Source organism: Variovorax boronicumulans, assembly GCF_009811375.1.
Lineage (GTDB): Bacteria > Pseudomonadota > Gammaproteobacteria > Burkholderiales > Burkholderiaceae_C > Variovorax > Variovorax boronicumulans.
The window spans coordinates 1685555-2134778 of sequence record NZ_BKDH01000001.1; the positions used below are offsets into that span (position 1 = coordinate 1685555).

Below are 449224 nucleotides of genomic sequence, written 5' to 3' on the forward strand. Positions count from 1 at the left end.
ACAACATCGCCGGTTTGGCGTCCTGATTTCGGCTAGGCCATAAGTTCGCTTTCTTCAAGCGAACCGCGCTGGGGTTTACCCGAGCAGATCTCAGGGGCTTCTGCTATACTTGACCGAAATACTCAACAACAAAGAACTTCGCGATGAAGGACCGACTCCTACCGGCTGGTTCACCAGCGTCGGGGTCGGGCAGGGCGGAGACGAAGTCACCGCGGCCCAAGGCTGTGGTGTCATTTCAACGGTAAGCACTTGAAGGAGCTTGCGATGCGTCTCACTACCAAAGGCCGTTTTGCGGTCACAGCAATGATCGATCTGGCGTTGCGTCAGAACACCGGTCCGGTCACGCTGGCTGCGATCAGCCAGCGGCAGCAGATTTCGTTGTCGTATCTCGAACAGCTGTTCGGCAAACTGCGCCGCCACGAGCTGGTCGAGTCGACCCGCGGCCCCGGCGGCGGCTACAGCCTCGGACGCAAGGCGGCGGACATCACGGTCGCCGACATCATCGTGTCCGTCGACGAGCCGATCGATGCCACGCAGTGCGGCGGCAAGGAAAACTGCCTCGGTGAGCAGGGTCGCTGCATGACGCACGAGCTCTGGGCCTCGCTAAACCAGCGCATGGTCGAGTTCCTCGACTCCGTCACGCTGCAGAAGCTGGTCGACGACCAGATCGCCAAGGGCGTGCAGATCGAGAACAAGCCGGTCGTCAAGCGCGCCATCTCGGCCCAGCCGGTGGTCAAGCCCATCCGCGTGAATGCGCCGAATTCGGTCTTCGCCCTCGGCAACGTCTTCGCGAAGTCCTGACCCGATGAGTCCGGCGATGCCTGCGGGCATCGCCCTGAGTTTGCCCTGATCCCAGAACACAACCCCCCACGCCAGCCCGAGCCAGCCATGGACGTCACTCCTCATTTCCCGATCTATCTCGATTACGGCGCCACCACGCCGGTCGACCCGCGTGTGGTCGACGCCATGATTCCCTGGTTGCGCGAACATTTCGGCAACCCGGCATCGCGCAGCCACGCCTGGGGCTGGGAAGCCGAAGAGGCGGTCGAGAAGGCGCGCGGCCAGGTGGCCGACCTGATCAACGCCGACCCGCGTGAGATCGTCTGGTCGTCGGGTGCCACCGAGTCGATCAACCTGGCGCTCAAGGGCGCGGCCCACTTCTACAAGGGCAAGGGCAAGCACCTGATCACCCTGAAGACCGAGCACAAGGCCGTGCTCGACACCATGCGCGAACTCGAGCGCCAGGGCTTCGAAGTGACCTACCTCGACGTCGAGGAAAACGGCCTCGTCGATCTCGAGAAGTTCAAGGCGGCCATCCGTCCCGACACCATCCTGGCCAGCGTGCTCTTCGTGAACAACGAAATCGGCGTGATCCAGGACGTGGTCGCGCTGGGCAATGCCTGCCGCGAAAAGGGCGTGATCTTCCACGTCGACTCGGCCCAGGCCACCGGCAAGATCGACATCGACATCACGAAGCTGCCCATCGACCTGATGAGCCTGGCGTCGCACAAGACCTATGGCCCCAAGGGCATCGGCGCGCTGTACGTGCGCCGCAAGCCGCGCATCCGCCTCGAAGCGCAGATGCACGGCGGTGGCCATGAGCGCGGCATGCGTTCGGGCACGCTGCCCACGCATCAGATCGTCGGCATGGGCGAGGCCTACCGCATCGCCAAGCTCGAGATGAAGGACGACATCGCCCATGCGGCCCGCCTGCAGAAGCGCCTGCTCGACGGCCTGAAGGATGTCGAACAGGTCTTCATCAACGGCGACCTCGAGCGCCGCGTGCCGCACAACCTGAACATGAGCTTCAACTACGTCGAAGGCGAGTCGCTGATCATGGGCATCAAGGGCCTGGCGGTGTCGTCGGGTTCGGCCTGCACCTCGGCCAGCCTGGAGCCCAGCTATGTGCTGCGCGCCCTGGGCCGCAGCGACGAGCTGGCCCACAGCAGCCTGCGCATGACCATCGGCCGTTTCACGACCGAAGAAGAAATCGACTACGCCATCTCGACCATCAAGCACAACGTCGCCAAGCTGCGCGAGCTGAGCCCCCTGTGGGAGATGTTCCAGGACGGCGTCGACATCAGCACGATCCAGTGGTCGGCCCACTGACCCAGGCCAGCCCAAGGCTCCACGATTGAACAAAGTTTGAGAGGTACACCATGGCATATTCTTCCAAGGTCATCGACCACTACGAAAATCCCCGCAATGTCGGCTCCTTCGAAAAGGGCGACGACTCGGTAGGCACCGGCATGGTCGGCGCACCGGCTTGCGGCGACGTGATGAAGCTGCAGATCAAGGTCAACCCCGAAACCGGCGTGATCGAAGACGCGCGCTTCAAGACCTACGGCTGCGGCTCGGCCATCGCCTCGTCGTCGCTCGTGACCGAGTGGGTCAAGGGCAAGACGCTCGACGAAGCGGCGGCCCTCAAGAACGCGCAGATCGCCGAAGAACTGGCGCTGCCGCCGGTCAAGATCCACTGCTCGATCCTCGCGGAAGACGCCATCAAGGCGGCCGTGAGCGACTACAAGGCCAAGCACGGCGCCAAGACCCCCGAGTCGACCGCCGAAGCTGCTGTTCACTGAGATGGCCGTCACGCTGACCGAAGCCGCTGCGCGCCACGTCACCCGCTACCTCGGCAAACGGGGCAAGGGCGTGGGCGTGCGGCTGGGCGTGAAGACCACCGGCTGCTCGGGCCTGGCCTACAAGCTCGAGTACGTCGACGAGTTCACGCCTGAAGACGTGGTGTTCGAAGACCACGGCGTGAAGGTGCTGGTCGACCCGAAGAGCCTGGCCTACATCGACGGCACGCAGCTCGACTTCGTGCGCGAAGGCCTGAACGAGGGCTTCAAGTTCATCAATCCGAACGAACGTGATCGCTGCGGCTGCGGCGAAAGTTTTCGCATCTGATGCGTCGTCGCTGACCGCGACCACAGCCGCCACCATGTCATGTGCTGGCGGTTTTTTCTTGCCATGAATCTGAACGACACCGACTTCCAACTGTTCGCCGTCCCGGCGACCTTCGCGCAGGACCGCGCCGTGCTCGACGCGCGCTGGAAGGAACTGCAGCGCGAGGCGCACCCGGACCGCTTCGCCGCGCAGGGCGCCGCGGCGCAGCGCGTGGCCATGCAGTGGTCGGTGCGCATCAACGAGGCCTACCAGCGGCTCAAGGACCCGATCCGTCGCGCGAGCTACATCTGCGAACTCAACGGCGCGCCGCTGAATGCCGAGAACAACACGGCGATGCCGGGCGCTTTCCTCATGCAGCAGATGGAGTGGCGCGAAGCGCTCGACGACGCCCGCGACATCGCCGCCGTCGAGGTGCTGCAGGAGGACGTCGAAACCACGCGCGCCCGCGCACTCTCGTCGCTCGACTGGCTGATCGACGAGAAAGGCGACTACCCCGGCGCCGTGCAGCAGGTGAGAGCCCTCATGTTCATTGAGCGCTTCAGCCAGGACGTCGAAACAAAACTCGATCAGTTGGGACAATAAGCCCTTATGGCTCTTCTTCAGATTTCCGAACCCGGCCAGGCGCCCGATCCGCACCAGCGCCGCATCGCCGTGGGCATCGACCTTGGCACCACGCATTCGCTGGTGGCCTCGGTGCGCAACGGCGTGGCCGAGTGCCTGCCCGACGACCAGGGCCGCGTGCTGCTGCCCTCGGCCGTGCGCTACCTCGACGGCGACCGCCGCCAGATCGGCTTCGACGCCGTGGCTGCACGCGCGCAGGACCCCGCCAACACCATCACCTCGGTCAAGCGGCTCATGGGCCGCGGCCTGGCCGACATCGCGAACCGCGATGCCATGTCGTACCGCATCGGCGGTGACGACGGCGGCATGGTCAAGGTGCAGACCTCGGCAGGCGAGAAGTCGCCCGTCGAGATCAGCGCCGAGATCCTGGCCACGCTGCGCTACCGCGCCGAAGACACCTTCGACGACGAGCTCTACGGCGCCGTCATCACTGTGCCGGCGTACTTCGACGAGGGCCAGCGCCAGGCGACCAAGGACGCCGCACAGCTGGCAGGCCTGAACGTGCTGCGCTTGATCAGCGAGCCGACCGCCGCTGCCATTGCCTACGGTCTGGACAACGCGAGCGAAGGCGTCTACGCGGTCTACGACCTGGGCGGCGGCACCTTCGACATCTCGATCCTGCGGCTCACGCAGGGCGTGTTCGAAGTGATTGCCACGGGCGGCGATTCGGCTCTCGGCGGCGACGACTACGACCACGCCATCGCCGATTTCGTGCTCGCGCAGACCGGCCGCCAGGCCGGCAGCGACAATGACCGCGCCGCACTGCTCGTGGCCGCGCTTGCGGCGAAAGAAGCATTGACCGATGCCGAGTCGACCCTTTTCAGCGCCGCGCTGGCGGACGGCCATGCCGAGTTCACGCTGACGCGCGCGCAGTTCTTCGCCGCCACGCAGGCGCTCACCGACCGCACCCTCGCGGCCGTGCGCAAGGCGCTGCGCGATGCGAAGCTCAAGCCTGAAGACCTGCAGGGCATCGTGCTCGTCGGCGGCTCCACGCGCATGCCGCAGATCCGCAGCGCGGTGGCCGCCTATTTCGGCCGCGAGCCGCTGATCAACCTGAACCCCGACGAGGTCGTGGCGCTCGGCGCAGCCATCCAGGCCAACCAGCTGGCCGGCAACAACGGCGCGGGCGAACTGCTGCTGCTCGACGTGATCCCGCTGTCGCTCGGCATCGAGACCATGGGCGGCCTGGTCGAGCGCATCGTGCCGCGCAACCAGACCATCCCGACCGCGATGGCGCAGGACTTCACGACCTACCAGGACGGCCAGACCGCGTTGGCGCTGCATGTGGTGCAGGGCGAGCGCGACCTCGTGTCCGACTGCCGCAGCCTCGCGCGCTTCACGCTGCGCGGCATCCCGCCGATGGCGGCCGGTGCGGCGCGCATCCGCGTGACCTTCACCGTCGACGCCGACGGCCTGCTGAGCGTGAGCGCCAAGGAGCAGGGCAGCGGCGTCGAGGCCAGCGTGGCGGTCAAGCCGTCGTACGGCTTGTCGGACGACCAGATCGCGGCCATGCTGCAGGAAAGCTTCTCCACCGCCCAGCAGGACATGCAGGCCCGTGCGCTGGTGGAATCGCGCGTCGATGCCGACCGCATGCTGCTGGCCACGCAGAGCGCGCTCGATGCCGACGGCGACCTGCTGAGCGCTGAAGAGCGCGCCGCCATCGACGCCTCGATGGCGCAGCTGCGCGACGTTGCCAAGAGCAGCAACGAAGCCGCCGCGATCGAAGCCGCCACGAAGGCGCTGGCCAACGACACCGAAGCCTTCGCCGCCCAGCGCATGAACGCGGGCATTGCACGCGCGCTCGCGGGCCGCAAGGTCGAATCCCTGTAGACAGAACCATTTCATGCCCACGATCAAGATCTACCCGCATCCCGAGTACTGCCCGCAAGGCGCCGAGATCACCGCGCCCGCCGGTACCTCGATCTGCGAGGCCCTGCTCGACAACGACATCAACATCGAGCACGCCTGCGAGATGAGCTGCGCCTGCACCACCTGCCACGTGATCGTGCGCGCGGGCTTCGACTCGCTGAACGAAGCGGAAGAGGGCGAAGAAGATTTGCTCGACCGTGCCTGGGGCCTGGAGCCGCAATCGCGCCTGAGTTGCCAGTCGATCCTGGCGCAGGAGAATGTGACGATCGAGATTCCGAAGTACTCGATCAACCACGCCAAGGAAAATCACTGATGTCGCGCCAGATCGTTCTCGATACCGAAACCACCGGGCTCTCTGCGGAGAACGGCGACCGCATCATCGAGCTGGGCTGCGTGGAGCTGTTCGCGCGCAAGCTCACCGGCAACGACCTGCACATCTACTTCAACCCGGAGCGCGAGAGCCACGAGGACGCACTCAAGGTCCACGGCCTGACCACCGACTTCCTGCGCGACAAGCCGAAGTTCGCCACGCTGGGCAAGGACATCATCGAGTATCTGCGCGACGCCGAGCTGATCATTCACAACGCGGCCTTCGACGTCGGCTTTCTCAACAAGGAATTCGAGCGCGCCGGCCTGCCGCCGCTCAAGACCTTCGTGAGCGAAGTGACCGACACGCTGGCCATGGCCAAGCTGGTGTACCCGGGCAAGCGCAATTCGCTCGATGCGCTGTGCGACCGCTTCGGCGTCGACCGCTCGAACCGCACCTTCCACGGCGCCAAGCTCGACGCGCAGCTGCTCGCCGACGTCTACATCAACCTCACGCGCGGGCAGGACGCCCTGCTGATCGACGTGGCCTCGAACGAGCCCGCGCAGGGCACGACGGTCGTGGCCATCGACCTGAGCCAGTTCGAGCTGCCGGTGATCGCGGCGGCCGAGCACGAACTCAGCGCGCACGAGGCCGTGTTGTCGCAACTCGACAAATCCAGCGGCGGAAAAACTTTATTTCGCCAAAACGGCTGAAAAGCTATGGCATAATCTGAGGCTTCGCACAACGCGATACGTGTTCAAGACACTGAACTCAAAAGCAGTGTCTCAGGGCGGTTAGCTCAGGGGTAGAGCACAGCATTCACACTGCTGGGGTCGGAGGTTCGAAGCCTCCACCGCCCACCATTTCAGACCTACGACAGACGGCACCATCAGGTGCCGTTTTCGTTTCAGGCGGCACCTTCGGGTGCCGTTTTTGTTGGTCCCGCGCAGATCCCGATGCCATTCGGGACGGGTCTGCCGCGCTCAGAAGGAGCGGCCTTCGCGGTTGCGCCGCAGGTCGGCCTCCACCATCATCGCGCACAGCTCCTCCAGCGTCGTCCGCGGCTCCCAGCCCAGCGTTCTCCTGGCATGCGACGCATCGCCGATGAGCAGTTCCACTTCCGCGGGCCGATAGAACTTCGGATCGATCCTCACGAGGACCTTGCCGCTCTCGCGGTCGATGGCGACCTCTTCCTGCGCCGTCCCTTCGAAGCGGAGTTCGTAGCCCGCGGCCCTGAACGCCATGTCGACGAAATCCCGCACGGTTTCCGTGCGGTTGGTGGCGAGCACGTAGTTGTCCGGCTTGTCGGCCTGCAGCATGCGCCACATGCCATCGACGTATTCCTTCGCATAGCCCCAGTCGCGCTTGGCGTCCATGTTGCCCAGCGTGAGCACATCGAGCTTGCCGAGCCTGATCTTGGCCGCCGCGTCGGTGACCTTGCGCGTCACGAATTCGCGGCCGCGCAACGGGCTCTCGTGATTGAACAGGATGCCGCAGCATCCGAAGAGCCCGTAGCTCTCGCGGTAGTTCATCGTCATCCAGTGGGCGAAGAGCTTGGAGACGCCGTACGGGCTGCGGGGATAGAAGGGCGTGTCTTCTTTCTGCGGAATGGCCTGGACGTTGCCGAACATCTCCGACGTCGAGGCCTGGTAGTACCGGATCCCGCGGTCCGTCAGGCGGATCGCGTCGAGCAGGTGGAGGGTGCCCAGCCCGTTGATGTTCGTGGTGGCTTCGGGCTGGTTGAAGCTCGCGCCCACGTAGCTCTGCGCCGCCAGGTTGTAGACCTCGTCGGGCTGCGCATCGCGAATGAGCGTGATCGAACTGCCCAGGTCCGTCAGGTCGTACTCCACGAGATGAAGCTCCGGATGGTCCTGGATGCCGAGCGACTCGATGCGCCAGAAGTTCACCGAACTGGTTCGGCGGAAGGTTCCGTAGACGGTGTAGCCCTTGCCCAGCAGCAGCTCGGCCAGGTACGCCCCGTCCTGTCCGGTAATGCCAGTGACGACAGCACGTTTTTTCATGGCTTCAATGAGGTGAGAGGAGGGGAAGGGACGGGTCAGGCCGGCGCATCGACGCCGCGTTCGGCCGTGGGCTGCAGGGCCGCTTGCAACGCGAGCGCCTCGCGCTTCTCGGCCGCGGGGCAGCGGCCGTAGGTGTCGTCGAAGCGCACGATGTCGTCTTCGCCGAGGTAGCTGCCGGTCTGCACCTCGATCACTTCCAGCATCGTCTTGCCGGGGTTCTCCAGCCGGTGGATGGTGCCCGAGGGCAGGTAGATCGACTCGTTCTCCCGCACCAGCAGGACCTCACCGCCGCGCGTGGCCTTGGCCGTGCCCTTGACGACGATCCAGTGCTCGGCGCGGTGGTGGTGCATCTGCAGCGACAGCTTGCCGCCGGGCTTGACGGTCAGGTGCTTGACCTGGAAGCGCTCGCCGGTGTCGATGCTGTCGTAGGCGCCCCAGGGCCGCACCACGCGGCGATGTTCGGTGGCTTCGACCGTGCCCTCGCGCGCCAGCATGCGCACCACCTCGGCCACCTGTTCGGCGCAGTCCGCGCCCGCGACCAGCACCGCGTCCGGCGTGTCCACGATGATCAGGTCCTCGGTGCCCAGCGCCACCACCGGCCGGTGCGGCGCATGGACGAAGGTGTTGCGCGAGTTCAGCACGCTGCCCGCGCCGCTCACGCGGTTGCCCGCCTCGTCGGCCGGGTGCAGCTGGGCCACCGCGTTCCAGCTGCCCACGTCGCTCCATGCGCCTTCGAAACGCACCACCGCGACGTCGGCGTGCTTTTCGAGCACCGCGTAGTCGATGCTGTCGCTGCGACAGCCTTCGAAGGCCTCGCGGTCCAGCCGCACGAAGCTGCCGTCGACCGACACCGCGGCGGTCGCGCGTTCGCAGGTGGCGAGGATGTCGGGCGCATGCGTGCGCAGTGCCGTGACCAGCGTGCGCGCCTGGACCAGGAAGATGCCCGCGTTCCAGCAGTAGTTGCCCTGCAGGATCAGCGTTTGCGCCACCGCCGCCGTCGGCTTCTCGACGAAGCGCGCCACCGCGTGGCTGGGGCCATGGCCCGTGGCCCCGGCCGCCTCGATGTACCCGTAGGCCGTGCTCGGAAAGCTGGGCGCGATGCCGAAGGTGACGATCTTGCCCGCCAGGGCCGCTTCGACGCCGCTGCGCATCGTGGCTTCGAACAGCGCCACGTCGGGAATGTGGTGGTCCGCGGGCGCAAAGAGCAGCAGGTCGTCGGGCTCGGCCAGCAGCGCCGCCGCGGCCATGGCGGCGGCCGTGTTGCGGGGCACGGGTTCGAGGATCTGGCGGCCCTGCGCGTGCGCGTTCTCGATCGCCTCGCGCACCAGGAAGCGGTGCTCTTCCGACGCGACGCAGGTGATCGTCCGGTTCAGGGTCGCGAGCCGTTCGAGCGTGAGGTGCAGCAGGCTCTTGTTGCCCACGATCGGTGCGAACTGCTTGGGAAAGGCCTTGCGCGACAGCGGCCACAGCCGCGTGCCGCTGCCGCCGCACAGGACCACGGGATGAATGGTGGGGGTGTTCATGGTGACCAGCCTTTGTGTGTGCAGTGGGTGATGAACCGGATCGCTTCGTGGGCGTGCCGCTCAGATCAGGCCCGTGTGAACGGCGAGGTTCACCGCCTGGGCGCGCGAATGCACATGCAGCTTCTTGTAGATGCTCTTGATGTGCACGTTGACCGTCTGGCCCGTGATGCCGAGCTTGGCGCCGATCTCCGCCGAGACGTAGCCCGACGCCACGTGGCGAAGGACCTGGCTCTCGCGCGGTGTCAGCGTCGTGTCGCGCGGCGGCGACGCGTCGTCGGCGGGCTGCGGCTCGCGGGGCTGGTGGTTCAGGCGGTGCAGCAGGCGCCGCGCGAGCCGCGGCGTGATGACGGCGCCGCCGTTCACCACGTGCAGCACGGCGTCGGCAAAGCTCTGCAGCCAGGCGTTCTTCAGCAGATAGCCCGTGGCGCCCAGCTCGAAGGCGCGCAGCACGTGGGCATCGTCCTCGAGCGCGGAGATCACGATGATCTCGCCGTTGCCATGGTGACGGCGCGCCTCGGCGATCAGCTCGAAGCCCATGCCGTCGCTGAGGCGCAGGTCGACCATCAGCACATCGAACGCATGCGTGGCCAAGAGCTTGCGCCCCTCGCGGATGCTGTCGGCCTGGCCTTCGAGCTGGATGCGCAGGTCCGACAGCAACTCCTGCGCGATCACCCGGCGCATGTACTCGTCGTCGTCGATGAGCAGCACGCGCACCGGCGATTTTTCCTGGCCCGTCATGAAGTCCGGCCACAGCCTCGCGGCGGGCGCGCACACGGGGGCGGACGGGCCCGGGCGGCGCGGCGCCATCACGGCGGGGGTGGGGTCGCCAGAGGGTGTGAGCGTGTTTTCAGCCATGTTCTTGCCCCGGTTGAAGTGAGTGAGGGACGGCGGTCGGTGCGGCGCCGTCGGCGGCGCGGACCGGGAAGCCCGGCACCGGTTCGTCGAAGCCGCGCGGGTTCGCCAGCTGCCAGCGCCAGCTGTCGGCGCACATCTGGTCCAGGCTGCGCTGCGCGCGCCAGCCCAGCCGGTCCTGGGCGTGCTGCACGTCCGCCCAGTAGGCCGGGGCATCGCCGGGACGGCGCGGACCGATGTGCACCGCGATGCGGTGCCCGCATGCGCGTTCGAAGGCCGCGATCACGTCGAGCACCGAGGCGCCATGCCCCGTGCCCAGGTTCACCGTGAGCAGGCCCCGATGCAGCGTCGCGTACCGCAGGGCCGCCACATGGCCTTCGGCCACGTCCATCACGTGCACGTAGTCGCGCACGCCCGTGCCGTCGTGCGTCTCGTAGTCGTTGCCGTGCACGACGACGTGCCCGCGCTCGCCCACCGCGACCTGCGAGACATACGGCACCAGGTTGTCGGGCGGCCCCTGCGGGTGTTCGCCCAGCAGGCCGCTCTCGTGCGCGCCGATGGGGTTGAAGAAACGCAGGCATGCGATGCCCCAGCGCGGATCGGAGCGGGCGAGGTCCGCGAGCATGCGCTCCACCATCACCTTGGAGCGCCCGTAGGGGTTGACGGCCGCGTACGACGCGCTTTCCCGTATCGGCGAGCGCGGGATGTCGCCGTAGACCGTGGCCGAGGACGAGAAGATCAGCGTGCGCACGCCGGCGCGCTCCATGGCACGCGCCAGCGCGAGGCTGCCCGCCACGTTGACGTCGTAGTAGCCGAGCGGGTCGCTCACCGAGCGGCTCACCGCCTTCAGCCCCGCCAGATGCAGCACCGCGTCGACCCCGTGCTCGGCGAACACGCGGTCGAGCACCGCCGCGTCGCGCACGTCGCCGCGCACGAGCTGCGGCTGCACGCCGCAGATGCGTGCCACGCGCTCCAGCGAACGCGGGTCGCTGTTGACCAGCGTGTCCAGCACCACCGGCAGGTAGCCGGCCGCGATCAACGCCACGCAGGCGTGGCTTCCGACGAAGCCGGCACCACCCGTCACCAGAATTTTTGAGTGGGTCATGGTTGGGACTCGCGCAGTGGAGATGGCGTGACCGTGCCTCGGTCTGCCACGCAGCGAAGCAGCTCTTGTTCGAGGCGCGACAAGATGGCGTCCTGGTCGAGTTCCGTCTGCGCGAACGCGCGGCCCGCCGCACCGAGCGCCTGGCGCAGGCCCGGTGAGCACGCGAGCTGCGCGATCGCGTCGGCCAGCACGGCCGCATCGCCCGGGGGCACCACGAAGCCACGGTCCGCGACCACGCGGGCGAGTTCGGTGCCGGGGTGCGCCGTGGCGATCACGGCCTTGCCGCTCGCGAACATGCCGGCCAGCTTCGAGGGCATCACGAGGTCGGCGGCATCGGCACGCTGCGGCAGCACGTGGATGTCGGCCATGCCCAGCAATTCGTTGAGCCGTTCGGCGGGCTGCAGGTCGAGAAAGTGCACGCGGTCCAGGCCGGCGCAGGCCGACATCAGCGAGGCGCGGCTCGGGCCGTTGCCGCAGATGACGAAGTGAATGTTCTGCCGGTCGGCGAGCAGGCCCGCCGCGTCGGCCAGCAGTTCGATGCCCTGCTTGGCGCCCAGGCTGCCCGCATAGAGCACGACCACGGCGTCGGGCGCAATGCCCAGCTCGGCCCGGTAGCCGCCGTCCGCATGGGGGGCGGGGCGGATCGCCGAGACGTCTACCCAGTTCGGGAAAAGCACCAAGCGACCTTCACCGATGCCCTTGCTTCTGGCCTTGTCGATCATCGCCGCGGAGATGGTCGACACGCGGTCGAACCTCGCCAGCAGCCATCGCTCGAGCGACAGCGCGACGCGCCGCACGCCCGCGCCGCGCACGAGGCCCAGGCCGAACGCCGCATCGACTTCGAAGTCCTGGATGTGCAGCCACGACCTGATGCCGAGCAGCTTCGCGAAGCACAGCACCGCGGGCGCGCAGAAAAGAGGCGGCTCTACGACGAACACCAGGTCGGGCTTCCAGCGCGCCTGCGCCAGCAGCAGCGGCATGCTCGACAGCATGAACGAGCACAGGTGTGCCATGCGCGCCAGCGCACGCGGCTGCGAAGGCACCCAGGTGGGCGCGCGCCAGACCGTGAGGCCGTTGCGCCCGGTGGTCTTGCGGTAGGCCCAGGCCGAATGGCCCTCGAACACCGCCCAGTGCGGGAAGAAGGGCGGCGCCGCGATCACGCGCACGTCATGGCCCCGGGCCTGCAGCCAGTCGGCCATCTCGCCCGAGTACTTGCCGATGCCGGCCAGCTCGGGCGCGAAGTTCATCGAGTACAGCAGGATCTTCACGGCGAGCTCCCCAGGGCCGGGCGCAGCAGGCGCACGATCGGAAAGAAGCCGAACAGCGCGCGCATGCGCAGCTCGTACAGCACGAAGTCGGTGACGAAGGCGATGAAGAAGACGTAGTGCGGCTTGTCCGGAAAGAGCGAGATCACGACGCCGTACGAGGCCAGCCGCAGCGCGAACTCCAGCAGCGTCCACCACCCGAGCGAGCCCATCGTGGCGTTCAGCGAGAGCATCGTTTCGTGATGGACCGTGTAGGTCCTCAGCAGGAAGTACGGCGCGATGCACACGAAGATGTCGCGCGCCTCGGGGCCGAGCTTCAGCAGCGGCGCGGCCACTGCCATCAGCCCCGCCAGCCCCACGAAGAGCACGCAGCCGAGCAGGAACGAATGCCGCGCCAGCCGCAGCTTCTCGATCGTCAGGTTGGCCGCGTTGGCGTCCAGCATCGCCGGCGTCTTCGTGACGAGAAAGGCCTGCACGAACTGCGAGGGCGCCTCTGCGAGAAGGAAGGCCAGCTTGAACGCGCCCACGTAGCCCAGTGGCATGAAGAGCGCCACGAGCAGCAGGTCCGACTTGCGCAGCAGGAAGGTCAGCAGCGCATACACCGTGGCGCTGGCCTGCGACGCGAGCGCCAGCACGGGCGGTCCGGCCGGTGGCGCCGCGCCGTTCGCCGGCAGGAAGATGGCCGCGCCCACGAGCACCAAGGCCAGCAGGTTGATGGCGAGCAGGTGCGCCACGCCGATCTCCAGGCCGAGCGCCGCGAGCGTCGCCACGCCCAGCACCAGCACGGTCGCGCGCACGCCCGACTCCAGGTTGAGCAGGCCCGCATGGCCCAGGCCCCGGCTGTACGACAGGCGCAGGCTGTTGAAGGCGAAGACCGCGAGCGACAGCACGATCAGCATGAAGGGCGCGCCGGCCACCGGCAGGCGCTGCGCCCCCACGACGCCGGCCGCGAGCAGTGCGGCCAGCGGCAGCCCGATCGCCAGCGTGCGCACCAGGTCGCCGCGCGTCACCCGGGGCGGCACGCTTGCGGCATTGCGCGAGAACAGCAGCGAACTGCCCAGCGTGCCCACGACCAGCGCCACTTCCAGCACCGACTGGTAGACGGAGTACTCGCCGAAGCGCGCGGGCGCCACCTGCGCCGCGATCAGGAAGATCGCCAGGAAACCCGACAGGTACACATACAGCCGCGACGCGAGCGCCCCCAGCCCCAGGCGCTGCGCCAGGCGGATGCCGGGCAGGGCGAACGAGGTGCCGGCGGCTGGCTTCATGGCGTGCTCCCGTCCGCAGGGTGCTTCGGCGTTGGCGTCTGCGCGACGCCCAGGGTGTCGGCCATGCGGCGCGCGCGCGAGGCGATCCGGTGCGCGTTGTTCTTGGCCCGGCGCGCCATCTGCAGTGCCCAGGTGAGCGCTGCGACCGTGTACACGCGGCGATGCAGCGCAGGCTGCATCGCCAGCTTGGCGGCGCCCTGGAAGTGCAGCGCGAGCACGCGCACCGTGTCGCCCGCCGGCGTCTGCAGGCAGGGCTGTCCGTCGACGAAGGCCAGGCGCTTGGCGCCGCCGCGCACGCGGAACTCGCGCACGAAGTGGTTGGTGCCGCCGTTGACGTTGTGATCGATCACCTGGCCGTCGAACACCCGGTTGATCGGCACGGTGTTGCCGCTGGCCTGCGCCCACAGGTACAGCAGCGTCATGTCGGACACCCCGCCGCGCACGCTGCGGGCCGCGAAGCGCTCGGCGATCTCGCGCAGCTGGTGCAGGCCGGCGGGCGTGCTGTACATACGGATGAGGCAGGCGACGAAGTCCTGCAGGCCGGCCGCCGTCCAGTAGCTCACGTGCGGCGAGATCTGGCAGGGGTTCCAGCCGTCCGTGGGCAGGATGCTGGAGCCGGAGAAGTCGGCGTGGCCCACCAGGCGCGCAATGTGGGCGCCGACGCCTTGAAACAGCAGCACGTCGCTGTCGATCAGCACGAAGGCACGGCAATCGGGGTGCGCTGCGAGATGGTTCGCCAGGAGGAAGTAGCGCCGGAAGCAGATCTTCTCGAACGCCGGCGTGTTGCTCGACAGGTGCACGTAGGCCTGGCAGAAGCGTTCGTACGCCGGGCCGGCGTCGGTGTCCGACAGGACGACCAGCTGCTCCTGCGCCATGGCCGCGGATTCGCAGCACAGGCGCAGGGCCGTGTTCTGGCGGTCTTCCACAACGATGAAGGGGAGGGCGTGGTCCATGGTCGGGCAAGCGGGTTGGTACGGGTCAGGGCCGCGGCGCGGTGGCGCTGCGTACCAGCGCGACGTGGGCGGGAAGAAAGTGGAAGTCGGCGTCCAGCGGCATGTCGAGCGTGAGCATTCCGCCCCGCGCGTTCGCGTCGCTGATCCAGCTGCGCAGCTGCACCGCCGAGAAGCGCGGCGCACTCGGCTGGGCCCAGGAGGCGCCCAGCGGCGTCAGCACATGCAGCCGGAGTTCGGAGGGCGGCGAGGCCAGGCGTGCGGCGGGCTGCAGGTACTCGCCCGCCATGAGGTTCTGGCACGGCGCGCTCTTGAGGCTGAAGCGCGCCGCCCCCTCGCCGGCATTGAAGGCCAGCCACCGGGTGGGTGCGCCGCTGCGCGCGGCCGCGCAGAACCGGTCCCAGTCGCGCGTCGTCATGCCCGTCGTGTTGTAGACACCGTCGAACCACCAGCCCGTGGCGAGCGCGCCGTAGCGCTGCGACCAGTGCTCGATCACGGTCGACCAGGCCGCGATGAAGCGCTGCGGCGGTGGCTGCTGTTCGGAGATATCGCCCAGGCACTCCATCAGGTAGGCATCCCCTTGCGGCGCGCGGAACGGCAGGTAGAGGATCAGCGCGATGCCGTGGCGGCGCAGCGCGCGGCCGATCTCCATCGGCAGGTCGCGCGGCGAACGGTGCGCGGCGCTGCGCGGGCACAGCGCTTCGAGCGCGGCGTTCGGCGCGATGAACTGGCCGTTGTTCTGCCCGAGCGTGAGGATGAGATGGCTGGCGCGCATCTCCGCGAGCGAAGCGGCGAAGGCATCGACGTCGAAGCGCCCGATGCTGGCGATGGACTGCTTGTCGGGCAGGTAATGCACCATCACGCCGAAGCCCGGCACGCCCTGCGTTTCGGGCAGTGCGGCGACGGCCGGCCGCGCCCACGCGGCCAGCCCGAGCGCCAGCACCGCGAGCGCGCGAAGCAGGGAGCGTGCGCGCCTCGTCATGGCGTGGCCCTCGCCAGCGACGTGTCACCGCGCTTCAGCCTGAGGTAACTCGCGGCCACCGCGCCCGGCGTGCAGGCCCGCGAGAGCGACCACGCGGGGCGCGTGCGCTGATGTGCGGCCAGGTAGCGCTCGATGCTGCCGAGGCCGACGAATTCATTGCCGATGAAGAACGCGTAGCCCGCGAAGAGCTCCCGGTGCACCGGAAGGTCCGAGAGCAGCAGCGGCACGCCCAGCGTGGCCGCCTCGGCGGCCGACAGGTTGAAGCCCTCGAAGGTGGACAGCGAGATGAAGGCCGTCGCGCCGCGGTACAGCCGCAGGAGTTCGTCCCGCGACACCAGCCCCCGGTGCCGCACGCAGCCGCGGAACGCGGGCGCCATGGCCGAGATCATGCGTTCGACCTCCTTGGCGCCGTTGCCGGTGATGTCGAGGTAGTCGACCAGGCCCTGGCGCTTCATGCGCACGAACAGCTTCAGGATGCCTTCGAAGTTCTTGTGCGGGTAGTAGTGGTAGGCCGCAATCAGGTAGCGTCCGTCAGGCGCTGCCGTGTGGTCGGCGCTAGCGGTGACGGCACCCGCATCCACGGGATTGAAGATCACCGCCGGGTGCTCGCAGCGCCTGAAGTGCCGCTCGAAATCTTCCTGGCTGCTGCGGCTGATGAAGACCACGTCGGCGGCGCTGCGCGCGACGCGGTGCAGGTTCCAGTCGAGCCAGAGGCGCTTGCGCGCGCTGAAGTACTGCGGGTACGACTTGTACTGCACGTCGTGCACCACCACGATCGAATCCCGGTGGCGGCCGAAGGGCGCCAGCAGCGAGAACGGCAGGAAGTAGTTCGGGAACAGCGAGTACACGCGCTCCCCGCGCAGCCACCCGCGCACCAGGTGGACGTTGTAGAGCAGCGTGTCGAGGATGAAGCGGCTGATCTTCAGTCGCCGTGCGGCCGCGTACAGGTGCGGATGGCGCTCGCTGATCGGCTGCACCTCGTGGCCCGGCGCGTCGCGCATGCTCTCGAGCAGCACCTCGGACACGTTCAGCACCCCGCCCGCCGACGCGTTGAGCCGGATCGTGTCGTAGAAGAGGTAGGTGGCCATGGTCGCTCCTGCGTGCGTGCGTTCTCATGCGGTCGGCAGGCTGGCGCGCGCCGGGCGGGGGGCCGGCCTGCGGAACCACGCAGCGAGGCTGCCGGCGACGACGGCCGCGACCAGCCCCGAGACGGCGAACGGTCCCCAGCCCAGGATCGGCCCGCGCAGGAACGGCACGTAGGCCGCCAGCAGCACCAGCGCGCACAGGTAGCCGGCCGTCAGCGTGCGTTGCGGATCGATGGCCTTGTCGACGAGGCGAAAGAGCGCCGAGACCGCGAAGCCCAGCAGGGCCGGGCCCGCCAGCCCGAAGTCGAAGTAGGCGGTGGTGAAGGGCGGCAGCGACAGGTTGCTCTGCGAGAAGTTGCCCAGCACGGCCGGCCAGCCGAGCGGGTCGTAGCCCGGGAACATCTTCAGTTCGCGCGGCAGGATGAAGGAGAAGGCCGAGAGCAGGTAGCGCCCGTAGCCGAGGTCGGGCGAGGGCGCGCGCTCCAGGATGCCCGCGACGACGAACATCGCGTCGAAGTCCTGACTGAAGGGGTACGACGCCAGCTCCGCGCCCCACATGGCGTCCCGCGAGATCAGGTTCAGCACCGGCCCCAGGCCCGCGATGGCGCCGAAGATCACGGCGGCGAGCGTCCACCGGTGGCGCCGCCCCAGGGCGTGGATGAGCAGCGGCAGCAGCCCGATCAGGATGACCTGGCGCGCCGTGTTGACCGGGTTCGCGGCGATGGCGGCCAGTGCGAACGCGAGGCCCGCGACGCACCAGGCCCACAGCGTGCGCTGGCGCGTGGCGTGGATCGCGAGCGCCACGCAGCACAGCAGCACCATGAGCTTGGGCAGCGTGGAATAGACGATGTACTGGACCGGCGCGGCCTCCTCTTCGGAAATCACGCCGCGCGCCGTGAAGTTCATGTCGGGGCGCAGGAAGAGCATGGCGAACGCCACCTCCAGGCAGGCCAGCAGCAGGAAGGGGTGGGCGACGCCGGCACTGAGCGCGCGCTGCGCCGGCCGGGGCGCGGCGGGCGGCTCGGGCAGCCCCAGCCGGGCGGCTTCCACGCCGGCCATGTACAGCAGCACGAGCATCAGCCCCTGCGTGTGCGCGGCTTGGCCGACGATGCCGACCTCCCAGAAGTCGGTGTCGGTCGCGATCTGCATCGCCGGCGCCAGCGAGAAGTAGATGAGAACCGCCGTGTAGTGGATCAGCAGGAACACGCTGTCGCCGGCGGTGCCCAGCATCGACAGCTGCACCACCGTCAGCACGAACACCACCCCGTAGCCCCAGACAGGATCGATCAGCCCGCACAGCGCGGCGCAGACGATGCCGGACCAGAAGACGAGGGTTCTCATGGCGAGGTCCGTTTCTGTTTCATGCGTGCTCGGCCTCGGCGGCGGTCCGGCGCGCCGTCTGGTAGTCCGCATAGGTGCGACGCAGCCCTTCGGCCAGCGGCACGGTGGCGTGCCACCCGAAGCTGGCCGCGCGCGACACGTCCAGCAGCTTTCGCGGGGCGCCGTCGGGCTGGGCCAGGTCGTAGTGGATGCTGCCCTCGTAGCCCACGACCTCGCGGATGTGCTCCACCAGCTCGGCGATCGAGACGTCCTCGCCCGTGCCGAGGTTGATGTGGCCGCGCATCGGGTCGGTGTGCTGGTCGTAGGCGGCGCGCGACAGGTTCATCACGTCCAGGCAGCCCTCGACCATGTCGTCCACGTACAGGAATTCGCGCCGCGCCCGGCCACTGCCCCAGATCAGCACGCTCGGCGTGCGGCTGATCTTGGCCAGGTGAAAGCGCTGGATCAGCGCCGGCACCACGTGGCTGTTCTCCAGGTGGTAGTTGTCGCCGGGCCCGTAGAGGTTGCTCGGCATCACGCTGCGGAAGTCGACGCCGTGCGTGGCGCCGTACTGCCGGTTGTAGCTCTCGCACAGCTTGATGCCCGCGATCTTGGCGATCGCGTAGGGCTCGTTGGTGGGCTCGAGCTTGCCGGTGAGCAGGGCCTCCTCGCGGATCGGCTGTTCGGCCAGGCGCGGGTAGATGCAGCTCGAGCCGAGGAACAGCAGCCGCTTGACGCCGGCGAGAAAGGCCTGGTGCGTGAGGTTGGCCGCGATCAGCAGGTTCTCGTAGATGAACTGCGCGGGGTAGGTCATGTTGGCGTGGATGCCGCCGACCTTGGCCGCCGCCACGTAGACCTGGTCGACGCGCTCGGTCGCGAAGAAGCGCGCGACGGCTGCCTGGTCGAGCAGGTCGAGCTCGGCGTGGCTGCGCGTCACGACCTCGTGGCCGAGTTCGCGCAGGCGCCTCGTGAGCGTCTGGCCGACCATTCCGCGATGACCTGCAACATAGATTCGCATGGCGTTCTTTCAGTGAAGGAAGAGGGGACTGCGGGTCTCAGCGCGAACCGCGCGCCCCGAGCACGACGCGGAAGGTCTTCAGCAGGATCACCACGTCGCGCAGCAGCGAGAGCGTGGCGACGTACTCGGCGTCCATGGCGGCGCGGCGGCGGTAGCTCACCTCGTTGCGTCCGCTGATCTGCCACAGGCCCGTGATGCCCGGGCGCACCGCGCAGTAGTACGCCCAGTACGGGCCGTAGAGCTCCTTCTGGGCAAACATGCAGGGGCGCGGGCCGACCATGCTCATGTCGCCCTTGAGCACGTTCCAGAACTGCGGGAACTCGTCGATGCTGTAGCGGCGCAGGAAGGCGCCGAAGCGGGTGATCCGCGGGTCGTGCTCGAGCTTCTGGAACTTCTCCCATTCGCGCCGCGCCGCGTCGTTTTCGCGCAGGTGCCGGGCCAGCAGGGCATCGGCGTCGGGCGCCATGGTGCGGAACTTGTAGAAGCGGAAGATCCGCCCGTCGCGGCCGTAGCGCGGCTGCACGTAGATGGCCGGGCCGCCCGAGGTCAGCAGCACGCCGAGGGCGATCAGCGCGTAGGCCCAGCCCAGGAACAGGAAGAAGGCGCCCGCCAGGAGGATGTCCATGGCGCGCTTGGCGGCCTGCAGGAGCCGCGAGCCGCCCACCGGCACGGGGCGCGCGGCGGTGCGGTGCGGCGTGCGTGAAAGGTGCGTGCTCATGATGTCGCGCGCTCCGGTTCGGCGCGGGGGGTGTGCCCCAGCGCGGGCGGATAGATGTTCGGCGGCAGGCCGTAGGGCCCGTAGTCGTAGCCGTAGGCGTTGTGGCGTTGCCGCGCGTCCTGCGCGTTGAGCACCACGCCGTGGAACGCCGCGCCCACGTGCGCCAGCCGCTTCGCGCTTTCCACCAGGTCGCCCAGTTCGCTGTCGCCGGCGCGGGCCACGAGCATCAGGGTGCCCACGTCCGGTGACATCGCCACGGTCTCGGTCGCCAGCAGGATCGGCGGGGCATCGATGACCACGGCGTCGTACAGCGCCGAGAGGGTCTCCAGCAACCGCGTGAACGCGGTGGAACCCATCATCGTGGCCGGATCGAGCGGCAGCTTGCCGGTGGTGATCACGTCCAGGTGCGGCAGCACCTGCGCATGCACCGCCTGCGCGAGCGTGGCGGTGCCGGCGATCAGCTCCGACAGGCCGGTGGTTGCCTTGAGCCCGAACTGGCTCGCCAGCTTGCCGCGGCGCATGTCGGCGTCGATCAGCAGCACACGCCTGCCGGAGGCCGCCAGCACGGCCGAGAAGTTCGCCGACAGGAAGGTCTTGCCCGCGCCCGGCGTGGCGCTGGTCAGCAGGATGCGGTTGTTCTGCGCGCCCGCCATCAGGAAGCCCAGCGCGGTGCGCAGCCTGCGCACGCCTTCGAGCGCCGGGTCGTCCGGGTGCGAGGCCGCCAGCAGCTTCACGCCGGGCTTGCCCTGGCGGATGGCGCGGTCGAGCGTGCCCTGCCGCGTGCTGAGTGCGATCGTGCTGTAGACGTTCAGGCCGGTGCGCATCTCGATCTCGTCGGGGGTGGCGACCGTGTTCTTGAGCACCTTGCGAAGCACCGACGTGACCGCGCCCAGGAACAGCCCCACGACCAGTGCCAGCGCCATCACGATCACCGCCTTGGGCCGCACCGGCTTCTCGGGCGACAGTGCCTGGTCGAGCACGCGCACGTTGCCGATGCGGCCTTCGCGGGCCAGGCGCATCTGCAGCGAGCTGTTCAGGAGCGATGAATAGAGCTCGGTGTTGACCTTGATGTCGCGCTGCATGCGCAGCGAGTTCTGCTGCAGCATCGGCATGCGGCGGATGCGGTTGTCCACGCCGCCCAGCTCCTTGCGCAACGAGGCGATCTGCGCGTCGAGCGTGATCAGCATCGGGTGCTGGCTGGTGAAGCGGCTCGCCAGGTCCAGGCGCTTCTGGCGCGCGTCGAGCAGCTTGGCCTGCAGGTCGACGTTCTGCGACAGCGCGTTGCGCGCCTCGTCGTCCAGGCTGATGGTTCCGTTCTGGTTGCGGTACTGGTTGTAGGCCTCTTCCGACTGTTCCAGCTGCTGCTTGAACTTGGGCAGCTCGGTGCCCAGGAAGTTCAGCGTGCGCTCGGCCTGCGCGGTCTTCTGGTCGATGTTCTGGCGCATGTACAGGCGCGCCACTTCGTTGAGCAGGTTCGCCAGGTGCTCGCGATCGTCGGTCTGCCAGCTCACGTCGATCACGCTGGACTGCTTGCCCTTCTCGATCACGCGCAGCTCGCGCTGCAGCTCGAGCATGGTGAGCTGCGTGGAATGCCGCGTCAGCTCGAAGGCGCCGCCGGGCCGGGCGTCGATCGAGGCCACCAACAGGTGGACCGTGCCCCCCGGCACCGAGCTGTCCTGCGGCTCGCCGACCCGGCCGTGCAGCGGGGTGTCGAGGTCGGGGTGCGTCAGGGTGTAGGTGCCGTCCTTGCCAATGGTCAGCAGGAACTTCTTGCCCTCGAGGGCCGGCGGCACGTCCATCTGCGCGACCGCGATCCGCTCGGTGCCCGACACGTAGCCGCGCATGCCGAGGAAGCCCGGCCTGGACAGCGTCTTCGAATGCCGCGCCATGAAGGCGCCCACGACCGGGATGTAGTGCGGCCGTGCCTTGATGAACAGCTTGGTGTTCTCGATCGCCTGGCCGAGCACCATGCGCGACTTCAGGATCTCGGCCTCGCCCGAGGTCGGCGTCTTCACGCCCACGCCGTTGACCGCGGCATCGCCCGCGCCGCCGGGCGAACGTTCGGCATCCTCGAGCTGGATCAGCACGTTCGCTTCGTACACGCGCGGCCCGAAGAGCGCGTAGCCCGCGCCCAGCACCAACACCGCGGCGGTGACCGAGGCGATCAGCCATCGGTTGTCCAGCATCAGGTCGACGTATTCCTTGAACCTCGAGTGCGGGCGCTCGGGTTCCGGGTTGTACGGTGCGGGAAGCGGGGGGTACCAACGCGCATTCATGGGCTTCACCTTCTTTGTCGTGTTCGGGCCGGGGCTGCGCGGCCTACCTGCTGCGGGCGGTGTCGCGCGCGAGGTTGATCACCTGGGCGGCGGGAAGGATCAGGTTGGCGACCCGGTTCCACGAGACCAGCGGCACGCGGTCGACATAGACGACGTCGCGCGGCCGCAGCTCGAAGCGGTCGGCCAGCGCGAGCGCGGCCGGGTTCTTCGCGTTCAGGCTGAAGATCTGCGGCGTGTCGGGCGTCTGCGGCGAGTTGCGGATCACGTAGATCTGCCCGGGGTCGGCCGTGAGCAGGTCGGGCCCGCCCGCATCGCCGAGGGCCTCGTTCAGGCTCATGCGGCCGTTGCGCATCAGCAGCGCCGAGGGCCGCAGGATCTCGCCCATCACGTAGATGCGGCTGTCGTCGCGGCTGCCGACGTACACGATGTCGCCGTTGCGCAGCGGGATGTTGTTGGCGTCGGCGCCGAAGCGCTTGAGCTGCATCAGGTCGATGACCACCGTGCGGTCGCCGCGCGTGAGCGTCACATGCGAACGGTCGCCCCCGGCGGTGATGCTGCCCGCGCGGTTGAGCGCCTCGGACAGCGTCATCGGGATGTCCGTGAAGATCTGCAGCCCGGGCGTGCGGACCTCGCCCTCGACATAGGCGCGCTGGCTGCGGAACGACTGGATGCGCACGCTCACCAGCGGTGCCTTGATGATGCTGCCGATGCGCTTGGCGATCAGCTCGGACGCACCGCTTTCCGTCAGGCCCTGCAGCCGGGTGCGGCCGATGTAGGGAAAGCTGATCTCGCCCGCGGCATCGACGATGAAGCCCGGCGCCACGGTGACGCCGGTCGGGTCGCTCTGCTGCGCGATCACCGCGCCCAGGTTGGGCTGCAGCTCGGGGTTGTTGTAGACGGTGATGCCCACCACGTCCCCCGGCCCGATGGTGTAGGGCGCGGGCCGGCCGAACAGCGCCTTCACGTCGGGCGGGATGCCCGTGTTCCCGGCGAGTTGCGCGCGGACCAGCTCCGGCGTGATGGCCGCGATCCTGCCGCCGGCCGTGCCGTCGGCCGACTGCAGCGGGCCCGGCGTGCCGAAGCCGGGTGCGCAGCCGCACAAGCCGAGCGACAGCAGCAGCGCCATGGCGCGCGACCGGAAGCGGCCACCGGGAAGGGCGCGGGCGCCCTCGGTGGCGAGGAGGCGCTCGCCGCGCGGGTTCGCTGGGGTTGCGGATGTCATGGCAATCTCCTTGGCTTCGGTTGTTGTTTCAGGGCGCGGCGAGCGTGGCCGGGATCGCGCGCGGGGTGCCTGTCGCCGGACGGTCCTGCCGCTGCGGGCTGCCGGTGGCCAGACAGTGCTCGACGACCCAGTCGCCGACGGACTGCAGGAAGAGCTGCTGGCCCTTCACCGTGCAGACGGTGTGGTCCACGTCCCGCATGAACTCGTACTGCAGGCCCTGCATGAACGGTTCGCGGCGCAGGGCGCCGAGCTGGTCGCGGTCGCGGTCGCAGACATGCAGCGATCCCGAATACAGCAGCTGCACCGCCACCTCGCGTTCGACCAGCCGCTTCATCGTGGCTTCGAACCAGATCGCATTGACGTTGGGCGGCCGCCGGTCCACGAAGTAGCCCGGCAGCGGCTTGCCCACCGTGCTGCCCGGCAGATGGCGCAGCACCCAGCGCCGCGCCTTGCCGGGGAACGACGGGTGCAGCGGCGCCGCGAGCGCGCGGCGCACCGTGAGCTCCCAGCGCGTGCGCCGCTGCGGGAAGGCAAAGCCGTCGAACAGCGAGAGCGCCACCATGCGCGCGTCCACCGCGGCGGCCGACATGGCGTGCTCCACGCCCGAGCACATGGCCACGGTCGCGAACTGGCCGATGCCCTGCATGCGCTGCACGAGGTCCATGGCGGCCTGCAGGCTGTGCACCGCGCGCGTCTGCAGGTCGGGCCCGGTGTCCAGCGCCTCGCTGTCGCCGATGCCGCCCAGGTCGAAGCGCAGGCTGCCCACGCCGCGCGCGGCCAGCAGGTGCGCCAGCTTCACGTTGATGCGGCGCGGCCCCACGCGGTGGTTCGCGCCCATGTTGAACATCAGGCAGGCGACGGGCGCCGGCACGCGCTGCGCGGGGAGGGTGAGCATGCCCATCAGTGCGTTGCCGGGGCCGAAGCACACCGGGGTCTGCGTCATGTCATTCATGGATGGCTCCCTGCAGGCGGTTGAGCGCATCGGCCGGCACCATCGCGCTGTGGGGAAAGGGGTCGGACGTCCAGTCCAGCGGGTGGCTCAGGTAGGCCAGGCGCACCGGCATGTGGCGCGACTGCTGCTCGGCCGCCCATTGCGCGGTGGACGTGTCGTCGGGCGGGGCCAGCACCAGGGTGTCGTGCAGGGCCGTGAGCGGCAGCGACTGCGGCGTGAGGGCGCGCAGCTGGGCCTGCAGCGCCGGCGAGAGACGCACGCCCAGCGCCTCCTCGGGCAGTGCGTCCGGTTCCCGCGCGAGGCTGCGGCGCCAGGACAGGTCGGGAATGCAGAAGGTCGTGTCGATCGCCTCGACGTGGCGTTCGCGCAGCAGGCGCGCGTAGCTCGGCCCGTCGATCACCGGTTCCCAGAGCACCAGCCGCGCCGGGTCGCAGCGCCCGTTGCGCGCGGCCAGCACGGCCAGGGTGGCGCCCAGCCGCGCGCCGATCCACACGATGGCGGCATGGGGTGCGTGCCGCCGCAGCTCCTCGTGCGCCGCGCACAGGTCGCGGCGCCAGCCGTCGAGCTCGCCCTCGCTCTCGTCGCCGGGCGAGTCGCCGGAGCCGTAGAAGTCGAAGCGCAGCGTGGCGATGCCGGCGCGCGCGAGGCGTTCGGCCAGCACCTTGAAGAAGCGGTGGGTGCGCAGGCCCTCCTGCCCGAAAGGCGGGCACAGCAGCACCGCGGTGGGCTCGCCCCGTGCGTCGTCGGCAGCGTGGAACGCGCCGAAGACCTGGCGCGAGGCCGGCCCGAACATGAGGGGCGTGAAGAGGGTCATGCGACACCCCCTGCGCATCGCGCCTCGCTCATGCCCTTGCGCGGATTCAGGGGGCGCATGCGGCGGCCTTCGGGGTCGGCCTGCGAGGGCCGGGCGCGGGCTTCGGTATGGCGCCATTCGGCCAGCGAGCCCACGCTGTCCGCCCGCGCGGGTGCCGGCCCCAGCGCCAGCACCAGGATGCGGCCGGCCACCGGCAGCTCGACGCTGCGGCTGTCCGGTGCCAGGCCCACGTCGAAACTCTGCGGCGACACCAGCAGGCCCACGCCGATGGCCTTCAGGCAGGCTTCCTTGCGGGTCCAGCAGGTCAGGAAGGCGCGGTCGTGTTCGTCCGCCGGCAGGGCGGCCAGCGCCTCCTGTTCGCGCCGCGTGAAATGCGCCGCCGCCAGGTCGGCCGCGTCCGGCATCGGGCGCAGCAGCTCGACGTCGGCGCCCAGCGGGCCGCGCCCGCCGATGGCGATCAATGCCAGGCCCTGGCTGTGGCTCAGCGAGAACTGGGTGCGCGGATGCCCCGCCAGCGACGGCTTGCCGAAGGCGCCGATGGCCAGCGTCAGCGCGTCGGGGGCCAGGCCCGTGTACGCGCACAGCGCCTGGCGCAGCGCGACATGGGCCGCCACGAAGCGCTGCCGGTCGACGGGAAAGCGCAGATTCTCGGCACGCGCGCGCTCTTCCTCCGACAGGACCTGGGCGGGCAGGGTGTCGGTGAAGCTGTCCAGCTCGACGTACCGGCAGACCGGTGCGTCGATGGACAGTGCGTTGGCGGCGCCGGTCATGATCACCCCTTGCGCAGCCAGCTGCCGAGTGCGCCGAGCAGCCCGCCGCGCTGTGCATGCGCGGCCGTGCCGGCGGCCAGGTCGGCGAGGTCCGAGGGCACGCCGTGCGGTGTGCCGTGCGCCGAGGACGCGATCTGCCCGAGGTTCTCGAACAGATAGCGGCGCGGCTCCACGCGGTGCCCGAGCGTCTGCGCCGCCTGCTGCACGGCGCGCAGCACCAGCAGCGAGTCGCCGCCGAGGTCGAAGAAGTTGTCGCTGGCGCGGATTTCGTCGACGTCGATGCCGATCACGTCGGCCCAGATCTGGGCCAGCTGGGCGTGCTCGGGGCTGAGCAGTCCGCGCTTCGCCTCGCGCGCGTCGCCGTTGAGGGGATCGGCCGGCGCACTCTTGTCCGCCTCGTCGGCCACCAGCTTGCGCAGATAGCGTGCGCTGGCCGAGCCTTCGGCGCTGGCGATCTCGGCGAGCGTGGCATTGGGGTGGTCGGCGACGCGGGCCAGCACCTCGAGATAACGCTCGCGCAGCTGGGCGCCGGTCTCGCGCAGGTACACGTCGGCGTTGTAGAGCAGCGCGCCTTCCAGGCCGTGCGGCTTGTCCATCAGCCACACGCCGACGTCGTCGGTGGCGCCGTGCTGCATCACGTGCACCTGGCGGGTCTGCAGGCTGCCGACGGTGCGCGCGCGCTCGCGGGCGTCCTGGAACGAGAACATCGCCTGGTAGGGCCCCGAGGCCTTGATCTGCCCCGCATAGCCGGGCTCGGCCATCAGGCGCTCGAACGGCACCTGCTGGTGGTTCATCATCGACAGCAGCTCCTGCTTCACGTAGCGCATGAAGTCGGGCAGCGGCAGCGCCATGTCGACCGCGAGCGAGACCGGCAGCACGTTGTTGAAGAAGCCCATGACGTCTTCCGTCTCGGCCTGCTGGCGTCCGCGCACCGGGTTCGCGATGACGATGGCGTCGTTGCCGGTCGCCTGGGCCATGGTCAGCGCGTAGATGCCGAAGGTCAGCATGCTGAGCGTCACGTCCATGTAGCGCGCCACCTCGCGCAGCCGCTGCGTGCTCTGCAGGTCGATGTGGATCCAGTGCGCGCCGCCCTGGCCGCTCTTGCCCGCGCGGCGCGGCATGTCGGTGCGGGGCGGGCGCACGGCCCTGGCGCTGGCGAGCCGGCCGCGCCAGAACGCGAGCTGCTCCTCGCAGGCCGGCTCGGTCAGCCAGGTCTCCAGCCACTCTGCGTAGTCGCCGTGGGTGGTGGCGAGCGCGGGCAGGTTGTGGGGCCGGCCGCGTTCGGCGGCGTCGTAGAACGCGCCCAGTTCGCGCTGCATCAGGTCGAAGGACCAGCCGTCCCAGATCAGGTGATGCGGCACGAACAGGAAGACGTGTTCGTTGTCGTCGAGCTGGAACAGGGTCGCGCGCATCATCGGTGCGCTGTGGATGTCGAGCGGCCGGTCGGCCAGCTCCTGCATCTGCTCGGCCAGCTCGGCCTCGCGCTGGTCAGCGGGCAGGCCGCGCAGGTCGACCAGCGGCAGGGCGAACTCCACCGACTCCGCGATCGACTGGATCGGGCGGCCCGTGTCCTCGTCGAAGCCGATGCGCGTGCGCAGCGACGGCTGGCGGCGGATCATCTCGCGCAGCGCACCTTCGAAGCGTGCCGCGTCGAGCTTGCCGGTGAGCCGCTGCGCCGAGGGCGCGTTGTAGACCGAACGGCCCGTGTACAGCTGCTCCATGAAGCGGATGCGTTCCTGCGAGGGCGTGAGCGGCGCGCTGCGGCGATCGGGGTGGCAGGCAATCGGCGCCTGCAGGCCGACGCCCGCGCCCTGCAGCGCCTCGATGACCGCGGTCAGCTTCTCGGCCGTGGGCGCCTCGAACAGCGCGCGCAGCGGCAGCGTGACCTGGAACTCGCGGCTCAGCAGCGTGGTGAGCCGCGCGGCCAGCAGCGAGTGGCCGCCCATGGTGAAGAAGTTGTCGTGCATGTCCAGGCCCGGCAGGCTCAGCACCTTCTCCATGACCGCGAGCACCTTGCGCTCGTGCGCGTTGCGCGGACCGGCGCCGCGCCGCACCTCGTTGCGTGCCACCGCCTGCGGCGGCGGCAGCGAGACGCGGTCGACCTTGCCGTTGGCCAGCGTGGGCAGGGCGTCGAGCGTCACCACGTGCTGCGGCAGCATGAAGGCCGGAAGGTGCTTGCGCAGGTGCACCATGAGCGCATCGAGGTCGAAGCCGCCCTCGGGCGCCAGCGCCAGGTAGGCCACCAGGCGCACGTCGCCGGGGTTGTCCTCGCGGGCCACGACCACGCTGCGCGAGACGCCGGCGACTTCGCAGCAGCGCACCTCGATCTCGCCGGGCTCGATGCGGTAGCCGCGCACCTTGACCTGGAAGTCGAGCCGCCCGAGGTGGTCGAGCAGCCCGTCGTTGCGCCAGCGGCCGCGGTCGCCGGAGCGGTAGACCTTCTTCGTGGCGCCGAAGATGCGCACCGTGACGAAGCGCTCGGCGGTCAGCGCGGGGCGGTCGAGGTAGCCCAGCGAGACGCCTTCGCCCGCGATGCAGATTTCGCCGGGCACGCCGATCGGGCAGGGCTGCAGGTCGGCGTCGAGGATCCAGATCTCGGTGTTGTCGACGGGCCTGCCGATCGAGATGCCGCGCGAGGCGATCTCTTCGGGACGCACATGCCAGGCCGTGGAATACACCGTCGTCTCGGTCGGGCCGTAGCCGTTCCACAGGCCTTCCATGCGCTCGCACAGCGCCAGCGCCATGCTCGGGCGCAGCGCCTCGCCGCCGGTCCAGCCGCGGAAACCGGGCGTGCCGCCGGCCCACTGGGCATCGAGCAGCAGCTGCCACATGCCGGGCGTGGCCTGCAGCAGCGTGATCTGTTCGTCGTCGAGCGCTTGCGACAGGCGGTTGCCGTCCATCGCGACCTCGCGCTGCACCATCACGAGTTCGGCGCCCGCCGCCAGCGGCAGCAGCAGGTCGGGCACGGCCATGTCGAACGACAGCGTGGTGACGGCGGCGATGCGGTCGGACGGGCCGATGCCCGATTCGCGCTGCATCCACTGCAGCAGGTGCGCCACGCCCCGGTGGTGCGCGATGACGCCCTTGGGCAGGCCGGTCGAGCCGGAGGTGTAGATCACATACGCGGCGTCTTCGGAGCCGGGGTCGTCGCTGCTCGGCGGCAGCGCTTCGCCTGACAGCTGGCGCCAGGCGGTGTCGCGATCGATCTCGAAGACGCGCTGGTCGGCGTCGGCGCGCCAGTCGCGCGGCGCCACCGCGATGTCGGACGAGGTCAGCATCAGGCTGAGGGTGGCGTCGCTGGCGTAGTGGTCCAGCCGCGCCTGCGGAAATGAGGTGTCCATCGGCACGTAGGAGGCCCCCGCCTTGAGGATGCCCAGCATCGCGACGACCATCTCCAGGCTGCGTTCGAGGCACAGGCCCACGCGCTGGCCGCGGCCCACGCCGCGCGCGCGCAGCGCACGCGCCAGTCGGTTGGACAGCGCATCGAGTTCGCCGTAGCTGCAGCTGCGCGCGCCGTCGCGCACCGCCGGGCGGTGCGGCTGCTGCGGCACGCGCGCCACGAAGCCGGCGTGCGCCAGCGGCGCGCCGCGCAGCGGCACGCGCGCCGGCTGCAGCGCCAGCAGCGCACGCGCGGCGCCGGCGGACAGCACGTCGAGCCCGCCGATGGTGTCGTCGGGCTTGTGCGCGGCCGACTGCAGCACGCACTCGAACATGTCGAGCCAGCGCTGCACGCTCACGTCGTCGAACAGGTCGGTGTTGTACTGCGCCTCGACCTGCAGGCTGCCGGCGTGCGGGCGCAGGTTCACGAAGAGTTCGAAGTTCTCGTAGCGGCGGGCGATGGTGTCCTGCACCACGTCGAGCGTGGTGAAGGCCTGCGCGCTGCTCGCCACGTCGGGGTCGACATTGAAGGTCACGCTCACCAGCGGCAGCCGGCTCGGGTCGCGCTCGAGCGACAGCTGGCCCAGCAGCGCGCCGTAGGTCAGGGCCTGGTGATCGAAGGCGTCGAGCACGGCGGTGCTGCATTCGTCCATCAGCGCGTCGAAGCGCATGGCGGGGTGCGCGGCGATGCGCAGCGGCAGCAGGTTCACGCAATGGCCGACCAGGCCGGGCACGTCGTGCGCGAGCTGGCCCGAGGTCGGGATGCCGACCACGATGTCTTCCTGGCCCGTGAGGCGGTGCAGCGTCGCGACGAAGCCGCTGAGCAGGCCCGTGAACAGGCTGACGCCGGCCTTGGTGCTCGCGATGCGCACGGCGCCCACCACGCGCCGGTCGAGCAGTCGCTCGGCGCGGCGCGAGTTGAAGGTGCGGGCGGCCGGGCGGGGGCGGTCCAGCGGCAGGTCGAGCACGGGCTGCGTGTTGCCGGCAAAGCGCTCCAGCCAGTAGTCGATGTGCGCCTGCATGTCGGGGCTCGCGGCGGCGACGGCTTCCTCGGCGGCGAAGTCCGCGAAGAGCGGCGCGGCCTTGAGCTTCAGCCCGATGCCGGTTTCCTCGGCATAGAGGTGGCCCAGCTGCTCGGTGATGACCGCCCACGACCAGCCGTCGCAGACCACGTGGTGCGCCGACATCACGAGCTCGTGCTCGTCATCGCCCAGGCGGTACAGCACCGCCCGGAACAGCGGGCCGTGCTCGAGCGAGAACGGCGTGCACACCGCCTCGTCATGGGCCGCGTGCAGCGCCTGCGCGAGGGCTTCGGGCGCCAGCCCGCCCAGGTCCTGGCGGAGCAGGTGGTTCCCGGCCGGCGGGCTGACCAGCATGAAGGTGCCGTCCGGCGAGATCGTGGCGCGCAGCGCCTGGTGGCGTTCGAGCAGCCGGTCGGTGGCGCGCGCCAAGGCGTCGCCGTTCAGCGCGCCGCGCAGGCGCAGCACGACCGACTCGTTGTAGGCCATCGAGGCCTCGGGGCTCAGCGTGGCGCCGAGCCAGATTTCGCGCTGCGACTCGGTGGTCGCAATGATGCATTCGACGAGGCCACCGCTCGCGGTGGGCTTGAGTGCGGCGTTCATGCTGCGGCCTTTCCGTTGATGAGGCGCTCGTGCAAGGCGGCGTCTTCGGGTACGTACCAGTACGGCTGGCCGTCGCTGTCGCGGGCCAGCACGCTGCCGTCCTCGACGGGCTTGCGCGCGTCGAAGCGGGTGGGGGCGGGAGCGCGGCGCGGAAGGAAGCCGGATTCCTGCATCTCGGCGACCGACTCCTTGAAGGCGCGCTGCAGGAAAGCGATGTCCTCGGCGCTGTGTGCGCTCGTGAGGAAGCACGGGAAGTTGTCCAGGATGTGCACGCCGCGGCTGCGCATCATGGCGAACAGCAGGTCCTGCAGCGGCTGGTCTTCGAGCCAGCTCACGCGCCACAGCGAGGCGAAATGGCGGATCTCGATCGGCGCGCCGACCTCCTGGCACCAGCCCGAGAGTTCCGTGGCCATGGCGGTCGTGCTCGCAGTGAGCCCGGCCTGCAGCGCGGGCCCGGCCTCCTTCAGGTGCGTGAGCGAGGCCTTGGCCGCGGCGAGCGCGAGCGGATGGCGCACGAAGGTGCCGGCGAAGTAGGTCACGCCCACGCCCGGGATCGAGTCGTCGCCGTACTGCCAGGCGCCGCCGTCGAGCGCGTCCATGAACTCGCGCTTGCCGGCGATCACGCCCACCGGAAAACCGCCGCCGATCACCTTGCCGTAGGTGGCCAGGTCGGCGCGCACGCCGAACAGTTCCTGCGCACCGCCCAGCGCGCTGCGAAAGCCGGTGATGACCTCGTCGAAGATAAGGCAGCAGCCGTTCTTCGCGGTGACGTCGCGCACGTCGTGCAGGAACTCGCGCGGCTGGAAGTCGGGGCGGCGGCTTTGCACCGGCTCGACCAGCACGGCCGCCAGGTCCGCGGCGTTGTCGCGGATGAAGGCCAGCGCCTCGGGCGTGCCGTAGTCGAGCACGCGGATGTCGCCGAACATGCCGCTCATCACGCCGGGCGCGGCCGACAGGCCCTTGCCGCCCTTGCCGGCGCGCACCAGCACTTCGTCGAAGGTGCCGTGGTAGGAGCCCGTGAAGGCCACCACCGTGCTGCGGCCGGTGACGGTGCGCGCGATGCGCAGCGCCGCCATCACGGCCTCGGAGCCGGTGTTGCACAGGCCGGCGCGCTCGCTGCCCGTGAGTTCGCAGATGAGGCGCGTCACGTCGGCCGCGAGCGGATGCTGCGGCCCGATCTCGTAGCCCGCATCGAGCTGGGCCCGCACGGCGTCCTGCACGAAGTCGGGTTGCCAGCCGAACAGGTTCAGCCCGAAGCCGTTGAGCGCGTCGACGTACTCGTTGCCGTCGAGGTCCCACAGCCTGGAACCCTTGGAGCGCTCGATCACGATCTGGTAGGTGATCTCCTTGGTCAGCGGACGGAAGCCGTTGACCACGCGCGGATCGGCCATGTGGGCGCGGTTGTCCTCGGTGAAGCGCTTGCTCTTTGGCGTGCGCTCGACATAGCGCCGCACGAAGGTCGCCAGCCGCGCCTTCTGCCGCGCGCTGGGTTCGGCGGTGCGCTGGGTGTGGATGCGGGCGATGGCGCCGAAGGCCTTGTTGACGTCGTAGCGAAGCGGGGCTTCGGCGGGCGGCTGCGGCTGCGCGGCGGGTGCGGCCTCGGCCGACACGGGCATCGCTGCCACCGCCACTGGCGCGGCGGCGCCGGACAGGAGCGCGAGCTGCTGGCGCATCAGCTCCATTTGCTGCGCGATCACCTGGTTCAGCAGGCCGGTGGGCTGCGCAAGCCCTTGCGGCGGCGTTGGCATCGACACCTGCACAACGGATGTCGCAGCCATGGTGGGCGTGACGGGCGCGGCCACCGGCTCGGCCTCGGGCGGCAGGCTCTGCAGCAGGTACGCGGCCAGTGCGTCGAAGCTGCGGTAGTTCTCCATCAGCTGACGGAAGCTCAGCTCGACCTTGAAGCGTTTCTTGATCTGCGTGGCCGCCTGGGTCAGCGTGAGCGAGTCCATCCCGATCTCGCCGAACGGGGCCTGGCCTTCGGCCTGCGCCATGTCGATGCCCGAGATGTCTTCGAACAGGGCCCGCAATCGGCTGTCGACCGACGCCGCGCGCGACGCCTCGGACGGCGGGGAAGAAGGCGGAGGAAGGTCAGGCGAGGGCGCTGCAGCGGTCACGATCGGCTCCAATGAAACAGGCAGGACGGGCGCAAGGGCGGGCGACACCGGCGCGGCGGGCGCGATGTCGACCCACAGGCGCTTGCGTTCGAACGGGTAGGTGGGCAGGCACACGCGCCGGGCGCCGGCGCGCGGTGCCAGCAGGGCGAGGTCGACTTCGGCGCCGCAGGTCCACAGGCGCGCGGCGGCCAGGCGCAAGGTCCGGGTCTCGTCGGCCGGTTCGCCGTGCAGCAGCGACACCGCCACGGCGCCGGCCTTCGACGCCGGGGCCAGGCCTGGCAGGCGGTGCTGGCGCACCAGCGCGGCCAGCGTGTTGCGGGGACCGACCTCCACGAACACCGGATGGGTGGCGTCGTCCGCCGCGCTTTGCAGGGCGGGCGAGAAGCGCACGGTGCCGCGCAGGTGCTGCGCCCAGTAGGTCGGGCTGGTGGCCTGCGCGTCTTCGAGCAGGCGACCGGTGAACGTGGAGTAGAGGGGGATCTGCGGTGCGTGCAGCGTGACCTGGCTCACGAGCGCCTCGAAGGGCGCCACCGCGGCGTCCATCATGGCGGAGTGAAAGGCGTGCGAGGTCTGCAGCAGCCGGCAGGCGACGCCCTCGGCTTCGAGCGCGGCCTGGAGTTCGGCGATGGCCTCGGTGGGGCCGGCGGCCACGCAGGCGCCGGGTGCGTTCTCCGCGGCGAGTGAGACCTGGGGCGAGGACGCGAGCCGCGGGGCCAGCGCGTCCGCGCCGAGCCGCACCGACAGCATCGTCCCGGCGGGCTGTGCCTGCATGAGCGCGCCGCGGCGGGCAATGAGCCGGGCGGCATCTTCCAGGCGCATCACGCCGGCGATCACGGCCGCGACGAATTCGCCGACGCTGTGGCCGATCAGCGCGTGCGGGCGCAAGCCCAGCGACAGCAGCCGCCGTGCGAGCGCGTACTCGAGCGTGAAGAGCGCGGGCTGCGTGACGGCCGTCGGCGCGAGCGCCTGCGGGTCGTCTGCGAACATGCGCTCGCGCAGGTCGAAGTCCAGCGCGCCCTCGAAGGCGCGCAGGCAGTTGTCGAACGCGGCCGCGAACACCGGGTCGCCCGCGTGCAGCGCGCGGCCCATGCCCGGGTACTGCGCGCCCTGGCCCGGGAACATCAGCACGGGCTGCGGCGCGCGCTCGGCGATCCGGTCGCTCACGCGCCACGCCGTGTTCTCCGAGCGCAAGGCCTCGATGGCCTGCGCTGCATCGCCGGCCACCACGGCGCGGCGGAAGGCATGGGCCTTGCGGCCGACGCACAGGGTGAACGCCGCGTCGCCCAGACAGAGCCCGGGCTGTTCCTCCAGGTGCGTGGCCAGCTGCTGCGTCGCGACCGCCAGCGCGGCCTCCGAGCGGGCCGACAGCGCCAGCACATGGACGCCCGGTTGCGTGGTGCGTGCCTGACGCGCCGGCGCCTCCTCGAGCACGACGTGCGCGTTGGTGCCCCCGACACCGAAGGAGCTGACGCCCGCGCGGCGCGGCAGCGCGGCCCGCGGCCACGGCTGCAGCTGGTTGCTGACGTGGAACGGCGTGCGCGCGAAGTCGATCGCCGGGTTCGGCGCCGTGAAGTGCGCGGTGGGCGGAATCAGTTCGTGGTGCAGCGACAGTGCCGTCTTGATGAGGCCGGCGGCGCCCGCGGCCGTGACCATGTGGCCCACGTTGCTCTTGAGCGAACCCAGCGTGCAGTAGCCCCGCGCGTCGGTGTGTTCGGCGTACGCGACGGCCAGCGCCTCGACCTCGACCGGGTCGCCCATCGGCGTGGCGGTGCCGTGCGCTTCCACGTAGGAAATGCTGCGCGCGTCCACGTCCGCCGCGGCCAGCGCGGCGCGGATCACCGCCGCCTGGCCGTCCACGCTGGGCGCGGTGAAGCTGGCCTTGGCGCCGCCGTCGTTGTTGACGCAGGCGCTGCGCAGCACGGCATAGACGGTGTCGCCGTCGGCCTGCGCGTCGGACAGGCGCTTGAGCAGCACCACGGCGGCGCCGTCGCTGAACACGGTGCCCTTGGCCTGCGCGTCGAAGCTGCGCGTGTGGCCGTCGGGCGAGAGCATCGAGCCCTCGTTGTAGAGGTAGCCGCTGCGCGGCGGGCAGGTGACCGAGGCGCCGCCCGCCAGCGCCATGTAGCACTGACCCGTGCGCAGCGCGTGGAAGGCCTGGGCCACCGCGACCAGCGAGGTCGAGCACGCGGTGTTGACGCTCACGGCCGGCCCGCGCAGGTTGAGCCGGTTGGCCACGCGGGTGGTGATGTAGTCCTTCTCGTTGGCCAGCATCACCTGGAATTCGCCGACGGCCTCCACGAGGTCGGGGCGCGAGGCGACGTGGCGCTGGAAGTAGGTCGCGTTGTACGTGCCCGCGTACACGCCCACCGGGCCCGGCGCTTCGTCGGGCACGTAGCCCGCGCGCTCCAGGCACTCCCAGCAGATCTCGAGGAACACGCGGTGTTGCGGGTCCATGAGCGCGGCTTCCTTCGGGCCGATGCCGAAGAAGGCGGCATCGAAGCCCTCGATGCCGTCGATCACGCCGCGTGCCCGCACATAGGCCGGGTCGCGGCGCAGCGACTCGCTGACGCCGGCGTCCAGGCTGGCGTCGTCGAAGAAGCTGATGGTGTCGCGCCCGGCGACGAGGTTGTCCCAGAACTGCTCCACATCGCCCGCGCCGGGGAAGCGACCGGCGGTGGCGATGAGAGCGATGGGCTCGGGGACGCTGGCGGCGTCCTCGCGCACGGGCACGGGTTGTGGCGCCTGCGGCGCCTCGCCAGCGGACTGCAGTTGCGCCGCGATGGCGCCCGGCGTCGGGTGGCGGAAGAAGAGGTTGGTCGACAGCGGCGGCGCGCCTTCGCGCTGCAGGTCCGCCAGCACCTGCAGCACCAACAGCGAGCTGCCGCCCAGGTCGAAGAAGTTGTCGTGGCGCCCGGCCTTGTCGATGCCCAGCGCGCGCGCGAAGGCGTCGCACACCTGCTGCTCGAGCGCGTCGCGCGCGGCCTCGAAAGGCTGCACGAGTTCGGGGCGCTCGGCGGCCGGCTCGGGCAGGGCGTTGCGGTCGAGCTTGCCGTTGGGCGTGACGGGGAGCTGCGCGAGCCACACCTGCGCCGACGGAAGCATCACCGCGGGCAGGCGGGCCGCCAGGTGCGCGCGCAGCGTGTCCCACGCCAGCTTCTGCGTGCGGGCGACCAGGTAGGCGACCAGGCGCAAGTGGCCGTCGCGACCGGGCCGCGCGACCACCGCGCAGGACTGCACCGCGGGATGCGCGAGGATCGCCGCCTCGACCTCGCCGGTCTCGATGCGGTGGCCGTGGATCTTGACCTGGCCGTCGATGCGGCCGATGAATTCGACGGTGCCGTCGGGCAGCCAGCGCGCGAGGTCGCCGGTGCGGTAGAGCCGCTCGCCGGGCGCGCCGAAGGGGTCGGGCACGAAGCGCGCGGCCGTGAGTTCGGGCTGGCCCAGGTAGCCGCGCGCCAGGCCGTGTCCGCCGATGCACAGCTCGCCCACGAGTCCGCTGGGCAGCAGCTCGAGCGTCGGGCTCAGCACGCGCAGCACGGTGTCCTTGATCGGGCGCCCGAGTGGTACCGAGCGCGGGCCCGCTGCGATCGCGGCGCGTTCGATGCGATGGGTGGTCGCGAAGGTCGTGCACTCGGTCGGCCCGTAGCCGTTGCTGAGCGTGAGCCCGGGGAGTGCGTCGAGCGCGCGCCGCACATGGGGTACCGACAGCGCCTCGCCGCCGGTGAACAGGTGCGCCAGGCCCGCGAGGTGCTGCGGATCGCCGTCGACCACGGCGTTGAAGAGCGAGGCCGTGAGCCAGGCGGTGTGGACCTCGTGGCGGCCGATGGTGCGCGCGAGGCCGGCGCCGGTGGGTACCCGTTCGTCGTGGATCACGCAGCGCCCGCCGTTGAGCAAGGGCCCCCAGACCTCAAGCGTCGAGGCGTCGAAGGCGAGCGGCGCCGCATGCAGCATCGCGCGCCCCGGTGCGAGCTCGATGTAGTCGACATCGACGACCAGCCGCAGGATGGCGCGATGGCCGATCTCGATGCCCTTGGGTACGCCGGTCGAGCCCGAGGTGTACATGAGGTACGCCAGCGATTCGCCGTCGAAGGCCGGGGGTGTCCACGGCGTGGCGTCCACGCCGTCTTCGGGCGCGTCGATGCGCACGGCGGTGCGGGAGGCCGGCACGAGAGAGGCCAGCGCCTCGGTCGTCACGACCCGGGTCACGCCGGCCTGGTCGAACATCGTGGCGACGCGTTCGGGCGGGAAGTCGGTCGGCACCGGCACGTAGGCCGCGCCCGCCTTGAGGATGCCGAGCATGGCGACGATGGCGGCCATCGAGCGCTCGAACACCATCCCGACGGGGGCGCCCGGTTGCACGCCCGCGCGCTGCAGGCGCTGTGCGAGCCGGTCGCTGCGCGCGTCGAGCTCGGCGTAGGTCATCGTTTCGTCGCCTTCCACCAGCGCCACCGCGTCGGGCGTGGCCGCGGCCCGGCGGCCGAACACGGCGGGCACGGTGAGCGACAGGTCGGGCGCGGCGGGCGGCGTGGCCCATTCGGCGAGTTGGTCGCGGCGGTCGGCGTCGGGCAGGGCGCGGATGTTGTGGAGCGCCGCACCGGGATGCACCAGCAGATCGGCGGCGGTGTCGGCGATGGCTGCGAGCAGGCGGCTGGCGCAGGGCGCGTCCATCAGGCTCGCGTCGACGTCCAGGTGCAGGCTGGCGGGGAGTTCTGTCCGGGCTTCGAGCCGCAGGGGTGACAGGGTGTCGGCGGTGTGCGGCGTGGCCCGCCGGTCGAGGTCGAGCTGGGTCAGCCACGCGCTGGCTGTGCCGGGCAGCGACGTCGGCATGCCGTGAGACCCCGGCAGGGCCGCGCCCAGCCAGCGCGATTGCAGCAGCAGCCAGGCACCCACGAAGAGCGTGTCCGGCAGGTACCCCGTGGTGCCCAGCGACGCGAGCCAGCGCTGCGCGAACCCGGCTTCGAGGACCAGCGAGATGCCGAGCCGTTCGCCTGCCGCTGCGCGCGCGGGCGGCGACACGAACAGATCGCCCAGCGCGGCCTGCGAAGCCACGGCGGCCTCCGGCGACGAAGCAATGTGGGTTTCCATGCAATTACCCGGCTGCAGACTGTGAATGGAAAATTCAATTGAAGGAATCGAATTGATTTCAATTGGATTTGGTTCTTGGTTTGTCGCGATCCTATGAACTTGACGAGCCTTCTGTTTGGCTCTTTTCTCCATGTTTACATTTGGATATAAATATTTCCGAATCGAACTACCTAAGCCATGACATTTGAGGTACCAAGGCCATTTGTGGTGGGCGTTTTGTCACCCCTGTAGGAAGCCATGATGGAACGTCGATTCAAAAAAATGGCCATTCTTCTTCGCCATCTCTGCAGACCTGAGAGTCTGAGTTTCGGTATCACTTCGATGAATATTTCTAAAGTCAGACAAGTTTTGACGGTTGACAAGAAACTTTTCGCGAATTGAGACAGTTGGAAGGAATCGGCATTCGAGCGTTGAGCACTCAGAATGGGGTAGATATTTTTCTTCTGTGGAATGGATTTTTGTCTTTTGGGTAATTCGAGGGTGAATTTGAAAATTCTCAAAGGGCCTAAAAGATCTAATGAAAAATGTTACTTGTCATCTGATTTTTGGTGCTTAGGCTGCAATTTTTTCGTGATTCTTGGCGATCATTGAAATTCAAATGATGTCCATTGTTTTAATGAAATAGAGAGCAATGGGGGTCGAGGTACTTTCCCCTCTGTCAGCGCACGGAGCGCGGGGATGCATTGCGACAATCGCCGGCAAATTTCGGAAAGGCGGTCGCGCCATGGGTACCGGCATTGATCCCGGTTGATTTCCGTCGCGCCGGCGGGAAGGCCTGAGCCGGGTCGGGGCATCGACGCAGCGGGCCCGTCATTTCGTCCGCAATTCACCGTCGGACCGCGGCGCGAATGCTTTGCGGGCACGGGTTTTTCAGGCCGGACGGACGGCGTTTTTCTCGACGCGACCGGCGGATCGTGGGGGCCGCGCCAGGTACCCGGTCCCAGGCAGGCGCTTTGTCACGCTCGCATGCACGCCGGGCAGGGCGCATGGCTCCCTCACCAAAGGGCGCTTCGCTCATGTGCGAAGGCGCGGCGATGCCTAGACTGGCCCTGCCATGCATCGCGAACGGTGATCCTCCCTGTGTGGTGTGGGAGGGGCGAGGACACAGCAGCGTGCGTGGCCCTGTTGCTGGAACGCCTGGGCGAAGGCCTGTTGTCGGTGCGCACCGACGACGCCTTCCGCCACGGGCCGCTTGCAGGCGCGTGAGAACGCGCTAGAACGACGAGATGGAACGAAGGAGTGCAGCCATGGCCACCCAACCCGATCTTCCGTCTCCGATCACGCCCGACCTGCCGGTCGAGCCCGACGAAGGGCCGGAGCACGCGCCCGACGAGCCCACCGACCCCGAGCCGCCACCGAGCGCGAGGTAGGTAGAACGCCCGTCGCGCCGCGCTAAGCTCGCGCGATGGATGAAATTGATTGCGCCGTCATCGGTGCCGGCGTGGTGGGTCTGGCCGTGGCGCGCGCATTGGCGCTCGCGGGCCGGGAGGTGCTGGTGCTGGAGTCCGAAGGGGCCATCGGCACGGGAACGAGTTCGCGCAACAGCGAGGTGATCCACGCGGGCATCTACTACCCGCAGGGTTCGCTGAAAGCGACGCTGTGCGTGGAAGGACGCGACGCGCTCTACAGCTACGCGCAGGCACGCGGCGTGCCGCACAGCCGCTGCGGCAAGCTCATCGTGGCGACCTCGGCCGAACAGGTGGGCCAGCTCGACGCGATCCGCGCCAAGGCCGCGGCCAACGGCGTGGCCGATCTGGTGCTGCTCACCGCGCAGCAAGCCAACGCGATGGAGCCGCAGCTGCATTGCGTCGCGGCGCTGCATTCGCCGAACACGGGCATCGTCGACAGCCACGCGCTGATGCTGGGCCTGCTCGGCGATCTCGAGAACGCGGGCGGCATGCTGGCGCTCAAGTCGCCCATCGAACGTGCCGAATGCGTGGACGGCGCGGTCGTGCTGATCGCCGCCGACGGCACGGCCCTGCGTTGCCGCACCGTGGTCAATGCCGCGGGGCTCGGTGCCCCGGCACTGGCGCGTCGTTTCGAAGGCATGCCGGCGTCGGCCGTGCCGCGCGAGTACTTCGCCAAGGGCAACTACTTCACGCTCGCGGGCCGCGCGCCTTTCGGCCGGCTCATCTATCCCGTGCCGGAGCCGGGCGGGCTCGGCGTGCACCTGACGCTTGACCTCGGCGGACAGGCCAAGTTCGGGCCCGATGTGCAATGGGTCGAGGCGGCCGACGATCTCGTGGTCGATCCGGCGCGTGGCGATCGTTTCTACGACGAGGTGCGCAGGTACTGGCCGGCGTTGCCCGACGGTGCGTTGATCCCCGGCTATGCGGGCATGCGTCCGAAGATCTCGGGGCCGGACGCGCCCGCGGCCGATTTCGTGATCGCGGGGCCCGCCTCGCATGGGGTGCCGGGGCTGGTCCATCTGTTCGGCATCGAGTCGCCCGGACTCACCAGTTGCCTGGCCATCGGACGGCACGTTGCGGACCTGCTCGCCGACGCCTGATGCATGCACTCGGGCACAACTGAGCACATCTGTCGCGCATGAGGGGCTTTCGAGCCTGTAACATGACAGCACGCCATATGCTGGCGTGAAGCCGCCGGCGCGGTGCCGGTGTCATCACGGAGGAAAGATTCCAATGAGTGCATCCAACAATCTTGAAGCAGCAGCCGAAGACATCGCAAGCGACGTGCGCGGCGTGCTGGCCAGCAAGGACCTGGATTCGGTTCCCCACATCAAGGCGCTGCGCCAACGCATCGACACCAAGCTCGCCATCGCGCGCGAGCTGGCTTCCGAAAAGAGCAAGCTGGCCGCCAAGAAGGCGCGCCAGGCGGCCACCGCCACCAACACCTACGCCCACGACGAACCTTGGCAGGTTGCCGGCGCCGCGCTGGCCGTCGGCGTGCTGGTGGGCCTGTTGCTTGGCCGCCGCTGAGCGTCACTGCACCGGCCTGAGCGCACACCGCCGTCCCTTCGTTCGCCGTCGCCACGCTGTGGCCGGTGAGGGCGGAGGCGGCGCATGAGACTGCTGTCCCTGTTCGGGCTCGATGCCCGCATCCGCCGGTTGCGCATCGCCGCCGCCGAAGGTGCGCTGGCGGCCGAGGACCGGGTGCAGTTGCTGCGCATGGCCTGGGAGGACGAGAAGCAGCGCCTGAAGCTGACCCTCGTCCTGGTCGTCGCCGTGCTGGGGCTGACCACCGTCGCGGTGGCACTGCTCTCGATGGCGGTGGTCGTGCATTACTGGGACACGCCGTACCGCGTCACCGCCGCCTGGGTGGTGGCCGGTGTCTGGGTGGTGCTGTGGCTGGCGGCCGTCATCGGCCTGATGCGCAGCCTGAGCAATGCCTCCAACAGCTTCGTTCCGACCTTTCAGGAGTTCGAGCGCGACTGGGCCTGGGTCCAGGACCGTTTCAACCTCGGCAAGGACCCGGAGCTGGACGACGAAGCGCCGCGCCCGCCGCGTCCCGCCACGCGCGAAGAGCTGCTGGCCCGCATGGACCGCCAGCGCGAGCGCATCGCCACCCTGCAGGGCGGTCGCGAGACGCAGCCGGCCTCGGGCGAGCCTGCGAACGAGTCGGCTGCGGCCACGGCGTTGCGCATTGCGCGCGAGCACCCGGTGGCCGCTGGGGTGGTCGCTGCCGCCGCCGTGGCGGTGATCCGCCCGAAGCGGCTGTTGCGCTGGGCCACGGTCATTGCGCCGGTGCTCTGGCGCATGCGCTGAGCCACCGGCAGCAAGAAGAACGGACTCAGGCCTTGCGGCGATCCTGCTGCAATGCCTGGGCCGTTTCGCGGACCAGCCCGGGGCCGCGATAGATCAGGCCGGTGTAGATCTGCACCACGTCCGCGCCCGCGGCGATCTTGGCCTTGGCATCCGCCGCACTCAGGATGCCGCCCACCCCGATGATCGGAAAGTCCTTGCCCAGCGCCGCGCGCAGTTGCGCGATCACGCGGTTGCTGGCTTCGCGCACCGGCGCGCCCGAGAGGCCGCCGGCTTCCTGCGCGTGCGGCAGGCCGGCCACGGCGTCGCGCGCGAGCGTGGTGTTGGTGGCGATCACGCCGTCCATGCCGTGGCGTTGCAGCGTGGCGGCGATCACCGCGACCTGCGCGTCGTCGAGGTCGGGGGCGATCTTCACGAACAGCGGCGCGCGCTTGCCGTGGTGCGTGGCCAGCGCTTCACGTCGCTCGGCCACGGCGCCCAGCAGGGCGTCGAGCGCTTCGTCGCTCTGCAGCGAGCGCAGGTTGGCCGTGTTGGGGCTGGAGATGTTGATCGTCACGTAGTCCGCATGCGGGTACACGCCGTCCAGGCAGGCCAGGTAGTCGTCCACCGCGCGCTCGATCGGCGTGGCCGCGTTCTTGCCGATGTTCAGGCCCAGCAGCATCGGCGACTTGCTGCCGCCGGCCTGCTTGCGAAAGCGCGCCTTCTGCACGTTGGCGAGGAAGGCATCGAGCCCTTCGTTGTTGAAGCCGAGCCGGTTGATCAGTGCATCGCGCTGCGGCAGGCGGAACATGCGCGGCTTCGGGTTGCCGGGCTGGCCCTTGGGCGTGACCGTGCCGACCTCGACGAAGCCGAAGCCCATGGCCGCGAAGGCGTCGATGCAGCGGGCGTTCTTGTCCAGCCCGGCGGCCAGGCCGACGCGGTTGGGGAAATTCAGGCCCGCGAGCTGGATCGGGTCTTCGACGCGCGTCGCCGCGTAGGCGCAGGCCAATGGCGTGTTCTGGGTGCGGGCCAGCCCGTCGAGGGTGATTTCATGGGCGTGCTCGGGGTCGAAACCGAACAGAAAAGGGCGGGCCAGGCCATAGAGCGAAGAGGGCAACAGCAGGGGCATCGGATAATTCTCGACTTCAATGAGCCAAGGATTCTCCGCGATGACCGCACCCGCCTCCCCAACCCCTCTTTCCCAGGATGAACTCAAGGCCCAGGTCGGCCTTGCCGCGCTGGCCTACGTGGTCAAGGGCGAGATCGTCGGCGTGGGCACCGGCTCCACGGTCAACAAGTTCATCGACGCGCTGGCCACGATCAAGGACGAGATCAAGGGCGCCGTCTCCAGTTCGGTCGCGTCCACCGAGCGCCTGCGCGCACTGGGCATCCCGGTGTTCGACAGCAATGAGGTGGAAGAACTGGCCGTCTACATCGACGGCGCCGACGAGATCGACCACCGGGGCTTCATGGTGAAGGGCGGCGGCGCGGCGCTCACGCGCGAGAAGATCGTCGCGGCGCAGTCCAAGCGCTTCGTCTGCATCGCAGACGCCTCCAAGCTGGTCGAGACGCTCGGCGCCTTTCCGCTGCCGGTGGAAGTGATCCCGATGGCCGCGCGCCGCGTGATGCGCCAGTTCGCCGGCCTGGGCGGCATCGCCCAGGTGCGCGAGAAAGACGGCCTGCCGCTGGTGACCGACAACGGCCAGCACATCGTCGACGTGACCGGCCTGCGGATCACCGACCCGCGCGCCTTCGAATCCGAAGTGAGCCAGTGGCCCGGCGTGGTGACGGTGGGGGTCTTCGCCCACCAGAAGGCCGACGTGTGCCTGCTGGGCACGGCGTCGGGCGTGAAGACGTTGCAGTTCGCCGGCTGAACGGCGGCGATGCAGCACGGGGAGCACGGGGGCGGGGCCCCCGTCGTTCCTAGAACTTGATGCCGGCCGGGTTGTTCGGGCCCGGCGCGTTCGAGGGCGGTGCCGGCGCGGGGTTCGGCGGCTGCAGGGGCGTGTCGGTCGCACGGGGCGCAGCAGCCGCCGGTGCCTGCTGCGCGACGAGCGGGCGCGCGGCGGGCGGGCGGTAGCCCGGGGGCAGGCTGTTGCTCTTGGGATAGCCGGCCGCGTCGAGGTAGCGCGACCATTCCACATCCGAGAAGCCCTTGAGCTGCTGCGACCCGACGGTCAGCAGCGGCAGCGCGTTCTGTCCGCTCAGGCGCTGCAGGGCGTCGACGTCCTCGTTGCTCTTGATGGTGCGTTCCTCGAAGGGAATGCCGCGCGTGGTGAGCAGCGTGCGCGCCTCGTTGCAGGGGCCGCAGCCTTCGCCGCTGTACAGCGTGACGGGGTAGCGCTGTGCCACCTGGCGCAGTTCGTAGGGAAGCCCGCTGTTGGCCGGCGCGTTGGCGCTAGCCGGTTGCGGCCCGCCCGTCGGCGCGTTGGTGACGACGGGGGGCTGGTCCGAGAACGTGACCTTGCCGTTCTTGTCGACCTGGCGGTAGACCGCCTGCGCCAGCACGCTGGCGGTCGACAACACGAGGACCAGGCCGATCAGGCCGCGCATCGGGAGTTTGTAAAAAGTCGGATACATATCTCCCGAGTATCGCAAGCTTCAGCGCCGTATCAAGCGGGCTGGGCCTGGGCCATGCCCTGATGTCGCAGCAGCGCATCAAGCTGCGGCTCGCGGCCCCGGAAGGCCTTGAACGAATCCATGGCGCTGCGGCTGCCGCCGGCCTCCAGGATGGCCTGGCGGTATCGGCGGCCGGTCTCGATGTTGGGCTCGCCGTCGGCGCCCACGGTTTCCTCGAAGGCCGCGTAGGCGTCGGCGCTCAGCACCTCGGCCCACTTGTAGCTGTAGTAGCCGGCCGCGTAGCCGCCCGAGAAGATGTGGCTGAAGGTGTTCGGCGTGCGGCTGAAGGGCGGCGAGGGCATCACGGCCACTTCGGCGCGCACCTGGCCGAGCAGCGCCATCACGGCGCCCGGCTGGGCGGTGGCGGCCTGGTGCTCGGTGTGCAGCAGCATGTCGAACAGCGAGAACTCGATCTGGCGCAGCGTCTGCAGCCCGCTCTGGAAGTTCTTGGCGGCGGTCATCTTGTCGAACAGCGCGCGCGGCAGCGGCTCGCCAGTGTCGACGTGGGCCGTCATGTGGGCGAGCACGTCCCACTCCCAGCAGAAGTTTTCCATGAACTGGCTCGGCAGTTCGACCGCGTCCCACTCGACGCCGCTGATGCCCGACACGTCGCGCTCGTTCACCTGCGTAAGCATGTGGTGCAGGCCGTGGCCGAACTCGTGGAAGAGGGTGGTCACGTCGTCGTGAGTGAGCAGCGGCGGCTTGCCGTCGACACCGCTGGCGAAGTTGCACACCAGCTGCGCGATCGGCGTCTGCAGCACGCCGTCGTCGGGGCGCAGCCAGCGGGCGCGCACGTCGTCCATCCAGGCGCCGCCGCGCTTGGCGGCGCGGGCGGAGGGGTCGAGGTAGAACTGGCCGACCTTCTGGCCGGCGCGCTCGATGCGGTAGAACTCGACGCTCGGATGCCAGGTGGGCGCGCTGTCGCGGCGGATCGACACCTCGAACAGCGTCTCGACGATCTTGAACAGGCCGGCCATCACCTTCGGCGCGGGGAAGTACTGCTTCACCTCCTGCTCGCTGAAGGCGTAGCGCGCTTCCTTGAGCTTCTCGCCGACGTAGGTCCAGTCCCAGGCCTGCGGGTCGACGAGGTTCAGTTGTTCGGCAGCGAAGGCGCGCAGGTCGGCCAGGTCGCGCTCGCCGTAGGGCTTGGCCTTGGCGGCGAGGTCGCGCAGGAACTTGACGACCTGCTCGGGTGATTCGGCCATCTTGGGCACGACCGAGAGTTCGCCGAAATTCTTGTAGCCCAGCAGCTTCGATTCTTCCTCGCGCAGCGCGAGGATCTCGGTGATGAGCGCGGTGTTGTCGAACTTCGGATCGCCGAGTTCGCTGGCGCGCGTCACGTAGGCGCGGTACAGGGTTTCGCGCAGCGCGCTGCTCTTGGCGAACTGCATCACCGGCAGGTAGCACGGCATCTTGAGCGTGAGCTTGTAGCCCTTCTTGCCTTCGGCCTCGGCGGCCGCGCGCGCGGCGCTCACCACGTCTTCGGGCACACCGTCGAGTTCACCCAGCTGCGCGTAGTGCGCGAAGGCGTCGGTGGCGTCGAGGGCGTTTTCGCTGAACTTCTGGCTCAGCTCGGCCTGGCGTTCCTGGATGTCGGCAAAGCGCTGCTTGGCCTCACCCTGCAGCTCGGCGCCGCCGAGCACGAAGTTGCGCACGGCGTTCTTGTGCGCCTGCCGCTGCTCGGGGTTGAGCGTGGCCGGGTCGATGGCCTTGTACTTGGCATACAGGCGCTCGTCGGAACCCAGGCGCGTCCAGAAGGCGGTGACGCGCGGCATGGCCTCGTTGTAGGCGGCGCGCAACTCGGGGGTGTCGGCCACGGCGTTGAGGTGGCCCACGGCGCCCCAGGCGCGGCTGAAGCGTTCGGAGGCCACGTCGAGCACCTTGGAGATCGCGATCCAGTCGGCCGGGAATTCGGGCGCTGTCACCGTCTGCAGCGCGGCCTCGGCATCGGCCAGCAGCGCGTCGACCGCGGGCGACACGTGTTCGGGCTTGATGCGGTCGAACAGGGGGAGGTCGGTGAAGTCGAGGAGCGGATTGGTCATGTGAAAGATCCTGGGCGAGCGTAGCGAAGCCATTTCGGGAACCACCGCGGAATCGGCTTTGCCGGGCCGCCGGTGGTGCCCCTTGAGGGGGAGGCGGCTACACGCAGTGAGCCAACAACGGGGTGGTTCTTATCTTGCGGCGCGTTCGGCCGCTTCAAGGGTATTGACCAGAAGCATCGCGCGCGTCATGGGGCCGACGCCGCCGGGCACGGGGGTGATCCAGCCGGCCACTTCCTTCACGCCGTCGAAATCGACGTCACCGGCCAGCTTGCCGTCGGCCTTGCGGTTCATGCCCACGTCGATGACGACCGCGCCGGGCTTCACCATGTCGGCGGTCAGCAGGTCCAGCTTGCCGACGGCGGCGACGATCACGTCGGCCTGGCGCGTGATCGCACCCAGGTCCTGGGTGGCGCTGTGGCAGATGGTCACGGTGGCGCTCTTGGCGAGCAGCATCATGGCCATCGGCTTGCCGACGATGTTGCTGCGGCCGATGACCACGGCGTGCTTGCCGCGCAGGTCGTAGCCGATCGATTCGAGCATCTTCATGCAACCGTGCGGCGTGCAGGGCCAGAAGCCCGGGGCACCGGTCATCAGCGCGCCGGCGCTGGCCACGTGGAAGCCGTCGACGTCCTTGGCGGGCGAGATGGTCTCGATGACCTTCTGGCTGTCCATGTGCTTGGGCAACGGCAACTGAACGAGGATGCCGTGCACCTTCGGGTCGTCGTTGAGGGCGCGGATGCGCGCCAGCAGGTCGGCCTCGCTCAGGTCGGCGGGGTAGGTCTCGAGCGTGGCCGAGAGGCCGGTCTCGGTGCTGTCGTTGACCTTGTGCTTGGTGTAGACCTGGCTCGCCGGATCGCTGCCCACCAGGATGATGGACAGGGCCGGGTTCACGCCGCGTGCCTTCAGCGCAGCGGTGCGGCCGGACACCTCGGCGCGGATGGTTTTGGCGAGGGCGTTGCCGTCGATCAGTTGGGCGGTCATCGGTTTTGATTTTCCAAGTAAAAACGCCCGCTTGCGCAGGCGTGGGGAAGGTGCGTGGCTATCGCAGGGATAGCTGCAGCTCAGGAGGCCTTGGCGGCTGGGGCCGCTTGCCCGAGCGCGATCTTGAGCAGATCGGCCACGGTGTTGGCGTTGAGCTTTTCCATGATGTTGGCGCGGTGCGCCTCCACCGTCTTGATGCTGATGCCCAGGTCGTCGGCGATCTGCTTGTTCAGGCGGCCGGCGACGATGCGCTCGAGCACCTGGGCTTCGCGGCCCGTGAGCTTGGACAGCAGCGCGTCGCGGCTGGCCGACTGCTGGTGCTGCGTGAAGGCGCCGCGTGCGTGTTCGAGCATGCGCTCGACCAGCGACACCAGCTCTTCGTCGTTGAAGGGCTTCTGGATGAAATCCATCGCGCCCTTCTTCATGCTGTCGACCGCCATCGGCACGTCGCCGTGGCCGGTGATGACCACGATCGGCAACGGAGAGCGCCGTTCGATCAGCCGATCCTGCAATTCGAGGCCGGTCATGCCGGCCATGCGGATATCGACGATCAGACAGGCGACTTCGCGCGGGTCGTATCGGGAGAGAAAGGATTCGGCGGACTCGAAACAGCGGACTCTGTAGTCCTTGCCTTCGAGCAGCCATTGCAGCGAATCGCGTACGGCTTCGTCGTCATCGACGACATAGACCGTGCCCTTCTTCGGAATCAAACTCATGCAGGTACCTTTGCCTCGTCGCTTGCTACGGAACTGATAGCGTCCAACACCGGAATCCAGAAGGAAAAACGGCATCCGATCACATCCGGGCCATTGTAGATGTTCTCCGCCTGCATCCGGCCGCGGTGCGACTCGACGATGGTGCGGCACAGGTTGAGCCCGATGCCCATGCCTTCGGGCTTGGTGGAGAAGAAGGCCTCGTAGAGCCGGTCCATGACCTCGGGCGAGAGGCCCTTGCCCGTGTCCTGCACCGAGAACTCGATGGCATTGTGCCCCTCGATCACCTTGGGCAGCACGCGCAATTCGACGCTGCGGCGCGCCAGCGGGCGGTCGGCGATGTCGATGGATTCGGCCGCGTTCTTCAGCAGATTGACCATCACCTGCTCGATGAGGATCGGGTCGACGCGCACCACCGGCAGCCGCGCGGCCACGTAGTGGTTCAGGCGCACGTTGCGCCGGCGCAGCTCGATGCCCGCGAGTTCGACCGCCTCGCTCACCATGGTGGCGACGTCGGCCGGCGTGCGGTTGGGCTCGCTGCGCTTCACGAAGGAGCGGATGCGCTGGATGATCTGGCCGGCACGCTGGGCCTGCTTCGACGTCTTTTCGAGCGCGGCGAGCAGGGCGTCGTTGTCGATCGTCTGGCCCTTGATGCGCGACATCATCCCGTTGCAGTAGTTGGCGATGGCGGTGAGCGGCTGGTTGAGCTCGTGCGCCACGCTCGACGCCATTTCGCCCATGGTGATCAGGCGGCTCGCGGCCTGGGCCTTGTCGGCCTGTGCGGCGGCCTGCTCTTCGGCGTCGCGGCGCGGCGTGATGTCGGTGGCGATCACCAGTTGCGCCAGGCGACCGTCGACCCAGGTCAGGTAGCGCGAGCGCACCTCGAGCCACTTGCCCAGGTGCGGCACGAAGATTTCGTTGTTCGCGGTCTGGGCGGCGGTGAGGGTGTCGATGGGCAGGCCGGCGTAGGGGTCGACGTCGTCCAGGCCTTCGTCGTGCGCGTTCGACGGCGGCACGCCGGCCTGCGCCACCATGCCCAGGTGGCCCACGGTGTCGGAGCCGAACCACAGGCGGTACAGCTTGTTGGCGAACAGCAGTTCTTCGCTGCCGATGGGCGCCACCGACACGGCGGCGTCGAGCGCCTCGAGCACGGTGGTGAAGCGTTCGTACGAGGCGGACAGCTGCTCGCGGATGCGCGTCGGCTCGGTGATGTCGGTCATCGACGTCATCCAGCCGGTCTGGTGGCCGCGCGCATCGATCAGCGGCGACACGTACAGGCGGGCATTGAACACGCTGCCGTTCTTTCGCTTCACGCGCACCTGGAAGCCGCCGGGCAGGGCGCGGCCGTGCAGTTCTTCCTCGAGGCGCTCGTTCATCACCTCGCGGTCGGATTCGAGCCAGTAGGGGAAAGGCGGCGTCTGGCCGACGAGTTCGTCTTCGCTCCAGCCCGTCATGGCGCAGAACGCGGCGTTCACGTAGGTGATGCGGCCTTGCAGGTCGAGCACGCGCATGCCGGTGAGCATGGAGTTTTCCATCGCGCGGCGGAAGTTGGTTTCGGCCACGAGCCGCTGCTGCGCCTGCAGGCGGCGGCGCGTGTGGCGCCAGGTGCCGATCAGCATCCAGCTGGTCATCACGCTGAGGGCGCATACGAGCCAGAAGAGGCCGTTGCCCACCACGCCCTGCGAGGTGCGGTAGGCCTGCGCGCGCAGCATCAGCGCATTGCCCACGGGCGACACCGGCACTTCGTATTCGTTGGTGGCTTCGGTCCAGGGCAGCAGGCGGGTGCCGCTGTTCTTCAGCGGCGTGGTGTTGCCGGCGATGACGTTGCCCTTGGCGTCGAGCAGCGAGACGGCATAGCGCGCCTGCACCTCGGAAGGCATGCCGTAGCGCAGCAGGCCGTCGATGGAGAACTCGCCGAGCACGACGCCGGCGAACAGGCCCTGGTCGAACAGCGGGATGTGAAGCTGCAGCATCGCAGCGGGCTCGCCGCCGGCCACGGGCTGCGAGTACACCGGCTGGCGCAGTTCGCGTGCCAGCGCATAGTTGCTTTCGATGTCGCCGGGGCGCAGCACGTCGCCGATCAGGTGCTGTTGCGCCGGATGCACGCTGGGCGCGGCATAGCCGGCCTTGAAGCGGCGGCGGTCGTCGATCCAGCTGATGGTCTGCAGCTCGGGGAACTGGCTCACGAGCGACTCGGCGCGGCTCGTGAATTCGACCGGATCGATCTCGCGGTTGGAGGCATCGCGCGCGATGCGCATCAGCTGTTCCTGCCGCTCCAGCAGGCGCAGGCGCATGCGCTGTTGCGCGTACTCGACATCGCGCCGCACCGACTCCTGCTCGCGCTCGACTTCTTCGGAGCGCAGGTACCAGAACGCCGACACGATGGCCGCGAGAAACAGCAGCACGGCCGCCATCGGCGCGAGCATCGCGACGGCGTCCTGCAGCACCGGTGTCTGCTTGCGCCACCACGTGCGCCACCAGGACAGCGGCGAGGCTTTGACGGCACTGCGGGCGACCGCGAGCGGGGAGGAAAGGGGCATGGGCGGAGTTTAGGTGATGGCCCTCTTGGCGAAGAGGCCCTGCCGGGGACGTGCCTCCTCGATATTTCATAATAAGAAATCAACAAGCACTATTTGAAATAGGGAAACTTCTATGCGAAACTCCGGCGCGCTCGGTGCCCAGCGCACTAAATTACAGCCACAGCCCTAAAAGGAGAGACAAGCATGTCGGCAAATCCCGAGAACCTGTTCGGCTCGGCCGCAAACGATGCGGACGCCCAGGAGACGCGTGAATGGATGGATGCACTGTCTTCCGTCATCCAGAGCGAAGGGCCCGAGCGGGCGCACTTCCTGCTCGAACAACTGCTCGAACATGCGCGCCAGAACAGCGTCGACATGCCGTTCTCGGCCAACACCGGCTACGTGAACACCATCGAGCCGGGCGTGGAAGCCCGCAGCCCCGGCAACCTCGAGATCGAACAGCGCCTGCGCGCCTACATGCGCTGGAACGCCATGGCCATGGTGGTCAAGGCCAACCGCATCCACCCGCCCGAAGGCGGTGACCTGGGCGGCCACATCGGCTCCTTCGCCTCGCTGGCCAGCATGTTCGGTGCCGGCTTCAACCACTTCTGGCACGCCGAGAGCGAAAACCACGGCGGCGACCTGCTGTACATCCAGGGCCACGTGTCGCCCGGCATCTATGCCCGCGCCTACCTCGAAGGCCGCCTCTCCGAAGACCAGCTGCTCAACTTCCGCCAGGAAGTGGACGGCAAGGGCCTGTCGAGCTACCCGCACCCCAAGCTGATGCCCGAGTTCTGGCAGTTCCCCACGGTGTCGATGGGCTTGGGCCCGCTGATGGCGATCTACCAGGCGCGCTTCCTGAAGTACCTGCACGCCCGCGGCATCGCCAACACCGAGAACCGCAAGGTCTGGGTGTTCTGCGGCGACGGCGAAATGGACGAAGTCGAATCGCTCGGCGCCATCGGCCTGGCCGCGCGCGAGAACCTCGACAACCTGATCTTCGTCATCAACTGCAACCTGCAGCGCCTGGATGGCCCGGTGCGCGGCAACGGCAAGATCATCCAGGAGCTCGAAGGCGAGTTCCGCGGCGCCAACTGGAACGTCATCAAGCTCATCTGGGGCAAGGGCTGGGACGCCCTGCTAGAGAAGGACCATGACGGCGCGCTGCGCAAGATCATGATGGAGTGCAACGACGGCGACTACCAGTCGTTCAAGGCCAACGACGGCGCCTACGTGCGCAAGAACTTCTTCGGCCGCGACCCGCGCACGCTGAAGATGGTCGAGCACCTGACCGACGACGAGGTTTGGAACCTGCAGCGCGGCGGCCACGATTCGCAGAAGGTGTACGCCGCCTTCCACGCCGCCCAGAACCACAAGGGCCAGCCCTCGGTGCTGCTCGTCAAGACCGTCAAGGGCTTCGGCATGGGCAAGATCGGCGAAGGCAAGAACACGGTCCACCAGACCAAGAAGCTCGGCGACGAGGACATCAAGGCCTTCCGCGACCGCTTCAACATCCCGATTCCCGACAGCCAGATCGCCGAGCTGCCGTTCTACAAGCCGGCCGACGACACGCCGGAAATGCGCTACCTGCACGAGCGCCGCAAGGCCCTGGGCGGCTACCTGCCGCATCGCCGCGTGAAGGCCGACGAGAGCTTCACGGTACCCTCGCTCGACACCTTCAAGGCAGTGATGGAGCCCACGGCCGAAGGCCGCGAGATCTCGACCACGCAAGCCTACGTGCGCTTCCTCACGCAGCTGCTGCGCGACAAGGCCCTGGGCCCGCGCGTCGTACCCATCCTGGTGGACGAGGCTCGCACCTTCGGCATGGAAGGTCTGTTCCGCCAGATCGGCATCTACAACCCGCACGGTCAGCAGTACACCCCGGTCGACAAGGACCAGGTCATGTACTACAAGGAAGACAAGGCCGGCCAGATCCTGCAAGAGGGCATCAACGAAGCCGGCGGCATGTCCAGCTGGATCGCGGCGGCCACGTCGTACAGCACGAACAACCGCATCATGGTGCCGTTTTACGTGTACTACTCGATGTTCGGCTTCCAGCGCATCGGCGACCTGGCCTGGGCGGCTGGCGACATGCAGGCCCGCGGCTTCCTGCTGGGCGGCACCTCGGGGCGCACCACGCTGAACGGCGAAGGCCTGCAGCACGAAGACGGTCACAGCCACATCCTGGCCAACACCATCCCGAACTGCGTGAGCTACGACCCGACCTTCGCGCACGAAGTCGGCGTGATCCTGCACCACGGCTTGAAGCGCATGGTCGAGAAGCAGGACAACGTCTACTACTACCTGACGCTGCTCAACGAAAACTACGCGATGCCCGGCCTGCAGCCCGGCACCGAAGAGCAGATCATCAAGGGCATGTACCTGTCCAAGCAGGGCCCGGTGGTCAAGGCCGCCAAGGGCGCGAAAGAAGCGCCGACCGTGCAACTGCTGGGCAGCGGCACCATCCTGCGCGAAAGCTTTGCCGCGCAGGAGCTGCTCGAGAAGGAGTGGGGCGTGTCGGCTTCGGTGTGGAGCTGCCCGAGCTTCAACGAACTGACCCGCGACGGCCAGGACGCCGACCGCTGGAACCTGCTGCACCCCGACCAGACGCCGCGCGTGCCCTTCGTGGCCCAGCAGCTCGGTGCCTCGACCGGCCCGGTGATCGCGTCGACCGACTACATGAAGGCCTACGCCGAGCAGATCCGTCCGTTCGTACCGAAGGGCCGCAACTACAAGGTGCTGGGCACCGACGGTTTCGGTCGCAGCGACTTCCGCGCCAAGCTGCGCGAGCATTTTGAAATCAATCGTCACTACATCGTGGTGGCCGCGCTCAAGGCGCTGAGCGAAGATGGCACCGTGCCGGTGGCCAAGGTGGTGGAAGCGATCAAGAAGTACGGCATCAATGTCGACAAGGTCAACCCGCTCTACGCTTGAACATCAACAACCAACGAACGAACGGCGCCTGACGGCGGGAGACAACGATATGGCAGCAGTGGAAGTGAAAGTGCCCGACATCGGCGACTTCGATGAAGTCGCGGTGATCGAGGTGCTCGTGAAGGTGGGCGACACGGTCAAGGCCGAGCAGTCGCTCATCACGGTCGAATCGGACAAGGCGTCGATGGAAATCCCGTCGTCCACGGCCGGTGTGGTCAAGGAAATCAAGATCGCCGTGGGCGACAAGGTGAAGGAAGGCTCGGTGGTGCTGGTGGTCGAGGCCGAGGGCGCGGCTGCCGCCGCCCCGGCACCGGCCGCTGCGCCTGCTGCCGCGGCACCCGCTGCCGCAGCGCCTGCACCGGTGGCTGCTGCACCAGCAGCCGCACCGGCAGCCTCGGGCCCGGTCGACATCAAGGTGCCGGACATCGGCGACTTCAAGGACGTCGCGGTCATCGAGCTGCTGGTGAAGGTGGGTGACACCATCGCCGCCGAGCAGTCGCTGATCACGGTGGAGTCGGACAAGGCCTCGATGGAAATCCCGTCGTCGGCCGCCGGCGTGCTGAAGGAACTCAAGGTCAAGGTGGGCGACACCGTCAACATCGGCGACCTGATCGCGGTGCTCGAAGGCGCCGCAGGCGCTGCTGCACCCGCATCGGCGCCCGCGCCGGCACAGGCGGTGGCTGCTGCGCCCGCCGCCGCAACCGCCAGCGCACCTGCGCCGGCCGCCGCAGCACCTGCTGCAGCCGCCCCGGCCCACCAGCCGACCTCGGCGCCCACCGGCAGCCTGCCGCACGCCTCGCCCTCGGTGCGCAAGTTCGCACGCGAACTCGGCGTGCCGCTCGAAGAGGTCAAGGGTTCCGGCCTAAAGGGCCGCATCACGCAGGAAGACGTCCAGAACTTCACCAAGGCCGTGATGAGCGGCCAGGCCAGCACCAAGGCCTCGGCGGCCAAGGCGCCGGCCGGTGGTGGTGGCGACGGCGCGGCGCTGGGCCTCATCCCGTGGCCCAAGGTCGACTTCACGAAGTTCGGCACCGTCGAGCGCAAGGACCTGTCGCGCATCAAGAAGCTCAGCGGCGCGAACCTGCACCGCAACTGGGTGATGATCCCGCACGTCACCAACAACGACGAAGCCGACATCACCGAGCTCGAAGCCTTCCGCGTCTCCACCAACAAGGAGAACGAGAAGTCGGGCATCAAGGTCACGATGCTGGCCTTCGTGATCAAGGCGGTGGTCGCGGCGCTGAAGAAATTCCCCGACTTCAACACCAGCCTGGACGGCGACCAGCTCGTCTACAAGCAGTACTACAACATCGGCTTCGCGGCCGACACGCCCAACGGGCTCGTGGTGCCGGTGCTGAAAGACGCCGACAAGAAGGGCATCCTGCAGATCAGCGCCGAGATGGGTGAACTCGCCAAGAAGGCGCGCGACGGCAAGCTCGGCTCGGCCGACATGCAGGGCGGCTGCTTCTCGATCAGCTCGCTCGGCGGCATCGGCGGCACGCACTTCACGCCCATCATCAACGCCCCCGAAGTGGCCATCCTCGGCCTTTCCAAGGGCCAGATGAAGCCGGTGTGGGACGGCAAGCAGTTCGTGCCGCGCCTCACGCTGCCGCTGTCGCTGTCGTACGACCACCGCGTGATCGATGGCGCCCTGGCTGCGCGTTTCAACGCCTACCTGGGGCAAGTGCTCGCGGACTACCGTCGCATCCTGCTATGACCACCGTAGTGGCCGTCCGCAAAGGCGGCCAGGTCACGATGGCGGCCGATTCGCTGGTGACCTTCGGCGACACGCGCATGTCGCACAACGCCGAAGCGAACCAGAAGATCTTCACCGTCGAGGATGCCGCGGGCCAGAGCCTGTTCGCGGTGGCGGGCGCCGCCGCGCACCAGTTGGTGCTCCAGCATGCGCTGGCCGCCCAGCCGCGCGAGGCGCTGCAGTTCGGCAGCAAGCACGAGGTGTTCCACACCTTCACGCTGCTGCATCCGGTGCTGAAGGACTCGTTCTTCATGCAGACCAAGGAAGACGAGCACGAGCCCTACGAGTCGAGCCAGTTCACGATGCTGCTGGCCAATCCGAGCGGCATCTACGGCATCTACAGCTACCGCGAGGTGTTCGAGTTCAAGCAGTACTGGGCCATCGGCTCGGGACGCAGCTTTGCGCTCGGCGCCATGCACGCGGCCTATGACAACAAGTCGCGCAACGCGCGCGACGTGGCGGAGGCGGGCATCGCCGCCGCCTGCGAATTCGATCGCAATTCGGCCCTGCCGGCCGACGTTCTCACACTCAAACTGAAAGTGTCCAAATGAGCGAACAACACATCAAGGTGCCGGACATCGGCGACTTCGACGAAGTCGCGGTGATCGAGGTGCTGGTCAACGTCGGCGACACGGTCAAGGCCGAGCAGTCGCTCATCACGGTCGAATCGGACAAGGCCTCGATGGAGATTCCCTCGTCGGCCGCCGGCGTGGTGAAGTCGCTGGCCGTGAAGGTGGGCGACAAGGTCAAGGAAGGCTCGGTCGTGCTCACGCTCGAAGTCGACGGGGCCGCTGCGCCCGCGCCGGCTGCTGCGGCACCCGCGCCGGCAGCTGCTGCGCCTGCGCCCAAGGCGGCCGCACCGGCCCCTGCCGCGGCAGCGTCCGTGGTGGTGTCCAGCTACGGCGGCAAGGTCGATGTCGAGTGCGACGTGGTCGTGCTGGGCGCCGGCCCCGGCGGCTACTCGGCCGCCTTCCGTGCGGCCGACCTCGGCCTGAAGGTCGTGCTGATCGAACGCTACGCCACGCTCGGCGGCGTGTGCCTGAATGTCGGCTGCATTCCCTCGAAGGCGCTGCTGCACGTGGCGTCCGTCATGGACGAGGTGAAGCACTTCGCCGACCTGGGCGTGAGCTTCGCCGCACCCACGGTCGACCGCGCCAAGCTGCTCGGCCACAAGAACAAGGTGGTGGGCAAGCTCACCGGCGGCCTCACGGCCATGGCCAAGATGCGCAAGGTGACGGTGTTGCGCGGCGTCGGCAACTTCATCGACCCGCACCATCTGGAAGTCGAAGAGACCTCCGGCACGAGCTGGGACACCACGGGCAAGAAGCAGACCGTCAAGTTCCGCAACGCGATCATCGCGGCCGGCTCGCAGTCGGTGAGCCTGCCCTTCATGCCGAAGGACCCGCGCGTGGTCGACTCGACCGGCGCGCTCGAGATGGGCACCGACCCCAAGCGCATGCTGGTGCTGGGCGGCGGCATCATCGGCCTCGAAATGGGCACGGTGTATTCGACGCTGGGCGCGCGCCTCGATGTGGTCGAGATGCTCGACGGCCTCATGCAGGGCGCCGACCGCGACCTCGTGAAGGTCTGGCAGAAGATGAACGCGCCGCGCTTCGACAACATCATGCTCAAGACCAAGACGGTCGGCGCCGAAGCCACGAAGGAAGGCATCAAGGTCACCTTCGAGGGCGAGAATGCGCCGAAGGAACCGCAGGTGTACGACCTCGTGCTGCAGGCCGTGGGTCGCAGCCCGAACGGCAAGAAGATCGGCGCCGAGAAGGCCGGCATCACGGTGAGCGATCGCGGCTTCATTCCGGTCGACATCCAGATGCGCACCAACGTGCCCCACATCTTCGCCATCGGCGACATCGTGGGCCAGCCCATGCTGGCGCACAAGGCGGTGCACGAGGCGCACGTGGCAGCTGAAGTCATTGCCGGCGAGCAGAAGGGCGACAAGGAGCTGTCCAGCGCCGCCTTCAACGCCCGCGTGATCCCCAGCGTGGCCTACACCGACCCCGAAGTGGCATGGGTCGGCCTCACGGAAGACCAGGCCAAGGCCGAAGGCATCAAGGTCAAGAAGGGCCACTTCCCGTGGACCGCGTCGGGCCGCGCCATCGCCAACGGCCGCGACGAAGGTTTCACCAAGCTGCTGTTCGACGCCGAGACGCACCGCATCCTGGGTGGCGGCATCGTCGGCACGCATGCCGGCGACATGATCGGCGAGATTGCGCTGGCCATCGAGATGGGCGCGGACGAGATCGACATCGGCAAGACCATCCATCCGCACCCGACGCTGGGCGAAAGCATCGGCATGGCGGCGGAAGTGGCGCACGGTACGTGTACCGACCTGCCGCCGGCGAAGAAGGCGGCCTGATCGAGAGGCGCGACGGCGCCTGTCGAGCCCCCACAAAAAATCCCGCCGCGGCGGGATTTTTTCGTCCTGGATTCGGAGCGCCGAATCAGTCGCTGGCGGTGCCCATGGCCGCGGCCTTGACCTCGTCGCCCTGGCCGCTGAGCACGCGGCGGGCGCCGTCGAAGCGGCGCTGCCAGTAGCTGCCGTTCATGTCTTCGACACGGACCTGGGCGCCGGAGCGGGGGGAATGGATGAACTTGCCTTCGCCGACGTAGATGCCGACGTGGCTGAAGGTGCGGCGCATGGTGTTGAAGAACACGAGGTCGCCGGGCTTGAGCTGGCTGCGGTCGATCTTCTCGGTGGCGGCGGCCTGTTCTTCGGCGCGGCGCGGGAGCACGTGGCCCACCGTCTGGTTGTACATGGCGCGGACGAAGCCGCTGCAGTCGAAGCCGGATTCGGCGGTGTTGCCGCCACGGCGGTAAGGAACGCCGAGGAAACCGATGGCGGTCACGACGAGGTCGGACGTGCGCTCTGCGACGGTCTGGCGAACCTGATGGAACTGGCCGACCAGGCCGCGCTCGGCAAGGATTCGGTCCATCTCATCCGATCGATCCTGTTGAGGGGGGGCGGCGTGGACGGCCACGGCGAACAGGAGGGATACGGGTAGGACGAAAAAACGCATGGCGCGTAGGATATTGATGACGCGCAGTTATGTCAATTTAATCTGAATTGTTGAAGGCGTGCGTAAACCATTGATTTACATGGACTTTTTCGATCCGGCGGAAGAAAAAATGTAACGGTGAACGTTTATGCGGCATAAGGATTCGAATGTAAACGCCTCGGTCGATATGACTTTTCGGTCTTAAAAGTCGATATGTGCGTTTCATTTGTTGTCAAGATGGCCTCAAATTCAGGAAATCTTCATGAACTTGCGAAATTTCTCCTTTCGTCGCTCCCTGGGAAGCCTCGTGGTGCTCGCCGGTTGCGGCTTGGCTGGCGCGGCCATGGCGCAAGTGCGTGCCGAAACCGTCGCCTCCGGTCTTGAGAACCCCTGGGGCGTGGCCTTCCTGCCGGAGGGCCGTTTCGTGGTCACCGAGAAGCCGGGGCGCCTGCGGCTGGTGGCGGCCGACGGCAAGCTGGGCGCGCCGATCCAGGGCCTGCCGCCCATCGCGGCGGGCGGGCAGGGCGGGCTGCTCGACGTACTGGCTGACAGCGGCTTCGCGCAGAACCGCACCCTGTACTTCTGTTATTCGGAACCCGAGCCGGGCAGTGGATCGGCCAACAGCACCGCGCTCGCACGCGCGCGCCTGTCGGCCGACGGCACGAAGCTGGAAGCATTGCAGGTCATCTTCAGCCAGAAGCCCAAGGTCGCGAGCCGCGCGCACTTCGGCTGCCGCATCGTCGAGGCCCGCGATGGGACTCTCTTTCTCACGCTCGGCGACCGCTTCAGCCGCAAGGACGACGCGCAGACGCTCGACAACCACCACGGCAAGGTCGTGCGCATCGCCAAGGACGGCAGCGTGCCGAAAGACAACCCCTTCGTCGGCAAGGCGGGTGCGCTGCCCGAGATCTGGAGCTACGGCCACCGCAACAGCCAGGGCGCGACGCTCGCGCCCGACGGCCGCTTCTGGATGACGGAGCACGGCCCGCAGGGCGGCGACGAGATCAACATTCCGCGCGCCGGCGTCAACCACGGCTGGCCGGTGATCACCTATGGCGAGAACTACGGCGGCGGCAAGATCGGCGACGGCATCACCCGCAAGGACGGCATGGAACAGCCGCTGCACTACTGGGTGCCGTCGATCGCGCCCTCGGGCATGGCCTTCCTCACCAGCGACCGCTACGGCGCCGGCTGGAAGGGCAACCTGTTCGTGGGCTCGCTGAAGTTCGGCTATCTCGACCGCATCGAGCTGAAGGACGACAAGGTGGTCGCCGAGCACAAGCTGCTGGCCGACGGCCGGGCCCGCATCCGCGACGTGAAGCAGGGGCCGGACGGCCTGCTCTACGTGCTCACCGACGAGTCCGACGGCAAGCTGCTGCGCCTGCGGCCGAACTGAAGGGCGCCTCAGCCGGGGCAGCCCGGCAGCGGCAGCGTCGGCAGCAGGCGGCGCCAGAGCCGCCGCCATTCGGGCCAGTCGTGCCCGCCTTCGGTCGTGACCACGCGTTCCGCCGGCAGCGCCCCGGCCAGCAGCCGGTGGCTGAACGCAAAGCGGTCGTCGAGCGCGTAGCCCAGGTACAGCGGCGGCCGGTCGCCGAAGGTGCGGGTGTGGCCGACGTAGCCGCGCAGCCATTGCCACAGCTGCGTGTCGCTGGGCGTGCGCGGGTCGCTGCCGGGCGGTGCGTCGAGCGGGCCGTGCCAGCGCGACAGGCCGCCGGCATTGGCGATGTCCTGGCTCAGCACGCGTTCGCCCAGGTACGGCGCCAGCACGACCAGGCCGGCGAGATCGCCGGGGTGCGTCTGGGCATACAGCAGCCCGCCGAAACCGCCGACCGAGATGCCTGCGATCCAGATCGCCTTGTAGCCCTGGCGGCGCGCCGGTGTGATCACGTCCCGATCCAGCCGGTCGAGGATGGTCTTGTTGCGGTAGTAGCCCATGTGGGCGTCGACACGCAGGGTGTCGACCGCGAGCCGGTTCTCGTTCAGTGCGTCGATGAAGCCTTCGCGTACGAACTCCTCGGGCGCCGAGTAGGCGCCGGGCAGCAGCACGATCAGTGTGTCGGCGCTGCGGGTGCAACTGCTCTTTTCCAGTGTGGTGGCCAGCGGCGCCTCGGCGGCACGCAACCCGCTGCAGCCGGCGAGCAGCAGCAACGAGGCGGCGCCGAGGAGCAGGGCGAGGCGGCGGCGCAGGAGCGACAGGGTCTGCATCCGCCGGAGTCTAGGTGCGCGACACCGGAATTGGCAGGTCGACCATCACGGGCTGTCCCGGCACGGTGCAGCCGGTGTCGCAGCACTTGCCGGGCTGGCGGTTCTTCGTGATGGCGCGGCGCAGGTCGTGCGGCGCGGCGGCCGGCGTGCCGTCGGCCGCAATGCCGCGCTCGAGCAGGCGCTCGACCAGCTCGACCTTCGAGCCGACCGGGTAGTTGCGCCAGATCTCCTGCTTCATCGCCGCCGGCGAGCCGCCGCCGTGCAGGCTGATCACGCTGTACCAGCCGCCCTGGTAGCCAGCCGTGAGGTCTTCGATGAAGCGGGCGGTCTCGATGCGCTGCTCATAGGGAATGGCGGGGTTGGCGCGCAACACGTCGGACAGCCGCGCCGCGGTCTCGGGGTTGTGGTCTTCGTCGGGGCCGGGCAGGGTGACGATGAGGCCGCCGCTCACGTAGTGGGCGATGCGGTGCATGTCGTAGATCTTGGTGGCCAGCAGCAGCTTGCCGATGTTGCTGAACACCGGGTCGGGCATGAAGACCTCGCAGTGGTCGTCGGCCTTGCCGTAGACGCTGGCCGCCACGCCGCAGGCAAAGAAGCTCTCGGTGATGGTGATGAGCTCGACCATCTGCTCGCGCAGGTGGCTCTCCTTGCCGGGGTCGAAGCCGTTGGCCTCGCACATCAGCGCGCCGGCGCCGATCAACAGGTCGCCGAAGCCGGCGCGGGCCGCGATGCAGCTGTGGCGGTGGTGCGTGGCGTAGCTGTAGGTCAGGTGGCCCGAGTGCTCCCATTCGCCGGCGTAGAACACGCGCTCCCACGGCACGAACACGCGGTCGAACATGCACACGCCGGTGCTCTGGCCGTACTTGCGGCTGAAGAGCGCATCGCCGTGCTCGAGCTCTTCGCCGGGTCGACCGGCCGGCCGCGCGACGATGCTGAGTCCGGGCGCGTCGAGCGGCACGGCGCAGCAGACGGCGAAGTCGGCGTCTTCCTTGCCCATGTTGCGGCAGGGCATGACCAGCAGTTCGTGCACATAGGGTGCGCCGGTCACGATGGCCTTGGTGCCCGAGATCACGATGCCGCGCGCGTTGCGCTCGACCACGTGCAGGTAGCTGTCGACGTTCGCCTGCTCGTGCGGCCGGCGGCTGCGGTCGCCCTTGGCGTCGGTCATGGCGACGCCCAGGGTCAGGTCCTGGTCCTGGATGCGGTGCAGGTAATTGAGAAAGCGCGCGGTGTGCTCGGTGCTGCCGCGCGCGTCGTCGATGCGCGCCGACACCTGCGCGATGGCGTTGAGCGCGTCGTGCGTCAGGTAGCGCTGGGCGCAGCCGGTTTCCTGGCAGACCAGTCGCACGGCCTCGAGCTTGTTGAGCAGGTCGCCCGAGCTCGTGTTGATGTGCGAAAGGCGGTTCACCCGCTTGCCGCTGGTGTGCTGCACGGCGGTCATGAGCGGCGCGTACTCGGACTTGAGCGCGTGGTCGTAGGTGAGGGCGATGGCGTTGATGCCCGGCTGGAAGGCGGGCTCGTCGGCCACGCTGGCGACGCGGCGGCCGTCGACGAACACGGTGGGCGTGTAGCGGCGCAGCGATTCACGGTAGTCGGCGCCGGACATGAGGAGGGCGTCGGAAGGCGGGGCATTCATGCGTGTTGTCTCCAGGGGCTCGTGGGGGTTTTTGGATCGTTTGGCGCGGAGATTTAAACACTGTTCAATTTTTAGATCAACGTTCGAAAAAATGATTGGCGACCAGATCGAGGGCTATAGTCCCGCCCATGCACGCCAAGCTCCAACGCCGCCAGACCCTCACCGACGCCCGCCGTGCCCTGGTGCTCGACGCCGCCCGAACGGTGTTCGCCGAGGCGGGCATCGAGGGCGCGAGCATCCGGGAAATCGCGAAGAAGGCCGGCTACACGCCGGGCGCCATCTATTCGTACTTCGACAGCAAGGAGGCGATCTACGCGGCCTTGCTGGACGAGTCGCTGCTGCGTCTGCAGGCCGCCGTGGCCGAGGTGGCGGTGTCCGAGCGCCGGCCCGACCAGACCCTGGCCGCCAAGGCCCAGGCCTGGTTCGACTTCTACGCGGCGAACCCGCGTGACCTCGACCTCGGCTTCTATCTGGTGCACGGCATGCGGCCCCGGGGGCTCACGCATGCGCTCGACCACGAACTGAACGACCGCCTCTACGACGCCCTGCGCCCCTGCGAAGAAGCACTGCTCGCCCTGGGCCTCGATGCCGACCTCGCGCAGCAGGAGAACACGGCGCTGTTCGCGCACGGCGTTGGCCTGCTGTTGATGCAGCACACGGGGCGCATTCGCATGTTCAGGCAGTCGGCCGATGCGCTGTTCAAGACCTACCTCGCGCAGTTGGTGCAGCGATCTTCCCCAGTGGCAACGGCGGACGATCCCGCGAAACCCGCGCTTTTCGGTGGTACGGTTCAGCCCAGTTCAACCGATACCTGAAAGAAGAAGTCCATGCTGCTCGACGCCACGCAATCCCAACTCGTCCTGGTCGATTACCAGGCGCGGCTGATGCCGGCGATCTTCGAAGGCGAGGCGGCAGCGCGCAACGCGGCGCGCCTGGGCCAGATGGCGCAATGGGTCGACGTGCCGGTCTGGGGCACCGAGCAGAACCCGTCCAAGCTGGGCGAGAACCTGCCCGAGATCCGCGCCTTCTGCCGCAAGACGCTGGCCAAGATGCATTTCAGCGGCGTGGAAGAGGGGCTTGGCGAATGGCTGCGTCCGCCCGCCAAGGCCGCGCCGCAGGGCAATGCCCGCAGCCTGCCCAAGCACCTGCAGAAGCCCCCGGCCGCGGCCGAAGAGCGCAACACCATCGTCATCGCCGGCTGCGAAGCCCATGTCTGCCTGCTGCAGACCGCGCTCGACCTGCTCGAGGACGAGTTCGACGTGTGGGTCGTCACCGACGCCTGCAGCTCGCGCACCGAGCGCAACCGCGACGCGGCCTTCGACCGCCTGGCCGGTGCCGGCGCCGAGCTCGTGACCACCGAGATGGTCGGCTTCGAGTGGCTGCGCACCGCCGAGCATCCGGCGTTCCGCGACCTGCAGGCGCTGATCCGCTGAGTTACTGAATTGCTGTCGAAGGGCGGCCCGGCAAGGGTGCCCGCCCGGATTGCCGCGGCTGTCAGCTTCCCGCAAGATCGGTTCCCATAATTATGAATTCAGTTTCGGCGCGAGTCCGAAACGGCATCCATAAAACAGGAGACAGATCCCGATGAGCCGCTATGAAGAGTTCTACCGCCAGTCCGTCGACGCGCCCGAGGCCTTCTGGGCCGAGCAGGCGAAGCTGATCGACTGGCACACGCCCGCGCAGCAGATCCTCGACGCCAGCCAGCCGCCGTTCGCGCGCTGGTTCGTCGGCGGCACCACCAACCTGTGCCACAACGCGGTCGACCGGCACCTGGCCGATCGGGGCGACCAGCCGGCGCTGATCTTCGTGTCGACCGAAACCGGCGTCGAAAAAAGCTACAGCTTCGCCGAGCTGCATGCCGAGGTGCAGCGCACCGCCGCCAGCCTCGTCGAACTGGGCGTGGGCAAGGGCGACCGCGTGCTCATCTACATGCCGATGATTCCCGAGGCCGCCTTCGCGATGCTGGCTTGCGCGCGCATCGGCGCCATCCATTGCGTGGTGTTCGGCGGCTTCGCCAGCGGCTCGCTGGCCACGCGCATCGAGGACGCCGAGCCCAAGGTGGTCGTGAGCGCCGACGCCGGTTCGCGCGGCGGCAAGGTCATCGCGTACAAGCCGCTGCTCGACGAAGCCATCCGCCTGTCAAAGCACAAGCCCGAGGCCGTGCTGCTGACCGACCGCGGCCTGGCGCCGATGACGCTGGTGGCCGGCCGCGACCATCTGGCGGGCGAGCTGAGGCAAAAGCACATGGATGCGCAGGTGCCCTGCACCTGGCTGGCCTCGACCGACATCAGCTACACCATCTACACGAGCGGCACCACCGGCAAGCCCAAGGGCGTGCAGCGCGACGTGGGCGGCTACGCCGTGGCGCTGGCCGCGAGCATGAAGCACATCTTCGACGGCCGCCCTGGCGAAACCTACTTCTCGACCAGCGACATCGGCTGGGTGGTGGGCCACAGCTACATCGTCTACGGTCCGTTGATCGCGGGCATGGCCACCATCATGTACGAGGGCCTGCCCACGCAGGGCATCGACCAGCAGCCCGACGGCGGCATCTGGTGGCGCCTGGTCGAGAAGTACAAGGTGACTGTGATGTTCAGCGCGCCCACTGCCGTGCGCGTGCTCAAGAAGCAAGACCCGGCGCTGCTCAAGAAGTACGACCTGTCGACCCTGCGCGCGCTGTTCCTGGCCGGCGAGCCGCTGGACGAGCCGACCGCGCGCTGGATCAGCGACGGCCTGGGCGTGCCGATCATCGACAACTACTGGCAGACCGAGTCGGGCTGGCCGATGATCACCATCGCCAACGGCGTGGAAGCCAAGCCCAGCAAGTTCGGCAGCCCCGGCGTGCCGATGTATGGCTACCGCATCAAGATCCTGCACGAGTCGACCGGCGAGGAGCTCACCGGCGCGAACGAGAAGGGCGTGGTCGTGGTCGAGGGCCCGACGCCGCCCGGCTTCATGCAGACCGTGTGGAAGGACGACGCCCGCTTCGTCAACACCTATTGGAAGAGCGTGCCGGGCAAGATGGTCTATTCGACCTTCGACTGGGGCATCCGCGACGCCGACGGGTATTTCTACATCCTGGGTCGCACCGACGACGTGATCAACGTCGCCGGCCACCGGCTGGGCACGCGCGAGATCGAGGAGAGCATCTCGGGCCATGCCAACGTGGCCGAAGTGGCCGTGGTCGGCGTGGCCGACACGCTCAAGGGGCAGGTGGCGATGGCCTTCGTCGTGCCGAAAGACGGCCTGGCCGTGACCGATGCCGATGCGGCGCTCCAGCTCGAGGGCGAGATCATGAAGGTCGTGGCCGACCAGCTCGGCGCCCTGGCGCGGCCCGCGCGCGTGCGCTTCGTGAGCGGCCTGCCCAAGACCCGCAGCGGCAAGCTGCTGCGCCGGGCCATCCAGGCCGTCTGCGAGCAGCGCGACCCGGGCGACCTGACCACCATCGACGATCCGGCCACGCTCCAGCAGATCAAACAGTTACTGTCCGCCACCTGACCGCAGGCGCGAATCGGGGTAGGGTTGCGGGCCTTGCGCAGCCGCGTTCTGTCGTCATATGGTTGACGTGGCACAATGCCAAGGTACTCAGGCCCTTCCCCAGCCACAGTCGCATCCGCCAATCGGTCCAGCCGTGTCGCGGAAGGTTTCTTAACCAACTCGTGCTTCCTCCAGGGAAGCGAAGGTCAGCGGATCATGAGCGATTCCTCTACGCCCACGGCGTACACCGCCTATCAAGGCAACACCTACCTCTTCGGCGGCAATGCGCCCTATGTCGAGGAGATGTACGAAAACTACCTCGCCAACCCCGGCAGCGTTCCCGACAACTGGCGCACGTACTTCGACGCCCTGCAGAACGTTCCCGCCGCCGACGGCACCAGCGCCCGCGACGTCCCCCACCTGCCGGTCATCAACGCCTTCGCCGAACTGGCCAAGCAGGGCACGACCCGTGTCGTGCAGGCCAGCGGTGCCGACTCCGAACTCGGCCGCAAGCGCACGGCAGTCCAGCAGCTGATTGCCGCCTACCGCAACGTCGGCGCCCGCTGGGCCGACCTCGACCCGCTCAAGCGCGCCGAGCGTCCCGCCATTCCGGAACTCGAGCCCTCGTTCTACGGTTTTGCCGACGCCGACCTCGAGACGGTGTTCAACACCAGCAACACCTTCTTCGGCAAAGAGACCATGTCGCTGCGCGACCTGCTCAATGCCCTGCGTGAAACGTACTGCGGCACGATGGGTGCCGAGTACATGTACACCACCGACCAGAACCACAAGCGCTGGTGGCAGCAGAAGCTCGAAAGCGCCCGCACGAACCCCAAGCTCAGCGCCGAGCAGAAGAAGCACGTGCTGAACCGCCTGACGGCCGCCGAAGGCCTCGAGCGCTTCCTGCACACCAAGTACGTCGGCCAGAAGCGCTTCTCGCTCGAAGGCGGCGAAAGCTTCATCGTCGCGATGGACGAGCTGATCAACCAGGCCGGCGTCAAGGGCGTGCAGGAAATCGTGATCGGCATGGCCCACCGCGGCCGCCTGAACGTGCTGGTGAACTCGCTGGGCAAGATGCCCGCCGATCTGTTCGCCGAGTTCGACCACACCGCCCCCGAAGACCTGCCCTCCGGCGACGTCAAGTACCACCAGGGCTTCAGCTCGGACGTGACCACCCCCGGCGGCCCGGTCCACCTGAGTCTGGCGTTCAACCCCTCGCACCTGGAAATCGTGAACCCCGTGGTCGAAGGCTCGGTGCGCGCCCGCATGGACCGCCGCGGCGACCCGCTGGGCAAGCAGGTGCTGCCCGTGATCGTGCACGGCGACGCCGCCTTCGCAGGCCAGGGCGTCGTGATGGAAACGCTGGCACTGGCCGAAACCCGTGGCTACTCCACCGGCGGCACGGTGCACATCGTCATCAACAACCAGATCGGCTTCACCACCAGCGACCCGCGCGACAGCCGCTCGACGCTGTACTGCTCGGACATCGTCAAGATGATCGAAGCGCCGGTGCTGCACGTGAACGGCGACGACCCCGAAGCCGTGGTGCTCGCCACCCAGTTCGCCCTGGACTTCCGCATGGAATTCCAGAAGGACGTGGTCGTCGACATCATCTGCTTCCGCAAGCTGGGCCACAACGAGCAGGACACGCCGTCGCTCACCCAGCCGCTCATGTACAAGAAGATCGCGGCCCACCCCGGCACGCGCAAGCTGTACGCCGACAAGCTGGCCGCGCAAGGCCTGGGCGACACGCTCGGCGACGACATGGTCAAGGCGCAGCGCGCCGCCTTCGACGAAGGCAAGAACACCGTCGATCCCGTGCTCACCAACTTCAAGAGCAAGTACGCCGTCGACTGGAGTCCGTACCTCAACAAGAAGTGGACCGACGCCGGCGACACCGCCATTCCCTCCGCCGAGTGGAAGCGCCTGGCCGAGCGCATCACCAAGGCACCCGAGAACTTCACCGTGCACCCGCTCGTGAAGAAGGTGCTGGACGACCGCGCCGCCATGGGCCGTGGCGACGTCAACGTCGACTGGGGCATGGGCGAGCACATGGCGTTCGCCTCGCTGGTGGCCAGCGGCTACCCGGTGCGCCTGTCGGGTGAAGACTCGGGTCGCGGCACGTTCACGCACCGCCACGCCGTGCTGCATGACCAGAACCGCGAGAAGTTCGACACCGGCACCTACACGCCGCTGCAGAACGTGGCCGAGAACCAGGCCCCGTTCGTCGTCATCGACTCGATCCTGTCCGAAGAAGCCGTGCTGGCCTTCGAATACGGCTACGCCTCGAACGACCCCAACACGCTCGTCATCTGGGAAGCCCAGTTCGGCGACTTCGTGAACGGCGCGCAAGTGGTGATCGACCAGTTCATCGCCTCGGGCGAAGTGAAGTGGGGCCGCGTCAACGGCATCACGATGATGCTGCCGCACGGCTACGAAGGCCAGGGCCCCGAGCACAGCTCGGCACGCCTGGAGCGCTTCATGCAGCTGAGCGCCGACACCAACATGCAGGTGGTGCAGCCCACCACGGCCAGCCAGATCTTCCACATCTTGCGTCGCCAGATGGTGCGCAACCTGCGCAAGCCGCTGATCATCCTCACGCCCAAGTCGCTGCTGCGCAACAAGGACGCGACCTCGCCGCTGTCCGAGTTCACCAAGGGCAGCTTCCAGACCGTCATTCCCGACAGCAAGGGTCTGAAGGCCGAGAAGGTCAAGCGCCTGATCGCCTGCTCGGGCAAGGTTTACTACGACCTGGCCAAGAAGCGCGAAGAGCAGGGCAGCGACGACGTGGCGATCATCCGCGTCGAGCAGCTCTATCCGTTCCCGCACAAGGCGTTCGCCGCCGAGGTCAAGAAGTACCCCAACCTCGTGGACATCGTGTGGTGCCAGGACGAGCCGCAGAACCAGGGCGCCTGGTTCTTCGTGCAGCACTACATCCACGAAAACATGCAGGAAGGCCAGAAGCTCGGCTACTCCGGCCGTGCCGCTTCGGCATCGCCTGCCGTCGGCTACTCGCACCTGCACCAGGAACAGCAGAAGGCGCTGGTCGATGGCGCATTTGGCAAGCTCAAGGGCTTCGTGCTGACCAAGTAAGAACCGTCCCTTTTCACACGAACACCCTCAAGAACAAAACGGAGCTCACTCCAAATGTCTATCGTAGAAGTCAAAGTCCCCCAGCTTTCCGAATCCGTGGCCGAGGCCACCATGCTCACGTGGAAGAAGAAAGCCGGCGAAGCCGTCGCCGTCGATGAAATCCTGATCGAGATCGAAACCGACAAGGTCGTGCTCGAAGTGCCCGCACCCTCGGCTGGCGTGCTGGTCGAGATCGTTCAGCCCGACGGCGCCACCGTGGTGGCCGAGCAGCTGATCGCCAAGATCGACACCGACGGCAAGGCCGCCGCCGCACCCGCTGCTGCTGCAGCCCCCGCCGCCGCACCGGCCGCTGCTGCTCCCGCAGCGGCAGCCGCCGCCACCGGCGGTTCGAAGGCCGACGTGGCCATGCCCGCCGCCGCCAAGCTGCTGGCCGACAACAACCTGAAGACCAGCGACGTGGCTGGCACGGGCAAGGATGGCCGCGTGACCAAGGGCGACGTGCTCGGCGCCGTGGCTGCCGGCGCCAAGCCTGCCGCCACCATCGCCGCACCGGCTGCCAAGCCCGCGCTGCAACAGGTGGCTGCGCCTGCCGCGCCTGACCTGGGCGAGCGCCCGGAACAGCGCGTGCCGATGAGCCGCCTGCGCGCGCGCATCGCCGAGCGCCTGATCCAGTCGCAATCGACCAACGCCATCCTGACCACCTTCAACGAAGTGAACATGGCCCCGGTCATGGACCTGCGCAAGAAGTTCCAGGACGCGTTCACCAAGGAACACGGCGTGAAGCTCGGCTTCATGAGCTTCTTCGTGAAGGCCGCGGTGCACGCGCTGAAGAAGTACCCGGTGCTCAACGCCTCGGTCGACGGCAACGACATCCTGTACCACGGCTACTTCGACATCGGCATCGCCGTCGGTTCGCCGCGCGGCCTGGTGGTGCCTATCCTGCGCAATGCCGACCAGATGAGCTTTGCCGACATCGAGAAGAAGATCACCGAGTACGGCAAGAAGGCGCAAGACGGCAAGCTGGGCATTGAAGAAATGACCGGCGGCACGTTCTCCATCTCCAACGGCGGCACCTTCGGCTCGATGCTCTCGACCCCGATCATCAACCCGCCGCAGTCGGCCATCCTGGGCGTGCACGCCACCAAGGACCGCGCCGTGGTCGAAAACGGCCAGATCGTCGTTCGCCCGATGAACTACCTCGCCATGAGCTACGACCACCGCATCATCGACGGCCGCGAAGCCGTGCTGGGCCTGGTCGCCATGAAGGAAGCGCTGGAAGATCCGTCGCGCCTGCTGTTCGACATCTGATCCGGGGAGCAAGACACAGATGGCAAACAAGCAATTCGACGTCGTCGTCATCGGCGGCGGTCCTGGCGGCTACATCGCAGCGATCCGCGCTGCGCAGCTCGGCTTCAACGTGGCCTGCATCGACGAGTGGAAGAACGGCAAGGGCGGCCCCGCACCGGGCGGCACCTGCACCAACGTCGGCTGCATTCCCTCGAAGGCGCTGCTGCAATCGTCGGAGCACTTCGAGCAGGCCGGTCACCACTTTGCGGACCACGGCATCAAGGTCGAAGGCCTCGGCCTGGACATCGACAAGATGCTGGCCCGCAAGGACCAGGTCGTGAAGCAGAACAACGACGGCATCCTGTACCTGTTCAAGAAGAACAAGATCAGCTTCTTCCATGGCCGCGGTTCGTTCGTGAAGACCGACGAAACCGGCTACGAGATCAAGGTGGCAGGCGCTGCTGAAGAATCGATCAGCGGCAAGCACATCATCCTGGCCACGGGCTCCAACGCCCGCGCGCTGCCGGGCACGCCGTTCGACGAGGAAAACATCCTCTCGAACGACGGCGCGCTGCGCATCGGCGCGGTGCCGAAGAAGCTGGGCCTGATCGGCTCGGGCGTCATCGGCCTCGAAATGGGCTCGGTGTGGCGCCGCCTCGGTGCCGAGGTCACGGTGCTCGAAGCACTGCCGACCTTCCTGGGCGCCGTGGACGAGCAGATCGCCAAGGAAGCCAAGAAGGCCTTCGACAAGCAGAAGCTCAAGATCGAACTCGGCGTGAAGGTCGGCGAGATCAAGTCGTCGAAGAAGGGCGTGAGCGTCGCCTGGACCAACGCCAAGGGCGAAGCCCAGACGCTGGAAGTCGACAAGCTGATCGTCTCGATCGGCCGCGTGCCCAACACCATCGGCCTGAACGCCGAAGCCGTGGGCCTGAAGCTCGACGAGCGCGGCGCCATCGCCGTGGATGACGACTGCAAGACCAGCCTGCCCAACGTGTGGGCCATCGGCGACGTGGTGCGCGGCCCGATGCTGGCGCACAAGGCAGAGGAAGAAGGCGTGGCGGTGGCGGAGCGCATCGCGGGCCAGCATGGCCACGTGAACTTCAACACCGTGCCGTGGGTGATCTACACCAGCCCCGAGATCGCGTGGGTCGGCCAGACCGAGCAGCAGCTCAAGGCCTCGGGCCGCGCCTATAAGGCCGGCACCTTCCCGTTCCTGGCGAACGGCCGCGCACGCGCGCTGGGCGACACGACCGGCATGGTCAAGTTCCTGGCCGACGCCGCCACGGACGAGATCCTGGGCGTGCACATCGTGGGCCCGCAGGCCAGCGAGCTGATCTCCGAAGCCGTCGTGGCGATGGAGTTCAAGGCCAGTGCCGAAGACATCGCGCGCATCTGCCATGCGCACCCGTCGCTGTCGGAAGCCACCAAGGAAGCGGCCCTGGCCGTGGACAAGCGCACGCTCAACTTCTGATCTCCGGTTCTTGAGCGAACCCGGCCCCGATCGACCCTCGCGGGGCGGTCGGGGCTCTCCATTTTTGAAGCGATCCGATCCCTTGAGCGTCAAACAGGCTTACGAAGCGGAACTCGCGGCACGCGGGTTCAAGAGCGATCCCGCACAACTCGCGGCCGTCGAGGCGCTCGACCGCTGCGCCACCGAGTGGGGCGAGTACAAGGCCCGGCGCTCCAATGCGCTGAAGAAGCTCATCAACCGGCCGGAGCTGCCGCGCGGCGTCTACATGTACGGCGGCGTGGGGCGCGGCAAGAGCTTCCTGATGGACCTGTTCTTCAACGCCGTGCCGCTGCGGCGCAAGACGCGCCTGCACTTCCACGAGTTCATGCGCGAAGTGCACCGCGAGCTGCGCGACCTGCAGGGCACCGTGAACCCGCTCGACGAGCTGGGGCTGCGCATCTCCAAGCGCTACAAGCTGATCTGCTTCGACGAGTTCCACGTCGCGGACATCACCGACGCGATGATCCTGCACCGCCTGCTCGTGGCGCTGTTCGACAACGGCGTGGGCTTTGTCACCACCTCGAACTTCAAGCCCGACGACCTGTACCCCGGCGGCCTGCACCGCGACCGCATCCTGCCCGCCATTGCACTGCTCAACCAGAAGCTCGAAGTGCTGAGCGTGGACAACGGCACCGACTACCGGCGCCGCACGCTGGAGCAGCTGCGCATGTACCTCACGCCGAACGACGCGGCGGCCGAGAAGGAAATGCGCCACGCCTTCGACAAGCTGGCCGAGACGGCCGACGAGAACCCGATCCTGCACATCGAGCAGCGCGAGATCCGCGCGCTGCGCAAGGCCGGCGGCGTGGTGTGGTTCGACTTCAAGACGCTGTGCGGCGGCCCGCGTTCGCAGAACGACTACCTCGAGATCGCAAGCCAGTTCCACACCGTGCTGCTGTCCGACGTGCCGCACATGCCGGTGCGCATGGCCTCGGAAGCACGCCGTTTCACCTGGCTGGTCGACGTCTTGTACGACCGGCGCTGCAAGCTCATCATGTCGGCCGAGGTTCCGCCCGAGGCGTTGTACACCGAGGGGCCGCTGGCGCACGAGTTTCCGCGCACGGTGTCCCGGCTCACCGAAATGCAGTCGAGCGAATTCCTCGCCCTGGAACGCCGCATCGTCGACACCCGACTCACATGAAAAAAACCGCTCTTGCCCTGTTCCTGGCCTTGGCCAGCCTGCCGCTGTGGGCCCAGTCCAATGCGGCGGCGGGCAACGCCGACCTCGAAGCCGAACGCAGCCGCCTGGCGGCCGAGCGCGAGGTCATCGAGTCGCGCTACGCGAAGGAGCGCGCGGCCTGCTACAAGAAGTTCGCGGTCGAAGACTGCCTGCGCGAAAGCCGCAGCCGCCGTCGCAAGGAAACCGACCACATCAAGCGACAGGAAACCGCGATCAACGACATTCAGCGCCAGCGCAGCGGCGCGGCCGAGCTGCAGAAGCTCGACCAGAAGGCCGCCACCCAGCGCCCGCAGGATTCGCGCGAACAGCGCGAAAAGTCGCAGGAAGACCAGAAGGCGCGTGAGCAGCGCGCCGCCGACCACGCCGCGAGCCGCGCCGCGACCGCGGCCGACGCCGCCGAGCGCCAGCGCCAGTTCGAGAACAAGCAGAAGGCCCATGCCGACGAGCAGGCCAAGGCGGCCCAGCGCCGCGCCGAAGCGCCGGCCGCGACCACGCGCTTCGAGGACAAGCAGAAGCGGGCGGCGGAACACCGCGCCAACCGCGAACGCCAGAACGCCGAGCGCACCAAGCCGCGCGGCGCACCGTTGCCACCGGCACCGGCGGCTTCCTCGCCCTGATCCTTGAAAGAGGGCGGGCGCTCAGGCCGCCGCGGGCAGCCGGTCGAGCTTGAGCACCGCGATCGAGATGTTGTCGCCCGTGCCGCGCGCACGGCGCCGCGCTTCTCCCACCAGGATTTCCACTGCGTCGCGCGGCGGCTGCGCGTACAGCACGCTGGCCAGTTCCTCGGGCGAGAAGTAGTGCCACAGGCCGTCGCTGCAGGCCATCAGCAGGTCGCCCGGCTGCAGCTTGGCAATGTGGTGCGGATCGACGGGCGGCGGCGTGGTCGTCATGCCCAGGCAGCCCAGCAGGATGTTGCCCTGCGGATGGATGTTGGCCTCGGCCTCGCTGATCTGGCCGCGATCGACCAGGGCCTGCACGTACGAATGGTCGCGCGTGCGCTTGACCAGCGCGCCGTCGTTGAAGTGATAGATGCGCGAGTCGCCCGCATGGATCCAGGCGCAGTCGCCCTTGGGGTTCATCAGGAAGGCGGCCAGCGTGCTGTGCGGCTCCTGCTCGCTCGACAGCGCGGTGAGCTTGATCACCGTGTGGGCGTCTTCGAGCAGCTGGCGCAGCACGACGGCAGGGTCGTCGCGCTCGGGGCTGTAGCGGGTGAAGAGCTGGCGCGCGGTCATGAGCACCTGGTCGGATGCCTTGCGCCCGCCGCTGCGCCCGCCCATGCCGTCGGCGATGACGCCGAGCACACAGCCCGGCGTGCGGGGGTGGCTCATCAACAGCACCTGGTCCTGCTGGTAGGGGCGATCCCCCTTGTGGAGGCCGGTGGCGGCGGCGAGTCGAAAGCCTTGGGTCATGAGCGCTGGGGCGCCAGAGGCGCGCTTTCTGTCTTCTCTGGGGTTCGTGTCAGGACGTATTATCGAATGAACACGCGCGGCCCCATGCGGCACGCGCACCCCCACCGTTGGACTCCAATCTTCATTCCCTTTCCCGTCAGCTGATCGAGCTGCGCATCGCGCATGCCGACCTGGACGCCACCATCGACCGGCTCTCGGAAGACGGCACGCCGCAGGACGAACTGCTGATGCGCCGCCTGAAAAAGCGCCGCCTCGCCCTGCGCGACCAGATCGCCCAGCTCGAGAACGCGCTGGACCCGAAAGAACCGGCGTGACGTCGCCGCTCGAAAACCAGGTGCGCGATGCGTTCGCGCAGGACGGGGTGCTGTCGCAGGCCGCCGAGCAGTTCCGCGAACGCGGCGGCCAGACCGAGATGGCGATGGCCGTGGCCCGCACCATCTCCGACGGCGGCATGCTCGTGGTCGAAGCCGGCACCGGCGTGGGCAAGACCTTCTCGTACCTCGTGCCGGCGCTGCTGAGCGGCGAGCGCGTGCTGCTCTCGACCGCCACCAAGACCCTGCAGGATCAGCTGTTCGGCCGCGACCTGCCGCGCCTCGTCGAGGCATTCGCGCTGCCGATACGCACGGCGCTGCTGAAAGGGCGGGGCAGCTACCTGTGCCTGCACCGGCTCGACATGGCGCGCCACGACGCCTCGCTGCCCGAGCGCGGTAGCCTGCGCACGCTGGCGAAGATCGAGCAGTGGTCGAAAGCCACGCGCACCGGCGACCTCGCCGAACTGCCGGGGCTCGACGAACGCTCGCCGCTGATTCCGCTGATCACTTCCACGCGCGAGAACTGCCTGGGCGCGCAATGCCCGCAGTTCAAGGCCTGCCACGTCAACCTGGCGCGGCGCGAGGCGCTGGCGGCCGACATCGTGGTCATCAACCACCACCTGTTCTTCGCCGACCTCGCGGTGCGCGAAACCGGCATGGCCGAGCTGCTGCCGACCGTGAGCGTCGTCGTGTTCGACGAGGCGCACCAGCTCAACGAGACCGGCGTGCAGTTCCTGGGCGCGCAGCTCGGCAGCGGGCAGGCGCTCGATTTCGCGCGCGACATGCTCGGCGCCGGCCTGCAGCATGCGCGCGGGTTGGTCGACTGGCAGCAGTTGGTGGCGGGCGTCGAACGCGCGGCGCGCGAACTGCGGCTGGTGGTCGGCAAGCAATGGCCGGGGGCCAAGCTGCGCTGGATCGGCCCGGCCCCCGAGGGCGTGAATGCCGACGCCTGGCAGGGCGCACTCGACGACCTGCAGGACGCCTTCGTGCTGGCCGCCGACGGGCTGGACACGGTGAGCGAGATCTCGCCCGACTTCGTGCGCCTGCACGAGCGCGCGCGCCAGCTCGCCAAGCGCACGGCGCGTTTCGCGCAGCCGTGCGAGCTCGACTCGGTGCGCTGGGTCGATGTGGGCACGCAGCTGCGGCTGATCGAGTCGCCGCTCGACATCGCCGATGCGATGCGCAAGCGGGTGCTCAAGCTGGCCGACGAGCCCGTGGAGTCCGACTTGCCCTACGGCGACGACGAGGAAGACCCCGAGCACGGTGCCGTCCCACCGCCGCCGCAGGAAGACAGCCGCCGCGCCTGGGTCTTCACCTCCGCCACGCTGGGCGACGACCCGACGCTGCGCTGGTTCACCGAACCCTGTGGCCTGCGCGATGCCGAAGTGCTGCGCGTGCAAAGTCCGTTCGACTACGCCTCGCAGGCGGCGATCTACGTGCCGCGGGCCTTTCCGAAGCCCAACGATCCCACGCACAGCCAGCAGGTGGCCAAGCTGGCCGCGCACGGAGCCGCCGAACTCGGCGGGCGCACGCTCGTGCTGACCACCACGCTGCGCGCGCTGCGCACCATCGGCGACGCGATGCGCCAGCAGTTCGAACTGCTTCAGACGGAGGCGCGGCCCGAGGTGCTGGTGCAGGGCGAGCTGCCCAAGCGCGTGCTCATGGACCGCTTCCGCGAAGGCGCGAGCAACGGGCGCGCGGGCTGCGTGCTGGTGGCATCGGCGTCGTTCTGGGAAGGTTTCGATGCGCCGGGCGACGCGCTGCAGTTCGTCGTGATCGACAAGCTGCCGTTCCCTCCGCCCAACGACCCGCTGGTGGAGGCCCGCTCGCAGCGGCTCGAAGCGCAGGGGCGCAGCTCGTTCAGCGACTACTCGCTGCCCGAAGCGGCCGTGGCATTGAAACAGGGGGCGGGGCGCCTCATTCGCCGTGAAACCGACAGCGGCGTGCTCGCGATCTGCGACACGCGCCTCGTGGCGATGGGCTATGGCCGGCGGCTGCTGGCGGCGTTGCCGCCGATGCGCCGGCTGGAAACCGAAGCGGATTTCGAGAGCGCGATCGACGCGCTCAGGAAACCCTATTGATATCTACCGGGAGGCGCTGGATTACCAGAGCTTCCACCAGGGGTCGGTGCTGCCCTTGAAGCCGTTCGCCAGGTAGGTGCTCTGCGGATAGTTGGTGGTCAGCACGCGTTGTGCGTCGTCGCGCAGGTCCTTCATGCCGAGCGCGTCGTACGACTTCACCATGATGTACAGGGCTTCTTCGAGCGCCGGCACTTCGCGGTAGTCGGACAGCGCGATCTGCGCCCGGTTGATGGCCGCCAGGTAGGCGCCACGCGAGTAGTAATAGCGGGCCACATGAACTTCGTACTGCGCGAGCGAGTTCACGATGTAGTTCATGCGCTGGCGCGCGTCGGGCGCATAGCGCGACTCGGGGAAGCGCGTCACGAGCTCACGGAAGGATTCGAACGATTCCTTGGCGGCCTTCTGGTCGCGCTCGGACAGGTCCTGACGCGTCAGGAACGCGAACATACCCAGGTCGTCGTTGAAGTTGATCACGCCCTTCAGGTAGAGCGCGTAATCGAACGCCGGGCTGGCCGGGTGCAGCTTCATGAAGCGGTCGAGCGTGGCGATGGCGTTGGCCTTTTCGCCGGCCTTGTGCTGGGCGTAGGCCTTCTCGAGCTGGGCCTGCTGGGCCAGCGGCGTGCCGGCGGCACGGCCTTCGAGCTTCTCGTACAGCGGCACCGCCTTGTCGTAGGCGCCGGAGCCGACTTCGTCCTTGGCTTCCGAGTAGATGCGGTTGGGGCTCCAGTTCGCGGTCTTGTCTTCCTTGGTGGTGGAACCGCAACCGGCGACGAGAAGGGCCGCCGCGCTGAGCGCGATCCAGGCAGGGACCGATAATTTGGCGCGAAACATCACATACGGCTTTCGTGAAACAGTTGCCCTCAATTATATCGACCGACCCCCTGACCGATCCCCCGGAAGGGCCTGAACCTGAAGAGGGCGCCGATCTCGCGGAGCCCAGCGAGTTGCGGCCCTTCGCCATCGACGCCGCGCAGCACGGGCAGCGGCTCGACCGCGCCCTGGCGGCGCTGGTGCCCGAGTTTTCGCGCAGTTACCTTCAGCAACTCATTGAGGCCGGCGCCGTCGAGCTGCAAGGGCGCACGCTCACCAAGGTCTCTGCCACGGTGCGCGCGGGCCAGTCGGGACGCATCGAACTGCGGCCCACGCCCCAAAGCCAGGCCTTTCGGCCCGAGGCGATGGACCTGGTCACCGTCCACGAAGACGAACACCTGCGAATCATCGACAAACCCGCCGGCCTGGTGGTGCATCCGGCGCCGGGCCACTGGAGCGGCACGCTGCTGAACGGGCTGCTGGCGCTCGACCCGAAGGCCGTGCTGCTGCCGCGCGCGGGCATCGTGCACCGCCTCGACCGCGACACCAGCGGCCTGATGGTGGTGGCGCGCACGCGGGCCGCGATGGACGCCATGGTGGCGCTGATCGCTGCGCGCGACGTGAAGCGCCAGTACTTGGCGATGGGGCACAAGGCCTGGGAAGGCGCGGCGGCGCGGCAGGTCGATGCGCCGATCGGCCGCGATCCGCGCAATCGGCTGCGCATGGCCGTGGTCGACCTCGAGCGCCACGCGGGCAAGACCGCGCGCACCTTGATCGAACGGCTCGACAGCCACACCGACGGCTGCGCGGTGCGTTGCACGCTCGAAACCGGTCGCACCCACCAGATCCGCGTGCATATGGCGTCGATCGGCCATCCGCTGGTCGGGGACGCGCTGTATGGCGGCGCGCCCGCGGCGGGGCTGTCGCGGCAGGCGCTGCATGCGTTCCGGCTGGCGTTCGTGCATCCCGTCACGCAGCAGGCGATGGAGTTTCGTTCGCCACCGCCGCCCGATCTGGCCCAGGCTTTGCAGACCTGGGGGCTGGATTACAATCGCGCCTGACGGCCCGAGGGCCGCGCCGGCCACCCGATGCCGGCCTTGCGTTGCACTCGCCGCGTGCCGGCAACGCCTACCCCTTCCATCCATCTGAACAAGCGTCGCCAGGCGCCTTTTTCCGGATAACGCGAACCATGAATACGGCGGATGCCAAGCGCATTCTCGAAACCGCCTTGATCTGTTCGAGCCAGCCGCTGCCGGTGCGCGACATGCGCGTGCTGTTCGACGACGAGCTGGGCGTGGACACGATCAAGGTGCTGTTGCTCGAACTGCAGGAAGACTGGGCGCAACGCGGCCTGGAGCTGGTGAGCGTCGGCAGCGGCTGGCGTTTCCAGAGCCGGCCCGAGATGCGCGATGCCCTTGATCGCCTGCATCCCGAGAAGCCGCCGCGCTACACGCGCGCCGCGCTCGAGACGCTGGCCATCATTGCCTACCGGCAGCCGGCCACGCGCGGCGACATGGAAGATATCCGCGGCGTCACGATCAACTCGCTGATCCTGAAGCAGCTCGAAGACCGGGGCTGGGTCGAGGTGATCGGCCACCGCGAAACGGTCGGCCGGCCCGCGCTCTACGCGACCACCCGCCAGTTCCTCGACGACCTGGGGCTGGCCTCGCTGGACCAGCTGCCGCTGGTGGAAACGCCTGCGCAGCAGGCGGCGCTGGTTGACGCACTGCAGCAGGCCGCGGGTGACCAGCCGGGGCTGCCGATCGACGGCGATGCGGCGGAAGAGGCCGTTGCGGAATCTGTAGAGGTCGCAGCGCCAGCAGATGAAGAAGAAGGCGTGCAGGCGGAACTCGCCATGGTCGATGCGCCGCCCGAGTCGGCTGAGCTGGCAGAGGTCGTCTCGACCGACGCGGCAGAGTTTGCCGAAGAGGTGGTGGCGATCGCCGAGGCCGCCGAGGCCGCCGAGGCCGCCGAGGCCGCCGAGCCCGTCGATGAGGCGTTGCCTGTGTCCGAGCCAGAAACCGGCGAGCCGCCCGCCGAACCCGAAGTGGCCGCCGTGCCCGAAGAACCCGAATCCGACGTCCCGTCCCCCGCAGCGGACGAGACCGACCCCCACGACCCCCACGCTGTTTCTCCCGGAAAAACCCCATGAGCTCATCCGACACCGACGACGCAGCGATGCTGCCGGTCGAACCCGAAGTCAAGAAGCGGAAGCGGGCCGCCACGCCCAAGAAGGTGACGGAAGTTGCTGTTGAATCCGTCGCTGCGCCCGCAGAGCCGGCAGGGGCCGAGGCCGGGGAAGCGCCGAAGAAGCCGCGTGCACCCCGCAAGAAGAAGGTGGTCGAGGCGCCGGCTGCCGATGAGCAATTGGTGAGCGCGGCGGAAGTCGCTCCTGCTGCGGAAGCTCCCGCGACGGTCCAGCCCGATGTGGCGCCCGTGGCTGCGGAAGTGGTGGCAGCCGAGGCAGACGAGCCGGCGCCGGTCGAAGCACAGCGTCCCCAGATGTCCGACGAAGACCAGGACGACGACCGTGGGGACGACGAAGACGACGAGGAAGACGAGCCCGACGAAGAGGAAGACGACCTCGACCGCGCCCGTCGCGCCGCCGAGCGCGAGCAGCGCAATGCGCCGCCGACCGAGCCGATCCGTTTTGCCGACGTCATTTCCGGCCAGTTCGACGCCGACGAGGAAAGCCCCGAGGTGCCGCCGCTCAAGCGCGTGCTGCTGCCCGAGGCCGATTCGCCCAAGCTGCACAAGGTGCTGGCGCAGGCCGGTCTCGGTTCGCGCCTCGAGATGGAGCAACTCATCTTGCAGGGCCGCATCTCGGTCAACAACGAGCCGGCCCACATCGGTCAGCGCATCCAGTACGGCGACCAGGTCAAGATCAACGGCAAGCCGATCCGCTACCGCATCGCACCGCCGCCGCCGCGCGTGATCGCGTACCACAAGCCCGTGGGCGAGGTCGTCACGCACGACGACCCGCAGAACCGCCCGACGGTGTTCCGCAAGCTGCCGCGTCTGCAGCAGGGCAAGTGGCAGTCGGTCGGCCGGCTCGATCTGAACACCGAAGGCCTGCTGCTGTTCAGCAGCTCCGGCGACCTGGCCAACCAGCTCATGCACCCGCGCTTCGGCCTGGAGCGTGAGTACGCGGTGCGCGTGCTGGGTGCGCTCACCAGCGAAGAAAAGAAAAAGCTGCTCGAGGGCGTGCGCCTGGACGACGGCATGGCGCAGTTCGGCACCATCGAAGACGGTGGCGGCGAAGGCTCCAACTGCTGGTATCGCGTGACCATTTCCGAAGGCCGCAACCGCGAGGTGCGCCGCCTGTTCGAGTCGGTGGGCCATGCGGTCAGCCGACTCATCCGCATCCGCTACGGCGCGATGGTGCTGCCGCGCGGTCTCAAGCGCGGTGCCTGGATGGAGCTGGACGAGCGCGACATCCAGGCGCTGTTCCAGGCTTCGGGCGGTGCGCAGGCGCGACCGGCGGGTCCGTCGCAGCGCGGTCCCGGCGGGCCGGAGGGTGGCGGTCGCAACGGCCGGAACAAGAAGCGCCGCGGCAACAACAACAACCGCAACGGCGGCATGGGTGGCGGTCAGCCGCGTGAAGCGCGCGGCGAAGCACCGATCCCGAGTCCGCTGGGCGACGGTCGTCCGCCGCGCGGTGAGCGTGGAGGGCGCGGTGGTCCCAATCGGGGCGGTGGCAACGGTGGCCCGCCACAGCAGGGGCGCCGCGGCAACGCCGGTCCCGGCAACCGTCAGGGTGGCCAGGGGCAAGGGCAGGGCGGCGGTGGCAACCGGTCGGCGGGTGCTGGCGGTGGCGGCGGTGCGAACCAGCCCGATCCGATGAAGACCTCGCTCGGCTACATCGGTGCCGACAGCTTCTCGCGCCAGCGCAAGGAACAACGCGGCGGTCCGGGACGCCGCGGCGGTGGTGGCGGTTCGCAAGGCGGCGGTGGTGGCTTTGGCGGTGGTGGCGGCGGACGCCGTCGCGGACGCTGAAAGCCAGCCGTCGGAGCGCGGCCTTTCGCGGGGTTTTCACCAATCCCGCAGGTCGCGCCGGTTAAAATCAGAGGCTTTGTCGACGTGCCGCGAAACAAACTCGTTGCAGTTGTGACAAAACACTTCAAAATCAAAGCTCAGGAAGCATTTCAATGGCTATCGAACGTACCCTTTCCATCATCAAGCCCGACGCCGTCGCCAAGAACGTCATCGGCAAGATCGTTTCCCGCTTCGAGGCTGCCGGCCTCAAGATCGTCGCCGCCAAGCTGGTTCACCTGTCGCGCAACGAAGCCGAGCAGTTCTACTCGGTGCACAAGGAGCGTCCCTTCTTCAAGGACCTCGTCGAGTTCATGATCTCGGGCCCCGTGTTCGTGCAAGTGCTCGAAGGCGAGAACGCCATCGCCAAGAACCGTGACCTGATGGGCGCCACGGACCCCAAGAAGGCAGCCGCCGGCACCATCCGCGCCGACTTCGCCGACAGCATCGACGCCAACGCCGTTCACGGCTCGGACGCGCCCGAAACGGCTGCCAACGAAGTGTCGTTCTTCTTCGCCGGTCTCAACGTCTACGCACGCTGAAGCCGTTGCTCGCCTGAATTCATGACCACAGCCAATCTGCTCGAATTCGATCTCGACGGGCTGGCTGCGTTCTGCGAAAAACTCGGCGAGAAAAAATTCCGCGCCACGCAGCTGTTCCGCTGGATCCACCAGCGTGGCGCCAGCGACTTCACCCAGATGACCGATCTGGCGAAGTCGCTGCGCGAGAAACTCGCGACCACCGCGCGCGTGGAGGCCTTGTCGGTCCTCACGCAGCATGAATCCAAGGACGGCACGATCAAGTGGCTGTTCGACGTCGGCGGCGGCGATGCGGTCGAGGCCGTGTTCATCCCCGAAGACGACCGCGGCACGCTGTGCGTGTCGTCGCAGGCCGGTTGCGCCGTGGGCTGCCGCTTTTGCTCGACCGGGCATCAGGGCTTCAGCCGCAACCTCACCACGGGCGAAATCGTCGCCCAGCTCTGGTTCGCCGAGCACTTCCTGCGCAAGCACCTCAAGCGCGACGAGCGCGTCATCTCCAACGTGGTGATGATGGGCATGGGCGAGCCGCTGCAGAACTATTCGGCGCTGGTGCCCGCCTTGCGCACCATGCTCGACGACAACGCCTATGGGCTGTCGCGCCGCCGGGTCACGGTGTCGACCTCCGGCGTGGTGCCGATGATCGACCGCCTGGGCACCGATTGCGCCGTGGCCATGGCTGTCTCGCTGCATGCGCCCAACGATGCGCTGCGCGACGACCTCGTGCCGCTCAATCGCAAGTACCCGATCGCCGAACTGCTCGAGGCCTGCAAGCGCTACCTCGTGCACGCGCCGCGCGACTTCATCACCTTCGAATACTGCATGCTCGACGGCGTGAACGACCAGCCCGAACATGCGCGCCAGCTGATCGAGCTCGTGCGCAAGCACGACGTCTCGTGCAAGTTCAACCTGATTCCGTTCAACCCGTTTCCGGCGTCGGGCCTGCTGCGCTCGCCGCAACCGCGCGTGCTGGCCTTTGCCCGCACGCTGAGTGAAGCGGGCCTCGTGACCACCGTGCGCAAGACGCGCGGTGACGACATCGATGCCGCTTGCGGACAACTCGCCGGCGACGTGAAAGACCGCACCCGTGCGGCCGAGCGCATGGCCCAGCGCCGTGCGGCGGTGGCCGAGCGTCCCGTCGTTCTGCACCCGACCCGCGCCAAGACCCCCAAGACCACCGTTCCCCAGGAGCATTGACGCAATGAGCATGGCCTTTCCGACGACGACCGCGAGCGTGCAGCGAGTGCTGAGCGCAGGAATCGCGAGCGTCGCCGTGGCGCTTCTTCTCGCGGGCTGCGTCAACACGCGAACCACCACCACCGGGCTTGTCGGCAGCGGGGCCGACAGTGGTACCACTGCCGTGACCGACGTCGACGAAAACAACCGTCGCCGTGCCCGCCTGCGGATGGAGCTGGCCGCCGGCTACTTCGAGCACGGCCAGCCCTCGGTCGCCCTCGAAGAGCTCAAGCAGGTGCTGGCCATCGACCCGAACTACGCCGACGCCTACAACTTGCGGGGCCTGGTCTACATGCGACTGGACGACGCCGGTCAGGCCGAAGACAGCTTCCGCCGGGCGGTCGCGATCAATCCGCGCGACGCCAACACGCGCCACAACTATGGCTGGCTGCTGTGCCAGCAGAACCGCTACGGCGACGCCGCGCAGCAGTTCGCCGCGGCACTGGCCGTGCCCAGCTATGCCGACCGTGCCAAGACGCTCATGACCCAGGGGGTGTGCGAGCTCAAGGCCGGCCAGCGGCCGCAGGCCGAGCGCAGCCTCCTGCAGGCCTACGAGCTCGATGCCGGCAATCCGGTGGTCGGCTTCAACCTGGCCTCGGTGCTGGCGCAGCGCGAAGAATGGTCGCGCGCGCAGTTCTACGTCCGCCGTGTCAACAACAGCCCCTCGGCCAATGCCGAGACGCTCTGGCTCGGCATCAAGATCGAACGGAAGCTCAACAACCGCGAGGCTGTCGCGCAGCTGGGCGGTCAACTGCAACGACGTTTCCCTCAATCGCGGGAGGCAATGGCGTACGAGCGCGGGAATTTCAATGACTGAACGGGTTTCGGAGTTCGGGACGTCCGCGGCACTGCCGCTGGCAGAAGGCGACGTCGCGCACAAGACGGCCGGCGACATGCTGCGCGAGGCGCGCGAAGCGCATGGCCTGCACATCGAGATGGTGGCCGCGGCGCTCAAGGTGCCGCCGCAAAAGCTGATCGCACTCGAGGCCGACGACATCGCCTCGCTGCCCGACCCGGTGTTCGCCCGGGCCCTGGCCAGCAGCGTGTGCCGCGCACTGCGCATCGATCCGGCGCCCGTGCTCGCCAAGCTGCCGGGCGCGCAACGCGCACCGCTCGCTGAAACCAATCGCACGTTGAATGCCCGCGTGGTCTCCGACACGCCGCGCTGGAACGGTGGACGCTCCGGCGGCCTGCCGTCGCGCGCGCTGCTGACGGTCGTGGTGCTGCTCTTGATCGGCGCCGGCGTGCTGTTCTGGATGCCGCAATCGGCGTTCGACCAGATCGGCGCCTCCGTCGCGCGGCTGACCGCAAAGAACGAGGGCGAGACCATGCCGCCGCCCGCTGATCCGGCCGATGTCTCGGAGCCCGTGCCGACGCAGGCCGTGGCGCCGACCGGCCCCGTGGGCGCCGCACCGGCCGCCGGCGTGGCGGCTGCCGCGCCAGCCGCCCCGGCCTCCGCGCCCCTCGCGACCGTCGCCAACACCAGCACCGCCAGCAGCCAGCAGCTCGTCTTCGTGGCGCGCGAGGAATGCTGGATCACCGTCACCGAAGCCGGCGGCAAGCAGCTGCTGCGCCGCAGCCTGCAGGTCGGCGAGACCGTCGGGCTGTCCGGCACGCTGCCGCTGTCCGTGGTGGTGGGGCGTGCATCGGCCGTCGATGTGCAGGTGAACGGAAAGCCCTACGATCTGAAGCCTGTCACCCGCGGTGGCGGCGTGGCGCGTTTCGAGGTGAAATCGTGACAACCGACTGCACTCCCCAACCCATCGAATCGGCGGCGCCCAAGGCGCGCCGCTCGCGCCAGGCCAGCGTGGTCTGGGGCCCGCGCATCGTCACGGTGGGGGGCGACGCGCCCACGCGCGTGCAGTCGATGACCAACACCGACACGGTCGATGCCATCGGCACCGCGATCCAGGTCAAGGAACTCGCCATTGCGGGCTCCGAGATGGTCCGCATCACCGTCAACACGCCCGAGGCCGCCGCTCAGGTGCCCTACATCCGCGAGCAGCTCGACCGCATGGGCATCGACGTGCCGCTGATCGGCGACTTCCACTACAACGGCCACCGCCTGCTCACCGACTATCCGGCCTGCGCCGAGGCGCTGAGCAAGTACCGCATCAACCCCGGCAACGTGGGCAAGGGCGACAAGAAGGACAAGCAGTTCGGCCAGATGATCGACGCGGCCATGCGTTGGAACAAGCCGGTGCGCATCGGCGTGAACTGGGGCAGCCTCGACCAGGAACTGCTCGCCAGCCTGATGGACACCAACAGCCAGCGCGCCGAGCCCTGGGACGCCAAGCAGGTGATGTACGAGGCGCTGATCACCTCGGCCATCGAATCCGCGAAGCTGGCCGAGTCGATGGGCATGGCCGGCAACCAGGTCATCCTGTCGTGCAAGGTGAGCGGCGTGCAGGACCTGATCTCGGTCTACCGCGAACTCGCGAAGCGCTGCGACAACCCGTTGCACCTGGGCCTGACCGAGGCCGGCATGGGCACCAAGGGCACGGTGGCTTCGGCCACGGCGCTGTCGATCCTGCTGCAAGAGGGCATCGGCGACACGATCCGCGTGTCGCTCACGCCGCAGCCGGGCGAGTCGCGCACGCAGGAAGTGTTGATCGCCAACGAAATCCTCCAGGCCTTGGGCCTGCGCGTGTTCGTGCCGAGCGTCACGGCCTGTCCGGGCTGCGGCCGCACCACGAGCACCACCTTCCAGGAACTGGCCAAGCAGATCGACGACTACCTGCGCCTGCAGATGCCGGTCTGGCGCAAGAAGTACCCCGGTGTCGAGACGCTGAAGGTGGCCGTCATGGGCTGCATCGTCAACGGCCCCGGCGAGAGCAAGCACGCCGACATCGGCATCAGCCTGCCCGGCACGGGCGAAGCGCCGGCCGCGCCGGTCTTCATCGACGGCGAAAAGGCCCTCACGCTGCGCGGCGACAATATCGCCAACGAGTTCCACCAACTCGTCGAAACCTACATCGAAAAGCGCTTCGGCAGCGAACACGCTGTCCTGGCCTGACACCTCCGCAGACTCATGGCTGAAAAATTGAATGCCGTCAAAGGCATGAACGACATATTGCCGCCCGAATCGGCGCGCTGGGAGTGGCTCGAAGCCACCGTGCGCGAGCTGATGGGGCGCTATGCGTACCGCAATGTCCGCACCCCGATCCTGGAGCACACGGCGCTGTTCGTGCGCGGCATCGGCGAGGTGACGGACATCGTCGAGAAGGAGATGTACGCCTTCGAAGACCGTTCGGACAAGCATGGGCAGTCGGAGCACCTGGCGATGCGCCCGGAAAACACGGCCGGCCTCGTGCGTGCCGTGATCGAGCACAACATGCTCTACGAAGGCCCCAAGCGCCTCTGGTACACGGGCCCGATGTTCCGCCGCGAAAAGCCGCAGCGCGGGCGCTTCCGCCAGTTCCACCAGATCGGCGCCGAGGCGCTCGGTTTTGCCGGACCCGATGTCGACGCCGAACTGATCCTGCTGGCCACCGCGCTGTGGAAGGCCATCGGCCTGACCGACGTGCGCCTGGAGCTCAACAGCCTGGGCCAGCCGGCCGAGCGCGCGTTGCACCGCGCCCAGCTCATCGCCCACTTCGAGCAGCACGCCGACAAGCTCGACGAGGACGGCAAGCGCCGCCTGCACAGCAACCCGCTGCGCATCCTCGACACGAAGAACCCAGCCATGAAAGAGGTGGTCGAGTCGGCGCCGAAGCTGATCGACTTTCTCGGTGCCGAATCGCTGGCGCACTTCGAAGGGCTGCAGGCCATCCTCAAGGCCAACGACATCGCCTTCACAATCAACCCGCGCCTCGTGCGCGGACTCGACTACTACAACCTCACGGTGTTCGAGTTCGTGACCGACCGCCTCGGCGCGCAGGGCACGGTGTGCGCTGGCGGCCGCTACGACGACCTGATCGCCCAGATCGGCGGCAAGCCGGCGCCCGCGGTGGGCTGGGCCATCGGCGTCGAGCGCGTGCTCGACCTGCTGAAGGAGCAGGGCGCCGAAGTGCCGGCACCGGTGCCCGACGTCTATGCCATCGTGCCCGACGCCGCCTCGATGCCCGTCGTGCTGCGCGCCTTGCAGCAGCTGCGCGAAACCGGCGTGCGCGTGCAGATGCACGCCAGCACCGCCGAGGGCCTTGCGAGCTTCAAGGCGCAGATGCGCAAGGCGGACGCCAGCGGTGCCACCTACGCGCTGATCTTCGGCGCCGATGAACTTGCACGCGGTGAAGTGACTCTCAAGGCCTTGCGCGACGCCAGCGTTGCGCAGTCCGCCCGTTCACTTGCTGAAGTGACCACCTGGGCCGCCACCCTACAATCGCCGGCTCCCAACCTCTGACAGCGCATGGCCACCCATCTCGACCTCGAAGAACAGGAACAGCTCGACCAGCTCAAGCATTTCTGGAACACCTACGGCACCCTGATCACCTGGACCGTGCTGCTTGTCGCCGGCGCCTTCGTGGCCTGGAATGGCTGGCAGTACTACCAGCGCACCAAGGCAGCCCAGGCCGCGGCCCTTTATGACGAGGTCGAGCGCAGCACGCAGTCGGGCGACGTCGAGCGCATCCAGCGCGTGATGACCGACATGAAGGACCGCTTCGCAGGCACCGCCTACGCGCAGCAAGCCGGCCTGCTGGTCGCCAAGACGCTGTTCGACAAGGGCAATGCCGACGGCTCGCGCGCCGCGCTGGGCTGGGTCGCGCAGAACGCTGTCGACCCGGGCTACCAGGCCATCGCCAAGCTGCGGCTCGCGGCCGAACTGCTCGACGCCAAGTCCTACGACGACGCGCTCAAGCAACTCGACGGCAAGGTGCCGACCGAATTCGAACCGCTGGTGGCCGACCGCAAGGGCGACATCTACATGGCGCAAGGCAAGCGCGACGAGGCGCAGGCCGAGTACCGCAAGGCCTGGACCGGCCTTGGCGCCGGCTCGGACTACCGCCGGCTGGTCGAGATCAAGCTCAACGCGGTCGGTGTCGACCCGAAGACCCTGGCGCCGACCGTCACCGTGACGCCCGCCGTCCCCAAGAACTCCTGATCGCACACCCTCATGAATTTCAAGCGTTTCATGCCTGAATCGACCGCCCTGCGCGCGGGTTCTGCTCTTGTTCTGGTAGCGCTCCTGGCCGCCTGCTCGGGCTCCGGCAAGCCCAAGCCCGCCGAGCTGCCGGCCAACCCGTCCCTGATGGGCGTGCGCCAGGCCTGGAACGTACGGATTCCGGGCGTCGAATTCCCGCTCACCGCCGATGTCAGTGGCGACATCGTGACCGTGGCCGGTAGCGACGGCACGGTCGTCGCCATCGATGCCCGCGCCGGTCGCGAAACCTGGCGCGCCAGCGCCGGCGCGCCGCTGGCGGCCGGTGTCGGCAGCGACGGTTCGCTGACGGCCGTGGTCACCACCAACAACGAAGTGGTCGCCATCGAGAACGGCAAGGTGCTGTGGAAGCAGCGCCTGTCGGCGCAGGCCTTCACCGCGCCCCTGGTGGCCGGCCGCCGCGTCTTCGTGCAGACCGCCGACCGCAGCGTCAGCGCCTGGGACGGCCAGAGCGGCCGTCGCCTGTGGCAGCAACAGCGCCCGGGCGAAAACCTCGTGCTGCGCAAGTCGGGCGTGCTGATCGCGGTCGGCGACACGCTGGTTGCCGGTCTGGGCGGCCGACTCGTCGGCATGAACCCCGGCAACGGCAGCTCGCGCTGGGAAGCCCCCATTGCCGCGCCGCGCGGCACCAACGACGTGGAACGCCTGGTCGACCTGACCGGCAGCGTGAGCCGCTACGGCGACACGGTCTGCGCACGCGCCTACTACGCCAGCGTCGGCTGCGTCGACACGCTGCGCGGCCAGTTGCTCTGGAGCAAGCCGGCCTCGGGCGCCGACGGCGTGAGCGGCGACGAGCGCTTTCTCTACGGCACCGAATCGGATGGCAGCGTCACCGCCTGGCGTCGCGCCGACGGCGAGCGCGCCTGGCAGATGAGCCGCCTGAAGAACCGCGAACTGACCGCGCCGCTGGCCGTGGGCCGCTCGCTGATCATCGGCGAGAGCACCGGCACGCTGCACTTCGTGTCGCGCGAGGACGGTGCACTGCTGAACCGCGTCACGCCCGACGGCTCGGCCATCACCGTGACGCCGGTGCTGGCCGGCAACACGGTGGTCGTCGTGACCGCCAAGGGTGGCGTGTTCGGCTACCGTCCTGAATAATCATTTTTTGTCTTTCTCTTACTTCCAAGGCCCGACCATGAAAACCGCGCCATCGAAAGGCCGGCCATGAAGCCGGTCGTGGCCCTGGTCGGCCGTCCCAACGTCGGCAAGTCGACGCTCTTCAACCGCCTGACCCAGACGCGCGACGCCATCGTCGCCGACTTCGCCGGCCTCACGCGCGACCGCCACTACGGCAACGGCCGCCTGGGCAAGCACGAGTTCATCGTGATCGACACCGGCGGCTTCGAGCCGGATGCCGGTAGCGGCATCTACAAGGAAATGGCAAAGCAGACGCGGCAGGCCGTGGCCGAGGCCGACGTCGTGATCTTCGTGGTCGATGCCCGCGAAGGCCTCTCGGCGCAAGACCACGACATCGCCAACGAGCTGCGCCGGCTGGGCAAGCCCTGCGTGCTGGCGGCCAACAAGGCCGAAGGCATGCACGACGGCACCAAGCTGGTCGACTTCTACGAGCTGGGCTTCGGCGACGTGCACGGCGTGTCCGCGGCGCACGGGCAGGGCATGCGCGACCTGGTCGAGCTGGCGCTCGCGCCGCTGAACCTGGCCGACCCGGACGACGAGGAAGACGAAGACGACGTCAACAAGCCGATCAAGCTGGCCGTGGCCGGCCGGCCCAACGTCGGCAAGTCGACGCTGATCAATACCTGGCTGGGCGAAGAGCGCCTGGTGGCCTTCGACATGCCCGGCACGACGCGCGACGCCATCTCGGTGCCGTTCGAGCGCAATGGCCAGCGCTTCGAGTTGATCGACACCGCCGGCCTGCGCCGCAAGGGCCGGGTGTTCGAGGCGATCGAGAAGTTCTCGGTGGTCAAGACGCTGCAGGCCATCGAGTCGGCCAACGTCGTGCTGCTGCTGCTCGACGCCACGCAGGGCGTGACCGACCAGGACGCGCACATCGCCGGCTACATCCTCGAAAGCGGACGTGCGGTGGTGATTGCCATCAACAAGTGGGATGCGGTCGACAGCTACCAGCGCGAGCAGATCCAGCGGCAGATCGAAACCCGCCTGCCGTTCCTCAAGTTCGCGTCATTGCATTTCATCTCGGCCATCAAGCGCCAGGGCCTGGGCCCGGTGTGGCAGGCCATTGCGCAGGCCCACAAGTCGGCCACGCGCAAGATGTCGACGCCGGTGCTGACGCGCCTGCTGCTGGAGGCGGTGCAATTCCAGGCGCCCCAGCGCGGTGGCATGTTCCGGCCCAAGCTGCGCTATGCGCACCAGGGCGGCATGAATCCGCCCGTGATCATCATTCACGGCAATTCGCTGGAGCATGTGACCGACGCCTACAAGCGTTTCCTGGAAGGGCGTTTCCGCAAGGAATTCGACCTCGTGGGCACGCCCTTGCGGATCCAGTTCAAAAGCTCGCAGAATCCGTTCGTGGACAAGGACAACTGAGGGCGCTTGGCTGCCGATGGCAGCCGTTGAGCCGCAGCAGGAGCGGAAGTTCCGTCTTTTGAGAACCGTTATTTTCTCAAGGCTTTTGACCCCGATTGCTGCGGCGCAGAAACCCTGTGTTAAGGTCATCTCTCCAACAACTACTCTTGAACACGGAGAATATCGTGAGCAATAAAGGGCAACTTCTGCAAGACCCGTTTCTGAACACCTTGCGTCGCGAGCATGTGCCGGTTTCCATTTATTTGGTGAACGGCATCAAGCTGCAAGGCCAGATCGAGTCCTTCGATCAATACGTCGTGTTGCTTCGCAATACAGTGACGCAAATGGTCTACAAGCACGCCATTTCCACCATCGTGCCGGGTCGTGCCGTCAACTTCTCGGCCAACGAGAACGACGACGCCGCCGCCTGATCGCGCGGAGCGCGGCGGCAACCCCGCCGCGCTTTTTCCATATCTGATTCCGCTTGTCTGATTCGATCCCCCGCCAGGAAGGCGCCGCCGTTCTCGTCGGTGTCGATTTCGGGCTGCCCCATTTCGACAGCGAGCTCGAAGAACTCGGCCTGCTCGCACAAACCGCGGGCCTGACACCCGTTGCCCGCCTGGCCTGCAAGCGCAAGGCGCCCGATGCGGCTCTGTTCGTCGGCAGCGGCAAGGCCGAAGAGATCAAGGAGCTCGCCGCCATGCACAGGGCGAGCGAGGTCATCTTCGACCAGTCCTTGAGCCCTGCGCAGCAGCGCAATCTCGAACGCCAGCTCGATGTCGCGGTCTACGACCGCACCTTCCTCATCCTCGAGATCTTCGCCCAGCGTGCCCGCTCGCACGAAGGCAAGCTGCAGGTCGAGCTGGCTCGCCTGCAGTACCTGAGCACGCGGCTGGTCCGTCGTTGGTCCCACCTGGAGCGCCAGACCGGCGGTGCAGGTGTGCGCGGCGGCCCGGGTGAGAAGCAGATCGAGCTCGACCGCCGCATGATCAACGAGTCGATCAAGCGCACGCGCGAGCGCCTGGCCAAGGTGCAGAAGCAGCGCAGCACGCAGCGCCGCCAGCGCGAGCGCCGCGAGACCTTCAACATCTCGCTCGTCGGCTACACCAACGCGGGCAAGTCGTCGATCTTCAACGCGATGGTCAAGGCGCGCGCCTATGCGGCCGACCAGCTGTTCGCCACGCTCGACACCACCACGCGCAACCTCTACCTGGGCGATGCGCGCCGGCAGGTGTCGATCTCCGACACGGTGGGCTTCATCCGCGACCTGCCGCACGGCCTGGTCGACGCGTTCAAGGCCACCTTGCAGGAGGCGGTCGATGCCGACCTGCTGCTGCACGTGATCGACGCCTCCAACCCGCACTATCCCGAGCAGATGGCCGAGGTCCAGTCGGTGCTGCAGGACATCGGCGCAGGCGACGTGCCGCAACTGCTGGTGTTCAACAAGCTCGACGCCCTTGAAAGCGCGCAACATCCGCTGCATCTGCAGGACGAGATGGAAATCGACGGCGTGCAGGTTCCCCGCATCTTCCTCAGCGCCAGGACCGGCGAAGGCCTGCCGCTGCTGCGGGCCGAGCTGGGCCGGCAGTCGGGTTCCGTCGCCGATACGATGACCCCTGAGGCGGACGCTGAATTGCACGATGCGGCCCCTTGATTGGGCACAATCCCGCCACTGACACGAGAACGAAGCGAATGAATGCAAAGCCAGCGCGGAGAGGGTTTCTGGGCATGTTCAACCTGAACGATGGCCGATGGGGTCGCGGCGACGAGCCGTCCTCCAACGGCGACCGCCCGGCCGGCAACCGGCCGCCCGATGCCGATCCCCCCGGCGCCCCGATCCCGCCGCCTTCGAGCGGCAACCAGAACAACAACGGCAACGGCAATCGCCCGCGCGGCCAGGGCCCGAACCAGGGCCCGCCCGACCTCGACGAACTCTGGCGCGACCTCAATCGCAAGCTCGGTGGTTTCTTCGGCGGCGGCAAGGGTGGCGGCAATCGCCCCAACGGCACCGGCGGCGGTGGCGGCAACGGCTACAAGCCCGACATGAAAAACGCCGGCTTCGGCATCGGCCTCGTGGCCGCCGTGGCGGTCCTGATCTGGCTCGGCACCGGCTTCTTCATCGTGAACGAAGGCCAGCAGGCCGTGGTCACGCAATTCGGTCGCTACAAGTCGACGGTGAACGCCGGCTTCAACTGGCGCCTGCCGTACCCCATTCAACGCCACGAAGTGGTGGTGACCACGCAGATCCGTTCCACCGACGTGGGCCGCGACGCCATCGTGCGTTCCACCGGCCTGCGCGAATCGGCCATGCTGACCGAAGACGAGAACATCGTCGAAATCAAGTTCGCCGTGCAGTACCGCCTGAGCGATGCGCGTGCCTGGCTCTACGAGAGCAAGTCGCCCGCTGAAACCATCGTGCAGGTGGCCGAGAGCTCCGTGCGCGAAGTGGTCGGCAAGATGAAGATGGACGCGGCGCTCGCCGAAGAGCGCGACCAGATCGCTCCCCGTGTGCGCGCACTGATGCAGACCATCCTCGACCGCTACAAGGTCGGTGTCGAAGTCGTCGGCATCAACCTGCAGCAGGGCGGCGTGCGTCCGCCCGAGCAGGTGCAGGCCGCCTTCGACGACGTGCTCAAGGCCGGCCAGGAACGCGAACGCGCCAAGAACGACGCCGAGGCCTACGCCAACAATGTCGTGCCGCTGGCCACCGGTACCTCGTCGCGCCTGAAGGAAGAGTCCGAGGCCTACAAGGCCCGCATCGTGGCGCAGGCCCAGGGTGACGCAGGTCGCTTCAGCTCGGTGCTGACCGAGTACCAGAAGGCGCCGCAGGTGACGCGCGACCGCATGTACACCGACGCCATGCAGCAGATCTACGCCAGCACGACCAAGGTGCTGGTCGACAGCAAGCAGGGCTCCAACCTGCTGTACCTGCCGCTCGACAAGCTGATGCAGCAAGGCGGCGGCAACACAGCCACGCCCGTGGACGCCGCCAGCCCCAGCGTGGCCGGCACCGCACCGACCCAGTCGTCGGTGATCCCGGTGGCGCCCGCCACCACCGACGTGCGCGCCCGTGACGGCCGCTCGCGTGACCGCGACGTGCGCTGAGAAAGGCCCGGAACAACATGAACAGAATCGGTTTCATCGCCACCTCGGTCCTCGTCCTGCTCGTGCTGCTGAGCTCGACCCTCTTCGTGGTCGACCAGCGCCAGTTCGGCGTGGTCTATGCCCTCGGCCAGATCAAGCAGGTCATCACCGAGCCCGGCCTCAACTTCAAGCTGCCGCCGCCGTTCCAGAACGTGTCGTACATCGACAAGCGCCTGCTGACGCTCTCGAGCCTCGACACCGAGCCCATGCTCACCGCTGAAAAGCAGCGCGTGGTGATCGACTGGTACGTGCGCTGGCGCATCTCCGACCCACAGGCCTACATCCGCAACGTCGGCCTCGACGAGAACGCGGGCGCCATGCAGCTGAACCGCGTGGTGCGCAACGCCTTCCAGGAAAACATCAACAAGCGCACCGTGCGCGACCTGATCTCGGTGCGCCGCGAAGCCCTCATGGCCGACGTGCAGCGCGAAGTGCTGGCCGTGGTGAAGGGCGCCAAGCCCTGGGGCGTCGACGTGGTCGACGTGCGCATCACCCGCGTGGACTACGTGGAAGCCATCACCGAATCGGTCTACCGCCGCATGGAAGCCGAACGCAAGCGCGTGGCCAACGAGCTGCGTTCCACCGGCACGGCCGAAGGCGAGAAGATCCGCGCCGACGCCGACCGCCAGCGCGAAGTGATCGTGGCCAACGCCTACCGCGACGCCCAGAAGATCAAGGGCGAGGGCGATGCCCAGGCTGCCGCGACCTACAGCGAGGCCTTCGGCCGCGATCCGCAGTTCGCCCAGTTCTATCGCAGCCTCGAGGCCTACAAGCAGAGCTTCAACAAGAAGAGCGACGTGATGGTGCTCGACCCGTCCTCGGACTTCTTCCGCGCCATGCAGAGCTCCGGCTCGGCGCGCAAGTAACCACGGGCCGTCCGTTTCCGCTGTCCTGCCTGGAGCCGTGAGCGCCGACACCTTCTGGAGCGCGTTGGCGCTGGTCCTGGTGATCGAAGGCATCCTGCCTTTCGTCTCGCCGGGCGGGTGGCGGCGCGGCTTCAGCCAACTGCTGCAGCTGCGCGATGGCCAGCTGCGTTTCTTCGGTCTTTGCAGCATCCTGCTGGGTTTGGTACTGCTCTGGGTTCTGGGGTAGCTCGGGCCCGGTAGAATCCCGGTTTAACCACGCCCCCGATCCCCATGTCCGCCTGGGTCCTCCCGGATCACATTGCCGATGTGCTGCCCTCCGAGGCGCGCCACATCGAAGAACTTCGACGCCAGCTGCTCGATACCGCCCGTGGCTATGGCTACGAGCTGGTGATGCCGCCGCTGCTCGAGCACCTGGAGTCGCTGCTTTCGGGCACCGGCGAGGCGCTCGACCTCCAAACCTTCAAGCTCGTCGACCAGCTCTCCGGTCGCAGCATGGGCCTGCGTGCCGACACCACCCCCCAGGTGGCGCGCATCGATGCCCACCTGCTGAACCGCGACGGCGTGGCGCGTTTGTGCTACTGCGGCCCGGTGGTCCATACCCGGCCCGACCGCCCGCACGCCACCCGTGAGCCGCTGCAGTTCGGCGCCGAGATCTACGGCCACGCCGGCCTCGAAGCCGACACCGAAACCCTGCTGCTGGCGCTCGACTGCCTCGACGCCGCCGGCCTGCGCGACGGCGTGATCGTCGACCTGGCCGACGCCCGCATCGTGCGTGCGCTGTTCGCCGGCGTGCCGGTCGATGCCGCCGCGATCGCCCGCGTGCACGCCGCGCTGGCCGCCAAGGACGCGAGCGAACTGCAGGCGCTCACCAAGGATTTCCCCGCTGCGTCACGCGACGGCCTGCGCGCCCTCGTGGGCCTGTACGGCGATGTGGCCGTGCTCGACGAGGCCGCCAAGGCCCTGAAGGGCACGCCTACCGTGGCCGCGGCGCTGGCCGACCTGAAGCAACTCGCCGCCGGCCTGAACGGCACGGCAGGGCGCCAGATCAGCTTCGACCTGGCCGACCTGCGCGGCTACGCCTACTACAGCGGCATGCGTTTCGGCATCTACGTGCCGGGCGCGGCCGACTCGCTGGTGCGCGGCGGCCGCTACGACGAGGTGGGCGCCGTGTTCGGCCGCAACCGTCCGGCCGTCGGCTTCAGCCTCGATGTGCGCGAGCTCGTCGGCGTGCTGCCGGCCCGTCCGTTGCGCGCCGCCATCCGTGCGCCCTGGAGCGATGCGGCCGGCCTGCGTCAGGCGATTGCCCAATTGCGCAAGGCCGGCGAAACGGTAGTCTGCGTGCTGCCCGGCCACGGCAGCGAAATCGATGAATTCCATTGCGACCGCGAGCTCGTCGAGCAGGCCGGCCAATGGAATGTCCGAGCGATCTGAATTTTTGAAGTAATGGAACGAGCATGAGCGTAACCACCGGAAGAAACGTGGTCGTCGTCGGTACCCAGTGGGGCGACGAAGGCAAGGGCAAGCTGGTTGACTGGCTGACGGAAAGCGCCCAGGGCGTGGTCCGCTTCCAGGGCGGCCACAACGCGGGCCACACGCTGGTCATCAACGGCGTGAAGACCGCGCTGCACCTGATCCCGAGCGGCATCATGCGCCCCGGCGTCAAGTGCTACATCGGCAACGGCGTGGTGCTGTCGGCCGCCAAGCTCTTCGAGGAAATCGAAGGCCTGGAGAAAGCCGGCGTCGAAGTGCGTTCGCGCCTGCGCATCAGCGAGGCCTGCCCGCTGATCCTGCCGTTCCACGCCGCGCTGGACATCGCGCGCGAGGCCTACCGTGAAAAGGGCGGCATCGAGAAGATCGGCACCACCGGCCGCGGCATCGGCCCGGCCTACGAAGACAAGATCGCCCGCCGCGCGCTGCGCGTGCAAGATTTGAAGCACCCCGAGCGCTTCGCGGCCAAGCTGCGCGTGCTGCTCGAGCTGCACAACCACGTGCTGACTCAGGTGCTGGGCGCGCCCGCCATCGACTACGACACCGTGTTCGACGAGGCCATGCGCCACGCCGCGCTGCTCAAGCCCATGATGGCCGACGTGTCGCGCGAGTTGAACGACGCCCACAAGGCCGGCGCCAACCTGCTGTTCGAGGGCGCGCAAGGCACGCTGCTCGACGTCGACCACGGCACCTACCCGTACGTCACCTCGAGCAACTGCGTGGCCGGCAATGCCGCCGCCGGTTCGGGCGTGGGCCCGGGCATGCTGCACTACGTGCTGGGCATCACCAAGGCCTACTGCACCCGCGTGGGCGGCGGTCCGTTCCCCACCGAGCTCGACTGGGCCACGCCGGGCACCCCCGGCTACCACATGAGCACCGTGGGCGCCGAAAAGGGCGTGACCACCGGCCGCAGCCGCCGTTGCGGCTGGTTCGACGCCGCGCTGCTCAAGCGCTCGGCGCAGGTCAACGGCCTGTCGGGCCTGTGCATCACCAAGCTGGACGTGCTCGACGGCCTCGAGAAGCTCGAGCTGTGCACCGGCTACGAACTCGACGGCGAAACCACCGACATCCTGCCGATGGGCGCGGACGAGATCGAGCGCTGCACGCCGATCTACGAAACGCTCGAAGGCTGGACCGAAAGCACCGTGGGCGTCACGCAGTACGACAAGCTGCCGGTCAATGCGCGGCTGTACCTGCAGCGCATCGAGCAGGTCACCGGCGTGCCGATCCACATGGTGTCCACGAGCCCTGATCGCGACCACACGATCATGATGCGCCACCCCTACCTCGCGGACTAAGTTCTCCCCCGGGCTTGCCCACTTCGTGTGGCCGCCAACCCCCTTCTGGGGCAACACCAGCGGCCCGGCAAAGCCGGTTCCGCGGTGTTCCACGAACGAGAAAAAAGACTGAAGGAATCCAGACCATGTTGACCGAAGACGGAAAGCATCTCTACGTCAGCTACGACGAGTACCACAACCTGATCGAGAAGCTCGCGATCAAGGTGCACCAGTCGGGCTGGGAGTTCGACACCATCCTGTGCCTGGCGCGCGGCGGCATGCGCCCGGGCGATGTGCTCTCGCGCATCTTCGACAAGCCGCTGGCGATCATGTCGACCAGCTCCTACCGCGCCGACGCCGGCACGATCCAGGGCCATCTCGACATCGCCCGCTACATCACCACCCCCAAGGGCGAGATCGCCGGCAAGGTGCTGCTGGTGGACGACCTGGCTGATTCGGGCCACACGCTGCACGCCGTGATGGACATGCTGCGCAACAACTACAAGCCGATCACCGAGCTGCGCAGCGCGGTCATCTGGACCAAGGCGCTGTCGACCTTCACGCCCGACTACTCGGTCGAGTTCCTGGCCACCAACCCGTGGATCCACCAGCCCTTCGAGGGCTACGACTCGCTCGGCGCCGAGAAGCTGATCGAGAAGTGGTCGGTCTGACGACCGGCCCTGGCACCGCCGGCCGGCGCGCTCAGCTGCCGCCGCCGGGGGTGTCGAACATCGCGGTGTAGCGCCGCTGCATTTCCTCCGGCGTCAGTTTCTCGATGCTGTGCCCCACGTTCCACCGGTGACCGAAGGGGTCGCGGAAGACGCCGGAACGCTCCCCATAGAACTGATCCTGCGGTGCCATGTCCAGCGTGGCCCCCGCGGCGACCGCGCGCGCGACCACCGCGTCGGCGTTGTCCACGTGCAGGTGCAGCGAGACCGCGCTGCCGCCGAGCGCCTTGGGCGAGCGGATGTTGAATTCGGCGAACTCGTCCGAGATCATCAGGATCGCGCCGTTGTGAAAGTCCAGCTCGACGTGCCCGATGCGGCCGCTGGGTTCTGTCAGTCGAAAGATTTCCTTCACCTCGAACACGTGGCAATAGAAGTCGACGGCGGCGGCGGCGTTGTCGACGCAGAGGTACGGAAACAGCTCGTGGATGGCCATGGCGGGACCTGCCTTTCTTTCTTGAATAGCGTGTTGAAACGGGGACCGTGGCGCCGATTCTGCGCAGCCCCGGCGCTAGCGTCTTGAAGGAATTTGACCTGCCGCGCCGACAGCCGGCACATGACGCGGCGACGCTGCCCCCGTCTGCCGCCAGGCCTGCGGCGACAGGCCGGCCAGCGCCGAGAACTCGCGGCTCAGGTGCGCCTGGTCGCTGTAGCCCGCTGCGAGCGCGATGTCGGCCCAGGCGCGCGCAGGATCGTCGGCGGCCAGCGCCAGCACGCGGTCGAAGCGCATCACGCGGGCGTATTCCTTGGGCGCGAGCCCGACCGCCGCGCGGAACAGCGCGATGAAGCGCCGGTGGCTGTAGCCGCTGCGCGCCACCAGCGCGGCGATCGATGCGGGCGTGTCGCGCGTCATCTGGCCCAGCGAGGCGGCCACGGCCGGGTGCAGGCCGCGCGGGCTGGTGCGGGGCAGGGCGGCAGCGGCCAGGCGCCGGGTCAGCAAGGCCTCGAACACGTCCAGTTGCCGGGCCGGGTCGTCGGACGATGCATGCAGCTGTTCGAGCGCGTCGGCGGTCTGCCGCTCGCCCCACAGCGCGTCGAGCGGCGTGTGGCGACCACTCAGAGCGTCTTCAGGTGCGCCGAGCAGTAGCCAGGCGGCACCGGGGTGCAATTGCGCGCCGACCGAGCGTGTGGCCACCGACACATCGCGCAGGTAGAAAGCGGCGCGCGCACCGCCGACGATGGCATGGCCGACCGTGTGGCCGCGCAGGTCGCGTGTGTCGTCGAAGAGTCGCAGCGGCGGCCCCGAAAGCCGGAACACCAGGTGCATGCCGCCCGTGGGCAGCACGTGCTCGCGGGCGCCGGTGCGTGTGTCGGGTGTGCCCTCGGGCGCCGAGGCCCACAGCAGCCGCAGGAAGGGCCGCAGATGAGGGGACGGGGGCCGCGTCAGCTGCATGGCGCGACGGGCCCCGGCAAGGGCGGGCGGGTGAGCATCGGCGCATTGTGCGCCGAGCAGCCGCCCGGGCCCAGGCTGCTTACTTGCTCGTTGCGAGGCGCTTCTGGATGTTGGCGGCGCGGTCGCCGGAGGCCGGGTGCGAGCTGAGCATCGAACTCTTGCCGCCGTCGAGCTTGGCCAGCTTCTGGAACGCGGTGACGAGGCCTTCGCGCTTGAGCTTCTGCGTGGTCAGCAGGTCGAAGGCGTAGTTGTCGGAGTCGGTTTCCTGCGACTGCGAGAACTGCGCGTTGACCAGCTTCTCGGCGAAGTCGCCGATCTGCGAGGACGACAGCTGCGTGATCGCCGCATTGCCGGTGGCGCCGGCGAGGCCGCGCGCGGCCGACACGGCGTAGGCGGTCTGCATGGCCTTCTTGCTGTGGCCCAGGGCGACGTGGCCGATCTCGTGGCCGATGATGCCGCGCAGCTCGTCGTCGTTCATGAGGTCCATGAGGCCGCTGTAGACGCGGATGCAGCCGTTGCCCATGGCCCAGGCGTTCACGTCCTTCGTGAGGTAGACCTTGTAGCTGGCAGGCTGGCCACCGATGGTGGTGGGCAGGCCCTGGCGCACGCGCTCCAGGCGCTTGCTGTAGGCATCGGCGGGGCCCGCGACCTTGGAGCTCTTGTCGAGCTCGGCGCAGGACTGGTTGGCCAGGGCCTGCACGTCGCCGTCGGTGAGCGACATGGCCTTGAAGGCGCTGCCGCCGGCGCCCGCGAGCGCGTTCGAATCCAGGTTCTTCATGCCGCCGCAGGCGGACAGGGCCGCAGCGGCCGTGATGGTGATGAGCAGATGACGCATCGAGAAAATCCTCCCTTTATTTTCGGAGGGGCAACTCTATCCGCAATGCGCATGCGATCCGGCCAAGGCCGTCGACATCGAACGGAGAATGTCACGGCCGTCGAGGGTTCCTCGCGGGGCGCTAGCATCGGCACATGAGCAAGCCTTCCACGACCCTGATCCACCATCCCTACACGCCGCCGGCCACCTTCGCTGCGCCGCAGCCCGGCGTGTTCAAGGCCTCGACCGTGTTCTTCGCCGACGTCGCCGCGATGCGTGCGCGCGACTGGAAGACCAAGGCCGGCTACACCTACGGCCTGCACGGCACGCCCACCACCTTCACGCTCGAGGAGCGCCTGGCCACGCTCGAAGGCGGCACCGAATGCCTGCTGGTGCCCAGCGGGCTGGCCGCGATCTCGCTGGTCTCGTTCGCGTTCCTGAAGACCGGCGACGAGGTGCTGATTCCCGACAACGCCTACGGCCCGACCAAGGCGCTGGCCACCGGCGAGCTCGCCAACTTCGGCATCACGCACCGCCTGTACGACGCGATGAACCCGTCCGACCTGGAAGCCAAGCTCTCGCACCGCACGCGGCTGGTGTGGCTCGAAGCGGCCGGCTCGGTGACGATGGAGTTCCCCAACCTGCCGGCGCTGGCTGAAATCTGCCGCGAGCGCGGCGTGATGACCGCGCTGGACAACACCTGGGGCGCGGGCCTGGCCTTCGCGCCCTTCGATTTCAACGGCACGGGGCAGGGCGTCGACGTGTCGGTGCACGCGCTCACCAAGTACCCCAGCGGCGGTGGCGACGTGCTCATGGGCAGCGTCGTCACGCGCGACGAGCGCCTGCACCGCGCGCTCAAGCTCACCCACATGCGCACCGGCTTCGGCATCGGCGTGGGCGACGTCGAGACCCTGCTGCGTTCGCTGCCGAGCATGGCGCTGCGCTACGCCGCGCACGACCGCGCGGCGCGCGAGCTGGCCGGCTGGCTCAACGGCTGCGAAGAGATCGCGCAGGTGCTGCACCCCGCGCTCGAGGATTCGCCGGGCCACGCCAACTGGCGCGCGCTGTGCGGCGCCACCGACCTGGCCGCGGGCCTGTTCTCGGTGGTGTTCGACGAGCGCTTCAGCACCGAGCAGGTCGATCGCTTCTGCGACAGCCTGAAGCTCTTCCGCCTCGGCTATTCGTGGGGCGGCCCGATCAGCCTCGTCGTGCCCTACGACATCGGCCTGATGCGCGACGCCAGCGTCGCCCGTTGGCCCTACAAGGGCACGCTGGTGCGTTTTTCGGTCGGCCTGGAGGACGTGGACGACCTGCGTGCCGACCTGCAACAAGCCTTGCTGCAGATGTAGGCGCTGTTGCGCGCAGTGGGCAGGAAACACCGCAAGGGCCAACGCGTCGCGCTGCCGCCCGCGTCGCAGGCCGTCGCGTCGCGGGTGCTGGACGTGCCTGTGCAGGTGCTGGAGGCGTTCGCACGGTCTGGCCCGCTGGAAGGCGTGCCCGACCTGCGCGGCACGCGACTCTTCATCGGTGGCTTCGTGGCGCTTTTCGCGTTGATCGCGGCAGGGCTCGTCGCCGCCGTGATGCTCGAGGAGGATTGGTCCAACGCGCGCGGCAACGAAGCGATCCTCCTGCTGCTCGGACTGTTGCTCTTCGGGATGCTGGGCGGCGGCATCTGGTATTTGCTGCGCCAGTTTCCGCGCGTGGGCGAGGGGATGCTGCGGATCGACGCGAACGGCATGTGCTGGGGCGATCCGGCATCGCCGCAGGTGGTGCATTGGCGCGAGGTGTGCCGTGCGCGCGCGGGCTTCCATGACGTGAAGACCGAGTTCGTATCGAGCGAAGCCATCGTCAAGCGGCTGGTGTTCCAGCAGGTCGTGCGGGGTGACGAACCCAGGGAGGTCCGGCTGCCCCTGGCGCTCACCGTCGACACCGGCCGTGTCCTTCGCTTTCGCAACCGGGCCGTGCTGCTGCGTGCGTTGCTGCTGCACCTGGCCACCCAGCCGAGGCCACGCCTGCGCTTCGACGCCGAGGTGTTCATCGATGCCGGCATCGACCCGCAAACCTGGGCGCCCATGCCCGCCCCGAGGCGCTGGATGTGGCTGTCATCGCTCGCCGGGCTGTTGCCGGTGCTGGCCGTGATCGTCCTCTGGCCGATGGGCGAACATATGGGATGGATGGTGGCCGCGACGGTCCTGGCCCTGGTGGCCGGCGCGGGGGCCATGGGCTGGTTCATGCACCAGCGTTACCCGGGTTTGCAAGGTGTGTTCGAGTTCGAAACGGCCGCCGGCGCCGCGTCTTGAGACTGCACCGTTATCGCTTACAGTAGGCTGAAGCGCAGTCACCCTGACTGCCTCGCCTGAAGGAGAAGCAGTGGCAACACCCAATTACGGCTACGAGAAGCGCCAGAAAGAGCTGGCCAAGAAGAAAAAGAAGGAAGAAAAGCTCCGGGAGAAGGCGAACCGCAAGCTCAATCCGAGCAGCGACGGGCTGGCCCCCGGAGACCCGGAGACCGACGTGGCATCGCTCGAACGCGATCCCCCCACGGCGCCCGAGTTGCCGACCAAGAACGGATGACCCCTCGTTCCTGGCACCCCTGAAAACAGAAAAGCCGCTGCAGGCGCAGGCCTGCGGCGGCTTTTTCTTTGGGGCGCGCGCAAGGAGGCGAGGCTACTTGGGCAGCAGCTTGCGCAGCTCCGGCCAGACGTTGTCCAGGATCTGCGGCTGCGCCGCGGCGGTCGGATGGATGCGGTCGGACTGGAACAGCGTCATGGCGTCGGGCGCATCGGCCACGCCCTTGAGCAGGAAGGGCACCAGCGCCGACTTCGTCGCGCCCGCCACCTTCGCGAACACGGCCTCGAAGCGCCGCGTGTAGTCGCCGCCGTAGTTCGGCGGCACCTGGATGCCGACGATCAGCACCCGCGCGCCCGCGGCCTGCGCGGCCTTGGTGATCTGCAGCAGATTGTCTTCGGTGTTCGACAGCGGCAGGCCGCGCAGGGCGTCGTTGGCGCCCAGCTCCAGCACCACGTGGCTGGGCTTGTGCTGTGCCAGCAGGGCCGGGAAGCGGGCGCGCCCGCCGGAGCTGGTGTCGCCGCTGATGCTGGCGTTGACCACCGAGGCCGAGATCTTCTGCTGCGCAAGCCTTTTTTCCAGCAAGGGTACCCAGCCTTCACCGCGCTTGAGGCCGTACTCTGCGCTCAGCGAATCACCGAGCACCAGGATCACCGGCTTGCCAGCCGGAGCCTGGGCTGCCGCAGCCGTCCATGCCCCCGCGCTGCCGAGCGCGGCGGTGGTCAAGATAAAGTCACGTCGATTCAAAACGAAAAGCCTTTCATGTCCCAACCCCCGTCTGATGCCATTGTCGCCGTCGAGCATGTCTTCAAGTCCGTCACCGACTCGGCCGGCACGCTGGACATTCTGCAGGACATCCATTTCACCCTGGGCGCGCGGGAAACCGCCGCCATCGTCGGCGCCTCGGGCTCCGGCAAGAGCACCTTGCTGTCGATCATTGCCGGGCTGGACACGCCCACGCGCGGCACGGTGAAGCTGGCGGGCGACGACATCTTCGCCATCGACGAGGATGAGCGCGCCGCGCTGCGTGCCCAGCGCGTGGGCTTCGTGTTTCAGAGCTTCCAGCTGCTGGGCAACCTGAGCGCGCTCGAGAACGTCATGCTGCCGCTGGAGCTGGCCAACCGCAAGGACGCGCGCAAGGCCGCCACCGAGATGCTGGGCCGCGTCGGCCTGGGCCAGCGCCTGGGCCACTACCCCAAGGTGCTGTCGGGCGGTGAGCAGCAGCGCGTGGCGCTGGCGCGGGCCTTCGTGGTGCAGCCGGCCCTGCTGCTGGCCGACGAGCCCACCGGCAGCCTCGACTTCGCCACCGGCGAGCAGGTCATGAAACTCATGTTCGACCTGAACCGCGAGCTGGGAACCACGCTGGTGCTGGTCACGCACGACCGCGGCATCGCCTCGCAGTGCGAGCGGCGCATCACCATCGAAGCCGGGCGCGTGGCGCTCAACGAAAAAACGCCAGAATCGACCGTCGCTCAGGCCGCCTGAGTCAGTAAAAAGACAGCGCCCGGCTCCCGCGGCGCTCCCCGAACACAGAGGAGAGTTCATGACCCAGCTTCCCCCCGAGGCCATCGCCGCCCTGGAGCGCGGCAACCTGATCGAGGCGATCAAGATCGTGCGCGAGCGCACTGGCATGGACCTCAAGTCGTCCAAGGAGGCCGTCGAGCGCTATGCCCACAGTGGCGCGGTCGCCGCCGGTGCGCCGGCCGACTGGCAGGAAGGCGACTGGGGCCGGGGCGAGGCTGCAGCCGAGACCGGCAGCGGCATGCAGGGCAACGGCCCCGCCGCAGTGCCGGCCGCCGCGCTCGCGGCCCTGGCGCGGGGCCAGAAGGTCGAGGCCGTGCGCCTCACGCGCGAGGCCACCGGCCTGGGCCTGGCCGAGGCCAAGCAATTGGTCGAGGCGCACCAGAACCCCGCCGCCGGCGACTTCGGACACCTGCCGTCGAGCCCGGCGGCGAACCCGATGGCCGAGCCGGGCCGGGTGTCGGGCGGTGGCTTCAAGTGGCTGCCGGTGATCGTCGTGCTGCTGATCGCAGCGGCGGCGTGGTCGTATTTCAAGGGCGCCTGAGGCCGTGATCGTTCCCCAGTTCTGGGCCGAAGGCCGCATCCAGGAGCGGGTGGCCGGCCGGCAGGTCACGGTGCGCCGTTTCGGCTGGTCCGACGACAGCCCGCTGGCCGCGCAGGCCCATGCCGACCAGCGCACGCGCGAGGCCTATGACCGCATCGTGGTCGACGGCGAAAAGCTGGAGCGCCGCGAACGCAAGCTGGCCTACAACGGCGCCAATGGCGTGCCGATCCGCGAGGAGATCGTCGAACGCCAGGGCGACAGCGTCGTCACCCGCAACGGCTACGGTGCGCGCTGCCTCAACACGCCCGACGTGCTGTTCGTCGACGTCGACTTCGAGAACCAGGGCGCGCGCGGCAGCGCACGCGGGCTGACGGTGATCGGCGCGGCGTTCATCGGTGCGATGGTCGCGGGCTACGCCACGCGCTCGGCGATGGCGGGCGTGGCCGCGTTCATGCTGGTGGCGGCCTTCGGCTTCTGGCGCGCCCACAAGGAGGGCCTGCCCGTGGTCGAGGACAAGAGCGATCCGCTGGCGGGCGCACGGGCGCGTGTCGAGCGCTTCATCCACCAGCATCCTGACTGGCACCTGCGCTTGTACCGCACGCCGGCCGGGCTGCGCGTGCTGGCCATGCACGATGTCTTCGCACCGTCCGACGCCGCCGTGACCGACGTGTTCCAGACGCTGGGCGCCGACAAGGTCTACGCGCGCATGTGCCGCAACCAGAACTGCTTTCGCGCCCGCCTGAGCGCCAAGCCCTGGCGCGTGGGCATCGGCGAACACCTGCGCCCGCGCCCGGGCGTCTGGCCCGTGTCGCCCGACCGGCTGCCCGCGCGCGACGCCTGGGTGGCGCGCTACGAAAAGGCGGCCGAAGGGTATGCCGCCTGCCAGTACCTGGGCAGCGTGGGCAACACGCTGAAGGTGCACATGAACGCCCTGGTGGTGCAGGAACTGCACGACGAACGCACCCGCGCGAACAGCGGCTTGCCCTTGGCCTGACAGACGAGGGATTTATTCGAGAAACACCGCGGAACCGACTTTGCCGGGCCGCTGGTGTTGCCCCCTTCCAGGGGGGAGGAGGCCACACGAAGTGGGCAAGCCTGGGGGTAGGGATAATCAGGGGATGTCTTCCCCTAAAGTGATCTTCGGCTTCCATGCCGTGGGCGTGCGTATCAAGACCGCGCCGAAATCGGTGCTCGAAGTGATGTTCGACGCCAGCCGGCGCGATGCGCGCATGAAACAGTTCATTGCGCGTGCGCAAGAAGCCGGCGTGCGGCTGGTCGAGGCCGACGGCCTGCGGCTGTCCAAGCTCAGCGGCAGCCACGGCCACCAGGGCGTGGTCGCGCGGGTCGAGCCCGTGGCCCAGGTCCGCTCGCTCGACGAACTGCTCGAGGGCCTCGAGGAGGCCGGCACCGTGCCGCTGCTGCTGGTGCTCGACGGCGTGACCGACCCGCACAACCTCGGCGCCTGCCTGCGCGTGGCCGACGGCGCCGGCGCCCATGCGGTGATCGCGCCGAAGGACCATGCGGCCGGCATCAACGCCACCGTCGCCAAGGTGGCGAGCGGCGCGGCCGAGACGGTGCCGTACTTCATGGTGACCAACCTCGCGCGCACGCTCAACGAGCTCAAGGAACGCAGCATCTGGTGCGTGGGCACCAGCGACGACGCACCGGGCACCATCTACCAGAGCGACTTCAAGCGCCCGCTGGCGCTGGTGCTGGGCGCCGAGGGCGAGGGCATGCGCCAGCTCACGCGCAAGACCTGCGACGAGCTGGTGAGCATTCCCATGGCCGGCGCGGTCGAGAGCCTGAACGTCTCGGTGGCCAGCGGCGTGTGCCTCTACGAGGCGATGCGCCAGCGCAGCGCCTGAGCGGGGCCTAGCGGGCCACGGGCCCGCTGCCCTTGCGGTGGAAGTACACCAGTTCCGCCGCACGCCGCATCGGCGCCGTGCCGAGCAGGCGGTTGAACATCCAGTCGCTCTGGAAGTGGTCGAAAGCCCAGCGCAGCGTGCGCTTCATCAGAAAGCGCGGGTAGCCGCGCACGAACCACGTCGCGGGGTCGTCCGCCTCGCCGCGCACGAAGCGCGCCACGGCCTCACCGGCGCGCTCGCCGTGCTGCAGCGCCGTGTGGATGCCGCCGGCCGTCACGGGCGACACCATGCCCGCCGCATCGCCCACCAGCAGCGCCCGTTCGCGGGCCACCACCGGCAGCACGCCGCCGCAGGGGATCATCCCGGCGCGCACGGCGACCGGCGGCGCGTCGCCGGGCGACACCACGGCGGCGATCTTGCGCAAGAGCGGATCGAGCCGCAGCGCGCCCGTGTCGTGGCGGCCCATGCGGCGCGCCAGGCCGATCTGGCTCACGCCGACGCCATCGAGCGCCCAGCCGATGTAGCCCGGCGCGAGCCGGCGGTCGATGAAGCAATGCAGCAGATCGGGCGCCATGCGCGCGCCTTGGTATTCGTGCTCCACGCCGTAGAGAAAGCGCGTGTTGCGCGACAGGCCCAGTGCCTTGGCGACGCGCGAGTGCGGGCCGTCGGCGCCCACGAGGTAGGTCGCGCGGATGCACGGGCCCTGCGCCACCGGCACCTCCCAGCGGCCGTTCGCCCACAGCGCCTGCTCGAACAGCGTGCCCAGTCGCACCTCGACGCCGCAGGCCCGGGTGGACTCCACCATCCAGTCGAGCAGCGCGGGCGCGTCGGTGGCCCAGAACCAGTAGCCGGGCGCGTGCAGGTCGACGTGGTGCATGTCGGGCGCGTACAGCCGCACGCCCTCGATGCGGCGCACCAGCGCGGGCGGCACTTCGGCCAGCCACGGCACGCTGTCGACCGCGTCCTTGACGATGATCCCGGTGGTGTGCAGCTTGGCGCCGGCGGCGGCCTTCTTCTCGAGCACCATCACGCGCAGGCCGGCCTTGGCGGCGGCACGGGCGCAGGCCAGCCCGGCAAAGCTCGCGCCGATGACGAGCAGGTCGACCTGGGTGCAGGCCGTTCCCGGGTCGCTCACGAAGGCCGGTGCGGGGCAGGGCGCGACCGACGAGGAAGGTGCGTGGGGAGAAAAGAGGCAGGAAGAAGAGGCGTGCATGGGAGGCTGACTTGCAAAGCGCACCACGGGGTGTGGTGCGCCTGCGAAGTTAGCGACGCCATGTGCGCCGGGCGTGAAGCCTGTGTGAACTGATCTGTGAAGCGATCAGGCTCGTTCAGGACGGGTCTTTGCTGCGCGTGCGGGCCACGGCGCTGAAGACGCCGATGCCCAGCAGGATCAGCGCGCCGATGCCGATGTAGAGCGTGGGCACGCCGGCCACCGAGGCGCCCCAGGCGACCCCGGCCAGGAAGATCAGAAAGCCGATCATGTAAAGCGCAAAGGACATCGTGCGGCTCCGGTAGCTGAGATGCCTTGCAGTATCCCGACACACCCCGTGGCCCGGACCGGCCTGAGTCGTCTCTGCGTGTGGGAGCTTGCCTACCGCATCGGTCAGGCAATCGTTCAATCAATCGGGAACGGCGACCAGCAGGTAGCGGCAGGCGGTGGCCCCCAGCGCCTTGAAGACCAGCGGCCGGTCGACGCCGAAGTCGAGGCAGTCGCCCGGGGCGAGTTCGAAGCGCTCGTCGCCGTAGTCGACCTGCAGTGCGCCTTCGAGCATCCACAGGCTCTGCCGGTACGGCGCGCCGCTCCATCGCGGGTAGCCAACCTGCGCGGCGCGCGGCAGTTCGACCTCGACCAGCTCCACGCCGCTGCCCGCGCCGCGCTCGGCGACCTGGCGGCGCAGGTAACCGGCTTCGGGGTCGCGCCAGACCTCCTGCGCGGCCCGTTTGCGCAGCCGTTGCGGCTGGGCCTTGTCCTCGGTGAGAAGCTGCGCCAGCGAGACCCCGAGGCCGGCGGCCAGCTTGCCCAGCAGCACGGCGGTGGGGCTGCTCTGCGCGCGCTCGACCTTGGAGATCATCGCCTTGCTCACGCCCGACAACCCGGCCAGGTCCGCGAGGCTGAGCCCCTGCGCCTGGCGCAGCGCCAGCAGCCGGGTGGCGATGAGCGCATCGATGTGGCCATCGGCCGGCGCCGGCGAGGGGGTGGAAGGTGAAGTGTTTCCCATATGAGATTATTATTCTCTTATATTGAACGACAGAGAAACACCATGCGTCTCATCGCCTGCACCGAAGAAGCCCATTCAGGCGCCATCCTGGCGATCCTGAACGAGGCCATCGTCAACTCCACCGCGCTGTACGACTACAAGCCGCGCACGCCCGAGAACATGGTGACGTGGTTCGCCGCCAAGCGCGCCGGCGGCTTTCCCGTGATCGGCGCGGTGGACGACAACGGCAAGCTGCTGGGCTTCGCAAGCTACGGCACGTTCCGCGCCTTTCCGGCCTACAAGTACACGGTCGAGCACTCGGTGTACGTCGATGCCGCGCACCGCGGCGAGGGCCTGGGTCGCACGCTGATGGAGGCGATCGTGGCCGAGGCGATCGCGCGCGAGGTGCATGTGATGGTCGGCGCCATCGATGCGTCGAACGCCGGCAGCATCGCGCTGCACGAGCGCCTGGGCTTCACGCATTCAGGCACCGTGCAGCAGGCCGGCTTCAAGTTCGGCCGCTGGCTCGACGTGGCGTTCTACCAGCGCATCCTGGCGACGCCGTTGAACCCGGTCGACGGCTAGCCGAGGCTCAGGCCGACGTCTCGGCGCTGGCCCGGTCGAGCATGTCGATGGTGCCCGCGTCCAGCTTGAGTTGCGTGGCCACCACCAGCTCTTCGAGCTGCGCCAGCGAGGTGGCGCTGGCGATCGGCGCGGTCACGCCGGGCCGTGCGATCTGCCAGGCGATGGCGACTTGGCCGGGCTTGGCGTTGTACTGCTGGGCCACCTTGTCCAGCGCATCGAGGATGCGCAGGCCGCGCGGGTTGAGGTACTTCTTCGTGGTGTTGGCGCCGCGCGCGCTCTTGGCCGCATCGGCCTCGGTGCGGTACTTGCCGGTGAGAAAGCCCGCCGCCAGCGCGTAGAAGTTGATCACGCCCACTTCGCGCTTGAGGCACAGCGGCTCCAGGGCGTCCTCGAACACCGCGCGGTCGTACAGGTTGTACAGCGGCTGCAGGCTCTCGTAGCGCGCGATGCCCAGGCGTTCCGACACGTCGAGCGCCTCGGCCAGCCGCGGCGCCGTGTAGTTTGAGGCGCCGATGGCGCGCACCTTGCCCTCCTTGATGAGCGCGTCGAAGGTGCCCAGCGTGTCTTCGAGCGGCGTGTTCGCATCGTCGTCGTGCGACTGGTACAGGTCGATGTAGTCGGTCTGCAGGCGCTTGAGCGACGCCTCGACGGCCTCGCGAATGTACTTGGGCGACAGGCCCACCTTGCCTTCGCCCATCGGCTTGCCGACCTTGGTGGCGAGCACCACGCGGTTGCGCTTGCCGCTGTGCTTGAGCCACTTGCCGATGATCGTTTCCGACTCGCCGCCCACATGGCCCGGCACCCAGGCCGAGTAGACGTCGGCCGTGTCGACGAAGTTGAAGCCGGCGTCGAGCCAGGCGTCGAGCAGCTTGAACGAGGCAGCCTCGTCGACGGTCCAGCCGAACACGTTGCCACCGAAGGCGAGGGGAGACACCCGAAGGCTGGAACGGCCGAGCGGACGAAGTTGCGACATGGCAGAGGGCTCCTGAAAGAAAAAGTATGCAGAAAGGAAAAGGGCTCAAACGAAGCCTACCGCGCCCAGCGCCGCGCCGCAGCCCAGCAGCCACAGCAGGTGGATGCGCGTGCGCCAGACCACCAGCGCGGCCACGCCGCTGAGCAGCCACAGGTGCCAGGCCGGCACGCCGGTCGACTGGTTGCCGCCGGCCAGCACCCAGCCGGTGGCGATGAGCAGTCCGACCACCACCGGCGCCATGCCCTGCTTGAAGGCGCGCACCTCGCGGCGCGTGCGGTTGCGGTGGCCCCAGCGCGTGGCGACGTAGGTGAGGGTGGTGCTCGGCAGCATGATGCCGACCATGGTGACCATCAGGCCGAAGAAGCCCAGCAGCCAGGCCATGGGCCCGGCGCCGATGCCGCCACCTGCGTTGAGCCCGACGTTCCAACCCATCAGCGCGACGAACAGCACGTTGGGCCCGGGCGCGGCCTGGGCGATGGCGACCGAGGAGGTGAACTGCGCCTCGGTGAGCCAGCCGTGCTGCGCCACGAGATAGCGGTGCATGTCGGGCACCGTGGTGATCGCGCCGCTGATCGACAGCAGCGACAGCAGCAGGTACTGCCCGAAGAGGGCCAGCCAGTCGTGCCATTGCATGACGATGTTCATGGCGCGATCTTCTTCCAGGTCCACAGGCAGGCCACGCCGCCCACAGCGAGCAGCACCCACCCCAGCGGAATCTTCAGCAGCGCGATGGCCGCGAACACCAGCGCCACGAACACGAGGCAGGTCGCAAAGCCCAGCGGGTGCTTGCGCAGCTGCGGGATCAGCTTGATGCCCGTGGCGGCAATGAGCCCGCCCGACACCGCGCCCATGCCGCGCAATGCGGCCGCCACCTGCGGGTTGGCGGCGTAGTGCGCGTAGAGCACGGCCAGCGCGAGGATCACGAACAGCGGCACGGTGAGCATGCCCGCCACCGCGGCCACGGCGCCGCGCAGGCCGAAGTAGCGGTCGCCGATCATCAGCGCGAGGTTGATCACGTTCGGCCCCGGCATCACCTGGGCCACGGCCCAGTCCTCGAGGAACTGGTCGGGCGTGAGCCACTTCTTCTTCTCGACCATCTCGCGCTGGACGATGGCGAGGACGCCGCCGAAGCCCTGCAGCGCGAGCCAGGTGAATGAAACAAAAAGGTCGCGTGGCGACGCGGGCTGCGGGTGGTCGGGCGGCGATGCCGCGGCAGGGGCGGACGAATGCATGTGGAACGATTATCGTAGGCGCACTGCTTCACCGGGACCCGACGCCATGCTCATTCGACTTCGCGCACTCTTCGATCTCTGCCGGCGCGCTTTCGCTTCCTGGTCCAACGACTACGCCCCGAGCATGGGCGCCGCGCTGGCCTACTACACGGTGTTCTCGATCGCACCGCTGCTGCTGATCGTGATCGCGGTGGCCGGTCTCGTCTTCGGGCAGGAGGCCGCGCGCGGCGAGATCTTCGCGCAGCTCTCGGGCCTCATGGGCGAGCAGGGCGCAGCGGCCGTGCAGGGCATGCTGCAGGCGGTCAACAAGCCGACCGAGGGCATCGTGGCCACGGTGGTCGGCATCGCGCTGCTGATCGTGGGCGCGACCACCGTCTTCGGCGAGCTGCAGGACGCGCTCGACCGCATCTGGCGTGCCCCCGCGCGCACCCGCAACAAGGGCGTCTTCAACATGCTGCGCGTGCGGCTGCTGTCGTTCAGCATGATCATGGGCATCGGCTTCCTGCTCATGGTGTCGCTGGTGGCGAGCGCGGCGCTGGCTGCGCTGGGCAAGTGGTGGTCGCCGATGTTCGGTGCCTGGGCCACGCTGGCGCAGGTGGTGAACTTCGTCTTCAGCTTCGCGATGGTCACGGTGATCTTCGCGATGATCTACAAGATCATGCCGCGCGCCAAGGTGCAGTGGCGCGACGTGTGGGTGGGCGCGGCGGTGACGGCGCTGCTGTTCACCGTGGGCAAGCACCTCATCGGCCTGTACATCGGCAAGAGCAGCGTGGCCTCGGGCTACGGCGCGGCCGGCTCGCTGGTGGTGGTGCTGGTGTGGGTGTACTACTCGGCGCAGATCTTCCTGCTGGGCGCCGAGTTCACCTGGGTCTATGCGCGCACCTACGGCTCGATGAAAGACACCCTGGCTGAGCCGGCAGGCCACGCCTCGCCAACGCGCGACGTGCCGCTGCCCGCGCACGTCGACACTGCTTAGCCTGCGAAGCCGCCGTCGTCGAGAAACTTCTGCTCTTCGGGCGTGGACGTGCGACCGAGCATCCGGTTGCGGTGCGGAAAGCGTCCGAAGCGCGCCACGATGTCGCGGTGCAGCACGGCGAAGCGCTGCGTGTTGGCGTCCTGCGTGGCGTTAAGTTCGACCGAACGCTCCTGCTCGGCCAGCACCTCCGAGTGCATGAAGGGCAGGTAGAAAAAGCGCTGCATCAGAGCGTCGGCCTGCCGGTCGAAGCCGGCCTCGACGGCGCGGCGCGCCACGGCCAGCGCGAGGCCGTCGGTGGCGAGCATGTGCGGGTTCTGGCGCCAGGCGTTGCGCGGGAACTGGTCGAGCAGCACGAGCAGGGCCAGGGCGCCTTCGCCGGTGTCGGCCCAGTGGTCGAGCCGGCCGCTGGCCGCGGCCTGGTGGGCGGCGGCCAACTGGTCGATGCATGCGGCATCGAAGGCATCGCTTTTCGCGAACCAGCGCTCGGGTCCGGCATCGCGCCAGAAGGCGACCACGTCGTGTGCGGAAGGGAGTGTGTCGTCGGAAATCATCGTTGCATTCTCTTGCACAGGCGTGCGAAGAAGGGGCGCTGGCCGACAAGGCCGCAGGCGGCGTCTGCCTATGCTGAATGCTTTCATCCACAGGAGACCCCGACCATGAACAACACTCGCACACTCTGGCGCAGCACCCTCGTCGCGGGCCTGGCCGCCGTCGCACTGGCCGGCTGCGGAATGATGTCGAAGTCGAACGTCGCGAGCTTCAGCGGCGCGATGAACGCGGCCAGCCAGGTGCCGCCCAACATGACGCGCGGCAGCGGAATGGCCGAGGCCTGGCTCAACCGCGACACCAACGTGCTCAAGTACAAGATCACCTACGAAGGCCTGAGCGGCCCGGCCACGGCGGCCCACTTCCACGGCCCCGCCGCCGCGGGTGCGAATGCCGGCGTGGTGCTGCCCTTCGCGAGTCCGGCCAGCCCGATCGAGGGCCAGGCCACGCTCACGCCGGCGCAGGCGGCCGATCTCGTGGCCGGCAAGTGGTACGCCAACATCCACACGGCCGCCAACCCGGGCGGCGAGATCCGCGGGCAGATGCTGCCGAAGATGTGAGATTCGTCCGGGCCGAAGCCGCGAAAAGGCCCCTGGTCAGGTGGCTGTCGCGGGGCTGGTGTCCAATGACCGCATGACGACGACACCCAAGAAAAAGCCTCGCGCCGCCACCGCTGCTTCCTCTTCTTCGCACGCACCACCCCATCCCTTCATCGCCCGCCGCGAAGGCATGCGCACCGCCCGCAAGGCGCTGGTGCTGCAGGGCGGCGGTGCGCTCGGCGCCTACCAGGCGGGCGTGTACGCCGCGCTCAGCGAGACCGACCTGCAGCCGCACTGGATCGCGGGCGTGTCGATCGGCGCCATCAACGCCGCACTGATTGCCGGCAACGCGCCCGCGCAGCGGGTCGACCGGCTGCGCGAGTTCTGGCACCTGGTGTCTTCGGGGCCGGCGCAACGCCTGCCGTCGTGGCTGGGCGACCGCGCCACGCAGAACCAGTGGAGCGCCACCATGGCCTCGCTGGTCGGCATTCCGGGTTTCTTCGAACCGCGCTATTCGCCGGCCCTGCTGCTGGGCGGCGCCGCGCCGCTGTTGAGCTACTACGACACCTCGCCGCTGAAGGCCACGCTGGAGCGGCTCATCGACTTCGACCGCATCAACGCCTGCGAGGCGCGCTTCAGCGTGGGCGCCGTCAACGTGCGCACCGGTAACTCGGTGTACTTCGACAACACGCGCCAGCGCATCGGCCCCGAGCACATCATGGCCAGCGGCGCGCTGCCGCCGGGCTTTGCGCCGGTGCACATCGACGGCGACGACTACTGGGACGGCGGCATCGTCTCGAACACGCCGCTGCAGTACGTGCTCGACACGCATCCGCGCTCCGAGGCGCTGGTGGTGCTGCAGGTCGACCTGTTCAACGCGCGCGGCGAGATGCCGACCACGCTGTCGGGCGTGATGGAACGCCAGAAGGACATCACCTACTCGAGCCGCACGCGCCTGAACACCGATGCGCTGGCGGCCAACATGAACCTGCAGCAGGCCATTGCCGACCTGATCGCCAAGCTGCCGCCCGGCCTGCGCAACGACCCGAGCGTGGTCGAGGTGCAGGCGCAGCTCACGCACGAGCCGATCGACATCTTTCACCTGATCTACCGCGACAAGTCGTACGAGCTCGAGTCGAAGGACTACGAGTTCTCGCGTGCCGCGGTCGAGGAGCACTGGGAATCGGGCGTGCGCGACATGGGCAAGACGCTTGCGCACCCCGAGACGCTGCGTGCCGACGCCACGGTGAATGGCGTGACCACCTTCGACCTCGGCGAGCCGGGCACCGGGCGCATCAAGCGGCCGGGGCTGTCGCGCTGAGGGAAGACGGCCGGGCGCGTGCCCGGTTCTTGCTCGCTCTTTTCCTATCCACCACTTCCAAGGACGCTTCACCATGCAACTCAAGGACAAGGTCGCTTACATCACCGGCTCGGCTAGCGGCATCGGCAAGGAAATCGCCATCCTGTTCGCGCAGGAAGGCGCCAAGATCATCATTGCCGACCTCAACAAGGACGCGGCCGACGCCACCGCCGCCGAGCTGAAGGCCACGGGCGCGCAGGCCATCGGCGTGGGCGTCGACGTGACGAATGAAGACCAGGTCAATGCCTCGGTGGAAGAGGGCGCGAAGGCCTTCGGCGGCATCGACATCCTCATCAGCAACGCCGGCATCCAGATCGTGCATCCGGTCGACGAGTTCAGCTTCGCCGACTGGAAGAAGATGCTCGCCATTCACCTGGACGGTGCGTTCCTCACCACCAAGGCCTGCCTGAAGCACATGTACGCGCAAGGCCGCGGCGGGAGCGTGATCTACATGGGCTCGGTGCACTCGAAGGAAGCGTCGCTGCTGAAGGCGCCGTACGTCACGGCCAAGCATGGCCTCATCGGCCTGGCCAAGACGGTCGCGAAAGAGGGCGCCAAGCACGGCGTGCGCGCCAACGTGATCTGCCCGGGCTTCGTGCGCACGCCGCTGGTCGAGAAGCAGATTCCCGAGCAGGCGAAGACGCTGGGCATCACCGAAGAGCAGGTCATCAAGAACGTGATGCTGAAGGAGACGGTGGATGGCGAGTTCACCACCACCGATGACGTGGCGCGCGTGGCGCTGTTGTTCGCGGCGTTCCCGACGAATGCGTTGACCGGCCAGTCGCTGGTGGTGAGCCACGGCTGGTACATGCAGTAAGCGCTACAGCTTCAGCTCCCACGTCTCGCCCACCTGCGGCTGCCCGTAGCCCTCGTGCGGCTCCGAATGCGTGAGCTGGAAGCCGCGCTTGGCATAGATGCTGCGCGCGGCCGTGAGGCAGCTGTTGGTCCACAGCGTCATCTTCTTGTAGCCCTTGCGGCGCGCGAAGGCGATGCACTCGTCCACGAGGCGCCCGCCCAGGCCCAGCCCGCGCGCGGCGGGCGTGAGGATCAGCATGCGCAGTTGCGCCACGGTGGCCGACTTGCGCACCACGAAGATCGCGCCGACGCGCTCGCCGTTGAGCTCGGCGATCCAGCAGCGCTCCCATTCGGGCTGGAACTTGAGCAGGAACTCGCCCGCGATGCCCGCCACGAGCGCTTCGAAGCGATGGTCCCAGCCGTATTCGCGCGCGTACAACTCGCCGTGCTGCTGCACCACCCAGCCGATGTCGCCGGGTGCCGGGTCGCGCAGCACGGCGGCCTGGGGACGGGCCGGCGATGCGGCCGGTTCGAGCAGCGACTGCACGGTGTCCATGGCCTGCACCAGTTGGTTCTGCTGCGCCGGCGGCAGCACGGCGAGCAGGGCGGCGGCTTCGTCGCGCGATTTCTGTTGCAGCGGCGCAAATGCGGCGTGGCCGGCTTCGGTCAGGCGCAGCACGCTCTGGCGCGCGTCGCGCGGGTGCGGCTCGCGCGTGAGCCAGCCGTGGGTTTCGAAGCGGCGCAGGATGCGGCTGAGGTAGCCGGCGTCGAAGCCCAGGTCGCGCCCGATCTCGCTGGCGACGGGGGTTTCGCGGTGCGCCAGCTCGTAGAGCACGCGCACGTCGGTCAGCGACAGGTCGCTGCCCAGGTAGGGGTCGAGGGCACCGATGCGGCGCGTGTAGAAGCGGTTGAACCGGCGGATGGCCTTGACGGCGGACGGGTCTACGGAGGGGGTTGGCGCGGACATGGTTGCCATTGTCATGCAAATTGATTGACTTTGGCAATTAAAAGAAGTCCCGCTCATTCCGGGGCGAGGGATCTTCAGGGCGACAGAAATGCTGGAAAACCCTAAAATCGAGGGTTGCCCACACAGGCGGCGCCCCGGCGCTGTCCGCTCCCACCGATGAACGCCCCCGTCGACGTCTCTTTTTTTGCGCGCGCCGCCAAGCCGCTGACCAGCTACCGCAAGTACTGGGCGGCCCGTTTCGGCACGGCCAAGTTCTTGCCGACCTCGCGCAAGGAGATGGACGCGCTCGGCTGGGACAGTTGCGACATCATCGTGGTCACGGGCGACGCCTACGTCGACCACCCCAGCTTCGGCATGTCGGTGATCGGCCGCATGCTCGAGGCGCAGGGCTTTCGCGTGGGCATCATCGCGCAGCCCGACTGGCAAAGCGCCGAGCCCTTCAAGGTGCTGGGCAAGCCGAACCTGTTCTTCGGCGTCACGGCCGGCAACATGGATTCGATGATCAACCGCTACACGGCGGACCGGAAGATCCGCAGCGACGATGCCTACACCCCCGGCGACGTCGGCGGCTCGCGCCCCGACCGTGCGGCCATCGTGTATTCGCAGCGCTGCAAGGAAGCCTGGAACGACGTGCCGATCATCCTCGGCGGCATCGAAGGCAGCCTGCGCCGCATCGCGCACTACGACTACTGGTCGGACAAGGTGCGCCGCTCCATCGTCGTCGACGCCAAGTGCGACCTGCTGCTGTACGGCAACGCCGAGCGCGCCATCGTCGAGATCGCGCACCGCCTGGCCGCCAAGGAGCCGGTGCAGCAGATCACCGACGTGCGCGGCACCGCCTATGTGCGGCGCGAAACGCCCGAGGCCTGGTTCGAGATCAACTCCACCAGCGTGGACGAGCCCGGTCGCGTCGAGGCGCACGTCAACCCGTACCTGATGGTGTCCGACCAGGCCAAGGCCAACGGCGCCACCTGCGCGAAGGAAGACGAGGCCGAAGCTGTCGCCAAGGCCGCCGAAGCCGCGGGCTCTGCCGCCGGTTCGGTCGTCAACCCCGCCATCAAGCCGCTGAACTTCGTGCCCAACCCGGCGCTGCAAGGCCGCGGCAAGATCGCCGTGCCGCCGCGCGACCGCTCGGTGATCCGCCTGCCGTCGTACGAGCAGGTGCGCAGCGACCCGGTGCTCTATGCCCACGCCAACCGCGTGCTGCACCTGGAAACCAACCCCGGCAACGCCCGCGCGCTCGTGCAGGCGCACGGCGAGGGCGCCACGGCGCGCGACGTGTGGATCAACCCGCCGCCCATTCCGCTCACCACGGCCGAGATGGACCACGTGTTCGACCTGCCGTACGCGCGCAGCCCGCACCCGCGTTACGCCGACGAGAACGGCAGCCACGACGGCGCGACCAAGATCCCCGCGTGGGAAATGATCCGCTTCAGCGTGAACATCATGCGCGGCTGCTTCGGCGGCTGCACCTTCTGCTCGATCACCGAGCACGAGGGCCGCATCATCCAGAGCCGTTCGGAAGACTCGATCATCAAGGAGGTCGAGGCCATCCGCGATTCGGTCAGCGGCTTCACCGGCACCATCTCCGACCTGGGCGGCCCCACGGCCAACATGTACCGCCTGGGCTGCAAGAGCCCCGCGATCGAGGCGGCGTGCCGCAAGCCCAGCTGCGTGTACCCGGGCATCTGCCCGAACCTGGGCACCAACCACGACCCGCTCATCAAGATCTACCGCCGCGCGCGGGCGCTCAAGGGCATCAAGAAGATCCTCATCGGTTCCGGCCTGCGCTACGACCTGGCCGTGCAGTCGCCCGAGTACGTGAAGGAGCTGGTGCAGCACCACGTCGGCGGTTACCTGAAGATCGCGCCCGAGCACACCGAGCAGGGCCCGCTCACGAAGATGATGAAGCCCGGCATCGGCAGCTACGACAAGTTCAAGCAGATGTTCGAGAAGTACTCGGCCGAGGCGGGCAAGAAGCAGTACCTCATTCCGTACTTCATCGCCGCGCATCCGGGCACCAGCGACGAGGACATGATGAACCTCGCGATCTGGCTCAAGAAGAATGGCTTCCGCGCCGACCAGGTGCAAACGTTCTACCCGAGCCCGATGGCCACGGCGACGACGATGTACCACACCAACAAGAACCCGCTGCGCAAGATCACGCGCGAGAGCGAGACGGTGGACATCGTGCGCGGCGACAAGCGTCGCCGCCTGCACAAGGCCTTCCTGCGCTACCACGATGCCAACAACTGGCCGCTGCTGCGCGAAGCCCTGAAGAGCATGGGCCGCGCCGACCTCATCGGCAACGGCAAGCACCACCTGATCCCGACGTGGCAGCCGTTGACCGATGGCGGCTACACGAGCGCGCGCCGCAAGAACTCGACCTCCGCGCCGGTGGCCGCCAAGGCCGCGGCACCGGTCCGGCTGGCGCCGGTGAAGCCCTCCAAGGGCCGCATCCTCACGCAGCACACGGGCCTGCCGCCGCGCGACAACGGCAGCGGTGGCAAGCCGCTCAACAAGCCTTCACGCAAGGTGCGTTGAGGCGTTGAGTTGAAGGCGCGGTCAGGCCAAGGCCGCGTGCTTCGACAGCCAGAACACCCACGCCCCCAGCGCCGCGCAATGCAGCGCGACCGTGACGTAGAACCTCCACAGGAAACTCGCCTTGCTCGACTTGTGCCGCAGCAGCTGCTGCGCGCACCATGCGCCCGGCCAGCCGCCCGCGAGAGCGAGCAGGTGCAGCGTGCTTTCCTGCGTGCGCCAGCGCCCGGCCTGCGCCGCGCGCTTGTCGAAGGCGTAGGCCCCGAAGGCGAGCAGGCTCAGCCCCGCGACGACCGCCAGCGCGAGCAGCGGCAGGCGACCGAGCCACACGGCGGCGCCCAGGCCGACTGCGTAGACCCCGATCAGCCACGCACCCCACGGTGTGCCAGCTGTGCTGCGTCCCGAGGGCCGGCGCGGCTGCGCGCGTGATGCTGCGCGGGGTGCGGCACCCGCCGAGGCCGCCGCCGCTTCCACGGCCACCGCACGCGGCCCCTTGCCGCCGACATGGATCTCTTCGAAGTGCACCGCCATGCCGACCTGCGGCTTCAGCTCGCGGTCGCGAAAGTCGCGCAGGTGCACGAAGACGTCGGCCGACACCTCCGGGCTGCGGATGAAACCGAAGCCGCGCTCGGCCTCCCAACGAACGAGTCGACCTTGGCGCTTCATGGATAGCGGTGAAAGAGGGCAGGGCACATGCGGGCGATTCTCTCTTGTGGGCGCGGGGCGCCGCTCCTATCATCGGCCGCTCATGCACCTGCATCACTCTCCCCCTTCGTCGACCTGCCGCTGACGTTCGCGCGCGCCTCGCGCCGCGCCCGTCAGGCCCGCAAGTGGTCGCTGCCGTCCGCCTTCTTCTGCTGAATGAAGAACGCCGGGCGGTGGCCGGATGGTCATGCCCGCCCCCGGCAATGCGTCGACGCGACGCCGAGGCGACGGGCCTTACGGAGAGTTTCAACATGAATGCAAGAACAACGGCCGCCCTGGCCTGGGGCGGCGTGCTGCTGGCCGGCGTGCTCTGGGGCGGCGGCGCCCTGGTGGCGCAATTCCTGATCGACGGCGGCATCGCGCCGCACAGCCTGTCGCTGGCGCGCTTCGCGCTGGGCATGCCGCTGCTGTGGTGGCTGCACTGGCAGGCGACGCGGCGTTCATCGGTCGCCGATGCCGGCTGGCGCTATCTGACGCGCCGCGAGCAGGGCCACGTCGTCGGCACCGGCGCCGCGATGGCGCTGAACGTGAGCTGCTGGTTCGCCGGCATCGCGCACCTGGGCGCCGCGTTGCCGACGGTGATCTCGATCTGCTGCGCGCCGCTGATCGTGGCCTGCGTGTCGGTGCTGCGCGGCTACGAGCCCTTCGGCGCGCGCCTGCTCGGTGGCCTCGTGCTGGCGCTGGCGGGCGTGCTGCTGCTGGTGATGCCGGCCGAGGGCTGGGGCGCCTTGCCGGCGGGCTACGGTGCCGGGCTCGCGTGGTCCTTCGGCTCGGCCGTCTGCTATGCGCTGGTGGTGCTGGGCAACGCGCGCATGCCGGCGCGGGTGCCGGCCGTCACCGCGTCCGCCTGGGGCATGAGCGCCGCGGCGCTGTGCATGCTCGGCGTCGCCGTGGCGAACGGCATCACCTGGCCCGAGGGCACGGCGCAATGGACGGGCGCGGCCTACACCGGCGTGGCCACCACCTCGGTCGCCTACCTGGCCTTCGCCTGGGGTGCGCGCCGGCTCTCGCCGACGGCGGCGGTGGTCGGCACGCTGATCGAGCCGCTGGTGGCGGCCTGGCTCGCGGCGCTGTGGCTGGCGCAGCCGATGGCGCCGCGCCAATGGCTGGGCGCGGCGCTGCTGGCGGGGGCGATGCTGCTGCTGGTGCGGCGGAACCGGGGTATCGTGTAGCCCCATGATGAGCAGTTTGCCCCCCGTGCCGGTTTCGTGGAAGCGCATCCTGGCGGTGGCCGCCTGCTGCGGCGTGTCGCTGCTGGCGCAGGCGGCGGCCCCCGAGGCCTCCGCGCCCGCGGGTGCCCAGGCCCTGCGCGCCGAGCACCAGAAGCTCAGCGACAAGCTCGACCAGAGCCGCTTCGGGCGTCCCGTGCAGCTCGACTCAACCGAGACGCCCGGCGGCCTCGAGGGCGACATCTACGCCGTGGTCGAGCATCCGCTGTCGAAGGTCAGCGCGGCGCTCAAGGGCTCGGACCACTGGTGCGAGCTGCTCACGCTGCACATCAACAACCGGCGCTGCCGCATCAGCACCTCGCCGCAGGGCAAGGAGACGCTCACGCTGTTCGTGGTGCGCCGCTACGACAAGCCGGTCGACCAGGCCTTCGAGCTGCCCTTTGCCTACCGCGTGGCCAGTGCCACCCCCGAGCACCTGCAGGTCGAGATGTCGGCCGACACCGGCCCGTTCGGCACCAGCAACTACCGCGTGCGGCTCGAAGCGGTGGCGCTCGACGAGCGCAAGACCTTCCTGCACTTCAGCTACGGCTACAACCACAACACGATGGTGCGGTTGGCCACGCAGGCCTACCTCGCCACCTTCGGCAGTTCCAAGGTGGGCTTCACCGTGGTGGGCAAGGGCGCCGACGGCCAGCCCGAGTACATCCGCGGCCTGCGCGGGTTGGTGGAGCGCAATGCGATGCGCTACTTCCTCACGCTCGACGCCTACCTGGCGACCGGCGCCAACGACCCGGCCGAGCGCCGGCAGCGCTACTGGTTCGCGGCGGCCGAGCGCTACCCGCGCCAGCTGCACGAGGTCGACCTCGACACCTACCTCGCGGTCAAGCGCGAAGACCGGCAGCGCGACGGCAGCGGCCGCTGAAAAGGCGCCGACCACCGCAACCTGTCGGTTGCAATTTCACGGGCTTGTCATCTGCCTCGGCATTAATCGCCGGGGCTTGCGCCTTTGCGCGGGCGCATCACAAGGACAACAAGCAATGCGCAAGACAACAAGAGGATCGAGGATGGGATGGCTGGCGCTCGTGGGCGCTGGCGCGGTGCTGACCGCCTGCGGCGGCGGCAACGGCGGCGGGGGCGGCTGGTCGTTCCCGGTGGGCGGCGGCACGACCAATCCGCCCGCTGCACAGTCGAAGACGGGCACCTTCCTGGATGCCGCAGTCGAAGGCCTCGACTACGTGGCCGGCAGCGCCCCCAAGGCCGCCACCAACGCCAAGGGCGAGTTCATCTGCAAGGATGGCGAGACCGTCACCTTCAGCGCCGGCGCGCTGGCCCTGGGCAGCGCCGCATGCGGCGAAGCGATCACGCCGCTCACCCTGGCCGGCGGCAGCGACGTGAAGGCCGATGCCGTGGTCAACCGCCTGCTCGCGCTGCAAAGCTTCGACGAGGACCGCGACCCCGCCAACGGCATCCGCCTGACGCCCGCGCTCAAGGCCGCCCTGACGGCCGGCGCGCTCGATTTCAACGCCTCGCCCGACGCCTTCCACACCGCGCTCAACGCGGTGTTGGCCGCGTTGCCCGCTCCCTACAATGCCCGCATGGTCGACTCGAACCGCCGCATGCTGGCCCGCGAACACTTCGAGGACACGCTGGCCTCGCGCCTGGCCGCACCGGTCACCGAGGCGTCGACGCAGACGAACCAGCTCGGCGCCATCGGCATCGCCGTCACGCGTTACCAGCTGCAGGCCGACACCCGCTTCCACGTGCCCTACGAGGGCGACAGCACGGACATCAAGGCCGACTTCCCCCAGGGCTTCCTGCCGGCCTACGGCTCGGGCCTGGCGTTCAAGGGCAAGGCCGACGACGGCGCGCTCGAGTTCTACGCCATCACCGACCGCGGCCCCAACGGCGACGGCCCGACCGCCCCCGTGCCCGGCGGCGGCGATGGTGTCACCAGCATCAGCAAGGTGTTCCCGGCGCCGTCGTTCGCACCGAGCTTCGGCATCGTGCGCGTGGGCAAGACCGGCGCCGTGCTCAGCACCAGCGTGCCGCTCAAGCGCGACGCCAACACCAAGATCACCGGCCTGCCGCCGCGCTCGGGCGTGGGCTCGACCGGCGAGACCCCGCTGACCGACCAGTACAAGTTCGACGAGGCCAAGGCCGGCTACGACGCCAACGGCCTCGACCCCGAGACGCTGGTGCTCGACAAGGCGCGCAACGTGCTGTGGACCAGCGACGAGTACGGCCCCTTCATCGCGCGCCTGAACATCGCCAGCGGTGTGGTCGAGAAGAAGTACGCGCCCGGCCCCGGCGCCACCGACCTGCCGGCGGTGCTGGCGCAGCGCCGCCCCAACCGCGGCATGGAAGGCCTGACGCTCGATGTGGCCAGCGGCGTGCTGCACGGCTTCCTGCAGAGCCCGATCGATCCGCGCGACGCCAACGGCAAGTCGATCAAGGCCAAGCCGCCGGGCGGCAGCAACACCGACGTGCGCCACATCGCCAAGTTCACGCGCTGGCTCGCGTTCGATCCGGCCACCGAGACCTCCAAGCTCTACGCCTACCCGATCGACGGCAGCCAGTACGACAAGGACCGCACCGGCAACGCCAAGCTCGGCGACATGGTGAGCCTGGGCAACGGCCGCTTCATCGTGATCGAGCAGGGCGCGCGCAAGGGCGACGGCAAGGTGTTCAACAAGCTGATGCTGGTGGAGCTGCCGGCCAACGCGACGAACATCGCAGCCCCGGAGTTCAACCACAACCTCGAGATCAGCAGCATCACGCAGGCCCCGTCGAATGGCGTCGACTATTCGACCGTGGTGACGATGCGCAAGACCGAGCTGCTCGACCTGAACTTGCTGGGCTGGCTGGCCGAGAAGGCCGAGGGCCTGACGGTCGTCGATGACCAGACGCTGGCGCTGGTGAACGACAACGACTTCGGCCTGGGCACCGTGCTGCTCGGCGCCGATGGCACCCGCCTGGCTGGCAGCGTGGAAGAGTGCAAGGTCGATGTCGACGGCAAGCTCCGCGATTGCCCGGCGGGCGCGACCGAAGCACGCATCACGCGCGGCTCCGACCTGGAGCGGCCGACGCGCATCTGGCTCATCAAGCTCGACCGCAAGCTGAGCGACCTGCGCCTGCCGGCGTCCTGAGCGCCGTCAGTCGGCCAGCGTGAGCAGCGGCACGTCGCGCTCACGGCCCATGGCCTCCAGCTCGGCGCGCGTGCGCGTCGCGAGCCAGGCGGCGAGTGCCGTGTGCGTGGCCGGCGCCATCATGTCCGGCGGCGCCACGCCGGCCACGTCGCACAGGCGCGCGGCGAAGTGCGGTTCCAGCGCCGCCACGGCCACGCGGCCGTCGGCGCAGGGGTAGACCCGGTAGCCGGCGTGTGCGCCGCCCACCGCGCCGTCGGGCTTTGTCAGGCCCCAGGTGCGGGGCAGGGCGAGCCAGTCGGCCGAGGCGTTCAGCGCCACCTCGAGGTACACGCCGCCGCGCTGGCGGCTCTGTTGCAGCACGGCCTTCAGCACCGCTTCGCTCGCCAGCAGCGCACCGCCCATGTCGGCGTACAGCGTGGGCGGCAGCGCGGTGCCGGTGACGAGGCCGCTCTCGGCGAGGTAGGTCAGGTCGTGGCCCGGCTCCTCGGCGCGTTCGCCCGGTGCGCCGACGATGGCGACCTGGGACAGCGCGGGGTGCCGCGCCTGCAGCGAGGCCCAGTCGAGCTTCAGCTTCTGCAGCGCCGACGGGCGGAACGAGGTCAGCAGCACGTCGGTGCGGGCCAGCTCGGCATGCAGCTGCGCCTGGCCGGCCTCGGTCTTCAGGTCGACCGTGCGGACCTCCACGCCCTCGTGCAGCGCCGTGTACGCGGGCCGGTTGTACAGCCCCATCGGATCGCCGCCGGGCGGCTCCAGCTTGAGGCAGGCCGCGCCCATCGTGCGGCAGCGAAGCAGCGCGGCGGGGCCCGGCAGGTTGAGCGCCAGGCTCAGCACGCGCACGCCGTCGAGCGGCAGGAAGGAAGCATCGGAGGAACGGGGCATGGGTCGTGTGTCCGGAAGGTCCAGGGGGTGAAAGGGAAGGGGGCGCGGCCATTTTCACCCGCCGGCAGAGCCAGATTCCGCAAGCCATGGCGGCCTGTCGGTCGTAGCATGCGGCCGATGGCAGCACGCGCTCCTGCCGCTGCCGCAACGCCAAGGAGACCCCTCATGTTCGAAGCATCCCTGATGCGCGGCCAGCGCATCCTCGTCACCGGCGGCGGCACCGGCCTCGGCCGTGCCATGGCCGAGCGATTCCTGAGCCTGGGCGCTGACGTCGCCATCTGCGGCCGGCGCCAGGCGGTCTGTGAAGAAACCGCCGCCGCCTGGCGCCAGCAGTTTCCCGATCGGCGCATCGATGCCTTCGGCGTCGACATCCGCATCGCGCAGCAGGTCGACGACATGGTCGAGAGCCTGTTCCAGAGCGGCGGGCTCACCGGCCTCGTCAACAACGCGGCGGGCAACTTCGTCTCGCCGACCGAGAGCCTCTCGCCGCGCGCCTTCGACGCCGTGGCCAACATCGTGTTCCACGGCAGCTTCTACGTGACGCAGGCGGTGGGCAAGCGCTGGGTGGCGCAGGCCAAGTCGGGCGCGTGGAAGCCGGGCGACGCCTTCCGCAGCGTGATGAGCATCATCGTCACCTGGGTCGACAACGGTAGCCCCTACGTCGTGCCCTCGGCCATGAGCAAGGCGGGCATCGAGGTCATGACCAAGTCGCTCGCGGTGGAGTGGGCGCGCCACGGCATCCGCCTGAACGCGGTGGGCCCGGGCGAGATCCCGACCGAGGGCATGAGCAAGCGCCTGAACCCCGGCGAGGAACCCGGTGCGCGCAGCATCAAGACCAACCCGATGGCGCGCGTGGGCCGCATGAGCGAGCTGCAGAACCTCGCGTCCTTCCTGATGGCGCCGGGCCAGTGCGACTGGCTCACGGGCCAGAGCATCATGATGGACGGCGGCAATGCGTTGGCCACCGGCGGCAACTTCTACGAGCTGCGCGAGTGGAGCGACGCCGACTGGCTGGCCGCGCGCGAACGCATCGAGGCGCAGAACCAGAAGGACAAGGCGCAGCGCTGACGCTTACTTGCGCGGCGGCTTCGCGGCGCCCACGGTGACCTGCTTGCGCACGGGGCTCGACAGCACCAGCGAGGTGGTCACCGAACCGTCGACCGCCAGCGCGTCCACCACGCGCTCCAGGTCGGTCGGCTCGGCGATGGCGCAGCGCACGAAGAAGCAGTCGGCGCCGGTCACGCGGTCCACCGCGAGCACCTCGGGCATGGCCTCGAAGAGCGCGAGGTAGCGCGCAATGGCCGCGTGCGTGGTGTCGATGCGGATGATGGCCTCCAGCCCCACGCCCAGCGCGCGCAGGTTCACGCGCGCGCCATAGCCTTCGATCACGCCCGCATGCTCCAGCTTGCGCACGCGCTCGCTCATGGCCGGCTGCGACAGGCCGATGCGCTTGCCGATCGCGGCCAGGCTCTGGCGCGCGTCCGTCTGCAGGGCTTCGAGGATGAGGCGGTCTTTCTTGTCGAGGGTCATGGCGTGCGGCGAAAGAAGAGGGGACCGATGATCGATCGGTAGGCGGCGCCGATTTTCGATGGGTTGCCCTTCTGCGCGTGCGACGCAGCCGCTATGGTGGTGGTCATCTTTCTTCAGGAGACCCCATGCAACTCGTCGGCATGCTCGACTCGCCCTTCGTTCGCCGCGCCGCGATCTCGCTGCGCCTGCTCGGCCTCGGTTTCGAGCACCGCTCGATCTCGGTCTTCAGCACCTTCGAGCAGTTCCGCGCGATCAACCCGGTGGTGAAGGCCCCGACGCTGGTGTGCGACGACGGCACGGTGCTGATGGATTCGACGCTCATCATCGACCACGCGCAAGCGGTCGCCGGCCGCAGCCTGTGGCCTGCCGACCCGGCCGCCCGGCTGCGCGACCTGCGCCTCACGGGGCTCGCGCTCGCAGCCTGCGAGAAGACGGTGCAGATCGTCTACGAGCGCAACCTGCGGCCCAGCGAGAAGCAGCACCAGCCGTGGGTCGATCGCGTGCAGGGCCAGCTGAATACGGCCTATGCCGAGGTGGAGCGCGAACTGGCGGCTGCGCCGCTGGCGGCACCCGCAGAAAACACGATCACGCAGGGCGGTATTTCGGCGGCGGTGGCCTGGACCTTCACGCAGTTCATCCTGCCCGACGCGGTGCGCCCGGCGGACTTTCCATTGCTCGCCGCGTACACGGCGCAGGCCGAGCAGTTGCCGGTGTTCGTCGGCGCGCCGCTGGTCTGAGCGACCGCGCTCAGGCCGCGATGTCCGCCCCGCGCTCGGCCAGCAGGCCGCGAAGCAGCGAGCGGTGGCAGCGTGACTCGTCCTCGCAATAGCAGCCGACCGCCAGCGCTGCGGTGTGCGAGAGCGCCGCGAGCAGGTCGAGGCTGCGGCTCGCGTCGGCCTCGGCCATCTCGGCCTTGTACTTGCGCATGAAGGCGTTCCATTGCGCGGGGGTCTCGGCTTCCTGCCCCAGCTTCATCGTCTCGGCCGACGGCGCGAGGTTGGGGTACCACACGTCGTACCAGTTCTGCGAGGCGAACTCGGTCTTCGGCACGCCGCGCGGCGGGCGGCGCACGGTGCCGATGCGCAGGCCCTCGCCGGGTGCGCGCGGGGTGCCGAGGCGGACGATGCGGATGCTCATGACGGGGATCTCCTGGGGCTGTTGTTGTGATGTGTTCGACTGTCAGGTGCCGACGATACCGCCGTCGCGCCGGCGGATCGCCAGCGTGGCCGAGCGCGGGCGGGCGCTGCCGGGCTGCGCGCCGTCGGGCCAGGCGCTGTTGTGCTTCGCGTCGCCGTCGTCGCGCGACTCGCCCGGGTGCTGAATGTTGACGAACAGCGTGCGCCGGTCGGGCGTGACCACGCAGCCCGTGATCTCGCAGCCGTTGGGCCCCGTGAGGAAGCGCTGGATGCGGCCCGTGGCCGGGTCGGCGCACAGCATCTGGTTGTTGCCGAGCGCGGCATAGGGCGGCTTGCCCATGGACTGCCCACTCATGTCGGTCTGGATCCACAGCAGCCCGCCGCTGTCGAAGTGCAGGCCGTCTGGGCAGCCGAATGCGTCGGCGCTGTCGCTGGGGTAGCGCGTGCCGGCGCCGGGCTGCGTGGGGTCGCCTGCGAGCGCGTAGTGGTCCCAGGCGAAGGCGGTGCTGGCCGCGTCGCCGCCGTCCTCGCGCCAGCGCAGGATGCCGCCGAAGAAGTTGGGCGCGCGCGGGTTGGCGGCGTCGGCGCCGGGCTTGCCGAGGTCGCCGCGCTGCGAGTTGTTGGTGAGCGTGACGTACACCTCGCCGCTGTGCGGATGCACGGCGATCCATTCGGGGCGGTCCATCTTCGTGCCGCCGACGATGTCGCCCGCCAGCCGCGCGTGGATCAGCACTTCGGCTTGGTTGGCGAAGCCGCTGGCGGCGTCGATGCCGTGGCGCCCGTGCACGAGTTCAAGCCAGCGCCCGCGCCCATCGGCGTCGAAGCGCGCGACATGCAGCGTGCCCTCGTCGAGCAGGTGCCGGTTGGCGGCGCGCGCGGCGGCATCGGTGCCAGGGCGCACGGGGTCGCGGCTCACGAACTTGTAGATGTATTCGAAGCGCGCGTCGTCGCCCATGTAGACCACCACGCGGCCGTCCCTGGCCACGGTGCAGGTCGCGCTTTCCTGGCGCTTGCGGCCGAGCGCGGTGCGCTTGACGGGCACCGATTCGGGGTCGAAGGGATCGATCTCGACCACCCAGCCGAAGCGGTGCGGCTCGTTCGGGTGGCGGCTCAGGTCGAAGCGCTCGTCGAAGCGCCAGTACTCGACCCATTGCGCGCCCGGCACCGTGCCATAGCGGCGCTGCGCGGGTGTCGCGTTCTTGGCTACCTCCTTCGGGCCGCCGAAGTAGCCATGAAAGTTCTCCTCGCAGGTCAGGTAGGTGCCCCAGGGCGTGACGCCCATCGCGCAGTTGGCGAAGGTGCCGAAGACGCCGGTGCCCGTCGGGTCGGCGGCGGTGCGCATCAGCGGCGTGCCCGCGGCGGGGCCGGCGATGCGCATCGGCGTGCGGCCGTGCACGCGGCGCGCGTAGGGCGAGGGCAGCACCTGGCGCCAGCCTTCTTGTGTGCGGCGGACCTCGATGACCGACACGCCCATCGCATGCAGCGATTTGCGGACCTTGTCGGCGTTCCAGGCCTTCACGCCGTCGGTGTGCAGCAGCTGCTCGTCGGTGTACTCGTGGTTCATCACGAGCAGGCCGCGTTCGCCGCGCGCATCGAGCGCGAAGAAGTGCATGCCGTCGTGGTGCATGCCGGCCTGCAGGGCCTGCTCGTCGGCGCTGTTGCCGGCGTCGGGCGCGAAGGCCGGCATGCGGCCCGCAACGCCCGTGGGCGCGCCCCAGGGGTAGAGCATCTGCCACTCGTACTCGGGCGGCACCACCACCGCATCGCGTTGCGAAATGGGCACGCTGGTGAAGAAGCCCGACGGGGTCGTCGCGCCCGTGGAAGGCGGCAGCTGCGAGCGCGCGCAGCCCTGGCCGAACAGCGCGACGACGGCGGCGGTGGCGCCCGATTGCAGGAGAAAGTGACGGCGGTCCAGGGGCATGGCGAGGCGGCGGAGGTGTTGGGTCGGCGACAGTGCGCATCATCGCCCAGCGGCCCAGTCGCGCGATACTGAGCCGATACCCCGACACCGACAGGAGACGTGCAATGAGCGACCGTATCGAATGGACCCGCCACGCCGACGGCGTGGTGGAACTGCAGCTGGCGCGCGCCGACAAGATGAACGCGCTCGACCCCGCGATGTTCGACGCGCTGGTCCAGGCGGGCGAGGCGCTGCGGGGCGACAAGAGCGTGCGCGCCGTGGTCATCGCGGGTCGCGGCAAGGCCTTCTGCGCGGGGCTCGACATGGCGTCGTTCGAACGCATGGGGCAGGGCGCCGCCAGCGACGTGCTGGGCGCCTCGGCCGGCGGCACCGACCTGGTCGCGCGCACGCACGGCCTCTCGAACGCCGCGCAGCAGGTGGCGATGGTGTGGCGCGAAGTGCCGGTGCCGGTCATCGCGGCCGTGCACGGCGTGGCCTTCGGCGGTGGGCTTCAGGTGGCGCTGGGCGCCGACATCCGGCTCGTGGCCGCCGACACCAAGCTGTCGGTGATGGAGATCAAGTGGGGCCTCGTGCCCGACATGGCCGGCATGGTGCTGATGCGCGAACTGGCGCGCACCGACGTCGTGCGCGAACTCACCTTCACCGGCCGCATCTTCTCGGGCGAAGAGGCCGTGCGCCTGGGCCTGGCCACGCGCGTGGCCGCCGACCCGCTGGCCGAGGCGCTGCAGATGGCGCACGAGATCGCCGCCAAGAGCCCCGACGCCATTCGCGCCGGCAAGCGGCTGCTGAACGCGTCGCTCGCGCACAGCGCCGCCGAGCTGCTGATCGCCGAGTCGGTCGAGCAGCAGGCGCTGATCGGCAGCCCGAACCAGCTCGAGGCCGTGAAGGCCAACATCGAGCGGCGGGCGCCGCAGTTCAGCGCGCCGGCCTGAGTTTCTTCTTCTCGTTTTTTCTTGCGTTCCTCGCGGTGCGGACACCGCGAGGCGCAGCTGTTTGCGCGCCTGTTTCGGTGGGCCGAAGGGGCGGTCGCAACATTTCGTATGCCAAAAATCGTACACAAAGCGCGCCATCCGTGTCTTTGTGTAAGAATTAAGTAGTTGTTTTCCCGAGTAATTCGGCGGAATTGACCGCACTTTGTGTGCAGAAGGTCACGTCTTGCCGTATGCCCTCGGTCGGGAAAATGACTATCGGAGTCACACTCGAAAACAATTAATCAACTTTTGCTTTGGCTAGCGACGGCGTTCCGCATGTCGACGAATACGTTTTTTTGCAATCTCAGCGTGCCCATCCTCGTGGGCGAGGACCGCTACAAGTACGTCCCGATCGTGGGGGTGTTTCGCAGCATCCCCATCGAGCAGGTCGACGAGTGGGTGATGCACCCCGACGGCCGTCCGCGCAGCGATCGCGAACTCGCCGCCGAAGTGCTGGTCGAAATCCGCAAGCCGCTCGGCACCAGCGGCCACACGGCGCCGAACGCCTTCGACGTCGCCGACATCCTGCAGCTCGATCGCGCGGCTGCCATCGTGGTGTCGACCTTTCTCGCAGCGCTGCCGCGGGTCTGAACACCGCCTCGCGGCGTCTTCCTTTTTCTTCCCGTCTCAGCTCGCGATGGCGCCGACCGCCCAGTAGAAGGTCGGCCGCGCACCGTTGAGCAGGTGGTCGCCCACCACGCGCCCCTTGTAGATCGTCGGGTTGTGCGACGCCAGCGTGCGCGCATTGCGCCAGTGCCGGTCGAGCCGCCGGTCTTCCTGCAGCGCCGAGGCGCCGCCGATGTCGAACAGCCGTGTGCCCGCCTGCAGCACCGCGTCGACGATGCCGGCCTGCGCCTTGGCGGTGTTCAGCTCCACCTCGAACAGCAACTGCTCGGGCACGGCCTCGCCGCGCTGCAGATGGCGGTCGACCTCGCCCAGGCCGCGCGCCACCGCCTGCACGGTCGACGCGGCCACGAAGGCCGTGCTTGCGAGCTGGCCGATCACCTGCTGCACCAGCGGGTCTTCGCGCGGCGTGGCGCCGCTGCCGTGGCTGTAGACGCGCTTGCGCGGCTGCACGAAGGCCACGGCATCGCGCACGATGGCGCGCGCGATGCCCGCCAGCGTCGCCAGGTGCGTGAGCTGGAAATGCGCGGTGAGCGGCGTGGGCTGGTCGCGCACGTACAGCAGCACGTGCTCGGGCTTCACACGCACCTGGCGAAAGCGCGTCGTGCCCGAGGCACTCAGGCGCTGGCCGAAGCCGCGCCAGTCGTCGACACGCTCGACACCCGCGGCTTCCGCGGGCACGAGCGCGATCACGCGGTCGCTGCTGCCGTCGTCGTTCAGGCGCTGGGCCGCGACCGAGATCCAGTCGGCGTAGAGCGTGCCGGTGCTGTAGAACTTGTCGCCGTCCAGGCGCCATGTGTCGGCGCTCTGCGCGTCGCGCGTGAGCGTGGTCTGCAGTGCGCCGAGCGCGCCTTCGCCGAGCTCGGTGGTGGCGTTGCCGAAGATCACGCCGTCGGCCGCCAGGCGCATCCACGGGCCGTGCAGCGCGGGGTCGATCTCGGCGAACAGGCGTTCGATGAAGCCGAAGTGCGCGCGAAGGATCTGCGGCAGGTTGGAGTCGGCCTCTCCGAGTTCGATCAGCAGGTCGTACAGCTGCTCGACCGAGGCGCCCAGGCCACCGTGCGCGACCGGCACGCGCAGTGCGCCGAAGCGCACGGCCTTGAGCCAGGCCACCGGCGCGTAGGCCAGTTCGCGGTCGTTCTCGCGCTGCGCCGCGTGCTCGGCGATGCGCGCGAAGACGGGGCGGAAGCGCTCGGCGAGTTGCTGAGACGAAGGTGCGAGGGTGGAAGGGCGGGCGGGAGCCGTGGGCGCGGCGGGGCGCGTCGGCGTGTCGTGGATGGATGCCATGGAGAGCCGGGCGGCCCCGAGGGCGCGCCGGAAAAAGAGCGATACAGGCGTGGGACTGTGCCCGCGCCAGGCCGTCGCTGGGAAATACGCTTTTCGTGTTTTCTTATGCGCGGCGGGCGGGCTGCGCCGTCGCCTCAGAACTCGCCCTTGAGCCCCACGCGCACGCCCACCGATCCGCTCGAGCCGCTGACCCCGGCGGAGAGCGCCAGCGGCATGTCCGTCGCGAGGCGGTGCACGACGCTGGCACCCATCGCGGAGTGGCCCTTGTAGTTCGCCAGCTGCGCGGCCCAGCTGGTCTTGCCCGGTGCGGACGGCATCGGCGCATCGCCCATCGCCATCGCCGCGGCCACGCCCTTGGCCGCGAAGCTGCGCGCCCCCGACACCGCAGCCGCCGTCAGCTGCTGCGCCTGCTGCAGGTTGACCGCGTCGGTGGGCAGCACGCCCGGCGCCACGTTGGCGATGCTGCGTGTCTGGCCGGTGGCGGCGTTGCCCACCGACACCGAGTTGTCGCGCGTGGCCACGGAGCCCTGGCCGAGGGCGACCGAGTTCGATCCCGCGGCCAGCGTGTTGGCGCCCAGTGCCACCGCGTTGTTGCCCGTCGCGACGGCGTCGTTGCCGACGGCGGTCGTCGGATCGGCCAGCGCCTTCGCGCCCGCACCGATCGCCACCGAGCCTGCGTAGCGCGCCTGCGCCCCGTTGCCCATCGCCGTGGTGTTGTCGCCATGGGCCGTGGCGTTGGTGCCCAGCGCCGTGGCCCCCGTGCCCGTGGCCTGCGTGCCGGTGCCGCAGGTCACGTTGCCGCCGCTGAAGCTGCACAGACCGTTGGACAGCGCCTGGTTCATGACGCCCTGCAAGGCGGCGATCTGCTGCATCGTGAAGGTGTTGGCGGTGGTCAGCGCGCCTTGCTGCACCTGCTGCAGCTGGCCGACGTTGGCGGCGTCGGTGGCGGCGACGCCCGCGCGCACGTTGCTCAGCGTGGTGCCGGCGCCGCCGTTGGCGTTCAGCGCGACCTGGGCACCACCCGCGCCGTACTGCACGGAGTTGTTCGCCACGCCCAGTGCGGTGTTGGCCGTGCCTTGCGCGGCGACGGCGGTGGCCTTGGCATCCGTGGCGCTGGCTTGCGCACCTTGCGCCGCGCCGAGGGCCGTGTTGGCGGTGCCCTGGGCCGTGGCTGCGGCTGTGGTCGCGGTGTTGGCCGTGCCCTGGGCGGCCACCGCCGCGGCCTGCGCGGTTTGCGCGGCGCCCAGAGCGGTGTTGGCGGTACCTTGCGCCGCGCTCGCGGCGTCCCTCGCGAGGACGGCCGTGCCATTGGCCGCGGAGGCCGCGGCCTGTGCGGTGTCCGCGGCCTGCCGCACGGTGTACAGCTGGCCGCCGTTGACGGCATCGGTGCTGGTGGCGTTCACCGCGCCGGCGCTGACGTTGACCAAGGCACGCGTCTGTCCCGTGCTGCCGAAAGACACGGTGTTGGCCGATGTGGCGACCGAGTTCGCGCCGATGGCCACGCCGCCGTTCGCGCCGCTCTCGACCTTGCTGCCCGAGCCGATCGCCACGCTGCCCGTGGCCAGTGCGGCCGCGCCCGAGGCCCCGCCGTTCGCGCCGCCGATGGCGGTGCTGCCGTTGCCGGATGCCACGGCGCCCTGGCTGGCGCCCGAGGCGCTGCCGATGGCGACCGCGGCGTTGCCCGATGCCTGTGCGCCGCTGCCGCCCGACGGGCCGGTGCCGCTGCAACAAGCGTCGCCGCCTGCGGCTCCCGCGCCGAGTGCGATGGCCCCGCCCGCCGATGCCACGGCACCACGTCCTCCAGCGCCGCCTATGCCGCCTGCTTCGCTCGATCCGCCGGTCCCTCCGCCGCCGACGGCCGTTGCGCCGCCGGCGGTGGCGCTGGCACCGGTGCCACCCGAGCCACCGGTTCCGCCAGAGGTCGCGGACCCGCCATTGCCGCCCGCACCCAGTGCTGTCGCGCCGTCGAAGGCGGCCGAGGCTGCGCCGCCGCCGAGGCCGCCTGTTCCTGCCGAACTGCTCGTGCCTGCGCTGCCCGCATCGCCGTGCGTCAAGCCGGCCGCATGGACGCTGCCTGCGGCTAGCAAGGCCACGGCGGCCAAGTGCCGAAGGGCGCGGACGCGCGGCGGTTGTCCATGGCCACCATGGATGTGGACGTGGATCGGCATGGACTCTTCCCCCGTGAAAGCAAACAAGACAAACGCGACGGAGTGTGTCTTTTTGCCCTCGAGGGAGCCATCACCGAAAACTGGTACGAGCCCTGGCCGGGGGGCTAGATCGCCTTGACCTCGAAGTAGGCTTCGTCGGTGTCGCCCAGGTCGCGAAAGCCCGCCGTGCGCGCGGCGTCGTAGGCCTTGACCCAGCGCGCGGCCAGCGCGATCTCGCGCTTGGTGAGGTCGGTGTCGCTCGACTCGCTGGCGTTCTGGAAGGCGCGCATCGCGGGCAGCACGTCGGCGCCCAGCTGCTTTTCGAGTTCGCGCCGGAAGCGTTGCTCGGCGACCCTGACCGCGTCGGCCGACGAGTGGGGGTAGTCGATCAGCTTGGCGGAAAAGGCGTCACGCGGTTCGTCCTCGGTGTCTTCGAACGCGGCCGCAGCGGCGGCGGGCTCGTGGAAGTTGAAGAGGGGCGAGGGCGGCGTTGCCGGCCGGGGGAAGAAGAGTTCAGCTTGGGTCATGGTTCACCCACGCGTTGGACTGGGATGCGTTCTTCGGCATGTGGATTCCTTGAGAATACTGTTTAAATGTACAGTATTGAATCCAGAATTCAAATGACAGATGGCGCGCATCTGGCGCGTGGAGCCCTCTGCTTTAATGGCGCCTTGCCGGGGAGGGCCCAGGCTTGTGTCACAGAGGAAGGCGACGTGCAGATGGATTGGATGACCGTCCTGGGGACCGTCGGAGTGATCGTCCTTCAAGGGCTGTCGTTCTGGTTCCTCTACTGGCTCTGGAAGAAGCTCCGTACGCCCAAGGCGCCCCGGGCGGGGGCTGCGCCCCTTGCGATCAAGGGCGGGGTAGTGCCCGTCGTGGCCACCTTCACCGGCCTGCGCGGACTGCCGTGGGTGGCGCTGGCGACCAACAGCCTGAACCCTGTCTTGCGCATCGAAAGCGAGCAACTCGTGTACCGCGTGCTGCGCCAGCGTGAGCGGCCCTTTGCGGACATCCGCCAGGTCGACGTGCGCGAGGCCTATGCCACCTTCAACCTGATCTTCGAGTTCCACGACGCGCGCCGGACTTTCGTGGCCAATGTGGGCACTGCGGCGCGCGGGGCACAGGCGCTGGCGCTGCTGCCGTCGGGCGTGCCGTTGTCCGCGCGTGCACAGGCCGCTGTCGCCGACGGACGCTGATGGCCGCCATGTCCGCAGCCTTTTTCTCGATGGTGCCCTTGCTTGTCTACGGGCTCGTGGCCTGGTTCGGCTTCCTCACGGATGCGGTCTTCAGTCTCCTGGGGGGCTTCGCCATGGGCGCCTTCGCCGTCTGGGACACGATCAAGAAGTCGCGAACCGCCATGACGGACCTGCCTTCGATGGCCGAGTACATCATCGTCCCGGTGGTGCTGGGGGTGCTGTCGCTGCTCATCATGAAGCACGGCTGGTACACCTTGACCGCCAGGCTGCGTGGCAAGACACGCTGAAGGCGCAAGCGGCCAGGGGCGGCGTCCGCTGCCCGTGCCATTCTTTCAGCGACGACTCATTGCCAGGTGGTCCTTCCCTTGTTTTGACGGCCAGGGGCCAAGGGCCTCAACGGCCGGGTCCGAAATGATTCTGCGCAACGCACCGACGCCCGCCGGATTGCACGGCATTGCAGGCGTTCTCGGCGGCAGCGTATTGCTGCTGGCGCGTCTGGCGTTCCGCGGCGATCTGGGCGGGTGTCACGCCGGGTTCGGTGGGGCAGTTGGCGGCGATCATGTCCAGCACCGTCTTCGTCATGAACATCACCGTTTCCTGGCTGGCGGTGATCGAGGCATTGGGTGCGACCTTGGTTGCGATGACCGATTGCTTCATGGCTTCGCAGGTCTGGCTGGAAAGGCGCGTTCCGGCTGGGCGGCTGGCCGCGTTGGCCGTGCCCCCTGACGACGAACCTCCACCCGCGGTCGTGCTGCCACCCGACTCACCCGTCATCTGCCGCGCCGTCGTGGCTGCCAGCGGATGGTCGGGGAAGCGGCTCATCAACGTGCGCTGCACTTCGCGTGCGCGGGCGCGGTCGCCCTGGGCGTTCAGTTCGTCGGCGCGAGCGAACAGCTGGCCGGGGTTCATGGTCTGCAGGCTGGCCTGGAACTGCTGCTCGGCGCGTGCGGCCTCTTCGCGCTTGCGTTGCTTCTCGGCCTCTGCTGCGAGCCTGGTCTTCTCGGTGGCCTCGCGGGTGGCGGCCTCGCGCGCGGCCGGCAGATTGACCTCGGTGCGGACACCGGCCACGTCGTACTGCGTGCCCACCGACAGCTTGCCGTTCTCGTAGCGGCCTTCTTCGGCCAGCGTGCCATCGGCGCGGTACTCACGCCCTTGTGTGCGCCAGTTGGTGCTCATGCTTCCTTCGAAACGTGTGCCGTCGGCGCGCGAGAAAGTACCCTGGAAGGACGCGTTCTTGCTCCAGGTGCCTGACCGCGTCGATCCGTCCCTGAGCGCCTGCACGCCTTGTCCTTCGCGGTTGTCGCTGGCCACCTCTCCCACGTAGCGATTGCCATTGGGGGCGTACAGCATGTCGGCGGAGCCATGCACGCGATTGGCGTTGAACTGTCCGCGCTGGATCTCGCCATCGGAAAAGATGCGTGTGCCGGTGCCGTCTGCCTTGCCGTCCTTGACTTGCCCGTAGTAGACCCAGGTCGTGTCACCGTTGCTCTTGCCCGACAGCATGTCGCCAGTGCCCACCTCGCGCACGCGCGCCCCGATCTCCTGCGACAGGCGCTGTGGCTGCGCCAGGCCGCCGAGCTTGCGCTCGTTCTCGCGGTCATCGCCGCCGAGCACCGCAGTGAACATCGCATCGGGCGTGACCTCCTTGCGGTAGAAGCCGAAGAAGTTGCGCGTGCCTTCGCCGATGGCCGTCTGCAGCCGCTCGAGGTAGCCCTTGGCGCGCGCGCAGGTCTTCTGTGCGCTCAGCACGAAACGGCAACCGATGTGGGCCGAGCAAAGGTCGGCCTGGGTGACCGTGGCTTCGTCCTTGAGCTCGAGGCAATTCGCGATCTCGGGATTGACCTGGGCCCGCGCTGCCATCGGGGCGGCGAGCACACAGGCGCTGAGGATGAGTGCCGACAGGAAAGGGTGCGGAAGCCGGATCGCCTGCCTGGGGCGCTGGTGCCCTCTGTGCATGGAATTGGAAACGGGCGCTGGTTCTCGTGCGGTGGTCGCCATCGTCATGACGTTCTCCTCGGTCTTGTGATCGGCCGAATCTAGCGGAGCGATCTGCAAACCAAATACCGCTTTTGTGGGAGGCCACGGGAACCGGTGGGTCGTGTCGTTTGGGGACTGCTGTACGAGACTATTGCACTCCCAGTCGTGCCCTGAGGAAGCAGGCTCGAAGGCGCTCTGAGTTTTGGAACCTGTTCACATCCCTCACGACCGTTTCCCGGTCCGGAGGTTCATTTGCGTCGTACAGATGTCGATTGATGTTCCCCCGGGTCTGCCCGTCGTCGCCAAAGCTCTTGATAAATTGCTGTTGCTCCGACTTGCAGTCAGCCAGCGTTGCTTGACGAAATCCGCCCGAACCCATTGAAGGCTGCTTTTGATCGGGTGCGGGGCTGGCGGAAGGTTGTGGCACAGGACGTTGAGCCGTCGAGATGGCATGAGCATTCAAGGGGTCGCAGTTTCTGCCCCGGGCCCGCTTGCACTCTGCTGAAAGTTGGCGATATGCGTCTAAAAATTCTTGTTTGTGGGCGTTGGTGGCTTTTCCGCAGCCTCGGTTGGCGTATGTATATAACTTCGCGGCACGCTCAATTTTTACCTCCGGGGTATTCGGAAGACTGTTCATCCCTTCCAAATCTTTCGCCATGACTTCACAGCCGTGAGGCGACGCAAGAGAAGCGTCACTTGAGGGGGATGCCTGCCTCTGCGTGCTTTTTTCCTTCTCGGGAATGCAAAACCCCTTGTAGCCGGCCCCTTCCACATACCGCCACCTGTTCGTGGCCCTGTGCTCTGTCGAGCAGGCTGCCCAATGCACGGTGCCATGAAGGATGTTGCCTTCTTCTTGGCCCGGGCCCAGCGCGCTAAGGCCTCCGTTGGGGCATTCGAAGTGGGAAGAGCCGTCGAAGAAGTGCTTGGTCTGTCTGGGATTGACAACGCAGAACCAAACGTCAACGCTGAAATTGCACTTGTTGTAGAGCGTGTTATTGCGCTGGCCAACGCATGCGCTGTCGTTTTCCGACGCTTGGGCTGGCATGGGCAGGACAATTCCTAGCAGAAGACTGCCAAGGGCCAAGGCACGAGTGATCCACATAGCTATCCCTCCTCATCCGATGCGGTCGCCGGAATTTAGCTGGCAGTTTCGTAAACCAAATACCGCATTTGTGGGAGTCTGCGGAAACCAGTGGGCGAGGATTGTCTTGGGCAAGAAAAAGCCCGCACGAAGGCGGGCAAGGACGGCCAGGAGGAGGGAAGAGGGGAGGAAAAATGGACCACCAAGCTCATCCTGGTGGCCGATCTTCTCGATCAGCGTACCGAGGCATATTGGCTATTGCATGTTCCCCCTGTTGTATTGGTCAAGCCCACGCTGAAAAGCCGTTTTCCCGTTGTACGCCTGATCATTCTCCCGAAAATATTGGGCAGCAGTCTGAAAATCCTTGGCGCATTGCTTGTAATGGTTGGCCGCCATCGGTCGGCGATTTTTTTCAGCCTCATGAGCGGCAGTTTCACATTTTCTTTTGTTGTCCATGGATGTCGTCCAATTGCTGGCGAGTGCATGAGAGGAGACGAATGCCAGCAAGATAGCGAGAGAAAATCGAATCATGTGAACTCCTATAAAGCCCTGTTTGGTCAATGATGAATTGCAAGCGTTATTTCGCCTCAGGGTTCCCGCCGTATACGATTTGAGCGCTCCCTGGCTTCTTGAACGGATCCCGCTCCCCGGGTGTTGAATCGAACAATGCACGAGGCGTGTGCGTCTTGGGCGCGCTTGAGCCTGGTGGCTGCGCAGTACTCTCTGTCGTCCTGTGTTCGCTCGCGCTGGCATTGCGCGCGTGTTGTCATGACAGCGCTGTCGAAGTCCCCGCATGCGCGCTGCGCTTCATTGGCGCCCGCAAGGGCGGCGTAAAGAAAAAGGCCGAATGCCAATAGCGGGCTCTTGTAATTCATCGACGTCTCCTCGTGGTGGAAGACCCGAATCTATCCATGCCATTTTGCAAACCAAATACCGCATTTGTGGGAGTCAACGGATACCGGTAGCACGGCAGCGATCACCTTTCAGAGGATGGCTGAGCAGTCTTGGGAGAGATCGGAGGGGGTATACCGCGAGGGAGTGAGCAGGCGACGGGCGGGCTAAACCTACTGCCGCATCCGTGGGCAGCAAGCGCGTCGACTTGACGGTAGCTCGCGCATGCGTGCTCTGTGCGTCGTCCTTCCGGCGGAGCAACGGCGCAAAAATTGGAGAAACCCGTTGCGGTTAGAGACGCAAATGGCCTGCCCGGAGGGGATCGAACCCCCGACAACCTGCTTAGAAGGCAGGTGCTCTATCCAACTGAGCTACGGGCAGATTCCGGTTGAGAAGCGAGGGCCGGAGCCTTCGGTCCTCGGGCCGCAAGGGATGCGACAACAGACCCGAAAAATCAACGGTCTGGACGCTTCTGCCTCTGACCGGGGAAGCGCGGATTCTACCTACATCCCTCCATGCACGACGCCTTCGGCGGCGGTCGTTGAGAGGGCGAAAGGGCGGGGCTGGCGCCGGAGGACACCCTGGCGGTCTCGGCGGCCTGCTTCGACACGAGCTGCTTCTTGCCGCAGGTGCTGCACCGGTAGAACCTGAGGGCCGGCAGCATCCTCATCCAGGTTCGCCGCTCGATGCGGCGAAGGCCGGCCAGGCCGCAGGAACATCGGAGAAACAGATTCAGCAGCATCACAGAAGAGTTCAAACCGGGAAGGTGTCGACACTCTTTCCCCGACGCTGCTTCGCGGTTTGCGCAACCGTGAAGCACCCGCGTTCGATTCTGTGGGGGCGCAGGGCATGCAGCGAAAGGGCTGCACGCGCAACAGATTGCTAAGGACGGCGTTTCGACCGTCCGATGCCGCTCTGGATCGCTTGGGCTGAGGGGGCGTCAGACGTTTTCCGAGCGGTACTTCCAGACCGCGTCGTTCACCGCGCGTTCGGACGCCAGTTGCTTCTTTCCGCAGGCGCTGCATTGGTAGAAGCGCAGGCTCGAGAAGAGTCGCATCCATGGCCGGCGCTCGATGCGTGCGAGATGCCTGAGGCCGCAAGAACAGCGGGAAAAGTAATTCAGCATCGGAAAAGGGTCCAGGGGTGAGGGTTCTGTTGCGACGTCCATCCCTGACTCAGCTCTTCGGCTTTGTAAACGCGATTCCGCTTACTTTGTAAACACGATCACGATTGGCTTGATTCTGCGTGAGCGCCGAGGGCCTCACGGGTAGTTCCTTAAGAAAAAGGTTGTCTTGATGGTGTAACAACAAGGCAGCGGCGTTGCCCGATGTACGGAAAACCGTGGGTCGTGCTACGAAACGTCTAAAGGGGCGTGAGATTCGCGGCGATCGCGACCGGCCCGGAAAAGAAAAAAGCCTGCAACGACTTTCATCGTTGCAGGCTTTCACTTTTCTTTTGGTCGGGGCGAAAGGATTCGAACCTTCGACCCTCTGGTCCCAAACCAGATGCGCTACCAGGCTGCGCTACACCCCGCCAAGCCTTCCATTCTAGCCCGAATAAGGGGCTGCTCAGCGCTTCTCGTACTGCGTCTTGCCAAAAAGGATCTCGCGCGCCTTGTCATCGGTGATGGGGCGGCGCAGGTCGGCCAGCACTTTCACGCCGCGCTGCACGGCGGGGCGCGCGGCGATGCCGTCGAACCAGGCCTTCAGGTGCGGGTAGTCGGTGAGGGTGATGCCCTGGTTCTCCCAGCTGCGCAGCCACGGGAAGATGGCGATGTCTGCAATCGAATAGCTCGTGCCGGCGATGAACTTGTGCTTGGACAGCTGCCGGTCGATCACGCCGTACAGGCGCCGGGCCTCGTTGGTGTAGCGGTCGACGGCATAGGCGATCTTCTCGGGCGCGTAGATGCGGAAGTGATGCGCCTGGCCGAGCATCGGGCCGACACCGCCCATCTGGAACATGAGCCACTGCAGCACGTCGTAGCGCTCGCGGTCGCCCGTGGGCAGGAACTTGCCGGTCTTGCCCGCGAGGTACACGAGGATGGCGCCCGATTCGAACAGCGAGATCGGCTGGCCGTCCGGTCCGTCGGGATCGGTGATGGCGGGGATCTTGTTGTTCGGGCTGATCTTCAGGAACTCGGGTGCGAACTGGTCGCCGGTGCCGATGTTCACCGGGTGCGCGTGGTACGGCAGGCCGCACTCCTCGAGCATGATGTGAATCTTGTGGCCGTTCGGCGTGGGCCAGGAATAGACCTCGATGGGCGATGCGGGCATGTCGCGGGCTCCGGAGTGAGAGGGTTGTGACGGGAGAACGGCAGCATATACACGCCCCTGCGGTCGCGTGCGGGTGCGGGCATTGGCCGTTCGGCCGTCCGGTCACCCCACCTGCCGCTCGTGTGCGTTGCACCACATCCAGTGTTCGCCGGGCTCGATCGACTGGATCACCGGATGCCCTTCGGCCCGCGCATGTTTCGTGGCGTGGCGGTTCTTCGAGGAGTCGCAGCAGCCCACATGGCCGCAGTGCACGCACAGGCGCAGGTGCACCCAGGTGTCGCCGGTCTTCAGGCAGTCTTCGCAGCCGCGGGGCGCGTGCGGTTGGGCGAGGTCGGCGGGAACGTGTTCGCAGGCGTGGATGGGCATGGGTGTTTCAGGACAGGAAGGGTTCAGGCCACGGCCGAGGCCGACGACAAATGCTGGTGAATGAGCGCCACCACCGCGGCGCCTTCGCCGATCGCGCCGCCCACGCGCTTGACCGAGCCCGAGCGCACATCGCCCACCGCGAATACGCCCGACACGCTCGATTCGAGGGCCGTGGCGGGGCGCGCCGGAAAGCCGCTGCTCGCGGCCGGGCCGGTCAGCACGAAGCCGTGCTTGTCGACCGACACGCCGCAGCCTTCGAGCCATGAGGTCTCGGGCTCCGCACCGACGAACAGGAAGATGTTGCGCGCGGGGCAGTCGTGCTCCTGGCCGGAGGTGTGGCAGCGCCACGTGGCGCCGGTCAGGCCTTCTTCCGGCGCGCCGTGCAGCCGTACGAGTTCGGTGTGCGGTTGCAGCGAGATGTTGGGTGTGGCCTCGATGCGGTCGATGAGGTAGCGCGACATGCTGGCCGCCAGTGACGGCCCGCGCACCAGCACGTTGACCTTGGCCGCATGGCGCGACAGGAACACCGCCGCCTGGCCCGCCGAGTTGCCGCCGCCCACCAGCGCCACTTCCTGCTGCGCGCAGATCTTGGCTTCGATCGCCGAGGCCCAGTACCAGATGCCGCGGCCTTCGAATTCGGCCAGGCGCGGCACGCCGGGGCGGCGGTAGCGCGCGCCGCTCGCAATGACTACGGTGCGTGCGCTGATCGTGCGGCCGTCGGTGAGCTTCAGCGCCAGGCTCTCCCGCGCGTTCTCGCGCGAGCAGTCGAGTGCCGCGACCTGCGCGGGGATCAGCATCTCGACGCCGAACTTCTGCGCCTGCACGAACGCGCGGCCCGCCAGGGCCTGCCCCGAGATGCCGGTCGGAAACCCCAGGTAGTTCTCGATGCGCGCGCTGGCGCCGGCCTGTCCGCCGAAGGCGCGGCAGTCGAGCACGATCACGCGCAGCCCTTCGGAGGCGGCATACACGGCGGTCGCGAGGCCGGCTGGACCGGCACCGACCACGGCCACGTCGTAGAGCTCGTCGCGCGCCGCGGTGTCGACCATGCCGAGGCAGCGCGCCAGGCCCTCGTCGCTCGGGTTGACCAGCACCGAGCCGTCGGGGCACACGGCGAGCAACTGGTCGGGGCCGTACTGGGCGAGCAGGGCGGCGGCATCGGGGTCGGCGGCGGCATCGACCAGGTGATAAGGATGGCCGTTGCGGCGCAGGAAGTTTTCCAGCCGCGCCATCTCGGGAGAGTCAGGTCGCCCGATCAGCACCGGCCCGGCCGCGCCCGATTCGATCAGCGCCACGCGCCGCAGGATCAGCGCGCGGGTGATGCGTTCGCCCAGGTCGGCCTCGGCCACCAGCAGCGCGCGCAGGCGGTCCGGCGGCACGACCAGCGCCTCGACTTCTTCGTCCGCATGGCCGTCGACCAGGGCAGGGCGCCCGCTCAGCTGGCCGACCTCGGCGAGGAATTCGCCCGGCCCCTGGCGCGCGATCGGAACCACATGGCCCAGGCCGTCGCGCTGCGTGACGGCGACCACGCCCTTGAGCAGCACGAACATGCCGGCGCCGGTCTCGCCGGCGGTGAACAGGCGCTCGCCGCGCGCAAAGCGCTGCACGCTGCCGAAGCTGGCGATGCGTGCCATCTCGGCGTCACTGAGGACGGGGAAAGTCTGGTGCAGGCGGCTGTTGGCGCCTGGTGCGTCGGTGGCCATGGGGTCGAACTCCGTGTCGCGAATGCCCCGCATTAGACGCCGAAGCGGCGCCAAAGCGACGCTGGCGCGCGTTGTAACAACGTCATGTGTCTGCCACGCCGCTGACATGCCGGTTTCATTGCGCGTGTCCAGACTCGGTCAGCAGAAAGGGATTTCCCATGAAAGAACTGCCGAACCCGACGTTTCCGCTCTCGCAGCTCGGACTGCGCGCAGCCTTGTGGCCCGCACCCGCGGCCGGAACCCCCGCCGTTGCTGTTGCCGCCGCCGCCACCGTTGCCGCACTGGCCACCCGCACGGCGGTGCCCGAGGCGCCGCTGGCCGTCATCGTGCCGCCGGTGGTCGAAGCCAAGCCGGGCATCACGGTGAGCTGGGCGCGTCATCTGGATGACGTGCGCGCCGCGCAACGCCTGCGTCACGACGTGTTCGTCGGCGAGATGGGCGCACGCCTGACCACGCCGCTGGCCGGCCACGACATCGACCTGTTCGACGACTTCTGCGAACACCTGCTGGTGCGCGACGAGCTCACCGGCCAGGTCATCGGCACCTACCGCGTGCTGACCCCCGCGCAGGCGCGCCGCGTCGGCAGCACCTACAGCGACACCGAGTTCGACCTGACCCGCCTGCGCGACCTGCGCGAGCGCATGGTCGAGCTGGGCCGCAGCTGCGTGCACGCCGAGCACCGCCAGGGCGGCGTGATCCTCGCGCTCTGGGGCGCGCTGGCCGGCTTCATGCACCGCAACAAGCTCGACACCATGATCGGCTGCGCGAGCATCCCGATGTCGCACAACGGCGTGACCAGCGGCGACGCGGCCGCCAGCATCTGGCGTCAGCTCTCGACCAGCCACCTCGCGCCCATTCAATACCAGGTGCAGCCGCGCCTGCCGCTGCCGGTCGAGCGGCTCGACAGCGCGCTCGACGTGGAACCGCCCGCACTCATCAAGGGCTACCTGCGCCTGGGCGCCAAGGTGCTCGGCGCGCCGGCCTGGGACCCGGACTTCAACACCGCCGACCTGCCGATGCTGATGCGCATCGACGACCTGCCGGCGCGCTACCGCAAGCACTTCCTCGGCGCATGAAGCCGGCGGCCATCCGGCCCGACGCCGGGCCGCACGCTGCTTCGCTGTCGCCGAATGTGTCAGGTTCGCTCTCTGTGGGGCAGGGTGCGTCACGCGAATGTCATGGAACTGTCACGGACGAAGTTGACACTGTCATATTTCAGCCGTCGTGTTCTCCCGTGCCGCTTGCTCCAGAATCAGTGCCCATGCCCTCCCTCTCCGCTGACCCGTCGCGCGCCGGCGAAGCGCCTCCGTTCGCGTTGCTGGACCGCGACCACAGCATCCTCTCGTTCAACGAGCGCGTGCTCGACTGGGCCCACCGGCCCGAAGTGCCGCTGATCGAACGGCTGCGCTACCTGTGCATCGTGTCGTCGAACCTCGACGAGTTCTTCGAAGTCCGCGCCGCACCGCACCTGAGCGCGGGCAGCGCCGGTGATCGCAAGGGCACCTACACGGTCGAGTCTTTCGAACGCTTGTCCGAAGCGGCCCACACGCTCGTGGCGCGCCAGTACGCGCTGTACAACGACGAGCTGATGCCGACCTTTGCCACGCACGGCATCCACATCGTGTCGCACGGCGAGCGCAACCCGGCCCAGCGCAAGTGGGTCAGCGAGTATTTCGAGCGCGAAGTGCGCCCGCTGCTGATCCCCGTGGGGCTCGACCCGGCGCACCCGTTCCCGCAGGTGGCCAACAAGTCGCTGAACTTCATCGTGCGCCTGGGCGGCAAGGACGCCTTCGGCCGCGAGAACCCGATCCAGATCGTCAAGCTGCCGCGCGTGCTGCCGCGCCTGATCAAGATGCCGGCCAAGGTGTCGGACGGCAAGACGCTGTTCGTGGCGCTGTCGAGCGTGGTGCGCGCGCACCTGGCCAGCATGTTCCCGGGCCGCGAGGTGGGCGACTTCTCGCAGTTCCGCGTCACGCGCCATTCCGACCTCGCGGTCGACGAGGAAGACGTCAAGAACCTCCGCACCGCGCTGCGCCAGGGCCTGCAGCACCGCCACTACGGCCAGGCCGTGCGGTTGGAGGTGTCGGCCAGCTGCGCCGAGTCGCTCGCGAGCTTCCTGCTGGCGCAGTTCAACCTGCCGCCGCAGGCTCTGTACCGCGTGCACGGGCCGGTGAACCTGGCGCGGCTCACGCAGCTCATCGACCTGATCGGCGAGCCGCAGTTGCGCTTTCCTCCGTACGCGCCGTCGTTCCCCGTCACGCTGTCGCCCGCCCAGTCGTTCTTCGAGCGGCTGCAGCGCGGCGACGTGCTGATCCACCAGCCCTTCGAAAGCTTCGACGGCGTGCTCGCGTTCCTGCGCGAGTCCGTGCTCGACCCGCAGGTGCTGGCGATCAAGCAGACCATCTACCGCACCGGCGCCGACTCGGAGCTGATGGACCTGCTGCGTGAAGCCGTGCGCCGCGGCAAAGAGGTCACGGTGGTGGTCGAGCTGAAGGCGCGCTTCGACGAAGAGGCCAACATCAACTGGGCCGAGATGCTCGAGTCGATCGGCGCGCAGGTGGTGTACGGCGTGGTGGGCCTGAAGACCCACGCCAAGATGCTGCTGGTCACGCGCCGCGAGGGCAAGCAGCTGCGCCGCTACGGCCACCTGTCCACCGGCAACTACAACCCGCGCACGGCGCGGCTGTACACCGACATCAGCCACCTCACGGCCGACCCGGCGCTCACCGCCGACATGGAGGCCGTGTTCGTTCACCTGGCCAGCCAGAGCCGCCTGCCCAAGCTCAACCGCATGTGGCTCGCGCCCTTCGACCTGCACAAGAACCTGGTCGCGCGCATCGATGCGCTGGGGCAGGCCGCCGCCAGCGGCGAGCCCACGCGCATCGTCGCCAAGATGAACGCGTTGACCGACGAAGAGATCATCGGCGCGCTCATCCGCGCGGGGCAGAAGGGCGTGAAGATCGACCTCATCGTGCGCGGTGCCTGCACGCTGCCGGCGCAGGTGCCGGGGCTCACCGACAACGTGCGCGTGCGCTCGGTGATCGGTCGCTTCCTCGAGCATTCGCGGGTGTTCTATTTCCGCCATGGCGAGGACGAGTCGCTCTACCTGTCGAGCGCCGACTGGATGAACCGCAACATGATGCGGCGCATCGAGCTGGCCTGGCCCGTGACCGACCCCAACCTGCGCCAGCGCCTCATCGACGAGTGCCTGGTGGCTTACCTGCACGATGGGCGCGACGCCTGGGACCTGGGCGGCGACGGCATCTACCGGCGTGTCGACCATGACACCCACCCCGGCGAGGCGGGTGCGTCCCCCGCGATCGAAGCGCATGGCGCCCAGGCCGCCTTGATGGGCCGCTATGCATCACGAGGAAACCACCGTGATGCGTCCGGCAATTGAAATTGAAGAAGAAGTTCGAAAGACGATGAGCATGGACTTGATCTTCTGGCGTCACGCCGAAGCCGAGGACTGGACCGAAGGGTGTGACGACATGCAGCGCTCGCTCACCCCGCGCGGCGAAAAGCAGGCCAAGCGCATGGCCACCTGGCTCGACCGGCAGCTGCCCGATGGCACGCGCATCGTGTGCAGCCCGGCGCGCCGCTGCGAGCAGACCGCGCTGGCACTGGGCCGCAAGTACAAGCTGCGCTCCGAGCTGTCGCCCGACACCACCCCCGACGCACTGCTGGCCGCCACGGGCTGGCCCAACGGCAAGTCGGTGGTGCTGGTGATCGGCCACCAGCCTTCGCTGGGCCAGGCCATCTCGATGCTGCTAGGCCTGAAGCAGGACAGCTGCCCGGTGCGCAAGGGCTCGCTGTGGTGGATCCGCACCCGCGAGCGCGACGGCGACGTGCAGACCGTCGTGGTGACGGTGCAGGCGCCCGAGCTTCTCTAGCTGCTACAGCGGTCCTCCGCTGCGAATACCCCTGCCTGGCGCTCGCGGACAGGCGCTTTGTCACGGTTGCGGGCAGAGCTGGCAGGGCGCTTGTCTCCCGGAAAAAGGGGCGAAGCACTCATGCGCGCGCGCGGCGCAATTTCTACAGTGTGACTCCACGGCAGCGTGCTTTTGACGCCGATGCGGGAAAGAAGCGGTGCCGGTCGACCACATCACTGGGGAAGACGCATGAAACCGCTCAACACACTGCCAGGAAGCTTCATGAACATGCTGCGTTCAGACGCGGACGTGCGGTTGAAGGCGCTGATTTTTCTGCTGGTTGCTGCAGCCCTGCTGTCGGGGTGCGCGACGAACACCGCCGCGCCTGCGCCGCCGACCCGTCACGACGTCGCCCGGTCGATCGAGAAGGTCGAGCTCATCTACAACCAGGAAGACCAACTGATCGTCACGGATGGCGGCGGGTCGGGGCTGACGGGCTTCGCAGGGTTTCTGGGACCCGTCGCTGCGCTGGTGGCCATCTCCGTCGATACCAACAGCCGACTGACGATGGCCGCCCGGACCGACCAGCGCAGCAAGGAGTTCACGGCCGCGGTGAAGAACAGCGGCGTGACCATGGGGCTGAACAGGCAGTTCGCCGAGCGACTGGCGGCGCGCCTGCGGGACAGTGGCCGCGAGGTGAAGCTGACGCCTTTCTTCCGCGCGACCGGGGAGCACGCGCAGATGCAGGTGCAGGAACTCCAGCCGACGCCCGGCTACAGCACCTTGATCTTGCGGATCACGACGTCCTATGGCGCGGCCGATGCGACATCGAGCTTCAAGCCGTACGTCTGGGTGGAGCAGTTGCTGAGGGACGAGAAGCAATCCGTCGTGGGCCAGACCTTGCAGGTCGCCGACGTGAGCGAGCCGACCTACCTCCTGTACGACGGCCTGCTCAAGGACACCGCAGGCGCTCGCGAAGGGTTGAAGCGCGGGCTTGATCAGATCGTGCAGCCGGCCTATGTCAGCCTGTTCGGGGAAGACGAGCCGCGCAAGGCCAGCGCTGCGGCAGTCACGCAGACGGCCGGCATCGACACGAAGTGAAGCGGCTCAGGCGCCGCTGAGTTCCACGCGCCAGTTGCCGGTCTTTTGCCAGGCCAGCACTTCCTCGCGCAGGAGGTGCGCCGACTGCGGGTACATCTCGGCCCAGTCGGGCGCGCAGGCGATCGTGAAGGCCCTGGCACCGAGTGCCGCGAGGTTCAGCGCCTGCGGCTCGGGGTCGCGGCGCGCGTGGCACAGGATCACCGCCAGGCGCAGCGCCAGCAGCTGCATCACGAAGGTCTCGTCGTCCAGCGAGGCTTCGAGCTTGCGCAGCTTGCCGCGCTGGCCCAGCACCAGCTGGGCGAGGGCATGCAGTTCGTTCACCGCGAAGCCCGGCGCGTCGGTGTTGTCGAGGATGTAGGCGCCGTGCTTGTGATAGTCGCTGTGCGAGATCAGCGCGCCGATCTCGTGCAACTGTGCGGCCCAGCCGAGCTTGCGCAGTGCGCGCCCGGCGCGGCTCGAGGTGCTGCCGCCGCGCGCGGCGGGGGCGAGCTGCACGAACAGCGCGGCGGCGGTGTCGCTCACGCGCTTGGCCTGCGCCGGATCGACCGCGAAGCGGGTGGCGAGCCGCGCCACGGTGGCGCTGCGCATGTCGGCCACGCTCTCGTCGCGTTCGAGCAATTCGTAGAGCACGCCGTGGCGCAGGGCGCCCTGGGCGACCTTCATTTCCTGGATGTCGAGCAGGTCGAACACCGCGCGCAGCACGCTCAGGCCGCCGCCGATCACGGCCTTGCGGTCTTCGCGCATGCCGTCGATGCGCAGCTTGTCGATGCTGCCGGCCTTGAGTAGGCGGTCGAGCAGCCAGTCGAGGCCGTCGCGGGTGACCAGGCCAGCCTCGCCGCCGGCCGCGGCGAGCACGTCGCCCACCGCGCCGATGGTGCCGGAGGCGCCATAGGCCACGTCCCACTGGTCGCGGGTGTAGCTGGAGAGCGCGTCGTCCAGCACGGCCTTGGCCGCCACTTCAGCGGCGCGGAAGGCGGGGGCGGTGAACTGGCCTTCGCCGAAATGCTTCATCGACCAGGCGACGCTGCCCACGCGGTACGACTCCATGCGCTCGGCCTCGAGGGCGTGGCCGATGATCATTTCAGTGGAGCGCCCGCCGATGTCGATGACCAGCCGGCGCTCCTGGTCCGAGGCGTCGGTGTGGGGCAGGTGGTGTGCCACGCCCTGGTAGATCAGGCGGGCTTCTTCCCGGCCCGGGATCACGTCGATGCCGAAGCCCAGGATGGTGCGCGCGCGCAACAGGAACTCTTCGCGGTTGCGCGCTTCGCGCAGGGTCTGGGTGGCCACGGCGCGCACCTGCGAGCGTTTGAAGCCGGCCAGCCGTTCGCCGAAGCGGGCGAGGGCGTCCCAACCGCGCTGCATGGCTTCGGTCGTGAGGTTGCGGGCGCTGTCCAGGCCGTTGCCCTGGCGCACGGTTTCCTTGAGGTACTCGGTGCGGTGGATCTGTCCGTGGTCGACCTGGCCGATTTCCAGCCTGAAGCTGTTCGAGCCGAGATCGACCGCTGCGAGGCGGGTGCCGTTTTGCATGTTGTAGTGAAGAGGGCGGTTCTCTGATCGTAGCGCCGTGACAGCAGGCGCCGCCTCCCAGGATCGCGTCACGGCGAGGGCTGGAGGTTAGGCGGGGTGAATGACGGTTGTGTGACAGCGTCACACACAACAGGGGTGGCGCAGCGGCATTTTCCCTCGACAGAAGGGGTGTCACATCGATGTCACAAAAGCTTTTTAGAGTCCGTTCGAGCCCCCAAAGGGACTACTTCTTACTTCTCAAGGAAGCTTTATGAAAACGACGTTCAAATTTGCAACCGCCGGCCTCGTGACCGCGCTGTTCTCCATTTCCGCCTTCGCACAAGACGTGACCGGCGCCGGCGCCAGCTTCCCCGCACCGCTGTACGCCAAGTGGGCTTCCGACTTCAACAAGGCCACCGGCGTCAAGATCAACTACCAGTCGGTCGGCTCGGGTGCCGGCCTCAAGCAGATCGAAGCCAAGACCGTCGATTTCGGCGCTTCGGACGCTCCCCTGAAGGACGACGAACTGCAAGCCAAGGGCCTGATGCAGTTCCCCACCGTCATCGGCGGCGTGATCCCCGTGGTGAACATCCCCGGCATCAAGCCGGGCGAGCTGAAGCTCAACGGCCAGGTGCTGGGCGACATCTACCTGGGCAAGATCACCAAGTGGAACGACCCCGCCATCAAGGCACTGAACGCGTCGCTGGCCCTGCCTGACGCCGCCATCGCCCCGGTTCGCCGCGCCGACGGTTCGGGCACCAGCTTCCTGTTCACCAACTACCTGAGCAAGGTCAACGCCGAGTGGAAGTCGAAGGTCGGCGAAGGCACGGCCGTGAACTGGCCCACCGGCGCGGGTGGCAAGGGCAATGAAGGCGTCGCCGCTTTCGTGAACCGCCTGCCCAACTCGATCGGCTACGTCGAGTACGCCTACGTCAAGCAGAACAAGATGACCTACGCGCAGCTGCAGAACGCCGCCGGCACGTTCGTCTCGCCCGACGACAGCGCCTTCAAGGCCGCCGCCGCCGGTGCCGACTGGAACAAGAGCTTCTACCAAGTGCTGACCAACCAGGCCGGCAAGGATTCGTGGCCCATCACCGGCGCCACCTTCATCCTGATGCACAAGGTGCAGGACAAGCCCGCCAGCGCCACCACCGTGCTGAAGTTCTTCGACTGGGCCTACAAGGGCGGCGACAAGACGGCCGACGAGCTGGACTACGTGCCGATGCCCGACGCCGTGAAGGCCACCATTGCCAAGGCATGGGGTGAAGTGAAGGACGCATCGGGCAAGCCGGTCGCGTTCAAGTAAGAAGCAACCCTTCATCCACCCTCCAGGACGGCGCGCCCATGAGCAACTCTTCGCTCCAGGACGCGCCGCTTTCGTCTTTGCCGGAGCGACCCGTGTCATCCACCTTCCCCGCTGCTGCCGCCTCCCTCGACCTCGCGGCCGAGCGCGCGCGCACCTCCGCCGCTCCTCCGCCGCCCGTCAAGGCGGCCCGTTCCGGCCCCATGGCCGACCGTCTCTTCGGCTGGGCCGCCAAGGGCGCCGCGCTGCTGACGCTCGCGATGCTGATCGGCATCCTGCTGTCGCTGGTTGCCGGCGCCTGGCCCGCCATTTCGAAGTACGGCCTCGGCTTCCTCACGAGCAGCGTGTGGGACCCGGTGAAGGACGAGTACGGCGGCCTCGTGATGATCTACGGCACGCTGGCCACCTCGTTCATCGCGCTGGTGATCGCCGTGCCGGTGAGCTTCGGCATCGCGCTGTTCCTGACCGAACTCTCGCCCAACTGGCTCAAGCGCCCGCTGGGCACCGCCATCGAACTGCTGGCCGCCGTGCCGTCGATCGTGTACGGCATGTGGGGCCTGCTGGTCTTCGGCCCCATTCTTTCCACCTGGGTGCAGCAGCCGCTGCAGAAGCTGCTGGCCGGCGTGCCGTACCTCGGTGCCCTGGTGTCCGGCCCGCCCGTGGGCATCGGCATCCTGTCGGCCGGCATCATCCTGGCGATCATGATCATTCCGTTCATCGCCTCGGTGATGCGCGACGTGTTCGAAGTGACGCCCGCGCTGCTCAAGGAGTCGGCCTACGGCCTGGGCTCCACCACCTGGGAAGTCGTCTCCAAGGTCGTGCTGCCCTACACCAAGGCCGGCGTGATCGGCGGCATCATGCTCGGCCTGGGCCGCGCACTGGGCGAGACCATGGCCGTCACGTTCGTGATCGGCAACATGAACCAGCTCAACTCCCTGTCGGTGTTCGAGGCGGCCAACAGCATCACCTCGGCCCTGGCCAATGAATTCGCCGAAGCCGGCGCGGGTCTGCATCAGGCCGCGCTGATGTACCTCGGCCTCGTGCTGTTCTTCATCACCTTCGTCGTGCTGTCGCTCTCGAAGATGCTGCTGGCCCAGATGAAGAAGAGCGAAGGAACCAAGTCGTGAGCACCGCGCAAAACCTGATCAACGCCAAGACCCTGGCAGAGACGCGCCAGGCGAAGTTCGCCGCGCGCAACCGCGTCAACAAGATCGCCCTCACGCTGTCGCTCGCCGCGATGGCGTTCGGCGTGTTCTGGCTGGTGTGGATCCTGTGGGAAACGCTGCGCCAGGGCATCGGCGGCCTGGCGCTCGCCACCTTCACCGAGATGACGCCGCCGCCGAACGAGGCGGGCGGCATCGCCAACGCCATCTTCGGCTCGTTCGTGATGGTGATGCTGGCGACCTTCGTGGGCACGCCCATCGGCATCATGGCCGGCATCTACCTGGCCGAGTACAACCCCAAGGGCCTGCTGGCCTCGATCACGCGCTTCGTCAACGACATCCTGTTGTCGGCGCCGTCGATCGTGATCGGCCTGTTCGTCTACGCCGTGGTGGTGGCCTACTTCAAGACCTTCTCGGGCCTGGCCGGCGCGCTGTCGCTGGCGCTCATCGTGATTCCGGTGGTGATCCGCACCACCGAGAACATGCTGCAGCTGGTGCCGCCGGGCCTGCGCGAAGCGGCCTACGCACTGGGCACGCCGAAGTGGAAGGTCATTCTCAGCATCACGCTGCGCGCCGCGCGCGCCGGTGTGGTCACGGGCGTGCTGCTGGCCGTGGCCCGCATCGCCGGCGAGACCGCGCCGCTGCTCTTCACCGCGCTGAACAACCAGTTCTGGACCGCCGACGTGAGCCAGCCGATGGCCAGCCTGCCGGTCACGATCTTCAAGTTCGCCATGAGCCCGTACGAGAACTGGCAACAACTGGCCTGGGCCGGCGTGTTCCTGATCACCGTCGCCGTGCTTGCCCTCAACATCCTGGCGCGCGTGCTGACGCGCAACAAACACTAAATCAAGAAGGCGCCAACATGCCAAACACCGTCGCACAACAACAACCGTCGCGCTCGAAGATCTCGGTCAAGGACCTGAACTTCTACTACGGCAAGTTCCACGCGCTCAAGGGCATCAACCTCGAGATCCCCGAGAACAAGGTCACGGCCTTCATCGGCCCGTCGGGCTGCGGCAAGTCGACCCTGCTGCGCACCTTCAACCGCATGTTCGAGCTGTACCCCGAGCAGCGCGCCGAAGGCACCATTGCGCTGGACGGCGAGAACCTGCTCACGTCCAAGCAGGACGTGGCGCTGATCCGCGCCAAGGTCGGCATGGTGTTCCAGAAACCCACGCCGTTCCCGATGTCGATCTACGACAACATCGCCTTCGGCGTGAAGCTGTTCGAAAATCTGTCGGCCAGCGAAATGGACGACCGCGTCGAGTGGGCCCTGAAGAAGGCCGCCCTGTGGACCGAAGTGCGCGACAAGCTGCAGCAAAGCGGCTCGGGCCTGTCCGGCGGCCAGCAGCAGCGCCTGTGCATTGCGCGCGGCATCGCGATCAAGCCCGAAGTGCTGCTGCTCGACGAACCGTGCTCCGCACTCGACCCGATCTCGACCGCGAAGATCGAAGAGTTGATCGCCGAGCTGAAAAACGAGTACACCGTGGTCATCGTGACCCACAACATGCAGCAGGCCGCCCGCTGCAGCGACTACACCGCCTACATGTACCTCGGCGACCTGATCGAGTTCGGTGCCACCGAACAGATGTTCTTCAAGCCGCAGCGCAAGGAGACCGAGGACTACATCACCGGCCGCTTCGGTTGAAGTCAAAGGAAACAACACCATGACCGAGAAACACCTTTCCAGCCAGTTCGACAGCGAACTCAACGGCGTCTCGTCGCGCGTGATGGAGCTCGGCGGCATGGTCGAGTCGCAGATCCACCAGGCCGTGTACGCCCTGCTGCAGTTCGACGCCGAAGCCGCCGACCGCGTGATGGAGACCGAGCATCGCGTCAACGCGATGGAGATCGAGATCGACCGCGAGCTGTCGTCGATCATCGCCCGTCGCCAGCCCACGGCACGCGACCTGCGCCTCTTGATCGCCATCAGCAAGACCACCGCCAACCTGGAGCGCGTGGGCGACGAGGCCAACAAGATCGCACGTATGGTCAAGTCGATCATCGAAAGCGGATCGGCCCGCCAGCTGCCCACCACCGAGCTGCGCATTGCCGCCGACCTGGCCTCGAACCTGCTGCGCACCGCGCTGGACGCCTTCGCGCGCCTGGACACGGCCGCCGCGCTGTCGATCCTCAAGGACGACGACCTCATCGACAAGGAGTTCGACGGCTTCGTGCGCAAGCTGGTCACCTACATGATGGAAGACCCGCGCACCATCTCCGCCAGCCTGGACCTGCTGTTCCTGGCCAAGGCCATCGAACGCATCGGCGACCACGCCAAGAACATCGCCGAGTTCATCATCTACATCGTCAAGGGCGCCGATGTGCGGCACACTTCGATGGAGGAAATCGAGTCGGCATTGCAGTGACGACCGTCGCCGCAAAGACTCCCCATAACGCATGAAGAAACCAAGAGTCCTGATCGTCGAAGACGAATCCTCGATCGCCGAGCTGATCGCCGTCAACCTGCGCCACAACGGCTTCGAGCCGATCTGGTCCGAAGACGGTGCCGCCGCCCAGCGTGAAATCGACGCCTTCCTGCCGGACCTGATCCTGCTCGACTGGATGCTGCCGGGCCAGAGCGGCCTGCAGCTCGCGCGCCAGTGGCGCAAAGACCCGCGCACCAAGGCCATCCCGATCCTGATGCTCACGGCGCGCGGCGACGAGCCCGACAAGGTCGCCGGCCTCGATGCCGGTGCCGACGACTACATCACCAAGCCGTTCTCCACCCAGGAAATGCTGGCGCGCATCCGCGCCGTGCTGCGCCGCCGTGCGCCCGAGGTGGTGACCGAGCGCGTCGAGATCGGCGAACTCGCCCTCGACACCTCCACCCACCGCGTGACGTGGCAGGGCGGGGCGCTGAAGGTCGGCCCGACCGAGTTCAAGCTGCTGGCCTACCTGATGCAGCATGCCGAGCGCGTGCACAGCCGCGCGCAGCTGCTGGACAAGGTGTGGGGCGACCACGTCTACATCGAGGAACGCACGGTCGACGTGCACGTCAAGCGCCTGCGCGAGTCGCTGGGCGTGGCCGCGCCGATGGTGGAAACCGTTCGCGGAGCGGGTTACCGGCTGACGGCCCAAGTCACGGTGTGAGCAGCGCCGTGAGCCTCGGCGGCGGGCGCGGATAATCGCCCGCCATGCCTTTCCGTATTGCTACTTTTTTAATAGCGTCCCTCGCAATCGCGGCGGGCGCTGTCGGCCTTTTCGGCTGGAAGTACGGCTGGCTGGGCGCCTGGCTGGGCGCGGTGCTCTGGCTGGGCTTCGATGCCTGGCGCGCCGAACGCCTGTTGCGCGTGCTGCGCAACGACGCGGCCGGGCTGCCGTCGCGCGGGCCGGGCGTGTGGGGCGAGCTCTCGGAGCGCATCCGCAAGCTGCTGCGCGAGCGCGAACAACAGACCCGGCAGGCCGAAGACCGGCTGCAAGAGTTCCTGGCCGCGATCCAGGCTTCGCCCAACGGCGTGGTGCTGCTCGACGAGCAGGGCCGCATCGAGTGGTGCAACCAGACGGCGGCGGGCCAGTTCGGCATCGATGCCGAGCGCGACCTGCTGCAGCACCTGGCGAACCTCGTGCGCGATCCGGCGTTCGTGGCCTACCTGGCCTCGTGGAACTACAGCCGCGACGTCGTCATCGATGCACCCGGCCTCGTGCATGCACAGCATCGCGGCCATCCGGTGCGGCTGTCGGTGCAGGTGCATCCCTACGCCGGCAACCGGCGCATGCTGCTCACGCGCGACATCACGGCGCTGGAGCAGGCCGAGGCGATGCGGCGCGACTTCGTGGCCAACGTGTCGCACGAGATCCGCACGCCGCTCACGGTGCTGGCGGGCTTTGTCGAGACGCTGCAGAACCTGCCGCTCGATGCTGACGAGCGCACGCGTTACCTGTCGCTGATGGGGCAGCAGTCGCACCGGATGGAAACGCTGGTGAACGACCTGCTGACGCTGTCGCGGCTGGAAGGCAGCGCGGCGCCGTCAGGCAACCAGTGGGTGCGCATGCGCGCGCTGCTGGCGCAGTGCGAAGACGAAGGACGCGGCCTGTCGGGCCGGCTCACGCCGCAGGGGCACCGGCTCACGTTCACGTCCGAAGCCGAGTCCGAGTTGTCGGGCGCGCCGACCGAACTGCAGAGCGCGATGTCGAACCTCGTGAGCAATGCCATCCGCTACACGCCGGGCGGCGGCGAGGTGGTCGTGACCTGGCGGGTGCTGCCCGACGGGCGCGGCGAATACGCCGTGCGCGACACGGGCCCTGGCATTGCCGCCGAGCACATTCCGCGACTCACCGAGCGCTTCTATCGCATCGACCGCAGCCGGTCGCGCGAAACCGGCGGCACCGGGCTTGGGTTGGCGATCGTGAAGCACATTGCGCAGCGCCACGGCACCGAATTGCGCATCGAAAGCACGGTGGGCAAGGGCAGTCGTTTTGCGCTGCTGTTCCCGGCGACGCGGGTGCGCGAAGCGCGCGTGATGGTCAAGTAGCCAGCGAGCCGCGCGGCCTTCAGCGGGCCCGCGCGTTCATCGTCCAGCGCAGCAGTGCCACGAACAACAGCGCGGTGAGCGCCAGTGCTGCGGCGCTCATGAGCCAGAACGCCAGCGGCGACTGCATGGCGGGCCACGGCCCCAGGCCGCGGTAGGCCAGCAGGTAGCTGCCGCCCAAACCCATGCCCCAGAGCATCGCGCAGTAGATGACCAGCGGCGCCAGCGTCACGCGGTAGCAGCGCAGCACGAAGACGCACAGCGTCTGGAAGGCATCGGCGATGTGGTACAGCGCCACCGTGACCAGCAGCGCCGAGGCCATCGCGATCACGGCGGGGTTGTCGGAATACACGTTGGCGAGCTGCGTGCGAAACGCGGCCATGGCGCCGGCATAGAGCAGGGCAAACAGGGCGGTGAGCTCGAAGCCCAGGCGGCAGGCATGGCGCGCCCGGGCGGTGTCGCCGGCGCCGAGCCAGAAGCTCACGCGCGCGCTGGTCGCGATGGCGAGCGACAGCGGCGTCATGTAGGCCACGGCCAGCAGGTTCGAGGCGATCTGGTGCGCGGCCGCGGCCGCGGTGCCCAGGCGCGCGATGAAGAGCGCCATCAGCGTGAACGAGGTCACTTCCACCAGCACCGCGAGGCCTCCGGGCACGCCCAGCCGCGCGAACAGTCGGATCTGGCGCCAGTCGGGCGCCTCGATGCGTTCCCACAGCTGGTAGCCGCGGTAGAACGCGCCGTGGCGCAGCAGCCAGACCGCGCAGCCCAGCATGGCCCAGTTCACGCACAGCGTGGCCCAGGCGCAGCCCACCAGCCCCATCGCCGGCAGGCCGGCACCGCCGAAGGTGAACCAGACCGACAGCGGCAGCTTCACGAGCAGGGAGGCCAGCTGCAGCCAGGTCACGAGCTTGGGCTTGCCCAGGCTTTGGTTCAGCGTGCTGAAGAGGCGAAAGAGCAGGGCGGGCGCCAGCGCGAAGGCCAGCACCGCGAGGTAAGCCTCGACCTCGCCGCGCATGTCGGCGGGCACCTGCGTCCAGCGCAGCGCGGCGCCGGGCAGCAGCAGCACGGTCATGCCGACCACGACGGCGATGGCTGCGAGGTAGAGCGACTGGCGCACCGAGCGGCCGATCTCGCTGCCCCGGTTGGCGCCGTGCAGTTCGGCCCACACTGGCAGCAGCGCCTGCAGCACGCCCATCAGCGAGACATACACGCTGACGAAGATGGCGGCGCCCACCGAGAGCGCGGCCAGTGCGCCTTCGGAATAGCGGCCCGCGATGATGGTGTCGGCCACGCCGAAAGCCATCACGGCCAGCTGGCCGATCAGCACCGTGCCGGCGTGCCGTGCGATGAGTCCGCGTTCGTTCCCGTGCGTGCTGCTGCTCACGGGTCAGCGCACGATCTTTTCGTAGAGCAGCAGGTCGTCCGTGGGGCTGCTGGGACGGCGCAGCGTGCCGCTGAAGCGCCACTGTTCCAGCGGGATGATGGTGTGCAGCCGCTCGATGGTGTCGGGGCTCACGAGCAGCCACGGGCAGTCGTTGCCCAGCAGCAGCGGCTGCAGGTTGAGGTTGCCATGGTGGCGCAGCGCCGCGACGTGCGGCCGGCTCAAGGCCAGCTCGGCGACGCAGCGCGGATGGCCGATGCGCTCGGTCACGGCGCGCACCTGCGGGACGTAGCTGCGTGCGTAGTCGATGGACGGCAGCCACAGCGTCATCAGCAGCATCCAGCACAGCGCGGTGCCGCCGGCCGGCAGCACCAGCGTCTTCCAGAGCGCGGCGCGATGGCGCCCGGTGCGCCAGCGCACCAGCCAGCACCAGGCCAGCGTGGCGGCCAGGGCGAGCACGAAGGCCACCGGCGAGAACTCGGCCACGAAGCCCGGCACCAGCCGCGCCACGCTGGCGGCCGGCTTGCGCGGCGCGCCGGTCAGCATGGCGATCCAGTACATCCAGCCGAGCACGGCCAGGCCGCTGAAGAACAGCACGTTGAACCAGTCGATCAGCGCCGCGGCGCTGCGCCGGAAGGTCGGCAGCGCGAAGGCTGCCAGCGTGGCGAAGGCGGGCAGGGCCAGCAGCAGGGAGCGGTCGGAGAAGTCGGTGGTCCAGGTGGCGGCCAACGGCACCAGCGCAAACCACAGCGGCAGCGCCACGTGGCGCTCGAGCCACTGGCGGCGCCAGCGCCAGAGCGTCCAGATCGCGAGCGGCCAGACCGGCCAAGTGAACCACAGCAGCAGCTTGGCCTGGCTGCGCACGTCGGACAGCAGCGAGTGGCCCAGCGTGATCTTCCATTGCGCCAGGCCCAGGCCGAAGACCAGCGCGGCGGCCAGCACGGTGATGCCGACCATCGTCAGCAAGGCGGGCAGGGTGAAGCCGGGGCTCTCGTCGTCGCTGTAGCCTTCCGCTGCACGGATGGCGCGCTGGTGGCGCTCGTAGGCCATGTACACGGCGCTGCCGATCGCCAGCGCAAGGCCGACGGTCGGCCCGCCGCTCAGCGTCATGCCAAGGGTGCCGACCACGAGGGCGATCACCGGGCCGACGCGGCGGTAGGGCAGTGCGGCGACGCCGTAGAACAGGTGCGAGGCGAAGTACAGCTGCGCCAGTGCGGGGGTGGTTTCATGCCCCAGCTGGGCCAGGCCCAGCGAGGCGATCAGCGCCAGCAGGCCGCCGTCGGCGATGGCGCGGGCGTAGTCGGTGGGGCGCGCCTCGCCGCCGAAGGCAAAGGCCACAGGCTGGGCGCGCGGCGTGCGGGCGAGGTAGTAGACGGCGTACCAGGTCGCGGTGAAGGTGCCCCACAGCATCAGCGCGAACACGAAGCGCACCGCCAGATCGGGGTTGACCCACGACGGGGCGAGCTGGATCGCCCAGGCGCCGATCCAGTAGGGGATCAGCGCGGGGGTCTCGGGGCGCATGCCCAGCAGCAGCGGATCGAACCAGCGGGCGATGCCCTCGGTGCTGCGGGCCAGTTCGGCCATGTAGCCGAAGGCCGTGATGTCGGCGCTCTTCCAGGGGCCCCGGCCGAGCAGGCCCGGCAGCAGGTAGGCCGCGCACAGCAGCAGCAACGCGACGCGCGGCAGCCGGCGTACGGCATTCTGGGCAACGATCGCGGGGGTCGGCTGGTTCAAGGGCGAGGCGGAAGAGGCGAAGGGGTGATTGGAAAGAAAAAGGGCAGCGCGGTAAACCGGGCTGCCCTCGACGCCAGAGCGCGTGCCTGATTACTTGGCAGCGGTCTTGCCGAAGCGGTTGCGGAACTTCTCGACGCGACCACCCATGTTGTCCACCGACTTTTGCGTGCCGGTGTAGAAGGGGTGCGATTCGCTCGTGGTGTCGAGCTTGAACAGGGGCAGCTCGCGGCCGTCGTCGGTCTTGCCCATTTCCTTGGTGTTCGCGCACGAACGGGTCACGAACTTGAAGCCGTTCGACATGTCGACGAACAGAACTTCGCGGTAATTCGGGTGGATGCCTTCTTTTGCCATGGTGTTTCCTTTTGCGCTGTTGGAATCAATGCGCGGTCGATGCGAGAGCCACCAGCGTGCCAGCAATCTGGCGCGCCGCCCTTGAGGCCTTTGACGTGAAGTGTGGGGGCCAAGGAAGCCGGGCGACGTGCCCAGCCGCACTTTTCGCGGAGCCCATGATTATCGCATACTGCCCCAATTGCGAGCAAACCGGGCCCTCCCATGACTTCTACACCCCTTCGCGCCGGCCTTGTCGGCTACGGTTTCGCCGGCCAGACCTTCCATGCGCCGGTGCTCTCGGCCGTTCCGGGGCTCGAACTGGCGGCCGTGGCGAGCTCGCAGCCGCACAAGGTGCATGCCGACTGGCCGGGCGTGGCCGTGGTGCTTGACGTGGCGGCGCTGGTCGCCCGGGCGGACATCGACCTCGTGGTGGTGGCGACGCCCAATGCCCAGCACCATCCGGTCGCCAAGGCGGCGCTGGAGGCGGGCAAGCACGTGGTGGTCGACAAGCCCTTCACGCTCGACGTGGCCGAAGCGCGAGAGCTCGAATTGTTGTCAGGGCGCAACAATCGCGTGCTCTCGGTCTACCAGAACCGGCGTTTCGACGCCGACTTCCTGACGCTCCAGCAGGTCCTGGCATCTGGCGACCTGGGGTGCCCGGTGTACCTGGAATCGCATTTCGACCGCTTCAGGCCCCAGGTTCGTGAGCGCTGGCGAGAGCAGCCGGTACCAGGTTCGGGCCTGTGGGTGGACCTGGGCGCGCATCTGGTCGATCAGGCCGTGCAGCTCTTCGGCCGGCCCGACACGCTGCAACTCGACACCGCCGCCTTGCGCGATGGCGCGCTGGTCGAAGACTATTTCCATGCCGTGCTGCGCTACGAAGGCGGCCCCCATGCGCCCCTGCGCGTGGTGCTGCACGCCACGACGCTTGCGGCCCATGCGGCTCCGCGCTACATCGTGCACGGCACGCGCGGTAGCTACGTCAAGCACGGCGTCGACACGCAAGAAGACGCGCTGCGCGCCGGCCAGCGACCGCCGGCCGAAGGGTGGGGCGCCGATCCACTCGATGGCGAACTCACGCTGACGGGCAGCGACGGCGCACCGCACTTTCGCGCGGTACCGACGCAGGCCGGCAACTACGCCGACTACTACGCCGCGGTCCGCGATGCGATTCTCGGCAAGGGGCCCAATCCCGTTCCGCCCGCGCAGGCCGTTGCACTGATGGAGCTGCTCGACATCGGCCGCCAGAGCGCCGCCGAAGGCCGCGCCATCCGCATCGAGCGCCCATGAAAAAAGCGCGTTGACCCGTGAGGGCCAACGCGCTTTTGCGGAAGAGCCTGAAGCTCAGCCGCCGCGACGCATCATGTCGAAGAACTCGACATTGGTCTTGGTCGCCTTCATGTTCTTGAGCATCAGCTCCATCGACTCGATCTCGTCCATGTTGTACATGAGCTGACGCAGGATGCGGGTCTTCTGCAGGATCTCGGGGGCCAGCAGCAGTTCCTCGCGGCGCGTGCCGCTGCGGTTGAGCTGGATCGAGGGGAACACGCGCTTTTCGTACAGGCGACGGTCCAGGTGGATTTCGGAGTTGCCGGTGCCCTTGAACTCTTCGAAGATCACTTCGTCCATGCGGCTGCCGGTGTCGATCAGCGCGGTGCCGATGATGGTCAGCGAGCCGCCTTCTTCCACGTTGCGCGCGGCGCCCAGGAAGCGCTTGGGGCGCTGCAGCGCGTTGGAATCGACACCGCCGGTCAGCACCTTGCCCGACGAGGGCACGACGTTGTTGTAGGCGCGGGCCAGACGCGTGATCGAGTCCAGCAGGATCACCACGTCCTTCTTGAGTTCGACCAGGCGCTTGGCGCGCTCGATCACCATTTCGGCGACGTGCACGTGGCGCGCTGCGGGCTCGTCGAAGGTCGAAGCGATGACTTCGCCCTTCACCGTGCGCTGCATTTCGGTCACTTCTTCAGGGCGCTCGTCCACGAGCAGCACCATCATGTGGACGTCGGGGTAGTTGGCGCTGATCGCGTGGGCGATGTGCTGCATCATCACCGTCTTGCCGCTCTTGGGCGGTGCCACGAGCAGGGCGCGCTGGCCTTTGCCGATGGGGGCGATGATGTCGATGATGCGGCCGGTGAGGTTCTCTTCGCCCTTGACGCCTTCGCGTTCCAGCTTCATCTGTTCCTTGGGGAACAGCGGCGTCAGGTTCTCGAACATCACCTTGTGCTTGTTGGCTTCGGGTGCGCCGTCGTTGACCTTGTCCAGCTTGGTCAGTGCGAAGTAGCGCTCGCCGTCCTTGGGCGTGCGCACTTCACCTTCGATCATGTCGCCGGTGTGCAGGTTGAAGCGCCGCACCTGGCTGGGCGAGATGTAGATGTCGTCGGTGCTGGCCGTGAAGCTGGTGTCCGGGCTGCGCAGGAAGCCGAAGCCGTCGGGCAGGATTTCGAGCACACCGTCGGCGAAGACCTGTTCGCCGGCCTTGGCGCGCTTCTTGATGATCGCGAACATCAGCTCTTGCTTGCGCATGCGGCCGATGTTTTCGATCTCAAGCGCCTCAGCCTGCTTGAAGACTTCAGACACGTGGAGTGCCTTGAGTTCGTTTAAGTGCATGGAACGACCCCTGGAGGGGTAATCGAATCGGGAACGGGGGGAGGTTTGATGTGGGGCAAGAACTGCCTCACGAACCGGGGAACTCGAACCGGTTGCCTGATGAAAGGCCCGGTGAACTGAGGGCGATTATGACAGGAAAATCGCCCCGGCCAACGCATTGCGCGCTGGCCGGAAGAAATGCATCAGGCGAGTTGCTGGTCGATGAAGGCCGTGAGTTGCGCCTTGCTCATGGCGCCGACCTTGGTGGCGGCCAGCTGGCCGTCCTTGAACAGCATCAGCGTGGGGATGCCGCGAATGCCGAACTTGGCGGGGATGTCGCGGTTCTCGTCGACGTTGAGCTTGGCGATCTGCAGCTTGCCTTCGTAGGTGGCCGAGACTTCGTCCAGGATCGGGGCGATCATCTTGCAGGGACCGCACCATTCGGCCCAGTAGTCGACCAGAACCGGCTGGCTGGACTTGAGCACGTCGGCCTCGAAGGAAGAATCGGAGATGTGTTTGATCAGTTCGCTGGCCATGTGATGTGTCCTTGTGCGCAGAGAGAGTTTCGGTGCAGCTAAAGTGCTGGTCATTGTGACAGAAACCAAGGGGTGACGTGCCATGCGGCCCGGCTATGGCGGCGATAGCCAAAGCCCTTTGCGGCCCTGCCGCCGACCCCCTCAACCCCCTCGATAGAACATGAACGAAGGCCACCCCGTCCAGGCCCTGTGGTGCGATCCCGCCGACGGCGTCGTCGCGCGGATCGTGCGCGCGCTCGGCGAACGGCAGCTGCATGCGGCGCGCACCGTGGTGCTGGTGCCGTACGCGCAGCTGATGGCGGTTGCGCGCGGCATGTGGGCGCGCTGCGGCAGCCCGGGCTTCGTGCCGCGCTTCGAGACCACGCACAACTGGGCGCGCAGCGCGGGTGGCTTCCTGCCGTCCGGCTACGACATCGCCTTCGACATGGCGCGCGACCTGGTCACGGCCCAGGGCCTGCTTGCGCAGTCGGGCTTCCAGGCCGAACGCTTCGCGCTCGCGGGGCGCGTGGTCGAGCTGGCCTACCAGCTGGCGCCGCTGGCATCCGCCGTGGCGCCTGACGCGCGCGGCAGCGACTGGGCCCAGGGGGCGTCCAAGGTGGCCGATGCCGGCAGCGAGTCGGAGTGGTTCCGCATCGAGAGCGCGCTGATCCGCGTCGCCGTGGCCTGGGCCGCGAACTCGGGCTATGCGACCGACGTGCTGCTGCGCGACGCGGCGCGCACCCAGGTCGATGCGCTGATCGTGCTCGAAGGCTTCCAGACCGACCCGCTCACGCAGGCCCTGTGCGCGCGGTGGGGCGACCGCGCGATCCGCATCCCGCTCGTGCCCGCCGATGCCCCGCCATCTGCCGCCCACGCGCACGTGGCGCTCGACCCCGAAGACGAGGCCCAGCTGGCCGCCGCCTGCGTGCTGCAGCACCTGGTAGAGGGCCGCGCACCGGTTGCGCTCGTTGCCACCGATCGCGCGCTCACCCGCCGCATCAGCGCCCAGCTGAGCACGCAGGGCATCGTCACGCACGACGAAACCGGCTGGAAGCTGTCCACCACGCGCGCTGCCGCCACGCTGATGAGTGCCTTGCGCGCCTGCGCGCACGACGCCGCCACCGACCAGGTGCTCGAATGGCTCAAGAGCGGCGCCGAGGTCGATGTGTTCGCCGTGCAGTCGCTCGAAATGCGCCTGCGGCGCGAAGGCGTGCGCGACTGGCAGGCTTGGTGCGCGTTGATCGCGCGCAGCGACAAGCCGCGGGACGAAAGCCTGCGCACGTTCACCGCCACCATCGAAGCCCGCCGCGCCCCGATGGCGCGCGCGCGCTCCCTGGCCGAGTGGCATCGCGCGCTGCGCGAGCTGTTGACGGTCGGCGAGCAGTGGGACGCGCTTGCCGCCGACTTCGCGGGCGCCAAGGTGATCGCCGCCCTCTGGCTTGATGCTGACGCACACGGCGAGGAGGACGAATTCCCCGGCGGACGCCACAGCCTGGCCGAGTTCACGGCCTGGGCGCGCGACGTGCTCGAGGACGCCAGCTTCGTGCCGCCCGCCGGCGACGAGGCGCCCAAGGTCTCCGTGCTGCCGATGTACCAGCTGCTGGGCCGCGTCTTCGGCGCCGTCGTCATTCCCGGCTGCGACGACCGCCGCATGCCCGCGTCGCCCGAGCCGCCGGGCAACTGGAGCGCAGCGCAGCGCCTCGACCTGGGGCTGGCCTCGCGCGAGGTGCTGGAGGCCGCACAGCGCGCGGCCTGGGCCATGGCCACGCGCAACCCGAGCTGCGACCTGGTCTGGCGCCATTCCGACGCCAGCGGCGAGCCCGTGCGGCCGAGCCCGCTGGTGCAGGCCCTGCAGCTCGCGCACGCATTGCAGTCGGGCGCCGATCCGCGCACGCCGCGCGACGTCGCCGTTACGCCGACCCTGCGGCCCACGCCCTCGGGCGCGCTGCTGCCGCTCACGAATGTGTCGACCAGCGTCTACGAAGACCTGCGCCGCTGTCCCTATCGCTTCTTCGCGCTGCGCCAGCTGGGCCTGCGCACCGCCGACGAGCTCGATGCCGAGGTCGACAAGCGCGACTTCGGCAACTGGCTGCACGCGGTGCTCGGCCAGTTCCACGAGACCTTGCGCGACGCGCCGACAAGCGATGCGCAGGCGCGCGCCACGCTGCTCGCCGACACCGCGCGCGATGTGACGCAGACGCTCGGCTACTCCGATGCCGAGTTCCTGCCGTTCGCCGCCGCGTGGCCGGCGGTGCGCGACGGGTATCTCGAATGGCTCACGAAACATGAAGCCGACGGGGCGGTCTTCGTCGAAGCCGAGCCCTGGAAAGAACAGCCCCTGGGCACCCTGCGGCTGGTCGGCCGGCTCGACCGCGTTGACCGCACGGCCGACGGCCAGCCCTTCGTGATCGACTACAAGACCGAGACCGCCTCCGTCACCAAGGAGCGCGTGAAGGACCCGACCGAGGACACGCAGCTCGCCTTCTACGCAGCGCTGGTCGCCGACGACACCTTGCGAGCGGCCTACGTCAACGTGGGCGAGAAATCGTCCGGCACGCAGACCGTCGAGCAGCCCGCCGTGGTCGAGGCGCGCGATGCGCTGGTCGCCGGCATCATCGACGACTTCGCACGCATCGCGCAGGGCGCGCCGCTGCCGCCGCTGGGCGAGGGCAGCGTCTGCGATTTCTGCGCCGCGCGCGGCCTGTGCCGCAAGGATTTCTGGGAGGTCACGCCATGAACGGTGCTGCCTACGAACACAACGGCCGGCACGTCGCGCGCGAGGCCTTCTACACCGTCGCCTGCGATCCGCGGCGCTCGGTCGCGGTCGAGGCCTGTGCGGGCGCCGGCAAGACCTGGATGCTGGTGTCGCGCATCGTGCGCGCGCTGCTCGAAGAGGCTGATTCCGCCTGCGAGCCGCACGAGATCCTGGCCATCACCTTCACCAAGAAGGCCGCCGGCGAAATGCGCGAGCGGCTCGACCAGTGGCTCGCGCTCTTCGCCGAGCTCGATCCGGCCGCGTCGCAACGCGAGCTCGTGATGCGCGGCATGACACCGGAGGCCGCGCAGGCGGCCGTGCCGCGCCTGCAAGGGCTCTACCGGCGGCTGCTTGAAGGCGGGCGCCCGGTGCAGTTCCGTACCTTCCACGCGTGGTTCGCGGGCTTGCTGCGCAACGCGCCGCTCGCCGTGCTGCGCGAGCTGGGGCTGCCCGCGAACTACGAACTGCTCGAAGACGATGCCGAGGCGCGCAACCACACCTGGCGTCCGTTCTTCGAGGCCGTGACCGGCGATGCGCGCGCGCTGGCCGACTACTACGCGGTCGTCGCCACGCACGGCCGCTCTCAGACGGCGAAGGCGCTGGGCGAGGCGCTGTCGAAGCGGGTCGAGTTCTCGCTGTCCGCCCCCCAGGATGCGGTGACGCCGTTCGACGTGCTGTACCCAGCCCTGCAGGGGCTGGAGGTGCCGACCGACGCGCTGCGCGGCGAGGCCGTGCGCCGCCGCTGGCTCGACCGCGCCGCCGCCCTCGGCCGCGAGGCCAACAAGACGCCGCAGAAGGCGGCCGAAGCCATCATCGACGTGTTCGGCACCGGCGAGCCCGCGCCCGAGGCGCTGGCCGATGCACTCGCCGTGCTGCGCAAGACCTTCTTCGTCGCGAGCGAAGACCGGCTCACCAAGAACCTGCAGAAATTCCCCGCCGCGCAAGAGGCCGAGACCGAACTGCAGCTGCTGTGCGCCGCGCAGGCGCAGCACGCGGCCTGGCTTTACCAGCAGCGCATGACGCGGCTCACGCGCCTGCTGATCACCGCCTTCGGCGAGGTCAAGCGCGCGCACGGCTGGGTCGACATGAACGACGTCGAGCAGGCCGCGCAGCTGCTCCTGGGCCAGTCGGCGCTGTCGGGCTGGGTGCAGGAGCGGCTCGACGCGCGCGTCGCGCACCTGCTGATCGACGAGTTCCAGGACACCAACCCGCTGCAGTGGCAGGCGCTCTACGGCTGGCTCAGCGCCTACACCGGTGCGGGCGGCAGCGCGCCGCGCGTGTTCATCGTGGGCGACCCCAAGCAGAGCATCTATCGTTTCCGCCGCGCCGAGCCGCAGGTGTTCATCGCCGCCAAGAAGTTCGTGCGCGAAGGGCTCGGCGGCGAACTGCTCAACTGCGACCACACGCACCGCAACGCGCGCGCCGTGGTCGGCCTCGTCAACAGCGCGATGCTGGCCGCGCAGGCGGCCGGCGAGTTCGACGGCTACCGTGCCCACACCACCGAGCGCGGCGACGAGGGCGAGCTGCTGAAGCTGCCCGCCATCGACCGCGACGCGCTCGACACCACGGTGGCCGCCGCGCCGGCCGACGACGGCATGCTGCACTGGCGCGACAGCCTCGTCACGCCGCGCGTGCTGCCCGAAGAACAGCTGCTGCAGAAGGAGTGCGAGCAGGCCGCGCGCTGGGTCGCGCAGCGCATCGCCGATGGCACGCCGCCGCGCCAGATCATGGTGCTGGCGCGCCGCCGCAGCCGGCTGTCGGCCATGCAGGACGCGCTGCGCCGTCGCCACATCCCCGTGCAGCAGCCCGAGAAGAACGACCTGAACGATGCACCCGAAGTGCAGGACGTGGTCGCGCTGCTCGACGCGCTGGTGTCGCCTGCGCATGACCTGTCGCTGGCGCGCGCACTCAAGTCGCCGCTGTTCGGCATCGACGACGACACGCTGGTGCAACTGGCCCGCTGCCAGCGCGAGACGCCGGTGGCCAGCTGGTTCTCTCTGATCCAGAGGGGCGAAGGCCTGCCACCCGTGCTGACCGAGGCGGGCGTGCAGCTGCGCCGTTGGCAGCGCTGGCTGATGGCGATGCCGCCGCACGACGCGCTGGACGCGATCTTTCACGACGGTGACGTGCTCGCGAAGTTCGGCGCCGCGGTGCCGGCGGCCTTGCGCCAGAGCGCGCTGGCCAACCTGCGCGGGCTGGTCGCCGCCTCGCTCGACATCGACGGTGCGCGCTTCGCGACGCCTTATGCCCTGGTGCGCGCCTTGCGCGCGGGCGGCGTGCGCGCGCCCACCGTGGCCGCGCCCGAAGCCGTGCAGCTGCTGACCGTGCACGGCGCCAAGGGCCTCGAGGCCGACACCGTGCTGATGCTCGACTGCGACGCGCCGCCGCCGCGCGCCCAGACCATGGGCGTGCTGGTCGAATGGAAGGGCAGCGACAGCGCGCCGACGCGCTTCGTGTTCCTGGCCAGCGAGAAGACCCCGCCGGCCTGCGCCGCCGCGCTGCTCGAGGAGGAGCAGCGCGCGCGCCACCGCGAAGAACTCAACGGCCTCTACGTGGCGACCACGCGGGCGCGCGAGCGGCTGGTGCTGTCGTCGGTGAAGCCGTCGCGCGCCAACGAGGGCAGCTGGTGGGCGCGGCTGGAGCCGCTGTGCGAGCCGACCGAGGCCGACGAGCCGCTGGTCGAAGCCTCCGCTGCCGGCGAGACCGGGGTGGGCACCTTCGCGATGAAGCGCCTGCCCGCAGCGCTCGTGGCTGCAACCGGTGCGCCGCCAGAAAAGAAAAAGACGCAAGACGCCACGGTCGACGCGCGCGCCGCCGCGTTCGGCCAAGCCATGCACCGGCTGCTCGAATGGGCGGTGCCCGGCGAAGCCTTGCCGCCGGCCCATGTGCGGGCGGCCGCGCGCGAATTCATGCTCGATCCGCAGCAGGCACGCGGCGCCGCGGCGCTGGCCCAGCGCATCCGCGCGGGCGCCGGTGCCTGGGTGTGGGACGATCGCAGCATCGACTGGCATGGCAATGAAGTCACGCTGGTCCACGAGGGCGATACCTTGCGCATCGACCGGCTGGTGCGCGAGCGCGCCACTGGCGCATGGTGGATCCTCGACTACAAATCGGCCGCGCGCCCCGAACGGGACGCGGCCCTGATCGCACAGATGCAGCGCTACCGCGCTGCCGTGCAACATGCCTACCCCGGTGCCACGGTGCGCGCCGCGTTCCTGACCGGGCAGGGCGAACTGGTGAATCTCGAATGACTGTTTCTTCTACCGTCGCCGTCATCGGCGGCGGACCTGCCGGCCTGATGGCGGCCGAAGTGCTGAGCGCGTCCGGCGCGCAGGTGCATGTGTACGACGCGATGCCCTCGGTGGGCCGCAAGTTTTTGCTGGCCGGCCGCGGCGGCCTCAACCTCACGCACTCCGAGCCCTTCGACGTGTTCGTAACCCGCTTCGGCGAGCGCCGCGCGCAGCTCGAGCCGCTGCTCGCCAAATTCGGTCCGCAACAGGCGCGCGAGTGGGCGGCCGGACTGGGCATCGAGACCTTCGTCGGCACCTCGGGCCGCGTGTTCCCGACCGACATGAAGGCCGCGCCCTTGCTGCGCGCCTGGCTGCATCGCCTGCGCGCCGCGGGCGTGCAGTTCCACATGCGGCATCGCTGGGTGGGCGACGCGGCCTTCGATGCGAACGCGCTGCGCTTCGCGACGCCGACGGGCGAGGTCACCGCCAGGGCCGACGCCGTGGTGCTGGCCCTGGGCGGCGCGAGCTGGGCGCGCCTGGGCTCCGACGGAGCGTGGGCACCGTGGCTGCAAGCGCAGGGCGTGGCGGTGGCGCCGCTGCTGCCCGCCAATTGCGGCTTCGACGGCGCAGGCTGGAGCGAGCATTTTTCAAGCCGCTTCGCGGGGCAGCCCTTCAAGTCAGTCGCGATCGCCTTCACCGACAGCCAGGGGCGGCACTTTGCGCGCAAGGGCGAGTTCGTCGCCACGGCCACGGGCATCGAAGGCAGCCTGGTCTATGCAGCGTCCGCGCTGCTGCGCGACGAGATTGCAGCGAACGGCAGTGCGACGCTGCTGCTTGACCTGCTGCCTGACCGCAGCGCCGAACAGGTGCTCGCCGCGGTGAAGCATCCGCGCGGCGCTCGCTCGCTGAGCAGCCACCTCAAGAGCCGTCTCGGCATCGAGGGCATCAAGGCGGGCGTGCTGCACGAAGCGCTGAGCAAGGAAGCCATGCAGGACCCGGCGCAGCTGGCGGCCACCATCAAGGCGGTGCCGCTGAAGCTGGTCGCGACGCGGCCGGTCGACGAAGCGATCAGCACGGCGGGCGGCGTGCGCTTCGACGCGCTCGATCCGGCCCTGATGGCGACGGCGCTGCCCGGCGTGTTCGCGGCAGGGGAGATGCTGGATTGGGAAGCGCCGACCGGCGGCTACCTGCTCACGGCGGCGATGGCCAGCGGGGCGGCTGCGGCGCGCGGCGCGATCCAGCGTCTGGGGCTGTAGCCGCAGGCCTGCTCAGCGCTCGCAGGGCCAGAAGAACACCTGCTCGGGATCGTCCGCATCGAGGTTCTCGATGTGGCCGCTCTCCCTGAACCCGGCTTCTTTCAGCAGCGATTGCATCGCCGTGTTCGAGCGGTTCGTGGAGGTGAAGAGCTTGGGGCGTTCGCAGATCGACTGGAAGTGATCAACGAGCCGCAGGCCGAGCCGCCTGCGGCGAAATCGCTCGCCGACCATCAGCATCTCGATGAAGCCGCAGTCGAAGAAGTGGTGGTGCAGCACGCCGTAGGCGGCGATGTCGCCATCCACCTCGATCACATGGCAGAAGCGATCCTCGATCCAGCCTTGGATCTGCACGGCGCGGCGCGCATCGTGTGCGGCCACGGTGTCGAGGCGCACCAACGCTTCGAGATCGCTGATGCGGGCGGGCCGGATGTCCAAGTTCATGGATGGCTGCGCGAAGTTCTGGGAGTTTGATGTGTCCGGGGTCGGTAACCCCCGGACACGGCGCGTAAGTTCTCTGCAAAGGAACTCACGGCTTCTGAATGTTAGGTTGACGAGCCTTACCCCTGGCACTGACTACGCAGTTAGGGCTGCTTGGTTCCCCACCTGACCCGGTTGGCCACTTCACCATGCAGGGAGGCCCGTCAGCCTGCATTCTAACCGCGCGGATTTGCCCCCTTGGCCGGGGCGTGAATCATTTCGACGGCGGATGGGAAACAAGCGTGAAGTGACCCCCGCCGCGCCTTTTAGAATGCCCGCAATGTCTTATCTCGTGCTCGCTCGCAAGTTCCGTCCGAAAACCTTCGGTGAGATGGTCGGTCAGGGGCATGTGGTCCAGGCGCTGGAAAACGCGCTGACCACGCAGCGCCTGCACCATGCCTATCTGTTCACCGGCACGCGAGGCGTGGGCAAGACCACGGTGTCGCGCATCCTGGCCAAGTCGCTCAACTGCCAGGGCCCGGACGGGCAGGGCGGCATCACGGCCACGCCCTGCGGTGTGTGCCAGGCCTGCCGCGACATCGACTCGGGCCGCTTCGTCGACTACACCGAGCTCGACGCGGCCTCCAACCGCGGCGTCGACGAAGTGCAGTCGCTGCTCGAACAAGCGGTCTACAAGCCGGTGCAAGGGCGCTTCAAGGTCTTCATGATCGACGAAGTGCACATGCTCACGAACACCGCGTTCAACGCGATGCTCAAGACGCTCGAGGAGCCGCCCGAGTACCTCAAGTTCGTGCTGGCCACGACCGATCCGCAGAAGGTGCCGGTCACGGTGCTGTCGCGCTGCCTGCAGTTCAACCTGCGGCCGATGGCGCCCGAGACGGTGCTCGAACACCTCACCAGCGTGCTGCAGACCGAGCAGGTGCCGGCCGAGCCCCAGGCGCTGCGTCTGCTGGCGCGCGCCGCGCGCGGCTCGATGCGCGACGCGCTCTCGCTCACCGACCAGGCCATCGCCTTTGGCAACGGCGAGTTGCTCGAGACCGGCGTGCGCCAGATGCTCGGCAGCGTCGATCGCGGCCATGTGTTCCGCCTCATCGAGGCGCTGGCACAAGGCGACGGCAAGACCGTGGTCGACACCTCCGAGGCGCTGCGCCGCGACGGCATGTCCGCCGCGTCCACGCTCGAAGAGATGACGGCGGTGCTGCAGGCCATGGCCGTGCTGCAGGCCGTGCCTTCGCGCGCCGAATCGGCCGATGCGGCCACCGACCCCGATGCGGCCGACACGGCGCGCCTGGCGTCGCTGATGCCCGCCGACGAGACGCAGCTGCTGTACAGCCTGTGCCTGCACGGGCGCGGCGAGCTGGGCCTGGCGCCCGACGAGTACGCGGCGCTGACCATGGTGCTGTTGCGGCTGCTGGCCTTCAAGCCCTCCCACGCGGCCGCCTCGACGGCCTCCACGGAAAAAAAAACTCTGAATGACCCCGGTGGCGCCGCGCCGCGGGCTCCCGCGCGCGAAGCCGCTCCGGTTTCCCGGCCTTCGGTGCCCGATCCGGCACCCGCCGCCGCGCCTTCGCAACCGCCCGCACAACCGGCGCCGGCCGGCCAGCGGCTCGCGGTGGTCGATGCCCCGCAGCGCCAGCCCATGCCCCGGCCTGCCCCGCAGGAGGCGTCCGACGCCACCGCAGCCCATGTCGTCGGCGTGCCGATCCGCGTGCAACCGCCGCCCGGCCAGCGCGACGTGCCGCGCGAAGAAGAACAGCGCAGCACCTACACCCCGATCCCGCCGAGCGAAGAGGGCGACTTCTGGCATGCCACGGTCATGCAGCTCGTTGCCGCCGAAAGCGTGGCGGCACTGGCGCGCGAGCTCGCGCTGCAGTCGCAGCTGGTGGCGCGCGACACCGACCAGTGGATGCTGCGCATCGAGCGCGAAACCCTCAACCAGCCGTCCAGCCGCGAGAAGCTCACGGCAGCGCTGCAGGGCCTCGGCCACAATGTGAGGCTGGCCATCGAGATCGGCGGCGTGGTCGACAGCCCGGCGCGCCGCAACAAGCAGGCCGCCGACGAGCGCCAGCGGGTGGCCGAGGAAGCCATCCGCAGCGACCCCGAGGTGCAGATGCTGATGCGCGACTTCGATGCGAAGATTGTTCCCGGATCGCTGAAGCCCCTCTGAAGCCGGCGCCGCAGTCGCCGCATTTTTCGACCCGTATTCTTTCCATCACCAACCCATCACAGACAGGACCAACGATGTTCAACAAAGGACAACTGGCCGGCCTCATGAAGCAGGCGCAGGCAATGCAGGACAACCTCAAGAAGGCCCAGGAAGAACTGGCGCACATCGAGGTCGAAGGCGAGTCGGGCGCCGGTCTCGTCAAGGTCGTCATGACCTGCAAGCACGACGTCAAGCGCATCACCATCGACCCCAGCCTGCTGGCCGACGACAAGGACATGCTCGAAGACCTCGTGGCTGCCGCCTTCAACGCCGCCGTGCGCAAGGCCGAGGAAACCAGCGAGCAGAAGATGGGCAAGCTGACGGCCGGCATGCCCGGCCTGCCGCCCGGCATGAAGCTCCCGTTCTAAGCGAGGCATGGCAGACGCCAGTTCGCTCGATGCGCTGGTCGATGCGCTGCGCCGGTTGCCCGGTGTCGGCGTCAAGTCGGCCTCGCGCATGGCCTTCCACCTGCTGCAGCACGACCGCGAGGGCGCGCAGTTGCTCGCGCGCGCGTTGCAGCAGGCGGCAGGCCAGGTGCGGCACTGCGAGCTGTGCAACACCTTCACCGAAGCGCCGATCTGCCATGTCTGCATGGACTCGCGGCGCGACGGCACCAAGCTGTGCGTGGTCGAGACGCCGGCCGACCAGGCCGCGCTCGAACGCACGGGCGCCTTTCGCGGCTACTACTTCGTGCTCATGGGCAAGCTCAGCCCGCTCGACGGCATCGGGCCGAAGGACATCGGCCTGCAGAAGCTGTTCGACCGCGCACGCGACGGCACCGTGAGCGAGGTCATCCTCGCAACCAACTTCACCGCCGAAGGCGAGGCCACGGCGCACGTGATCGGCGAGGCGCTCAAGCAGCACGGGCTCACCGTGACGCGCCTGGCGCGCGGCGTGCCGGCCGGCAGCGAGCTCGAGTACGTCGACCTCGGCACGATCGCGCACGCGCTGGTCGATCGCCGCTGACGCGCGGCCTGTGCAAGGCCGCGTTCGTTCTTCCTCCTTGTTGTCGTCACCATGACCTTCTCCCTGCTCACCGTCGCCTACTGGTGCGTGTTCATCGCCTGCGGCCTGCCGTACCTCGCGGCATGGATCGCGAAGGCGGGCAGCTTCGGTGTGCGCGACAACATGCATCCGCGCGACTGGGCCGCCAAGCAAAGCGGCTGGCGCGCGCGCGCCAACAGCGCGCAGGCCAACAGCTTCGAAGGCCTGCCTTTCTTCATTGGCGCGGTGCTCATCGCGCACCAGCTCGGCGTGGCGCAGGCGCGGCTCGACATGCTCGCGGTGGCCTACGTGGTGCTGCGGGTGATCTATCTCGCGCTCTACATCCGCGGCGCGCCGAGCGCGCGCAGCGCGGTCTGGGCACTCGCGTTCCTGGTCAATATCGCGATACTTTTTCTGGCGCGATAGCGCCTTGGCGAAGGCTTCTCCAGGAGGCCTTCGTGCTTACGTGAAAACCCGCACGGGATGACCCCGATGCAGGCCCACAGGGCGCACGCCTAAGCTCGATTCAGTTCACCAGAATCACAGAGCCCGCAGGACCGCGCCATGCTTCATCGCAGAACCCTCATCTCCGCCTCCGCAGTCGCTGCCGCAGCGATTGCATTGCCGCGGGTCTTTGCGCAGCAGGCCAAGCTGGAGAAAACCAAGGTCTCGATCGCGGTGGGCGGCAAGGCGGCGTTCTACTACCTGCCGCTCACCATCTCCGAGCAGCTCGGCTACTTCAAGGCCGAAGGGCTCGAAGTGGAAATCTCCGACTTCGCCGGCGGCGCACGCGCATTGCAAGCGGTGGTGGGTGGCTCGGCCGATGTCTGCTCGGGCGCCTACGAGCACACGATCAACCTGCAGGCCAAGAACCAGTTCTTCCAGGCCTTCGTGCTGCAGGGCCGCGCACCGCAGATCGCGGTGGGCGTGTCGACGAAGAACATGGCGGGCTACACCGGCATCCAGGACCTCAAGGGCAAGAAGATCGGCGTCTCGGCGCCGGGCTCGTCGACCAACATGGTGGCCAACCTCGTGCTCTCGCGCGGCGGCCTCAAGGCCAGCGACGTGAGCTTCATCGGCGTGGGCGTGGCGGCCGGTGCGCTCACCGCGCTGCGCTCGGGCCAGATCGACGCCATCAGCAACACCGACCCGGTGATGACCATGCTGGAGCAGAAGGGCGACGTGAAGATCATCAGCGACACGCGTACGCTCAAGGGCACCGAGCAGGTGTTCGGTGGGCCGATGCCCGCCGCTTGCCTCTACGCGCCGATCGACTTCATCCAGAAGCATCCCAACACCTGCCAGGCGCTGGCCAACGCGATCGTGCGCGGCCTCAAGTGGCTGCAAACGGCGGGGCCGGGCGACATCATCAAGACCGTGCCCGAGACCTACCTGCTGGGCGACCGCGCGCTGTACCTCGCGTCGTTCGACAAGGTGCGCGAGTCCATCGCCACAGACGGCCTCGTGCCCGCCGAAGGGCCGAAGACGGCGCTCAATGCCATCGCGAGTTTCGACACCTCGGTCAAGGCCGACAAGATCGACCTCGCCAGGACCTACACCAACGATTTTGCAAAGCGTGCGAAAGACAGGTTCAAAGCCTGATTGCGAACGTTCAGCAACCCGGCTTCGGCCGGGTTTTTTCTTCCGGAGCGCCATGTCCGACTACGCACTCGAACTTCTTTCCATCCGCTGCACCTTCCTTTCGAAGGACGACCCGGGCCAGCGCTACACGGCGGTGGACGACACCACGCTGCGCATCGGTGCGGGCGAGTTCGTCTCGGTGGTCGGGCCCACGGGCTGCGGCAAGTCGACGCTGCTGAACGTGGGCGCGGGCTTGCTAGAGCCATCGTCGGGCGGGGTGAAGGTCTTCGGCCAGCCGCTCACGGGCGTGAACAAGCGCGCGGGCTACATGTTCCAGACCGAGGCGCTGATGCCGTGGCGCAGCGCCATCGACAACGTGAAGGTGGGGCTGCAGTACCGCGGCGTGCCCGATGCCGAGGCGCATGTGCAGGCCGAGGCCTGGCTCTCGCGCGTGGGCCTCACGGGCTTCGGCGATCGTTACCCGCACCAGCTCTCGGGCGGCATGCGCAAGCGCGTGGCGCTGGCGCAGACGCTGGTGCTCGACCCCGACATCATCCTCATGGACGAGCCCTTCAGCGCGCTCGACGTGCAGACGCGGCAGCTGATGGAGAACGAAGTGCTCGAACTCTGGAGCGCGAAGAAGAAGGCCGTGCTCTTCATCACGCACGACCTCGACGAGGCGATCGCGATGAGCGACCGCGTGGTGGTGCTGTCGGCCGGCCCGGCGACGCGGCCGATCGGCGAGTTCGTGATCGACCTGCCGCGTCCGCGCGACGTGGCCGAGGTGCGCACGCAGCCGCGCTTCGTGGAGCTGCATCGCCAGATCTGGGAGGTGCTGCGCGACGAAGTGCTCAAGGGCTACGCGCAGCAACTGAGGAAGGCCGCATGATGCCGCGCCTCGATGCACGCCATGCGCGCTTCTGGCAGCTCGCGCTGCTGGCCGTGATTCTGGTGCTGTGGCACGTGGCCTCGCGCAACGACCAGATCGCGTTCTTCCTCGGCCAGCCGATCGTGGTGGCGGGGCGCATCTGGAGCTGGTTCCTGCCCTTCGAGGTGCCACCGAACCTGCTGTTTCCCGAAGGCCTGAAGGGCAACGCCGACATCTACCGCCACCTGAGCACGACGCTGCTCGAAACGGTGCTGGCCTTCGGCATCGGCACGGCGCTCGGGCTGGGCTGCGGCCTGTGGCTGGCACTGGCGCCCACGGCGAGCCTGATCCTCGATCCGTACATCAAGGCCGCCAACTCGATGCCGCGCGTGATCCTCGCGCCGATCTTCGCGCTGTGGTTCGGGCTGGGCATCTGGAGCAAGGTGGCGCTGGCCGTCACGCTGGTGTTCTTCATCGTGTTTTTCAACGTCTACCAGGGCGTGCGCGAAGTGAGCCCGGTGGTGCTGGCCAACGCGAAGATGCTGGGCGCCAACCAGCGGCAGTTGCTGCGCACGGTGTACCTGCCCAGCGCCACGAGCTGGGTGTTCTCCAGCCTGCACACCTCCGTGGGCCTGGCCTTCGTCGGCGCTGTGGTGGGGGAGTACCTGGGCTCGGCGCGCGGCGTGGGCTACCTGATCCTGCAGGCCGAGGGCACCTTCGACGTGAACACGGTCTTCGCCGGCATCGTGGTGCTCACGGCTTTCGCGCTGGCGCTCGACGGGCTCGTGGGCCTGATCGAGAAGCGACTCATGAAGTGGCAGCCGCGCAGCGGGGAGACAGAGAAGCTCTGAGCCGCGCGTTCAGCGCGCCCAGTGGCTTCAGTGGGTCTGGCGCGTCTCGGTGTTGACCTGGACCAGCGCGCGTCCCGCGAAGATGCCGCCGGACATCTCGAGCACCAGCCGTTCCTTGTCGCGGCGGCGCAGGTCGTCGATCACCTCGTCAGCCTCCTCGGGCGTGGCGCCCAGCGCGACCACGCCCTGGCGGCCGAAGGCCATGGCCGATTCGAAGGTCTCGCGGATCTGGTAGTCGACGTCGAGCTTCACGAGCTCCACCGCATGTTCCCGGTCGAAGGCGCGCACCATCAGGTGCGCATGCGGGAACTCGGCCTTCACGTGCTCCGCGATGCGCGTGGCCACGGCGCGGTTGTCGATGCACACCATGATCGCGCGGGCGTTGTGCGCGCCCGCCGCATGCAGCACGTCGGCGCGTGCGCCATCGCCGTAATACACCTTGAAGCCGAAGTCGGCGGCGTCGCGGATCACCTGCGTGTCGTTGTCGATGATCGAGATGGACGCGCCGCGCGCCAGCGCGCCCTGGATCGCGATCTGTCCGAAGCGGCCGAAGCCGATCACGAGCACGTTGCCGGCCAGTTCTTCGGCTTTTTCCACGCCCTCCATCGAGGCCTGCGCGGTGGGCGCGAAGCGGCGATGCACCAGCACCACCAGCGGCGTGAGCGCCATCGACAGCACCACCACCGCCGTCATGTTGGCATTGACCGTCGGGCTGATGACCTTGGCGGCGAGCGCCGACGAGAACAGCACGAAGGCGAACTCGCCGCCCTGCGCCATCAGCACGGCGCGGTCGAGCGCATCGGCGGGCGAACTCTTGGCGAGCCGCGCCACGCCGTAGATGCACAGCGCCTTGACCACCATCATCGAGATCACACCCGCGACGATGAGTTGCCAGTTCTGCGCCACCACCGCGAGGTCGAGCGACATGCCCACGCCGATGAAGAACAGGCCCAGCAGCAGCCCGCGGAAGGGTTCGATGTCGGCTTCGAGCTGGTGGCGGAAGGTCGATTCGGAGAGCAGCACGCCGGCCAGGAAAGCGCCCATGGCCATCGACAGGCCGCCGACCTGCATCAGCAGCGCCGCGCCCAGCACCACGAGCAGTGCCGCGGCCGTCATCACCTCGCGCGCCTTGGAGTTGGCGAGCACGCGGAACAGCGGGTTGAGCAGCCAGATGCCGGCCGCCACCAGCGCCGCGAGCGCACCCACGGCAATGCCGATGCCGATCCAGCGCGAAGGTGCAATGGCCTGCTGCGCCGCATCCACCGGTGCGATGAAGGCGACGATGGCCAGCAGCGGCACGATCAGCAGGTCTTCGAAGAGCAGCACGGCGACGATCTTCTGGCCGCGCGGCGCGGCGATGTCGCCACGCTCGCCAAGCAGCTGCATCACGATGGCCGTGGAGGTGAGCACGAAGCCCATCGCACACACGAACGAGACGGCGAGCGGGAAACCGAAGGCCATGCCCACGCCGGTCAGCAGGATGCCGCACACCACCACCTGCAGGCTGCCCAGGCCGAAGATGTCGCGCCGCATGCTCCACAGGTGCGACGGGCGCATCTCGAGCCCGATCACGAAGAGGAACATCACGACACCGAGTTCGGCCGTGTGAAGGATGGTCTGCGGGTCGGAGAAAAGGCCGAAGCCGAAGGGCCCGATGGCCAGGCCCGCCGCCAGGTAGCCGAGCACGGAGCCCAGCCCGAGCCGCTTGAACAGCGGCACGGCCACGACGGCGGCCCCCAACAGCGTGACGACCTTGATGAGATCGCCCGCGCTTCCTTCGACTGCCATGGCCTGTCCTCCTGATGTCGCTTTTTTGGTCCGGGCCCGGCACCGCCCGCCGGCAGGGCAGGGATCAGCGCTTGCGCTTGGACGGCGTGCCGCCGCGCGGCTGGCGCACCACCGCCTGCTTGGCGCTGCTGCTGCCGCGTGCGGCGGCCTTCACCGGCGCGCCGCCGCGCTTGGATGTGACCACCGCCGCGCCCCGGCCACGCGCGGGCGCGGCACCCGAGCCGACACGCGCCGCGGGCGTGGCGCGCACCGGCAGGTACACGACCACGCTGTAGCCGCGCTTGAAGGCGTGGTTGGGGTTGACGTCGTTCCAGTCGGCCACGGCCGCCGGCTTGAGGTTGTAGCGGCGCGCGATGCTCGCCACGTTGTCCGAGCGGCCGGCCTTGACGGTGGTGCGGCGCGTGATGATCTCAGGCTGGAAGCTCAGGTGGCCGCCATCGGCCACGACCGCCGCCACGTCTTCCTTCACGCGCGCGCCGCGCGGCACGATCAGCGTGGAGCCGGCCTTGATGAGCATGCGCGGCGGCACGTTGTTGAGCGCGCGCAGGTCCGACTCGCTCATGCCCGAGCGCTGGGCGGCGTCGGCCACCGTCATGGTGGTGGGTACGACCCAGGCGGTCCAGCTGGCGTACTGGCCCTGCGTGTAGGCGTCGAAGTTGCGCTTGAAGACCGCCGCGTTGTCCCAGGGCAGCAGGATCTCGGAGGTGCCGGCCGCGATCAGCACGGGCTTGTGGGCGGCGGGGTTGAGCGCGCGGAAGTCCTCGATGCGCACGTCGGCCAGCTTGGCCGCCAGTTCCACGTCGAGATCGCGCGTGAGCGGCACGGTCTGGAAGTAGGGGTGGTTGGCGATCAGCGGCAGTTCGGCGTTGAAGGCCTGCGGATTGGCCACGATGTTCTTCACGGCCTGCAGCTTGGGCACGTACAGCCGGGTCTCGGCCGGCATCGACAGGTCGCTGTAGGTGGTGGGCAGGCCCAGGCGCTGGTTCTTGGCGATGGCGCGGCCCACGCTGCCTTCGCCCCAGTTGTAGGCGGCGAGCGCGAGCTGCCAGTCGCCGAACATGCCGTAGAGCTTTTGCAGGTAGTCGAGCGCGGCGCGGGTGGAGGCCACCACGTCGCGGCGGTCGTCGCGGAAGATGTTCTGCTTCAGGTCGAAGTCGGTGCCGGTGGCGGGCATGAACTGCCACATGCCGGCGGCGCGCGCGCTGGACACGGCCTGCGGGTTGAAGGCGCTCTCGATGTACGGCAGCAGCGCCAGCTCGGTCGGCATGTTGCGGCGCTCGAGCTCCTCGACGATGTGGAAGATGTACTTGTTCGAGCGCTCGGTCATGCGCTGGATGTAGTCGGGCCGGCTGGCGTACCACTGCTCGCGGTCGCGCACCAGGTCGCTTTCCAGGTTGGGCATCTTGAAACCGCGGCGGATGCGGTCCCACATGTCGGCCGGCGGGGCCAGCGTGACCACGCTCTGCGAGCGGGCCTGGCCGCTGGTGAGCGGGCTGAGGTTGCTGTCGCGCGGATAGACCGGGGTGGCGCTGCCCGAGGGGCGGGCGCCCGTGCCGCCGGCGGAGGCGCCGGCCTTGGCGGTGGTGGAGGAAGAAGCGCTGTTGTCCGTGCCCGCGCAGCCCGCGAGTACCAGGGAGCCTGCAAGGCAGGTGGCAACGATAAATTTCATCGGAAGTCGTTTTTCCATTGGCGCAGGGCGGCGAACACCTCGGCTTCGGCGGCATCCGCGGAAAGCTCGGCATGGGCCCGCACTGCTCGAAAGACGGTGGCTTCGCGGCTGCGAAGAAAGGGGTTGATCCGGCGTTCGATCGCCAGTTGCGAGGGCAGCGTGGGCTGCCCTTGTGCGCGCAGGCTTTCGCAATGCGCGTTGTAGTGAGTGAGTTCGGCGTTGCCGGGTTCCACGGCGCGGGCGAACTTCAGGTTAGCAAGTGTGTATTCGTGCGCACAGCACACACGCGAGTCGCCGGGCAATGCGGCCAGGGCGTCGAGTGAGGCGAGCATCTGCGCGGGTGTGCCTTCGAACAGGCGGCCACAGCCGCCGGAGAACAGGGTGTCGCCGCAGAACAGCACGGGGGCCTGCGCGGCCGAGGCCGGCAGGAAGTACGCGATGTGCCCGGCCGTGTGGCCCGGCACGTCGATGACCTCGAAGCGCAGGCCCAGGGCCTGCGCGATGTCGCCCTGCACCAACGGCGTGAAGGGCTCGGGGATGCGCTCGCGCGCCGGGCCCCACACCGTCGCGCCCGTGGACGCATGCAGCGCGGCCACGCCGCCCGTGTGATCGGGGTGGTGGTGCGTGACTAGAATCGCGGCCAGCTGCAGCTTGTGGTGCGCCAACGCATCGAACACCGGTTGGGCATCGCCCGGGTCCACCACGATGGCGTGGTGCCCGTCGTGCAGCATCCAGATGTAGTTGTCAGCAAAAGCGGGCAGCGGAACAAGGGTCATGAGCGGTCAAATTATAGGTTTGCAGGATTGGTTCGCGACCCCCCCCGGCCGCTACCTCCTGGCCTGGGAGCAGGCCCAGTTCGACGAGGCGGTGGCCGATGTTTTCGGTTACCACGCCTTGCAGCTCGGGGCCGCCGAGGTCGACGGGCTGCGCGCCAACCGCATGCCGCACCGCTGGCTGGCCCTGACCGACCCGGTGCGGGCCGGCAAGGCGACGCTGGTGACCGATTTCGCCGCCTTGCCGTTCGCGGCCAACAGCCTCGACCTCGTGGTGCTGCCGCACGCCTTGGAACTCAGTCCCGATCCGCACGCCACGCTGCGCGAGGTCGAGCGGGTGCTGGTGCCCGAGGGGCGGGTGGTGATCTGCGGCCTGAACCCGACCAGCCTGTGGGGCCTGCGGCAGCGCCGCGGGCACCTGTACCGCCGGCTGGGCCTGGGCGAGACCTTCCTGCCCGAGGCCGGCGAGTTCATCGGCTACTGGCGCATGCGCGACTGGCTGCGCCTGTTGAGCTTCGAGGTGGAGTCGGGCCGTTTCGGCATCTACCGGCCGGCGGTGCGCAGCGACGCCTGGCTGGAGCGCTCGCGCTGGATGGACGCCGCCGGCGAGCGCTGGTGGCCGATCTTCGGCGCCGCCTACTTCCTGGTGGCGGTGAAGCGCGTGCGCGGCATGCGCCTGCTGAGCGCCGACTGGCGCCGCAGCGGCGCGCGGGCGACGGCGCCGGTGCCCATCGCGGGCAAGGTGCACCGCAGCAAGCAGTGAACGAACGAATCCATGGACGCGGGCGGCATCGCCCGCATGACGCTAGAGAAAAAAGGAACAGTCAGTTTGAACGAAGTCGTGATCTACACCGATGGCGCGTGCAAGGGCAACCCGGGACCGGGCGGCTGGGGCGCGTGGCTCAAGTCGGGCCCCACCGAGAAGGAACTGTTCGGCGGTGAACTCAACACCACCAACAACCGCATGGAACTCACGGCCGTCATCGAAGGGCTGGCCGCGCTCAAGCGGCCGTGCAAGGTGCTGCTGTACCTCGACAGCCAGTACGTGCGCATGGGCATCACCGAGTGGATTCGCGGCTGGAAGGCCAAGGGCTGGCTCACCTCGACCAAGCAGCCCGTGAAGAACGTCGAGCTCTGGCAGAAGCTCGACAAGCTGGTGTCCGAGGGCGGCCACCAGATCGAGTGGCGCTGGGTCAAGGGGCACTCAGGCGATCCGGGCAACGAGCGGGCCGACATGCTGGCCAACAAGGGCGTGGACAAGGCCCTGGGCCGGATCTGACCGTCAGCGGCAGGGCCTGGGGCTAGATCAGTCCCTCGAAGACCATCACGTCGACTTCTTGCCCGGCGTCGACATGGCCCTGCTCGTGGGGCAGCACCACGAGCCCGTTGGCCTCGAGCATCGAACTCAGCACGCCCGATCCCTGGTGCGCCGCCACCCGCACCTCGGGCAACGACCCCGGCACCTGGCGGACAACGCCGCGCTGGTACTCGGTGCGCCCCGGCTTCTTGCGGATGGGCCCGGCGCTGCGCGCGCGCAGCAGCGGCGGCGGGGCGCAGGCTTCGTCGTGGCAGCCCATCAGCCGCAGCAGCGCCGGCCGCACGAAGGCCAGGAAGGCGACCATCGCCGCCACCGGATTGCCCGGCAGGCCGAACAGCACGGCCGACGTGGCCGCGGCCTCGCGCGGACGCGGAATCAGCCCCACCGCCAGCGGCCGCCCGGGCCGCATCGCGACCCGCCAGAAGGCCATGTCGCCCAGTTGCTGCATCACGTCGCGCGTGTGGTCGGCCGCGCCTGCGCTCACGCCGCCGCTGGTGACGATGGCGTCGGCTTCGCGCGCCGCGCGCTGCAGCGTGGCGGCGAGCGTGGCGGGATCGTCGTGCACCAGGCCGAGGTCGACCACCTCGCAGCCCAGCCGCGTGAGCAGGCCGAACAGGGTGTAGCGGTTGCTGTCGTACACGGCGCCTTCGCGCGGCGTGTCGCCCAGGCAGAGGATTTCGTCACCGGTCGAGAAGTACGCCACGCGCAGCCGGCGCCGCACGGTTACGCGCGCCAGGCCGAGGCTGGCGACCATGCCGAGCGCGGCCGGCGACAGGCGCTCGCCGCGCCGCAGCGCCGGCTGGCCCTGCATCAGGTCTTCGCCGGCCAGGCGGCGGTTGTCGCCACGGCCCAGCACGCGGGCCGGAAAGCAAACCTGGTCGCCGTCGACCTTGCAGAACTCCTGCGGGATCACGGTGTCCAGGCCCGCCGGCATCATCGCGCCGGTCATGATGCGCACCGCGTCGTGCGGTCCGAGCGCGCCGCGCCAGGCCGAGCCGGCCAGCGCCGTGCCCGCCACGCGCAGCGTGAGCGAATGGTCGATGGGTGCATCGGCCGGCAGCAGCGCGCCGTCGAAGGCGTAGCCGTCCATGGCCGAGTTGTCGTGCGGCGGCACGCTCACGGGCGAAACGAGGTCGTCCGCCAGCACGCGGCCGAGCGCGTCGCGCAGCGCGACTTCTTCGGCGTCGGCCACGGCCAGCGGCGCGACGAGGCGCGCGAGAAAGGCGGCGACGGTGTCGACGTCGAGGTCGCCCGCGTCGTAGTCCGCGAGGTCGGCGGCGATGGCGGCGATGCGGCTCATGGCTGTTCGAGCGTCTGCAGATCGGCCAGCGTGTTCGCGTTGAAGAAGGCGTCGGGCGCGTCGCCGGGGCGGTCGAAGGGAACGGTCAGGGCGTTGTGCTGCGCGGTCCAGGCGCCGACCTTGCGGCCGCCTTCCTCGACAAAGCGGCGCAGGCTGTCGCGCAGCGCGATGTGCAGCAGGCAGAACACCGGCTGGCGACGCAGCACCGTGCGGCCGTCGGCCTCGGCTTCAGGCGCGGCGGCCATGGCGATGCGCGCGTGGGGGCCTTCGGCGGCCAGGGCTTCGGCCAGCCGCGCCGCCAGGTCAGGCGGAAAGCGCGGCGTGTCGCAGGGCACGGTGAGCAGCCAGGGCGTGGGGCAGTGTTCGAGCCCGCTCAGCATGCCGGCCAGCGGGCCGGGGTGGTCGGGCACGCTGTCGGCGAACACGGGCACGCCCAGCGCTTCGTAGGCCGCGAAATTCCGGTTGGCATTGATCAGTACGCGACCGACCTGCGGGCGCAGGCGCCGCACGGCGCGCGCGGCGAGCACTTCGCCCTGGAGCAGCTGCAGGCCCTTGTCGACCCCGCCCATGCGGGTGCCGCGCCCGCCGGCGAGCACGAGGCCCGTGATGTCGGCCGCTGCGATGGCCGGTGCGGTACCCATGGCTGGCGGCCTCATCCGCCGATGTAGCTCATCTCGACGCGCCGGGGCGCCGCCGCGTCGGGGGCACTGTCGTCGGGGCCGTGCAGGGCGCGCAGCTCGGAATAACGGTCGGCGCGGCCCTGCCAGATGTGGCCGATGGCGGAGGTGATGTCGCCGTCGCTCGCGCCGTCGCGCAGCATCGGGCGCAGGTCGTGGCCCTGGCTTGCGAACAGGCACAGGTACAGCTTGCCCTCGGTCGACAGGCGCGCGCGGCTGCAGTCGTGGCAGAAGGCCTGGGTCACGCTGCTGATCACGCCGATCTCGCCGCCGCCGTCGGCATAGGCCCAACGCTGGGCGGTCTCGCCGGGCGTGGTGGCTTCGAGCGGCACGAGCGGAAACTCGGCCGCGATGCGGGCGATGACCGCGGCCGAGGGCAGCACCTCGTCCATGCGCCAGCCGTTGGTGGCGCCCACGTCCATGTACTCGATGAAACGCAGCACGACCTTGCCGCCGTGGTGCTCGCGGAAGTAGCGCGCCATCGGCAAGATTTCTTGCTCGTTGGTGCCGCGCTTGACCACCATGTTGACCTTGATCGGGCCCAGGCCCGCGGCCAGGGCCGCGTCGATGCCGGCCAGCACGTCGGCCACCGGAAAGTCGACGTCGTTCATGTGGCGGAACACGGCGTCGTCCAGGCTGTCCAGGCTCACGGTCACGCGCTGCAGGCCGGCGGCCTTCAGCGCGGCGGCCTTGCGCTTCAGCAGCGAGCCGTTGGTGGTGAGCGTGAGCTCGAGCGGGTCGCCGTCGGGCGTGCGCAGCTCGGCCAGTTGCGCGATGAGCCCCTCGATGTGCTTGCGCAGCAGCGGCTCGCCGCCGGTGAGGCGGATCTTGCGCACGCCGTGCGAGGCGAACAGCCGCGCCAGGCGCGTGATTTCCTCGAAGCTCAGCAGGGCGCTGTGCGGCAGGTACTGGTAGTCCTTGTCGAACACGTCCTTGGGCATGCAGTAGCTGCAGCGGAAGTTGCAGCGGTCGGTCACGCTGATGCGCAGGTCGGTCAGCGGGCGGCCCAGCCGGTCGGCCAGCAGGCCGGTGGCGGGCACGGCGATGTCCGGCGCGGCCACGACTGCGTGGCCGGCCTGAGCGATCGGAATGACGGTGCTGCTGCTTTTCTTCATGGGGCGATGCCGATTTTGCGCCATGGCCCGCGACCGCGCGCCATGCGGGCTACTTCAGCACTGCCGCATAGACCATGTTGCGCGCGAGGCTTCGGTAGTGGGTGCGGTACTTGGGCGACTGCAGCATCAGCACCACGAACAGCTCGTTCTTCGGATCGACCCACATGTAGGTGCCGCCCGCGCCGCCCCAGTTGTACTCGCCGCCGCCGGACGGGTAGGGCGCCTCGCCGTCGTTGCGGCGCACCGCGAAGCCCAGGCCGAAGCCGTAGCCCGGGCCCGGCAGGTACAGCGGGCCGGGCACGATGCCGGCGCCGGCGTTCGAATGGTCGGTCGTCATCAGGGCCAGCGTGCGCGGGCCGAGGTAGCGCGTGCCGTCGAGCGTGCCGCCGTTGAGCAGCATCTGCAGGAAGCGCGCGTAGTCGGACGCGGTCGACACCAGCCCGCCGCCGCCCGATTCGAACTTGCGCACGATGCGCGGGTCGTTCAGGTCGGCGCCCACACCGAAGCTGCGATCGCTCGGCAGCGGCTCGGCGATGCGCGGCTGGCGCGCCGGCTCGGGCACGTAGTAGGTGGTGTCCTTCATGCCCAGCGGGTCGAACAGGCGCGCCTTTTCGAACTGGTACAGCGACTGGCCCGACACCACCTCGACCACGCGGCCCAGGATGTCGGTGGAGTAGCTGTAGTCCCAGGTCGTGCCGGGCTGGTAGGCCAGCGGCAGCTTGGCCAGGCGCTGCGAGAACTCGGCGCTGGTCGGATCGCCGTCCGCGAGGTTGGCGGCGTTGTAGGCCTGTTTCACCAGCCCCGGCCCGAAGAAGCCGTAGGTCAGGCCCGAGGTGTGGCGCATGAGGTCCTGCACGGTGATCGGGCGGCGCGCGGGCACGGTCTCGAGCACCGGCTTGCCGTCGGTGCCGGGCTTCTCGATGCCGACCGTCATGCGGGCGTACTCGGGCAGGTACATCGCGACCGGGTCGTCCAGCTTCATGCGGCCGTCTTCCACCAGCATCATCGCGGCGACCGTGGTGATGGGCTTGCTCATCGAGTAGATGCGGAAGATGCCGTCGCGCGGCATCGGCGTGCCGGCGGTGGCGTCGAGCTTGCCGACCGGTTCGAACCACGCGACCTTGCCCTGGCGCGCGACCAGCAGCACCGCGCCGGGGATCTTGCCGGCGGCCACGTCGGCCTTGAGCACGTCGGTGAGCTTCTGCAGGCGTTCGGTGGACAGGCCCACCGACTCGGGCCGGGCGGTGGGCAGCGACTGGGCGGTGGCGAGCAGCGGCAGGGCGAGGCTCAGGCCGAGCAGGGCCGTGCGCACCAGGGCGCGGCGCTTCAGGAAGGTCATGCGTGTTGTCTCCGTCGGTGGTGGAAGGATGGAACCGGCAGGACGGTCTTGACGCCGTCCGTGCGAACCGGTCGCGGGGCAGTGTATCGGTGGATGGGCCCTAGAGCGGCACGCCACGAGCTGGCCGATTGGCGGCATCTATGGCGCCGATATCTTGACGCAGACAATGAGAATTACTATCATTTGAACGCCTGAGTACGCAGCACAAGCACCACGCAAAGGGCTCTCTTCCAACAAGGAGCTTCCCAACCGTGCCGTACACCCTGCCAGCCTTGCCCTATGCCTTCGACGCGCTCGAACCCCACATCGACGCGCAGACGATGGAGATCCACCACGGCAAGCACCACCAGACCTACGTGAACAACCTGAATGCGGCGTTGAAAGACACGCCGCATGCGGACACGCCGGTCGAAGCCCTCGTCGCCGGTGTCGAGGAACTGCCCGAGGCGCTGCGCGCGCCCGTGCGCAACAACGGCGGCGGCCACGCCAACCACAGCCTGTTCTGGACCGTGATGGCCCCCGTGGGCCAGGGCGGCGGCGGAGCGCCCTCGGGTGCGCTCGCGAAGGCCATCGACACCGACCTGGGCGGCTTCGACGCCTTCAAGGACGCCTTCACCAAGGCCGCGCTCACGCGCTTCGGCAGCGGCTGGGCCTGGCTGGTCGTCGGTGCCGACGGCAAGCTCGCCGTGGAAAGCAGCGGCAACCAGGACAGCCCGCTGATGCGCGGCATCGGCTCGGGCATGACCCCGATCCTGGGCCTGGACGTGTGGGAGCACGCCTACTACCTGAAGTACCAGAACCGCCGCCCCGAGTACATCGCGGCCTTCTACAACGTGGTGAACTGGGCCGAGGTGGCCCGACGCCATGCCGCCGCGACCGGCGGCCGATGAGCCGAAGAGGAGCCCGCCCATGAACGACACGCCGCAGGGCACGGTGGCGACAGCGCCACCGCCCAGGTCGCCGCGCCCGTTGCGCGAATGGATCGGCTTTTCCATCGTCGCGGCCGGCGCGCTGGCGCTGGGGTCGCAGTTCTGGTCCTTCGTGCGCGCCGATCCGCTGGTGTGGAACGCGCTGCGCGGCGGCTCGGTGGCGGCGCTGGCGACCGCGCTGGGCACGCTGCCGGTGCTGTTCTCGCAGAAGCTGCCCGACAAGCTGCAGGACACGCTGTTCGGCTTCGGCGCCGGCGTGATGCTCGCGGCCTGCGCCTTCTCGCTGATCATTCCCGGGCTGGACGCCGCCAAGTCGACGGGCGTCTTCGGCGGCGACGACTGGGCGGCCGGCGGCGTGATCGGCACGGCCATCCTGCTGGGCGGCCTGGTGCTGATGACCATGGACCGCGTGCTGCCGCACGAGCACTTCATCAAAGGCCGCGAAGGGCAGAGCGGGCGGCAGCTGCGCCGCACCTGGCTCTTCGTGTTCGCGATCGCGCTGCACAACGTGCCCGAGGGCCTGGCCATCGGTGTCGGCTACGCGGCCAACAATGGCGTGCGCGCCGATGCGCTCGCCACCGGCATCGCGATCCAGGATGTGCCCGAGGGGCTGGTGGTGGCCGTGGCGCTGCTGGCGGCGGGCTACAGCCGCCTGTTCGCGGTGCTGATCGGCATGGCCTCAGGGCTGGTCGAGCCGCTGGGTGCCGTGCTCGGCGCTGCGGTGGTGGGGCATTCGGCGATGCTGCTGCCCTGGGGGCTGGGCTTCGCGGCGGGCGCGATGCTGTTCGTCATCAGCCACGAGATCATTCCCGAATCGCACCGCAAGGGGCACGAAACCTATGCAACCAGCGGACTGATGATCGGCTTCGTGCTGATGATGCTGCTGGACACCGCGCTGGGCTGACGCCCGGGCGCGGCGTCGGTCAGCTTCAGCCGTGCTTGACGGCGACGGTTTTCAGGGTGGTGAAACCGTACAGCGCCTCGAAGCCCTTCTCGCGCCCGTAGCCCGACGACTTCACGCCGCCGAACGGCAGTTCGACGCCGCCGCCCGCACCGTAGTTGTTGATGAAAACCTGGCCGCTCTTCACGCGCCGGGCCATGCGGAACTGGCGCGCGCCGTCGGCCGTCCAGACGCCGGCCACGAGGCCGAACTGGGTGGCGTTGGCGAGCGCCACGGCTTCGTCCTCGTCGGCGAACTGCATCGCGGCGAGCACGGGGCCGAACACTTCTTCCTGCGCCAGGCGATGGCCCACGGGCACGTCGCGCAGCAGGGTCGGCGCCTGGTAGAAGCCGGTCTCGGGCGCTTCCTCGACCACCACGCCCTGCGCCACCATCGGGATGCCGGCGTGCTGCGCGTCGCTCAAAAAGTCCCACACGCGCTGCTGCTGCGTCTGGCGGATCAGCGGGCCGACGTCGAGGTCCATCGCCGCGGGGCCCACGCGCAGGGCTTCGAAGGCATGGCCCAGGCGCTCGAGCAGGGGCTCGTAGATGTCGCGCTGGATCAGCACGCGCGAACCCGCCGAGCAGGTCTGGCCGGCGTTCTGCACGATGGCGTTGATCACCACGGGAATCACCGCGTCCAGGTCGGCGTCGGCGAACACGATCTGCGGGCTCTTGCCGCCCAGTTCGAGCGTGACCGGGCAGTGCCGCTCGGCCGCCACCTGCTGGATCAGCGTGCCGATCTTCGGGCTGCCGGTGAAGCTGATGTGGTCGATGCCTTCGTGCCGCGCGAGCGCGTCGCCCACTTCATGGCCGTAGCCCGTCACGATGTTGAGCGCACCGGCCGGAAAGCCGACCTCGGCCGCCAGCTGCGCCACGCGGATCAGCGACAGGCAGGCGTCTTCGGCCGGCTTGACCACGCACACGTTGCCGGCCGCCAGGGCGCCGCCCACGCTGCGCCCGAAGATCTGCATCGGGTAGTTCCACGGAATGATGTGGCCCGTGACGCCGTGCGGCTCGCGCCAGGTGAAGACGCTGTAGCCGTCCTGGTAGGGAATGGTCTCGCCGTGCAGCTTGTCGCAGGCGCCGGCATAGAACTCGAAGTAGCGCACCAGCGCCACCGCGTCGGCGCGGGCCTGCTTCACGGGCTTGCCGCAGTCGCGCTGCTCGATGAGCGCGAGCTCGTCGACGTGCTCGGCGATCTTCTGCGAGAGCTTGAAGAGCAGGCGGCCGCGGTCGGCCGCACTGACCTTGTGCCACACGCCCTCGAAGCAGTCGCGCGCGGCGCGCACGGCGGCGTCGATGTCGGCGGCGTTGCTGCGCTGGATCTCGTCGAAGGGCTGGCCGTCCGAGGGGTCGATGACGGGGAGGGTGCGGCCGGAGGCGGAGGGAACGTCCGCGTTGGCGATGTAGTTGAGCTGCATGGGGCGAGATTTTGCGCGAAGCCCGTCCTGCGCGTGGCACCCCGGCCGGCCCGCCTTACTTCGCCGCGGTGGCTTTGGGCAGCGCGCGCACGGCGTTCAGCATGCGCTCGACGTGCTTGTCGGGGTTGAGGTTCTGGTAGTAGTAGGCGACCTTGCCGTCGGTCGCGATCACGTACGACAGGCGGTTGGCGAAGTCGGGCCGGGTCTGCATCAGCGCGTCGAAGCCCTGGATCACGGTCTTGCCCTGGTCGGAGGCCACCGGAAAGCGGCTCTGGCAGGACTTGACCGAGAACTTGGAGAGCGTGTCGATGTCGTCGGCCGACACGCCGATCACCGAGGCGCCCAGCGCGGCGAACTGGTCGACCGCCTCGGCGAAGGCGTGGGCCTCGATGGAGCAGTCGTTGGAGTCGGCCGCCGGAAAGAAGTACAGCACCACCGGCCCCTTGGCCAGCGCCTCGGCCAGCGAGTAGCGGAAGGTCTTGCCGCCGAGTGCGGCCGTGGCCGTGAACTTGGGCACCGGGTCGCCGATGTCGAGTGCGGCGTGGGCAGTGGGTACCCCGGCGGCGAGGGCCGCGGCCCACAAAGCGGTGCGCAAAAGGAGCGATCGGGCCATGATGTAACTCCGAAGCGAAGTGAATCGAATTCTAGGACGACGCTTCACAAAAAGGGCCCCGTTGAAACCGCCGCGGGAGGACCGGCGTACATCAGGGCAGTGGCATCCACAACGACAAGAGGAACCCGACCATGAACGCCTGGGCCCGATCTCTTCTGCGCACGGCGCTGGCCGGCGTGCTGCTGGCATTGCTCGGCGCGTGCGGCTCGCTGCCGCCGGCGCGCGAACGCCCGGCCGAACACGCCGCCGCGGCCGACCCGGGCACCGCGCTCGCGAAGATCGTCGCGGCCTCCACGCCGCCCGGCGAGCATTCGGGCTTCCGGCTGATGCCGCTGGGCGTGTACTCGCTCGACGCGCGCTTGCAGCTCGCGCAGCGCGCCGAGCGCTCGCTGGTGGTGCAGTACTACCAGCTCGAGAACGACGCCACCGGCCGGCTGCTGCTGCGCACGCTGCGCGAGGCGGCGGCGCGCGGCGTGAAGGTGCGGGTGCTGGTGGACGACCTGTACACGGTGAAGAGCCAGCAGCTGTTGCTGGCGCTGTCCGAGACGCCCAATGTGTCGGTGCGCCTGTTCAACCCGTTCTGCTGTGCGCGCGACGGGTTTCTCTCGCGCTTCGTGGTGTCGATCTTCGACATCCACCGGCTCAACCACCGCATGCACAACAAGCTCTTCATCGCCGACGGCGCGATGGCGGTGGTGGGCGGGCGCAACATCGCCGACGAGTATTTCGTGCTGAGCGAGGCGCAGAACTTCATCGACATGGACGCGTTGGTGGTGGGCAAGGTGGTGCCGCAGCTCGAGAGCATCTTCGACGCCTACTGGAACAGCGACCAGATCTGGCCCATTGCCGAGATCGTGCGCAAAGAGGCCGGCGCCGCCACCTTCGACGCCGAGATCGGCATGTCGGGCCCGCCGCCGAAGGTCGTGCTGCCGCCCTCGGACATCCTCGGCTATGGCCCCATCGCCGAAGAGCTCGACGGCGGCCGCATGGGCCTGCTGTGGGGCGAGGCCCGCGCCATCGCCGACCCGCCCTCCAAGCCCACGACGCTGACGGCCGAAGACGCCATTGCCACCAGCGTGACGATGAAGGTCTGGGCGCTGCTGCTCGACGCGAAGACCGAGGTCGACCTGACCTCGCCCTACCTCGTGCCGGGCGAGCGCGGCATGGCGGCCTTCGAGGACCTGGCCAAGCGCAAGGTCAAGCTCACGCTGCTGACCAATTCGCTGGCCGCCAACGACGAGCCGCTGGTGCACACCGGCTACGCGCGCTACCGCGAGCGGTTGCTGAAAGGCGGCGCCGACCTGTACGAGCTGAGCCCGCAGCGCACCACCGCGAGCATGCGTTTCGGCAGCTTCGGCAATTCGCTGGGCCGGCTGCACGCCAAGACCGCCGCCATTGACAAGACGCGCATCTTCATCGGCTCGATGAACCTCGACCCGCGCTCGGCCAGCCAGAACACCGAGATGGGCGTCGTGGTCGACAACCCGCAGCTGGCGCGCGAGATGCTGCGCATCATCCACGTGAGCAAGCTGCAGAACTCGTACCGGCTGCGGCTGTCGAAGGAGGGCGGTACGCTCGAATGGCTCACGAACGACGGCGAGAAAGAGGTGATCCTCACCTCGGAGCCCGAGTCGGGTTTCTTCCAGCGCCTGTACAACACCCTGATCTCCCCGCTGGTGCCCGAGATGCTGTTGTAGCCTCGGGGGATGGCGCAGACCTTCACTTCTCTTTCGGCCCCGCAGGTCATGCTGTGGGGCCTGCTGTTCTTCGGGGGCATCTACCTGGGTTTCGGCGCGCTCACCTGGCTGCTCACGAAGCGGGTGCTGCCGGCGTTGGGCATCGGGCGCGCGCTCGATCCGCGGCCCTTGCAGCCCGGCCAGCTGCGGCGCGAACTCACGCAGTCGGGCATCTCGGTGCTGATCTTCGGGCTGGGCATGGTGTTTCCGTGGGGGCTGCTGCAACTGGGCTGGGCGCGACTCGAGCCCGACGCGGGCTGGCGCCGCATCGGCATCGAGATCCTCGTGCTCGCGGTGTGGAACGACGTGCATTTCTGGCTCAACCACCGGCTGCTGCACACGCGCTGGCTGCGCCGTTTTCACGGCCCGCACCACCGCTCGTTCGTGACCACGCCGTGGGCCACCTACAGCTTTCACCCGATCGAGGCGCTGATGCTCGGCAACGTGATCCTGTTGCCGATGGTGCTGCACGACTTCAGCTTCTGGTCGCTGGCGTCGGTGCCGGTGTTCAGCCTGTTCTTCAACTGCGTCGGGCATTCGAACTACGACTTCGTGCCCGGCGTGTCGTACAGCCACTGGTTCGCCGCGAGCCGCCGCCACCACCTGCACCATGCCGTGCACAACGGCAACTACGGTTTCCAGTTCACCTTCATGGACCGGCTGTTCCGCACGCGCATCGCGGCCGACGCGGCGGAGCCGCTGTTCCAGGCGTTTCGAAAGAAGCATGGCGCCACGACGGCCTGACGCGCGCCATCGGCTGCCGCGGCTGCGCCACTGGCGCGACTGGCAAAGCCTGGCGTACCTCGTCGCCTTGCCCGCGCTGGCGGCGTGGCAGTGGGTGCACGGTTTCCAGGTGGTGCTGTATGCGCTGATGCTGTTCCTCACGCTCGGCATCGGCGTGATCCATCACAACCACGTGCACCTGCGCATGTGGCGCGGTCGGCGCATGAACCGGCTGACCGACTTCTGGATCACGCTGCTGCAGGGCCACCCGACCTTCGTCTTCTGGCCCGCGCATGTGGCCAACCACCATCGCCATCGCCATGGGCCGAAGGATGTGGCGCGCACCTACCGCTTCGGCGGCGACACCAACCACCTGTGGGGCTACCTGCTGCATCCGTTCCAGGCCGTGTGGGTGCTGATGCCGCTGTTCGTCGGCTGGCTCGCGCGCCTGCACCGGCACCACCGCGGCGCCTGGCGCTATTGCATGGCGCAGTACGCGCTGTGGCTGGTCAGCTGGACCGTGCTGCTGGCGATCGACTGGCGCAAGGCATTGCTGTTCGTGATCGTGCCGCAGCTGCACGGCCTGCACTGGCTGCTGGCCACCAACTACCTGCAGCACGCGCACGCCGACGGCCGCAAGACGCCGCGCAAGGAGGCATCCGGCGATACCCGCGGTAGCCAGCTGAACTACGCACGCAATTTCGAGGGGCTGGTGAACCCCTTGCTGTTCAACATCGGCCTGCACACCGCACACCACGAGAACCCGCATGCCCATTGGTCCGAGCTCACGCACCTGCATCACACGCGCTACCGCGCGCAGGTGGCGCCCGCGCTCAACGAGGGCGGGCTGGTGCCGTACATGGTGCGCGTCTTCGTGCTGGGGACCGTGTGGCCGCGTTTTCGCAGCCGCTCGCTGATGCCTCCCGATTCACCCACCTCCTGAACCCATGCCCGTTTCATTCCAACGCGTGTACCTCGAAAGTGCCGGCTACTTCATGCCCGGCGAGCCTGTTCCCAACGACCGCATGGACGCGTACATCGCGCCGCTCAACCGCATGTCGGAGCGCATCAAGCGCCGCATCCTGGCCGAGAACGGCATCCTCACGCGGCACTACGCGATCGACGAAGAGGGCGTGACGCGCCACACCAACGCGCAACTGGCGGCCGGCGCGATCCGCGACTGCCTGCAGCGCGGCGGCGCCGAGCTGTCGCGCGTGTCGCTGCTGGCCAGCGGCTCCTCGGGCGGCGACACGCTGATGCCCGGCTTCGCCAACATGATCCAGGGCGAGCTGGCGGCGCAACCGATGGAAACGCATTCGGTGCACGGCATCTGCGCGGCCGGCGTGTCGGCGATCCAGACGGCCGCGCAGGGCATCGAGCTGGGCGCGCACCGTTCGGCGCTGGCGGTGGCGAGCGAAATGCCGTCGCGCCTGTTCAAGCGCTCGCGCTTTGCCGCGCGTGGCTATGAGACCGACTTCGACTCGCACTTCCTGCGCTGGATGCTGTCCGATGGCGCGGGCGCGCTGCTGCTGTCCGACGGCACGCCTGCGCTGGCCGGCAAGCCGGGACTGCGTTTGAAGCTGAAGTGGGTGCACCAGCGCGCCTTCTCGGGCGACTACCCGGTGTGCATGCAGCTGGGCCTCACCGAAGACCGTGCGCGCGGGCATCTCGATTTCGGCTCGTGGGCCGAGGCCGAGGCGGCCGGCGCGCTGTCGCTGCGCCAGGACATTCGCCTCTTGCCGCACCTGTTCGACATCGGCATCCACGAGTACGCGGGGCTGGTGCGCGACGGCTGGGTCGATCCGAAGCGGGTCGACCATTTCCTGTGCCACTACTCGTCGGAAAAATTCATCCCGGTGGTCGAAGACCTGATGGCCAAGGCCGACCTGGCGATTCCGCGCGAGCGCTGGTGGAGCAACCTGGCCTGGCGCGGCAACACCGGCGCAGCGTCGATCCTCGTGATGCTGGCCGAGTTCCTGCACACCAAGGCGCTGAAGCCGGGCGAGCAGATCTTCTGCTACGTGCCGGAGTCGGGGCGCTTCATGGCGGCGTACATGCTGCTCGAGGTCGAGGCCGTCGATGCGGCGCCTGTCGTGATCGCGCCGCGCGCGGCGGCGGTGGCGCCCGACGACGACCTCGTCATCGCGCCCCCGCACGACCCGGCCGCCGCGCCCGAAGGCTTGGGCGCCTTGCTGACCGAACTGGCCGCCATCTGGCACGACTACCGCTCGCGCGTGTGGCGCACGCCGCTGATCCGCCAGATCCGCGAGCGCCGCTTTGCCGTGCCCGACTACCTGAACTGGATGGAACAGTGGGTGCCGCAGGTGCGCGAAGGCAGCCTGTGGATGCGCGAAGGCGCCGCCTCGCTGAGCGAGCCGTACCGCATGCTGTCGTCGCTGATCGACGTGCACGCGGGCGAGGAGCAGAACGACTTCAACATCCTCTTCAGCGACTACCGCAAGGCCGGCGGCACGGTCGAGTCGATCGACGAACTGCGCCGCAACCCGGGCGGCGAGGCGCTCAACGCCTACCTGCACGGCCTGGCCGCCACGCGCGACCCGATCGGCCTCCTGGGCGCGATCTACATCATCGAAGGCACGGGCCAGCGCATCGTGCCGGCGTTGCTGCCGCTGCTCAAGGCCAGCCTGAAGCTGCCGCCCGACGCGTTCCGTTTCCTCGAGTACCACGGCCACAACGACGAGCACCACCTGAATCGCTGGCTCGCCGCGGTCGAGATGGTGATGGCCGTGGAAGGGCAGGCCCGCGCCGCCCGCCAGATTGCCGACACCGCGCGCCACACGGCGGCGCTGTACCTGATGCAGTTCCAGCACATCACCGAACGAATGCCCCATGGATCGAACGCCTGAGTTTTTGAAGCAAGCCCACGACGAGCGCGACCCCAGCCCCTGGCTGGCGCTGTACCTCGACCAGAGCACGCCGCTGCCCGACGACGTGAAGGCGGCGTGGCTGGCCGACTCGAGTTCGGCCTCGCGCCAGTACCTGCTGCCGTTCCTGCGGCCGATCGCGCGGCTGACGATCATCCTGATCCAGATCGTGAAGGTGTTCGTGCCGCGCAACTGGTCGCATTCGGTGCTGCTGCACCGCTTCCTGGCGTGGGGGCTCAAGCGCTTCGTGTCGCCCGAGGCGAACTGGCTGATCCTGCGGCACTTTCACCTGGGCTCGCAGGTGCTGGCCTTCATCGGCCGCAACTCGCCCGCGCCCGTGGGCACGTCGCCGCTGGAGCCGGCCGACATCGACGCGCTGAAGGACGAGATGTTCCTGAAGCACGACCTGAACCTGTTCAACTTCGTGATCCGGCTGAACACGGCGCTGCGCGACAAGGGGTTGGCGCTGTGCAAGGCCGAGCAGGTCGATTTCTCGATGATCCAGCCGCCGGCGTTGCGGCTGGAAGACATGCCCCAGGGCAAGCTCAATTTTCTCGACCTGCAAAGCGCCATCGAGCTGTTCACGCCGCTGTACCAGCTGATGCTCACCGACAACGATTTCTGGCGCGCCGCCAACTCCTTGCAACTGGACGAAACCATCGGCATCTACGCGGCGACGATCCTGAACGCGCCCGAGCACCTGATCCTGGTCAACAACAAGCATCCGCTGGTGCCGCTGTCGACCTTGCGGGCCGGGCACCGGCTGGTGATCCACGGCCTGTCGACCGAAATGCTTCACAGCCTGCTCCAGCGCATGCGCGCGGCGCAGGAAGCCATGTCGGCAGAGACACTTCCGCGCGACCCGCCCCTTGCATAGGGGTATGCTGTCCCCACATGCAAACCATGAACACGACCCGAAATCCGTCTCCCAAGACCGATCTGGCAGTGACCCACGTGCTGGCTCAACTGCTGGAGAGGCTGGAGCACAGCGCCGTGCCGGTTGGTGCCGAGCAGTACCGCTCGGTGGTCGAGCACTTGGTGCATGAATTCGAAGACGTCGAGCCCGGTGCCGAATTGGGCCAGTTGCTCGATGCCTATCCGGCCGCCTCCGAGGTCTACGAAAATATGAATTACCAGCACGCCGGCCTTTGCCGCTCGGCGCTGGACGTTTCCCTGGCCGCCGAAGGCGCTGCCAAGGAAGCCATTGCCCGCGCCATGCGCGGTGACGAATCGAACAAGGACAAGATGCATGGCCAAGGGTGAAGTGAAAACGGCAGTGGTGGCGGACGGGCTGCGCTACAAATCGAAGGCGCCGGGTTCGCCGTTCCGCGCCTCGGCGTCGTTCAGCGGGGCCACGATGTCCTGCTTCATGTGCGGCAAGCACCGCGTGCGTTCGCAGCTGCGCACGCGCCAGGTGCTGGGCAAGTCGCAGACCGTCTGCGCGCCTTCGTGCAAGGCGCTCGACGAGGCCCTCGAGGCCGAAGCATCGTCGAGCTGAGCGCCTAGCACGGCGCCGCGTCGCGTTGGCGACATGGCCTCATCGGCATGTCGTCGATTGCCTTCCATCCCGGTCGCAATCGATATACAGTTGGACACAAATGATGCAAGTAATTGCATTTAATCTAAAGTTCTAATTTGTAGCCGATGACCACTCAAATCCAGCAAGAAGGCGATCGGTGCCCCGCAGCGGGCGTGGATTTTTCTCTGCGTGGAGGGCCTGAGCTGTGAACAAGCCACGTCACGTCGTCATGCAGGTCGTCAAGCGCTCGTCCGGCAGCGCCACGCACCATGTCGAATTCCTCATGGACGACAACTTTGCCGAGCGCCTGCGTCAATTGCGCTCGCTGGTGCCGCCGCTGGGTGCTCTCAACAAACAACGCGACCTCGTGATCGACAAGGTCCGCGTGCGCCTGCCCAACGCCATCTGGCGCTCGGGCAACGAGATCGCCATCGACGGCGGGGTGGATGGCTCCTGCATCGTGATCGCGGCCGAGGGCTCGTTCAACTGCGGCGGCAAGGACCGCCGCACGCGCGAAAAGCTCGTGACCTACAACTTCTCGATCGCACGCCTGATCGAGCTGCACAGCGAGCGCCCCGAAGGCGAAACGCTCTACATCCGCGACGGCGTGTTCGCCAACGACGAACCGGCCGAATCGCCGGCCGGCCGCTGGGTCGCTTCCATGCACGAACTCGAAGTGGTGATGCGCGTGCCCGATGCGCCGTCCGATTTCGACACGCTGCACGACCTCACGCTGCGCGCCGACGGGCAGCCGACGCAGGCGGGCGCGCTGAGCCCGCACCGCGCCAGCATCTACTGACGAACTCAGGCCGACGTTGCCGCAGGCGCGCCCACGGGCGTGAACTGCGCGCCGTTGTCGGCCAGCCAGCGCGCCGAGAGGCTGCTGTCCTGCTGGTCGGGGTGGAAGTCGCTGCGCAGGTACTGGCGCCAGCCCGCGAGATTGCCCCGCAGCAGGCCGCCGCGGCCCAGCAGGATGCGCGCGGCGCTCTTCCAGGTGGCCCACTTCCACAATTGCTTTTCATGCCGCAGGTTGTCGACCGTCTGGCGCATCAGGTCGCCGAGGAACATCACCGTCACGCGGCGGAACCAGCGCGTGCGCCATTCGTCGGAGCCGCCCGCGGCCTTGTAGATGTCGAAGGCCACGCTCTTGTGCTCCAGCTCTTCCGCGCTGTGCCACAGCCACATCGTGCGCAGCCGGGGCTCGGCGCCGTCGAGGATCTCGGGGCGGGCCAGCAGCCACTCGGCGAACATCGCCGTGAAGTGCTCGGTGGCGGCCGTCACGGCCAGCGCGTGGCGCGGATCGGCGCCGTCCATCAGTTCCATGCGCTGGCTGGCGCGCGCGGTCCAGCGGTCGACCAGGCCCTGCTGCTCCAGGTGCGCGTTGAACAGCGAATGGATGCGCCGGTGCGTCGCTTCCTGGCCGATGAAGCCGCGCACGTCGGCGCGGTGGCGTTCCTGCACCTCGGTCGGCAGCGTGGCCATGGCGTCGCGCACGGCGTCGATGAAGAACTGCTCGCCGAAGGGGAAGCTCATCGACAAGGCGTTGAAGAAAGCCGTCGAGAAGGCATCGCCGCCGCACCAGTCGTGCGAGAAGGGCGGTTGCAGATCGATCAGCAGGCGGCGGACAACGAGTTCGGTCATGGGGGGCAATTCCTGAGTTCGTGGGTAAAAGTTGGTACAACTCCGTACCGCGTGCCGCCATGGTGCAATTGTGAACTGGTACTGTCAAGTACCAAGGCGTAGGAAAATGAATCGCACATGACTGCCACCATCGACAAAACCGCCACGCCCGATGCCGCCGAAGGCGCGCCCAGCGAGCACTACGCGCGGCTGCTGCAGGGCATGGCGCATGCCGTGGCGGCCAAGGGCTACGCCGACACCACCATCGCCGACATCGTGCGCGAGGCGGCCGTGTCGCGGCGCACGTTCTACGAGCACTTCAGCACCAAGACCGAGTGCCTGATCGCGCTGTATGAAACGGCCAGCCGGCTCGGCCTGCAGGCCGTGAGCGAGGCCTTCGATCCGGCCCAGCCCTGGCACACGCAGGTGGAGCAGGCGATGACCGCGTACATGGACTACCTCGCCCAAGACCCGGTGCTGCTGCGCACGCTGTTCGTCGAGATCCTCGGGCTGGGGCTGCCCGGCCTGGCGGCGCGGCGGCGCGTGAACGGCGAGATCGCCAACTTCATCCAGGTGGCGATCAACAGCAGCGATTCAGGCGAGGTGCCCGCGGCGCACATGAGCAGCCAGATGGCGATGACGGTGGTGGGCGGCATCAACGAACTGGTGCTGCAGGCCATCGAGCAGGACCGCGTGGGCGACTTGCGCGAGCTGGTGGCGCCGGCCACGCGGTTGGTGCGCGCCGTGGCGGCGGACAGCCGACGCTAGTCGCGCTCGTTCTGGCGCGGCGTGGCCGCGGCCCACAGCACGAGCAGTCCCGCGACCACCATCGCTGCCAGCGCCCCGAGGTACGGCAGCACGTCGTGCAGCGGCGCGCCCATCTGGTTGAGCCGCAGCGAAGCCTGGATGCCCGCCGTGCTCGGGAACAGCCAGCGCAGCGCCTGCAGCGGCGCGGGCAGGGCCTCGACGGGCCACGAAAAGCCCGAGAGAAAAGCCATTGGCAGCGCAGTGAAGAGCAGCACCTGCAGCGCGCGTTCGCGATCGCGGAACCAGCAGCCCAGCAGCAGGCCGAGCACGCAGATCGCCGGCACGTAGAACAGCAGCAGCACCAGCGCGGCGAACGGATTGCCGCCGCGCGGGTAGTCCTGCAGGAAGAACACCCAGCCGAAATAGAACAGGCCGCTCAGCACGCCGAAGCCCGACAGCGCGCCCAGCCGCCCCAGCCACGCGCCCATGCCGGCGCGCAGCCGGCCGGCCTCGGCCCAGGTGCCGGCCAGCATCGCGGCGCCCATCAGCAGCGTCTGCTGCAGGATCAGCAGTGCCACCGCCGGCACCACGTAGCTGCCGTAACCCTCGGTCGGGTTGAACAGCGCCACCAGTTGCGTGTTGAGCGGGCTGCGGCTGCGCGCGGCCTGGACCGCGCTTTGGCCGCCGGCCTGCAGCTTGCGGATCTCGACACCGGCCGACACCGTGCCCACCGCCTCCGAGAAGCCGTACAGCACCGCCTTGTTCAGCAGCGCGTAGGCGCCGTTGCCCTCGATGCTCACCACCGCCGGCGTACCGCGCAGCACGTTGCGCTTGAGGTCCTGCGGCAGCAGGGCGTAGCCCTCGATCTCGCCGCGCCACAGCGCCTGCTGCGCCTCGTGCACGTCGGACGTGACCATGCGCACATCCAGCCGCGGGCTGGCCATGGCGAAGCGCGCGATCTGCCGCGACAGCCCGCTGTGGTCCTGGTCGACCACCGCCACCGGCACCCGCGTGACGGCCTGCGTGCCGTAGGGCCAGGGGTAGAAAAAGCCGTAGATGATGGGCGCGAGCAGCATGATCAGCAGCACGCCCTTGTCGCGCAGCACGCCGAGCGCGGTGTCGCGCCAGGCGGCGGCGAAGCCTTGGATGCGTGCACTCATCAGCGGCCTCCCCACGTCTCGGGCGCCGCGGCCGCACGCACCAGCAGTGTGGCCGACACGGCCAGCAGCACCGCGGTGCCCACCACCATCCACAGCGGCGTGGCGGCCGAGTAGGCCAGGGGTGCGCCCATCTGCAGCTGCTCCATCTGCACGCGGATGTAGTGCGTGTAGGGCAGCAGGCCGGCCCACAGCTGTGCGAGCACCGGCATGGCGACCAGCGGAAAGCCCACGCCGCCGAACGCGAAGGCCGGCGCGGTGATGAAGCCGGTGGCCGACAGCGCCGTGCGCAGCGAGCGCGTGAGGCTGGCCACGAAGGCGCCGAGCGCGATCGACAGCGCCAGGAACACCATCAGCGCAAACAGCGTCCATCTCACCGAGCCGACCGGGTGCCAGCCGCGGCCCGCCGTGATCCACAGCATGGCGGTCAGGCCCACCGCCGACAGGCTCGCGAACGGCAGCGCCAGCTTGCCCGCCAGCGCGGCCAGCGCCTCAGGCCAGCGCGGCGCGGCGCCGAGCCAGCCGCCCAGGCTGCGGTCGCGCAGCTCGCGGCCCACGGCCCAGGCGCCGGCCGTCATCGCGAGGATGTGCAGCAGCGCCGGAATGAGCGCGGCACCGAGAAACTGCTCGTAGTCGGTCGAGGTGTTGAACAGCGCCACCATGCTGGCCTTGACCGGGTCCATGCTGACGCGCGCGGCCTTCATCGACTCGCCGCGCTTGTTGCGCACTGCGAGCTCGACGCCGGCCGATACCGTGGCGACGGCGGTACGCACGTCGCGCTGGATCAGGCTCGAATGCGTGCCCAGCTGCGCGTTGTGCAGCAGCACGACCTGCCCGACGCGGCCCTGCTTGACGTCGCGGCTCAGTTCGCGCGGCAGCTGCACCGCGGCGTCGACGGCGCCGCTCGTGAGCGCGCGCTGCATCTCGCCTTCGTCGGCGTACTGCTGCGCCACGCGCAGGCCCGGCGTGGCGTCCAGGAAGCGCACCAGCTGGCGCGAGAGGGCGGAGTGGTCCTGGTCGAGCACGCCGATCGGCAGGCGCGTGGGCAGGCCGGCCGAGAAGATCCACCAGATCAGGAACACCGCGAGCAGCGGCACCCACGAGATCATGGCCAGGTCCCACGGGCGCGTGCGCAGCAGCGCGAATTCGCGCCGGGCGCTGGCGGTGGAAAAGCCGCGCAGGCTCATGGCGGGTGCGGCGTCAGTCGACCAGAACGCTCATGCCGGGGCGCGCGCCTTCGATCGGCTTGAGCGGCCGGGCGCGGACCTCGAAGGTGCGCACGTCGAAGCCGGCGCCGCCGCGCGTGGCGCGCCAGGTGGCGAAGTCGGGCAGCACGCCGCTGTAGTAGACCTTGAAGCGGGCCGTGCGCCGGTCCTCGGGCAGGGCGGGCAGGCGGGCGTCGAATTCCTTGTCGAGCGCGAAGCGGGCCAGCCGGTCTTCGCGCACGTTGAGCACCACCCACTGGTCGTTCAGGTCGACCACCGTGACCACGGCCACGCCCTGTGGCGAGAGTTCGCCGACTTTGGCGAGCACCTTGGCCACCTCGCCGGCGACCGGGCTGCGCAGCTCGGTCTCGGCCTTGGCGGCTTCCACCTCGGCGACCACGCCGGCCACCTGCCGCGCCTGCGCGTTGGCAGCGGCCTTGTCCTCGGGGCGGGCGCCGGTGCGCGCCATGTCGTACTGCGCCTTGGCCGCCACGGCGGCGTCGCGCGAGGCTTTCCAGTTGGCTTCGGCTTCGTCGCGCTTCTGATCGGCCACGAGGCCGTCGCGCGCCAGGCCGTCGACACGGCGGAACGACGTTTGCGCGAGCTGGGCGGCGGTTTCGGCGCGCTGCCACTGCATGCGCGCCATTTCGATCTCCTGCGGGCGGGCGCCGTTCTGCGCCTTGTCGGCCACGGCCTGCGCGGCCTGCTCGGCGGCGGTGGCCTGCGCCAGCTTGGCGCGCACCTCGGGGCTGTCCATGCGCACCAGCAGGGCGCCAGCGTGGATGCGGTCGCCTTCCTTCACCGCCACTTCGGCGATGCGGGCCGTGACCTTGCCGGCCACGTCGGTTTCGCGCGCCTCCATCTGGCCCTGGAACACCTCGGGCGCCGGCTGCGCGGCGCGCCAGAAGCCCCAGGCGAGCAGCACCAGCACGAGCAGTGCGGCGGCGATGGCGATCAGTCGGCGGGTCTTGGCACTCATCATGGTCAGTTCACCTTCACGTCGGCGCGCGCGATGTAGTCGGAAAAAGTCTCGGACAGGCCCGCGCTCTCGAGCAGCTGCGCGAGCGCCTGCACGTAGTCGTTGGCGGCCTGCGCGCGTTCGGTCAGCACCTTGGCCTGGTTGGTCTCGGCGTCGATCAGGTCGAGGGTGGTGCTGGTGCCTTCGCGCAGCCCGGCGGTGCGCAGCTTGACCACCTCCTGTGCAAGCTCGACCGAGACCTTCATCTCGAGGTACTGGCGGCGCGCGTTGTCCAGCGCGCGCCAGTTGCGTTCGACCAGCAGCGAGATGTCGCTGCGCGCCTGCAGGTCGGTGCGCTCGGCCTGTTCGACCTGCTTGTGCGAGGCGGCCGACAGCGCGTTGCGGTCGACCGAGTCGTACAGCGTCCAGCGCACGCCGAGGCCGGCCACCCAGTCGGCATTGCCGCTCTTGATCTCGCGCGTGCCGAAGGCGATCACCTGCGGGCGGCGCAGGGCTTCTTCGCCTTCGTGCAGCTGCTCGGCCTGCGCCTTCTTGGCCGCGACCTTGCCCAGGCCCGGATGCCGCGTGAGGGCCGCATCGATGAAGTGGCCGAGCGGTTCGATCGGCGCACTGATGAGAAACAGCGGCGTCTGCGGCGTGACGCTGCCCTCGGCGCGCACCGTGCGCGCCAGGGCCACGCCCGCCAGTGCCGCGTCGTTCTCGGCCTTGCGAGCGTTGCGGCGCGCTTCTTCGTACGCGGCGCTGGCTTGCAGCCGCTCGACGCGGGAAATGACGCCGGCCGCGAGCATCTTCTGCGCCGCCGCGTCGTGCTGGGCGATGGTGCGCTCGGCCTGCAGGCGCAGCGTGGCGGCGCGCTGCGCGAGTTGGGCGCCGAAGTAGCGCTGCACCAGCAGCGTGTCGACCTCGTGGCCGGCCTGTTCGGCATCGGCCTGGGCCTCGCGCGCCTGCGCCGAGACAAAACCGCGCACCGCGTCGGTCGCGCCACCCAGGTAGAGCGGCCACACGGCCGACACCGAGGCGTTGGCGCCGGTGTCGTGGCGGTTCAGCGTGTAGCTGTTGGGCAGCTGCGGAATCGGCACGCGCGAGACGAAGCTCTGGATCGACGGCGGCAGCGACGAGCCGATCTGGCCGAGCTTCTGGTTGAGCGGATCGAGGTCGAGGTTCAGGTTCGCGTTGTACGCATAGGCCAGCCCCGAGATGCTGACCACCGGCCCGCCCAGGCGCTTGACGCCCTCGCTCTGCAGCTCCTTGGCCTCGACGGCCATGCGCGCAGCGGCCAGCTTGTCGGAGCGCTCGACCATGCGCTGGCGCGCGGCGTCGAAGCTCAGCGCCAGCGTGGAGGTGGTGTCGCCGCGGGCCTGCTGCTGCGCGAAAGCTGCGCCGCCGAGGAAGGCCGGCAGCAGCAGCAGGGACGGAAGAAGGGCGAGGCGAGGTCGTGTCATCGGCATCAGGCGGTCTTGTGCAGCAGGGCGTCGAGCTCCTGCTGCAGGATCACGGGAAAGGCGGCCTGCACCGCCCCGGTGGCCAGCGGCCGTGCTTTCTCGAGCAGCTGCGCGGCGCGGCCGGCGTCGAGGGTGTCGCCGGAGAGCAGGCTGTCGGCCAGCGTGCGCAGCCAGCGCCGCGCCACGGTGCGCAGCGTGCGCACCATGGTTTCCTGCATGCCGATCACCGCTTCGAGCGGCAGGCCCAGCGCGGCCAGCTGTTCGGCGACCTGGCCGAGCGCCGGGCTCAGCACCTGCACCTGGCCGTCGGGCAGTTCGCGCATGAGGCCGGCGCGGGTGGCGCGGCCGAGCAGGGCGGGTGTCATCTGGCCCTGCCACTTGGTGGCCAGCGCCTGGGCCGACACCACCACGGGCGTTTCTTCGGCGAACAGGCTGCCCGACATCGAGCGGGCCACGGCCAGCAGGTCGGGCCAGGTGGAGGCCGGCGCGCGCGTGAAGATGCGGCGGATCGCCTCGATGCCGAAGCCCTGTTCGCGCAGTTCGCGGATCAGCGCCAGGCGTTGGACGTGGTCGGGGCCGTACAGGCCGAGCCGGCCCTGCAGCCGCGGCGGCGGCAGCAGGCCGCCCGTGGTGTAGGCGCGGATGTTGCGCACCGTGACGCCCGTGCGCGCCGCCAGGGCCTCGATGGAGAGGCCCTGTGGGGCGGTGGAATCGGGGACGGCGGTGGATGCTTTCATGTGACAGTTTCAATGTTACATCGAAAATGTTTCATAAAGCCAGCCCGGATCGCGCGGTCCGGGCGGGGCATCCTCAGCCCGGCTTGCGCTGCGCCGGGTCGTAGAAGAACTGCTCTTCGGCGATGCGCTCGCCGTCCCAGCGCTGCCAGGCGATCTCTTCCATGCGCATGCGGCCGCCGCCCTTGAATGTGAACTCGAAGATCCAGTGGATGCCGACGTGGTCGCCGTTCACCAGCACCGGCCGCACGCAGGTCGACGCCACCGACTCGGTGCGCGCAAGCACGGCGCTTTCCTGCGCGACCAGCGTGCTGCGCCCGCGCCGCGGCTCGGCCTGGTTCTCGCGCATCGTGGCGTCTTCGGTGTAGAAATCTTCGATGACCTGGGCATGCGCGCCGCCTTCGACGGCGGCAATGAAGGCTTCGAGCCGGGCGGGCGTAGGCATGTCAGGACTTCACTTTCACTTCGACGCGGCGCGCTTCCGAGGCCGGCCCGTCGGCCTGCGACTGCTCGGGCTTGGCGAGTTCGATCTTGTCCTCGGGCGCGCCCGCCGCCTTGATGGCGTCGCGCACGGCCATGGCGCGCTGCTTGGCCAACTCGGCGTTCTTGGCCGCGTCGCCGCTGGCGTCGTGGTAGCCGCTCACCAGCACGGTGCTGCCGCTCTGCACGGCCTTGATGACATCGGACAGCGCTTCCTTGGCGTTGGGCGCGACCTCGGCGCTGGCGCTCGCGAAGTAGAACTTCACGATGCCGTTCTCGACCTTCACCGCCGCGGCTTCGGTGGCCCCCACGGCCGCCGAGGCGAGGGTGGCGGCCGGCGTGGCTGCCGGCGCCATCGCGGCGGGTGCCGTGGCTGCAGGCGGCGTCTCGACCTTGGTCGGCACGGCCGCTGCCGCATCGCCGGCGTGGAACTTGACCACCAGCGGCACGATCAGCAGCGCCACGATGTTGATGATCTTGATCAGCGGATTCACCGCCGGGCCGGCCGTGTCCTTGTAGGGGTCGCCCACGGTGTCGCCGGTGACGGCCGCCTTGTGCGCCTCGGAGCCCTTGCCGCCGTGGTGGCCGTCTTCGATGTACTTCTTGGCGTTGTCCCACGCACCACCGCCCGTGCACATGCTGATGGCGACGAACAGGCCCGTGACGATGGTGCCCATCAGCAGGCCGCCCAGCGCCTTCGGTCCCAGTACCAGGCCGACCAGGATCGGCACCACCACCGGCAGCAGCGACGGGATCATCATTTCCTTGATGGCCGCGCCGGTCAGCATGCCCACGGCCTTGCCGTACTCGGGCTTGCCGGTGCCTTCCATGATGCCGGGGATCTCGCGGAACTGGCGGCGCACTTCTTCCACCACCGCACCGGCCGCGCGGCCCACGGCCTCCATGGCCATCGCGCCGAAGAGGTAGGGGATCAGGCCGCCGATGAACAGGCCCACGATCACCATCGGGTCGCTCAGGTTGAAGCTGATGTTCAGCCCGAAGCTTTCCAGCTTGTGGGTGTAGTCGGCAAAGAGCACCAGCGAAGCCAGGCCGGCCGAGCCGATGGCGTAGCCCTTGGTCACGGCCTTGGTGGTGTTGCCCACCGCGTCCAGCGGGTCCGTGATATCGCGCACGCTGGCGGGCAACTCGCTCATCTCTGCGATGCCGCCGGCGTTGTCGGTGATGGGGCCGTAGGCGTCCAGCGCCACCACGATGCCGGCCATGCTCAGCATCGACGTGGCGGCCACCGCGATGCCGTACAGGCCCGCGAGGGCGTAGGAGGCCAGGATCGCGATGCACACGAAGATCACGGGCCATGCCGTCGAACGCATCGACACGCCCAGGCCCGCGATGATGTTGGTGCCGTGGCCGGTGGTCGAGGCCTGTGCGATGTGCTGCACGGGCTTGTACTGCGTGCCGGTGTAGTACTCGGTGACCCACACCAGCGCGGCCGTGAGCGCCAGGCCCACGAAGCAGGCGCCGAACAGCTTCAGCTGGCTGCCGCTGGCGGCAATGGCGTTGTCGGGAATGATCCAGCTCGTGACGAACCAGAACGCGATCAGCGACAGGATGCCCGCGACCGCCAGCCCCTTGTAGAGCGCCGGCATCACGTTGACCATGCCCGGCGACGCCTTCACGAAGAAGCAGCCGATGATCGACGCGATGATCGACACGCCGCCCAGCGCCAGCGGGTACAGCACCGCGTCCAGCGGCGCTGCCGTGACCATCAGCGCGCCCAGCACCATGGTGGCGATCAGCGTCACCGCGTAGGTCTCGAACAGGTCGGCCGCCATGCCGGCGCAGTCGCCGACGTTGTCGCCCACGTTGTCGGCGATCACCGCCGGGTTGCGCGGGTCGTCTTCCGGAATGCCGGCCTCGACCTTGCCCACCAGGTCGGCGCCGACGTCAGCGCCCTTGGTGAAGATGCCGCCGCCCAGGCGCGCGAAGATCGAGATCAGCGAGGAGCCGAAGGCAAAGCCGATCAGCGGATTGAGGATGGCCGCCAAGCTGTGGTCCGCCTTCGGCGCGCTGCCGGCCAGGAACCAGTAGAAGCCCGTCACGCCCAGGAGGCCCAGGCCCACCACCAGCATGCCGGTGATGGCGCCGCCGCGAAACGCCACGTCGAGCGCCGGGCCGATGCCCTGGGTGGCGGCCTGCGCCGTGCGCACATTGGCGCGCACCGACACGTTCATGCCGATGAAGCCGCAGGCGCCCGAGAGCACCGCGCCGACCACGAAGCCGGCGGCCGTGGTCAGGTCGAGGAAGAGGGCGATGAGCACCGCGAGCACCAAGCCCACCACCGCGATGGTGGTGTACTGCTTGGCGAGGTAGGCCGAGGCGCCGGCCTGGATGGCCGCGGCGATTTCCTGCATCCGGGCGTTGCCCGGGTCCTTGGCGAGAATCCAACTTCGGGCCCAGAAACCGTAGCCTACGGCCACCAGGCCGCAGACGATGGCAAGAATCAGGGGGGTGTTGCCGCTCATGCTTTGCTTCTCCATTCGTTCGTTGTGACTTGTGGAGACGGACAGCCTGGGCCCTGCGCGCAACGCGTACGGGACCATGTTCTCCGCCGCGTTGCTTCCTCGAAGCTCACTGCACCGGAGGTGCGGAGCCGATTGGCCAACGCTTGCAATTTACAGGCAAAAACACACACGCGTGCGACCGGCCCGTGACACGGAAAGTAAACTCCGGGTTTGTCCCCATCCGTCTCATACTTTTCAACTACTCGAAAAACGTCATGTCCTTCGACAAAGTCTCCCCCGGCAAGAACGTCCCCGACGCCTTCAATGTCGTGATCGAAATCCCGATGAACGCCGACCCGATCAAGTACGAAGTCGACAAGGAATCGGGCGCGATCTTCGTGGACCGCTTCATGACGACGGCCATGTACTACCCCGCCAACTACGGCTACGTGCCGCAGACCCTGTCGGGCGACGGCGACCCGGTCGACGTGCTGGTGATCGCCCCGTACCCGCTGCTGCCGGGCGTGGTCGTGCCCTGCCGCCCCCTGGGCATCCTGATGATGGAAGACGAAGCCGGCGTCGACGGCAAGGTGCTGGCCGTGCCCACCGACAAGGTGCTGCCGATCTACAGCCACTGGAAGTCGGTCGACGACGTGAACCCGATGCGCCTGAAGGCCATCAGCCACTTCTTCGAGCACTACAAGGACCTGGAAGCCGGCAAGTGGGTCAAGGTGCTGGGCTGGGAAGGTATCGACGCTGCCAAGAAGGAAGTTCTTGACGGCATCGCCGCGTACAAGAAGTAATTTCTTTCGCTTGAAAGAAACGGCCTGGAGGCTCCGGGCCGTCAGCCCCGGACCGCATCCCCGGCCAGCCGCATCCATTCGCGGTTGACGCCTCGCGCATGCGCGTTCCAGTGGCGCGCCGCCTGCTGCAGCTCGTTCCAATGGCGCTGCGCACCGGCGGTGTCGCCTTGCTGCGCCAGCCACGCGATGTAGCGGGCGCGCGTTTCCACCGTGTTGTAGGTGTTCAGCGCCGCCTCGAAGGCTTCGCGCGCTTCGGGTGTGCGGCCCTCGGCGGCGAGCGCGCGGGCGTTCAGCACGGCGACCTCGTCCTTGCGGTAGTCGTCGCGCGTGGCACGCAGGCTCTGCAGCGCCTGCGACGCTTCGCGGGCCGAGGCCGGGCTGCCTTCGGCGATCAGGGCGCTGGCCAGGCCGAACTGCAGCTCGGGGTCGGAGGCGAAGGGGCCTTTCAGCGCGTCGCGGTAGTGCCCGACGGCGTCGGCCGCCTGGCCGCGGTCCAGCGCAGCCTTGGCCAGGCGCAGCTTGTTCTGCGCCGTGGGCGCGAGGTCGTAGGCCTCGGCGGCGGCGCGGTATTCGCGCTCGGGGTCGATGAAGCCGATGGCCGCGTTCGCCACCTTGCCCGCGGTGCGCTGCATGCGCGAGGCCGGCAGGTACTCGACCACGAAGTACACGATGCTGCCGAGCAGCGGAAAGCTGAAGAGGATGATGAGCCAGTACATCTGCTTGCCGTGGCGCATGGCATGCACGGCGAAGTACAGCGCGATGAGGATGTGCAGTCCCAGTCCGACGAATGGCATCGGTGCTCCCTGTGTGTTGTGTGTGGTTGTTTGAGTGCCGGGCGGCTTTATAGCAGCCCCCGGCGCTCCCGCACCGATCAGGTCGCCTTGAACGGGCTGCGTTCGCCGAGGTGGTCCATGTAGTTCTCGATGCCGGCGCCTTCGCGCTCGAGGAAGCGCTCGACGGCATCGGCGAACGACGGGTGCGCGAGCCAGTGGGCGCTGGTGGTGCGCACCGGCATCAGCGCGCGGGCCATCTTGTGCTCGCCCTGCGCGCCGCCTTCGAAACGCACCGCGCCGTGCGCGATGCACCAGGCGATGGGCTGGTAGTAGCAGGCCTCGAAGTGCAGGCAGTCGACGCGCTCCAGCGCGCCCCAGTAGCGGCCGTAGGCCACCAGCGGCTGGGCCTCGTCGGTAGAGAGTGCGATCAGGCTGGTGGCGATGGGGCGCCCGTCGCGCTCCGCCACGAACAGCAGCCACGCCTCGGGCAACGTGTCGGCCATGCGCTGGAAGAAATCGCGCGTGAGGTAGGGCGGGTTGCCGTGCTCGCGGTAGGTGCGCTCGTAGCAGCGGTAGAAGAAATCCCAGTCGGCGGCGGCAATGTCGGTGCCGCGCGACCAGCGGAAGCTGACGCCGGCCTCGGCGACCTTGCGGCGCTCCTGACGGATCTTCTTGCGCTTGTCGTGCGAGAGGCTGGCGAGGAAGGCGTCGAAGTTGGTGTAGCCGGGTTCGGTTTCGCCGCTGGGCCGCCCCAAGGCGAAACGCGCCCCCTCGGGGGGCAGCGAGGACACGTCAGTGCCGAGCGTGGGGGCCACGTTCGTCCAGTGGAACTGCACCGTATGGCGCCGCATGAGCCCGGCTTCGGTGCACGCGGCGATGTCGGCGTCGGCGCCGAACAGCAGATGCAAAGACGAAAGTTCCTGTTCCTTGCAGACCGCCACCAGCGCCTGCACCAGCAGCGTGCGGCTTGGCGCGTCGCGTGCCAGCAGCCGGGCGCCCGGCACGGGCGTGAAGGGCGCCGCCACCACGGCCTTCGGGTAGTAGGCGAGCCCGTGCTGCTCGTAGGCGTTGGCCCAGGCCCAGTCGAACACGTACTCGCCGTAGGAATGGTCCTTGAGGTAGAGCGCGCAGGCGGCTTCGAGCACATCGCTGCGCCACAGCGTGACGAACTGCGGTGTCCATCCGCGCTCGGGTGAGGCGCTGCCGCTGTCGTGCATCGCCGCGAGGTATTCGTGGCGCATGAAGGGCGAGGGCTCGGGCTGCGCGGCGAGCAGGGTGTTCCAGGCTTGCGGGTCGATGTCCGACGGCGACGCCAGAACCCGAATGACATAATCGTTCAAGCCTTTTTCTTCCTTCTGTATGACGCTCAAGCTCGCCATCGCGCAACTCAATTTTGTGGTGGGCGACCTCGTCGGCAATGCGCAGAAGATCATCGGCGCCGCACGCGAGGCCTACGCGCAAGGCGCGCGCCTTCTGCTGACACCCGAACTCTCGATTGCCGGCTACGCGGCGGAGGACCTGTTCCTCCGTCCCGCCTTCACCGAAGCCTGTGATGATGCCGTGAAAGGCATCGCCGCCGCGCTGGCCGACCTCAAAGACATGGTCGTGGTGGTGGGGCATCCCAGCGGCGGCAGCCTGCGCAGCCGATCTGTGGCCGTGCAGCTGCGTCACAACGCGGCCAGCGTCCTCAAGGAAGGTCGCATCCTCGAAACCTACGCCAAGCGCGAACTGCCGAACTACCAGGTGTTCGACGAGCGCCGCTACTTCACGCCGGGGCAGGGCACCTGCGTGTTCGAGGCGGGCGGCGTGTCGGTGGGCCTGCTGATCTGCGAGGACGCCTGGTTCGATGCGCCGGCCGAGCTGGCGCGCGCTGGCGGCGCCGAGGTGCTGGCGGTGATCAACGCCTCGCCGTACCACGTCGGCAAGGAAGGCGAGCGCGTGGCGCGCATGGCCGACCGCGCACGCGCCGTGGGCCTGCCGCTGGTCTACGCACATCTGGTGGGCGGGCAGGACGAGGTGGTGTTCGACGGTGCCTCCTTCGCGCTGCAGGCCGATGGCGCACTGGCCGCGCAGGCCGAGAGCTTTCGCGAGCGGCTGGTCTTCATGGAGCTCGCGCGCGGGGCGCAGGGTGGCGTCGCCGTCGTGGCCGACCCGTCGGCCATTGCGGCGCCGCGCGACGCCGAGGCGCAGCTGTGGGACGCGCTGGTGCTCGGCGTGCGCGACTACATCGGCAAGAACGGTTTCCCGGGCGCGATCCTGGGGCTGTCGGGCGGCATCGACTCGGCGCTGGTGCTCGCGATCGCGGTCGACGCGCTGGGCAAGGACAAGGTCCGCGCGGTGATGATGCCGTCGCCCTACACGGCCGACATCAGCTGGATCGACGCTCGGGACATGGCCGGCCGGCTGGGCGTGCGCTACGACGAGATTTCGATCAAGCACACCTTCGAATCCTTCAAGGCCGCGCTGGCCGGGGAGTTCGCGGGCCGGCCGGAAGACACGGCCGAAGAGAACATCCAGGCCCGCATCCGCGGCACGCTGCTCATGGGGCTGTCGAACAAGTTCGGCGCCATCGTGCTGACCACCGGCAACAAGAGCGAGATGGCCACCGGCTACTGCACGCTCTACGGCGACATGGCGGGCGGTTTCGCGGTCATCAAGGACCTGCTCAAGACCACGGTGTTCGCGCTGGCGCGCTGGCGCAACGCCCACGACCCCTACGGCACCGGGGCGGCGCCGATTCCCGAGCGCATCATCACGCGGCCCCCGAGCGCCGAGCTGCGCCCCGACCAGACCGACCAGGACAGCCTGCCGCCCTACGACGTGCTGGACGGCATCCTGGCACGCTACATGCAGGACGATGAAGGCATCGACGAGATCATTGCCGCGGGCTACGACCGCGCGGTGGTCGAGCGGGTTGCGCGGCTCATCAGGATCAACGAATACAAGCGGCGCCAGGCGCCCGTAGGCATCCGGGTCACCCACCGAAGCTTCGGCAAGGATTGGCGTTACCCTATCACCAGCAAGTTCAACGAAACCGCCGGAGCACAAAAACCATGAAGCAGATCACCGCCATCGTCAAACCCTTCAAGCTCGAGGACGTGCGCGAAGCCCTCGCCGAGGTGGGTGTCACCGGCCTCACGGTGACCGAGGTCAAGGGCTTCGGCCGCCAGAAGGGCCACACCGAGCTGTACCGCGGCGCCGAGTACGTGGTCGACTTCCTGCCCAAGATGAAGGTCGAAGTCGTCGTCAACGAGAGCGACGTGGAGCGCTGCATCGAGGCCATCGTGAGCTCGGCGCGCACGGGCAAGATCGGCGACGGCAAGATCTTCGTGACCGAGGTGGAGCGCATCGTGCGCATCCGCACCGGCGAAGAAAACGAAAACGCAGTCTAGCCAGGCTCGCCCCCAGGCTGCGCGCACTTCGTGTCGCTTCGCCAACCCCCTACCGGGGGCAACACCAGCGGCCCGGCAAAGCCGGTTCCGCGGTGTTCGCTGGAATGAGGCGGGGGCCCGTTCCGGTCAGAGGTTCTCTGACAGCTTGTCGTCGCGGGGGTGCAGGGGGACTTCGGCGCGCAGCGCGGTCAGCAGTTCGTGCACGTCGGTGCCGGTGCGCACCAGGTCCATCTGCCATTCGCCCATGAAGCCCTCGCGCACGCTGTGCGCCAGGAAGTTCAGCAGGCCGTCGTAGTAGCCGGCGGTGTTGAGGATGCCGGTCGGCTTGTCGTGGTAGCCGAGCTGGCGCCAGGTCCAGATCTCGAACAGTTCTTCGAAGGTGCCGATGCCGCCCGCCATCGCGAGGAAGGCGTCGGCGCGCTCGCCCATCATGGCCTTGCGCTCGTGCATGGTGTCGACGACGTGCAGCTCGTCGCACAGGGGGTTGGCCAGTTCCTTGTCGACCAGGGCCTTGGGGATGATGCCGACGACGCGGCCGCCGGCCTGGCGGGTGGCCTCGGCCACCGTGCCCATCAGGCCGGTGCGGCCGCCGCCGTAGACGAGCTGGCCGTTGTGGCTGCCGATCCACTGGCCCACGGCCTGGGCGGCCTGGGAAAACTCGGGGCGCTCGCCGGGGCGCGAGCCGCAATACACGCAAATCGAAAATTCAGGGGTCATCCTGCGATCATGCCGCAGGCGGCGGACCCGCTCATGACACGAAGCGTTGCCACAGGGCCGCGGCCCAGATGCCGCCGCACAGTGTGAGCGACAGCAGGACGGCGGCGCTGCCCATGTCCTTCGCGCGCTTGGAGAGGTCGTGCCATTCGGGGCCGATGCGGTCGATGGCGGCTTCCACCGCCGTATTGAGCAGCTCCACGATCATCACCAGGACCGCGCTGCCGGCGAGCAGCGCCACCTCGACCCAGCTGCGCCCGAGCCAGAAGGCGGCCGGGATCATCAGCATCGACAGGATGGCTTCCTGGCGGAACGCCGGCTCGCTCCAGCCGGCGCGCAGGCCGTGCAGCGAGATCAGGGTGGCGTGCCAGACGCGCTCGAAGCCCTTGCGGGCCTTCTGCGGGTTCACGGCGGGGTCGGGCAGGGCACTCATTGGCGGCTCATCGGCTTGGAGGTGATGAGCCGCGTACCGGCCCAGGCGTCGTGCCAGAACTGGCGCTCGGGGTGAAAACGGGCCAGCAGCGCCCAGATGGCGACCCAGCCGAAGATCAGGACGGTCGATTCGCCGCCCGACAGCTTGAACGGGGCGATGGCGGCCAGCGGCGGCAGGAACCAGACCCAGCTCAGCAGGTAGCGCGCCAGCGCACGGCCTTGACTGACGGGCCGGCCCTGGCGGTCGACGATGCGGATGTTCCACGTCTTCATGGCCAGCGTCTGGCCCTTGGCCCAGAACCAGACGAAGTAGACGCCGAACACCACGAAGAGGAAGGCCTGCAGCAGGTGCCGCCGTTCGTCCATGGCGTCGCGCATCTGGCCCAGCGTGCTGAACAGCCAGCCGGACACGAACACGACCGCGAACAGCAGCATGCCCTCATAGAGCCAGCAAGCCATGCGCCGCCACAGGCCGGGCACCGCGGGAGCGTTGGGGGTGGATGAAGAGGGCGAGGCCGATTGGCCGGGTCCCGAGGCCTCGGGCGAACTGGAAACCATCGAAACCTTCGGTCAGGGGGCGGAGGACGAGGCCGCGGGCGCCGTGGCCGCGGACGGCGCCGGCACCTGGGCCTCGGCGGGCACCGGCGGCGGCGTGAGGCTGCTTGGTGCTGACGCCGCCGGAGTGACGACGGTGCTGGCCGGCACGGCGGTGCGTTCCACGGCGGCAGGTGGCGTCGCCGGCGAACTCACGACGATGGCCGCCGGCGGCAGCACGGGCGTGGGCGGCGTGGCCGGCACGATCCGGGGCGTGTGCTGCCCGGGCGGCGTGACGGCCGGCACGGGCACGAGCTTCTGCGACGAGACCGGGCGCACCGGCAGGGCGGCGCCGCGGGGCTTGGGCGGGGCACTCTCGGCGAGCTTGCGTTTTTCTTCTTCGCTCAGTGCCTGGTACTGCTCCCACTTGAGCTTGCGCTCGTCGGCAGGCACGCGCTTGACCTCGGCGAAATTCAGGCGGGCCTGGGCGCGCTGCTGGTTGCTCAGCGCCGCCCATTCGATCATGCGGCTGTGCAGCGTGACCTGGTCGTCGGCGGGCATGTTCGCGTAGTTGCGCGACAAGGCCAGCCACTTGCGCTTTTGGCCGGCGTTTAGCGTGTTCCAGTGCGAAGCCAGCGGCTTCAGGGCGTGCTGCTGCTCGTTGCTCAGTTCGTTCCACAGGGGCTTGGTCGTGGCAACGGCCTTAGGGCTTGCCGCGCCATTGGTGGCTGCGGCGTGCGTGGCGGGCTTGGCGGTTTCGGGCAGCGTCTGTGCATCGGCCAGCGTCAGGCCGAAGGCAGCGGCTGCCAGCGCACCCGCCCAAACGACGGCGCCCGCCGGGAGCGGGCGCAACGGAAGCAGGGCTTTCGCACGGGAAACGGAGCGGCGTCGCATTCGGTCGGGCAAGGTGTTCAGTCGGAGGCGCTGTCGGACTTCAGGAATTGGGCGAAGCCGGGATCGGTGTAGGCGGCGGGCGGCAGGTCGCCCGTCAGCAGGGCCGAGTCGACCTCGGCGAGTTCGCTGGCGCGGTCGTCGTCCTGCAGCACGCTGATGGTGATCAGGCCGGCCACCAGGGCGATCAGGGGCACCACGGAACCGATGCGGGTCCACCAGCTGCCGCCCAACGTGACCGTGTGGCCCGACTGGACCGCGACGGGCGCCGTGCGCAGCTGCGGCGCCTGCTTGCGCGCGGCCACGGCCTGCGAACGGGCAACGCGCAGACGCTCGCTGATGTCGTGCGGCAAGGCTTGATTGCCGTCCGACAGCCGGGCCGCCAGCCGTTGGCCGAAGCGGTCTTCTGCTGCGCTGGATTGAGAGGTTGGAACCTTAGTGTTCATAGCGATATTCCCTTGGCCTTGAGCGCCTTGCTCAGAGCGTGGACAGCTCGCGAACAATGGGTTTTGACGCTGCCCTCGGAGCAGCCCATTGCGGCGGCCGTCTCTGCGACGTCCATTTCCTCCCAGTAACGCATCAGGAAAGCCTCGCGTTGACGGCCGGGCAAAGCCGCGATCTGTTCTTCGATTTCGTGAAAGACCTGACTGCGGCGGGTGGTGTCTTCGGCGCTCTCCGATTCTCTGGAGTCGGTTGGCGAGACGAAGTTCTCCAGCAGGTCGAAATCTTCGCCGTTGTCGGCCGGTTCGAAGTCGCTCAGATTGGAAAAAAGCGCGCGGCGGGTCTTCTGGCGGCGGAACCAGTCGAGCGTGCAGTTCGACAGGATGCGCTGGAACAGCATCGGCAGTTCCTCGGCAGGCTTGTCGCCGTAGTGCTGGGCCAGCTTCATCATGCTGTCCTGCACGATGTCCAAGGCCGCTTCTTCGTCCCGCACGTGATAGACCGAGCGCTTGAAGGCCCGTCGTTCGACGTTTTTCAGGAAGTCGGAGAGTTCGTGTTCAGTAGCCAAATGAGAGGGGGCGGCGGGACGCGCCGCGTGGGGAGGATGTTTGGCGAACGCTCATGTTTTTATGCCGCGGATTATGCCTTTGTGCCAAGACAGGGCACCTGAAGCGAGTCTGAACGCGCCGGTAGTGTCATAATCCGCCTTGCAAGTCAAAAGGCAAACGGGTCACGGTCCGGCGGAACATCAGTCCGCTCATGGCTTTGGCCTCAAGTCCTGGCGCGGCCCCACAAGGGCTGGCAAGGGGCACCCAAGGTTTTTCGTTCCCGAAAAAACACAAAGGTTGATCATGGAAATCTCGAAGGCGGAACTCGCTTCCGCAGCAGCCGCGTCCTCTGGCGCCGGCAACACCACGCAAGAACTCATGGGCGCTGAAGTGCTGGTCAAGGCACTGCAGGCCGAAGGCGTCCAGTACATCTGGGGCTACCCGGGCGGCGCGGTTCTCTACATCTACGACGCGTTCTACAAGCAGGACACCATCCAGCACGTGCTGGTGCGCCACGAACAGGCCGCCGTGCACGCTGCCGACGGCTATGCGCGCGCCACCGGCGAAGTCGGCGTGGCACTGGTCACCTCCGGCCCCGGCCTGACCAATGCGGTCACCGGCATCGCGACGGCGTACATGGACTCGATCCCGATGGTGATCATTTCCGGTCAGGTGCCGACGGCCGCCATCGGCCTCGACGCCTTCCAGGAATGCGACACGGTCGGCATCACGCGCCCCATCGTCAAGCACAATTTCCTCGTCAAGGATCCGAAGGATCTGGCCATGACGATGAAGAAGGCCTTCCATATCGCGCGCAGCGGCCGTCCCGGCCCCGTGGTGGTGGACGTGCCGAAGGACGTTTCCTTCAAGAAGATTCCGTATAGCGGCTATCCCGACAAGGTCGAGATGCGCTCGTACAACCCGGTGCGCAAGGGCCACGGCGGGCAGATCCGCAAGGCGTTGCAACTGCTGCTGGCGGCCAAGCGCCCCTACATCTACACCGGCGGCGGCGTGCTCCTGGGCAATGCCACGAACGAGCTGCGCACGCTGGTCGACATGCTGGGGTACCCCGTCACGAACACGCTGATGGGCCTGGGCGCCTATCCGGCGAGCGACCGCAAGTTCCTGGGCATGCTGGGCATGCACGGCACCATCGAAGCCAACAACGCGATGCAGAACTGCGACGTGCTGCTGGCCGTGGGCGCGCGCTTCGACGACCGCGTGATCGGCAATCCGAAGCACTTCGCGCAGAACGAACGCAAGATCATCCACGTCGACATCGACCCGTCGAGCATCTCCAAGCGCGTGAAGGTCGACATCCCGATCGTCGGCGACGTGAAGGACGTGCTCACCGAACTCATCTCGATGATCCGCGAGAGCACCACCAAGCCTGACGCCGGCGCGCTGGCCGATTGGTGGAAAACCATCGAAAGCTGGCGCTCGCGCGACTGCCTTAAGTACGACCGCGACAACAAGGACGTGATCAAGCCGCAGTTCGTGGTCGAGACCCTCTGGAACATGACCAAGGACGCCGACACGTACATCACGTCGGACGTCGGCCAGCACCAGATGTGGGCCGCCCAGTACTACCGCTTCGACGAGCCGCGCCGCTGGATCAATTCGGGCGGCCTGGGCACCATGGGCGTGGGCATTCCCTACGCCATGGGCATCAAGCTCGCCAAGCCCGATTCGGAAGTGTTCACCATCACCGGCGAAGGCTCGGTGCAGATGTGCATCCAGGAGCTCTCGACCTGCCTGCAGTACAACACGCCGATCAAGATCTGCTCGCTCAACAACCGCTACCTGGGCATGGTGCGCCAGTGGCAGGAGATCGAATACTCCGGCCGCTACAGCCACAGCTACATGGACGCGCTGCCCAACTTCGTGAAGCTCGCCGAGGCCTATGGCCACGTCGGCATGCTGATCGAGCGTCCACAAGACGTGGAGCCGGCGCTGCGCGAGGCGCGCAAGCTCAAGGACCGCACGGTGTTCATGGATTTCCGTACCGACCCCACCGAGAACGTGTTCCCGATGGTCAAGGCCGGCATGGGCATCACCGAGATGCTGCTGGGTTCCGAAGATCTTTGATCCGGAACATTCGTTCGTTCAACCTTTACTGACGAATCTATTGCCCGCCAAGCCCGCGCATTACCGTGCACGGGGGAGGGCGGCGAAAGCGAAAGCTTCCGCGTAGGCGAAAAGAGGAGTCACGCCAACATGAAACACATCATTGCAGTGCTGCTGGAAAACGAGCCGGGTGCTCTTTCCCGCGTGGTGGGCCTGTTCTCGGCCCGTGGCTACAACATCGAATCGCTGACCGTGGCGCCGACCGAGGACGCAAGCCTCTCGCGCATGACCATCGTCACCAACGGCTCGGACGACGTGATCGAGCAGATCACCAAGCACCTGAACCGCCTCATCGAGGTCGTGAAGGTGGTCGATCTGACCGAAGGCGCCTACACCGAGCGCGAGCTCATGATGGTGAAGGTGCGTGCGGTGGGCAAGGAACGCGAGGAAATGATGCGCATGGCGGAAATCTTCCGTGGCCGCATCATCGACGTGACCGACAAGAGCTACACCATCGAGCTGACTGGCGACCACGGCAAGAACGACGCTTTCCTGGAAGCGATCGACCGCGGCGCCATCCTCGAGACGGTGCGCACCGGCGCCAGCGGCATCGGGCGCGGCGAACGCATCCTGCGGGTCTGACACCATGATTCGGAGCTCAGTCGCTGCCCGTTCGGGCTGAGCTTGTCGAAGCCTCCGCGCGAGCGGGGACTGCATTGAGCCCTTCGACAGGCTCAGGACGAACGGCACAACAACACACTGCAACTCGCTTATCTATCTGGAGAACATCATGAAGGTTTATTACGACAAGGACGCGGACCTCAGCCTCATCAAGGGCAAGACGGTTGCCATCATCGGCTACGGCTCGCAAGGTCACGCACACGCGCAGAACCTGAACGACAGCGGCGTCAAGGTCGTGGTCGGCCTGCGCAAGGGCGGCGCTTCGTGGGACAAGGTCGGCAAGGCCGGCCTGCAGGTCGCTGAAGTCGCTGATGCCGTGAAGTCGGCCGACGTCGTCATGATCCTGCTGCCCGACGAGCAGATCGCCGCCGTCTACAAGAACGACGTGGCCCCGAACATCAAGGAAGGCGCTTCGCTCGTCTTCGCGCACGGCTTCAACGTGCACTACGGTTTCGTGCAGCCGCGCGCCGACCTCGACGTGTGGATGGTCGCTCCCAAGGCTCCGGGCCACACCGTGCGCGGCACGTACACGCAAGGTGGCGGCGTGCCGCACCTGATCGCGGTGCACCAGGACAAGAGCGGCAAGGCGCGTGACCTCGCGCTGAGCTACGCCACCGCCAACGGCGGCGGCAAGGCCGGCATCATCGAGACCAACTTCCGCGAAGAAACCGAGACCGACCTCTTCGGCGAGCAAGCGGTTCTGTGCGGCGGCACGGTCGAGCTGATCAAGGCTGGTTTCGAAACGCTGGTGGAAGCCGGCTACGCGCCCGAAATGGCGTACTTCGAATGCCTGCACGAGCTGAAGCTGATCGTCGACCTGATCTATGAAGGCGGCATCGCCAACATGAACTACTCGATCTCGAACAACGCCGAATACGGCGAGTACGTCACGGGCCCGCGCATCGTGACCGACGAGACCAAGAAAGCCATGAAGAAGGTCCTGCAGGACATCCAGACCGGCGAATACGCCAAGAGCTTCGTGCTCGAAGCCGCTGCCGGCCAGCCGGTGCTGATCAGCCGCCGTCGCCTGAACGCTGAGCATCAGATCGAAGTCGTCGGCGAAAAGCTGCGCGCGATGATGCCCTGGATCAAGAAGAACAAGCTGGTCGACCAGACCCGCAACTGATCTTCAGAGGCAAGAGCCAGCAGGGTGCTACGGCACCCTGTTTCGGAGGGCCACCCGTCGCGGTGGCCCTTTTGTTTGAAGGGGAGCGCACGGGTCCCCTGAACTACACTGCGAAGCATGCGATTCACAGACCAAGATGCTATCGAATGGATAGCTGATCGGGCAGTTCCCACGAGGGACGGAGGCCATTTCAATGCATGACGACACCGTCCCCGACGACGCGCAACCGCGCAAGCGTCGCAAGGGCATCTACATCCTGCCGAACCTGTTCACGCTGGCGGCGTTGTTCGGCGGCTTCTACTCGGTCGTGATGGCCATGAACGCGCGCTTCGACCTCGCGGCGCTCGGCGTGTTCGCCGCGATGATCCTCGACAGCCTCGACGGCCGCGTTGCGCGCATGACCAACACGCAGAGCGCGTTCGGCGAGCAGATGGACTCGCTGTCCGACATGGTGTCGTTCGGTGCGGCGCCGGCGCTCATCGCTTACGAATGGTCGCTCAAGGGGCTGGGACGCTGGGGCTGGATTGCCGCCTTCGTGTACTGCGCCTGCGCGGCACTGCGGCTCGCCCGCTTCAACGTCAACACGGGCGTGGTCGACAAGCGCTGGTTCCAGGGCCTGCCGTCGCCAGCGGCTGCTGCGCTCGTGGCCGGCTTCATCTGGCTCATGACCGAGTGGGGCAAGCGCGGCGGCGAGGTGCTGTACCTCTCGTGGACGCAGATCACGTGGATCACTTTCGCGTTCACGCTCTATGCCGGACTCTCGATGGTCACCAATGCGCCGTTCTACAGCTTCAAGGACGTCCAGATGAAGAAGAGCGTGCCTTTCGTCGTGATCGTGCTGATCGCGCTGGGCATCGCGGTCATCAACATCCATCCGCCGACGGTGCTGTTCAGCCTCTTCGTGGCCTATGGCCTGAGCGGCTACGTGGTGTACGCGTGGCGCAAGGCCAAGGGCCAGCCGGTGAGCGTGATCAGCACCTCGACCGAAGAGCCGGACGAGCGGGGGCTGCACAACTGAAGAAGCCCCGGGCCTTCACAGGCCCGCGAAGGCTGTGCTACATTCGCAACCCTCATGACCAAGATTTCGCTGCTGGCCCTACTAGCCCTCCCTCACGGGCGGAGACGGTAGCGCACGCGCTAATCCCTCATCACGGCCCGTTCGCACCAGCAACGGGCCGTTTGTCTTTTGGGGTTGCTGGTTGAGTTCCAACCATCACAGAGAAATCGACATGCTCAAGCAACCTCAAGCCAAATACCGCGCATTCGCCCCGATCGGTCTCAAGGACCGCACCTGGCCCGATGCCGTGCTGACCAAGGCCCCGATCTGGCTGTCGACGGACCTGCGCGATGGCAACCAGGCCTTGGTCGAACCCATGGACATCGCGCGCAAGATGCGCATGTTCGAAACCCTCGTGGCCATCGGCTTCAAGGAAATCGAAGTCGGCTTTCCCTCGGCGTCGCAGGTCGAATTCGACTTCGTGCGCAAGCTCATCGAGGAAGACCGCATTCCCGACGACGTGACGATCCAGGTGCTCACGCAGGCGCGCGACCACCTCATCGAACGCACTTTCGAAGCGTTGCAGGGCGCGCCGCGCGCCATCGTGCACCTCTACAACGCCGTCGCGCCCGTGATGCGCCGCGTGGTGCTCGGCATGGACGAAGACCAGATCGTCGAACTCGCGAGCAGCCATGCCCGCATGTTCAACGACTTCGCCGCAAAGCTGCCGAACACGAAGTGGACCTTCCAGTACTCGCCCGAAATGTTCTCGGGCACCGACGTGGTCTTCTCCAAGCGCGTGGTCGATGCGGTCACCGACGTCTGGGCCCCGACGCCCGAGCGCAAGTGCATCGTCAACCTGCCCACCACGGTGGAGCATTCCACGCCGAACATCTTCGCGGACATGATCGAGTGGATGCACCGCAACCTCGCGCGCCGTGATTCCATCGTGCTGTGCGTGCATCCGCACAACGACCGCGGCACCGGCACCGCAGCCGGCGAACTGGCCTTGATGGCCGGCGCAGAGCGCATCGAAGGCTGCCTTTTCGGCAACGGCGAGCGCACCGGCAACCTCGACCTCGTGAACGTCGCGCTCAATCTCTACACGCAAGGCGTCTCGCCCGAACTCGACTTCTCGAGCATCGACGAGATCCGCGCCACGGTCGAGCACTGCAACCAGATTCCCGTGCACCCGCGCCATCCGTACGTCGGTGACCTCGTCTACACCTCGTTCTCGGGCTCGCACCAGGACGCGATCAAGAAGGCCTTCGCCGTGCGCAAGGACGGCGACATCTGGGACATTCCGTACCTCCCCATCGACCCGAAGGACGTAGGCCGCAGCTACGAAGCCGTGATCCGCGTGAACAGCCAGTCGGGCAAGGGCGGCATGGCCTACTTGCTTGAGAGCGAGTACGGCCTCGAGATGCCGCGCCGCCTGCAGATGGAATTCATGCAGGTCGTGCAGCGTGTGATGGACGTGGGCGGCAAGGAGCTCACCGCTGCCGACCTCTGGCAGATCTTCGTGAACGAATACGGCATCGAGACCGCCAAGGCCCTGCAGCACCGCGTGATCCAGGAAGAAGGCGAGGGCGCCGAGGCCACCGTGGTGCTGCGCGGCGACTTGCCGTGGGACGGTGAAACGCGTGCCATCGAGGGACGCGGCAACGGCCCGATCGACGCCTTCACGCAGGCGCTGAGCCAGGCCACCGGCCACACGGTGCGCGTCATGGACTATCACCAGCACGCCATCGGCGCGGGCGCCGACGCCAAGTCGGTGGCCTACCTCGAGCTGCGCGTGGACGAGTCGCAGACCCTGTTCGGCGTCGGCATCGACGCGAACGTGATCTCGGCCTCGCTGAAGGCGATCGTGTCGGGCGTGCAGCGGGCCAGGGGCCGGGGCGCGCGCAGCGCACAATCGGTGGCTGAAGTCGCCTGACGCACCGGCACCAGCCGCATGCGCAAGGTGGGAACGAACCAAGGAGATCCACGATGACCGACCAACTCATTATTTTCGACACCACCTTGCGCGACGGCGAACAGTCGCCCGGCGCCTCGATGACGCGCGACGAAAAATTGCGCATCGCCAAGCTGCTGGAGCGGCTCAGGGTCGACGTCATCGAAGCCGGTTTTCCGGCCAGCTCGAACGGCGACTTCGAGGCCGTGAAGGCCATCGCCAACGCGATCAAGGACTCGACGGTGTGCGGCCTGTCGCGCGCCAACGACCGCGACATCGCACGCGCGGCCGAAGCCTTGAAGGGCGCGGCGCGCGGGCGCATCCACACCTTCATCGCGACCTCGCCGCTGCACATGGAAAAGAAGCTGCGCATGTCGCCCGACGAGGTGCATGAGCAGGCCAAGCTGGCCGTGCGCTTCGCGCGCAACCAGATCGCCGACGTCGAGTTCAGCCCCGAAGACGGCTACCGCAGCGACCCCGACTTCTTGTGCCGCGTGCTCGAGACCGTGATCAACGAGGGCGCGACCACCATCAACGTGCCCGACACCGTCGGCTACGCCATTCCCGAGCTGTACGGCAACTTCATCAAGATGCTGCGCGAGCGCATTCCCAACAGCGACAAGGCGATCTGGTCGGTGCATTGCCACAACGACCTGGGCATGGCCGTGGCGAATTCGCTGGCCGGCGTGAAGATCGGCGGCGCGCGCCAGGTCGAGTGCACGATCAATGGTCTGGGCGAGCGCGCGGGCAACTGCTCGCTCGAAGAAGTGGTCATGGCCGTGAAGACGCGCAGAGACTACTTCGGGCTCGACCTGAACATCGACACCCAGCACATCGTGGCCGCCAGCCGCATGGTGAGCCAGACCACCGGCTTCGTGGTGCAGCCCAACAAGGCCGTGGTGGGCGCCAACGCGTTCGCGCACGCCTCCGGCATCCACCAGGACGGCGTGCTCAAGGCGCGCGACACCTACGAGATCATGCGGGCCGAAGACGTGGGCTGGACCGCCAACAAGATCGTGCTGGGCAAGCTCAGCGGCCGCAACGCCTTCAAGCAGCGCCTGCAGGACCTGGGCGTGACGATGGAAAGCGAAACCGAGGTCAACGCCGCGTTCGCGCGTTTCAAGGAGCTGGCCGACCGCAAGTCCGAAATTTTCGACGAGGACATCTTGGCGCTGGTCAGCGCGGAAGAGCTGTCGCACGTTGGTGAACAGTTTGCTTTCGTTTCTCTCTCCCAGCACAGCGAAACCGGCGAGCGGCCCCAGGCCAGGATCGTGTTCACGGTCCAGGGCAAGGAAGTCACCAGCGAATCCGACGGCAACGGGCCGGTCGATGCGTCCCTCAAGGCCATCGAGGCCCATGTCAAGAGCGGCGCCGAGATGGTTCTTTACTCTGTAAACGCCATCAGTGGCTCGACGGAAAGCCAGGGAGAAGTTACAGTCCGGTTACAAAACGCAGGGCGGGTGGTCAACGGTGTGGGTGCAGACCCCGACATCGTGGTCGCTTCGGCAAAGGCTTATTTGAGTGCGCTCAACAAGTTGCAGAGCCAAGCTGAGAGAGTGGCGGCACAAGGTTAGGTTTTCAGGCGTTCCTTGGTATTCGAATGAAGAAGAGGATGCAAGTAACTGATATTGCGTGTCTTTTTTGATTTCGATACACTGCGGTCCTCGTTTGTTGCCGCTGGAGATTTATTGATGCCTGAAACCCGTCTACGTCGAGTTTCCATCCAGCGGTTCCTACCCGCCTTCAAGTTCCTCGCCGTGGCGCTGTGCGCTTCGGCGTTTTTGCTGCCTGGCGCCCAGGCCGCGAAGAAGGAAAAACCCGCTGCCGCCAAGTCCGCCGTCGCCAAGAAGGCGAAGGCGCCCGCCGAAACCAAGCAGCGCAATGCCTCCGCGTCCAAGGTGGCACGCGGCGGTCGCACCGAGCAGGCCGACAAGGTCGTGCGCGGCGGCCGCAACGTCGTGGCCACCATCCACAAGAAGAACGGCAAGACGGTCGTCGCCGTGCAGCGACGCTCGGTGGTGCGCGTCGAGACGCCAGCCCGCCAGTCCTTCGGCCAGATGGCCGGCCTGCACAGCACCGACGACGCGCTCGACCTGAAGTCGAGCGTCGCCCTGGTGATCGACCAGGACACCCACGAGGTGCTGTTCAGCAAGAACGACCACGCCGTGCTGCCCATCGCCTCGCTCACCAAGCTCATGACCGGCCTGCTGATCAGCGAGGCCCACCTGCCGAACGACGAGCTCATCACCATCACGCAAGACGACGTCGACACCGAAAAGGGCAGCCGTTCGCGCCTGACCGTCGGTACCACGCTGTCGCGCGGCGAGCTGCTGCACCTGGCGCTGATGTCCAGCGAGAACCGCGCGGCGCACGCGCTGGGCCGAACCTACCCGGGCGGTCTCACGACCTTCGTGAGCATCATGAATGCCAAGGCCCGCATGCTCGGCATGAAGGACACGCGCTACGTGGAGCCCACGGGCCTGTCGAGCCGTAACCAGTCGAGCGCGCAAGACTTGGCGCTGCTGGTCAACGCCGCCTATTCGGACGCCACCGTGCGTTCGCTGTCCACGTCGCCGGAATACCAGGTCGAAGTCGGCAACCGCGTGCTGCAGTTCAACACCACCAACCGCCTTGTGAAGAGCCCGGAATGGGACATCGGCCTGCAGAAGACCGGCTACATCTCCGAAGCCGGCCAGTGCCTCGTGATGCAGGCCAAGGTGGCCGGGCGCAAGCTGATCATGGTGTTCCTGGATTCGGCCGGCAAGTTCAGCCGCATCGCCGACGCCGAGCGGGTTCGCCGCTGGGTCGAGGCCACGCATGCTGTGTCGGGGCCGCGCGGCTTCCAGGTCGCTGGCTGAGATTGATTGAGTGGGGAGGCCGTCCAGCGGCCTGCCTGCTGCTCTCTTGTAGGGCCCACCGGCCGACTCGCCGGGAAGAAGAGAAAAGACAGAGTCGAAAGCAAACGGGCGCTCAGGCGCCCGTTGTCACGTTCGCACCCGACGCAGGCGTTGCAGCCATGCCGTCCTTGAAGCCCAGCGCGCCCGAGATTTCGTTGGCGGTTGCCTGCAGCTTGGGCAGCCAGCCTTCGTCGAGGCGATCCGCCGGGGCCGAGATCGACAGGCCCGCCACCAGCTTGCCCTGGTCGTCGTAGATGCCGGCGGCCATGCAGCGCACGCCCAGCTCCAGCTCTTCGTTGTCGCGCGCGATGCCGTACTGGCGCGCCTTCGACAGCTCGCGCTCGAGCGCGGGCAGCTGGGTGATGCTGTTGCGGGTATGGCCGGCCAGGCCGGTGCGCGTGGCGTAGCTGCGCACGCGCTGCGGATCGTCGGCGGCCAGGAACAGCTTGCCCGTCGAAGTCAGGTGCAGGGCGGCACGGCCGCCGATGGCGCGCACCACCTGCATGCCCGAGCGTTCGCTGTAGGCGCGCTCGATGTACACGATCTCGTCGCCCTGGCGCATGCTGAGGTTGACCGGCTGCTGCGTGAGCTTGTGCAGCTCGCGCATCGGCCCCAGGGCCGCGTCGCGCACGTTCAGCCGGCCCTTGACCAGGTTGCCAAGCTCCAGCAGGCGCATGCCGAGGCGGTAGCTGCCGGCTTCCGGGCGGTCGACGAAGCGGCCGACCGCGAGGTCATTGAGGATGCGGTGCGTGGTCGACGGGTGCAGCCCCGTCTTTTCGCTGATTTCCTTCAGCGAGATCGCTTCTTCGCGCGAGGCCAGGACATCGATCAGCGAGAACATGCGCTCGATGACCTGGATGACGGGAGTGGCGGGAACGTCGGATAGGTTTTTTCTCATGGCGCAATGCGGTGATGACCGTGCGCCATTTTACCTTGTGAAATCGCTCGGTGCCTGCCAGTGGCCGTCCACCAACACTTCGTGCGGGGAAAAGCGGGCCTTGTAGTGCATCTTGGGGCTGCGCTCGATCCAGTAGCCCAGGTAGACGTGCGGCAGCCCCAGCTTGCGGGCTTGCTCGATCTGCCACAGCACGCTGTAGGTGCCGTAGCCGGCGCCGTCCTCGGGCTCGTAGAAGGTGTAGACGGCCGAGATGCCGTCGCTGAGCACGTCGAGGATCGACACCATCTTCAGCGCGCCGGGGCTGCCGTCGGGCAGGGTTTCGCGGAACTCGACCAGCCGCGAGTTGACGCGGCTTTGCAGCAGGAACTGCGTGTACTGGTCGATGCTGTCGTGGTCCATGCCGCCGCCCGAGTGGCGGCCGGTCTGGTAGCGCAGGTAGAGCTGGTAGTGCTCGGGCACGAAGCACAGTTTGAGCACGCGCGCCTGCAGGTCGGCGTGCTGTTTGGCGGTGCGGCGCTGGCTGCGGTTCGGCTTGAAGCTGTGCGCCAGCACGCGCAGCGGGATGCAGGCGCGGCAGCCGTCGCAATAGGGCCGGTAGGTGAACATGCCGCTGCGCCGGAAGCCGCTGAGCACCAGGTCGGAGTAGGCGTCGTTGTGGATCAGGTGGCTGGGCGTGGCCACCTGCGAGCGGGCCTGGCGATCCGGCAGGTAGCTGCAGGGATAGGGCGCCGTCGCGTAGAACTGCAGCGTGTGAAGCGGAAGATCCTTGAGGTGCGTCACGTCACGTCACGTCGAAAGAAAAGGTCGCTCGGAAAGGAGTTCGGACCAGTATACGGGGTCGAATTGCCACTGCGGGCCCTCCTGTTTTCGGGCCTGGGCCACGTGTGCGACGAAGCGCGCGCGCGGCATTTCGCGGGCGCCGAGGCTGGCCAGGTGCGCGGTGTTCTGCTGGCAGTCGATCATCGCGATGCCGGCGCGGCGGCACAGCGCGACCAGGCCGGCCAGCGCGATCTTCGAGGCATCCGGGCGGCGCGTGAACATCGACTCGCCGAACACGGCCCGGCCCAGCGCCACGCAGTAGAGCCCGCCCGCCAACTCGCCATCGATCCAGGTTTCGACGCTGTGTGCGTGCCCGGCGCGGTGCAATTGCGTATAGGCCTTCACCATGTCCGGCACGATCCAGGTGCCCGACTGGCCGGCTCGCGCCGACTGCGAACACGCCTGGATCACCGTTCCAAAATCGTGATCGATGCGCAGCTCGCAGCCGGGTGTCGCGGCAAAACGGCTCAGGGTCTTGCGCAGCGAGCGATGCAGCCGGAAGTTGTCCACCCGCAGCACCATGCGCGGGTCGGGGCTCCACCAAAGGATGGGCTGGTCGTCGCTGAACCAGGGGAAGACGCAGCGGCTGTAGGCCTGCATCAGAGTATCGACATCGAGCGAGCCGCCGGCCGCCAGCAGGCCGGGCACGGGGTCCCGTTCGTCCCACGCCGAAGCGGGGTCGGGCAGTGCATCTCCGGGTTCGAGCCAAGGCAGTTGTCGCATGGATGCAGGTATACACGGCTTCTCGAAAACGCAAGCCAGTTGAGGGAAAATCCCGCTCACACGGGAACAGTCCACAAGGCTGCGGCCCTGGTGCCACCGCCGATGGCACGCGAGACAACCCCACAAGACCCGTCGAAAAACCTATAGTGCACAGCTTGCTTTCGCAGTACCACAGCGGATCCGGCAGGCATGTGCAGGGCGCCGGGGATCAGCACAAGAGGACCACGTTGACCACTGAACCCAATCCCACGCGCTTCGGCAGCGGCCAGGCGGTGCGCCGCCTCGAGGACGAAAGCCTGCTCGCAGGCGCCGGCCGTTACACCGACGACGTCACGCTCTCCGAGCAGGCGCATCTCGTCTTCCTTCGCTCCCCCTATCCGCATGCGCGCATCGTGTCCATCGACATGTCCGCGGCCGTCGGCATGCCCGGCGTGCTGCGCGTGATCACCGGGGCCGACCTGGCCGAGGCCGGCGTCAAGCCGATGCCCGGCGCGGCCGGCTTCAAGCGCGCGGACGGCAGCGACAGCGCCAGCCCGCCGCGCCGCGCCCTGGCGCACGAGCGCGCGCGCTTCGTCGGTGAACCGGTCGCGGCCGTCATTGCCGACACCGTGCAGCAGGCGCGCGATGCGGCCGAAGCCGTCATGGTCGACTACGAAGAGCTGCCGATGGTGGTCGACCTGCCGGGCGCGACCGCCGAAGGCGCGCCGCTCCTGTGCGAGGAGGCGACGGGCAACATCGCCGCCGAGATGCGCCACGGCAGCAGCGAAGCCGCCACCGCCGCGTTCGAGCGCGCCGCCCACGTGATCGCCCTGGACGTGAACAACCAGCGCGTGGTCGCGCTCACCATCGAGCCGCGCGCCGTGCTCGCCACGCACGACAGCAAGACCGACCGCCTCACGATCCGCATGAGCACCCAGATGCCGTCCGGCGTGCGCGATTCGGTCTGCGCGGCCATCGGCCTGGCGAAGGAAAAAGTGCGCGTGGTCGTGGGCGACGTCGGCGGCGGCTTCGGCATGAAGACCGGCGCCTATCCCGAGGACATCGCGGTCGCCTACGCCGCGCTGCAGGTGGGCCGGCCCGTGAAGTGGGTGGCCGACCGCAGCGAAGAATTCCTATCGAGCGCGCACGGCCGCGACATCGAGGCGCGCGCCGAAATGGCGCTGGACTCGGACGGCAAGATCCTGGCCCTGCGCATCAAGACGCTCGCCAACGTGGGCGCCTATGCCACCGGCACCGGCGTCGCGATCCAGCTGCTGATCGGCCCCTGGGTGCAGACCAGCGTCTACGACATCCAGACCATCGACTTCCATTTCAAGGCGGTGCTCACCAACACCGCGCCCACCGGCGCCTACCGCGGCGCGGGCCGGCCCGAGGCCATCTTCACCATCGAGCGCCTGATGGACGAGGCCGCGCGCCAGACCGGCATCGACCGCATCGCGCTGCGCCGGCGCAACTTCATCCGCCCCGAGCAGATGCCCTACAAGAACCCGATGGCGCAGACCTACGACACCGGCCAGTTCGAGTCGGTGATGGACCAGGCGCTTCAGCTGGCCGACTGGCAGGGCTTCGAGGCCCGCGCGGCCGAGTCCGCGGCGCGCGGCAAGCAACGCGGCCTGGGCATTGCCACCTTTCTCGAATGGACCGGCGGCAACGTGTTCGAAGAGCGCGTGACCGTCTCGGTGCAGGCCGACGGCGTGATCGAGGTGTTCTCGGCCGTCAACGCCATGGGGCAAGGCATCGCGACCTCGCTCGCGCAGCTGGCCGTCGATGCCTTCGGCGTGCCCATCGAGAAGGTGCGCGTGGTGCTCGGCGACACCGACCGCGGCGACGGTTTCGGCAGCGCCGGCTCGCGTTCGCTGTTCACCGGCGGCTCGGCCGTGCGCATCGGCGCCGAGCGCACCATCGACAAGGCGCGCGAACTCGCGGCGCAGGAGTTCGAGGCCTCCATCGACGACATCGTCTACAGCCGCGGCACCTTCATCGTGGCCGGCACCGACCTCGAGCTCGACCTGTTCACTCTGGCCGCCAAGCAGCCGGGGCGCGAGATCTTCGTCGACTCCACCAGCACCGTGGCCGGCCCGAGCTGGCCCAACGGTTGCCACATCTGCGAGATCGAACTCGACCCGCCCACCGGCGAGATCAGCGTCGTGGCCTACAGCTCGGTCAACGACGTGGGCCGCGTGGTCAACCCGATGATCGTGCGCGGCCAGCTCGAAGGCGGCGCGGTGCAGGGCATCGGCCAGGCGCTGTACGAGCAGGTGGTTTACGACAGTGAAACCGGCCAGCCCGTCACCGGCAGCCTCATGGACTACGCCGCGCCGCGCGCCGACATCGTCGACACCATGTTCCAGATGGAAATGGACGAATCGACGCCCTGCAAGAACAACCCGCTGGGCGTGAAGGGCGTGGGCGAGCTGGGCACCATCGGCGCCACGCCGGCCATCGTCAACGCGGTGGCGGACGCCTTCGCACGCAACGGCCTCGGCGCCCGCGCGCCCCGCCTGCACATGCCGCTGAGCCCGTCGCGCGTGTGGCAAGCGATGCAAACGATCGACTGAGCGCCACGGCCGGTGATCGAAGGGCGACGAAAGTCATCATGCGCGTCACCACCGAACTGCAGACCGACGCGATCCGCGTCTCGACCTACCGCTGCGACGCGGGCGTCGGCGCGGCGCCGTTCACCGAGATGCACGAGACGCACTCGGTCTCGTACGTGCGCAAGGGCAGCTTCGGCTGCCGCGCGCTCGGCCGCGATTACGAGCTGGTGGCCGGCGCGGTGCTGGTCGGCGCGCCGGGCGACGACTACGTCTGCACCCACGAGCACTTCGCCTGTGGCGACGAGTGCCTGTCGTTCCACTTCTCGCCGGGCTTCGTCGACCTGATCGGTGCCGACAGGCGCAGCTGGCATGCCTCGGCGTTGCCGCCGCTGCCCGAGCTCATGGTGCTGGGCGAACTCGCGCAGGTCGCGGTCGAAGGCGGCAGCGACGTGGGCCTGGACGAGCTGGGCATGGGCTTCGCCAGCCGTTTCCTCGACGTGGTGAAAGGGCGCGGCAAGCCCAAAGCGCCGCCGTCGGCCACACCACGCGACCGCCGCCGTGCGGTCGAGGCCGCAACATGGATCGAAGCCCACGCTGCAGGCGAGATCGGCCTGGAAGACGCGGCGGCCCAGGCTGGCCTGAGCGCCTTCCATTTCCTGCGCCTGTTCTCCCAGGTGCTGGGCGTCACGCCGCACCAGTACCTCGTGCGTTCCCGGCTGCGCCGCGCGGCGCGCCTGCTGGCGGACAGCGACCTTGCCGTGACCGAGGTCGCCCTCGAGGCCGGCTTTGCCGATCTGAGCAACTTCGTGCGCACCTTCCACCGCGCGGCCGGCGTGTCGCCGCGCGGTTTCCGGCTCGCTGCCAAGGGCGACCGCAAGATTTTCCAAGACCGCCTGGCCGCGCTGCTTCACGATGACCGCTTGATCCACCCTTCAAGCAGGAAGTCATCGCCATGTACGACCACATCGGACTGAAAGTCAAAGACCTCGCCGCGAGCCGGCGCTTCTACGAAGCCGCGCTCGCGCCGCTCGGCCACGTGCTGGGCTCCCACGACGACAGCTACGCGGGCCTCGGCCCGGCCGGCGAACCGGCGCTGTGGCTCTATGCCGCGAAAGGCGCCAAGGGCCCGGGCACGCACATCGCGTTCCGCGCACCCGACCACGCCGCCGTCGCCGCCTTCCACAAGGCCGGCTTGAAGGCCGGCGGCACCGACAACGGCGGCGCGGGGCCGCGCGCCGACTACAGCCCGACCTACTACGCGGCCTTCCTCATCGACCCCGACGGCAACAACGTCGAGGCCGTCTGTCCCTGACACGAAAGGCATCGACCCCATGGCCACCGTCTACAAGGAATTCATCGTCGAGGCTGACGCCGCGCAGGTGTGGAACGCGCTGCGCGACTTCGGCGCCGTGCACACGCGCCTGGCGCCGGGCTTTCTCACCGGCTGCGAGCTCGACGGGCAGGGCGCCCGCATCGTCCACTTTGCCAACGGCCTCGTGGCGCGCGAGCTGCTCGTGGCCCTCGACGAAGAGAACCGCCGGCTGGCCTACACCGTGACCGACGGCAAGGCCACGCACCACCACGCGTCGGCCCAGGTGTTCGCGCACGGCGAAGGCCGGTCGCGCTTCGTCTGGATCACCGATGTGCTGCCCGACGGGCTTGCGGCCTACGTCGAGCCCATGATGGCGCAGGGCGGCGCCGCCATGAAGAAGACGCTGGAGAAGTCCGACGAACGATGAGTACGCCCACAAGCCCTGCTGCGAGCGAGATCCTGGCGGTCGTGCAGCGCTACGCGCAGGCCTGGGCCGCGAACGACCTCAAGGCCATCGTCGACTGCTACCACGACGAGGTCGTCTTTCACTACTTCGGCCGCAGCCCGCTCGCGGGCACGCACCGGGGCAAGGCGGCCTGCCTCGCGGTGCTCAAGCAGGTCAAGGAGCGCACCAACCGCCGGCTGGTCGCGATCCGCGACGTGCTGGCCGGCGAGCATTTCGGGCTGATCGTCGCCGTCGAGCAGTTCGAGCACCAGGGGCGCCCGGTCGAGCTGGAACGCCAGCTGCGCTACGCCGTGAAGGACGGCAGGCTCAGCGAATGCTGGATCTACGACGAAGACCAGCGATGGGTCGACGAGGTGTTGTCGTCGCCCGCCGCTCAGAAGTCCTCGAGCGGCAGCCCCACGTAGTTTTCTGCCAGCGCGGTGGACGCCGCGCGCGAATGCACGAGGTAGTCGAGCTCGGCCTCCTGGATCTTCTGGCCGAAGGCGCCCGTCTCGGGAAAGCGGTGCATCAGCGAGGTGAACCACCACGAGAAGCGCTCGGCCTTCCAGACGCGGCGCAGGCACAGGTCGGAGTAGCGGTCCAGCGCCGAGGCCGACTTCTCGTTGTAGAAGATCTCCAGCGCGCGCGACAGGTACCCCACGTCGGCCGTCGCAAGGTTGAGCCCCTTGGCGCCGGTCGGCGGCACGATGTGCGCGGCGTCGCCGGCCAGGAACAGCGAGCCGAAGCGCATCGGCTCGGCCACGAAGCTGCGCAGCGGCGCAATGCTCTTTTCGAGCGAGGGGCCGGTCACCAGCCGTTCGCGCGCTTCGGGGTCCAGGCGCGCGCGCAGTTCGTTCCAGAAGGCCTCGTCGCTCCAGTTCTCCACCTTCTCTTCGGTCGGCACCTGCACGTAGTAGCGCGAGCGCGTGGCGCTGCGCATGCTGCACAGCGCAAAGCCACGCTCGGTGTTGGCGTAGATGAGTTCGTGCGAGACCGGCGGTACGTCGGCCAGCACGCCGAGCCAGCCGAAGGGGTAGACCTTCTCGTAGGTCTGGATCGCGTCGGCCGGCACGCTGGCGCGGCTCACGCCGTGGTAGCCGTCGCAGCCGGCGATGAAGTCGCACTCGATCTCGTGCGTCTGGCCGTCTTTCTCGTAGCGAACGCGCGGCTTGGCCGAATCGAAGTCGTGCAGGCTGACGTTGGCTGCGCTGTAGATCGTCGTGAGGCCTTCGGCCGTGCGCGCTTCCATCAGGTCGCGCGTCACCTCGGTCTGGCCGTACACCGTGACCTGCTTGCCGCCCGTGAGGCCGTGCATGTCGATGCGGTGGCGCGCGCCCTTGAACAGCAGCTCGATGCCGTCGTGCGGCAGGCCCTCGGCCTTGGCGCGGGTGTCGACGCCCGCGCGCGCCAGCAGGTCCATCGTGACCTGTTCGAGCACGCCGGCGCGGATGCGGCCCAGCACGTAGTCGCCGCTCTGGCGCTCCACGATGATGTTGTCGATGCCTGCCTTGTGCAGCAGCTGGCCGAGCAGAAGGCCGGCGGGGCCTGCGCCGATGATGGCGACCTGGGTGCGCATGTTCGTGTCTCCGAAAGGGTTTTGCCAAGCGTAGGGCGCGGGCGGCCGGTTGGGGCGGCGGCTGGAGAGGCTCTGTGCGATCATGCGAACGCGTGCGCGATGATCGCGCAACACTTCTTCAGCCGACCGATCCACGACGAACTCCCGACGACGAATGACCATCGCCCGCGCCGACTTCATCGAGGGCATCGCCAAGGGCATGGCGGTGCTCGAAAGCTTCGACACCGAGCGCCAGCGCCTGAACGCCACGCTGGCGGCCGAGCGCGCCGGCCTCACGCGCGCCGCCGCCCGGCGCCACCTGCTCACGCTGGCCCACCTGGGCTACCTGGAAACCGACGGCAGCTACTTCTGGATGGCGCCGAAGGTGCTGCGCTTCTCGGGCAGCTACCTGGCCTCGTCGCGCCTGCCGCGCGCGCTGCAGCCCACGCTGAACCGGCTCGCGGCGCAAACGGGCGAGTCGTTCTCGGCCGTGGTGCTCGACGGCGAAGAGGTGGTCATCGTCGCGCGCAGCGGCAGCTACGGTACGCCGACGCGCGTGCTGGCCTACGGCCTGCACCTGGGGGCGCGCCTGCCGGCCCACGCCACCTCGACCGGGCGCGTGCTGCTGGCCGCGATGGCCGCCACGCAGCTCACGCAGTGGCTCAAGGGCCGGCACCTGGCACGGCTCACGCCGAACACCCTCACCCAGGCGCGCGCGCTGCGCCAGCGCATCGCGCAGGTGCGCAAGGACGACTACTGCTTCGCCAGCGAAGAGCACGAACTCGGCGTGCAGGCGCTGGCGGTGCCGCTGCGGGACATGCAGGGGCACACGGTGGCGGCGCTCAATGTGGTGCTGTCGGGCACGCGCTACCAGGAAGAGACCTTGCAGCGCGAGATGCTGCCGCTGCTGTTCGAGGCGGCGCGCGAGGTGCGCTCCCTCCTGTGAACGCAGGCGCGCTGAACTTTCGGCACCGGCACGGCCTCGAATCCCCGAAACGGATACCACCATGCGACTCCTGCTTCTCGAAGACGACGTGATGATCGGCGAGGCCGTGCTTGACCTGTTGCGGGCCGAGCAGTACGCGGTCGATTGGGTCAAAGACGGCGACGCCGCCGAATCCGCATTGCGCACCCAGCAGTACGACCTCGTGCTGCTCGACCTGGGCGTGCCGCGCCGCGACGGCCTGGAAGTGCTGCGCGCCCTGCGTGCGCGCAAACAGCGCATGCCGGTGCTGATCGCCACCGCGCGCGACTCGGTGCAGCAGCGCATTGAAGGCCTCGATGCCGGCGCCGACGACTACGTGCTCAAGCCCTACGACCTCGACGAGCTGTTGGCCCGCATCCGCGCCTTGCTGCGGCGCGCGTCCGGGCGCGCCGAGCCGGTGTACGAGCACATGGGCGTGAGCATCAACCCCGCCACGCGCGAGGTCGCGGTGAACGGCGAGCCGGTGGTGCTGTCGGCGCGCGAGTGGGCCGTGCTCGAACCGCTGCTGGCCCGCCCGGGCATGGTGCTTTCGCGCGCCCAGCTCGAAGAAAAGCTCTACGGCTGGAAGGACGAGATCAGCAGCAACGCAGTCGAGGTCTACGTGCACGGCCTGCGCAAGAAGCTGGGCGCGGAGTTGATCCGCAACGTGCGCGGCGTCGGCTACATGGTGCCCAAGGCATGATGCGCCGCGTGATGCGATGGACCGGATCGCTGCGCGCGCGGCTGCTGGTGTTCCTGCTTGCGGCCATCGTGCTCGCGGCCGGCGCGCAGGCGCTGGTGGCCTATCGCACGGTGCTGAAAGAGGCCGACGACATCTTCGATTACCACATGCAGCAAATGGCGCTGTCGCTGCGCGCAGGCCTGCCGCCGAGCGCGGCCGTGGGCGGGCTCGGCGGCGCGGAGCAGAACTTCGATTTCGTGGTTCAGGTGTGGACCGTCGACGGCGTGCGCATCTTCGAATCGGCCGAAGAAGCCGCGCTGCCGCAGCTCGCCGTACTCGGCTTTGCCGACGTGCGCGCACGCGGCACGACCTACCGCGTGTTCTCGATGCAGACGCGCGGGCTGGTGATCCAGGTGGCGCAGGACATGGCGGCGCGCCGCCACATGGCGGGCTCGCTCGCGCTGCGCACCATCGTGCCCGTGGCGCTGATGGCGCCACTCCTGATGCTGGTCGTGTGGTGGGTGGTGAGCCTGTCGCTGGCGCCCGTGGCGCGCGTGCGCCGGCAGGTGGCATCGCGGCAGGCCGACGACCTCTCGCCCGTGAGCGAAGAGAACCTGCCCGAAGAAGTGCGTCCGCTGGTGCAGGAACTCAACCTGCTGTTCGGCCGCGTGCGCCATGCCTTCGACGCGCAGAAGCACTTCGTGGCGGATGCCGCGCATGAACTGCGTTCGCCGTTGGCGGCGTTGAAGCTGCAGGTGCAGGGCCTGCAGCGCGCGCCCGACGATGCGGCGCGCACGCTGGCCGTGAGCCGGCTGTCGGCCGGCATCGACCGTGCCACGCGCCTCGTCGAGCAGATGCTGGCGCTGGCCCGTCACGAGGCCAGCGTGGCCGCGGGCGCGAAGCCCGAGACGGTCGACCTGGCCGGGGTGGCGCGCCTGGCGATCTCCGATGCGGTGGCGGCCGCGCAGGCGCGCCGCATCGACATCGGCGTGGCGCAATCCGACGCGGGCGCGACCGTGAGCGGCCAGCCCGAGGCGCTGCGCATGCTGCTGCGCAACCTGATCGACAACGCCGTGAAGTACACGCCCGAAGGCGGGCGGGTCGACGTCGGCCTTGTGAAGCGCGCCGACGCGGTGGAGCTGCGCGTGGACGACAGCGGCCCCGGCCTGCCCGAGGCCGAGCGCGCGCGCGTGCTCGATCGCTTCTACCGCTCGGGCGAGCCGCAGGCGCCGGGCAGCGGGCTGGGGCTGGCCATCGTGAAGTCGATCGCCGACCTGCACGGCGCCACGGTGGCGCTGGACAAGTCCACGAGCCTCGGTGGGCTGTGCGTGCGGGTGACGTTCGCTCCCGCCAAAGAGTGAATTCCGCTTAAGCGACGCCTAAGTCAAGGCCGCGACATTCCTTTCACCGTGTTTGCGCTTCGGCGCAGGATTGAAAGGAATCGAAGAATGAAAACCGCCTTGACTTCCCCCCGTGCCCTCGTGATCGCGCTGGCCAGCGCCGGCGTGATCGGCGCCGTCGGCGCCGGGGCCTACACCAGCGCCCGTGCCGTGAATGCCCCGGCCACTACTGCCGCCGTGGCCGCGCCGGCCGCGATGGTCACCTTGCCCGACTTCTCGACCATCACCTCGCGCGACGGCCCCGCCGTGGTCAACATCAGCGTGACCGGCACCGAGAAGGCCCCGGACGACGACACGATGGCGCAGCTGCAGGGCATCGACCCCGACGATCCGATGTTCCAGTTCTTCCGCCACTTCCAGGGGCAGATGGGACCGCGCGGCCAGCAACAGCAGCAGCGCGCCGTGCCGGTGCGCTCGCAGGGCTCGGGCTTCATCGTGGACCCGAGCGGCATCATCATGACCAACGCCCACGTGGTGAAGGACGCGAAGGAGGTCACCGTCAAGCTGACCGACCGCCGCGAGTACCGCGCCAAGGTGCTGGGCGCCGATGCCAAGACCGACATCGCGGTGCTCAAGATCGACGCCAAGAACCTGCCGGTGCTCGCGCTGGGCAACACCAAGGACTTGAAGGTCGGCGAATGGGTGCTGGCCATCGGCTCGCCCTTCGGCTTCGAGAACACCGTGACGGCCGGCGTGGTGAGCGCCAAGGGCCGCTCGCTGCCCGACGACAGCTACGTGCCCTTCATCCAGACCGACGTGGCCGTGAACCCCGGCAACTCGGGCGGGCCGCTGCTCAATGCGCGCGGCGAGGTGGTCGGTATCAACTCGCAGATCTACAGCCGCAGCGGCGGCTACCAGGGCGTGTCGTTCGCCATCCCGATCGACGTGGCGGTGCAGGTGAAGGACCAGATCGTCGCCACCGGCAAGGCCACGCATGCGCGCCTGGGCGTCGCGGTGCAGGAGGTGAACCAGGCCTTCGCCGATTCGTTCAAGCTCGACAAGCCCGAGGGCGCGCTGGTCTCGAACATCGAGAAGGGCGGCCCCGGCGACCATGCCGGCCTGAAGGCGGGCGACGTGATCCGCAAGGTCGACGGCCAGGCGATCGTGTCGTCGGGTGACCTGCCGGCGGTCATCGGCCAGCAGGCGCCAGGCAAGAAGGTCACGCTCGAGGTGTGGCGCCAGGGCGAGCGCCAGGAGCTGCAGGCCAAGCTGGGCGACGCGAGCGACAAGCCGGCGCAGGTCGCCAAGGCCGACAACACGGCGGGGCAGGGCAAGCTCGGCCTGGCGCTGCGCCCGCTGCAGCCGCAGGAGCAGCGCGCAGCCTCGGTCGACGGCGGCCTGCTGATCGAGGACGTGGCCGGCCCGTCGGCGATGGCCGGGGTGCAGGCCGGCGACGTGCTGCTGGCCATCAACGGCACGCCGGCCAAGAGCCTGGAGCAGGTGCGCCAGGCGGTGGCCAAGGCCGACAAGTCGGTGGCGCTGTTGATCCAGCGCGGCGAGGACAAGATCTTCGTGCCGGTGCGCCTGGGCTGACCGGCCCGTGCGCGCCCAGAGCGCTCAGGGCAGCGCGCAGGGCCAGTCGAGCGACACGCGCGTGCCGCCGGCCTGCGCGTCGGCCCGCTCTATCTGCAGCCGCGCCCCGATGGCCTGCGCCCGCGAACGCATGTTCGCCAGGCCGTGGCCACCGGGGCGTTCGTTCGCCGGCAGCCCGCGGCCGTTGTCGGTGAGCACGATGCGCACCAGCGGCGGCGTCTGCTCGCCGTGCCAGCCCACATGCATCACGATGCGCGTGGCGCCCGCATGCTTCAGCACGTTGGTGAAGGCCTCGAGCAGGATGCGCTGCAGCTGCAGCGCGGCCTGCGCGGCAAAGGGCGCGAGCGTGGGGATGAGGGCGACGTCCCACACCAGCTCGATGCCGGCGGCGTCCAGCCGGGGCTGCAGGCGGTAGCGCAGCGTGGCCAGCACGGTGGTCAGGTCGTCGTGCATGGGCTGCAGCGAATCGACCGCCATGCGCATCTCGTCGAGCGCCAGCTTCACGTGCTCCTCGACCACGTCGCGGTCGGGCGCAGGCTGGTTCACCACGTTGAGCAGGCCCACGAGCTGCGAGCCCACGCCGTCGTGGATCTCCCGCATGATGCGCTGGCGCTCCAGCAGCACGGCCTGTTCTTCCTGCTGCTTGCGCACGGTTTCGAAGGCGCCGCGCAGCTGCTCTTCGCGCTCGGCCACGCGCGCGGCGAGGTTGGCATTGAGCGAGCGGTAGTCGGCCACGGTGCGGCTGTAGCGTTCCACCACGAGGCCGGCCAGGATCATCACGAAGAAGAAGATCGCGTGCGAGGTGAGCGTGTAGTAGGCGCCGCCGAACAGGCCCATGCGCACCAGCAGCAGGTCGTGCGCGCCGGCCAGGATGGCCAGCGTGCCCGCGGCCATCAGCACGCCCGCGATGCGCCGCCGCGCCACCAGTGCGCCGTGCACCACGTAGGGCAGGCAGATGGTGCTCGTGACCTGCAGGATCGCCAGCCCCGTGGTCCACAGCGCCGGCAGCGCGAAGGCGAAGGAGGCGCAGGCCAGCACCACCGAGAGCGCCAGCGCTCCGTAGATGGAGCGCACCAGCCACGGCGGGTTGCGGTCGAGCACCAGCAGCACGAAGCGCGCGATCAGCCCGATGTGGCAGGCATAGCAGACCGCCACCACGGCGCCCCACAGCGGCCAGGGCACGGGCCCTTCGGTCAGCACGCGGTCGAGGTTGCGCGCCACGCCCGAGAGCGCGGCCAGCGCGAAGCAGCCGTAGAGCGCATCGCGCTGGCGCAGCCACAGCCCGGCGGCCAAGCCGCCCATCAGCAGCAGGCTCACGGCGTAGACGATGGCCGAGGTGTTGCGCCAGTTCTGCTGCGAGCGGTGCAACGGGGCCAGGGAGGCCTCGGGGCCGTAGAGCACGCTGGCCAGCCCGCCGCCGCGCTGGCGCTGCATCGTGGCCTGGATGAGCAGCTCCTGCGGCTGGCCGTCGCCGCGCCGCAGCGCGGCGGCCAGCGGGATCAGCAGGTTGGCCTTGCCGGCGTCGTAGGCCGGGTCGCCGAGCACGCCGTAGTTGGCGACCAGCGCGCCGTTGAACCACACGGCGGCCTGGTTGCCCAGGCCCGACATCAGCAGCGCCTGGGCGTCGTCCGCGCGGGCGGCGTCCGGGGGCAGCACGATGCGGTAGCTGGCCTTGCCGCCGCGCCCCGGAAACTCGTGGTCCCAGCGAAAGGGCAGCGCCACCTGCCGCACCTGCATCGGCAGGCCGTCGGGTTCGAGGCTGGCTTCGGCCCAGTCCACGTCGGTGGTGCCCGGCGGGGTGGCGGCATGGGCGAAGGGTGCTGCGAGCACCAGCCACAGCAGCAGTTGCAGCACGGCTTGCATGCGGGAAAAGAAGGGGCGGCTCACGCGGCTAGGAAAGCCGGCCTGGAGGGCGGGTCGCCAACACGGCGTCCGAGGGTGGGGGCGCATCCAGCTTGCCGTAGATGTTTCTGATATGGGTTTGAACCGTCGATGCGGAGACTCCCATCTGCGCGCCGATTTCGGCATAGGTGAAACCACGAGACACCCGGTCGAGCACTTCGGCCTCGCGCGACGAGAGGTGCCCGGGCGCGCCGTCGGAGGCCTGCCAGCGGCGCAGCAGCTGCCGCGCGATGCCCGGCGGCAGCGGGGAGCCGCCGGCGCCCAGGTGGCGCAGGTGCGCCGCCAGGTCGGCCTCGGTGCCGTCCTTGAGCAGGTAGCCGCGCGCGCCGGCCTCGAAGGCCTGCACCATGTGGGTCTCGTCGCCGAAGATCGTCAGCACCATCACTGCGCAGGCCGGCTGCATGCGGCGGCACTGGCGGATCACCTGCAGGCCGGGATGGTCGGGCAGGCCGAGGTCGACCAGCAGCACGTCGACCGGGTTGTCCGTGAGCCAGTTCAGGATGTCGACCGCGTTCGAGGCGCTGAAGGCCAGCGCCAGCGCCGGGTCGGCGCCGATCACGCGGGCGATGCGCTCGCGCATGCCGCTGTCGTCCTCGACCACGGCGACCTGGGTGGCGGTCAGGGGCATGGCGGGCTTCCGCAGGCGAGACCGGGGCCGAGGCGCATGGGCAGATCCGTTTCCGTTCGGAGGTTGCAGGTGCCGCAAGCCTATCGGCCGGTATCGGGCGAGCCCATCCTATAGACGGGGGATGGAGGTACCCTGCCGGTGCGCGATGGTGTCCAGCCGTGTCGCGACGCGCGCCACGTGCTGCACCAGTTCGGGAGGCGATTCGATCTCGATGTCGTGGCCCAGGCAGCCCAGCCACACGGCCAGCGCGTCGAGCGAACTGGCGCCGGTGACGACGCGCGTGCGGCCCGCGTCGAGGGCCTCGGGCACGCCGCCCACCCAGCCCAGGTGCGGTTCCAGCGCCGCGAGCGGGGCATGCACGATCACGCGCGCGTGGTGCAGGTAGGGCGAGACCTTGAGCGCGTGTTCCATGTAGGCCTCGACGTCGCCCAGCGGCAGGCGGCGCGCGGTGAAGCGCGCACCCGTCGGTTCGGCGTCGACGATGCGGTCGAGGCGGAAGGTGCGCCAGTCCTGGCGCGCCGTGTCCCAGGCCAGCAGGTACCAGCGCTGGCCGGTCTGCACCACGCGGTGCGGCTCCACCGTGCGCGCCGTGGCCGTCTGGTGGTGGTCCTGGTAGCCGAAGCGCAGCTCGCGCCGCTCGGTGCAGGCCTCGGCGAACATCGACACCGCCTTCACGCGCACGCCCGACTTGCTGCGCATCACCGGCACCACCGAGGCGCGCACGCTGCCCAGGCGGCGCTGCAGGCGCGGCGGCATCAACTGGTCGAGCTTGGCGAGGGCGCGCATCGAGGCGTTGCCGATGTCGCCTTCGCCCGTGCCGGCATGGCCGAGCGCCAGCGCCACCGCAATGGCTTCCTCGTCTTCCAGCAGCAGCGGCGGCAGGGCGCTGCCCGCACCCAGCCGGTAGCCGCCGGCCACGCCCGAGGTGGAGTCGACCGTGTAGCCGAGGCTGCGCAGCCGGTCGACGTCGCGGCGCAGCGTGCGCTCGGTGATCTCCAGGCGCTCGGCCAGGGCGGCACCGGTCCAGGCGCGCTGGGCCTGGAACAGCGCGAGCAGGCGAAGCAGGCGGGCGGAAGCGGACAGCATGGGCCGCATCATGCCTGCGATCGAGGACAGAATCTGTCCGCAATGGGTCGTAGCCTTGGGTTTCCTCCACTCGTTTCCACGGACACCGACCATGAAGAAGACCTATCACGGCAGCTGCCATTGCGGCAAGGTGCGCTTCCAGGCGCTCATCGATCTCGCCGCGGGCACCGGCAAGTGCAACTGCTCGATCTGCATGAAATCGCGCGGCTGGGGCGCCATCGTCAAGCCGACCGACTTCACGCTGCTGTCGGGCGAAGAAGACCTGTCGAGCTACCAGTTCGGCTCGTTCAGCGCCGAGCACCTGTTCTGCCGCCATTGCGGCGTCAAGTCCTTCGGGCGCGGCAACGTGCCGGAGATCGGCGGTGCGTACGTCAGCGTGAACGTCGCCTGCCTGGACGACGCGACGCTCGAAGAGCTGTCCACCGCGCCGGTGCGCTACATGGACGGGCGCCACAACAACTGGTTCGAGGTGCCGGCGGAGGTGCGCTATCTCTGAGATGACCGATGGCCCCACGCTTTCGGCTGAGAATGCCCGTTGCTTCACCTGCTGCGAACGACACCAATGAACGACGAACTCGAAGCCCGCATCCGCTCGGGCCAGGCGCTGTCCGAATCGATGGGCAACTTCCACGTGACCGGCTGGGACGCCGAGCACAAGACGCTGAAGGCCGCCTTCACCGTGCGGCGCGAGTACTGCCACACGAACGGCACGATCGCCCAGGGCGGCTTCATCACGGCATGGCTCGACGCGGCCATGGCCCATGCGGTCATGCACGACACGGAGCAGGCGCAGACGGTCTTCAGCCTGGAGATCAAGGTGAGCTTCTACGAGAAGGTCGGTCCTGGCGAAGGCCGCGTCGAGGGGCGCGTGATCCGGCGCGGGAAGCGCGTGGCGTTCCTCGAAGCGGCGCTCTACAACCCCGATGGGAAGCTGGCCGCAGAGGCCACATCGACCGGGATACTGGCGAGCCTCTAGGCCTGCCCGACCTGGGCCTGTATCTCGCGGATCACCGCTTCCTTTTCACGGTTGTAGACCTGCGGGTTGGCCGGGTCGATGCCGTGGGCGCGGTCCTTGGCTTCTTCGTACTTCCTGCGCAGGTCCGGGCGCCGGTCGAGCACTTCCATGAAGGCCAGCGAGTCCACGTGCACCGGGTCGCCGCGATGGCAGATGTGCAGGTTGAGGTTGAACCTGCGCCCGCCGTGCAGCACGGACGCGCAGACGTAGGGCTTCTCGTCCGTGTCGACCCACACGGGGCGGCGGTGAAATCCGAGGGCCTCGAATTCCGACTGGGCCGTGCGCAGGTTCTCGCGCTGCGTGATCGCCGCGATGTCGACCATCGGCTTGCCCCGCAAACCGACGATGGCCGTGCTCCCGATGTGCACGAGTTCCACGCCCTCGAGCTGCGCCTGCACGTGGCGCTGCACCTGCGCGAACACCTCGGCGTACGCCGGGTCGTAGGGCAGGATGTGGCGCTGGTCCAGGCTCTCGTCGAAGGCGAGGAGTTTCATCGCACGATGCGCGCGAGCCAGGCCAGCAGCACGGCCACGACTTCGTCGCGGTTGGTCTCGTTGAGCGTCTCGTGGCGCGCACCGCCGAACACATGGCACGACACGTCGCGCAGGCCGGCCTCGCGGTAGCGCTGCACCAGCGGGTAGAACCACTCGGCCTTGTTGCTGACCGGGTCCTGGTCGCCGGTGAACAGGTACAGCGGCAGCTCGGGCCGGATGCGCGTCTGCATCGCGGCGGGCGTGAGTTCGCCGAGGCTGGCGAACATGGAGCCCATGCCTTCGGCCGACACGGTGAAGCCGCACAGCGGGTCGGCGATGTAGGCATCGACCTGGGCCGGATCGCGGCTGAGCCAGTCGAAGGGCGTGCGCACGTCGGGCAGCGCGGCGTTCATGTCTTCGAGACGGAAGCCGCTTTGCAGCGCGCCGCCCAGCAGGTCGAGCGCCGTGGTGCCCGACAGCACCGCGCCCGACAGCAGTTCGCTGTGGCGGACCAGGTAGTACTGCGTGGCGAACGAGCCCATGCTGTGGCCGACGAGGACCAGCGGCAGCCCGGGGTGCTCGGCGCGTGCGTGGCGGCTGAGCAGCGCCATGTCCTCCACGAGACCGGCGAATCCGCGCGGGCCGAACTCGCCGAGTTCGTCGCGCGCGGCGGCGCCGGGGCCATGGCCGCGGTGCTCGTTCGCGTAGACGACGTAGCCGGCCTGCGTGAGCGCGTCGGCCAGCGGCCGGTAGCGCAGCGAATGCTCGCCCATGCCATGCGCCAGCTGCACGATGGCGCGCGGCGCGGTGCCCTGCCAGCGGTGGGCCTCCACCGGATGGCCGTCGTTGGCGGTCAGTTCGAAGTGGGTCTCGGTGCTCGGCATGCGGGGTCCTTCAGGGAAGTGGACTTGCATCCTAATCGTTGGCAGCCCGCAGCATGGCCTTGCGCAGCCACGCCTGCGCCGGGTCCTTGTCGGTCACCGCGCGCCAGGCCATCCGCAACTGGTAGCTCGGGCTGTCGAAGGGCAGGGGCTCGCAGCGCAGGCCGCTTTGCGCCGACAGCGCCAGCGCCACGTGCTCGGGCACCGTGGCCAGCAGGTCGGTGCCGGCGAGCACGGCGGGCAGGCTGCCGAACTGCGGCACCGAGAAGAGCACGTCGCGCTGGCGTCCGAGTTCGCCCAGCGTTTCGTCGACGGTGCCGCACAGGTCGCCGGCGTAGGTCACGAGCAGGTGGCGCCGGCGGCAGTAGTCGTCGAGCGACAGCTTGCCGGGCGCGGTGTCGGCGCGGAGCACGGCAAAGCGCGCGGTGCGGACCTTGCGCACCTTCGCATCGGCGGGCAGGTCTTTCAGGAAGGACATCACCGCGCTGACACGGCCCTGGTCGAGGTAGCGCATGGCGTTGCGGTAGCAGACGGTGAGCGTCACCAGTTTGGCGCCGGGCACTTCGGTGCTCAGGGCGCGCAGCAGGCGGGGCAGCATCGCGATCTGCAGGTCATCGGTCAGGCCGATGCGGAACACCGGCGCGGCGCGCGCCGGCTCGAAGTCGGCCTGCGCACGGAACGTGGCCTCGATCTGCGCGAGCGCGGGGCCCAGGCCCTGCATCAGGGCGAGCGCCCGTGCGGTGGGTTCCATCACGCGGCCCTGGCGCACCAGCAGCGGATCGCCCGTGAGATCGCGCAGTCGCGCGAGCGCATGGCTCACCGCGGGCTGGCCGAGGTTCAGCCGCTCGGCAGCGCGGCTGACGTGGCGCTCGCGCATGAGCGCGGCCAGCACGGTGAGCAGGTTCAGGTCGATGCGGTTGAGTTCGATGGGTTTCATCGGGGTCCTGGCGTTATCGATGGTGCGCATAGCGACTATCCCGCGAATCGATTTCCTTGATGACGCCGCGGCCTCTAGATTGAAGCCATCGGTCATTCAAGAAAGAAGGAGAGTTGTCATGAGCAGGATGGTTCGCTTCCACGCATTCGGTGGTGCCGAGGTTCTGAGGCTCGAAGAGGTCGCGGTGCCCGCGCCGGGCATTGGCGAGGTGCGCATCGCGGTGCAGGCCATCGGCCTGAACCGGGCCGACGCGTTGTGGCGCGAGAACCTGTACATCGAAGACGCGACGTTGCCGGCGGGGCTGGGCAACGAAGCCGCCGGCGTCATCGAGGCCGTGGGCGAGGGCGTCGAAGGGCTGCGCGTGGGCGACCGGGTCGCGGTGCTGCCGGGGGCGAGCCAGGGGCTGTATCCGACCTACGGCGACCGCATCCTCTTTCCGGCCGCGCACGTGGTGCGGTATCCCGCCAACCTGTCGGCCGCGCAGGCTGCGGGCGCCTACATGGCGTATCTCACGGGCTACTTCCCGATGTTCGAGATGGCACGGCTGCAGCGCGGCCAGGTGATGCTCGTCACCGGGGCGTCATCGGGCACCGGCATCGCAGCGCTGCAGATGGCGCGCGCGGCGGGCATCGCCGCCATCGCGGTCACGCGCACGGTCGCCAAGCGCGACGCGCTGCGGGAAGCGGGCGCTGCGCATGTGGTCGTGACGGACGACGAAGACGTGGTCGAGCGCGTGCTGGCGCTCACCGAAGGCCGTGGTGTCGACCTGGTGTACGACGGCGTGGGCGGCGCGCAGGTCGAGCGGCTCGGCGACGTGGTCGCGCAAGGCGGCTGGTATGTGCTGTACGGCTTGTCGGGCGGCGCCGAATTCAAGTTTCCGGTGATTGCGCAGTTCCGCAAGAGCTGGCGCTTCCACGTCTACAAGGTGCTGGAGCACACGGGTGCCGCCACCATGGGGTTGCCTCGCGACAAGGGCGCATTGGGCCGCGCGCTGGCCTTCATCGATGCAGGCCTTGCCGATGGCTCGCTGCACGTGCGCATCGACCGGAGCTTCGCGCTCGACGACGTGGTGCAGGCCCATCGCTACCTCGAGCGCGCCGGGCACATCGGCAAGGTCGTGCTCGAGGTCTGACCGGCGCTCAGGCGGCGGACGTCAGCCGGTACCAGGCCACCCCGTCGTCGGCGACGTCGCACGCGATCTCGCCACGGTGGCGCAGGTAGTTGAGGCAGGCCAGACTTTCACCGGTGGCCATGCCCAGCAACGGCACGTCGGATTCGGCGATGCTGCGCGCGAACAGGCTCGTGAACACATCGACCGCGCGCTTCGGCGTTTTCAATGCATTGCGCAAGCGGTCGAGCGAGCGCTCTTGCCCGTGCTGCAGCCGGTCGATGCGCGCATGCAGGCCGCGGAAGCACTCGTTGTGCGACGGCAGCACCAGCACGTCGTCGGGCACTTCGCGCTTGAGCTTGGCGAGCGACGCGAGCCAGTCGGCCATCGGGTCGGCGTCGGGTTCGACGGGCGAGACCGACACGTTGGACGAGATGCGCGGCAGGATCTGGTCGCCCGAGATCAGCACCTTCAGGTCGGGGCAGTACAGGCACGCATGCTCGGGCGAATGGCCGTTGCCGGTGACGACGCGCCAGTCGTGCGCGCCGATGCGCAGCACCTCGCCGTCGCGAAGACGCCGGAAGCTGTCGGGCAGCGGGTGGATGTGCTTGCCGAAGTTGCCGAAGCGCGTGCGGTAGGTCTCGATGGCCGCCTCGCCCCAGCCGGCGCGACGGTAGAAGGCGATGGCATCGTCGGGCGCTTCGCGGCCGGTGTCGGACACCATCACGCGGCACATGAGGTATTCGGAGCGGGTCATCCACAGCCGCACGCCGAACTTGCGCGTGAGCCAGCCGGCCATGCCGACGTGGTCGGGGTGCATGTGCGTCACGAAGACGCGGGTGAGGCCGCGCGTGTCCGGCGAATTGGTGAACAGCTCGCGCCAGACCGCCACCGTTTCCTCGGTGCGCACGCCGGTGTCCACCACGGCCCAGCCGTCGCCGTCGTCCAGCGCCCACAGGTTGATGTGGTCGAGCGAATAGGGCAGCGGCATGCGGATCCAGTGGACCCCGTCGGCGACCTCGATCGACTTGCCGCGTGGCGGAAGTTCCGCAAAGGGATAAACGAGCTTGCCCTTGGCTGCTTCCGCCGACTCTTCCAAACCATCCATCGTGTTTCACCTCCAGAGGGTGAATTGTGAACCCGGTCGATATCCGGACCGGGTCGCGTCGAAGACGATGGACGGCCGCGCTTACTTGCGGCGCGGGCGGGCGGCGCCCGGCGCCGAGGTCTGCGACGGGGCGGCGCCGCCGTCCACGCCCAGCCGGCCACCGCCGCCCAGGCCCTGGCCGCGCACCGTCTGCGCCTTGTAGTTGCGCAGCGAACGGACCATCTGGTTGAAGGCGTCCATGAAGGCCGCCGCGATCACCTTGCCCTGTGCGGTGTTGGTGTAGCCGCCGATGCCGCCGGCACCGCCGCGGCCACCGAGGCCGCCGAAGCCCGCGAAGTCGGTCTTGGAGGCGCTGCCTTCGGCCGCAGCCACCTGCACGCCCGAGCGGTTGTCGATGAGCGTCAGCAGCGCGCTGGCTTCCTTGGTCTGCAGGCTGGCGCCGACAGCCGCGATGGCGCGGCCACGGCCGCCGCCCACGAGACCGCCGAGCGCGCCGCCGATGCCGCCGGCGTCGTTGTTGCTGAACACGATCTCGGGCGACAGGCCGTAGTCGGAAGCCACCATCTGGCCGCGGCCGAAGTTGCTGCCGCCGCGCATCTCGCCCGATTGCATCAGCGCGCGCTCGCGCGTCATGGCGTTCATGCCGGCCGCGCCGCGCTCGACCACCACGAAGCAGTTCGACTGCTGCACCAGCAGGCGCAGCAGGTTGGCCGTGGGCGGCAGGCGGTATTCACCGGTGAGGATGGTGTACCAGCCGGCATTGACGTTCTCGATCAGCGAGACGGTACCGAGCGGCGAGTCGCAGCGTTCGAGCTGGCTGCTCTCGCCCGAGGTGGCGCCGCCGGCGGCGCTGCCCGTGGCCGTGGTCTTGGCCGCCGGAGCGCCCATCTGCATGTCCATGGTCTGGCAACCGGAAAGCGCGAGCAGGCCCGCGAGTGCGCTGGCGAGAGAGAGTTTGGAAAAAGGCATGTCCCTGTCCATCAAATGAAAACAATGTGGCGTCCGCCCCACCGGCGGGCGCCGCGCCCGCGCGACGATACGGGCCGCCCGATGCGCGGGCCAGTGTCGAAAGTCACACGGTCAGGAACATTTGTGGCGCTTGTCGGGGCTTGGTTACAGTCCGAACTCCATTCGCAGGAGTTTTCAGATGGCCACAAAGAAGAGGAATATCGTGGGAGAAGCCGCCGTCGAGCTGACGACGCAACAGGTGGCGCAGGCCCTGGCCATTGCCGGGGCGTCGGGCTACAGCGGCAGCGCCGATCCGTCGTTCGTGGGGGCGGTGCTGGTGGCGCTGGCGGTCAACACGAGTTCCGTCAGCGCGACCATCGACAGCGCGAAGAGTAGGGGCCCCGGCGTCGCCGGCGTGCTGCAGCACTGACCGGCCGGCGGGGCGCCGGCCTCCGGCCTGAACCGACGCACTTTCAGGTCGTGTAGTCGCCGCTGGCTTCCGGCTGGAACAGCACGGCGATCACGCGCGCGCTGTGTTCGCCGCCGCCGGGCGTCTTCCAGCGCGCGACCGCGCCGGTCTTCTGGCCGAGCAGGCCGATGCCGACGGGCGAGAACACCGAGATGAAGCCCGTGGTCGGGTTCGCATCGGCGGGATAGCAGATCACGATCTTCTGCCGCTGTCCGGCGGGCAGGTCTTCGATTTCCACCTGGGTGTACATCGTCACGATGTCCGAGGGCATTTCCCGTGACGGAAGGATGTCGGCTGTGTCGAGCAGATCGACCAGGGCCGGGGGAAGCGGCGTGTCCGCGAATTTGCTGAGACGGACGTAATCGAGTTCGGTGAGCGTGCGCTCCCCGTGAACGGTTGAAAGCATGAAGCACTCCAGATGAACGCAACCCGCCTTTCCAACAGACAGGGTCGCTACCGCGCGGTGTGGTGCCCGGCGGTCAAGGTGTGCGCATCAAGAAGAAGGTAGCGGACCGCCGGGCTCAGGAATGTGCGGACGTGCGTCGGAGGACCGACGTGGCCGCCGCGACGACGGCGCCCACACGACGACCGGCCGCTGCCATGGGCAGGGCTGCGCGCGCAGGGTATCGACGGGGCGAGAGGAGAGCCATGGGGCGCGAGTGTAGGGGATTCTGGCCAGATTGGCCAATTATGGCCCTACGGGTGCGGCGAGGAATTGCCGTGGAATCTCTGGATTTAATCAGCAGAACGCCTGAATTGAAATCAAGAGCCTGTGATTCGAGACGACGTGAATGAGTGATGGGAAAAGGGTGGGCAAGCGCTCATATTTACCGGATTCTTTGCGAGTTCGATATTTTCCTGACCGCCGGGATTTCTCTGTAATTCATAGATGAATAATTTCTTGTGCCGCATCGAATGAGTGGTTAAAAATTAATTTTATGGATTCGAATTTATTGAGAATATTATTTGGTGCATAAGGGGTGCGCCTGAGGTTGCTGTTGTTGTCATTCAATCTCAATTGTTTTGACTTTCCCAGAAGCTTGAAAGCTTCAATTGAGAGGGCTTCAGGTCGAACGAAATGGTGGATGCATTTTGTTTGTTCAATATGTCTCATTTGCGCATCCTCTGTTCTTTTGTTTGATTGCCATAAAAGCCCCGAGACATAAGAATTCAGTACGCAAAAATCTAAATGGCCGATTGCCTTCAATTGCAAATAATGTTGGCTATTTGTTTGCAATAAGAGGTTGATTGCAAATTTTGCGACGTGAATTTCAAATATTGTTAATTGGGGTTTGAATGACAGCATCCACATGGGACTTGTTCTTGTCGTCGTCGCGAGGCCGCGCAGGGGCGGTCCACCCGCTGATCCGTGCAGGCCTGGTCCTGCTTGCCGCAGGCGCCGCGACCGTCGCGTTCGCGCAACCCGCCGCTTCGCTGGAGGCGCCGCGCGCACCTGTCGCGGCCCAGGCCGTGACCGTCGTCCTCGCCCAGTCGAAGGTGGTCAAGGGGCCCGACGGCAATGAACAGTTCCAGGACGCGGCCACCATCAAGCCGGGCGACGTCATCGAATACAAGGCCACCTACACCAACAACACGGGCAAACCGGTCAAGGGCCTCGTGGCCGATCTGCCGATTCCCGAGGGGCTGGAATACCTGCCGCGCAGCGCCAAGCCGGGTGCCAGCCTCGTGAAAGCCGCCACCAAGACCGCCGTCTTCGAGCCCGAGCCGCTCGTTCGCAAACTGCCCGGCGGCAAGACCGAACCCGTTCCCTACAGCGAGTACCGCATGTTGCGCTGGAGCCTGGGCCAGTTGCCCGCAAACGGCAGCCTCGCCGTGAGCGCGCGCGCCAAGGTCGAAACCGTCGCGCCGCCAACGGCTGTGCCTCCCACGCCCGCCACGCCGCCCCCGCGCGGCAAGTAAAGGCCGCGCCGGCCCTCGCGCGCTGCGAGAGGCGAGGGCGCCCGCCTTTTCCATCGATCTCTTGTTTCTGAGTGCCAGTCGGCAGGTACGCGCTCGCCCGTCGAAACGTATCCGCCAGGTTCTTTCGTGTTCCCGTTCATCGACAACAGAGGAGAAAACTACGTGATTCCCACCCAGCCAACCCAACGCGCCAGCGGCTGCAAGCCGTGCGCGCCCTGGGCAGGCGCCGCAGCTTTGACGCTGGGCTTCCTTTTCGGAAGCCCGGCTGCATTTGCCGCGTCGCCGCCCGCCAACACCGTCATCGGCAACCAAGCGTCCGCCAGCTATTCGGACGCCGCCGGGACGACCCAGGTCGCGACCTCCAACCTGGTGCAGACCACCGTTCTCCAGGTGGGCTCGTTCACGCTCGACAGCGTCAACCAGGTCACGACGACCATCGCCAACACCAAGTCCGGCGCGGCCGGTGCCACGGTCTATGCGCCTCACGTGCTGACCAACACCGGCAATGGCGTCGACACCTTCGCCCTCACGGTCAAGGCCGATGCGGGCAAGTTCTCGCGCGTCGAGGTCTTCGCCGACGCCGACGGCAACGGGCTGCCCGACAGCACGACGTCGCTCTGCTCGGCAGCTGGCACGGACGTCTGCACGGTGACCCCGGCGCAGAGCGTGCCCGGCAACAACGGCGCGTTCCGTTTCGTCGTGGCCTACACGATCCCGGGCTCGGCCGCCGGCACCGGCAATTTCGATGCGGCAACGATCACCGCCACCCCGGGCACCCCGGCGCTGTACACCGCGCCGAACACCTCGGCGGCCGACAAGGACGAGGTCAAGCTGGCCACCGATGCGGTGTTCAACGTCACCAAGGCGATCGGTGTTCCATTGGTCGCCGCACCTGGCGGCGGCGCATGGCCGGCCCCGTCGGCCAGCGGGCCGCGCTCTTCCGCTGCCTGTACCGCCACGAGCTGGACGGCCGGTCTTGCATCGAACGCGAACTGCCAGTACTCGGTCTACACCCTCACGTTCAACAACACGGGCGGCGCGCCGGGCAAGTTCGCGCTGTCCGACGTGCTGCCTGCAGGGTTGACCTACGTCACCGGTTCGGCCGTGTGGAGCGGTGCGTCGGGCACGGCGCTGGGTGACGGTGCGGCCGGCGATCCGTCGGGCATCGACTTCCAGGTGACCGGCAACACGCTGAATGCCGTGGTGGCTTCGCTGAGTCCGAACGTGACGCAGACGCTGAGCTTCGTGGTGCTGGTGAACAGCACCGCGGCGGTCGGCACGTCCACCACCACCAACGTGGCCCGCTACAACCCCGCGAACGCGGATGCCAATGCCCCTCCGGCGATCACCGCGGTGGCCATTGGCACCGTCGGCTCGACCACCAATCCGGCGGCCTACACCGTCCTGGCGCGTTTCGGCATCGTGGTGGGTTCCAACCCGTCCACGGCTGCAACGGCACTCGACGCGACACCCGGCACGCCGAACCCCGCCGGCCAGGACCTGACCACGAAGACGCTGGCTGTTACGGGCGGCAGTGTCCGTTTCCCGCAAACCGTGTTCAACACGGGCGGCGCCTCGGATGCCGTGAACCTGTCGATCTCCGCCAGCACCTTCCCGGCCGGCACGAGCTTCCAGTTCTTCGCGGCCGACAGCGGCGCACCGCTGCTGGACACGAACGGCGACGGCGTTCCCGACACAGGCCCGATTCCGGCCGGCGTGAGCCTCAACATCGTGACGCAGGTGCAACTGCCGCCGGGCACGGTGGGCGGCGCCTACGTGGCCACCGTGCTCGGTCGCTCCGTGAACGACAACACGAAGATCGATGCGACCGAAGACCGCCTCGAGCGCGTGATCGAGACCCTGGTCGACCTGACCAACACGAAGATTGGTACTGGCACCGGCAGCGTCGCCAACGGCGACCTCGGCGCGGGCCCCAGCCCGTTGCCAACGCAGGTTCATGACACGGGCGCCGGCACCGGCACGGTCTTCACGCTGTGGGTGAAGAACCATGACGTGATCGACGCGACCTACAACCTTGCCGCCAGCCAGACGACCGGTTTCCCGGGCGCGCTGCCGGCAGGCTGGACGGTCAAGTTCGTGGCGTTTGGCGGCACCTGTGCATCGCCGGCCATCTCGAACCTCGCGGTCATCGCCGGGGGGCAGCAGGCGGTCGAAGCGTGCGTCACGCCGCCTTCCTCGCAAGCCGCAGTCACTGCAGTGAAGATCTACTTCAAGGTGCAATCCACTGCGGTGGCCTCGACCGGCGGCATCGCTTCCGACGTCAAGACCGACGCCGTGACGGTGACCTCGACGGCCCTTCAGCTGGGCGCCTCGCTCACGCCGAACAACAACGGCCAGGTCGCACCCGGCGGCACCGTGGTGTATGCCCACACGCTGACCAACATCGGCGCCCAGAGCTGCGGCGCGTACACGCTGACAGCCAAGGTGCCTGCGGCAGATGAGGCGCAAGGCTGGACCACCGCGGTCTACCTCGACGTCAACGGCGACGGACAGATCGACGCTGGCGACACGCCGGTGAACGGTCCGCTGGCAAGCCTGCCGGCCGGTGCGGCGCAGAAGCTGCTGGTGCGTGTGTTCGCGCCGGGGGGCGTGAGCGCGGGTGTCAGCAACACCACGACGGTGACGGCCACCTTCACCGACCCGGCCCCCAACTGCGGTACGCCTTCGGCCACCGACATCACGGCCGTGATCACCGGCCAGATCCGCGTCCTCAAGACGCAGGCGGCCGATGCGACCTGTGACGGCGTGGCGGACACCGCGTTCGCGGCAACGTCACTGCAGTTGAAGCCGGGCCAGTGCATCGTCTACCAGGTCGTTGCCACCAACGAAGGCATCGTGCCGGTGACCAACATCGCCATCAACGACGCACTGCCAGCGTACACCGTCCTGAGCGCGAAGCAGCCTGCGTTGCAGTGCGAAGCCCCGGGCATTGGCGGTACGACGCCGGTCTTCGCATCGACCGCCACCGCGGTGAGCTGCGGCAGCGCGGCCAACACCGTGGCCCCAGGTGGAAAGGTCACGCTGACCTTCGCCGTGCAGATCAACCCCTGATCTGACATCGGCGCCGCCGACGGTTCCGCACGGGCCGTCGGCTGTTTCCCGCGAGGCCCGGGTTCGCCCCGGCGCCTCGCCTGTTTCCCCTGCCGCTTTCGCGCACATCGCTGCATGCAAGCCGTGCCTTGCCGGCCTTCGAGGCGGCAGAGGAAAGAGTTCTTCGACTGTTTGACGTGTCTCCCGCAGCGGGAGGTGCCAGGGAAGGTTCACCGCGTGCCATTTCTTCTTTCTTCTTCGCGTGCCGGCGTGCCTCGGTGGTGGGGCTGCGGGGCGCTCGCGCGCAGCGCGATGGCGGCCTTCGGCCTCGCACTCGCCGTGCTCTTCGCACCGATCGCGCATGCGGCGCCCGCGCCCGGCGGCGTCGTGATCCGCAGCATCGCGACGGGCACCTACGTCCCTGCCGGCCTCGACCGCAGCGAGACGGCCATCTCCAATGCCGTGATCGCCAGCGTGCTGCCCGTGGAGGCGCTGTCGCTCACGCAGGACCAGCGCGTGAACCGCCCGCCCGGGACCGTCGTCACGCTGAGCCACCTGCTCACCAACACCGGCAACGTGGCTTCGCGCTACACCCTGGGGCTCGTCAACGACGGCGCGGGGTGCCCGGCCGACGGGCTCGACCTGTCGGCGTTGCGCGTGGTGCGCGACGCCAACCACAACGGCGTCGTCGACGCCTCCGATCTGGTGCTGCTGCCCGGTGCCGCCAGCACGCTCGCGCTGGAGCCGGGCCAGACGGCCGAACTGCTGGTGCAGGGCACCATTCCCGCCGCGGCCAGCGGCAGCGCCTGCGTGGTGCTGAGCGCGACCACCGCCCTGCAGGGCGCGAGCGTGAGCAATCGCGACACGGTGGACGTGGGCAGCGTCGCCGTGCTCGCGCTGGTCAAGTCGGCCAGCCATGCGGGGGCCGTCGTGCCCGGCAGCACGCGCATCGACTTCAGCATCTCGGGCACCAACACCGGCGCGCGCGACGCGCAGCCCGGCGGCGCGGCCGCGCCCACCGGCACGCAGGTGCTGGTCAACGGCAGTCCGCGCAGCCTGCTGCTGCTGCGCGACCTCGTGCCCACAGGCACGCGCTACCTCGCTGGCAGCCTGCAGAGCACGGCAGCCGGCGCGGTGCGTCTGTTCCGCATGCCCGGCGACGCCGACTTCAGCTACCGCACCGCCGAAGACGGCGCGGCGATCGAAGTGGCCATCGGCGTGCCCACAGCCCTCGCGCGCAATGCCTCCATCGCGATGCAGTTCGCGGTGCAGGTCAAGGCCGATCACACGGGCGATATCCGCAACACCGCGCACAGCCAGTACAACGACGGCGTCGCGCCCGCCGCGTCGCCGTCGAACACGGTGGTGATCGCGATGGCGCCGCCGCAAGGCCAGGGCCGCATCGGCGTCGCCAAGGCCGCCTCCACGCCGCGCATGCACCGCGGCGCGGACGGCCAACCCGACGGCACGGCCACCGTCACCTTCGACGTCAACGTGCGCAACTACGGCACGACCGCGCTGCACGGCGTGCAGCTGGCCGACGTGCTCGAAGGGCAGGGCGCCACGCAGTTCGGCACCCGCACGACCGCCGCGGTGCCGGGCGCGCGCCAGTACACCGTGGTGCCCGGAACCCTGGCCATCGTCGGCAGTCCGGGCAACGGCGTGGCGGGCACGGTGGCGGCGGTCAACGCCGCGTTCAATGGCACCGCCTCCGCGCAGGACCTGCTCGCGCCCGGTGCGGTGCTGCCCGTGAGCGGCCAGTTCACAGTGCGTTTCGATGTGCGCTTCCACGTGTCGGGTCGCGCGGGCACGCTGCTCAACACCGTGCGCGCACAGGCCGCGCTCGCCGCCGGTGGCCCGCCCACCGTCTTCGACGACTCCGTCAACGGCAGCAACCCCGACGCCGACGGCGACGGCAACCCCGGCAACGACACCTCGCCCACGCCGGTGCAGCTGCAGCAGCCCGTGCTCTCGCTCGTGAAGAGCGTCTCGCAGCCGCGCCGCGTGGGAGAGGGCGTCTACGAACTCGACTACCGCTTCAAGGTCGGCAACACCGGCGCAGCCCCGGCCCCGAACGTGCGCGTGATCGACAACCTCGATTGCACCTTCGACATGGACAAGCCCGAGGGCCTCGTCGCCGCCTGGGAACTCGTCGGCGCGCCGAAGGTGCGCCACGGCGTGCTGCAGATCGCCTCCGGCTTCACCGGCCGCGCCGCCTGCGACCGCGAGGCCGCCGCCAGCGCCGACCCGTTCCGGCTGCCGATGCAGGCCGCGCTCGGCCTCACCGACGGCAGCCGCGCGCTGGCCCCCGGCCAGAGCGAAGACATCGATTTCACCGTGCGCGTCACCCGCAAGCCTTCCAGCAACGGCGCCCGCGTGCCGTTCACCAACAAGGCCTGGGCCGCCGCGTTCGCGCAGAACACCGCCCCAGCGTCGTCGGCTGCGCTCGTCACCGCGAGCGCCAGCAGCGCGTCCTCCATGCTGGCCGACCCGCAGGGCGTGGTCTACAACGCCGTCACGCGCCAACCGGTGGCCGGTGCCGTCGTCACCTTCACCCGCCAGTCGTGCAGCGACGGCGCTGCCCGGCCGATGGCCCTGGCCGAGGTGTTCGGCGGCGACAGCGGCGTCTACCGCGCCAACGCCGACGGCAGCCTGTCGATGACCACCGGCGCCGACGGCGGCTACCAGTTCTATTTCCTGTCGCCGCCGGTCACCGGCAGCTGCACCTATGCGCTGGGTGTGGCGCCGCCCGCGGGCAGTGCTTACGCGGCGCCTTCGCAGCTCATCCCCGCCACGCCCGGCACCTTCGACCGCTGCGGCGCCATCGTCCCGAACGCTGCGTCGCCGCAGGGCGCGGAGCCCACCACGCACCACTTCTCGCTCAAGGCCGGTTTCGAGCCCTCGGGCGCGGCCTGCGACGTGGTGCACAACCACATCCCGCTCGACCCGGGCAACGTGCTCGGCCTCGTGTTGCGCAAGGAAGGCAGCAAGCGCCAGGTCGAGTTCGGCGACTTCCTCGACTACGCGCTCGTCGTCACCAACAAGACCGGCTTTCCCGTCACCGGCCTGAGCCTCTCCGACCAGTTGCCGCCGGGCTTCGCCTACGTGGCCGGCAGTGCGCGGCTCAACGGCGCGGCCACGGCTGAGCCCGTGGGCGGGGCCGGTCCCCGGCTGGTCTTCAACCGGCCCGGCCTCGCGCTCGGCATCGACCAGTCCGCCGCGGTGCGCTACCGCGTGCGCGTGGGTGTCGGCGCACCGACGAACGGTGATGCCGTCAACCGGGCCCGCGCCAGCTCCGGCCCCATGCAGTCGAACCTCGCCCAATGGACCGTGCGCGTGACCGGCGGCGTGTTCTCCGACGATGCCTTCCTCTTCGGCAAGGTCTACATGGACTGCCGGCGCGACGGCCGCCAGCAGGACGTCGACGAAATCGGCGTGCCCGGCGTGCGCCTGTACATGGAAGACGGCACGCACGTCATCACCGACGTCGAAGGCAAGTGGAGCCTGTACGGCCTCAAGCCCGTCACCCGCGTGCTGCGGCTCGATGCCACCACGCTGCCCGCCGGCGCGCGGCTCGAAGTGCTCGACAACCGCAATGCCGGGCGTCCCGACAGCCGCTTCGTCGATCTCAAGAAGGGCGAATTCCACAAGGCCAATTTCGTCGTCGCCAACTGCGACGCGCCGGCGGTGATGAGCGAGGTCATCGCGCGGCGCGAGGCCATCGCCGCCGTGCCCGACACCGAGGCCGAAGCCCAGGTGCGCATGCGCCTGGACCCCGAAGGCCGGATCGTCCCCGTCGGCGACCGGCGCGCGCTGCCTGCCAGCGGCGAGGTGCGCGCGGGCGGCAGCACCGGCACCGGCACCACGCAGGCCAACTCGGCGCCACTGATCGCGATGCCCGCCGCACCGGCATCGCCCAGCAGCTTCATCGGCGGCGCGTCGGGCAGCCAGGGCAGCACGCTCGGCGCGGCGACCGGCGGCGGCGCGGCGGATGGCGCATCCCTCGTGGGCAGCCTTTTCTCCGGCATGCGCGTGTCCCGCGGTATTGCGCAGCCGACCGCCGCGGTGGCGCCGCCGCAAGCCGCCCCCAGCCCCATCGACCTCGAAGCCTTGCTGCCCCGCATCGAAAGCAACGCCCTCGGCTTCATCGACCTGCGCGACGGCGACACCTTGCCCTCGACCTCGCTCAACGTGCGCGTCAAGGGCGAAGCCGGCCTGGCGCTGCGCCTGAGCGTCAACGGCCAGGGCGTCGAGGAGCGCCGCGTCGGCAAGAAGACCGAGCAGGCCAGCCGCCGGATCGGCGCCTGGGAGTACATCGGCATCGTGCTGCGGCCCGGCGTCAACCGCCTCGTGCTCGAAGCTGTCGATCCGTTCGGCAACGTGCGCGGCGCCGCGCAGCAGATCAGCGTCACCGCGCCCGACAAGCTCGGCGCCATCCACATCGACGTGCCCGCCTCGGCGCAGGCCGACCTGCGCACGCCCGTCGTCGTGAAGGTGCGCCTGACCGACGCGGCCGGCGTGCCCGTGACCGCGCGCACGCAGCTCACGCTCGAGACCGACCGAGGCCGCTGGCTCGACGAAGACCTGAACCCCGCCGAGCCCGGCACCCAGGTCTTCATGGACGGCGGCGTGGCCGACTTCCGCCTGCTGCCGCCCGGCGAACCCGGCGATGCCCGCCTGCGCGTGACGGCCGCGAGCTTCACGAGCGAGGCACGCCTGGCGCTGCTGCCCGAGCTGCGCCCGATGATCGGCGTGGGCATCGTCGAAGGCGTGCTCGACTTCACCAAGCGCGGCCAGGTGCCGCTGGGCGCGATGCCCGCGGGCGCGGCCTTCGAGGCCGAGCTGTCCGGCCTGGCCGACGAGGGCAACGACAAGCGCCGTGCGGCCGCGCGCGCTGCCTTCTTCTTCAAGGGCGCCGTCAAGGGCGAGTACCTGCTCACCGCCGCCTACGATTCCGACAAGACGCGCAAGGACCGCCTGTTCCGCGACATCCGACCCGACGAGTTCTACCCCGTGTACGGCGACTCGTCCGCGAAGGGCTTCGACGCCCAGAGCACGCAGAAGCTCTACGTGCGCATCGACAAGAACCGCTCCTACCTGCTGTACGGCGACTTCAGCACCGCCAGCAGCACCGAGGTGCGTAGCCTGAGCCAGGTCAGCCGCTCGCTCACCGGCCTCAAGCACGTCTACGACGACGGCGAGGTGCGCACCACCACGTATGCCTCGCGCACCGCGCAGACCCAGCAGGTCGAGGAGTTCCGCGCCGTCGGCACCTCGGGCCCGTACTACCTGGGCGCCAGGGGCGGCGAGTTCGTCGAGAACAGCGAGCAGGTCGAGATCGTGGTGCGCGACCGCAACCAGCCCGACCTCGTGCTGCAGCGCTCGACCGTGACGCGCTTCGTCGACTACACCATCGAGCCGCTCACGCGCCGCCTGCTGTTCACGCGCGCCATCGCGTCGGTCGATGCGAACCTCAACCCGCAGTCGATCCGCGTGACCTACGAGGTCGACGCGGGCGGCCCCAAGTTCACCGTGGCCGGTGCCGACGTGCAGCTCAAGGTGGCCAAGAACCTGCAGGTCGGCGTGGTCGCGGCCATCGACGAGAACCCCGAGAACCGCCGCAAGCTCGGTGCCGTCACCGCCATGGCGCGCCTGGGTGAGCACACCACCGTCGCCGGCGAATGGGTGCAGACCGACTCCGACCGCAACGGCAAGGGCAGCGGCGCCCGCGTCGAGTTGCGCCACCAGGGCGAAGACCTGGCCGTGGCCGCGCTCGCGAGCAAGACCAGCACCGGCTTCGACAACCCCGGCGCGAGCTTCTCCGCCGGGCGCACCGAAGCCTCGGCGCGCGCCGAGTACCGGCTCGACGCCGCCACCGCGCTGCGCGGCGAACTGCTCTACGGCCAGGACGCCCTGCGCGAAGGCACCCGCCGCGGCATCACCGCCAGCGTGCAGAGAAAGTTCGGCGAGCAGCTGGTGGGCGAGTTCGGCCTGCGCCACGGCCACAACGGCACCGGCCTGGGCAGCGGCTCGGGCTTCGACTACGGCCAGGTCTCCACCTACAGCGGCAACCTGGGCAGCGGCGTGGCCGCCAACAACGTCACCGCGCTCGGTGCGGCGGCCAACGCCGGCACCCAGGCCAACGGCAACGACGACGACCTGACCACCGTGCGCGCCCGCCTGTCGGCGCAGGTGCCGGGCGTGCCGCAAGCCAACGTGTTCGTCGAAGGCGAGCAGGACATCCGCAAGTCCGACCGCCACGTGCTCGCCGTGGGCGGCAACTACGCCGTCACCGACAAGACGCGCCTGTACGGCCGCTACGAGCTGGTCTCCAGCCTCTACGGGCCGTACGAGCTGAACGCGGGGCAGTCGAACAACGTGGGCATCCTGGGCATCGAGAGCGCCTACATGGAGGGCGGGCGCGTGTACAGCGAGTACCGCCTGGCAGACAGCCTCGACGGGCGCGCCGCGCAGGCCGCCACGGGCGTGCGCAACACCTTCAGGGTCGACGACCACTGGCGCCTGACCGGCGGCGTCGAGCACACGCGCCAGATCGGCGGGCTGCGCAACAGCGGCAACAACGGCACCGGCCAGGCCAGCGGCCTGGCGGGCGACTCCACCGCCATCACCGGCGGCGTGGAATACACCGACGCGCGCATCAAGGCCAGCGGCATCCTCGAAGGCCGCCACGGCGACGACGCGGACACGCGCCTGTTCAGCGCGGGCTTCGGCTTCAAGATCGATGCGTCATGGAGCCTGCTGGCGCGCAGCGTGATGAGCGCCAGCGAAGGGCAGGGCGCCAACGCCGGCAACGCGCACCACCTGGCGCGCCACCAGCTCGGCTTGGCCTACCGTCCGGTGGACACCGACAGCTGGAACGCGCTCCTGCGCTACGAGCGCCGTTCCGAGCGCGTCACCGGCACCGGCAGTTCGACCGGCGCACTCGACGGCGCGAGCGTCTTCGGCGCGGGCAACGGCAGCGCAGCCCTGCCCGGGCGCACCAGCGCCGACATCGTCTCGGCCCACCTCAACTACAACCCGCGCCCCGGCACCGTCATCAACGGGCGCTACGCCGCCAAGTGGTCGCGCGCCGACGACGGCCTGCTGCGCAGCACCTACTGGGCGCACCTGCTGCAGGCGCGCTACACGCAAGACCTCAACGACAGCTGGGACCTGGGCGTGCAGGCCGGCCTGCTGCGTGGCAAGGGCGGCGGCCTGCAGAAGACCATGGGCATCGAAGTCGGCTACCAGGTCATGAAGGACCTGTGGGTGTCGGCGGGCTACAACTTCGTGGGCCTGAAAGACCGCGACCTGGCGGCCAACGACTACACGAGCAAGGGCGCGTACATCCGGCTGCGTTTCAAGTTCGACGAGACGGCGCTGGGTGCCGCGTCGGCGGGCGCGGCAGCCCTCGTGAAAGACGACCGGACCGATCGATGAAGTCGCGGAGGAATGGCCAATGAAAATGCAAAAAACTGATTCGATGCGCTGCGCGACGGCGCTTCGCTGCCTGCCCGTGCGGACGCGTGCGATGGCACTTGCGAGAGGCGTGGCGCACTTCTTTCATGCCTTGCGCGGCGTCGCCTTTCTGGCACTGACCTCGCTGGTGATCGGCACGCAGGCCACGGCTGCGGAGGTTTGTATATGGAAGAACGGGACCTACGGGGGCGTCGCTGTCACCACGGAGGGCGAATGCGGGAGGGAGGACAAGTACGCATGGGGTAGTTTTCTCATGCTGGGAAGTCGCAACGTGCGGGAGGCATGCACGTTCAACTTTTCTGTGCCGCTGAAGAACCTGAGCGTTCGAACTTACGTGCTCAACTGCAACCCAGTAGATGGGTGCGAGAAGATGGTGGTGTCCGTCAACGGAAATCACTATCCGTTCACTGCGGCGGAGGTCGCGACGCCTGCCCCCGATCCCGATCCACTGCCCCCAGAGTGGAGGGCCTTTGCGCCGGTAAAAATCGATGCAGATGGCAATCTTGAGGGGGAGAAATCCAATTATGGGGCCTCTGCATGGGCCTTGGTTTCGAGAACATCCGTGTCTTCCGTCACGCTCTCGCACGAGCCAATCTACGGTCAGCCGAATGGGTCGGACAACGTGGTGTGCTTCTCCTTGCCAGACCCCCAATTGGCGCTCAAGAAGGAAGCCAGCGCGGCCCCATGGGTCGTGGGCCAGCCTGCCAGCTACACACTCACGCTGACGAACACGACTGGCGTCGCGACCACTCTCGATACGGTGGTGACCGACAGAGTGCCGCCTTCGCTGACCATCGGCGACCTTCCCCCGTGGTGCAGCCGAGTGGGCCAGAACGTCAGTTGCCTGGTGCCCCCAGGGTTCACATCGTCCGCGTCCTTCGTCATTCCGGTGACGCCCCAGCCTTCTGCCGCGCCCGGCGTGACCAACACGGCCACGGTATCGGGGGGGGGCGACGCCACTTGCAACGGCACGGGGGCGTGCACGAGCACGGTGACCACGCCGGTGGTTCCTGCGTCTCCGCCCGTCATCACCTCGACCAAGACGGTCAGCGCCAGCCCGCTGGTGGTGGGGGCGCCCAACCAGTTCTACGCTGTGCTCGTTACCGTGGCCAACGGCACGACCACGGCGCCGATCTCGGTGATGGACACCTTGCCGCCGGGCGTCACCCTGCACGGGGCCCCGACATTGGTGGCGGGAACCACCGCCGGCGTGCTGAGTGGTTGCCCGACCTCGGGATCGAACACGACCAACTGCAGCGTGGCGGCGGGCATCGCGCCCGGCACCTTCGAAATACGGATTCCTGTGAACGTCGCCGCATCGGCGGTGGGCCCCAACGGCGGCACGAACACGGTGAACCTCAGCGGCGGTGGCGACGCCGCCTGCACGACGGCGCCAGGACAGGCGTGCGATGCGACCACGCCGCCCACGCGCGTGGTGCCACAGGCGACGCTGAAGCTCGAAAAGATGGCCGATGCGTCGGAGTTTCTTGTCGGCCTGCCGGCCAGCTACACGCTGAAACTGAGCAGCACCAATGCCGGGATGACGACGGCGAACACTGTCATCACCGACACCTTCCCGGTCTCCTTGACGATCGGCACGCTGCCTTCGGGGTGTAGCAGGGCCGGGCAGGTCGTGACGTGCACGGTGCCTGCGGGCATGGCAACGTCCGCGTCGTTCGTCATCCCGGTGACGCCTCTGGCGGCTGCGAGGCCGCGCGTGATCAACGCGGCAACGGCCGTGGGGGGTGGGGACCCCGCGTGCAACGGTGTCGGTCCATGCGCGAGCACGACAATCACACAGGTTGCTGGGCCGCGCATCCTGGGATACAAGTATTCGATGCCCCACCCATTGATTGTCGGGGCGCGGGGGCAGTTCTACCGGGTCGACATCGTTGTGGATTTTGCTCCGACCACAGCGCCGCTCGTGCTCGAGGACGTCTTGCCCAAGGGCATCACACTGGCTGGACCGCCCGTGCTGGTCGCGGGCAACACCACGGGTGTCCTGAGCGGTTGTTCCCCCGCCGGCTCCGTGGTCGTCCGCTGCAGCGTGGCTGCGGGTGTCATGCCCGGTAGCTTCGTTGTCGAGATTCCTGTACAGGTCGACGCCACGGCCGTCGGGCCGCTGGGTGGTACGAACTCCATCAACCTGAGCGGTGGTGGGGATCCGCTTTGCACCACCTTGCCGAACGAAGCGCTCTGCGATGACTCGACGGGGCCGGTCGCGGTCCTCCTGCCTCCGAAACTTCGCATCGTCAAGGAAGTGATCAGCGGTTCCGGCACCCATCGCTTCGACTTTGCGCTGTCGGGCCTGAGCGTGGCCCGCGACACCATCACGGTCAGCGCGCCGGGGCGGGGTATCGGTGCGCTGACGATCACCGGCAAGGTGGGCGTGCCGGTCACCATCACCGAAACGTCGCCTGCCGGCTGGCCCGTGAACCCGGTGAGCGCCAGCTGCCGCGACCTGAAGGACGTCATCGCGCCGTCGCCCATTCGCGGGGTGTCGGGTTCGAGCCCGGCCGCAGCGGCCGCGTCGGCGCCGCCGGTGGTGCTGGCCGGCAATGTGCTGAAGATTCCTGCCGAGTGGATGGTGGCCGGTGCGGACCTTGAATGCACCTTCGTCAACAGCGATGCGCATGCCATCACCGGCCGCGTCTTCAGCGACAACGGCAGCGGCGCGGGCGTGCCGAACGACGGCGTGGTCAACGGTGGCGAAGCGGGGCTGGCGGGCGTGCGGATGCGGCTCACCAACTGTGCGGCGGGTGTGTGGTCCACGGCCGTGACCGACGGCTCGGGCCGTTACCGCCTGGAGGTGCCTTCGCAGCCTTCGTCGCCGTCCGATGGCGATCCGCTGTGCGTCGAGGAGATGACGCCGACGGGGCATCTGTCCACGGGGGCGTCGGTCGGCGCCACGCGGCTGCCTTCCGGCACGGGCGTGGCCGTGGGCGGACGGACCTACACCTACACGCGCACCGCCGCGGGGGCGCCGGACCACATCGCCTTTGCATGGAACGAAGCCCGGGCCGGCGAGCTGAACTTCGGCGACGTGGCCCTCAACCGCTTCGGTGTCGACAGCGCCCGCACCGGATCGCCCGGCAGCAGCGTGAGCCACGCGCACACCTTCGTGGCGCAGACCGGCGGGACAGTGAGCTTCGGCGTGGCCGGTGCGGAGGCCACACCGCCGATCGACGGCTGGAGCGCCAGGATCTTCGAGGACCCGGGCTGCACCGGTGCCTTGCAGGCCGGCGCTGCGGTGCTCTATCCGCCGGCGGTGCCCAGGCCCGTGACGACAGGGCAGAACCTGTGCGTGGTGGTGCAGGAGTTCATTCCGGCCGGCGCGCTCGCCGGCTACAACGACAAGCGCTCGGTGCAGGCGAGCTTCGTGTTCACGAACGCATCACCCGCGTTGAGCGCGAGCTACCTCGTGCTCGACACCACGACCGTGTCGAGCACGGCGCTGGAGCTCAAGAAGGAAGTGCGCAACCTGACGAAGAACGGCGACTTCGGACTCAACAACGAAGCCAAGTCGGGCGAGACGCTCGAGTACCGCATCACCTACACCAACAACGGCGCGACGCCGATCAGCGGCCTGACGGTGAGCGACGTCACGCCGGTCTACACCAGCTTCGTCGCCTCGCAGGAAGACACGACCCCGGCGACGCTGACCGCATGCACGAAGCGCACGCCAGCCAATGCGTTGCCTGCGCCGGTCGTGGCGTGCCCGGCCGCACAAGTGCCGGGCGGCACGGGCCCGCTGGACTGGAAGTTCACCGGGCAGCTAGCGCCCGGCGGCACGGGCAGTGTGCGGTTCAGGGTGACGGTGAACTGAGGGCTTGCGCGTCAGCAGGCGCGCAAGCTGCTCCTGCTGCTATCAGCAGCGTCCCTTCTTCGCCTGGCCGGGCGGGCAGTGGCCGCCGCCGCGGTGATCGTCGTCATGGTCGTAGCGGTCGTGGTCATGGCGACGGTGGTGGCGGTCTTCGCGGCGTTCCTCACGGCGCTCGGCGCGGCGCCAGTCGCCTTCGCGCCAGCGCCAGCCGCCGTCGGCGCGCACCCAGCCGCCCGGGGCATAGGCGTAGTCGGGGCGGGCCGCGACGTAGTAGCCGGGGCGCCATGCGTAGGCGCGGTCGTTCCACTGCCAATGGCCGGGCACCCAGACCTGGCCGCTGCGAGGGCGGGGCGCGGGCTCGTAGCGCGGCGCGGGCGGCGCGACCTGGATCAGGCCCGGCACGTTGATGTTGACGGACACCTGCGCCACGGCGGGCAAGGTGGCGGCGGCCACGGCGGCGGCCAGAAGAATTCTTGTGAGTTTCATCGTGATGCCCTTGATGGTTGTTATTTGTGAATGACTGAGCCCAAACAACGCCTGAGCGGCGCGTCGCGTGCACGGGTTTGCCCGGGGCAGGGCAGTAGAAGCCGTTAACAAAGAGGGAGTTTTGCACGCACGGCGGGGCCTGCGTGTCGGACAGGCCCGCGAGCGGGCAGGCGGCGGCCGATATGTGGCGCCAAACCAAAAGGGGCCGCAAAGCGAAAAGGCCCGTTACCTTGTGGGTAACGGGCCTTCAGCATGGTGGCTCCTCGACCTGGGCTCGAACCAGGGACCTACGGATTAACAGTCCGGCGCTCTACCAACTGAGCTATCGAGGAACAAGCCTTCAATTATATTCAATGGAATCGCCGTTCTGAACGGCAACCCTCAATTTTTGCCAATCGAAGTGCGTGGGGCGATTTCTTTCCATCGCTTGGCACACGTCTTCGTTCGACGGTCGTCTCACAAATGAAAAGGCCCGCTACCTTGTGAGTAGCGGGCCTTCCAGAGGCCTTGCGGCTTTGTGATGGCTCCTCGACCTGGGCTCGAACCAGGGACCTACGGATTAACAGTCCGGCGCTCTACCAACTGAGCTATCGAGGAACAAGCCTTAGATTATAGCGTGATTTTTGGGGCTTCCAAAACAACGCGGCGCCGGCGCAACGAATTCGTGGCAACGACGCCGCGATGACGAAGACGAAGCGCCCCGCTCATGTCGTCACATCGCGATGCTCACACCCAGGCGCAGCGTGCGCGGCGCGCCCGGGAACAGGTAGACGTGGCTGAACTGGTAGGGCGATTCCTTCCAGTAGCGGCGATCGAACAGGTTGTCGACGGCCAGCGTCCAGCTCGTCGCCATGCCGGCCAGCTTGGTGTCGTAGCGCAGCACCGCATCCAGGCGCGTCCACGACGGCAGCCGGATGGAGCCGTCGGGCAGCACGTTGCGGCGGCCTTCGTACGACAGCTGTCCCGCGAGTTCGAGGCCCGGCGCCGACGCGAAGCGGTACGCGGCCTGCGCGCGCAGCACCTGCTTGGGCACGTTGGTGGGCGCTTGTCCGTTGAGTTCGGGCGCGGCCGTGCTGCCGCGCCGCTTGGCGTCGATCAGCGCCACGCTGCCGCCCAGGCGCCAGGGGCCGCCGGTCCATTGCGCGCCGGCCTCGAGGCCGCGGTGCACTGCGCGGCCGTCGTTGCGCACCGTGCAGGACGCGCCGCACAGGTCGAGGTTGGTCATCGGGCGCGAGATGTCGAACCACGCGACCTGCCAGTTAAACGCCGCGTCGCCGCCCTTCAGGCCCAGTTCCCATTGGCGCGACTGCAGCGCGGGCAGCGCCTCGCCCGCGTTCGCGTACTGCGAGCTCTTGTTGGGCACGACCTGCGACTCGACGCCCTTGCCCCAACTCGCATAGGCGAGCAGCCCGGGCTGGATTGCGTAGCTGGCCGCGATCCACGGCGTGGTGATGCTGTCGCTGTAGCCGGTGGGGCGCGAGCCGTCGGTGCGGATGCTGTCGCGTGACAGCCGCGTGTGCCGCGCGCCGATCCAGGTCGTGAAGCGGTCGTTCCAGCGGATCGCGTCCTGCACCGACAGCTCGGTCGAGCGCTCGTTGCGGTTGGTGTTGGCGTCGGTCAGGCGCGGGTCGGCCGGCGTCATCGCGGTGGCCCAGATGTTGCCGGTGCCGACGTAGTTGTAGGCCTGGTCCTGGAAGCGATTGCGCACGCGGCTTTGCAGCAGGCCGAAGCCCAGCTCGTGGCGCACGCTGCCCGTCATCACGTTGCCCTTGAGGTTCAGGCTGCCCGCGGTCTGCGTGCGGCGCTCGTTCTCGCTGCGGAAGTCGTACACGTCGAAGGTGCCGTCGGAGCAGTAGCGGTCGTAGTTGCCTTCGGCGCCGCAACCGAAGGCGTAGGCCAGCCGGTCGTCGGTCTTCAGGCGCTGCTGGCCGATCTGCGCGCTCCAGCGCCAGTCGGCATTCAGCGCCTGGCTGAAGCGCACCGTGCCGGTCAGCGCCTTGAACACCGAGGGCTGCGACCACGGCTGGTTGTTGAGGTTGATGCGCGGATCGACCGGCCGGGGCAGCATGTTGCCCAGCAGGCTGTAGCCGTTCTGGCTCGGCTGCTGCTTGTGGCTTTGCTCCACCTCGAACTCGAGCACCGAGTCGCGCGTGATGCGCCAGTCGGCCGCGAGCGAGAAGAGACGGCGGCTGCCGTCGAGGTTGTGCGTGAGCGGTTTGAGCTTTTCGCCGGCCACGTTGAGCCGGTAGCCGAACTGGCGGTTCTCGCCGAAGCGCCCGCCGAGGTCGAGCGCGCTGAGCACGCTGCCGCGGCTCGTGGTTTCGAGGCGGATGGTGCGCAGGTCCTGCTCGGTCGGGCGCTTGACCACGTAGTTGACGAGCCCGCCCGGCGCACTGGTGCCGGCCTGAATGCCGCTGGTGCCGCGCAGGATCTCGATGCGCTCCTTGTTGTCCAGCGGGATCGCCGTCTCGGCGCTGATCGGCAGGCCTTCGCGACGGTAGTTGAAGCGGTTGTCGAGCACGAAGCCGCGCACCGTGAGGTAGTCCCAGTAGCCGGCCGAGTTGTAGGCGTCGGTGACCGAGGCGTCGAACTGCGTCAGGTCCGCGAGGCGGCGTGCGCCGCTGCTGCGCAGCTGCTGGCTGTCGATCACCGTGGCCGACAGCGGCAGCTCGCGCAGCGGCACGTCGCCGAAGCCGCTGATGTCGGCCTGCGGCGCGGCGGCGCCGTCGTTCACGGTGACCTCGGGCAAGGCCTGCGATTGCGATTGGGCATGCGCGCCGCAGGCGCCGAAAGCGAGGAGGGCGGCGGCAAGCGCGCGCGAGAGCGGGGAGTGCGAGAAAAGTCGAGCGTTCATTCTGTGCGTTCAGGGGAACCGGGGGCGGCGTGCATCGCCGTCGTCCATTGCGCGGCAGTGGCCTCGGGGTCGTCGGCGGCGACCAGCGCGCGCACCACGGCGACCGAGCCGACGCCGGTGGCGAGCACCTCGGGCAGCCGCACGGCATCGACGCCGCCGATGCCCACCTGCGGGTAGCCGCGCAGCAGCCGCGCGTAAGCCGCGAGCCGCGCCACGCCCTGCGGCGCGGTCGCCATCTTCTTGAGCGTGGTCGGGTAGATGGCGCCCATCGCGATGTAGCTCGGGCTCACCGCATCGGCGCGCACCATCTCGGCGTAGCCATGGGTGCTCACGCCCAGCCGCAGGCCGGAAGCGCGCAGTTGTTGAAGCTCATCGGGCGACAGCGCGTCGAGGTCTTCCTGTCCGAGGTGGATGCCGTAGGCGCTGGCTGCGATGGCGACTTGCCAGTGGTCGTTGATGAAGAGCAGCGCACCCGTGCCGCGCACGGCCTCGACGGCGGCCTGTACTTCGCGCGCGACGGCCTCGGCGTCGTCCGACTTGAAGCGCAGCTGCACCGTCGGCACGCCGGCGCGCGCCATGCGGCCGACCCATGCCGCATCGGGCAGCACGGCGTAGAGGCCGAGCTGTTCGGGGCAGGGCGGAAAGGCATCGGCGCGCGCGGTGGGCGGAAACGGGCCCATGCCGAAATCGACCGGCGCATCGGGCCATGCCGACGCCTCGAACTGGCTGAGCCGTTCGGTCTGCGCGCGCCACGCATGGGCGAGGCATTCGGCGTCGATCTCGATGAAGCCGAGCGCGGTGCAGGCCTGCTTCGCGCCGCGGTAGACGGCGTCGTCGGACGTAAAGCGCGGCGCGCCGCTCACGGCCGTGGCCGTGGCGGCGCCGAAGCGCAAGCCGTGGACCGCAACGATGGCTTGTGCCACGGCGCGGGCGTTGGATGTGTCGATGGCGTTCATGGTGCGTGGTGCCAGAAGGGCGTGCCGAGCACGGGCGTGCTGGGCTGCGCGGCGTCCTGTGCGGCCATCGCGCCGGCGCGGTAGGCGGCGCGGCCGGCCTGCACAGCATCGGCGAACGCGCCGGCCATGGTGACCGGTTCCTGTGCGAGCGCGACGGCGGTGTTGAGCAGCACGCCGTCGTAGCCCCACTCCATCACCTGGCACGCATGCGAAGGCAGGCCGAGGCCCGCGTCGACCAGCATCGGCACCTGCAGCCGCTCGCGCAGCAGGCGCAGCGCATACGGGTTGACCGGCCCGCGCCCGGTGCCGATGGGCGCGGCCCAGGGCATCACGGCCTGGCAGCCGACATCGACGAGGCGCTGGCACAGCACGAGGTCTTCGGTGCAGTACGGCAGCACATGGAAGCCGTCGCGAATCAGCTGCGACGCCGCATCGACGAGGTTCAGCGTGTCGGGCTGCAGCGTGTAGTCGTCACCGATGAGCTCGAGCTTGATCCACGGCGTGTCGAACAGCTCGCGCGCCATTTGCGCGGTGGCGATCACTTCCTGCACGCTGTGGCAGCCGGCGGTGTTGGGCAGCACCGGCACGGCCAGCTTGCGCAGCAGCTCCCAGAAGCCGTTGCCGAGGTCGCTGTTGCCGGAGCCCTGGCTGGCGGTCTGGCGGCGTAGCGAGGCGGTCAGCATCGCGGGTTGGGCGCGCCGCACAGCCGCTTCGAGCACGTCGGGCGACGGGTAGCGCGCGGTGCCCAGCAGCAGGCGGCTGTGGAAGGTCTGGCCGTAGAGGACCAGGGGATCGGGGTTCGTCATGGTTGTCGTCTCCATCGTCTTGTCTCTGGTGGCGTCGTTCAGCCGCCGGTCACCGGGCGGATCACCTCGACGCGGTCGTCGGCGTGCAGCGGGTGCGTGGCGTAGGCCGAGCGCGGCACGAACTCGCGGTTCACCGCCACTGCGAAAGGTGGCACGGCCTGCAGCACGGCCAGCGCGTCGGCGAGCAGCGCGCCCTCGGGCAGCGTGCAGGGCTTGTCGTTGATCAGGATGTTCATCGGGGTGGTCGTTGTCGTCATGCGTCGGGCACGTCCATGCCGAAGCCGCGTGCCAGCGTGGCGCGGCCGTGCGCCAGCAGTTCCATTGCCGCGTCGAGCAGGGCGGGCGCGATCATGAAACCGTGGCGGTACAGGCCGTTGATCTGCAGCACGCGCGGCTGCGGCTGGCGAATGGCGGGAAGGTTGTCGGGCAGCGTAGGCCGGCATTGCGTCGCGATCTCGACGATGCGCGCTTCGGCAAAACCGCTGTGCACCGCATAGGCCGCGCTCAGCAGCTCGAGCGTGGAGCGCACGCTGGCGGGCGACATGTCGTCTGACTCGATCTCGGTCGCGCCGATCACGAACAGGTGGTCGGGCTTGGGCGCGATGTACAGCGGGTAGCGCGGATGCACGAGGCGCGTGGGGCGCTGCAGCGTGACCTCGGGCGCATGCACGCGGATCACCTCGCCGCGTACGCCGCGCAGTGCATTCCATTGCGGCTTGGCACCGAGGCCGCGGCAGTCGATCACCCAGTCGGGCTGGCCTGCCGTGCCGGGCGAAAAGTCGGAGGGCGCACGCGGCGATTGCCAGTGCAGCGTCACGCGGGCATCAGCCTCCAGCGTGGCACGCAGCGACGCCAGCAGCGCACGGTTGTCGAGCTGGCCTTCGCCCGGCAGGTACAGGCCGCGCGCGAAGCGCGTGCCCAGCGAGGGCTCCAGCGCGGCGATGGCGGCGGGGGTGTCGAGCGCCTGCATCGGTGCCAGCTCGGGCACCTGCGCACCGGTGCGCGCCAGCACGCCCGCGAGCCGCGTGGCCTCGGCGGCGTCCTGCCGGTGCCACAGCACCAGCGTGCCTTCGCGCTGGAAGAACACGGGTTGCGCCAGCGGCGCCAGCAGCTCGGGCCAGCGCGACAGCGCGTGCTGGCCCATGCGCACGACCGACACCGGCGCGACGGCCGATTCGGCCAGCGGCGCGAGCATGGCCGCGGCCACGCGCGCGGCCGCGCCTTCGGCCTCGGGGCTGCCGGCTTCGTACAGGTCGATGCGGCAGCCCGCGCGTGCCAGCTCGACCGCGAGCAGCCGGCCCATCAGGCCCGCGCCGAGGATCGCCGCCGAGCCGAAAGGCAGGGGATGCGGTGTGCTCATGCGGCACCTCCGTCGGCTCGCCGATAATTTTCGCCATGACCCAAGCACCCACCCAGCGCTATGCACGCGTGCTCTCCATCGCCGGCTCGGACAGCGGCGGCGGCGCCGGCATCCAGGCCGACCTCAAGACCTTCGCGGCCCTCGGCTGCTACGGCATGACAGCCATCACCGCGCTTACCGCGCAGAACACGGTGGGCGTCTCGGGCATCCACGGCGTGCCGCCCGACTTCCTGAAGGCGCAGATCCAGGCGGTGGTGGAAGACATCGGCGTCGACGCCGTCAAGCTCGGCATGCTGCACGCGCCCGAGGTGGTCGAGGTCGTGGCCTGGGCCATCGACCGCTACCAGCTGAAGAACGTGGTGCTCGACCCCGTGATGATCGCCACCAGTGGCGACCGCCTGATCGCGGCCGAGACCGTGCAGGTGCTGGTGCGCGAGCTGTTCCCGCGCGCCGTGGTGGTCACGCCCAACCTCGACGAAGCCGCCTTGCTGGTCGGTCACGCCATCGGCGGCATCGACGCGCTCGACGGCGCGGCCGACGAACTGCTCGCGCTCGGCGCGAAGGCCGTGCTGCTCAAGGGCGGCCATCTGCCGGGCGACGAAGTGGTCGATGTGCTGCTGGAGCGCAGCGGCGCGCGCAAGCGGCTCGCGTCGCAACGCATCGCCAGCCGCAACCTGCACGGCACCGGCTGCACGCTCTCGTCGGCCATCGCCGCGCACCTGGCATTGGGTTTGGCGCTGCCCGAGGCGGTCGAGCGCGCACGCGCGTACATCCTCGGCGCGATGCGCGCCGGTGCGGATGTGCAGGTCGGTGCGGGCCACGGTCCGCTCAACCACGGCTTTGCGCCAGTGCCGACCCACCGCTTGCCGCTGTCGGCCGGCTGAGCCACGCCAGAACGAAGGTCGCCGCCAGCGTCGGCAGCGCCGAGCCGAACTGCGGCGCCCACTTGGCGAGCGCGTGGTAGGCCGCGATGCCCGCGAGCCAGATCAGCGCCGCGCCCCAGTCGATGGTGCGCGTGCCGTTCGCCGACACGGCACTTCCGCTGCCCAGCCGCCCGAGGATCACGCCGTACAGCGGCACGAACACCGAGCTCAGCAGCAGCAGGAAGGGTTCGAGCGTGTGCATCGGCAGCACCAGCGCGAGGCCGATGCACAGCACCGCCAGCAGCAGGCCCCAGCGCTTCACGCTCCAGCGTGGCAGCAGGCTGTGCGTGGAGACCGAGCCCGAGTACACGTCGCCATAGGCGTTGTCGAGTTCGTCGATGAGGATCAGCCCCAGCGCCACCAGCCCGCCCTGCGCCAACAGCAGCGCCGTGACGAGGCTGGTGCCCGGCTCGGCCACGCTCACCACCATCACGCCCAGCGCGTAGCACCAGATGTTGGCCAGCGCGTAGCCGATCCAGGTGCCGCTGAACGCGCTGCCCAGGCCGCCCCCCGCGCTGCGCTTGCCGTGGCGCGCGTAGTCGGCCACCAGCGGCAGCCACGACACCGGCATCGCGATCACGAGGTCGAGCGCGCTGAACATGCCCATGCTGCCGTTGCCCGGCCGTGCCCAGAAGGCGTCCAGGCCCTTGGCGTGCAGCTGCGTGGCGAACTGCCAGCTGAGCCACAGCAGCGACAGCACCACCAGCGGCAGGCCGAAGCGGCTCACGAAGCGGCGCACCAGCTTCACCATCGACCCGGCCAGCAGCGCCAGCAGCACCGCACCCCACAGCAGCGTCGTCAGCACGCCGCCCCAGGCCGTGCCCAGCGCGGCGCCGAAAGCCTGCTGCCCGATGGCCTGCGTGCCCTCGCGCATGATCACGAGTTCGAAGGTGGTCCAGCCCACCAGCTGCACGATGTTGAGCAGCACCGGCAGCCGCGCGAAGGCGCTGCCGTAGGTGGCGTGCATCAGGCCGGCGCTGGCCAGCCCGGTTTCGCAGCCCAGCCGCGCGGTCCAGGCCAGCAGCCCGGCGCCGAGCAGCGAGCCCAGCACGATCGCCAGCGCCGCGTCGCGCGTGCCCACGGCCGGCACCAGGTAGGCGCCGATCTGCATCACCAGCAGCCCCACGCCGAGGCTGAACCACAGCGAGGCGTGGTCGTGCCAGCCGAAGACGCGCCGGGCGGCGGGCAGGGGCGTGAGCGCTTCGTTGCCGGGCGAAGCGGAACTGTCGTTGTCGTTGTGTGCCATCCGTTTGCTCCAGTGCAAAAGGTTTGGCAGGTGGGCGAGGCTCCAGTGGCGTGGCCGTCACGCGAGAGAACGTGAGAGGCCACCGGACCAGCTTCCCTGCGCGAGGATTACCTCAGTCAGGTTCAAAGGGACTTTCTCAGCCACACCGGTCGAAACCGGTGCAGCACCCCTAGCGAAATGTCATTTTAGGCGCGTGTGTCGCAGACGCACCGAAAAGTTCCTGCGCACGGAAGAATCCGGCCACGGCGGGCCTTGCACCCGCCGCACCGATGGCGTGCCGGGACCGAGGGCCTATTCCTCGTGCTTTCCCGTGCCCTCGGCGGAAAAATTCTCGACCACCGATTCGAGCCACCGGCCGACGATTGCCATCTCTTCGTCGCTGAAGCCCTGGGTCAGCCGTGCGTTCAACGCGCCGAGCCCGGCCTTTGCACGCTGTCCGGCAAGCCGTCCTTCCTCGGTCTGGTACAGGCGGAATGCGCGCCCGTCGTTCGGGTCTTGCGCGCGGGTCAGGTAGCCGGCTTTTTCGAGCCGGGCGGCAAGGCCGGACATGGCCGGTGCACCGATGTTCAGTGCCTGCGCGACTTCTCCCGTCAGGGCGCCATCGTTGGTCGACAGGAAAAACATCGTGCCGGCCTGGGCTGCCGACAGCGCGGGCAGGGCGTCGCCGCGGGTTTCTTTCCAGCGCTGCACCGCCCGCTGGGCGACGTTCAGAAGAAACACCAGCCTGTATTTTTTTTGAGCTTTCATCGGATTCCTGTGGCCTGAGCGAAGGCGCGGCGGGTTACATCTTATCCGTATTTATTTCGCACGCGAAGCATATACTTCGCATGCGAATTAAATGCCATCCCTCTCGCACGGTGCGAGAGGGCAACCAGGAGAACCTATGACCGAACACGTGACCGTCGAATCCACCCAGGGTGTCCTGACCCTCACGCTGGCCAGGCCGGAGAAGATGAACGCACTGACCAATGCGATGTATGGCCGTCTGGCCGATGCCATCGCAGGCGCCGAGAGCGACCCGTCCGTCCGGGCCATCGTGATGCGAGGCGAAGGTGGCATGTTCACCTCGGGCAACGACCTGGGCGAATTTGCTGCCGTGGCTGCCGGGAAGGCCGGCAACGAAGAGCGCCATGTCGCCCGCTTCCTGCGTGCGTTGGCGAGTTCGACGCGCCCGGTGATTGCGGCGGTCAACGGACGCGCAGTCGGCGTGGGGACCACCTTGCTGTTGCACTGCGACTTCGTCGTGCTGGCTGAGGATGCGCTGCTGTCCACGCCGCTCGTCAACCTGGCGCTGGTTCCCGAAGCGGCGTCGAGCCTGCTGCTGCCTGCCCGCATCGGCCACGTTCGTGCCTACGAGATGTTTGCGCTGGGCCTGCCGGTGTCCGCTGCGCAGGCCTTGGCCTGGGGCATCGCGAACCGGGTCGTTCCTGTGTCGGACCTGCACGGCGAGGCGCAGAAGGTTGCCGAGCTGCTCGCCAGCCGTGCCGCGGGCTCGTTGAAGCTGACGAAGGGCCTGATGAAGCAGGGCGCGGCCGTTGCTGCCCAGATGGACCTCGAAGGCGCGCAGTTCGTGGAGCGCCTCCAGAGTCCCGAAGCGCGCGAAGCCTTCACGGCGTTCGCTGAGAAGCGGGCCCCTGACTTCTCAAAGACTGCGGCGTAGCGGCAAGCGGGCCGGTCATCGTCCAGATGTCGGCCGACCCGTGATGCGCCGGTCCGCGGGCCCACGGCCCGGGTGAGAATCTCCGCCACGAGGGCGCCTTCGAATGCCCCGGAGGCTCCCCGCACATGACAGACGACCGCAAGCACCCGGAACCACCGGCCTCATCGCCCGCACCCCACGCGCGGCTGCGGCGCTTCCGGGTCGACGTCGGCACGATCATCTGCGCGGTCGCGCTGCTGCAGTCGCTGCTGCTGGTGGCCTTCGGCTACTGGGGCGCGGAGCAGCTGGTGTCGAAGGTGGGCGAGTCGGCGCACAAGGTCAACCACGACCGCGTCGAGGACAACATCCTCGCTTTCCTCGCCAAGACCGAGGGCCTGGTGCGCGCCATCGCCCACACGCCCGACCTGCACCCGGCGGGCCACGACGGCGAGCAGACCGCCGAGCTGCTCTGGGCCGCGCTGGAGCAGACGCCCGAGCTCGACAGCATCGGCGTGGGCAGCGACGACGGCCATTTTCTGATGGCCATGCGCCACCCCGCGCCGGTGGTGCGGCAGGTGCTGCGCGAGAAAGACTTCACCACCGAGACCTGGGAGTACAAGTCGCCGCCCGACAGCGACGACGACGAAGACCCGCGGCGGCGCTACGAGACCACGCGCATCGAGGCCTTCCGCAGCGAAGACGACCCGGTGCACCAGGACTGGTTCACGCAGGCCGAGAAGGCGCAGCGCGCCGTGTGGACCGCGCCCTTCGTGCTGCCCTCGATGAAGGAACTCGGCGTGAGCCATGCGCGGCCGAGCCGACGGCAGGACGAGGAGGGCGACACGCAGACGATGGTGGCGGTCGCCAGCGTGTCGCTGGGGCATCTCTCCAACCTCGTGCGCCTGTTCGGCGGCACGGGCCACGGCCACAGCGCGCTGTTGAGTGCCGACCACCACGTGATCGCGCGCAGCGACCACCCGCATTCCGTGCGCGTGCTCGAAGACCCGGACGAGGGCGTGCTCGGTGCGCTGCACACCCACATGCTGGCCAACGGCAGCCGCGGCTGGACCGAGGACATGGCCTTTGCCCTCGTGCACGAGGGCATGCATTACCAGGTGCAGACCTCGCGCATTCCCGCCACCGACTGGCATCTGGTGAGCTGGGAGCCCGAAGAGGCGCTGCTGGGTGCGCTGCACCGCAACGTGCTGTGGTCGCTGCTGCTGGTGCTGGCGTTCCTGGCGATCGCGCTCTTCATTTCGCTGCGCCTGTCGAAGCTGGTGACCGCGCCCATCGAAAGCCTCTCGCGCACGGCGCGGCGCATCGGGCGGCTGGAGCTTGACGACCTGCCGCGCGAGTCGAGCCGCGTGCTCGAGATCCAGCACCTGAACCAGGCACTGGACGATTCCGCGCGCAGCCTGCAGGCCTTTCGCAAGTTCGTGCCGGTGGACGTGATCCGCCAGCTCATCGCCGAAGGGCATGCCCTCGAACCCAACGGGTCGCCGCGCCGCATCACCGCGATGTTCACCGACGTGGAGGGCTTCACGGCCATCGCGGAATCGATGCCGGTCGACGTGCTGATGCGGCAGCTGACCGACTACTTCAACCTCGCGACCCGCGTGTTCGCGCGCCACGGCGGCGTGATCGACAAGTTCATGGGCGACGGCATCATGGTGCTGTGGGGCGCGCCCACCGATCTGCCCGACGCGGAGTATCGCGCCTGCGTGGCCTCGCTCGAACTGCACGCCGAGATGACCGAGCTCAACCGCCGCTGGCAGGCCGATGGCCTGCAGCCCTTTCGCACGCGCATCGGCATGCACACCGGCGTCGTGATCGCCGGGGTGCTCGGCTCGAGCGACCGGCTGTCGTACACCGCGCTGGGCGACGTGATCAACGCGGCCAGCCGCATCGAGGGCACCAACAAGCAGCTGGGCACGCGCACGCTGATGTCCGAGGCGACCTTCGAAGGGCTGGGCGGGCGCCTGGCCACGCGGCGCATCGAGGAGCAGATCGAACTGCGCGGGCGGCAGACGCGGATGGTGCTCTACGAGCTGCTAGAGGTCGAGCACCAGCCTCGGTGAGCGGGCCCGCGAGCAGCAGGGCAGGAAGCAGTCGTTGGCCGCCTGCTCGGCCGGCGTCAGGTAGAGGTCGTGGTGCGCGACCTCGCCCGCGAGCACGCGCGTGAGGCAGGTGCCGCAGACGCCTTGCGCACACGAGACCGGGATCTCGATGCCCTCGGCGGCGAGCGCGTCCAGCACGGTCATCGTCGCGGGGATGTGGACGACGCGGCGCGAGCGGTGCAGTTCGACCTCGAAGCTGCCCTGTCCATCGGCTGGCGGTGCGGCGCCCGAGAACGACTCGAAGTGCACCTGCGCGTCCGCCCAGTGCAGGGCGCGTGCGGTCGTGCGCACGGCCTCGAGGAAGCCTGCGGGGCCACAGACATAGGCGTGCCGGCCCGGCGCCGGATGGCCGAGGGTGGCGGCGAGGTCGATGTGCTGTGCGGGCGGGCCGTCGTCGTGGTGAAAGAACACCTTGTCCGCGAACGTGCTGTCTTCGAGCCGCCGCCGGTAGGGCGCGCGCGCCGCCGAGCGGCTGCAGCAGTGCAGCGCGAAGTCGGCCCCCAGCGCGGCCAGCCGCTGCGCCATCGACAGCAGCGGCGTCACGCCGATGCCGCCGGCCAGCAGCAGGCTGTGCGTTGCGCTTTCGTCGAGCGCGAAGAGGTTGCGCGGTGGGCCGATCTGCAACACCGAGCCTTCATGGACGGCGTCGTGCATCGCCCGCGAACCGCCGCGCGAGGCGGCGTCGCGCAATACGCCAATCTCGTAGTGCCCCTCGTCGCCAGGGGCCGATGCGTTGCACAGCGAATACTGGCGCACCAGCCCGCCGGGCAATGAGACGTCGATGTGCGCGCCCGCCGTGAAGGCCGGCAAGCGCTCGCCATCGACGGGTACCAGCCGGAAGCCGGCCACGCCTTCGGCCTCGACCGTCTTGCGCGCCACCCGCACCGCGATGCCTGCGCCGCTCGATACGCCATTCATTCCTTGGGCACGAGGAAGTTGCCGGCTTCGAACTGCACGGGCGGGGCCGCGGGGTCGAAGCTCACGCCGGCTGGGTCGCGGCCTTCGCGCAGCGCGTCGAGCTGGCGTTGCAGCAGCCGGCGCAGCATCACGATGCCGCGGTCGGACGAGGCCAGGTGCTCTTCCGAATGCGCCGTGATGGCGCCCTGGCTCACCTGCGCCTCGTAGTCGCCGGGGAAGGCGCGGTGCTCGGCCTCGCTCAGCTCCTCCCACAGCTTGCCGTTCAGGCGCGAGCGCACGCGGGCGAGATCGCCCGGGGTTTTCACGCGGCCGACGGTGTAGATGCGAAAGCTGTGGTCGTCGATCGGCAGAACCCAGCCGATCGACTCGACGCGCCCGTAGGCGGCCACGCGCGGGTTGGGCACCACACGCAGCGTCGGCAGCACGGGGCCGGCCACGCGGCGGAAGGTGCTGCCGTCTTCGAGCGTGCGGATCGAGGTGATCGTCACGCCGGTCTCGGTGCTCTCGAAACTCACGTCGGGCATCTGGCCCATGAGCGCCACGAACTGCGTGCCGCTGAAGCTGCCGTGCAGCACGGGCACGTGGAAGGGGTCGGCCACGTTCTCGTAGTGCTGCAGCCAGTTGCAGGGAATGACCTGCGGCCCGCCGCCGCCGATGCTGTTGCCGTCGGCTTCCAGGGTCTCGCCGTCGTCCATGGTTTCGAGGCAGTCGTAGCGTGGCAGCACGGGCTTCTTCTCGGCCGGGCCGAGGTAGGCCCAGATCAGGCCGTACTGCTCCTGCACCGGGTACCAGGGCTGGCGCACGCGGCCGCGGCTGCGCGCGCCGCCATCGGGTTCGCAGGGCTGGTCGACGCAGTGGCCCTGCACGTCGAACATCCAGCCGTGGTAGCAGCAGCGGATGCCTTCTTCTTCCACGCGCCCGTAGTAGAGCGACGCTCCGCGGTGCGCGCAGCGCCAGTGCACAAGGCCCGCGCGGCCTTTCTTGTCGCGGAACAGGATGAGGTCTTCGCCCAGCACGCGCACCTGGCGCGGCGTGTCGGTGGCGTCGGCGGCCAGGCCGATGGGGTGCCAGTAGCGGCGCAGCAGCTCGCCCATGGGCGTGCCCGCGCCGACCTCGGTCAGCTCGGGTTTGTGGCTCGGTGCCTTGCGGCCGTAGGCGGTGCCGGTGTCGAAGGCGATGGGTTGCCACTCGGAGGTGGCGGAGGGCGGGACAACGGCGCTCATTCGGGGGTGACTCCTGCGGCCTTGATCAGGTCCGCCACGCGGGGAAAGTCGGCCTTGTAGCCGGCACGGAATTCGGCGGGCGTGCTGCCCAGCGGCTCGAAGCCGTAGCCCGCCAGCCGCTCCTGGATGTCGGGCAGCTTGGTGATCTCGCGCAGTGCGAGCGACCATTCGTCGAGCACGGGCTGCGGCGTGCGGGCGGGCGCATACACGCCGATCCAACTGTCGAGGTCGAAGCCTGCAAAGCCCTGTTCGGTGAAGGTCGGCACGTTGGGCATCGAGCGCACGCGCTGGCGGCCCGTGATGCCCAGCACCTTGATGCGCCCGGCCTGTGCGAGTCCGCGTGCCGTCGCGGGGTTGGCCCAGGCCACGCCCAGCGCCTCGCCGAACATGTCGTTGTGCGCGGCGGCCTCGGCCTTGTAGGGCACGTGCACCAGGTCGATGCCGTTCTGGCGTGCCAGCAGTTCGCCGAACAGGTGCGCGTTGGAGCCATTGCCCCAGGTGCCGTACGAAACGCCGGGGTGCGCCTTGGCGTAGGCCACGAACTCGCGCACGGTGGAGAAGGGCGCCGAGGCGCGGGCGACCAGCATCGGGCCGCCGGTGGCCAGCTGCGACAGCGGCTCGAAGTCTTTCACCGGGTCGTAGGGAAGCTTGGGTTGCAGCACCACGTTGTTGATGTGCGTGAGCGGCAGCGTGAGCAGCACGGTGTAGCCGTCGGGCGCGGCCTTGGCGACGGCGTCGGCCGCGATGGTGCCGCTGGCGCCGGGACGGGCCTCGACGATCACCGGCTGGTTCCAGCGCGCCTTGAGCTTCTCGGCATAGACGCGGGCGATGGCGTCCATCGGTCCGCCGGGCGAGCCGAAGGGCACGATGCGCACCACGCGGTTGGGAAAGGGCGCGGGTTGCGCGAAGGCGGAGCCGGCGGCGAGGGCCGCGATGCCGGCACCGAGCACACCGAGTGCATGGCGGCGCGTGGTGCACTTCTTGTCCGCCGCATGTGCTTCGGGCGGCGAGGGTCTGAACCGATTCATCGTGTCTCCAGTCGTGTTGTACTTGTGCGCTGGACGATACGGACAGCCTGCCCCGCGGGCAATTCGAAGCTTTGAATATGAGATATGGCCCAACGTGATATCCGCAGCCTCGACGTCGGCATGCTGCGGACCTTCGATGCCCTGATGCGCGAACGCAGCGTGTCGCGCGCGGCCACCAGGCTCTTCCTGAGCCAGCCGGCGGTGAGCGCTTCGCTCAACCGGCTGCGCGACACCTTCGGCGATCCGCTGTTCACGCGCACGGCGCATGGCGTGGAGCCCACGGCGCGCGCCCATGCGCTGGCCGGCCAGGTCGAGCGCGTGCTGGCCGACCTGTCGGCGATGCTGGAGCCCGGCGAGGGCTTCGAGCCGGCGTCGTCGCAGCGCATCTTCCGCATCTCGGGCAGCGACTACGCGAGCCACCTGCTGCTGCCGACGCTGGCCAACGAACTCGTGGCCTGCGGCTCGCGCATCCGCCTGCACTGGGAGACCAGCTCCTTCCTCACGCTCACCGAGCGCCTGCGCAAGGGCGACTTCGACGTGGCCGTGCTGCCGCGCCTGCAGCCACCGAGCGATTGCGAATCGGCGCTGCTGTACGAAGACCGCTACGTGGTCGCGGTACGGCGCGGCCATTCGACGCTGGGCGAGGCGGCCACGCTCGATGCCTTCTGCGAAGCACCGCACGTGTTCCTGGGCTACGGCAGCTCGGCGCTGGACGACCTCATCGATCAGGTGCTGGCGCGGCAAGGGCGCACGCGCAGCATGCGCGTGGCGATGACCAGCTTCGGCCAGATCGTCGACCTGCTGGCGCAGACCGACCATGTCGCCGTGCTGCCGCTGCGCGTGGCCGAGCGCTTTCGCGACCGGCTCGCGGTGCACCCGCTGCCCTTCGAGCTGCCGGGCTACCGCTCGGTCGTCTGCTGGAACCGCCGCTCGAATTCGGATGCGGGCGTGCTGTGGCTGAAGGACGCGCTGCTGCGCATCGCGCTCACTGCGCCGGCTTGAGCCTGCGCGCGAAAGCCTCCAACCCGTCGATCGTGATCTGGATGTGCCGCTCGAAACTGCTGTCGAGCGGCACGGTGGTGCCGTTGTCCCAGCGCAGGATGAAGGCCTTGTTGGCCAGCTGCGGCAGGTGGCGCGAAAGCACGGGATGGTCGAGCGGGCGGATCGTGTGGACGCGCTCGCGCAGCTCTTCGGCCCAGGCCTGCGTGTTGTCGGCGGGCAGGGGCGAGAACTCCATCGTCAAGAAGCCCAGCATCGCGGCGATCACGCAGTTGTAGGCCTCGCGCAGCGGCTCGCCGTCGAAGCCGGCCTCGGTCAGCGCCGCCAGCACGCCTTCGACCAGTTCGGTCGGCAGGCTGCCGTTGGACACCAGCTGCGCCCCGAGCAGCTGCGCCACGTTGGGGTGCTGCCGCACCGCGGCGCGGCAGCGGTGGAACAACTCAATGATCCAGTCCTGCCAGGCGAGCGTGCCCTTGGGCGGCGTGACCTGCGCCATGACCGTGGCCGCGACTTCGGCCAGCAGGGCCTCGCGCGTGCTGACATGCCAGTGCACCGTGGCCGGGTACACGCCGAGCTGCGCCGCGATCTCTCGCATGCTGAAGGCGCCGAGGCCGAAGGCGTCGATGTGCGCCAGCGCGGCTTCGGCGATGCGCTGCTTCGACAGCGCCGCACCGCCGGCAGGGCGGCCGGCCGTCCGGGGGCGAGGCTCGGGGACTTTTTTCTTCATGGATGCGGCCATTGTGCAGCGGGTGAATTGATTGTATAAATATTATTAATTGAGCATTGATCAATTAAATGGGCCGGGTGCTCCCGGCACGTTTCACTCCCAAAGGATGTCTCCCATGACGACCGCCATCGATCAGGCCCTGGCCCAGGCCCATCAACGCTTCACCGACGGCAACCCCGAAAGCCTGCGCCGCTTCGAGGCGCAGACGCGCTACATGCCCGGCGCCAACAGCCGCTCGGTGCTGTTCTATGCGCCGTTCCCGCTCACCATCGCCAAAGGCGAGGGCGCGTCGCTCTGGGACGCGGACGGCCACCGCTACACCGACTTCATCGCCGAGTACACGGCCGGCGTCTACGGCCACTCGGCGCCCGAGATCCGCGAGGCGGTCATCGCGGCGATGCAGGGCGGCATCAACCTCACGGGGCACAACCTGCTCGAAGGTCGGCTCGCACAGACGATCTGCGAGCGCTTCCCGCAGGTCGAGCAGCTGCGCTTCACCAACTCGGGCACCGAGGCGAACCTGATGGCGCTCACGGCCGCGCTGCGCTTCACGGGGCGGCGCAAGATCGTGGTGTTCTCGGGCGGTTACCACGGCGGCGTGCTCGGTTTCGGCGACCAGCCGTCGCCGACGACCGTGCCCTTCGACTTCCTCGTGCTGCCCTACAACGACGCGGGCACGGCGCGTGCGCAGATCGACGAACACGGTGCGGACATCGCCGCCATCCTGGTCGAACCGATGCAGGGCGCGAGCGGCTGCATTCCGGGCGGGCGCGATTTCCTGCAGGCGCTGCGCGACGGGGCCACGCGGGTCGGTGCTCTGTTGATCTTCGACGAGGTGATGACTTCGCGGCTGGGGCCGCACGGGCTGGCGAACGGGCTGGGCATTCGAGCCGACCTGACGACGCTGGGCAAGTACATCGGTGGCGGCATGTCCTTCGGCGCCTTCGGTGGACGGGCGGACGTGATGGCGCAGTTCGACCCACGCACCGGGGCGCTCGCGCACTCAGGCACCTTCAACAACAACGTGATGACGATGGCGGCCGGCTATGCGGGCCTCACGCAGCTGTTCACGCCCGAGGCGGCAGCAGCATTGGCCGAGCGCGGCGAGGCGATGCGGTCACGGCTCAATGCGCTGTGCGAACACGAGGGTGTCGCGATGCAGTTCACCGGCGTGGGCTCGCTCATGAATGCGCATTTCCTGCGGGGCGAGGTGCGGCGCGTGGCCGACCTGGCGGCGGTGGACGGGCGCTTGCGGCAGCTGCTGTTCTTCCACCTGCTGAGCGAGGGGATCTACACCTCGCCGCGCGGATTCGTCGTGCTCTCGCTGCCGTTGTCGGCGCAGGATATCGACCGCTACGTCGCCGCCGTGGGCAGCTTCATCGACGCCTACCGGCCGCTGCTGCTCAGCGCGGGGTAGTGCCCGCCACGCCCAGCAGCTCGTGCAGGCGCGTGCTGGTGGTCGTGTACTGCAGCGGGATCGCCTTGCCGGGGAACACCCGCGCCGCGGCGCCCCAGGCCGCCAGGGTGGCCTCGTGGAAGCCGCAGACGATGAGCTTCTTCTTGCCCGGGTAGGTGTTGATGTCGCCCACCGCGAACACACCGGGCTCGCGGGTTTCGTACTTCTCAGTGTCGACGGGCACCTGCTTGCGCTCCAGCTCGAGGCCCCAGTCAGCGATGGGCCCCAGGCGCGGCGAGATGCCCAGGCAGGCGACCAGCGCGTCGAGCGGAAGCTCGACCGTGGTGGCGTCGGGCGTGGTGATCTGCAGTTGCTTGCCGTCGAAGGCGCTCGGCTGGCCGATCCGGAAGGCCAGCTTGCCGTCGGCCACGAGGGCGCGCATGGCGGCCACGTTCGCCTCATCGGCCTGGAAGCCGTCGCGACGGTGGACCAGCGTCACCTGCTTAGCCAGGGACGTGAGGGCGATGGCGGTTTCGAGCGCGATGTCGTCGCCGCCGTTGACCACGACCGTCTGGCCGGCGAAGCGGTCGAGCGAATCGGGGTGATAGAACAGCGTCGCGCCTTCGAACTGAGCGATCCCGTCGACCGTGATGCGCTTGGGCACGAAGGCGCCAACGCCGGCCGCGATGAACACGGTCTTCGCAAGGAAGGCCGTGCCGGCCGAGGTGGTCAGCAGCAGGCGGTCGTCGCCCTGGCGGGCCAGGGTAGAAACCTGCTCGCCGAAGTGGAATTGCGGCTTGAACGGCGCCACCTGCTGCAGCAGCGACTGCGCCAGATCGCGCCCGCTGGTGACCGGGGTGCCGGGAATGTCGTAGATCGGCTTGTGGCCGTACAACGCCACGCACTGGCCGCCCGCGGCGGGCAGCGCATCGACGATGTGACAGGAAATCTCGAGCAGGCCCAGCTGGAAGGCCTGGAACAGGCCGACCGGACCGGCGCCGATGATCAGCGCGTCGGTCTCGATCGGTGCGGGCGCCTGGCTCAGCGCACCAGCTCCGAGATCTTGCCGGTCTTGTCCTTCCACTCTTCAGCTTCGGGCAGGGCGGGCTTGCGCTTGGTGATGCTCTTCCAGCCGTCGGCCAGGGCCAGCTCGGCGTTCAGCTTGATGAAGGCGATCTGGTCGGCCGGCAGGTCTTCCTCGGCGTAGATCGCATTGACCGGGCATTCGGGGATGCAGACGGCGCAGTCGATGCATTCATCCGGGTCGATCACCAGCATGTTGGGACCTTCGCGGAAACAGTCGACGGGGCAAACGTCCACGCAGTCGGTGTATTTGCAACGGATGCAGGCTTCGGAGACGACGTGGGTCATTTGTCTTTTAGCGTCAGGAGAAGGGGCTGGAAAACCCTAGATTTTAGGCCTTTGCGGCGGGCGGCTGCACGAGCACGGCAGCGGAGGTGCGATGAGAGGCCGTATCGACCAGCACCAGCGACCCCAGCGCACGCGATTGGGCGAAGGGCAGGACGGCCAGCGGCTGCTGCAGCGCGAGCACCACATCGCCGATGGAATTGGCTTCCAGCTGGGTCGCCGGCTCGGATTCGAGGGTGGTGATGTTCACGCGGTCGACGATGCGCGCCACCTTGGCCTTGACCCAGCGGTGGCCCTGCAGCGCCCAGTACACGCGGCCCGCGACCAGCGGCTCGTCGTCGAGCCAGGCCACGGTGGCGGTGATCTCGCGCACGGGCTCGAAGGCCTCGGGCGCCAGCAGCCAGTCGCCGCGCGACACGTCGAGTTCGCGGTCGAGCACGATGCCGGCGCTGTGGCCCGCATGCACGGACTTGGGCTGGCGCGTGTGGCTCAGCACCTGCGCCACGGTGGCGGTCTGGTTGCTGGGCAGCACCGTGACGCGCTGGCCGGGCTCCACATGGCCCGAGGCGACGCGGCCCCAGAACACGCGGCGGCCCTGCGAGGTGTCGGCCGAGGCCGAGAACTTCTCGACCCACTGCACCGGGAAGGCGAAGGGCACGGCTTCGTCCTGCGCGGTCACGGGCAGGTCTTCGAGCAGCTCGAGCAGGCTCGGGCCTTCGTAGCCGACCCAGTCGGCATGGCGCGTGGCCACGTTCCAGCCCTTGAGGGCCGAGATCGGCACGATGGCCGCGACCTTCACGCCGGCCGCTTCGGCAAAGGCGTTCAGCGCGGTCGAGATGCGCTCGAAGGCGAGCGCGGCGTCGTCGATGGCGTCGAGCTTGTTGACCGCGAACACGATCGACTGCACGCGCAGCAGGTGGGCCAGCAGCGTGTGGCGGCGCGTCTGCGGCAGCAGCTCGCGCTTGACCACGGTGCCGTCTTCGACCTCGGCGGCCCAGGCCAGCTTGGTGGCATCGACCAGCACCACGGCCGCGTCGGCGGCCGATACGGCCGTGACCATGTTGCGCGTGTACTGCTCGTGGCCCGGCGCGTCGCCGATGATGAACTTGCGCTTGGCGGTCGAGAAGTAGCGGTAGGCCACGTCGATCGTGATGCCTTGCTCGCGCTCGGCCGAGAGGCCGTCGGTCAGCAGGGCCAGGTCGGTCTCGCCGCCGCGCTGCACGCCGGCCAGCTGGTCTTGCAGCACGGTCTTGCTGTCGACCAGCAGGCGGCCGATGAGCGTGCTCTTGCCGTCATCGACCGAGCCGCAGGTGATGAAGCGCAGGGCGGTGCCGGTGTCGCCGTGAAGGGCGGTGGTGTCGAGGGTTGCCGTCGTCGTGCTCATCAGAAATATCCGTCTTTCTTGCGCTTCTCCATCGAAGCTTCCGAAGTCATGTCGTCCATGCGCGTGGCGCCGCGCTCGCTGACGTCGACCGACAGCGTCTCCAGCACCACATCGCCCGCGCCTGCGGCCAGGCTCTCGACCGGGCAGGTGGTCGTGATGTCGCCCACCGTGCGAAAGCGCACGTCGCGCACCTGCACGGTCTCGCCGTCGCGCGGTGGCGTGAGTTCGGTCACGGGCACCAGCAGGCCGCGGCGCTCGACCACTTCACGCTTGTGCGTGTAGTAGATCGACGGCAGGCCGACGTTCTCGCGCTCGATGTATTGCCACACGTCGAGCTCGGTCCAGTTGGAGATCGGGAACACGCGGAAGTGCTCGCCGGGGGCCAGGCGCGTGTTGAACAGCGTCCACAGCTCGGGGCGCTGGTCCTTGGGCTGCCACTGGCCGAAGCTGTCGCGGTGCGAAAAGATGCGCTCCTTGGCGCGGGCCTTTTCCTCGTCACGGCGGGCGCCGCCGATCAGCGCGTCGAAGCGGAATTCTTCGATCGCTTCGAGCAGCGTCACCGACTGGTGCGCGTTGCGCGACTCGCCGGGGTGCGCCAGGCGCACGGTGCCGCGCTTCATCGAGTCTTCGACGCTGCGCACGATGAGTTCGGCGCCCAGTTCTTTCGCGCGCTGGTCGCGGTAGGCCGTCACTTCGGGGAAGTTGTGGCCGGTATCGATCATCAGCAGCGGGTAGGGAATGCGGCCGACGCCGAAGGCTTTTTCAGCGCACTTGAGCAGCACCAGCGAGTCCTTGCCGCCCGAGAACAGCAGGGTGGGGCGCTCGAAGGCGGCGGCCACTTCGCGCAGGATGAAAATGGTTTCTTCTTCCAGCGCGTCGAGGTGCGTGTTGGACAGGTTCGCGGGTGAATGCATGGGCGGCTGCAGCAGGTCGGCTTCGGTACGGGCGTTCATCGGATGGGTCCTGGAGGCGGAGAGCGATCGTTCAGTGCGACAGGTGCAAGCCGCATTCGCGGTTGTCCTCGCCCTTGGTCGGGTCCACGTAGTCGAAGTTGTTGGGCAGGCCGTTGGCTTCGCAGTATTCGTAAAGCTCTTTGGACGACCAGTGCAGCAGCGGCGCGACCTTGATCAGGCCGTCCGGGTTGACGCTGACCGGGTCCATCTGCGCGCGCACGGCCGTGTCGGTGGCCCGCAGCGCGGTGAACCAGACCTTGGGCGCGGTCTCGCGCAGTGCGCGAGCAAAGGGTTCCAGCTTCACTTCTTCGGTGAAGGCCGCGTGGCGCGGATCGTCCAGCGCCGGCGTGGCGCCTTCGACCGCCTCGCGGTGCGCGCGCGAGCGGCGCGGCAGGTAGATGTGTAGATGAAGGCCCAGGAGCTTCGTCACCTCGTCGGCAAAACGGTAGGTGGCCTCGGTGTTGTAGCCGTTGTCCATCCAGACCACCGGCACGTCCCGCTTGGCGCGCGTGACCATGTGCAGGATCACGGCCTCGAAGGGGCGGAAGTTGGTGGTGATGATCGCGGGCTGGCCCAGGCCGACGGCCCAGTCCACCAGGCCCTCGGCGTTGCGGCCGAGTTCGGTGTTGATGCGTGCGAAGTCGATGTCGGTGGCGATGCTCATGGGACTCTCTTGTCTGCTCAGGCGCCGGCGACGAAGTGCGGCGCGGTCTTCACCGCATCGCCCTGGTAGAACGTGGCGAAGCGGTCGAACTGGCGCTGTGCGTCGGAGGCGTCCACGCCTTCCTTGAGCACGGCGCTGGAGAAACCGGTGCGTTCCATCTGCACCAGCTGGTCGATCAGCACGTCGCCGGTGGCGCGGATGTCGCCCGTGAAGCCGAGGCGGCGGCGCAGCAGGAAGGCCTGGCTGTAGGCGCGGCCATCGGTGAACTTCGGAAAGTTCAGGTCGATGCGTTCGATGTCCGCCAGGCACACCTCGATGGCGAGCGGGTCGGCGTCGTTGGCCAGTTGCAGGACCTTCGGGTCGCCGTCGTCGATGTGTTCTTCGGCCGAAAGAATGTTGAGCGTCTTCTTCATGCTGCTTCCTCCACCTTGAATCGCGCACCGTTGGCCGCGGCCTTGAACGGGTCGTGGCCCACGCGGCGCAGGGTGTCGATGAAGGTCTCGCCGTTGGCGCGGGTGTCGCGGTACGTGGTGAGCACGGCCTCGATCACGCCCGGCACTTCGGCCGCCGAGAACGAGGGACCGACCACCTTGCCGGCCTGCGGCGCGCCGCTGAGCGCGGAGCCGTCGGAGCCGCCGAGGGTGACCTGGTACCACTCCTTGCCGTCCTTGTCGACGCCCAGGATGCCGATGTGGCCGCTGTGGTGGTGGCCGCACGAGTTGATGCAGCCGCTGATGTGCAGGTCGATCTCGCCCAGGTCGTCGAGCTCGTCGAGGTCCTGGTAGCGCTCGGTGATGGCTTCGGCGATGGGAATGGAGCGGGCGTTGGCCAGCGCGCAGAAGTCGCCGCCGGGGCAGGCGATCATGTCGGTCAGCAGCTGCACGTTGGCGCTGGCGAAACCGGCGGCGCGGGCGGCGAGCCACAGCGCGTGCAGGTCTTCGGCGTGCACCCAGGGCAGCACCACGTTCTGGTCGTGCGTCACGCGGGCTTCACCGGCCGAGAAGCGGTCGGCCAGCTCGGCGATGGTGTCGAGCTGGTCGCCCGAGGCGTCACCGGGCGCCTGCTTCAGGCGCTTGAACGACAGCGTCACGGCGCGCAGCGCGGGGTTCTTGTGGGCGTCGACGTTGCGGGCCAGCCAGCGCGCGAACATGACGTCGTCGGCGGCGTGGGCACGCAGTTCAGCGTCGGTTTTTTCGGCGCTTTGCAGCACGCGGGTGGCCAGCGTCGGCGGCACGAAGGAGGCGGCCACGCGGTCGTACTCCTCCTGCGTGATGGTGTGCGGTGCGCCGTCGTGCTCGAGGATCTGCTTGTACTCGGCCTCGACGTCGTCGATGTAGCGCTGGCCTTCGGCCTTCACCAGGATCTTGATGCGCGCCTTGTAGATGTTGTCGCGGCGGCCATAACGGTTGTAGACCCGGATCACCGCTTCGAGGTAATTCATGATCTGCTGCCAGGGCAGGAACTCGCGCAGCACGGTGCCGATGATGGGCGTGCGGCCCATGCCGCCACCCACCTGCACGCGGAAACCGATGTCTCCCGCGTCGTTCTTCACCACGTGCAGGCCCACGTCGTGCCAGCCGGTGGCGGCGCGGTCTTCGGTGGCGCCGGTGATGGCGATCTTGAACTTGCGCGGCAGGAAGGCGAATTCAGGGTGCAGCGTGCTCCACTGGCGCATGATTTCCGCGAACGGACGCGGGTCGGCGATCTCGTCGACGGCGATGCCGGCGCGCTCGTCGCTCGTGATGTTGCGGATGCAGTTGCCGCTGGTCTGGATGCCGTGCATGTCGACCGAAGCTAGCAGGTCCATCACGTCGGCCGATTTGGCCAGCGGAATCCAGTTGTACTGGACGTTCTGGCGCGTCGTGAAGTGGGCGTAGTGGGTGGGCAGCTTGTGGCTGCCGAGCAGGCCCTGGGTCTCGATGGCCTTGCGGTAGACCTCGGCCTCGGGCTCGTCGTATTCGCGGGCGATGCGGGCCAGCACGCGCAGCTGCTTGCTCGACAGCTCGCCGTACGGCACGGCCACGCGCAGCATCGGCGCGTAGCGCTGCACGTACCAGCCGTTTTGCAGGCGCAGGGGGCGGAACTCGTCCTCGTGCAGGCGGCCCTTTTGCCAGCGCTCGAGCTGATCTCGGAACTGGGCAGCGCGTTGGTGAACGAACTGGCGGTCGAATTCTGTGTATTGGTACATCGTGCGTATGTGTCTTGAAGTGCGGTGCGTCCAGCGCCCCAGCAAGAAGCCCCGGATTCTGAAAGCCCGCCTTATGGAAACAAACTATTTTTTGGTTCGCGTCTTATGCGGATAAGCTTATTCACCAGCATCCATGCGGGTTGCGAGGCGGTTGGTTGCTTATTCCGGATAAGGCGCGAAGGCCGGCGCGGGGTCGCCGGACGCTGGATTCTAGGAACCCGGGGGCACCCGCGCAGGGCGCCTACCGCAGCTTGAAGTCGAAGCCGAGGGTCTGCGGCGAACTCAGCAGCTGCCGCGCGGCCTTGTCGGCCTGGTGTTGGGCATTGAGCCATTCGCGGGCCAGCCGGGCTTCAGTCCGGTTCAGGTGCTCGATGCCGTGGTGACGCTCCTTCGACCAGGCCTGGAAGCACTTCACCACCCGCAGCGGATCGCCGATCTGCTCCTCGATCCGCAGCCGGTAGATGTCCGCGGCCACCATGACATCCTTCAAAGTGAAGTTCTGGCCTTTGACGTGGACCACGTAGGGGACCACATAAGAAGTTGTCCTGGCGAGATCGCTCATGCCTTCATCCGTGCCTCAAGTCGCTGCCTGTGCCGCAGATTAGCGGTGGGTATCGAAATGAAACTGAGCGTTTCTGAGCGCCGAAGCGGCGCCCGGACAGCGCCGGACTAGCGCCGGATGAGCGTCTTGGCGTGGAAGCGGTAGCCGGCGTTACGCGCCGTGTTGATCGGCAGCACCAGGCCGGTGGCCTCGCTGACCTTGCGCCGCAGGCGGCGAATCTGGGTGTCGAGACGGCGCTGGTCGTAGCTCAGGTAGTGCTCGCCCAGGGCCTGCACGATCTGCTGGCGGCTGGCGATCTCGCCGGCGCTGCGCATCAGTTCGTGCAGCACCGTGAGGTCCTGCTCCGACAGCGCAATGGGCGCGAAGCCCGGCGGCGACAGCCGGCGCGGGCCCAGCTCCAGCACCCAGGCGTCGGCCGGCAGCGCGGCGGGCGAATCGCCCAGGCGCCGCGACAGCGCCGCCAGCGTGGCCGCCAGCTCATCGAGGTCGGTGGTCTTGGACAGGTAGTAGTCGGCGCCGATGTCCAGCCCCGTCACGCGGTCGCGGGCGCCGCCGCGCGCCGTCAGCACGACGATGCCCAGGCGCTCGCCGCGTTCGCGCAGTTCGCGGATCAGCGACAGGCCGTCGCCGTCGGGCAGGCCGAGGTCGACCAGCGCGATGCCGTGGCGGGCGGGGTCGTAGGTGCGGTGGAAACCTTCGAGTGACGCCTCGGCATCAACCCGGTAGCCGCTGCCGGTCAGGAACTCGCTCAACTCTTCGCGCAGCACGGCTTCATCTTCCAGCAGGATCACATCACGCATGGGAACAGGGTAGGGGCTGGTGGCCGAGGGAATCTGAGCGTTTCTAAGCACGATGAAAGGCGCGCGGATTGTAGGGGCGCCCTCGATAATCCGCGCCCATGAAACGCCTTGCTCGGTGCCTGTGGCGGTGCGGTTGTCTTGCCGTGCTGGGCCTTCTCTTTTCCGCCGCGGCCGCCGCGGCCGCCGCCGGCGTGCTGCGGCTGAATCCGTTGGCAAGCGTCGACAGCCACGGCCAGTTGTCGATGCTGCGCGACCCCGAAGGCCGCCTCAGTGCCGACGAAGCCGCCGCCGCGCCGGGTTGGAAGGCCTTGCCTGGGGCCGTGAATGCGGGCTTCACGCGCGACGCCGTGTGGATCAAGCTCGAGGTGCAGCGCCCGGCCGACGCGCCGCAGCAGCGCTGGCTGGCGCAGTTCAGGAATGCGCTGCTCGACGATGTGCGGCTGTACCGCCAGGACGACACCGGCCGCTGGCAGCTGGCCGTGCACTCGGGCGAAGACATCGGCCGCGAGCACTGGCCCGTCGACGCGCGCAACGTGCAGCTGCCGCTCACGCTGGAGAGCACCGAGCCCACGCCGCTGCTGCTGCGCCTGCAGTCGCGCAACGCCATGTCGACCACCATCGGCTTCGCCGCGCCCGAGGTCTACGCGGGCACCGCGCGGCGCGAGTACCTCTTCTACGGCCTGGGCTTCGGATTCGGCCTGATGCTGCTCGCCTTTCACACGCTGTTCTGGCAGATGACGCGCGAGCGGCTGAGCGCCTGGTACCTGGTCTACGTGGCGAACGCGCTGCTGGTCGAGTTCCTGACGGCGGGGCTGCCGCAGCAGCTGCTGGCCATTCCCGCGCGGCTGTCCGACATGCTGCTGAGCCTGTCGATCTGCGCCGGCGTGGCCATCGGCATCCGGTTCGCCGGCATGCAGCTGGGCACCGATGTGCGGTGGCCGCGCTTCACCCGCGTGGTGGTGCGCACGGTGGGCCTTGTGAGTGCCATCGCGGTGGCGCTGGTGCTGGCCGGCGCCAACGGCCTGGCCATGCAGGCGGTACAGGGGACGGCGATGCTGTGTATCGTCTACCTGATCGGCGCCGCGCTGTGGCTGCTGCCGCGCGACCAGGGGCAGGCGCGGGCTTTTCTCATCATCTTCGGCATCTACTACGCGGGCGTGATGGTGAGCTTCCTGCGCAACCAGGGCTGGCTGCCGGCCGGCGCCTGGACCGACAACGCGACCGCCATCGGCACGTTGCTGCACCTGCTGCTGATGAGCATGCGGCTGAACCGCCGCTACGACCAGCTGCGCCGCGAAAAGGAAGCCGCGCAAGCCCGCCTCGTGCACGTGGTCGGCCGCCAGAACGACCGGCTGGAGGCGGAAGTGCGCCGGCGCACGGCCGACCTGCGCGGCGAGATCGAACAACGCCAGCGCCTCGAGGTCGACCTGCGCGCGGCGCTGGAGACCGAGCGCCGCGCCAAGCAGTCGCAGGTGGACTTTGTCGCGATGGTGTCGCACGAGTTCCGCACGCCGCTGGCCATCATCCACACCACGGCGCAGCAGATTGCGAAGAACCTCGACGCCGCGCGCGAGAAGACCCTGGCGCGCTGCCTGAACCTGCGTGCCGCCGCGCAGCGCATGACCGCGCTGGTCGACGAATACCTCACCTCCGACCGCATGGAAGCCGGCCAGACGCCGTTCCAGCCACGCCCTTGCGAGCGCGACGAGCTGATGGAGCTGTTCGAGGACCTCGTGGCCGACTGGCCGGACGGCCGCGTCGTGTGGCACGACGGGCAGTTGCCGCCGCAGCTGGTGTGCGACCCCGGCCTGCTGCGCGTGGCGCTGCGCAACCTGCTGGCCAACGCCGATCGCCACACGCCGGCCGGCCGGGCGATCGTGCTGGACGTGGTGCCGGCGGAAGCGGGCGGGTTGGACATCCGCGTGAGCAACCCCGGCGACGCCATTCCGCACGACGAGGTGCCGCGGCTGTTTGAGAAGTATTTCCGTGGCCGCCAGGCGGCGCGCTCACCGGGCGCCGGGCTGGGGCTGTACCTCGTGCATCAGATCGCCGAGTTGCACCGCGGACACGCCCGGCTCGACAGCGCCGGGCAGGACGGCCAAGTGCGCTTCAGCCTCGCATTGCCCTGAGAAGGTGCGGCTTCAGCGCAGCATCGACGACATCGCCGAACAGCAGTTCAGCATGCGCACGGCCGACTCCACTGTTTCAGCGGTGAAGCGCAGCGTGACGCCATCGACGCGCTCGAAGCTCGGCCACTGGCAGAACAGGTCGGCCATCATCGGCGACTGGGTGCGCAGCGTGACCACCTGCGGACCCTGGAAGACCAGCGGACGTGCATGGGCACGCGCGGCCAGCCCTTCGATCACGCCGGCGCGGATCGCCTGGCGCGACTGCTCCGGCGACAGCGACACGCCGCTGTTGAAGCCGGTCGCCTTCTTGGTCTGTACGAAGCTCGCATGCGGGAAGAGCGCCTGGTTCTCGGAGATGAACACGTCGTCGCCGCTGGCCATCACCACGGGCACGCCGTACTCGCCGGCCAGCGCGCCGTAGAGCCCGGCTTCGCCCAGTTCCTGGTTGCCGAGCGAGATGCTCGCGAAGGCGAAACTGTTGATCGTGTGCGCCAGGATGCCGCGGCCCTGTGCGCGCGAGTGATAGCCCACCATGCACAGCGCGTCCACGCCTTCTTCCACGCCGGCCACCATGCTCAGGTAGCGCGGCTTGCCCTGCACGACGCGGGCGCGTGCATCGAGCACGTCGGGCGGCATGTTGCGAAAGCCGCCGTGCGAGTCGTTCACCAGCACCTCGGTGGCACCGGCGTCGAAGGCGCCGGCAATCGCGGCGTTGGCCTCCTGCGCCATCAGCACGCGGGCGCGCTCGTACTCGGGGTTGCCCTGGCGTGCCTGCTCGTGGTGGTAGACGCCCGCAACGCCTTCGATGTCGGTGGAGATCAGGACTTTCATGGACGTGTGTTTCAGGCGAGAGGTGAAAGGGAAGACGCCGGCAGCAGTTCGCCGAGCGCCGCGCGGTGGTTGCCGTCGCGGCCGGTGACCGGCGTGGCGCGCCACAGCGCATGAAGTATGGCCTGCTCGGTGCTGTCGGCCGCGGCCTGGAACAGCCCGTCGAGCAGGGTGTCGTGCAGCATCGCCACGGCCGGCATGGGCCGGTCGGCGCGGTCGGGGATCGTGTAGGCGGTCGAGAAGGCCAGCACGAGGTCGCCGCTGCCGTGGCCGTAGACCGAGCCGGTGCGGGCCAGCCCCGCGCCCGCGCGCAGTGCGAGGCGGCGCAGCTGGCGCGCATCGAGCGGCGCATCGGTGGCGACGACGATGATGATCGAGCCCTTCTCGGGCTCCGACGCTTCTTTCGCTGCCTGCAGCGCCGCGAGCCGTTCGCCCACCGCGTGCCCGGCCAGCACCAGCTGCGGCTGGCGCCCGTAGTTCGCCAGCACCAGCGTGCCCACCGTGTGGGTCGTGCCGTCGGCCATCGCCACGCGGCGCGATGCGCTGCCGATGCCGCCCTTGAGCTGGAAGCTCGACATGCCGCGCCCCGCGCCGACCGAGCCCTGTTCGAAATCGGCCCCGGCAGCGTCGAGCGCCTGCAGGTAGTCGGCCTCGGTCACGGCCAGCCGCTGGATGTCGTTGAGAAAACCGTCGTTGCACTCGAAGACCAGCGGGTTCACCGTGGGCAGCGCGCGGCCGGTCTCGGGGTTGGCCGCCGCGCAGTGGCGGATCTGCGCCGTCGCCACGGTGCCGACCGAGAAGGTGTTGGTCAGCGCGATCGGCGTTTCCAGCACGCCGAGTTCGGCCAGCTGCACCAGCCCCACGCTCTTGCCGAAGCCGTTGAGCACCACGGCCGCGGCCGGCACCTTGTCGCGGAACGGGTCGCCGGCGTGCGGGCGGATCACCGTCACGCCGGTCTGCACCGGGCCGTCGGCCAGCGTGCGGTGGCCGACCGTGACGCCCGCGACGTCGGTGATGGCGTCGCGCATGCCCGCAGGCAGGGTGCCGATGAAGGGCAGGGAAGTCGTCGAGGCCATGAAGAGAGGAAAAGGAAGAGCGGGCTTACTGGCGGTCGATCTTCGGATCGAGCGCGTCGCGCAGCGCATCGCCCAGCAGGTTGAAGGCCAGCACGGTGAAGAAGATGGCCAGGCTGGGGAACAGCGCCACGTGCGGCGAGGTCACCATGTCGGCGCGGGCTTCGTTGAGCATCGCGCCCCACTCGGGCGTCGGCGGCTGCGCGCCCATGCCCAGGAACGACAGGCTGGCCGCCGTGATGATCGAGGTGCCCACGCGCATCGAGAAGTACACGACGATCGACGAGATCGTGCCCGGCAGGATGTGCCGCACGATGATGGTCCAGTCGGACGCGCCGATGCTGCGCTCGGCCTCGATGTAGGTCTGCTGCTTGAGCACCAGCGTGTTGCCGCGCACCAGGCGCGCAAAGGCCGGCACGCTGAACACCGACACCGCCACCACCACGTTGGTCATGCTGCTGCCCAGGATGGCCACCACGCCCAGCGCCAGCAGGATGCCGGGGAAGGCGAACAGCACGTCCGAGATGCGCATCACGATGCGGTCCCACCAGCCTTCGTAGTAGCCCGCCAGCAGGCCGAAGGCCGTGCCGATGATGCCGCCCACCAGCACCGACAGGAAGCCGGCCGCCAGCGAGATGCGCGTGCCCGCCAGGATGCGGCTGAAGATGTCGCGGCCCAGCGGATCGACGCCGAACCAGTGCGTGGCCGAGGGCCCGCTGTTCAGCATGTCGTAGTCGAAGAAGTTCTCGGGATCGAAGGGCACGATCCACGGTGCGAACACCGCGATCACCACCAGCAGCAGCACGAAGATGGCCGCCACGATGCCCACGGGCTGTTTCTTGAAACGGCGCCAGCATTCGCCCCAGGGCGTGCGGACCTTGCCGGCGGTCAGCGCAACGGCAACGGGGGACAGGGGAACGATGGATTCGGCAGACACGCCGGTAGCTTGCGTCATGGCTGCGTGCTCACTTGTAGCGGATGGTCGGGTTGATGTAGCCGTACAGCACATCGACCACGAGGTTGATCAGGATGAATTCGAGCGAGAACAGCAGCACCAGCGTCTGGATCACGGGGTAGTCGCGCATCTGCACGGCATCGACCAGCAGGCGGCCCAGGCCGGGCCAGTTGAACACCGCCTCCACGAGGATGGAGCCGCCCAGCAGGAAGCCGAACTGCAGGCCCATCATCGTGACCACCGGAATCAGCGCGTTGCGCAGCGTGTGCTTGAACACCACGCTGGTTTCGTGCACGCCCTTGGCGCGCGCAGTGCGCACGAAGTCTTCCTGGATCACTTCGACGAACGAGGCGCGCGTGAAGCGCGCCATCACGGCGGCCACCGCCGCGCCCAGCGTGATCGAGGGCAGGATGTAGTGCTGCCATGTCGCGGCGCCCACCGTGGGCAGCCAGCCCAACTGCACCGAGAAGATCTGCATGAGCAGCATGCCCAATGCAAATGCGGGGAATGAGATGCCCGACACCGCCAGCGTCATGCCGATGCGGTCGGGCCATTTGTTGCGGTACACCGCCGACACGATGCCGATCCCCATGCCGAAGATCACCGCCCACACCATGCTGGTGATGGTCAGCATCACCGTCGGGAAAAAGCGCTCGGCGATTTCCGTCGACACCGGCCGCCGCGTGCGGATCGAGGTACCGAAGTCGCCTTGCACCATGTGGGTGAAGAAGCTCACGAACTGCTGGGGCAGCGGCTTGTCCAGCCCGAGCTCCGCGCGCACCATGGCCACGGTCTGCTCGTCGGCATCCTGGCCGGCGGCAAGGCGCGCCGGGTCGCCGGGGAGCATGTGGACGAACAGGAACACCAGCACTGCCACGATGAGCAGTGTCGGGATCAGGCCCAACAGTCGTTTGAGGAAGTAATTCAGCATGGGATACGGTTGTCGCGAACGGGCGATGGCGCGGTGCCATCGCCCGCCGGACAGTCAGTCAGGAAAACGAAGGAGCCGCGATCAGTTCGACACGGACATCGCGTCGATGTTGATGTTCGCGTCGGGCATCACGAACACACCCGACAGGCGCTTGGCGTGCGCCGACAGGTTCTGCTCGGTGACCAGCGGCACGCGCGGCAGGTCCTTGCGGATCTCGTCCTGTGCGGTCTTGTACAGCGCGGCCTTTTCCTTGTCGTCCACCGTCACGAGCGCCTTGGCGATCGCGGCGTCGACCACGTCGCTCTTGTAGAACGACATGTTGTTGAGCTTGGGCGCCCACGACTCGGAAGCGAACAGCGGACGCAGGCCCCAGTCGGCTTCACCGGTCGACGACGACCAGCCCGTGTAGTACATGCGGACCTTGGCCGTCTTCGGATCGGGCCATGCATCGACCTGCTCGGTGCGCTGGCCCACTTCGAGCGCCTGCACCTGCAGCTTGATGCCCACCTGTGCGAGCTGCTGCTGCACGAACTGGATCGTCTTCTGGCTGGTCGTGTTGTTGTAGGCGCTCCACAGCACCGACTCGAAGCCGTTCGGGTAGCCGGCTTCGGTCAGCAGCTGCTTGGCCTTCTTCACGTCGTAGGGAATGGGCGCCATCTTCTCGGCGAACTTCACGCCCTGGGGCATCACGCCTTGCGCGGGGAAGGCATAGCCGCCGAAGGCGACCTTCGACAGCGCTTCCTTGTTGATGGCGTAGCCGATGGCTTCGCGCACCTTCGGGTTGTCATACGGCTTCTGCAGCATGTTGAAAGCCAGGAAGCGCGTGATGATCGAGGGCGAGGCCACCACTTCGAGCTTGTCGCTCTTCTTCAGCAGCTCGGCCTGCTCGTAGGGAATGGGGAAGGCAAAGTCGGCTTCGCCGGTCTGCAGCATCGCGGCGCGCGTGTTGTTCTCGAGCACCGGCTTCCATTGCAGGTTGTCGACCTTCGGGTAGCCCTTCTTCCAGTAGCCGTCGAACTTCTTGGCCTTGACGGCGTCGGTCTGCTTCCACTCGACGAACTCGAAGGGGCCGGTGCCCACGGGGTGGAAAGCGATGTCCTTGTTGCCCCACTTCTTCAGCGCGGTGGGCGAGATCATGGCGGCCGAGGCGTGGGCCAGCGAGTTGATGAAGGGGCCGAAGGGCTCCTTCAGCGTGATGCGCACGGTGGTCGGGTTCACGGCCTCGACCTTGCCCACGCGGTTGAACTGGTTGTAGCGCAGGAGCTTGTTGTCCTGGTTCAGCACGCGGTCGAGCGTGACCTTCACGGCTTCGGCGTTGAAGTCGGTGCCGTCGTGGAACTTGACGCCGCTGCGCAGCTTGATGGTGTAGACCAGGCCGTCCTTGGACACGTCGTAGCTCTCGGCGAGCACGTTCTGCACCTTCAGGTCCTTGTCGAACTGGAACAGGCCTTCATAGAAGGTCTTGGTCACGGCCGTGGTGATGGTCGTGTTGGTGTTGTACGGGTCCAGCGTTTCCGGCTGGTAGCCGATGGCCAGCACCACGTCTTTGGCAGCCAGTGCCGAGCCCGAGGCGGCGAGCGCGGCCAGGCCCAGCAATGCGGATGCCCAGCGCAGGGAGGAAGAAGATTGCTTCATGGAAGAACTCCAGTCGGTTCGTGGAAAAAATGCAGGGGGCCTGCGGGTGAAAAAACGGCTCGGAATCAGAAGGCGCCGCCGATGGCGTGGCGTGCAACGAAGTGGCCCGGCGCAACCTGCACCAGCGGCGGCACGTCGGGCTCGTCGCCCACGGCGCGGATCGGGCTGGGGATCTCGCCTTCGAGCAGCGCGCGCGGCTTGTGGCGGCGCGAAGGGTCGGCCACCGGCACGGCGGCCATCAGCTTGCGTGTGTAGGGGTGCTGCGGCGCTTCGAACACGGCGCGGCGCGGGCCGATCTCGACGATCTGGCCCAGGTACATCACGGCCACGCGGTGGCTGATGCGCTCGACCACGGCCATGTCGTGCGAGATGAACAGGAACGCCACGCCCAGCTCGCGCTGCAGGTCGAGCATGAGGTTGACGATCTGCGCCTGAATGGACACGTCGAGTGCCGACACCGATTCGTCGGCCACCACCACCTTCGGGTTCAGCGCGAGCGCACGCGCGATCGCGATGCGCTGGCGCTGGCCGCCCGAGAACTCGTGCGGATAGCGCTGCGCCACCTCGGGCGGCAGGCCGACCTTCTGCAGCAGCCAGTCGACGCGCTGCTGCGCCTCGGCGCCCTTGGCGATGCCGTGGATGAGCAGCGGCTCCATGATCGAGAAGCCCACCGTCACGCGCGGATCGAGCGAAGCGAACGGGTCCTGGAAGATGAACTGGATGTTGCGGCGCAGCGCCTGCAGCTCGCGCGTGGGCAGCTCGCGGATGTTCTTGCCGCCGAACTCGATCGCGCCGCTTTGGCTCTCGACCAGGCGCAGCAGCGAGCGGCCCGTGGTCGACTTGCCGCAGCCCGATTCGCCGACCAGCGCCAGCGTCTCGCCGGGGTAGAGGTCGAAGCTGATCTTTTCCACCGCATGCACGCGGCGCTTCACGCGTCCGAAGATGCCGCTGCGCACGTCGAAGCGCGTCACGAGGTCGCGCACGCGCAGGATCGGGCCAGCGTCTTCGCGCACGGTGGTCTGCGGCGTGGTGTCGGTGCAGGGCACGGTCTCGGTGCTGTCTTCGGTGCGCAGCAGTTCGAACTTGGCCGGCAGGTCGGTGCCCTGCATGGCGCCCAGCTTGGGCACGGCCGACAGCAGCGCCCGGGTGTAGGGATGCTGCGGCGAGGCGAACACGGTGTCGGAGCTGCCGGCTTCGACCTTGTCGCCGCGGTACATCACGAGCACGCGGTCGGCAATTTCGGCCACCACGCCCATGTCGTGCGTGATGAAGAGCACGCCCATGCGCATCTCTTTCTGCAGCTCTCGGATGAGCTGAAGAATCTGCGCCTGGATCGTCACGTCGAGCGCGGTGGTGGGCTCGTCGGCAATCAGCAGCTGCGGCTTGCACGACAGCGCCATCGCGATCATCACGCGCTGGCGCATGCCGCCCGACAGCTGGTGCGGAAAGCGGTCGAGCACGTTGCGCGCTTCGGGAATGCGCACGAGTTCGAGCATGCGCAGCGCCTCGGCGCGCGCCGCCGCATTGCTCTTGCCCTGGTGGATGCGGATGGCCTCGGCGATCTGGTCGCCGGCGGTGAACACCGGGTTCAGCGAGGTCATCGGCTCCTGGAAGATCATCGCGATGTCGGCGCCGCGGATGCCACGCATCGTGCTGTCGCGCGCCTGCGCCAGGTCGAGCACCTCGCCGTTGCGCCGGCGGAAGGCCATGCTGCCGCCGAGAATGCGGCCACCGCCGTGCTCCACCAGCCGCATCAGCGCGAGCGAGGTGACCGACTTGCCCGACCCCGATTCACCCACCACCGCGAGCGTTTCGCCGTGGTCGACGTGGAAGGACAGCTTCTTGACGGCATCGACCGTGCGCTCGGAGGTCGAGAAACGCACGGTGAGGTCGTCGACGGCGAGCACGCGGCCGTCGGGCAGGTTCAGGGCAGGGGAGGACATGGCGGATGCGGGAGAAAAGTAGGGCGTGTGCGTCAGGCGAAGATGGCCGTCACTGGCGTTTCGTCGCCGCGCGCGTGGCCGCGGTACATGCCTTCGGTGTTGAAGGCCAGGCTCAGGTTGCCGTGGCGGTCGACGGCGATCAGGCCGCCGGTGCCGCCGATGGCGGGCAGCGACTCGTGCACCACGGCGTGCGTGGCCGCTTCGAGCGTGGCGCCGCCGTAGGCCATGCGCGCGCAGATGTCGTAGGCGGCTGCGACGCGGATGAACATTTCGCCGCTGCCGGTGCACGAGATGGCAGCGGTGCGGTCGTCGGCGTAGGTGCCGGAGCCGATGAGCGGTGTGTCGCCGACGCGGCCCACGCGCTTGTTGGTCATGCCGCCGGTCGAGGTGGCGGCGGCCAGGTGGCCGTGGATGTCGAGCGCCACGGCGCCGACGGTGCCGAACTTCTTGTCTTCGTCCAGCGGCGGCTTGGTCATGGCGGCGCCTTCGTGGTCGGTGACCACGCGGCCCGTGTCGCGCACGCGGTACAGCTGCTGGCGGCGCGCGTCGGTCGAGAAGAAGAAGGGCTCGACCATCTCCAAGCCGCGGTCGCGCGCGAAGGCTTCGGCTCCTGCGCCGGCCAGCAGCACGTGGGCGCCGTCCTCGAGCACGGCGCGCGCGGCGCGCACCGGGCGGCGCACGTGGCTCACGCCGGCGATGGCGCCGGCCGCGAGCGTGGCGCCGTCCATCACGGCGGCGTCGAGCTCGTGCGTTTCCTCGTGCGTGAACACCGCGCCGTAGCCGGCATTGAAGAGCGGGCAGTCTTCGAGCATCTCGACCGCCAGGCAGGTGGCGTCGAGCGCGGACATGCCCTTGAGCAATGCGGCCTGCGCGGCGCGCACGATGGCCTGCAACGCGTCGTGGTAGGCCTGCGCCTGCTCGGGGTTGGTCGTCGAGGCGCTGATGGTGCCGGCGCCGCCGTGGATGGCGATGACCGGTGTGACGTTCTTCATCGGGAAGCTTTCTTCTTTTTCTTGCCGGCGTCGGAAGCGACGGCGGCGGGGAGGGGGGGCATGGAGACTTCGCCGCGCGCATGGCCCTGGCCCAGCCCGCCGTGCAGCCACGGGCGCACCGCCTGCAGGATGCGGCCGGCCGACTGCGCCGCGCCGGGCGCGCGCAGGGCGACCGCGCTGGTCAGTGCCTCGATCAGCGCGAGCACGCTGGTCTCGCAGTTGGGGCGATAGCTGGTTTCGGTCTGGCCGTACAGCACCACGTCGGCCAGCGGCGCGATGGGCGAGCTGGGCCGGTCGGTCAGCGCGAGCACCGCGCAGCCCTGGCCGCGCGCGATCTGCGCGAGCGCCACCGTGTCGGTGAGGTAGCGCGGAAAGGTCAGGCCGATGAACAGGTCCTGCGGCCCCGCATGCATCAGCGTGCGCGCCGAGTGCGTGACGCCGCTCACGCTGGAGAGCATGCGCACGTCGCTGCAGGAGCCATCGAGCCCGTGCTGCAGCAGCCCTGCGAGCCAGGCGCTGGCGCCGAAGCCGCCGATGTAGATCGAGCGCGCCTTCAGGATGCGCTGCACCGCGGCCTCGCAGGCGGCGTAGTCCAGCGACTGGCGCGTGGCTTCGATGTTGCGGCGGCTCTCGTCGAGCGCGGTGGCGAACACCTCGGCCACCGTGGTCGGGTGCTCCAGGTTGCCACGCAGCCGCTCGACCGGCGCCACCAGCGGCTCGAAGCCGCGCACGAGCTCGGCGCGAAAGGCGGCGTAGCCGTCGAAGTCGAGCGCGCGCGCAAAACGGTTGGCCGTGGCCACCGACACGCCGGCCGCGGCGGCAAGCTCGTCGATGGGCAGCGTCGCGACCTGCAGCGGATGCCCGAGCACGAAGTCGGCCACCTGCCGGTGCGAACGCGTCAGCCGCGGCAGCGCCTGCGCAATGCGCTGGGCCACGGTGGTGCCTGGGGTGTCGACGTTGGTGCTCATGGGGCGGGCGATGCACCGGGAAGGGTGCGAGTGATGTAAATCGGTTTACAAATATATGTCAGTTATGAAAATTTTCTGTCATTCCCGAGCGATATTGCAAGTAGCGGGCCAGCCGCGAGGGGCTTTGGCGGGGGCGGCAGGGGCGTGTTTCCCTTGTGGGGCGCCGTGTTCCGGGCCGTTGGGGCGCGGTCTTCAGGGATTTCCCTGATGCTGTCGTTTCATCCCCACGGGCGGGGGATCGGGGGCTTTGGAAACGAACGAATTAACGGCGATGGCCGGGTTGCATGGCGACATTGACGGCCTTCAGGCCAGCCCTGAGTATCCCGAGCGGTGCGATTGGCACCGGGGAACGAGGAACCAAAAATGAGACAGGAATGGCTTCGCCGCGCGTGCGCGGTGATGGGCGGCTTTGTGCTGATGGCGGCCCTGTCCGCCTGCGGCGGGGGCGGGGGCGGAGGAGGTGGCGGGGGCGGGGGCGGTGTGCCGCTGATCCTGCCGCCGACGGGCACAGCGCCGGTGCAGCCGGCGCCTTCGGCCAATGGCCGGGTGGTGTCGGACACCGTGACGTCGAGCGTCAATGGCGTGCGCTACCCGATCGAGGTGTTCATTCCGGCGGCCTACGACAGCAGCAGCGACTCCGTGCCGATCATCTACGCCTTCGACGGCGACGCGACCAACGGCCTGCCCGACACGCGCTTCACCAACCTCAAGAACGTGCTGCTCAAGCGCGGCACCAAGGCCATCCTCGTGGGCATCGGCTACACCGCGCGCCGGCAGGAGGACTACAACTTTCCGGGCGCCAACGCGTACCACACCTTCCTCACGAAGGACCTGGTGCCGTTCATCGAATCGAAGTACCGCGCGGACCCGAAGAAACGCATGCTCACGGGCCTGTCGACCAGCGGCAACCTCGCGGCCACGGCGCTGTTCCTGGAGGCGCCCGACAACCTCGTGTTCTCGTACTTCATTTCCATCGAGGCGGCCTTCTGGCAGCAGGAGGCTGAGAACAACGCGCTCGAAAAGAAGATGTTCGACGCACTCGCAGGCCGGCCGCTGCCCGTCACGCTGATCCTGGCGCACTGTGCCAGCGGCTGCAACGAAGTGCCGGTGAAGGCGATGTACAAGCGGATGTCCGAACGGGGCTACGTGGGGCTGCAGCTCATCGACACGGAGTTCAACTCCACGCACGTCGGAACGGACGTGCTCGCGTTCGACGACGCGATCGTGCGGATCTTCAAGTAAGGCTTTGCGGCGAAACCGGGCAACCCGGTTCGCGCCGCGCGCTCAGTGGGCGGAAGGACTCGGCGGGTAGCCGGCCTCCGTCAACGCCGCCACCAGCGAGGGGCGGTCTTCGGTGGTGTCGATGCGCACCGTTCTTTGCTTCACATCCACTTCGAGCCTGGCCTGCGGGTCCAGGTCCTTGATGGCGCGGGTGATGCGGCCGGCGCAACTGCCGCAGGTCATCGACTGGATTTCAAACGCTTGCATGGGGTGAGTCCTTTCAAAAGAGTGACTCGCAGTGTCAAGCTTGGCATCGTGTGAAGGTCAAGCGCGTCGAACGCCAGACCCCAGGCGCGCCAAGGTCATGCGCTGTTCGCGTTTGACTCTCTCATGGTGTGAAGGTTGAGACTTCGCGCTTTGGCTCGAAGGAGAACCCTCATGGAACATCCCACGGCGCCGGCTGCTGCTGCGGCGCGCTTGTCCCTTGCCGATGTCGTTGCACGCTCCGGTGCGTCCGCGCAATTGCTGAGCGACTGCGAATCGCTCGGACTGCTCGACGACACGGCGCACGCAGGCCGCTACGATGAGCGCGCCGTGTCGACACTGCGCTTCGTGCGACGCGCACACACACTGGGTTTCGACACGCCGGAAGTCGTCGAGCTGCACGCCCTGTGGCAGGACGGCCGTCGTGCAAGCTTCGACGTGAAGCGCGTCGCGCTCGAACGCGCCGACGACCTCGCCCAGCGGATCGAAGAGCTCGCGCACATGAAGCGCCTGCTGGAGCGCCTGGCCCACTGCTGCGAAGGCGACGAGCGCCCGGAGTGTCCGATCCTCGATGAGCTGGCCGGGCTCAAGGGCTTCGCCGGCTGCGAAGCGCGGCGCGCCTGAAGCCGATCCTCAGCCCGGAATGTTCGGCTCGACCAGCTGCGCCAGCGCGACCAGCGATTCCTGCCAGCCCAGGTAGCACATCTCGACGGGAATCACCTCGGGGATGCCTTCCTGCACGACGGACATGTCCGTGCCGCACGAGACCGCGGTCAGGACCACCGTGGTCTTCATCGTGCCCGGCAGGTGGGGATCGTCGAAGCTCGCGTCGTAGGCAATGCGCTGGCCGGGCACGAGTTCCAGGTACTTGCCGCCGAACGAATGGCCGTGGCCGGTGCCGAAGTTGGTGAAGGACATGCGCCACGCGCCGCCCACCACCGGCTCCATGGTGTGGACCTTGCCGGTGAAGCCGAAGGGCGGCAGCCAGCGCTCGAAGGCGCCGGGCTCCACGAAGGCGCGGTAGAGCTTGTCGGGGGTGGTGCGCAGCACGCGGTGCAGGCGAACGGTGTTGGTGGCCATGGTTGCTTTCTCCTGATGAAGTACAGAGGACGCCCCTCTGTGATGACGTCGGATGAGCCCGCTGCGATTCGACAGGTGCAGGATCAGGAAAAACCCTGAGCCCACACCTCGCGCCTCAATCGATGAACCGCGCGACGATGTCCTGGAACGACGGCAAGTCCATCTGCGTGTGGCCGCCTTCGTAGCCCTTCAGGCTCAGCTGCAGCCCCTTGTAGTTGCGCGCGGCGATCTGGTCGCGCAGCGCGGTGATCTCCGGGCCGCCGACGTTGCTGATGGCATAGCCCAGCAGCAGGGTCACGGGAATGTCGCGCGTGCTGCTGTTGGCGTACATCTGGCTTTCGAGCGGATCGAGCTGGCCGCGCGCGCCAGCTGCGGGCGGATCGGACGCGAAGAAATGCTGGAAGGTGAACGTGCCCGCCGCGCCTTCGGTGAAGAAGGCGATGAGCGTGAAGACGCCGCCGTTCGACAGGCCCGAGAGCATGCGCCTGGCAGGGTTGGCCCGGTAGTTCGATTCGACATGCGGCACCAGCTGGGCGGTGAGGAACTCGTGGTACGCCTTGGCGCCCGGCATCAGGTAGTCGGTGTTGCGGCGCGAGGTGCCGCCGATGCCGACCACGATGGCTTTCTTGCCGGCCTTCTCGAGGATGTCGGTGAAGTTCTGGAAGCGCGTCACGCTCTGGTTGTAGACCGCGTCGCCGTCGGTGATGTAGACCGTGGGGTAGCTCGCCGTGGCGCCGTCGTAGCCGGCCGGCAGGTAGACCTGGATCGGGTAGGTCGCTTCGGTGGCGGTCGACTTCATCGAGCTGCTGACCACTCGGCCGCGCCCTGTGTCCGCGGGCGGTGGTGTCGGCGTGCCGCCGGCCGGTGGCAGCGGCAGCATGGCCACACCGCCTCCGCCGCCTCCACCACCCCCTCCGCCGCCGCAACCTGACAACCCCAGCAGCAGGGCGCAGCCCGCTGTGAACATGAGCCGGCGAAGAATCCCTCTTGTCAGCATGTGGTGTTCCTTGTTGGTGAGAACCGTGGTGGCGGAAGCCGGGGCGATCTTAGGGGGTATGGGCTGCCGCCGTCTTCTGCATGAACACACTCAACGGATCGTCCGGATAGTCCCCGAAGCGCTCGCGCCGCGCATACCCCGCGCGCGCATAGAAGGCCAGCGCCTCGGGCTGGCTCACGCCCGTCTCCAGTCGGAACATCGCACATCCGCGCGCCGTCGCTTCGCCTTCGAGAAAGCCCAGCACCTTGGCCGCGACGCCTTGCCCGCGGTTCTGCGGGCGCACGTACATGCGCTTGAGTTCGCCGTAACCGGGGTTCATGACGACGGCGCCGCAGCCGATGGCCGTGCCGGCCGCGTCGCGCGCGACGGCGAACAGCACGTGGGCGGCCGACAGCGCGGCGATGTCGATGCCGTAGTGGCTCTCGGGCGGGTACAGCGGCTTCTGGTACGCATCGAGGTCGTCGATGAGCTGGATGACGTCGGGCTGGTTCGGGTTTTCGATCGAGATCTGCATCGTTCGATCGTAGCGAGCCGAAGCACCGCAAAGCCCGACGCGCGACGGGGTTCTGCGCGGCGGCCAACAATGGCCGCGTCATTCATCTGGTTCGTGGTTCGTTCGATTCAAGGAGTAGAACTTTGGAATACCGTCATCTGGGCAAATCAGGCCTCAAGGTCCCCGTGCTGAGCTTCGGCACCGGCACCTTCGGCGGCAAGGGCGAGTTTTTCAGCGCCTGGGGCAGCACCGACGTGGCCGAGGCGCGCACGCTGATCGACATCTGCATGGACGCCGGCGTGAACATGTTCGACAGCGCCGACATCTACTCGGGCGGCGCCGCCGAATCGGTGCTGGGCGAGGCGATCAAGGGCCGGCCGCGCGACCGGCTGCTGATCTCGACCAAGGCCACCTTCCGCAGCGGCGAGGGGCCGAACGACGTGGGCTCGTCGCGCCACCACCTCGTGCAGGCGGTCGATGCGTCGCTGAAGCGGCTGGGCACCGACTACATCGACCTGTTCCAGCTGCACGGCTTCGACGCCAGCACGCCGGTCGAAGAAACGCTGTCCACGCTCGACGACCTCGTGCGCGCGGGCAAGCTGCGCTATGTGGGCGCGTCGAACTTCTCGGGCTGGCACCTGATGAAAGTCTTTGGCGGTGTCCGAGCAGCGCGGCTATGCGCGCTACGTGGCGCACCAGGCCTACTACTCGCTGGTCGGGCGCGAGTACGAGTGGGAGCTGATGCCGCTGGCGCAAGACCAGGGCGTGGGCGCCGTGGTCTGGAGCCCGCTGGGCTGGGGCCGGCTCACGGGCAAGATCCGCCGCGGCCAGCCGCTGCCCGCGAACAGCCGCCTGCACGTGACGGCCGACATGGGCCCGCCCGTGCCCGACGAGCTGCTGTACCGCGTGGTCGAGGCGCTCGAGAAAGTCGGCGCCGAGGTCGGCAAGACGGTGCCGCAGGTCGCGCTCAACTGGCTGCTGCAACGCCCGACGGTGTCCAGCGTGGTGGTCGGCGCGCGCGACGAGGCGCAGCTGCGCCAGAACCTCGGCGCGGTGGGCTGGAACCTCACGCCGGCGCAGGTGGCTGAGCTCGACGCGGCCAGCGCGACCACGCGCACCTACCCGTACTGGCACCAGCAGGGTTTCAAGGAACGCAACCCGAACCCCGTCTGACCGGGTTCAGTCGGGTGTCAGCCCCAGCACCCACTGCTTGAAGTGCTCCAGCGCCCCGGAGGCCGGCCGGCCTTCGGGGTACGCGAAGTAGTAGCCCTGGTGCACGTCCAGGTGCCGGTCCACCGGGATCACGAGTTCGCCGGTGCGCAGTTCCTGCTCGACCAGGATGCGCGGCGCCAGCCCCACGCCCATGCCCGCCGCCGCGGCGGCCACCACCATGGTGAACAGCTCGTAGCGCGGCCCGCGCGAGGCCTGCACCGTGTACTCCCACTCCTGCTGCGCGTACCAGTCGCGCCACGCATGGGCGCGCGTGCTCAGGTGCACGTGGCGACAACGCTCGAAGCCGGCTTCGTCCCACCGGGCGTGCGCGTCGCGGAACGCGGGGCTGCAGATGGGCACCATCTCGCCTTCGGAAAAGATCAGCCCGCCGCGCGTGTTCGGCCAGAACTGGTCGCCGAAGTAGATCGCCGCGTCGTAGGCGTTTTCCTGGAACGAGAAGGGCTGCGAGCGCGCCGACAGGTTCACCGTGATGTTCGGGTGCAGCCGGCTGAAATCGGGCAGCCGCGGAATGAGCCATTGCGTGGCGAAGGTCGGCACCACGGCCAGTTCGAGCACGAAGCCCATCTCGTGGCCGGCGCTGATCTCCAGCGTGTCGCGGCGGATCTGGTCGAGGTGGCGGCGGATGCGCGCGGCGTACTCGCGGCCCACGTCGGTGAGCGTGAGCCGCTTGCGCACGCGCGAGAACAGCGGCACGCCCAGGCGCTGCTCCAGCATCGCCACCTGGCGCCCGACCGCGCTTTGCGTGAGCGCCAGCTCGGTCGCCGCGCGGGTGAAGCTCCCCAGGCGCGCCGAGGCCTCGAAGGCCTGCAGCGCACCGAGGTTGGGAATGTCTTTTCTCATCGCGCTATTCTGGCGGGAGCTTGCGCGGCCCGAGCAATGGCCCGGGCCCGCACATCGAAGACACGGAAAGGCATCTCATGCGGCGTGTGGCAATCATCGGCGGCGGGGCCATCGGCTCGGCCATCGCGTACTTCCTGGGCGCCGACCCGGCGAGCGAGGCCTTCGACATCACGGTGGTGGAGCGCGACTTCTCGTACCGCCAGGCCTCGTCGGCGCTGTCGGCCAGCTCGATCCGGCAGCAGTTCTCCACCGCCATCAACATCGAGATGTCGCTCTACGGCATCGACTTTTTCCGCACGCTGGGCGAGACCCTGCGCGTGAGTGACGACGTGCCGGACATCGGCCTGGTCGAGCCGGGCTACCTGTACCTGGCCTCGCCGGCGGGTGTCGACGTGCTGCGGGAGAACCACGCGACGCAGAAGGCGCATGCGGTGGACGTGGCGCTGCTGACGCCCAAGGAACTGAAGGCGCGCTTCCCGTGGCTCTCGACCGAGGGCATCGCGCTCGCATCGCTCGGCCTTTCGGGCGAGGGCTGGTACGACGGCTACAGCCTGCTGCAGGCTTTTCGCAAGAAGGCGGTGTCGCAAGGCGTGCACTATGTGCAGGCGCAGGCGACGGGCCTGCGGCGCGAGGGGCGCCGCGTCACCGGCGTGCAGCTCGACGGCGGCGACACGCTGCATGCGGACATCGTCGTCAACGCGGCGGGCGCGTGGGCGGCGCCGGTCGCGCAGTGGGCCGGCATCGCGCTGCCCGTGCACGGGCGACGCCGCAGCGTGTTCAGCTTTTCATGCCCGAGCACCTTGCCGGGTTGCCCGCTGGTGATCGACACCTCGGGCATCTGGCTGCGGCCCGAAGGTCGCCAGTTCATCTGCGGCTTTGCGCCGCCCGAAGACCGGGACCCCGACGATGCACCGCTCGAAGTCGACCACGAGGCCTTCGAAAACTTCATCTGGCCGGCGCTGGCCGAACGCATCCCGGCCTTCGAGGCCGTCCGCATGACCGGCGCCTGGGCCGGCTACTACGAGATGAACGTGTTCGACCACAACGCGATCCTCGGCCTGCACCCGGACTGCGACAACCTCTACCTCGCGAACGGTTTCTCGGGCCACGGGCTGCAGCAGTGCCCGGCGGCGGGGCGCGGCATCGCGGAGCTGATCCGCTTCGGCGGCTACCGCAGCCTCGACCTGTCGCCGCTGTCGTTCGCGCGCGTCCTCGAGAACCGACCGCTGCGCGAGAAGAACATCATCTAGGGTTGCTGCTCCGCCGGCTTGATGTCCCCCGCGGGCGATAGCAGCGCCGGGTCGAACGCGGCGAGCGCGCGGCCTTCCTTCAACCGCTTCGGCCAGTCGGGGTTCGACAGCGCGCCGCGTCCCAGCGCCACGAAGTCGGCGCCGTCCGCAAGCGCCGCTTCGGCGCGCCCCGGGTCGTGCAGGCTGCCGTTGGCGACGATCGCAAGGCCGGGCGCGTGGCGGCGCGCGAGCTGCAGCAGGCTCGGTCCCGCATCGCCGAAGGCCGGTCGCCAGGCTTCGAACTCGGTGACGTGCAGGTAGTCGATGCCGCTGTGCGCCAGGGCCCCGAACACCGTCGCCGCGCCGGCCTCGGCTTCCTGCCACTTGTGGCCGAAGTCGTTGACCTTGCCTTGCGAGATGCGCACGCCGACCGGCGCCGAGGCGCCCAGCATCTGCCGCACGGCGCGCACCACCTCGACCGTGAGCTGCACGCGCTGCGCGAGCGCGCCGCCCCAGCGGTCGGTGCGCGTGTTGGTGTGGCCGCCCAGGAACTGGTCGAGCAGGTAGCCGTTCGCGCCGTGGATCTCCACGCCGTCGAAGCCCGCCACTTCCATGGCCAGCAGCGCGGCCCGGGCGAAGCCGCGAATCGCCTCGGCGATGTCGGCGTCGGTCATCGCGCGGGGCACGGGGTACTCGCCTTCGCCGCGGTAGGCCGCCATCTGCATGCCCAGCGGGCGAACGGCCGACGGCCCTGCGGTGTGGTCGCGAAAGCGGTTGAACTGCGACAGCGCGCCCGCATGCATGAGCTGCGCGATGGCGCGCCCGCCCGCGCCCTGGATCGCCTTCACCACCGGGCGCCACGCGCGGGCTTGTTCGCCGTCGCTGAGGCCGGGCTGGCGGGCATAGCCTTGCGCGTACGCCGTGTCGGTGTAGATGCCTTCGGTGATGACGAGCCCGAAGCCGCCCCGCGCAAAGCGCTCGTAGTAGCGGGCCATGGTGCCGTTGGCGTGGCCCTCGGGCGAGGCGCTGACGCGCGTCATCGGCGCCACGGCGAGCCGGTTGGGCAGCTGCAGGCCGTGCAGCTTCGCCGGCGCGAGAAGCGGCGTGCTCATCGGGCGTCTCCGGGCGCGACGGCGATGGCCTCGATCTCGATCATCGCGTCGGGCGAGTACAGGCCCGAGACCTCCACGATGGTGTCGGCCGGGTAGGGCGCCGAGAACCATTGACGGCGCAGTTCGACGATCTTCGGAAAGTGGCTCATCGAGGTCAGGAAGATCGTCACCTTGACCACGCTACCCAGGGTTGTGCCTGCAGCTCTCAGCACGCGGTCGAGGTTCTTGAAGGCCTGCTCGGCCTGGCGATCGAAGTCGCCCTTGCCGACGATCTCGCCGTCGTCGCCGATCGCGGCCTGGCCGGACACGAACACGAGGTTGCCGAGCTGGATGGCCTGCGACAGCAGGAAGGGGGCGTAGGGGTCGGGCTGCGTATGGATCTGCTTGGGCTGGAGTTGCATGACAGGTGCCTTCGATGGTGAATTTCAGATCAGCCGTGGAAGTGGTTTCTTCCCGCGACACCTGAAATTTAGGGATGAAGAGGGCGCCCGACAAAGGCTGATTTTTCAGCCAATGGATGAGTTGAGCTAATCTGTCTGCATGCGAAGACTTCCTCCCCTGGGCGCATTGCGCGTGTTCGAGGCCGCGGCCCGCCGGCTGAGCTTCAAGGCCGCCGCCGACGAACTGCACGTCACGCCCACCGCCGTCAGCCACCAGATCAAGCAGCTCGAGGAAACGCTCGAGGTGCGCCTGTTCGAACGCGGCACGCGGCAGGTGCACCTGACGGCCGCCGGCCACCAGCTGTTCCCCGCGCTGCGCGACGGCTTCGACAGCTTCGAGCGCGCTGTCGACGGCGTGCGCCGCCTGAAGGGCACGCGCATCGCCACGCTGTCGTCCACGGTCGGTTTCATGGCCCGGCGGCTGGCGCCGCGCGCGGGCACCTTCCGCGACCTGCATCCCGAATGGACGCTGCGGCTGGACGCCACCAACCAGGTCGTCGACCTCGACACCGAGGCCGACGCGGCGATCCGCTACGGCAACGGCCGCTACGCCGACCTGGTCGTCGAGCCGCTGTTCCAGGACCACTACGCGCCGGTCTGCAGCCCCGCGCTGGCGGTCGCGGCGCGGCAGGACCTGAAGGCCGTCTCGCTGATCCATTTCGAATGGGGCCGCGCGGGGCGCGACGAAACGCTGGCGCCCGTGTGGCGCACCTGGCTCGCGCGCGCAGGCCGCACCGACGTCGATGCGCAGGCCGGCCTGTCGTTCACCGAAGAGATCCACGCGGTGCAGGCCACGGTCGCGGGGCAGGGCGTCGGCCTGCTGAGCCTGGCGCTCGTGGCCGACGAGCTGGCGTCGGGCCTGCTGGTGCAGCCCTTCGAACTGTCGGTGGAAAGCTACCGCTACGACCTGGTCTACAGCCCGCGCGCCGCCACCCGCCCCGCCACGGTCGTGCTGCGCGACTGGGTACACCGCGAGTTCGGCGGCGGCGAAAAGAAGGCATAGTGGCAGGCATGACTGCCCAGACCCTGTACGCGCAAAAGCGCGTTTCCGCCGCCGATGCCGTGCGCCAGGTGCGCAACGGCGACATGATCATCGTGCCCACGGGCGTCGGCGAGCCGCCCTCGCTGCTCACCGCCTTGTCGGAGCAGCGCCGCGATTTCCGCGACGTGAAGGTGGCGCAGATCCTGGCGATGCGCAAGTACGCCTACATCGACCTCGAGACGGTCGAGCATGTGCGCCACGTCGCGCTGTTCTTCGGCGGCGCCACGCGCGCGGGCGGGCAGGCAGGCTGGATCGACTTCATTCCCAACTACTTCTCCGAGATCCCGGCGCAGATCGAGCGCGGGCAGATCGCGGCCGACGTGGTGTTCAGCATGGCTTCGCCGATGGACGCGCACGGCTACTTCGCGCTGAGCCTGGGCCCCGACTACACGATGGCCGCCGTGGCGAAGGCGCGCGCGGTCGTGCTCGAGGTGAACCCCAACGTGCCCTACGCGCACGGCAACTGCCACGTGCACATCTCGCAGGTGGCGGCGCTGGTGGAAAGCAGCGAGCCGGTGATGGAAGTCGGCCTGCCGAAGATCGGCCCGGTGCAGGAAGCCATCGGCAAGCACGTGGCCGACCTGATCGACGACGGCGCCACCTTGCAGATCGGCTACGGCGGCATTCCCGACGCGGTGGTGATGCAGCTCACGAGCAAGCGCGACCTGGGCATCCACACCGAGATGATCGGCGACGGCATCCTCACGCTGGTGGAAAGCGGAGCGGTCACCAACCGCCGCAAGAACTACCTGCCGGGCAAGTCGGTCGCGACCTTCGCGCTGGGATCGAACAAGCTGTACCGCTTCATGGACCGCAACCCGGGGCTGGAGATGCACCCGGTGAACTTCACCAACGACCCGGCGCTGGCGGGGCTGAACGACAACCTCATCGCCATCAACGCCACCATGCAGATCGACCTGCTGGGCCAGTGCGGCTCCGAGAGCCTGGGCCACGCGCCGTACTCGGGCACGGGCGGGCAGTCGGACTTCGTGCGTGCGGCCAACCGCTCGCGCGGCGGTAAGGCCTTCATCGTGCTGCCTTCGACGGCCAAGGACGACACCATCTCGCGCATCGTGCCCTCGCTGTCGCCGGGCACGCACGTGAGCACGAGCAAGAACGACATCAACTACGTCGTCACCGAATACGGCGTGGCGCAGTTGCGCGGCAAGTCGGCCAAGCAGCGCGCGCAGGAGCTGATCGCGATTGCGCACCCGGACTTCCGGGCGGAGCTGACGGAGCAGGCGAAGCGCGCGAAGCTGCTGTGAGCGTGGCGCAGAGCGCCGCTCAGCTGGCCTTGGCCGCCCGCACCAGCGACGGCGTGGCCTTGTAGCTTTCGGGGAACAGCTTCTTCAGGTCGTCGATCTTCGGCAGGTCGTTGATCGCGATGTAGGGCTGGTTCGGGTGCAGCGTGAGGTAGTCCTGGTGGTAGTCCTCGGCCGCATAGAAGGGCTTGGACACCTCGACCGTGGTCGCCAGCGGCTTGTTGCCGAAGGTCTTGGCCTGGTTCAGCTGGGCGATGTAGGCGTTGGCGATGCGGGCCTGGTCGGCGTTTTCGGCGAACACGGTGGAGCGGTACTGCGGGCCGGTGTCGGGGCCCTGGCGGTTGAGCTGGGTCGGGTCGTGCGCCACCGAGAAGTAAATCTGCAGCAGCTTGCCGTAGCTGACCTTGCGCGGGTCGTAGCTGATGCGCACGGCTTCGGCATGGCCGGTGCGGCCCGAGCCGACCTCGTCGTAGCGCGCAGTGCGGGCCTCGCCGCCCGCGTAGCCCGAGAGCGCATTGCTCACGCCTTCGACGCGCTGGAACACGCCCTGCACGCCCCAGAAGCAGCCGCCTGCGAACACGGCGGTGGCGGTGGTGGCGCCTGCGGGTGCGGTGAGGTCGACCGTGGGCGCGGGTACGCGGCGCGCGGTCTCGGCGAAGGAGGGGGCCGCGTGCCAGGCGAAGGCGGCGGCGGCGAGCGCGCCGGCGGCGATGGCGAAGGATTTCATGGCGGTCTTTCGTAGGGAGCGCAGGAAAGGAACAGTGATCCCGATCCCGCCGGCCGTCAATGGCGGCGGGGCCGGGGAGAAGGCGGCTTACTTCTTCATCTCGTCCTTGCCCATCGCGTCCTTCTTCATTTCGTCCTTGGCCATGGCATCTTTCTTCATGCCATCTTTGGCCATGCCGTCCTTCTTCATGGCGTCCTTGCCCATGGCGTCTTTCTTCATCCCGTCCTTGGCCATGCTGTCCTTCTTCATGCCGTCCTTGGCCATGTCGTCCGCGGCCAAGGCCGAGGCGCCGGCGAAGGCCATGCAGGTGGCGAGGAGGGTGGCGGTGAGCTTGTTCATGTCGGTCTTCCTGAGTTGAGGTTGGGTTTTGTTGTCAAGATCGGCGCGGTCCCAGATGGAGACACGGCCTCACGCTTTCTTCGGCAGTCGAGCGGCTGCGGCAGCCCCTCAGCTCCCTCCGAACCAGTTGTAGCCCTGGTCTTCCCAGTAGCCACCGGGATAGGTGTTCGTCACGTACATCGCCTGGATGTGCTTGGGGTTCTTGTAGCCAAGCTTGGTCGGCATGCGCAGCTTCATCGGGAAGCCGTACTTCGGCGGCAGCGGCTGGTCGTCGTAGCTCAGCGTCAGCAGCGTCTGCGGGTGCAGCGCGGTCGGCATGTCGATGCTGGTGTGGTAGTCGTCCGCGCACTGGAAGCCGACGTACTTCGCGCTCAGGTCCGCGCCGACGTGGCGCAGGAAATCGGCAAAACGCACGCCGCCCCATTTGCCGATGGCGCTCCAGCCTTCCACGCAGATGTGGCGCGTGATCTGGTCCTGCTGCGGCAGGGCGCGCAGCTCGGCGAGTGTCCAGCGGCGCTTGTCGGCGACCATGCCGCTCACTTCGAGACGGTAGGTGGCTTCGTCGACCTCGCGGACCTCGTCCTCGCCGTAGTAGGCGTTGAACGGAAAGGGGCGCGTGATCTCGGCCTCGGTGTAGGTCGGCGCCAGCCGCGTCGGGCTGAAAAGCCAGCCCTGCACCTCGTCGTTGAAGCGCGAGACCTTCGCGAGCGCGGCTTCCACGTGGCTGTCATCGCTGATGCTGCAGCCGGTGAGCATCGACAGGCCGCCCAGCGTCAGCGAACGGCGCAGGAACAGGCGGCGCGAGGGGGCGTCGAGCCGGCGCTCGATGAGGGCGCGGGCTTCGCGCACCACGGCGTCGCCGTCGACACCGACCAGGGGAGGGCGTTTGAAAAAGAGGCTCATGGGGTGTGGGGCGCGCGACCGCGCAGCATGGTGAGCAGGGTGCGGGGCACGAGCGCCACCATCACGAGGTGCACGGCAACGAAAGCCACCAGGGCGGCCATCGCCACGAAGTGGACGCGGCGCGCGGCTTCGTAGCCGCCCAGCAGCTCGCGCAGCAGCGGAAACTGCACCGACTTCCACAGCACCAGCCCCGACAGCACGATCGCGACGAGGTCGACGATCGCGAACAGGTAGGCGAGCTTTTGCACATGGTTGTAGTGGCGCGGGTCGGCGTGCGAGAGCCTGCCGCCGAGCGCGGCCCGCGCATCGCGCCAGAGACCGGCCGGCGTGAGCGGGAAGAACTTGCGCGCGAAGCGCCTGCTGGCGAGGTTCAGGCCGAGGTAGACCAGCCCGTTGAATACCAGTAGCCACATCGCCGCGAAGTGCCACTGCAGCGCGCCGCCGAGCCAGCCGCCCAGCGTGATCGAGGCCGGGAAGCGAAAGGCAAAGAAGGGCGCCGCGTTGTAGATGCGCCAGCCGCTGGTCACCAGCACCAGCACGGCCAGCGCGTTGAGCCAGTGCGTGACACGCATCCACAGCGGGTGGATCGGTCGGTGGTCAGGGGCGGAGCGTGTCTGCATGGGCCGGATTGTTGGGCGCACCCCCTCGCCGATTCATCACGCAAAGTTCAAGGATTCGTGATAACTCCGAGGGGCGTCTCGCGGGACAATCGCGGCCATGGACACCGCCAAACGCGTGCTGATCGTCGAGGACGACGCCCACATTGCCGAGCTGCTGCGCATGCACCTGCGCGACGAGGGCTACGCGGTCGAGCACGCCGCCGACGGCAACGCCGGCCTGCGCGCGCTGGAGCGCGGCCAGTGGGACGCGCTGGTGCTCGACCTCATGCTGCCCGGCATCGACGGCCTCGAGATCTGCCGCCGCGCCCGTGCCATGGCGCGCTACACGCCCATCATCATCGTGAGCGCACGCTCGAGCGAAGTGCACCGCATCCTCGGGCTGGAGCTGGGCGCCGACGACTACCTGGCCAAGCCCTTCTCGGTGCTGGAGCTGGTGGCGCGCGTGAAGGCGCTGCTGCGGCGCACCGACGCGCTGGCGCGCAACGCGCGGCTGGAGTCGGGCAGCCTCACGCTGGGCAACCTCGACATCGAGCCGCTGGCGCGCGAGGTGCGCGTCGACGGCAAGCCCATCGAACTCACGCCGCGCGAGTTCGATCTGCTGTACTTCTTTGCGCGCCATCCCGGCAAGGTGTTCTCGCGCCTCGACCTGCTCAACCAGGTCTGGGGCTACCAGCACGACGGCTACGAGCACACGGTCAACACGCACATCAACCGGCTGCGCACCAAGGTCGAGGCCGACCCGGCCGCGCCGCGGCGCATCCTCACGGTGTGGGGGCGCGGCTACAAGCTCGCGGCGGACGACGCCGCACCGAAGGGTGACGTATGAGCGCCGCGCCGGGCCGCCCCAAGCAAGCTCGCTCCCGCCTGGCGGGAAGGCGCGAAGCGCCAAGGGTGCTTCAATGACGATGGCCTGGGCCACGCTGTCGCGGCGCCTGTCGATCGCGTTCGCGGTGCTGCTGCTGGCCTGCTGCGGCGCCTCGGCGTGGCTGCAGATGCGCGCGGGCGCGCAGCACGCGCAAGAGGTGACGCAGCGCCTGTCGCTGGGGCTCGCGGCCCACATCGCGCAGAACACCGAACTCATGAAACCCGGCGGCCTCGACCCGGTGGCGGTGAAAGACCTGTTCGACAAGCTCATGACCGTCAACCCCAGCGTCGAGGTCTACGTGCTGGGGCTCGACGGCCGCATCGAGGCCCAGGCCGCGCCGCCCGGGCACCTCAAGCGCGACAAGGTGGCGCTCGGCCCCATCCGCCGGCTGCTGGCCGGCGAGCGGCTGCCCATCGCGGGCGACGATCCGCGCAGCGTCGACGGTGCCAAGGTCTTCAGCGCCGCGCCGCTGCGCATGGGCGGGCGCGACGCCGGCTATGTGTACGTGGTGCTGCAAGGCGAGGACCACGACGCGCTGGCCGCCAACCTCTCGGCCGACACCGTGCTGCGCACCACGCTGTGGTCGATGGCATTGGTGGCACTGCTGGGGCTCATCGCCGGGCTGGTGGCGTTCCGCCTCATCACGCGGCCGCTGCGCGAGCTGACGGCGGCGGTGCGGCGTTTCGAGGCCGAGGGCATCGAGGCGCTGGAGCGCGAGGCGCCCATGCCCGCGCCGCCGCGCCACGCCGACGACGAGATCGCGCAGCTGCAGCAGGCCTTCGCGCAGATGACGCGCCGCATTGCCGAGCAATGGCGCGAACTCAGCCTGCAGGACCGCCAGCGCCGCGAACTCTTCGCCAACATCTCGCACGACCTGCGCACGCCGCTCACCTCGCTGCACGGCTACCTCGAGACGCTGCTGCTCAAGGCCGGCACGCTCAGCGAGGAAGAGCGCCGCCGCTACCTGGAGATTGCGCTCGGCCAGAGCCGCAAGGTGGGCCGGCTCGCGCAGGAGGTGTTCGAGCTGGCGCGGCTCGAGTACGGCGTGGTCAAGCCCGAGAAAGAAAACTTTGCGCTGGCCGACCTCGTGCAGGACGTGTTCCAGAAGTTCGAGCTCGCGGCCGAGGCGCGGCGCCAGCAGCTCAAGCCCGACATCGCGCCGAACCTGCCCGTGGTGTCGGCCGACCTCGGCATGATCGAGCGCGTGCTGACCAACCTGCTGGACAACGCCATCCGCCACACGCCGGCCGGCGGCGAGATCGAGGTGCGCCTGCGCCCGGCCGACGCCGGCGTGGCGGTGCAGGTGAGCGACACCGGCCCCGGCATTCCGGGCGAGCTGCAGAAGGGCCTGTTCACGCGGCCTGCCTTTGCCGATGGCGGCACGCGCGGCGGCGGGCTGGGGCTGATGATCGTGCAGCGCATCCTGCAGCTGCACGGCAGCGACATCCGGCTCGTGCCGCAGGCGGGCAAGGGCGCGGTGTTCCTGTTCCGGCTCGGGGGCGCAACAGGGCGCTGAAGGCGTTGAACCCGGTGGTCGGCGGGTTTGCCAGCGGGCGGCGGGCGATGCTACAAGCGAAGCGGCATCACCCCCCAAGAACAGAAGGAGACCACCGACCATGCCCGCTTTCGAGACTGTCCTGATCGACAAGGACCCGCAACACCCGCGCATCGCGCGCCTCGTGCTCAACCGCCCCGAGAAGCTCAATGCCATCGGCGACAGCACGCCAACCGACATCCGCCGCGCGGTCGAGTGGGCCGAGGCCGACGACGAGGTGCATGTGATCGTGGTCGAGGGCGCGGGGCGCGCTTTCTGCGCCGGCTACGACCTGGGCGACTACGCGGAGGGCCACGGCCGCGAAGGCCAGGCCGACCATCCCTGCCGGCAGGAGAAAACGCCGTGGGACCCGATGCTCGACTACGCCGCCATGAAGCGCAACACCGAAGACTTCATGTCGCTGTGGCGCTGCCGCAAGCCGACCATCGCCAAGGTGCACGGCTACGCGGTGGCCGGCGGCTCCGACATCGCGCTGTGCTGCGACCTGCTCACCATGGCCGACGATGCGCGCATCGGCTACATGCCCACGCGCGTGTGGGGCTGCCCGACCACCGCGATGTGGACCTACCGCCTCGGCGCCTTGCGCGCCAAGCAGCTCATGTTCACCGGCGACACCATCACCGGCACGCAGGCGGCCGACTGGGGCCTGGCCAACTTCGCGGTGCCCGCGGCGCAGCTCGACGAGGCCACGCTGGCGCTCGCGCAGCGCATCGCGGGCGTGCCCAGTTCGCACCTCATGATGCACAAGATGGTCGTCAACCAGGTCTGGCATTCGATGGGGCTGGAGCAGACCCAGATGTTCGCCACCGTGTTCGACGGCATCACGCGCCACAACCCCGAAGGCATGTGGTTCCGCCGCCAGGCGGAGGCCGAAGGCTTCAAGAGCGCGGTGCAGTGGCGCGACAGCGGCCGGCCGATTCCTGAAGGCGACGAGGCGAGGGCGCGCATCGCCGAGCTCGAAGCGAAGCTGGCTGCGCGCGGCTGAGCGCGATGGCTCGCGCGGTGGCTCAGCCGCCCTTGCGGCGCTTCACCACCACCGTGGCCTCGAGGCCTTCATAGGCCTCGGCGTCGCCGTACCAGCTGCCCGAGATGGGCGCCGCCAGCGCGGGGTCGCGCGCCACGCCCACGCGGATCAGCTGGCCGCTGCCCATGAGGTTGTTGGTCGGGTCGAAGGCCAGCCAGCCCGCGCCCGGCAGGTAGGCCTGCAGCCACGCGTGCGTGCTGCCGGCGCCGGTGACCGATTCGCCGGGCGCCTGCCCGGTGGCGTCGTTGTCCAGCGACGCGTCGTAGAGGTAGCCCGAGACAAAACGCGTCGCGATGCCGAGACGGCGCGTGGCTTCCATCATCAGCAGCGCGTAGTCGCGGCAACTGCCGCTGCCCAGCGCCAGCGTTTCGAGCGGCGTCTGCGTGCCTTCCTCGTCGCGCGCCTTGTATTCGAAGCTCTGGCCGATGTGCGCGTTCATGCGCGTGAGCACGTCGCGCGTGCTGTTGGGCTGGTCGGTGTGCAGGAACTGGTGCGCCCAGCGGATCAGCGTGCCGTTGGCATCGTCGTTGTGGTGCGGGCGCAGGTAGTGCTCCAGGTCCAGGCGCTCCTGCACCGAATAGGCAAAGGGCAGGAACTCGGCCGACGGATCGAGCGTGAGCAGGTCGCGCTGCGACGGCGGCACGTGCTCGATGGTGAAGGAGCAGACGATGCGCAGCTCGGTCGCCTCGCCCAGCGGCTGCACCAGCGCGACGGAGTTCGAGTACGGATCTTGAATGAGCCGCGTGAGGGCCTGCGGGCTCACCTGCAGGTCGGTGGCGAGCACCCGCAGGTCGTGGCTGTCGCGCGGACGGAACATCACGCGGTGCAAGCCGAAGGTCACCGGCTTGTTGTAGCGGTAGACGGTGGTGTGGGTGATGTCGTACTGGATGGCCATGGCGCGCATTGTGCGGTGCGCGCGTGACCTCGGGTGGCGGGAAAGCCAGAACGCGTCGATTCAGTCCGATCCGGGCCAGAGCCGCTGCGTGCCCAGCGCCTTGGCGAGCGTCGCGGGCAAGGGCAGCGGCTCGCCGTGCCACTGCGCCGCCAGCAGCTCGGCGCACAGCGTGGCAAAGCTCAGGCCGCGCGAGCCCAGCGCGGTGCAGGCCCACAGGCCCTTGTCGGCGCCCGGGGCCAGCAGGCCGACCAGCGGCCGGCGGTCGCCCGAGGCGCAGCGCACGCCGACCCAGGCGCGGGCGTCTCCGCGTTCGAAGGCGGGCGCGAGCGCGGCGGCGGCGCCGGGGTGCAGGCGGGTGAGCCGTTCGCGGTTGGCGAGGCGGTCGGCGTCAGTGGGGGCGAGATCGGTGCTGTCGCGGTCGAAGGTGGCGCCGATCAGCCACAGCGGTTGCGGCGCCTGGCCGTCGGGCACGCCGGCGATCAGGTGGCCGTCGCCGTTGATGGGGGTGACGGGCAGGGCGGCGGGGTCCGCGCGGCCCCAGGCGACTTGGCCGCGCACGGGTTGCAGCGGCAGGTCGGGCGCGAAGTGGTGCGATGCGAAGCCCGCGGCCACGACGACGCGGTCGGCCTCGGCGAGCAGGGCGCCGGTGTCGTCGAGCAGCTGCCAGTTGCTGTCCGTGCGTGCGAGGCGCGCCACATGGCTGTTGCCGCGGAATTCGACGCCCGGTTGGCCCAGCCATGCGGCGATCAGCCGGTGCGGCCGCACCCAGGCTGCGCGCGCATGCCAGAGCGCCGGCGTGTCGGGCGGCAGGCCGGCCGCGGCGAGCCGATCGGGCTGCGCGGGCCAGGATTCGTTCGGGCCTTGGGCGCTCCAGCCGGGCGGCACGCGTACGTCGCCGTCGGGCCGGCGTTCGAGCGACCCGTGGGCGCCCCAGTCGCGGCCGGGCTCGAGCCGCAGCGCCAGTTCGGTCCAGGTGGAGCGGATGCCGGCGCGCGTGAGCCGCGACAGCAAGGCGTCGTCGGACGACACATGCGGCGCCAGCAGCCCGACCGGCAGGCCCGACGCGCCCGAAGCCGGCGTGTCGGCCGCGTCGAGCACCGTGACCTGCCAGCCGCGCCGCGCAAGGCTGGCCGCGACCGCAGCACCCGCGAGCCCGGCGCCGATCACCGCGCAATGCCCGGGCGCGTCGACGCCTTCGCGCACCGGCTGGCGGCGCCGCACGGTCCAGGCGGGCGCGAACACGCCGCGCAGGCTGCCGGGGTGCGAATCGAGCTGGAAGCCGTTCTGCGCCAGCGCATGACGCACCCCGTCGTCGTCGGTGCGGGCCGCGAGGCTGGTGCCCTGGCGGGCGAAGCGCGACACCGCCTTGAGCGTGTCGGGCGAGGCCATCGCCGGGCCGAAGCCGTCGAGAAAGAGGCTGTCGGCCTCGAAGCGTTGCGCGCGCAGCATCGGCTGCAGCTCGCCCACGCACAACGTGAGCAGCACGCGGCCGTCGTCGAAGGCCAGCCGGTGGAAGCCCGGCAGCAGCCCGGTCCATTGGTCGGCCAGCTCTGCAGCGAGCGGCGCCAGCGCCGGATCGGCTTCAGCCGCGCGCAGCAGATCGCCGGCCGGCGCCGGATGGGCGTCGACCGCGACGTAATGCAGCAGGCGCGGGCGCTGCGCGTCAGCGCGCCAGGCCTGCCAGGTTGTCAGGAAATGAAGGCCCGGCCCGAAGCCGGTTTCGAGAATCCGCCATTGCGGGCGCCCGGACCAGGCGGCGGGCAGGCCGCAGCCGTCCAAAAACACACGGCGCGAAAGCGCCGGTGTGTCGTTGTCGAGGGGGGAGGTGTCGTCGCCGGAGCGCGCGCCGAGCGGGGTGCCGTCGGCGGCCACGCCGGACTCAGGCCGCGGGAGGGGGAACGTAGCCTTGCGCCACGTCGGCGCCTTCGCCGAAGAAGTGCTTTTCCATCTGGCGCGCCAGGTACTGGCGGGCGCGCAGGTCGGCCAGGTTCAGCCGGTTTTCATTGACCAGCATGGTCTGTTGCTTGAGCCAGGCGGCCCAGGCTTCCTTGCTGACGTTTTCCCACAGGCGCTTGCCCAGGTCGCCGGGGTACGGCGGAAAGTCGAGTCCTTCGGCCTCTTTGCCGAGCTTGATGCACTGAACCATGCGTGCCATTTGATTGCCTCTTGTGGGGGAAAGCGGTTGCTTAGTTGATTTGGCTATTAAGAACTGAAAACTTGGTCGTTCCAGTTCCTATATGTCGTATTCAGAATACGTGGCTTCATTGATATGCCTTTTTAAGAGCAAGACACCATGAGCCTTCGCCGCGACTTTATCAAGCTTTCCCTGGGTGCCGGCGTGGCCGGTGCCTTGGCCCTGTCGGCATTGCCGTCGTTTTCGCAGGGTGCGGCGGGTGCCAAGGGCCCCGTGACGCTGCTGAACGTGTCGTACGACCCGACCCGCGAGCTGTACGTGGACTACAACCAGGCCTTCGCCAAGTACTGGAAGGCCAAGACCGGCCAGGACGTGAGCGTCAAGCAGTCGCACGGCGGCTCGGGCAAGCAGGCCCGTTCGATCATCGACGGCATCGATTCCGACGTGGCCACGCTGGCGCTGGGCGGCGACATCGACGCCCTGGCCACGCACGGCGGCCTCGTCAAGGCCGACTGGCAAAAGCGCCTGCCGCACAACTCCGCCCCCTACACCTCGACCATCGTGTTCCTGGTGAAGAAGGGCAACCCCAAGGGCCTGAAGGACTGGGACGACCTGGTCAAGCCCGGCGTGCAGGTGATCACCCCCAACCCCAAGACCTCGGGCGGCGCCCGCTGGAACTACCTCGCGGCCTGGGAATTCGCCAAGCGCAAGTACGGCGGTGAAGCGAAGGCCAAGGAATTCGTCGGCAACCTGTACAAGAACGTGCCCGTGCTCGACACCGGCGCGCGCGGCTCGACCATCACCTTCGTGCAGCGCGGCGTGGGCGACGTGTTGCTGGCCTGGGAAAACGAAGCCTTCCTGGCGCTGAAGGAGTTCGGCCCCGAGAAGTTCGAGATCGTCGTGCCGTCGATCTCCATCCTGGCCGAGCCCAGCGTGGCGGTGGTCGACAAGGTGGTCGACAAGAAGGGCACGCGCGCCGTGGCCGAGGAGTACCTGAAGTACCTGTACTCCGACGAAGGCCAGGACATCGCGGGCCGCAACTTCTACCGCCCGACGTCTGACAAGGCCAAGGCCAAGTACGACAAGCAGTTCCCCAAGCTCACGCTGGTGACCATCGACCAGGCCTTCGGCGGCTGGGCGAAGGCCGACAAGGAGCATTTCGCCGACGGCGGCTCCTTCGACCAGATCTACGCACCCAAGCAGAAGTAAGCGCAGCTGTTCCGGAATCGATCGCTGGTGGCACCCCGTGGGAGGGCGCCGGGGATCGCTTCGCCCTGAATTTCTCCCGAAGCCCAACGAAAGTTTCTCGTGTCCGTTCTCCTGATTGCCGGCAGCCCTTCGGCCCCGTCCCGTTCCACCGCCTTGCTCGACGCGGTGGGCGAGCGGCTGGCCCAACGCCATGCGCGCATCGAGCGGCTCGCGATCCGCGACCTGCCGGCGCAAGCGCTGCTGCTGGCCGAGTGGGCGCACCCGGCCATCGAGCGAGCCATTGCCCAGGTGGCGGCGGCCCGTGTGATCGTGGTGGCCACGCCGGTCTACAAGGCGGCCTACAGCGGCGTGCTGAAGGTCTTTCTCGACCTGCTCTCGCAGAACGCGCTCAAGGGCAAGACGGTGCTGCCGCTGGCCACCGGCGGCAGCCCGCACCACATGCTCGCGCTCGATTACGCACTGCGGCCCGTGCTGCAGTCGCTGTCGGCGCGCCACATCCTGCCGGGCGTCTACGCGAGCGATTCGCAGATCGCGCTGACGCCCGAGAACGCCTATCAGGTGCACCACGACCTGGCGGAGCGCTTGAACGAGGCCGTCGAGGTGCTCGCGACCGAAGGCCTCAAGTTGCCAGCCACTCACGGCTTCGAGCCGGTGCCATTTTCCCGTGTGCGATGTAGCGTCTGACGACCGGGTTCCTCGCTGAACCCGGCCCCGGCCAGACCTTTTTCCGTTCCCCGTTTTTCCAAGCCGCCTGTGTGCGGCCGGGGGATCGCTTTGCCTCACGTTTTTGCACCAAGGAATTCCGCATGAACCCCGTCGCTCCCGAAGACTCCGTGTTCGAAGTCGCGCCGCGCTCCTTCTGGCAGGCGCTGCGCGACCTGGCCATCAGCGCCATCGTCGTCACCGCCATCGCGCTCATCGTGAGTTTCATCTCCGCCGCCTCGGCGCATGCCCAGACGCAAACGAAGGCCAAGGGCGAGCTGCGCATCGGCTACCAGAAGTCGGCCAGCCTGTTCGTGCTGCAGAAGGCGCAGGGCACGCTCGAGAAGAAGCTCTCGCCGCTGGGCTTCGGCGTGAAGTGGGTCGAGTTCCCGGCCGGCCCGCAGCTGCTCGAAGGGCTGAACGTCGGCGCGGTCGACGTGGGCTATGTCGGCGAGGCGCCGCCCATCTTCGCGCAGGCCGCAGGGGCGAAGTTCGTCTACTTCGGCTACGACCCGGCCGCACCGCGCGCCGAGGCCATCCTCGTCACCAAGGATTCGCCGATTCGCTCCGTGGCCGACCTCAAGGGCAAGAGGGTCGCGCTCAACAAGGGCAGCAACGTGCACTACCTGCTCGTGAAGCAGCTCGAGAAGAACGGCCTGAAGCTCTCCGACATACAGCCCGTGTACCTCGCGCCCGCCGACGGCCGCGCCGCCTTCGAAAGCAAGAACGTCGACGCCTGGGTGATCTGGGACCCGTTCCAGGCCGCCGCCGAGAAAGCCACCGGCGCCCGCGTGCTGGCCGATGGCGCACCGGACGTGGTCAACAACTACCAGTACTACCTGGGCGAGCGCGGCTTCGTGAAGAAGCACCCGCAGGTGATCGACGCGCTGTTCGCCGATTCGGTGGAGCAGGGCATCTGGCTCAAGAAGAACCTGCGCCAGGCCGCCGAGCTGATCGCGCCGCTGCAGGGCCTGCCCGTGGACGTGGTCGAGCTGGCGCTGCGCCGCTACGAGTTCAACGTGAAGCCGATCACCGCCGCCGTCGCGGCCGACCAGCAGCAGATCGCCGACACCTTCTACGCGCTGAAGCTCATTCCCAAGCCCATCAAGGTCAGCGACGCGGTCGTCACGGCCCAGCCCTGAACAGATTCGAAGGACCCCAATTCCATGACCCGCATTGCCATTCCCCGCCGCCGCCTGCTGCAGGGCGCAGCCGCCGCCCTCGCGCTGCCGTCGTCGTTCGCCGCCCTGGCGCAGAGCCCCGCGCGCCAGTTGCGCATCGGCCACCAGAAGGGCTACCTGAGCGTGCTCAAGGCCCGCGGCACGCTCGAGAAGCGGCTCGCACCGCTGGGCGCCACCGTGAAGTGGACCGAGTTCACGGCCGGCCCGGTGCAGCTCGAGGCGCTGAACGTCGGCTCGATCGACTTCGGCGACGTCGGCGAAGCGCCGCCCATCTTCGCGCAGGCCGCCGGCGCGCCGCTGGCTTACGTGGGCGCCACGGTGCCGCGCCCGAAGACCGAGGCGGTGCTGGTGCCCAAGGGCTCGGCCATCCAGACCGTGGCCGACCTCAAGGGCAAGAAGATCGCGCTCAACAAGGGCTCGAACGTCCACTACTTCATCGTCAAGCTGTTCGAGAAGCACGGCCTGGCGTACAGCGACCTGAACCTGGTCTACCTGCCGCCGGCCGATGCGCGCGCCGCCTTCGAAAAGGGCTCGGTCGACGCCTGGGTGATCTGGGACCCGTTCCTGGCCGCCGCGCAGCAGTCGCTCGACGCGCGCATCCTGGCCGACGCCGTGGGCGTGGTCGGCAACCGCGCCTACTACTTCTCGTCGCTCGACTACGTGGCGAAGAACGCCGACGTGCTGGCCATCGCGATCGAAGAGGTCAACAAGATCGACCAGTGGGGTGCCGCCCACCGCAACGAACTGGCGACCGAGCTGTCTGCGATCTGGGGCCTGCCCAAGGCCGTGGCCGACCTGTCGCAAGGCCGCACCGCCTACGGCACCGGCCCGATCACCAAGGCCATCCTGGCCGAGCAGCAGCAGATCGCCGACACCTTCTTCGCGCTCAAGCTGATTCCCAAAAAGATCAACGTGCTCGAAGCCGCCGGCGCGGGGATCGCGTGATGGCCGCCGTGTTGTCGACTGCGCTGCACGAACGCGCCGGCCAGGTGTTGGCCATCACGGCGCGCGCCTGGGGCGTCGTGTCCGCGGCGCGCCGTCTTCCTTTCCTGCTTGCCGTCTGAACGGGCAAGCCAACGAACGATCGAGAGTTTCCGATGCAGATCTTCTGGTTCCTCCCCACGCACGGCGACAGCCGTTACCTCGGAACGAGCGAAGGCGCGCGCGCCGTCGACCTGCCGTACCTGCAGCAGATCGCCGGCGCGGCCGACCACCTCGGCTACGAAGGCGTGCTGATTCCCACCGGCCGCTCCTGCGAAGACCCGTGGGTGATCGCCTCCAGCCTGATCGGCGCGACGAAGAAGCTCAAGTTTCTGGTGGCGGTGCGCCCGGGCCTGCACCAGCCCAGCCTGGCCGCGCGCATGGCCGCGACCTTCGACCGGCTCTCGGGCGGGCGCCTGCTCGTGAACCTCGTCACCGGCGGCGACCAGGCCGAGCTGGAAGGCGACGGCGTGTACCTCGACCACGCGGCGCGCTACGAGCAGTCGGCCGAGTTCATCCGCATCTGGCGCGAGATCATCGCGCGCAGCCACGAGACCGGCACCTACGACTACGAAGGCAAGCACCTGAGCGTGAAGGGCGCGCGGCTGCTGTTTCCGCCTGTGCAGAAACCGTATCCGCCCGTGTGGTTCGGCGGCTCTTCTGCAGCGGCGCACGACCTCGCGGCCGAGCAGGTCGATGCCTACCTGACCTGGGGCGAGCCGCCCGCGGAGGTGTCGAAGAAGATCGCCGACGTGCGCGCCCGCGCCGAGCGCCAGGGCCGCAGCGTGCAGTTCGGCATCCGCCTGCACGTGATCGTGCGCGAGACCGAAGACGCCGCCTGGAAAGCCGCCGAAGAACTCATCAGCCGCGTCGACGACGAGACCGTCGCGCGCGCACAGGCCGCCTTTGCGCGCATGGATTCCGAAGGCCAGCGTCGCATGGCCGCGCTGCACGCCGGCGGCGCCAAGCGCGGGCGCGCCGACCTGGAGATTGCGCCCAACCTTTGGGCTGGCGTGGGCCTGGTGCGCGGTGGCGCGGGCACGGCGCTGGTCGGCGACGCCAAGACCGTGGCGGCGCGCATCGAGGAGTACGCGGCGCTGGGCATCGACAAGTTCATCTTCTCGGGCTACCCGCACCTCGAAGAGGCCTACCGCTTCGCCGAGCTGGTGTTCCCGTTGCTCTCGCGCAAGGCGAAGACGCAACTCACGGGCGGCTCCCTGAGCGGTCCGTTCGGCGAGGTCGTCGCCAACCTCGACGCGCCCTCGCGCCTCGTCTCCCAAAGCTGAGGACACGCATGACCGAACAAGTACAGGAACTGCCGGCGGTGGCACCGGCATCGAACACCGCAGGGGACGCAGGCAGCGCGCTGCGAGGCTTCGGCCTCAACGTCGCGAAGCGGCTCATTCCGTGGCTGGTGCCGGTGGGGCTGATCGTCGTCTGGCAGATCGCCTCGTCGCTGGGCTGGCTCTCGACGCGCGTGCTGCCGGCACCGCTGGACGTGGTCAAGGCCGCGTGGTCGCTCACCGTGTCCGGCGAACTCTGGACGCACGTGAAGGTGAGCGCGGGCCGCGCGCTCGCGGGGCTCGCCATTGGCGGCGGCGCAGGGCTGGCGCTGGGCCTGCTCACGGGCTCGGTGAAGTTCTTCGAGACGCTGCTCGACTCGACCATCCAGATGGTGCGCAACATCCCGGCGCTGGCGCTCATTCCGCTGGTGATCCTGTGGTTCGGCATCGACGAATCGGCCAAGCTCTTCTTGATCTCGGTGTCGGTGTTCTTCCCGATCTACCTGAACACCTTCCACGGCATCCGCAACGTCGACCCGCAGCTCATCGAGATGGGGCGCACCTACGGCCTGTCGCGCTGGCAGCTGTACCGCGAGGTGATCCTGCCGGGTGCGCTGTCGTCGATCCTCGTGGGGCTGCGCTTCTCGCTGGGCCTGATGTGGGTGATCCTCATCGTGGCCGAGACCATCTCGGCGCAGGCCGGCATCGGCTACCTCACGATGAACGCCCGCGAGTTCCTGCAGACCGACATCGTGCTCGTGGGCATCCTGCTGTACGCGCTGCTCGGCAAGCTGGCCGACCTGTTCGCACGCGGCCTGGAGCAATGGTGGCTGCGCTGGCACCCGGGCTACCAGAAGAAGCCGGCGAAGTGAGGGCAGGGCACATGAACCAAATCATCAATCGACGTACCGCCATTGCGACGCTGGGTGCGCTCAGCGCAGGTGCCGTGCTGGCACAGCAACAACGGCCCGCCACGGTGCGCTTCGGCTACCAGAAGTCGTCCACGCTGATCGCGCTGCTGAAGGTGCAGGGCACGCTCGAGAAGCAGCTCGCGCCGCTCAACGTTTCGCTGAGCTGGCACGAGTTCACCAGCGGCCTGCCGCTGCTCGAAGCGCTGAACCTCGACAACCTGGACATCAGCGCCGACGTGGCCGACACCGTGCCCGTGTTCGCACAGGCGGCCGGCGCCGACCTGACCTTTCTGGCGCAGGAAGCGCCGTCGCCCGCCGCGCAGGCCATCGTCGTGCGCGACGACTCGCCGCTCAAGACCGTGGCCGATCTCAAGGGCAAGAAGGTCGGCTTTGCGAAAGCGGCCGGCGCGCACTACCTGCTGATCGCCGCACTGGAGAAAGCCGGCCTGTCGTTCAAGGACATCGAGCCTGCGTACCTCACGCCCGCCGACGGCCGCGCCGCCTTCGAACGCGGCGCCATCGACGCCTGGGTGGTCTGGGACCCGTTCCTGGCCGCCGCCCAGCGCCAGTCGAAGGTGCGCATCCTGGCCGACGGCGCGGGCATCGCGTCGTACCAGCGCTATTACCTGGCGAGCAGCAAGTTCGCGAAGGCGCGGCCCGACGTGCTGCGCGTGGTCTACGCCGAGTTGGAGAAGACCGGCAAGTGGGTCAAGCAGCATCCCAAAGAAGCCGCGGCCTTGCTCGCGCCCGTGTGGGGGCTCGACGCCCCGACCATCGAGCAGGCCAACAGCCGCCGCAGCTACGCCGTGCGGCCGGTGGTGCCCGGCGGGCTGGCCGAACAGCAGCGCATCGCCGATGCCTTCTTCGCCGAGAAGCTGCTGCCCAGAAAAATCGATGCGCTGAACGTGGCGCTGTTCAACCCCGGGGCCTGAATTCATGAGTGCCGTTCTGAAAGACATCCAACCCCAAGCCATCGCCGGTGGCGTGCGCCTCGAGGCGCGCGGCCTGCACAAGCGCTATGGCGCGCGCGAGGTGCTGCGCAACACGCAGCTGACCATCGAGCCGGGCCAGTTCATCGCCATCGTGGGGCGCAGCGGCTGCGGCAAGAGCACGCTGCTGCGGCTCATCGCGGGCCTCGAAGAAGCCACCTCTGGTGGCCTCTACACCGATGGCAAGGCTGTGAGCGGCCTGCACGACGACACGCGCATCATGTTCCAGGAGGCGCGCCTGTTGCCCTGGCGCCGCGTGCTCGACAACGTGACGCTGGGCCTGCCCAACGACGCCAAGGCGCGCGGCAAGGAAGTGCTCGCGCAGGTCGGCCTGGCCGACCGCGAGAACGAATGGCCGGCGCGCCTGTCGGGCGGGCAGCGCCAGCGCGTGGCCCTGGCCCGTGCGCTGGTGCACCACCCGCGCCTGCTGCTGCTCGACGAGCCGCTGGGCGCGCTCGACGCGCTCACGCGCATCGAGATGCACCGCCTCATCGAGAACCTGTGGCAGCGCCACCGCTTCACCGCGCTGCTGGTGACGCACGACGTGCAGGAAGCCGTGGCGCTGGCCGACCGCGTGATCCTCATCGAGGACGGCCGCATCGCGCTCGACGAGAGCATCGCGCTGGCGCGCCCGCGCTCGCAGGGCGACCCCGCCTTTGCCGCGATTGAAAAACGAATCCTCGACCGGGTGCTGCAGAAGTCCGAAGAGACCGATGTGGAAAGCACCGATGCCAGCTGGCTCACGCCCCAAGCCCATGCCCTGCGCTGGGCGATCTGAGTCGTTTCATCCATTCCCCTTTGAAAGGCAGTCGCATGTCGCAGAACTGGAAATTCGAAACCCTGTCGGTCCACGCCGGCTACTCGCCCGAGCCCACCACCCGCGCGGTCGCGCCGCCGATCTACCAGACCGTGGCCTACGCCTTCGACAGCGCGCAGCACGGCGCCGACCTGTTCGATCTGAAGGTGCCGGGCAACATCTACACCCGCATCAACAACCCGACGCAGGACGTGCTGGAACAGCGCGTGGCCGCGCTCGAAGGCGGCATCGCCGCGCTGGCGCTGGCCTCGGGCCAGGCGGCGGTGACCTATGCGATCCAGACCATCGCCGAGGCTGGTGACAACATCATCAGCAGCACCGCGCTGTACGGCGGCACCTACAACCTGTTCGCCCACACGCTGCCGCAGTTCGGCATCACCACGCGCTTCGCGGACCACCGCGACCCGAGCAGCTTCGAGAAGCTGTTCGACGAGCGCACCAAGGCGGTGTTCGTCGAGTCACTGGGCAACCCGGCGGGCAACGTGACCGACATCGCGGCCATCGCCGAGATCGCGCACCGCCACGGCGTGCCGCTCATCGTCGACAACACCGTGCCCTCGCCGTACCTGAGCCGACCCATCGAGCACGGCGCCGACATCGTGGTGCACTCGCTCACCAAGTACCTGGGCGGCCACGGCACCAGCATCGGTGGTGCCATCGTCGATTCGGGCAAGTTCCCGTGGGCCGAGCACAAGGAGCGCTTCAAGCGCCTGAACGAGCCCGACGTGAGCTACCACGGCGTGGTCTACACCGAGGCACTCGGCCCGGCCGCCTACATCGGCCGTGCGCGCGTGGTGCCGCTGCGCAACACGGGCGCGGCCATCTCGCCGTTCAATGCCTTCCTGATCCTGCAGGGCATCGAGACGCTGGCGCTGCGCATGGACCGCATCAGCAGCAACGCGCTGGCGGTGGCGCAGCACCTGAAGCAGAGCAAGGCCGTCAACTGGGTGAACTACGCCGCGCTCGAAGACCACGCCGACTACCCGCTGGCGAAGAAGTACTTCGGCGGCAAGTCCAGCGGCGTGCTGACCTTCGGTATCGGCGCGGGCCGCGAGGGTGGGGCGAAGTTCCTCGATGCGCTGAAGCTCTTCACGCGCCTGGTGAACATCGGCGACGTGCGCTCGCTGGCCACGCACCCCGCATCGACCACGCACCGGCAGCTGTCGCCCGAAGAACTGGCCCGCGCCGGCGTCACGGAAGACACCGTGCGCCTGTCGGTGGGCATCGAGCACATCGACGACCTGATCGCCGACCTCGACCAGGCCCTGGCCGCCGCATCGAACTGACACAGCGTTCCAAGAAATGACCACATTGCAAGCCATTCCTGACGCCGCGCTGGATCAGCTGTTTCGCAAGGCGCGCACCGTGCACGCCTTCAAGCCGGTGCCCGTGACCGACGCGCTGATCCATCAGCTGTATGACCTCGTGAAGTGGGGCCCGACCGCCTACAACGCCCAGCCCGCGCGCTACGTGTTCGTGCGCAGCGAGGAGGCCAAGGCCAAGCTGAAGCCGGCCGTGTCCGCGGGCAACACCGCGCAGACGCTGCAGGCCGGCGTGACGGTGATCGTGGCGCACGACACGCGCTTCTACGAGCACCTGCCCACGCAGTTCCCGGCCTACGACGCCAAGCCCTTCTTCGAGAAGAGCGCCGACGCCGCGCAGGCCACGGCCTTTCGCAACAGCAGCCTGCAGGGCGCCTACCTGATCCTGGCGGCGCGCGCGCTCGGGCTCGACGCGGGGCCGCAGTCGGGCTTCAACGCCGACCTGGTCGACAAGGCCTTCTTCCCCGACGGCCGCTATCGCGCGAACTTCCTCGTCAACCTCGGCGTGGCCGACCACGCCGGCACCTTCGAACGCGGGCCCCGGCTGGCGTTCGACGACGTGGCCGAGATCGTCTGACCGCCGGCCCGTTTTCACTCACAACCCCTGTCAACCCTGAAAGAGAAATCACCATGTCCATCCAAGCCATCAACGTCCGCAACCAGTTCAAGGGCAAGGTCCGCGAGATCATCCGCGGCGACGTCGTCTCCGAAGTCGATGTCGAAACCGCCTGGGGCATCGTCACCTCCGTCATCACCACGCGCTCGGTCGACGAGCTGCAGCTGAAGGTAGGTTCCGACGTGGTCGCACTCGTGAAGTCGACCGAAGTTTCGATCGCCAAGCTCTGACGGACCCTCGGGCTTTGCGATTCCCCGGTGCTGTTTTGGTGCCGGGGTTTTTCACGTCTGGTGGTTCAGGGCGCGTGCCCAGGCCACCGGGTACTTCCCTCCGCGAATGTCCCCCGCCTTCGGCTCCTCCTTGATTTCGCTGCGGGAAGCACCCAGTGTCCTGGGCACAGGGCACGCGGCTGGTGCTCGCCGATCAACGACTGCGCTGATGACGCTCACGTCGATGGGGTGCCTTGCGCAGCGAAATCAAGGAGGAGGGGCGAAGCCCCGGGGGACATTCGCGGAGCAAGGTACCCCGTCGGCGGGAGCGCGCCCTGAAGCAGCACTCCATAGATCACAAGGTTGTTAAGAATCGACTTTTGAGTCGTTTGACCTTGGCCTTCGCACTCCTACAGTGGTGGTTATCGCCATCAAGGAAGATGGAATGACCAACGTACAACAGGAGCCGAACCGCATGTCCGTGGAAGTTGAAGATGTCATCGCCTTGCCGCCCGCCCTCGAACAGGCGCGCGCGCAAGCCATCGAAAAGAACTGGCCCTACGCCGGCGGCGTGACGCCCCCCGTGGCCTGGCAGCTGGTGCAGGATGGCCAGGCGCTGCTCGTGGACGTGCGCTCCGGCGAAGAGCGCAAGTTCGTCGGCCACGTGCCTGACAGCCTGCACGTGGCCTGGGCCACGGGCACCGCGCTCACCCGCAACCCGCGCTTCGTGCGCGAGCTCGAAGCCAAGGTGGCGAAGGACGGCGGCAAGGAGGCCGTGGTGCTGCTGCTGTGCCGCAGCGGCAAGCGCTCGGCGCTGGCGGCCGAAGCGGCTGCCAAGGCCGGCTTCACGCAGGTGTTCAACGTGCTCGAAGGCTTCGAGGGCGAGATCGATGCGCGGCAGCATCGCGGCGGGTCCGACGGCTGGCGTTTCCATGGCCTGCCGTGGGTGCAGGACTGAACCCCGAACCCACACAGACAGAAACACACGGGAGGAAAAAACACATGGCTCAATTCGAAGTGAGTGACATCGTGCGCGCACTGCACGAGGTGCGCGACGAGTGGCGCGATTCGCAGCGCCGTTCGCGCGAGCCCGGTGCGCGCGAGTTTCCGTCGCGCGATGCGCTGGCGCAGATCGTCGAATCGCTCAAGGGCGCGCTCTTTCCGATGCGGCTGGGCCCGCCGGACCTGCGCCACGAGAGCGAGGATTTCTACGTGGGCCACACGCTCGACGCCGCCTTGCAGGCACTGCTGGTGCAGGCCCGGCTCGAGCTGAACTTCAACGCACGGCTGGCGCCGCGCCCCGCGAGCGAGATCGATGCTGCAGCCACCGAGGCTGTGCGCCAGTTCGCGAACGCGCTGCCGGGCCTGCGCCGGCTGCTCGACAGCGATGTGCTTGCGGCCTACCAGGGCGACCCGGCCGCGCGCAGCGTCGACGAGGTGCTGCTGTGCTATCCGGGCGTGCTCGCGATGATCCACCACCGCCTCGCGCACCGGCTCTACGAGCTCGGCCTGCCGCTGCTCGCGCGCATCGTGGCCGAGCTGGCGCATGCGCAGACCGGCATCGACATCCACCCGGGCGCGACGATCGACGCGGGCTTCTTCATGGACCACGGCACGGGCGTCGTGATCGGCGAGACGGCCGTCATCGGCAAGCGCGTGCGGCTGTACCAGGCCGTGACGCTCGGCGCCAAGCGCTTCCCCACCGACGCCGAAGGCAACCTGCAGAAGGGCCTGCCGCGCCACCCGGTGGTGGAGGACGACGTGGTCATCTACGCGGGCGCCACCATCCTGGGCCGCGTGACGCTCGGCAAGGGCGCGGTCATCGGCGGCAACGTGTGGATCACCGACGACGTGAAGCCCGGTGCCAGCGTCACGCAGGCCAGCCTGCAGAACAACAGCGCACCGAAGGCGGGCAGCGTATGAAGGCCTTTGTCGAAGACTTCGGCGTCACCGTGCGCCAGCTGCGCGAAGGGCAGGGCTGGTCGCAGGAAGAGCTGGCCGAGCGTTCCGATCTGAACCGCTCGTACGTGGGCGAGATCGAGCGCGGGCGCGTGATCCCGTCGATCGTCACGGCGCAGAAGCTGGCCACCGCGCTGGGCATCAACATCGTCAACCTGCTCGCGCGTTGCGAGCAACTGGAGCAGTCGCGCCTTGCACGGCGGATCAACTTGGCGGCTATAGCCTGTTGAGGGGAAACCCGTGGTCGCCAGACACTGGCGATCACTTTTTCCTCAACCCACGGAGCCTTGATCCATGAGTGCAACAGTCGGTGGTACCACCGCCCTTGGCGACAACGCCGCCCGCCAGCTAGCCAACGCCACCAAGACCGTTCCCCAACTCGAGACCATCAGCCCGCGCTGGCTGACGCACCTGCTGCAATGGGTGCCGGTGGAAGCGGGCATCTACCGCGTCAACAAGGTCAAGAACCCCGAGTCGATCAAGGTCACCTGCACCTCGCGCGAAGAAGAGAACCAGCTGCCGCGCACCTTCGTCGACTACGAAGAGAACCCGCGCGAGCACTACCTCAATGCCGTGAGCACCGTGCTCGACGTGCACACCCGCATCTCCGACCTGTACAGCAGCCCGCACGACCAGATCAAGGAGCAGCTGCGCCTGACGATCGAGACGATCAAGGAGAACCAGGAGAGCGAGCTCATCAACAACCCCGACTACGGCCTGCTGGCGCAGGTGAGCGAAGAGCAGCGCATCTTCCCGCTGACCGGCGCGCCCACGCCCGACGACCTGGACGAGCTGCTGACCAAGGTGTGGAAGGAGCCCGCGTTCTTCCTCACGCACCCGCTGGCCATTGCCGCGTTCGGGCGTGAAGCCACGCGCCGCGGCACGCCGCCGCCCACGGTGAGCCTGTTCGGTTCGCAGTTCATCACCTGGCGCGGCATTCCGCTGATTCCGTCGAACAAGGTGCCGGTGGCCGACGGCAAGAGCAAGATCCTCTTGCTGCGCGTGGGCGACAAGCGCCAGGGCGTGGTGGGCCTGTTCCAGCCGGGCCTGTCGGGCGAGCAGAGCCCGGGGCTGTCGGTGCGCTTCATGGGCATCAACAACCACGCGATCGCGTCGTACCTGATCTCGCTGTACTGCTCGCTCGCGGTGCTGACCACCGACGCGCTGGCCGTGCTCGACGACGTCGAGATCGGCAAGTACCACGACTATCCCGACACCTACAAGTAAGCCGCGGTGAGCAGCACACCCACGTTCCCGGGCGAGGCGCCGTTCGATCCGGCCGTTCTCGCGCGCATGGCCAGCGCCATGTTCTCCGCGCCGCCGGGCGCGCAGTTTCCCGCCAACGTCGCACCGCCGGGCTCGCCGCTGGTGAGCCCCGCCGGCTTCGGGCCGAGCGTGCCGGGCACGCCGATCCCGCAGGGGCAGGTTCCGGGCGCCAATGTGCTGCCCGCATCGCCCACGCAGCTGCCGTCGCTCGCGAACCGCGCGCCGGCGCTGCTGCCGCATGCGGTGGCGGGCAACGGCGTGCCGGACACGGTGCTGTCGGTGGCGCCGGCCTTCGAGCCGCGCTCGGGCGGCGCGGTGCAGGGCGTGCCGCAGCAGGTGGGGGCGCCTGCGTCGCCGCAGGCGGCGTCAGCCTCGCCGTTCTACTTCCTGAACCACAGCTACGCGCATCCGGTGGCCAGCGCTGGCGATGGCTTCGCGATCCACGATCCGTTCGCGGGCCTTGCCGCGCCGACGGCGCAGCCCGCGTTGCCACCGAGCCCGCCTTCGGCGCCGGTCGGGCGCGACGCGCAGTTCTACTTCGTCGATGCGGTGCGCCTGCCCAACGGCTTCGTCACGCCGGCCAAGCCCGATCCGCGCGGCCCCGACGCGGTGCCGCTGGCCGGCAGCGGCCAGCATCCGCCGTTCGACGTGCACGCCGTGCGCCGCGACTTCCCGATCCTGCAGGAGCGGGTGAACGGCAAGCAGCTCGTGTGGTTCGACAACGCCGCCACCACGCACAAGCCGCAATCGGTCATCGACCGCATCGCGTACTTCTACGAGCACGAGAACTCGAACATCCATCGCGCGGCGCATGAACTCGCTGCGCGCGCGACCGATGCGTACGAAGGCGCGCGGGAGCGTGTGCGCAAGTTCATCAACGCCCCCGAAGTCGAAGAGGTGATCTTCGTGCGCGGCACCACCGAGGCCATCAACCTCGTGGCCAAGAGCTGGGGTGGCCAGCACGTGGGCGAGGGCGACGAGATCATCGTGTCGAACCTCGAGCACCACGCCAACATCGTGCCGTGGCAGCAGCTTGCCGCCGCCAAGGGCGCGAAGCTGCGCGTGATTCCGGTGGACGACTCGGGGCAGGTGCTGCTCGACGAATACCGCAAGCTGCTCAACGACCGCACGAAGATCGTCGCGGTCACGCAGGTCTCGAACGCGCTGGGCACCGTGGTGCCGGTGAAGGAGATCGTCGAGCTGGCGCACCGCGCGGGCGCCAAGGCGCTGGTCGACGGCGCACAGTCGGTCTCGCACATGCGCGTCGACGTGCAGGACATTGGCGCCGACTTCTTCGTGTTCTCCGGCCACAAGGTGTTCGGCCCGACAGGCATCGGCGTGGTGTGGGGCAAGCGCGAGGTGCTCGAAGACATGCCCCCGTGGCAGGGCGGCGGCAACATGATTGCCGACGTGACCTTCGAGAAGACCGTGTTCCAGCCGATCCCGAACAAGTTCGAGGCCGGCACCGGCAACATCGCCGATGCCGTGGGCCTGGGCGCGGCCATCGACTACGTGAACAAGGTCGGCATCGAGAACATCGCGCGCTACGAGCACGACCTGCTGGTGTACGGCATGGCGCAACTGGGCGCGATTCCCGGTGTGCGGCTGATCGGCACGGCGGCAGACAAGGCGAGCGTGATGTCCTTCGTGCTCGACGGCTACACCACCGAGGAGGTGGGCCACGCGCTCAACGACGAAGGCATTGCCGTGCGCACGGGGCACCACTGCGCGCAGCCGATCCTGCGGCGCTTCGGCGTCGAGACCACGGTGCGGCCGTCGCTGGCGTTCTACAACACCTTCGACGAGATCGACCGGCTGGTGACGGTGGTGCGGCAGCTCGCCGGCCAGCGGCGCACGCGCTGAGCCGGCTCAGGGCTTCGATGCCAGGTGCTGCCTGAAGAAGGCGAGCACCTTGGCATTGAAGTCGGCGTGGAAGGCGACGCGGTCGAAGCCGCCGGCATCGCTGCAGATCTCCGGCAGGGCCTTGGCCATGGCCGGCGCGCAGGGCGCCAGGAAGGCGAAGTGCGCGGTGTTCGCGGGCACGTACCAGTCCGGCGCGGAAGGCAGGTTGCGGCGAACCGCTTCGACGTCGTCCAGCGTCACCCCGTCGCCGCCGCGCGCGGAGGCCCAGAGCTGGACGGGCACCGTGACCTGCTTCAATCCCTCGGCATCGAAAAAGCTCAACGGGTCGACGATCACCGCCGCCTTGATGCGCGCATCGCGCACCGGCGGCGCGGGCAGTTCCTGGCGCTGGATCTGGCCGCAGAACGGAATCTTCGATGCCGGCGTGCAAAAGCGCAGGCCCAGCTTGAAGTCGGGCACCGCGCCTGTCGCCACGAGGCCGGTGTAGCCGCCGCGCGAGAAGCCGAAGAAGCCGACCTGGTCGGCGGCAATCTTTGTGTGGCCGGGCCACGTCTTGAGCATGTGATCCGCCAGCCGCCGCATGTCGATGGGTCGCGCGGCAAATGTCGAGAGATGGCCCCGGCGTTCCATGTCCTGGAAGTTGTCGTTCGGGTGGTTGATGGCGGCGACCACGAAGCCCGCGTCGGCCAGCGCCGCCGCCGTGTCGTGGTGCCCGAGGAACGAGCCGCCCGAGCCGTGCGACATCAGCACCAGCGGCAGCCCCGTGCCGACGACGGGGCAGTCCTTGGTGGCCGAGATGGCGATCAGGCCGAACGCGATCTCGCCGGGCGCCGCCTCGCAAGGCGTCCACACCGCGCCACGCAGGGCCGGTCCGTCCTTGTCGGCCGGCACTTCGATGAAGCTGAGCCCCGCCGCATGGCTCCATGCGGCAGACACACAGAGGGCGGCGAGCAGGGCAAGGCGATGCAGTGTCATGGTGCGCAAGGGGTAGGGGGCTGAACGGGCCGCCAGTGTGCCGCCTCCGGCCCCGTGCCGCCAGCCCGTTTTGCGTCGTGCGATGCGGGCGCGCTATGCTCTGTCGCTGTCCATCACGCTGCTTGTCTTCGCATGTCCCAGCCTCAGGTTTCTTCTTCCGGTGCTCCTTCTTCTGTCAGCGATTCCTGCGATGTGTTCGTGATCGGCGGCGGCCCCGCGGGCTCGACCGTCGCGGCGCTGCTGGCGCAGCAGGGCCGCAGGGTGGTGCTGGTCGAGAAAGAGCACCATCCGCGTTTTCACATCGGCGAATCGCTGCTGCCCGCGAACGTCGAGCTGTTCGACAAGCTCGGCGTGCGCGACCAGGTCGAGAAGATCGGCATGCCGAAGTTCGGCATCGAGTTCGTCTCGCCCGAGCACGAGCACCGCAGCTACGTGGAGTTCGCCGAAGGCTGGGACAAGTCGCTCGACTCCGCCTGGCAGGTGCGCCGTTCCGAGCTCGACGAGCTGCTGTTCCGCAACGCCGCCACGCGCGGCGCCCAGGCCTTCGAGGGCTGCAAGGTGCGCGACGTGGCCTTCGACGCCGACGGCGCCACCGTGCAGGCCGTGATGGACGACGGCGCCAAGCGCAGCTGGCGCGCGCGCTTCGTGGTCGACGCCACGGGCCGCGACACGCTGCTGGCCAACAAATTCCGCTGCAAGCAGAAGAACCCCGACCACAACAGCACCGCGCTGTTCGGCCACTTCACGAATGCCGAGCGGCTCGAGGGCAAGAAGGAAGGCAACATCAGCATCTGCTGGTTTCCGCACGGCTGGTTCTGGTTCATTCCGCTGGCCGACGGCACGACCAGCGTGGGCGCGGTGTGCTGGCCCTACTACCTGAAGACGCGCGAAAAATCGCTGAAGGAATTCTTCTACGACACCATCGCGCTGTGCCCCGTGCTGGCCGACCGCCTGAAGAACGCCACGCTGGTCGACGAGGCCGTGCACGCCACGGGCAACTTCTCGTACTCGAGCACGCACGCCACGGGTGACAACTACCTGCTGCTGGGCGACGCCTTCACCTTCATCGACCCGATGTTCTCCTCGGGCGTGTACCTGGCGATGCACAGCGCCTTCGACGGCGCCGAGCTGGTGGCCACCGCGCTCGACCAGCCGGCCGAGCTGGCCCGCGCGCGCGAAGGCTTCGAAGCCATGATGCGCAAGGGGCCGCGCGAGTACTCGTGGTTCATCTACCGCGTGACCAACCCGACCATCCGCGACATGTTCATGTACCCCGGCAACCCGTTCCGGGTGAAGGAGGCGCTGATGTCGCTGCTGGCCGGCGACATCTACAAGGGCACGCCGATGTGGGGCGCGCTGCGCATGTTCAAGGTGCTGTACTACGGCATCTCCCTGGCCAACTTCCGCCGCACCTGGGCGGGCTGGAAGCGCCACCGCTTCAACATCCGCGACATGGGGGCGTTGAAGGGGGAGACGATCCTCAAGTCGGACTAGGCGCGGGTTAGGCGCCGGGCAGTTCGGCGATGAGCCGCCGGTTCTGCCGCGCCAGCGTGCGAAAGGCCGCTGAGAGGCGGTCGTCGGCTGCCACGGTGTCCCAGTACACGCCGGCCAGTTGCCGGGCGTGCGGCCATTCCTGCAGGGTGTCCACGGTCGGCGCCAGTCCGGTGGCCGCCAGGTCGCGCGCCGGCAGTTCGCCGCTGGTCGGTGCATACAGCGTGGGCAGCACGTCGTAGGCGGGCGCCAGACGCCACGCGTTCCCTTCGAGGAGCAGCGAGATGTTGCCGTAGTGCCGGTCGGTGTTGCCGATGAGGCGGCCGAAGGCTTCGAGGAAGCGCAGGCGTTGTGCATCGTCGGCGCGCAGCAGGCCGCGCGAGGCCATCCGGTTGGCCGTCGCGGCCCAGTTGTCGATCTTGCCGACGTGCTGCGCGTCGTACGCCATCAGCGACACCATGCCGACGCGGCCCCGGGCCGAGCGGTCGAAGCGCTCGACCTCCAGGAACACGCGTCCGCCTTCGATGAAGATGCGCGTGGTGGCCGCAGCGACGCCCGCTTGCGCCAGGGTGCTTAGTGCCAGGTGCTCGCTGACGAGAAGATCGCGCGAGCGCCGGTCCAGGGCCGACGTGCCTGCGAGCGAGAACTTGACGATGACCTGCCGGCCATCGCGCACCGTGCAGAACTTCGGCTGTTCGCCGCCGGCCGACGAGCCGGGCAGGGTGCCCTGCATCGCGCTTTCCGCCATGGCGGGGTAGTCGCTCACGGAGACAGGGCGAGCGGCGCGTGCGCCCAGCGAATGAAAGCGCTGGAAGGATTCGGCACCCACCACGAGGTTGCCGGGCAGGTCTTCGCCGCACAGCGCGAGCGCCTGCAGCACGTCGTCGTCGTTCCAATGTTCGGGGTTGGGCGGTAGCCCGAGTTCGGGGTGCCCCTGCGCGAAGGCGCGGCCGATGAAGCCCTGGGGACGCATGTCGGCAAGGAACCATGGCAGGCCGTCATGCAGCGCGCTGCGGCCTTGCTGCTCGTCCATCCAGCAACGCCCGCCCTGCAGCGGCACGATGCGTCCGAACGGCGAGGCTTGGCCGGCGGCATCGACCTTGACGACTGGCACCTCAGCACCGACGCGTTCGACGTGCCGTGGCGCCACATACATCTGGGAGCGTGCCGCACCGACCTTCAGTATCTGCGCGCTGCGAACCAGCGGCGCCAACGCGCGAGAGGCGGTGGCCTGACTGATGCCCAGTCGCGCCTGCAGCTCGGCGCTCGTGGCGGCGCCTTGCGAACGGATGAAGGCGAGGGCTGTGGCGCTCAGGGATGGCGGGGTGGACGATGGCATTGCATATCTATGTGAATAGATAAATTATCCCACTCGCCACTGAGGAATCAAAGAGAAATGAATTCCTATTTGAATAGATACTTTCAGGAGTTCAATGCCGCATGCCGGGCCCGCAACGTCGCCACCGCATGCGCCACCCCCAGTTGCGGGCTGCTGAGCACATCGACCCCCAGGTCCGCCAGCAACCCCGTCACCGGCGCCATCGACGCCTGCGCCAGCACGATCACGTCGGTGCCGTCGGCCGCGGCGCGGATCGATTCGGCCAGCGTGGCCACGTAGCGCGTGATGTCGCCGGACTGGAAGTGCACCCAGGCATCGTCGACCAGCAGCGTGCTGGCGCGGATGCCGACGCCGGCTTGCCGCGCGGCTGAAAGCACGAGCGACAGGGTCGGGTCGATGGTGCTTTCGACGGCGCCGACGATCAGCACGCGCGGGCCGTTGCGCACGGCGCGGTCGGCCATGGCGCGGTCGATGCGCAGGGCGGCGAAGGCGCCGCCGGTGGCGGTCTTTTCGGCGATGCCGCCGATGGTCGAGCAGGTGCACACGACCACCGAGGCGCCGTCCGAGGCGGCGTCGCGCATGGCCTCGTGGACGCGCGCCACCAGGCCGGCGTGGTCGACGCCCAGGGTGCGCGCATCTGCGAGCAGCTCTTCCATCACCAGGTGCTGCACGCGCAGCTCGGGCGCGATCTCGCGGGCCAGGCTGCCGAAGGTCTGCACATGCACCTGCGCGGTATGGAGGAAGGCGAGCGTGTCGGCCATGAGCTTGCTGCCGTTCAACCGGCCTCGCGGGCGCGCCGGAACTCGTAGGCCTTCAGGTGCACGTAGGCCGTGCGCAGCACCGACGGTGTGGCCGAGGCGCTGCGCGGCGCGCGGGCCAGCAGGTCGCCCAGGATGTGGTCGGCCTCGACGCGCGCGCCGCGGGCCATGTCCTTGTACATGGAGGCGGTCATGGGCGAGCCGGCGGTCGTGACCACTGCGCGACCGCGCGTGATGGCGCCGGGCCGCGGGGCAAAGCCGTTGTGGGCGGCGATGGCGCAGCACTCGTCGAAGATCGCGAGCGCCACGTCTTCGCCGCCGGCCGCCACGATGTCGCCGATGGAGGCGTGCATCAGGCTCGTGAGGCCCGCGGCCGAGGCGATGAAGACCCACTTCTCCCACATGTCCTGCGCGATGGTCTCGCTCGCGGTGGCGGTGAAGTTCGCGCCGGCGAACTGGGCCGCGATGGCGTCGATGCGCGGCGAGCGCCCGCCCGCGCGTTCACCGTAGCTCAGGCTGTGCATGTCGTTCAGGTGCTGCACGCGGCCCTCGTCGTCGAGCGTGGCGGAGATCATGCACAGGCCGCCGAGCACGCGCGCCTCGCCGAAGCGCGCGACCAGCCGGTCGATGTGGCCCAGGCCGTTGAGCAGCGGGAGGATGACGGTGTCGGGCCCGACGGCGGGCGCGAACGAGTCCATGGTGGCGTCGAGGTCGTAGGCCTTGCAGCCGACCACGACCACGTCGTACGGGCCGCCGATCTGCTCGGCCAGCACATGCTTCGGCGTGGGCAGGTCGAGGTCGCCGAAAGGGCTGCGCACCACGAGCCCGGTCGTGGCCAGCTGGGCCGCGCGGCCGGGACGCAGTAGAAAGGTCACATCGCGGCCTGCCGCGAGCAGGCGTGCGCCGAAGTAACCACCGAGTGCTCCCGCACCCACCATCAGGAATCGCATCGCGCGCTGCCTCCGAAGAAACTGAAGATCGGAAGCGATGATGCCCCGGATCGCGCGCGGGCGCCTCAGGGGTGTTGCGAGGTCGCCAGCCGCTCGCGGGCAAAGGGCCGCAGGTCGAGGCCGTGCGCGCTTTCGCGCCCCAGCACCCGGTCGGCGATGGCGTCGCCCAGCCCGGCCGAGTGCTTGAAGCCGTGGCCGGAGCAGGCCGAGACGATCAGCACATTCGGCAGGCCGTCGAGCGCGTCGATCACGAAGCGGCGGTCGGGCGTGACGGTGTACATGCAGGCGCGGGCCTTGAGCGCATGCCCCCCGATCTGCGGAAAGCGCCCGGCCACGCGGTGGCGGTACATGGCGGCGCTTTCTTCGGCGCTCACCTCGCGGACAAGCGCGTCGGGCGTGGTGGCGTCGACGTACTGCTCGGTGGCGACCTTCAGCGCGGGCTGCGACGCGTCGGAGGCCGGAAAGCCGTACATGTAGTCTTCCTGCGCGTCGCCGAACATCCAGATGAAGATCGGGAAGCGCCCGGGCGCGAAGTCGGCCGCGGCGGCGGGGCCGGTGTCGAACCAGTGCATCACCTGGCGGTGCACCGAGAAGTGGGCCTGCCAGTCGGTGCGCGCCTGCCGGCCAAGGAATTCGGGCAGCCAGGCACCGGCCGCGACCACCACCTGGTCGGCGGTGAAGCTCGCGGTTTCGGTGCGCACGCGCACGGTGTCGCCGTTGCCCACGGGCTCGACGCCCAGCACGCGCTCTCCGGTGCGGGTCTGGGCGCCGTCGGCGCGGGCCACGGCGAGCTGGGCGGCGATGGCGTCTTCGGGGCGCACGAAGCCGGCGTCGCGTTCGAGGTAGCCGATCTCGTCGCCCTGCAGATGGAACTGCGGGTAGCGCGCGCGGATGCCGGCCGCGTCGAGCACCTCGTGCGCGATGTCGAAGCGCTCGGCGCAGGCGATGGTGCGGCGCACGAAGTCGGACTTGCCGTGGTGCTCGGCCACGCGGTCGCGCGGCGCGAGGATGAGGCCGCCGGTGGTGGTCATCAGCGGTCGGCCGGTGCGCGCCTCGAGTTCGCGCCAGATGGCGTGCGAGCGGTGCACCAGCGGCACGTACTCGTCGCCTTCGCCAACGGCCAGCCGCGTGATGCGCGAATCGCCGTGCGAGGAGCCGCGGTCGTGCGGCGGCGCGAACTGGTCGATGCCGAGCACGCGCGCGCCGCGTTGCGAGAGCTGGTAGAGGGTGGCCGCGCCGAGGGCGCCCAGGCCGATGACGATCGCGTCGTAATGAGTAGGGGAACGGGTCACGGGGCGAGAGGTTTCGTCGTCACACAAGGTTCAGGTCGAGAAACGCATCCTTCACCGCGATGGGCTGGGGAATGAGCTTCAGTTGCGCGAACACGTCGGCCAGGCCCTGCTGTTCGCGGGCGATGGCGGGCGTGAGCGCCGCGACGCCATAGTGCCGCCGTTCGGTCGCCAGCGCCAGCACCTTGGGTTCGACCTTCAGCTGCGGCGCGAGCGTGGCCACCACCTCGCCGGGATGGGCCTGCGCCCAGTCGTTGGCCTTGCGCAGTTCGGCGAACACGGTGCGCAGCGTGTCGGCGTTGGCGCGCGCGAAGGCGGGCTGTGCGAAGTGGTAGGTGCGGTTGCCGCTCAGGCCGGTGCCGTCGAACAGCAGGCGCGACTCGGTCGCCACCTGCGCGCCGGCCAGGAACGGGTCCCACAGGCCGATGGCCGCGACGCTGCCCGACTGGTAGGCGGCCACGGTGTCGGAGGCCGTGACGATGTAGACCGGATCGATGTCTTCGTAGCGCAGGCCGGCCGCTTCGAGCGCGCGGATCAGCACGTACTGCGTGTTGTAGCCGCGGCCCGTGACGACCTTCTTGCCCTTGAGGTCGCGCACGCTGCGGATCGGCGAGTCGCGCGGCACCAGGAAGCCGACGCCGCCGGGGTAGGGGCTTTCGGCCGCGAGGTAGACCAGGCCCTTGCCGCTGGCCTGCTGGAACACGCCGATGCCGTCGGAGGCATGGCCGAAGTCGATGGCACCGGCCGCCAGCGCTTCCGACAGCTGGCTGCCGCCGAGGAACTCGCGCCACTCGACGCTCACGCCGGCCGGCGCCAGCGCCTTCTCGAGCTGGCCCGTGCCCTTGAGGATGTTGAGCGTGTTGAACTTCTGATAACCGATGCGCAGCGTGCGGGCGCGCGTCTGCGCGAACAGCGGGGCTGACGCGGCCACGGCGGCGGCGCCGACGCCGGCGCGAAGCAGAAGGCGCCGGGAGACGGCGGGCGAGGAAGAGCGTGGGAAGTGCATGGGAAGAGCGGGGCCGCATCACGCGGCCGAAGAAGAAAAAAGCAGTCAGTCGAAAGGCAGAGGCTGGCCACTCTAGGGACCGATGCTGTCTCGCGCCACGAAGCTTTTGTCATTTGTTCATGCGCAACTCATCGCTGCATATGCAAGCGGAAATTGCTTCGTTGGCGCCGCACGCAGCGCTGCCTAGAGTCGCGCTCTCTTTTTCCACTTCCAGCGAAGCGCAGGCATGACCCGCAACACCCACTCTCTCACCGTTTCCAGCCTGGCCCTGGCAATCGGCGCTCTCACCACCCTGGGCAACATCGCCTGGGCCGACAAGCTCGACGACATCCGCAAGGCCGGCGTGCTGCGCGTGGCCGCGTTCGACGGCAATCCGCCCTTCGGCTACATCGACCCGGCCAGCAAGAAGCAGGTGGGCCACGACATCGACCTGGCCACCGAGTTCGCAAAGAGCCTGGGCGTGAAGATCGAACTGGTGCCGACCAACCCGGCCAACCGCATCCCGCTGCTCACCTCGGGCAAGGCGGACGTGGTGTTCGCCAGCTTCACCATCACCGACGAGCGCGCCAAGGCGGTGGACTTCACCACGCCGTACTTCCTGGTCGGCCAGCAGTTCCTCGCGAAGAAGGGCGTGCTGAAGGAGGCCGCGCAGATCAAGGACATCCGCATCGGCACCGAGAAGGGCACGACGATGGAGTCGAACCTGCGCAAGAACTACCCCGACGCGAAGGTCGTGCTCTACGACGATTCGCCCTTTGCGCTGGCCGCGCTGCGCAACGGCAACGTGCAGGCCATCACCAACGACGGCGTGAAGCTCACGGCGCAGTGGAACGCGATTCCCGACAAGGAGAAGTACGAGATCCCGGCGATCACGGTGTCGAAGGAATACCTCGGCGCGGCCGTGGCCAAGGGCGAGACGCGCCTGCTCGAGACGCTCAACGCCTGGCTGGTCGACAGCGAGAAGAACGGCCGCGCCGTGGCGATCTACGACACCTGGTTCGGCCCGGCCAGCAAGGCGCCGCTGCCGCGCCTGCTGAAGATCGGCGACCAGCGCGTGGCTGCCAACTGATGGGGCACGCAACGACCGGATCGATGCGGCCTTGAGCGATTTCCTGCGCGAGCACCTGCTCGCGCCCCATTACCTCGGCTGGCTGCTCGACGGCTGGCTCGTGACCGTGGGCACCTCGCTGCTGGTGGCGGCGGGCGCCACGCTGCTGGGCGTCGTCGTGGCGGCGGGGCGCTCGTCGAGCCGGCCCGCGTGGCTGCGCGCGAGCGGCGCATACGTCTCGCTGTTTCGCAACACGCCGCTGCTGGTGCAGCTCTTCTTCTGGTATTTCGGTGCGCCCAGTCTGCTGCCCGAGGCGCTGCGCGAAGGGCTCTTGGCGGGGCGTTTCGTTTCCTTCGAACTTCTGTCGGCGCTGCTCGGGCTCACGCTGTATGCGGCGGCCTACGTGGGTGAGGACATCCGCTCGGGCATCCGCGGCGTGCCCGAGGGGCAGACGCTGGCGGCGCAGGCGCTGGGCTTCACGCGCGCACAGGTGCTGGCGCAGGTGGTGCTGCCGCAGGCGCTGCGCATCGCGCTGCCGCCGCTGCTGGGGCAGTACATGAACATCGTCAAGAACACCTCGCTCGCGATGGCCGTGGGGCTGGTCGAGCTGTCGTACGCCTCGCGCCAGGTCGAGGCGGAAACCTTCAAGACCTTCCAGGCTTTCGGCGTGGCGACGCTGCTCTACATCGTGACCATCGGCGCGATCGAGCTGCTGGCTGCGTGGGCTGCGCGTCGGCAATCGGCGGTGCCGGGGAGGGCAGCTGCATGAGCGACGCGCTGCACATGTTGTGGGACAGCCTGCCGTACCTGCTGTGGGGCGCCTTTCCGCAGGGCGAGCTGGGCGGTGCGGCGCTCACGGTGCTGCTCAGCGCGGGCTCGGGCATCGCGTCGGCGGTGCTCGGGTTGGCGTGGGGCATCGGGCTGGCGATGGCGCGGGGGCCGCTGAAGCGCGTGCTGACGCTGGGCCTGGCCTTCCTGCGCGCGATCCCGGTGCTGATGCTGATCTTCTGGACCTACTTCCTGCTGCCGTTCGCGCTGGGCGTGAGCGTGCCGGGCGTGCTGTCGGTGATGTGCGCGCTGTCGCTGGTGGGCGGCGCCTACCTCGCGCACGCGGTGCATGCGGGCATCCGCGGCATTGGGGCGGGGCAGTGGGCGGCGGGGCTGTCGCTCGGGCTCACGCGCTGGGGCACGCTGCGCCACGTCGTGCTGCCGCAGGCGCTGCGGATGATGCTGCCGTCGTTCGTCAACCAGTGGGTCACGCTCGTGAAGGACAGCTCGCTGGCGTACGTGGTGGGCGTGGGCGAGCTGTCGTTCGTGGCCTCGCAGGTGAACGCGCGCACCATGGTCTATCCGGCGGAGATCTTCGTGCTGGTGGGCGCGATCTACTGGCTGCTGTGCACCGGGCTGGACCGGCTGGCCCACGGGGTCGTGCGCCGCGCGCAGGCGGGTGCGCCGGTTGTCATGAACTTTTCTGGAAAAGGTCTTGAGCGCTTCGCATAATCGTCCCGGTCATTCCGACAGCCTTTTCCATTTCAAGGAGTTCCACCCATGGCACAGACCCGGATCGCCGTCATCGTCGGCAGCCTGCGCAAGGATTCGTTCAACCACAAGCTGGCCCTGGCCCTGGCGCATCTCGCGCCGTCGGACTTCACGTTCGAGACCCTGCGCATCGACGACCTGCCGCTGTACAACCAGGACGACGACGGCAACCAGGCCGCGCAGGTGAAGCGCCTCAAGAGCGAAGTGGCCGCCGCGCAGGGCGTGCTGTTCGTCACGCCCGAATACAACCGCTCGATCCCCGGCGTGCTGAAGAACGCCATCGACCACGCCTCGCGCCCCTACGGCCAGAGCGTCTGGGCCGGCAAGCCGACCGGCGTGCTCGGCATCTCGGTGGGCGCCATCGGCACCGCGCTGGCGCAGCAGCACCTGCGCAACATCCTGGCGTATCTCGATGCGCCCACGATGGGCGGCCCCGAGGTCTTCCTGCAGGCCAAGGACGGCCTGTTCGACGACAAGGGCCACATCGGCAACGAAGGCACGCAGAAATTCCTGCAGGGCTGGATGGACAAGTACGTGGCCTGGGTCAAGGCCCACTCGGCAGCCTGAACGCAAGGCCATCGCCCATGAAAAAGCCGCCCCACGGGGCGGCTTTTTCGTTCCGGCGGCGGAAGACTCAGGCGGCTTGCGCGACGTTCTTCTGGTTGGCAGCTTCGGTCGTGGCCACGAGGATGTCGGCACGGGCGGCGGCCAGCGCGGCGGCCTTGGGCGCGTCACCCATCGCGATGCCCTCGGCGCGCACGAAGCGCACGTCGGTGATGCCGAAGAAGCCGAAGATCACCTTCAGGTAGCTCTCCTGGTGCTCCGCCGCCTGACCGCCTTCGGAGGTCGAGTAGATGCCGCCGCGGCTGGACGCCACGATCACCGTCTTGCCACCGGCCAGGCCGACGGGGCCCTTCTCGGTGTACTTGAAGGTGCGGCCGGCTTGCGCGAGGCGGTCGATCCAGGCCTTGAGCTGGGTCGGGATGGTGAAGTTGTACAGCGGGGCGCCGAGCACGACGACGTCGGCGGCCAGGAACTGGCTCACCAGCTTTTCCGACAGGGCGTTCTCGCGCAGCTGCGCTTCGGTCGGCTGGGCCTGCACGCCGGTCTTGATGCCGAGGGCGTCGACGCCGAAGTGCGAGGGCGCGTCCACGGCGAGGTCGAGGTACTCGACCTGGGTGTCGGGGTGGGCGGCGCGCCATGCGGCGACGGTTTCGGCGGTCAGCTGGCGCGAGGTGGAGCCGGCGGCGAGGATGCTGGAGTCGATGTGGAGCAGCTTCATGTCAGTCAATCACTTTCTGTGCAAGGTGTCGGCGCTGAGAAGTGGCCGGCGTTGGGAGAATTCTATTTTTGATGTGAGTGGCTGATAAGTAGCCAAAATTTGATCAGATCGTTCTGTTTGCAGGACAATGAAGCCATGCAAGACCTCAACGACATGGTGTTCTTCGCCGAGGTGGCCGAGCGGGGCGGCTTTGCCGCCGCCAGCCGGGCGCTGGGCATTCCCAAATCGCGGCTGTCTCGGCGCGTGGCCGAGCTCGAGGAACGGCTGGGCGTGCAGCTGATGCAGCGCAGCACGCGCCGCCTGTCGCTCACGCCGGCCGGCGAGATCTACCTGCGGCATGCCTCGGCCATGCGCGATGCGGCGCAAGCGGCGGCCGAGGCGGTGGCGCAGGTGCAGACCGAGCCGAGCGGGCTGGTGCGGCTGACCTGCCCGGTCACCATCTCGCACAGCGGGCTGGCGCAGCTGATGCCGGTGTTCATGGCGCGCCACCCGGCGGTGCGCGTCGACATGCGCGTCATCAACCGGCCGGTGGACCTGATCGAGGAGGGCATCGACATCGCGCTGCGCGTGCGCCCGACCATCGAGGACAGCACGGTGCTGGTGGCCAAGACCTTCGGCCACAGCCGCGGCGTGCTGGTCGCGAGCCCGACGCTGCTGGCCAGCCAGGGCCCGGTCGACACGCCCGCCGACCTCGCGAAGCTGCCCACGGCGGCCATGTCGGTCAACGGGGAAGGGCGCTCGGAGTGGCGGCTCGAAGGCCCGGAAGGGCGCAGCCACGTGCATCTGCACACACCGCGCTACGTGGCCGACGACCTCGCGACGCTGCAGTTCGGCGCGCTGGGCGGCGTCGGCGTGACCCTGCTGCCCGACTACATGTGCAGCGCCGACATCGAGGCGGGCCGGCTGGTGCGGGTGCTGCCCGGCTGGGGGCCGTCACCGGTGGTGGCGCACATGGTGTTTCCGGCGCGGCGGGCGCTGGTGCCGGCGGTGCGGCGGCTGATCGACTTCCTGTCGGAGCACCTGCAAAGCGAGCAGATGCGGATGTTTTGAGGCAGATTGCTATCCAAAAGATAGCGCCATAGTGGGCCTGCGCAGGTTCTATATGCGAAAAACGTCATATCCAAACAAACAGATATTCGTTTGCCATTGAAGCAGCGGTTCGCACAATCCAGGGCTTCACCCCCTCCTTGGAGCGACCATGGCAACCCTGCGACTCGGCGACACCGCCCCCAATTTCACCCAGGACTCCAGCGAAGGCCCGATCGACTTCTACCAGTGGGCCGGCGATTCGTGGATCGTGTTCTTCTCGCACCCGGCCGATTTCACGCCCGTGTGCACCACTGAGCTCGGCAAGACGGCGGCGCTGTCGGGCGAGTTCGCCAAGCGCGGCGTGAAGCCCATCGCGCTGAGCGTCGACCCGGCCACCAAGCACAAGGAGTGGATCGGCGACATCAACGAGACGCAGAACACCACCGTCAACTTCCCGATCATTGCGGACGCCGACCGCAAGGTGGCCGACCTGTACGACCTGATCCACCCGAACGCCTCGACCACGGCCACGGTGCGCAGCGTCTACATCATCGACCCCAAGAAGGTCATCCGCACCACCATCACCTACCCGGCGTCGACCGGCCGCAACTTCGACGAGATCCTGCGCGTGATCGACTCGCTGCAGCTCACCGACAGCCACAAGGTCGCCACGCCCGTGAACTGGAAGGACGGCGATGACGTCGTCATCGTGCCGAGCATCCAGGACCCGGCCGAGCTGGCCGAGCGCTTCCCCAAGGGCTTCAAGGCCGTCAAGCCTTACCTGCGCATCACGCCGCAGCCCAACAAGTAAGAAGCCGCAGGACCGCGCCGTCATGCAGACTCGTGTCGTCATCGTGCCCGGTTGGCGCGACTCCGGGCCTGGCCATTGGCAGAGCCTGTGGGAAGAACGCATTCCGGGCGCGGCGCGGGTGGCGCAGGACGACTGGGCCTCGCCCAAGCGCGATGCCTGGGTGCCCGCACTGGCCAAGCTGGTGCTCGAAAGCGAAGGCCCCGTGGTCATCGCGGCGCACAGCCTGGGCTGCATCGCCACGGCGCACCTCCCGCCCGAGGCCGCCGCCCGCATCCAGGGCGCGCTGCTGGTGGCGCCGGCCGACCCCGAGCGCCGCGCGGTGCTGTCCGACTTCGCGCCCGTGCCCTACGCGGCGCTGCCGTACCGCAGCATCGTGGTGGCGAGCAGCAACGATCCCTATTGCCCGATCCGCCTGGCGGGCGCCTATTCGCGCGCCTGGGGCAGCGAGTTCGTGCGCATGCAGAATGCGGGGCACATCAACATCGATTCGGGGCACGGAGACTGGCCGCTCGGCCTGGCCCTGCTGCAATCGTTGACCGACGAACCCGCCGCCTGGTCGGCGGGACGTGAATTTTCAGAAAACCTGGCAACCACATGACTTCCAGAATCAAGACCTTCGTCGCCGTGCTCGCGCTGGCGTCCTCCGCACTCGCCGGCAGCACCGCCTTCGCACAAGGCACGGGGCTGCTGAACGCCTCGTACGACGTGGCGCGCGAGTTCTACAAGGACTACAACGCGGCCTTCGTGGCGAACTACAAGAAGGCCACGGGCAAGGACGTCAAGATCGACCAGTCGCACGGCGGCTCCAGCGCCCAGGCGCGCGCCGTGGCCGACGGCCTCGATGCCGACGTGGTGACCATGAACACCTCGACCGACATCGACTTCCTGGCCAACGCCGGCGTGGTCGCCAAGGACTGGAACAAGAAGTTCCCCGAGAACGCATCGCCCACCACCTCGACCATGCTGCTGCTGGTGCGCAACGGTAACCCCAAGGGTATCAAGGACTGGGACGACCTGGTCAAGCCCGGCGTGCAGGTCGTGATCGTCAACCCCAAGACCGGCGGCAACGGCCGCTACGCCTACCTGGCCGCCTGGGGCTACATCAAGAAGAAGGGCGGCACCGACGCCCAGGCCGCCGAGTTCGTCGGCAAGCTGTTCAAGAACGTGCCGGTGCTGGCACGCGGCGGCCGCGACGCGACCACCGCCTTCCTGCAACGCAACATCGGCGACGCGCTGATCACCTTCGAATCGGAAGTGGTCTCGATCGACCGCGAATTCGGTACCGGCAAGGTCGACTCGGTCTACCCGTCGATCTCCATCGTGGCCGAGAACCCGGTCGCCATCGTCGAGCGCACCGTCAAGAAGAAGGGCACGGGCGAGCTGGCCAAGGCCTACCTCGACTGGCTGTACTCCGAAGAAGCGCAGGAAATCGCCGCCAAGCATGCGCTGCGCCCGCGTTCGCAGACCGTGCTCAAGAAGTACGCCTCGACCTTCAAGCCGCTGCAGCTGTTCACGGTGCAGGAACTGTTCGGCAGCCTGAGCGAAGCGCAGAAGGTGCACTTCAATGACGGCGGCCAGTTCGACAAGCTCTACACGCCCGGCGCGAAGTAAATGAGCGGCGCTGCTTCTTCGGCGCTCCCGGCAGCGGGAGCGCCTTTTTCACGTGCCAACCGGGCAGGGGGCGCCAAGCGCGTGCTGCCCGGTTTCCACATCACGCTCGGCTTCACGGTCTTCTATCTGTGCCTGATCGTGCTGATCCCGCTGTCGGCGCTGGTCTTCAAGACCTTCACGATGACCTGGGAGCACTTCTGGGTGTCGGTGACCGCGCCGCGCGTGATGGCCTCGTACCGCCTGACCTTCGGCGCCTCGCTGATCGCCGCGATGGTGAACGCGGTGTTTGGCCTGCTGGTGGCCTGGGTGCTGGTGCGCTACAAGTTCCCGGGCAAGCGCATCGTCGATGCACTGGTCGACCTGCCGTTCGCGCTGCCCACGGCCGTGGCCGGCATCTCGCTCACGGCGCTGCTCGCGGGCAACGGCTGGATCGGGCAACTGCTCGAGCCGCACGGTATCAAGCTGGCGTTCACGCCGGCGGGCATCGTGATCGCGCTGATCTTCATCGGGCTGCCCTTCGTGGTGCGCACGGTGCAGCCGGTGCTCGAAGACGCCGAGAAGGAACTCGAAGAAGCCGCCACCTCGCTGGGCGCCACGCGCCTGCAGACCTTCACGAAGGTGATCTTCCCGTCGATCGCGCCCGCGCTGCTGACGGGCTTTGCGATGGCCTTCGCACGCGCCATCGGCGAGTACGGCTCCGTGATCTTCATCGCCGGCAACATGCCGATGATTTCTGAGATCACGCCGCTCATCATCATCGGCAAGCTGGAGCAGTACGACTACACGGGTGCCACCGCGGTCGCGTTGGTGATGCTGGTGCTGTCGTTCATCCTGCTGCTGGTCATCAACGGCCTGCAAGCCTGGCAACGCAAGCGCGCAGGAGCCTGACATGAGCGCACCTTCCAAGATCATCCGCCGCGCACAGGCCGGCACCACCGAGTCGGCCTGGGTCCGCTGGACGCTGATCGGCATCGCCCTCGTGTTCATGTTCCTGTTCCTCGTGCTGCCGCTGGCGGCCGTGGCGGTCGAGGCGCTGCGCAAGGGCCTCAACGCCTACCTCGAGGCGCTGAAGGAACCCGATGCGTGGAGCGCCATCCGCCTCACGCTGATCACCGCCGCCATCGCGGTGCCGATGAACCTCGTCTTCGGCGTGGCCGCAGCGTGGGCCATCGCCAAGTTCGAGTTCCGCGGCAAGGCCTTTCTCACCACGCTGATCGACCTGCCGTTCGCGGTGTCGCCGGTGGTGGCGGGCCTGATCTACGTGCTGGTGTTCGGCGCGCAGGGCTGGTTCGGCCCGTGGCTGGCCGAGCACGACATCAAGATCATCTTCGCCGTGCCCGGCATCGTGCTGGCCACCGTGTTCGTGACCTTTCCCTTCATTGCGCGCGAACTCATTCCGCTGATGCAGGCGCAGGGCACCGACGAAGAGCAGGCCGCCATCGTGCTAGGCGCGACCGGCTGGCAGACCTTCTGGCGCGTGACCTTGCCCAACATCAAGTGGGGCCTGCTGTACGGCGTGATCCTGTGCAACGCGCGCGCCATGGGCGAGTTCGGCGCGGTGTCGGTGGTGTCGGGCCACATCCGCGGCCAGACCAACACGATGCCGCTGCACGTCGAGGTGCTCTACAACGAATACCAGTCGGTGGCCGCCTTCGCGGTGGCCTCGCTGCTGGCGATCCTGGCGCTGGTCACCCTGGTGATCAAGTCGGTCATCGAGTGGCGCCATGAGCGCGAAATGAAAGCCATCGCCGAGCTGCCGCCCGAGCGTCCCCCCGAGCCTTCGGCGGCCTGAGAAGACGAGAGAACAAGACCATGAGCATCGAAATCCGCAACATCAGCAAGCAGTTCGGCGACTTCCGCGCGCTGAACAACGTGAACCTCGACGTCGAGTCGGGCGAACTGGTCGCGCTGCTCGGCCCCTCGGGCTGCGGCAAGACCACGCTGCTGCGCATCATCGCGGGCCTGGAGACGGCCGACACCGGCAGCATCCATTTCTCGGGCGAAGACACGACCGACGTGCACGTGCGCGAACGCCAGGTCGGCTTCGTGTTCCAGCACTACGCGCTGTTCCGCCACATGACCGTGTTCGAGAACGTGGCCTTCGGCCTGCGCGTGAAGCCGCGCAAGGAGCGCCCGAGCGACGCGCAGATCAAGGCTAAGGTGACCGACCTGCTCAAGCTGGTGCAGCTCGACTGGCTGGCCGACCGCTACCCGTCGCAGCTGTCCGGCGGCCAGCGCCAGCGCATCGCGCTGGCCCGCGCGCTGGCGGTGGAGCCCAAGGTGCTGCTGCTCGACGAACCCTTCGGCGCGCTCGACGCCAAGGTGCGCAAGGAACTGCGCCGCTGGCTGCGCCGGCTGCACGACGAGCTGCACGTCACCTCGATCTTCGTCACGCACGACCAGGAAGAAGCGCTCGAGGTGGCCGACCGCGTGGTGGTGATCAACAAGGGCCGCATCGAGCAGGTCGGCTCGCCGCAGGACGTGTGGGACAAGCCCGCGAGCCCGTTCGTGTACGGTTTCCTGGGCGACGTGAACCTGTTCCACGGCCGGGCCGACAACGGCGCCGTGCAACTGGACGGCATGCGCATCGACTCGCCCGAGCACAGCAGCGCGCGCGACGCCAAGGCGCTGGCCTACGTGCGCCCGCATGACCTGGACGTGACACGCTACGTGTCGGGTGCCACGGGCATCGTCGCCACGCTGTCGCGCGCGATCGTGGTCGGACCGATCGCGCGGCTGGAACTTGAGCCCACTGAAACGAATCCAGATAATCCGGGCTCCGGAACCATCATCGAAGCGCAACTCCCTGCGCAACAGTTCCGCGACCTGGGCTTGAAGGAAGGCGACACCGTCGTCGCCAACCCCCGCAAGGCCAGGGTGTTCGTAGAAGAAGATTGGGTATCTCCTTGATCCATTGGTACTTCGGCGCGCCGCGCCGCGCGCTCGGGCTGATCTGCCTGGCCTGTGTCCTCATGCTGGCCTTCGGGCTGTATCTGCAGCACGTGGTCGGGCTCGAACCCTGCCCGATGTGCATCGTGCAGCGCTATGCGCTGATGCTGGTGGCGCTGTTCACCGGCCTGGCGGCGCTGTTCAACAGCCGCGGCCTGCAGGTGACGGGCGGGGTGCTGGCGCTGGCGGCGGCGGTGGGCGGTGCCTACACGGCGGCGCAGCAGAGCTGGCTGCAGTGGTATCCGCCCGAAGTCGTCTCGTGCGGGCGTGACCTGTACGGGATGATCGAGACCTTCCCGCTCAAGCGCGCACTGCCGATGATCTTCCGCGGCGGCGGCGACTGTTCCAAGATCGACTGGTCGCTGTTCGGCCTGACGCTGGCGAACTGGTCGTTCATCGCGTTCACGGTGCTGGCGCTGTTGCTCCTCACCTTGCTCTTGCGCCGGCGCACCGCGCGCTGAGTTCTTTTTCAGTAGTCTTTTGCGGCGTGGCCCGCTGTCCTTCGAGGGCAGCGGGCCACGCCGTTTTCAGGGGCCGTTGTGCTGGCTCGTGCAAAAAGCCCGCCCAAACGCATGCTTTAGCAGGCCTTCAGCAACCGGGGCTAGGATGAACCGCATCCCTTCCCGGGCCTCGCCGCCCGTTTCATCCCACTTCTTCACTGCATGCCCACCACTCCTTCGCGACGATCGCGCAAGTTCCTTGTCGGCCTGGCCTTGCTCGTCGTGCTGGCCATCGCGGCCTTCTTCTGGCTGAGCCCGCCGAAGAAAAGCGACTACCTGACCGCCACCGTGCAGCGCAGCGACCTGGAGAACGCGGTGCTCGCCACCGGCGTGCTGCAGGCCTTCAAGCAGGTCGAGGTCGGCGCGCAGGTGTCCGGCCAGCTCAAGTCGCTGAAGGTGGTGCTCGGCCAGACGGTGAAGAAGGGCGACTGGCTGGCCGAGATCGACCCCGTCATCTCGCAGAACACGCTCGCGCAGGAGCAGGCCAAGCTGGAGAACCTGCAGGCCCAGAAGCTCGCCAAGGAAGTGCGTGTGAAGCAGGCCGAGCTCACCTGGGCGCGCCAGCGCGAGATGCTGGCGCAGGACGCGGCCGCGCGCCAGGACCTGGAAGGCGCCGACACCGAGCTGCGCGCGCTGCGCGCCGACGCCGTCTCGCTCGACGCGCAGATCCGCCAGCAGAAGCTGGCCCTGGCCTCGGCGCAGACCAACCTGTCGTACACCCGCATCGTCGCGCCCATCGACGGCGACGTGGTGTCCATCAGCACGCTCGAAGGCCAGACCGTGGTGGCCTCGTTCCAGGTGCCCACGCTGATGAAGCTGGCCGACCTGTCGACCATGACCGTGAAGGCCCAGGTGTCCGAGGCCGACGTGGTGCGCGTGAAGGCCGGCCAGCCGGTGTACTTCACCATCCTCGGCGACCCCGACACGCGCTACCACGGCACGCTGCGCGCGGTGCAGCCTTCGCCCGAGAAGATCAACAACGCCGTCTTCTTCAACGCGCTGTTCGACGTGCCCAACCCCGAGCGCACGCTGCGCGTCGACATGACGGCGCAGGTCGCCATCCTGCTGGGCGAGGCCAAGCAGGCGCTGACCGTGCCGCTCACCGCGCTCGGCACGCGCGACAAGGACGGCCGCCACGAAGTGCGCGTGCTCCTGCCCGACCAGCGCGTGGAAAAGCGGCAGGTGCGCGTGGGCATCAGCAACAACTTCCAGGCGCAGGTGCTCGAAGGCCTGAAGGAGGGCGACAGCGTCATCACCGGCGACGCCTCGGCGCTGGAGAAGACCGACGGCAATGACAGCGGCAACCGGAGGCCGCGCCAGTGACGCAGCCGCTGCTGACCTTGCGCGGCATCGGCCGCAGCTTTCCCTCGGGCGAGCAGGAGGTCCAGGTGCTGAAAGACGTCGACCTGGACATCGGCCACGGCGAAATGCTGGCCATCGTCGGCGCCTCGGGCTCGGGCAAGTCGACGCTCATGAACATCCTCGGCTGTCTCGACCGGCCGAGCACCGGCACCTACACCGTGTCGGGCCAGGACGTCGGCACGCTCGACAGCGACGCGCTCGCCGCGCTGCGGCGCGAGCACTTCGGCTTCATCTTCCAGCGCTACCACCTCATGCAGCACCTGACGGCCACCGGCAACGTCGAGGTGCCCGCCGTGTATGCCGGCACCGAGGGCTCGGCGCGCGATGCGCGGGCACGGCAACTGCTCGCGCGCCTGGGCCTGGAAGACCGCACCGAGCACCGGCCGAGCCAGCTCTCGGGCGGCCAGCAGCAGCGCGTGAGCATCGCGCGCGCACTGATGAACGGCGGGCAGGTCATCCTGGCCGACGAGCCCACCGGCGCGCTCGACAGCAAGAGCGGCCAGGAGGTCATGGGCATCCTGCGCGAGCTGCATGCGCAGGGGCACACCATCATCATCGTGACGCACGACATGCAGGTGGCACGCTGCACCGAACGCATCATCGAGATCGCCGACGGCGTGATCGTCGGCGACCGACCGAACGTGCCGACGGTGGCTGCACCCGCGCAGACGGTGGGCGACGACACCCCGGCACCGCCCGCCATGACCCGCCCGACGCTGGGCATCGCGCGCTTCAGCACCGGCTGGGCGCGTTTCTCCGAAGCCTTCCGCATGGCCTGGCGCTCGATGATGGCGCACCGCATGCGCACGGCGCTGACCATGCTGGGCATCATCATCGGCATCACCTCGGTGGTGTCGATCGTGGCCATCGGGGAGGGCGCCAAGCGCTTCGTGCTGGCCGACATCAAGGCCATCGGCACCAACACCCTCGACATCTACCCGGGCCACGACTTCGGCGACGACAAGGCCGCGAGCATCCGCACGCTGCTGCCGGCCGACCTGCAGGCCATTGCCGCGCAGCCCTACGTGCACAGCGTCACGCCGACCACCATGCGCAGCCTGCGCCTGCGCTACCGCAGCGTCGACGTCAACGGCAACGTGAACGGCGTCAGCGACAACTTCTTCAGCGTGCGCGACATCCAGATGGCCAGCGGCACGGACTTCGACGCCAACGACGTGCGGCACCAGTCGCAGGTGGTGGTGATCGACCAGAACACGCGGCGCAAGCTCTTTCCCGACGGCACCGACCCGGTGGGCAAGATCATCCTGGTGGGCAGCCTGCCGTGCACCGTAATCGGCGTGGCGCAGGAAAAGAAGAGCATGTTCGGCGAGAACAAGTCGCTCAACATCTGGCTGCCCTACAGCACGGGCGCGAGCCGCCTCTTCGGCCAGCAGCACTTCGACAGCATCACCGTGCGCATCCGCGACGACCAGCCGACCAAGGCGGCCGAAGAGAGCATCGTGCGGCTGCTCACGCTGCGCCACGGCGGCAAGGACTTCTTCACCTTCAACATGGACAGCATCGTGAAGACGGCCGAGCGCACGAGCCAGTCGCTCACGCTGCTGCTGTCGCTGATCGCGGTGATCTCGCTCGTGGTGGGCGGCATCGGCGTGATGAACATCATGCTGGTGTCGGTGACCGAGCGCACCCGCGAGATCGGCATCCGCATGGCCGTGGGCGCACGCCAAAGCGACGTGCTGCAGCAGTTCCTGACCGAGGCCGTGCTCGTGTGCCTGGTCGGCGGTTTCATCGGCGTGCTGCTGTCGTACGGCATCAGCTTTGTGTTCTCGCTGTTCGTGAAGCAATGGCAAATGATCTTTTCGCTGGGGGCCGTGGTGTCGGCCTTTTTGTGCGCGTCGCTCATCGGCGTGCTGTTCGGGTACCTGCCGGCGCGCAATGCCGCACGGCTCGACCCCATCGAGGCGCTGGCGCGTGAGTAGCGCGCGACCGACCCTGGCGGGCCTCGCCATCGCGCTGGCGCTCGGCGGCTGCACGTTGTTCGCGCCGGAGCGGCGCGAACACCGACCGCTCGGCGTGCCGCAGGCCTGGCAGCAGCAGCAACAGCCCCTGCCGCAGAACGCAGCGGCCGTGCCGCAGGCCCGCTGGTGGACCGCCTTCCACGACGCGCGGCTCGACACCCTCATCGACAGCGCCCTGCGCACCAACAACAACCTGGCCGCTGCCGGCATCCGTGTGCAGCGGGCGCAGCTGCAGGCCGGCCTGGCGAACACCAACCTCACGCCGGGCGTGACGGGGCAACTGGGCACCCAACGCAGCTTCGACCTGAAGCGCGGCGGCGTGGCCGCATCGAGCGCGAACTCTTCACTGAGCCTGAGCTACGAAGTCGACCTGTGGGGTCGCCTGTCGGCGCAGCGCAGCGTTGCCGACTGGGAGTTGCAGGCCACCCAGTCCGACCGCGAGGCCACGGCGCTGGCGCTGGTGAGCACCACGGCCGGGCTGTATTGGCAGACCGGCTACCTGAACCACCGCATCGCGCTGAGCGAGGCCGGCATGGCCGATGCGCGGCGCATCCAGGCGCTGGTGCGCGCCAAGTACGCGGCGGGTGCCGTGTCCGGCCTCGACGTCGCGCAGGCCGGCCAGAACCTTGCGAGCCAGGAGGCGGCCCACACGCAGCTGCTGCAACAGCGCGTCGAAGCGCGCAACGCGCTGGCCATCCTGTTCGACATGCCGCCCGAGACCCCGAGGGAAGAGCCCTCGCAACTGCCGGACGCCGCCTTGCCCGTGATCGATGCCGGACTGCCCGCCAGCCTGCTGGGCCGCCGGCCCGATCTGCGCGCCGCGGAGCAGCGCCTGCGGTCCTCGCTGGCGAACGTCGATGCCACGCGCACCAGCTTCTATCCGGTGCTGAGCCTCACGGGTTCGCTGGGCGCGGGGAGCAATGCCCTGGGCGAGGTGCTGAAGAACCCGATCGCGACTCTGGGCGCGGGTCTGGTGTTGCCGTTCCTGCAATGGAACACCGCGCGGCTGACCGTCGCCGTGTCGCAGACGCGTTACGAAGAAGCGGTCGTCGGGTTCCGCCAGTCGCTGTACACCGCGCTGTCCGAGGTGGAAAACACGCTGTCGTCGCGGACCCAGTTGCAGGACGAAAGCGTGAAGCTGGCCCTGGCGCTGCAGCAGGCGCAACGCGCGGAGGCCCTGTCGGAAGTACGCTATCGCGCCGGCGCCACCGCGTTGCAGCCGGTGCTCGACGCCAAGGACAAGCGGCGTGCCGCGGAAGTCTCGCTGGCGCAGAACCGTCTGAACCAGCTCAACGCAACGATGACGCTCTACAAGGCGCTGGGCGGAGGCACGATCGTCGAGTAGCGGAAGAAAGGCAAGGAGCTTTCACGCCACAGCAGGTGCCCGGCAGGCGGTACGGTGTGGGCGGCCCCTCTGTGCCGCCGAGGAGCGCAGCGTTTCGCGGATCGGGGCTCGCAGCTGTTTGAGCCGCAGGCGAGTTCTGCGAGACCCCGCGAAACGCGAGCACCGCAGGGCAGCCGCGAAGCGGCCGGCACAGTGGGGTCGACCGCGCCGTACCGCCTGCCGGGCGCCCCTCAAAAAGAGGCTAGGCCTGAAACGGCGGCGCCCCCCGCAATTTGCGAAAGAGCAACCCAGGCAACCGCAAAACAAACTCCACCATCAACCGCGTGTGCATCCAAGTCAGCAGCACGTTGTCCCGCCCATAGCGAAAGTGCGACACCCCGCCTTCCTCCGCCGTCAGGTACTTCACAGGCGCATCGATGTTCACCGGTTTGACCCCGCGCCAGGCCAGCCGCACGACCGCTTCGGTGTCGAAGTCGAAGCGCCGCATCCACGGTTGCCGCGCCATCACGGCGATCAGGTCGACCACCGGGTACACGCGAAAGCCGTAGAGCGAATCGCCCACGCCCGCGAACAGCGTCTCGAGCTGCGTCCAGCCGTTCGACACCCGCCGCCCGCGCACCCGCAAAAGCGGCGCGCTGGCGTCGAACACGGGTCGACCCAGCACCATCGTCTCGGGCCGCGCCAGCGAGGCGTTCATGAAAGAGGGGATCAGGTCCGCCGGATGCTGCCCGTCGGAATCCATCGTGAGCGCATGCGTGAAGCCGGCGTCCTTCGCGGCCCGCAAGCCGTGCAGCACCGCCGAGCCCTTGCCCTGGTTCTGCGGCAGCACCCACACGCGCAGGCCGGGGTCACTGGCCGCCATCTGCTGCAGCCGCTCCCCCGTGCCGTCGTCGCTGCCGTCGATCACCACCCACACCGGGTTCCATTGGGCCCGCGCGGCGGCGACCGTCGAGAACAGGCGCTCGCCCGTGTTGTAGCTGGGGATCAGGACAAGGTGGGTGCGCGAGGCGTCTGCTGGCATTCGGGGGACGCGTCGGTGGCGCGCTGCTCCATGTGTTGACGGAAATAGTGTTCCAGCTCGACCTGCAACGCATCGCTGTCCTGCGTCGGCGCAAAGCGCTTGCCTAGCCGCAGCGTGAAGACGATGGGCAGCGGCGGCACGCGCCACAGCGGCCAGCCCTTGCCGAGATAGGGCGAGTCGGTGTCGATGAACACGGTCTGGATCGGCGCCTGCGCCAGCTTGGCGATCAGCGTGGTGCCGGGGCGGAAGGGGTTCAGCGGCGGCGTCACCGTGCGCGTGCCTTCGGGAAAGATCACGAGCTGGCCACCCTGGCGCAGGTCGTTGACCGCCAGGCGCACCATCGTGCGGGCCGACTTGTTGCTGATGTAGCGCGCCAGCCGGGCCCCCGCGCCGAGGAAGATGTTGCCCATCAGCTCGGCCTTCATGATGCAGGCGCTGCGCGGCAGCCGCGCCACCAGCAGCAGCGCATCAAGCATGGTCGGGTGGTTGGCCACGAAGATCACGCCGGGTTCGTTGCGCATCGGGTCCAGGCACGAGGCGTCGATGCGCATCATGCCGGTGACCGAGGCGAGCCACCAGAACATCCGGTAGGCAAAGGCGATGGTCATGCGGCCCAGCGCGCGCGCCGGCGCGGCCGGCATCACCGGGTACAGCAGCATGGCGACGAAGTTCCAGACCAGCGAGATCAGGCCGAGGAACAGCAGCAGCGCATAGAGCATCAGCGCGAGCGGGATCGACGTGAGAAAACGCAGCACGTTCATGGGTGGTGTCGGTCGAGCAGGCGGACGGCGGGCCGCTCAGGCGGCCTGCAGCCGGCCGGCGGCGACCGTGTGGGCCTCGATCTCGACCAGCAGATCGCTGCGGCAGATGTCGGCTTCCAGGTACACCGCATCGCGGGCCATCGGCGACTGGGCGCCGAGCGCGGCTTCGATCACCTCGCGCACGGCCTCGGTGTCCGACGGATGCCGCACGTACACCACGCAGTCGAGCGCATCGAGCGAGAAGCGCGCCGTGGTCTGCGCATGGGCGGAGGCGATCACGGCCTCGAGGTTGCGCAGCGTTTCACGGGCCTGCTCACGCACGTCGCCGTGGTGCACCGTTTCGTGGCCGACGATGCTCGCCGTGCCCGAGATGAAGAGCGCGACCTGGTCGTCGCCGATGTCCGCCAGCGCGGCGCGCGAGAAGGTCGGCGAGCGCGGGCCGTAGGTTTCGGGATAGCGGTAGGCCGACACCTGCCGCGGGTTTTCGACCGGCAGCGGCGCGGCGCGTCCCGCGAGAAAACGGATCGACAGCGCACCCTGGCGGATGCCCAGCGCGCAGGCGGCCGGGGCACCTTCGAAGGCGGCGCGGCCGGCCTCGAAGAAGGCCTCTTGCCGGCCCAGGTTGAACTGGCGGTAGCGCTCCAGCCCGCCGCCGTCGGCGTTGATGCGCGGCAGGTAGTTCCAGATGCGCTGCAGGTGCGGCGTGCCGGCCTGCTCGAGCGTGCGGAACAGGTCACGGTAGGCGCGCTGCGCGAGTTCGGTCAGGCCCTGGCCTTCGACGGCTTCATCGAGGTCGATGGCGCCCAGCAGCCAGTGTCCATCGGTGCGCCAGCGCGCGATGCCGGTGGTGCCCGACCGGACCTGGGTGTCATCACCCGCGTGTCCCACGTGCCACACATCGGCCATCGCGCCTTGCGGCGACAGCACGCGCGCGTTGACCGTGGGCATCCAGGCGACACCGTGCGGCGTGCCGTAGCCGAGCGCGGCAAAGGGTGCATGGCTGTGCGTGGCCAGCGCAAGGCTGTCCGGCAGCGAGAGGCGCTCCACGCGCAGGGGGGAATGAAGGCGATCGTCCTGGGGGCGCACGTTCAGCGAACCTCGTCGGCGGTGGATTCGGGTTTGCGGCCGGTATAGGCCGAGAAGACCCCGAGGCTCGCATGCCGGCGCACGTCGCTGAAGCCGGCGGCGCCCAGCGCCTGCATGACGCGCTCGGGCGGGATGCAGGCCTCGATGGTGTCCCAGTAATAGCGCCACAGCTCCGAGGTGTCGCTGCGGCGGCCGACCACGCGGGCGATCAACGGCACCACGGCGCGCATGTAGCCTTTCAGCAGTGCGGTGGCGATGCGGCCCTCGGGCTTGGTGATCTCGAGCACCACCACGCGCCCGCCGGGGCGCAGCACGCGATGGAACTCGGAAAAGGCGGTGGCCACGTCGCTGATGTGGCGCATGGCGTAACCCATGCTCACGAAATCGCAGCTGGCGTCGGGCCGGGGCAGGGCCTCGGCGACGCCTTGAATGAGTTCGACGCCGGGCAGCCGGACCTGGCCCATCATGCCCACGCTGGGGTCGACGCCGGTGAGCTTGCCGGTGGAGCCGATGAGCTTCAGCGCTTCGCGGGCGACGAGCCCGGTGCCGATGCCCACGTCGAGCACCTGGGCGCCCACCGTGAGGCCCGCCTGCTTCAGTGCGTCACGGCGGTACGAGGGGCCGGTGCCGAAGGCCAGCACGGCTTCGATGCGGTCGTAGTCCGCGGCCGTGCTGTCGAAGATGCGCCGCAGGAACGCCTGGTGCTCCGCTTCGGTGTTGTAGTACAGCGGCAGCGGGGCGTGCGGCGGCAGGGCGTCGGGATTTCCCGTACCGGCAATGGGCGATGGCGTCATCGAACAATTATCACCAAAAGGTCCGGGCCGAAATCCCGGGCGCCGGGGGAGCGTTGTGTGCGCCGGACAGTAAACTCCGTACTTGCTTTGAAAACACACGACAGCGAGAGAGAAAGCCATGGCCGGACATAGCAAGTGGGCAAATATTCAGCACCGCAAGGGCCGCCAGGACGAGAAACGCGGCAAGCTCTGGACCCGCGCCATCCGTGAAATCACGGTGGCGGCACGCGCCGGCGGCGCCGACCTCAGCGCCAACCCCCGGCTGCGGCTGGCGGTCGAAAAGGCCAAGGCGGTCAACCTGCCCATCGACACCGTCAAGCGCAACATCGACAAGGCCACGGGCAACCTCGAAGGCGTCAATTACGAAGAAATTCGTTACGAAGGGTACGGCATCGGCGGCGCGGCGATCATCGTCGACACCATGACCGACAACCGCGTGCGCACCGTGGCCGAAGTGCGCCACGCCTTCTCCAAGCACGGCGGCAACATGGGCACCGAAGGCTCGGTGGCCTTCCAGTTCAAGCACTGCGGCCAGATCATCTTCGCGCCCGGCACCAGCGAGGACAAGGTCATGGAAGTGGCCCTCGAGGCCGGCGCCGAGGACGTGATCACCGACGACGACGGCGCCATCGAGGTGCTCACCGCCATCGGCGACTTCGAGGCCGTGAAGAACGCGCTCGAAGCCGCGGGCCTGAAGCCCGACGCCGCCGAAATCACGATGCGCGCCGAGAACACCGTGGACGTGATCGGCGAAGACGCCGCCAGGATGCAGAAGCTTCTCGACGTGCTCGAGGACCTGGATGATGTGCAGGACGTGTATCACAACGCCGCACTGTCCGACTGAACGAATGAATGATGGATCCACAGCGACAAACGAAAGCCCGCGAATGAAGGTACTGGTGATTGGAGGAGGGGGCCGCGAGCACGCACTGGCGTGGCGGCTGGCGCAGGGCAATCGGGTCAGCCGCGTCTACGTGGCGCCCGGCAACGGCGGCACCGTGAGCGACGAACGCTACGACTGCATCGACATCACCGAACCCGCCGCGCTGCGCGAGTGGGCGATGGCCGAGAAAATCGCGCTGACCGTGGTCGGCCCCGAGGGGCCACTGGCGGCCGGCGTGGTGGACGAGTTCCGCGCGCACGGCCTGCGCATCTTCGGCCCGACGCAGGCGGCTGCGCAGCTCGAAAGCTCCAAGGCCTTCTCGAAGGCCTTCATGAAGCGCCACAAGATCCCGACGGCCGAATACGAGGCCTTCACCGACGCCGCCGCGGCCCATGCGTACATCGACGCCAAGGGCGCACCGATCGTCGTCAAGGCCGACGGCCTGGCCGCCGGCAAGGGCGTGGTGGTTGCCATGACGGCGCAGGAAGCCCACGAAGCCGTCGACTTCATGCTGGTCGACAACAAGTTCGGCGTGTCGCACAACGAAGGCGGCGCACGCGTCGTCATCGAAGAATTCCTGCAAGGCGAAGAAGCCAGCTTCATCGTGATGTGCGACGGCAAGAACGTTGCCGCGCTGGCCACCAGCCAGGACCACAAGCGCCTGCTCGATGGCGACGAAGGCCCGAACACCGGCGGCATGGGCGCGTACTCGCCCGCACCGGTCGTCACGGCCGAGGTGCATGCGCGTGCGATGCGCGAGATCATCCTGCCGACCATCCGCGGCATGGAAAAGGACGGCATTCCGTTCACCGGCTTCCTCTATGCCGGCCTCATGATCGACGCGGCCGGCCAGCCCAAGACGCTCGAATTCAACTGCCGCATGGGCGACCCCGAGACGCAGCCGATCATGATGCGCCTGAAGTCCGACCTGTTCGAGGTGTTCTGGCACGCCACCGATGGCACGCTCGACCAGGTCGAGCTGCAGTGGGACCGGCGCGTGGCGCTGGGCGTGGTGATGGCCGCGCACGGCTACCCGCTGTCGCCGCGCAAGGGCGATCGCATCAGCGGCATCCCGGCCGAGGCACCCGATGCCGTGGTGTTCCATGCGGGCACCACGCTGGAGAACGGCGAGCTCAAGACCAGCGGCGGCCGCGTGCTCTGCGTGACCGTGCTGGCCGACAGCGTCAAGCAGGCGCAGCAGCGCGCCTACGAGGTCGCGGCGCGCGTGCAGTTCGACGGTGCGCAGTACCGCAAGGACATCGGCTACCGCGCCGTCAACGCGCGCAACACGCCCCACGCCTGATGCCTGCCACCCAGCCGAAGGCGGTCGGTGACTACCTGCGCGGACTGCAGCAATCGATCATCTCGGCGGTCGAGGCGGCGGACGGCGGCAGCGCGGTGCGCGACGCCTGGCAGAAAGAGCCCGGTGAGCCGCTGCAGGGCAACGGCCTGACCTGCATCCTCGAAGGCGGCGCGCTGTTCGAGCGCGCCGGTGTCGGCTTCTCGCAGGTGCGCGGCGCCAAGCTGCCGCCCTCGGCCACGCAGAACCGCCCCGAGCTCTCGGGCGCGCCGTTCGAGGCCATGGGCGTGTCGCTGGTGTTCCACCCGCGCAACCCCTACGTGCCGATCGTGCACATGAACGTGCGCATGCTGGCCGCGCAGCCCGCGGGCGGCGGCGATCCCGTGTGCTGGTTCGGCGGCGGCATGGACCTCACGCCGTGCTACGGCTTTGAAGAAGACGCGGTGCACTTCCACACCGTGTGCCGCGACGCGCTCGCACCGTTCGGCGTCGACAAGTACCCACGCTTCAAGACCTGGTGCGACGAGTATTTCTTCCTGAAGCACCGCAACGAGCAGCGTGGCATCGGCGGCATCTTCTTCGACGACTTCGCCGAGGGCGGCATCGAGAACGGCTTTGCGCTGATGCGCTCGGTCGGCGATGCCTTCCTGCAGGCCTACCTGCCGATCGTCGAGCGCCGCCGCGGCATGCCGTACGGCGAGCGCGAACGCGAGTTCCAGCTGTACCGGCGCGGGCGCTATGTCGAGTTCAACCTCGTGTGGGACCGCGGCACGCACTTCGGCCTGCAGTCGGGCGGACGCACCGAATCGATCCTGCTGTCGATGCCGCCGCTCGCAAGCTGGGCGTATCGGCAACAGCCCGAAGCGGGCAGCCCCGAAGCCGCGCTGTACAGCGACTTCATCGTGCGCCGGGACTGGGTGTGAGCCCCACCGGTTCCGCTTTGCGCATCGGCGTCTTCGGCGGGGCCTTCGACCCGCCGCACAACGCGCACGTCGCCCTGGCTGAAGCTGCATTGGCACAACTCGATCTGACGGAGTTGCACGTCATTCCCACGGGGCAGGCCTGGCACAAGAGCCGCACGCTCACCCCGAAGGAAGATCGCCTCGCGATGGCGCAACTGGCCTTCGGTGAGCTGCAAGGCAAGGTCGTCATCGACAGCCGCGAAGTGTTGCGCGACGGCCCGACCTACACGCTCGACACGCTGCATGAATTGCAGAAAGAGCAGCCCGGCGCACAGCTCGTGCTGGTGATGGGCGCGGACCAGGCGGCGGCCTTGCCGACCTGGCACGGCTGGCAGGATATACTCGGCATTGCTATCGTTTCTGTAGCGTATCGCGCACTATCGACGGGTGACGTCACTCGTTTTGATCCGAAACAGCTGCCCGGCCTCCCGGCTGGCGCGCGTTTCGAGGCGCTTGAACTGCCTGCCGCCATGGACACCAGCGCCACCGATATCCGGCGGCGCGTGGCGTCGGGTGTGGACATTTCCTCGCTGGTTCCGCCCACGGTTGCACGCTATATTGACCAACACCACCTCTACCGCTCTGCCTGATGACCACTGAAGCCGCCGCCAAAAAAGACATCCAAAAACTCCAGCGAGCCATCATCGATGGTCTCGAAGACGTCAAGGCGCAGGACATCCAGGTATTCGACACGGAGCACCTCTCGCCGCTGTTCGAGCGCGTGATCGTGGCGTCGGGCACCTCCAACCGCCAGACCAAGGCGCTCGCATCGAGCGTGCGCGACGCCGTGCGTGAAGCCGGCTTTGCCAAGCCGCGCACCGAGGGCGAGGAAAACGGCGAGTGGATCATCGTGGACTGCGGCGCGGCCGTGGCGCACATCATGCAGCCCGCCATCCGCCAGTACTACCACCTCGAAGAGATCTGGGGCGACAAGCCGGTGCGCGCCAAGCTCGGCGCCACCAAGCCCGCGCTGGCCACTGCCTCGTCCGTCGTCAAGGGCGCCGAAGAGAAGAAGACGGCCGCCGCCAAGACGCCGAGCCTGCGTCGTTCGAGCGCCGCCAAGACCGCGATCCGCGCGGCCGAGCAGGAAGCCAAGGCCGCCAAGGCTCCGGCGAAGAAGGCCGCATCGAAGAGCGCGGGCAAGACCGCCGCCAAGAAGGCGCCCGCGAAGAAGTCCGCCACGGGCACCGCACGCGTGCCGGTGAAGGTCGTTGGCAAGCCGGCCGCCAAGAAGACCGCTGCGAAGAAGGCGCCGGCCAAGAAGGCGCCAGCCCGCCGCGCATGAAGCTGCTGGTGGTCGCCGTCGGGCAGCGCATGCCCGACTGGGCACAGACTGCCTGGGACGACTACGCCAAGCGCTTCCCGCCCGAGCTCAAGCTCGAGCTGCGCGCCGTCAAGACCGAGCCGCGAGGTTCCAAGACACTCGAAACGCTGTATGCCGCCGAGCGCGAGCGCATCGAGGGCGCCATCGCCCGCGGCATGCGCATCGTCGTGCTCGACGAGCGCGGCACCGCGCTCACCACCAAGGCGCTGGCCACGCGGCTGCAGACCTGGCAGGGCGAGGGCGACGACGTGGCGCTGGTCATCGGCGGCCCCGACGGGCTCGACCCGGCCTTCAAGGCCGCGGCGCACGAACGCATCCGCCTGTCCGACCTGACCCTGCCGCATGCCATGGCGCGCGTGCTGCTGGTCGAACAGCTCTACCGGGCGTGGTCGGTCAACGCGGGCCATCCGTACCACCGGGAATGACCACGGGGCCGGCGGTGGGGCCCACCTCGGAGACCTGAACTTGCCTGACTTCATCTACCTCGCGTCGCAAAGCCCGCGCCGCGCCCAATTGCTCGGCCAGCTTGGCGTGCGCCACGAACTGCTGCTGGCCGGCGCCGACGAAGACGCCGAGGCGCTCGAGGCCTTGCTGCCGAACGAGTCGCCCACCGCGTACGTGCAGCGCGTGACTGCCCTCAAGCTCGACGCCGCCGTCGCGCGCCGCAAGCGCCTGGGCCTGGCCGATGCGCCCGTGCTCTGCGCCGACACCACGGTCGCGCTCGGCCGCACCATCCTCGGCAAACCCGAGGACGCACGAGACGCCGAGCGCATGCTCGCGCACCTGTCCGGCGCCACGCACCGCGTGCTCACGGCGGTCGCGTTGCAGAACGGCCGTCGCCGCCATGCGGCGCTCAGCGTGTCGCGCGTGCGCTTCGCCACGCTCACGAAGAAGCAGGTCGCGGCCTACGCCGCCAGCGGCGAGCCGCTCGGCAAGGCTGGCGCCTATGCCATCCAGGGCGCGGCCGCTGCGTTCGTGGAGCACATCAGCGGCTCCTATTCGGGCATCATGGGACTCCCCATGTTCGAGACCGCGCAGCTGCTTCGAGGCGTCGGTTTCAATACTTAAGACATCCATGCAAGACATCCTGATCAACTGGTCTCCGCAGGAGACCCGTGTGGCGCTGGTCGAGCACGGCGCGGTGCAAGAGCTGCACGTCGAGCGCACGCTCGAGCGCGGGCTGGTCGGCAACATCTACCTGGGCAAGGTCTCACGCGTGCTGCCGGGCATGCAGTCGGCCTTCATCGACATCGGCCTGGAGCGCACCGCCTTCCTGCACGTGGCTGACATCGTCTCGCCGTTCACGCCGGGCTCGCGCCCGAGCGCCGCGCCGCCCGAGCGCGACCACCGCAACGGCGGGCCGATGGTGCCCATCGAGAAGCAGGTGTTCGAAGGCCAGTCGCTGCTGGTGCAGGTCATCAAGGACCCGATCGGCACCAAGGGCGCGCGGCTGTCCACGCAGATCAGCATCGCGGGCCGGCTGCTGGTGTTCCTGCCGCAGGACAACCACATCGGCGTGTCGCAGAAGATTCCGCCCGATCAGCGCGAGTCGCTGCGCAACCGCATGCTGGCGCTCATCGAAGCGGCCGCGGCCGCCGAGAGCGGTGGCGTGGTGCCTGTGAACACGGGCGGCTTCATCCTGCGCACTAACGGCGAAGACGCCGCCGACGCCGAACTGGCCGAAGACATCGCCTACCTGCGCAAGACCTGGACGCGCATCCGCGAGGCCTCGAGCCGGATGCCGGCCATGTCGCTGCTGCACCAGGACCTGAGCCTGCTGCAGCGCGTGCTGCGCGACATGACCTCCGAAGACACGCAGACCATCCGCATCGACTCGCGCGAGCAGTTCGAAGTGCTGCTGAAGTTCGGCCTCGAATTCATGCCGCAGGCGGCCGGCAAGCTGCAGCACTACAAGGGCGAGCGGCCGATCTTCGACCTGTATTCGGTGGACGAGGAAATCGCGAAGGCACTGGGCCGGCGCGTCGACCTGAAATCGGGCGGCTACCTCGTGGTCGACCAGACCGAGGCGCTGACCACCGTCGACGTGAACACCGGCGGCTTCGTCGGTGCGCGCAACTTCGACGACACCATCTTCAAGACCAACCTCGAGGCCGCACAGGCCATTGCGCGGCAGCTGCGCCTGCGCAACCTGGGCGGGATCATCATCGTCGACTTCATCGACATGGCACGCGACGACCACCGCGAGCAGGTGCTGGCCGAGTTCCGCAAGCAGCTCGCGCGCGACCGCGTGAAGACCACGGCCGGCGGTTTCTCGCAGCTCGGCCTGGTCGAGATGACCCGCAAGCGCACGCGCGAATCGTTGGCCCACATGCTGTGCGAGCCCTGCGTGGCCTGCGGCGGGCAGGGCATCGTGAAGACCGCGCGCAGCGTGGCCTACGACGTGATGCGCGAGATCCTGCGCGAAGCGCGGCAGTTCACGCCGCGCGAGTTCCGCATCGTTTCTTCGCCGCAAGTCATCGAGCTGTTCCTCGATGAAGAGAGCCAGCACCTCGCGGGGCTGAGCGACTTCATCGGCAAGCCGATCTCGCTGCAGTCGGAGCCGGCGATCGGGCAGGGGCAGTACGACATCGTGCTGCTCTGAGGGGTGGATGGCGCTGCCCGTTGCAACGACGGGTCAGCGCTTCGATTCCTGGCCTTGGCGCATCCAGACGCTGGCCAGCGCGGCGGCCACCAGCATCCCGGCGATCAGCAGCAGCCCGTTCTTCGTGCTGCCCGTGCTCTGCTCGATCCAGCCCATCACCGACGGCCCGATGAAGCCGCCCACGAGGCCGCAGGTGTTGACCAACGCGAGTCCACCTGCCAGCGCCACACCGGCCAGCCGTGACGAGGCGAACAGGAAGATCACGGACTGCACCACGAAGAACATCGAGCCCGTGAGGCAGAAGCCGGCCAGCGCGACGGCCGGGCTCGCGAAGGCTGCGATCAGCAGGCCCACCGCCATCGAGACCAACCCGACCAGCAGCAGGCGCCGGCCGCGCTGCGGCGTGACCGCGAGGCGGGGCAGCGCAATGGCGCCGACAGCGGCGGCCACCCAGGGCAGCGAGTTGAGCGCGCCGATCTCCAGCGGCGAGAGCTTGCCGTAGGTGCCGATGATGCTCGGCAGGAAGAAGATCACCGTGTAGATGCTGATCTGGTGGCAGAAGTAGACAAAAATCGCCAGCCAGATCTGCCGGTCGACCAGGCAGGCGCGGAATGACTCACCGACCTGGCCGTTGGCCACGTCCTCGGCGCGTTCGGCGGCGAGCTGGCGTTCGATGGCCTGCGCCTGCGGGCGCGTGAGCCAGCTGGCGCTGGAGGGGCCGTCGGGCAGCTTGCGCCAGACCACGAAGGCCAGCGCCACGGCGGGCAGGCCTTCGAGCACGAACATCCATTGCCAGCCGTGCCAGCCCCACAGGCCGTCCATCTGCAGCAGCGCGCCGCCGACGGGGCCGCTGAGGATGTTCGCGATGCACACGCCGAGCAGGAAGTAGCCTGTGGCGCGTGCGCGGTCCTTGCGGCCGAACCAGTAGTTCAGGTACAGCATCACGCCCGGGAACAGGCCGGCTTCCGCCGCGCCGAGCAGGATGCGCATCACGTAGAACGAGGTCTCGCCCGTGACGAAGGCCATGCCGGCCGACAGCAGGCCCCAGGTGATCATGATGCGGGCGATCCACCAGCGGGCGCCCACGCGGTGCATCACCAGATTGCTGGGCACTTCGAGCAGCGCGTAGCTCAGGAAGAACAGCCCGGCGCCCAGCCCGTAGGCGGCCGCCGAGATGCCGATGTCCACGGCCATGTGGCTCTTGGCCAGCGCGATGTTGGTGCGGTCGATGAAGCTGATCACATAGGCCAGCACCAGCAGCGGCATGAGCTTGCGGAAGATCAGCGCATTGAGTGAGACCTGTTCGTCGACGGCCTGGCGGGCGCGCAGGCCCGGCGGCGTGGCGGGGATGGATGGGTGTTGCATGGGATGTCTCTCTCCTGTCCTGTCGTGTTCTGGCGGAAGGTCGTCGGCGGGCGCCGGCGGGCGTGCAGATGCGGCCCGGTCGTGGGCCGGGCCGAGTCGGGTCAGTGGTTCTGGCGCAGGGCTAGAAGTCGACGTGTGCCGCGCCCTTGAGCCCGAGGATCTCGCGGGCTTCGGCGGGTGTCGCGATGTCGATGTTCAGCGCCTCCAGCACGGCGCGGATGCGCAGCACCTGTTCGGCGCTCGACGCTGCGAGCCGGCCCGGGCCGATCCACAGCGAGTCTTCGAGCCCGACGCGCACGTGCGAGCCCATGGCGGCGCCGATGGTGGCCAGCGGCAGCTGGTTGCGGCCGGTGCCGAGGATCGACCATTCGAAGCGGTCGCCGAACAGCCGTGCGGCGGTGCGGCGCATGTGCATCAGGTCTTCGGGGTCGGCGCCGATGCCACCCAGGATGCCGAAGACCGTCTGCACGAAGACCGGGGCCTGCACCAGCCCGCGGTCCAGGAAGTGCCGCAGGTTGTTGAGGTGGCTCACGTCGTAGCACTCGAACTCGAAGCGCGTGCCGTTGGCGTTGCCGAGCTTGAGGATGTTCTCGATGTCGGCGAAGGTGTTCTTGAAGATCAGGTTGCGGCTGTTCTCCAGGTGCTCGCGCTCCCATTCATGCGCGAAGGACTTGAAGCGCTCCAGCATCGGAAAGAGGCCGAAGTTCATCGAGCCCATGTTGAGCGACGCGAGCTCGGGCTTGAAGGTGGTGGCCGGGCGCATGCGCTCCTCGACGCTCATGTGCGGGCTGCCGCCGGTGGTGATGTTGATCACCGCATCGGTCGCGGCCTTGATCTTCGAGAGGAAGGGGCGGAACAGGTCCGGGTCCTGCGAAGGGCGGCCGTCCTTCGGGTCGCGCGCATGCAGGTGCAGGATCGCGGCGCCGGCGCGGGCGGCTTCGATCGAAGCCTGCGCAATCTCGTCGGCCGTCACGGGAAGGTGCGGCGACATGCTGGGCGTGTGGATGGCGCCCGTGGGGGCGCAGGTGATGATGGCTTTGGGGCGTTGGGCCATGAGGTGTCCGGAAAGAAGAAGAGGAAAAGAAAGGGCGTGCGAGCGGATCAGCTCAGTGCTTGCGTGTGGCCGTCCACCACGAGCTCCTGGCCCGTGACGCTGGCGGCCAGGTCGCTGGCGGCGAACAGAACCATGTTCGCGATGTCTGTCGCTGTGACCATGCGGCCCAGTGCGGCCTGCGCGGTGTAGGCGCGCGTCACTTCGTCGAGCGGCTTGCCCAGCGCCTCGGCCTTGGCGGCGATCACGGCGCGGATGCGCGGACCGTCGACCGCGCCCGGCAGGATCGCGTTGACGCGGATGCCGTCGGCGCCGAGTTCGAGCGCCAGCGTTTTCGTGAAACCGATGACGGCCCACTTCGAGGCGGAGTAGGGCGAGCGCCCCGGCATGCCCAGGTGCCCGGCGGCCGAGGACAGGTTGATGATGGCGGGCAGGCGGCCCTTGCGCAGCCGCGGCGCGGCCAGCCGCACGCAGAGGAACTGGCCGGTGACGTTGACGGCCATCGTGCGCTCCCAGTCGGCGAGCGAGACGGTCTCGACCGGGCCGGTGGGGCCGGCCACGCCGGCGTTGTTCACCAGCACGTCGAGGCCGCCGAGTTCGCGGTCGACGGCCTCGAAGAGGCGGGCCACGTCGTCCTCGTTCGACACGTCGGCGACGCAGCGGCCCACCTCAGGCAGTTCACGCGCCAGCTGGTCGAGGCTGGCAGCTTGCACATCGCAGACGAAGACCTTGGCACCCGCCGCCGCGAAGTTGCGCACGATGTCCAGGCCGATGCCGTTGGCACCGGCGGTGACGAGCACGCGCCGGCCGGCGAGGGAGTTGTTGTTCCACATGCTGAAGAGATCCTTGAGGTCGATTTCGGAATGACGGGGATCGTATATCTGTGATCACAGATAATTCATAGGGAATACCCCGGCCATATACTTCGACGCATGAGCCTCACCGATCTCGTCACCCCCCTGAAGCGCCAGACGCTCAGCGCCAACGTCTACGACCAGTTGCGCGACCTCGTGATGAGCGGGCAGATGATGCCGGGCGAGCAGATTTCATTGCGCAGCGCGGCCGAGGCGCTGGGCGTGAGCGTGATGCCGGTGCGCGAGGCGATGCAGCGCCTGGTGGCCGAGCAGGCGCTCGAACTCACGCCCAGCCGCACCTTGCGCGTGCCCCGGATGACGGCGGCCCAGTTCAAGGAGATCACCACCATCCGCACCAACCTCGAAGGCCTGGCCACGGAGCTGGCGGCCTCGGCGTCGGGCGCGGTGGCGCTGCGCGACATCACGCGCTGGCACGACGAGTTCGCGGCCGAGATGAATGCGGCCAGCCCCGACGGCTCGAAGCTCGTCACCTTCAACAAGGAGTTCCACTTCGCGGTCTACGCCGCCGCCGACATGCCGGTGTTGTTGCAGATGATCGAGGCGCTGTGGCTGCGCATCGGCCCCATCCTCAACTACGACCTGCGGGCCGGTTCGCGCCGCGTGGGGGACAAGGTGGCGATGTCGCACCATGCGGCGCTGCTGGCTGCGCTGAAGCGCCGCGACGGCGCCAAGGCCCGGGCCGCGCTGCAGGGCGACATCGAAAGCGCTGCGGAATTCATCCTGTCGACGGGCGTGCTGGTGTCCGATGGCACGCTGACGCCGCAGAACGCCGCGCCGGCGGCGAAGAAGGCGCGCAGCGCGGCAGGCACCGCGCGCTGAGGGGCGTCAGAGCGTCGGGTCCTGACCCGGCGCCGCGCTGCGCACTGCCAGCGTCTGCAGCCGCGCATAGAGCCCGTCGCTCGCCATGAGCTGCTCATGGCTGCCTTGCTCGGCGATGCGGCCTTGCTCCATCACGATGATGCGGTCGGCGTGCTGGATGGTCGACAGGCGGTGCGCCACGATCAGCGTGGTGCGGCCTTGCATCAGGCGCTGCAGGGCGTCCTGCACCAGCCGTTCCGATTCGGTGTCCAGGGCCGACGTGGCTTCGTCGAGCAGCAGCACGGGCGCGTTCTTGTACAGCGCGCGGGCAATCGCCAGCCGCTGGCGCTGGCCGCCCGACAGCTGCGTGGCGTTGTGGCCGAGCACGGTGTCGATGCCCTGCGGCAGGGTCTCGACGTGCGCGCTCAGGTTGGCCGCCTCGAGGCAGGACTGCACGCGCGCGAGGTCGATGTCGCCGCCCAGCGCCACGTTGGCGGCGAGCGTGTCGTTGAGCATCACCACGTCCTGGCTCACCATCGCGAACTGGGCGCGCAGGCTCTTGAGCTGCCACTCGCTGGTGTCGTGGCCGTCGAGCAGCACCTGGCCGCCGCTGGGCTGCACGAAGCGCGGCAGCAGGTTGACCAGCGTGGTCTTGCCCGAGCCCGAGGGGCCGACGAAGGCCACCACCTGGCCGGGCTCGATGACGAGGTTCACGCCGTCGAGTGCGCGCTGTTCGTCGTCGCCGCGGTAGCTGACCTGCACGTTGCGCAGCTCGATGTGGCCTTGGGCGTGCGCGACGCTGAAGCTGCCCTGCGATTCGGGCGCGACTTCGTCGATGAGGATCAAGCCGCGCTCCAGCGCTGCGAGGCCGCGCGTGATCGGCCCGGCTACTTCGGCCAGGCGGCGGATCGGTGCGATCAGCATCAGCATGGCCGTGATGTAGGCGACGAAGCCGCCCACCGTGAAGCCCTGCTTGCCGCTTTGCCACAGCGCGATCATCACCACCACCGACAGCGCCAGCGAAGCCATCATCTGCGTCAGCGGCGTGGTGGCGGCCTGGGCGATGGTGGACTTCACGGCCAGGCGGTTCAGGCGCTGGCTCAGTTGTTCGAAGCGGCGCTCCTGCGCCTGTTCCGCGCCGTGCAGCCGCACCACGCGGTGGGCCAGCACGTTTTCCTCGACCACGTAGGCCAGTTCGTCGGTGGCCTGCTGGCCCTGCTGCGTGAGCTTGTACAGGCGCTTGGAGAACACCTTCATGATCCAGGAGATGCTGGGCACCAGGAAGGCGACGATGAGCGTGAGCTTCCAGTTCAGGTAGACCAGGTAGCCCAGCAGCGCAATGAGAGTGAAGCCGTCGCGCGACAGCCCGAGCAGCGCCTGCACCAGCAGCATGGCGCCGGTCTGCACCTCGTATACCACGGTGTTCGACAGCGCACTGGCCGACTGCCGCGCGAACAGCGCCAGCTCGGCGCCGAGCAGCCGTTCGAACAGCACGCGGCGCAGCTTCTGCATGCCTTCGTTGGCGATGCGCGAGAGCGCGTACTGCGAAATGAACTGCGCGATGCCGCGCACCGCGAACAGCAGCAGCACGGCGGCCGGAATGAACCACAGCGGCATTTCGCCGCGCGTGAAGCCCCGGTCGAGCAGCGGCTTGAGCAGGGCGGCCATGAGCGGCTCGGTGAGCGCGGCCAGCAGGGCGCCGATCAGCCCCACGGCCCACCATTGGCGCGAACTGCCGAACCAGGTCATGAGTCGCGCCAGCCGGCGCATGAGGGGAGGGCGGGCGCTCTCGCTGCCGGGGGATGCTTGCATATGGCGGCGGATTTTACGGGGCGGCTCCGGCCGCCTTTCGAGAGGCCTGTAGGACCATTTCGCCGGATAAACGTTTTGTGACGGCGTGTCCAAACCAGTGTGTAACATGTGGCCCGTGAAACGCCGGGGAGAAACTTTTTACCCGGAAACCTCTCCGAACCGCATGAACAAGCCGTTGCCAGATCTTTCCCCAACTCCTTCTTCATCGTTGATTGCACGCCGCAGCCTCATCGCGGCCCTTGCTGCCTCTCCCATGCTTCCCGCCATGGCCCAGTTCCGGGTCGAGGTGTCGGGCGTGGGATTGACGCAGTTGCCGATCGCGCTCGTGCCTTTCCGGGGGCAGGACGCCTCGCCCCAGAAGATTTCCGACATCGTCCAGGCCGACCTCGAACGCAGCGGCCAGTTCCGCGGCGTCGATGCCTCGGGCCAGGCGCTGGACGAGTCCTCGCGCCCCGACCTTGCCCTGTGGCGCCAGCGCACCGCTGACTCGCTCGTGGTGGGCAGCGTCAGCCGGCTGGGCGACGGCCGCTACGACGTGCGCTTCCGTCTGTGGGACGTCGTGAAAGACCGCGACCTCGGCGGCCAGAGCTACACCGTGCCGCAGGGCGACCTGCGCCTTGCCGCTCACCGCATCGCCGACTACGTGTACGAGAAGCTGACCGGCGAGAAGGGCATCTTCTCGACCCGCATCGCCTACGTCACCAAGGGCGGCAGCCGCTACTCGCTGTGGGTGGCCGACGCCGACGGCGAGAACGCACAGGCTGCGCTCGCCAGCCCCGAGCCGATCATCTCGCCCTGCTGGTCGTCCAACGGCCAGCAGCTGGCGTACGTGTCCTTCGAGTCGCGCAAGCCGGTGGTCTACGTGCACAACGTGGCCAGCGGCCAGCGCCGGCTGCTCGCCAACTTCAAGGGCTCCAACAGCGCCCCGGCCTGGGCACCCGACGGCGGCTCGCTGGCCGTCACGCTCAGCCGCGATGGCGGCTCGCAGCTGTACACCATCCCGGCCAGCGGCGGCGAACCGCGCCGCCTGACCCAGAGCTCGAGCATCGACACCGAGCCCGTGTACTCGGCCGACGGCAGCACGATCTACTTCGTGAGCGACCGCGGCGGCGCGCCCCAGATCTACAAGATGAGCGCCAGCGGTGGCAACCCGACGCGGGTCACCTTCAGCGGCACCTACAACATTTCTCCATCTGTCAGCGGCGATGGCCGGTGGTTGGCCTACATCTCGCGGGTCGGCGGTGCGTTCAAACTCCACGTGATGGAGTTGGCCAGCGGCAATGTCGCCGCGATCACCGACACCACGGCCGACGAGAGCCCGAGCTTCGCACCCAACAGCAAGCTGATCGTCTATGCCACGCACCTGCAAGGCCGCGAGGCGCTCATGACGACCACGCTGGACGGAAAGATCAAGGCCCGCCTCGCGGGCCAGGCGGGAGACATCCGCGAACCGGACTGGGGTCCGTTTCAAAAGCAATAAGCATTGACCAGATAAATTTACTTGAGGAGTTCGCAAATGTTGAAACGTACGATCTATTCGCTCGCCATCGTGGCGCTCATCGCCGGTTGCTCGTCGGGCACCAAGCTCAACGAAACGCCGGTCACCGACCGTAGCGGCACGGCCGGCGGCCAGCAAGGCGGCGCGACCGCCGTGGCCCCGGTGACCATCGACCCGAACGCCAACACGGCGCAAGGTCCGGTCGGCGTGGCACGCATCGTGTACTTCGACTACGACAGCTACACGGTCAAGCCCGAGTTCCAGTCGGTGATCGACGGCCACGCGCGCTTCCTCAAGGGCGCCACGCAACGACGCATCTCGATCGAAGGTCACACCGACGAGCGCGGCGGCCGCGAGTACAACCTGGCCCTCGGCCAGAAGCGTTCCGAAGCCGTGCGCCGTGCGCTCACGCTGCTGGGCGTGAACGACAGCCAGATCGAAGCCGTGAGCTTCGGCAAGGAAAAGCCCGCAGCCCAAGGCTCGGGCGAAGAAGTGTGGGCGCAGAACCGCCGCGCTGAAATCCGCTACACCCGGTGATGCAACCACGTGCCCTGTGGCGAGGCGCGGCCCTCGCCGCCGCCTTGTTCTGCGCGTCGGCCGGCTCGCAGGCGGCGCTGTTCGAGGACGACGAGGCGCGCCGCGCCATCCTCGACCTGCGCCAGCGCGTCGAAGCCATGCGCCAGCAGACCGACCAGCGCCTGGCCGACGAAAACGGCCAGCTGCGTCGCAGCCTGCTCGACCTGCAAAGCCAGATCGAGCAGATGCGCGGCGAACTGGCACGCATGACCGGCCAGAACGAGCAGCTCACGCGCACGCTGAGCGAAATGCAGTCGCGCCAGACCACGATCGACGACAAGCTCAAGCAGAACGAGCCTTCCAAGGTCTCGATCGACGGCCGCGAGTTCAACGCCGATCCGAAGGAAAAGGCCGACTTCGAAGCCGCCCTGGGCGTCTTCCGCTCGGGCCAGTTCGCACAGGCCCAGACCGCCTTCGCCGAGTTCGTGAAGCGCTACCCGCAAAGCGGCTACAACGCGTCCGCGCTGTTCTGGCTCGGCAATGCGCAGTACGCCACGCGCAACTACAACGAAGCCATCGCCAATTTCCGCTCGATGCTCTCGCTCGCGCCCGACCATGCCAAGGCGCCCGAAGCCGTGCTGTCGATCGCGAACTGCCAGATCGAACTGAAGGACACGCGCGCCGCACGCCGCACGCTGGAAGACCTGACCAAGGCCTACCCGCAGTCGGAAGCCGCACAGGCGGGCCGCGAGCGTCTGTCGCGCCTGCGCTGATGCAATGACCGTTTCGGCGGAGTGTTCCGCTTGAGAGTGCTTCGATGACGCCTTCGGCTGAAGAAGCCTCGTCCCTCCCCATGGCCGCCGCGGATGTCCTCACCGACACCGCGGCGCCTGACTTTGCGCGCCGCTTCGGCGGCCTCGAGCGCCTGTACGGCGTGGCCGGTGCCGCGCGCATCCGTCACGCGCATGTGCTCGTCGTGGGCATCGGCGGCGTGGGCTCGTGGGCGGTCGAGGCGCTGGCACGCAGCGGAGTGGGGCGACTGACGCTCATCGACCTCGACCACGTGTCGGAGTCGAACATCAACCGCCAGATCCACGCGCTCGACTCCACCGTCGGACAGGCCAAGGTCGAGGCCATGCGCGAGCGCATCGCGCAGATCAACCCCGACTGCCAGGTGCTCGCCATCGACGAGTTCGTCGAACCCGACAACTGGGCCTCGCTGCTCGAGACCGCGCAGGCCGCCCACGGGCCGGTGCACGCGGTGATCGATGCCTGCGACCAGGTGAAGGCCAAGCTCGCCATGGCCGCCTGGGCGCGCACCGTGTCGCGCAGCACCGCGTTCATCACGGTCGGTGCGGCGGGCGGCAAGCGGCAGGCGCACAAGGTCGATATCGACGACCTGTCGCTCGTCACCCACGACCCGCTGCTGGCCCAGCTTCGCCAGCGGCTGCGCAAGTTGCACGGCGCGCCGCGCGAAGGCCGCAAGATCGGCCTCGCCTGCGTGTTCAGCCGCGAGAGCGTGGCACCGCCCGATGCGTCCTGCCAGATCGATGCGGGCGACGGTTCGCTCAACTGCCACGGCTACGGATCGGTGGTCAGCGTGACCGCCACCTTCGGTCAATGTGCGGCAGGGTGGGTGCTCGACGAAATTGCGAGAAACACCACGCTATAATCCGAGGCTTTGCTGGATTCAACGTCGGCAAGAAGCAAGAAAAATGGTTCCGGGACGTTAGCTCAGTTGGTAGAGCAGCGGACTTTTAATCCGTTGGTCACTGGTTCGAATCCAGTACGTCCTACCACCGAGCCATGCGAAACATGAAAAGCCAGCTGTCAACCTGACAGCTGGCTTTTTTCTTGGGCTCGACGCCAGGACGGCGGTCAGGACGCCGGCTGTTGCCTGAGCCGCTTGAGCAGTTCGCGCCCCACACCGAGCGCCGACGCCGGGTTCTGCCCGGTGATGAGTTCGCGGTCCATCACCACGTTCGGCGTGAACGGCGCCTGGTTGCTGCTGTAGGCGCCGCCGGCCTGCTGCAGCGCGGTCTGCGGGTAGAACTTCATCATGCCGCCCTGCAGTGCCGCCTTGGCAAGCTCCTCTTCCTGGTTGCTGATCACGGTCATGCGGTAGCCGGCGTAGATCCAGTCCGGGCGTTGCTCGATCGCGCCGCCCGCCGCGAGCCGGTTCGTGAAGCCCTGTGCATCGGGCAAGGTCGAGAGCAGTGCGATCGGGCCGTGGCATACCAGGGCCGTGGTCTTGTGGCGCGCATGAAAGTCCGCGAGCAGCCGGCCCAGCGCGGGGCTGGTCAGCAGGTCCTGCATGGGCGCATGGCCGCCCGGCACATAGACGGCGTCGAAGCGGGCGTAGCCGATCTGCGCCACGCGCGACAGGCTGATCACCGGCGAGTCCGTGCGCGAGGTGAGCTTCAATTTGTCGAGCAACGCCTTGTGCTGTTTGAGGGCGGCTTCGTCGCCATCGAAATACATCTTGTCGACCGACGATGCGTCCACGGTGGGCGCGTTGCCCTGCGGCGTGGCGAAGGTCAGCTGGTGGCCGGCGTCGAGCAGCAGCTTCACCGGCTGCATCAGTTCGTTCAGATAGAAGCCGGTGGCGAAGACCTTGCCGTCCTTCAGGTCGAGGTGGTCGGCATCCGACAGCACGACCAGCACGTTGGCGGCCTGCGCGCCGAGCGCGGCCAAGCCGAGGGTCACGAGGGCGGCGAGTTTGTGGAGCGAGTTCATGGACGTTCTTTCCTTTCAGTTCTGGCGCAGCAGCAGTTCGCGCATCGCCGCACCGACGCCCGCGGCCGATTGCGGGTTCTGCCCCGTGACGAGCCGTCCGTCGACCACGACCTGCGCCGTCCAGTCGGGCGCCGGGTGGTGGTGCGCACCGCGTTGCACGAGCGTGGTGGCGAGCAGGAAGGGCACGGTCTGCGCGAGGCCGACGGCGCGTTCTTCGTCGTCGGTGAAGGCGCTGAGGTTCTTGCCCGCGACCAGGTAGGCGCCGTTGCCCAGCGTCACGTTGACCAGCGCCGCCGGGCCGTGGCACACCGCGCCCACCACGCCGCCCGCTTCGTAGACCTCGCGGGTCACGCGCGCCGCGTCGGGGTTGGTCGGAAAGTCCCACATCGCGCCGTGTCCGCCGGCGAAGAAGATCGCGCTGTACTTCGAGGCGTCGACATCGCCCAGGCGCTGCGTGTGGCGCAGGGCTTCGCGAAAGCCGCTGTCGTTCCAGTAGCGCGCATTGACCGCATCGCCGAGGTCCAGGCCATCGACCGGCGGCTCACCACCCTGGATGGACGCGAGTTCAAAGGGGATGCCGGCTGCTTCGAGCTCTGCCAGCGGGTGGGTCAGTTCGCCGAGGTAGAAGCCCGTCGGCTCGCCGCCGGTGGCGCCCTTGGTGCCATGGCTGGTGAGCACCATCAGGACGGGGCGGATCGACGGGGCGGTGGTGGTGGAAGTCATCTGTAGCTCCTGGTGAAAAGGGGAAGAGGCAGGGCCCTGCGGCCCTCGAGATCGAATGTATTGATTGCCTCTCCGGCGATAAACTGGCCAGTCAGGAAAACATTTGTTCTTCAGGAGCCAAGATGAGCCGCCGATTCGATCACCTCGGGGATGTGGAAACCTTCGTCACCGTGGTCGACAAGGGCTCGATGACGGCCGGCGCCGTGGCGCTGGCGACGACGCCCTCGGTGCTCAGCCGCGCGATCACGCGCCTGGAGGCGCGGCTGGGCGTGCAGCTGCTGCGCCGCACGACGCGGCGCCTGAGCCTCACCGAGCAGGGGCGGCTGTACCTGGAGCAGTCGCGTGCGGCCTTCGCGCTCATCGACGATGCCGAGCGCGCGATGCAGGGGCAGGGCGACGAGCTGACGGGCAGCGTGCGCCTGAGCGTGCCCACCACCTACGCCCATCACCGGCTGCCGGCGCTGTTGCAGCCTTTCTGCACCCGCCACCCGCAGGTGCGCGTGGAGCTGAACATCACCAACCGCAACGTCGACCTCGTGGCCGAGGGCTACGACCTCGCGATCCGCATGGGGCCGCTGCCTGACAGCGGCCTGGTCGGGCGCAAGCTCGAGGACGCGCCGATGTGCCTGCTCGCCGCGCCGGACTACATCGCGCGCGCGGGCATGCCGGCGCGCATCGGCGACCTCGCGCAGCACGCCTGCCTGCCTTTCGTGATGCCCAGCACCGGCCGCGTGGCGCCGTGGATTCTTCAGGAGGACGGGCGCGACGTGGACTGGACGCCGCACGGCAGCCTCCAGGTGTCGGACGATGTGCTGGGCGTGGTCGCGCTCGCGCTGAGCGGGCTCGGAATCTGCCAGACCTACGACTTCATCGCACGCCCGCTGTTCGCGCAGGGCCGTGCGGTGGAGGTGCTGGCACCGGCATGCGGGCGCTCGCGGCCGGTATCGGTGATCTATGCGCCGCACCGGCGGCTGTCGTCCGCCTCGCGCGCCCTGATCGATGCGTTGGCCGGCGCACCGGCCTGACGCGGTGCGCGGGACTCAGCGGTCGAACGCGGCCTGCAGCTCGGCCTTGCCCGTGACGCCGCGGTGCAGCTGGAGCATCAGCAGCAGGCGTGCCTTCTGCGGGCTCAGGTCGCCGGCCATCACGGCGCCGGCCTCGTCGCTGGTCTTGCCGCCGCCCACGAAGCCGTAGACCGGCCGCGTGCGGCCGTTGTGCACGCGCGTGGAGACGACCACCGGCACGCCCTTGGACAGCGCGTACTTGAGCGCCTCGAACATCGAGACGTTCATGTTGCCCATGCCCACCGCCTGCACCACGATGCCCTTGGCACCCTGGTCGACGGCGTAGCGCATGAGCGAGCCGTCGGCGCCGCCGAACATGGCGACGATTTCCACGCGCGGCATCTCGGCGCTGCCGATGTCGATGTGCTGGCGGCGCAGCGGCGCTCGGGTGAAGACGACCTTGTCGTCCCACACTTCGCCCAGGAAACCGAAGTCGCCCGAATTGAAGGTCTCGACGTTGGCGGTGTGCGTCTTGGTGACGTTGCGTGCCGCGTTGATCTGGTTGTTCATCGCCAGCATCACGCCCTTGCCGCGCGCTTCGGGCGTGGTGGCGATGCGGATGGCGTTGAGCAGGTTGCGCGGGCCGTCGAAGTCGGGCGACGAGGCATTGCGCTGCGCACCGATCAGGATCACCGGCTTGTCGGACTTGACGGTGAGGTCCAGCCAGTAGGCCGTTTCTTCCATGGTGTCGGTGCCGTGCGCGATGACCACGCCGGCCACCTCGGGGCGCGCGAGCGCGTCGTCGACGGCCTTGGTCAGGCGCGTCCACCATTTCGCCTCGATGTAGTTGGACGACATGGCCGAGAAGTTGTTGACCTCGATGGTGGCGTACTTGCCGGCATCGGGCACCGTCTGCATCAGGTCGTCGCCCGAGATCGCAGGCACCACGCCCTTGGTGACGGGGTCGATCTTCATCGCGATGGTGCCGCCCGTGGCGATGAACTGCACGACGGGTCGGGTCTGCGCCTGTGCCTGCGCCGACGTGGCCACGGCTGCCAGGCCGATCGTCGCAAGTGCGAGTGTCCTCTTCAGAGTCTTCATGGGTTTCCTTGGCGGTGTGAGGGTGCGCGCCGATGCTACGCGACGGCTGCGCCACACCGTGGACGCCAAGGAAGATGTGCCCCGTCGGGCACGCAGGCAGGGCTACGCCGGGGCGTGCCAGTCTTGCGTGGTCTGCGGCGAGAGGTTCACGGCGCCTTCGTGGCAGGGCTGAACCTCCAGGGGATCGCACGGGCTGCTGATCTGGCGCCCGTCGAACTTGATGCGGATGTGCGAACTGCTCGCGCCGGCGACGGTGCCGAGCCGGCCGCCGCAGATGACGCGGGCTCCTCTTTCGAAGCTGACGCCGTAGCGTTCGCGGATGTCCCTGAGGCTCATGTGATTCCCTTTGTTCCCTGTGCTGACAGTGAACGAATCGTCTCTTGGGCCCGCGTGGTACTGCGTAGGTCGCATTCCGTTACACCGTGTAGGAAAGAAGAGGGGTTGACGGAAGGCGGACGCCTTGGGGGCGCCAGCGCGCAGAAATGAAAAAGCCCTCGCGAGGAGGGCTTTTGTCGGAATGTGGTCGTGAACTCTTACGCGGTCCACGCTACGGCAAAGATTCGTTTGCGGAAGTCATTGTTGTTTTTCTCGTCGCTATGACTTCGACGCGCTGGTATGAGATTCAGCTTGCCTGGCCAGGCAAATGCCCGATCGTTTCGGGCAACCGCGAATTATATACCAGAAAGAATCGACCCCATCAAAAGCCTCTGCCCGACGCGCAGCGGCGCAGGCAAAAAAACAGCCCGCACGAGGGCGGGCCGGAAGGTGACTTGCTGGAGGAGGGAGGATCAGAGGTGCAAGCCACCGGGAGAAACCTCACTGTGCCCGGCGAATCTGTACGCAACCTGACCTCGCGAAAAGAGGCCCTTTGGGCCTTCAGTCTTCGTCTTCCCACTTGCCGATCACGGTGCCCAGCACGGTGAAGGGCACGCGCACGGCTTCGTGCGCGGGGTTCAGCGGCAGCAGCCAGCGGCGGCCCGCGTCTTCCTTGTAGACCTTGAAGGTGACTTCGCCACGGATGTCGTCGTCGAGCTTGGCGACGACGCGTTCGCCGTCGTCGGGCGTGGTGTGCTGCGGGTCGACGAAGACGATCGATCCGGCCGGGTAGCTCTTCAGGTGCCCGTGCGGCGAGGTCATGCTGTCGCCGCGCACGCGCAGCGCGTAGGTGCCGGCGCTGTGGTGCGCGATGCAGGGAATCCAGCGTTCGGCCAGCGTGGGCCGGGGCGGCGATTCGGCGCCGCGCCATTCGCCGGCCTGCTCCCACGAGATCAGCGGCACGGTGCCGGGCGTCTGGGGCGCGAAGGCCGGGCCGACGGGCGCGATGCGGGTGACGCGATAGGGACCGGGCGGCTCGTGGGCGTTGTCGCGTGCCAGGCGGATCTGCACTTCGTCCCACGGGGCGGGGCCGTCGCCGGTGTCGAGCCAGTTGGGGTCGGCGCGGTAGGCGCGTGCCAGGGCGAGCACGCTCATCGACCGGCTGGTGTCGCCACGCTCGATCTTCGAGATGCTCGACTGCTTGACGCCCGAAGCGGCCTCGGCCTGCTTCTGCGTCATCTTGGCGAATTTGCGTGCGGCCAGGGCACGTGAAGCAATAGTCTCCATGGGGTGGAGATTCAAGCGCAGATGAATATTCGTATTGGACTCTAAAATAGGAAAAAAAGGGAGGATCGATATGAAGCCACGCGAATTGGTGCAGGCGCTGCGGGCGCTCGGATTGACGCAAAAGCAGATCCAGGAACGCACGGGCATTCCGCAGCCCACGGTCAGCAAGATCGGGCTGGGGCGGGTGAGCGACGTGATGTCGCGCCACTACGTCGCGCTGCTGGCCGCCTACGAGCAGCGCATGAAGGAAGAGGCGCTGCGGCCGGCCCCGCACTACGGGCCGCCGCCTGCCGGCGACTGACCCGAAGGTGGCCGGATCAGGCCGGCTTGAGCCGTTCGGCGGGCTCGGGCGGCGTCAGGGCCAGCGTGGTGCTCACGCGCACGCAGTCCTTGATGTGCTGTTCGCCCAGCGCGCGCAGCGCGGCATAGCCGAGCGCGGCCGACACGACCTGCCCGGCGATGGGCACGTACTTGGTGGCCTGCTTGGCGGTGAGGCGGATGCCGGCGTGCCGGGCCAGCTTCATGAGCAGCTCGCGCGTGACGAGCCGCCCCACAAGCAAGGCGCCCAGCGTGGTCGCGGCCTTCTGGATGCGCTCGCGCTGGTGCGGCGCGAGCTTTTCGACCTGGGTGACGGAGAGCCCGAACTCGGCGCTGATCTGCGGCACGAGGCGCGACAGCAGCGCCGCGTCGGCCATCCAGTCGACGCCGGGCAGCGGCACGGCGCTGGCGGCGGCGGCCATGAGGGCCTTGCGGCCGATCAGGCGTCGACTGCGGTGGATGGCCGCGATGAGTTTTTCATCGCCCCGGGCGAGTTCGATCGAAGAAGGCATGCAGCGTGGCTCCTTGGCGGGTTCCCTGAGCGTGCCATGCTACCCGGCCCGTGCCGGCCGGCGGGTTGCCAGCCGCGCGCGGGCAGGGGGCTTAGGGCCTGTTCACCCTATTTCTAGCGTCGCGTTGGCTGGCAAAGGGGCTGGCTGCAAGGCGCCCGTGCGCAGCAAGGCTGAAGCCTTGCAAGCGCGGGCAACGCCGCAGACGGCCCCTTTGCCAGCCAACCCGAAGGGAAGGTCTGCCACGGCGGGCCACTCGGCGTTGCGCTCCTTGCGTGTGCGCATGCACACGCGGCGTCACGCGCCTTGATTGGCCCGCCGTGGCAGACCTTCGCGACGCCAGAAATAGGGTGAACAGGCCCTATGCCGCCAGCGCTTCGAGCTGGTCGGACAGTGCCAGCCAGCGCTCTTCGAGCTGCGCGATCTCGTCGTTGAGCGCCTTCAGCCGCTTGCCGGCGTCGGCGATCTCGGCGGGCGGCAGCGGTTCGGCCAGCCGGGCTTCGAGCGTGCTGCGCTCGGTGCTGGCCGCGGCCATGCGCTCGTCGATCTTCGCGATCTCCTTCTTCAGCGGCTTGGCCTGCTCGCTGCGCTGCTGGCGCTCCTGGGCGTCCTGCTTGCGCTGCTCGGGGGTGTTGCTGCTCTTCACTGGCGCTGCCGCTGCGGCGGCCGCAGCAGCCGCCGCCACGGCGTCCGCTTCGCGCACGGCCACCTTGGCCTCTTCGCGCAGGCGCTTGGATTCGTCGAGCAGGTAGCGCTGGTAGTCGTCCAGGTCGCCATCGAAGTCGGTGACGACGCCACGGCCCACGAGCCAGAACTCGTCGCACACCGAGCGCAGCAGCGCACGGTCGTGGCTCACCAGCATCAGCGTGCCTTCGAACTCATTGAGCGCCACGGCCAGGGCCTCGCGGGTGGCCAGGTCCAGGTGGTTGGTGGGCTCGTCCAGCAGCAGCAGGTTGGGGCGCTGCCAGACCATCATCGCGAGCACGAGGCGGGCCTTTTCGCCGCCGCTCATGGTGCCCACGGGCTGCTTGACCATGTCGCCGCTGAAGTTGAAGCTGCCCAGGAAGCCGCGCAGGGCCTGCTCGCCGGTGGCTTCCTTGGCATTGCTGCCCAGTTCGCGCGCCATGCGCACCATGTGCTCCAGCGGGTTGTCCTGCGGGCGCAGCACGTCGAGTTCCTGCTGCGCGAAGTAGCCGATGTTCAGGCCCTTGCCTTCGGTGACCTGGCCGGCCAGCGCGCCCATTTCGCGCGCGATGGTCTTCACCAGCGTCGACTTGCCCTGGCCGTTGGCGCCCAGGATGCCGATGCGCTGGCCCGCCAGCACCGAGCGGCTCACGCCGCGCAGGATGGTCTTGGGCGCTTCGCCTTCAACCTCGTAGCCGAAGCTGGCGTTGTCGATCGAGAGCATCGGGTTCGGGATGTTGCCCGGCTCCTTGAACTCGAAGGTGAAGTCTGCCTCGGCCAGGAGCGGCGCCACTTTCTCCATGCGCTCCAGCGCCTTGACGCGGCTTTGCGCCTGCTTGGCCTTGCTGGCCTTGGCCTTGAAGCGGTCGATGAACTTCTGCAGGTGGGCGATCTTGTCCTGCTGCTTGCTGAAGGCCACCTGCTGCTGCTCCATCTGCAGCGCGCGCATGTCCTCGAACTTGCTGTAGTTGCCGCCGTAGCGCGTGAGCTGGGCGTTGGCGATGTGCAGGGTGACGTCGGTCACGGCGTCGAGAAACTCGCGGTCGTGGCTGATGACGATCATGGTGCCGGGGTACTTCTGCAGCCAGGCTTCGAGCCACACCAGGGCGTCCAAGTCCAGGTGGTTGGTCGGTTCGTCGAGCAGCAGCAGGTCGCTCGGGCACATCAGCGCGCGGGCCAGCTGCAGGCGCATGCGCCAGCCGCCCGAGAAGCTGTTGACGGGCTCGTCCAGCTCGTGCGACTTGAAGCCCAGACCCAGCACCAGCGCCTGCGCGCGCGGCACGGCGTCGTGCTCGCCGGCGTCGGCCAGGTCGGTGTAGGCGTGGGCCAGCTCCATGCCGATGTCGGCGTCGTCGGGGTTCTCGGCGTAGGCGGCCTCGATGGCGGCCAGCGTGGCGCGCAGCTCGGTCAGGCGCGTGTCGCCGCCCACCACGAAGTCGGTGGCCGACTCCTCGGTTTCGGGCATGTCCTGCGCGACCTGGGCCATGCGCCACTGCTTGGGAATGTAGAAGTCGCCGCCGTCTTCGTGCAGCGTGCCGTTGAACAGCGCGAACAGCGACGACTTGCCGGCGCCGTTGCGTCCCACCAAGCCGACCTTTTCGCCGGGGTTGAGATTGACGGTGGCGCCGTCCAGCAGTTTCTTGGCGCTGCGGCGAAGAATGACGTTTTTGAGAGTAATCATGAAATAGGAACCGTAGGGGGGATTATCCCGTCCGGCCTTCGGCGAGCCGGCGCGAAGGGGCAAAGGCGGACATCACCCGATGAAAGGGGGCGCAGCCCGAAGGCTGCGTGCAAGGCGGTGAAGCGGGGGGCGGCGGGCGTCGCTAACGCACGCCGGCGCCGGCCAGCAGCGCCGTCCGGGTGACCAGCAACACCTGGTCTTCGCCGGCCGAGGTTTCGAGCCAGACCACCTCGAGCTGCGGAAACGCGGCTTCGAAGTAGTCGCGCTCGTTGCCGATCTCCAGCACCAGCACGGCCTGCTCGCTCATGCGGGCGGGCGCGTCGGCGAACAGCTGGCGCACGAAATCCATGCCGTCGGTGCCGCCGGCCAGCGCCAGTTCGGGCTCGGCGCGGTATTCGGCGGGCAGCGCAGCCATGCTGGCGCTGTTCACGTAGGGCGGGTTGCACAGCACGAGGTCGTACGTACCGGGCACGTTCTTCAGGCCGTCCGATTCGATCAACTTGACGCGGGCGTCGAGCGCGTGGCGCGTGACGTTGATGGCGGCCACTTCGAGTGCTTGCACCGACAGGTCGGCCGCATCGACCGTCACGTCCGGGTAGGTGAGCGCCGCGAGCACCGCGAGGCTGCCGTTGCCGGTGCACAGGTCGAGCACGCGCTGCGTGTGTTCGCCCAGCCAGTAGTCGATGCTGCCGTCGGCGATGAGCTCGGCAATGAAGCTGCGCGGCACGATGGCGCGCTCGTCCACGTAGAAGGGCACGCCCTGCAGCCACGCTTCTTTCGTGAGGTAGGCCGCGGGCTTGCGCGTGGCGATGCGCTCGTCGATGAGGGCGGCCACCTTGGCGGCGTCGGCCGGCGACACGGGGGTGTCGGCCACGGCGTCGATGTCGTCCAGCGGCTGCTTCAGGCGCCACAGCACGAGCCAGGCGGCTTCGTCGAAGGCGTTGGCGGTGCCATGGCCGAAGGCCACACCGGCGTCTTCGAGCCGCTTCGCGCCGGCTTCAATCAGTTCGATGACGGTGCTCATCGGGCGCCCTGGGCGAGCGCCGCGTCGAGCCCGCGCAGCGTGCGCAGGTAGATGTTCTTCAGCGTCTCGATCTCGGCGACGTCGATGTGCTCGTCGATCTTGTGGATGCTGGCATTCACCGGGCCGCATTCGACCACCTGCTTGCAGATCTTGGCGATGAAGCGCGCGTCGCTGGTGCCGCCGCTGGTCGACAGCTCGGTGTCCAGGCCGGTCTCTTCGTGGATCGCGGCCTGCACGGCCGTGACGAGCTCGCCCGGCGTGGTCAGGAAGGGCAGGCCGCCGACGGTCCAGGCCAGCGTGCAGTCGACGCCGTGTGCGTCCAGCACGGCATGCACGCGCTGCTGCAGCGACTCGGGCGTCGATTCGGTCGAGAAGCGGAAATTGAAGTCGATCACCGCGCTGCCCGGAATGACATTGCTCGCGCCGGTGCCCGAATGGAAATTGCTGATCTGCCAGCTGGTGGGCTGGAAGTAGGGGTTGCTTTGCGCGTCCCAGCCGCCGACGGCATTGATCGCCACCAGCTCGGCCAGCGCGGGCGCCACCGCGTGCACCGGGTTCTTCGCCAGGTGCGGGTAGGCGATGTGGCCCTGCACGCCGTTCACCGTGAGCTTGCCGCTCATGGTGCCGCGGCGGCCGTTCTTGATCATGTCGCCGCAGCGCGTGACCGAGGTGGGCTCGCCGACGATGCAGTAGTCGATGGTTTCACCGCGCGCGGCCAGTGCGTTGCAGACGATCACGGTGCCGTCGACGCCCGGGCCTTCCTCGTCGCTGGTCAGCAGCAGGGCCAGCGTGAGCGCCGGGTCGGGCTCGCCTTGCAGGAATTCTTCGATGGAGGTCACGAAGGCCGCGACCGAGGTCTTCATGTCGCAGGCGCCGCGGCCGTAGAGCTTGCCGTCGCGGTGCGTCGGCGTGAACGGGTGGCTGCTCCACTGGTCGAGCGGGCCGGTGGGCACCACGTCGGTGTGGCCGGCAAAGACCAGCGTCTTCGTGGCCTTGCCATTCGTGGGCCGGCGCACGGCCCAGAGGTTGGTGACCCGGAAATCGGCCGGGCCGCTCTCGATGGTTTCCAGCGTGAAGCCCAGCGCGGCGAGGCGTTCGCCCAGGATCTGTTGGCAACCCGCGTCGTCGGGGGTGACGGAAGGGCGCGAGATCAGTTGTTCGGCGAGCTGGAGCGTACGGGACATGGCAGAGTGAGCAGTTGGGCAGGTCCCTTTCCAGCAAACACCGCGGAACCGGCTTTGCCGGGCCGCTGGTGTTGCCCCCGGAAGGGGGTTGGCGTAGCGACACGAAGTGCGCGCAGCCTGGGGGAGAGTCAAAATTTCACGTCTAGCGTGATGTCGGTGAAGGTGGGTTCGTCGAGCTGGTCGGTCAGGTCGCGATCCTCGGCCTGCTTCTTGGGCGCGTCGCGGTTCTGCAGGCGCCACATCAGGTTGGTGGGGGAGTCGGCGTTGGCCAGGCCTTCTTCGCGGGTCACGCGTTCCTCGGTGATGAGGCGCGCGATGTCTTCCTCGAAGGTCTGCGAGCCTTCGGCCATCGATTGCTCCATGGCCTCCTTGACGCCGGAGAAGTCGCCCTTTTCGATCAGGTCGGCCACCAGCGCGGTGTTCAGCATCACTTCGAGCGCGGGCACACGCCCGCCGGCCGGCGTGCGCAGCAGGCGCTGCGACACCACGGCGCGCAGCGCCGAGCCCAGGTCGCCCAGCAGGGTGGGGCGCACCTCGACCGGGAAGAAGCTCAGGATGCGGTTCAGCGCGCGGTAGCTGTTGTTGGCGTGCAGCGTGGCCACGCACAGGTGGCCCGACTGCGCGTAGGCGATGGCGGCCGTCATGGTGTCGCGGTCGCGGATTTCGCCGATCTGGATCACGTCGGGCGCCTGGCGCAGCGCGTTCTTCAGGGCCACCTGCAGCGAGGTGGTGTCGCTGCCCACGTCGCGCTGGTTCACCAGCGATTTCTTGTTGGTGTAGGTGAACTCGATCGGCTCTTCGACCGTGAGGATGTGGCCGCTGGCGTGCTCGTTGCGGTAGTCGAGCATCGAGGCCAGCGTGGTCGTCTTGCCCGCGCCGGTGGCGCCCACCATCAGGATCAGCCCGCGCTTTTCCATGATGAGCGACTTCAGGATGTCGGGCAGGTTCAGGTCGTCGAAGCTGGGGATGACCGAGGCGATGTGCCGCACCACCACGGCGTAGCTGCCGCGCTGGCGCATGGCGCTGATGCGGTAGTTGCCGGCGCCTTCGAGGGCGACGGCCATGTTGAGTTCGCCCGTGTTTTCCAGTTCCTGGATGCGGGCTTCGGGCACCACTTCCGACAGCAGCGCCAGCGGCGCGGTCGGTGGCAGCACCTGCGCATTGATCGGCAGGCAGTTGCCGTTGATGCGGATCATCACCGGGGAGTGGGCCGAGAGGTAGATGTCGGAGGCCTTGCGCTCGGCCATCAAACGAAGAATCCGTTCCATCATGTTCATCGGTCTCTCTCCTCGGTGCTGTTTTTTTCTCAGGGAAGAAGCGAACCGGCCGCGCGCGTTGAAGCAGGCGGCCGGTGGTGGGTGCGTTTTCAGTCGCGCAGCAGGTCGTTCAGGCTGGTCTTCGAACGCGTCTGTGCGTCGACCGTCTTGACGATGACCGCGGCGTAGGTGCTGTAGTCCTGGCCCGACTTGGTCTTCTTGGGCAGGCTGCCGCTGATGACCACGCTGCCGGCGGGCACGCGGCCGTACGAGATCTCGCCGGTGTCGCGGTTGAAGATCGGGGTGCTCTGGCCCAGGTACACGCCCATGCCCAGCACCGAGTTCTCTTCGACGATCACGCCTTCGACGACTTCGGAGCGCGCGCCGATGAAGCAGTTGTCTTCGATGATGGTCGGGTTGGCTTGCAGCGGCTCGAGCACGCCGCCCAGGCCCACGCCGCCCGACAGGTGCACGTTGGCACCGACCTGCGCGCACGAACCGACGGTGGCCCAGGTGTCGACCATGGAGCCTTCGCCCACGTAGGCGCCGATGTTCACGTACGAGGGCATCAGGATCGCGCCCTTGGCGATGAAGCTGCCGCGGCGGGCCACGGCCGGGGGCACGATGCGCACGCCCGATTCCTTCAGCTCGGCGGCCGACAGGTGCGAGAACTTGGTCGGCACCTTGTCGTAGAAGCCCAGCGAGCCGGCCTGGATCTGCTCGTTGTCCTTCAGGCGGAACGACAGCAGCACGGCCTTCTTGATCCACTGGTGCACGGTCCACTGGCCCACGCCCTGGCGGGTGGCGACGCGCAGTTTGCCGTTGTTCAGCTCGGTGATCACGTGCTCGACGGCGTCACGCACTTCGGCGGGGGCGGCGGTGATCGAGATGTTGGCGCGGTCTTCCCACGCGGCGTCGATGATTTGTTGCAGTTGCTGTGTCATGGAGAGAGTCTCGGGTGAAAAAGGGGCAGGGAAGCGGGGCGACAGGGGGTCAGCGGCGGCCGTCTTTGACGAAACGGACGATGCGCTGGGCGGCCTCGACGCACTCGGCCGTTTCGGCCACCAGCGCCATGCGGATGCGACCGCGGCCCGGGTTGGCGCTGTGGTCGGTGTCGCGCGCCAGATAGCTCCCCGGCAGAACCGTGACATTGTATTGAGCGTAGAGCGCGCGGGCGAAGGCTTCGTCGTCGCCAGCCCACACTTCGGGCACGCCGGCCCAGAGGTAGAAGCTGGCGTCGGGCAGGCGCACGTCGAGCACGGGTTCGAGCAGCGGCGTGACGGCGGCGAACTTGGCGCGGTACTGGGCGCGGTTGTCGACCACGTGCGACTCGTCGCCCCAGGCCGCGATGCTGGCGGCGGCCACGGCGCCGCTCATGGCGCTGCCGTGGTACGTGCGGTAGAGCAAAAAGCCCTTGATGAGCGCCGCGTCGCCGGCCACGAAGCCGCTGCGCAGGCCGGGCACGTTGCTGCGCTTCGAAAGCGAGGTGAGCGCGATCAGGTTCTTGAAGTCGGGGCGGCCGAGCTTCATCGAGGCTTCGAGGCCGCTGAGCGGCGGCTCGTCGCGGAAGTAGATCTCGCTGTAGCACTCGTCGGCGGCGATCACGAAGCCGTGGCGGTCGGACAGCGCGAAGAGCTTCTTCCACTCGTCCAGAGACATCACGGCGCCCGTGGGATTGCCGGGCGAGCAGACGAACACGAGCTGGGTGCGGGCCCAGACGGCCTCGGGCACGCTGTCCCAGTCGACGGCGAAGTTGCGTGCGGGCACGCTGGGCACGTAGTACGGCTCGGCGCCCGAGAGCAGGGCCGCGCCCTCGTAGATTTGATAGAACGGGTTGGGCGACATCACCACCGGCTTGGTGCTGCCGCTGGCGTCGACCACGGTCTGGGCGAGCGAGAACAGCGCCTCGCGCGAGCCGTTGACCGGCAGCACCTGGGTGGCCGGGTCGAGCGTCAGGCTGTAGCGGCGATGCAGCCAATGGGTGAAGGCGGTGCGCAGTTTCAGCTCGCCGGCGGTGGCCGGGTAGGCGGCAAGGGCGCCGAGGCCGGCGCTCAGGGCGTCCTTGATGAAGGCCGGCGTGGCGTGCTTGGGCTCGCCGATGCCCAGGCTGATGGGGGCGAATTCGGGGGCGGGCGTGACGCCCGCGAACAGCTGCTTCAGCCGCTCGAACGGGTACGGCTGCAATTTGACAAGCAAGGGATTCATGCCCCGGATTATCGGCGACGGGCCGGGCGGCCCGCACGCCCCGCGCCCCTTGGCCCGCTCAGCAAAGCGGGCGGTTGAACTGGCCGATCATGTTGGCGAAATTCTGGTTGTAGCGGTTGGCCGCGTCGACGATGGCCGAGCGGCCCATGCGGGCCATCGCACCGGTTTCCTTGCGCTTGAACACGCCGTCCTTGGCGTCCTTGATCACCGAGCGCGACTGGCCGATGAACTCGTTGATCTGCAGCATGCCGCCGCTGCAGCTCTTGCCGTTCTGGGTCGACTGCTCGCTGGTTTTCTTGCTCCAGCCTGCGGCCGAGTCGGCCACCAGCGCCAGCGAGGCCTCGAAGGCGGCCAGCGCCTGCGGGTCGTTGGGCGCAGCGAACAGCGCCATGGCGTCGGCGTGGTTGAGCTTGCCGTGGTAGATCAGGCCGGCGCGGTAGTAGGCGGCGGTGTCCTTGGGAGCCTTCTCGAAGGCTTCCCTGGTGAGCGCCCGGTCGCGGGCGCTCAGGCCCTTGTCGAAGGCCGCTTCGGCCTGCGCGACGGAGGTGAGCGCGGCCAGGTAGTCGGCGCTCATCTGGCGGGCCTTGTCGCCGTTGTCGGCGAGGTAGCCCTTGGAATTGGCGTAGTCGTTCAGCTCGCGGCTCAGCGGCGACAGCACCTTGAGCGCGGCCGAGAAGGCCTTGGCCGATTCGTCGATCTCGGGCAGCGGCGCGGCGATGGCGGCGGCGGCATCGAGCTTCTTCGCCGAGCGGTCGACCAGGATGTCGTTCTGGATGCGCAGGCTGGTGAGCGGCGCCTTGGCCTGCAGCAGCGGCACCTGGCCGGTCACGTAGCTTTCGCGGGCTTCCTGGAACGAGGTGCGCAGGTTGTTCGAGACGTCGACGTAGAGGTTGTACTTCTCGACGAGCTGCTGCTGGTCGTTGCCGGCCTGGGCGGCGGGCTTGGCTTCGGCGGAAGCGGCCGGGGCGGTCTTGTCCGCCTTGTCGCCGCAGCCTGCGACGAGCGCCGAGACGGCGACGAGGGTGGCACCCAGCAGGGCTTGGTAGTTCTTCATTCTTTCATTTCCTCCGTTGAAAAAAACAGCACGGGCAGGCCGCGGGATGGCGGCTTGCCGGAAAAACATCGTGGGAAGGAGCGCCGCTGCCTGAGGACAGCGGTCGAGGGGGCGGGATGGGTCAGACGGCGGTGGCCGCGCTGCGCCGGTAGAAAGCGAGCGAGCCTGCCAGCGCCAGCAGCATGCCGCCGCAGGCGCGGTCGATCCAGCGCGTGGCCGACACCGTGAGCAGCCGGATCGCGCGGGCGCCGACGAAGGCGTAGGCCAGCATCACCGCCATGTCCAGCCCCGCGAAGATCAGCGCAATGATCAGGTACTGCGGCGCCTGCGCGGCGGCCGGGTCGATGAACTGCGGCAGCAGCGCCGAGCAGAAGATGTAGCCCTTGGGGTTGGTCACCGCCACCAGGAACGACTTGAAGAAGATGCGCCGGCTTTCGACCGCCGTGACGGTGGCCGCGGCGTCCGCGCTCGGCAGCTGGAAGCCGCCCTGGGAGCGCAGCATGCGCAGCCCGAGCCAGGCCAGGTAGACCGCGCCGACCCACTTGAGCATCGAGAACCAGAACTCCGAAGCCGCCAGCAGCGCGCCCAGGCCCAGCGCCACGGCGCCGACCAGCACGAAGTCGGACAGTACCGCGCCGAGCATGCCCGGCAGCGCTCGCCGCACGCCGTGGCGCGAACCGTTGCTCAGGGCCAGCAGCACCGTGGGGCCGGGCGTGGCGATGGCGGCGAAGGCCACGATGGCGAACAGCAGGGCGGTGGCGAGCGTCATCGGGGCGTCTTTCTTCGGATGGGTTTCTTCTTCAGATCTTCTTGACCAGCACCTGGCTCTTGCGGTCCCAGTTGTACTTGCGCTTGCGCGCCTCGGGCAGCCAGTCGGGGTTGACCTGCTGGAAGCCGCGCTTGAGGAACCAGTGCATCGTGACCGTGGTGAGCACGAAGATGCTCTCCAGGCCCATGGCCTTGGCGCGGTGCTCGATGCGCTTGAGGATGCGTTCGCCGTCGCCCTGCGACTGCGACTGCGGCGACACCGTGAGCGCGGCCATCTCGGCGGTCTTCGCCTCGGGGTAGGGATACAGCGCCGCGCAGCCGAAGATCACGCCGTCGTGCTCGATGACCGTGTAGTGGCCCACGTCGCGCTCGATCTCGGTGCGGTCGCGCTTGACCAGCGTGCCGTCGCGCTCGAAAGGCTCGATGAGCTGCAGGATGCCGCCGATGTCGTCCACCGTGGCTTCGCGCAGGCTCTCGAGCTTCTCGTCGATCACCATGGTGCCCACGCCGTCGTGCACGTAGATCTCGAGCAGCAGCGAGCCGTCGAGCGCGAACGGCAGGATGTGGTTGCGCTCCACGCCGCCCTTGCAGGCCTTCACGCAGTGCTGCAGGTAGAAGGCGGTGTCGGTCGGCTTCTGCGCGGGCGGCAGCGAGGCCAGCAGCTTCTCGGCGGCGGCCAGCGGCAGCTCGGTGTCGATCGGGTTGTCCTCGCTCTCGGGCAACTCGCTGTCCACGCGGATGCCCGGTACTTCGGTCAGGAAGATCAGCTTGTCGGCCTGGATCGAGATGGCCACGCTGGTCGCCACTTCTTCCATCGTCAGGTTGAAGGCCTCGCCGGTCGGCGAGAAGCCGAAGGGCGACATCAGCACCATCGCGCCGAAGTCGAGCGTGCGGCGGATGCCGGCCGCGTCCACCTTGCGCACCAGGCCCGAATGCTTGAAGTCCACTCCATCGACCACGCCCACGGGGCGCGCGGTGATGAAGTTGCCCGAGATCACGCGCACCGTCGAGCCGGCCATGGGCGTGTTCGGCAGGCCCTGGCTGAAGGCGGCCTCGATCTCGTAGCGCAGCTGGCCCGCGGCCTCCTGCGCCGAGTCGAGCGCCACGGCGTCGGTGATGCGGATGCCGTGCGAGTACTTCGCCTCGTGGCCCTTGGCCGCCAGCTGCTCGTTGACCTGCGGTCGGAAGCCGTGCACCAGCACGATCTTGACGCCCATGCTCTGGATCAGGGCCAGGTCCTGCGCGATGTTCTGCAGCTTGCCCGCCGCGATGGCCTCGCCCGCGAGCGCGACCACGAAGGTCTTGCCGCGGTGCGTGTGGATGTAGGGCGCGACCGAGCGGAACCAGGGCACGAAGGTGAAGTTGAAGACGGTGGACATGGGGCGTGATTGTGCATTCTTGGCAAGGTTTTGGTGCAGCGCGTCATGCCAGGGCGCGCAGCAGCCGGCCGGCCCCGGCCGCGGCGGGCGTGCCGCGGGCCTTGAAGGCCTCGAGCTGGTCGGCGTAGGCGTCCAGCGGCTCGACCGCCGCCTCGGCCGCACCCGCCGGCGCGGCCGGTGCCAGCGGCAGGCCGAGCAGCCCGGCGAGCTCGTCCGGCGCGATCGAACCCTGCGCCATCAGCGCATCGACCACCGCCATGAAGGCGCTCGCGTGCGCTTCGAGCAGGCCCAGCGCGCGGGTGTGTTCGCGCGCCAGGATGGCCTCGATCTCGCGGTTGGTGGCGGCCACGTCGGTGTTCAGGTTGTCGTTCGCATCGGTCGTCACGTCGGTGCGGCTCCAGCGGGTGCCGAAGCCCAGGTGGCGCACATGGCGCGCTGCCGTGGCGGTCGCCTGCATCAGGTCGCGCTCGGCGCCGGTGGTGCAGCCCGATTCGCCGAACACCAGCCGCTCGGCCGCGCGGCCGGCCAGGCTCACGCACACGCTGTCGAGCAGGTTGCGCTTGGACCAGGCCTTGCGCTTCACGTAGCTGTTGTAGCCGCCCTCGAACGAGGCCACGTTGATGCGGATCTCCTGCGGCGCGCGGCCGAAGAGCAGGGCGTACACCAGGCCGTGGCCGGCCTCGTGCACCGCGAGCAGCGCACGGAAGTCGGCGTTGGCGCGCTGCTTGAGCCGGTTCAGCTCCAGTGCCACCGGGAACTCGCGCCGCGCCAGCCGGAAGCGCGCGACCAGGCGCGGGCCGCCGGGCGTGACCTCGCCGGGGTCGAGCATCAGCCACACGGGCTCGCTGCCGTGCGCGCCCTGTTCGAGCGCCCACAGTGCGGCGTTGACCAGCGTCGCGCTCAGGATCGCGTGGATCGACGAGAACAGCGGGCGCGTGCCCTGCGCCGGGAACACGGCGTTGGCGTAGATCTGCTCGTACACGCTCGCGTCGAGTACGAAGCGCACGCCCGAGCTTTCCTGGATCTCGCCCACGTAGCGGTCGCAGATCGACAGGATCAGGCGCACGTAGGTGGCGCGGCTGAGCGAGGGGTAGATCACATGGTTGTTGCCCAGCCGCGCGACCTGCTCGGGCTTGAAGCGTTCGGCCAGCGCCTTCTTCACGTCGATGAGCGAGAGCTTCTTCGTCAGCGCGTGGAAGATGTCGGCGTCGGTGTCGCAGTCTTCCACCCGCTTGGCGGTCTCGGCGTACATCTCGTCGAGGTTGCCCGAGACGAAGACCAGCAGCTTGGAGTAGTCGGTTTCCCAGTTGTCCTGCGACGCGCGGAAGGCGCGCAGCCGCGCCTGGATCTCGTCGGGCTTCCAGGTCATGATCTCGAGCAGCGACTCGCGCAGCTTCAGGCAGCGCTTGAACTCCTGCGCTTCCCAGGGCGAGAGCTGCAGGCGGCGCTTGCGCTTGGTCTTGCCGGCCTTCGCGCCATCCTCTTCGTCTTCTTCTTCGTCGTCATCGGTGCGGCGGTCCTGGTCGTACTCGGCCCAGGCCAGCGACGACTCGATCTCGCTGAGCACCGACAGCGACGGCGGCAGGCGACCGTCCGAGAGCAGCGCCCACACGTCCTGGTAGCGCTCCACGCGCGCTTCCTTGCCGCTGGCGTCCACGGTGCGAAAACGCTGGAACTCGTCGAGCACGAGGATGCCCGGCGCGCCCTCGGCGATGCCCGACTCGGCCAGCATGGCCGAGATCGAGCCGGCAGTGCGGTGGCCCGAACCGTGGCTGAAGCCGTCCATCTGCACTTCGATGAAGCGGTCGTAGAAGCCCAGGTGCTGCGCCAGGCGCCGCACGAGCTGCGTCTTGCCGGTGCCGGTCAGGCCCCACAGGCAGATGACGACCGGGCGGTTGATGAGCTGCGGCAGCACGTACCAGGCGCGCAGCGAATCGATCACGCGATCGATGATCTCGTCGATGCCGAACAGCTCGGCCTTCAGCGAATGGGCAATGGCCTGCAGGTGGCGCGTGCGCTCGGCCAGCGTGGTGTGCAGGTCGCGGGAAATGTCTTGTTGCGACATGAGGTTCTTTTTCTTCGAATGATTCGGGACACGGAAACAGGAATGCGGCCGCTGCTCCACGCGAGATGCGGGGAGGGCGGTGGTGCAGGCGCTGTGCGGGTCAGGCTGGCGCGCTTCGACCGAAGTGAAGCGCGAGCGGTGGGCGTTCAGTTCCGCGAAGGAAGCTGAAGCCGGCGCGCGGGCTTCGTCAGGCCGGGCGGGTCGCCTTGACCCCGCCGCGTGCAAGGACGCGGCTTGCGCAGCGGATGCGCATCGAAAGGGGGGCAAGGAAGGAGGTCATGGCCGCGATCGTAGCGGCGGCATGCGGTAGAGTAAAGAGTCTTTACGAAATTTTCTGCGTCACCTGCCGCGTGCGGCCTCGCTGTGGATGCCATGCAACAGCGCCGGGGCCCCGCGATAATTGGCGGTTTGCCCGCCTGCCGCCGCGCGCAACGACCGACGACTGCCTTGCCTTGACGACCCTCACACCTCCCGCCCCCCTGCGCATCGAGTTTCCCGAATCGCTCCCGGTCTCCGGCCGGCGCGAGGAGATCATGGCCGCCATTGCGGCGCACCAGGTCGTGATCGTCTGTGGCGAAACGGGCTCGGGCAAGACCACGCAGCTGCCGAAGATCGCGCTGGCGCTCGGGCGCGGCAAGCTCAATGCCGAGCCCGGCAAGGGCCGCCTCATCGGCCACACGCAGCCGCGCCGCATTGCTGCCAGCTCGGTCGCCAAGCGCATCGCCGAAGAGCTGAAGACGCCGCTGGGCGACGTGGTCGGCTTCAAGGTGCGCTTTCAAGACCGCCTGAGCCGCGACGCCTCGGTCAAGCTGATGACCGACGGCATCCTGCTGGCCGAGACGCAGACCGACCCGCTGCTCAAGGCCTACGACACGCTCATCATCGACGAGGCCCACGAGCGCTCGTTGAACATCGACTTCCTCTTGGGCTACCTGCGCGAGATCCTTCCGCGCCGGCCCGACCTGAAGATCATCGTCACCTCGGCCACCATCGATGCCGACCGCTTCGCGCAGCACTTCGCTTCGGCCAAAGGGCCGGCGCCGACGATCATGGTGTCGGGCCGCACCTTCCCGGTCGAGCAGCGCTACCGGCCGTTCGAGGAGTCGCGCGAGCACGACCTGAACGACGCCATCGCCGACGCGGTCGACGAACTCTGGCGCGATCCGCACAACGCGGGCGACATCCTGATCTTCCTGCCCGGCGAACGCGAAATCCGAGAGGCGGCCGACCACCTGCGCCGCCACGTCAGCCACCAGCCGCTGTTCCGCAATGCCGAGGTGCTGCCGCTGTTCGCCCGGCTGTCGGGCCCCGAGCAGGACCGCATCTTTGAAAGCCACCACGGCCGGCGCATCGTGCTGGCCACCAACGTGGCCGAGACCTCGCTCACCGTGCCGGGCATCCGCTACGTGATCGACACCGGCACGGCGCGCGTCAAGCGCTACAGCTTCCGCAGCAAGGTCGAGCAGCTGCTGGTCGAGCCGATCAGCCAGGCCGCGGCCAACCAGCGCGCGGGCCGATGCGGGCGCGTGGCGAACGGCATCTGCATCCGGCTCTACGACGAGAAGGACTTTGCGGGCCGCCCGCGCTTCACCGATCCGGAAATCCTGCGTTCGTCGCTCGCGGGCGTGATCCTGCGCATGAAGTCGCTGCGGCTGGGCGACGTGGCGCGCTTTCCGTTCCTCGAGGCGCCGTCGCCGCGCGCGATTGCCGACGGCTACCAGCTGCTGAACGAACTCGGCGCGGTCGACGACGCCAACGAACTCACGGCCACCGGCGCCGAGCTGGCGAAGCTGCCGCTCGACCCCCGCGTGGGCCGCATGATTCTGGAAGCCCGCACGCGCGGTGCGCTCGAAGAAGTGCTCATCATCGCCTCGGCGCTCAGCGTGCAGGACGTGCGCGACCGGCCGATGGACGCGCAGCAGCAGGCCGACCAGGCGCACTCGAAGTTCGACGACGAGAAGAGCGAGTTCAGCGGCTATCTGCGGCTGTGGAAGTGGATCGCCGATGCGCGCGGCGGCCACGGTGACACGCACAAGCTCAGCAACCGCCAGTACGAGCAGTTGCTGCGCCAGAACTTCATCAACATCCGCCGCGTGCGCGAATGGCGCGACATCCATTCGCAGCTGCTCACGGTGGTCACCGAGCACAAGTGGCGCATCAACGCCACGCCGGCCGGCTACGAGCCGCTGCACCTGTCGATGCTCGCGGGCCTGCTCGGCAACGTCGGCTGGAAGCTCGAAGACGACGAGGCCTACCTCGGCGCGCGCGGCATCAAGTTCTACAAACACCCCGGCGCGCACCTGAAGAAGAAGCCCGGGCGCTGGATCGTCGCGGCCGAACTGGTCGAGACCACGCGCCTGTTCGGGCGCGGCATCGCCAACATCGAGCCGCAGTGGCTCGAGCAGGTGGCGGAGCATCTGCTGAAGAAACAGCTGCTCGATCCGCACTGGGAGAAGAAGGGCGCGCAGGTCTCGGCGCTGGAGCGCGCGACGCTGTACGGTCTCGTGGTCTACAGCGGGCGGCGCGTCGATTTCACCAAGGTCGATCCGGTCTCGGCGCGCGAGATCTTCATCCGCGAAGCGCTGGTCGGCGGGCAATGGGAAAGCAAGTTCCCGTTCCTCACGGCCAACCGCAAGCTGGTGCGCGAGGTCGAAGGCCTGGAACACAAGGCGCGCCGGCAGGACGTGCTGGTCGACGACGAACTGATCTTCGCCTTCTACGACGCGCAGCTGCCGGCCGACGTGGCCAGCGGCATCACCTTCGAGAACTGGTACCGCCACGCCTCGAAGGACCAGCCGCGCCTGCTGTACCTCACGCGCGACGAGCTGATGCGCCACCAGGCGGCCGGCATCACGACGCAGTCGTTCCCACCCACGCTGCGCCTGGGCGGCGTCGATTGCGCCGCGAGCTACCTGCACGAGCCGGGCGATGCGAAAGACGGCCTCACGGTCAGCGTGCCGCTGTTCGTGCTCAACCAGGTGAACGAAGAGCGCTGCGAGTGGCTGGTGACCGGCATGCTCAAGGACAAGATCCAGGCGCTGCTCAAGAGCCTGCCGCAGCGCCCGCGCTCGCGGCTGGTGCCGCTGCCCGAGTCGGCCACCAAGCTGGCCGAGGAGCTGTCGGCGCCCGAACTCTTCGGCACCGGCTCGCTCACCGACGTGCTGCTCAAGCGCGTGCGCGACCTCACGAGCATCGACGTGAAGCGCGCCGACTTCAAGCTCGACATGCTCGCGCCGCACCTGTTCATGAACCTGCGCATCGTCGACGAGCACGGCCGCCAGCTGGGCATGGGCCGCAACCTCGGCGCGCTGAAGGCCGAGCTGGGCGCGCAGGCGCGCGGTGCGTTCCAGGCGCTCGCGGGGCTCAACGTGAAGGCGTCGCCGGCGCCCAAGGCTGCGCCTGCGAACGGGGGCCAGGCCCCGGCGAAGAGCGCCGCGCCCGAGAAGGCCGCCCCCACGCTGCCCGCCGGCCAGCGCTACACGAGCTGGACCTTCGGCGAGCTGCCCGAGCTGATGGAAGTGCGGCGCGGTTCGCAGTCGCTCATCGGCTTTCCGGCCCTGCGCGACGAGGGCGATGCCGTGACCATCGAGGTGTTCGACGAGCCCGCCGTGGCGGCCGCCAAGCACCGCGCGGGCCTGCGTCGCCTGTTCGCGCTGCAGCTGAAGGACGCGCTCAAGTACCTCGAGAAGAACATTCCCGACCTGCAGAAGATGTCGGTCGCCTACATGCCGCTGGGCACGTCGGAAGAACTGCGCACGCAGATCATCGACGTGGCGATCGACCGCGCCTTCCTGCAAGAGCCGCTGCCGACCGACGAGTTCGCCTTCAAGAAGCGGCTCGAAGAAGGGCGCGGACGGCTCACGCTGATCGCCAACGAGGTGGCACGGCTGGCGGGCGTCATTCTCGTGGAGTACGCCGCGGCGGCACGCAAGATCAAGGACACGAAGGTCCAGCCCGAAGCGGTGCAGGACGCGGCGCAGCAGCTGCAGAAACTCGTCGGCAAGCGCTTCATCGCCGACGCGCCATGGACGCAGCTGCAGCACTTCGCGCGCTACCTCAAGGCCATTGTGCTGCGCCTGGACAAGCTGCGCGCCGACCCCGCGCGCGACACGGCCAAGCTGGCCGAACTGAAGCCGCAGGAGCAGCGCTACTGGCGCCTCGTGGCCGAGCGCAAGGGCGTGGTGGACGAGCGCATGCTCGAATTCCGCTGGCTGCTCGAGGAGCTGCGCGTGAGCTTCTTCGCGCAGGAGCTGCGCACGCCGCAGCCGGTGAGCGTGAAGCGGCTCGACAAGGCCTGGGCGCAGCTTCAGGCGTAAAAAAAGCCCGCGGCGACGCGGGCTTTTTTCATGACGGCGCGGGCGCTATATGCGGCCCATGAGCACGAGGATCACCAGGATCAGCACCACGAGCCCGAGGCCGCCGCTGGGTCCGTAGCCCCAGGACCGGCTGTAACCCCAGCTCGGCAGCGCGCCGATCAGCAGCAGGATCAGGACGATCAGCAGAATGAACGAGAGGGACATGTTTTTTCTCCTGGGACGTTGTTGTCACGAGCCTCCATGCTCATCGTCCCGGGGCGCCGCGAGCGCCGGAGAGCCGCCCCTGACGCGGTCAGGGCTGTCCTACCGCGGGCGTCGGCGCTTTACCGGTGCGCCTGCCAGCAGGAAGTGCATGGCCACGCCCACCGCCAGGAAGATGGCGCCCAGCCCGCCGACGATGGCGGCGCCGCCCCACAGGTCGAAGAAGCCGTCGAGCCGGGCGTCTTGCGGGTTCGCGGGGTTGAAGAATACGCCCACGACTTCGCCCTTGTCGTAGGCCGGCGGGTTGCTGCTGCTCGACGGCGAGAACTCGACGATCGCGCCCGACGGCAGCGTGAAGCGCACCAGCGGACGCCACGTCGGCGAATTGCTGCGGCTCGAACTTCCCGCGGACTGCAGCGCGATCACCTCGCCCTGCGCCTTGCCGGCCGATGCGATGAACTTCGTGGTGTTCTGGTAGAGCAGCCAGCCGCCGACGAGCATGAGCGCGCCGACGAGCGTGAAGATGCGCGTGATGAGGCGGGTGGGGTTCATTGGGGGGGCTTTCAGTTGCGCATCCACTCGACCGACAAGGTGCCCACCGCAGCCAGCACCAGGCTCGACACCAGGAAGGCCACGGCCCCCAGTGTGGCCAGCAAGGCCCGTCGCCAGGGACGCGTGCGGAAGAAATAGACCGGAACGCCCAGCAGCGGAAAGATGCCCGCGAGCAGCGCCGAGCGGCCGGGCGCCGGCACGCCGCGGGCGAGGCCGTCGGCCCGGCACCACGTGTAGCACAGCGCCGAGATGAGGAACACATGCGCCACGTCCAGCGCGGTGTAGTCCTTGCCGCGCACCGGCGGCAGGAACGCGTCGGCGACGCCCACCACGAGGAACGAGAGGGCCAGGGCCAGCAGGATCCAGCGCGGCCGGTTCATCGTCATCGCTGCCCCCGGAGCGTGGCCGCCGGCGTCAGAGCTTCGCGAGGCGGTCGAGCGCGGCGAGCAGCGTCTCGTCCTTCTTGGCGAAGCAGAAGCGCACCACGCGCTGGTCGAAGCCGTCGCCGTAGAAGGCCGACAGCGGGATCGCCGCCACGCCGATCTCGCGCGTGAGCCAGAGGCAGAAGTCGGCCTCCGACAGGTCGCTCACGGCCGAGATGTCCACGCACTGGAAGTAGCTGCCTTCGCTGCGCAGCAGCTTGAAGCGGGTCTTCTCGGCCAGGCCGGCCGCGAACAGGTCGCGCTTGCGCTGGTAGAAGGCCGGCAGCTCCAGGTAGGGCTCGGGCCGCGCCATGTACTGCGCGAGCGCGTGCTGCATCGGCGTGTTCACCGTGAACACGTTGAACTGGTGCACCTTGCGAAACTCGGCCATCAGCGGCGCGGGCGCGGCCACGAAGCCGACCTTCCAGCCGGTGACGTGGTAGGTCTTGCCGAAGCTGCTGACAATGAAGCTGCGCGCCGCCAGGCCGGGGAAGCGCGCCACGCTTTCATGGCGTGCGTCGTCGAACACCATGTGTTCGTAGACCTCGTCGCTGATCACGAACACGTCGGTGGGCGCGAGCAGGTCTTCGAGTTGGCGCATCTCGGCCTTGGTCCAGACCGTGGCGCTCGGGTTGTGCGGCGTGTTGATGATGATCGCGCGCGTCTTCGGCGTGAGCGCGGCGGCGATCTTGTCGAAATCGGGGCGGAAGGTGCCGGGCACGAGCGGCACGCGCACGACCTTGCCGCCGGCCAGGTCGATGTTGGGCACGTAGCTGTCGTAGCAGGGCTCCAGCACGATCACTTCGTCGCCGGGGCGCACGATGGCCAGGATGGCGGTGATGATCGCCTGCGTGGCGCCGGCCGTGACCGTGATCTCGGTCGCGGCGCTGTAGCTGCGGCCGTAGAGCGCCTCGATCTTGGCGGCGATGGCGTCGCGCAGCGACGGAATGCCCGGCATCGGCGGGTACTGGTTGTGGCCGGCCGCCATGGCGGCGGTCACGTCTTCGAGCAGCTTCGGATCGCAGTGGAAATCGGGGAAGCCCTGGCCGAGGTTCACGGCGTTCTTCTCGGCCGCGAGCGTGGACATCACGGTGAAGATGGTGGTGCCGACAGCCGGCAGCTTGGTGGTGATCTCGGGCGTGCGGGGAGAAGACGAAGGGGTGGCGGTGCTCATGGTCGGTCGTCGCGGGGAGAAAGGCTGGAGGATCAGAGTTCGTAGTCTTGTTGGTGGCCGCTGAGGGCCTTCGCGATCAGGTTGCGGTCGAGGCGGTCGGAGAGCAGCTCGGCGAACTTGAAGACGAAGTTGCGCAGGTAGGCGCTGCGCTTGAAGGCGACGCGCGCGATGTTCTGGCCGAACACATGGCCCATCGGGCGCACCACGAGGTCGGCGTTCGACTCGTCGCGCACGGCCATCTCGGCCACGATGCCCACGCCCAGGCCCAGGCGCACGTAGGTCTTGATCACGTCGGAATCGATGGCTTCGAGTGCGATGCGCGGCGTGAGCTTCTTCTGGGCAAAGGCATGGTCGATGCGCGTGCGGCCGGTGAACGACGGGTGGTACGTGATGATCGGCTCGCTCGCGAGGTCTTCGAGCGACACGCGTTCCTTGGCCGCCAGCGGGTGGTCCTTGGGCAGCACCAGCACGTGCTGCCACTCGTAGCAGGGCAGCGTGACCAGCTCGGCATAGCCGTCGAGCGATTCGGTGGCGATGCCGATCTCGGCGATCTCGTCGATCACCATGCGCGCCACCTGGTCGGGCGAGCCCTGGTGCAGGCTCACGTTGACCTTCGGGTAAGCCTCGCGCAGGTTGGCCACGGGCACCGGCAGCACGTAGCGCGCCTGCGTGTGGGTGGTGGCGATGGAAAGGGTGCCGCTGTCCTGCGCGCTGAACTGTTCGCCGATGCGCTTGAGGTTGCCCACCTCGCGCATGATGAGCTCGATGCTGGCGATGACGTGCTGGCCGGGTTCGGTGATGCGCTTCAGGCGCTTGCCGTGGCGGGCGAAGATCTCGACGCCGAGCTCTTCCTCGAGTTCGATGATCGCCTTGGAGACGCCGGGCTGCGAGGTGTGGAGCGCCTTGGCCGCCTCGGTGAGGTTCAGGTTGCGCCGCACGGCTTCCTGAACAAACTTGAACTGGTGCAGATTCATATCAAATTCCGTCTTATTGCGGAATTCATTATGCCTTTGAAGTCTATAAAAATGACCGGGACTTCAGGATTTGATGGCAATCCGGGCCAGCAAAGCGACCAGTTCGGGCGATTCGCCCACGATCGGGGCCAGCGAGAACGTCACGGCGGGCCAGCGCTGGCGCAGGGCGTCGAGTTGCAGCGGCAGGTCTTCGCGGGCGTGCTTGCCCATGCCCAGGAAGAGCGGCACCACATGCACCGCGGTGGCGCCGTCGGCGATCAGGGCTGCGGCGGCGGTTGGCAGGTCGGGTGCGGCCAGTTCCATGTAGGCACAAAGCACGCGCACGGCGGGGTCGTCTTCGCGCATGCGGGCGGCGACCGCCTCGATGGGCTCGCGCCAGCGCGCGTCGCGCGAGCCGTGCGCGAGCAGCACCGTGCCCGGCACCTGCGTGGTCATCGCCTCAGGACCAGCCAGCTGAAGGCTGTGAGAGACAGCACCGAATAGATGAGCCCCGGCGCCGCCGCCGTGAGCCAGGGCGACCAGTTGCTGAGGTTGCCGAGGTAGCCGAACACGTTGTTCAGCAGGAAGAAGCTGATGCCGATCATCACGCCGCCGAACACGTAGGTCGTGATGCCGGCCTGGCGGAAGTGCAGGTAGGCGAAGGGCAGGGCGAGCACCACCATCACCAGGCACGACAGCGGATAGAACACCTTGCGCCAGAACTCGATCTCGTAGCGCTGCGCGGTCTGGCCGTTGGCGTTCAGGTGCCGGATGTAGTCGAACAGGTCGATGGTGCTCATGCGATCGGGCCGCAGCAGCGCGACCGACACCATTTCGGCGGTGAGCGAGGTGGGCCAGTCCATCTTCTCGACATGGGTGGTCGTGATGCGGGCCTTGTCGGCGGTGCGGGTTTCGTAGTCCTGTTGCTCGACCTCGGACAGCACCCACTTGTCGTCGAGGATGCGGGCCGACTTGGCCATGAGCTGCTTGCTCACGTAGCCGTTGCCGTCGAACTCGAAGATGCGCGTGTTCTGCAGCGAGCCGTCGCGCGAAATCGACAGCACATTGACCGCATACGAGGTATCGCCGCGCTTTTCCTTCAGCCAGGCGCCGGTGTTGCCCACCAGCGAGTAGGTGCCCTGGTAGCGCGACTTGAGCAGCTGGCCGGTGCGTCCCGACAGCGGCGCGATGTAGTCGCCGATGGCAAAGGTGAGCACCACGAAGCCCAGCCCCAGCAGCAGCAGGGTGCGCAGCGCGCGCCACGGGCCCAGGCCGCTGGTGCGCAGGATGGTGTACTCGGAGCTTTGCGCTAGGCGCGCCATCACGAAGATGCAGCCGATCAGCACCGTGATCGGCAGCAGCTCGTACAGGTGGCTGGGTACCAGCAGCAGCACGTAGATCAGCGCCTGCACCGGGCCGTAGGCCAGGCTTTCGGGCTTGCCCACGGACTGCAACTCGTCGACGAAGTCGAAGAAGAAGAACAGGCTCAGGAAGCCGAGCGTCACGAAGGCCACGGCCTTCAGTGCCTCGACGTAGATCAGTCGGCGGATGGTTTTCACGAGGTCGGGTCGATCCGGGAAGGCGGTACGGCCGGCAGGGCGGCCGTGGCGGCGCTGGCGCGGGCCTGGCGCCGGGCCGACCAGTTGTTGTTGCGCAGCGTGAGCCAGGCCGTGGCGAAGAGGAAGACGCCGCCATGCAGCAGCAGCATGAAGGAGCCCATGCCGTAGCGGCCCGAGCTGATCCAGCTCTGGCCCAGGTTCAGCAGGTTGTAGTAGACGACGAAGGCGAACAGCGCGAACACCAGGTTGCCGCTGCGCCCCACGCGCGGGTTGACGCTGGACACCGTCAGCGCCAGCAGCACGAAGTTGATGGCGGCCAGCAGCATGCCGAAGCGCCAGCCCAGCTCGCCCAGGCTGGCATCGCTGCGGTCGCGCAGCAGCGAGAGCGTGGAGCGCGCGCGCGTGGGCGTGCTGTCGCCGGTGGCGTTCGAGCTGCCGCCAGCGCGCGTGCCGTAGGTCTTGAACTCGCTGATCTTCAGGCCCGATTCGGTGAACAGCGGGCGCTCCAGGCGCTGGCCGTTGCTCAGCAGCAGGAAGCGGTGGTTGTCGATGTCCTCGATGCGGCCGCTGCGCGCCGACGTGGTGATCTGCAGGCCGCGCTCGACGGCCCAGATGAACACGTTGGTGGCGGTGGCGCCGTCGGGCGTGTCCTTGTCGATGAAGAACACGCGCAGGCGGCCCGAGGACTCGCGGAACTCACCGGGCGTGACGCGCTCGATGTCGCTGCGCTGCTCGTACTGCTGGCGCATGCCGATGGTCTGCGAGTTGGCCCAGGGCCAGCCCACCAGCGCCATGGCCGCGATGAGCAGCAGCACGGGCCAGGCGAAGCGGAACAGCGGCTGGACGAAATCGGCCAGGCCGCGCCCGCTGGAGAACCAGATCACCATTTCGCTGTCGCGGTACATGCGCGAGAGCGTGCCGACGATGGCGATGAACAGGCTCAGGCTCAGGATGGTCGGCATGTAGCCGAGCACCGTGTACGCCATCACGAGAAAGACCTCCTGCGGGTTCACGCTGCCCTTGGACGCCAGCCCGAGCGTACGGATGAGCATCATGGTCATCACGATGGTGACCAGGACGACGAGGGTCGCTCCGAAGCTGCGCGACAGCTCCTTGCGTAGGGAAGAATGGAATAACATCGTTCGAGGAAAAAAAGGATTATGGACTTTCAACTCAAGACCCTCACCGTCGCCCAGGCCGCCGCCGAGAAATCCGACCTCCTCATCGTGCTCGTCGGCAGCGCTCTCCCCACCGCCAAAGACCCCGTTTCCGTGCTCGCCGCTAGCGCCCGCAAGGCCGGCGACCTGCCTGACAAGGCCGGCAAGCTGCTCGCGCTGTACCGCCCCGAGACCGTGGTGCCCTCGCGCGTGCTGCTCGCCGCCATCGGCGACGGCAAGGCCGCTTCGGTGCGCAGCGCCGTGAGCGCGGCAGTTGCTGCAGCCAAGGCCAACGGCCCCAAGCGCGTCGTGATCGTCTTCGCGCAGCCGGCCGATGCCGCCGCGGTGGCTGCCGCCGTCACGGCCGCGGCCGATGCCAGCTATGTCTACACCACGACCAAGTCGAAGGCCGAGCCGCGCAGCATCCGCCACCTGACGCTGGGCGTGTCCGAGGCCGCCAGCCCCGCCGTCACCAAGGCTTTCGACGACGCCCGCGCCACGGTCGCCGGCATCGAGCTGGCCAAGGAGTGGGGCAACCGTCCCGCCAACCATGCCACGCCCACGCTGCTGGCCGAAGCCGCCAAGGGCTTGGCGAAGCTGCCGCGCATCAAGTGCGAAGTGCTGGGCCCGAAGGAAGTCGAGAAGCTCGGCATGGGCGCGTTCGCCGCCGTGGCCCAGGGCTCGGCCGAACCGCTGCGCTTCATCGTGCTGCGCTACCAGGGCGGCGCCAAGGACGAGGCCCCCGTGGTGCTCGTGGGCAAGGGCATCACCTTCGACACCGGCGGCGTCTCGCTCAAGCCCGCGGCCGAGATGGACGAGATGAAGTTCGACATGTGCGGTGCGGCCAGCGTGCTCGGCACCTTCCGCGCGCTCGGCGCGATCCAGCCGGCGATCAACGTGGTCGGCCTGATCCCTTCGTGCGAGAACATGAACGACGGCAAGGCCGTCAAGCCCGGCGACGTGGTCACCAGCATGAGCGGGCAGACCATCGAGATCCTGAACACCGACGCCGAAGGCCGTCTCATCCTGTGCGACGCGCTCACGTACGCCAAGCGCTTCGACCCGGCCGCCGTGATCGACATCGCGACGCTCACGGGCGCCTGCGTGGTGGCTTTGGGCGGCGTGCGCAGCGGCCTGTTCGCGAGCGACGAGTCGCTGGCCTCCGCGCTCGAGTCGGCCGGCGAGGCTTCGCAAGACCGCTGCTGGCGCCTGCCGCTGGACGACGACTACGCCGAAGGCCTCAAGAGCAACTTCGCCGACGTGGCCAACATCGCCGGGCGTGCCGGCGGCGCGATCACCGCGGCCAAGTTTTTGCAGCGCTTCACGGCCGACTACGCCTGGGCGCACCTGGACATCGCAGGCACGGCCTGGAAGAGCGGGGCGGCCAAGGGCTCGACCGGCCGGCCCGTCGGCCTGCTGGTCTCGTACCTGACGAACCGTGCGGGCAACAGCACCGCCGCTGCCGCCGTGCCGAAGGCCGGGAAGGCCGCCAAGCCTGCAAAGAAGGCCGCGTCACCCAAGACCCCGGCCAAGCCGGCCCGAAAGGCCCGGTCCGCGCAGTGACCGACATCGGCTTTCACTACAACGCGCCCGACAAGCTCACCTACGCTTGCCGGCTGGTTCGCAAGGCCGTGAACACGCGCGGCCTGCGCGTGGTGGTGGTGGGCGATGCGCGCGCGCTCGACACGGTCGATGCCGCGCTCTGGCAGCTCTCGCCGGTCGACTTCGTCGCGCATTGCCGCGCCGATGCGCCGGCCCATGTGGTCGCGCGCTCGCCCGTGATCCTGTGCGCCGAAGGCTCGGACGCAGCTTCGCTGCCGCACCGCGAGATGCTGGTCAACCTCGGCCTTGAAGTGCCGGCCGGCTTCGAGCGCTTCGAACGCATGATCGACATCGTGAGCGACGAGGCCAACGACCGGCAGGTCGGCCGCACCCGCTGGCGCCACTACGCCGACCGGGGCTACACGATCCAGCCGCACGATTTTGCAAGGAGCGCTTCCTGATGGCCAGCACGCTGCGCACGCCGCCCCGGTTCGTCCCCACGCTGACGACCGTGCTCGAGATCCCGGCCGAGCCCGTGCCGGTCGCCGAGACGGTGCGACCCACGGGTGCACCGGTGTCGCAGCCCCCGCCGCCGGACCCCGCGAGCGCCGTGGCGTTGCCGCCGTCGGTGTCGCTCACGCCGGCCGAAATCGTCAGCCTCGAAGAGCAATTGCTGCACCGCGTGCTGCAGCGCGTCGACCTGTCGCTGGAGGAGCGATTGAGCGACGCCGTGTCAGCTGCCGTTCAGCATCAGCTCGACGAAATGGTGCCGCGTCTGCGCGGCGAAATCGAGGCCGTGCTGCGTGCGCTCGTCATCGAATCCATGGCCGCTGAACTCTGTGAAAACACAGGGGAAAACACAGGGTCTACGCCAACTTCCGGCGCATAAATCCTCGGCTAAACTGCGCCGCAGGTCGGAATGGCGTGAGGGTGCCGCTGGTCTGCGGCGCGAAACTTGCGAGGTCTGAACGCCCGGATCGAACGACCGGTTTTTATATCTTTTCATCCAAGTTCTGGAGGTTCTCATGCAATTGAAATGGACTGCGGTCGCACTGGCTGCACTCACGCTCGTGGCTTGCGGCAAGAAGGAAGAAGCTGCTGCTCCGGCGGCACCGGCACCCACGGCTGCGGCTCCGGCCCCTGCTGCGCCTCCGGCTGATGCCCTGGTCGTCAAGATCGGCCACGTCGGCCCGACCAGCGGTCCCATTGCCCACCTCGGCAAGGACAACGAGCTCGGTGCCAAGATGGCCATCGAAGACCTGAATGCAAAGGGCTTCAAGATCGGCGACAAGGTTGCCAAGTTCGTGCTGGTTCCCGAAGATGACGCTGGCGACCCGAAGCAAGGCACCGCCGTCGCCCAGAAGCTGGTCGATGAAAAGGTCAACGGCATCGTCGGTCACCTGAACTCGGGCACCACGATCCCCGCTTCCAAGCTGTACAGCGACGCCGGCATTCCTCAGGTCTCGCCGTCGGCCACCAACCCCAAGTACACCCGCCAGGGCTTCAAGACCACGTTCCGCGTGGTGGCCGACGACACGCAGCTGGGCGGCACGCTCGGCAAGTACGCCGTCGAAACGCTCAAGGGCAAGAACATCGCCGTGATCGACGACCGCACGGCCTACGGCCAGGGCGTTGCCGAAGAGTTCGAGAAGGCTGCCAAGGCCGCCGGCGCGACCATCGTGGGCCACGAGTTCACGACCGACAAGTCGACCGACTTCAACGCCATCCTGACCAAGCTGAAGGCTGCCAAGCCCGACGTGCTGTTCTTCGGCGGCATGGACGCCGTGGGCGGCCCGATGCTCAAGCAGGTCAAGCAACTCGGCCTGAACGTCAAGTTCATGGGCGGCGACGGCCTGTGCACCGGCGAACTGCCGAAGCTGGCAGGCGACGCCATCGGTGAAGACATGGTGGTCTGCGCCGAAGCCGGCGGTGTCGACGGCGACTTCAAGCAGCCGCTGGAAGACTTCAAGGCCAAGTTCAAGACCAAGAACGGCGTCGAAGTGCAGATCTACGCACCGTACGTGTACGACGCGGTCAACGTGCTGGCCGAAGCCATGGCCAAGGCCGGCTCGTCCGACCCGGAAAAGTACCTGGCTGAAGTCGGCAAGGTGCAATACAAGGGCGTGACCGGCCCGATCGCCTTCGACGAAAAGGGCGACATCAAGAACGGCGCCCTGACGCTCTTCACCTACAAGGGTGGCGTGCGCACGCAGATCGCCGTGGTGCGCTGATCGCATTGCAGCCAACGACCCTTCACCGGGTCGTTCCATGAAAAAAGGGCCTTCGGGCCCTTTTTTCATTCAGGGGTGCGCGCAGCCGTTGCGCGGGCCTGCCTTCAGAGCGCGGCCATGCCCGAGGGGCGGTCCGCGTTGCAGTACTCGATGAAGGCGTCCAGGTCGCGCGACTTGTCGAACACTGCGTCGGCGCCCAGGGCCTGGCAGCGCGTGCGGATGTCGGGGGTGACGTAGTTGCTCAGCACCACGACGCGCTGGTGCGGGCCGCGCTCGCGGCAGCCCGACAGCACGCCCAGGCCGGAGCCTTCCTTGAGGAACAGGTCGACGATGAGCAGCTGCCAGGCATCGGGGTGGGCGGCGAGCCAGGCGAGGGCGCCCGATTCGGTTTCGGCATAGCCGACGACATGGCCGTTGACGAGGTCCTCGAGGGCCGGGACCAGGTTGTCCCTGATGGTCTTGTTGTCCTCGACGAGGAACGTGATGAGGGCCATGCCGCGGTTTTGATGTGTGAACCAATAGCGTAGCGTGGCGCAAGCGGTCTCCGCGTAGGAGAAGGGAGAACGACGCACGCAAACCGTGCGGAAACAACGGCGATCAGCGCTTGTCCGACGTCGCTTCAGCCGAAGTCCTACGGAATCGGCCGCGAGTTTCGGACTGGGCCGATGGGGGATTCTTGCCGCCCCCGGGAAGATGCAGAACATCCTCTTCCCCCGCCAAGGCTCGCCATGATCAGAAACGCACTCGTGATCGACCAGGTCGAACGCACCGGCTTCGCGCTGGCCACCTTCATGCACTACGCCGGCATTCCCCGCGTGGACGTGACGCGCAGCGGCCATGGCTTTGTCGAGGCAGTGCAGCACCGGCGCCACGACCTGCTGGTGGTGGACATCGACACGCCCGAAGTCACGGGCTTGCAGATGATCGACGCGGTGGTCGAGGCCGGCAGCCCCGCGGCGCTGGTGCTCATGAGCGCGCAGCCGCCGCGCATCCTGCAGGCCGCGCAAGACTATGCCCGGACCCGTGGCGCGCGTGTGCTTTCGGCCATCGCCAAGCCGCGCACCATGGTCACGATGGCGTCGGCGGCGCAGGCCATGGCACGCGGACGGCGCCACCGGGCCGGGCTGCGGCGCGGGAGCCTTCCATCCGCGAACGACACGCCGGCCTTCACGGAAGCGGTCCTGCGCGAGGCGCTGGCCACGCGCCAGATCGCCGCCCATTTCCAGCCCCGGCACTGCGCGCACACCGGCGTGCTGCGTGGCGCCGAACTGCAGCCGGGCTGGTACCGGCCCGACGACACCTGGTTGCCCGCGGCCGACTTCCTGCCGGCCATTGCGCAGGCCGGCCTGCACGACGCGCTGGTGCAGCGCATGCTCGAGTGCGCCTTCGAACTGCTCGGCTACATGCACAAGGACCACGGCCTGCGCCTGGGCGTGCGCGTGCCGGCGTCGGTGGCCGCCTCGGTGTCCTGGGCGCAGGGCGTGGCCGAGCAGGCCGAACGCGCCGGCATCGCCGCCGACCAGCTCGTGCTGGAGATCGCCGAAGACGGCGGCGCGCGCTGCAACGAGGTGCTGGCCGGCGCGGTCGCGCACCTGCGGCTGCGCGGGTTCCACTGCGCCATCGACCGCTTCGGCCAAGGCGACTCGACCCTGAGCCGCTGGTTCAAGGTGCCGTTCAGCGAGCTCCAGATCGACGCGCGCCAGCTGGTACAGGCGCGCGAGAACCCGCATGCCCGCCACATCCTGGCGAGCGTGATCGCGATGGCGCGCGAACAGCACGCGACGCTGCTCGTGAAGGGCGTCGACGGCGAGCGTGATCTCGCGCTGGCCCGCAGCCTCGGGTGCCACTTCACGCAGGGCGCGCAGCACGCCGCGCCGATGGCCGAGCCGGCCTTCGTGCAGTACGCGGCGCTGCTGCGGTATGCGGCGGGGCGCCCGCAGGCGCCGCACAACCCCGACGCGGGTTGAGGCGCGCTCAGGCGGCGCGCCGTGCCAGCACCGCTTCGGCGGCTGCCTGCAGTTCCGCCCAATCGGGGGCGATCACCGCCATCGCCTCCTGCTTCACCAGGACGCCGAGCCGGCCGCACATCGCGGCGATGGCCGGCTCGCCGATCATGGCGAAGGCGCCGCGCACCGCATGCAATTCGTCGCCGATGACGCGCCGGTCGCCGGTCGCCAGGGCCTCACGGACCTGCTGCGCGGAAGACGCCAGCGACGAGACCATCGCGTCGTGCAGGCGCGCGTCGAGCGGCGCGTGCGGCGCTGGCGCAGGAGCGACCGAGGCGCTGGCCACCAATGGCGGCGCGGCCGCGCCCAGCGTCTTGAGGATCGCTTGCTCCAGCGCCGGCAACAGCACCGGCTTGAGCAGCACCCCCGCGAAGCCCGCCAGCGAGCATTGCTGGTAGCCCTCCTGCTCCAGGTGCGCCGTGATGGCGACGAGCGGGATCGACGGGCTGCGCTCGCGCAGCCGGCGGGCCAGCGTGTAGCCGTCCATGCCGGGCATGTTCAGGTCGGTCAGCACGAGGTCGTAGCGCTGCGCGGCGAACAGGGCCAGCGCGGCGTTGCCGTCGGGTGCCACGTCGGCGGCGACGCCGAGCGCGTCGAGCTGGTCGCTGATGAGGGCGCGGTTGGCCGGATGGTCGTCCACGACCAGCAGGCGCACGGGACGCAAGGGCAGGGCGCCGTGGGCAGCGTTGGTGTCCGGCGGCGCGACGACTTCGGGCGCCAGCGCCACCAGCGGCAAGGTCACCGTGAAGCAGGAGCCCGTACCGGGCTGGCTGTTCACCGCGATCGTGCCTCCCATCTTGCGCGCCAGCCGCTGGCAGATCGACAGCCCCAGCCCCGAGCCGCCGAACTCGCGCGCGGTCGAGGGCGAGGCCTGCATGTAGATGTCGAACAGGTGCGGAATCTGCTCGGGCGGCACGCCCATGCCGGTGTCGGTCACGCGGATCGCCATCGGCGAGGCCTGCCCCGGCGACAGCGGCCCGACCTCCAGCGTCACTGCGCCCGAAGCCGTGAACTTGATCGCGTTGCTCAGCAGGTTCACGATCATCTGGCGGATGCGCGTCGGGTCGCCTTCGTAGCCGGCGGCCAGGCCCGGGTGCACCACGCAGTCCAACCGCAGTCCCTTGGCATGCGCCGAGGGCTCGAACATCTGCGCGCAAGCCTGCACGATCTCGGGCAGCGCCACGCGCGTGGTTTCGAGCTTGAGGTGGCCCGATTCCATCTTCGACAGGTCGAGGATGTTGTTGACGATCTCGAGCAGCGTGCGCGAGGCCTGGCGCACCGACTGCAGGCGCCGGGCCTGCACCTCGGGCGGCGCGCCCTGGCCGAGCAGTTCGAGGTTGCCCAGCACGGCGTTCAGCGGCGTGCGGATCTCGTGGCTCATGGTGGCGATGAACACCGACTTGGCGCGGTTGGCCGCTTCGGCCGCCTCGCGGGCTTCTTCGCGCTTCTTGTCGAGTTCGTTGCGCTCGGTGGTGTCGGAGAAGCTGCACAGCAGCGCATCCGCGCCCTGGTAGCGCGTGCGCGTGCATTGCAGCAGCAGCTCGCAGGCCTGGCCGTTCTTCAGCGCCAGCGGCATGCCGGCGTCATGCAGCGTGCCGCCCTGGGCGCGTTCGCGGTAGAGCGCGGCCATCTGGCGGTGCAGCGGTTCGGGCGGCGCGGTGGCCGCCGCGTAGTGTTCCATCAGGGTGTTCTGCAGCAGCACGCGCTCGTCGTCGAGCGCGATCAGGCAGACGCCGAACGAGGAGGTGGCGATGATCGCGCGGTTGAGCTGCTCGCTCTCGAACACCCGCTGCGAGCGGCGGTAGGCGGGCTCCAGCAGCTTGCGCCTGAACAGCAGCAGCAGGCCCCAGAGCGTGCCCAGCACCACCAGCGTGGCGCCGCCGTAGCGCAGCAGCTGCGGCTCCAGCGTGGCGAATACCGTGCGCCACGAGTAGGCGTACACCAGCGACCAGCCGGTGCCGGCCAGCGGCGTCGAGAGGCTGAACACGCCTGCGCGGTAGGTTTCGCGCGGCAGCATGGGGCCGGCCTGGCGCAGGCTGTGGGCCAGCGCCGTGGCCATCAGCGCGGCGCCGTCGATGGCGTCGCCGGTGCGGTCGGCCGAGAGCAGCACCCGGTCCTGCGCGTCGACCAGCAGGGCGGCCGTGTCTGGCGGCGTGTGGCGCAGGCGGTCCTGCAGCACGCCCGCGGGCAGGTTGCTCACGAACACCATGAAAGGATGGCCCTGGGCGTCGAAGCCGGGCTGCACCAGCTTGAAGGGTGAGGCCCCCGGTGCCAGCAGGTCGGGCGCCGGCGGCTGCCAGGCGACGCGCCGCTGCGTGCGCCACTGCGCGGCGAGGGCGGGGTCGCCGGTGAGGTCGCCGATGTCGTAGCTCAGGCGCGCGATGAGCGCGGCGGTGTCCGGCAGGCCGGTGCGAGCCAGCGCGCCCTGCAGGCCGCCTTCGGGCGCGGGCATCAGCGTGAGCAGGCGGTGGTCGGGGGTGTAGGCGTAGGCGCCCAGCGGCGAATTGCGCAGCTGTGCGACGGCGGTGACGCTGTAGGCCTGCATTTCGAGCATGCCAAGGTAGGGCGCGAATTCATGCAGGTCGTGGGTGCGGGCGGTGTCGACCGCGGCGATGGCCGGCGTCAGGTGCACCCCGGCCTGCAGGACCACGTGGCCCCCGTCGCGCACGAAGGCCTCCAGCGTGCCGGCGGCCGGCGGTGTCTGGCTGTTCCAAAGCAGTTCGGCATTCACCACGCCGCGGCGCATCGCCGCCTGCTTTTCCTCGATGTCGAGCTGCATCTGCGCGCTGTGCGCGGCCAGCGTGGTGCGCAGGTTCGCGAGCGCATTGGCGGCGGCGTTGTACAGCACGAGGCTCGCGGCCAGCACGATCAGCAGCGACAGCAGCGCGCCGCCGCCATAGAGCAGGGCGTGCTGGTAGCGGCGCAGCAGGTCCAGCTCCTGCGCCTGCCGGGCAGGCGTCGGGGCAGGGAGGGCGCTGGCGGGGAAGGCGGGCGGAGACATGGCGAAAAAATGGCGAAAAAGACGCGAATTAAAAACAATCGACTGGAATGGTAGGGCGAATTGCGCGTGGATTTCCGTGAATTCCAGGAGTGCTTCTGTTTATAGGACTGGTCCGATGCAGGCCTTTATTTGTCAGGATTCGGCTGAGCCGATGAGCGAGGGCTTCTGAAATTTCCATCTGTATTTTGCAGTCATAGGTGTCGATGAGAAATAAATCATCTATTCGGGTGGAGTAGATCTCCTGCGAACAGATCGCTGGGTCGGCAAGGCTGCCCTGCAAATCGACAGTGAAGAGCGGCAGCGCCAATGGCCGCGCAATCTTCACGACGAACTGCCAATAGGCAAGCACCGTGCGAGCAATTTTCAGACGGGTCCGATTGGATTTTTGAGGCTGAAAACATAGGATTGAAAAATTACCTTTGTCGCCTCTTTGGCATCTGTGCAAGGGCGCTGGATTGAATATTTTTTAGAGGTCATCGATGATGAATATCTTGTGGATCAAGAAATTGTGGGAATTCCTGCGTGGCAAGCGAATGCAGGCAACCGGCTGCACGCGGCGAAGCGCGTTGTTCGGCGCTTTGGTGCTGGCAAATAAGCCATCGGCCATGGCTCGGAACGACAACTTCCTTTGAGCAGGCGGTCGCATTTGGCCTTGATCAAGATCGCAGGCGGATGGGGCCTCGACCCTTCATGGGGAGCGCGCTCATGCGGATGATCGGACACCGCCTGTCCATGGAGCGCGCCAGGCTCGGCCTGAGCGCCGCCGCCTTCGCGGTGCTCGGCGGCGTCGATGCGTCCGTGCAGGAGGCTTTCGAAAAAGGCGCGCGCCACCCCGACGCGGCCTACCTCGCCACCATGGCCGTCATCGGCATCGACGTGCTGTACGTCGTGACCGGCATGCCCACCTGCACCGAAGACCTGTCGGTGAGCCGCGAGGAGGTGTCGCTGCTGCGCGCCTACCGGACCTCGGACGACGCCGGCAAGAAAGCCGCGCACGCGGCGCTCCAGGCCATCGCGCAGGCCTTCCCGGGCGACATGCTGTCGGCCTCGGGCGCGCGCGCTTCGCAGCCCGCTGCCGCGGCGCCACCACCCACCGAAACCGCCTGAGCCTTTCACCTGCGCGACGCGGCCCGCCCGCGCGGGACCGGCGGGTAAGATGCCCCGGCGCAGCGCCCGGACCCTCGTCCGCCGGCCACGCCGGCAAGCGAAAGGGAAAAAACAATGGCAATGGACCGCTTCGAAATCCGCGTCGTTCTGGCCGACGACCATCCCGGCATGCTGGCCGGGGTCCGGCACGAGCTGGCGTCGGTCGAGACCCTCACGCTGGTTGGCGAGGTGGCCAATTCGACCGGGCTCATGGCGCTGCTGGAGACCACGCCGTGCGACGTGCTGGTGTCCGACTACGCGATGCCGGCCGGCGAGTTCGGCGACGGCGTGCCGCTGTTCAAGCTGGTGAAGCGGCGCTTTCCCGACACGCAGATCGTGGTGATGACCATGCTCGACAACCCGGCGGTGCTGCACTCGCTGGTGTCCAGCGGCATCCGCTGCATTGTGAGCAAATCGGATGCGGTGGCGCACCTGATTCCCGCCATCCACGCTGCCCGCACCGGCGGCACGTACTACTCGCCGACCATGGACGCGGTGGTGCGCACCATCGACTGGGAGGTGCGCAGCCGCAACGCTGCGGGCGTGCTGAGCCAGCGCGAGTCGGAGGTGGTGCGGCTGTATGCGTCGGGGCTCACGATCAACGAGATCGCCGAGCAGCTGCATCGCAGCAAGAAGACCATCAGCACGCAAAAGACCAAGGCGATGGAAAAGCTGGGCATCGAGCGCGATGTCGACCTGCTGCGCTACGCGCTCGAAAACGGCCTGACGGCCACGGTGACGGGCGCGCCGCAAGGCTGACCCGCGTGTGGCCTCAGGGCCAGGGCAACGCCGGCAGGCCCGGCGGTGGCGGCGGGGGAGCGGCCGACGTGCTCATGAGCCCCGTCTCCATGCCGTAGCGCACGAGGTCCATGTCGCGCAGGATGCCGAGCTTGGCCATGGCCGAGCCCTTCTGCGTGCTGATGGTCTTCTTGCTGCGGTGCAGCCGCTCGGCGATCTCCGTCACTGTGAGACCCGACACGAACATGCGCACCACCTCGAGCTCGCGCTTGGAGAGCATGGCGTGCGGCTGGGTGTCGGTGCGGTGCGGCGCGGTGCGCGCGGCGATCTCCGCCATGCTGGGCGACAGGTAGCGTCCGCTCGCGTAGGCCGCATGCACGGCCGGCAGCAGGTGGCTCACCGAGTCGGCCTTGTTCAGGATGCAGGGCACGCCGATGTCCAGCAGCGAATGGATGATGCCGGGGTTGTCCAGCATGGTCATCACCACGATCTTCAGCCGTGGGTAGCGCTGGCGCACCAGCGCGAACAGCGCGATGCCGTCGCCGTGCAGGCCGCCGGGCATGGCGTAGTCGGACACCAGGATCTGGCAGTCGTGCTGCTTGAGCATCTCCATCATCTCGGTGGAGTCGCGCGCGGCGCCCACGACGGTGACCGCCTGGCTTTCGCGCAGCGTGCTCTCGATGCCGATGCGGACGGCGGGATGGTCGTCCGCGATCAGGACGCGGAGATTGAATGGCTTCATGGCGGACCTGTGGAACGCAGAGGGGTCGGACCTGCGCGCGCCGCGTGCAGGAAGGGCTGCTGTCGAACGCCCGGCCCCCGGCGTCGGGGACGTCTGAAAAAGGGGCCGGTGGCGGGTGCCTCGGGCGGTGCCAGCAGGGGATGACTGGACTTTAGGAGGGCATCGGTCCTGCGTTAAGCGGCCTGATCCGATAGCGGGCCGTCAATGCATAGGACTTGTCCTAATTTGTAAGACGCGAGGTGCCCGGGGCTAGGACCGGGAGCATTGGCGGATCGGATCGGGTCCGAAAACGCGTTCGGACCCGGGCGGCTTCAGGCCGCAGCCGCGCCCTCGGGCGCCCGGCGTGCGAGCGCGGCGCGCGCCGCCGGCTCGAAGCGCTCGAAGGCCTGCGCCAGCGCGGGCAGGTCGGCGTCGCGCAGCTGCGTTTCCATGGTGACGCAGTCGGCGGCGAGCCCGGCTTCGTGGATCAGCGCGAAGGCGCCGCGCAGCGAGTGCAGTCCGGCGCCGAGCGCGGCGGTGTCGCCGGCGTCCAGCGCTGCGCGGATGACCGCCGCGGTGTCGGCCAGTGACTGCGCGAGCGGCTGGTGCACCGACGCGGGCAGGGTACCCTGGGCGATGTCTTGCCGGTGGGCGCTGGACGATGGCGCGGCATCGGGGTCGCGCAGGGTCAGCTGGCGCACCGTGCGCTCGAGCGTGTCGAGCAGGATGGGCTTGATCAGCGCGGTGTCGATGCCCGCCGATTCGCAGCGCTCGCGTTCGCGCACCGCGACGTCGGCCGTGAGCGCCACGATGGGCACGCGCGAGCCCTGTGCGCGCAGCGCGCGCGCCAGCGTGTAGCCGTCCATGCCCGGCATGTTGATGTCCGTGATGATGAGGTCGTGCCGCCGCCGGGCGAACAGGTCGAGCGCCTGCAGGCCGCCCGAGGCCTGGTCGGAGGTGTAGCCCAGCGCCTCGAGCTGCATCTTCACCAGCTCGCGGTTGGCCGGATGGTCGTCCACCACGAGGATGTGCGCCGCCGGCGCGGCCGTGTCGGCGCTGGCCGCCGGCGGTGCGGGCGCGCGCGGGGGCAGGGCGGGCGCGGCCGGCAGCGGCAGCGTGACCAGGAAGGTGCTGCCCTTGCCCGGCGAACTCACCACCTGGATGTCGCCGCCCATGAGCCCGGCCAGCCGGCGGCACAGCGCCAGCCCCAGGCCGGTGCCGCCGAAGCGCCGCGCGATGCTGCTGTCGGCCTGCGTGAAGGGCTCGAACAGCGCCTTCTGCTGCGCTGCCGTCATGCCGATGCCGGTGTCGCTCACGCCGATCACCACCGGCGAGGCGGGATCGGCGTCGTCTTTCAGGTAGACCTCGAGCAGCACGTCGCCGGTGTCGGTGAACTTGATGGCGTTGCTCAGCAGGTTCATCAGCAGCTGGCGCAGGCGCGTCGGGTCGCCGAGGTGGTGCGGGGCGAGGGCGTCGTCGATCACGCAGTCGAGCGCCAGACGCTTGGCCTGCGCCAGCGGCGTGAAGACCGCGATCACCTGCCGCGCCGTGTCCGCGAGATCGAAGCGGATCGACTCCAGGCGCATCTGGTCCGACTCGATCTTCGAGAAGTCGAGGATGTCGTTGATGATGCCCAGCAGCGCGGTCGACGACGACGTCACGGCGCCGAGCCGCTCGTTCTGCGCAGCCGACAGCGGCGAGCGCTGCAGCAGCTCGAGGTTGCCCATGATGGCGTTCAGCGGCGTGCGGATCTCGTGGCTCATCATGGCCAGGAAGGCCGACTTCGCATGGTTGGCCTGGTGCGCGGCCTCGCGCGCGCTCTCCAGTGCACGCTCGGCGTTCTTGCGCGTCGTGATGTCGGAGAAGTTGCACAGCAGCACGTCGCTGCCCTGGTACTTGGTGCGCACCACGCTCACGAGCAGCTCGGTGACTTCGCCACTGGCCAGCGTCACGGGCAGCTCCAGGTCGGGCAGCCATTCGGGAGCGCCGGGTGCGTCGTCGTACAGGCGCAGCAGGCGCTGCGGCAGGGGCGGGTCTTCGGGGCGCGCGTTGTCGGTGCAGGCCTGCATCACCTGGTTCTGCAGCAGCACCTCGCCCGAGGGGTAGCGCAGCAGCGCCAGGCCCGAGGGCGTGGTCGCGACCATGGTGCGGTTGAGGTTCTCGCTTTCCACGATGCGCTGGGAGCGCGCATAGCCGGGCCGGAACACCTTGCGGTCGAGCAGGAGCAGCGCGGCCCAGACGAAGGCGATGAGCAGCAGCATGGCGCCCGCGTAGAGCGCCAGCCGCAGGCCCAGCTCGGACGCGATGGTGCGCCACGAAAAGGCGTAGAGGTAGGTCCAGTTGGCGTCGGCGATCGGGGCGCGCAGCGTGAAGAGGCCATCGCGGTACTGCAGCGTGGCGCCGTTGGCGGCCAGCGACGGCTGCGAGAGCTGCAGCGCGCGCGCCTGCAGGCCCTCGGTGCCGCTGGGGCCGTGCGTCTCGGCGATCACCCGGCCCGACGGGTCCACAAACATCGAGGCCTCGTCGTGGCGCTCGTTCGACAGGTGCGCTGTGATGATGTCCAGCGGGTAGTCGTTCACCAGCACGACGAAGGGCTTGCCGTCGTGGAAGCCGGGCTGTGCCAGCCGCAGCACCGTCTCGCCGGTGAAGGGGCTCACGGCCGGCGGCAGCCACACGGCCGTGCCGCTGTCGCGCAGGCGGGCGACGACGGCCGGGTCGCTCAGGTCGCCGAGCTCGGGCGGCGCGATGCGCTGGAGCAGGTCTTCGGTGGTGCGTGCGCCGTGGCGCTCGAACAGGTCGGCCGCGGCGGGGGCCGGCACCACGGCCAGGAAGCGCAGGTCGGGCGCATAGAAATAGCTGGAGTGCAGCGTCAGCGTCTTCGTGTAGGCCGCCGAGCGGTAGCCGACCTCTTCGGCCAGCCCGAGGTACTGCGCGAAGCTGTCGGCCGGGCGCTGCGCCGAGAGGTCGCCCAGCAGCAGCATCGGCGGGAAGTCCTTGTTGCTGGGCAGCACCAGCCGGCCCTCGTGCGCGGCAAAGGCGTCGACCAGCGACTGCGGCGCGCGTGCGCGCCGCTCCCAGGCGCCTTCCTCGTGAAAGATGTTGATCCGCGCCGAGCCCTGGCGCACGAAGAGTTCGAGGTGCAGCAGCGCCTTGCGCGCATTGAACTCGGCCTGCCGCTCGGCGACGTAGTCGCGCACCTGCGACGAGAGCATCACGCCGGTGGCGGCCAGCAGCACGAGCGAGGTGACGGCGCCGCCCACGTACAGCAGCGCGCGCTGGTAGCGGTTCAGCAGGCTGATCACACCGCGTGGGGTGGCGCGCGAAGCGCCGAAGCCGAAGAAACGCGGGAGATCGCTGGGCATCATGGCATCCGTGTGACCGGTGCGGGCAGGAGATGCCTGCCATGGTAGGGCACTGGCGTGCCCCGATGCGGGTTCGCAGGCACCAAAGAAAAACGGGGCACAAGGCCCCGTTGTTCATGACTTCTCTGGCGGAGCAGGCGGGATTCGAACCCGCGGAGGGCTATTAACCCTCACACGCTTTCCAGGCGTGCGACTTAAACCGCTCATCCACCGCTCCTGAGCCCACGATTGTAGCGCGGGTTTTCAGCCGTTTTCAGGTCGGGCCAGAGCTTTTGCCGGTTTGGATCATGCGCATGGCCGACGAGATCAGCGCGGCCGTCTCGGTCATGTTGCTTGGCACGATGAGCGTGGTCTTCGAATCGGCGGCCACCTTGCCGTAGGCATCGACGGCGCGCTCGGCCACCTTCAGCTGCACGGCCTGTTCGCCGCCCGGCTGGCGGATGGCGGCGGCCACGCGCTCGATGGCGTCTGCGGTGGCGGTGGCCACGGCCGTGATGGCGGCGGCTTCACCTTGCGCGTTGTTGATCTGCGCCTGCTTCTCGCCCTCGGAGCGGGCAATGAAGGCTTCGCGTTCGCCGGTGGCGATGTTGATCTGTTCCTGGCGACGGCCTTCCGACGCGGCGATGAGCGCGCGCTTGCCGCGTTCGGCCGTGATCTGCGCCTGCATGGCCAAGAGGATTTCCTTGGGCGGCGTCAGGTCCTTGATTTCGTAGCGCAGCACCTTCACGCCCCAGTTGAGCGCGGCCTCGTCGATGGCGGCCACGACCTGGGCGTTGATCACGTCGCGCTCTTCGAAGGTCTTGTCGAGCTCGAGCTTGCCGATCACGCTGCGCAGCGAGGTCTGTGCGAGCTGGGTCACGGCCACGATGTAGTTCGACGAGCCGTAGCTGGCGCGCATCGGGTCGGTCACCTGGAAGTACAGGATGCCGTCGACCTGCAGCTGCGTGTTGTCGCGCGTGATGCAGATCTGGCTGGGCACGTCGAGCGGGATTTCCTTCAGGCTGTGCTTGTAGGCCACGCGGTCGATGAACGGGATCAGGAAGTTCGGGCCGGGCGTCATGGTGCCGTGGTATTTGCCCAGGCGCTCGCGCACCCATGCGTTCTGCTGCGGCACGAACTTGACCGACTGGCTGATGAAGATGATCGCGATGACCAGGATGATGAGAGGAACTGAAAATTCCATGGTGTTGCTTCCTTTTCGAATGCGTTTTTCTGACTGACCGATTGAACTGTTAGATCTGCTAGATCTTGTCGACCACGAGGCGGCTGCCGACCACCTCGACCACGCGGTGTTCGCCGGTGGAGGGCGCATGGCCCGCGCGCAGCACGACGGTCCATTGCGAGCCGCGGTAGCGCACGGTGGCGGTGCCGTCGAGGTTCCAGGCATCGACGTACACGCTCTCGCCGATGTCCAGGTTGAGGTCGCGGTTGGCCTCGCTGGAGGGCTCGGCAGGGCGGTTGCGGCGGATCAGGTACCAGGTCACGACTGCGCCCACGCCGACCACGGCGGCCACCAGCAGCTGCGTGACGAGGCTGAAGCCCAGGTGCGCGGCGATGGCTGCGGCGGCGAAGCCGGCGGCCAGCAGCAGCAGGTACACCGTGCCGGACAACAACTCGGCCACGATGGCCGCGCCTGCGATCAACCACCAGAAGGTGGGATTTCCCATGGCAACTCCTCTCTTCTTTTGTTACTTGGACCTTCGCCATTCTGCGGCATGGCGCGCCATGCGCCTGTGTCGCGTAGGGATATGGCGCCCGGTGGGGCTGCTTGGGCCGGCTTGCCCTGCGGGGCTTGCAGGCGCCTGGCGCAATCCGTCATCCGAATTCCGTACACTTCGCGCCTCGCTCATTGCCTGTCTGACTGCCCGTCCGGAGCCCCGCTCATGAAATTTCGCTTTCCCATCGTCATCATCGACGAGGACTTCCGCTCCGAAAACACTTCGGGCCTCGGCATCCGCGCGCTCGCGCAGGCCTTCGAAAGCGAGGGCTTCGAGGTGCTGGGCGTCACGAGCTACGGCGACCTGAGCCAGTTCGCGCAGCAGCAAAGCCGCGCCAGCGCCTTCATCCTGTCGATCGACGACGAAGAGTTCTCGGTCGGCCCCGACCTCGACCCGGCCGTGCTGAGCCTGCGCAGCTTCATCGGCGAGGTGCGTCGCAAGAACGCCGACGTGCCGATCTACATCTACGGCGAGACCAAGACCTCGCGCCACATCCCGAACGACATCCTGCGCGAGCTGCACGGCTTCATCCACATGTTCGAGGACACCCCCGAATTCGTGGCGCGCCACATCATCCGCGAGGCCAAGAGCTACCTGGAAGGCGTGCAGCCGCCGTTCTTCAAGGCGCTGATCGATTACGCCGAAGACGGTTCGTACTCGTGGCATTGCCCGGGCCACTCGGGCGGCGTGGCGTTCCTGAAGAGCCCGGTGGGCCAGATGTTCCACCAGTTCTTCGGCGAGAACATGCTGCGCGCCGACGTCTGCAACGCGGTGGAAGAACTGGGCCAGCTGCTCGACCACACCGGCCCGGTGGCGGCCAGCGAGCGCAATGCGGCGCGCATCTTCAATGCCGACCACTGCTTCTTCGTGACCAACGGCACCAGCACCAGCAACAAGATGGTGTGGCACCACACGGTGGCGCCCGACGACGTGGTGGTGGTCGACCGCAACTGCCACAAGTCGATCCTGCACGCGATCATCATGACCGGCGCGATTCCGGTGTTCATGAAGCCCACGCGCAACCACTTCGGCATCATCGGCCCGATTCCGAAGAGCGAGTTCGAGCAGAGCGCCATCAAGGCCAAGATCAAGGCCAACCCGCTGCTGGCCGACGTGGACCCGAACAAGGTTAAGCCGCGCGTGATGACGCTCACGCAGTCGACCTACGACGGCGTGATCTACAACACCGAGACCATCAAGAACATGCTCGACGGCTACGTCGACACGCTGCACTTCGACGAGGCCTGGCTGCCGCACGCCGCCTTCCACCCGTTCTACGGCGCCTACCACGCGATGGGCAAGCGCCGCGTGCGCCCGAAGGAATCGTTGGTGTTCGCCACGCAGTCGACGCACAAGCTGCTGGCCGGCATCAGCCAGGCCAGCCACGTGCTGGTGCAGGACTCGCAGAACCGCGCGCTCGACCGCGACCTCTTCAACGAGGCCTACCTGATGCACTCGTCGACCAGCCCGCAGTACGCGATCATCGCGAGCTGCGACGTGGCCGCCGCCATGATGGAGCCGCCCGGCGGCACCGCGCTGGTGGAAGAGAGCATCCTGGAAGCGCTCGATTTCCGCCGCGCCATGCGCAAGGTCGAGGAAGAGTTCGGCAAGGACGAGTGGTGGTTCAAGGTCTGGGGCCCCGAGAAGCTCGTCGACGAAGGCATCGGCCGCGCCGAAGACTGGATCATGCACGGCGAGAAGAACGGCAAGCCAAAGAGCAAGAAGTCGCCGCGCAACTGGCATGGCTTCGGCGAACTGGCCGACGGCTTCAACATGCTCGACCCGATCAAGTCGACCATCGTGACGCCGGGCCTGGACCTGGAAGGCAACTTTGCCGAGACCGGCATCCCCGCCAGCGTGGTGACCAAGTTCCTGGCCGAGCACGGCGTGATCGTGGAGAAGACGGGCCTCTATAGCTTCTTCATCATGTTCACCATCGGCATCACCAAGGGCCGCTGGAACACGCTGCTCACGGCGCTGCAGCAGTTCAAGGACGACTACGCGCGCAACCAGCCGATGTGGCGCATCCTCCCCGAGTTCTGCCAGCAGCACCCGGGCTACGAGCGCCTGGGCTTGCGCGACCTGTGCCAGCACATTCACCAGCTGTACGCGCGCTACGACGTGGCGCGCCTCACGACTGAGATGTACCTGAGCGACCTGACGCCGGCCATGAAGCCGAGCGACGCCTTCGCCCACATCGCGCACCGCAAGACCGAGCGCGTGGAGATCGACGAGCTCGAAGGCCGCATCACCACCAGCCTGATCACGCCGTACCCGCCGGGCATTCCGCTGCTGATCCCGGGCGAAGTGTTCAACAAGAAGATCGTCGACTACCTCAAGTTCTCGCGCGAGTTCAATCTGCAGTGCCCGGGCTTCGAGACCGACATTCACGGCCTCGTGGCGCGCATCGACGAGACGGGCAAGAAGCGGTACTACGCGGACTGCGTGCGTCAGGCGAGTTGAGAAAGGGACGTGCCCCGGTGAGGGGCGCGGTCTGCGAAGGCGGGGCTAGCCTTCGCGCACGCGCATGAAGCGGGCAAATTTGGGCAACCCGCTCGGGTGCGTGCCGTTGTAGCGGTAGGTCACCAGGCTGCCGATCGGCGGCGGCTGGTCGCGCTCGGCGTCGGTCAGGCCGGTGCCGAGCCGGAAGCGCTGGCCGTCGGGCATCTCGACCATCAACGCGCCGAGCCGGCCGTGGTGCTTGCCCTTGCCGGGCAGGTGCGCAACCACGCGGGCTTCGGCGTCCTCGAAGGGCTTGACCTTGAGCAGGTCGTTGTTGCGCTCGCCGCGGTACATCGACGCGCCCCGGTGCAGCATCAGGCCTTCACCGCCCATCTTCACGGTCTTGTCGAGCAGCGCCTGCAGGTCCTCGTGCGTGGTGGCGGGCTGCTGCGGCACGGCCACCACCCAGGGCGCGTCGGTGATCGGCAGCAGCTTGCGCAGCGCCGCGAGGCGGGTGTTGAAGTCGCCGCCCTGGGCGGGCAGGTCGAAGACCATGAAACGGATCTCGTGCCAGGCCGTGTCGCTGGGCGTCTGGCTGCGCACGGTGGACATCGTGTGATTGAAGCGCCCACGTCCCGCCCACAGTTCGCCGTCCAGCGGCTGCTTGGGCAGCGAGGCGGTGAACCACGCTGGCGCCATGACGGGCTCGCCGCCACGGGTCCAGAGCTTCTGGCCGTCCCAGTAGCCGCGCACGCCGTCGAACTTCTCGCTGACCCAGTAGCCCGCGAGCGACATGCCGGGGCGGTAGACCTCAGCCAGCATCAGGGCGGGTGCGGCGGCGCGCGCGAACGCGGCGCGACCCGAAAGGGCTGCGCCCAGTCCCGCAAGCAGGAGGAGGGAGCGTCGATTCAACACGGTGGCAGGCGCTGGGAGCCGAGAGGGGAAATTACTCCGCCATGCCTCCGACCACGTTGCTGAAGCCGCCGTCCACGTAGGTGATCTCGGCGGTCACGCCGCTGGCCAGGTCGCTCAGCAGGAAGGCGGCCACGTTGCCGACTTCCTCGATGGTCACGTTGCGGCGGATCGGCGAGGCGTCGGCCACGGCCGTGAGGATCTTGCTGAAGCTCTTGATGCCGCTGGCGGCGAGCGTCTTGATGGGGCCGGCGCTGATGCCGTTCACGCGCATGCCCTTCGGGCCGAGCGAGGCGGCTGTGTAGCGCACCGACGCCTCGAGCGAGGCCTTGGCCAGGCCCATGGTGTTGTAGTTGGGCAGCGCGCGCTCGGCACCCAGGTAGGTCAGCGTGAGCAGGGCCGACTTGTCGTTGAGGTAGGGCAGGGCCGCCTTGGCCATGGCCGGGAAGCTGTACGCACTGATGTCGTGCGCGATCTTGAAGCCTTCGCGCGAGAGGCCCTCAAGGAAGTCGCCGGCGATCGATTCGCGCGTGGCGAAGCCGATGCTGTGCACGAAGCCGTCGAAGGTGGGCCAGGTCTGGGCGAGGTCGGCAAAGAGCTTGTCGATCTGCGCATCGTCGCCCACGTCGCAGTCGAAAATCAGTTTCGAGCCGAAGTCTGCGGCATATTCGGTGATACGGTCCTTGAATCGCTCGCCGACATAACTGAAGGCGAGTTCCGCGCCCTGGTCGTGACAGGCCTTGGCAATGCCATATGCAATGGAGCGATTGCTCAACACACCGGTGATCAACAGTTTCTTGCCGGAAAGAAAGCCCATGAAGTTGCCTCGTGAAAATCTTGGGCAGAATTCTCGCATGCGAGGTTGGCTGCTCTGGATGTTGGCGCTCCTGGCGCTGCCCTCGTGGGCGGCGCACGGGCTGGGCATGGGTTACGAGCCCAAGTACCCGGCGTCGTTCACGCATTTCGACTACGTGAACCCCAACGCGCCCAAGGGCGGTGACCTGACCCTGTCGGCCGCCGGCAGCTTCGACAAGCTCAACCCCTTCACCTTGCGCGGCGTGCCCCCGGTGGGCATGGGCTACAGCGCCAACGGCTTCGTGTTCTCCGAGTACGGCCTGCTCTTCGATTCGCTGACCACGCCGAGCGAGGACGAGCCCTTCTCGCAGTACGGCCTGCTGGCCGAGGACATCCAGCTGGCGCCCGACCGCTTGAGCGTCACCTTCCGGCTGAACCCCAAGGCGCGGTTTTCCGACGGCTCGCCGGTGCTGGCGAAGGACGTGAAGTACTCCTTCGATACCCTGCGCAGCAAGGCGGCCGGGCCGACCTTCCGTTCGTACTGGGCCGACATCAAGGAGGCCGTGGTGACGGGCGAGCGCACCATCCGCTTCGACTTCGTGCGCCAGAACGCCGAGCTGCACATGATCATCGGCGGGTTGCCGGTGTTCTCCAGCGCCTGGGGCAAGGGCAAGCCCTTCGACCAGATTGTGACCGAGGCGCCGATCGCGAGCGGGCCGTACGTGGTGGACAGGGTCGATTTCGGCAAGTTCATCTCCTACCGCCGACGCCCGGACTACTGGGCCGCCAACCTGCCGGTGCGCAAGGGGATGTTCAACTACGACACGGTGTCGTACCAGTATTTCAAGGACTCGCTCGGCGAGGAAGAGTCGCTCAAGGCCGGCGCGCTCGATGCGATGGAAGAGCGCTCGATCATCGCCTGGGTGCGCCGCTACAAGGGCCGCCGCTTCGACTCCGGCGAGTTGGTCAAGGAAGAGATCGCGCACCGCCGCTTCACCGGCATGCAGGGCCTGGCGCCCAACCTGCGGCAGCCCCGCTTCGCCGACATGCGCGTGCGCAGGGCACTGGCGCTGGCCTTCGACTTCGACTGGCTCAACGCCCACCTGTTCTATGGCCGCCGCGGGCGCACCCAGAGCTACTTCCAGAACAGCGACGACCTCATGGCCCAGCCCGAGGTCAGCCCCGAGGAGCAGGCGCTGATCGACAAGCTCAAGACCCGGCAGCGCTACCTCGACAACACGAAGGGCGAGTTGCCGCGCCCTGACAGCAGCGGCGACACCGCCGAAGGCCTGCGGCGCAACCTGGTGAAGGCGCAGGAGTTGTTGAGGGAGGCCGGCTGGACCTACCGCGACGGCGCGCTGCGCGACAAGGCCGGCACGCCGTTCGTGATCACCATCGACATCGCCGACCGCAGCTCGGGCGTGGTGCTCGCGCCGTATGCGCGCAACCTCGGCAAGCTGGGCATCCGGCTGGACTACCGCCTGCGCGACCCGAGCCTGCTGAAGAAGAAGCTGGACGACTTCGATTTCGACATGGCCATCAGCCTCGTCGGTGGCTCGTCGAGCCCAGGCAACGAGCTGTACGACGACTTCAGCTCGAAATCGGCGAGCGAGAAGGGCAGCCAGAACCTGAGCGGCATCAGCGATCCGGTGGTCGACGAGATTGTCGAGGTGATCGTCAACAGCCACGACCGCGCCTCGCTCGCCGCAGCCGCGCGGTTGCTGGACCGCTACTTGCTCCACCAGCACTACATGACCCCGATGTACTACGGCAAGCAGTATTTCATTGCCCACAAGCGAAAGCTGCGTCGACCGGACGCGCCCTTGCCGCAGCGCCTGCTGGCGGGGTCGGCGATGCTGACGATGTGGTGGATCGACCCGAGCGTCAAGTAGAAGAACACGCATGGCCGCCTACCTGATCCGACGCCTCCTGCTGATCGTTCCCACGCTGTTCGGCGTGCTGCTGCTCAATTTCGCGATCGTGCAGTTCGTGCCCGGCGGTCCGGCCGAGCAACTGCTCTCGCAACTCACCAACAAGGAGAACCGCATCTCGGGCGGCCCCACCGGCCGCACACTCGACGCCAAGCAGGTGGCCGAGATCAAGGCGCTCTACGGTTTCGACAAGCCGGCCCCCGAGCGCTTCTGGCAGATGCTCAAGCAGTTCGCCCGCTTCGACCTGGGCAAGAGCTTCTTCCAGAGCAAGGACGTGTGGCAGCTCATCAAGGAGAAGCTGCCGGTGTCGATCAGCCTGGGGCTGTGGACCTTCTTCATCAGCTACCTCATCGCGGTGCCGCTGGGGGTGGCCAAGGCGGTGCGCGCGGGCTCGCGCTTCGACTTCTTCACGACGCTGCTGGTGCTCGTCGGCTATGCCATTCCGGGCTTCGTGTTGGGCGTGGCGCTGCTGGTGATCTTCGGCGGCCAGCTGCAGTGGTTCCCGCTGCGCGGGCTGACCTCGCCGAACTGGGAGTCGCTGAGCTGGGGCGCGCGCATCGTCGACTACCTGTGGCACATCACCTTGCCGGTGACCGCCATGGTGCTGGGCAGCTTCGCGATCACCGCGATGCTCACCAAGAACTCCTTCCTGGAGGAAATCCGCAAGCAGTACGTGCTGACGGCGCGCGCCAAGGGGCTGGCCGAGCGGCAGGTGCTGTGGAAGCACGTGTTCCGCAATGCGCTGATCCCGATCATCACGGGCTTTCCGACGGCCTTCATTGGCGCCTTCTTCTCGGGCGCGCTGCTGATCGAGACGCTGTTCTCGCTCGACGGCATGGGCCTGCTGAGCTACGAGAGCGTGCTGCGGCGCGACTACCCGGTGTTCCTGGGCACGCTTTACTTGTTCACGCTGATCGGGCTGGTGACCAAGCTCATCTCCGATCTTTGCTACGTCTGGGTCGATCCGAGGGTGAAGTTTGACTGAAGCCGCCGCCGTGTCCGTGAGCCCCGGGCGCCGTGCCTGGCGCCGTTTCCGCCGCAACCCGCTGGGGTTCTGGAGCCTGGTCGTCTTCTCGGCGCTGGTGGTGCTGAGTCTGTTCGCGGACGTGCTCTCCACCGACAAGCCGCTGGTGGTGCGCTATGAAGGCCAGACCTATTTCCCCGTGCTGCGCGACTATTCCGAGAAGACCTTCGGCGGCGACTTCGAAACGCCGGCCGACTACCTCGACCCGTTCATCGAGCAGCGCATCACGCAGGGCGACAACTGGGCGCTGTATGCGCCCAACCGCTACGGCCCGGCCACGCTCAACTATTTCTCGAAGCCGCCGAACCCCGCCGCACCCTCGCACGAGAACCTGCTCGGCACCGACGAGCGCGGGCGCGACCTGCTGGCGCAGTTGATCTACGGTTTTCGCGTGAGCGTGCTGTTCGCGCTGGCGCTCACGGTGGTCGGCGTGGTGCTGGGCATCGCGACCGGCGCCGTGCAGGGCTTCTTCGGCGGCAAGATCGACCTGACCTTCCAGCGCCTGATCGAGATCTGGAGCGCGATGCCCGAGCTGTACCTGCTGATCATCTTCAGCGCGATCTTCACGCCGAGCGTGTCGCTGCTGCTGATCCTGCTGAGCCTGTTCGGCTGGATGGGGCTGTCGGACTACGTGCGCGCCGAGTTCCTGCGCAACCGCCAGATGGACTACGTGCGCGCCGCGCGCGCGCTCGGCGTGGGCAACCTGCAGATCATGTGGCGCCACATCCTGCCCAACAGCATGGTGCCGGTCGTCACCTTCTTGCCGTTCCGCATGAGCGCGGCCATCCTGGCACTGACTTCGCTCGACTTTCTCGGACTGGGCGTTCCGCCCGGAACGCCCTCGCTCGGCGAATTGCTGAGCCAAGGCAAGGGCAACATCGATGCGTGGTGGATTTCGCTGTCCACCTTCTGCGTGCTGGTCGTCACGCTGATGCTGCTGACCTTCATGGGCGACGCGCTGCGCGATGCGCTCGACCCCCGCAAGGCCGACAAATGACGACGATGCGCGACACGACGAAGAACCAGCCCTTGCTCGACGTGAAGGGGCTGCGCGTCGCCTTCGGTGGCAAGCCGGTGGTGCACGGCATCGACCTGCAGATCGCGGCGGGCGAAAAGCTCGCGCTGGTCGGCGAGTCGGGCTCGGGCAAGACGGTCACGGCGCTGTCGTTGCTGCGGCTGGTGCAGAACGCCGACCTTGACGGGGTGGCGACCCTGTCGGGGTCGCAGGCGCAGCGCGGTGCACGCGACCTGCTGTCGATTCCGGAGCGCGAGCTGCGCGGCATCCGCGGCAAGGAGATCGCGATGATCTTCCAGGAGCCGATGACCGCGCTCAATGCGCTGTACACCGTGGGCGACCAGATCGCCGAGGTGCTCGAGTTGCACGAAGGGCTGTCGGCCCGCGCCGCGCAAGAGGCCGCTGTGCAGCTGCTGGCCGACACCGGCATTCCCGAACCGGCGCGGCGGGCGAGGTCGTATCCGCACCAGCTGTCGGGCGGGCAGCGCCAGCGCGCCATGATCGCGATGGCCCTGGCCTGCAAGCCGCGCCTGCTGCTGGCCGATGAGCCGACCACGGCGCTCGACGTCACGGTGCGTGCGCAGATCCTCGAGCTGCTGGCCGAGCTCCAGCGCAAATACGGCATGGCCGTGCTGCTCATCACCCACGACCTGAACCTGGTGCGCCGTTTCGCCGACCGCGTGGCGGTGATGGAGCGCGGCCACATCGTCGAGCATGGCCCGGTGGGTACGGTGTTCGAGGCGCCGCAGCATGCCTACACCCGCAAGCTGATCGACAGCCATCCGGCGCGCGACGTGGCCGAGGCGGCCGCCGACGGCGCGGCGCCGCCGGTGCTGGAGGCCCGGGCGCTGCGCGTGAGCTATCCGGTGTCGCGCCCCGGCTTCGCGGGCTGGTTCCGCAAGGGCGAGTTCGTCGCCGTGCAGGGCGCCGATTTCCGGATCGCGCCGGGCGAAACGCTGGGCGTGGTCGGTGAATCGGGCTCGGGCAAGTCGACGCTGGCGCTGGCCGCGCTCGGCCTGCTCAAGCACCGGGGCGAACTGCAGGTGACGGGGAAAGGCTGGGCGGTCGACCGCGCCTCCGACCTCGCGCTGCGCCGCACGATGCAGGTGGTGTTCCAGGACCCGTTCTCGTCGCTCTCGCCGCGCATGACGGTCGAGCAGATCGTGGGCGAGGGGCTGCGCGTGCACGCGCCCGAGCTCGACGCCGCGGCCCGCCGGGCGCGCGCGCTCACGGCGCTGGCCGACGTGGGCTTGAGCGAGGCGCAGTTTCCCGCGCTGCTCGACCGCTATCCGCACGAGTTTTCGGGCGGGCAGCGCCAGCGGCTGGCGATCGCCCGGGCGCTGATCGTCGATCCGCGGCTGCTGGTGCTCGACGAGCCCACCAGCGCGCTCGACGTGACCATCCAGAAGCAGGTGCTCGGCCTGCTGCAGCGGCTGCAGCGCGAGCGGGGGCTGAGCTACCTCCTGATCACCCACGACGTCGAGGTGATCCGCGCGATGGCGCACCAGGTCATCGTGATGAAGGACGGCGCGATCCTCGAATCCGGGCTGGCCCTGCGCGTCCTCGACGCCCCCGAGCATCCCTACACACAGAAGCTGGTGGCTGCGGCGCTGCTGGAATAAAAAAACGGAGACGGGTAGAAATGTCGAATATCGGACACGACCGGCGCGGTGCCTGGCGCGCGGCGCTGGCCTGCATGGTCACGCTGGCGGTGGCCATGGGCCTGGGGCGCTTCGCCTTCACGCCCATGCTGCCCATCATGCTGAGCGAGGGAAAGCTCGAGCTGGCCGGCGGCGGTTTGCTGGCGTCTCTTAATTACCTGGGCTATTTCTTCGGCGCGGTCAGCTGCGCGGCCATCGGCATCAAGGCGTCGAGCATGGTGCGCGGCGGGCTGCTGGCCACGGCGGCCTTGCTGGTCGGCATGGGGCTGCTGCACAGCTTCATCGGCTGGGGCGTGCTGCGCGCGGCGGCCGGGGTGATGAGCGCCTGGGTCTTCGTGTTCGCCTCGGGCTGGGGGCTGCGCCGGCTGGCCGAGACGAACGCGCCCACGCTGGCCGGCGTGATCTACACGGGGCCGGGCATCGGGATCGCCATGACCGGCCTGCTGGGCGGGGCGCTTGGCCGCTGGGGCTCGGAGGCGGGCTGGATCGGCCTCGGGCTGCTGGCCGTGGTGCTGATCGCGGTGATCTGGCGGGTGTTCGACGACGGCGAGCGGGCGGGGGCTGCGGCAGGCGGGGCGGCGGCGAGTCCGGCTGTTGCTGCGGGCAGTGCTTCGGGATCGGCGTCAGCGCGCAGCGATGCGATCTGGCTGGTCGCGCTCTATGGGCTGGCAGGCTTTGGTTACATCATTACCGCCACCTTCCTGCCCGTGATCGCCCGGCAAGCGCTGCCGGGATCGCCGTGGCCGGATTTCTTCTGGCCGCTGTTCGGCGCGGCCATCATTCCGGGCGCATTGATCGGCGCCCGCGCCCCGGTGCATTGGGACAACCGGCTGTTGCTGGCCGCCGCTTATGCATTGCAGGCGCTCGGCGTTGTTTTTTCAGTGGCCTGGCCGACCATTGCGGGTTTTGCGCTGGGCAGCCTGCTGCTCGGCATGCCTTTCACCGCCATCACGCTTTTCGCCATGCGGGAAGCCCGACGGCTGCGCGGCAATGCCGCGGCCGGGCTGATCGGCTATGCCACGGCGTCCTACGGGGTGGGGCAGATCATCGGGCCGCTGTTTGCGGCGCCATTGGCCCAGCGCACCGGTTCTTTCGAGCTGCCTTTGCTGGTGGCGGCGGCCGCATTGGCCCTGGGCGCGGTGCTGTTTGCCGTGGTCTGGTCGAAATACCGGCGCCCCGTGGCCGCCTAAATACCGATGTCCTTCATTTATGCACGCGAATAGCATATAATTCGAGGCTCACGACCAAACGGGCGGGTACCAACCGCCCGTTTTTTTTGGTCTATGCATTCTCAAGCAGCAATTATTTGGCGTCGTGGCATCCGTGGTGGGCGGGTGCTGCGGCTTGGGCATTGATTCAGAAGGCGCTTTCAAACACGTGGCATTGCAGCAAACAGTAGAACAAACCGTGGCCGGTCTCGGCTACGACCTGGTCGAGGTCGAGCGCTCGGCCGGTGGATTGCTGCGCGTGACGATTGATTTGCCCTGGACGCCCCCCACCTCTGAAGATGTGGCGGCCGGCGTGCCCGAACCCTTCGTGACGGTGGAAGACTGCGAGAAGGTCACGCGCCAGCTGCAATTCGCGCTGGAAGTCGATGCGGTCGATTACAAGCGGCTCGAGGTCTCCTCGCCCGGTATCGATCGCCCCTTGCGCAATGAACAGGATTTCGGGCGATTCGTGGGCGCGGTGATCGACATCACCCTCAAGGCGCCCATGGGTGCTGCCGCGGCGGGCCAGGTGTCGGCCAATCGCAAGAAGTTTCGCGGCACGCTGGAGCGTGCTGAAGGCGGTTCGGGTTGGCAGATCGTCTGGAGCGATGCGCCCGAGACCAAGCCGGGTCAAAAAGTGAGCAAGAAGCGCGCGCCTGCACCGTTGCATGCGCTGGGCTTCGTATTGGACGAGCTGCGCGATGCGCGGCTCGCGCCGATTGTGGATTTCAAGGGCCGCAAGGCCAAAACCCAACCGGGTTTTTCGGATATTGACGACGGAACGAACGTTCCGGACTGAACAAGAGGAGTGGTGGCATGAATCGCGAAATGTTGATGTTGGTGGATGCGATCTCGCGCGAGAAGAACGTCGAGCGCGACGTGGTCTTCGGCGCGGTCGAATCCGCACTGGCGCAAGCCACCAAGAAGCTCCATCAGGGTGACGTGGATATCCGCGTGGCGGTCGATCGCGACAGCGGCGACTACGAAACTTTCCGCCGCTGGCACGTCGTTCCCGACGAAGCCGGCCTGCAGCTGCCCGACCAGGAGATCCTGCTCTTCGAGGCTCGTGAGGAGATGCCCGACATCGAGGTCGACGAATACATCGAGGAATCCGTCGATTCGGTGCCGATCGGGCGCATCGGTGCCATGGCTGCCAAGCAGGTGATCCTGCAGAAGATCCGCGACGCCGAGCGCGAGATGCTGCTCAACGACTTCATGTCGCGCGGCGACAAGATCTTCGTGGGTACCGTCAAGCGTCTGGACAAGGGCGACATCATCGTGGAAGCCGGGCGCGTCGAAGGCCGCCTGCGCCGCAGCGAGATGATCGCCAAGGAAAACCTGCGCAACGGCGACCGCGTGCGGGCCATGATCATGGAGGTCGACCTGACGCTGCGCGGCGCGCCGATCATCCTGTCGCGCTCGGCCCCCGAGTTCATGATCGAGCTGTTCCGCCAGGAAGTGCCCGAGATCGAACAAGGCCTGCTCGAAATCAAGAGCTGCGCCCGCGATCCCGGTTCGCGCGCCAAGATCGCCGTGCTCTCGCACGACAAACGTGTCGACCCGATCGGCACCTGCGTCGGCGTGCGCGGCACCCGCGTCAACGCCGTCACGAACGAACTCGCCGGCGAGCGCGTGGACATCGTGCTGTGGAGCGAAGACCCGGCCCAGTTCGTGATCGGTGCCCTGGCGCCGGCGAATGTCTCGTCGATCGTGGTCGACGAAGAAAAACACGCCATGGACGTGGTGGTGGACGAGGAAAACCTCGCGATCGCCATCGGCCGCGGCGGCCAGAACGTGCGCCTGGCTTCCGACCTCACCGGTTGGAAGATCAACATCATGGACGCGAACGAGTCGGCCCAGAAGCAGGCGACCGAGACCGATGCCAGCCGCAAGCTCTTCATGGAAAAGCTCGATGTCGACGAGGAAATCGCCGACATCCTGATTTCGGAAGGTTTCAACAGCCTCGAAGAGGTGGCCTACGTGCCGATCTCCGAGATGCTTGAGATCGAGGCCTTCGACGAAGACACCATCAATGAGCTGCGCGCCCGTGCAAAGGATGCGCTGCTGACCATGGAAATCGCCAAGGAAGAAGGTGTCGAAACCGTCTCGCAGAACCTGCGCGACCTCGAAGGCCTCAATCCCGACCTGATTCCGCAGCTGGCTGAAGCGGGTGTGAACACCCGTGACGACCTGGCCGACCTCGCGGTCGATGAACTCACCGAAATCACCGGCCTGAGCGCCGATGACGCCAAAGCCCTCATCTTGAAAGCCCGCGAACATTGGTTCGCCGGCCAAGAGTGACGGTATGGAGGCACGAAAGCAATATGTCCAGTACCACTGTCGCCGAGTTCGCGAACGAGCTCAAGAAGACTCCCGAAACCTTGCTTGACCAGCTCAAGAGCGCAGGCGTGCCCAAAGCGGCCGCCACCGATGCACTCACGGAGGCCGACAAGCAGCGCTTGCTCGGTTTCCTGAAGGCCAGCCACGGCACGACCGAGCCCGAGCGCAAGAAGATCACGCTGACCAAGAAGTCGACCAGCGAGATCAAGCAGGCCGACGCCACTGGCCGCGCCCGCACCATCCAGGTCGAAGTGCGCAAGAAGCGCACCTTCATCCAGCGCGATGAAGGCCACCCGGCGACCGCCGAAGGCTCGCAGCAGCAGGCGGCCGAGACGTCCGCCACGCCGAGCGCACCCCAGATCGACGAAGCCGAACTGGCCCGTCGCGAGGAAGACGCACGCCGCCAGGCCGAGCTGATCCGCCGCCAGGAAGAAGAGCTGGCCGAGAAGCGTCGCCAGCGCGAAGAAACCGAAGCCCGCGAACGCGAGCAGGCCGAAAAGGCCGAGCGCGCCGAACAGGCCGAGCAGGAAGCTGCGCGCATCGCCGCCGAGAAGAAGGCCGCTGAAGCCGCCGCCGCTTCGGCCAAGGAAGCCGCGAAGCAGCCGGTGGCTGCCCCGGCCGCACCGGCTGCCGTGGCCGCCGCTGCTGCTGCTGCAGAAACCGCTGCCGTTGCCGAAAAGCAGGCGGCCGACACCAAGCTGGCCGCGCAGAACGCCGCCACGCAGGCCAAGGAAGACGCCAAGGCCAAGGCCGCCGCCGAATCGAAGGCCCGTGCCGACGAAGAAGCCGCCCGCGCCAAGGACCTCGACGAGCGTCGCCGCAAGGCCCTGGCCGAAGCCGAAGCCATCCGCGCCATGATGAATGCCCCGGCCCGCGTGCTGGTGCCGCACAAGGCGCCCGAGAAGCCGCAGCCTGAAAAGTCGACGGTCAAGGGCACGCTGCACAAGCCGGTCACGCCGCCGGGCCGCCCGGGCGCCCCTGCGGCCCCTGGCGCCGCAGCGCCGGCCGCCGCCGGTGCCGGCAAGGAAGTCAAGTCCGCCAAGCTCTCGTCGAGCTGGGCCGGCGATCCTGCCAAGAAGAAGGAAATCAAGACCCGCGGCGATGCCAGCGGGGGTGTCAGCCGCGGCAACTGGCGCGGAGGCCCGCGCGGCCGTCGCGGCAACGACCGTGGCGGTCATGACGAGCAGCACGCACCGGCCGCACCGGTCGAGGCGCGCGTGCTCGAAGTGCACGTGCCCGAGACCATCACGGTCGCCGAGCTCGCGCACAAGATGGCCGTGAAGGCGCAGGAAGTCATCAAGCAATTGATGAAGCTGGGCATGATGGCGACCATCAACCAGTCGCTCGACCAGGACACCGCGATGATCATCGTGGAGGAAATGGGCCACAACGCGGTGGTTGCCGCGCTGGACGACCCCGAAGCCTTCACCGACGAGGACGTGTCGGCGCAACAGGCCGAAGCCCTGCCGCGCGCACCGGTCGTGACCGTCATGGGTCACGTCGACCACGGCAAGACCTCGCTGCTGGACTACATCCGCCGCGCCAAGGTCGCCGCGGGCGAAGCCGGCGGCATCACGCAGCACATCGGTGCGTACCACGTCGAAACCGAACGCGGCATGGTGTCGTTCCTCGACACCCCGGGTCACGAGGCGTTCACCGCCATGCGTGCCCGCGGTGCGCAGGCCACCGACATCGTGATCCTGGTGGTGGCGGCCGACGACGGCGTCATGCCCCAGACCAAGGAAGCCATCAAGCACGCGAAGGCGGCGGGTGTGCCGATCGTGGTTGCGATCAACAAGGTGGACAAGCCCGACGCCAACCTGGACCGCGTGAAGCAGGAACTGGTGGCCGAAGAGGTCGTGCCCGAAGAGTACGGCGGCGACGTGCCGTTCGTGCCGGTGTCGGCCAAGACCGGCCAGGGCATCGACGACCTGCTCGAACAGGTGCTGCTGCAGGCCGAAGTGCTGGAACTCAAGGCGCCGGTGGATGCCGCCGCCAAGGGCTTGGTCATCGAAGCGCAGCTCGACAAGGGCCGCGGCCCGGTCGCGACCGTGCTGGTGCAGTCCGGCACGCTCAAGACCGGCGACGTGGTGCTGGCTGGTTCCACTTATGGCCGCGTGCGCGCCATGCTGGACGAAGACGGCAAGGCCACCAAGTCGGCAGGTCCGTCGATCCCGGTCGAAATCCAGGGTCTGACCGAAGTGCCGCAGGCGGGCGACGAGTTCATGGTGATGGCCGACGAGCGCCGTGCGCGCGAAATCGCCACCTACCGCGCGGGCAAGTTCCGCAACACCAAGCTGGCCAAGGCGCAAGCCGCGAACCTGCAGAACATGTTCACCGACCTGTCGGCGGGCGAAGTGCAGACGCTGCGCATCATCATCAAGGCCGACGTGCAGGGCTCGCAGGAAGCACTGGCCCAGTCGCTGCTCAAGCTGGCGACCGAAGAAGTCAAGGTGCAGATCGTGTACGCCGGCGTCGGCGGCATCAGCGAAAGCGACATCAACCTCGCGATCGCGTCGAAGGCTGTGGTCATCGGCTTCAACGTGCGTGCCGATGCCGGTGCGCGCAAGCTGGCCGAAGGCAATGGCGTTCAGCTGAACTACTACAGCATCATTTACGACGCCGTCGACGAGATCAAGGTCGCGATGTCGGGCATGCTGGCACCGGAGCGCCGCGAAGAGATTATCGGCTCGGCCGAGATCCGCACGGTGTTCGTGGCCTCGAAGATCGGCACCGTGGCCGGCTCGTACGTCACTTCGGGCTCGGTCAACCGCAGCGCGCATTTCCGCCTGCTGCGCGACAACGTGGTGATCTACACCGGCGAAGTCGACTCGATCAAGCGCATGAAGGACGATGTCCGCGAAGTCCGCGAAGGTTTTGAGTGCGGTATCAAGCTCAAGAACTACAACGACATCAAGGAAGGCGATCAACTCGAATTCTTCGAGATCAAGGAAATCGCCCGGACGCTGTAAGCGTTCGACGCGAAAGAGTCCATGCCGAAAAGAAAAGCAGCCGCACCCAACCGCGCGTTCAAGGTCGCCGACCAGATCCAGCGCGATCTGACGGAGCTGATCGCGCGCGAGTTGAAGGACCCGCGCGTGGGCATGGTCACGATCCAGGCGGTCGAGGTCACGCCCGACTATGCGCATGCGAAGGTCTTCTTCAGCCTGCTCACGGGCGACGTGGCCGAGACCACCGAAGCGCTGAACCAGGCCGCGGGCTTCCTGCGCAATGGCCTGTTCAAGCGCCTGCACATCCACACCGTGCCGACGTTGCACTTCCTGTTCGACCGCACCACCGAGCGTGCGGCCGACATGAATGCGCTCATCGCACAGGCCGTTGCTTCGCGCTCGAAAGACGACTAGCGATGAACGCGCCACGCACACGGGTGCAGCGGCGCCCTGTGCATGGGGTGTTGCTGCTCGACAAGCCGCTGGGGTTTTCCAGCAACCAGGCCTTGCAAAAGGCCAAGTGGTTGCTGCGCGCCGAAAAAGCGGGCCATACCGGCACGCTCGATCCGCTCGCCACAGGCGTGCTGCCGCTGTGTTTCGGCGCCGCCACCAAATTCAGCCAACTGCACCTGGACGCCGACAAGACCTACGAGGCGGTTGCGCGCCTGGGCGTCAAGACCGCCACCGGTGACGCCGAGGGCGAGGTGATCGCCGAACGGCCGGTGCAGGTTTCATCTGAAGATCTGGCCCGCGTCCAGGCCCAATTCACCGGTCCGATCCGCCAGGTGCCGCCGATGCACAGCGCGCTCAAGAAAGACGGCAAGGCGCTGTACGAATACGCCCGGGAAGGCATCGAGATCGAGCGCGCACCGCGCGACGTCGTCATTCACCAGCTCACGCTGACCCGGCTGGATGACACCAGCATTCGCATCGTTGCGAGCGTGAGCAAGGGCACCTACATTCGCACCCTGGGCGAGGACATCGGCGAGGCCCTGGGCTGCGGCGCGCACCTGACCTCGCTGCGCCG

The 449224-nt window shown here is 68.3% G+C and carries 409 protein-coding genes, 7 tRNA genes, 1 other RNA gene, 1 pseudogene and 1 riboswitch (2 of these 419 cut by a window edge); of the genes and pseudogenes, 218 read left to right on the plus strand and 200 right to left on the minus strand.

Annotation, left to right across the window (positions count from 1 at the left end; genetic code table 11):
* From uvrB to VHAB30_RS07665, 10 genes are all read left to right on the plus strand, one after another.
* Window positions 1-26, plus strand: partial view of an excinuclease ABC subunit UvrB gene (uvrB, locus tag VHAB30_RS07620; RefSeq protein WP_159276434.1) — the 3' end only. Its footprint begins 2092 nt before the window's first position; the window shows 26 of its 2118 coding nt (coding positions 2093-2118); the start codon falls outside the window, past its left edge; it ends in the stop codon at window positions 24-26.
* A 238-nt stretch (window positions 27-264) separates the two neighbouring features.
* Window positions 265-801: a Fe-S cluster assembly transcriptional regulator IscR gene (gene iscR, locus VHAB30_RS07625; protein WP_056580055.1), complete on the plus strand. Its 537-nt coding sequence runs from the start codon at window positions 265-267 to the stop codon at window positions 799-801.
* An 87-nt stretch (window positions 802-888) separates the two neighbouring features.
* Window positions 889-2109 (plus strand): IscS subfamily cysteine desulfurase, encoded by a 1221-nt coding sequence (locus VHAB30_RS07630; RefSeq protein ID WP_062473230.1) that lies wholly within the window; start codon window positions 889-891, stop codon window positions 2107-2109.
* A gap of 50 nt (window positions 2110-2159) precedes the next feature.
* Window positions 2160-2582 (plus strand): Fe-S cluster assembly scaffold IscU, encoded by a 423-nt coding sequence (gene iscU, locus VHAB30_RS07635; RefSeq protein ID WP_062473231.1) that lies wholly within the window; start codon window positions 2160-2162, stop codon window positions 2580-2582.
* 1 nt (window position 2583) lies between these two features.
* Window positions 2584-2907 carry an iron-sulfur cluster assembly protein IscA gene (gene iscA / locus VHAB30_RS07640; RefSeq protein ID WP_007828190.1) on the plus strand — a complete coding sequence of 108 codons (324 nt, stop codon included), beginning with the start codon at window positions 2584-2586 and terminating at the stop codon, window positions 2905-2907.
* A gap of 63 nt (window positions 2908-2970) precedes the next feature.
* Window positions 2971-3489 carry a Fe-S protein assembly co-chaperone HscB gene (gene hscB, locus VHAB30_RS07645; protein ID WP_095947180.1) on the plus strand — a complete coding sequence of 173 codons (519 nt, stop codon included), beginning with the start codon at window positions 2971-2973 and terminating at the stop codon, window positions 3487-3489.
* 6 nt (window positions 3490-3495) lie between these two features.
* Window positions 3496-5358, plus strand: a complete 1863-nt coding sequence (hscA, locus tag VHAB30_RS07650; RefSeq protein ID WP_159276436.1) for a Fe-S protein assembly chaperone HscA — start codon at window positions 3496-3498, stop codon at window positions 5356-5358.
* A 13-nt stretch (window positions 5359-5371) separates the two neighbouring features.
* A complete protein-coding gene (fdx, locus tag VHAB30_RS07655; RefSeq protein WP_062473234.1) occupies window positions 5372-5710 on the plus strand; it encodes an ISC system 2Fe-2S type ferredoxin in 339 nt (112 codons plus the stop codon).
* A complete protein-coding gene (gene dnaQ / locus VHAB30_RS07660) occupies window positions 5710-6417 on the plus strand; it encodes a DNA polymerase III subunit epsilon (protein ID WP_070061050.1) in 708 nt (235 codons plus the stop codon). The genes fdx and dnaQ overlap by 1 nt, the downstream gene beginning before the upstream one ends.
* A 75-nt stretch (window positions 6418-6492) precedes the next feature.
* Window positions 6493-6567, plus strand: a tRNA-Val gene (locus VHAB30_RS07665).
* A gap of 120 nt (window positions 6568-6687) precedes the next feature.
* On the opposite strand, the gene gmd is transcribed toward VHAB30_RS07665, so the two are convergent.
* The 19 genes from gmd to VHAB30_RS07760 are packed head-to-tail and all read right to left on the minus strand — an operon-like array spanning window position 6688 to window position 38047.
* Window positions 6688-7725 (minus strand): GDP-mannose 4,6-dehydratase, encoded by a 1038-nt coding sequence (gene gmd / locus VHAB30_RS07670; protein WP_159276438.1) that lies wholly within the window; start codon window positions 7723-7725, stop codon window positions 6688-6690.
* A gap of 35 nt (window positions 7726-7760) precedes the next feature.
* The gene (locus VHAB30_RS07675) at window positions 7761-9248 is read right to left on the minus strand and encodes a mannose-1-phosphate guanylyltransferase/mannose-6-phosphate isomerase (protein WP_159276440.1); all 1488 of its coding nucleotides are present in this window, start codon (window positions 9246-9248) and stop codon (window positions 7761-7763) included.
* Between the two features lie 60 nt (window positions 9249-9308).
* Window positions 9309-10055, minus strand: coding sequence for a LuxR C-terminal-related transcriptional regulator (locus VHAB30_RS07680; protein WP_070061303.1), 747 nt, complete (start codon window positions 10053-10055; stop codon window positions 9309-9311).
* Window positions 10056-10095: 40 nt separating this feature from the next.
* Window positions 10096-11205 carry a UDP-glucose 4-epimerase GalE gene (gene galE, locus VHAB30_RS07685; RefSeq protein ID WP_139704945.1) on the minus strand — a complete coding sequence of 370 codons (1110 nt, stop codon included), beginning with the start codon at window positions 11203-11205 and terminating at the stop codon, window positions 10096-10098.
* The gene (locus tag VHAB30_RS07690) at window positions 11202-12473 is read right to left on the minus strand and encodes a glycosyltransferase WbuB (RefSeq protein ID WP_159276442.1); all 1272 of its coding nucleotides are present in this window, start codon (window positions 12471-12473) and stop codon (window positions 11202-11204) included. Before VHAB30_RS07690 ends, galE begins: the two co-directional genes overlap by 4 nt.
* Entirely contained in the window at window positions 12470-13738 is a 1269-nt protein-coding gene (locus VHAB30_RS07695; RefSeq protein ID WP_159276444.1) for a polysaccharide biosynthesis protein, read from the minus strand. Before VHAB30_RS07695 ends, VHAB30_RS07690 begins: the two co-directional genes overlap by 4 nt.
* Window positions 13735-14691: a hypothetical protein gene (locus VHAB30_RS07700; protein WP_159276446.1), complete on the minus strand. Its 957-nt coding sequence runs from the start codon at window positions 14689-14691 to the stop codon at window positions 13735-13737. Before VHAB30_RS07700 ends, VHAB30_RS07695 begins: the two co-directional genes overlap by 4 nt.
* Before the next feature lie 25 nt (window positions 14692-14716).
* Window positions 14717-15670: a hypothetical protein gene (locus VHAB30_RS07705; RefSeq protein WP_159276448.1), complete on the minus strand. Its 954-nt coding sequence runs from the start codon at window positions 15668-15670 to the stop codon at window positions 14717-14719.
* Entirely contained in the window at window positions 15667-16758 is a 1092-nt protein-coding gene (locus VHAB30_RS07710; protein WP_159276450.1) for a glycosyltransferase, read from the minus strand. The genes VHAB30_RS07705 and VHAB30_RS07710 overlap by 4 nt, the downstream gene beginning before the upstream one ends.
* A 24-nt stretch (window positions 16759-16782) precedes the next feature.
* Window positions 16783-18096 (minus strand): hypothetical protein, encoded by a 1314-nt coding sequence (locus VHAB30_RS07715; protein ID WP_159276452.1) that lies wholly within the window; start codon window positions 18094-18096, stop codon window positions 16783-16785.
* A 19-nt stretch (window positions 18097-18115) separates the two neighbouring features.
* Entirely contained in the window at window positions 18116-19093 is a 978-nt protein-coding gene (locus VHAB30_RS07720; RefSeq protein ID WP_159276454.1) for a GDP-L-fucose synthase family protein, read from the minus strand.
* A 37-nt stretch (window positions 19094-19130) separates the two neighbouring features.
* A complete protein-coding gene (locus VHAB30_RS07725; RefSeq protein ID WP_159276456.1) occupies window positions 19131-19811 on the minus strand; it encodes a sugar transferase in 681 nt (226 codons plus the stop codon).
* Window positions 19808-22087, minus strand: coding sequence for a polysaccharide biosynthesis tyrosine autokinase (locus VHAB30_RS07730; RefSeq protein ID WP_159276458.1), 2280 nt, complete (start codon window positions 22085-22087; stop codon window positions 19808-19810). Before VHAB30_RS07730 ends, VHAB30_RS07725 begins: the two co-directional genes overlap by 4 nt.
* Window positions 22088-22130: 43 nt before the next feature.
* On the minus strand, window positions 22131-23309 hold the full coding sequence (locus tag VHAB30_RS07735) for a polysaccharide biosynthesis/export family protein (RefSeq protein ID WP_062473261.1): 1179 nt from the start codon (window positions 23307-23309) through the stop codon (window positions 22131-22133).
* 28 nt (window positions 23310-23337) lie between these two features.
* A complete protein-coding gene (locus VHAB30_RS07740; protein ID WP_062473263.1) occupies window positions 23338-24261 on the minus strand; it encodes an alpha/beta hydrolase family protein in 924 nt (307 codons plus the stop codon).
* Window positions 24254-25075, minus strand: a complete 822-nt coding sequence (locus tag VHAB30_RS07745; RefSeq protein WP_159276461.1) for a serine aminopeptidase domain-containing protein — start codon at window positions 25073-25075, stop codon at window positions 24254-24256. Before VHAB30_RS07745 ends, VHAB30_RS07740 begins: the two co-directional genes overlap by 8 nt.
* On the minus strand, window positions 25072-25845 hold the full coding sequence (locus VHAB30_RS07750) for a 4'-phosphopantetheinyl transferase family protein (protein WP_159276463.1): 774 nt from the start codon (window positions 25843-25845) through the stop codon (window positions 25072-25074). The genes VHAB30_RS07745 and VHAB30_RS07750 overlap by 4 nt, the downstream gene beginning before the upstream one ends.
* A gap of 2 nt (window positions 25846-25847) precedes the next feature.
* On the minus strand, window positions 25848-30845 hold the full coding sequence (locus VHAB30_RS07755; protein WP_159276464.1) for a non-ribosomal peptide synthetase: 4998 nt from the start codon (window positions 30843-30845) through the stop codon (window positions 25848-25850).
* Window positions 30842-38047, minus strand: a complete 7206-nt coding sequence (locus VHAB30_RS07760) for a polyketide synthase (protein WP_159276467.1) — start codon at window positions 38045-38047, stop codon at window positions 30842-30844. Before VHAB30_RS07760 ends, VHAB30_RS07755 begins: the two co-directional genes overlap by 4 nt.
* Window positions 38048-39294: 1247 nt before the next feature.
* Between VHAB30_RS07760 and VHAB30_RS07765 the strand changes: the two genes are divergently transcribed.
* The 4 genes from VHAB30_RS07765 (at window position 39295) to VHAB30_RS07780 (ending at window position 41772) form a co-directional block, all read left to right on the plus strand.
* Window positions 39295-39417, plus strand: coding sequence for a hypothetical protein (locus tag VHAB30_RS07765; protein ID WP_062479916.1), 123 nt, complete (start codon window positions 39295-39297; stop codon window positions 39415-39417).
* A 35-nt stretch (window positions 39418-39452) separates the two neighbouring features.
* On the plus strand, window positions 39453-40556 hold the full coding sequence (locus VHAB30_RS07770; protein ID WP_159276469.1) for an NAD(P)/FAD-dependent oxidoreductase: 1104 nt from the start codon (window positions 39453-39455) through the stop codon (window positions 40554-40556).
* 133 nt (window positions 40557-40689) lie between these two features.
* A complete protein-coding gene (locus tag VHAB30_RS07775; protein ID WP_056580064.1) occupies window positions 40690-40986 on the plus strand; it encodes a glycine zipper domain-containing protein in 297 nt (98 codons plus the stop codon).
* A gap of 84 nt (window positions 40987-41070) precedes the next feature.
* Window positions 41071-41772 (plus strand): phage holin family protein, encoded by a 702-nt coding sequence (locus VHAB30_RS07780; protein WP_159276471.1) that lies wholly within the window; start codon window positions 41071-41073, stop codon window positions 41770-41772.
* A gap of 25 nt (window positions 41773-41797) precedes the next feature.
* Here VHAB30_RS07780 and VHAB30_RS07785 read toward each other — a convergent pair whose 3' ends face one another.
* Entirely contained in the window at window positions 41798-42877 is a 1080-nt protein-coding gene (locus VHAB30_RS07785; RefSeq protein ID WP_159276473.1) for a quinone-dependent dihydroorotate dehydrogenase, read from the minus strand.
* A gap of 40 nt (window positions 42878-42917) precedes the next feature.
* Between VHAB30_RS07785 and rpiA the strand changes: the two genes are divergently transcribed.
* Window positions 42918-43622, plus strand: coding sequence for a ribose-5-phosphate isomerase RpiA (gene rpiA, locus VHAB30_RS07790; RefSeq protein WP_062479923.1), 705 nt, complete (start codon window positions 42918-42920; stop codon window positions 43620-43622).
* A 49-nt stretch (window positions 43623-43671) separates the two neighbouring features.
* On the opposite strand, the gene VHAB30_RS07795 is transcribed toward rpiA, so the two are convergent.
* From VHAB30_RS07795 to VHAB30_RS07815, 5 genes are all read right to left on the minus strand, one after another.
* Entirely contained in the window at window positions 43672-44301 is a 630-nt protein-coding gene (locus VHAB30_RS07795; RefSeq protein ID WP_235926508.1) for a glutaredoxin family protein, read from the minus strand.
* A gap of 59 nt (window positions 44302-44360) precedes the next feature.
* A complete protein-coding gene (locus tag VHAB30_RS07800; protein ID WP_159276478.1) occupies window positions 44361-46409 on the minus strand; it encodes a M3 family metallopeptidase in 2049 nt (682 codons plus the stop codon).
* 129 nt (window positions 46410-46538) lie between these two features.
* Window positions 46539-47390, minus strand: coding sequence for a bifunctional methylenetetrahydrofolate dehydrogenase/methenyltetrahydrofolate cyclohydrolase FolD (folD, locus tag VHAB30_RS07805; protein ID WP_159276479.1), 852 nt, complete (start codon window positions 47388-47390; stop codon window positions 46539-46541).
* 80 nt (window positions 47391-47470) lie between these two features.
* A complete protein-coding gene (locus VHAB30_RS07810; protein ID WP_056580071.1) occupies window positions 47471-48106 on the minus strand; it encodes a response regulator transcription factor in 636 nt (211 codons plus the stop codon).
* The gene (locus tag VHAB30_RS07815) at window positions 48103-50643 is read right to left on the minus strand and encodes a PAS domain-containing sensor histidine kinase (protein ID WP_062479933.1); all 2541 of its coding nucleotides are present in this window, start codon (window positions 50641-50643) and stop codon (window positions 48103-48105) included. Before VHAB30_RS07815 ends, VHAB30_RS07810 begins: the two co-directional genes overlap by 4 nt.
* Before the next feature lie 183 nt (window positions 50644-50826).
* Here VHAB30_RS07815 and aceE point away from each other — a divergent pair, with 183 nt between their 5' ends.
* Genes aceE through lpdA (VHAB30_RS07835) form a run of 4 tightly spaced genes read left to right on the plus strand, consistent with a single transcriptional unit; the run spans window position 50827 to window position 57686 of the window.
* Complete coding sequence (aceE, locus tag VHAB30_RS07820) at window positions 50827-53556, plus strand: pyruvate dehydrogenase (acetyl-transferring), homodimeric type (protein WP_159276481.1); 2730 nt, start codon at window positions 50827-50829, stop codon at window positions 53554-53556.
* Window positions 53557-53605: 49 nt separating this feature from the next.
* Window positions 53606-55273: a dihydrolipoyllysine-residue acetyltransferase gene (gene aceF, locus VHAB30_RS07825; protein ID WP_159276483.1), complete on the plus strand. Its 1668-nt coding sequence runs from the start codon at window positions 53606-53608 to the stop codon at window positions 55271-55273.
* Complete coding sequence (locus VHAB30_RS07830) at window positions 55270-55863, plus strand: Ntn hydrolase family protein (protein ID WP_159276485.1); 594 nt, start codon at window positions 55270-55272, stop codon at window positions 55861-55863. The genes aceF and VHAB30_RS07830 overlap by 4 nt, the downstream gene beginning before the upstream one ends.
* Window positions 55860-57686, plus strand: a complete 1827-nt coding sequence (gene lpdA / locus VHAB30_RS07835) for a dihydrolipoyl dehydrogenase (protein ID WP_159276487.1) — start codon at window positions 55860-55862, stop codon at window positions 57684-57686. Before VHAB30_RS07830 ends, lpdA (VHAB30_RS07835) begins: the two co-directional genes overlap by 4 nt.
* An 85-nt stretch (window positions 57687-57771) precedes the next feature.
* Here the strand turns inward: lpdA (VHAB30_RS07835) and VHAB30_RS07840 are convergent, their stop codons facing one another.
* A complete protein-coding gene (locus tag VHAB30_RS07840) occupies window positions 57772-58347 on the minus strand; it encodes a C40 family peptidase (protein ID WP_062480809.1) in 576 nt (191 codons plus the stop codon).
* A 322-nt stretch (window positions 58348-58669) separates the two neighbouring features.
* Here VHAB30_RS07840 and VHAB30_RS07845 point away from each other — a divergent pair, with 322 nt between their 5' ends.
* Entirely contained in the window at window positions 58670-59722 is a 1053-nt protein-coding gene (locus VHAB30_RS07845; protein WP_235926835.1) for a PQQ-dependent sugar dehydrogenase, read from the plus strand.
* 8 nt (window positions 59723-59730) lie between these two features.
* Here VHAB30_RS07845 and VHAB30_RS07850 read toward each other — a convergent pair whose 3' ends face one another.
* Both VHAB30_RS07850 and VHAB30_RS07855 read right to left on the minus strand, forming a co-directional pair.
* On the minus strand, window positions 59731-60531 hold the full coding sequence (locus tag VHAB30_RS07850) for an alpha/beta fold hydrolase (RefSeq protein ID WP_159276491.1): 801 nt from the start codon (window positions 60529-60531) through the stop codon (window positions 59731-59733).
* 10 nt (window positions 60532-60541) lie between these two features.
* Window positions 60542-62167 (minus strand): 4-hydroxyphenylacetate 3-hydroxylase family protein, encoded by a 1626-nt coding sequence (locus VHAB30_RS07855; RefSeq protein ID WP_159276493.1) that lies wholly within the window; start codon window positions 62165-62167, stop codon window positions 60542-60544.
* Window positions 62168-62295: 128 nt separating this feature from the next.
* On the opposite strand from VHAB30_RS07855, the gene VHAB30_RS07860 reads away from it, so the two are divergent.
* The 8 genes from VHAB30_RS07860 to VHAB30_RS07895 all read left to right on the plus strand — a co-directional run bounded on the left by VHAB30_RS07860 (window position 62296) and on the right by VHAB30_RS07895 (window position 73331).
* On the plus strand, window positions 62296-62982 hold the full coding sequence (locus VHAB30_RS07860) for a TetR/AcrR family transcriptional regulator (RefSeq protein ID WP_159276495.1): 687 nt from the start codon (window positions 62296-62298) through the stop codon (window positions 62980-62982).
* 12 nt (window positions 62983-62994) lie between these two features.
* Window positions 62995-63600, plus strand: coding sequence for an isochorismatase family protein (locus VHAB30_RS07865; protein WP_062480816.1), 606 nt, complete (start codon window positions 62995-62997; stop codon window positions 63598-63600).
* Window positions 63601-63751: 151 nt separating this feature from the next.
* Window positions 63752-65665, plus strand: a complete 1914-nt coding sequence (locus VHAB30_RS07870; protein WP_159276496.1) for a propionate--CoA ligase — start codon at window positions 63752-63754, stop codon at window positions 65663-65665.
* A gap of 195 nt (window positions 65666-65860) precedes the next feature.
* Entirely contained in the window at window positions 65861-68737 is a 2877-nt protein-coding gene (locus VHAB30_RS07875; protein WP_062480820.1) for a 2-oxoglutarate dehydrogenase E1 component, read from the plus strand.
* Window positions 68738-68791: 54 nt separating this feature from the next.
* The gene (odhB, locus tag VHAB30_RS07880) at window positions 68792-70045 is read left to right on the plus strand and encodes a 2-oxoglutarate dehydrogenase complex dihydrolipoyllysine-residue succinyltransferase (protein ID WP_159276498.1); all 1254 of its coding nucleotides are present in this window, start codon (window positions 68792-68794) and stop codon (window positions 70043-70045) included.
* A gap of 19 nt (window positions 70046-70064) precedes the next feature.
* Window positions 70065-71495, plus strand: a complete 1431-nt coding sequence (gene lpdA / locus VHAB30_RS07885) for a dihydrolipoyl dehydrogenase (protein ID WP_159276500.1) — start codon at window positions 70065-70067, stop codon at window positions 71493-71495.
* Window positions 71496-71577: 82 nt separating this feature from the next.
* Entirely contained in the window at window positions 71578-72675 is a 1098-nt protein-coding gene (gene zapE / locus VHAB30_RS07890; protein WP_062480826.1) for a cell division protein ZapE, read from the plus strand.
* Window positions 72672-73331 (plus strand): hypothetical protein, encoded by a 660-nt coding sequence (locus VHAB30_RS07895; RefSeq protein ID WP_139706286.1) that lies wholly within the window; start codon window positions 72672-72674, stop codon window positions 73329-73331. The genes zapE and VHAB30_RS07895 overlap by 4 nt, the downstream gene beginning before the upstream one ends.
* A gap of 21 nt (window positions 73332-73352) precedes the next feature.
* Here the strand turns inward: VHAB30_RS07895 and VHAB30_RS07900 are convergent, their stop codons facing one another.
* Complete coding sequence (locus tag VHAB30_RS07900) at window positions 73353-74123, minus strand: PP2C family protein-serine/threonine phosphatase (protein WP_095745659.1); 771 nt, start codon at window positions 74121-74123, stop codon at window positions 73353-73355.
* 107 nt (window positions 74124-74230) lie between these two features.
* On the opposite strand from VHAB30_RS07900, the gene VHAB30_RS07905 reads away from it, so the two are divergent.
* Together VHAB30_RS07905 and VHAB30_RS07910 are read left to right on the plus strand one after the other, a co-directional pair.
* Window positions 74231-74437 carry a YdcH family protein gene (locus tag VHAB30_RS07905; protein WP_062481953.1) on the plus strand — a complete coding sequence of 69 codons (207 nt, stop codon included), beginning with the start codon at window positions 74231-74233 and terminating at the stop codon, window positions 74435-74437.
* Complete coding sequence (locus tag VHAB30_RS07910; RefSeq protein WP_095745657.1) at window positions 74434-76515, plus strand: ATP-dependent DNA helicase; 2082 nt, start codon at window positions 74434-74436, stop codon at window positions 76513-76515. Before VHAB30_RS07905 ends, VHAB30_RS07910 begins: the two co-directional genes overlap by 4 nt.
* A 21-nt stretch (window positions 76516-76536) precedes the next feature.
* Here VHAB30_RS07910 and VHAB30_RS07915 read toward each other — a convergent pair whose 3' ends face one another.
* Window positions 76537-77346, minus strand: coding sequence for an outer membrane protein assembly factor BamD (locus VHAB30_RS07915; RefSeq protein ID WP_062481958.1), 810 nt, complete (start codon window positions 77344-77346; stop codon window positions 76537-76539).
* A 14-nt stretch (window positions 77347-77360) separates the two neighbouring features.
* On the opposite strand from VHAB30_RS07915, the gene VHAB30_RS07920 reads away from it, so the two are divergent.
* From VHAB30_RS07920 to VHAB30_RS08015, 20 genes are all read left to right on the plus strand, one after another.
* A complete protein-coding gene (locus VHAB30_RS07920) occupies window positions 77361-78386 on the plus strand; it encodes an RluA family pseudouridine synthase (protein ID WP_390903974.1) in 1026 nt (341 codons plus the stop codon).
* Window positions 78387-78514: 128 nt separating this feature from the next.
* Window positions 78515-79477, plus strand: coding sequence for an SMC-Scp complex subunit ScpB (gene scpB, locus VHAB30_RS07925; RefSeq protein WP_159276502.1), 963 nt, complete (start codon window positions 78515-78517; stop codon window positions 79475-79477).
* Window positions 79474-81321, plus strand: coding sequence for a pseudouridine synthase (locus tag VHAB30_RS07930; protein WP_159276504.1), 1848 nt, complete (start codon window positions 79474-79476; stop codon window positions 81319-81321). Before scpB ends, VHAB30_RS07930 begins: the two co-directional genes overlap by 4 nt.
* Window positions 81322-81473: 152 nt before the next feature.
* Window positions 81474-81899 (plus strand): nucleoside-diphosphate kinase, encoded by a 426-nt coding sequence (gene ndk, locus VHAB30_RS07935; protein WP_013542117.1) that lies wholly within the window; start codon window positions 81474-81476, stop codon window positions 81897-81899.
* A gap of 21 nt (window positions 81900-81920) precedes the next feature.
* Complete coding sequence (gene rlmN / locus VHAB30_RS07940; RefSeq protein ID WP_139706583.1) at window positions 81921-83090, plus strand: 23S rRNA (adenine(2503)-C(2))-methyltransferase RlmN; 1170 nt, start codon at window positions 81921-81923, stop codon at window positions 83088-83090.
* Between the two features lie 4 nt (window positions 83091-83094).
* Complete coding sequence (pilW, locus tag VHAB30_RS07945) at window positions 83095-83946, plus strand: type IV pilus biogenesis/stability protein PilW (RefSeq protein WP_095745652.1); 852 nt, start codon at window positions 83095-83097, stop codon at window positions 83944-83946.
* On the plus strand, window positions 83939-84868 hold the full coding sequence (locus tag VHAB30_RS07950) for a helix-turn-helix domain-containing protein (protein WP_159276520.1): 930 nt from the start codon (window positions 83939-83941) through the stop codon (window positions 84866-84868). The genes pilW and VHAB30_RS07950 overlap by 8 nt, the downstream gene beginning before the upstream one ends.
* Window positions 84865-86145, plus strand: a complete 1281-nt coding sequence (ispG, locus tag VHAB30_RS07955) for a flavodoxin-dependent (E)-4-hydroxy-3-methylbut-2-enyl-diphosphate synthase (protein WP_070061008.1) — start codon at window positions 84865-84867, stop codon at window positions 86143-86145. The genes VHAB30_RS07950 and ispG overlap by 4 nt, the downstream gene beginning before the upstream one ends.
* A gap of 15 nt (window positions 86146-86160) precedes the next feature.
* The gene (gene hisS, locus VHAB30_RS07960; RefSeq protein ID WP_159271538.1) at window positions 86161-87471 is read left to right on the plus strand and encodes a histidine--tRNA ligase; all 1311 of its coding nucleotides are present in this window, start codon (window positions 86161-86163) and stop codon (window positions 87469-87471) included.
* 6 nt (window positions 87472-87477) lie between these two features.
* Window positions 87478-88170 carry a YfgM family protein gene (locus tag VHAB30_RS07965; RefSeq protein WP_159271539.1) on the plus strand — a complete coding sequence of 231 codons (693 nt, stop codon included), beginning with the start codon at window positions 87478-87480 and terminating at the stop codon, window positions 88168-88170.
* Between the two features lie 12 nt (window positions 88171-88182).
* Window positions 88183-89325 (plus strand): outer membrane protein assembly factor BamB, encoded by a 1143-nt coding sequence (bamB, locus tag VHAB30_RS07970; protein ID WP_062480765.1) that lies wholly within the window; start codon window positions 88183-88185, stop codon window positions 89323-89325.
* A gap of 66 nt (window positions 89326-89391) precedes the next feature.
* Window positions 89392-90735 (plus strand): ribosome biogenesis GTPase Der, encoded by a 1344-nt coding sequence (gene der, locus VHAB30_RS07975; protein WP_062480763.1) that lies wholly within the window; start codon window positions 89392-89394, stop codon window positions 90733-90735.
* Window positions 90736-90899: 164 nt separating this feature from the next.
* A complete protein-coding gene (hfq, locus tag VHAB30_RS07980) occupies window positions 90900-91145 on the plus strand; it encodes an RNA chaperone Hfq (RefSeq protein ID WP_056582504.1) in 246 nt (81 codons plus the stop codon).
* A gap of 53 nt (window positions 91146-91198) precedes the next feature.
* Window positions 91199-92368 (plus strand): GTPase HflX, encoded by a 1170-nt coding sequence (hflX, locus tag VHAB30_RS07985; protein ID WP_159276522.1) that lies wholly within the window; start codon window positions 91199-91201, stop codon window positions 92366-92368.
* Window positions 92369-92442: 74 nt separating this feature from the next.
* Window positions 92443-93819, plus strand: coding sequence for an FtsH protease activity modulator HflK (gene hflK / locus VHAB30_RS07990; RefSeq protein ID WP_070061003.1), 1377 nt, complete (start codon window positions 92443-92445; stop codon window positions 93817-93819).
* A gap of 17 nt (window positions 93820-93836) precedes the next feature.
* Window positions 93837-94724: a protease modulator HflC gene (gene hflC, locus VHAB30_RS07995; protein ID WP_062480758.1), complete on the plus strand. Its 888-nt coding sequence runs from the start codon at window positions 93837-93839 to the stop codon at window positions 94722-94724.
* Window positions 94725-94761: 37 nt separating this feature from the next.
* Entirely contained in the window at window positions 94762-94950 is a 189-nt protein-coding gene (locus tag VHAB30_RS08000) for a DUF2065 domain-containing protein (protein WP_062480756.1), read from the plus strand.
* Between the two features lie 44 nt (window positions 94951-94994).
* A complete protein-coding gene (locus VHAB30_RS08005) occupies window positions 94995-96155 on the plus strand; it encodes an ATP phosphoribosyltransferase regulatory subunit (RefSeq protein WP_159271540.1) in 1161 nt (386 codons plus the stop codon).
* A gap of 23 nt (window positions 96156-96178) precedes the next feature.
* A complete protein-coding gene (locus tag VHAB30_RS08010; RefSeq protein WP_062480752.1) occupies window positions 96179-97510 on the plus strand; it encodes an adenylosuccinate synthase in 1332 nt (443 codons plus the stop codon).
* Between the two features lie 125 nt (window positions 97511-97635).
* Window positions 97636-98160, plus strand: a complete 525-nt coding sequence (locus VHAB30_RS08015; RefSeq protein ID WP_095745645.1) for a phosphoribosyltransferase — start codon at window positions 97636-97638, stop codon at window positions 98158-98160.
* Between the two features lie 31 nt (window positions 98161-98191).
* Here the strand turns inward: VHAB30_RS08015 and VHAB30_RS08020 are convergent, their stop codons facing one another.
* The 3 genes from VHAB30_RS08020 to VHAB30_RS08030 form a co-directional block, all read right to left on the minus strand.
* Window positions 98192-98650 (minus strand): VOC family protein, encoded by a 459-nt coding sequence (locus tag VHAB30_RS08020; RefSeq protein ID WP_159276524.1) that lies wholly within the window; start codon window positions 98648-98650, stop codon window positions 98192-98194.
* Window positions 98651-98725: 75 nt separating this feature from the next.
* A complete protein-coding gene (locus VHAB30_RS08025; protein ID WP_159276526.1) occupies window positions 98726-99607 on the minus strand; it encodes a helix-turn-helix domain-containing protein in 882 nt (293 codons plus the stop codon).
* Window positions 99608-99686: 79 nt separating this feature from the next.
* Window positions 99687-100442 carry a M48 family metallopeptidase gene (locus VHAB30_RS08030; protein ID WP_062480745.1) on the minus strand — a complete coding sequence of 252 codons (756 nt, stop codon included), beginning with the start codon at window positions 100440-100442 and terminating at the stop codon, window positions 99687-99689.
* A 134-nt stretch (window positions 100443-100576) separates the two neighbouring features.
* Between VHAB30_RS08030 and VHAB30_RS08035 the strand changes: the two genes are divergently transcribed.
* From VHAB30_RS08035 to VHAB30_RS08045, 3 genes are all read left to right on the plus strand, one after another.
* The gene (locus VHAB30_RS08035; protein WP_062480743.1) at window positions 100577-101770 is read left to right on the plus strand and encodes a PLP-dependent transferase; all 1194 of its coding nucleotides are present in this window, start codon (window positions 100577-100579) and stop codon (window positions 101768-101770) included.
* 6 nt (window positions 101771-101776) lie between these two features.
* Window positions 101777-102721 carry a hypothetical protein gene (locus tag VHAB30_RS08040; protein ID WP_159276528.1) on the plus strand — a complete coding sequence of 315 codons (945 nt, stop codon included), beginning with the start codon at window positions 101777-101779 and terminating at the stop codon, window positions 102719-102721.
* Between the two features lie 70 nt (window positions 102722-102791).
* On the plus strand, window positions 102792-102995 hold the full coding sequence (locus tag VHAB30_RS08045) for a hypothetical protein (protein ID WP_062480739.1): 204 nt from the start codon (window positions 102792-102794) through the stop codon (window positions 102993-102995).
* Between the two features lie 93 nt (window positions 102996-103088).
* Here VHAB30_RS08045 and VHAB30_RS08050 read toward each other — a convergent pair whose 3' ends face one another.
* Window positions 103089-103715 carry an arylesterase gene (locus VHAB30_RS08050; protein ID WP_235926510.1) on the minus strand — a complete coding sequence of 209 codons (627 nt, stop codon included), beginning with the start codon at window positions 103713-103715 and terminating at the stop codon, window positions 103089-103091.
* A gap of 36 nt (window positions 103716-103751) precedes the next feature.
* Between VHAB30_RS08050 and VHAB30_RS08055 the strand changes: the two genes are divergently transcribed.
* The 4 genes from VHAB30_RS08055 (at window position 103752) to rlmB (ending at window position 106919) form a co-directional block, all read left to right on the plus strand.
* Complete coding sequence (locus tag VHAB30_RS08055; RefSeq protein WP_095947226.1) at window positions 103752-104474, plus strand: ABC transporter ATP-binding protein; 723 nt, start codon at window positions 103752-103754, stop codon at window positions 104472-104474.
* A 58-nt stretch (window positions 104475-104532) separates the two neighbouring features.
* Window positions 104533-105054, plus strand: coding sequence for a ribosomal protein L7/L12 (locus VHAB30_RS08060; RefSeq protein ID WP_159276530.1), 522 nt, complete (start codon window positions 104533-104535; stop codon window positions 105052-105054).
* A gap of 4 nt (window positions 105055-105058) precedes the next feature.
* Window positions 105059-106048 carry a hypothetical protein gene (locus VHAB30_RS08065; protein ID WP_159276532.1) on the plus strand — a complete coding sequence of 330 codons (990 nt, stop codon included), beginning with the start codon at window positions 105059-105061 and terminating at the stop codon, window positions 106046-106048.
* A 124-nt stretch (window positions 106049-106172) separates the two neighbouring features.
* Window positions 106173-106919, plus strand: coding sequence for a 23S rRNA (guanosine(2251)-2'-O)-methyltransferase RlmB (gene rlmB, locus VHAB30_RS08070; protein WP_062481059.1), 747 nt, complete (start codon window positions 106173-106175; stop codon window positions 106917-106919).
* Window positions 106920-106926: 7 nt separating this feature from the next.
* Here the strand turns inward: rlmB and VHAB30_RS08075 are convergent, their stop codons facing one another.
* The 3 genes from VHAB30_RS08075 to VHAB30_RS08080 all read right to left on the minus strand — a co-directional run bounded on the left by VHAB30_RS08075 (window position 106927) and on the right by VHAB30_RS08080 (window position 109138).
* Window positions 106927-108132, minus strand: a complete 1206-nt coding sequence (locus VHAB30_RS08075; protein WP_159276535.1) for an NAD(P)/FAD-dependent oxidoreductase — start codon at window positions 108130-108132, stop codon at window positions 106927-106929.
* Between the two features lie 115 nt (window positions 108133-108247).
* Window positions 108248-108418 (minus strand): hypothetical protein, encoded by a 171-nt coding sequence (locus VHAB30_RS30950; protein WP_167395039.1) that lies wholly within the window; start codon window positions 108416-108418, stop codon window positions 108248-108250.
* Between the two features lie 120 nt (window positions 108419-108538).
* A complete protein-coding gene (locus tag VHAB30_RS08080) occupies window positions 108539-109138 on the minus strand; it encodes a helix-turn-helix domain-containing protein (protein WP_159276537.1) in 600 nt (199 codons plus the stop codon).
* A gap of 42 nt (window positions 109139-109180) precedes the next feature.
* On the opposite strand from VHAB30_RS08080, the gene VHAB30_RS08085 reads away from it, so the two are divergent.
* Window positions 109181-109702 carry a GNAT family N-acetyltransferase gene (locus VHAB30_RS08085; protein WP_159276539.1) on the plus strand — a complete coding sequence of 174 codons (522 nt, stop codon included), beginning with the start codon at window positions 109181-109183 and terminating at the stop codon, window positions 109700-109702.
* Between the two features lie 7 nt (window positions 109703-109709).
* Here the strand turns inward: VHAB30_RS08085 and VHAB30_RS08090 are convergent, their stop codons facing one another.
* The 3 genes from VHAB30_RS08090 to VHAB30_RS08100 are packed head-to-tail and all read right to left on the minus strand — an operon-like array spanning window position 109710 to window position 111907.
* Window positions 109710-110675, minus strand: coding sequence for an aldo/keto reductase (locus tag VHAB30_RS08090; RefSeq protein WP_159276540.1), 966 nt, complete (start codon window positions 110673-110675; stop codon window positions 109710-109712).
* A 45-nt stretch (window positions 110676-110720) separates the two neighbouring features.
* Complete coding sequence (locus VHAB30_RS08095) at window positions 110721-111320, minus strand: chromate transporter (RefSeq protein WP_062481069.1); 600 nt, start codon at window positions 111318-111320, stop codon at window positions 110721-110723.
* Complete coding sequence (locus VHAB30_RS08100; RefSeq protein WP_159276542.1) at window positions 111317-111907, minus strand: chromate transporter; 591 nt, start codon at window positions 111905-111907, stop codon at window positions 111317-111319. The genes VHAB30_RS08095 and VHAB30_RS08100 overlap by 4 nt, the downstream gene beginning before the upstream one ends.
* 46 nt (window positions 111908-111953) lie before the next feature.
* Here VHAB30_RS08100 and VHAB30_RS08105 point away from each other — a divergent pair, with 46 nt between their 5' ends.
* Window positions 111954-112883 (plus strand): YihY/virulence factor BrkB family protein, encoded by a 930-nt coding sequence (locus tag VHAB30_RS08105; RefSeq protein WP_159276544.1) that lies wholly within the window; start codon window positions 111954-111956, stop codon window positions 112881-112883.
* On the opposite strand, the gene VHAB30_RS08110 is transcribed toward VHAB30_RS08105, so the two are convergent.
* A complete protein-coding gene (locus tag VHAB30_RS08110; protein ID WP_159276546.1) occupies window positions 112880-113434 on the minus strand; it encodes a DUF924 family protein in 555 nt (184 codons plus the stop codon). The two genes, VHAB30_RS08105 and VHAB30_RS08110, sit on opposite strands and share 4 nt — an antisense overlap.
* Before the next feature lie 105 nt (window positions 113435-113539).
* Between VHAB30_RS08110 and VHAB30_RS08115 the strand changes: the two genes are divergently transcribed.
* From VHAB30_RS08115 to VHAB30_RS08125, 3 genes are all read left to right on the plus strand, one after another.
* On the plus strand, window positions 113540-113989 hold the full coding sequence (locus VHAB30_RS08115) for a CHRD domain-containing protein (RefSeq protein ID WP_070060984.1): 450 nt from the start codon (window positions 113540-113542) through the stop codon (window positions 113987-113989).
* A 73-nt stretch (window positions 113990-114062) separates the two neighbouring features.
* Complete coding sequence (locus VHAB30_RS08120; protein ID WP_159276548.1) at window positions 114063-115289, plus strand: patatin-like phospholipase family protein; 1227 nt, start codon at window positions 114063-114065, stop codon at window positions 115287-115289.
* A gap of 73 nt (window positions 115290-115362) precedes the next feature.
* Window positions 115363-116145: a 3-hydroxybutyrate dehydrogenase gene (locus VHAB30_RS08125; protein WP_159276550.1), complete on the plus strand. Its 783-nt coding sequence runs from the start codon at window positions 115363-115365 to the stop codon at window positions 116143-116145.
* 3 nt (window positions 116146-116148) lie between these two features.
* Here the strand turns inward: VHAB30_RS08125 and VHAB30_RS08130 are convergent, their stop codons facing one another.
* Window positions 116149-117090 carry a bifunctional helix-turn-helix transcriptional regulator/GNAT family N-acetyltransferase gene (locus VHAB30_RS08130; protein ID WP_235926512.1) on the minus strand — a complete coding sequence of 314 codons (942 nt, stop codon included), beginning with the start codon at window positions 117088-117090 and terminating at the stop codon, window positions 116149-116151.
* Window positions 117091-117246: 156 nt separating this feature from the next.
* On the opposite strand from VHAB30_RS08130, the gene VHAB30_RS08135 reads away from it, so the two are divergent.
* Window positions 117247-119634 carry a YgiQ family radical SAM protein gene (locus tag VHAB30_RS08135; RefSeq protein ID WP_159276554.1) on the plus strand — a complete coding sequence of 796 codons (2388 nt, stop codon included), beginning with the start codon at window positions 117247-117249 and terminating at the stop codon, window positions 119632-119634.
* Between the two features lie 21 nt (window positions 119635-119655).
* Here the strand turns inward: VHAB30_RS08135 and VHAB30_RS08140 are convergent, their stop codons facing one another.
* Window positions 119656-120297 carry a DUF1294 domain-containing protein gene (locus tag VHAB30_RS08140; RefSeq protein ID WP_159276555.1) on the minus strand — a complete coding sequence of 214 codons (642 nt, stop codon included), beginning with the start codon at window positions 120295-120297 and terminating at the stop codon, window positions 119656-119658.
* 290 nt (window positions 120298-120587) lie between these two features.
* Between VHAB30_RS08140 and VHAB30_RS08145 the strand changes: the two genes are divergently transcribed.
* The 3 genes from VHAB30_RS08145 to VHAB30_RS08155 all read left to right on the plus strand — a co-directional run bounded on the left by VHAB30_RS08145 (window position 120588) and on the right by VHAB30_RS08155 (window position 124651).
* Entirely contained in the window at window positions 120588-121508 is a 921-nt protein-coding gene (locus VHAB30_RS08145) for a DMT family transporter (RefSeq protein ID WP_159276557.1), read from the plus strand.
* A gap of 7 nt (window positions 121509-121515) precedes the next feature.
* Window positions 121516-122427 (plus strand): hypothetical protein, encoded by a 912-nt coding sequence (locus VHAB30_RS08150; protein WP_159276559.1) that lies wholly within the window; start codon window positions 121516-121518, stop codon window positions 122425-122427.
* Between the two features lie 142 nt (window positions 122428-122569).
* The gene (locus tag VHAB30_RS08155) at window positions 122570-124651 is read left to right on the plus strand and encodes an esterase-like activity of phytase family protein (RefSeq protein ID WP_159276561.1); all 2082 of its coding nucleotides are present in this window, start codon (window positions 122570-122572) and stop codon (window positions 124649-124651) included.
* A 6-nt stretch (window positions 124652-124657) separates the two neighbouring features.
* Here the strand turns inward: VHAB30_RS08155 and VHAB30_RS08160 are convergent, their stop codons facing one another.
* Window positions 124658-125530, minus strand: coding sequence for a CoA transferase (locus VHAB30_RS08160; RefSeq protein WP_159276563.1), 873 nt, complete (start codon window positions 125528-125530; stop codon window positions 124658-124660).
* 165 nt (window positions 125531-125695) lie between these two features.
* Between VHAB30_RS08160 and VHAB30_RS08165 the strand changes: the two genes are divergently transcribed.
* Window positions 125696-126598, plus strand: a complete 903-nt coding sequence (locus VHAB30_RS08165) for an SDR family oxidoreductase (RefSeq protein ID WP_095745627.1) — start codon at window positions 125696-125698, stop codon at window positions 126596-126598.
* Window positions 126599-126601: 3 nt separating this feature from the next.
* Here VHAB30_RS08165 and VHAB30_RS08170 read toward each other — a convergent pair whose 3' ends face one another.
* Window positions 126602-127060 carry an Lrp/AsnC family transcriptional regulator gene (locus tag VHAB30_RS08170; RefSeq protein WP_139704551.1) on the minus strand — a complete coding sequence of 153 codons (459 nt, stop codon included), beginning with the start codon at window positions 127058-127060 and terminating at the stop codon, window positions 126602-126604.
* 125 nt (window positions 127061-127185) lie between these two features.
* On the opposite strand from VHAB30_RS08170, the gene VHAB30_RS08175 reads away from it, so the two are divergent.
* Entirely contained in the window at window positions 127186-127797 is a 612-nt protein-coding gene (locus tag VHAB30_RS08175; RefSeq protein WP_159276565.1) for a glutathione S-transferase, read from the plus strand.
* Between the two features lie 10 nt (window positions 127798-127807).
* Here the strand turns inward: VHAB30_RS08175 and VHAB30_RS08180 are convergent, their stop codons facing one another.
* Together VHAB30_RS08180 and VHAB30_RS08185 are read right to left on the minus strand one after the other, a co-directional pair.
* Window positions 127808-128197 carry a DUF488 domain-containing protein gene (locus tag VHAB30_RS08180; RefSeq protein ID WP_095947243.1) on the minus strand — a complete coding sequence of 130 codons (390 nt, stop codon included), beginning with the start codon at window positions 128195-128197 and terminating at the stop codon, window positions 127808-127810.
* Window positions 128198-128239: 42 nt separating this feature from the next.
* Entirely contained in the window at window positions 128240-130117 is a 1878-nt protein-coding gene (locus VHAB30_RS08185; RefSeq protein WP_159276567.1) for a PhoX family protein, read from the minus strand.
* A 104-nt stretch (window positions 130118-130221) separates the two neighbouring features.
* Between VHAB30_RS08185 and VHAB30_RS08190 the strand changes: the two genes are divergently transcribed.
* Both VHAB30_RS08190 and VHAB30_RS08195 read left to right on the plus strand, forming a co-directional pair.
* Window positions 130222-131049, plus strand: coding sequence for a crotonase/enoyl-CoA hydratase family protein (locus VHAB30_RS08190; RefSeq protein ID WP_159276569.1), 828 nt, complete (start codon window positions 130222-130224; stop codon window positions 131047-131049).
* Window positions 131050-131364: 315 nt separating this feature from the next.
* Complete coding sequence (locus tag VHAB30_RS08195) at window positions 131365-131679, plus strand: hypothetical protein (RefSeq protein ID WP_070060970.1); 315 nt, start codon at window positions 131365-131367, stop codon at window positions 131677-131679.
* Window positions 131680-131715: 36 nt separating this feature from the next.
* Here the strand turns inward: VHAB30_RS08195 and VHAB30_RS08200 are convergent, their stop codons facing one another.
* The 3 genes from VHAB30_RS08200 to VHAB30_RS08210 form a co-directional block, all read right to left on the minus strand.
* Window positions 131716-132999, minus strand: coding sequence for an acyl-CoA dehydrogenase family protein (locus tag VHAB30_RS08200; protein WP_159276571.1), 1284 nt, complete (start codon window positions 132997-132999; stop codon window positions 131716-131718).
* Between the two features lie 134 nt (window positions 133000-133133).
* Window positions 133134-135167 (minus strand): YadA family autotransporter adhesin, encoded by a 2034-nt coding sequence (locus VHAB30_RS08205; protein ID WP_159276573.1) that lies wholly within the window; start codon window positions 135165-135167, stop codon window positions 133134-133136.
* Window positions 135168-135271: 104 nt separating this feature from the next.
* Window positions 135272-135673 carry a hypothetical protein gene (locus tag VHAB30_RS08210; protein WP_159276575.1) on the minus strand — a complete coding sequence of 134 codons (402 nt, stop codon included), beginning with the start codon at window positions 135671-135673 and terminating at the stop codon, window positions 135272-135274.
* A 192-nt stretch (window positions 135674-135865) separates the two neighbouring features.
* Here VHAB30_RS08210 and VHAB30_RS08215 point away from each other — a divergent pair, with 192 nt between their 5' ends.
* On the plus strand, window positions 135866-136342 hold the full coding sequence (locus VHAB30_RS08215; protein WP_159276577.1) for a hypothetical protein: 477 nt from the start codon (window positions 135866-135868) through the stop codon (window positions 136340-136342).
* An 8-nt stretch (window positions 136343-136350) separates the two neighbouring features.
* The gene (locus tag VHAB30_RS08220; protein ID WP_159276579.1) at window positions 136351-136629 is read left to right on the plus strand and encodes a hypothetical protein; all 279 of its coding nucleotides are present in this window, start codon (window positions 136351-136353) and stop codon (window positions 136627-136629) included.
* A 106-nt stretch (window positions 136630-136735) separates the two neighbouring features.
* Here the strand turns inward: VHAB30_RS08220 and VHAB30_RS08225 are convergent, their stop codons facing one another.
* A complete protein-coding gene (locus VHAB30_RS08225; protein ID WP_159276581.1) occupies window positions 136736-138202 on the minus strand; it encodes an MORN repeat-containing protein in 1467 nt (488 codons plus the stop codon).
* Window positions 138203-138467: 265 nt separating this feature from the next.
* On the minus strand, window positions 138468-139364 hold the full coding sequence (locus VHAB30_RS08230) for a hypothetical protein (RefSeq protein ID WP_159276583.1): 897 nt from the start codon (window positions 139362-139364) through the stop codon (window positions 138468-138470).
* A gap of 147 nt (window positions 139365-139511) precedes the next feature.
* On the opposite strand from VHAB30_RS08230, the gene VHAB30_RS08235 reads away from it, so the two are divergent.
* The gene (locus tag VHAB30_RS08235; protein WP_159276585.1) at window positions 139512-139964 is read left to right on the plus strand and encodes a hypothetical protein; all 453 of its coding nucleotides are present in this window, start codon (window positions 139512-139514) and stop codon (window positions 139962-139964) included.
* A gap of 23 nt (window positions 139965-139987) precedes the next feature.
* Here VHAB30_RS08235 and VHAB30_RS08240 read toward each other — a convergent pair whose 3' ends face one another.
* The 7 genes from VHAB30_RS08240 to VHAB30_RS08270 form a co-directional block, all read right to left on the minus strand.
* Window positions 139988-140275 carry a hypothetical protein gene (locus tag VHAB30_RS08240; protein ID WP_159276587.1) on the minus strand — a complete coding sequence of 96 codons (288 nt, stop codon included), beginning with the start codon at window positions 140273-140275 and terminating at the stop codon, window positions 139988-139990.
* Window positions 140276-140595: 320 nt separating this feature from the next.
* Window positions 140596-140672, minus strand: a tRNA-Arg gene (locus tag VHAB30_RS08245).
* Window positions 140673-141231: 559 nt separating this feature from the next.
* A complete protein-coding gene (locus tag VHAB30_RS08250; RefSeq protein ID WP_139140528.1) occupies window positions 141232-141417 on the minus strand; it encodes a hypothetical protein in 186 nt (61 codons plus the stop codon).
* Between the two features lie 330 nt (window positions 141418-141747).
* A tRNA-Pro gene (locus tag VHAB30_RS08255) sits at window positions 141748-141824 on the minus strand.
* A 35-nt stretch (window positions 141825-141859) separates the two neighbouring features.
* Window positions 141860-142564 (minus strand): glutathione binding-like protein, encoded by a 705-nt coding sequence (locus tag VHAB30_RS08260; protein WP_095745562.1) that lies wholly within the window; start codon window positions 142562-142564, stop codon window positions 141860-141862.
* A 102-nt stretch (window positions 142565-142666) separates the two neighbouring features.
* Window positions 142667-142930, minus strand: coding sequence for a UBP-type zinc finger domain-containing protein (locus VHAB30_RS08265; RefSeq protein ID WP_159276589.1), 264 nt, complete (start codon window positions 142928-142930; stop codon window positions 142667-142669).
* 23 nt (window positions 142931-142953) lie between these two features.
* Complete coding sequence (locus tag VHAB30_RS08270) at window positions 142954-144630, minus strand: FAD-dependent oxidoreductase (protein WP_174250213.1); 1677 nt, start codon at window positions 144628-144630, stop codon at window positions 142954-142956.
* Window positions 144631-144788: 158 nt separating this feature from the next.
* On the opposite strand from VHAB30_RS08270, the gene VHAB30_RS08275 reads away from it, so the two are divergent.
* The 4 genes from VHAB30_RS08275 (at window position 144789) to VHAB30_RS08290 (ending at window position 149603) form a co-directional block, all read left to right on the plus strand.
* Window positions 144789-145706, plus strand: a complete 918-nt coding sequence (locus tag VHAB30_RS08275) for a GNAT family N-acetyltransferase (protein ID WP_159276592.1) — start codon at window positions 144789-144791, stop codon at window positions 145704-145706.
* On the plus strand, window positions 145703-148030 hold the full coding sequence (gene ppk1 / locus VHAB30_RS08280) for a polyphosphate kinase 1 (RefSeq protein WP_159276594.1): 2328 nt from the start codon (window positions 145703-145705) through the stop codon (window positions 148028-148030). The genes VHAB30_RS08275 and ppk1 overlap by 4 nt, the downstream gene beginning before the upstream one ends.
* 31 nt (window positions 148031-148061) lie before the next feature.
* On the plus strand, window positions 148062-148523 hold the full coding sequence (locus tag VHAB30_RS08285) for a SixA phosphatase family protein (RefSeq protein ID WP_062473174.1): 462 nt from the start codon (window positions 148062-148064) through the stop codon (window positions 148521-148523).
* Window positions 148524-148751: 228 nt separating this feature from the next.
* Window positions 148752-149603 carry a hypothetical protein gene (locus VHAB30_RS08290; RefSeq protein ID WP_159276596.1) on the plus strand — a complete coding sequence of 284 codons (852 nt, stop codon included), beginning with the start codon at window positions 148752-148754 and terminating at the stop codon, window positions 149601-149603.
* A gap of 6 nt (window positions 149604-149609) precedes the next feature.
* On the opposite strand, the gene VHAB30_RS08295 is transcribed toward VHAB30_RS08290, so the two are convergent.
* Entirely contained in the window at window positions 149610-151130 is a 1521-nt protein-coding gene (locus VHAB30_RS08295) for a Ppx/GppA phosphatase family protein (RefSeq protein ID WP_159276598.1), read from the minus strand.
* A 250-nt stretch (window positions 151131-151380) separates the two neighbouring features.
* Here VHAB30_RS08295 and pstS point away from each other — a divergent pair, with 250 nt between their 5' ends.
* The 7 genes from pstS to phoR are packed head-to-tail and all read left to right on the plus strand — an operon-like array spanning window position 151381 to window position 158050.
* Window positions 151381-152415, plus strand: coding sequence for a phosphate ABC transporter substrate-binding protein PstS (gene pstS / locus VHAB30_RS08300; RefSeq protein ID WP_062473144.1), 1035 nt, complete (start codon window positions 151381-151383; stop codon window positions 152413-152415).
* Between the two features lie 38 nt (window positions 152416-152453).
* A complete protein-coding gene (pstC, locus tag VHAB30_RS08305; RefSeq protein ID WP_095745556.1) occupies window positions 152454-153539 on the plus strand; it encodes a phosphate ABC transporter permease subunit PstC in 1086 nt (361 codons plus the stop codon).
* A complete protein-coding gene (gene pstA, locus VHAB30_RS08310; protein WP_159276600.1) occupies window positions 153536-154420 on the plus strand; it encodes a phosphate ABC transporter permease PstA in 885 nt (294 codons plus the stop codon). The genes pstC and pstA overlap by 4 nt, the downstream gene beginning before the upstream one ends.
* Before the next feature lie 17 nt (window positions 154421-154437).
* Window positions 154438-155223 carry a phosphate ABC transporter ATP-binding protein PstB gene (gene pstB / locus VHAB30_RS08315; protein WP_056580144.1) on the plus strand — a complete coding sequence of 262 codons (786 nt, stop codon included), beginning with the start codon at window positions 154438-154440 and terminating at the stop codon, window positions 155221-155223.
* A 19-nt stretch (window positions 155224-155242) separates the two neighbouring features.
* Window positions 155243-155944 (plus strand): phosphate signaling complex protein PhoU, encoded by a 702-nt coding sequence (gene phoU, locus VHAB30_RS08320; protein WP_062473142.1) that lies wholly within the window; start codon window positions 155243-155245, stop codon window positions 155942-155944.
* 31 nt (window positions 155945-155975) lie between these two features.
* Entirely contained in the window at window positions 155976-156668 is a 693-nt protein-coding gene (gene phoB / locus VHAB30_RS08325; protein WP_062473140.1) for a phosphate regulon transcriptional regulator PhoB, read from the plus strand.
* Between the two features lie 44 nt (window positions 156669-156712).
* Entirely contained in the window at window positions 156713-158050 is a 1338-nt protein-coding gene (phoR, locus tag VHAB30_RS08330) for a phosphate regulon sensor histidine kinase PhoR (protein WP_174250214.1), read from the plus strand.
* A 19-nt stretch (window positions 158051-158069) separates the two neighbouring features.
* Here phoR and VHAB30_RS08335 read toward each other — a convergent pair whose 3' ends face one another.
* The 3 genes from VHAB30_RS08335 to VHAB30_RS08345 all read right to left on the minus strand — a co-directional run bounded on the left by VHAB30_RS08335 (window position 158070) and on the right by VHAB30_RS08345 (window position 161510).
* Window positions 158070-159428: an MATE family efflux transporter gene (locus VHAB30_RS08335; protein ID WP_235926514.1), complete on the minus strand. Its 1359-nt coding sequence runs from the start codon at window positions 159426-159428 to the stop codon at window positions 158070-158072.
* Window positions 159429-159431: 3 nt separating this feature from the next.
* Complete coding sequence (locus tag VHAB30_RS08340; RefSeq protein ID WP_159276602.1) at window positions 159432-161159, minus strand: hypothetical protein; 1728 nt, start codon at window positions 161157-161159, stop codon at window positions 159432-159434.
* A 90-nt stretch (window positions 161160-161249) separates the two neighbouring features.
* The gene (locus VHAB30_RS08345) at window positions 161250-161510 is read right to left on the minus strand and encodes a type B 50S ribosomal protein L31 (protein WP_056580149.1); all 261 of its coding nucleotides are present in this window, start codon (window positions 161508-161510) and stop codon (window positions 161250-161252) included.
* 201 nt (window positions 161511-161711) lie between these two features.
* Here VHAB30_RS08345 and VHAB30_RS08350 point away from each other — a divergent pair, with 201 nt between their 5' ends.
* Entirely contained in the window at window positions 161712-162779 is a 1068-nt protein-coding gene (locus VHAB30_RS08350; protein ID WP_159276604.1) for an oxidoreductase, read from the plus strand.
* A gap of 54 nt (window positions 162780-162833) precedes the next feature.
* Here the strand turns inward: VHAB30_RS08350 and rho are convergent, their stop codons facing one another.
* Together rho and trxA are read right to left on the minus strand one after the other, a co-directional pair.
* The gene (rho, locus tag VHAB30_RS08355) at window positions 162834-164099 is read right to left on the minus strand and encodes a transcription termination factor Rho (protein WP_062473130.1); all 1266 of its coding nucleotides are present in this window, start codon (window positions 164097-164099) and stop codon (window positions 162834-162836) included.
* A gap of 182 nt (window positions 164100-164281) precedes the next feature.
* A complete protein-coding gene (gene trxA / locus VHAB30_RS08360) occupies window positions 164282-164614 on the minus strand; it encodes a thioredoxin TrxA (RefSeq protein WP_042578306.1) in 333 nt (110 codons plus the stop codon).
* Window positions 164615-164774: 160 nt separating this feature from the next.
* Between trxA and VHAB30_RS08365 the strand changes: the two genes are divergently transcribed.
* From VHAB30_RS08365 to VHAB30_RS08375, 3 genes are read left to right on the plus strand one after another with little or no spacing between them, the layout of a single operon-like run.
* On the plus strand, window positions 164775-167330 hold the full coding sequence (locus VHAB30_RS08365; protein ID WP_159276606.1) for a PD-(D/E)XK nuclease family protein: 2556 nt from the start codon (window positions 164775-164777) through the stop codon (window positions 167328-167330).
* Window positions 167327-170599 carry a UvrD-helicase domain-containing protein gene (locus tag VHAB30_RS08370; protein WP_159276608.1) on the plus strand — a complete coding sequence of 1091 codons (3273 nt, stop codon included), beginning with the start codon at window positions 167327-167329 and terminating at the stop codon, window positions 170597-170599. The genes VHAB30_RS08365 and VHAB30_RS08370 overlap by 4 nt, the downstream gene beginning before the upstream one ends.
* Window positions 170596-171834 carry a TIGR03862 family flavoprotein gene (locus tag VHAB30_RS08375; RefSeq protein ID WP_159276610.1) on the plus strand — a complete coding sequence of 413 codons (1239 nt, stop codon included), beginning with the start codon at window positions 170596-170598 and terminating at the stop codon, window positions 171832-171834. The genes VHAB30_RS08370 and VHAB30_RS08375 overlap by 4 nt, the downstream gene beginning before the upstream one ends.
* 12 nt (window positions 171835-171846) lie before the next feature.
* Here VHAB30_RS08375 and VHAB30_RS08380 read toward each other — a convergent pair whose 3' ends face one another.
* Complete coding sequence (locus VHAB30_RS08380) at window positions 171847-172275, minus strand: GNAT family N-acetyltransferase (RefSeq protein ID WP_216850702.1); 429 nt, start codon at window positions 172273-172275, stop codon at window positions 171847-171849.
* A gap of 105 nt (window positions 172276-172380) precedes the next feature.
* An RNA gene (gene ffs / locus VHAB30_RS08385) (signal recognition particle sRNA small type) lies at window positions 172381-172477 on the minus strand.
* A gap of 114 nt (window positions 172478-172591) precedes the next feature.
* Between ffs and dnaX the strand changes: the two genes are divergently transcribed.
* The 7 genes from dnaX to VHAB30_RS08420 all read left to right on the plus strand — a co-directional run bounded on the left by dnaX (window position 172592) and on the right by VHAB30_RS08420 (window position 178762).
* Entirely contained in the window at window positions 172592-174439 is a 1848-nt protein-coding gene (gene dnaX, locus VHAB30_RS08390) for a DNA polymerase III subunit gamma/tau (RefSeq protein ID WP_159276613.1), read from the plus strand.
* Between the two features lie 74 nt (window positions 174440-174513).
* Complete coding sequence (locus VHAB30_RS08395; protein ID WP_007836669.1) at window positions 174514-174846, plus strand: YbaB/EbfC family nucleoid-associated protein; 333 nt, start codon at window positions 174514-174516, stop codon at window positions 174844-174846.
* A gap of 7 nt (window positions 174847-174853) precedes the next feature.
* On the plus strand, window positions 174854-175444 hold the full coding sequence (gene recR, locus VHAB30_RS08400; RefSeq protein WP_062473120.1) for a recombination mediator RecR: 591 nt from the start codon (window positions 174854-174856) through the stop codon (window positions 175442-175444).
* Between the two features lie 51 nt (window positions 175445-175495).
* On the plus strand, window positions 175496-175888 hold the full coding sequence (locus VHAB30_RS08405) for an MAPEG family protein (RefSeq protein WP_062473118.1): 393 nt from the start codon (window positions 175496-175498) through the stop codon (window positions 175886-175888).
* A 138-nt stretch (window positions 175889-176026) separates the two neighbouring features.
* On the plus strand, window positions 176027-177064 hold the full coding sequence (locus VHAB30_RS08410) for an ABC transporter substrate-binding protein (protein WP_062473116.1): 1038 nt from the start codon (window positions 176027-176029) through the stop codon (window positions 177062-177064).
* Window positions 177065-177116: 52 nt separating this feature from the next.
* Window positions 177117-177932 (plus strand): ABC transporter ATP-binding protein, encoded by an 816-nt coding sequence (locus VHAB30_RS08415; RefSeq protein ID WP_159276614.1) that lies wholly within the window; start codon window positions 177117-177119, stop codon window positions 177930-177932.
* Window positions 177929-178762, plus strand: coding sequence for an ABC transporter permease (locus VHAB30_RS08420; protein WP_159276616.1), 834 nt, complete (start codon window positions 177929-177931; stop codon window positions 178760-178762). The genes VHAB30_RS08415 and VHAB30_RS08420 overlap by 4 nt, the downstream gene beginning before the upstream one ends.
* A 27-nt stretch (window positions 178763-178789) precedes the next feature.
* On the opposite strand, the gene VHAB30_RS08425 is transcribed toward VHAB30_RS08420, so the two are convergent.
* The 3 genes from VHAB30_RS08425 to gloB all read right to left on the minus strand — a co-directional run bounded on the left by VHAB30_RS08425 (window position 178790) and on the right by gloB (window position 182995).
* Complete coding sequence (locus VHAB30_RS08425; protein WP_159276618.1) at window positions 178790-180550, minus strand: monovalent cation:proton antiporter-2 (CPA2) family protein; 1761 nt, start codon at window positions 180548-180550, stop codon at window positions 178790-178792.
* Window positions 180551-180614: 64 nt separating this feature from the next.
* Window positions 180615-182219 (minus strand): transglycosylase SLT domain-containing protein, encoded by a 1605-nt coding sequence (locus tag VHAB30_RS08430; protein ID WP_159276620.1) that lies wholly within the window; start codon window positions 182217-182219, stop codon window positions 180615-180617.
* Window positions 182216-182995, minus strand: a complete 780-nt coding sequence (gene gloB, locus VHAB30_RS08435) for a hydroxyacylglutathione hydrolase (protein ID WP_159276622.1) — start codon at window positions 182993-182995, stop codon at window positions 182216-182218. Before gloB ends, VHAB30_RS08430 begins: the two co-directional genes overlap by 4 nt.
* Between gloB and VHAB30_RS08440 the strand changes: the two genes are divergently transcribed.
* Together VHAB30_RS08440 and rnhA are read left to right on the plus strand one after the other, a co-directional pair.
* Window positions 182994-183755, plus strand: coding sequence for a class I SAM-dependent methyltransferase (locus tag VHAB30_RS08440; RefSeq protein ID WP_223301333.1), 762 nt, complete (start codon window positions 182994-182996; stop codon window positions 183753-183755). The two genes, gloB and VHAB30_RS08440, sit on opposite strands and share 2 nt — an antisense overlap.
* 66 nt (window positions 183756-183821) lie before the next feature.
* Entirely contained in the window at window positions 183822-184271 is a 450-nt protein-coding gene (rnhA, locus tag VHAB30_RS08445) for a ribonuclease HI (protein WP_095745544.1), read from the plus strand.
* Between the two features lie 22 nt (window positions 184272-184293).
* Here rnhA and moeA read toward each other — a convergent pair whose 3' ends face one another.
* From moeA to VHAB30_RS08465, 4 genes are read right to left on the minus strand one after another with little or no spacing between them, the layout of a single operon-like run.
* A complete protein-coding gene (gene moeA / locus VHAB30_RS08450; RefSeq protein ID WP_159276624.1) occupies window positions 184294-185610 on the minus strand; it encodes a molybdopterin molybdotransferase MoeA in 1317 nt (438 codons plus the stop codon).
* Complete coding sequence (gene mobA / locus VHAB30_RS08455) at window positions 185607-186251, minus strand: molybdenum cofactor guanylyltransferase MobA (protein WP_159276626.1); 645 nt, start codon at window positions 186249-186251, stop codon at window positions 185607-185609. Before mobA ends, moeA begins: the two co-directional genes overlap by 4 nt.
* An 11-nt stretch (window positions 186252-186262) precedes the next feature.
* A complete protein-coding gene (moaA, locus tag VHAB30_RS08460) occupies window positions 186263-187402 on the minus strand; it encodes a GTP 3',8-cyclase MoaA (protein ID WP_159276628.1) in 1140 nt (379 codons plus the stop codon).
* Between the two features lie 49 nt (window positions 187403-187451).
* Window positions 187452-188741 (minus strand): serine hydrolase domain-containing protein, encoded by a 1290-nt coding sequence (locus VHAB30_RS08465; RefSeq protein ID WP_159276629.1) that lies wholly within the window; start codon window positions 188739-188741, stop codon window positions 187452-187454.
* 251 nt (window positions 188742-188992) lie between these two features.
* Here VHAB30_RS08465 and VHAB30_RS08470 point away from each other — a divergent pair, with 251 nt between their 5' ends.
* Window positions 188993-189631 carry a superoxide dismutase gene (locus VHAB30_RS08470; protein ID WP_159276631.1) on the plus strand — a complete coding sequence of 213 codons (639 nt, stop codon included), beginning with the start codon at window positions 188993-188995 and terminating at the stop codon, window positions 189629-189631.
* A 19-nt stretch (window positions 189632-189650) separates the two neighbouring features.
* Window positions 189651-190574, plus strand: a complete 924-nt coding sequence (locus VHAB30_RS08475) for a ZIP family metal transporter (protein WP_159276633.1) — start codon at window positions 189651-189653, stop codon at window positions 190572-190574.
* 25 nt (window positions 190575-190599) lie between these two features.
* Here VHAB30_RS08475 and VHAB30_RS08480 read toward each other — a convergent pair whose 3' ends face one another.
* On the minus strand, window positions 190600-192033 hold the full coding sequence (locus VHAB30_RS08480) for an aldehyde dehydrogenase family protein (protein WP_095950218.1): 1434 nt from the start codon (window positions 192031-192033) through the stop codon (window positions 190600-190602).
* Between the two features lie 55 nt (window positions 192034-192088).
* Window positions 192089-192646 (minus strand): peroxiredoxin, encoded by a 558-nt coding sequence (locus VHAB30_RS08485; protein WP_095745539.1) that lies wholly within the window; start codon window positions 192644-192646, stop codon window positions 192089-192091.
* 131 nt (window positions 192647-192777) lie between these two features.
* Here VHAB30_RS08485 and VHAB30_RS08490 point away from each other — a divergent pair, with 131 nt between their 5' ends.
* From VHAB30_RS08490 to VHAB30_RS08525, 8 genes are all read left to right on the plus strand, one after another.
* Entirely contained in the window at window positions 192778-194343 is a 1566-nt protein-coding gene (locus VHAB30_RS08490; protein ID WP_062473093.1) for a phospholipase D family protein, read from the plus strand.
* Between the two features lie 9 nt (window positions 194344-194352).
* Window positions 194353-195126 (plus strand): sterol desaturase family protein, encoded by a 774-nt coding sequence (locus VHAB30_RS08495; protein WP_095950217.1) that lies wholly within the window; start codon window positions 194353-194355, stop codon window positions 195124-195126.
* A complete protein-coding gene (locus tag VHAB30_RS08500; RefSeq protein WP_159276635.1) occupies window positions 195107-196048 on the plus strand; it encodes a fatty acid desaturase family protein in 942 nt (313 codons plus the stop codon). Before VHAB30_RS08495 ends, VHAB30_RS08500 begins: the two co-directional genes overlap by 20 nt.
* A 4-nt stretch (window positions 196049-196052) precedes the next feature.
* Window positions 196053-197972, plus strand: coding sequence for an iron-containing redox enzyme family protein (locus VHAB30_RS08505; protein ID WP_159276637.1), 1920 nt, complete (start codon window positions 196053-196055; stop codon window positions 197970-197972).
* Window positions 197956-198867 (plus strand): DUF6999 family protein, encoded by a 912-nt coding sequence (locus VHAB30_RS08510; protein WP_062473081.1) that lies wholly within the window; start codon window positions 197956-197958, stop codon window positions 198865-198867. The genes VHAB30_RS08505 and VHAB30_RS08510 overlap by 17 nt, the downstream gene beginning before the upstream one ends.
* A gap of 17 nt (window positions 198868-198884) precedes the next feature.
* Window positions 198885-199253, plus strand: coding sequence for a hypothetical protein (locus VHAB30_RS08515; RefSeq protein ID WP_159276639.1), 369 nt, complete (start codon window positions 198885-198887; stop codon window positions 199251-199253).
* Window positions 199240-199488, plus strand: a complete 249-nt coding sequence (locus VHAB30_RS08520; RefSeq protein ID WP_056580179.1) for a hypothetical protein — start codon at window positions 199240-199242, stop codon at window positions 199486-199488. The genes VHAB30_RS08515 and VHAB30_RS08520 overlap by 14 nt, the downstream gene beginning before the upstream one ends.
* A gap of 226 nt (window positions 199489-199714) precedes the next feature.
* Window positions 199715-200308, plus strand: coding sequence for a hypothetical protein (locus VHAB30_RS08525; RefSeq protein WP_095950214.1), 594 nt, complete (start codon window positions 199715-199717; stop codon window positions 200306-200308).
* A gap of 5 nt (window positions 200309-200313) precedes the next feature.
* On the opposite strand, the gene VHAB30_RS08530 is transcribed toward VHAB30_RS08525, so the two are convergent.
* Complete coding sequence (locus VHAB30_RS08530; RefSeq protein ID WP_159276642.1) at window positions 200314-201150, minus strand: metal-dependent hydrolase; 837 nt, start codon at window positions 201148-201150, stop codon at window positions 200314-200316.
* A gap of 117 nt (window positions 201151-201267) precedes the next feature.
* On the opposite strand from VHAB30_RS08530, the gene VHAB30_RS08535 reads away from it, so the two are divergent.
* Window positions 201268-201897, plus strand: a complete 630-nt coding sequence (locus VHAB30_RS08535) for a TetR/AcrR family transcriptional regulator (protein ID WP_062473073.1) — start codon at window positions 201268-201270, stop codon at window positions 201895-201897.
* Here the strand turns inward: VHAB30_RS08535 and VHAB30_RS08540 are convergent.
* From VHAB30_RS08540 to VHAB30_RS08570, 7 genes are all read right to left on the minus strand, one after another.
* Complete coding sequence (locus VHAB30_RS08540; protein ID WP_174250215.1) at window positions 201894-203036, minus strand: ABC transporter permease; 1143 nt, start codon at window positions 203034-203036, stop codon at window positions 201894-201896. The genes VHAB30_RS08535 and VHAB30_RS08540 overlap by 4 nt on opposite strands.
* A complete protein-coding gene (locus VHAB30_RS08545; RefSeq protein WP_159276644.1) occupies window positions 203036-204220 on the minus strand; it encodes an ABC transporter permease in 1185 nt (394 codons plus the stop codon). The genes VHAB30_RS08540 and VHAB30_RS08545 overlap by 1 nt, the downstream gene beginning before the upstream one ends.
* A 13-nt stretch (window positions 204221-204233) precedes the next feature.
* The gene (locus tag VHAB30_RS08550) at window positions 204234-205220 is read right to left on the minus strand and encodes an HlyD family secretion protein (protein WP_159276646.1); all 987 of its coding nucleotides are present in this window, start codon (window positions 205218-205220) and stop codon (window positions 204234-204236) included.
* 2 nt (window positions 205221-205222) lie between these two features.
* Complete coding sequence (locus VHAB30_RS08555; RefSeq protein WP_235926518.1) at window positions 205223-206659, minus strand: TolC family protein; 1437 nt, start codon at window positions 206657-206659, stop codon at window positions 205223-205225.
* Window positions 206660-206664: 5 nt separating this feature from the next.
* On the minus strand, window positions 206665-207396 hold the full coding sequence (locus VHAB30_RS08560; protein WP_159276648.1) for a MerR family transcriptional regulator: 732 nt from the start codon (window positions 207394-207396) through the stop codon (window positions 206665-206667).
* A gap of 73 nt (window positions 207397-207469) precedes the next feature.
* On the minus strand, window positions 207470-207838 hold the full coding sequence (locus tag VHAB30_RS08565) for a nuclear transport factor 2 family protein (RefSeq protein WP_062481424.1): 369 nt from the start codon (window positions 207836-207838) through the stop codon (window positions 207470-207472).
* A gap of 1 nt (window position 207839) precedes the next feature.
* A complete protein-coding gene (locus VHAB30_RS08570) occupies window positions 207840-210356 on the minus strand; it encodes a sodium-translocating pyrophosphatase (RefSeq protein ID WP_159276650.1) in 2517 nt (838 codons plus the stop codon).
* 254 nt (window positions 210357-210610) lie between these two features.
* Here VHAB30_RS08570 and ppa point away from each other — a divergent pair, with 254 nt between their 5' ends.
* Window positions 210611-211138: an inorganic diphosphatase gene (ppa, locus tag VHAB30_RS08575; RefSeq protein WP_007834256.1), complete on the plus strand. Its 528-nt coding sequence runs from the start codon at window positions 210611-210613 to the stop codon at window positions 211136-211138.
* A 41-nt stretch (window positions 211139-211179) separates the two neighbouring features.
* Here ppa and VHAB30_RS08580 read toward each other — a convergent pair whose 3' ends face one another.
* A complete protein-coding gene (locus VHAB30_RS08580) occupies window positions 211180-211932 on the minus strand; it encodes a hypothetical protein (RefSeq protein WP_159276652.1) in 753 nt (250 codons plus the stop codon).
* 77 nt (window positions 211933-212009) lie between these two features.
* Window positions 212010-213251: a GNAT family N-acetyltransferase gene (locus VHAB30_RS08585; protein ID WP_159276654.1), complete on the minus strand. Its 1242-nt coding sequence runs from the start codon at window positions 213249-213251 to the stop codon at window positions 212010-212012.
* A gap of 19 nt (window positions 213252-213270) precedes the next feature.
* Between VHAB30_RS08585 and VHAB30_RS08590 the strand changes: the two genes are divergently transcribed.
* On the plus strand, window positions 213271-214968 hold the full coding sequence (locus tag VHAB30_RS08590) for an NAD+ synthase (protein ID WP_159276656.1): 1698 nt from the start codon (window positions 213271-213273) through the stop codon (window positions 214966-214968).
* Complete coding sequence (locus tag VHAB30_RS08595; RefSeq protein WP_056580191.1) at window positions 214965-215303, plus strand: P-II family nitrogen regulator; 339 nt, start codon at window positions 214965-214967, stop codon at window positions 215301-215303. The genes VHAB30_RS08590 and VHAB30_RS08595 overlap by 4 nt, the downstream gene beginning before the upstream one ends.
* A 126-nt stretch (window positions 215304-215429) precedes the next feature.
* Here the strand turns inward: VHAB30_RS08595 and VHAB30_RS08600 are convergent, their stop codons facing one another.
* From VHAB30_RS08600 to VHAB30_RS08625, 6 genes are read right to left on the minus strand one after another with little or no spacing between them, the layout of a single operon-like run.
* Window positions 215430-216020 carry an LOG family protein gene (locus VHAB30_RS08600; RefSeq protein ID WP_159276658.1) on the minus strand — a complete coding sequence of 197 codons (591 nt, stop codon included), beginning with the start codon at window positions 216018-216020 and terminating at the stop codon, window positions 215430-215432.
* A gap of 31 nt (window positions 216021-216051) precedes the next feature.
* Complete coding sequence (locus tag VHAB30_RS08605) at window positions 216052-216450, minus strand: diacylglycerol kinase (protein WP_119552011.1); 399 nt, start codon at window positions 216448-216450, stop codon at window positions 216052-216054.
* The gene (locus tag VHAB30_RS08610; RefSeq protein WP_095950201.1) at window positions 216447-217007 is read right to left on the minus strand and encodes an RDD family protein; all 561 of its coding nucleotides are present in this window, start codon (window positions 217005-217007) and stop codon (window positions 216447-216449) included. Before VHAB30_RS08610 ends, VHAB30_RS08605 begins: the two co-directional genes overlap by 4 nt.
* Window positions 217008-217019: 12 nt before the next feature.
* Window positions 217020-217835, minus strand: coding sequence for a DUF3106 domain-containing protein (locus VHAB30_RS08615; RefSeq protein ID WP_235926520.1), 816 nt, complete (start codon window positions 217833-217835; stop codon window positions 217020-217022).
* Window positions 217836-217894: 59 nt separating this feature from the next.
* The gene (locus VHAB30_RS08620; protein ID WP_062478060.1) at window positions 217895-218320 is read right to left on the minus strand and encodes a DUF3619 family protein; all 426 of its coding nucleotides are present in this window, start codon (window positions 218318-218320) and stop codon (window positions 217895-217897) included.
* The gene (locus tag VHAB30_RS08625) at window positions 218317-218883 is read right to left on the minus strand and encodes an RNA polymerase sigma factor (RefSeq protein WP_062478063.1); all 567 of its coding nucleotides are present in this window, start codon (window positions 218881-218883) and stop codon (window positions 218317-218319) included. Before VHAB30_RS08625 ends, VHAB30_RS08620 begins: the two co-directional genes overlap by 4 nt.
* Window positions 218884-219166: 283 nt before the next feature.
* Here VHAB30_RS08625 and VHAB30_RS08630 point away from each other — a divergent pair, with 283 nt between their 5' ends.
* The 7 genes from VHAB30_RS08630 (at window position 219167) to VHAB30_RS08660 (ending at window position 228546) form a co-directional block, all read left to right on the plus strand.
* Complete coding sequence (locus VHAB30_RS08630; protein WP_062478065.1) at window positions 219167-220951, plus strand: acetolactate synthase 3 catalytic subunit; 1785 nt, start codon at window positions 219167-219169, stop codon at window positions 220949-220951.
* A gap of 129 nt (window positions 220952-221080) precedes the next feature.
* Window positions 221081-221572, plus strand: coding sequence for an acetolactate synthase small subunit (gene ilvN / locus VHAB30_RS08635; protein WP_062478068.1), 492 nt, complete (start codon window positions 221081-221083; stop codon window positions 221570-221572).
* A gap of 148 nt (window positions 221573-221720) precedes the next feature.
* A complete protein-coding gene (gene ilvC, locus VHAB30_RS08640; protein ID WP_062478069.1) occupies window positions 221721-222737 on the plus strand; it encodes a ketol-acid reductoisomerase in 1017 nt (338 codons plus the stop codon).
* Between the two features lie 193 nt (window positions 222738-222930).
* Window positions 222931-223755 carry a CDP-diacylglycerol--serine O-phosphatidyltransferase gene (gene pssA, locus VHAB30_RS08645; protein ID WP_159276663.1) on the plus strand — a complete coding sequence of 275 codons (825 nt, stop codon included), beginning with the start codon at window positions 222931-222933 and terminating at the stop codon, window positions 223753-223755.
* A gap of 211 nt (window positions 223756-223966) precedes the next feature.
* Complete coding sequence (leuA, locus tag VHAB30_RS08650) at window positions 223967-225670, plus strand: 2-isopropylmalate synthase (RefSeq protein ID WP_159276665.1); 1704 nt, start codon at window positions 223967-223969, stop codon at window positions 225668-225670.
* 53 nt (window positions 225671-225723) lie between these two features.
* Window positions 225724-227262, plus strand: coding sequence for a 2-isopropylmalate synthase (locus VHAB30_RS08655; RefSeq protein WP_159276667.1), 1539 nt, complete (start codon window positions 225724-225726; stop codon window positions 227260-227262).
* Between the two features lie 117 nt (window positions 227263-227379).
* Complete coding sequence (locus VHAB30_RS08660; protein WP_070060914.1) at window positions 227380-228546, plus strand: serine hydrolase; 1167 nt, start codon at window positions 227380-227382, stop codon at window positions 228544-228546.
* A gap of 112 nt (window positions 228547-228658) precedes the next feature.
* On the opposite strand, the gene VHAB30_RS08665 is transcribed toward VHAB30_RS08660, so the two are convergent.
* Genes VHAB30_RS08665 through aat form a run of 3 tightly spaced genes read right to left on the minus strand, consistent with a single transcriptional unit; the run spans window position 228659 to window position 231025 of the window.
* Window positions 228659-229483, minus strand: coding sequence for an IclR family transcriptional regulator (locus VHAB30_RS08665; protein ID WP_070060913.1), 825 nt, complete (start codon window positions 229481-229483; stop codon window positions 228659-228661).
* Window positions 229484-229513: 30 nt separating this feature from the next.
* The gene (locus VHAB30_RS08670) at window positions 229514-230263 is read right to left on the minus strand and encodes an arginyltransferase (protein ID WP_062478083.1); all 750 of its coding nucleotides are present in this window, start codon (window positions 230261-230263) and stop codon (window positions 229514-229516) included.
* Window positions 230264-230269: 6 nt separating this feature from the next.
* Window positions 230270-231025, minus strand: a complete 756-nt coding sequence (aat, locus tag VHAB30_RS08675; protein WP_070060912.1) for a leucyl/phenylalanyl-tRNA--protein transferase — start codon at window positions 231023-231025, stop codon at window positions 230270-230272.
* A gap of 227 nt (window positions 231026-231252) precedes the next feature.
* Here aat and VHAB30_RS08680 point away from each other — a divergent pair, with 227 nt between their 5' ends.
* Genes VHAB30_RS08680 through VHAB30_RS08700 form a run of 5 tightly spaced genes read left to right on the plus strand, consistent with a single transcriptional unit; the run spans window position 231253 to window position 235744 of the window.
* Window positions 231253-233583: a xanthine dehydrogenase family protein molybdopterin-binding subunit gene (locus VHAB30_RS08680; RefSeq protein WP_159276669.1), complete on the plus strand. Its 2331-nt coding sequence runs from the start codon at window positions 231253-231255 to the stop codon at window positions 233581-233583.
* Window positions 233584-233621: 38 nt separating this feature from the next.
* Entirely contained in the window at window positions 233622-234536 is a 915-nt protein-coding gene (locus VHAB30_RS08685) for a helix-turn-helix domain-containing protein (RefSeq protein WP_159276671.1), read from the plus strand.
* Window positions 234515-234874, plus strand: a complete 360-nt coding sequence (locus VHAB30_RS08690) for a VOC family protein (RefSeq protein ID WP_159276673.1) — start codon at window positions 234515-234517, stop codon at window positions 234872-234874. The genes VHAB30_RS08685 and VHAB30_RS08690 overlap by 22 nt, the downstream gene beginning before the upstream one ends.
* A gap of 19 nt (window positions 234875-234893) precedes the next feature.
* A complete protein-coding gene (locus VHAB30_RS08695; protein WP_159276675.1) occupies window positions 234894-235301 on the plus strand; it encodes an SRPBCC family protein in 408 nt (135 codons plus the stop codon).
* Window positions 235298-235744, plus strand: a complete 447-nt coding sequence (locus VHAB30_RS08700) for a nuclear transport factor 2 family protein (RefSeq protein WP_159276677.1) — start codon at window positions 235298-235300, stop codon at window positions 235742-235744. Before VHAB30_RS08695 ends, VHAB30_RS08700 begins: the two co-directional genes overlap by 4 nt.
* Here the strand turns inward: VHAB30_RS08700 and pobA are convergent.
* Window positions 235714-236895: a 4-hydroxybenzoate 3-monooxygenase gene (pobA, locus tag VHAB30_RS08705; protein ID WP_095950239.1), complete on the minus strand. Its 1182-nt coding sequence runs from the start codon at window positions 236893-236895 to the stop codon at window positions 235714-235716. The genes VHAB30_RS08700 and pobA overlap by 31 nt on opposite strands.
* Window positions 236896-237049: 154 nt before the next feature.
* Here pobA and VHAB30_RS08710 point away from each other — a divergent pair, with 154 nt between their 5' ends.
* The 4 genes from VHAB30_RS08710 to VHAB30_RS08725 all read left to right on the plus strand — a co-directional run bounded on the left by VHAB30_RS08710 (window position 237050) and on the right by VHAB30_RS08725 (window position 241453).
* A complete protein-coding gene (locus tag VHAB30_RS08710; protein WP_159276679.1) occupies window positions 237050-237820 on the plus strand; it encodes an IclR family transcriptional regulator domain-containing protein in 771 nt (256 codons plus the stop codon).
* A 61-nt stretch (window positions 237821-237881) separates the two neighbouring features.
* The gene (locus VHAB30_RS08715; protein WP_062478105.1) at window positions 237882-238541 is read left to right on the plus strand and encodes a response regulator; all 660 of its coding nucleotides are present in this window, start codon (window positions 237882-237884) and stop codon (window positions 238539-238541) included.
* 11 nt (window positions 238542-238552) lie between these two features.
* Complete coding sequence (locus tag VHAB30_RS08720; RefSeq protein ID WP_235926522.1) at window positions 238553-239881, plus strand: ATP-binding protein; 1329 nt, start codon at window positions 238553-238555, stop codon at window positions 239879-239881.
* Window positions 239882-239968: 87 nt separating this feature from the next.
* A complete protein-coding gene (locus VHAB30_RS08725; RefSeq protein WP_159276681.1) occupies window positions 239969-241453 on the plus strand; it encodes a Do family serine endopeptidase in 1485 nt (494 codons plus the stop codon).
* Between the two features lie 24 nt (window positions 241454-241477).
* Here VHAB30_RS08725 and VHAB30_RS08730 read toward each other — a convergent pair whose 3' ends face one another.
* The 3 genes from VHAB30_RS08730 to VHAB30_RS08740 all read right to left on the minus strand — a co-directional run bounded on the left by VHAB30_RS08730 (window position 241478) and on the right by VHAB30_RS08740 (window position 245069).
* The gene (locus tag VHAB30_RS08730) at window positions 241478-243316 is read right to left on the minus strand and encodes a sensor histidine kinase (protein ID WP_159276683.1); all 1839 of its coding nucleotides are present in this window, start codon (window positions 243314-243316) and stop codon (window positions 241478-241480) included.
* 28 nt (window positions 243317-243344) lie between these two features.
* The gene (locus tag VHAB30_RS08735; protein WP_159276685.1) at window positions 243345-243983 is read right to left on the minus strand and encodes a response regulator; all 639 of its coding nucleotides are present in this window, start codon (window positions 243981-243983) and stop codon (window positions 243345-243347) included.
* Between the two features lie 108 nt (window positions 243984-244091).
* Window positions 244092-245069 carry a helix-turn-helix transcriptional regulator gene (locus VHAB30_RS08740; protein ID WP_174250217.1) on the minus strand — a complete coding sequence of 326 codons (978 nt, stop codon included), beginning with the start codon at window positions 245067-245069 and terminating at the stop codon, window positions 244092-244094.
* Window positions 245070-245160: 91 nt separating this feature from the next.
* Between VHAB30_RS08740 and VHAB30_RS08745 the strand changes: the two genes are divergently transcribed.
* Together VHAB30_RS08745 and VHAB30_RS08750 are read left to right on the plus strand one after the other, a co-directional pair.
* On the plus strand, window positions 245161-245565 hold the full coding sequence (locus VHAB30_RS08745) for a GFA family protein (protein WP_062478114.1): 405 nt from the start codon (window positions 245161-245163) through the stop codon (window positions 245563-245565).
* 66 nt (window positions 245566-245631) lie between these two features.
* A complete protein-coding gene (locus tag VHAB30_RS08750) occupies window positions 245632-246045 on the plus strand; it encodes a PaaI family thioesterase (RefSeq protein ID WP_062478117.1) in 414 nt (137 codons plus the stop codon).
* On the opposite strand, the gene VHAB30_RS08755 is transcribed toward VHAB30_RS08750, so the two are convergent.
* From VHAB30_RS08755 to VHAB30_RS08765, 3 genes are read right to left on the minus strand one after another with little or no spacing between them, the layout of a single operon-like run.
* A complete protein-coding gene (locus VHAB30_RS08755; RefSeq protein ID WP_159276687.1) occupies window positions 246042-246578 on the minus strand; it encodes a GrpB family protein in 537 nt (178 codons plus the stop codon). The genes VHAB30_RS08750 and VHAB30_RS08755 overlap by 4 nt on opposite strands.
* Window positions 246575-247441 carry an alpha/beta fold hydrolase gene (locus VHAB30_RS08760; RefSeq protein WP_159276690.1) on the minus strand — a complete coding sequence of 289 codons (867 nt, stop codon included), beginning with the start codon at window positions 247439-247441 and terminating at the stop codon, window positions 246575-246577. The genes VHAB30_RS08755 and VHAB30_RS08760 overlap by 4 nt, the downstream gene beginning before the upstream one ends.
* Window positions 247442-247472: 31 nt before the next feature.
* Window positions 247473-248375 (minus strand): LysR family transcriptional regulator, encoded by a 903-nt coding sequence (locus tag VHAB30_RS08765; protein WP_159276692.1) that lies wholly within the window; start codon window positions 248373-248375, stop codon window positions 247473-247475.
* Between the two features lie 118 nt (window positions 248376-248493).
* Between VHAB30_RS08765 and VHAB30_RS08770 the strand changes: the two genes are divergently transcribed.
* Complete coding sequence (locus VHAB30_RS08770; protein WP_159276694.1) at window positions 248494-249507, plus strand: zinc-dependent alcohol dehydrogenase family protein; 1014 nt, start codon at window positions 248494-248496, stop codon at window positions 249505-249507.
* A gap of 7 nt (window positions 249508-249514) precedes the next feature.
* Here VHAB30_RS08770 and VHAB30_RS08775 read toward each other — a convergent pair whose 3' ends face one another.
* Entirely contained in the window at window positions 249515-250591 is a 1077-nt protein-coding gene (locus tag VHAB30_RS08775) for an MBL fold metallo-hydrolase (RefSeq protein ID WP_159276696.1), read from the minus strand.
* An 81-nt stretch (window positions 250592-250672) separates the two neighbouring features.
* Window positions 250673-251560 (minus strand): CsgG/HfaB family protein, encoded by an 888-nt coding sequence (locus VHAB30_RS08780; RefSeq protein ID WP_095950180.1) that lies wholly within the window; start codon window positions 251558-251560, stop codon window positions 250673-250675.
* A gap of 178 nt (window positions 251561-251738) precedes the next feature.
* Between VHAB30_RS08780 and VHAB30_RS08785 the strand changes: the two genes are divergently transcribed.
* Window positions 251739-251969 (plus strand): hypothetical protein, encoded by a 231-nt coding sequence (locus tag VHAB30_RS08785; RefSeq protein ID WP_062472430.1) that lies wholly within the window; start codon window positions 251739-251741, stop codon window positions 251967-251969.
* Window positions 251970-252012: 43 nt separating this feature from the next.
* Here VHAB30_RS08785 and VHAB30_RS08790 read toward each other — a convergent pair whose 3' ends face one another.
* On the minus strand, window positions 252013-252414 hold the full coding sequence (locus tag VHAB30_RS08790; RefSeq protein ID WP_062472433.1) for a GreA/GreB family elongation factor: 402 nt from the start codon (window positions 252412-252414) through the stop codon (window positions 252013-252015).
* 477 nt (window positions 252415-252891) lie between these two features.
* Window positions 252892-253320: a hypothetical protein gene (locus tag VHAB30_RS08795; RefSeq protein ID WP_159276698.1), complete on the minus strand. Its 429-nt coding sequence runs from the start codon at window positions 253318-253320 to the stop codon at window positions 252892-252894.
* Here VHAB30_RS08795 and VHAB30_RS08800 point away from each other — a divergent pair.
* The 4 genes from VHAB30_RS08800 to VHAB30_RS08815 all read left to right on the plus strand — a co-directional run bounded on the left by VHAB30_RS08800 (window position 253305) and on the right by VHAB30_RS08815 (window position 268284).
* Window positions 253305-253928, plus strand: coding sequence for a DUF11 domain-containing protein (locus tag VHAB30_RS08800; protein WP_159276700.1), 624 nt, complete (start codon window positions 253305-253307; stop codon window positions 253926-253928). The genes VHAB30_RS08795 and VHAB30_RS08800 overlap by 16 nt on opposite strands.
* A gap of 162 nt (window positions 253929-254090) precedes the next feature.
* Window positions 254091-257000, plus strand: a complete 2910-nt coding sequence (locus tag VHAB30_RS08805) for a beta strand repeat-containing protein (RefSeq protein ID WP_159276702.1) — start codon at window positions 254091-254093, stop codon at window positions 256998-257000.
* Between the two features lie 291 nt (window positions 257001-257291).
* Window positions 257292-264419 carry a DUF11 domain-containing protein gene (locus VHAB30_RS08810; protein ID WP_159278312.1) on the plus strand — a complete coding sequence of 2376 codons (7128 nt, stop codon included), beginning with the start codon at window positions 257292-257294 and terminating at the stop codon, window positions 264417-264419.
* A gap of 19 nt (window positions 264420-264438) precedes the next feature.
* Window positions 264439-268284: a prealbumin-like fold domain-containing protein gene (locus VHAB30_RS08815; protein WP_159276704.1), complete on the plus strand. Its 3846-nt coding sequence runs from the start codon at window positions 264439-264441 to the stop codon at window positions 268282-268284.
* A gap of 42 nt (window positions 268285-268326) precedes the next feature.
* Here VHAB30_RS08815 and VHAB30_RS08820 read toward each other — a convergent pair whose 3' ends face one another.
* From VHAB30_RS08820 to VHAB30_RS08855, 8 genes are all read right to left on the minus strand, one after another.
* Complete coding sequence (locus tag VHAB30_RS08820) at window positions 268327-268767, minus strand: YXWGXW repeat-containing protein (protein ID WP_062472450.1); 441 nt, start codon at window positions 268765-268767, stop codon at window positions 268327-268329.
* Between the two features lie 256 nt (window positions 268768-269023).
* A tRNA-Asn gene (locus tag VHAB30_RS08825) sits at window positions 269024-269099 on the minus strand.
* A 189-nt stretch (window positions 269100-269288) separates the two neighbouring features.
* Window positions 269289-269364, minus strand: a tRNA-Asn gene (locus VHAB30_RS08830).
* Window positions 269365-269479: 115 nt separating this feature from the next.
* The gene (locus VHAB30_RS08835; RefSeq protein ID WP_159276707.1) at window positions 269480-271621 is read right to left on the minus strand and encodes a TonB-dependent siderophore receptor; all 2142 of its coding nucleotides are present in this window, start codon (window positions 271619-271621) and stop codon (window positions 269480-269482) included.
* Window positions 271618-272577, minus strand: coding sequence for a thiamine phosphate synthase (gene thiE / locus VHAB30_RS08840; protein WP_159276708.1), 960 nt, complete (start codon window positions 272575-272577; stop codon window positions 271618-271620). Before thiE ends, VHAB30_RS08835 begins: the two co-directional genes overlap by 4 nt.
* Window positions 272574-273383 (minus strand): thiazole synthase, encoded by an 810-nt coding sequence (locus VHAB30_RS08845; protein WP_159276709.1) that lies wholly within the window; start codon window positions 273381-273383, stop codon window positions 272574-272576. The genes thiE and VHAB30_RS08845 overlap by 4 nt, the downstream gene beginning before the upstream one ends.
* A gap of 38 nt (window positions 273384-273421) precedes the next feature.
* Complete coding sequence (gene thiS / locus VHAB30_RS08850) at window positions 273422-273619, minus strand: sulfur carrier protein ThiS (RefSeq protein WP_062472460.1); 198 nt, start codon at window positions 273617-273619, stop codon at window positions 273422-273424.
* Window positions 273620-273636: 17 nt separating this feature from the next.
* The gene (locus VHAB30_RS08855) at window positions 273637-274743 is read right to left on the minus strand and encodes an FAD-dependent oxidoreductase (RefSeq protein WP_159276710.1); all 1107 of its coding nucleotides are present in this window, start codon (window positions 274741-274743) and stop codon (window positions 273637-273639) included.
* 35 nt (window positions 274744-274778) lie between these two features.
* Here VHAB30_RS08855 and thiD point away from each other — a divergent pair, with 35 nt between their 5' ends.
* Window positions 274779-275627 carry a bifunctional hydroxymethylpyrimidine kinase/phosphomethylpyrimidine kinase gene (thiD, locus tag VHAB30_RS08860; RefSeq protein ID WP_159276711.1) on the plus strand — a complete coding sequence of 283 codons (849 nt, stop codon included), beginning with the start codon at window positions 274779-274781 and terminating at the stop codon, window positions 275625-275627.
* Here thiD and VHAB30_RS08865 read toward each other — a convergent pair.
* A complete protein-coding gene (locus VHAB30_RS08865; protein WP_159276712.1) occupies window positions 275572-276912 on the minus strand; it encodes a purine-cytosine permease family protein in 1341 nt (446 codons plus the stop codon). The genes thiD and VHAB30_RS08865 overlap by 56 nt on opposite strands.
* A gap of 76 nt (window positions 276913-276988) precedes the next feature.
* Window positions 276989-277093: riboswitch (TPP riboswitch) on the minus strand.
* Window positions 277094-277203: 110 nt separating this feature from the next.
* Window positions 277204-277659 (minus strand): MarR family winged helix-turn-helix transcriptional regulator, encoded by a 456-nt coding sequence (locus tag VHAB30_RS08870; RefSeq protein ID WP_159276713.1) that lies wholly within the window; start codon window positions 277657-277659, stop codon window positions 277204-277206.
* 136 nt (window positions 277660-277795) lie between these two features.
* Here VHAB30_RS08870 and VHAB30_RS08875 point away from each other — a divergent pair, with 136 nt between their 5' ends.
* Window positions 277796-278572 (plus strand): enoyl-CoA hydratase, encoded by a 777-nt coding sequence (locus VHAB30_RS08875; RefSeq protein WP_159276714.1) that lies wholly within the window; start codon window positions 277796-277798, stop codon window positions 278570-278572.
* 1496 nt (window positions 278573-280068) lie between these two features.
* Window positions 280069-280629 (plus strand): adenylate/guanylate cyclase domain-containing protein, encoded by a 561-nt coding sequence (locus VHAB30_RS31375; protein ID WP_390903988.1) that lies wholly within the window; start codon window positions 280069-280071, stop codon window positions 280627-280629.
* On the opposite strand, the gene VHAB30_RS08885 is transcribed toward VHAB30_RS31375, so the two are convergent.
* The 3 genes from VHAB30_RS08885 to VHAB30_RS08895 are packed head-to-tail and all read right to left on the minus strand — an operon-like array spanning window position 280603 to window position 283837.
* Entirely contained in the window at window positions 280603-281586 is a 984-nt protein-coding gene (locus tag VHAB30_RS08885; RefSeq protein WP_159276716.1) for a PDR/VanB family oxidoreductase, read from the minus strand. The genes VHAB30_RS31375 and VHAB30_RS08885 overlap by 27 nt on opposite strands.
* Entirely contained in the window at window positions 281583-282809 is a 1227-nt protein-coding gene (locus VHAB30_RS08890) for an aromatic ring-hydroxylating dioxygenase subunit alpha (RefSeq protein WP_159276717.1), read from the minus strand. The genes VHAB30_RS08885 and VHAB30_RS08890 overlap by 4 nt, the downstream gene beginning before the upstream one ends.
* On the minus strand, window positions 282806-283837 hold the full coding sequence (locus tag VHAB30_RS08895) for a Bug family tripartite tricarboxylate transporter substrate binding protein (RefSeq protein WP_159276718.1): 1032 nt from the start codon (window positions 283835-283837) through the stop codon (window positions 282806-282808). The genes VHAB30_RS08890 and VHAB30_RS08895 overlap by 4 nt, the downstream gene beginning before the upstream one ends.
* A gap of 84 nt (window positions 283838-283921) precedes the next feature.
* On the opposite strand from VHAB30_RS08895, the gene VHAB30_RS08900 reads away from it, so the two are divergent.
* A complete protein-coding gene (locus tag VHAB30_RS08900) occupies window positions 283922-284839 on the plus strand; it encodes a LysR family transcriptional regulator (RefSeq protein WP_159276719.1) in 918 nt (305 codons plus the stop codon).
* Here the strand turns inward: VHAB30_RS08900 and VHAB30_RS08905 are convergent.
* Window positions 284823-285563, minus strand: a complete 741-nt coding sequence (locus tag VHAB30_RS08905) for a TetR/AcrR family transcriptional regulator (protein WP_159276720.1) — start codon at window positions 285561-285563, stop codon at window positions 284823-284825. The two genes, VHAB30_RS08900 and VHAB30_RS08905, sit on opposite strands and share 17 nt — an antisense overlap.
* Window positions 285564-285678: 115 nt before the next feature.
* On the opposite strand from VHAB30_RS08905, the gene VHAB30_RS08910 reads away from it, so the two are divergent.
* A complete protein-coding gene (locus tag VHAB30_RS08910) occupies window positions 285679-286980 on the plus strand; it encodes an aspartate aminotransferase family protein (protein ID WP_159276721.1) in 1302 nt (433 codons plus the stop codon).
* On the opposite strand, the gene VHAB30_RS08915 is transcribed toward VHAB30_RS08910, so the two are convergent.
* From VHAB30_RS08915 to VHAB30_RS08955, 9 genes are all read right to left on the minus strand, one after another.
* A complete protein-coding gene (locus VHAB30_RS08915) occupies window positions 286967-288043 on the minus strand; it encodes an NAD(P)/FAD-dependent oxidoreductase (RefSeq protein WP_159276722.1) in 1077 nt (358 codons plus the stop codon). The genes VHAB30_RS08910 and VHAB30_RS08915 overlap by 14 nt on opposite strands.
* Window positions 288001-288330: a ferredoxin FdxA gene (fdxA, locus tag VHAB30_RS08920; protein ID WP_062472491.1), complete on the minus strand. Its 330-nt coding sequence runs from the start codon at window positions 288328-288330 to the stop codon at window positions 288001-288003. Before fdxA ends, VHAB30_RS08915 begins: the two co-directional genes overlap by 43 nt.
* A gap of 43 nt (window positions 288331-288373) precedes the next feature.
* Window positions 288374-289711: a sulfate adenylyltransferase subunit 1 gene (locus VHAB30_RS08925; protein WP_159276724.1), complete on the minus strand. Its 1338-nt coding sequence runs from the start codon at window positions 289709-289711 to the stop codon at window positions 288374-288376.
* Window positions 289711-290664 carry a sulfate adenylyltransferase subunit CysD gene (cysD, locus tag VHAB30_RS08930; RefSeq protein ID WP_062472495.1) on the minus strand — a complete coding sequence of 318 codons (954 nt, stop codon included), beginning with the start codon at window positions 290662-290664 and terminating at the stop codon, window positions 289711-289713. The genes VHAB30_RS08925 and cysD overlap by 1 nt, the downstream gene beginning before the upstream one ends.
* Window positions 290665-290695: 31 nt before the next feature.
* Window positions 290696-291328: a phosphoadenosine phosphosulfate reductase domain-containing protein gene (locus VHAB30_RS08935; protein WP_159271642.1), complete on the minus strand. Its 633-nt coding sequence runs from the start codon at window positions 291326-291328 to the stop codon at window positions 290696-290698.
* Between the two features lie 17 nt (window positions 291329-291345).
* The gene (locus VHAB30_RS08940) at window positions 291346-291741 is read right to left on the minus strand and encodes a DUF934 domain-containing protein (protein ID WP_062472499.1); all 396 of its coding nucleotides are present in this window, start codon (window positions 291739-291741) and stop codon (window positions 291346-291348) included.
* Window positions 291738-293516 (minus strand): nitrite/sulfite reductase, encoded by a 1779-nt coding sequence (locus VHAB30_RS08945; protein WP_159276726.1) that lies wholly within the window; start codon window positions 293514-293516, stop codon window positions 291738-291740. Before VHAB30_RS08945 ends, VHAB30_RS08940 begins: the two co-directional genes overlap by 4 nt.
* Window positions 293517-293757: 241 nt before the next feature.
* Window positions 293758-294078 carry a hypothetical protein gene (locus VHAB30_RS08950; protein WP_139705889.1) on the minus strand — a complete coding sequence of 107 codons (321 nt, stop codon included), beginning with the start codon at window positions 294076-294078 and terminating at the stop codon, window positions 293758-293760.
* A gap of 107 nt (window positions 294079-294185) precedes the next feature.
* Window positions 294186-294878, minus strand: coding sequence for a response regulator transcription factor (locus VHAB30_RS08955; RefSeq protein WP_062472505.1), 693 nt, complete (start codon window positions 294876-294878; stop codon window positions 294186-294188).
* Between the two features lie 98 nt (window positions 294879-294976).
* On the opposite strand from VHAB30_RS08955, the gene VHAB30_RS08960 reads away from it, so the two are divergent.
* Window positions 294977-297007 (plus strand): sensor histidine kinase, encoded by a 2031-nt coding sequence (locus VHAB30_RS08960; protein ID WP_216850703.1) that lies wholly within the window; start codon window positions 294977-294979, stop codon window positions 297005-297007.
* A gap of 12 nt (window positions 297008-297019) precedes the next feature.
* On the opposite strand, the gene VHAB30_RS08965 is transcribed toward VHAB30_RS08960, so the two are convergent.
* From VHAB30_RS08965 to VHAB30_RS09000, 8 genes are all read right to left on the minus strand, one after another.
* A complete protein-coding gene (locus VHAB30_RS08965; RefSeq protein ID WP_159276730.1) occupies window positions 297020-297838 on the minus strand; it encodes a M55 family metallopeptidase in 819 nt (272 codons plus the stop codon).
* Between the two features lie 11 nt (window positions 297839-297849).
* Window positions 297850-298911: a DmpA family aminopeptidase gene (locus tag VHAB30_RS08970; RefSeq protein WP_159276732.1), complete on the minus strand. Its 1062-nt coding sequence runs from the start codon at window positions 298909-298911 to the stop codon at window positions 297850-297852.
* Between the two features lie 25 nt (window positions 298912-298936).
* Window positions 298937-299863, minus strand: coding sequence for a glutathione ABC transporter permease GsiD (gsiD, locus tag VHAB30_RS08975; protein ID WP_070060869.1), 927 nt, complete (start codon window positions 299861-299863; stop codon window positions 298937-298939).
* Between the two features lie 10 nt (window positions 299864-299873).
* Window positions 299874-300794: a glutathione ABC transporter permease GsiC gene (gsiC, locus tag VHAB30_RS08980; RefSeq protein ID WP_062472516.1), complete on the minus strand. Its 921-nt coding sequence runs from the start codon at window positions 300792-300794 to the stop codon at window positions 299874-299876.
* 81 nt (window positions 300795-300875) lie between these two features.
* Window positions 300876-302429: a glutathione ABC transporter substrate-binding protein GsiB gene (gene gsiB / locus VHAB30_RS08985; RefSeq protein WP_159276734.1), complete on the minus strand. Its 1554-nt coding sequence runs from the start codon at window positions 302427-302429 to the stop codon at window positions 300876-300878.
* 65 nt (window positions 302430-302494) lie between these two features.
* Window positions 302495-304372 carry a dipeptide ABC transporter ATP-binding protein gene (locus tag VHAB30_RS08990; protein ID WP_159276736.1) on the minus strand — a complete coding sequence of 626 codons (1878 nt, stop codon included), beginning with the start codon at window positions 304370-304372 and terminating at the stop codon, window positions 302495-302497.
* Between the two features lie 32 nt (window positions 304373-304404).
* A complete protein-coding gene (locus VHAB30_RS08995) occupies window positions 304405-305364 on the minus strand; it encodes an isoaspartyl peptidase/L-asparaginase family protein (RefSeq protein WP_159276738.1) in 960 nt (319 codons plus the stop codon).
* A complete protein-coding gene (locus VHAB30_RS09000; protein ID WP_159271651.1) occupies window positions 305361-306332 on the minus strand; it encodes a MurR/RpiR family transcriptional regulator in 972 nt (323 codons plus the stop codon). Before VHAB30_RS09000 ends, VHAB30_RS08995 begins: the two co-directional genes overlap by 4 nt.
* A gap of 363 nt (window positions 306333-306695) precedes the next feature.
* On the opposite strand from VHAB30_RS09000, the gene VHAB30_RS09005 reads away from it, so the two are divergent.
* A complete protein-coding gene (locus VHAB30_RS09005; protein WP_159276740.1) occupies window positions 306696-307574 on the plus strand; it encodes an alpha/beta hydrolase in 879 nt (292 codons plus the stop codon).
* 42 nt (window positions 307575-307616) lie between these two features.
* Here the strand turns inward: VHAB30_RS09005 and VHAB30_RS09010 are convergent, their stop codons facing one another.
* Window positions 307617-307820: a heavy-metal-associated domain-containing protein gene (locus VHAB30_RS09010; protein ID WP_159276741.1), complete on the minus strand. Its 204-nt coding sequence runs from the start codon at window positions 307818-307820 to the stop codon at window positions 307617-307619.
* A 171-nt stretch (window positions 307821-307991) separates the two neighbouring features.
* Here VHAB30_RS09010 and VHAB30_RS09015 point away from each other — a divergent pair, with 171 nt between their 5' ends.
* Window positions 307992-308441, plus strand: a complete 450-nt coding sequence (locus VHAB30_RS09015) for a MerR family DNA-binding protein (RefSeq protein WP_159276743.1) — start codon at window positions 307992-307994, stop codon at window positions 308439-308441.
* A gap of 9 nt (window positions 308442-308450) precedes the next feature.
* Here VHAB30_RS09015 and VHAB30_RS09020 read toward each other — a convergent pair whose 3' ends face one another.
* The 3 genes from VHAB30_RS09020 to VHAB30_RS09030 form a co-directional block, all read right to left on the minus strand.
* Window positions 308451-308897 carry an SRPBCC family protein gene (locus tag VHAB30_RS09020; protein WP_159276745.1) on the minus strand — a complete coding sequence of 149 codons (447 nt, stop codon included), beginning with the start codon at window positions 308895-308897 and terminating at the stop codon, window positions 308451-308453.
* 115 nt (window positions 308898-309012) lie between these two features.
* Entirely contained in the window at window positions 309013-309777 is a 765-nt protein-coding gene (locus VHAB30_RS09025) for an alpha/beta hydrolase (protein WP_159276747.1), read from the minus strand.
* 166 nt (window positions 309778-309943) lie between these two features.
* Window positions 309944-310408: a GNAT family N-acetyltransferase gene (locus VHAB30_RS09030; protein ID WP_159276749.1), complete on the minus strand. Its 465-nt coding sequence runs from the start codon at window positions 310406-310408 to the stop codon at window positions 309944-309946.
* A 122-nt stretch (window positions 310409-310530) separates the two neighbouring features.
* Between VHAB30_RS09030 and VHAB30_RS09035 the strand changes: the two are divergent.
* Window positions 310531-311560, plus strand: a pseudogene (locus VHAB30_RS09035) (aldo/keto reductase).
* Window positions 311561-311566: 6 nt separating this feature from the next.
* On the opposite strand, the gene VHAB30_RS09040 reads toward VHAB30_RS09035, so the two are convergent.
* Entirely contained in the window at window positions 311567-312460 is an 894-nt protein-coding gene (locus VHAB30_RS09040) for a LysR substrate-binding domain-containing protein (protein WP_159276751.1), read from the minus strand.
* Window positions 312461-312537: 77 nt separating this feature from the next.
* Between VHAB30_RS09040 and VHAB30_RS09045 the strand changes: the two genes are divergently transcribed.
* Entirely contained in the window at window positions 312538-313710 is a 1173-nt protein-coding gene (locus VHAB30_RS09045) for an NAD(P)/FAD-dependent oxidoreductase (protein WP_159276754.1), read from the plus strand.
* Here VHAB30_RS09045 and VHAB30_RS09050 read toward each other — a convergent pair.
* Both VHAB30_RS09050 and VHAB30_RS09055 read right to left on the minus strand, forming a co-directional pair.
* Window positions 313707-314801, minus strand: a complete 1095-nt coding sequence (locus tag VHAB30_RS09050; RefSeq protein WP_159276755.1) for an oxidoreductase — start codon at window positions 314799-314801, stop codon at window positions 313707-313709. The two genes, VHAB30_RS09045 and VHAB30_RS09050, sit on opposite strands and share 4 nt — an antisense overlap.
* Window positions 314798-315202: a RidA family protein gene (locus VHAB30_RS09055; protein ID WP_159276757.1), complete on the minus strand. Its 405-nt coding sequence runs from the start codon at window positions 315200-315202 to the stop codon at window positions 314798-314800. The genes VHAB30_RS09050 and VHAB30_RS09055 overlap by 4 nt, the downstream gene beginning before the upstream one ends.
* A 139-nt stretch (window positions 315203-315341) precedes the next feature.
* Here VHAB30_RS09055 and VHAB30_RS09060 point away from each other — a divergent pair, with 139 nt between their 5' ends.
* Together VHAB30_RS09060 and VHAB30_RS09065 are read left to right on the plus strand one after the other, a co-directional pair.
* Complete coding sequence (locus VHAB30_RS09060) at window positions 315342-316244, plus strand: LysR substrate-binding domain-containing protein (protein ID WP_159276759.1); 903 nt, start codon at window positions 315342-315344, stop codon at window positions 316242-316244.
* Window positions 316245-316252: 8 nt separating this feature from the next.
* Window positions 316253-317548 carry an acetyl-CoA hydrolase/transferase family protein gene (locus VHAB30_RS09065; protein ID WP_159276761.1) on the plus strand — a complete coding sequence of 432 codons (1296 nt, stop codon included), beginning with the start codon at window positions 316253-316255 and terminating at the stop codon, window positions 317546-317548.
* A gap of 19 nt (window positions 317549-317567) precedes the next feature.
* On the opposite strand, the gene msrA is transcribed toward VHAB30_RS09065, so the two are convergent.
* The 4 genes from msrA to VHAB30_RS09085 form a co-directional block, all read right to left on the minus strand.
* Entirely contained in the window at window positions 317568-318272 is a 705-nt protein-coding gene (msrA, locus tag VHAB30_RS09070; protein WP_159276763.1) for a peptide-methionine (S)-S-oxide reductase MsrA, read from the minus strand.
* 87 nt (window positions 318273-318359) lie between these two features.
* Complete coding sequence (locus VHAB30_RS09075; RefSeq protein ID WP_095745469.1) at window positions 318360-318611, minus strand: pentapeptide MXKDX repeat protein; 252 nt, start codon at window positions 318609-318611, stop codon at window positions 318360-318362.
* A 108-nt stretch (window positions 318612-318719) separates the two neighbouring features.
* Window positions 318720-319514, minus strand: coding sequence for a molybdopterin-dependent oxidoreductase (locus VHAB30_RS09080; protein WP_159276765.1), 795 nt, complete (start codon window positions 319512-319514; stop codon window positions 318720-318722).
* Complete coding sequence (locus VHAB30_RS09085; protein WP_159276767.1) at window positions 319511-320134, minus strand: cytochrome b/b6 domain-containing protein; 624 nt, start codon at window positions 320132-320134, stop codon at window positions 319511-319513. The genes VHAB30_RS09080 and VHAB30_RS09085 overlap by 4 nt, the downstream gene beginning before the upstream one ends.
* Before the next feature lie 97 nt (window positions 320135-320231).
* Here VHAB30_RS09085 and VHAB30_RS09090 point away from each other — a divergent pair, with 97 nt between their 5' ends.
* From VHAB30_RS09090 to VHAB30_RS09100, 3 genes are all read left to right on the plus strand, one after another.
* Entirely contained in the window at window positions 320232-320960 is a 729-nt protein-coding gene (locus VHAB30_RS09090) for a response regulator transcription factor (protein ID WP_070060847.1), read from the plus strand.
* A 79-nt stretch (window positions 320961-321039) separates the two neighbouring features.
* Window positions 321040-322515: a sensor histidine kinase gene (locus tag VHAB30_RS09095; protein ID WP_390903989.1), complete on the plus strand. Its 1476-nt coding sequence runs from the start codon at window positions 321040-321042 to the stop codon at window positions 322513-322515.
* A 100-nt stretch (window positions 322516-322615) separates the two neighbouring features.
* Window positions 322616-323539, plus strand: coding sequence for a crotonase/enoyl-CoA hydratase family protein (locus VHAB30_RS09100; protein WP_062472565.1), 924 nt, complete (start codon window positions 322616-322618; stop codon window positions 323537-323539).
* Between the two features lie 22 nt (window positions 323540-323561).
* Here the strand turns inward: VHAB30_RS09100 and VHAB30_RS09105 are convergent, their stop codons facing one another.
* The 3 genes from VHAB30_RS09105 to VHAB30_RS09115 are packed head-to-tail and all read right to left on the minus strand — an operon-like array spanning window position 323562 to window position 326628.
* The gene (locus tag VHAB30_RS09105; RefSeq protein WP_223301327.1) at window positions 323562-324473 is read right to left on the minus strand and encodes a transglutaminase family protein; all 912 of its coding nucleotides are present in this window, start codon (window positions 324471-324473) and stop codon (window positions 323562-323564) included.
* A 60-nt stretch (window positions 324474-324533) separates the two neighbouring features.
* Complete coding sequence (mnmC, locus tag VHAB30_RS09110; protein ID WP_159276771.1) at window positions 324534-326345, minus strand: FAD-dependent 5-carboxymethylaminomethyl-2-thiouridine(34) oxidoreductase MnmC; 1812 nt, start codon at window positions 326343-326345, stop codon at window positions 324534-324536.
* Between the two features lie 7 nt (window positions 326346-326352).
* Entirely contained in the window at window positions 326353-326628 is a 276-nt protein-coding gene (locus VHAB30_RS09115; protein WP_013541095.1) for an oxidative damage protection protein, read from the minus strand.
* Between the two features lie 138 nt (window positions 326629-326766).
* On the opposite strand from VHAB30_RS09115, the gene VHAB30_RS09120 reads away from it, so the two are divergent.
* The 16 genes from VHAB30_RS09120 to VHAB30_RS09195 all read left to right on the plus strand — a co-directional run bounded on the left by VHAB30_RS09120 (window position 326767) and on the right by VHAB30_RS09195 (window position 341915).
* On the plus strand, window positions 326767-327816 hold the full coding sequence (locus VHAB30_RS09120) for a sulfate ABC transporter substrate-binding protein (protein ID WP_095948675.1): 1050 nt from the start codon (window positions 326767-326769) through the stop codon (window positions 327814-327816).
* A gap of 99 nt (window positions 327817-327915) precedes the next feature.
* Window positions 327916-328500 (plus strand): NADPH-dependent FMN reductase, encoded by a 585-nt coding sequence (gene ssuE / locus VHAB30_RS09125; protein ID WP_070060842.1) that lies wholly within the window; start codon window positions 327916-327918, stop codon window positions 328498-328500.
* Window positions 328501-328622: 122 nt separating this feature from the next.
* On the plus strand, window positions 328623-329660 hold the full coding sequence (locus VHAB30_RS09130; protein ID WP_159276773.1) for a sulfonate ABC transporter substrate-binding protein: 1038 nt from the start codon (window positions 328623-328625) through the stop codon (window positions 329658-329660).
* Between the two features lie 24 nt (window positions 329661-329684).
* Window positions 329685-330644 carry a sulfonate ABC transporter substrate-binding protein gene (locus VHAB30_RS09135; protein ID WP_159271670.1) on the plus strand — a complete coding sequence of 320 codons (960 nt, stop codon included), beginning with the start codon at window positions 329685-329687 and terminating at the stop codon, window positions 330642-330644.
* A 152-nt stretch (window positions 330645-330796) separates the two neighbouring features.
* The gene (ssuD, locus tag VHAB30_RS09140) at window positions 330797-331966 is read left to right on the plus strand and encodes an FMNH2-dependent alkanesulfonate monooxygenase (protein ID WP_159276775.1); all 1170 of its coding nucleotides are present in this window, start codon (window positions 330797-330799) and stop codon (window positions 331964-331966) included.
* An 8-nt stretch (window positions 331967-331974) separates the two neighbouring features.
* Window positions 331975-332835 (plus strand): aliphatic sulfonate ABC transporter permease SsuC, encoded by an 861-nt coding sequence (gene ssuC / locus VHAB30_RS09145; RefSeq protein WP_159276777.1) that lies wholly within the window; start codon window positions 331975-331977, stop codon window positions 332833-332835.
* Between the two features lie 11 nt (window positions 332836-332846).
* Window positions 332847-333806: an aliphatic sulfonate ABC transporter substrate-binding protein gene (locus VHAB30_RS09150; RefSeq protein ID WP_159276779.1), complete on the plus strand. Its 960-nt coding sequence runs from the start codon at window positions 332847-332849 to the stop codon at window positions 333804-333806.
* Between the two features lie 4 nt (window positions 333807-333810).
* Window positions 333811-334641 (plus strand): ATP-binding cassette domain-containing protein, encoded by an 831-nt coding sequence (locus VHAB30_RS09155; protein WP_159276781.1) that lies wholly within the window; start codon window positions 333811-333813, stop codon window positions 334639-334641.
* 35 nt (window positions 334642-334676) lie between these two features.
* Window positions 334677-335966 (plus strand): O-acetylhomoserine aminocarboxypropyltransferase/cysteine synthase family protein, encoded by a 1290-nt coding sequence (locus tag VHAB30_RS09160; RefSeq protein WP_062470023.1) that lies wholly within the window; start codon window positions 334677-334679, stop codon window positions 335964-335966.
* A 16-nt stretch (window positions 335967-335982) separates the two neighbouring features.
* Entirely contained in the window at window positions 335983-336579 is a 597-nt protein-coding gene (locus VHAB30_RS09165) for a malonic semialdehyde reductase (protein WP_062470026.1), read from the plus strand.
* A 53-nt stretch (window positions 336580-336632) separates the two neighbouring features.
* Entirely contained in the window at window positions 336633-336848 is a 216-nt protein-coding gene (locus tag VHAB30_RS09170) for a TOBE domain-containing protein (protein WP_007829250.1), read from the plus strand.
* A gap of 454 nt (window positions 336849-337302) precedes the next feature.
* The gene (locus tag VHAB30_RS09175; RefSeq protein WP_159276783.1) at window positions 337303-337785 is read left to right on the plus strand and encodes a rhodanese-like domain-containing protein; all 483 of its coding nucleotides are present in this window, start codon (window positions 337303-337305) and stop codon (window positions 337783-337785) included.
* A 44-nt stretch (window positions 337786-337829) separates the two neighbouring features.
* Entirely contained in the window at window positions 337830-338750 is a 921-nt protein-coding gene (gene epsC, locus VHAB30_RS09180) for a serine O-acetyltransferase EpsC (protein WP_062470029.1), read from the plus strand.
* Entirely contained in the window at window positions 338747-339016 is a 270-nt protein-coding gene (locus tag VHAB30_RS09185; protein WP_062470032.1) for a helix-turn-helix domain-containing protein, read from the plus strand. Before epsC ends, VHAB30_RS09185 begins: the two co-directional genes overlap by 4 nt.
* A gap of 64 nt (window positions 339017-339080) precedes the next feature.
* Entirely contained in the window at window positions 339081-340013 is a 933-nt protein-coding gene (locus VHAB30_RS09190; RefSeq protein WP_042579703.1) for a family 2A encapsulin nanocompartment shell protein, read from the plus strand.
* A gap of 66 nt (window positions 340014-340079) precedes the next feature.
* Window positions 340080-341915 carry a family 2A encapsulin nanocompartment cargo protein cysteine desulfurase gene (locus tag VHAB30_RS09195; RefSeq protein WP_159278313.1) on the plus strand — a complete coding sequence of 612 codons (1836 nt, stop codon included), beginning with the start codon at window positions 340080-340082 and terminating at the stop codon, window positions 341913-341915.
* Between the two features lie 6 nt (window positions 341916-341921).
* Here the strand turns inward: VHAB30_RS09195 and VHAB30_RS09200 are convergent, their stop codons facing one another.
* On the minus strand, window positions 341922-342890 hold the full coding sequence (locus VHAB30_RS09200; protein ID WP_159276785.1) for an alpha/beta hydrolase family protein: 969 nt from the start codon (window positions 342888-342890) through the stop codon (window positions 341922-341924).
* Window positions 342891-343022: 132 nt separating this feature from the next.
* Between VHAB30_RS09200 and VHAB30_RS09205 the strand changes: the two genes are divergently transcribed.
* Entirely contained in the window at window positions 343023-344384 is a 1362-nt protein-coding gene (locus tag VHAB30_RS09205) for an NAD(P)/FAD-dependent oxidoreductase (RefSeq protein ID WP_159276788.1), read from the plus strand.
* Between the two features lie 7 nt (window positions 344385-344391).
* Here VHAB30_RS09205 and yjjJ read toward each other — a convergent pair whose 3' ends face one another.
* The 5 genes from yjjJ to VHAB30_RS09230 all read right to left on the minus strand — a co-directional run bounded on the left by yjjJ (window position 344392) and on the right by VHAB30_RS09230 (window position 349723).
* Window positions 344392-345720 (minus strand): type II toxin-antitoxin system HipA family toxin YjjJ, encoded by a 1329-nt coding sequence (yjjJ, locus tag VHAB30_RS09210; protein ID WP_159276790.1) that lies wholly within the window; start codon window positions 345718-345720, stop codon window positions 344392-344394.
* Window positions 345721-345803: 83 nt separating this feature from the next.
* On the minus strand, window positions 345804-346481 hold the full coding sequence (locus VHAB30_RS09215) for an aspartate/glutamate racemase family protein (protein ID WP_159276792.1): 678 nt from the start codon (window positions 346479-346481) through the stop codon (window positions 345804-345806).
* A 14-nt stretch (window positions 346482-346495) separates the two neighbouring features.
* Window positions 346496-347428, minus strand: coding sequence for a 2-dehydropantoate 2-reductase (gene panE / locus VHAB30_RS09220; protein WP_159276794.1), 933 nt, complete (start codon window positions 347426-347428; stop codon window positions 346496-346498).
* A 65-nt stretch (window positions 347429-347493) separates the two neighbouring features.
* Window positions 347494-348720 (minus strand): N-methyl-L-tryptophan oxidase, encoded by a 1227-nt coding sequence (solA, locus tag VHAB30_RS09225; protein WP_159276797.1) that lies wholly within the window; start codon window positions 348718-348720, stop codon window positions 347494-347496.
* Window positions 348721-348739: 19 nt separating this feature from the next.
* Window positions 348740-349723, minus strand: coding sequence for an aliphatic sulfonate ABC transporter substrate-binding protein (locus VHAB30_RS09230; RefSeq protein ID WP_159276799.1), 984 nt, complete (start codon window positions 349721-349723; stop codon window positions 348740-348742).
* A gap of 226 nt (window positions 349724-349949) precedes the next feature.
* Here VHAB30_RS09230 and VHAB30_RS09235 point away from each other — a divergent pair, with 226 nt between their 5' ends.
* From VHAB30_RS09235 to VHAB30_RS09250, 4 genes are read left to right on the plus strand one after another with little or no spacing between them, the layout of a single operon-like run.
* Complete coding sequence (locus VHAB30_RS09235) at window positions 349950-350792, plus strand: transporter substrate-binding domain-containing protein (protein ID WP_159276801.1); 843 nt, start codon at window positions 349950-349952, stop codon at window positions 350790-350792.
* Window positions 350793-350823: 31 nt separating this feature from the next.
* A complete protein-coding gene (locus VHAB30_RS09240) occupies window positions 350824-351540 on the plus strand; it encodes an amino acid ABC transporter permease (protein WP_216850704.1) in 717 nt (238 codons plus the stop codon).
* Entirely contained in the window at window positions 351537-352271 is a 735-nt protein-coding gene (locus VHAB30_RS09245) for an amino acid ABC transporter permease (protein WP_159276803.1), read from the plus strand. Before VHAB30_RS09240 ends, VHAB30_RS09245 begins: the two co-directional genes overlap by 4 nt.
* Before the next feature lie 48 nt (window positions 352272-352319).
* Entirely contained in the window at window positions 352320-352877 is a 558-nt protein-coding gene (locus VHAB30_RS09250) for an NADPH-dependent FMN reductase (protein ID WP_095745446.1), read from the plus strand.
* Between the two features lie 67 nt (window positions 352878-352944).
* Here VHAB30_RS09250 and VHAB30_RS09255 read toward each other — a convergent pair whose 3' ends face one another.
* Window positions 352945-353592, minus strand: a complete 648-nt coding sequence (locus tag VHAB30_RS09255) for an FMN-dependent NADH-azoreductase (RefSeq protein WP_095745444.1) — start codon at window positions 353590-353592, stop codon at window positions 352945-352947.
* 135 nt (window positions 353593-353727) lie between these two features.
* On the opposite strand from VHAB30_RS09255, the gene VHAB30_RS09260 reads away from it, so the two are divergent.
* The 11 genes from VHAB30_RS09260 (at window position 353728) to VHAB30_RS09310 (ending at window position 365178) form a co-directional block, all read left to right on the plus strand.
* Window positions 353728-354642, plus strand: coding sequence for a LysR family transcriptional regulator (locus tag VHAB30_RS09260; RefSeq protein WP_159276805.1), 915 nt, complete (start codon window positions 353728-353730; stop codon window positions 354640-354642).
* 148 nt (window positions 354643-354790) lie between these two features.
* Window positions 354791-355432: a peroxiredoxin gene (locus VHAB30_RS09265; protein WP_062470070.1), complete on the plus strand. Its 642-nt coding sequence runs from the start codon at window positions 354791-354793 to the stop codon at window positions 355430-355432.
* Window positions 355433-355454: 22 nt separating this feature from the next.
* Window positions 355455-356030 (plus strand): RBBP9/YdeN family alpha/beta hydrolase, encoded by a 576-nt coding sequence (locus VHAB30_RS09270; RefSeq protein WP_056580397.1) that lies wholly within the window; start codon window positions 355455-355457, stop codon window positions 356028-356030.
* Window positions 356027-357043: a sulfate ABC transporter substrate-binding protein gene (locus VHAB30_RS09275; protein ID WP_062470072.1), complete on the plus strand. Its 1017-nt coding sequence runs from the start codon at window positions 356027-356029 to the stop codon at window positions 357041-357043. Before VHAB30_RS09270 ends, VHAB30_RS09275 begins: the two co-directional genes overlap by 4 nt.
* Complete coding sequence (gene cysT, locus VHAB30_RS09280; RefSeq protein WP_062470075.1) at window positions 357044-357931, plus strand: sulfate ABC transporter permease subunit CysT; 888 nt, start codon at window positions 357044-357046, stop codon at window positions 357929-357931.
* A 1-nt stretch (window position 357932) separates the two neighbouring features.
* The gene (cysW, locus tag VHAB30_RS09285) at window positions 357933-358835 is read left to right on the plus strand and encodes a sulfate ABC transporter permease subunit CysW (RefSeq protein WP_159276807.1); all 903 of its coding nucleotides are present in this window, start codon (window positions 357933-357935) and stop codon (window positions 358833-358835) included.
* 20 nt (window positions 358836-358855) lie between these two features.
* Entirely contained in the window at window positions 358856-359953 is a 1098-nt protein-coding gene (locus VHAB30_RS09290) for a sulfate/molybdate ABC transporter ATP-binding protein (RefSeq protein ID WP_062470081.1), read from the plus strand.
* Window positions 359950-360453, plus strand: coding sequence for a disulfide bond formation protein B (locus tag VHAB30_RS09295; protein ID WP_062470083.1), 504 nt, complete (start codon window positions 359950-359952; stop codon window positions 360451-360453). The genes VHAB30_RS09290 and VHAB30_RS09295 overlap by 4 nt, the downstream gene beginning before the upstream one ends.
* A gap of 201 nt (window positions 360454-360654) precedes the next feature.
* A complete protein-coding gene (macA, locus tag VHAB30_RS09300; protein ID WP_159276809.1) occupies window positions 360655-361815 on the plus strand; it encodes a macrolide transporter subunit MacA in 1161 nt (386 codons plus the stop codon).
* On the plus strand, window positions 361812-363794 hold the full coding sequence (gene macB, locus VHAB30_RS09305) for a macrolide ABC transporter ATP-binding protein/permease MacB (RefSeq protein ID WP_159276811.1): 1983 nt from the start codon (window positions 361812-361814) through the stop codon (window positions 363792-363794). Before macA ends, macB begins: the two co-directional genes overlap by 4 nt.
* Entirely contained in the window at window positions 363751-365178 is a 1428-nt protein-coding gene (locus VHAB30_RS09310; protein ID WP_390903976.1) for an efflux transporter outer membrane subunit, read from the plus strand. Before macB ends, VHAB30_RS09310 begins: the two co-directional genes overlap by 44 nt.
* A gap of 241 nt (window positions 365179-365419) precedes the next feature.
* Here the strand turns inward: VHAB30_RS09310 and VHAB30_RS09315 are convergent, their stop codons facing one another.
* The 4 genes from VHAB30_RS09315 to VHAB30_RS09330 are packed head-to-tail and all read right to left on the minus strand — an operon-like array spanning window position 365420 to window position 368840.
* On the minus strand, window positions 365420-366199 hold the full coding sequence (locus tag VHAB30_RS09315; RefSeq protein ID WP_062470093.1) for a glycosyltransferase family 2 protein: 780 nt from the start codon (window positions 366197-366199) through the stop codon (window positions 365420-365422).
* A complete protein-coding gene (locus VHAB30_RS09320) occupies window positions 366163-366960 on the minus strand; it encodes a lysophospholipid acyltransferase family protein (RefSeq protein ID WP_153284110.1) in 798 nt (265 codons plus the stop codon). Before VHAB30_RS09320 ends, VHAB30_RS09315 begins: the two co-directional genes overlap by 37 nt.
* A gap of 36 nt (window positions 366961-366996) precedes the next feature.
* Window positions 366997-368046: a chorismate transformation enzyme, FkbO/Hyg5 family gene (locus VHAB30_RS09325; RefSeq protein ID WP_159276816.1), complete on the minus strand. Its 1050-nt coding sequence runs from the start codon at window positions 368044-368046 to the stop codon at window positions 366997-366999.
* Between the two features lie 2 nt (window positions 368047-368048).
* Entirely contained in the window at window positions 368049-368840 is a 792-nt protein-coding gene (locus VHAB30_RS09330; RefSeq protein ID WP_159276818.1) for a class I SAM-dependent methyltransferase, read from the minus strand.
* Window positions 368841-368958: 118 nt separating this feature from the next.
* On the opposite strand from VHAB30_RS09330, the gene VHAB30_RS09335 reads away from it, so the two are divergent.
* Genes VHAB30_RS09335 through rng form a run of 8 tightly spaced genes read left to right on the plus strand, consistent with a single transcriptional unit; the run spans window position 368959 to window position 375911 of the window.
* Window positions 368959-369684, plus strand: a complete 726-nt coding sequence (locus tag VHAB30_RS09335; protein WP_159276820.1) for a YebC/PmpR family DNA-binding transcriptional regulator — start codon at window positions 368959-368961, stop codon at window positions 369682-369684.
* Window positions 369685-369727: 43 nt separating this feature from the next.
* Entirely contained in the window at window positions 369728-371026 is a 1299-nt protein-coding gene (purD, locus tag VHAB30_RS09340; protein ID WP_062470106.1) for a phosphoribosylamine--glycine ligase, read from the plus strand.
* Entirely contained in the window at window positions 371026-371946 is a 921-nt protein-coding gene (gene hemF / locus VHAB30_RS09345) for an oxygen-dependent coproporphyrinogen oxidase (protein WP_159276822.1), read from the plus strand. The genes purD and hemF overlap by 1 nt, the downstream gene beginning before the upstream one ends.
* On the plus strand, window positions 371943-372575 hold the full coding sequence (gene nadD / locus VHAB30_RS09350; RefSeq protein WP_159276824.1) for a nicotinate (nicotinamide) nucleotide adenylyltransferase: 633 nt from the start codon (window positions 371943-371945) through the stop codon (window positions 372573-372575). The genes hemF and nadD overlap by 4 nt, the downstream gene beginning before the upstream one ends.
* Window positions 372575-373270, plus strand: coding sequence for a ribosome silencing factor (gene rsfS, locus VHAB30_RS09355; RefSeq protein WP_159276826.1), 696 nt, complete (start codon window positions 372575-372577; stop codon window positions 373268-373270). The genes nadD and rsfS overlap by 1 nt, the downstream gene beginning before the upstream one ends.
* Window positions 373267-373734 (plus strand): 23S rRNA (pseudouridine(1915)-N(3))-methyltransferase RlmH, encoded by a 468-nt coding sequence (gene rlmH, locus VHAB30_RS09360; RefSeq protein WP_159276828.1) that lies wholly within the window; start codon window positions 373267-373269, stop codon window positions 373732-373734. The genes rsfS and rlmH overlap by 4 nt, the downstream gene beginning before the upstream one ends.
* Before the next feature lie 40 nt (window positions 373735-373774).
* On the plus strand, window positions 373775-374377 hold the full coding sequence (locus tag VHAB30_RS09365) for a Maf family protein (protein WP_139701686.1): 603 nt from the start codon (window positions 373775-373777) through the stop codon (window positions 374375-374377).
* A 7-nt stretch (window positions 374378-374384) separates the two neighbouring features.
* Window positions 374385-375911: a ribonuclease G gene (rng, locus tag VHAB30_RS09370; RefSeq protein ID WP_062470121.1), complete on the plus strand. Its 1527-nt coding sequence runs from the start codon at window positions 374385-374387 to the stop codon at window positions 375909-375911.
* A 33-nt stretch (window positions 375912-375944) separates the two neighbouring features.
* Here rng and VHAB30_RS09375 read toward each other — a convergent pair whose 3' ends face one another.
* The 3 genes from VHAB30_RS09375 to VHAB30_RS09385 all read right to left on the minus strand — a co-directional run bounded on the left by VHAB30_RS09375 (window position 375945) and on the right by VHAB30_RS09385 (window position 379160).
* Entirely contained in the window at window positions 375945-377276 is a 1332-nt protein-coding gene (locus VHAB30_RS09375) for an MFS transporter (protein ID WP_159276830.1), read from the minus strand.
* Window positions 377277-377397: 121 nt separating this feature from the next.
* Complete coding sequence (locus VHAB30_RS09380) at window positions 377398-378330, minus strand: BKACE family enzyme (protein ID WP_159276832.1); 933 nt, start codon at window positions 378328-378330, stop codon at window positions 377398-377400.
* A gap of 47 nt (window positions 378331-378377) precedes the next feature.
* Entirely contained in the window at window positions 378378-379160 is a 783-nt protein-coding gene (locus VHAB30_RS09385; RefSeq protein ID WP_159276834.1) for an SDR family oxidoreductase, read from the minus strand.
* Between the two features lie 99 nt (window positions 379161-379259).
* Here VHAB30_RS09385 and VHAB30_RS09390 point away from each other — a divergent pair, with 99 nt between their 5' ends.
* Entirely contained in the window at window positions 379260-380021 is a 762-nt protein-coding gene (locus VHAB30_RS09390; protein ID WP_159276836.1) for a GntR family transcriptional regulator, read from the plus strand.
* Window positions 380022-380027: 6 nt separating this feature from the next.
* Here VHAB30_RS09390 and msbA read toward each other — a convergent pair whose 3' ends face one another.
* Complete coding sequence (gene msbA, locus VHAB30_RS09395) at window positions 380028-381812, minus strand: lipid A export permease/ATP-binding protein MsbA (RefSeq protein ID WP_159276838.1); 1785 nt, start codon at window positions 381810-381812, stop codon at window positions 380028-380030.
* A 253-nt stretch (window positions 381813-382065) separates the two neighbouring features.
* Between msbA and tolB the strand changes: the two genes are divergently transcribed.
* The 5 genes from tolB (at window position 382066) to VHAB30_RS09420 (ending at window position 385625) form a co-directional block, all read left to right on the plus strand.
* The gene (tolB, locus tag VHAB30_RS09400) at window positions 382066-383292 is read left to right on the plus strand and encodes a Tol-Pal system beta propeller repeat protein TolB (RefSeq protein WP_216360076.1); all 1227 of its coding nucleotides are present in this window, start codon (window positions 382066-382068) and stop codon (window positions 383290-383292) included.
* Window positions 383293-383328: 36 nt separating this feature from the next.
* A complete protein-coding gene (pal, locus tag VHAB30_RS09405; RefSeq protein ID WP_062470142.1) occupies window positions 383329-383847 on the plus strand; it encodes a peptidoglycan-associated lipoprotein Pal in 519 nt (172 codons plus the stop codon).
* Window positions 383847-384599 (plus strand): tol-pal system protein YbgF, encoded by a 753-nt coding sequence (gene ybgF, locus VHAB30_RS09410; protein WP_062470144.1) that lies wholly within the window; start codon window positions 383847-383849, stop codon window positions 384597-384599. The genes pal and ybgF overlap by 1 nt, the downstream gene beginning before the upstream one ends.
* A gap of 80 nt (window positions 384600-384679) precedes the next feature.
* Entirely contained in the window at window positions 384680-385498 is an 819-nt protein-coding gene (locus VHAB30_RS09415) for a tRNA threonylcarbamoyladenosine dehydratase (protein ID WP_235926844.1), read from the plus strand.
* A gap of 51 nt (window positions 385499-385549) precedes the next feature.
* Window positions 385550-385625: transfer RNA gene (locus tag VHAB30_RS09420), tRNA-Lys, on the plus strand.
* 79 nt (window positions 385626-385704) lie between these two features.
* Here the strand turns inward: VHAB30_RS09420 and VHAB30_RS09425 are convergent.
* Together VHAB30_RS09425 and VHAB30_RS09430 are read right to left on the minus strand one after the other, a co-directional pair.
* The gene (locus VHAB30_RS09425; protein WP_159276840.1) at window positions 385705-386562 is read right to left on the minus strand and encodes a type 1 glutamine amidotransferase domain-containing protein; all 858 of its coding nucleotides are present in this window, start codon (window positions 386560-386562) and stop codon (window positions 385705-385707) included.
* 15 nt (window positions 386563-386577) lie between these two features.
* On the minus strand, window positions 386578-387285 hold the full coding sequence (locus VHAB30_RS09430) for a type 1 glutamine amidotransferase domain-containing protein (RefSeq protein WP_159276842.1): 708 nt from the start codon (window positions 387283-387285) through the stop codon (window positions 386578-386580).
* 122 nt (window positions 387286-387407) lie between these two features.
* On the opposite strand from VHAB30_RS09430, the gene VHAB30_RS09435 reads away from it, so the two are divergent.
* A complete protein-coding gene (locus tag VHAB30_RS09435) occupies window positions 387408-388310 on the plus strand; it encodes a LysR family transcriptional regulator (RefSeq protein ID WP_139701665.1) in 903 nt (300 codons plus the stop codon).
* A gap of 15 nt (window positions 388311-388325) precedes the next feature.
* Here VHAB30_RS09435 and VHAB30_RS09440 read toward each other — a convergent pair whose 3' ends face one another.
* The 3 genes from VHAB30_RS09440 to VHAB30_RS09450 form a co-directional block, all read right to left on the minus strand.
* On the minus strand, window positions 388326-389390 hold the full coding sequence (locus VHAB30_RS09440) for an asparaginase (protein WP_159276844.1): 1065 nt from the start codon (window positions 389388-389390) through the stop codon (window positions 388326-388328).
* Window positions 389391-389492: 102 nt separating this feature from the next.
* Entirely contained in the window at window positions 389493-389726 is a 234-nt protein-coding gene (locus tag VHAB30_RS09445) for a hypothetical protein (protein WP_062470163.1), read from the minus strand.
* A 540-nt stretch (window positions 389727-390266) separates the two neighbouring features.
* Window positions 390267-390992, minus strand: coding sequence for a helix-turn-helix domain-containing protein (locus VHAB30_RS09450; RefSeq protein ID WP_083259139.1), 726 nt, complete (start codon window positions 390990-390992; stop codon window positions 390267-390269).
* Between the two features lie 70 nt (window positions 390993-391062).
* Between VHAB30_RS09450 and VHAB30_RS09455 the strand changes: the two genes are divergently transcribed.
* Window positions 391063-391293, plus strand: a complete 231-nt coding sequence (locus VHAB30_RS09455) for a helix-turn-helix domain-containing protein (protein WP_062470169.1) — start codon at window positions 391063-391065, stop codon at window positions 391291-391293.
* 16 nt (window positions 391294-391309) lie between these two features.
* On the opposite strand, the gene VHAB30_RS09460 is transcribed toward VHAB30_RS09455, so the two are convergent.
* From VHAB30_RS09460 to VHAB30_RS09510, 11 genes are all read right to left on the minus strand, one after another.
* On the minus strand, window positions 391310-391822 hold the full coding sequence (locus VHAB30_RS09460; protein WP_139701662.1) for a hypothetical protein: 513 nt from the start codon (window positions 391820-391822) through the stop codon (window positions 391310-391312).
* Between the two features lie 358 nt (window positions 391823-392180).
* Entirely contained in the window at window positions 392181-394184 is a 2004-nt protein-coding gene (locus VHAB30_RS09465) for an ABC-F family ATP-binding cassette domain-containing protein (protein ID WP_159276846.1), read from the minus strand.
* Window positions 394185-394326: 142 nt separating this feature from the next.
* Window positions 394327-395208: a 50S ribosomal protein L3 N(5)-glutamine methyltransferase gene (gene prmB / locus VHAB30_RS09470; RefSeq protein ID WP_159276848.1), complete on the minus strand. Its 882-nt coding sequence runs from the start codon at window positions 395206-395208 to the stop codon at window positions 394327-394329.
* Window positions 395205-396392 (minus strand): succinyl-diaminopimelate desuccinylase, encoded by a 1188-nt coding sequence (dapE, locus tag VHAB30_RS09475; protein WP_159276849.1) that lies wholly within the window; start codon window positions 396390-396392, stop codon window positions 395205-395207. The genes prmB and dapE overlap by 4 nt, the downstream gene beginning before the upstream one ends.
* Before the next feature lie 128 nt (window positions 396393-396520).
* The gene (locus tag VHAB30_RS09480) at window positions 396521-397669 is read right to left on the minus strand and encodes a PilT/PilU family type 4a pilus ATPase (protein ID WP_062470184.1); all 1149 of its coding nucleotides are present in this window, start codon (window positions 397667-397669) and stop codon (window positions 396521-396523) included.
* Between the two features lie 89 nt (window positions 397670-397758).
* Window positions 397759-398592 carry a 2,3,4,5-tetrahydropyridine-2,6-dicarboxylate N-succinyltransferase gene (gene dapD / locus VHAB30_RS09485; protein ID WP_095745420.1) on the minus strand — a complete coding sequence of 278 codons (834 nt, stop codon included), beginning with the start codon at window positions 398590-398592 and terminating at the stop codon, window positions 397759-397761.
* Window positions 398593-398641: 49 nt separating this feature from the next.
* Window positions 398642-399853: a succinyldiaminopimelate transaminase gene (gene dapC / locus VHAB30_RS09490; RefSeq protein WP_159276850.1), complete on the minus strand. Its 1212-nt coding sequence runs from the start codon at window positions 399851-399853 to the stop codon at window positions 398642-398644.
* A 58-nt stretch (window positions 399854-399911) separates the two neighbouring features.
* On the minus strand, window positions 399912-400907 hold the full coding sequence (locus VHAB30_RS09495) for a DUF3829 domain-containing protein (protein WP_159276851.1): 996 nt from the start codon (window positions 400905-400907) through the stop codon (window positions 399912-399914).
* Window positions 400908-401028: 121 nt separating this feature from the next.
* Window positions 401029-401676 carry a LysE family translocator gene (locus VHAB30_RS09500; protein ID WP_095745417.1) on the minus strand — a complete coding sequence of 216 codons (648 nt, stop codon included), beginning with the start codon at window positions 401674-401676 and terminating at the stop codon, window positions 401029-401031.
* Window positions 401677-401707: 31 nt separating this feature from the next.
* Window positions 401708-403054, minus strand: a complete 1347-nt coding sequence (gene argA / locus VHAB30_RS09505; protein WP_062470199.1) for an amino-acid N-acetyltransferase — start codon at window positions 403052-403054, stop codon at window positions 401708-401710.
* A gap of 43 nt (window positions 403055-403097) precedes the next feature.
* The gene (locus tag VHAB30_RS09510; RefSeq protein WP_159276852.1) at window positions 403098-405119 is read right to left on the minus strand and encodes an AAA family ATPase; all 2022 of its coding nucleotides are present in this window, start codon (window positions 405117-405119) and stop codon (window positions 403098-403100) included.
* A gap of 533 nt (window positions 405120-405652) precedes the next feature.
* On the opposite strand from VHAB30_RS09510, the gene hrpA reads away from it, so the two are divergent.
* Window positions 405653-409435, plus strand: coding sequence for an ATP-dependent RNA helicase HrpA (hrpA, locus tag VHAB30_RS09515; RefSeq protein ID WP_235926845.1), 3783 nt, complete (start codon window positions 405653-405655; stop codon window positions 409433-409435).
* A 45-nt stretch (window positions 409436-409480) separates the two neighbouring features.
* On the opposite strand, the gene VHAB30_RS09520 is transcribed toward hrpA, so the two are convergent.
* The 8 genes from VHAB30_RS09520 to lptF form a co-directional block, all read right to left on the minus strand.
* Window positions 409481-409639 carry a DUF3309 family protein gene (locus tag VHAB30_RS09520; protein WP_070060790.1) on the minus strand — a complete coding sequence of 53 codons (159 nt, stop codon included), beginning with the start codon at window positions 409637-409639 and terminating at the stop codon, window positions 409481-409483.
* 99 nt (window positions 409640-409738) lie between these two features.
* Window positions 409739-410188, minus strand: coding sequence for a DUF3592 domain-containing protein (locus VHAB30_RS09525; RefSeq protein WP_159276854.1), 450 nt, complete (start codon window positions 410186-410188; stop codon window positions 409739-409741).
* Between the two features lie 11 nt (window positions 410189-410199).
* Window positions 410200-410574 carry a rard protein gene (locus VHAB30_RS09530; RefSeq protein WP_159276856.1) on the minus strand — a complete coding sequence of 125 codons (375 nt, stop codon included), beginning with the start codon at window positions 410572-410574 and terminating at the stop codon, window positions 410200-410202.
* Between the two features lie 28 nt (window positions 410575-410602).
* A complete protein-coding gene (locus VHAB30_RS09535; protein WP_159276858.1) occupies window positions 410603-411784 on the minus strand; it encodes a pyridoxal phosphate-dependent aminotransferase in 1182 nt (393 codons plus the stop codon).
* Window positions 411785-411816: 32 nt separating this feature from the next.
* A complete protein-coding gene (locus tag VHAB30_RS09540) occupies window positions 411817-412758 on the minus strand; it encodes a CysB family HTH-type transcriptional regulator (protein ID WP_062470216.1) in 942 nt (313 codons plus the stop codon).
* 63 nt (window positions 412759-412821) lie between these two features.
* Entirely contained in the window at window positions 412822-413193 is a 372-nt protein-coding gene (locus VHAB30_RS09545; RefSeq protein WP_159276860.1) for a sirohydrochlorin chelatase, read from the minus strand.
* A complete protein-coding gene (lptG, locus tag VHAB30_RS09550) occupies window positions 413190-414296 on the minus strand; it encodes an LPS export ABC transporter permease LptG (RefSeq protein WP_159276862.1) in 1107 nt (368 codons plus the stop codon). The genes VHAB30_RS09545 and lptG overlap by 4 nt, the downstream gene beginning before the upstream one ends.
* A complete protein-coding gene (lptF, locus tag VHAB30_RS09555) occupies window positions 414293-415435 on the minus strand; it encodes an LPS export ABC transporter permease LptF (protein ID WP_159276864.1) in 1143 nt (380 codons plus the stop codon). The genes lptG and lptF overlap by 4 nt, the downstream gene beginning before the upstream one ends.
* 21 nt (window positions 415436-415456) lie before the next feature.
* Between lptF and VHAB30_RS09560 the strand changes: the two genes are divergently transcribed.
* From VHAB30_RS09560 to VHAB30_RS09575, 4 genes are all read left to right on the plus strand, one after another.
* Complete coding sequence (locus VHAB30_RS09560; protein WP_159276866.1) at window positions 415457-417016, plus strand: leucyl aminopeptidase; 1560 nt, start codon at window positions 415457-415459, stop codon at window positions 417014-417016.
* Window positions 417013-417456 carry a DNA polymerase III subunit chi gene (locus VHAB30_RS09565; protein WP_095948627.1) on the plus strand — a complete coding sequence of 148 codons (444 nt, stop codon included), beginning with the start codon at window positions 417013-417015 and terminating at the stop codon, window positions 417454-417456. Before VHAB30_RS09560 ends, VHAB30_RS09565 begins: the two co-directional genes overlap by 4 nt.
* Window positions 417456-417884 carry a hypothetical protein gene (locus VHAB30_RS09570; protein ID WP_139701649.1) on the plus strand — a complete coding sequence of 143 codons (429 nt, stop codon included), beginning with the start codon at window positions 417456-417458 and terminating at the stop codon, window positions 417882-417884. The genes VHAB30_RS09565 and VHAB30_RS09570 overlap by 1 nt, the downstream gene beginning before the upstream one ends.
* Before the next feature lie 136 nt (window positions 417885-418020).
* Window positions 418021-419226 (plus strand): branched-chain amino acid ABC transporter substrate-binding protein, encoded by a 1206-nt coding sequence (locus tag VHAB30_RS09575; RefSeq protein WP_062470234.1) that lies wholly within the window; start codon window positions 418021-418023, stop codon window positions 419224-419226.
* A 104-nt stretch (window positions 419227-419330) separates the two neighbouring features.
* Here VHAB30_RS09575 and VHAB30_RS09580 read toward each other — a convergent pair whose 3' ends face one another.
* Entirely contained in the window at window positions 419331-419720 is a 390-nt protein-coding gene (locus VHAB30_RS09580) for a response regulator (RefSeq protein ID WP_070060783.1), read from the minus strand.
* Between the two features lie 234 nt (window positions 419721-419954).
* Between VHAB30_RS09580 and VHAB30_RS09585 the strand changes: the two genes are divergently transcribed.
* Complete coding sequence (locus VHAB30_RS09585; RefSeq protein ID WP_159276868.1) at window positions 419955-421193, plus strand: EAL domain-containing response regulator; 1239 nt, start codon at window positions 419955-419957, stop codon at window positions 421191-421193.
* A 7-nt stretch (window positions 421194-421200) separates the two neighbouring features.
* Here the strand turns inward: VHAB30_RS09585 and VHAB30_RS09590 are convergent, their stop codons facing one another.
* Window positions 421201-424233 carry an ATP-binding protein gene (locus tag VHAB30_RS09590; protein WP_159276870.1) on the minus strand — a complete coding sequence of 1011 codons (3033 nt, stop codon included), beginning with the start codon at window positions 424231-424233 and terminating at the stop codon, window positions 421201-421203.
* A 28-nt stretch (window positions 424234-424261) separates the two neighbouring features.
* Window positions 424262-424582 (minus strand): hypothetical protein, encoded by a 321-nt coding sequence (locus tag VHAB30_RS31050; RefSeq protein WP_216850705.1) that lies wholly within the window; start codon window positions 424580-424582, stop codon window positions 424262-424264.
* Window positions 424583-424712: 130 nt separating this feature from the next.
* Here VHAB30_RS31050 and VHAB30_RS09595 point away from each other — a divergent pair, with 130 nt between their 5' ends.
* The 3 genes from VHAB30_RS09595 (at window position 424713) to VHAB30_RS09605 (ending at window position 426138) form a co-directional block, all read left to right on the plus strand.
* Window positions 424713-424865 (plus strand): hypothetical protein, encoded by a 153-nt coding sequence (locus VHAB30_RS09595; RefSeq protein WP_159276872.1) that lies wholly within the window; start codon window positions 424713-424715, stop codon window positions 424863-424865.
* Between the two features lie 73 nt (window positions 424866-424938).
* A complete protein-coding gene (locus VHAB30_RS09600) occupies window positions 424939-425340 on the plus strand; it encodes a helix-turn-helix domain-containing protein (protein WP_159276874.1) in 402 nt (133 codons plus the stop codon).
* 120 nt (window positions 425341-425460) lie between these two features.
* A complete protein-coding gene (locus tag VHAB30_RS09605; RefSeq protein ID WP_159276876.1) occupies window positions 425461-426138 on the plus strand; it encodes a response regulator transcription factor in 678 nt (225 codons plus the stop codon).
* 13 nt (window positions 426139-426151) lie between these two features.
* Here the strand turns inward: VHAB30_RS09605 and VHAB30_RS09610 are convergent, their stop codons facing one another.
* From VHAB30_RS09610 to VHAB30_RS09630, 5 genes are all read right to left on the minus strand, one after another.
* Window positions 426152-426859, minus strand: coding sequence for a response regulator transcription factor (locus VHAB30_RS09610; RefSeq protein ID WP_062470253.1), 708 nt, complete (start codon window positions 426857-426859; stop codon window positions 426152-426154).
* Between the two features lie 311 nt (window positions 426860-427170).
* Window positions 427171-430200: an ATP-binding protein gene (locus VHAB30_RS09615; protein ID WP_159276878.1), complete on the minus strand. Its 3030-nt coding sequence runs from the start codon at window positions 430198-430200 to the stop codon at window positions 427171-427173.
* Between the two features lie 126 nt (window positions 430201-430326).
* Window positions 430327-430417, minus strand: a tRNA-Ser gene (locus VHAB30_RS09620).
* A 36-nt stretch (window positions 430418-430453) separates the two neighbouring features.
* Window positions 430454-431383: an SPFH domain-containing protein gene (locus tag VHAB30_RS09625; RefSeq protein WP_093239542.1), complete on the minus strand. Its 930-nt coding sequence runs from the start codon at window positions 431381-431383 to the stop codon at window positions 430454-430456.
* A 58-nt stretch (window positions 431384-431441) separates the two neighbouring features.
* On the minus strand, window positions 431442-431867 hold the full coding sequence (locus tag VHAB30_RS09630) for an NfeD family protein (RefSeq protein WP_139701638.1): 426 nt from the start codon (window positions 431865-431867) through the stop codon (window positions 431442-431444).
* Between the two features lie 216 nt (window positions 431868-432083).
* On the opposite strand from VHAB30_RS09630, the gene VHAB30_RS09635 reads away from it, so the two are divergent.
* Window positions 432084-434381 carry an arginine/lysine/ornithine decarboxylase gene (locus VHAB30_RS09635; RefSeq protein ID WP_062479834.1) on the plus strand — a complete coding sequence of 766 codons (2298 nt, stop codon included), beginning with the start codon at window positions 432084-432086 and terminating at the stop codon, window positions 434379-434381.
* A 45-nt stretch (window positions 434382-434426) separates the two neighbouring features.
* Here VHAB30_RS09635 and VHAB30_RS09640 read toward each other — a convergent pair whose 3' ends face one another.
* Complete coding sequence (locus VHAB30_RS09640; protein WP_062479832.1) at window positions 434427-435275, minus strand: DNA ligase; 849 nt, start codon at window positions 435273-435275, stop codon at window positions 434427-434429.
* Window positions 435276-435306: 31 nt separating this feature from the next.
* Window positions 435307-436089, minus strand: coding sequence for an enoyl-ACP reductase FabI (gene fabI / locus VHAB30_RS09645; protein WP_062479830.1), 783 nt, complete (start codon window positions 436087-436089; stop codon window positions 435307-435309).
* Window positions 436090-436126: 37 nt separating this feature from the next.
* Here fabI and VHAB30_RS09650 point away from each other — a divergent pair, with 37 nt between their 5' ends.
* The 10 genes from VHAB30_RS09650 to truB form a co-directional block, all read left to right on the plus strand.
* Entirely contained in the window at window positions 436127-437959 is a 1833-nt protein-coding gene (locus VHAB30_RS09650; RefSeq protein ID WP_159276880.1) for an extracellular solute-binding protein, read from the plus strand.
* 10 nt (window positions 437960-437969) lie between these two features.
* Complete coding sequence (locus tag VHAB30_RS09655; RefSeq protein ID WP_062479827.1) at window positions 437970-438983, plus strand: microcin C ABC transporter permease YejB; 1014 nt, start codon at window positions 437970-437972, stop codon at window positions 438981-438983.
* Window positions 438976-440019, plus strand: coding sequence for an ABC transporter permease (locus tag VHAB30_RS09660; protein ID WP_159276882.1), 1044 nt, complete (start codon window positions 438976-438978; stop codon window positions 440017-440019). The genes VHAB30_RS09655 and VHAB30_RS09660 overlap by 8 nt, the downstream gene beginning before the upstream one ends.
* Window positions 440016-441659, plus strand: coding sequence for an ABC transporter ATP-binding protein (locus VHAB30_RS09665; RefSeq protein ID WP_390903977.1), 1644 nt, complete (start codon window positions 440016-440018; stop codon window positions 441657-441659). The genes VHAB30_RS09660 and VHAB30_RS09665 overlap by 4 nt, the downstream gene beginning before the upstream one ends.
* A gap of 20 nt (window positions 441660-441679) precedes the next feature.
* Complete coding sequence (locus tag VHAB30_RS09670) at window positions 441680-442888, plus strand: YbfB/YjiJ family MFS transporter (protein ID WP_070060774.1); 1209 nt, start codon at window positions 441680-441682, stop codon at window positions 442886-442888.
* A 187-nt stretch (window positions 442889-443075) separates the two neighbouring features.
* Window positions 443076-443705, plus strand: coding sequence for a ribosome maturation factor RimP (gene rimP, locus VHAB30_RS09675; protein WP_159276884.1), 630 nt, complete (start codon window positions 443076-443078; stop codon window positions 443703-443705).
* 17 nt (window positions 443706-443722) lie between these two features.
* Window positions 443723-445207, plus strand: a complete 1485-nt coding sequence (gene nusA, locus VHAB30_RS09680; RefSeq protein WP_062479821.1) for a transcription termination factor NusA — start codon at window positions 443723-443725, stop codon at window positions 445205-445207.
* Window positions 445208-445230: 23 nt separating this feature from the next.
* Complete coding sequence (gene infB / locus VHAB30_RS09685; RefSeq protein WP_159276886.1) at window positions 445231-448218, plus strand: translation initiation factor IF-2; 2988 nt, start codon at window positions 445231-445233, stop codon at window positions 448216-448218.
* A gap of 21 nt (window positions 448219-448239) precedes the next feature.
* On the plus strand, window positions 448240-448611 hold the full coding sequence (gene rbfA / locus VHAB30_RS09690) for a 30S ribosome-binding factor RbfA (protein WP_070060772.1): 372 nt from the start codon (window positions 448240-448242) through the stop codon (window positions 448609-448611).
* A gap of 2 nt (window positions 448612-448613) precedes the next feature.
* Window positions 448614-449224: the 5' portion of a tRNA pseudouridine(55) synthase TruB gene (gene truB / locus VHAB30_RS09695; RefSeq protein WP_139701633.1), read on the plus strand. 346 nt of this gene lie beyond the right edge of the window; only the first 611 of its 957 coding nucleotides appear in the window; the start codon lies at window positions 448614-448616; its stop codon lies off the right edge, out of view.

Coding starts and splice junctions, on each gene's coding strand:
- nusA (WP_062479821.1), top strand. CDS start 443,723: ATGAATCGCGAAATGTTGATGTTGGTGGATGCGATCTCGCGCGAGAAG.
- VHAB30_RS08950 (WP_139705889.1), bottom strand. CDS start 294,078: ATGAGCGATCTCGCCAGGACAACTTCTTATGTGGTCCCCTACGTGGTC.
- pstB (WP_056580144.1), top strand. CDS start 154,438: ATGCCAAACACCGTCGCACAACAACAACCGTCGCGCTCGAAGATCTCG.
- VHAB30_RS07860 (WP_159276495.1), top strand. CDS start 62,296: ATGCACGCCAAGCTCCAACGCCGCCAGACCCTCACCGACGCCCGCCGT.
- VHAB30_RS08685 (WP_159276671.1), top strand. CDS start 233,622: ATGCGCGTCACCACCGAACTGCAGACCGACGCGATCCGCGTCTCGACC.
- VHAB30_RS08155 (WP_159276561.1), top strand. CDS start 122,570: ATGGGATGGCTGGCGCTCGTGGGCGCTGGCGCGGTGCTGACCGCCTGC.
- VHAB30_RS08375 (WP_159276610.1), top strand. CDS start 170,596: ATGACTGTTTCTTCTACCGTCGCCGTCATCGGCGGCGGACCTGCCGGC.
- phoR (WP_174250214.1), top strand. CDS start 156,713: ATGCCTTTCCGTATTGCTACTTTTTTAATAGCGTCCCTCGCAATCGCG.
- rlmB (WP_062481059.1), top strand. CDS start 106,173: ATGTCTTCCCCTAAAGTGATCTTCGGCTTCCATGCCGTGGGCGTGCGT.
- VHAB30_RS09260 (WP_159276805.1), top strand. CDS start 353,728: ATGCAAGACCTCAACGACATGGTGTTCTTCGCCGAGGTGGCCGAGCGG.
- cysD (WP_062472495.1), bottom strand. CDS start 290,664: ATGAACGCCCGTACCGAAGCCGACCTGCTGCAGCCGCCCATGCATTCA.
- pobA (WP_095950239.1), bottom strand. CDS start 236,895: ATGCGCACCCAGGTCGCCATCATCGGCGCAGGCCCCGCCGGCCTTCTG.
- VHAB30_RS08080 (WP_159276537.1), bottom strand. CDS start 109,138: ATGGGAAACACTTCACCTTCCACCCCCTCGCCGGCGCCGGCCGATGGC.
- VHAB30_RS07725 (WP_159276456.1), bottom strand. CDS start 19,811: ATGAGCACGCACCTTTCACGCACGCCGCACCGCACCGCCGCGCGCCCC.
- VHAB30_RS09315 (WP_062470093.1), bottom strand. CDS start 366,199: ATGCCAGCAGACGCCTCGCGCACCCACCTTGTCCTGATCCCCAGCTAC.
- VHAB30_RS09235 (WP_159276801.1), top strand. CDS start 349,950: ATGACCCGCAACACCCACTCTCTCACCGTTTCCAGCCTGGCCCTGGCA.
- VHAB30_RS08870 (WP_159276713.1), bottom strand. CDS start 277,659: ATGAAAGCTCAAAAAAAATACAGGCTGGTGTTTCTTCTGAACGTCGCC.
- VHAB30_RS08210 (WP_159276575.1), bottom strand. CDS start 135,673: ATGACCCAAGCTGAACTCTTCTTCCCCCGGCCGGCAACGCCGCCCTCG.
- VHAB30_RS08020 (WP_159276524.1), bottom strand. CDS start 98,650: ATGGCCATCCACGAGCTGTTTCCGTACCTCTGCGTCGACAACGCCGCC.
- VHAB30_RS08165 (WP_095745627.1), top strand. CDS start 125,696: ATGTTCGAAGCATCCCTGATGCGCGGCCAGCGCATCCTCGTCACCGGC.
- VHAB30_RS09595 (WP_159276872.1), top strand. CDS start 424,713: ATGATGAATATCTTGTGGATCAAGAAATTGTGGGAATTCCTGCGTGGC.
- VHAB30_RS08295 (WP_159276598.1), bottom strand. CDS start 151,130: ATGCAAAACGGCACCCGCCTCGCAGCGGTCGATCTCGGCTCGAACAGC.
- VHAB30_RS09135 (WP_159271670.1), top strand. CDS start 329,685: ATGACCCGCATTGCCATTCCCCGCCGCCGCCTGCTGCAGGGCGCAGCC.
- VHAB30_RS07765 (WP_062479916.1), top strand. CDS start 39,295: ATGGCCACCCAACCCGATCTTCCGTCTCCGATCACGCCCGACCTGCCG.
- iscU (WP_062473231.1), top strand. CDS start 2,160: ATGGCATATTCTTCCAAGGTCATCGACCACTACGAAAATCCCCGCAAT.
- VHAB30_RS09560 (WP_159276866.1), top strand. CDS start 415,457: ATGGACTTTCAACTCAAGACCCTCACCGTCGCCCAGGCCGCCGCCGAG.
- VHAB30_RS07750 (WP_159276463.1), bottom strand. CDS start 25,845: ATGACCGGCGCCGCCAACGCACTGTCCATCGACGCACCGGTCTGCCGG.
- VHAB30_RS08780 (WP_095950180.1), bottom strand. CDS start 251,560: ATGCCTTTTTCCAAACTCTCTCTCGCCAGCGCACTCGCGGGCCTGCTC.
- VHAB30_RS08895 (WP_159276718.1), bottom strand. CDS start 283,837: ATGAATCGGTTCAGACCCTCGCCGCCCGAAGCACATGCGGCGGACAAG.
- VHAB30_RS08655 (WP_159276667.1), top strand. CDS start 225,724: ATGACCGACCAACTCATTATTTTCGACACCACCTTGCGCGACGGCGAA.
- VHAB30_RS09010 (WP_159276741.1), bottom strand. CDS start 307,820: ATGCAAGCGTTTGAAATCCAGTCGATGACCTGCGGCAGTTGCGCCGGC.
- VHAB30_RS09065 (WP_159276761.1), top strand. CDS start 316,253: ATGACTGCCCAGACCCTGTACGCGCAAAAGCGCGTTTCCGCCGCCGAT.
- prmB (WP_159276848.1), bottom strand. CDS start 395,208: ATGAGCACCGTCATCGAACTGATTGAAGCCGGCGCGAAGCGGCTCGAA.
- VHAB30_RS09270 (WP_056580397.1), top strand. CDS start 355,455: ATGCAGACTCGTGTCGTCATCGTGCCCGGTTGGCGCGACTCCGGGCCT.
- VHAB30_RS08415 (WP_159276614.1), top strand. CDS start 177,117: ATGTCCGACTACGCACTCGAACTTCTTTCCATCCGCTGCACCTTCCTT.
- VHAB30_RS07810 (WP_056580071.1), bottom strand. CDS start 48,106: ATGAGTTTGATTCCGAAGAAGGGCACGGTCTATGTCGTCGATGACGAC.
- gloB (WP_159276622.1), bottom strand. CDS start 182,995: ATGACCCTTGTTCCGCTGCCCGCTTTTGCTGACAACTACATCTGGATG.
- VHAB30_RS08030 (WP_062480745.1), bottom strand. CDS start 100,442: ATGCGTCATCTGCTCATCACCATCACGGCCGCTGCGGCCCTGTCCGCC.
- VHAB30_RS08430 (WP_159276620.1), bottom strand. CDS start 182,219: ATGAAATTTATCGTTGCCACCTGCCTTGCAGGCTCCCTGGTACTCGCG.
- galE (WP_139704945.1), bottom strand. CDS start 11,205: ATGACCCACTCAAAAATTCTGGTGACGGGTGGTGCCGGCTTCGTCGGA.
- VHAB30_RS08085 (WP_159276539.1), top strand. CDS start 109,181: ATGCGTCTCATCGCCTGCACCGAAGAAGCCCATTCAGGCGCCATCCTG.
- gmd (WP_159276438.1), bottom strand. CDS start 7,725: ATGAAAAAACGTGCTGTCGTCACTGGCATTACCGGACAGGACGGGGCG.
- VHAB30_RS08695 (WP_159276675.1), top strand. CDS start 234,894: ATGGCCACCGTCTACAAGGAATTCATCGTCGAGGCTGACGCCGCGCAG.
- VHAB30_RS09465 (WP_159276846.1), bottom strand. CDS start 394,184: ATGATTACTCTCAAAAACGTCATTCTTCGCCGCAGCGCCAAGAAACTG.
- infB (WP_159276886.1), top strand. CDS start 445,231: ATGTCCAGTACCACTGTCGCCGAGTTCGCGAACGAGCTCAAGAAGACT.
- VHAB30_RS08800 (WP_159276700.1), top strand. CDS start 253,305: ATGACAGCATCCACATGGGACTTGTTCTTGTCGTCGTCGCGAGGCCGC.
- lpdA (WP_159276487.1), top strand. CDS start 55,860: ATGAGCGAACAACACATCAAGGTGCCGGACATCGGCGACTTCGACGAA.
- VHAB30_RS09105 (WP_223301327.1), bottom strand. CDS start 324,473: ATGGCCATCCAGTACGACATCACCCACACCACCGTCTACCGCTACAAC.
- VHAB30_RS09085 (WP_159276767.1), bottom strand. CDS start 320,134: ATGCAGACACGCTCCGCCCCTGACCACCGACCGATCCACCCGCTGTGG.
- VHAB30_RS08970 (WP_159276732.1), bottom strand. CDS start 298,911: ATGGCCTCGACGACTTCCCTGCCCTTCATCGGCACCCTGCCTGCGGGC.
- yjjJ (WP_159276790.1), bottom strand. CDS start 345,720: ATGCCATCGTCCACCCCGCCATCCCTGAGCGCCACAGCCCTCGCCTTC.
- VHAB30_RS08090 (WP_159276540.1), bottom strand. CDS start 110,675: ATGTCGCAACTTCGTCCGCTCGGCCGTTCCAGCCTTCGGGTGTCTCCC.
- VHAB30_RS07675 (WP_159276440.1), bottom strand. CDS start 9,248: ATGAACACCCCCACCATTCATCCCGTGGTCCTGTGCGGCGGCAGCGGC.
- VHAB30_RS08580 (WP_159276652.1), bottom strand. CDS start 211,932: ATGCCATTCGTCGGACTGGGACTGCACATCCTCATCGCGCTGTACTTC.
- VHAB30_RS08760 (WP_159276690.1), bottom strand. CDS start 247,441: ATGCCGAGCACCGAGACCCACTTCGAACTGACCGCCAACGACGGCCAT.
- VHAB30_RS08500 (WP_159276635.1), top strand. CDS start 195,107: ATGGCGCCACGACGGCCTGACGCGCGCCATCGGCTGCCGCGGCTGCGC.
- VHAB30_RS08595 (WP_056580191.1), top strand. CDS start 214,965: ATGAAGCAGATCACCGCCATCGTCAAACCCTTCAAGCTCGAGGACGTG.
- VHAB30_RS08555 (WP_235926518.1), bottom strand. CDS start 206,659: ATGACACGACCTCGCCTCGCCCTTCTTCCGTCCCTGCTGCTGCTGCCG.
- VHAB30_RS08875 (WP_159276714.1), top strand. CDS start 277,796: ATGACCGAACACGTGACCGTCGAATCCACCCAGGGTGTCCTGACCCTC.
- epsC (WP_062470029.1), top strand. CDS start 337,830: ATGGCTCAATTCGAAGTGAGTGACATCGTGCGCGCACTGCACGAGGTG.
- hflK (WP_070061003.1), top strand. CDS start 92,443: ATGTTCAACCTGAACGATGGCCGATGGGGTCGCGGCGACGAGCCGTCC.
- VHAB30_RS07815 (WP_062479933.1), bottom strand. CDS start 50,643: ATGCCCCTTTCCTCCCCGCTCGCGGTCGCCCGCAGTGCCGTCAAAGCC.
- VHAB30_RS07845 (WP_235926835.1), top strand. CDS start 58,670: ATGGCGCAAGTGCGTGCCGAAACCGTCGCCTCCGGTCTTGAGAACCCC.
- VHAB30_RS08945 (WP_159276726.1), bottom strand. CDS start 293,516: ATGTACCAATACACAGAATTCGACCGCCAGTTCGTTCACCAACGCGCT.
- VHAB30_RS08035 (WP_062480743.1), top strand. CDS start 100,577: ATGAGCAAGCCTTCCACGACCCTGATCCACCATCCCTACACGCCGCCG.
- VHAB30_RS07755 (WP_159276464.1), bottom strand. CDS start 30,845: ATGAACGCCGCACTCAAGCCCACCGCGAGCGGTGGCCTCGTCGAATGC.
- VHAB30_RS09455 (WP_062470169.1), top strand. CDS start 391,063: ATGAAGCCACGCGAATTGGTGCAGGCGCTGCGGGCGCTCGGATTGACG.
- VHAB30_RS07745 (WP_159276461.1), bottom strand. CDS start 25,075: ATGACCCTCTTCACGCCCCTCATGTTCGGGCCGGCCTCGCGCCAGGTC.
- VHAB30_RS08910 (WP_159276721.1), top strand. CDS start 285,679: ATGACGACCGCCATCGATCAGGCCCTGGCCCAGGCCCATCAACGCTTC.
- VHAB30_RS08345 (WP_056580149.1), bottom strand. CDS start 161,510: ATGGCAAAAGAAGGCATCCACCCGAATTACCGCGAAGTTCTGTTCGTC.
- VHAB30_RS08425 (WP_159276618.1), bottom strand. CDS start 180,550: ATGGCAGTCGAAGGAAGCGCGGGCGATCTCATCAAGGTCGTCACGCTG.
- hemF (WP_159276822.1), top strand. CDS start 371,026: ATGCCTGCCACCCAGCCGAAGGCGGTCGGTGACTACCTGCGCGGACTG.
- VHAB30_RS07915 (WP_062481958.1), bottom strand. CDS start 77,346: ATGTTTCGCGCCAAATTATCGGTCCCTGCCTGGATCGCGCTCAGCGCG.
- pilW (WP_095745652.1), top strand. CDS start 83,095: ATGAGCATGGCCTTTCCGACGACGACCGCGAGCGTGCAGCGAGTGCTG.
- VHAB30_RS09630 (WP_139701638.1), bottom strand. CDS start 431,867: ATGGGAAATCCCACCTTCTGGTGGTTGATCGCAGGCGCGGCCATCGTG.
- VHAB30_RS08175 (WP_159276565.1), top strand. CDS start 127,186: ATGCAACTCGTCGGCATGCTCGACTCGCCCTTCGTTCGCCGCGCCGCG.
- iscA (WP_007828190.1), top strand. CDS start 2,584: ATGGCCGTCACGCTGACCGAAGCCGCTGCGCGCCACGTCACCCGCTAC.
- VHAB30_RS09160 (WP_062470023.1), top strand. CDS start 334,677: ATGTCGCAGAACTGGAAATTCGAAACCCTGTCGGTCCACGCCGGCTAC.
- VHAB30_RS08820 (WP_062472450.1), bottom strand. CDS start 268,767: ATGAAACTCACAAGAATTCTTCTGGCCGCCGCCGTGGCCGCCGCCACC.
- VHAB30_RS08380 (WP_216850702.1), bottom strand. CDS start 172,275: ATGAACTTGGACATCCGGCCCGCCCGCATCAGCGATCTCGAAGCGTTG.
- bamB (WP_062480765.1), top strand. CDS start 88,183: ATGAATTTCAAGCGTTTCATGCCTGAATCGACCGCCCTGCGCGCGGGT.
- dapD (WP_095745420.1), bottom strand. CDS start 398,592: ATGACACAGCAACTGCAACAAATCATCGACGCCGCGTGGGAAGACCGC.
- VHAB30_RS08125 (WP_159276550.1), top strand. CDS start 115,363: ATGCAACTCAAGGACAAGGTCGCTTACATCACCGGCTCGGCTAGCGGC.
- dnaQ (WP_070061050.1), top strand. CDS start 5,710: ATGTCGCGCCAGATCGTTCTCGATACCGAAACCACCGGGCTCTCTGCG.
- trxA (WP_042578306.1), bottom strand. CDS start 164,614: ATGGCCAGCGAACTGATCAAACACATCTCCGATTCTTCCTTCGAGGCC.
- VHAB30_RS09130 (WP_159276773.1), top strand. CDS start 328,623: ATGAACCCCGTCGCTCCCGAAGACTCCGTGTTCGAAGTCGCGCCGCGC.
- VHAB30_RS07695 (WP_159276444.1), bottom strand. CDS start 13,738: ATGAAGCCAGCCGCCGGCACCTCGTTCGCCCTGCCCGGCATCCGCCTG.
- VHAB30_RS09495 (WP_159276851.1), bottom strand. CDS start 400,907: ATGAAGAACTACCAAGCCCTGCTGGGTGCCACCCTCGTCGCCGTCTCG.
- VHAB30_RS09500 (WP_095745417.1), bottom strand. CDS start 401,676: ATGACGCTCGCCACCGCCCTGCTGTTCGCCATCGTGGCCTTCGCCGCC.
- VHAB30_RS09330 (WP_159276818.1), bottom strand. CDS start 368,840: ATGACGCCATCGCCCATTGCCGGTACGGGAAATCCCGACGCCCTGCCG.
- gsiB (WP_159276734.1), bottom strand. CDS start 302,429: ATGAAGCAATCTTCTTCCTCCCTGCGCTGGGCATCCGCATTGCTGGGC.
- VHAB30_RS08095 (WP_062481069.1), bottom strand. CDS start 111,320: ATGAACATCGTCATGCAATGGCACGACTGGCTGGCCCTCTTCGGGCAG.
- VHAB30_RS08075 (WP_159276535.1), bottom strand. CDS start 108,132: ATGCACGCCTCTTCTTCCTGCCTCTTTTCTCCCCACGCACCTTCCTCG.
- VHAB30_RS07680 (WP_070061303.1), bottom strand. CDS start 10,055: ATGGCGCCGCGCCGCCCGGGCCCGTCCGCCCCCGTGTGCGCGCCCGCC.
- pal (WP_062470142.1), top strand. CDS start 383,329: ATGTTGAAACGTACGATCTATTCGCTCGCCATCGTGGCGCTCATCGCC.
- VHAB30_RS07770 (WP_159276469.1), top strand. CDS start 39,453: ATGGATGAAATTGATTGCGCCGTCATCGGTGCCGGCGTGGTGGGTCTG.
- thiD (WP_159276711.1), top strand. CDS start 274,779: ATGACCCAAGCACCCACCCAGCGCTATGCACGCGTGCTCTCCATCGCC.
- tolB (WP_216360076.1), top strand. CDS start 382,066: ATGCTTCCCGCCATGGCCCAGTTCCGGGTCGAGGTGTCGGGCGTGGGA.
- VHAB30_RS08055 (WP_095947226.1), top strand. CDS start 103,752: ATGTCCCAACCCCCGTCTGATGCCATTGTCGCCGTCGAGCATGTCTTC.
- VHAB30_RS08180 (WP_095947243.1), bottom strand. CDS start 128,197: ATGAGCATCCGCATCGTCCGCCTCGGCACCCCGCGCGCACCCGGCGAG.
- msbA (WP_159276838.1), bottom strand. CDS start 381,812: ATGCAAGCATCCCCCGGCAGCGAGAGCGCCCGCCCTCCCCTCATGCGC.
- VHAB30_RS08490 (WP_062473093.1), top strand. CDS start 192,778: ATGAACGCCTGGGCCCGATCTCTTCTGCGCACGGCGCTGGCCGGCGTG.
- VHAB30_RS08995 (WP_159276738.1), bottom strand. CDS start 305,364: ATGAAGAACGTCACACCGGTCATCGCCATCCACGGCGGCGCCGGCACC.
- VHAB30_RS08410 (WP_062473116.1), top strand. CDS start 176,027: ATGCTTCATCGCAGAACCCTCATCTCCGCCTCCGCAGTCGCTGCCGCA.
- VHAB30_RS09670 (WP_070060774.1), top strand. CDS start 441,680: ATGTCGAATATCGGACACGACCGGCGCGGTGCCTGGCGCGCGGCGCTG.
- VHAB30_RS09115 (WP_013541095.1), bottom strand. CDS start 326,628: ATGGCACGCATGGTTCAGTGCATCAAGCTCGGCAAAGAGGCCGAAGGA.
- VHAB30_RS07780 (WP_159276471.1), top strand. CDS start 41,071: ATGAGACTGCTGTCCCTGTTCGGGCTCGATGCCCGCATCCGCCGGTTG.
- VHAB30_RS08510 (WP_062473081.1), top strand. CDS start 197,956: ATGGATCGAACGCCTGAGTTTTTGAAGCAAGCCCACGACGAGCGCGAC.
- moeA (WP_159276624.1), bottom strand. CDS start 185,610: ATGAGCCGCATCGCCGCCATCGCCGCCGACCTCGCGGACTACGACGCG.
- VHAB30_RS08810 (WP_159278312.1), top strand. CDS start 257,292: ATGGCGGCCTTCGGCCTCGCACTCGCCGTGCTCTTCGCACCGATCGCG.
- fdx (WP_062473234.1), top strand. CDS start 5,372: ATGCCCACGATCAAGATCTACCCGCATCCCGAGTACTGCCCGCAAGGC.
- VHAB30_RS08190 (WP_159276569.1), top strand. CDS start 130,222: ATGAGCGACCGTATCGAATGGACCCGCCACGCCGACGGCGTGGTGGAA.
- VHAB30_RS09650 (WP_159276880.1), top strand. CDS start 436,127: ATGCGAGGTTGGCTGCTCTGGATGTTGGCGCTCCTGGCGCTGCCCTCG.
- VHAB30_RS08370 (WP_159276608.1), top strand. CDS start 167,327: ATGAACGGTGCTGCCTACGAACACAACGGCCGGCACGTCGCGCGCGAG.
- rlmH (WP_159276828.1), top strand. CDS start 373,267: ATGAAGCTGCTGGTGGTCGCCGTCGGGCAGCGCATGCCCGACTGGGCA.
- VHAB30_RS08005 (WP_159271540.1), top strand. CDS start 94,995: ATGTCCGCCTGGGTCCTCCCGGATCACATTGCCGATGTGCTGCCCTCC.
- VHAB30_RS07930 (WP_159276504.1), top strand. CDS start 79,474: ATGAGCTCATCCGACACCGACGACGCAGCGATGCTGCCGGTCGAACCC.
- VHAB30_RS08010 (WP_062480752.1), top strand. CDS start 96,179: ATGAGCGTAACCACCGGAAGAAACGTGGTCGTCGTCGGTACCCAGTGG.
- ppa (WP_007834256.1), top strand. CDS start 210,611: ATGTCCTTCGACAAAGTCTCCCCCGGCAAGAACGTCCCCGACGCCTTC.
- VHAB30_RS08220 (WP_159276579.1), top strand. CDS start 136,351: ATGTCCGCAGCCTTTTTCTCGATGGTGCCCTTGCTTGTCTACGGGCTC.
- VHAB30_RS09015 (WP_159276743.1), top strand. CDS start 307,992: ATGGAACATCCCACGGCGCCGGCTGCTGCTGCGGCGCGCTTGTCCCTT.
- VHAB30_RS08285 (WP_062473174.1), top strand. CDS start 148,062: ATGGACTTGATCTTCTGGCGTCACGCCGAAGCCGAGGACTGGACCGAA.
- ssuC (WP_159276777.1), top strand. CDS start 331,975: ATGACCGAACAAGTACAGGAACTGCCGGCGGTGGCACCGGCATCGAAC.
- aat (WP_070060912.1), bottom strand. CDS start 231,025: ATGCGACAACTGCCTTGGCTCGAACCCGGAGATGCACTGCCCGACCCC.
- VHAB30_RS09510 (WP_159276852.1), bottom strand. CDS start 405,119: ATGTCGCAACAAGACATTTCCCGCGACCTGCACACCACGCTGGCCGAG.
- ilvC (WP_062478069.1), top strand. CDS start 221,721: ATGAAGGTTTATTACGACAAGGACGCGGACCTCAGCCTCATCAAGGGC.
- rsfS (WP_159276826.1), top strand. CDS start 372,575: ATGACCACTGAAGCCGCCGCCAAAAAAGACATCCAAAAACTCCAGCGA.
- dnaX (WP_159276613.1), top strand. CDS start 172,592: ATGTCTTATCTCGTGCTCGCTCGCAAGTTCCGTCCGAAAACCTTCGGT.
- VHAB30_RS08940 (WP_062472499.1), bottom strand. CDS start 291,741: ATGAAGAAGACGCTCAACATTCTTTCGGCCGAAGAACACATCGACGAC.
- VHAB30_RS09150 (WP_159276779.1), top strand. CDS start 332,847: ATGAACCAAATCATCAATCGACGTACCGCCATTGCGACGCTGGGTGCG.
- VHAB30_RS09635 (WP_062479834.1), top strand. CDS start 432,084: ATGAAATTTCGCTTTCCCATCGTCATCATCGACGAGGACTTCCGCTCC.
- VHAB30_RS09320 (WP_153284110.1), bottom strand. CDS start 366,960: ATGAACGTGCTGCGTTTTCTCACGTCGATCCCGCTCGCGCTGATGCTC.
- VHAB30_RS09195 (WP_159278313.1), top strand. CDS start 340,080: ATGGCCAGCGCCATGTTCTCCGCGCCGCCGGGCGCGCAGTTTCCCGCC.
- dapE (WP_159276849.1), bottom strand. CDS start 396,392: ATGTCCCGTACGCTCCAGCTCGCCGAACAACTGATCTCGCGCCCTTCC.
- ilvN (WP_062478068.1), top strand. CDS start 221,081: ATGAAACACATCATTGCAGTGCTGCTGGAAAACGAGCCGGGTGCTCTT.
- VHAB30_RS08935 (WP_159271642.1), bottom strand. CDS start 291,328: ATGAGCATCGCCACCGACATCGACTTCGCACGCATCAACACCGAACTC.
- VHAB30_RS08230 (WP_159276583.1), bottom strand. CDS start 139,364: ATGCCAGCCCAAGCGTCGGAAAACGACAGCGCATGCGTTGGCCAGCGC.
- VHAB30_RS07715 (WP_159276452.1), bottom strand. CDS start 18,096: ATGAGAACCCTCGTCTTCTGGTCCGGCATCGTCTGCGCCGCGCTGTGC.
- VHAB30_RS07840 (WP_062480809.1), bottom strand. CDS start 58,347: ATGCGTTTTTTCGTCCTACCCGTATCCCTCCTGTTCGCCGTGGCCGTC.
- VHAB30_RS08505 (WP_159276637.1), top strand. CDS start 196,053: ATGCCCGTTTCATTCCAACGCGTGTACCTCGAAAGTGCCGGCTACTTC.
- VHAB30_RS08365 (WP_159276606.1), top strand. CDS start 164,775: ATGAACGAAGGCCACCCCGTCCAGGCCCTGTGGTGCGATCCCGCCGAC.
- VHAB30_RS08150 (WP_159276559.1), top strand. CDS start 121,516: ATGAGCAGTTTGCCCCCCGTGCCGGTTTCGTGGAAGCGCATCCTGGCG.
- VHAB30_RS08570 (WP_159276650.1), bottom strand. CDS start 210,356: ATGAGCGGCAACACCCCCCTGATTCTTGCCATCGTCTGCGGCCTGGTG.
- VHAB30_RS08520 (WP_056580179.1), top strand. CDS start 199,240: ATGGCCAAGGGTGAAGTGAAAACGGCAGTGGTGGCGGACGGGCTGCGC.
- VHAB30_RS07875 (WP_062480820.1), top strand. CDS start 65,861: ATGAGCGATTCCTCTACGCCCACGGCGTACACCGCCTATCAAGGCAAC.
- VHAB30_RS08735 (WP_159276685.1), bottom strand. CDS start 243,983: ATGCCCCTGACCGCCACCCAGGTCGCCGTGGTCGAGGACGACAGCGGC.
- VHAB30_RS08960 (WP_216850703.1), top strand. CDS start 294,977: ATGAAACGCCTTGCTCGGTGCCTGTGGCGGTGCGGTTGTCTTGCCGTG.
- VHAB30_RS09250 (WP_095745446.1), top strand. CDS start 352,320: ATGGCACAGACCCGGATCGCCGTCATCGTCGGCAGCCTGCGCAAGGAT.
- fdxA (WP_062472491.1), bottom strand. CDS start 288,330: ATGACCCACGTCGTCTCCGAAGCCTGCATCCGTTGCAAATACACCGAC.
- purD (WP_062470106.1), top strand. CDS start 369,728: ATGAAGGTACTGGTGATTGGAGGAGGGGGCCGCGAGCACGCACTGGCG.
- rbfA (WP_070060772.1), top strand. CDS start 448,240: ATGCCGAAAAGAAAAGCAGCCGCACCCAACCGCGCGTTCAAGGTCGCC.
- VHAB30_RS08890 (WP_159276717.1), bottom strand. CDS start 282,809: ATGAGCGCCGTTGTCCCGCCCTCCGCCACCTCCGAGTGGCAACCCATC.
- VHAB30_RS08465 (WP_159276629.1), bottom strand. CDS start 188,741: ATGACCTTCCTGAAGCGCCGCGCCCTGGTGCGCACGGCCCTGCTCGGC.
- VHAB30_RS09040 (WP_159276751.1), bottom strand. CDS start 312,460: ATGAGAAAAGACATTCCCAACCTCGGTGCGCTGCAGGCCTTCGAGGCC.
- VHAB30_RS08700 (WP_159276677.1), top strand. CDS start 235,298: ATGAGTACGCCCACAAGCCCTGCTGCGAGCGAGATCCTGGCGGTCGTG.
- VHAB30_RS09460 (WP_139701662.1), bottom strand. CDS start 391,822: ATGCCTTCTTCGATCGAACTCGCCCGGGGCGATGAAAAACTCATCGCG.
- iscR (WP_056580055.1), top strand. CDS start 265: ATGCGTCTCACTACCAAAGGCCGTTTTGCGGTCACAGCAATGATCGAT.
- gsiC (WP_062472516.1), bottom strand. CDS start 300,794: ATGCTGAATTACTTCCTCAAACGACTGTTGGGCCTGATCCCGACACTG.
- VHAB30_RS08990 (WP_159276736.1), bottom strand. CDS start 304,372: ATGTCCTCCCCTGCCCTGAACCTGCCCGACGGCCGCGTGCTCGCCGTC.
- VHAB30_RS08350 (WP_159276604.1), top strand. CDS start 161,712: ATGACTTCTACACCCCTTCGCGCCGGCCTTGTCGGCTACGGTTTCGCC.
- panE (WP_159276794.1), bottom strand. CDS start 347,428: ATGCGATTCCTGATGGTGGGTGCGGGAGCACTCGGTGGTTACTTCGGC.
- VHAB30_RS07850 (WP_159276491.1), bottom strand. CDS start 60,531: ATGCAGACCCTGTCGCTCCTGCGCCGCCGCCTCGCCCTGCTCCTCGGC.
- VHAB30_RS31375 (WP_390903988.1), top strand. CDS start 280,069: ATGTTCACCGACGTGGAGGGCTTCACGGCCATCGCGGAATCGATGCCG.
- VHAB30_RS08110 (WP_159276546.1), bottom strand. CDS start 113,434: ATGATTTCCGACGACACACTCCCTTCCGCACACGACGTGGTCGCCTTC.
- VHAB30_RS09665 (WP_390903977.1), top strand. CDS start 440,016: ATGACGACGATGCGCGACACGACGAAGAACCAGCCCTTGCTCGACGTG.
- VHAB30_RS08215 (WP_159276577.1), top strand. CDS start 135,866: ATGGATTGGATGACCGTCCTGGGGACCGTCGGAGTGATCGTCCTTCAA.
- VHAB30_RS08225 (WP_159276581.1), bottom strand. CDS start 138,202: ATGGCAGCGCGGGCCCAGGTCAATCCCGAGATCGCGAATTGCCTCGAG.
- rng (WP_062470121.1), top strand. CDS start 374,385: ATGCAAGACATCCTGATCAACTGGTCTCCGCAGGAGACCCGTGTGGCG.
- VHAB30_RS09450 (WP_083259139.1), bottom strand. CDS start 390,992: ATGGAGACTATTGCTTCACGTGCCCTGGCCGCACGCAAATTCGCCAAG.
- VHAB30_RS08495 (WP_095950217.1), top strand. CDS start 194,353: ATGGCGCAGACCTTCACTTCTCTTTCGGCCCCGCAGGTCATGCTGTGG.
- VHAB30_RS07785 (WP_159276473.1), bottom strand. CDS start 42,877: ATGCCCCTGCTGTTGCCCTCTTCGCTCTATGGCCTGGCCCGCCCTTTT.
- VHAB30_RS08200 (WP_159276571.1), bottom strand. CDS start 132,999: ATGGCATCCATCCACGACACGCCGACGCGCCCCGCCGCGCCCACGGCT.
- VHAB30_RS09530 (WP_159276856.1), bottom strand. CDS start 410,574: ATGACGATGAACCGGCCGCGCTGGATCCTGCTGGCCCTGGCCCTCTCG.
- VHAB30_RS09175 (WP_159276783.1), top strand. CDS start 337,303: ATGTCCGTGGAAGTTGAAGATGTCATCGCCTTGCCGCCCGCCCTCGAA.
- VHAB30_RS08955 (WP_062472505.1), bottom strand. CDS start 294,878: ATGCGTGATGTGATCCTGCTGGAAGATGAAGCCGTGCTGCGCGAAGAG.
- VHAB30_RS08765 (WP_159276692.1), bottom strand. CDS start 248,375: ATGAAACCCATCGAACTCAACCGCATCGACCTGAACCTGCTCACCGTG.
- fabI (WP_062479830.1), bottom strand. CDS start 436,089: ATGGGCTTTCTTTCCGGCAAGAAACTGTTGATCACCGGTGTGTTGAGC.
- VHAB30_RS09060 (WP_159276759.1), top strand. CDS start 315,342: ATGCGAAGACTTCCTCCCCTGGGCGCATTGCGCGTGTTCGAGGCCGCG.
- VHAB30_RS07870 (WP_159276496.1), top strand. CDS start 63,752: ATGAGCCGCTATGAAGAGTTCTACCGCCAGTCCGTCGACGCGCCCGAG.
- hisS (WP_159271538.1), top strand. CDS start 86,161: ATGGCTGAAAAATTGAATGCCGTCAAAGGCATGAACGACATATTGCCG.
- VHAB30_RS09095 (WP_390903989.1), top strand. CDS start 321,040: ATGGCCTGGGCCACGCTGTCGCGGCGCCTGTCGATCGCGTTCGCGGTG.
- VHAB30_RS08660 (WP_070060914.1), top strand. CDS start 227,380: ATGCCTGAAACCCGTCTACGTCGAGTTTCCATCCAGCGGTTCCTACCC.
- VHAB30_RS08540 (WP_174250215.1), bottom strand. CDS start 203,036: ATGAGTGCACGCATCCAAGGCTTCGCCGCCGCCTGGCGCGACACCGCG.
- VHAB30_RS07740 (WP_062473263.1), bottom strand. CDS start 24,261: ATGAATGACATGACGCAGACCCCGGTGTGCTTCGGCCCCGGCAACGCA.
- VHAB30_RS09020 (WP_159276745.1), bottom strand. CDS start 308,897: ATGGCCACCAACACCGTTCGCCTGCACCGCGTGCTGCGCACCACCCCC.
- VHAB30_RS08480 (WP_095950218.1), bottom strand. CDS start 192,033: ATGCAGCTCAACTACATCGCCAACGCGGACGTTCCCTCCGCCTCCGGC.
- VHAB30_RS30950 (WP_167395039.1), bottom strand. CDS start 108,418: ATGTCCTTTGCGCTTTACATGATCGGCTTTCTGATCTTCCTGGCCGGG.
- VHAB30_RS09030 (WP_159276749.1), bottom strand. CDS start 310,408: ATGCAGATCTCGATCGAAAACCCGAACCAGCCCGACGTCATCCAGCTC.
- VHAB30_RS09245 (WP_159276803.1), top strand. CDS start 351,537: ATGAGCGACGCGCTGCACATGTTGTGGGACAGCCTGCCGTACCTGCTG.
- VHAB30_RS08530 (WP_159276642.1), bottom strand. CDS start 201,150: ATGACCGAACTCGTTGTCCGCCGCCTGCTGATCGATCTGCAACCGCCC.
- VHAB30_RS08145 (WP_159276557.1), top strand. CDS start 120,588: ATGAATGCAAGAACAACGGCCGCCCTGGCCTGGGGCGGCGTGCTGCTG.
- macA (WP_159276809.1), top strand. CDS start 360,655: ATGCCCACCACTCCTTCGCGACGATCGCGCAAGTTCCTTGTCGGCCTG.
- aceF (WP_159276483.1), top strand. CDS start 53,606: ATGGCAGCAGTGGAAGTGAAAGTGCCCGACATCGGCGACTTCGATGAA.
- VHAB30_RS08710 (WP_159276679.1), top strand. CDS start 237,050: ATGACCATCGCCCGCGCCGACTTCATCGAGGGCATCGCCAAGGGCATG.
- ybgF (WP_062470144.1), top strand. CDS start 383,847: ATGCAACCACGTGCCCTGTGGCGAGGCGCGGCCCTCGCCGCCGCCTTG.
- VHAB30_RS07895 (WP_139706286.1), top strand. CDS start 72,672: ATGAAAAAAACCGCTCTTGCCCTGTTCCTGGCCTTGGCCAGCCTGCCG.
- VHAB30_RS08015 (WP_095745645.1), top strand. CDS start 97,636: ATGTTGACCGAAGACGGAAAGCATCTCTACGTCAGCTACGACGAGTAC.
- VHAB30_RS09090 (WP_070060847.1), top strand. CDS start 320,232: ATGGACACCGCCAAACGCGTGCTGATCGTCGAGGACGACGCCCACATT.
- pstS (WP_062473144.1), top strand. CDS start 151,381: ATGAAAACGACGTTCAAATTTGCAACCGCCGGCCTCGTGACCGCGCTG.
- VHAB30_RS08100 (WP_159276542.1), bottom strand. CDS start 111,907: ATGCATTCGTCCGCCCCTGCCGCGGCATCGCCGCCCGACCACCCGCAG.
- VHAB30_RS07775 (WP_056580064.1), top strand. CDS start 40,690: ATGAGTGCATCCAACAATCTTGAAGCAGCAGCCGAAGACATCGCAAGC.
- rho (WP_062473130.1), bottom strand. CDS start 164,099: ATGCACTTAAACGAACTCAAGGCACTCCACGTGTCTGAAGTCTTCAAG.
- VHAB30_RS09265 (WP_062470070.1), top strand. CDS start 354,791: ATGGCAACCCTGCGACTCGGCGACACCGCCCCCAATTTCACCCAGGAC.
- VHAB30_RS09610 (WP_062470253.1), bottom strand. CDS start 426,859: ATGAAGCCATTCAATCTCCGCGTCCTGATCGCGGACGACCATCCCGCC.
- VHAB30_RS08115 (WP_070060984.1), top strand. CDS start 113,540: ATGAACAACACTCGCACACTCTGGCGCAGCACCCTCGTCGCGGGCCTG.
- VHAB30_RS08240 (WP_159276587.1), bottom strand. CDS start 140,275: ATGAATTACAAGAGCCCGCTATTGGCATTCGGCCTTTTTCTTTACGCC.
- VHAB30_RS08925 (WP_159276724.1), bottom strand. CDS start 289,711: ATGAGCACGACGACGGCAACCCTCGACACCACCGCCCTTCACGGCGAC.
- VHAB30_RS08250 (WP_139140528.1), bottom strand. CDS start 141,417: ATGCTGAATTACTTTTCCCGCTGTTCTTGCGGCCTCAGGCATCTCGCA.
- VHAB30_RS09005 (WP_159276740.1), top strand. CDS start 306,696: ATGAGACAGGAATGGCTTCGCCGCGCGTGCGCGGTGATGGGCGGCTTT.
- recR (WP_062473120.1), top strand. CDS start 174,854: ATGGCAGACGCCAGTTCGCTCGATGCGCTGGTCGATGCGCTGCGCCGG.
- VHAB30_RS07965 (WP_159271539.1), top strand. CDS start 87,478: ATGGCCACCCATCTCGACCTCGAAGAACAGGAACAGCTCGACCAGCTC.
- VHAB30_RS07760 (WP_159276467.1), bottom strand. CDS start 38,047: ATGGAAACCCACATTGCTTCGTCGCCGGAGGCCGCCGTGGCTTCGCAG.
- VHAB30_RS07720 (WP_159276454.1), bottom strand. CDS start 19,093: ATGCGAATCTATGTTGCAGGTCATCGCGGAATGGTCGGCCAGACGCTC.
- VHAB30_RS08770 (WP_159276694.1), top strand. CDS start 248,494: ATGAGCAGGATGGTTCGCTTCCACGCATTCGGTGGTGCCGAGGTTCTG.
- VHAB30_RS09590 (WP_159276870.1), bottom strand. CDS start 424,233: ATGTCTCCGCCCGCCTTCCCCGCCAGCGCCCTCCCTGCCCCGACGCCT.
- VHAB30_RS09080 (WP_159276765.1), bottom strand. CDS start 319,514: ATGAGCCTCTTTTTCAAACGCCCTCCCCTGGTCGGTGTCGACGGCGAC.
- VHAB30_RS08790 (WP_062472433.1), bottom strand. CDS start 252,414: ATGCTTTCAACCGTTCACGGGGAGCGCACGCTCACCGAACTCGATTAC.
- VHAB30_RS09000 (WP_159271651.1), bottom strand. CDS start 306,332: ATGAGCACCAACGTCGACACCCCAGGCACCACCGTGGCCCAGCGCATT.
- VHAB30_RS08395 (WP_007836669.1), top strand. CDS start 174,514: ATGTTCAACAAAGGACAACTGGCCGGCCTCATGAAGCAGGCGCAGGCA.
- VHAB30_RS08025 (WP_159276526.1), bottom strand. CDS start 99,607: ATGCAGCTGACGCGGCCCCCGTCCCCTCATCTGCGGCCCTTCCTGCGG.
- VHAB30_RS09230 (WP_159276799.1), bottom strand. CDS start 349,723: ATGCACTTCCCACGCTCTTCCTCGCCCGCCGTCTCCCGGCGCCTTCTG.
- VHAB30_RS08905 (WP_159276720.1), bottom strand. CDS start 285,563: ATGAAGAAAAAAGTCCCCGAGCCTCGCCCCCGGACGGCCGGCCGCCCT.
- VHAB30_RS09170 (WP_007829250.1), top strand. CDS start 336,633: ATGTCCATCCAAGCCATCAACGTCCGCAACCAGTTCAAGGGCAAGGTC.
- VHAB30_RS08485 (WP_095745539.1), bottom strand. CDS start 192,646: ATGGCCCGATCGCTCCTTTTGCGCACCGCTTTGTGGGCCGCGGCCCTC.
- hflC (WP_062480758.1), top strand. CDS start 93,837: ATGAACAGAATCGGTTTCATCGCCACCTCGGTCCTCGTCCTGCTCGTG.
- VHAB30_RS09385 (WP_159276834.1), bottom strand. CDS start 379,160: ATGTGGAACAACAACTCCCTCGCCGGCCGGCGCGTGCTCGTCACCGCC.
- ppk1 (WP_159276594.1), top strand. CDS start 145,703: ATGAAGCCGGCGGCCATCCGGCCCGACGCCGGGCCGCACGCTGCTTCG.
- VHAB30_RS09310 (WP_390903976.1), top strand. CDS start 363,751: ATGCCGCACGGCTCGACCCCATCGAGGCGCTGGCGCGTGAGTAGCGCG.
- VHAB30_RS08535 (WP_062473073.1), top strand. CDS start 201,268: ATGACTGCCACCATCGACAAAACCGCCACGCCCGATGCCGCCGAAGGC.
- VHAB30_RS07900 (WP_095745659.1), bottom strand. CDS start 74,123: ATGACCCAAGGCTTTCGACTCGCCGCCGCCACCGGCCTCCACAAGGGG.
- VHAB30_RS09380 (WP_159276832.1), bottom strand. CDS start 378,330: ATGGCCCAACGCCCCAAAGCCATCATCACCTGCGCCCCCACGGGCGCC.
- VHAB30_RS08785 (WP_062472430.1), top strand. CDS start 251,739: ATGGCCACAAAGAAGAGGAATATCGTGGGAGAAGCCGCCGTCGAGCTG.
- VHAB30_RS08965 (WP_159276730.1), bottom strand. CDS start 297,838: ATGAAAGTCCTGATCTCCACCGACATCGAAGGCGTTGCGGGCGTCTAC.
- VHAB30_RS09585 (WP_159276868.1), top strand. CDS start 419,955: ATGATCAGAAACGCACTCGTGATCGACCAGGTCGAACGCACCGGCTTC.
- VHAB30_RS08290 (WP_159276596.1), top strand. CDS start 148,752: ATGAAACCGCTCAACACACTGCCAGGAAGCTTCATGAACATGCTGCGT.
- VHAB30_RS08900 (WP_159276719.1), top strand. CDS start 283,922: ATGGCCCAACGTGATATCCGCAGCCTCGACGTCGGCATGCTGCGGACC.
- odhB (WP_159276498.1), top strand. CDS start 68,792: ATGTCTATCGTAGAAGTCAAAGTCCCCCAGCTTTCCGAATCCGTGGCC.
- der (WP_062480763.1), top strand. CDS start 89,392: ATGAAGCCGGTCGTGGCCCTGGTCGGCCGTCCCAACGTCGGCAAGTCG.
- VHAB30_RS08265 (WP_159276589.1), bottom strand. CDS start 142,930: ATGCCCATCCACGCCTGCGAACACGTTCCCGCCGACCTCGCCCAACCG.
- VHAB30_RS09025 (WP_159276747.1), bottom strand. CDS start 309,777: ATGCTGCCGCTGCCACCGGCCGGCGGCACGCCGACACCACCGCCCGCG.
- VHAB30_RS08720 (WP_235926522.1), top strand. CDS start 238,553: ATGCGATGGACCGGATCGCTGCGCGCGCGGCTGCTGGTGTTCCTGCTT.
- VHAB30_RS08775 (WP_159276696.1), bottom strand. CDS start 250,591: ATGGATGGTTTGGAAGAGTCGGCGGAAGCAGCCAAGGGCAAGCTCGTT.
- VHAB30_RS09600 (WP_159276874.1), top strand. CDS start 424,939: ATGCGGATGATCGGACACCGCCTGTCCATGGAGCGCGCCAGGCTCGGC.
- VHAB30_RS08590 (WP_159276656.1), top strand. CDS start 213,271: ATGACGCTCAAGCTCGCCATCGCGCAACTCAATTTTGTGGTGGGCGAC.
- VHAB30_RS09055 (WP_159276757.1), bottom strand. CDS start 315,202: ATGCAACTCCAGCCCAAGCAGATCCATACGCAGCCCGACCCCTACGCC.
- VHAB30_RS09425 (WP_159276840.1), bottom strand. CDS start 386,562: ATGAACTCGCTCCACAAACTCGCCGCCCTCGTGACCCTCGGCTTGGCC.
- VHAB30_RS08440 (WP_223301333.1), top strand. CDS start 182,994: ATGAGCGGTCAAATTATAGGTTTGCAGGATTGGTTCGCGACCCCCCCC.
- VHAB30_RS09615 (WP_159276878.1), bottom strand. CDS start 430,200: ATGCCCAGCGATCTCCCGCGTTTCTTCGGCTTCGGCGCTTCGCGCGCC.
- VHAB30_RS08725 (WP_159276681.1), top strand. CDS start 239,969: ATGAAAACCGCCTTGACTTCCCCCCGTGCCCTCGTGATCGCGCTGGCC.
- VHAB30_RS08420 (WP_159276616.1), top strand. CDS start 177,929: ATGATGCCGCGCCTCGATGCACGCCATGCGCGCTTCTGGCAGCTCGCG.
- VHAB30_RS08740 (WP_174250217.1), bottom strand. CDS start 245,069: ATGCTGTCCGCTTCCGCCCGCCTGCTTCGCCTGCTCGCGCTGTTCCAG.
- VHAB30_RS07735 (WP_062473261.1), bottom strand. CDS start 23,309: ATGACATCCGCAACCCCAGCGAACCCGCGCGGCGAGCGCCTCCTCGCC.
- VHAB30_RS09575 (WP_062470234.1), top strand. CDS start 418,021: ATGCAATTGAAATGGACTGCGGTCGCACTGGCTGCACTCACGCTCGTG.
- VHAB30_RS07710 (WP_159276450.1), bottom strand. CDS start 16,758: ATGGCCACCTACCTCTTCTACGACACGATCCGGCTCAACGCGTCGGCG.
- VHAB30_RS07830 (WP_159276485.1), top strand. CDS start 55,270: ATGACCACCGTAGTGGCCGTCCGCAAAGGCGGCCAGGTCACGATGGCG.
- VHAB30_RS08815 (WP_159276704.1), top strand. CDS start 264,439: ATGAAAATGCAAAAAACTGATTCGATGCGCTGCGCGACGGCGCTTCGC.
- VHAB30_RS07800 (WP_159276478.1), bottom strand. CDS start 46,409: ATGACCAATCCGCTCCTCGACTTCACCGACCTCCCCCTGTTCGACCGC.
- VHAB30_RS08630 (WP_062478065.1), top strand. CDS start 219,167: ATGGAAATCTCGAAGGCGGAACTCGCTTCCGCAGCAGCCGCGTCCTCT.
- VHAB30_RS09205 (WP_159276788.1), top strand. CDS start 343,023: ATGTCCCAGCCTCAGGTTTCTTCTTCCGGTGCTCCTTCTTCTGTCAGC.
- VHAB30_RS08865 (WP_159276712.1), bottom strand. CDS start 276,912: ATGGCACACAACGACAACGACAGTTCCGCTTCGCCCGGCAACGAAGCG.
- VHAB30_RS09540 (WP_062470216.1), bottom strand. CDS start 412,758: ATGAATCTGCACCAGTTCAAGTTTGTTCAGGAAGCCGTGCGGCGCAAC.
- VHAB30_RS08730 (WP_159276683.1), bottom strand. CDS start 243,316: ATGCAAGCCGTGCTGCAACTGCTGCTGTGGCTGGTGCTCGCAGCACCC.
- msrA (WP_159276763.1), bottom strand. CDS start 318,272: ATGAAATCCTTCGCCATCGCCGCCGGCGCGCTCGCCGCCGCCGCCTTC.
- pstC (WP_095745556.1), top strand. CDS start 152,454: ATGAGCAACTCTTCGCTCCAGGACGCGCCGCTTTCGTCTTTGCCGGAG.
- mobA (WP_159276626.1), bottom strand. CDS start 186,251: ATGGGTACCGCACCGGCCATCGCAGCGGCCGACATCACGGGCCTCGTG.
- VHAB30_RS08560 (WP_159276648.1), bottom strand. CDS start 207,396: ATGAAAGCATCCACCGCCGTCCCCGATTCCACCGCCCCACAGGGCCTC.
- VHAB30_RS08845 (WP_159276709.1), bottom strand. CDS start 273,383: ATGACGAACCCCGATCCCCTGGTCCTCTACGGCCAGACCTTCCACAGC.
- cysT (WP_062470075.1), top strand. CDS start 357,044: ATGAGCGGCGCTGCTTCTTCGGCGCTCCCGGCAGCGGGAGCGCCTTTT.
- VHAB30_RS09155 (WP_159276781.1), top strand. CDS start 333,811: ATGAGTGCCGTTCTGAAAGACATCCAACCCCAAGCCATCGCCGGTGGC.
- VHAB30_RS08690 (WP_159276673.1), top strand. CDS start 234,515: ATGTACGACCACATCGGACTGAAAGTCAAAGACCTCGCCGCGAGCCGG.
- cysW (WP_159276807.1), top strand. CDS start 357,933: ATGAGCGCACCTTCCAAGATCATCCGCCGCGCACAGGCCGGCACCACC.
- VHAB30_RS09255 (WP_095745444.1), bottom strand. CDS start 353,592: ATGAAGCTGCTCCACATCGACTCCAGCATCCTCGCCGCCGGCTCCACC.
- aceE (WP_159276481.1), top strand. CDS start 50,827: ATGTCGGCAAATCCCGAGAACCTGTTCGGCTCGGCCGCAAACGATGCG.
- VHAB30_RS09545 (WP_159276860.1), bottom strand. CDS start 413,193: ATGACCACGCAGGTGCCGGGCACGGTGCTGCTCGCGCACGGCTCGCGC.
- VHAB30_RS08120 (WP_159276548.1), top strand. CDS start 114,063: ATGACGACGACACCCAAGAAAAAGCCTCGCGCCGCCACCGCTGCTTCC.
- VHAB30_RS09625 (WP_093239542.1), bottom strand. CDS start 431,383: ATGGAATTTTCAGTTCCTCTCATCATCCTGGTCATCGCGATCATCTTC.
- VHAB30_RS08885 (WP_159276716.1), bottom strand. CDS start 281,586: ATGAATGGCGTATCGAGCGGCGCAGGCATCGCGGTGCGGGTGGCGCGC.
- ssuD (WP_159276775.1), top strand. CDS start 330,797: ATGCAGATCTTCTGGTTCCTCCCCACGCACGGCGACAGCCGTTACCTC.
- VHAB30_RS08835 (WP_159276707.1), bottom strand. CDS start 271,621: ATGAACGCTCGACTTTTCTCGCACTCCCCGCTCTCGCGCGCGCTTGCC.
- VHAB30_RS08565 (WP_062481424.1), bottom strand. CDS start 207,838: ATGCCTACGCCCGCCCGGCTCGAAGCCTTCATTGCCGCCGTCGAAGGC.
- VHAB30_RS09430 (WP_159276842.1), bottom strand. CDS start 387,285: ATGACTTCCACCACCACCGCCCCGTCGATCCGCCCCGTCCTGATGGTG.
- VHAB30_RS09440 (WP_159276844.1), bottom strand. CDS start 389,390: ATGAAGACTCTGAAGAGGACACTCGCACTTGCGACGATCGGCCTGGCA.
- VHAB30_RS09200 (WP_159276785.1), bottom strand. CDS start 342,890: ATGACACTGCATCGCCTTGCCCTGCTCGCCGCCCTCTGTGTGTCTGCC.
- VHAB30_RS09290 (WP_062470081.1), top strand. CDS start 358,856: ATGAGCATCGAAATCCGCAACATCAGCAAGCAGTTCGGCGACTTCCGC.
- VHAB30_RS08275 (WP_159276592.1), top strand. CDS start 144,789: ATGAAAGAACTGCCGAACCCGACGTTTCCGCTCTCGCAGCTCGGACTG.
- VHAB30_RS07865 (WP_062480816.1), top strand. CDS start 62,995: ATGCTGCTCGACGCCACGCAATCCCAACTCGTCCTGGTCGATTACCAG.
- VHAB30_RS09275 (WP_062470072.1), top strand. CDS start 356,027: ATGACTTCCAGAATCAAGACCTTCGTCGCCGTGCTCGCGCTGGCGTCC.
- VHAB30_RS09580 (WP_070060783.1), bottom strand. CDS start 419,720: ATGGCCCTCATCACGTTCCTCGTCGAGGACAACAAGACCATCAGGGAC.
- VHAB30_RS07730 (WP_159276458.1), bottom strand. CDS start 22,087: ATGAATGCGCGTTGGTACCCCCCGCTTCCCGCACCGTACAACCCGGAA.
- VHAB30_RS08105 (WP_159276544.1), top strand. CDS start 111,954: ATGCTCATTCGACTTCGCGCACTCTTCGATCTCTGCCGGCGCGCTTTC.
- scpB (WP_159276502.1), top strand. CDS start 78,515: ATGAATACGGCGGATGCCAAGCGCATTCTCGAAACCGCCTTGATCTGT.
- dapC (WP_159276850.1), bottom strand. CDS start 399,853: ATGAATCCCTTGCTTGTCAAATTGCAGCCGTACCCGTTCGAGCGGCTG.
- VHAB30_RS09075 (WP_095745469.1), bottom strand. CDS start 318,611: ATGAACAAGCTCACCGCCACCCTCCTCGCCACCTGCATGGCCTTCGCC.
- VHAB30_RS08135 (WP_159276554.1), top strand. CDS start 117,247: ATGAACGCCCCCGTCGACGTCTCTTTTTTTGCGCGCGCCGCCAAGCCG.
- VHAB30_RS08665 (WP_070060913.1), bottom strand. CDS start 229,483: ATGAGAAAAAACCTATCCGACGTTCCCGCCACTCCCGTCATCCAGGTC.
- VHAB30_RS09165 (WP_062470026.1), top strand. CDS start 335,983: ATGACCACATTGCAAGCCATTCCTGACGCCGCGCTGGATCAGCTGTTT.
- VHAB30_RS08605 (WP_119552011.1), bottom strand. CDS start 216,450: ATGAGTGCCCTGCCCGACCCCGCCGTGAACCCGCAGAAGGCCCGCAAG.
- VHAB30_RS09185 (WP_062470032.1), top strand. CDS start 338,747: ATGAAGGCCTTTGTCGAAGACTTCGGCGTCACCGTGCGCCAGCTGCGC.
- phoB (WP_062473140.1), top strand. CDS start 155,976: ATGAAGAAACCAAGAGTCCTGATCGTCGAAGACGAATCCTCGATCGCC.
- gsiD (WP_070060869.1), bottom strand. CDS start 299,863: ATGACGCAAGCTACCGGCGTGTCTGCCGAATCCATCGTTCCCCTGTCC.
- VHAB30_RS07630 (WP_062473230.1), top strand. CDS start 889: ATGGACGTCACTCCTCATTTCCCGATCTATCTCGATTACGGCGCCACC.
- VHAB30_RS07855 (WP_159276493.1), bottom strand. CDS start 62,167: ATGAATGCCCCGCCTTCCGACGCCCTCCTCATGTCCGGCGCCGACTAC.
- VHAB30_RS09045 (WP_159276754.1), top strand. CDS start 312,538: ATGCGGCGTGTGGCAATCATCGGCGGCGGGGCCATCGGCTCGGCCATC.
- rlmN (WP_139706583.1), top strand. CDS start 81,921: ATGACCACAGCCAATCTGCTCGAATTCGATCTCGACGGGCTGGCTGCG.
- VHAB30_RS07950 (WP_159276520.1), top strand. CDS start 83,939: ATGACTGAACGGGTTTCGGAGTTCGGGACGTCCGCGGCACTGCCGCTG.
- VHAB30_RS08545 (WP_159276644.1), bottom strand. CDS start 204,220: ATGAGCCTGCGCGGCTTTTCCACCGCCAGCGCCCGGCGCGAATTCGCG.
- lpdA (WP_159276500.1), top strand. CDS start 70,065: ATGGCAAACAAGCAATTCGACGTCGTCGTCATCGGCGGCGGTCCTGGC.
- VHAB30_RS09435 (WP_139701665.1), top strand. CDS start 387,408: ATGAGCCGCCGATTCGATCACCTCGGGGATGTGGAAACCTTCGTCACC.
- hscA (WP_159276436.1), top strand. CDS start 3,496: ATGGCTCTTCTTCAGATTTCCGAACCCGGCCAGGCGCCCGATCCGCAC.
- argA (WP_062470199.1), bottom strand. CDS start 403,054: ATGTCCACCGTCTTCAACTTCACCTTCGTGCCCTGGTTCCGCTCGGTC.
- rpiA (WP_062479923.1), top strand. CDS start 42,918: ATGACCGCACCCGCCTCCCCAACCCCTCTTTCCCAGGATGAACTCAAG.
- VHAB30_RS08140 (WP_159276555.1), bottom strand. CDS start 120,297: ATGAAGCGCCAAGGTCGACTCGTTCGTTGGGAGGCCGAGCGCGGCTTC.
- folD (WP_159276479.1), bottom strand. CDS start 47,390: ATGACCGCCCAACTGATCGACGGCAACGCCCTCGCCAAAACCATCCGC.
- VHAB30_RS09570 (WP_139701649.1), top strand. CDS start 417,456: ATGGCCAGCACGCTGCGCACGCCGCCCCGGTTCGTCCCCACGCTGACG.
- VHAB30_RS08600 (WP_159276658.1), bottom strand. CDS start 216,020: ATGACCCCTGAATTTTCGATTTGCGTGTATTGCGGCTCGCGCCCCGGC.
- VHAB30_RS08715 (WP_062478105.1), top strand. CDS start 237,882: ATGCGACTCCTGCTTCTCGAAGACGACGTGATGATCGGCGAGGCCGTG.
- VHAB30_RS09415 (WP_235926844.1), top strand. CDS start 384,680: ATGGCCGCCGCGGATGTCCTCACCGACACCGCGGCGCCTGACTTTGCG.
- VHAB30_RS08795 (WP_159276698.1), bottom strand. CDS start 253,320: ATGTGGATGCTGTCATTCAAACCCCAATTAACAATATTTGAAATTCAC.
- VHAB30_RS08195 (WP_070060970.1), top strand. CDS start 131,365: ATGTCGACGAATACGTTTTTTTGCAATCTCAGCGTGCCCATCCTCGTG.
- VHAB30_RS08745 (WP_062478114.1), top strand. CDS start 245,161: ATGAAGAAGACCTATCACGGCAGCTGCCATTGCGGCAAGGTGCGCTTC.
- VHAB30_RS08515 (WP_159276639.1), top strand. CDS start 198,885: ATGCAAACCATGAACACGACCCGAAATCCGTCTCCCAAGACCGATCTG.
- VHAB30_RS09655 (WP_062479827.1), top strand. CDS start 437,970: ATGGCCGCCTACCTGATCCGACGCCTCCTGCTGATCGTTCCCACGCTG.
- VHAB30_RS08755 (WP_159276687.1), bottom strand. CDS start 246,578: ATGAAACTCCTCGCCTTCGACGAGAGCCTGGACCAGCGCCACATCCTG.
- VHAB30_RS08610 (WP_095950201.1), bottom strand. CDS start 217,007: ATGGTTTCCAGTTCGCCCGAGGCCTCGGGACCCGGCCAATCGGCCTCG.
- leuA (WP_159276665.1), top strand. CDS start 223,967: ATGCTCAAGCAACCTCAAGCCAAATACCGCGCATTCGCCCCGATCGGT.
- VHAB30_RS08405 (WP_062473118.1), top strand. CDS start 175,496: ATGACCTTCTCCCTGCTCACCGTCGCCTACTGGTGCGTGTTCATCGCC.
- VHAB30_RS08060 (WP_159276530.1), top strand. CDS start 104,533: ATGACCCAGCTTCCCCCCGAGGCCATCGCCGCCCTGGAGCGCGGCAAC.
- VHAB30_RS09375 (WP_159276830.1), bottom strand. CDS start 377,276: ATGCAACACCCATCCATCCCCGCCACGCCGCCGGGCCTGCGCGCCCGC.
- VHAB30_RS09050 (WP_159276755.1), bottom strand. CDS start 314,801: ATGAGCACGCCGCTTCTCGCGCCGGCGAAGCTGCACGGCCTGCAGCTG.
- pssA (WP_159276663.1), top strand. CDS start 222,931: ATGCATGACGACACCGTCCCCGACGACGCGCAACCGCGCAAGCGTCGC.
- VHAB30_RS09390 (WP_159276836.1), top strand. CDS start 379,260: ATGAGCCTCACCGATCTCGTCACCCCCCTGAAGCGCCAGACGCTCAGC.
- VHAB30_RS09335 (WP_159276820.1), top strand. CDS start 368,959: ATGGCCGGACATAGCAAGTGGGCAAATATTCAGCACCGCAAGGGCCGC.
- moaA (WP_159276628.1), bottom strand. CDS start 187,402: ATGAAGAAAAGCAGCAGCACCGTCATTCCGATCGCTCAGGCCGGCCAC.
- VHAB30_RS08550 (WP_159276646.1), bottom strand. CDS start 205,220: ATGATGAGTGCCAAGACCCGCCGACTGATCGCCATCGCCGCCGCACTG.
- VHAB30_RS07795 (WP_235926508.1), bottom strand. CDS start 44,301: ATGCGCGGCCTGATCGGCCTGGTCCTCGTGTTGTCGACCGCCAGCGTG.
- VHAB30_RS08750 (WP_062478117.1), top strand. CDS start 245,632: ATGAACGACGAACTCGAAGCCCGCATCCGCTCGGGCCAGGCGCTGTCC.
- thiE (WP_159276708.1), bottom strand. CDS start 272,577: ATGAACGCCATCGACACATCCAACGCCCGCGCCGTGGCACAAGCCATC.
- VHAB30_RS07700 (WP_159276446.1), bottom strand. CDS start 14,691: ATGGACCACGCCCTCCCCTTCATCGTTGTGGAAGACCGCCAGAACACG.
- VHAB30_RS08170 (WP_139704551.1), bottom strand. CDS start 127,060: ATGACCCTCGACAAGAAAGACCGCCTCATCCTCGAAGCCCTGCAGACG.
- VHAB30_RS09480 (WP_062470184.1), bottom strand. CDS start 397,669: ATGAACATGATGGAACGGATTCTTCGTTTGATGGCCGAGCGCAAGGCC.
- hscB (WP_095947180.1), top strand. CDS start 2,971: ATGAATCTGAACGACACCGACTTCCAACTGTTCGCCGTCCCGGCGACC.
- VHAB30_RS08620 (WP_062478060.1), bottom strand. CDS start 218,320: ATGAACACTAAGGTTCCAACCTCTCAATCCAGCGCAGCAGAAGACCGC.
- ndk (WP_013542117.1), top strand. CDS start 81,474: ATGGCTATCGAACGTACCCTTTCCATCATCAAGCCCGACGCCGTCGCC.
- phoU (WP_062473142.1), top strand. CDS start 155,243: ATGACCGAGAAACACCTTTCCAGCCAGTTCGACAGCGAACTCAACGGC.
- VHAB30_RS09535 (WP_159276858.1), bottom strand. CDS start 411,784: ATGAGCACCGCCACCCCTTCGTCTTCTCCCCGCACGCCCGAGATCACC.
- VHAB30_RS09525 (WP_159276854.1), bottom strand. CDS start 410,188: ATGAACCCCACCCGCCTCATCACGCGCATCTTCACGCTCGTCGGCGCG.
- VHAB30_RS08205 (WP_159276573.1), bottom strand. CDS start 135,167: ATGCCGATCCACGTCCACATCCATGGTGGCCATGGACAACCGCCGCGC.
- VHAB30_RS08160 (WP_159276563.1), bottom strand. CDS start 125,530: ATGCCCCGTTCCTCCGATGCTTCCTTCCTGCCGCTCGACGGCGTGCGC.
- VHAB30_RS09100 (WP_062472565.1), top strand. CDS start 322,616: ATGCCCGCTTTCGAGACTGTCCTGATCGACAAGGACCCGCAACACCCG.
- VHAB30_RS09445 (WP_062470163.1), bottom strand. CDS start 389,726: ATGAGCCTCAGGGACATCCGCGAACGCTACGGCGTCAGCTTCGAAAGA.
- VHAB30_RS08855 (WP_159276710.1), bottom strand. CDS start 274,743: ATGAGCACACCGCATCCCCTGCCTTTCGGCTCGGCGGCGATCCTCGGC.
- lptF (WP_159276864.1), bottom strand. CDS start 415,435: ATGTTATTCCATTCTTCCCTACGCAAGGAGCTGTCGCGCAGCTTCGGA.
- VHAB30_RS07705 (WP_159276448.1), bottom strand. CDS start 15,670: ATGACGAGGCGCGCACGCTCCCTGCTTCGCGCGCTCGCGGTGCTGGCG.
- VHAB30_RS09605 (WP_159276876.1), top strand. CDS start 425,461: ATGGACCGCTTCGAAATCCGCGTCGTTCTGGCCGACGACCATCCCGGC.
- VHAB30_RS09215 (WP_159276792.1), bottom strand. CDS start 346,481: ATGGCCGACACGCTCGCCTTCCTCCATACCGCGCAGGTGCATGTGCAG.
- VHAB30_RS09520 (WP_070060790.1), bottom strand. CDS start 409,639: ATGTCCCTCTCGTTCATTCTGCTGATCGTCCTGATCCTGCTGCTGATC.
- hrpA (WP_235926845.1), top strand. CDS start 405,653: ATGGCCGCCATTGCGGCGCACCAGGTCGTGATCGTCTGTGGCGAAACG.
- VHAB30_RS08260 (WP_095745562.1), bottom strand. CDS start 142,564: ATGCCCGCATCGCCCATCGAGGTCTATTCCTGGCCCACGCCGAACGGC.
- VHAB30_RS08475 (WP_159276633.1), top strand. CDS start 189,651: ATGAACGACACGCCGCAGGGCACGGTGGCGACAGCGCCACCGCCCAGG.
- VHAB30_RS09120 (WP_095948675.1), top strand. CDS start 326,767: ATGAGCCTTCGCCGCGACTTTATCAAGCTTTCCCTGGGTGCCGGCGTG.
- VHAB30_RS08130 (WP_235926512.1), bottom strand. CDS start 117,090: ATGTCCGCGCCAACCCCCTCCGTAGACCCGTCCGCCGTCAAGGCCATC.
- VHAB30_RS09190 (WP_042579703.1), top strand. CDS start 339,081: ATGAGTGCAACAGTCGGTGGTACCACCGCCCTTGGCGACAACGCCGCC.
- thiS (WP_062472460.1), bottom strand. CDS start 273,619: ATGAACATCCTGATCAACGACAAGCCCTGCACGCTGCCCGAGGGCGCG.
- VHAB30_RS08185 (WP_159276567.1), bottom strand. CDS start 130,117: ATGCCCCTGGACCGCCGTCACTTTCTCCTGCAATCGGGCGCCACCGCC.
- VHAB30_RS08270 (WP_174250213.1), bottom strand. CDS start 144,630: ATGGCCACCGACGCACCAGGCGCCAACAGCCGCCTGCACCAGACTTTC.